Source organism: Streptomyces sp. NPDC005438 (assembly GCF_040606315.1).
Lineage (GTDB): Bacteria > Actinomycetota > Actinomycetes > Streptomycetales > Streptomycetaceae > Streptomyces.
This window is the reverse complement of record NZ_JBEXEP010000001.1, coordinates 685,376-1,146,748: the sequence shown is the minus strand read 5'-3', so window position 1 is coordinate 1,146,748 and position 461,373 is coordinate 685,376. Positions and strand designations below refer to the sequence as shown.

Annotated in this window: 382 protein-coding genes, 12 tRNA genes, 1 other RNA gene, 5 pseudogenes and 2 riboswitches (2 of these 402 only partly in view); of the genes and pseudogenes, 186 read left to right on the top strand and 214 right to left on the bottom strand. The window is 71.4% G+C overall.

Annotated elements, in window-relative coordinates; all coding sequences use genetic code 11:
* Window positions 1-708 carry the 3' portion of a serine hydrolase domain-containing protein gene (locus ABZT14_RS04815; RefSeq protein ID WP_356296905.1) on the top strand. 105 nt of this gene lie to the left of the window's left edge, so 708 of the gene's 813 nt are visible here — the last part of the coding sequence; its start codon lies beyond the left edge, outside the window; the stop codon is at window positions 706-708.
* A 27-nt stretch (window positions 709-735) separates the two neighbouring features.
* Here ABZT14_RS04815 and ABZT14_RS04810 read toward each other — a convergent pair whose 3' ends face one another.
* Entirely contained in the window at window positions 736-1,407 is a 672-nt protein-coding gene (locus tag ABZT14_RS04810) for a pirin family protein (RefSeq protein WP_356296903.1), read from the bottom strand.
* An 89-nt stretch (window positions 1,408-1,496) separates the two neighbouring features.
* Here ABZT14_RS04810 and ABZT14_RS04805 point away from each other — a divergent pair, with 89 nt between their 5' ends.
* The 7 genes from ABZT14_RS04805 (at window position 1,497) to bla (ending at window position 8,089) form a co-directional block, all read left to right on the top strand.
* Window positions 1,497-2,711, top strand: coding sequence for a helix-turn-helix domain-containing protein (locus ABZT14_RS04805; protein ID WP_356296900.1), 1,215 nt, complete (start codon window positions 1,497-1,499; stop codon window positions 2,709-2,711).
* Between the two features lie 97 nt (window positions 2,712-2,808).
* Window positions 2,809-3,759 (top strand): ACP S-malonyltransferase, encoded by a 951-nt coding sequence (locus tag ABZT14_RS04800; protein WP_356296898.1) that lies wholly within the window; start codon window positions 2,809-2,811, stop codon window positions 3,757-3,759.
* Between the two features lie 12 nt (window positions 3,760-3,771).
* The gene (locus ABZT14_RS04795; RefSeq protein WP_356296896.1) at window positions 3,772-4,776 is read left to right on the top strand and encodes a ketoacyl-ACP synthase III; all 1,005 of its coding nucleotides are present in this window, start codon (window positions 3,772-3,774) and stop codon (window positions 4,774-4,776) included.
* 75 nt (window positions 4,777-4,851) lie between these two features.
* Window positions 4,852-5,100: an acyl carrier protein gene (locus ABZT14_RS04790; RefSeq protein WP_356296893.1), complete on the top strand. Its 249-nt coding sequence runs from the start codon at window positions 4,852-4,854 to the stop codon at window positions 5,098-5,100.
* Window positions 5,101-5,269: 169 nt separating this feature from the next.
* Window positions 5,270-6,532: a beta-ketoacyl-[acyl-carrier-protein] synthase family protein gene (locus ABZT14_RS04785; protein WP_356296890.1), complete on the top strand. Its 1,263-nt coding sequence runs from the start codon at window positions 5,270-5,272 to the stop codon at window positions 6,530-6,532.
* A 173-nt stretch (window positions 6,533-6,705) separates the two neighbouring features.
* Window positions 6,706-7,119, top strand: a complete 414-nt coding sequence (locus ABZT14_RS04780; protein ID WP_356296887.1) for a thioesterase family protein — start codon at window positions 6,706-6,708, stop codon at window positions 7,117-7,119.
* Window positions 7,120-7,195: 76 nt separating this feature from the next.
* Complete coding sequence (gene bla, locus ABZT14_RS04775) at window positions 7,196-8,089, top strand: class A beta-lactamase (protein WP_356296884.1); 894 nt, start codon at window positions 7,196-7,198, stop codon at window positions 8,087-8,089.
* An 87-nt stretch (window positions 8,090-8,176) separates the two neighbouring features.
* On the opposite strand, the pseudogene ABZT14_RS04770 reads toward bla, so the two are convergent.
* The 6 genes and pseudogenes from ABZT14_RS04770 to ABZT14_RS04745 form a co-directional block, all read right to left on the bottom strand.
* A pseudogene (locus tag ABZT14_RS04770) lies at window positions 8,177-8,872 on the bottom strand (SRPBCC family protein); the annotation flags it as partial.
* A 34-nt stretch (window positions 8,873-8,906) separates the two neighbouring features.
* Complete coding sequence (locus tag ABZT14_RS04765) at window positions 8,907-9,530, bottom strand: histone protein (RefSeq protein WP_356296881.1); 624 nt, start codon at window positions 9,528-9,530, stop codon at window positions 8,907-8,909.
* A 113-nt stretch (window positions 9,531-9,643) separates the two neighbouring features.
* Window positions 9,644-10,159: an Asp23/Gls24 family envelope stress response protein gene (locus ABZT14_RS04760; protein ID WP_356296878.1), complete on the bottom strand. Its 516-nt coding sequence runs from the start codon at window positions 10,157-10,159 to the stop codon at window positions 9,644-9,646.
* Between the two features lie 128 nt (window positions 10,160-10,287).
* Entirely contained in the window at window positions 10,288-11,121 is an 834-nt protein-coding gene (locus ABZT14_RS04755; protein WP_356296876.1) for a hypothetical protein, read from the bottom strand.
* A gap of 272 nt (window positions 11,122-11,393) precedes the next feature.
* Complete coding sequence (locus ABZT14_RS04750) at window positions 11,394-12,266, bottom strand: NAD(P)-dependent oxidoreductase (RefSeq protein WP_356296873.1); 873 nt, start codon at window positions 12,264-12,266, stop codon at window positions 11,394-11,396.
* Window positions 12,267-12,317: 51 nt separating this feature from the next.
* Window positions 12,318-12,812, bottom strand: coding sequence for a DUF3145 domain-containing protein (locus tag ABZT14_RS04745; protein WP_356296871.1), 495 nt, complete (start codon window positions 12,810-12,812; stop codon window positions 12,318-12,320).
* 321 nt (window positions 12,813-13,133) lie between these two features.
* Between ABZT14_RS04745 and ABZT14_RS04740 the strand changes: the two genes are divergently transcribed.
* Window positions 13,134-14,075 carry an SGNH/GDSL hydrolase family protein gene (locus ABZT14_RS04740; protein ID WP_356296868.1) on the top strand — a complete coding sequence of 314 codons (942 nt, stop codon included), beginning with the start codon at window positions 13,134-13,136 and terminating at the stop codon, window positions 14,073-14,075.
* Window positions 14,076-14,393: 318 nt separating this feature from the next.
* The gene (locus ABZT14_RS04735) at window positions 14,394-15,410 is read left to right on the top strand and encodes an alcohol dehydrogenase catalytic domain-containing protein (RefSeq protein WP_356296865.1); all 1,017 of its coding nucleotides are present in this window, start codon (window positions 14,394-14,396) and stop codon (window positions 15,408-15,410) included.
* A 21-nt stretch (window positions 15,411-15,431) separates the two neighbouring features.
* Here ABZT14_RS04735 and ABZT14_RS04730 read toward each other — a convergent pair whose 3' ends face one another.
* Together ABZT14_RS04730 and ABZT14_RS04725 are read right to left on the bottom strand one after the other, a co-directional pair.
* Entirely contained in the window at window positions 15,432-15,863 is a 432-nt protein-coding gene (locus ABZT14_RS04730) for an organic hydroperoxide resistance protein (protein WP_356296863.1), read from the bottom strand.
* A 17-nt stretch (window positions 15,864-15,880) separates the two neighbouring features.
* Window positions 15,881-16,897 carry an NADP-dependent oxidoreductase gene (locus ABZT14_RS04725; protein WP_356296860.1) on the bottom strand — a complete coding sequence of 339 codons (1,017 nt, stop codon included), beginning with the start codon at window positions 16,895-16,897 and terminating at the stop codon, window positions 15,881-15,883.
* A gap of 83 nt (window positions 16,898-16,980) precedes the next feature.
* Between ABZT14_RS04725 and ABZT14_RS04720 the strand changes: the two genes are divergently transcribed.
* Complete coding sequence (locus ABZT14_RS04720) at window positions 16,981-17,505, top strand: MarR family transcriptional regulator (protein WP_356296857.1); 525 nt, start codon at window positions 16,981-16,983, stop codon at window positions 17,503-17,505.
* Between the two features lie 56 nt (window positions 17,506-17,561).
* Here ABZT14_RS04720 and ABZT14_RS04715 read toward each other — a convergent pair whose 3' ends face one another.
* A complete protein-coding gene (locus ABZT14_RS04715; protein WP_356296854.1) occupies window positions 17,562-18,770 on the bottom strand; it encodes a helix-turn-helix domain-containing protein in 1,209 nt (402 codons plus the stop codon).
* Between the two features lie 3 nt (window positions 18,771-18,773).
* Window positions 18,774-19,049: a hypothetical protein gene (locus ABZT14_RS04710; protein ID WP_356296851.1), complete on the bottom strand. Its 276-nt coding sequence runs from the start codon at window positions 19,047-19,049 to the stop codon at window positions 18,774-18,776.
* Between the two features lie 340 nt (window positions 19,050-19,389).
* Between ABZT14_RS04710 and ABZT14_RS04705 the strand changes: the two genes are divergently transcribed.
* The 9 genes from ABZT14_RS04705 to ABZT14_RS04665 all read left to right on the top strand — a co-directional run bounded on the left by ABZT14_RS04705 (window position 19,390) and on the right by ABZT14_RS04665 (window position 31,193).
* The gene (locus ABZT14_RS04705; RefSeq protein WP_356297092.1) at window positions 19,390-20,328 is read left to right on the top strand and encodes a DUF3068 domain-containing protein; all 939 of its coding nucleotides are present in this window, start codon (window positions 19,390-19,392) and stop codon (window positions 20,326-20,328) included.
* 215 nt (window positions 20,329-20,543) lie between these two features.
* On the top strand, window positions 20,544-21,830 hold the full coding sequence (locus tag ABZT14_RS04700) for a glycosyltransferase family 4 protein (protein WP_356296848.1): 1,287 nt from the start codon (window positions 20,544-20,546) through the stop codon (window positions 21,828-21,830).
* An 8-nt stretch (window positions 21,831-21,838) separates the two neighbouring features.
* Window positions 21,839-22,564 carry a class I SAM-dependent methyltransferase gene (locus tag ABZT14_RS04695; protein ID WP_356297089.1) on the top strand — a complete coding sequence of 242 codons (726 nt, stop codon included), beginning with the start codon at window positions 21,839-21,841 and terminating at the stop codon, window positions 22,562-22,564.
* On the top strand, window positions 22,564-26,895 hold the full coding sequence (locus tag ABZT14_RS04690; protein WP_356296845.1) for an alpha-(1->3)-arabinofuranosyltransferase family protein: 4,332 nt from the start codon (window positions 22,564-22,566) through the stop codon (window positions 26,893-26,895). The genes ABZT14_RS04695 and ABZT14_RS04690 overlap by 1 nt, the downstream gene beginning before the upstream one ends.
* A 26-nt stretch (window positions 26,896-26,921) precedes the next feature.
* On the top strand, window positions 26,922-28,280 hold the full coding sequence (locus ABZT14_RS04685; protein ID WP_356297087.1) for a condensation protein: 1,359 nt from the start codon (window positions 26,922-26,924) through the stop codon (window positions 28,278-28,280).
* A 49-nt stretch (window positions 28,281-28,329) separates the two neighbouring features.
* The gene (locus ABZT14_RS04680) at window positions 28,330-29,055 is read left to right on the top strand and encodes a methyltransferase domain-containing protein (RefSeq protein ID WP_356296843.1); all 726 of its coding nucleotides are present in this window, start codon (window positions 28,330-28,332) and stop codon (window positions 29,053-29,055) included.
* Window positions 29,055-30,155 carry a DMT family transporter gene (locus tag ABZT14_RS04675; RefSeq protein WP_356296840.1) on the top strand — a complete coding sequence of 367 codons (1,101 nt, stop codon included), beginning with the start codon at window positions 29,055-29,057 and terminating at the stop codon, window positions 30,153-30,155. The genes ABZT14_RS04680 and ABZT14_RS04675 overlap by 1 nt, the downstream gene beginning before the upstream one ends.
* Before the next feature lie 28 nt (window positions 30,156-30,183).
* Complete coding sequence (locus tag ABZT14_RS04670) at window positions 30,184-30,429, top strand: Trm112 family protein (protein WP_356297084.1); 246 nt, start codon at window positions 30,184-30,186, stop codon at window positions 30,427-30,429.
* The gene (locus ABZT14_RS04665; protein WP_356296837.1) at window positions 30,426-31,193 is read left to right on the top strand and encodes an FkbM family methyltransferase; all 768 of its coding nucleotides are present in this window, start codon (window positions 30,426-30,428) and stop codon (window positions 31,191-31,193) included. The genes ABZT14_RS04670 and ABZT14_RS04665 overlap by 4 nt, the downstream gene beginning before the upstream one ends.
* 77 nt (window positions 31,194-31,270) lie before the next feature.
* Here the strand turns inward: ABZT14_RS04665 and ABZT14_RS04660 are convergent, their stop codons facing one another.
* Window positions 31,271-31,573, bottom strand: a complete 303-nt coding sequence (locus ABZT14_RS04660) for a YtxH domain-containing protein (RefSeq protein WP_356296834.1) — start codon at window positions 31,571-31,573, stop codon at window positions 31,271-31,273.
* Window positions 31,574-31,702: 129 nt separating this feature from the next.
* Between ABZT14_RS04660 and ABZT14_RS04655 the strand changes: the two genes are divergently transcribed.
* The 3 genes from ABZT14_RS04655 to ABZT14_RS04645 all read left to right on the top strand — a co-directional run bounded on the left by ABZT14_RS04655 (window position 31,703) and on the right by ABZT14_RS04645 (window position 32,919).
* A tRNA-Asn gene (locus ABZT14_RS04655) sits at window positions 31,703-31,775 on the top strand.
* A 223-nt stretch (window positions 31,776-31,998) separates the two neighbouring features.
* Window positions 31,999-32,075 (top strand) — tRNA-Ile (locus ABZT14_RS04650).
* A 241-nt stretch (window positions 32,076-32,316) separates the two neighbouring features.
* On the top strand, window positions 32,317-32,919 hold the full coding sequence (locus ABZT14_RS04645; RefSeq protein WP_356296831.1) for a helix-turn-helix domain-containing protein: 603 nt from the start codon (window positions 32,317-32,319) through the stop codon (window positions 32,917-32,919).
* A 7-nt stretch (window positions 32,920-32,926) separates the two neighbouring features.
* Here ABZT14_RS04645 and ABZT14_RS04640 read toward each other — a convergent pair whose 3' ends face one another.
* From ABZT14_RS04640 to ABZT14_RS04630, 3 genes are all read right to left on the bottom strand, one after another.
* Window positions 32,927-34,342, bottom strand: coding sequence for an aldehyde dehydrogenase (NADP(+)) (locus ABZT14_RS04640; RefSeq protein ID WP_356296829.1), 1,416 nt, complete (start codon window positions 34,340-34,342; stop codon window positions 32,927-32,929).
* 131 nt (window positions 34,343-34,473) lie between these two features.
* Window positions 34,474-35,169: a GntR family transcriptional regulator gene (locus ABZT14_RS04635; RefSeq protein ID WP_356296826.1), complete on the bottom strand. Its 696-nt coding sequence runs from the start codon at window positions 35,167-35,169 to the stop codon at window positions 34,474-34,476.
* A 34-nt stretch (window positions 35,170-35,203) separates the two neighbouring features.
* Complete coding sequence (locus ABZT14_RS04630; RefSeq protein WP_356296823.1) at window positions 35,204-36,091, bottom strand: dihydrodipicolinate synthase family protein; 888 nt, start codon at window positions 36,089-36,091, stop codon at window positions 35,204-35,206.
* A gap of 220 nt (window positions 36,092-36,311) precedes the next feature.
* On the opposite strand from ABZT14_RS04630, the gene ABZT14_RS04625 reads away from it, so the two are divergent.
* Genes ABZT14_RS04625 through dhaL form a run of 3 tightly spaced genes read left to right on the top strand, consistent with a single transcriptional unit; the run spans window position 36,312 to window position 39,345 of the window.
* A complete protein-coding gene (locus tag ABZT14_RS04625) occupies window positions 36,312-37,676 on the top strand; it encodes an MFS transporter (protein ID WP_356296822.1) in 1,365 nt (454 codons plus the stop codon).
* Window positions 37,673-38,680, top strand: a complete 1,008-nt coding sequence (locus tag ABZT14_RS04620) for a dihydroxyacetone kinase subunit DhaK (protein WP_356296820.1) — start codon at window positions 37,673-37,675, stop codon at window positions 38,678-38,680. The genes ABZT14_RS04625 and ABZT14_RS04620 overlap by 4 nt, the downstream gene beginning before the upstream one ends.
* Window positions 38,677-39,345: a dihydroxyacetone kinase subunit DhaL gene (dhaL, locus tag ABZT14_RS04615; RefSeq protein ID WP_356296816.1), complete on the top strand. Its 669-nt coding sequence runs from the start codon at window positions 38,677-38,679 to the stop codon at window positions 39,343-39,345. The genes ABZT14_RS04620 and dhaL overlap by 4 nt, the downstream gene beginning before the upstream one ends.
* Window positions 39,346-39,533: 188 nt before the next feature.
* Here the strand turns inward: dhaL and ABZT14_RS04610 are convergent, their stop codons facing one another.
* A complete protein-coding gene (locus ABZT14_RS04610; RefSeq protein WP_356296813.1) occupies window positions 39,534-40,364 on the bottom strand; it encodes an endonuclease in 831 nt (276 codons plus the stop codon).
* Window positions 40,365-40,732: 368 nt separating this feature from the next.
* Here ABZT14_RS04610 and ABZT14_RS04605 point away from each other — a divergent pair, with 368 nt between their 5' ends.
* Complete coding sequence (locus tag ABZT14_RS04605) at window positions 40,733-42,208, top strand: FGGY family carbohydrate kinase (RefSeq protein ID WP_356296810.1); 1,476 nt, start codon at window positions 40,733-40,735, stop codon at window positions 42,206-42,208.
* On the opposite strand, the gene ABZT14_RS04600 is transcribed toward ABZT14_RS04605, so the two are convergent.
* The 4 genes from ABZT14_RS04600 to ABZT14_RS04585 all read right to left on the bottom strand — a co-directional run bounded on the left by ABZT14_RS04600 (window position 42,196) and on the right by ABZT14_RS04585 (window position 48,317).
* Window positions 42,196-43,311 (bottom strand): RNA polymerase sigma factor, encoded by a 1,116-nt coding sequence (locus tag ABZT14_RS04600; protein WP_356296808.1) that lies wholly within the window; start codon window positions 43,309-43,311, stop codon window positions 42,196-42,198. The two genes, ABZT14_RS04605 and ABZT14_RS04600, sit on opposite strands and share 13 nt — an antisense overlap.
* A 224-nt stretch (window positions 43,312-43,535) precedes the next feature.
* Entirely contained in the window at window positions 43,536-45,428 is a 1,893-nt protein-coding gene (gene dnaG / locus ABZT14_RS04595; RefSeq protein WP_356296806.1) for a DNA primase, read from the bottom strand.
* Window positions 45,429-45,522: 94 nt separating this feature from the next.
* The gene (locus ABZT14_RS04590; protein ID WP_356296803.1) at window positions 45,523-46,806 is read right to left on the bottom strand and encodes an FAD-dependent oxidoreductase; all 1,284 of its coding nucleotides are present in this window, start codon (window positions 46,804-46,806) and stop codon (window positions 45,523-45,525) included.
* A gap of 185 nt (window positions 46,807-46,991) precedes the next feature.
* Window positions 46,992-48,317 carry a deoxyguanosinetriphosphate triphosphohydrolase gene (locus tag ABZT14_RS04585; protein WP_356296800.1) on the bottom strand — a complete coding sequence of 442 codons (1,326 nt, stop codon included), beginning with the start codon at window positions 48,315-48,317 and terminating at the stop codon, window positions 46,992-46,994.
* A 326-nt stretch (window positions 48,318-48,643) separates the two neighbouring features.
* Here ABZT14_RS04585 and ABZT14_RS04580 point away from each other — a divergent pair, with 326 nt between their 5' ends.
* Together ABZT14_RS04580 and ABZT14_RS04575 are read left to right on the top strand one after the other, a co-directional pair.
* Window positions 48,644-49,090 (top strand): spore-associated protein A, encoded by a 447-nt coding sequence (locus ABZT14_RS04580; RefSeq protein WP_356296797.1) that lies wholly within the window; start codon window positions 48,644-48,646, stop codon window positions 49,088-49,090.
* A gap of 106 nt (window positions 49,091-49,196) precedes the next feature.
* Window positions 49,197-49,901: an ElyC/SanA/YdcF family protein gene (locus ABZT14_RS04575; protein ID WP_356296794.1), complete on the top strand. Its 705-nt coding sequence runs from the start codon at window positions 49,197-49,199 to the stop codon at window positions 49,899-49,901.
* Between the two features lie 30 nt (window positions 49,902-49,931).
* Here the strand turns inward: ABZT14_RS04575 and cutA are convergent, their stop codons facing one another.
* A complete protein-coding gene (gene cutA, locus ABZT14_RS04570) occupies window positions 49,932-50,264 on the bottom strand; it encodes a divalent-cation tolerance protein CutA (protein WP_356296791.1) in 333 nt (110 codons plus the stop codon).
* A 191-nt stretch (window positions 50,265-50,455) separates the two neighbouring features.
* Window positions 50,456-51,412: an ornithine cyclodeaminase family protein gene (locus ABZT14_RS04565; RefSeq protein ID WP_356296788.1), complete on the bottom strand. Its 957-nt coding sequence runs from the start codon at window positions 51,410-51,412 to the stop codon at window positions 50,456-50,458.
* A 95-nt stretch (window positions 51,413-51,507) separates the two neighbouring features.
* Here ABZT14_RS04565 and ABZT14_RS04560 point away from each other — a divergent pair, with 95 nt between their 5' ends.
* The gene (locus ABZT14_RS04560) at window positions 51,508-51,918 is read left to right on the top strand and encodes a VOC family protein (protein ID WP_356296786.1); all 411 of its coding nucleotides are present in this window, start codon (window positions 51,508-51,510) and stop codon (window positions 51,916-51,918) included.
* A gap of 37 nt (window positions 51,919-51,955) precedes the next feature.
* Here ABZT14_RS04560 and ABZT14_RS04555 read toward each other — a convergent pair whose 3' ends face one another.
* The 9 genes from ABZT14_RS04555 to ABZT14_RS04515 form a co-directional block, all read right to left on the bottom strand.
* Complete coding sequence (locus ABZT14_RS04555) at window positions 51,956-52,639, bottom strand: helix-turn-helix transcriptional regulator (protein WP_356296784.1); 684 nt, start codon at window positions 52,637-52,639, stop codon at window positions 51,956-51,958.
* Window positions 52,640-52,695: 56 nt separating this feature from the next.
* Entirely contained in the window at window positions 52,696-53,454 is a 759-nt protein-coding gene (locus tag ABZT14_RS04550) for a succinate dehydrogenase/fumarate reductase iron-sulfur subunit (protein WP_356296782.1), read from the bottom strand.
* Window positions 53,451-55,418 carry a fumarate reductase/succinate dehydrogenase flavoprotein subunit gene (locus ABZT14_RS04545; protein ID WP_356296780.1) on the bottom strand — a complete coding sequence of 656 codons (1,968 nt, stop codon included), beginning with the start codon at window positions 55,416-55,418 and terminating at the stop codon, window positions 53,451-53,453. The genes ABZT14_RS04550 and ABZT14_RS04545 overlap by 4 nt, the downstream gene beginning before the upstream one ends.
* A gap of 1 nt (window position 55,419) precedes the next feature.
* On the bottom strand, window positions 55,420-56,142 hold the full coding sequence (locus ABZT14_RS04540; protein ID WP_356296777.1) for a succinate dehydrogenase: 723 nt from the start codon (window positions 56,140-56,142) through the stop codon (window positions 55,420-55,422).
* A 129-nt stretch (window positions 56,143-56,271) separates the two neighbouring features.
* The gene (locus ABZT14_RS04535; protein WP_356296774.1) at window positions 56,272-56,772 is read right to left on the bottom strand and encodes an anthrone oxygenase family protein; all 501 of its coding nucleotides are present in this window, start codon (window positions 56,770-56,772) and stop codon (window positions 56,272-56,274) included.
* A 209-nt stretch (window positions 56,773-56,981) separates the two neighbouring features.
* The gene (locus ABZT14_RS04530; RefSeq protein WP_356296771.1) at window positions 56,982-57,764 is read right to left on the bottom strand and encodes a heparin lyase I family protein; all 783 of its coding nucleotides are present in this window, start codon (window positions 57,762-57,764) and stop codon (window positions 56,982-56,984) included.
* A 344-nt stretch (window positions 57,765-58,108) separates the two neighbouring features.
* Window positions 58,109-60,838: a pyruvate, phosphate dikinase gene (gene ppdK / locus ABZT14_RS04525; protein WP_356296768.1), complete on the bottom strand. Its 2,730-nt coding sequence runs from the start codon at window positions 60,836-60,838 to the stop codon at window positions 58,109-58,111.
* 415 nt (window positions 60,839-61,253) lie between these two features.
* A complete protein-coding gene (gene dusB, locus ABZT14_RS04520) occupies window positions 61,254-62,390 on the bottom strand; it encodes a tRNA dihydrouridine synthase DusB (protein ID WP_356296764.1) in 1,137 nt (378 codons plus the stop codon).
* 119 nt (window positions 62,391-62,509) lie between these two features.
* On the bottom strand, window positions 62,510-63,430 hold the full coding sequence (locus ABZT14_RS04515) for a helix-turn-helix transcriptional regulator (protein ID WP_356296762.1): 921 nt from the start codon (window positions 63,428-63,430) through the stop codon (window positions 62,510-62,512).
* Between the two features lie 101 nt (window positions 63,431-63,531).
* Here ABZT14_RS04515 and ABZT14_RS04510 point away from each other — a divergent pair, with 101 nt between their 5' ends.
* Entirely contained in the window at window positions 63,532-64,983 is a 1,452-nt protein-coding gene (locus ABZT14_RS04510) for an MFS transporter (RefSeq protein ID WP_356296759.1), read from the top strand.
* Window positions 64,984-65,066: 83 nt separating this feature from the next.
* On the opposite strand, the gene ABZT14_RS04505 is transcribed toward ABZT14_RS04510, so the two are convergent.
* Window positions 65,067-66,449: a glycine--tRNA ligase gene (locus tag ABZT14_RS04505; protein ID WP_356296756.1), complete on the bottom strand. Its 1,383-nt coding sequence runs from the start codon at window positions 66,447-66,449 to the stop codon at window positions 65,067-65,069.
* Window positions 66,450-66,757: 308 nt separating this feature from the next.
* Between ABZT14_RS04505 and ABZT14_RS04500 the strand changes: the two genes are divergently transcribed.
* The 4 genes from ABZT14_RS04500 (at window position 66,758) to ABZT14_RS04485 (ending at window position 70,105) form a co-directional block, all read left to right on the top strand.
* The gene (locus ABZT14_RS04500) at window positions 66,758-67,849 is read left to right on the top strand and encodes a metal ABC transporter substrate-binding protein (RefSeq protein ID WP_356297081.1); all 1,092 of its coding nucleotides are present in this window, start codon (window positions 66,758-66,760) and stop codon (window positions 67,847-67,849) included.
* Window positions 67,850-67,930: 81 nt separating this feature from the next.
* Window positions 67,931-68,707 (top strand): metal ABC transporter ATP-binding protein, encoded by a 777-nt coding sequence (locus ABZT14_RS04495; RefSeq protein WP_356296753.1) that lies wholly within the window; start codon window positions 67,931-67,933, stop codon window positions 68,705-68,707.
* Window positions 68,704-69,585, top strand: coding sequence for a metal ABC transporter permease (locus tag ABZT14_RS04490; RefSeq protein ID WP_356296750.1), 882 nt, complete (start codon window positions 68,704-68,706; stop codon window positions 69,583-69,585). The genes ABZT14_RS04495 and ABZT14_RS04490 overlap by 4 nt, the downstream gene beginning before the upstream one ends.
* Window positions 69,586-69,691: 106 nt before the next feature.
* The gene (locus ABZT14_RS04485) at window positions 69,692-70,105 is read left to right on the top strand and encodes a transcriptional repressor (protein ID WP_356296747.1); all 414 of its coding nucleotides are present in this window, start codon (window positions 69,692-69,694) and stop codon (window positions 70,103-70,105) included.
* A 48-nt stretch (window positions 70,106-70,153) separates the two neighbouring features.
* Here the strand turns inward: ABZT14_RS04485 and ABZT14_RS04480 are convergent, their stop codons facing one another.
* The 4 genes from ABZT14_RS04480 to ABZT14_RS04465 all read right to left on the bottom strand — a co-directional run bounded on the left by ABZT14_RS04480 (window position 70,154) and on the right by ABZT14_RS04465 (window position 73,402).
* Window positions 70,154-70,960 carry an isoprenyl transferase gene (locus tag ABZT14_RS04480; RefSeq protein ID WP_356296745.1) on the bottom strand — a complete coding sequence of 269 codons (807 nt, stop codon included), beginning with the start codon at window positions 70,958-70,960 and terminating at the stop codon, window positions 70,154-70,156.
* A gap of 146 nt (window positions 70,961-71,106) precedes the next feature.
* Complete coding sequence (gene recO, locus ABZT14_RS04475) at window positions 71,107-71,913, bottom strand: DNA repair protein RecO (RefSeq protein ID WP_356296742.1); 807 nt, start codon at window positions 71,911-71,913, stop codon at window positions 71,107-71,109.
* A 64-nt stretch (window positions 71,914-71,977) separates the two neighbouring features.
* Entirely contained in the window at window positions 71,978-72,244 is a 267-nt protein-coding gene (locus ABZT14_RS04470) for a protealysin inhibitor emfourin (RefSeq protein ID WP_356296739.1), read from the bottom strand.
* Window positions 72,245-72,283: 39 nt separating this feature from the next.
* On the bottom strand, window positions 72,284-73,402 hold the full coding sequence (locus tag ABZT14_RS04465; protein ID WP_356296736.1) for a M4 family metallopeptidase: 1,119 nt from the start codon (window positions 73,400-73,402) through the stop codon (window positions 72,284-72,286).
* A 328-nt stretch (window positions 73,403-73,730) separates the two neighbouring features.
* On the opposite strand from ABZT14_RS04465, the gene leuA reads away from it, so the two are divergent.
* From leuA to era, 7 genes are all read left to right on the top strand, one after another.
* A complete protein-coding gene (gene leuA, locus ABZT14_RS04460; RefSeq protein WP_356296733.1) occupies window positions 73,731-75,494 on the top strand; it encodes a 2-isopropylmalate synthase in 1,764 nt (587 codons plus the stop codon).
* 175 nt (window positions 75,495-75,669) lie between these two features.
* Window positions 75,670-76,347, top strand: coding sequence for a TerB family tellurite resistance protein (locus ABZT14_RS04455; protein WP_356296729.1), 678 nt, complete (start codon window positions 75,670-75,672; stop codon window positions 76,345-76,347).
* Between the two features lie 263 nt (window positions 76,348-76,610).
* Window positions 76,611-77,666 carry a PhoH family protein gene (locus ABZT14_RS04450; protein WP_356296726.1) on the top strand — a complete coding sequence of 352 codons (1,056 nt, stop codon included), beginning with the start codon at window positions 76,611-76,613 and terminating at the stop codon, window positions 77,664-77,666.
* Between the two features lie 12 nt (window positions 77,667-77,678).
* A complete protein-coding gene (gene ybeY, locus ABZT14_RS04445) occupies window positions 77,679-78,179 on the top strand; it encodes an rRNA maturation RNase YbeY (protein WP_356296723.1) in 501 nt (166 codons plus the stop codon).
* On the top strand, window positions 78,176-79,501 hold the full coding sequence (locus ABZT14_RS04440) for a hemolysin family protein (RefSeq protein WP_356296720.1): 1,326 nt from the start codon (window positions 78,176-78,178) through the stop codon (window positions 79,499-79,501). The genes ybeY and ABZT14_RS04440 overlap by 4 nt, the downstream gene beginning before the upstream one ends.
* A 63-nt stretch (window positions 79,502-79,564) precedes the next feature.
* Complete coding sequence (locus ABZT14_RS04435) at window positions 79,565-79,915, top strand: cytidine deaminase (RefSeq protein WP_356296718.1); 351 nt, start codon at window positions 79,565-79,567, stop codon at window positions 79,913-79,915.
* Window positions 79,916-79,972: 57 nt separating this feature from the next.
* Entirely contained in the window at window positions 79,973-80,920 is a 948-nt protein-coding gene (era, locus tag ABZT14_RS04430; RefSeq protein WP_356296715.1) for a GTPase Era, read from the top strand.
* A gap of 7 nt (window positions 80,921-80,927) precedes the next feature.
* Here the strand turns inward: era and ABZT14_RS04425 are convergent, their stop codons facing one another.
* From ABZT14_RS04425 to hrcA, 5 genes are all read right to left on the bottom strand, one after another.
* Window positions 80,928-81,851 carry a ribonuclease Z gene (locus ABZT14_RS04425; RefSeq protein WP_356296713.1) on the bottom strand — a complete coding sequence of 308 codons (924 nt, stop codon included), beginning with the start codon at window positions 81,849-81,851 and terminating at the stop codon, window positions 80,928-80,930.
* A gap of 6 nt (window positions 81,852-81,857) precedes the next feature.
* Window positions 81,858-82,235 (bottom strand): histidine triad nucleotide-binding protein, encoded by a 378-nt coding sequence (locus ABZT14_RS04420; RefSeq protein WP_356296710.1) that lies wholly within the window; start codon window positions 82,233-82,235, stop codon window positions 81,858-81,860.
* 45 nt (window positions 82,236-82,280) lie between these two features.
* Window positions 82,281-83,357, bottom strand: coding sequence for a nitronate monooxygenase (locus tag ABZT14_RS04415; protein ID WP_356296707.1), 1,077 nt, complete (start codon window positions 83,355-83,357; stop codon window positions 82,281-82,283).
* A gap of 126 nt (window positions 83,358-83,483) precedes the next feature.
* Window positions 83,484-84,608: a molecular chaperone DnaJ gene (gene dnaJ / locus ABZT14_RS04410; RefSeq protein ID WP_356296704.1), complete on the bottom strand. Its 1,125-nt coding sequence runs from the start codon at window positions 84,606-84,608 to the stop codon at window positions 83,484-83,486.
* A complete protein-coding gene (gene hrcA / locus ABZT14_RS04405) occupies window positions 84,609-85,625 on the bottom strand; it encodes a heat-inducible transcriptional repressor HrcA (protein WP_356296701.1) in 1,017 nt (338 codons plus the stop codon).
* 256 nt (window positions 85,626-85,881) lie between these two features.
* Between hrcA and ABZT14_RS04400 the strand changes: the two genes are divergently transcribed.
* The 3 genes from ABZT14_RS04400 (at window position 85,882) to hemW (ending at window position 88,818) form a co-directional block, all read left to right on the top strand.
* Window positions 85,882-86,592 carry an MBL fold metallo-hydrolase gene (locus ABZT14_RS04400; protein ID WP_356296699.1) on the top strand — a complete coding sequence of 237 codons (711 nt, stop codon included), beginning with the start codon at window positions 85,882-85,884 and terminating at the stop codon, window positions 86,590-86,592.
* Window positions 86,593-86,684: 92 nt separating this feature from the next.
* Window positions 86,685-87,524 (top strand): DUF3097 domain-containing protein, encoded by an 840-nt coding sequence (locus tag ABZT14_RS04395; RefSeq protein ID WP_356296697.1) that lies wholly within the window; start codon window positions 86,685-86,687, stop codon window positions 87,522-87,524.
* Between the two features lie 55 nt (window positions 87,525-87,579).
* The gene (gene hemW, locus ABZT14_RS04390) at window positions 87,580-88,818 is read left to right on the top strand and encodes a radical SAM family heme chaperone HemW (RefSeq protein ID WP_356296693.1); all 1,239 of its coding nucleotides are present in this window, start codon (window positions 87,580-87,582) and stop codon (window positions 88,816-88,818) included.
* A gap of 128 nt (window positions 88,819-88,946) precedes the next feature.
* Here the strand turns inward: hemW and ABZT14_RS04385 are convergent, their stop codons facing one another.
* Complete coding sequence (locus tag ABZT14_RS04385; protein WP_356296690.1) at window positions 88,947-90,836, bottom strand: long-chain fatty acid--CoA ligase; 1,890 nt, start codon at window positions 90,834-90,836, stop codon at window positions 88,947-88,949.
* A gap of 433 nt (window positions 90,837-91,269) precedes the next feature.
* Window positions 91,270-93,150, bottom strand: a complete 1,881-nt coding sequence (gene lepA / locus ABZT14_RS04380) for a translation elongation factor 4 (RefSeq protein WP_356296687.1) — start codon at window positions 93,148-93,150, stop codon at window positions 91,270-91,272.
* 251 nt (window positions 93,151-93,401) lie between these two features.
* Between lepA and rpsT the strand changes: the two genes are divergently transcribed.
* Both rpsT and ABZT14_RS04370 read left to right on the top strand, forming a co-directional pair.
* Complete coding sequence (gene rpsT / locus ABZT14_RS04375) at window positions 93,402-93,668, top strand: 30S ribosomal protein S20 (protein WP_356296684.1); 267 nt, start codon at window positions 93,402-93,404, stop codon at window positions 93,666-93,668.
* A 355-nt stretch (window positions 93,669-94,023) separates the two neighbouring features.
* Entirely contained in the window at window positions 94,024-94,878 is an 855-nt protein-coding gene (locus ABZT14_RS04370; protein ID WP_356296681.1) for a hypothetical protein, read from the top strand.
* A 721-nt stretch (window positions 94,879-95,599) separates the two neighbouring features.
* Here ABZT14_RS04370 and holA read toward each other — a convergent pair.
* Window positions 95,600-96,583 carry a DNA polymerase III subunit delta gene (gene holA / locus ABZT14_RS04365; protein ID WP_356296678.1) on the bottom strand — a complete coding sequence of 328 codons (984 nt, stop codon included), beginning with the start codon at window positions 96,581-96,583 and terminating at the stop codon, window positions 95,600-95,602.
* A 55-nt stretch (window positions 96,584-96,638) separates the two neighbouring features.
* On the opposite strand from holA, the gene ABZT14_RS04360 reads away from it, so the two are divergent.
* Window positions 96,639-96,884: a hypothetical protein gene (locus ABZT14_RS04360; protein ID WP_356297078.1), complete on the top strand. Its 246-nt coding sequence runs from the start codon at window positions 96,639-96,641 to the stop codon at window positions 96,882-96,884.
* A gap of 55 nt (window positions 96,885-96,939) precedes the next feature.
* Here ABZT14_RS04360 and ABZT14_RS04355 read toward each other — a convergent pair.
* The 13 genes and pseudogenes from ABZT14_RS04355 to ABZT14_RS04295 form a co-directional block, all read right to left on the bottom strand.
* A pseudogene (locus tag ABZT14_RS04355) lies at window positions 96,940-99,432 on the bottom strand (ComEC/Rec2 family competence protein); the annotation flags it as partial.
* Between the two features lie 104 nt (window positions 99,433-99,536).
* The gene (locus ABZT14_RS04350) at window positions 99,537-100,400 is read right to left on the bottom strand and encodes a helix-hairpin-helix domain-containing protein (RefSeq protein WP_356296676.1); all 864 of its coding nucleotides are present in this window, start codon (window positions 100,398-100,400) and stop codon (window positions 99,537-99,539) included.
* Between the two features lie 859 nt (window positions 100,401-101,259).
* A complete protein-coding gene (locus tag ABZT14_RS04345; RefSeq protein ID WP_356296673.1) occupies window positions 101,260-102,105 on the bottom strand; it encodes a DegV family protein in 846 nt (281 codons plus the stop codon).
* A 138-nt stretch (window positions 102,106-102,243) separates the two neighbouring features.
* On the bottom strand, window positions 102,244-102,933 hold the full coding sequence (locus tag ABZT14_RS04340; RefSeq protein WP_356296670.1) for a hypothetical protein: 690 nt from the start codon (window positions 102,931-102,933) through the stop codon (window positions 102,244-102,246).
* 246 nt (window positions 102,934-103,179) lie between these two features.
* Window positions 103,180-106,068 (bottom strand): leucine--tRNA ligase, encoded by a 2,889-nt coding sequence (gene leuS / locus ABZT14_RS04335; RefSeq protein ID WP_356296667.1) that lies wholly within the window; start codon window positions 106,066-106,068, stop codon window positions 103,180-103,182.
* Between the two features lie 349 nt (window positions 106,069-106,417).
* Window positions 106,418-106,490, bottom strand: a tRNA-Ala gene (locus ABZT14_RS04330).
* A 153-nt stretch (window positions 106,491-106,643) separates the two neighbouring features.
* Window positions 106,644-106,877 carry a hypothetical protein gene (locus ABZT14_RS04325; protein ID WP_356296664.1) on the bottom strand — a complete coding sequence of 78 codons (234 nt, stop codon included), beginning with the start codon at window positions 106,875-106,877 and terminating at the stop codon, window positions 106,644-106,646.
* Window positions 106,878-107,263: 386 nt separating this feature from the next.
* Window positions 107,264-107,336 (bottom strand) — tRNA-Ala (locus tag ABZT14_RS04320).
* 145 nt (window positions 107,337-107,481) lie between these two features.
* Window positions 107,482-108,135 carry a histidine phosphatase family protein gene (locus tag ABZT14_RS04315; RefSeq protein ID WP_356297075.1) on the bottom strand — a complete coding sequence of 218 codons (654 nt, stop codon included), beginning with the start codon at window positions 108,133-108,135 and terminating at the stop codon, window positions 107,482-107,484.
* Window positions 108,132-108,560: a ribosome silencing factor gene (gene rsfS / locus ABZT14_RS04310; RefSeq protein WP_356296661.1), complete on the bottom strand. Its 429-nt coding sequence runs from the start codon at window positions 108,558-108,560 to the stop codon at window positions 108,132-108,134. Before rsfS ends, ABZT14_RS04315 begins: the two co-directional genes overlap by 4 nt.
* Before the next feature lie 140 nt (window positions 108,561-108,700).
* Entirely contained in the window at window positions 108,701-109,801 is a 1,101-nt protein-coding gene (locus ABZT14_RS04305) for an LCP family protein (protein ID WP_356297072.1), read from the bottom strand.
* 788 nt (window positions 109,802-110,589) lie between these two features.
* Window positions 110,590-111,222: a nicotinate-nucleotide adenylyltransferase gene (nadD, locus tag ABZT14_RS04300; RefSeq protein WP_356296659.1), complete on the bottom strand. Its 633-nt coding sequence runs from the start codon at window positions 111,220-111,222 to the stop codon at window positions 110,590-110,592.
* A gap of 43 nt (window positions 111,223-111,265) precedes the next feature.
* Complete coding sequence (locus ABZT14_RS04295) at window positions 111,266-111,454, bottom strand: hypothetical protein (protein WP_356297098.1); 189 nt, start codon at window positions 111,452-111,454, stop codon at window positions 111,266-111,268.
* Window positions 111,455-111,595: 141 nt separating this feature from the next.
* Between ABZT14_RS04295 and ABZT14_RS04290 the strand changes: the two genes are divergently transcribed.
* The gene (locus tag ABZT14_RS04290; protein ID WP_356296656.1) at window positions 111,596-112,732 is read left to right on the top strand and encodes a M48 family metallopeptidase; all 1,137 of its coding nucleotides are present in this window, start codon (window positions 111,596-111,598) and stop codon (window positions 112,730-112,732) included.
* Window positions 112,733-112,838: 106 nt separating this feature from the next.
* On the opposite strand, the gene ABZT14_RS04285 is transcribed toward ABZT14_RS04290, so the two are convergent.
* From ABZT14_RS04285 to proB, 5 genes are all read right to left on the bottom strand, one after another.
* Window positions 112,839-113,945 (bottom strand): hypothetical protein, encoded by a 1,107-nt coding sequence (locus tag ABZT14_RS04285; protein ID WP_356296653.1) that lies wholly within the window; start codon window positions 113,943-113,945, stop codon window positions 112,839-112,841.
* 146 nt (window positions 113,946-114,091) lie between these two features.
* Window positions 114,092-114,634 (bottom strand): hypothetical protein, encoded by a 543-nt coding sequence (locus tag ABZT14_RS04280; RefSeq protein ID WP_356296650.1) that lies wholly within the window; start codon window positions 114,632-114,634, stop codon window positions 114,092-114,094.
* 154 nt (window positions 114,635-114,788) lie between these two features.
* A complete protein-coding gene (locus tag ABZT14_RS04275) occupies window positions 114,789-116,051 on the bottom strand; it encodes a glutamate-5-semialdehyde dehydrogenase (RefSeq protein ID WP_356296647.1) in 1,263 nt (420 codons plus the stop codon).
* Between the two features lie 91 nt (window positions 116,052-116,142).
* A complete protein-coding gene (locus ABZT14_RS04270; protein WP_356296643.1) occupies window positions 116,143-116,589 on the bottom strand; it encodes a hypothetical protein in 447 nt (148 codons plus the stop codon).
* Between the two features lie 179 nt (window positions 116,590-116,768).
* On the bottom strand, window positions 116,769-117,863 hold the full coding sequence (gene proB, locus ABZT14_RS04265; protein ID WP_356297069.1) for a glutamate 5-kinase: 1,095 nt from the start codon (window positions 117,861-117,863) through the stop codon (window positions 116,769-116,771).
* A gap of 420 nt (window positions 117,864-118,283) precedes the next feature.
* Between proB and ABZT14_RS04260 the strand changes: the two genes are divergently transcribed.
* Window positions 118,284-120,398, top strand: a complete 2,115-nt coding sequence (locus tag ABZT14_RS04260) for a hypothetical protein (protein WP_356296641.1) — start codon at window positions 118,284-118,286, stop codon at window positions 120,396-120,398.
* Window positions 120,399-120,726: 328 nt separating this feature from the next.
* On the opposite strand, the gene obgE is transcribed toward ABZT14_RS04260, so the two are convergent.
* From obgE to ABZT14_RS04170, 18 genes are all read right to left on the bottom strand, one after another.
* Entirely contained in the window at window positions 120,727-122,166 is a 1,440-nt protein-coding gene (gene obgE, locus ABZT14_RS04255) for a GTPase ObgE (protein WP_356296638.1), read from the bottom strand.
* Window positions 122,167-122,305: 139 nt separating this feature from the next.
* Entirely contained in the window at window positions 122,306-122,563 is a 258-nt protein-coding gene (rpmA, locus tag ABZT14_RS04250; protein ID WP_356296635.1) for a 50S ribosomal protein L27, read from the bottom strand.
* Between the two features lie 14 nt (window positions 122,564-122,577).
* On the bottom strand, window positions 122,578-122,901 hold the full coding sequence (rplU, locus tag ABZT14_RS04245; protein ID WP_356296632.1) for a 50S ribosomal protein L21: 324 nt from the start codon (window positions 122,899-122,901) through the stop codon (window positions 122,578-122,580).
* A 260-nt stretch (window positions 122,902-123,161) separates the two neighbouring features.
* A complete protein-coding gene (locus tag ABZT14_RS04240; protein WP_356296629.1) occupies window positions 123,162-127,106 on the bottom strand; it encodes an Rne/Rng family ribonuclease in 3,945 nt (1,314 codons plus the stop codon).
* A gap of 284 nt (window positions 127,107-127,390) precedes the next feature.
* Entirely contained in the window at window positions 127,391-128,215 is an 825-nt protein-coding gene (locus ABZT14_RS04235) for a TIGR03936 family radical SAM-associated protein (RefSeq protein ID WP_356296626.1), read from the bottom strand.
* 229 nt (window positions 128,216-128,444) lie between these two features.
* A complete protein-coding gene (locus ABZT14_RS04230; protein ID WP_356296623.1) occupies window positions 128,445-129,353 on the bottom strand; it encodes a hypothetical protein in 909 nt (302 codons plus the stop codon).
* A 32-nt stretch (window positions 129,354-129,385) separates the two neighbouring features.
* Complete coding sequence (locus tag ABZT14_RS04225) at window positions 129,386-129,916, bottom strand: GNAT family N-acetyltransferase (RefSeq protein ID WP_356296621.1); 531 nt, start codon at window positions 129,914-129,916, stop codon at window positions 129,386-129,388.
* Between the two features lie 317 nt (window positions 129,917-130,233).
* Entirely contained in the window at window positions 130,234-132,162 is a 1,929-nt protein-coding gene (locus tag ABZT14_RS04220) for a TIGR03960 family B12-binding radical SAM protein (RefSeq protein WP_356296618.1), read from the bottom strand.
* Window positions 132,163-132,245: 83 nt separating this feature from the next.
* Window positions 132,246-133,769, bottom strand: coding sequence for a CYTH and CHAD domain-containing protein (locus tag ABZT14_RS04215; RefSeq protein ID WP_356296615.1), 1,524 nt, complete (start codon window positions 133,767-133,769; stop codon window positions 132,246-132,248).
* A gap of 124 nt (window positions 133,770-133,893) precedes the next feature.
* Window positions 133,894-135,090, bottom strand: a complete 1,197-nt coding sequence (gene rodA, locus ABZT14_RS04210; RefSeq protein WP_356296612.1) for a rod shape-determining protein RodA — start codon at window positions 135,088-135,090, stop codon at window positions 133,894-133,896.
* Window positions 135,087-137,255, bottom strand: a complete 2,169-nt coding sequence (mrdA, locus tag ABZT14_RS04205; RefSeq protein ID WP_356296610.1) for a penicillin-binding protein 2 — start codon at window positions 137,253-137,255, stop codon at window positions 135,087-135,089. Before mrdA ends, rodA begins: the two co-directional genes overlap by 4 nt.
* Before the next feature lie 46 nt (window positions 137,256-137,301).
* Complete coding sequence (gene mreD, locus ABZT14_RS04200; RefSeq protein WP_356296607.1) at window positions 137,302-137,991, bottom strand: rod shape-determining protein MreD; 690 nt, start codon at window positions 137,989-137,991, stop codon at window positions 137,302-137,304.
* Complete coding sequence (mreC, locus tag ABZT14_RS04195) at window positions 137,981-138,928, bottom strand: rod shape-determining protein MreC (RefSeq protein ID WP_356296605.1); 948 nt, start codon at window positions 138,926-138,928, stop codon at window positions 137,981-137,983. The genes mreD and mreC overlap by 11 nt, the downstream gene beginning before the upstream one ends.
* 138 nt (window positions 138,929-139,066) lie before the next feature.
* On the bottom strand, window positions 139,067-140,086 hold the full coding sequence (locus ABZT14_RS04190; protein ID WP_356297066.1) for a rod shape-determining protein: 1,020 nt from the start codon (window positions 140,084-140,086) through the stop codon (window positions 139,067-139,069).
* Between the two features lie 369 nt (window positions 140,087-140,455).
* Window positions 140,456-140,869 carry a nucleoside-diphosphate kinase gene (gene ndk, locus ABZT14_RS04185; protein ID WP_356296601.1) on the bottom strand — a complete coding sequence of 138 codons (414 nt, stop codon included), beginning with the start codon at window positions 140,867-140,869 and terminating at the stop codon, window positions 140,456-140,458.
* Between the two features lie 61 nt (window positions 140,870-140,930).
* Window positions 140,931-141,272, bottom strand: coding sequence for a DUF4233 domain-containing protein (locus tag ABZT14_RS04180; protein WP_356296598.1), 342 nt, complete (start codon window positions 141,270-141,272; stop codon window positions 140,931-140,933).
* Window positions 141,273-142,787 (bottom strand): folylpolyglutamate synthase/dihydrofolate synthase family protein, encoded by a 1,515-nt coding sequence (locus ABZT14_RS04175; RefSeq protein ID WP_356296595.1) that lies wholly within the window; start codon window positions 142,785-142,787, stop codon window positions 141,273-141,275.
* Between the two features lie 169 nt (window positions 142,788-142,956).
* Window positions 142,957-145,620: a valine--tRNA ligase gene (locus ABZT14_RS04170; protein ID WP_356296593.1), complete on the bottom strand. Its 2,664-nt coding sequence runs from the start codon at window positions 145,618-145,620 to the stop codon at window positions 142,957-142,959.
* A gap of 131 nt (window positions 145,621-145,751) precedes the next feature.
* Between ABZT14_RS04170 and ABZT14_RS04165 the strand changes: the two genes are divergently transcribed.
* Window positions 145,752-146,738: a hypothetical protein gene (locus ABZT14_RS04165; protein ID WP_356296590.1), complete on the top strand. Its 987-nt coding sequence runs from the start codon at window positions 145,752-145,754 to the stop codon at window positions 146,736-146,738.
* A 124-nt stretch (window positions 146,739-146,862) separates the two neighbouring features.
* On the opposite strand, the gene clpX is transcribed toward ABZT14_RS04165, so the two are convergent.
* The 3 genes from clpX to ABZT14_RS04150 form a co-directional block, all read right to left on the bottom strand.
* The gene (clpX, locus tag ABZT14_RS04160) at window positions 146,863-148,149 is read right to left on the bottom strand and encodes an ATP-dependent Clp protease ATP-binding subunit ClpX (RefSeq protein ID WP_356296588.1); all 1,287 of its coding nucleotides are present in this window, start codon (window positions 148,147-148,149) and stop codon (window positions 146,863-146,865) included.
* A 671-nt stretch (window positions 148,150-148,820) separates the two neighbouring features.
* On the bottom strand, window positions 148,821-150,251 hold the full coding sequence (tig, locus tag ABZT14_RS04155) for a trigger factor (protein ID WP_356296586.1): 1,431 nt from the start codon (window positions 150,249-150,251) through the stop codon (window positions 148,821-148,823).
* Window positions 150,252-150,358: 107 nt separating this feature from the next.
* Window positions 150,359-150,435: transfer RNA gene (locus tag ABZT14_RS04150), tRNA-Pro, on the bottom strand.
* Window positions 150,436-150,512: 77 nt separating this feature from the next.
* On the opposite strand from ABZT14_RS04150, the gene ABZT14_RS04145 reads away from it, so the two are divergent.
* Window positions 150,513-150,583: transfer RNA gene (locus ABZT14_RS04145), tRNA-Gly, on the top strand.
* 184 nt (window positions 150,584-150,767) lie between these two features.
* On the opposite strand, the gene ABZT14_RS04140 is transcribed toward ABZT14_RS04145, so the two are convergent.
* Window positions 150,768-150,962 (bottom strand): hypothetical protein, encoded by a 195-nt coding sequence (locus tag ABZT14_RS04140; RefSeq protein WP_356296583.1) that lies wholly within the window; start codon window positions 150,960-150,962, stop codon window positions 150,768-150,770.
* A gap of 469 nt (window positions 150,963-151,431) precedes the next feature.
* Between ABZT14_RS04140 and ABZT14_RS04135 the strand changes: the two genes are divergently transcribed.
* Window positions 151,432-152,589, top strand: a complete 1,158-nt coding sequence (locus tag ABZT14_RS04135) for an acyltransferase family protein (protein WP_356296580.1) — start codon at window positions 151,432-151,434, stop codon at window positions 152,587-152,589.
* Between the two features lie 189 nt (window positions 152,590-152,778).
* Here the strand turns inward: ABZT14_RS04135 and ABZT14_RS04130 are convergent, their stop codons facing one another.
* The 3 genes from ABZT14_RS04130 to ABZT14_RS04120 all read right to left on the bottom strand — a co-directional run bounded on the left by ABZT14_RS04130 (window position 152,779) and on the right by ABZT14_RS04120 (window position 155,459).
* The gene (locus ABZT14_RS04130; protein WP_356296578.1) at window positions 152,779-153,891 is read right to left on the bottom strand and encodes a PP2C family protein-serine/threonine phosphatase; all 1,113 of its coding nucleotides are present in this window, start codon (window positions 153,889-153,891) and stop codon (window positions 152,779-152,781) included.
* A 185-nt stretch (window positions 153,892-154,076) separates the two neighbouring features.
* Window positions 154,077-154,925 (bottom strand): DNA-formamidopyrimidine glycosylase family protein, encoded by an 849-nt coding sequence (locus ABZT14_RS04125; RefSeq protein ID WP_356296576.1) that lies wholly within the window; start codon window positions 154,923-154,925, stop codon window positions 154,077-154,079.
* Between the two features lie 45 nt (window positions 154,926-154,970).
* Window positions 154,971-155,459, bottom strand: coding sequence for a ribose-5-phosphate isomerase (locus ABZT14_RS04120; RefSeq protein ID WP_356296573.1), 489 nt, complete (start codon window positions 155,457-155,459; stop codon window positions 154,971-154,973).
* A 351-nt stretch (window positions 155,460-155,810) separates the two neighbouring features.
* On the opposite strand from ABZT14_RS04120, the gene ABZT14_RS04115 reads away from it, so the two are divergent.
* Window positions 155,811-156,452, top strand: coding sequence for a superoxide dismutase (locus ABZT14_RS04115; RefSeq protein WP_356296570.1), 642 nt, complete (start codon window positions 155,811-155,813; stop codon window positions 156,450-156,452).
* A 153-nt stretch (window positions 156,453-156,605) separates the two neighbouring features.
* On the opposite strand, the gene ABZT14_RS04110 is transcribed toward ABZT14_RS04115, so the two are convergent.
* Entirely contained in the window at window positions 156,606-157,241 is a 636-nt protein-coding gene (locus ABZT14_RS04110) for a DsbA family protein (RefSeq protein ID WP_356296567.1), read from the bottom strand.
* A gap of 174 nt (window positions 157,242-157,415) precedes the next feature.
* Here ABZT14_RS04110 and pepN (ABZT14_RS04105) point away from each other — a divergent pair, with 174 nt between their 5' ends.
* On the top strand, window positions 157,416-160,049 hold the full coding sequence (gene pepN / locus ABZT14_RS04105; RefSeq protein ID WP_356296564.1) for an aminopeptidase N: 2,634 nt from the start codon (window positions 157,416-157,418) through the stop codon (window positions 160,047-160,049).
* Window positions 160,050-160,133: 84 nt separating this feature from the next.
* Here pepN (ABZT14_RS04105) and pepN (ABZT14_RS04100) read toward each other — a convergent pair whose 3' ends face one another.
* A complete protein-coding gene (gene pepN, locus ABZT14_RS04100) occupies window positions 160,134-162,713 on the bottom strand; it encodes an aminopeptidase N (RefSeq protein ID WP_356296561.1) in 2,580 nt (859 codons plus the stop codon).
* A gap of 255 nt (window positions 162,714-162,968) precedes the next feature.
* On the opposite strand from pepN (ABZT14_RS04100), the gene ABZT14_RS04095 reads away from it, so the two are divergent.
* Window positions 162,969-164,084 carry a serine hydrolase domain-containing protein gene (locus ABZT14_RS04095; RefSeq protein WP_356296558.1) on the top strand — a complete coding sequence of 372 codons (1,116 nt, stop codon included), beginning with the start codon at window positions 162,969-162,971 and terminating at the stop codon, window positions 164,082-164,084.
* 79 nt (window positions 164,085-164,163) lie between these two features.
* Here ABZT14_RS04095 and ABZT14_RS04090 read toward each other — a convergent pair whose 3' ends face one another.
* The 4 genes from ABZT14_RS04090 to ABZT14_RS04075 all read right to left on the bottom strand — a co-directional run bounded on the left by ABZT14_RS04090 (window position 164,164) and on the right by ABZT14_RS04075 (window position 167,419).
* Window positions 164,164-164,403, bottom strand: coding sequence for a hypothetical protein (locus ABZT14_RS04090; RefSeq protein WP_356297096.1), 240 nt, complete (start codon window positions 164,401-164,403; stop codon window positions 164,164-164,166).
* Between the two features lie 169 nt (window positions 164,404-164,572).
* The gene (locus tag ABZT14_RS04085; RefSeq protein ID WP_356297064.1) at window positions 164,573-164,809 is read right to left on the bottom strand and encodes a hypothetical protein; all 237 of its coding nucleotides are present in this window, start codon (window positions 164,807-164,809) and stop codon (window positions 164,573-164,575) included.
* Between the two features lie 411 nt (window positions 164,810-165,220).
* Window positions 165,221-166,648, bottom strand: a complete 1,428-nt coding sequence (locus ABZT14_RS04080) for an amidase (protein WP_356296555.1) — start codon at window positions 166,646-166,648, stop codon at window positions 165,221-165,223.
* Between the two features lie 222 nt (window positions 166,649-166,870).
* The gene (locus ABZT14_RS04075) at window positions 166,871-167,419 is read right to left on the bottom strand and encodes an HNH endonuclease (RefSeq protein ID WP_356296552.1); all 549 of its coding nucleotides are present in this window, start codon (window positions 167,417-167,419) and stop codon (window positions 166,871-166,873) included.
* A 256-nt stretch (window positions 167,420-167,675) separates the two neighbouring features.
* Here ABZT14_RS04075 and ABZT14_RS04070 point away from each other — a divergent pair, with 256 nt between their 5' ends.
* From ABZT14_RS04070 to ABZT14_RS04015, 12 genes are all read left to right on the top strand, one after another.
* Window positions 167,676-168,692 (top strand): mechanosensitive ion channel family protein, encoded by a 1,017-nt coding sequence (locus ABZT14_RS04070; protein ID WP_356297061.1) that lies wholly within the window; start codon window positions 167,676-167,678, stop codon window positions 168,690-168,692.
* A gap of 399 nt (window positions 168,693-169,091) precedes the next feature.
* Complete coding sequence (locus tag ABZT14_RS04065) at window positions 169,092-170,291, top strand: ROK family transcriptional regulator (protein ID WP_356296550.1); 1,200 nt, start codon at window positions 169,092-169,094, stop codon at window positions 170,289-170,291.
* A 47-nt stretch (window positions 170,292-170,338) separates the two neighbouring features.
* Window positions 170,339-171,604, top strand: a complete 1,266-nt coding sequence (locus ABZT14_RS04060) for a 6-phospho-beta-glucosidase (RefSeq protein WP_356296547.1) — start codon at window positions 170,339-170,341, stop codon at window positions 171,602-171,604.
* Window positions 171,595-172,704 (top strand): BadF/BadG/BcrA/BcrD ATPase family protein, encoded by a 1,110-nt coding sequence (locus tag ABZT14_RS04055; RefSeq protein ID WP_356296545.1) that lies wholly within the window; start codon window positions 171,595-171,597, stop codon window positions 172,702-172,704. Before ABZT14_RS04060 ends, ABZT14_RS04055 begins: the two co-directional genes overlap by 10 nt.
* On the top strand, window positions 172,701-173,108 hold the full coding sequence (locus ABZT14_RS04050; protein WP_356296542.1) for a RidA family protein: 408 nt from the start codon (window positions 172,701-172,703) through the stop codon (window positions 173,106-173,108). The genes ABZT14_RS04055 and ABZT14_RS04050 overlap by 4 nt, the downstream gene beginning before the upstream one ends.
* Window positions 173,109-173,600: 492 nt before the next feature.
* The gene (locus ABZT14_RS04045) at window positions 173,601-175,004 is read left to right on the top strand and encodes a hypothetical protein (RefSeq protein WP_356296538.1); all 1,404 of its coding nucleotides are present in this window, start codon (window positions 173,601-173,603) and stop codon (window positions 175,002-175,004) included.
* Between the two features lie 14 nt (window positions 175,005-175,018).
* Window positions 175,019-176,062 carry a glutamate ABC transporter substrate-binding protein gene (locus tag ABZT14_RS04040; RefSeq protein WP_356296535.1) on the top strand — a complete coding sequence of 348 codons (1,044 nt, stop codon included), beginning with the start codon at window positions 175,019-175,021 and terminating at the stop codon, window positions 176,060-176,062.
* Between the two features lie 73 nt (window positions 176,063-176,135).
* Window positions 176,136-177,437, top strand: a complete 1,302-nt coding sequence (locus ABZT14_RS04035; protein WP_356296534.1) for a hypothetical protein — start codon at window positions 176,136-176,138, stop codon at window positions 177,435-177,437.
* Entirely contained in the window at window positions 177,434-180,298 is a 2,865-nt protein-coding gene (locus ABZT14_RS04030) for a tetratricopeptide repeat protein (protein WP_356296531.1), read from the top strand. Before ABZT14_RS04035 ends, ABZT14_RS04030 begins: the two co-directional genes overlap by 4 nt.
* A gap of 2 nt (window positions 180,299-180,300) precedes the next feature.
* A complete protein-coding gene (locus ABZT14_RS04025; protein WP_356296528.1) occupies window positions 180,301-181,746 on the top strand; it encodes a protein phosphatase 2C domain-containing protein in 1,446 nt (481 codons plus the stop codon).
* 83 nt (window positions 181,747-181,829) lie between these two features.
* The gene (locus ABZT14_RS04020; RefSeq protein WP_356297058.1) at window positions 181,830-183,182 is read left to right on the top strand and encodes a VWA domain-containing protein; all 1,353 of its coding nucleotides are present in this window, start codon (window positions 181,830-181,832) and stop codon (window positions 183,180-183,182) included.
* 23 nt (window positions 183,183-183,205) lie between these two features.
* Window positions 183,206-184,522, top strand: a complete 1,317-nt coding sequence (locus tag ABZT14_RS04015) for an FHA domain-containing protein (protein WP_356296526.1) — start codon at window positions 183,206-183,208, stop codon at window positions 184,520-184,522.
* A 178-nt stretch (window positions 184,523-184,700) separates the two neighbouring features.
* Here the strand turns inward: ABZT14_RS04015 and ABZT14_RS04010 are convergent, their stop codons facing one another.
* The 9 genes from ABZT14_RS04010 to ABZT14_RS03970 all read right to left on the bottom strand — a co-directional run bounded on the left by ABZT14_RS04010 (window position 184,701) and on the right by ABZT14_RS03970 (window position 195,991).
* Complete coding sequence (locus ABZT14_RS04010) at window positions 184,701-185,651, bottom strand: methyltransferase domain-containing protein (RefSeq protein WP_356296523.1); 951 nt, start codon at window positions 185,649-185,651, stop codon at window positions 184,701-184,703.
* Window positions 185,652-185,818: 167 nt separating this feature from the next.
* Window positions 185,819-186,220, bottom strand: a complete 402-nt coding sequence (locus tag ABZT14_RS04005; protein WP_356296520.1) for a globin — start codon at window positions 186,218-186,220, stop codon at window positions 185,819-185,821.
* 112 nt (window positions 186,221-186,332) lie between these two features.
* Window positions 186,333-187,016 (bottom strand): hypothetical protein, encoded by a 684-nt coding sequence (locus tag ABZT14_RS04000; RefSeq protein ID WP_356296516.1) that lies wholly within the window; start codon window positions 187,014-187,016, stop codon window positions 186,333-186,335.
* A complete protein-coding gene (locus ABZT14_RS03995; protein WP_356296513.1) occupies window positions 187,013-187,441 on the bottom strand; it encodes a thioesterase family protein in 429 nt (142 codons plus the stop codon). The genes ABZT14_RS04000 and ABZT14_RS03995 overlap by 4 nt, the downstream gene beginning before the upstream one ends.
* Window positions 187,442-187,443: 2 nt before the next feature.
* Window positions 187,444-189,108, bottom strand: coding sequence for an energy-dependent translational throttle protein EttA (gene ettA, locus ABZT14_RS03990; protein ID WP_356296510.1), 1,665 nt, complete (start codon window positions 189,106-189,108; stop codon window positions 187,444-187,446).
* 120 nt (window positions 189,109-189,228) lie between these two features.
* Window positions 189,229-190,878, bottom strand: a complete 1,650-nt coding sequence (locus ABZT14_RS03985) for a thioester domain-containing protein (RefSeq protein ID WP_356296507.1) — start codon at window positions 190,876-190,878, stop codon at window positions 189,229-189,231.
* Window positions 190,879-191,072: 194 nt separating this feature from the next.
* Complete coding sequence (locus tag ABZT14_RS03980; RefSeq protein WP_356296504.1) at window positions 191,073-191,513, bottom strand: single-stranded DNA-binding protein; 441 nt, start codon at window positions 191,511-191,513, stop codon at window positions 191,073-191,075.
* Between the two features lie 492 nt (window positions 191,514-192,005).
* Window positions 192,006-194,171 carry a GTPase gene (locus tag ABZT14_RS03975; protein WP_356296501.1) on the bottom strand — a complete coding sequence of 722 codons (2,166 nt, stop codon included), beginning with the start codon at window positions 194,169-194,171 and terminating at the stop codon, window positions 192,006-192,008.
* A 5-nt stretch (window positions 194,172-194,176) separates the two neighbouring features.
* A complete protein-coding gene (locus ABZT14_RS03970; RefSeq protein WP_356296499.1) occupies window positions 194,177-195,991 on the bottom strand; it encodes a dynamin family protein in 1,815 nt (604 codons plus the stop codon).
* A 324-nt stretch (window positions 195,992-196,315) separates the two neighbouring features.
* Here ABZT14_RS03970 and ABZT14_RS03965 point away from each other — a divergent pair.
* Window positions 196,316-196,388, top strand: a tRNA-Arg gene (locus ABZT14_RS03965).
* 487 nt (window positions 196,389-196,875) lie between these two features.
* Here the strand turns inward: ABZT14_RS03965 and ABZT14_RS03960 are convergent.
* Complete coding sequence (locus tag ABZT14_RS03960) at window positions 196,876-198,204, bottom strand: MFS transporter (protein ID WP_356296497.1); 1,329 nt, start codon at window positions 198,202-198,204, stop codon at window positions 196,876-196,878.
* A gap of 738 nt (window positions 198,205-198,942) precedes the next feature.
* Here ABZT14_RS03960 and ABZT14_RS03955 point away from each other — a divergent pair.
* On the top strand, window positions 198,943-199,695 hold the full coding sequence (locus tag ABZT14_RS03955) for a class I SAM-dependent methyltransferase (RefSeq protein ID WP_356296495.1): 753 nt from the start codon (window positions 198,943-198,945) through the stop codon (window positions 199,693-199,695).
* Window positions 199,696-200,158: 463 nt separating this feature from the next.
* On the opposite strand, the gene ABZT14_RS03950 is transcribed toward ABZT14_RS03955, so the two are convergent.
* The gene (locus tag ABZT14_RS03950) at window positions 200,159-200,584 is read right to left on the bottom strand and encodes a hypothetical protein (protein ID WP_356296492.1); all 426 of its coding nucleotides are present in this window, start codon (window positions 200,582-200,584) and stop codon (window positions 200,159-200,161) included.
* A 147-nt stretch (window positions 200,585-200,731) separates the two neighbouring features.
* Between ABZT14_RS03950 and ABZT14_RS03945 the strand changes: the two genes are divergently transcribed.
* The 3 genes from ABZT14_RS03945 to ABZT14_RS03935 all read left to right on the top strand — a co-directional run bounded on the left by ABZT14_RS03945 (window position 200,732) and on the right by ABZT14_RS03935 (window position 202,913).
* A complete protein-coding gene (locus ABZT14_RS03945) occupies window positions 200,732-201,175 on the top strand; it encodes an Rrf2 family transcriptional regulator (RefSeq protein ID WP_356296489.1) in 444 nt (147 codons plus the stop codon).
* A 70-nt stretch (window positions 201,176-201,245) separates the two neighbouring features.
* Window positions 201,246-202,442 carry a globin domain-containing protein gene (locus ABZT14_RS03940; RefSeq protein WP_356296486.1) on the top strand — a complete coding sequence of 399 codons (1,197 nt, stop codon included), beginning with the start codon at window positions 201,246-201,248 and terminating at the stop codon, window positions 202,440-202,442.
* A 42-nt stretch (window positions 202,443-202,484) separates the two neighbouring features.
* Window positions 202,485-202,913, top strand: a complete 429-nt coding sequence (locus ABZT14_RS03935; protein ID WP_356296483.1) for a hypothetical protein — start codon at window positions 202,485-202,487, stop codon at window positions 202,911-202,913.
* Window positions 202,914-203,078: 165 nt separating this feature from the next.
* On the opposite strand, the gene ABZT14_RS03930 is transcribed toward ABZT14_RS03935, so the two are convergent.
* Window positions 203,079-203,969, bottom strand: coding sequence for an alpha/beta hydrolase (locus ABZT14_RS03930; RefSeq protein ID WP_356296480.1), 891 nt, complete (start codon window positions 203,967-203,969; stop codon window positions 203,079-203,081).
* A gap of 296 nt (window positions 203,970-204,265) precedes the next feature.
* On the opposite strand from ABZT14_RS03930, the gene ABZT14_RS03925 reads away from it, so the two are divergent.
* Entirely contained in the window at window positions 204,266-205,135 is an 870-nt protein-coding gene (locus ABZT14_RS03925) for a helix-turn-helix domain-containing protein (protein ID WP_356296477.1), read from the top strand.
* Window positions 205,136-205,434: 299 nt separating this feature from the next.
* On the opposite strand, the gene ABZT14_RS03920 is transcribed toward ABZT14_RS03925, so the two are convergent.
* The gene (locus tag ABZT14_RS03920) at window positions 205,435-205,563 is read right to left on the bottom strand and encodes a hypothetical protein (protein ID WP_356296475.1); all 129 of its coding nucleotides are present in this window, start codon (window positions 205,561-205,563) and stop codon (window positions 205,435-205,437) included.
* Between the two features lie 205 nt (window positions 205,564-205,768).
* Here ABZT14_RS03920 and ABZT14_RS03915 point away from each other — a divergent pair, with 205 nt between their 5' ends.
* From ABZT14_RS03915 to ABZT14_RS03860, 12 genes are all read left to right on the top strand, one after another.
* Complete coding sequence (locus ABZT14_RS03915) at window positions 205,769-206,752, top strand: Dyp-type peroxidase (RefSeq protein WP_356296474.1); 984 nt, start codon at window positions 205,769-205,771, stop codon at window positions 206,750-206,752.
* A gap of 392 nt (window positions 206,753-207,144) precedes the next feature.
* Window positions 207,145-207,759, top strand: coding sequence for a hypothetical protein (locus tag ABZT14_RS03910; protein ID WP_356296472.1), 615 nt, complete (start codon window positions 207,145-207,147; stop codon window positions 207,757-207,759).
* Complete coding sequence (locus ABZT14_RS03905) at window positions 207,759-208,076, top strand: helix-turn-helix transcriptional regulator (RefSeq protein ID WP_356296470.1); 318 nt, start codon at window positions 207,759-207,761, stop codon at window positions 208,074-208,076. The genes ABZT14_RS03910 and ABZT14_RS03905 overlap by 1 nt, the downstream gene beginning before the upstream one ends.
* A gap of 56 nt (window positions 208,077-208,132) precedes the next feature.
* Entirely contained in the window at window positions 208,133-209,587 is a 1,455-nt protein-coding gene (locus ABZT14_RS03900) for a threonine/serine exporter family protein (protein WP_356296468.1), read from the top strand.
* Between the two features lie 124 nt (window positions 209,588-209,711).
* Window positions 209,712-210,278, top strand: coding sequence for a glycerol-3-phosphate responsive antiterminator (locus tag ABZT14_RS03895; protein WP_356296466.1), 567 nt, complete (start codon window positions 209,712-209,714; stop codon window positions 210,276-210,278).
* Window positions 210,279-210,645: 367 nt separating this feature from the next.
* Window positions 210,646-211,422 (top strand): SDR family oxidoreductase, encoded by a 777-nt coding sequence (locus ABZT14_RS03890; protein ID WP_356296463.1) that lies wholly within the window; start codon window positions 210,646-210,648, stop codon window positions 211,420-211,422.
* Window positions 211,423-211,507: 85 nt separating this feature from the next.
* Entirely contained in the window at window positions 211,508-212,971 is a 1,464-nt protein-coding gene (locus ABZT14_RS03885; protein WP_356296460.1) for an FAD-binding oxidoreductase, read from the top strand.
* 48 nt (window positions 212,972-213,019) lie between these two features.
* On the top strand, window positions 213,020-214,447 hold the full coding sequence (locus ABZT14_RS03880) for an FGGY-family carbohydrate kinase (RefSeq protein ID WP_356296457.1): 1,428 nt from the start codon (window positions 213,020-213,022) through the stop codon (window positions 214,445-214,447).
* 281 nt (window positions 214,448-214,728) lie between these two features.
* On the top strand, window positions 214,729-215,091 hold the full coding sequence (locus ABZT14_RS03875) for a four-helix bundle copper-binding protein (RefSeq protein WP_356296454.1): 363 nt from the start codon (window positions 214,729-214,731) through the stop codon (window positions 215,089-215,091).
* A gap of 353 nt (window positions 215,092-215,444) precedes the next feature.
* Window positions 215,445-215,999 (top strand): ester cyclase, encoded by a 555-nt coding sequence (locus tag ABZT14_RS03870; protein WP_356296451.1) that lies wholly within the window; start codon window positions 215,445-215,447, stop codon window positions 215,997-215,999.
* Window positions 216,000-216,096: 97 nt separating this feature from the next.
* Window positions 216,097-216,573: a PPOX class F420-dependent oxidoreductase gene (locus tag ABZT14_RS03865; RefSeq protein ID WP_356296448.1), complete on the top strand. Its 477-nt coding sequence runs from the start codon at window positions 216,097-216,099 to the stop codon at window positions 216,571-216,573.
* A gap of 334 nt (window positions 216,574-216,907) precedes the next feature.
* Window positions 216,908-218,146, top strand: a complete 1,239-nt coding sequence (locus tag ABZT14_RS03860; protein WP_356296445.1) for an FAD-dependent monooxygenase — start codon at window positions 216,908-216,910, stop codon at window positions 218,144-218,146.
* Window positions 218,147-218,251: 105 nt separating this feature from the next.
* Here ABZT14_RS03860 and ABZT14_RS03855 read toward each other — a convergent pair whose 3' ends face one another.
* From ABZT14_RS03855 to ABZT14_RS03825, 7 genes are all read right to left on the bottom strand, one after another.
* Entirely contained in the window at window positions 218,252-219,466 is a 1,215-nt protein-coding gene (locus ABZT14_RS03855) for an ABC transporter substrate-binding protein (protein WP_356296443.1), read from the bottom strand.
* 58 nt (window positions 219,467-219,524) lie between these two features.
* Window positions 219,525-219,929 carry a roadblock/LC7 domain-containing protein gene (locus ABZT14_RS03850; RefSeq protein WP_356296440.1) on the bottom strand — a complete coding sequence of 135 codons (405 nt, stop codon included), beginning with the start codon at window positions 219,927-219,929 and terminating at the stop codon, window positions 219,525-219,527.
* A gap of 12 nt (window positions 219,930-219,941) precedes the next feature.
* Window positions 219,942-222,296, bottom strand: a complete 2,355-nt coding sequence (locus ABZT14_RS03845) for a nitrate- and nitrite sensing domain-containing protein (RefSeq protein WP_356296437.1) — start codon at window positions 222,294-222,296, stop codon at window positions 219,942-219,944.
* Between the two features lie 727 nt (window positions 222,297-223,023).
* A complete protein-coding gene (locus tag ABZT14_RS03840; protein WP_356296435.1) occupies window positions 223,024-223,410 on the bottom strand; it encodes a hypothetical protein in 387 nt (128 codons plus the stop codon).
* Between the two features lie 297 nt (window positions 223,411-223,707).
* Window positions 223,708-225,021 (bottom strand): alpha-hydroxy-acid oxidizing protein, encoded by a 1,314-nt coding sequence (locus ABZT14_RS03835; RefSeq protein WP_356296432.1) that lies wholly within the window; start codon window positions 225,019-225,021, stop codon window positions 223,708-223,710.
* Between the two features lie 405 nt (window positions 225,022-225,426).
* Window positions 225,427-226,230 carry a M23 family metallopeptidase gene (locus ABZT14_RS03830; RefSeq protein ID WP_356296429.1) on the bottom strand — a complete coding sequence of 268 codons (804 nt, stop codon included), beginning with the start codon at window positions 226,228-226,230 and terminating at the stop codon, window positions 225,427-225,429.
* A gap of 936 nt (window positions 226,231-227,166) precedes the next feature.
* Window positions 227,167-228,363: a saccharopine dehydrogenase NADP-binding domain-containing protein gene (locus ABZT14_RS03825; RefSeq protein WP_356296426.1), complete on the bottom strand. Its 1,197-nt coding sequence runs from the start codon at window positions 228,361-228,363 to the stop codon at window positions 227,167-227,169.
* Between the two features lie 369 nt (window positions 228,364-228,732).
* On the opposite strand from ABZT14_RS03825, the gene ABZT14_RS03820 reads away from it, so the two are divergent.
* The 6 genes from ABZT14_RS03820 to ABZT14_RS03795 are packed head-to-tail and all read left to right on the top strand — an operon-like array spanning window position 228,733 to window position 233,997.
* The gene (locus ABZT14_RS03820; protein ID WP_356296424.1) at window positions 228,733-230,178 is read left to right on the top strand and encodes an ATP-binding protein; all 1,446 of its coding nucleotides are present in this window, start codon (window positions 228,733-228,735) and stop codon (window positions 230,176-230,178) included.
* Window positions 230,175-230,585, top strand: a complete 411-nt coding sequence (locus ABZT14_RS03815) for a roadblock/LC7 domain-containing protein (RefSeq protein ID WP_356296420.1) — start codon at window positions 230,175-230,177, stop codon at window positions 230,583-230,585. Before ABZT14_RS03820 ends, ABZT14_RS03815 begins: the two co-directional genes overlap by 4 nt.
* Window positions 230,582-230,929: a DUF742 domain-containing protein gene (locus ABZT14_RS03810; protein ID WP_356296417.1), complete on the top strand. Its 348-nt coding sequence runs from the start codon at window positions 230,582-230,584 to the stop codon at window positions 230,927-230,929. The genes ABZT14_RS03815 and ABZT14_RS03810 overlap by 4 nt, the downstream gene beginning before the upstream one ends.
* Window positions 230,910-231,500 carry an ATP/GTP-binding protein gene (locus ABZT14_RS03805; RefSeq protein WP_356296414.1) on the top strand — a complete coding sequence of 197 codons (591 nt, stop codon included), beginning with the start codon at window positions 230,910-230,912 and terminating at the stop codon, window positions 231,498-231,500. Before ABZT14_RS03810 ends, ABZT14_RS03805 begins: the two co-directional genes overlap by 20 nt.
* Window positions 231,497-232,771 carry a cytochrome P450 gene (locus tag ABZT14_RS03800; RefSeq protein WP_356296411.1) on the top strand — a complete coding sequence of 425 codons (1,275 nt, stop codon included), beginning with the start codon at window positions 231,497-231,499 and terminating at the stop codon, window positions 232,769-232,771. Before ABZT14_RS03805 ends, ABZT14_RS03800 begins: the two co-directional genes overlap by 4 nt.
* Window positions 232,768-233,997: a cytochrome P450 gene (locus tag ABZT14_RS03795; protein WP_356296408.1), complete on the top strand. Its 1,230-nt coding sequence runs from the start codon at window positions 232,768-232,770 to the stop codon at window positions 233,995-233,997. The genes ABZT14_RS03800 and ABZT14_RS03795 overlap by 4 nt, the downstream gene beginning before the upstream one ends.
* Window positions 233,998-234,066: 69 nt before the next feature.
* On the opposite strand, the gene ABZT14_RS03790 is transcribed toward ABZT14_RS03795, so the two are convergent.
* A complete protein-coding gene (locus tag ABZT14_RS03790) occupies window positions 234,067-234,495 on the bottom strand; it encodes a hypothetical protein (RefSeq protein WP_356296405.1) in 429 nt (142 codons plus the stop codon).
* A gap of 184 nt (window positions 234,496-234,679) precedes the next feature.
* Here ABZT14_RS03790 and ABZT14_RS03785 point away from each other — a divergent pair, with 184 nt between their 5' ends.
* Both ABZT14_RS03785 and ABZT14_RS03780 read left to right on the top strand, forming a co-directional pair.
* Complete coding sequence (locus ABZT14_RS03785; protein ID WP_356296402.1) at window positions 234,680-235,105, top strand: OsmC family protein; 426 nt, start codon at window positions 234,680-234,682, stop codon at window positions 235,103-235,105.
* 388 nt (window positions 235,106-235,493) lie between these two features.
* A riboswitch (cyclic di-AMP (ydaO/yuaA leader) is annotated at window positions 235,494-235,689 on the top strand.
* A gap of 1 nt (window position 235,690) precedes the next feature.
* Window positions 235,691-236,335 carry a transglycosylase family protein gene (locus ABZT14_RS03780; RefSeq protein WP_356296399.1) on the top strand — a complete coding sequence of 215 codons (645 nt, stop codon included), beginning with the start codon at window positions 235,691-235,693 and terminating at the stop codon, window positions 236,333-236,335.
* A gap of 600 nt (window positions 236,336-236,935) precedes the next feature.
* Here ABZT14_RS03780 and ABZT14_RS03775 read toward each other — a convergent pair.
* From ABZT14_RS03775 to iolC, 7 genes are all read right to left on the bottom strand, one after another.
* Entirely contained in the window at window positions 236,936-238,045 is a 1,110-nt protein-coding gene (locus ABZT14_RS03775; RefSeq protein WP_356296396.1) for a helix-turn-helix domain-containing protein, read from the bottom strand.
* A gap of 136 nt (window positions 238,046-238,181) precedes the next feature.
* Window positions 238,182-239,438, bottom strand: coding sequence for a DUF4185 domain-containing protein (locus ABZT14_RS03770; protein WP_356296393.1), 1,257 nt, complete (start codon window positions 239,436-239,438; stop codon window positions 238,182-238,184).
* Window positions 239,439-239,520: 82 nt separating this feature from the next.
* Entirely contained in the window at window positions 239,521-241,620 is a 2,100-nt protein-coding gene (locus tag ABZT14_RS03765) for an FUSC family protein (protein ID WP_356296390.1), read from the bottom strand.
* A gap of 514 nt (window positions 241,621-242,134) precedes the next feature.
* The gene (locus ABZT14_RS03760; RefSeq protein ID WP_356296387.1) at window positions 242,135-243,637 is read right to left on the bottom strand and encodes a CoA-acylating methylmalonate-semialdehyde dehydrogenase; all 1,503 of its coding nucleotides are present in this window, start codon (window positions 243,635-243,637) and stop codon (window positions 242,135-242,137) included.
* A 58-nt stretch (window positions 243,638-243,695) separates the two neighbouring features.
* Window positions 243,696-245,588, bottom strand: a complete 1,893-nt coding sequence (gene iolD, locus ABZT14_RS03755) for a 3D-(3,5/4)-trihydroxycyclohexane-1,2-dione acylhydrolase (decyclizing) (protein ID WP_356296384.1) — start codon at window positions 245,586-245,588, stop codon at window positions 243,696-243,698.
* Window positions 245,585-246,523, bottom strand: a complete 939-nt coding sequence (iolB, locus tag ABZT14_RS03750) for a 5-deoxy-glucuronate isomerase (protein WP_356296381.1) — start codon at window positions 246,521-246,523, stop codon at window positions 245,585-245,587. Before iolB ends, iolD begins: the two co-directional genes overlap by 4 nt.
* A 164-nt stretch (window positions 246,524-246,687) precedes the next feature.
* Entirely contained in the window at window positions 246,688-247,656 is a 969-nt protein-coding gene (gene iolC, locus ABZT14_RS03745) for a 5-dehydro-2-deoxygluconokinase (RefSeq protein WP_356296378.1), read from the bottom strand.
* Window positions 247,657-247,889: 233 nt separating this feature from the next.
* On the opposite strand from iolC, the gene ABZT14_RS03740 reads away from it, so the two are divergent.
* The 4 genes from ABZT14_RS03740 to ABZT14_RS03725 all read left to right on the top strand — a co-directional run bounded on the left by ABZT14_RS03740 (window position 247,890) and on the right by ABZT14_RS03725 (window position 252,733).
* Window positions 247,890-248,804, top strand: coding sequence for a sugar phosphate isomerase/epimerase (locus tag ABZT14_RS03740; RefSeq protein WP_356296375.1), 915 nt, complete (start codon window positions 247,890-247,892; stop codon window positions 248,802-248,804).
* 176 nt (window positions 248,805-248,980) lie between these two features.
* Entirely contained in the window at window positions 248,981-249,175 is a 195-nt protein-coding gene (locus ABZT14_RS03735; protein ID WP_356296372.1) for a MarR family transcriptional regulator, read from the top strand.
* A gap of 45 nt (window positions 249,176-249,220) precedes the next feature.
* Window positions 249,221-250,153 carry a 2-dehydropantoate 2-reductase gene (locus ABZT14_RS03730; protein ID WP_356296369.1) on the top strand — a complete coding sequence of 311 codons (933 nt, stop codon included), beginning with the start codon at window positions 249,221-249,223 and terminating at the stop codon, window positions 250,151-250,153.
* 312 nt (window positions 250,154-250,465) lie between these two features.
* On the top strand, window positions 250,466-252,733 hold the full coding sequence (locus tag ABZT14_RS03725) for a heavy metal translocating P-type ATPase (RefSeq protein WP_356296366.1): 2,268 nt from the start codon (window positions 250,466-250,468) through the stop codon (window positions 252,731-252,733).
* A gap of 118 nt (window positions 252,734-252,851) precedes the next feature.
* Here the strand turns inward: ABZT14_RS03725 and ABZT14_RS03720 are convergent, their stop codons facing one another.
* The 3 genes from ABZT14_RS03720 to ABZT14_RS03710 form a co-directional block, all read right to left on the bottom strand.
* Window positions 252,852-253,667 carry a GNAT family N-acetyltransferase gene (locus tag ABZT14_RS03720; RefSeq protein WP_356296363.1) on the bottom strand — a complete coding sequence of 272 codons (816 nt, stop codon included), beginning with the start codon at window positions 253,665-253,667 and terminating at the stop codon, window positions 252,852-252,854.
* A gap of 546 nt (window positions 253,668-254,213) precedes the next feature.
* Window positions 254,214-255,518, bottom strand: coding sequence for a citrate synthase (locus ABZT14_RS03715; RefSeq protein WP_356296360.1), 1,305 nt, complete (start codon window positions 255,516-255,518; stop codon window positions 254,214-254,216).
* Between the two features lie 227 nt (window positions 255,519-255,745).
* Complete coding sequence (locus ABZT14_RS03710; protein ID WP_356296357.1) at window positions 255,746-258,013, bottom strand: ATP-dependent RecD-like DNA helicase; 2,268 nt, start codon at window positions 258,011-258,013, stop codon at window positions 255,746-255,748.
* A gap of 222 nt (window positions 258,014-258,235) precedes the next feature.
* Here ABZT14_RS03710 and ABZT14_RS03705 point away from each other — a divergent pair, with 222 nt between their 5' ends.
* From ABZT14_RS03705 to ABZT14_RS03680, 6 genes and pseudogenes are all read left to right on the top strand, one after another.
* A complete protein-coding gene (locus ABZT14_RS03705) occupies window positions 258,236-259,225 on the top strand; it encodes a LacI family DNA-binding transcriptional regulator (RefSeq protein ID WP_356296354.1) in 990 nt (329 codons plus the stop codon).
* 15 nt (window positions 259,226-259,240) lie between these two features.
* On the top strand, window positions 259,241-260,806 hold the full coding sequence (locus tag ABZT14_RS03700; protein ID WP_356296351.1) for a sugar ABC transporter ATP-binding protein: 1,566 nt from the start codon (window positions 259,241-259,243) through the stop codon (window positions 260,804-260,806).
* Between the two features lie 55 nt (window positions 260,807-260,861).
* Window positions 260,862-262,820 (top strand): annotated as a pseudogene (locus ABZT14_RS03695) (substrate-binding domain-containing protein).
* A gap of 223 nt (window positions 262,821-263,043) precedes the next feature.
* A complete protein-coding gene (gene rbsK / locus ABZT14_RS03690) occupies window positions 263,044-263,991 on the top strand; it encodes a ribokinase (RefSeq protein WP_356296348.1) in 948 nt (315 codons plus the stop codon).
* On the top strand, window positions 263,988-264,386 hold the full coding sequence (rbsD, locus tag ABZT14_RS03685) for a D-ribose pyranase (RefSeq protein WP_356296345.1): 399 nt from the start codon (window positions 263,988-263,990) through the stop codon (window positions 264,384-264,386). The genes rbsK and rbsD overlap by 4 nt, the downstream gene beginning before the upstream one ends.
* 448 nt (window positions 264,387-264,834) lie before the next feature.
* Window positions 264,835-265,632, top strand: coding sequence for a sugar phosphate isomerase/epimerase family protein (locus ABZT14_RS03680; RefSeq protein WP_356296342.1), 798 nt, complete (start codon window positions 264,835-264,837; stop codon window positions 265,630-265,632).
* Window positions 265,633-265,941: 309 nt separating this feature from the next.
* On the opposite strand, the gene ABZT14_RS03675 is transcribed toward ABZT14_RS03680, so the two are convergent.
* Window positions 265,942-267,366, bottom strand: a complete 1,425-nt coding sequence (locus ABZT14_RS03675; protein ID WP_356296339.1) for a S28 family serine protease — start codon at window positions 267,364-267,366, stop codon at window positions 265,942-265,944.
* Window positions 267,367-268,050: 684 nt separating this feature from the next.
* Between ABZT14_RS03675 and ABZT14_RS03670 the strand changes: the two genes are divergently transcribed.
* Window positions 268,051-268,539 carry an NUDIX domain-containing protein gene (locus ABZT14_RS03670; RefSeq protein WP_356296335.1) on the top strand — a complete coding sequence of 163 codons (489 nt, stop codon included), beginning with the start codon at window positions 268,051-268,053 and terminating at the stop codon, window positions 268,537-268,539.
* A 72-nt stretch (window positions 268,540-268,611) separates the two neighbouring features.
* Here the strand turns inward: ABZT14_RS03670 and ABZT14_RS03665 are convergent, their stop codons facing one another.
* Window positions 268,612-272,412, bottom strand: a complete 3,801-nt coding sequence (locus tag ABZT14_RS03665) for an ABC transporter ATP-binding protein (protein ID WP_356296332.1) — start codon at window positions 272,410-272,412, stop codon at window positions 268,612-268,614.
* 1,492 nt (window positions 272,413-273,904) lie between these two features.
* On the opposite strand from ABZT14_RS03665, the gene ABZT14_RS03660 reads away from it, so the two are divergent.
* Window positions 273,905-274,717, top strand: coding sequence for a phosphatase (locus ABZT14_RS03660; protein WP_356296329.1), 813 nt, complete (start codon window positions 273,905-273,907; stop codon window positions 274,715-274,717).
* A 39-nt stretch (window positions 274,718-274,756) separates the two neighbouring features.
* Here the strand turns inward: ABZT14_RS03660 and ABZT14_RS03655 are convergent, their stop codons facing one another.
* The 3 genes from ABZT14_RS03655 to ABZT14_RS03645 all read right to left on the bottom strand — a co-directional run bounded on the left by ABZT14_RS03655 (window position 274,757) and on the right by ABZT14_RS03645 (window position 277,610).
* Complete coding sequence (locus ABZT14_RS03655) at window positions 274,757-275,641, bottom strand: acyl-CoA thioesterase II (protein ID WP_356296327.1); 885 nt, start codon at window positions 275,639-275,641, stop codon at window positions 274,757-274,759.
* Between the two features lie 38 nt (window positions 275,642-275,679).
* Window positions 275,680-276,837, bottom strand: a complete 1,158-nt coding sequence (locus ABZT14_RS03650; protein WP_356296324.1) for an acyl-CoA dehydrogenase family protein — start codon at window positions 276,835-276,837, stop codon at window positions 275,680-275,682.
* 179 nt (window positions 276,838-277,016) lie between these two features.
* A complete protein-coding gene (locus ABZT14_RS03645; protein ID WP_356296321.1) occupies window positions 277,017-277,610 on the bottom strand; it encodes a TetR/AcrR family transcriptional regulator in 594 nt (197 codons plus the stop codon).
* 137 nt (window positions 277,611-277,747) lie between these two features.
* Between ABZT14_RS03645 and ABZT14_RS03640 the strand changes: the two genes are divergently transcribed.
* From ABZT14_RS03640 to ABZT14_RS03620, 5 genes are all read left to right on the top strand, one after another.
* A complete protein-coding gene (locus tag ABZT14_RS03640; RefSeq protein WP_356296318.1) occupies window positions 277,748-279,385 on the top strand; it encodes a carboxyl transferase domain-containing protein in 1,638 nt (545 codons plus the stop codon).
* Window positions 279,386-279,401: 16 nt separating this feature from the next.
* Window positions 279,402-281,435: a biotin carboxylase N-terminal domain-containing protein gene (locus ABZT14_RS03635; protein ID WP_356297055.1), complete on the top strand. Its 2,034-nt coding sequence runs from the start codon at window positions 279,402-279,404 to the stop codon at window positions 281,433-281,435.
* On the top strand, window positions 281,428-282,363 hold the full coding sequence (locus ABZT14_RS03630) for a hydroxymethylglutaryl-CoA lyase (RefSeq protein WP_356296314.1): 936 nt from the start codon (window positions 281,428-281,430) through the stop codon (window positions 282,361-282,363). The genes ABZT14_RS03635 and ABZT14_RS03630 overlap by 8 nt, the downstream gene beginning before the upstream one ends.
* Window positions 282,364-282,442: 79 nt before the next feature.
* Window positions 282,443-283,597, top strand: a complete 1,155-nt coding sequence (locus ABZT14_RS03625) for an acyl-CoA dehydrogenase family protein (protein WP_356296311.1) — start codon at window positions 282,443-282,445, stop codon at window positions 283,595-283,597.
* A 944-nt stretch (window positions 283,598-284,541) separates the two neighbouring features.
* Window positions 284,542-285,729 carry an MFS transporter gene (locus tag ABZT14_RS03620; RefSeq protein ID WP_356296308.1) on the top strand — a complete coding sequence of 396 codons (1,188 nt, stop codon included), beginning with the start codon at window positions 284,542-284,544 and terminating at the stop codon, window positions 285,727-285,729.
* A 474-nt stretch (window positions 285,730-286,203) separates the two neighbouring features.
* Here the strand turns inward: ABZT14_RS03620 and ABZT14_RS03615 are convergent, their stop codons facing one another.
* Window positions 286,204-287,832: a beta-N-acetylhexosaminidase gene (locus ABZT14_RS03615; RefSeq protein WP_356296306.1), complete on the bottom strand. Its 1,629-nt coding sequence runs from the start codon at window positions 287,830-287,832 to the stop codon at window positions 286,204-286,206.
* Window positions 287,833-288,008: 176 nt separating this feature from the next.
* Here ABZT14_RS03615 and ABZT14_RS03610 point away from each other — a divergent pair, with 176 nt between their 5' ends.
* Together ABZT14_RS03610 and glmS are read left to right on the top strand one after the other, a co-directional pair.
* On the top strand, window positions 288,009-288,317 hold the full coding sequence (locus ABZT14_RS03610) for a hypothetical protein (RefSeq protein WP_356296303.1): 309 nt from the start codon (window positions 288,009-288,011) through the stop codon (window positions 288,315-288,317).
* 142 nt (window positions 288,318-288,459) lie between these two features.
* Window positions 288,460-290,277: a glutamine--fructose-6-phosphate transaminase (isomerizing) gene (glmS, locus tag ABZT14_RS03605; protein WP_356296300.1), complete on the top strand. Its 1,818-nt coding sequence runs from the start codon at window positions 288,460-288,462 to the stop codon at window positions 290,275-290,277.
* A gap of 357 nt (window positions 290,278-290,634) precedes the next feature.
* On the opposite strand, the gene ABZT14_RS03600 is transcribed toward glmS, so the two are convergent.
* On the bottom strand, window positions 290,635-291,156 hold the full coding sequence (locus ABZT14_RS03600; RefSeq protein ID WP_356296297.1) for a universal stress protein: 522 nt from the start codon (window positions 291,154-291,156) through the stop codon (window positions 290,635-290,637).
* A 943-nt stretch (window positions 291,157-292,099) separates the two neighbouring features.
* Here ABZT14_RS03600 and ABZT14_RS03595 point away from each other — a divergent pair.
* From ABZT14_RS03595 to ABZT14_RS03585, 3 genes are all read left to right on the top strand, one after another.
* On the top strand, window positions 292,100-293,305 hold the full coding sequence (locus ABZT14_RS03595; protein ID WP_356296295.1) for a helix-turn-helix domain-containing protein: 1,206 nt from the start codon (window positions 292,100-292,102) through the stop codon (window positions 293,303-293,305).
* A gap of 18 nt (window positions 293,306-293,323) precedes the next feature.
* Window positions 293,324-293,926, top strand: a complete 603-nt coding sequence (gene orn / locus ABZT14_RS03590) for an oligoribonuclease (RefSeq protein WP_356296292.1) — start codon at window positions 293,324-293,326, stop codon at window positions 293,924-293,926.
* A 169-nt stretch (window positions 293,927-294,095) separates the two neighbouring features.
* A tRNA-His gene (locus ABZT14_RS03585) sits at window positions 294,096-294,168 on the top strand.
* Window positions 294,169-294,933: 765 nt separating this feature from the next.
* Here the strand turns inward: ABZT14_RS03585 and ABZT14_RS03580 are convergent.
* The gene (locus ABZT14_RS03580) at window positions 294,934-296,388 is read right to left on the bottom strand and encodes a HAMP domain-containing sensor histidine kinase (protein ID WP_356296290.1); all 1,455 of its coding nucleotides are present in this window, start codon (window positions 296,386-296,388) and stop codon (window positions 294,934-294,936) included.
* Window positions 296,385-297,074: a response regulator transcription factor gene (locus tag ABZT14_RS03575; protein ID WP_356296287.1), complete on the bottom strand. Its 690-nt coding sequence runs from the start codon at window positions 297,072-297,074 to the stop codon at window positions 296,385-296,387. Before ABZT14_RS03575 ends, ABZT14_RS03580 begins: the two co-directional genes overlap by 4 nt.
* Window positions 297,075-297,123: 49 nt before the next feature.
* Between ABZT14_RS03575 and ABZT14_RS03570 the strand changes: the two genes are divergently transcribed.
* Window positions 297,124-297,678 (top strand): hypothetical protein, encoded by a 555-nt coding sequence (locus tag ABZT14_RS03570; RefSeq protein ID WP_356296283.1) that lies wholly within the window; start codon window positions 297,124-297,126, stop codon window positions 297,676-297,678.
* A gap of 4 nt (window positions 297,679-297,682) precedes the next feature.
* Here ABZT14_RS03570 and ABZT14_RS03565 read toward each other — a convergent pair whose 3' ends face one another.
* Both ABZT14_RS03565 and ABZT14_RS03560 read right to left on the bottom strand, forming a co-directional pair.
* Entirely contained in the window at window positions 297,683-298,504 is an 822-nt protein-coding gene (locus ABZT14_RS03565; RefSeq protein ID WP_356297052.1) for a fused MFS/spermidine synthase, read from the bottom strand.
* 153 nt (window positions 298,505-298,657) lie between these two features.
* Window positions 298,658-299,107 carry a hypothetical protein gene (locus ABZT14_RS03560; RefSeq protein WP_356296280.1) on the bottom strand — a complete coding sequence of 150 codons (450 nt, stop codon included), beginning with the start codon at window positions 299,105-299,107 and terminating at the stop codon, window positions 298,658-298,660.
* A gap of 168 nt (window positions 299,108-299,275) precedes the next feature.
* Between ABZT14_RS03560 and ABZT14_RS03555 the strand changes: the two genes are divergently transcribed.
* Entirely contained in the window at window positions 299,276-300,727 is a 1,452-nt protein-coding gene (locus ABZT14_RS03555) for a tetratricopeptide repeat protein (protein WP_356296277.1), read from the top strand.
* Window positions 300,728-300,736: 9 nt separating this feature from the next.
* Here the strand turns inward: ABZT14_RS03555 and ABZT14_RS03550 are convergent, their stop codons facing one another.
* Window positions 300,737-301,345, bottom strand: a complete 609-nt coding sequence (locus ABZT14_RS03550; RefSeq protein WP_356296274.1) for a histidine phosphatase family protein — start codon at window positions 301,343-301,345, stop codon at window positions 300,737-300,739.
* A gap of 212 nt (window positions 301,346-301,557) precedes the next feature.
* On the opposite strand from ABZT14_RS03550, the gene ABZT14_RS03545 reads away from it, so the two are divergent.
* From ABZT14_RS03545 to ABZT14_RS03515, 7 genes are all read left to right on the top strand, one after another.
* Window positions 301,558-302,556 carry a phosphatase PAP2 family protein gene (locus ABZT14_RS03545; protein WP_356296271.1) on the top strand — a complete coding sequence of 333 codons (999 nt, stop codon included), beginning with the start codon at window positions 301,558-301,560 and terminating at the stop codon, window positions 302,554-302,556.
* Window positions 302,453-303,640: a hypothetical protein gene (locus ABZT14_RS03540; protein ID WP_356296269.1), complete on the top strand. Its 1,188-nt coding sequence runs from the start codon at window positions 302,453-302,455 to the stop codon at window positions 303,638-303,640. The genes ABZT14_RS03545 and ABZT14_RS03540 overlap by 104 nt, the downstream gene beginning before the upstream one ends.
* Entirely contained in the window at window positions 303,637-305,280 is a 1,644-nt protein-coding gene (locus tag ABZT14_RS03535) for a hypothetical protein (RefSeq protein WP_356296266.1), read from the top strand. Before ABZT14_RS03540 ends, ABZT14_RS03535 begins: the two co-directional genes overlap by 4 nt.
* The gene (locus tag ABZT14_RS03530; RefSeq protein ID WP_356296263.1) at window positions 305,277-306,659 is read left to right on the top strand and encodes an AAA domain-containing protein; all 1,383 of its coding nucleotides are present in this window, start codon (window positions 305,277-305,279) and stop codon (window positions 306,657-306,659) included. Before ABZT14_RS03535 ends, ABZT14_RS03530 begins: the two co-directional genes overlap by 4 nt.
* Before the next feature lie 83 nt (window positions 306,660-306,742).
* A complete protein-coding gene (locus ABZT14_RS03525) occupies window positions 306,743-307,102 on the top strand; it encodes a hypothetical protein (RefSeq protein WP_356296261.1) in 360 nt (119 codons plus the stop codon).
* A 407-nt stretch (window positions 307,103-307,509) separates the two neighbouring features.
* Window positions 307,510-308,154, top strand: coding sequence for a bifunctional DNA primase/polymerase (locus tag ABZT14_RS03520; RefSeq protein ID WP_356296258.1), 645 nt, complete (start codon window positions 307,510-307,512; stop codon window positions 308,152-308,154).
* A gap of 30 nt (window positions 308,155-308,184) precedes the next feature.
* Window positions 308,185-308,258, top strand: a tRNA-Lys gene (locus ABZT14_RS03515).
* Between the two features lie 73 nt (window positions 308,259-308,331).
* Here the strand turns inward: ABZT14_RS03515 and ABZT14_RS03510 are convergent.
* Window positions 308,332-309,525: a M6 family metalloprotease domain-containing protein gene (locus ABZT14_RS03510; RefSeq protein ID WP_356297050.1), complete on the bottom strand. Its 1,194-nt coding sequence runs from the start codon at window positions 309,523-309,525 to the stop codon at window positions 308,332-308,334.
* A 442-nt stretch (window positions 309,526-309,967) separates the two neighbouring features.
* Between ABZT14_RS03510 and ABZT14_RS03505 the strand changes: the two genes are divergently transcribed.
* A complete protein-coding gene (locus ABZT14_RS03505; RefSeq protein WP_356296255.1) occupies window positions 309,968-311,752 on the top strand; it encodes an EAL domain-containing protein in 1,785 nt (594 codons plus the stop codon).
* On the opposite strand, the gene ABZT14_RS03500 is transcribed toward ABZT14_RS03505, so the two are convergent.
* The 3 genes from ABZT14_RS03500 to ABZT14_RS03490 all read right to left on the bottom strand — a co-directional run bounded on the left by ABZT14_RS03500 (window position 311,741) and on the right by ABZT14_RS03490 (window position 314,956).
* Window positions 311,741-312,889: an LLM class flavin-dependent oxidoreductase gene (locus ABZT14_RS03500; protein ID WP_356296252.1), complete on the bottom strand. Its 1,149-nt coding sequence runs from the start codon at window positions 312,887-312,889 to the stop codon at window positions 311,741-311,743. The genes ABZT14_RS03505 and ABZT14_RS03500 overlap by 12 nt on opposite strands.
* Before the next feature lie 171 nt (window positions 312,890-313,060).
* Complete coding sequence (locus tag ABZT14_RS03495) at window positions 313,061-313,798, bottom strand: decarboxylase (RefSeq protein ID WP_356296249.1); 738 nt, start codon at window positions 313,796-313,798, stop codon at window positions 313,061-313,063.
* Between the two features lie 159 nt (window positions 313,799-313,957).
* On the bottom strand, window positions 313,958-314,956 hold the full coding sequence (locus ABZT14_RS03490) for a decarboxylase (RefSeq protein ID WP_356296247.1): 999 nt from the start codon (window positions 314,954-314,956) through the stop codon (window positions 313,958-313,960).
* Window positions 314,957-315,165: 209 nt separating this feature from the next.
* Here ABZT14_RS03490 and ABZT14_RS03485 point away from each other — a divergent pair, with 209 nt between their 5' ends.
* Entirely contained in the window at window positions 315,166-316,140 is a 975-nt protein-coding gene (locus ABZT14_RS03485; RefSeq protein ID WP_356296244.1) for a D-2-hydroxyacid dehydrogenase, read from the top strand.
* 157 nt (window positions 316,141-316,297) lie between these two features.
* Window positions 316,298-317,743 (top strand): amidase, encoded by a 1,446-nt coding sequence (locus ABZT14_RS03480; RefSeq protein ID WP_356296241.1) that lies wholly within the window; start codon window positions 316,298-316,300, stop codon window positions 317,741-317,743.
* Here ABZT14_RS03480 and ABZT14_RS03475 read toward each other — a convergent pair.
* Window positions 317,724-318,245, bottom strand: coding sequence for a DUF3830 family protein (locus ABZT14_RS03475; RefSeq protein WP_356296238.1), 522 nt, complete (start codon window positions 318,243-318,245; stop codon window positions 317,724-317,726). The two genes, ABZT14_RS03480 and ABZT14_RS03475, sit on opposite strands and share 20 nt — an antisense overlap.
* A 598-nt stretch (window positions 318,246-318,843) precedes the next feature.
* Between ABZT14_RS03475 and ehuB the strand changes: the two genes are divergently transcribed.
* The 6 genes from ehuB to ABZT14_RS03445 all read left to right on the top strand — a co-directional run bounded on the left by ehuB (window position 318,844) and on the right by ABZT14_RS03445 (window position 323,191).
* The gene (gene ehuB / locus ABZT14_RS03470; protein ID WP_356296235.1) at window positions 318,844-319,752 is read left to right on the top strand and encodes an ectoine/hydroxyectoine ABC transporter substrate-binding protein EhuB; all 909 of its coding nucleotides are present in this window, start codon (window positions 318,844-318,846) and stop codon (window positions 319,750-319,752) included.
* Window positions 319,752-320,489: an ectoine/hydroxyectoine ABC transporter permease subunit EhuC gene (ehuC, locus tag ABZT14_RS03465; RefSeq protein ID WP_356296232.1), complete on the top strand. Its 738-nt coding sequence runs from the start codon at window positions 319,752-319,754 to the stop codon at window positions 320,487-320,489. The genes ehuB and ehuC overlap by 1 nt, the downstream gene beginning before the upstream one ends.
* Window positions 320,489-321,139 (top strand): ectoine/hydroxyectoine ABC transporter permease subunit EhuD, encoded by a 651-nt coding sequence (gene ehuD / locus ABZT14_RS03460; protein WP_356296229.1) that lies wholly within the window; start codon window positions 320,489-320,491, stop codon window positions 321,137-321,139. Before ehuC ends, ehuD begins: the two co-directional genes overlap by 1 nt.
* 55 nt (window positions 321,140-321,194) lie before the next feature.
* Window positions 321,195-321,950 carry an ectoine/hydroxyectoine ABC transporter ATP-binding protein EhuA gene (gene ehuA, locus ABZT14_RS03455; protein WP_356297048.1) on the top strand — a complete coding sequence of 252 codons (756 nt, stop codon included), beginning with the start codon at window positions 321,195-321,197 and terminating at the stop codon, window positions 321,948-321,950.
* Window positions 321,951-322,279: 329 nt separating this feature from the next.
* On the top strand, window positions 322,280-323,017 hold the full coding sequence (locus tag ABZT14_RS03450) for an IclR family transcriptional regulator C-terminal domain-containing protein (RefSeq protein WP_356296226.1): 738 nt from the start codon (window positions 322,280-322,282) through the stop codon (window positions 323,015-323,017).
* A 100-nt stretch (window positions 323,018-323,117) separates the two neighbouring features.
* Window positions 323,118-323,191, top strand: a tRNA-Lys gene (locus ABZT14_RS03445).
* A 75-nt stretch (window positions 323,192-323,266) separates the two neighbouring features.
* On the opposite strand, the gene ABZT14_RS03440 is transcribed toward ABZT14_RS03445, so the two are convergent.
* Entirely contained in the window at window positions 323,267-324,331 is a 1,065-nt protein-coding gene (locus ABZT14_RS03440; RefSeq protein WP_356296224.1) for a DUF3533 domain-containing protein, read from the bottom strand.
* 235 nt (window positions 324,332-324,566) lie between these two features.
* Between ABZT14_RS03440 and ABZT14_RS03435 the strand changes: the two genes are divergently transcribed.
* The 3 genes from ABZT14_RS03435 to ABZT14_RS03425 all read left to right on the top strand — a co-directional run bounded on the left by ABZT14_RS03435 (window position 324,567) and on the right by ABZT14_RS03425 (window position 329,951).
* The gene (locus ABZT14_RS03435; protein WP_356296221.1) at window positions 324,567-325,160 is read left to right on the top strand and encodes a lytic polysaccharide monooxygenase auxiliary activity family 9 protein; all 594 of its coding nucleotides are present in this window, start codon (window positions 324,567-324,569) and stop codon (window positions 325,158-325,160) included.
* An 814-nt stretch (window positions 325,161-325,974) separates the two neighbouring features.
* On the top strand, window positions 325,975-327,960 hold the full coding sequence (locus ABZT14_RS03430; RefSeq protein ID WP_356296217.1) for a glycosyltransferase family 2 protein: 1,986 nt from the start codon (window positions 325,975-325,977) through the stop codon (window positions 327,958-327,960).
* Complete coding sequence (locus ABZT14_RS03425) at window positions 327,957-329,951, top strand: kelch motif-containing protein (RefSeq protein ID WP_356296216.1); 1,995 nt, start codon at window positions 327,957-327,959, stop codon at window positions 329,949-329,951. Before ABZT14_RS03430 ends, ABZT14_RS03425 begins: the two co-directional genes overlap by 4 nt.
* Window positions 329,952-330,476: 525 nt before the next feature.
* On the opposite strand, the gene ABZT14_RS03420 is transcribed toward ABZT14_RS03425, so the two are convergent.
* Both ABZT14_RS03420 and ABZT14_RS03415 read right to left on the bottom strand, forming a co-directional pair.
* Window positions 330,477-331,511: a glycoside hydrolase family 6 protein gene (locus ABZT14_RS03420; RefSeq protein WP_356296214.1), complete on the bottom strand. Its 1,035-nt coding sequence runs from the start codon at window positions 331,509-331,511 to the stop codon at window positions 330,477-330,479.
* 233 nt (window positions 331,512-331,744) lie between these two features.
* Window positions 331,745-332,524, bottom strand: a complete 780-nt coding sequence (locus ABZT14_RS03415; RefSeq protein ID WP_356296210.1) for an HAD-IIA family hydrolase — start codon at window positions 332,522-332,524, stop codon at window positions 331,745-331,747.
* Window positions 332,525-332,767: 243 nt separating this feature from the next.
* Between ABZT14_RS03415 and ABZT14_RS03410 the strand changes: the two genes are divergently transcribed.
* Window positions 332,768-333,874, top strand: a complete 1,107-nt coding sequence (locus tag ABZT14_RS03410; RefSeq protein WP_356296207.1) for a Gfo/Idh/MocA family oxidoreductase — start codon at window positions 332,768-332,770, stop codon at window positions 333,872-333,874.
* Window positions 333,875-334,318: 444 nt separating this feature from the next.
* Here ABZT14_RS03410 and ABZT14_RS03405 read toward each other — a convergent pair whose 3' ends face one another.
* Window positions 334,319-334,882: a hypothetical protein gene (locus ABZT14_RS03405; protein WP_356296204.1), complete on the bottom strand. Its 564-nt coding sequence runs from the start codon at window positions 334,880-334,882 to the stop codon at window positions 334,319-334,321.
* Between the two features lie 138 nt (window positions 334,883-335,020).
* Here ABZT14_RS03405 and ABZT14_RS03400 point away from each other — a divergent pair, with 138 nt between their 5' ends.
* Both ABZT14_RS03400 and ABZT14_RS03395 read left to right on the top strand, forming a co-directional pair.
* Window positions 335,021-335,314 carry a YiaA/YiaB family inner membrane protein gene (locus ABZT14_RS03400; protein ID WP_356296201.1) on the top strand — a complete coding sequence of 98 codons (294 nt, stop codon included), beginning with the start codon at window positions 335,021-335,023 and terminating at the stop codon, window positions 335,312-335,314.
* Between the two features lie 293 nt (window positions 335,315-335,607).
* Entirely contained in the window at window positions 335,608-335,784 is a 177-nt protein-coding gene (locus ABZT14_RS03395) for a hypothetical protein (protein WP_356296199.1), read from the top strand.
* 136 nt (window positions 335,785-335,920) lie between these two features.
* Here ABZT14_RS03395 and yidC read toward each other — a convergent pair whose 3' ends face one another.
* The 3 genes and pseudogenes from yidC to ABZT14_RS03380 form a co-directional block, all read right to left on the bottom strand.
* Window positions 335,921-336,625 carry a membrane protein insertase YidC gene (yidC, locus tag ABZT14_RS03390; protein ID WP_356296196.1) on the bottom strand — a complete coding sequence of 235 codons (705 nt, stop codon included), beginning with the start codon at window positions 336,623-336,625 and terminating at the stop codon, window positions 335,921-335,923.
* Between the two features lie 169 nt (window positions 336,626-336,794).
* On the bottom strand, window positions 336,795-337,073 hold the full coding sequence (locus ABZT14_RS03385) for a DUF6412 domain-containing protein (RefSeq protein WP_356297045.1): 279 nt from the start codon (window positions 337,071-337,073) through the stop codon (window positions 336,795-336,797).
* Window positions 337,074-337,261: 188 nt separating this feature from the next.
* Window positions 337,262-338,518, bottom strand: a pseudogene (locus tag ABZT14_RS03380) (DUF445 domain-containing protein); the annotation flags it as partial.
* Between the two features lie 326 nt (window positions 338,519-338,844).
* Between ABZT14_RS03380 and ABZT14_RS03375 the strand changes: the two are divergent.
* Window positions 338,845-340,158, top strand: coding sequence for an SGNH/GDSL hydrolase family protein (locus tag ABZT14_RS03375; RefSeq protein WP_356296194.1), 1,314 nt, complete (start codon window positions 338,845-338,847; stop codon window positions 340,156-340,158).
* A gap of 70 nt (window positions 340,159-340,228) precedes the next feature.
* On the opposite strand, the gene ABZT14_RS03370 is transcribed toward ABZT14_RS03375, so the two are convergent.
* The 3 genes from ABZT14_RS03370 to ABZT14_RS03360 form a co-directional block, all read right to left on the bottom strand.
* Complete coding sequence (locus ABZT14_RS03370) at window positions 340,229-341,233, bottom strand: ATP-binding cassette domain-containing protein (RefSeq protein WP_356296191.1); 1,005 nt, start codon at window positions 341,231-341,233, stop codon at window positions 340,229-340,231.
* Window positions 341,234-341,245: 12 nt separating this feature from the next.
* Entirely contained in the window at window positions 341,246-342,010 is a 765-nt protein-coding gene (locus tag ABZT14_RS03365) for an ABC transporter permease (protein WP_356297042.1), read from the bottom strand.
* A 70-nt stretch (window positions 342,011-342,080) separates the two neighbouring features.
* Window positions 342,081-342,908 carry an ABC-2 family transporter protein gene (locus tag ABZT14_RS03360; RefSeq protein ID WP_356296188.1) on the bottom strand — a complete coding sequence of 276 codons (828 nt, stop codon included), beginning with the start codon at window positions 342,906-342,908 and terminating at the stop codon, window positions 342,081-342,083.
* Between the two features lie 288 nt (window positions 342,909-343,196).
* On the opposite strand from ABZT14_RS03360, the gene ABZT14_RS03355 reads away from it, so the two are divergent.
* Together ABZT14_RS03355 and sugE are read left to right on the top strand one after the other, a co-directional pair.
* The gene (locus ABZT14_RS03355) at window positions 343,197-345,497 is read left to right on the top strand and encodes a transglycosylase domain-containing protein (RefSeq protein WP_356296185.1); all 2,301 of its coding nucleotides are present in this window, start codon (window positions 343,197-343,199) and stop codon (window positions 345,495-345,497) included.
* Window positions 345,498-345,964: 467 nt separating this feature from the next.
* A riboswitch (guanidine-III (ykkC-III) riboswitch) is annotated at window positions 345,965-346,034 on the top strand.
* Window positions 346,035-346,071: 37 nt separating this feature from the next.
* Window positions 346,072-346,392, top strand: coding sequence for a quaternary ammonium compound efflux SMR transporter SugE (sugE, locus tag ABZT14_RS03350; RefSeq protein ID WP_356296182.1), 321 nt, complete (start codon window positions 346,072-346,074; stop codon window positions 346,390-346,392).
* 49 nt (window positions 346,393-346,441) lie between these two features.
* On the opposite strand, the gene ABZT14_RS03345 is transcribed toward sugE, so the two are convergent.
* Window positions 346,442-346,744, bottom strand: a complete 303-nt coding sequence (locus ABZT14_RS03345; RefSeq protein WP_356297039.1) for a co-chaperone GroES — start codon at window positions 346,742-346,744, stop codon at window positions 346,442-346,444.
* Window positions 346,745-346,872: 128 nt separating this feature from the next.
* Complete coding sequence (locus ABZT14_RS03340) at window positions 346,873-347,154, bottom strand: DUF3618 domain-containing protein (protein WP_356296180.1); 282 nt, start codon at window positions 347,152-347,154, stop codon at window positions 346,873-346,875.
* A gap of 184 nt (window positions 347,155-347,338) precedes the next feature.
* Between ABZT14_RS03340 and bcp the strand changes: the two genes are divergently transcribed.
* From bcp to ABZT14_RS03295, 9 genes are all read left to right on the top strand, one after another.
* Entirely contained in the window at window positions 347,339-347,806 is a 468-nt protein-coding gene (gene bcp, locus ABZT14_RS03335; protein WP_356296177.1) for a thioredoxin-dependent thiol peroxidase, read from the top strand.
* Window positions 347,807-347,885: 79 nt separating this feature from the next.
* Window positions 347,886-347,969 (top strand) — tRNA-Leu (locus ABZT14_RS03330).
* A 355-nt stretch (window positions 347,970-348,324) separates the two neighbouring features.
* Window positions 348,325-348,705 (top strand): VOC family protein, encoded by a 381-nt coding sequence (locus tag ABZT14_RS03325; RefSeq protein WP_356296174.1) that lies wholly within the window; start codon window positions 348,325-348,327, stop codon window positions 348,703-348,705.
* A 271-nt stretch (window positions 348,706-348,976) separates the two neighbouring features.
* Entirely contained in the window at window positions 348,977-349,735 is a 759-nt protein-coding gene (locus tag ABZT14_RS03320) for an MBL fold metallo-hydrolase (protein ID WP_356296172.1), read from the top strand.
* Window positions 349,736-349,868: 133 nt separating this feature from the next.
* Window positions 349,869-350,111, top strand: coding sequence for a PTS glucose/sucrose transporter subunit IIB (locus ABZT14_RS03315; protein ID WP_356296170.1), 243 nt, complete (start codon window positions 349,869-349,871; stop codon window positions 350,109-350,111).
* A 78-nt stretch (window positions 350,112-350,189) separates the two neighbouring features.
* Window positions 350,190-350,915, top strand: a complete 726-nt coding sequence (gene rph / locus ABZT14_RS03310) for a ribonuclease PH (protein ID WP_356296167.1) — start codon at window positions 350,190-350,192, stop codon at window positions 350,913-350,915.
* Between the two features lie 214 nt (window positions 350,916-351,129).
* Window positions 351,130-351,507: a hypothetical protein gene (locus ABZT14_RS03305; protein ID WP_356296164.1), complete on the top strand. Its 378-nt coding sequence runs from the start codon at window positions 351,130-351,132 to the stop codon at window positions 351,505-351,507.
* A gap of 43 nt (window positions 351,508-351,550) precedes the next feature.
* Window positions 351,551-352,153 (top strand): RdgB/HAM1 family non-canonical purine NTP pyrophosphatase, encoded by a 603-nt coding sequence (gene rdgB / locus ABZT14_RS03300; RefSeq protein ID WP_356296162.1) that lies wholly within the window; start codon window positions 351,551-351,553, stop codon window positions 352,151-352,153.
* 212 nt (window positions 352,154-352,365) lie between these two features.
* Window positions 352,366-353,223 carry a GH25 family lysozyme gene (locus tag ABZT14_RS03295; protein WP_356296159.1) on the top strand — a complete coding sequence of 286 codons (858 nt, stop codon included), beginning with the start codon at window positions 352,366-352,368 and terminating at the stop codon, window positions 353,221-353,223.
* A gap of 90 nt (window positions 353,224-353,313) precedes the next feature.
* On the opposite strand, the gene ABZT14_RS03290 is transcribed toward ABZT14_RS03295, so the two are convergent.
* From ABZT14_RS03290 to clpS, 7 genes are all read right to left on the bottom strand, one after another.
* Window positions 353,314-354,264, bottom strand: coding sequence for a cysteine synthase (locus tag ABZT14_RS03290; protein ID WP_356296156.1), 951 nt, complete (start codon window positions 354,262-354,264; stop codon window positions 353,314-353,316).
* Window positions 354,264-354,551 (bottom strand): MoaD/ThiS family protein, encoded by a 288-nt coding sequence (locus tag ABZT14_RS03285; RefSeq protein WP_356296153.1) that lies wholly within the window; start codon window positions 354,549-354,551, stop codon window positions 354,264-354,266. Before ABZT14_RS03285 ends, ABZT14_RS03290 begins: the two co-directional genes overlap by 1 nt.
* A gap of 122 nt (window positions 354,552-354,673) precedes the next feature.
* Window positions 354,674-354,883: a putative leader peptide gene (locus ABZT14_RS03280; protein ID WP_356296150.1), complete on the bottom strand. Its 210-nt coding sequence runs from the start codon at window positions 354,881-354,883 to the stop codon at window positions 354,674-354,676.
* 66 nt (window positions 354,884-354,949) lie between these two features.
* Window positions 354,950-355,381 (bottom strand): M67 family metallopeptidase, encoded by a 432-nt coding sequence (locus tag ABZT14_RS03275; RefSeq protein ID WP_356296147.1) that lies wholly within the window; start codon window positions 355,379-355,381, stop codon window positions 354,950-354,952.
* A gap of 84 nt (window positions 355,382-355,465) precedes the next feature.
* Complete coding sequence (locus tag ABZT14_RS03270) at window positions 355,466-356,932, bottom strand: amino acid permease (protein ID WP_356296144.1); 1,467 nt, start codon at window positions 356,930-356,932, stop codon at window positions 355,466-355,468.
* 195 nt (window positions 356,933-357,127) lie between these two features.
* Complete coding sequence (locus ABZT14_RS03265; RefSeq protein WP_356296141.1) at window positions 357,128-357,724, bottom strand: DUF2017 domain-containing protein; 597 nt, start codon at window positions 357,722-357,724, stop codon at window positions 357,128-357,130.
* Window positions 357,724-358,035: an ATP-dependent Clp protease adapter ClpS gene (gene clpS / locus ABZT14_RS03260; protein ID WP_356296138.1), complete on the bottom strand. Its 312-nt coding sequence runs from the start codon at window positions 358,033-358,035 to the stop codon at window positions 357,724-357,726. Before clpS ends, ABZT14_RS03265 begins: the two co-directional genes overlap by 1 nt.
* A 96-nt stretch (window positions 358,036-358,131) precedes the next feature.
* Between clpS and ABZT14_RS03255 the strand changes: the two genes are divergently transcribed.
* Both ABZT14_RS03255 and ABZT14_RS03250 read left to right on the top strand, forming a co-directional pair.
* Complete coding sequence (locus ABZT14_RS03255) at window positions 358,132-359,454, top strand: nicotinate phosphoribosyltransferase (protein ID WP_356296135.1); 1,323 nt, start codon at window positions 358,132-358,134, stop codon at window positions 359,452-359,454.
* A 318-nt stretch (window positions 359,455-359,772) separates the two neighbouring features.
* Window positions 359,773-360,348 carry an isochorismatase family protein gene (locus ABZT14_RS03250; protein WP_356296132.1) on the top strand — a complete coding sequence of 192 codons (576 nt, stop codon included), beginning with the start codon at window positions 359,773-359,775 and terminating at the stop codon, window positions 360,346-360,348.
* Window positions 360,349-360,501: 153 nt separating this feature from the next.
* Here the strand turns inward: ABZT14_RS03250 and ABZT14_RS03245 are convergent, their stop codons facing one another.
* The gene (locus ABZT14_RS03245) at window positions 360,502-360,831 is read right to left on the bottom strand and encodes a hypothetical protein (protein ID WP_356297036.1); all 330 of its coding nucleotides are present in this window, start codon (window positions 360,829-360,831) and stop codon (window positions 360,502-360,504) included.
* A gap of 381 nt (window positions 360,832-361,212) precedes the next feature.
* Window positions 361,213-363,513 (bottom strand): immune inhibitor A domain-containing protein, encoded by a 2,301-nt coding sequence (locus ABZT14_RS03240; protein ID WP_356297034.1) that lies wholly within the window; start codon window positions 363,511-363,513, stop codon window positions 361,213-361,215.
* A gap of 403 nt (window positions 363,514-363,916) precedes the next feature.
* Here ABZT14_RS03240 and ABZT14_RS03235 point away from each other — a divergent pair, with 403 nt between their 5' ends.
* Window positions 363,917-364,168: a hypothetical protein gene (locus ABZT14_RS03235; protein WP_356296129.1), complete on the top strand. Its 252-nt coding sequence runs from the start codon at window positions 363,917-363,919 to the stop codon at window positions 364,166-364,168.
* Window positions 364,169-364,262: 94 nt separating this feature from the next.
* On the opposite strand, the gene ABZT14_RS03230 is transcribed toward ABZT14_RS03235, so the two are convergent.
* Both ABZT14_RS03230 and ABZT14_RS03225 read right to left on the bottom strand, forming a co-directional pair.
* The gene (locus ABZT14_RS03230) at window positions 364,263-364,943 is read right to left on the bottom strand and encodes an RDD family protein (RefSeq protein WP_356296126.1); all 681 of its coding nucleotides are present in this window, start codon (window positions 364,941-364,943) and stop codon (window positions 364,263-364,265) included.
* A 144-nt stretch (window positions 364,944-365,087) separates the two neighbouring features.
* Window positions 365,088-367,217: an RDD family protein gene (locus ABZT14_RS03225; RefSeq protein WP_356296124.1), complete on the bottom strand. Its 2,130-nt coding sequence runs from the start codon at window positions 367,215-367,217 to the stop codon at window positions 365,088-365,090.
* A 286-nt stretch (window positions 367,218-367,503) separates the two neighbouring features.
* Between ABZT14_RS03225 and ABZT14_RS03220 the strand changes: the two genes are divergently transcribed.
* The gene (locus ABZT14_RS03220) at window positions 367,504-368,022 is read left to right on the top strand and encodes an SsgA family sporulation/cell division regulator (protein WP_356296121.1); all 519 of its coding nucleotides are present in this window, start codon (window positions 367,504-367,506) and stop codon (window positions 368,020-368,022) included.
* Between the two features lie 87 nt (window positions 368,023-368,109).
* Window positions 368,110-368,640 carry an AMP-binding protein gene (locus tag ABZT14_RS03215; RefSeq protein ID WP_356296118.1) on the top strand — a complete coding sequence of 177 codons (531 nt, stop codon included), beginning with the start codon at window positions 368,110-368,112 and terminating at the stop codon, window positions 368,638-368,640.
* Window positions 368,641-368,937: 297 nt separating this feature from the next.
* Here ABZT14_RS03215 and ABZT14_RS03210 read toward each other — a convergent pair whose 3' ends face one another.
* The 5 genes from ABZT14_RS03210 to ABZT14_RS03190 form a co-directional block, all read right to left on the bottom strand.
* Window positions 368,938-369,927, bottom strand: a complete 990-nt coding sequence (locus ABZT14_RS03210) for a glycine betaine ABC transporter substrate-binding protein (RefSeq protein WP_356296115.1) — start codon at window positions 369,925-369,927, stop codon at window positions 368,938-368,940.
* Window positions 369,924-370,808, bottom strand: coding sequence for an ABC transporter permease (locus tag ABZT14_RS03205; protein WP_356296112.1), 885 nt, complete (start codon window positions 370,806-370,808; stop codon window positions 369,924-369,926). The genes ABZT14_RS03210 and ABZT14_RS03205 overlap by 4 nt, the downstream gene beginning before the upstream one ends.
* Window positions 370,805-371,995, bottom strand: a complete 1,191-nt coding sequence (locus ABZT14_RS03200; RefSeq protein WP_356297031.1) for a betaine/proline/choline family ABC transporter ATP-binding protein — start codon at window positions 371,993-371,995, stop codon at window positions 370,805-370,807. The genes ABZT14_RS03205 and ABZT14_RS03200 overlap by 4 nt, the downstream gene beginning before the upstream one ends.
* An 82-nt stretch (window positions 371,996-372,077) precedes the next feature.
* A complete protein-coding gene (locus tag ABZT14_RS03195) occupies window positions 372,078-372,725 on the bottom strand; it encodes an ABC transporter permease (RefSeq protein ID WP_356296108.1) in 648 nt (215 codons plus the stop codon).
* 138 nt (window positions 372,726-372,863) lie between these two features.
* Window positions 372,864-373,328, bottom strand: a complete 465-nt coding sequence (locus ABZT14_RS03190; RefSeq protein WP_356296106.1) for an Lrp/AsnC family transcriptional regulator — start codon at window positions 373,326-373,328, stop codon at window positions 372,864-372,866.
* A gap of 149 nt (window positions 373,329-373,477) precedes the next feature.
* Between ABZT14_RS03190 and hppD the strand changes: the two genes are divergently transcribed.
* Window positions 373,478-374,620 carry a 4-hydroxyphenylpyruvate dioxygenase gene (gene hppD / locus ABZT14_RS03185; RefSeq protein WP_356296104.1) on the top strand — a complete coding sequence of 381 codons (1,143 nt, stop codon included), beginning with the start codon at window positions 373,478-373,480 and terminating at the stop codon, window positions 374,618-374,620.
* A gap of 74 nt (window positions 374,621-374,694) precedes the next feature.
* Here the strand turns inward: hppD and ABZT14_RS03180 are convergent, their stop codons facing one another.
* The 6 genes from ABZT14_RS03180 to ABZT14_RS03155 form a co-directional block, all read right to left on the bottom strand.
* Complete coding sequence (locus tag ABZT14_RS03180) at window positions 374,695-375,096, bottom strand: hypothetical protein (protein WP_356296101.1); 402 nt, start codon at window positions 375,094-375,096, stop codon at window positions 374,695-374,697.
* A gap of 46 nt (window positions 375,097-375,142) precedes the next feature.
* Window positions 375,143-375,358 (bottom strand): hypothetical protein, encoded by a 216-nt coding sequence (locus ABZT14_RS03175; protein WP_356296098.1) that lies wholly within the window; start codon window positions 375,356-375,358, stop codon window positions 375,143-375,145.
* Window positions 375,355-375,735 carry a hypothetical protein gene (locus ABZT14_RS03170; RefSeq protein ID WP_356296095.1) on the bottom strand — a complete coding sequence of 127 codons (381 nt, stop codon included), beginning with the start codon at window positions 375,733-375,735 and terminating at the stop codon, window positions 375,355-375,357. The genes ABZT14_RS03175 and ABZT14_RS03170 overlap by 4 nt, the downstream gene beginning before the upstream one ends.
* 276 nt (window positions 375,736-376,011) lie before the next feature.
* Window positions 376,012-376,818, bottom strand: coding sequence for an aminoglycoside phosphotransferase (locus ABZT14_RS03165; RefSeq protein WP_356296092.1), 807 nt, complete (start codon window positions 376,816-376,818; stop codon window positions 376,012-376,014).
* Between the two features lie 261 nt (window positions 376,819-377,079).
* Window positions 377,080-378,201, bottom strand: coding sequence for a radical SAM protein (locus tag ABZT14_RS03160; RefSeq protein WP_356296089.1), 1,122 nt, complete (start codon window positions 378,199-378,201; stop codon window positions 377,080-377,082).
* 234 nt (window positions 378,202-378,435) lie between these two features.
* On the bottom strand, window positions 378,436-378,771 hold the full coding sequence (locus tag ABZT14_RS03155; protein ID WP_356296087.1) for a hypothetical protein: 336 nt from the start codon (window positions 378,769-378,771) through the stop codon (window positions 378,436-378,438).
* Between the two features lie 164 nt (window positions 378,772-378,935).
* Here ABZT14_RS03155 and ABZT14_RS03150 point away from each other — a divergent pair, with 164 nt between their 5' ends.
* From ABZT14_RS03150 to ABZT14_RS03140, 3 genes are all read left to right on the top strand, one after another.
* A complete protein-coding gene (locus ABZT14_RS03150; RefSeq protein WP_356296084.1) occupies window positions 378,936-379,781 on the top strand; it encodes a helix-turn-helix transcriptional regulator in 846 nt (281 codons plus the stop codon).
* The gene (locus tag ABZT14_RS03145; protein WP_356296081.1) at window positions 379,759-379,968 is read left to right on the top strand and encodes a DUF397 domain-containing protein; all 210 of its coding nucleotides are present in this window, start codon (window positions 379,759-379,761) and stop codon (window positions 379,966-379,968) included. The genes ABZT14_RS03150 and ABZT14_RS03145 overlap by 23 nt, the downstream gene beginning before the upstream one ends.
* 109 nt (window positions 379,969-380,077) lie before the next feature.
* Entirely contained in the window at window positions 380,078-380,287 is a 210-nt protein-coding gene (locus ABZT14_RS03140) for a DUF397 domain-containing protein (protein ID WP_356296078.1), read from the top strand.
* Between the two features lie 45 nt (window positions 380,288-380,332).
* Here the strand turns inward: ABZT14_RS03140 and ABZT14_RS03135 are convergent, their stop codons facing one another.
* A complete protein-coding gene (locus tag ABZT14_RS03135) occupies window positions 380,333-381,223 on the bottom strand; it encodes a LysR family transcriptional regulator (RefSeq protein WP_356296076.1) in 891 nt (296 codons plus the stop codon).
* A gap of 112 nt (window positions 381,224-381,335) precedes the next feature.
* Between ABZT14_RS03135 and ABZT14_RS03130 the strand changes: the two genes are divergently transcribed.
* The 5 genes from ABZT14_RS03130 to ABZT14_RS03110 all read left to right on the top strand — a co-directional run bounded on the left by ABZT14_RS03130 (window position 381,336) and on the right by ABZT14_RS03110 (window position 387,070).
* Window positions 381,336-382,538, top strand: a complete 1,203-nt coding sequence (locus tag ABZT14_RS03130) for an enolase C-terminal domain-like protein (protein WP_356296073.1) — start codon at window positions 381,336-381,338, stop codon at window positions 382,536-382,538.
* Window positions 382,535-383,692, top strand: a complete 1,158-nt coding sequence (locus ABZT14_RS03125; protein WP_356296070.1) for an iron-containing alcohol dehydrogenase — start codon at window positions 382,535-382,537, stop codon at window positions 383,690-383,692. The genes ABZT14_RS03130 and ABZT14_RS03125 overlap by 4 nt, the downstream gene beginning before the upstream one ends.
* Window positions 383,692-384,690, top strand: coding sequence for a 2-hydroxyacid dehydrogenase (locus ABZT14_RS03120; RefSeq protein WP_356296068.1), 999 nt, complete (start codon window positions 383,692-383,694; stop codon window positions 384,688-384,690). The genes ABZT14_RS03125 and ABZT14_RS03120 overlap by 1 nt, the downstream gene beginning before the upstream one ends.
* Window positions 384,691-384,717: 27 nt before the next feature.
* Window positions 384,718-386,094 (top strand): MFS transporter, encoded by a 1,377-nt coding sequence (locus ABZT14_RS03115; protein WP_356296066.1) that lies wholly within the window; start codon window positions 384,718-384,720, stop codon window positions 386,092-386,094.
* Window positions 386,095-386,161: 67 nt separating this feature from the next.
* Window positions 386,162-387,070, top strand: a complete 909-nt coding sequence (locus tag ABZT14_RS03110) for a cyclase family protein (RefSeq protein WP_356296063.1) — start codon at window positions 386,162-386,164, stop codon at window positions 387,068-387,070.
* 73 nt (window positions 387,071-387,143) lie between these two features.
* Here the strand turns inward: ABZT14_RS03110 and ABZT14_RS03105 are convergent, their stop codons facing one another.
* From ABZT14_RS03105 to ABZT14_RS03095, 3 genes are all read right to left on the bottom strand, one after another.
* On the bottom strand, window positions 387,144-387,692 hold the full coding sequence (locus ABZT14_RS03105; protein WP_356297028.1) for a VanZ family protein: 549 nt from the start codon (window positions 387,690-387,692) through the stop codon (window positions 387,144-387,146).
* 101 nt (window positions 387,693-387,793) lie between these two features.
* On the bottom strand, window positions 387,794-388,297 hold the full coding sequence (locus ABZT14_RS03100) for a hypothetical protein (protein WP_356296060.1): 504 nt from the start codon (window positions 388,295-388,297) through the stop codon (window positions 387,794-387,796).
* Between the two features lie 827 nt (window positions 388,298-389,124).
* Window positions 389,125-389,898 carry a methyltransferase domain-containing protein gene (locus ABZT14_RS03095; RefSeq protein ID WP_356296057.1) on the bottom strand — a complete coding sequence of 258 codons (774 nt, stop codon included), beginning with the start codon at window positions 389,896-389,898 and terminating at the stop codon, window positions 389,125-389,127.
* 344 nt (window positions 389,899-390,242) lie between these two features.
* Here ABZT14_RS03095 and ABZT14_RS03090 point away from each other — a divergent pair, with 344 nt between their 5' ends.
* Window positions 390,243-391,610 (top strand): FAD-linked oxidase C-terminal domain-containing protein, encoded by a 1,368-nt coding sequence (locus ABZT14_RS03090; RefSeq protein WP_356296055.1) that lies wholly within the window; start codon window positions 390,243-390,245, stop codon window positions 391,608-391,610.
* Window positions 391,611-391,933: 323 nt separating this feature from the next.
* On the opposite strand, the gene ABZT14_RS03085 is transcribed toward ABZT14_RS03090, so the two are convergent.
* On the bottom strand, window positions 391,934-392,626 hold the full coding sequence (locus tag ABZT14_RS03085) for a class I SAM-dependent methyltransferase (protein WP_356296052.1): 693 nt from the start codon (window positions 392,624-392,626) through the stop codon (window positions 391,934-391,936).
* Between the two features lie 809 nt (window positions 392,627-393,435).
* On the opposite strand from ABZT14_RS03085, the gene ABZT14_RS03080 reads away from it, so the two are divergent.
* Window positions 393,436-393,963 carry an NADAR family protein gene (locus ABZT14_RS03080; RefSeq protein ID WP_356297026.1) on the top strand — a complete coding sequence of 176 codons (528 nt, stop codon included), beginning with the start codon at window positions 393,436-393,438 and terminating at the stop codon, window positions 393,961-393,963.
* 88 nt (window positions 393,964-394,051) lie between these two features.
* Here the strand turns inward: ABZT14_RS03080 and ABZT14_RS03075 are convergent, their stop codons facing one another.
* From ABZT14_RS03075 to ABZT14_RS03055, 5 genes are all read right to left on the bottom strand, one after another.
* Window positions 394,052-394,540 carry a hypothetical protein gene (locus ABZT14_RS03075; protein WP_356296049.1) on the bottom strand — a complete coding sequence of 163 codons (489 nt, stop codon included), beginning with the start codon at window positions 394,538-394,540 and terminating at the stop codon, window positions 394,052-394,054.
* Between the two features lie 186 nt (window positions 394,541-394,726).
* On the bottom strand, window positions 394,727-395,545 hold the full coding sequence (locus ABZT14_RS03070; RefSeq protein WP_356296046.1) for a S16 family serine protease: 819 nt from the start codon (window positions 395,543-395,545) through the stop codon (window positions 394,727-394,729).
* Between the two features lie 42 nt (window positions 395,546-395,587).
* Window positions 395,588-396,232 (bottom strand): helix-turn-helix domain-containing protein, encoded by a 645-nt coding sequence (locus tag ABZT14_RS03065; protein ID WP_356296043.1) that lies wholly within the window; start codon window positions 396,230-396,232, stop codon window positions 395,588-395,590.
* Window positions 396,233-396,512: 280 nt separating this feature from the next.
* Complete coding sequence (locus ABZT14_RS03060; protein WP_356296040.1) at window positions 396,513-398,306, bottom strand: DEAD/DEAH box helicase; 1,794 nt, start codon at window positions 398,304-398,306, stop codon at window positions 396,513-396,515.
* 176 nt (window positions 398,307-398,482) lie between these two features.
* Window positions 398,483-399,946: an MFS transporter gene (locus ABZT14_RS03055; RefSeq protein ID WP_356296038.1), complete on the bottom strand. Its 1,464-nt coding sequence runs from the start codon at window positions 399,944-399,946 to the stop codon at window positions 398,483-398,485.
* A gap of 415 nt (window positions 399,947-400,361) precedes the next feature.
* Between ABZT14_RS03055 and ABZT14_RS03050 the strand changes: the two genes are divergently transcribed.
* From ABZT14_RS03050 to ABZT14_RS03040, 3 genes are all read left to right on the top strand, one after another.
* Window positions 400,362-400,670, top strand: coding sequence for a hypothetical protein (locus tag ABZT14_RS03050; protein ID WP_356296036.1), 309 nt, complete (start codon window positions 400,362-400,364; stop codon window positions 400,668-400,670).
* 315 nt (window positions 400,671-400,985) lie between these two features.
* On the top strand, window positions 400,986-402,197 hold the full coding sequence (locus tag ABZT14_RS03045; RefSeq protein WP_356296035.1) for a cytochrome P450: 1,212 nt from the start codon (window positions 400,986-400,988) through the stop codon (window positions 402,195-402,197).
* A gap of 805 nt (window positions 402,198-403,002) precedes the next feature.
* The gene (locus tag ABZT14_RS03040; RefSeq protein WP_356296032.1) at window positions 403,003-404,043 is read left to right on the top strand and encodes a WYL domain-containing protein; all 1,041 of its coding nucleotides are present in this window, start codon (window positions 403,003-403,005) and stop codon (window positions 404,041-404,043) included.
* On the opposite strand, the gene ABZT14_RS03035 is transcribed toward ABZT14_RS03040, so the two are convergent.
* Both ABZT14_RS03035 and ABZT14_RS03030 read right to left on the bottom strand, forming a co-directional pair.
* Window positions 404,034-404,993 (bottom strand): SDR family oxidoreductase, encoded by a 960-nt coding sequence (locus ABZT14_RS03035; RefSeq protein ID WP_356296029.1) that lies wholly within the window; start codon window positions 404,991-404,993, stop codon window positions 404,034-404,036. The two genes, ABZT14_RS03040 and ABZT14_RS03035, sit on opposite strands and share 10 nt — an antisense overlap.
* Before the next feature lie 225 nt (window positions 404,994-405,218).
* Window positions 405,219-406,673 carry an FG-GAP-like repeat-containing protein gene (locus ABZT14_RS03030; RefSeq protein WP_356296026.1) on the bottom strand — a complete coding sequence of 485 codons (1,455 nt, stop codon included), beginning with the start codon at window positions 406,671-406,673 and terminating at the stop codon, window positions 405,219-405,221.
* A gap of 292 nt (window positions 406,674-406,965) precedes the next feature.
* Between ABZT14_RS03030 and ABZT14_RS03025 the strand changes: the two genes are divergently transcribed.
* Window positions 406,966-407,040: transfer RNA gene (locus ABZT14_RS03025), tRNA-Cys, on the top strand.
* 103 nt (window positions 407,041-407,143) lie between these two features.
* Here the strand turns inward: ABZT14_RS03025 and ABZT14_RS03020 are convergent.
* The 6 genes from ABZT14_RS03020 to ABZT14_RS02995 form a co-directional block, all read right to left on the bottom strand.
* On the bottom strand, window positions 407,144-407,509 hold the full coding sequence (locus ABZT14_RS03020; RefSeq protein WP_356296023.1) for a DUF427 domain-containing protein: 366 nt from the start codon (window positions 407,507-407,509) through the stop codon (window positions 407,144-407,146).
* 122 nt (window positions 407,510-407,631) lie between these two features.
* A complete protein-coding gene (locus ABZT14_RS03015; protein WP_356296020.1) occupies window positions 407,632-409,911 on the bottom strand; it encodes a molybdopterin cofactor-binding domain-containing protein in 2,280 nt (759 codons plus the stop codon).
* Entirely contained in the window at window positions 409,908-411,911 is a 2,004-nt protein-coding gene (locus ABZT14_RS03010) for a 2Fe-2S iron-sulfur cluster-binding protein (RefSeq protein WP_356296017.1), read from the bottom strand. Before ABZT14_RS03010 ends, ABZT14_RS03015 begins: the two co-directional genes overlap by 4 nt.
* Window positions 411,908-412,831: an FAD binding domain-containing protein gene (locus ABZT14_RS03005; RefSeq protein WP_356296014.1), complete on the bottom strand. Its 924-nt coding sequence runs from the start codon at window positions 412,829-412,831 to the stop codon at window positions 411,908-411,910. The genes ABZT14_RS03010 and ABZT14_RS03005 overlap by 4 nt, the downstream gene beginning before the upstream one ends.
* Before the next feature lie 599 nt (window positions 412,832-413,430).
* Window positions 413,431-413,727 (bottom strand): DUF3039 domain-containing protein, encoded by a 297-nt coding sequence (locus ABZT14_RS03000; protein WP_356296011.1) that lies wholly within the window; start codon window positions 413,725-413,727, stop codon window positions 413,431-413,433.
* 10 nt (window positions 413,728-413,737) lie between these two features.
* Window positions 413,738-414,313 carry a YqgE/AlgH family protein gene (locus ABZT14_RS02995; RefSeq protein ID WP_356296008.1) on the bottom strand — a complete coding sequence of 192 codons (576 nt, stop codon included), beginning with the start codon at window positions 414,311-414,313 and terminating at the stop codon, window positions 413,738-413,740.
* Window positions 414,314-414,672: 359 nt separating this feature from the next.
* On the opposite strand from ABZT14_RS02995, the gene murA reads away from it, so the two are divergent.
* Complete coding sequence (gene murA / locus ABZT14_RS02990; RefSeq protein ID WP_356296005.1) at window positions 414,673-416,001, top strand: UDP-N-acetylglucosamine 1-carboxyvinyltransferase; 1,329 nt, start codon at window positions 414,673-414,675, stop codon at window positions 415,999-416,001.
* A 243-nt stretch (window positions 416,002-416,244) separates the two neighbouring features.
* On the opposite strand, the gene ABZT14_RS02985 is transcribed toward murA, so the two are convergent.
* Together ABZT14_RS02985 and ABZT14_RS02980 are read right to left on the bottom strand one after the other, a co-directional pair.
* Window positions 416,245-416,526: an HU family DNA-binding protein gene (locus ABZT14_RS02985; RefSeq protein WP_019711607.1), complete on the bottom strand. Its 282-nt coding sequence runs from the start codon at window positions 416,524-416,526 to the stop codon at window positions 416,245-416,247.
* Between the two features lie 428 nt (window positions 416,527-416,954).
* Window positions 416,955-418,361: an NAD-dependent malic enzyme gene (locus ABZT14_RS02980; RefSeq protein WP_356296001.1), complete on the bottom strand. Its 1,407-nt coding sequence runs from the start codon at window positions 418,359-418,361 to the stop codon at window positions 416,955-416,957.
* Between the two features lie 281 nt (window positions 418,362-418,642).
* On the opposite strand from ABZT14_RS02980, the gene ABZT14_RS02975 reads away from it, so the two are divergent.
* Window positions 418,643-418,849 (top strand): cold-shock protein, encoded by a 207-nt coding sequence (locus ABZT14_RS02975; protein ID WP_356295998.1) that lies wholly within the window; start codon window positions 418,643-418,645, stop codon window positions 418,847-418,849.
* Window positions 418,850-419,176: 327 nt separating this feature from the next.
* Here ABZT14_RS02975 and ABZT14_RS02970 read toward each other — a convergent pair whose 3' ends face one another.
* Entirely contained in the window at window positions 419,177-421,570 is a 2,394-nt protein-coding gene (locus ABZT14_RS02970; RefSeq protein WP_356295995.1) for a UvrD-helicase domain-containing protein, read from the bottom strand.
* A gap of 84 nt (window positions 421,571-421,654) precedes the next feature.
* Window positions 421,655-422,815 carry a uroporphyrinogen-III synthase gene (locus ABZT14_RS02965; RefSeq protein ID WP_356295992.1) on the bottom strand — a complete coding sequence of 387 codons (1,161 nt, stop codon included), beginning with the start codon at window positions 422,813-422,815 and terminating at the stop codon, window positions 421,655-421,657.
* Between the two features lie 209 nt (window positions 422,816-423,024).
* On the opposite strand from ABZT14_RS02965, the gene ABZT14_RS02960 reads away from it, so the two are divergent.
* Window positions 423,025-424,383, top strand: coding sequence for an MFS transporter (locus ABZT14_RS02960; protein ID WP_356295989.1), 1,359 nt, complete (start codon window positions 423,025-423,027; stop codon window positions 424,381-424,383).
* Here the strand turns inward: ABZT14_RS02960 and ABZT14_RS02955 are convergent.
* Window positions 424,340-424,897 (bottom strand): annotated as a pseudogene (locus ABZT14_RS02955) (GPP34 family phosphoprotein); the annotation flags it as partial. The gene ABZT14_RS02960 and the pseudogene ABZT14_RS02955 overlap by 44 nt on opposite strands.
* Before the next feature lie 131 nt (window positions 424,898-425,028).
* On the opposite strand from ABZT14_RS02955, the gene ABZT14_RS02950 reads away from it, so the two are divergent.
* Complete coding sequence (locus ABZT14_RS02950) at window positions 425,029-425,751, top strand: flavodoxin family protein (RefSeq protein ID WP_356295986.1); 723 nt, start codon at window positions 425,029-425,031, stop codon at window positions 425,749-425,751.
* A gap of 91 nt (window positions 425,752-425,842) precedes the next feature.
* On the opposite strand, the gene ssrA is transcribed toward ABZT14_RS02950, so the two are convergent.
* The 5 genes from ssrA to ftsE all read right to left on the bottom strand — a co-directional run bounded on the left by ssrA (window position 425,843) and on the right by ftsE (window position 429,846).
* Window positions 425,843-426,213, bottom strand: a transfer-messenger RNA (tmRNA) gene (ssrA, locus tag ABZT14_RS02945).
* A 176-nt stretch (window positions 426,214-426,389) separates the two neighbouring features.
* Window positions 426,390-426,869, bottom strand: a complete 480-nt coding sequence (smpB, locus tag ABZT14_RS02940) for an SsrA-binding protein SmpB (protein WP_356295983.1) — start codon at window positions 426,867-426,869, stop codon at window positions 426,390-426,392.
* 57 nt (window positions 426,870-426,926) lie between these two features.
* Window positions 426,927-428,081, bottom strand: a complete 1,155-nt coding sequence (locus tag ABZT14_RS02935; RefSeq protein ID WP_356295981.1) for a S41 family peptidase — start codon at window positions 428,079-428,081, stop codon at window positions 426,927-426,929.
* 67 nt (window positions 428,082-428,148) lie between these two features.
* Window positions 428,149-429,060, bottom strand: a complete 912-nt coding sequence (gene ftsX / locus ABZT14_RS02930; protein WP_356295978.1) for a permease-like cell division protein FtsX — start codon at window positions 429,058-429,060, stop codon at window positions 428,149-428,151.
* Window positions 429,061-429,156: 96 nt separating this feature from the next.
* Window positions 429,157-429,846, bottom strand: a complete 690-nt coding sequence (gene ftsE / locus ABZT14_RS02925; RefSeq protein ID WP_356295975.1) for a cell division ATP-binding protein FtsE — start codon at window positions 429,844-429,846, stop codon at window positions 429,157-429,159.
* Window positions 429,847-430,185: 339 nt separating this feature from the next.
* Here ftsE and ABZT14_RS02920 point away from each other — a divergent pair, with 339 nt between their 5' ends.
* Window positions 430,186-430,374 (top strand): hypothetical protein, encoded by a 189-nt coding sequence (locus ABZT14_RS02920; protein ID WP_356295972.1) that lies wholly within the window; start codon window positions 430,186-430,188, stop codon window positions 430,372-430,374.
* A 197-nt stretch (window positions 430,375-430,571) separates the two neighbouring features.
* Here the strand turns inward: ABZT14_RS02920 and ABZT14_RS02915 are convergent, their stop codons facing one another.
* From ABZT14_RS02915 to ABZT14_RS02900, 4 genes are all read right to left on the bottom strand, one after another.
* Window positions 430,572-431,390, bottom strand: coding sequence for a collagen-like protein (locus ABZT14_RS02915; protein ID WP_356295970.1), 819 nt, complete (start codon window positions 431,388-431,390; stop codon window positions 430,572-430,574).
* Window positions 431,391-431,561: 171 nt separating this feature from the next.
* Complete coding sequence (prfB, locus tag ABZT14_RS02910) at window positions 431,562-432,677, bottom strand: peptide chain release factor 2 (RefSeq protein WP_356295967.1); 1,116 nt, start codon at window positions 432,675-432,677, stop codon at window positions 431,562-431,564.
* Window positions 432,678-432,708: 31 nt separating this feature from the next.
* A complete protein-coding gene (locus tag ABZT14_RS02905) occupies window positions 432,709-433,977 on the bottom strand; it encodes a serine/threonine-protein kinase (RefSeq protein ID WP_356295964.1) in 1,269 nt (422 codons plus the stop codon).
* Between the two features lie 168 nt (window positions 433,978-434,145).
* A complete protein-coding gene (locus ABZT14_RS02900; RefSeq protein ID WP_356295961.1) occupies window positions 434,146-435,795 on the bottom strand; it encodes a protein kinase in 1,650 nt (549 codons plus the stop codon).
* A 438-nt stretch (window positions 435,796-436,233) separates the two neighbouring features.
* Here ABZT14_RS02900 and ABZT14_RS02895 point away from each other — a divergent pair, with 438 nt between their 5' ends.
* From ABZT14_RS02895 to ABZT14_RS02875, 5 genes are all read left to right on the top strand, one after another.
* Window positions 436,234-439,245: an FHA domain-containing protein gene (locus tag ABZT14_RS02895; protein ID WP_356295958.1), complete on the top strand. Its 3,012-nt coding sequence runs from the start codon at window positions 436,234-436,236 to the stop codon at window positions 439,243-439,245.
* Window positions 439,246-439,339: 94 nt separating this feature from the next.
* Entirely contained in the window at window positions 439,340-440,698 is a 1,359-nt protein-coding gene (locus ABZT14_RS02890; protein ID WP_356295956.1) for an ABC transporter substrate-binding protein, read from the top strand.
* Window positions 440,699-440,802: 104 nt separating this feature from the next.
* Window positions 440,803-442,092 (top strand): sugar ABC transporter permease, encoded by a 1,290-nt coding sequence (locus ABZT14_RS02885; RefSeq protein ID WP_356297024.1) that lies wholly within the window; start codon window positions 440,803-440,805, stop codon window positions 442,090-442,092.
* Window positions 442,089-443,033 carry a carbohydrate ABC transporter permease gene (locus tag ABZT14_RS02880; RefSeq protein ID WP_356295953.1) on the top strand — a complete coding sequence of 315 codons (945 nt, stop codon included), beginning with the start codon at window positions 442,089-442,091 and terminating at the stop codon, window positions 443,031-443,033. The genes ABZT14_RS02885 and ABZT14_RS02880 overlap by 4 nt, the downstream gene beginning before the upstream one ends.
* Before the next feature lie 295 nt (window positions 443,034-443,328).
* Window positions 443,329-445,602, top strand: coding sequence for a bifunctional glycosyltransferase family 2 protein/CDP-glycerol:glycerophosphate glycerophosphotransferase (locus tag ABZT14_RS02875; RefSeq protein ID WP_356295950.1), 2,274 nt, complete (start codon window positions 443,329-443,331; stop codon window positions 445,600-445,602).
* Between the two features lie 102 nt (window positions 445,603-445,704).
* Here the strand turns inward: ABZT14_RS02875 and ABZT14_RS02870 are convergent, their stop codons facing one another.
* The 5 genes from ABZT14_RS02870 to ABZT14_RS02850 all read right to left on the bottom strand — a co-directional run bounded on the left by ABZT14_RS02870 (window position 445,705) and on the right by ABZT14_RS02850 (window position 454,818).
* Window positions 445,705-446,643: a class I SAM-dependent methyltransferase gene (locus ABZT14_RS02870; protein ID WP_356295947.1), complete on the bottom strand. Its 939-nt coding sequence runs from the start codon at window positions 446,641-446,643 to the stop codon at window positions 445,705-445,707.
* A complete protein-coding gene (locus ABZT14_RS02865) occupies window positions 446,640-447,788 on the bottom strand; it encodes an acyltransferase family protein (RefSeq protein ID WP_356295944.1) in 1,149 nt (382 codons plus the stop codon). Before ABZT14_RS02865 ends, ABZT14_RS02870 begins: the two co-directional genes overlap by 4 nt.
* 340 nt (window positions 447,789-448,128) lie before the next feature.
* Window positions 448,129-453,144, bottom strand: a complete 5,016-nt coding sequence (locus ABZT14_RS02860) for an NAD-glutamate dehydrogenase (protein ID WP_356295941.1) — start codon at window positions 453,142-453,144, stop codon at window positions 448,129-448,131.
* Between the two features lie 409 nt (window positions 453,145-453,553).
* Window positions 453,554-454,258, bottom strand: a complete 705-nt coding sequence (locus tag ABZT14_RS02855) for an HAD family hydrolase (protein ID WP_356295938.1) — start codon at window positions 454,256-454,258, stop codon at window positions 453,554-453,556.
* Between the two features lie 59 nt (window positions 454,259-454,317).
* On the bottom strand, window positions 454,318-454,818 hold the full coding sequence (locus tag ABZT14_RS02850; protein ID WP_356295935.1) for a hypothetical protein: 501 nt from the start codon (window positions 454,816-454,818) through the stop codon (window positions 454,318-454,320).
* Between the two features lie 392 nt (window positions 454,819-455,210).
* On the opposite strand from ABZT14_RS02850, the gene ABZT14_RS02845 reads away from it, so the two are divergent.
* On the top strand, window positions 455,211-455,714 hold the full coding sequence (locus tag ABZT14_RS02845; RefSeq protein WP_356295932.1) for an Rv3235 family protein: 504 nt from the start codon (window positions 455,211-455,213) through the stop codon (window positions 455,712-455,714).
* Window positions 455,715-456,585: 871 nt separating this feature from the next.
* On the opposite strand, the gene ABZT14_RS02840 is transcribed toward ABZT14_RS02845, so the two are convergent.
* Window positions 456,586-456,972: a cupin domain-containing protein gene (locus ABZT14_RS02840; protein WP_356295930.1), complete on the bottom strand. Its 387-nt coding sequence runs from the start codon at window positions 456,970-456,972 to the stop codon at window positions 456,586-456,588.
* Window positions 456,973-457,031: 59 nt separating this feature from the next.
* Here ABZT14_RS02840 and ABZT14_RS02835 point away from each other — a divergent pair, with 59 nt between their 5' ends.
* On the top strand, window positions 457,032-457,520 hold the full coding sequence (locus ABZT14_RS02835) for a MarR family transcriptional regulator (protein ID WP_356295927.1): 489 nt from the start codon (window positions 457,032-457,034) through the stop codon (window positions 457,518-457,520).
* A 98-nt stretch (window positions 457,521-457,618) separates the two neighbouring features.
* On the opposite strand, the gene secA is transcribed toward ABZT14_RS02835, so the two are convergent.
* A complete protein-coding gene (gene secA / locus ABZT14_RS02830) occupies window positions 457,619-460,438 on the bottom strand; it encodes a preprotein translocase subunit SecA (protein WP_356295923.1) in 2,820 nt (939 codons plus the stop codon).
* A gap of 252 nt (window positions 460,439-460,690) precedes the next feature.
* On the opposite strand from secA, the gene ABZT14_RS02825 reads away from it, so the two are divergent.
* Window positions 460,691-461,311, top strand: coding sequence for a GNAT family N-acetyltransferase (locus ABZT14_RS02825; protein ID WP_356295920.1), 621 nt, complete (start codon window positions 460,691-460,693; stop codon window positions 461,309-461,311).
* A gap of 44 nt (window positions 461,312-461,355) precedes the next feature.
* Window positions 461,356-461,373, top strand: the 5' portion of a protein-coding gene (locus ABZT14_RS02820; protein WP_356295917.1) for a crosslink repair DNA glycosylase YcaQ family protein. Its footprint extends 1,170 nt past the window's final position; the window shows 18 of its 1,188 coding nt (coding positions 1-18); it begins with the start codon at window positions 461,356-461,358; its stop codon lies off the right edge, out of view.

Here is a 461,373-nt window from a genome sequence, read left to right as displayed (position 1 = left end):
GTGTTCGCCCTGGCCTCGGTGACCAAGCCCCTGGCCGCCTACGCCATGCTGCTCGCCGTGGAGGAAGGGGCGCTGGAACTGGACGAGCCGGCCGGTCCGCCCGGATCCACGGTGCGCCACCTGCTGGCCCACACCTCGGGGCTGGCCTTCGACGAGCACCGGTCGATGGCGGAGCCCGGGACCCGCCGCCTGTACTCCAACGCCGGCTTCGAGGTGCTGGCCGAACACCTGGAGAAGGGCTGCGGCATCCCCTTCGCCGAGTACCTGCGGCAGGCCGTGCTGGAGCCCCTCGGGATGGACGACACCTCGCTCCCCGGCTCCGCCGCCAAGGACGGCCGCTCCACCGCCGCCGACCTCTCCCGGTTCGCCGCCGAACTCCAGGCCCCCCGGCTGCTGGACCCCTCCACCCTCGACACGGCCACCAAGGTGGTCTTCCCCGGGCTGAAGGGCGTGCTGCCCGGGTACGGCAACCAGTCGCCCAACGACTGGGGCCTGGGCTTCGAGATCCGGGGCACCAAGGACCCGCACTGGACCGGCGCCTCCTCCTCACCCCGTACCTTCGGCCACTTCGGACAGTCCGGCACCTTCCTGTGGGTGGACCCCGAGGCCCGCCACGCCATGGTGCTGCTCACCGACCGCGACTTCGGGCCCTGGGCGATCGAGGCCTGGCCCCGGCTCACCGACGCGGTGCTCGACGAGTTGCGCTGACCCCTCCGGCCGCGCCCGGCCCGGGGCTCAGCCGAACTCCGGCTCCGCGTACAGCTCCCACACCAGGCACTCCACCTCGGTCAACGCCCGCAGTTCACGTCGGGGCTCGTCCCGGGAGCGCACCGCCCCGCCCTCGTCCAGTTCGCCCTCGTCCAGGGCCAACCGCCCCCGAGCGAGGTGGACATAGGTCCAGGGCGCCTCGGGGAGCACCAGCCGCTGGCCGGCCCCCAGCCTCCGCAAATGGAGCAGGGCGTCCGCCTGGCGGGGGGCGAAGGGGGTGCCGTCGGCGATGCCCCGCACCACCTCGTACTCCGGCTCACCCCCGAAGTGGAGGGGCAGCAGCCACATCTGGAGGAACCTCAACGGCCCCTCGCCGTACTGCCGTTCCTCGTGCCGCGCCCCCGAGCCCGCGTACAGCCGCTGGACGTCGCCGGGGCGCACCACGGTGCGCTGGCCGGTGGAGTCCCGGTGCTCCAACTCCCCCTCCAGCACCCAGGTGACGATCTCCAGGTCACGGTGCTGGTGGAGGTCGTAGCCCCCGCCGGGCGCCACCCGTTCCTCGTTGCAGGCCACCAGGGGGCCCCAGCGGAGGTTGTCCGGGGCGTAGGAGCCGGAGAAGGAGAAGGCGTGCCGGGTGTCGATCCCGGCGGCCCGGTCACCACCCCGGTAACGCTGGTGCGCGTGCCACAGCTGGAGCATGAGCCCACCGTAGACCGACACATCGGTCGAACGGAGAGGTTGGGGACACCGGTCCGCGAACACCCCCGCCATCTGAGAACCTTGGCGACGTGCCCGATTCCCCACAGAAGCAGCCGTCAGAGCAGAACGTCCCTGCCCGGCAGTCCCACCCGCACGCGGCGACCCTGAAACGTCTGGAACAGTCCTCCGGCCGGTTGGCGGCGGCGGCCATCGCGCGGATGGACGAGCACCTCCCGTGGTACCGCGCGATGCCGCCGGAGAACCGCTCGTGGATCGGCCTGGTGGCGCAGGCCGGTATCGCCGCGTTCACCGAGTGGTTCCGCCACCCCGAGACCCCGCAGGCGATCAGCACCGACGTCTTCGGCACCGCGCCGAGGGAACTGACCCGGGCGATCACCCTGCGGCAGACGGTGGAGATGGTGCGCACCACCATCGAGGTCGTCGAGTCCGAGATCGACGCGGTCGCGGCCCCCGGCGACGAGGGGGTGCTGCGCGAGGCGCTGCTGGTGTACGCGCGGGAGATCGCGTTCGCCACCGCCCAGGTGTACGCGCAGGCCGCCGAGGCCCGGGGCGCCTGGGACGCGCGGCTGGAGTCCCTGGTGGTCAACGCGGTGCTCTCCGGCGAGGCCGACGAGGGCGCGGTGTCCCGGGCCTCCGCACTGGGCTGGAAGGCGCCCGAGCACGTGGTGGTGGTGCTGGGCACCGCCCCCGAGGGGGACAGCGAGCAGACCGTGGAGGCGATCCGTCGGGCGGCCCGCAGCGCCAAGTTGCAGGTGTTGACCGGGGTGTTGGGCAGCCGGCTGGTGGTGATCGCCGGGGGCAGCGACGACCCGTTGAGGGTGGCCAGGTCACTGATCGGCCCCTTCGCGGAGGGACCGGTGGTGGCCGGCCCGGTGGTGAGCGACCTGCCCTCGGCCACCCGTTCCGCGCGGGCGGCGGCGGCGGGGTTGAAGGCCAGCGCCGCGTGGCTGGACGCGCCCCGCCCGGTGTTGGCGGACGACCTGCTGCCGGAGCGGGCGATGGCCGGTGACCCGGTGGCGCGGCGGCTGCTGGTGGAGGAGATCTACCGGCCGCTGGACGAGGCGGGCTCCGCCCTGCTGGAGACGCTCAGCGTGTACCTGGAGCAGGCGTCCAGCCTGGAGGGCGCGGCCCGGATGTTGTTCGTACACCCCAATACGGTGCGCTACCGGCTTCGCAGGGTGACCGATGTCACCGGATGGTCCCCCTCGGATGTGCGCTCGGCGTTCACGCTGCGGGTGGCCCTCATACTGGGGCGTCTCACAGAGGGGGACGTGGGGGCCTGACGGACGGGGGCTTTGTGGGGGCCGGACAATTCACTTACGAGTTCTTCGTCTCGGTCCCCACCAGTACCAACCACCCTCCACAGGAGAGAGTGTGAGGGTGCTTGTACTTGTCGCTCCCGGCCAAGGTGCCCAGAAGCCCGGATTCCTCGCCCCATGGCTTGAGGTCCCCGGTGTCACGGACCTGCTCCGCCAGTGGTCCGAGGCCATCGACCTCGACCTGATCCAGTACGGCACCGAGGGCGACGCGGACCAGATCCGCGACACCGCGGTGGCCCAACCCCTGCTGGTGGCCTCCGCGTTGGCCTCCGCCCGGGCCCTGCTGGGGGACACCCCGACCGACCGGGCCGCCGGTGTGGTGGCCGGCCACAGTGTGGGCGAACTGGCCGCCGCCGCCCTGTCCGGTGCGCTCACCCCGGTCGAGTCCATGCGCCTGGTACGCCGTCGCGGACAGGCCATGGCCGAGGCTGCCACGGTCACCGAGACCGGCATGGCGGCCCTGCTGGGCGGCGACCCCGAGACGGTCACCCCCCATCTGGAGAAGCTGGGGCTGACCCCGGCCAACATCAACGGCGCCGGCCAGATCGTGGCGGCCGGCACCCTGGAGCAGCTCGCCGCGCTGGCGGAGGACAAGCCGGAGGGGGTACGCCGGGTGGCGCCCCTGAAGGTCGCCGGCGCCTTCCACACCCACCACATGGAGCCCGCGGTCTCCGCCCTGGAGGCGGCGGTCGCCGACCTGACGCCGGCCGAGCCGACGGTGTGCTTCGTGTCCAACCAGGACGGTGGAACGGTCGACTCGGGCGGCGAGATCCTCGCCCGTCTGGTCAACCAGGTGTCCCACCCGGTCCGTTGGGACCTGTGCATGGAGACCTTCCAGAAGCTGGGGGTCACCGCACTGATCGAACTGTGCCCGGGCGGCACCCTGACCGGGCTCGCCAAGCGGGCCCTGCCCGGGCTCCCGTACCAGGCCCTGAAGACGCCCGAAGACCTGGAACCCGCACGCCAGTTGATCGCGGAGCATGGCGCCGACGCCGTGCGCGGCACCGAATAGGAGCACGGGGACATGACCGCGAAGATCACAGCAGCCAAGGGATCGCCGTACGCCCGGATCATGGGTGTGGGCGGCTACCGCCCGCAGCGGGTGGTGGACAACGAGGAGATCCTCCAGCACATCGACTCCTCCGACGAGTGGATCCGCAGCCGTTCGGGCATCCGTACCCGGCACTGGGCGAGCGCGGACGAGTCGGTCGCGGAGATGACCCTGGAGGCCGGCGGCAAGGCGATCGTGGACGCCGGGATCACCGCCGACCAGGTGGGCGCGGTGATCATCTCGACCGTGTCGCACTTCAAGCAGACCCCCTCCATCGCCACCGAGATCGCCCACCGTCTGGGCACCGGTGACGCGGCGGCCTTCGACATCTCCGCCGCCTGCGCCGGCTTCGGCTACGGGCTGACCATCGCCAAGGGGCTGATCACGGAGGGCAGCGCGGAGTACGTCCTGGTGGTCGGTGTCGAGCGGCTGTCGGACCTGACCGACATCAACGACCGCACCACCGCCTTCCTGTTCGGCGACGGCGCCGGCGCGGTCGTGGTCGGCCCCTCGAAGGAGCCGGGCATCGGCCCCTCGGTGTGGGGTTCGGACGGTGACAAGGCGGACGTGATCTCCCAGACGGTTTCCTGGGAGGAGTTCCGCACCAAGCCGGAGACCCCGTTCCCGGCGCTCCGGCAGGAGGGCCAGACCGTTTTCCGCTGGGCGGTCTACGAGATGGCCAAGGTGGCCCAGCGCGCCCTGGACGCGGCGGGAGTGAGCCCGGACGACCTGGACGTGTTCATCCCGCACCAGGCCAACATGCGGATCGTCGACTCGCTGGTGAAGACGCTGAAGCTGCCCCCGGGCGTGGCCGTGGCCCGGGACGTGGAGACCACCGGCAACACCTCCGCGGCCTCCATCCCGCTGGCCATGGAGCGGATGTTGGCGACCGGGCAGGCCAAGAGCGGAGACACCGCGCTGATCATCGGTTTCGGGGCGGGGCTCGTCTACGCTGCGGCGGTCGTTACCCTCCCATAGGCACACAAAAGACCCCAGCTTCGGGGCTTCCCGAAGCTGCCACCCTCACCGCTACAACACCTGAAGGAGCGCCAGATGGCCGTCAGCAACGAAGAGATCCTGGCCGGTCTCGCCGACATCGTGAACGAGATCGCCGGTATCCCCACCGAGGACGTCCAGCTGGACAAGTCCTTCACCGACGACCTGGACGTGGACTCGCTGTCCATGGTCGAGGTGGTCGTCTCCGCCGAGGAGAAGTTCGGTGTGAAGATCCCGGACGACGACGTCAAGGACCTCGTGACCGTGGGCGACGCCGTCAACTACATCGCCAAGCACCAGAGCTGAGCCACGGCTGTCGGGTACCGGGACCCCCGGCCGTCCGGCAGCCGGCCAGCGGGCCGACCAGGGCCGGCCCGGTCCCCGTGGCCGGGGCGGCTCGTACTCGTCGGCCCTGACAGACGCTCGACACAACCAGTCAGGGTGGCCGATGACGCCTCCCGGCAAAGGAGTTCCGGTGAACGCGACCTCTCACTCCGTGGTCGTCACAGGTGTGGGTGCGACCACGCCCCTGGGCGGAGACAGCACCTCGACCTGGGAGGGGCTGCTCGCCGGACGATCCGGGGTCACCGCCCTCGAAGAGGAGTGGGCCGCCCAACTGCCGGTGCGTATCGCGGCGCAGGCGGCCGTGGAGCCGACCGAGCTGATCCCCCGCCCGCAGGCCCGCAAGCTGGACCGATCCGCGCAGTTCGCCCTGGTGGCGGCGCGGGAGGCGTGGGCGGACGCCGGTTTCGAGGGCCGGGCCGGCGAGGGCGCCGACGTCGCTCCCGAGCGGCTCGGTACCGCGATCGCCTCGGGCATCGGCGGGGTCACCACCCTCCTCGACCAGTGGGACGTGCTGCGGGAGAAGGGCGTCCGCAAGGTGTCACCGCACACGGTGCCCATGCTGATGCCCAACAGCCCCTCGGCCAACGTGGGTCTGGACGTCAACGCCCAGGCCGGGGTGCACACTCCGGTGTCCGCCTGCGCCTCCGGTTCGGAGGCGGTGGGCTACGCGGTGGAGATGATCCGTACCGGCCGTGCCGACGTGGTCGTCGCGGGGGGCACCGAGGCCTGTATGCACCCGCTGCCGATCGCCGCGTTCGGCAACATGATGGCGATGTCCAAGAGCAACGACGACCCCCAGGGCGCCTCCCGTCCGTACGACGTCAGCCGCAACGGCTTCGTCCTCGGCGAGGGCGCGGGGGTGGTGATCCTGGAGTCGGCCGAGCACGCCAGCCGGCGCGGGGCCCGGGTGTACGGGGAGGTGATCGGCCAGGGCATCTCGGCCGACAGCCACCACATCACCCAGCCGGAACCCTCCGGCCGGGGCATCGCCCAGGCACTACAGAACCTCGCCGACCGGACGGACTTCAAGCCCTCCGAGGTGATGCACATCAACGCGCACGCCACCTCGACCCCGAAGGGTGACATCGCCGAACTGCTCGCGCTGCGCCGGGTGTTCGGCGAGGACGTCGACCACATGGCGATCTCCGGCACCAAGTCGATGACCGGGCACCTGCTCGGCGGCGCGGGCGGGGTGGAGACGGTGGCCACCGTGCTGGCCCTGTACCACCGGAAGGCTCCGCCGACCATCAACATCACCGAGCTGGACCCGGAGGCCGACGCCGACATCGTCCGTGACGAGGCGCGCGACCTGCCCCAGGGCACCATCGCCGGGCTGAACAACTCCTTCGGCTTCGGCGGCCACAACGTGGTGCTGGCCTTCCGTACGGTCTGAGCCGACCGCGACACCCGCGAGTGGGACCGTCCGAGACCACCTCGGGCGGCCCCACTCGCGGTTCCGCCGGCACCGCTCCGGCGCGGAGACCGGACGAGGGCGGAGGGCCGACCCCGCGCGACCGCTGCTAACTTGAGCGCCGGACATCCCGGGCGAGGAGAGGGGCTGGCGCAGTGGGCACGAGGTCGGACCCACCCCTGGTACGGATGCCGCTGCGGGTGCGCTACCACGAGTGCGACCCCCAGGGCATCGTCTTCAACGCCCACTACCTCGCCTGGGCCGACATGGCGTGCTTCGCCACCCTGAACACATTGTTCGGCTCGCACCAGGAGGTCACCGGACGGGGGTACGACCTGGTGGTCGCCGAGGCCACGGTGCGCTACCTGGCCCCCTGCCGTTTCGACGAGGAGCTGGTGGTGGAGGCCCGTACCGAGCGCCTGGGACGCACCTCGCTGACCCTGCGGTTCACGGTGCTGCGCGAGGAGGCGCGAGTGGCGGAGGTCCTCAACCGCTACGTCTGGGTGGACACCGCCAGCCTGCGCCCCGCCCTCCCGCCCGAGGACCTGCGCGCCCCGTTCGGCTCCTGAACCCGAGAGTCCCCACGGGAGCGGATCCGCCCCACGTCCCGAGAAGGCAGGTCCCCGGTTGTCCCTCGTACGGGTTGTGCCCCCGCGTCGTGCCGTACTGGCCGCCGCCCTGCTGCCCCTGGCCGGCTGCTCCGGGGGCGGTCCGGGAAGGTCCGAGGACGCCTCGCCCTCCCCGCGTTCGTCCCGTCCCTCCCCCACTCCCGCCTTCGCCGCGTTGGAGCGGGCGCACGGCGCACGGCTCAGGGTCTACGCCCTCGCCACGGGCAGCGGTGCCACCCTGACCCACCGCGCGGACGAACGCTTCGCGTTCTGCTCCACCTTCAAGGCGCTGGCCGTGGGCGCGGTCCTGGACCGGCATCCGACGGAGCACCTGGAGGACCGGGTGACCTACACCCGGGAGGAGGTCAACTCCCTCTCTCCGGTCACCCGGCGTCACGTCGACGAGGGCATGACCGTACGTCAGCTGTGTGACGCCGCCATCCGCCACAGCGACGGCACGGCCGGCAACCTGCTGATGCGGGACGTCGGCGGACCACGGGGGCTGACCTCCTACCTGCGCGGGCTCGGGGACAGGGCCAGCCGGATGGACCGCTACGAACCCGAACTGAACCGGGGCGGCCCCCGGGACACCCGCGACACCACCACCCCCCGGGCGGTCGCCGGCTGTTACCGCGCCCTGCTGCTCGGCGACACCCTGCCCACCGCCCAACGGGCCCTGCTCAGGGGCTGGTTGCTCCGCAACACCACCGGTGACCAGCGCATCCGGGCCGGAGTGCCGAAGGGCTGGAAGGTGGCCGACAAGACCGGCACCGGCAACTACGGCCGGGCCCACGATGTCGGCCTGCTGTGGCCGCCGGACGACGAACCGCTGGTGCTGGCCGTGCTCACCGACCGGCCCGACCAGGACGCCGCGCCCCGGGAGGCCCTGATCGCCGAGGTCACCCGGCAGGTGGTGGCCGCCCTGACCTGAGGTGGACCACCGGTCCGTCGCGTAAGGGGGCACAGGAGGTGTCCCCCTGCCAGGTCAGCTCTCCTCGGAGTCGTCCCCGGAGGGAGCGTCCGACTCCTCCTCGGCCCGCACCTCCTCGTCGGTGCGGACGACCTCCCCGTCCCTGATCTCGCCCCGCCACCCGCGCGGTTCCTCCTCCACGAGCGTGACGTACCGCTGGAAGTGCTTGAAGTCCAGCCGTACCCGGCGGCCCTGGGCCCGCCAGAGGTTGGCGGTCTTCTCGAAGAAGCCCGCCGGGTGGTACTCCACGACCAGCACCATCCGCGTGAGGGTGGGCGTCAACTCGTGGAAGCTGACCGCTCCCTGGGTGGAGCCCTTGGCCCCCGTGGAGGTCCACACGATGCGGTCGTCCGGTATCTGCTCCTGCACGGTGGCCTCGAAGGAACGTGAGGAGGGGCCGATCCTGGCGCTCCAGGTGCTCGCGGTGTCGTCGTCCTGGGTGACCGACTCCACCCCCTTGGCGAACCGACCGAACTCCTCGTACCGCGTCCAGCAGTCGTAGGCCGTCCTCAGCGGGACCCCCACGTCCAGCACCTCGACGATGCTGGTCGTCTTGGTGTCACCGGGGGTCACCTGGCCCCCGTCCGAGGAGTCCGGTTCCTGGTCCCCGCCGGTCCGTCCACCGTTCTCCACGAAGTCACCGAGCTTGCCGGTCACCCCGCTGACCCGCTCACCGAGCTTGCCGGCGGCGGCCCCCACCCGGTGCGTGACGTAGGCGCCTACCGCCTCGCGCAGCTGGCCCATCGCGGTGCCGTTCGTCGTCTGCCCGGTCATGGCGCTACTCCTGGCGGTCACGGCGCTGGCCGCCGGAACTCCGGCCGGACGGCGCCTTCTGGGACGTGGACTTCCTGGCCGGCGCGGTCTTCCTCGCCGGGGCGGTACGTCGGACGCCGTCCGTGGACGTCGTCCTCTTCGGAGCCCGCCTCCTCCGCCGCGAGCCCGCACGTTCGGCGTCCTCGGCGTCCTCGTGCGCGTCCGGTTCGTCCTCGTCGTCCGCCGCCTCCCCGGCCGGCCCCTCGTCGTCCGTCCCGCCCTCCTCGTCCGGCTGGTCGTCCGCTGAATCCGTGGGGTCCTCGGGGGCCGTGGGGTCCGCCCCGACGGAGGGGGTACGGGCACTGATCGCCTCCGCCAGGGACCCCACGCCCCGGTCGACCACCGTGCCCAGGGCGGCCCGTGCGGTACGGGCGCCCTCCTCGCCGATCTGCTGTCGCAGCTGGGCGACCTGGGGTATCTCACCGAGACGCCGCGCTCCGTCGGCGACCAGTCGTCGAGGCTCCATGCCCCCCTTGCGGCCGGCGAGCGCGACCGCCGTCACCAGCGCCAGTCGCCCCTTCCTGGTGCGGCCGAGCACGTAGCCGCCCAGTACGGCGGCGGCGAGTGCGGCCTTCCTGGTGTCTTCCATGGGTTTTCCTCATCTCTGCGGGTGGTGGGGCCGGCGCGCACCGGCGCTCAGCGCGTCCGCCGGGTGCCCCACGAGGCGGTCCCTACCGGATGTCCCGGGACGGACCCCTCGCGTCACTCCACGCGGGTCCGCCCGGCGAGAGCGGTACCGGAGTCCTCGGAACGCCCCCGGGCCGAACGCTGGGCGCCGTCAGCACCGCCGTCACCCTCGCCGTCCTCCGAGTCCTCGGAGTCGCCCGGTACGTGGATGTCGAGGACGTCCACGTTGACCTCGACCACCTCCAGCCCGGTCATCTTCCCGACCGCACGGGACACGTTGGACCGCACCTGACGTGCCGTGTCGGTGATGGCCGTCCCGTACTCGACGACGAAACCCACGTCGATGGCGGCCTGCTTCTCGCCGACCTCCGCGTGGACGCCCCGGGTGTTGTCCTCACCGCTGGACGGCAGGCGGTCACGCACCGCGCCCATCGCCCGGGAGACACCGCCGCCCATCGCGTGGACGCCGGGCGCCTCCTTGGTGGCCACGCCCGCGATGGACTCGACCACCACCTCCGCGATGTGGGTACGGCCCGCCACCGTGCCGTTCCCCTTGCCGTCCTTCGTCGTACGGGCTTCCTCGGCGTTCATGTCCGGTCTCCCTTCGTCTGTGCTTCTCCTGGTCCCCCTCCGTACTTCCTCGACGGAGGAGGGGCGCGGTCACGGTGGACGGCACCGGGTGGGTGGGAAGCCCCGCCGGGCCCCGGTCGGCGGAGCGGTCAGGGATGTGAGCGTGGGTGCCCTCGCGGGGCACGTCGGTGGTGGCCGTGACCGTTCGACGCCCCTCGGACGGCGGGCCTGCGCGGGCGTCCGCGAGAGGCGGGCCGCTGGCCGTTCCGGGCCGGGGGGTGGTCGTCCTCGGTCCACGGGGACGCTGGTTCGGTGACTTCTCGGGCCCGCGCGGGAGCCCGCTCGGCGACCTCGGTCACCTCGTCCGCCGCCTGGTCGACCGCCCCTTCGGCGGTCTCCGTCGCGCGCTCGGCCACCCGGCCGGTGGTCTCGACGGCCTGACCGGTGGCGCGTCCGGTCGCCTCGATGGCCGTTCCGACGTCCTCTCCCGCCTCGTCGAGCACCCGGCCCGCTCCGCGCCCGGCCTCCTCCACGGCGGTGACCGCCCCTCGGGCCACCTGCCGGAGGATCTCCGGGTTGCGGTCGATGGTGGTCAGTACCCGTTCGATGATCGCGGCGACATGGCCCAGCCGGACGTCGAGTTCGGCCTGGGCCTCGACCCCGGTGAGCCCCAGCCGTACCGCGCCGAGCCGTACGTCGGCCCCGACGCTGAGCTTGAGCAGGTCGAGGACCTCGGCGTTGAGCGCGACGTGGGCGGTGAGGTCCTCCACCTGGAGGTCGACCTCGTCGAGGTGGAGGCTGGGGACGTCGAGCCGGACGTCCGGGGTGGCGGTGTGGTCCCCGGCCGGCTCTCCGGTGTTCTTCCTGGTGACCCCGACATCCACGGCCGACACGTGCTGGGGTGGGCCCGCCCCGTCCGTGGGAGGCCCACCCGTGTCGACCTGGTGATTCTCCGGGTCCTCGGCGTTGTCTGTGTCGTCCATGACGACCGCACCTTCGGGTGGCGTACGAATGCTCTGGGCGTTTCGCCCGGAAAGTCCAGTGTGCCATTCCCCCGCCTACCGGGCGATCGCCACCGCACGCCGCCGAGGCCCACACCGAGTGCCCGCACGGACGCGTCCACCTCCGCCCAGCGGACCCGGTCACCGCCGCGCCCCACACCCCGCGGCGGTACGAGCCGAGGTCCCGGAGCGGCGCGAGCGGGTCCCCCTGAGTGGCCGTCAGCCGACCCGGGGCGCACCCGACCGGTACCGGCTCAGCCGTCGAAGCTGGCGTGGTAGGAGGCCGCCATGTCCTCGGCGCCGTAACCGAGTTGGGAGGCTCGGGCGAACCGTTCCCGACCGGCCTCGGCCAGGTCCAGACGTACCCCGGCCTCCTGGGCGGCCCCCACGATCAGCCCGGCATCCTTGAGCGCGGTGTCCACCGCGAAGCTGGGGGTCAGGTCCCCGGACTCCAGCAGAGTCGCCTTGGCCCGCAGATACCCCATGTCCAGGGCACCGCCGGCCACGGCGTCCAGGAAGTCGGCCGGGTCGACCTCCAGCCCCCGGGCGAGGGCCAGCGCCTCCGCGACCCCGTGGGTGACGGTGAGTACCCAGCTGTTGCACACCAGCTTCAACCGGGTGGCCGCTCCCGGTTCCTCCGCGACCCACCGGGTACGGGAACCGATCGCCGACAGCACGGGTTCCAGACGCCCGCGCACCCCGGACGGGCCGGCCGCCAGAACGACCAACTGCCCCTGCTGGGCCGGCTGCCTGGTGCCGAGGACCGGGGCGTCCACCAGGGTCAGCCCCCACTGTCGGGCCAGCTCCCGCAGCGGCTCCAGTCCCGCCACACCCACCGTGGTGCACTGCAACCACACGGCGTCGGCACGCAGTCCGGGGCTGGCCGCCTCCATGGCCGAGGCCACCGTCGGGCCGTCGTACAGCATGGTCAGCACCACGTCGGCGCCCCGCACCGCCTGCGCGGGGGTGTCGCAGACCTCCGCCCCCTGCGCGGCCAGCGGTTCGGCTTTGGACCGGGTGCGGTTCCACACCCGTACCCGTACGCCGTCGGCGCGGGCGAGGTTGGCGGCCATCGGAGCGCCCATGGTCCCGGTTCCCAGGACGGCTACTGAGAGTGAGTCAGACATGGCGCCCACCGTACGGGGTGCGGGCCCGCACTCCGTGGGGCTCGACCGGGGTCAGACGACCTGGTGCAGCCAGCGGACCGGGGCGCCCTCGCCTGCATAGCGAAAGGGCTCCAGCTCGTCGTCCCATGGTTTGCCCAACAGCCGTTGCAGCTCGTCCTCCAACCGCCCCTCTCCCTCGTGGGAGCGGGTCACCGCCGCCCGCAACCGGTCCTCGGGGATCAGGATGTCGCCGTGGATGCCGGTGACCGCGTGGAAGATCCCCAGGGCGGGGGTGGAGCTGTAGCGCTCGCCCTCGGCGGTGGGGCAGGGCTCGGCGGTCACCTCGTAACGCAGCAGGTCCCAGCCTCGGAGCGCGGAGGCGAGTCTGGAGGCGGTGGAGGGGCTGCCCTGCCAGGAGAGTTCGGCCCGCCAGGTGCCGGGCGAGGCCGGTTGGGGAGTCCAGTCGAGACTGACCCGGTCACCCAACACTCCCGTCACGGCCCACTCCACATGCGGGCACAACGCGCGGGGCGCGGAGTGCACATACAGGACTCCACGTGTCGTCATCGGGACCTCCTGTGCTGTGGGGCACTGGCGCTACGCCGGCAGTGGCCCGGGTGCCCGGCGGCCAGGGGCCGGTTGAGCGCCTGACATTCTGCACCATCAACCACTTCACTACCAGCTCTCAAGGTTACGAACAGTAAACACCATTGCTGGCATTTCTCCCTGAAAAGGAAGCGCTGCGGGAAGATGCCCCGATCCGCCCTCACCCTCAGACACCACCAATGTCACAGACGAACGATGGGCGTCACAGGTGTTCGCCATCACCCCCGGAATCCACGTCAGGTGACGTACCGTCGTGGAGATGTCCAGGGAACGGGGAAGTCCATGAGCGCCGAGCGCCCAGACCACTCACCCGGCCGCCGGAAGGCCGGACGGCGAAGCACCGTGATCACGGTGGCCCTGCTCACCTCACTCAGTGTGGCGGGACTGGCGGGCTGTAGCCAGGGAGACGGGGACAAGAACGGCGACCTGCACACCAAGCGTGAGCGTTCCTCCGCCCAGCCCAAGGCACCCACCATCCCCTGGAACACCAAGCCCAGGACCCTCACCGCGGTGGGCGACTCCATAACCCGGGGTTTCGACGCCTGCTCGCTGATGTCGGACTGCCCCAAGGTGTCCTGGTCCACCGGCACCGACCCCTCGGTCAACAGCCTGGCCAGCCGGCTGCTCAGGAACCCCTCGCGCCAGGCCACCAACCTGGCCCGCAGCGGCGCCAAGATGGACGAGTTGCCGGCCCAGTTGGACAAGGCCGCCGACGACCGCCCGGACCTGGTGACCGTGATGATCGGGGGCAACGACGCCTGCACCAAGACGGTCGGGGAGATGACCCCGGTCAGCGAGTTCCGCGCCGACTTCAACCGGGGCCTTCGGATGCTGCGCGAGAAGTCCCCCAGGTCACAGCTGTACGTGGCCAGCGTGCCCAACCTCAAGCGGCTGTGGCAGCAGGGCAGCACCAGCCCCTTCGGGGTGGGCGTGTGGAACCTCGGCATCTGCCAGTCGATGCTGAAGGACGCCAAGTCGACGGACGCGACCGCCACGAAGCGGCGGGAGACGGTGCACCAGCGGGTGCGGGCCTACAACCGGGCGCTGCGCGAGGTCTGTGCCACGGACGACCGCTGCCGGTACGACAACGGCGCGGTCTACGACTACCGCTTCACCACCGAGGAGCTGAGCAAGTGGGACTACTTCCACCCCAGCAAGCAGGGGCAACGGAAGCTGTCCGCGCTCACCTACCGCCAGATCGTCTCCGCGCGCGCACCCCACTGAACCGCCCACCGCTCCGCACCCCGCACCACTCCGGGGCGCCCGGCGCACGGGCACCCACGTTCGAGGGGTGACGGGCGGGACGGCGGCTGATTTCGCTCCGGCCATCGCGGTGCCGTTCACAGGGCACCGTCCGCTGGCCGCCGTCCGCCACGGGCTCGCTGATCGTCCCCGCCGGGCCGCACCTCGCCCGCACCGGGACGGATTTCCACCGATCGGTTCCTCAGGGGCAGAATGCGATCAGTTCGCGCCGGTCCGACCTGGTGTCGAACTCGCCCGCCGGCCACCAGAGTTGGGGCCGCCCGACGCCCGAGGAGCACCATGACCAGGACCGCCCGCGCGGTGATCGTGGACGGACCGGGCCGACACCGTCTGGTGCGGGGACCCCTGGCCCACCCCGGGCCCGGCGAGGCACGGGTCGCGGTGTACGCGGCGGCGGTCAGCCCCCGGGACCGGTCGCTGTACGAGGGGACCCACCCGCACCGCTACCCCGTGGTGCCCGGGCACGAGTGGTCCGGCACGGTGGACGGGGTGGGTGAGGGAGTGGACCCCGCGCTGGTGGGCCGGCGGGTGGTGGGCGAGCCCCTGCGGGGGTGCGGCGCCTGTGACCGTTGCCGGGAGGGTGCCGCCGAACTCTGCGCGGTGCACCGGGAACGGGCGGCCATCCCCCCGGGTGCCTTCGCGGACGCGGTGACCGTTCCGGCGACCTCGCTGCACGCCCTGCCCGACGACGGCGACCTGTCGGCCGCCGCCCTGGCCGCTCCCACCGCCGAGGCGGTGGCGGCGGTGGAGGCGGGTGCGCCCGGGTACGGGGAGCGGGTCGCGGTGATCGGCGCCGGGACCGTCGGGCTGCTGACCGTACAGCTGCTGGCGTCCCGTGGGGTGCGGCAGTTGCTGGTGGTGGAGCCCCGGGTGCCCCGGGCGGACGCGGCCTTCGGCATGGGGGCCACCGACAGCGCGGACCTGGACGAGCTGTACCCGGGGGGTGACCTCGACGGCTGCTGGGACCTGGTGATCGACACCCTGGGTGGGCCGCGTACCGGGGCGGACGGCTGTGTCGCCCTCCGCCCCGGCGGTCGCCTGGTGCTGGCCGCGCCCACCGAGCCCGGTGCCCTGGGGTTGGACCCGGCCCTGTTGACCACCCGCCAGGTGACGGTGCGCGCCCTGGGACCGGCGCCCTCCCGCGCCTGGACGGTCGCGGTACGGGCCCTGCGGGACGGGGTGGTCGATCCCAGTGGCCTGGTGAGTCACCGGCTGGGGCTGGAGGAGTTCGCCACCGCGATGGAGCTGGTGACCGGTGACGATCCCCGGGTGGGGCGGGTGCTGCTGCACCCCTGAACCGCGCTCCTGGGGCGCGGCTCAGCCGATCCGCAGCTCCACCTCGATGTTGCCTCGGGTGGCCCGGGAGTAGGGGCACACCTGGTGCGCCGCCTCGACCAGCGGGCGAACCTCCTCCTCGTCCCGTCCGGGAACGGTGGTGACCAGGGTGACCCGTAGCCCGTAGCCTCCGTCGTCGGTCTGGCCGATGGCCACCCGGGCGGTGACCGTGGAGCCGCTGACGTCCACCCGCTCGCGGCGGGCGACCAGGTGGAACGCGCTGTGGAAGCAGGCGCCGTAGCCGGCGGCGAAGAGCTGTTCGGGGTTGGTGCCCTGCCCCGAACCCCCCATCTCCCGTGGGGTGTTGACGGTCAGGTCCAGCTGGCCGTCGTCCGAGGTGACCCTGCCGTCGCGGCCTCCCCGGGCGGTGGCCTCGGCGACGTACAGCTCCTTGATCGGTTGCTGTGGAGACATGGTTGTCCCTCCTGGGATCAGTGGTCGAGGGTGACGATCATCTTGCCGGTGTTCTCGCCCCGCAGCAGGCCGAGGAAGGCGTCGAGGGTGTTCTCGATCCCGTGCACCACCGTCTCGCGGTACCGCAGTTCGCCGGAGCGCACCCAGGCGGAGACCTCCTCGGCGAATCGGGGGCGCAGGTGCTCGTGGTCGCCCACCAACATGCCCTGGATGCGCAGTCGCTTGCCGATGACCAGGGCGAGGTTGCGGGGCGCGGCCGGGGGTTCGGTGGCGTTGTACTGCGAGATCATTCCGCAGACCGTGACCCTGCCGTGGACCTTCAGCGAGCTGAGGGCTGCCTCCAGGTGTTCGCCGCCGACGTTGTCGAAGTAGACGTCGATCCCCTCGGGGGCGGCCTCCTTCAGCTGCTCGGCCACCGGGCCGGCCCGGTAGTTGAACGCGGCGTCGAAGCCGTACTCCTCGGTGAGCACGCGCGCCTTCTCGTCGCTGCCGGCGCTGCCGACCACCCGGGCGGCACCCTTGAGCCGGGCGATCTGTCCCACCTGGCTGCCGACGGCGCCGGCCGCGCCGGAGACGAAGACCGTCTCGCCGGACTGGAAGCCGGCGACCTCCAACAGTCCGCTGTAGGCGGTGAGTCCGGGCATCCCCAGCACTCCGAGGTAGGTGCTCAGCGGGGCGAGTTCGGCGGACACCCTGGTGGCGTGGCGGGCGTCGAAGGTGGCGTACTCCCGCCAGCCGGCCATGTGCAGCACGTGGTCACCGGGGGCCAGGCTGTCGTCCTCGGAGGCGAGGACCTCCCCGACCGCTCCGCCCTGCATGGGACGGTCCAGTTCGAAGGGCGGGACGTAGGACTTCACGTCGTTCATCCGCCCCCGCATGTAGGGGTCGACCGAGAGGTGGAGGTTGCGCACCAGCACCTGGCCGGCCTGGGGCGGGTTCACCGGTTCCGTACGCAGGGCGAAGTCGTCGGGGGTGGGCCACCCCTCGGGGCGCGCGGTCAGGTGCCAGGCACGGCTGGTGGTGGGCAGGGTCATGAGGACCTCCTGAATGCTTCAGTGACTGAAATAATCATGCTGTTGAATATTTCAGCGTGTCAAGCAACCCCTATGCTGGTGCCATGTCCCCAGCGTCCCCAGCGTCCCCGACACCTCCGGCCTCCCCGGACCCGGCAGCCCCCTCGGCCCCACCGGCCCGGGACGACTCCCGCGCCCGACAGACCGCACCCCTCGACGAGGTGACCCTGGAGGTGCTCTCCCTCTTCGGCGAGGTCAGCGCGCGCTACCACGAGGAGTACGACCGGGCGGCGAGCCGGCACGGACTGAGCGGCGCCCAGGCCCGGGTGCTGTCACTGCTGTACGCGGAGCCACTGCCCATGCGCCAGGTGGCCCGGGTCATCCGCTGCGAACCGTCCAACATCACCGGCATCGTCGACCGCCTGGAGGAACGGGGACTGGTCGAGCGGCAGCCCAACCCCGCCGACCGCCGCGTCAAACTGGCCGCCCTCACCGACGAGGGGCGCCGCGTGGTACGGGAACTGCGCGACAACCTGCCCTTCGCCCGGCAGCCCCTCGCGGCGCTGACCACCGAGCAGCGGCTCCAACTACGCGACCTGCTCCGGCGCGTACTGGGCGAGCGGGAGTAGCCCACCCCGGAGGGCCGGCCCGGCCCCGTACCGGAACGGTTGCCCAACTCCCGGGCTCAGCCGAACAGTTCGCCCCGCAACCGCATGGTGCGCAGCACCAGCTCCAACTCGAAGCGGCTGTCGGGGTCGTCGATCTCGCCGCCCCACAACTCCCGGATCTGCCGCAGCCGGTAGCGCACCGTCTGCGGGTGCACCCCCAGACGCTGGGCCACCTCGGGGGCACCTCCCCTGGTCTCCAACCAGGCCAGCAGGGTTTGCGCCAGCCGGCGGCCCTGCGTGGGACCACAGTGCCGCAGCGGCGCCAGCCGACGCCTGCCCAGGTCGCCGATCAGCTCCTCGGGCGGCAGCAGCACCAGGGCCTCGGTGTGCGCCGTACACCGCAGCAACTCCCCTGCCGGCAACAGTCCGCGCTCCACCAGGTCCACCGTCGCCTGGGCCCAGTACAGGGACTTGGACGCCTCGGACAGCGGCACCGAGGGGCCGATCGCCCCCGACCAGCCGGCCGTGGCCCGCCGCAGCAACTCCCAGCGCCCCGCCGCGTCCGGTTCCGGCACCACCATCCTCGGACGCTCACACTCCATGTCCAGCAGCACGTCACCGCCCACCGCCGGGGGCACCGCCTCCCGGGCGGGACGCACCAGCACCGCCACCGCCACCTGGCGCGGCACCTGCCAGCCGATCCGGGCGGCGCGGTCCTCGATAGCGGACCGGTCACCGCCCTCCTTGGCCAACAGCAGGTCCAGCAACCGGCGTTGGAGCCTCAGCCGCTCCCCCGCCCGGTGCGCGGCGGCCTCGGCGTAGCCGCGTATGGACTCCTCGACCATGCCATCGATCAGCTCGAACCCCGACTCCACCAGGGCGTACATCGCCGGAGGGGGGATGCGCATCTCGGTGCCCAACTCGGCCAGACGCCGCCACGCGAGGCGTACACCGAGCCGGTAGATCGCCTGGAGGGAGTCCAGGCTCCGACCCTGGAGCACCTCGCCCCGGCCGAACTCGCGGAACACCCGGGGGTACGCCAACGGCGCCCCGGACTCGGCGGTCAGGTGCTCCAGGAAGTGTTCGAGGGCGCGGCGGATGCCGACCAGTGCCAGCGGCTCCCCCGACTCGTCCTCCGCGAGGGACAGGCCCGGGTACTCCCGGCGGATCGCCTCCAGGATGTCCTGCGCCAGGAGGGGTACCTCCTCCTGGGCGCGGGCGGAGAACTCCCGCATCCGCGAGGGCGGTACCTCCTCCCAGACCGAACGCACCGTGGCCTGTGTCATGGGCTACCCCTCGGAGTTGCCCGCGCCCTGCTCGGAGGTCTCGCCGTCTCCGGGAGCCGCGGGGTCGTCTGACTGCTCCGGCTTCGACGAGCCGGAGGGCGCCTCAGAACCGGAGGCGCTCGGCTCCGCCTCCTCGGAGGCGTCGGGGCTCGGCTTCCCCTCGGTCGAGGGCGACGACGAGTGACCGGGTATGGGGGTGATGGACTCTCCGGGTTCGGGAGCGTGGAACTCCACCAGCGGGTCGTTGGGTTGTTCCGGGGTGGCCTGAAGTGCGGACACGACGCCGAAGGCGGTACCTACGGCTGCGCCCGCGGCGACGAGACACGTCACAACGGCTGCGACGAGTTTGTGCATGGCGCGGCAAACCTCTCTGCGGAGAATCCGCACCGACCCCGCCCCGGGTCAGCTGGTGACACCTCGCTTTGGTGAGTGTCGAAGAGCCATTGCGCTATGTCAAGGAGTCGCCTACGGTTACCGGCTCGTAAAGAACTCCTCTCGCCTCTTCTCGCGAGCACCCCTTCCGTAGCGCCTCACCCTCGGAGTCCCCGCTATGAGCAGTGCCTCAAGCAGCCCGGCTGACCAGCGCGTTTCCCGCGCTTCCCGGGCGGCCGTATCGCCGCTGGCCCTTGTGTTGATCGGCCTGGGCGTCTTCCTGCTCGTGTTGTCACCGTTGCTGGCGTACTACGTGAAGCCCCAGGCCAAACGGACACCGATCGATGTGAACATCACGACTGTCTTCACCGGCAAGGGCAGCTACTTCGACCAGGGTTCGCTCAGCAGCAAGAAGGGGCAGGACCTGAAGATCGTGCGCCGGGTCTTGGGCAACGTCGCGGCCAGCGAGAAGTCCGGCAACGCGGTGTGGGACGTGTCGACCACCATCGACAACCCGGACACCGTGAAGCTCAAGGACCCCCGCAAGTCCTTCCAGTGGCAGACCGAACGCTGGGTGACCGACCGCGCGACCAACAAGGCCGTGCACTGCTGCGGCGAGCAGCCCAAGCGCTTCGAGGGCGAGGCGTACCTGAAGTTCCCCTTCGACGTGGAGAAGCGCACCTACACCTGGTGGGACAGCACCCTCGGCGCCACCGTGCCCCTCCGCTACGACGGCAAGCAGAAGGTCCTCGGCCACGAGGGGCTGCGCTTCACCGGCACCGTGAAGCCCACCCAGGCGGGCACCCGTCAGGTGCCCGGCCGGCTGGTCGGCGCCAAGAGCGGCCAGGTGAACGCCGAGCAGTGGTACTCCAACTCCGGTATAGAGCTGATCGTTGACCAGCGCACGGGCCGTATCCTGCGGGCGACCATCGAGCCGCGGATGTCCCTGCGCGCGCCCGGCGGCGACGAGGACAAGGTCACCCTGCTCCAGAGCGACGGGATGCGGTTCACCGAGAAGACCCAGCGCCAGGCCGTTGACCTGGCCAAGGCCGACAACCGCAAGCTGGTTCTGGTGGGGAGCACCGCCCCGATCACCGGCGGCATCACCGGGGCGCTGTTGGCCCTGGTCGGAGCCGTACTGCTGGTGCGCGGCCGTCGTACCCCGGCCCACCGTGGCCAGCCCTGACCGTCCACACCAGCTGACCGCCCCCGGCGGACGGACTGGCCACCACCCACGAGAAATGACGAGACATCAGTCTGATAACACCCCGAATTTGTCACTTCCATGAGTAGCCCCACCCATCGCCCGGGCCAACACTGAGCCCACCCATACGCACCGTCCCCGCCCCCGCAGTACCTCGCCTCACCCCGCCACACCCACCTGTCCGAGTCGGAGCGCGTATGCCCCAGTACGTACGACCCTCAACGCTCACCGCCAACGGCGGCGGCGCTCTCCCCCTCGCCACGTCCACGAACGTTCCGGCACCCACGCCGTCGCCCGAGGTCGTCGCCGTCCCCGAGACGGTCATGCCCCGGCACATCGTGTTCGTGGCCCGACGTGACCTGGGCAATCCCGCCGCCGGCGGTTCGGAGCTGCTGATCGACAAGATCGCCTCCGGCCTGCACCAACTCGGCCACCAGGTCACCCTGTTGTGCGGTGGCCCCGCGGCCGACCGCGACTACCGGGTGGTGTCCGCCGGCGGTGACGCCGAGCACTTCCTGCGCGCCCCGAGGACCTTCCGCCGGGAGGTCGGCGCCTGCGACCTGCTGGTGGAGGTCTGCAACGGGATGCCGTACCTGGCACCGCTGTGGCACCACGGCCCGACCCTGTGCTTCGTCAACCACGTGCACACCGACCTGTGGGGGGTGCGCTACCCGGGGCCGGCCGCCCGCATGGGACGCCGCCTGGAGCACTGGGCGCTGGCCCGCAACCACCGCTCCAACCTCAAGGTGGCCGTCTCCGGTTCGACCGCCGAGGCGATGCGTGGCATAGGGGTGCCCGAGGAGGACATCCGCATCGTCCACAACGGGGTGGAGGAGCCGCCCACCCTCCTCCCCCGGTCACCGGAACCGATGTTCCTGGCCATGGGGCGGCTGGTGGAGTACAAGCGGATCGACCTGCTGCTGCGCCTGTGGGAGCGGGTACGCCCGGTCACCGGCGGCCGTCTGGTGATCATCGGTGAGGGTCCCGAACGCCGACGGCTGGAGGCCATGGCCGGCCCCGGCGTGGTATTCACCGGACACGTCAGCGAGGAGGAGAAGCACCGCCTGCTGTGCGAGTCCTGGATGCTGCTGCATCCCTCGATGGTGGAGGGCTGGGGTCTGGTCGTCACCGAGGCCGCCATACGCGGCACCCCCGCCATCGGCTTCGACATACCCGGGCTCCGCGACTCCATAGAGGACGGAGTCACCGGACTGCTGGCCCGGGGTGAGAGTTCCTTCGCCGCCCACTGGTGCGCGCTGGCGCTGTCCGAGGAGCGGCGGGAGCACCTGGGGGCCGCGGCCCGCCAGCGGGCCGCCCGCTTCCAGTGGTCGCGCACCGTCCACACCTTCCGCGAGGTGGCCATCGAGGCGTACGGTCACGGCCAGCGCGCGGGCTCCCTCCGGCCGGCCGGCGTCGCGGCCGGGCACCCGAGGTCCCGGGTGACCCGGGGCCGGCGCAGATGGTCCCAGGGACGGCGGCCGTGACCAAGGCGTTGAAGGACCCCTCGCTGCGAAGATCGCTGACGCTCTTCCGCGCCTTCATGAACGAGCAGTCCGACCCGGAGTCCTGTTACCGGCTCTTGGCCGAGGACGCGGCCTCCCAACTGCGGCGGTACGTCCCACTGGAGGGCTCCACCATCGTCGACGTCGGCGGTGGCAGCGGCCACTTCACCCGCGAGTTCCGCCGGCAGGGCGCCCACAGCTTCCTCTTCGAGCCGGACACCCGCGAGTTGACCGCCGCGGGACGCCCGGTCGAGGGGGCGGTGCTGGCCGACGGCTACCTGCTGCCGGTGGCGGACGGGGTGGCCGACGTCTGTTTCTCCTCCAACGTGCTGGAGCACGTGGCGGACCCCCAGACCTTCCTGTCCGAGATGGTGCGGGTGACCAAGCCCGGTGGGCTGCTGTACGTCTCCTTCACCAACTGGTACTCGCCCTGGGGTGGTCACGAGACCGCCCCCTGGCACTACCTCGGCGCCGACCGGGCGAGGGCCCGGTACCAACGGCGCACCGGCCGGCAGGCCAAGCACACCCTCGGCGAGAACCTCTTCGCCGTTCACATCGGAACCACCCTTCGCCAGGTGCGCGTGCGTGAGGACGTCGAGATCGTCACCGCCCGCTCCCGGTACTGGCCCTTTCTCACCAGCGCCATCACCCGCGTCCCAGGTCTGCGGGAGATCGCCACCTGGAACCTCCTTCTCATTCTCCGGCGGTGCCACTGATGACCACGATCGTGCAGGCGCCTCCCCAGGCGCCGGCCCCAGCTCCCGACCCCGCTCCCGCAGAGCGGCCCCTCAGCCGTAAGTGGCTGCTGGGGTTCTGGGCCGCGGTCTTCGTCGCCTTCCTGGCCAAGTCGCCGGGCAAGATGACCTTCGAGACCAAGCTGGGAGTGGCCACCGACCCCTGGAAGTTCCTGGCCGACCTCGGCGAACTGTGGCACGACCGGGCCGGGTTCGGCGGTATCGCCGACCAGTACATCGGCTACGCCTTCCCGATGCTGCCGTACTACGCGCTGACCGACCTGCTCCAGATACCCACCTGGCTCGCCGAGCGGCTGTGGATGTCGCTGGTCATCGCCGCCGCCTTCTGGGGCGCCCTCCGGCTGGCCGAGCGCCTGGGCTTCGGTGGCCGGGGCAGCCGCGCGCTGGCCGCCGCCAGCTACGCGCTGTGGCCCACCTTCACCATCGTGGTCGGCTCCACCTCGGCCGCCGCCCTGCCCGGCGCGCTGCTGCCGTGGGTGCTGCTGCCGCTCACCTCGACCACCCTCACCCCCCGGGTGGCCGCCGCCCGTTCCGCGCTGCTGATCCCCTTCATGGGCGGGGTCAACGCCGCGTCCACCCTCGCGTCGCTGATGCCGATCGGGCTCTACCTCCTCACCCGTACCGGCCGTCGCCGCAAGGCGCTGCTGGCCTGGTGGATCCCCGGAGTGCTGCTGGCCACCCTGTGGTGGGTGGGCCCCCTGCTGCTGCTCGGCGGCTACGGCGAGGACTTCATGCCGTACGTGGAGCAGGCGGACACCACCACCGGCACCATGGCCGCGACCGAACTGCTGCGCGGCGCCGGCAACTGGACCGCCTACCTCAACTTCGGTGAGCCCTGGCTGCCCGCCGGCTGGGCGGTGGCCGCCGGTGCCCTGACCATCCTGGGCGGGGCGGTCGCCGCCGCCCTGGGCCTGGCCGGGCTGGCCCGACGTGACCTGCCCGAGCGCCGCTGGCTGATGCTGACCGTGCTGTGCGTGGTGGGCATCACCCTGGCCGGGTACGCCGGTTCGCTGGGCGGCCCCCTCTCCGGGCCGGTGCAGGACCTGTTGAACGGCACCCTCAAGCCGTTCCGCAACATCTACAAGTTCCAGCCCGGACTGGCCCTCGCCCTCTGCCTGGGCCTGGCGCACCTGCTGGCGGTCCTGGGCCGCTCCTCGGTACGGGTCCGGGGCGCGCGCTGGCTGCCGGCGGTGGCCGCGCTGCTGGTGATCCCCGGCCTGGCGCTGCCCTACGTGAACGGCGACATCCTCCAGCCCGGCGCCTTCAAGAAGCTGCCCGAGCACTGGAAGCAGACCGCGAACTGGCTGGAAGACGAGGCGCCGCACACCCGCGCCTACGTCACCCCGGCCACCGCGCACGGGCAGTACACCTGGGGCAAGCCGATCGACCAGCCCCTGGACGTGCTGGCCAAGTCGCCCTGGGCGCAGCGGGACTACGTGCCCTTCGGCACCCCCGGTTCCCGCCGGGCCACCGACGCGGTGGAGCAGGCCCTGATGAGCGGTGGACAGGTGCCCGGACTGGCGCCGTTCCTGGAGCGCGCGGGCCTGCACCACGTGGTGGTCCGCAACGACCTGGACCCGGACCAGATCGGCTACGTGCCCCCGCAGACGGTGAAGCGGACCCTGGAGCTGTCCGGCTACAAGAAGGTCAAGAGCTTCGGCCCGACCCTCACCGGCGGCCGTATCCCCGCCAACACCCCGGTGGAGATCGCCGGTTTCTACCCCCGGCAGAAGGCGGTGGACATCTACGTCCCCACCTCCTCCGCCTACGCCAAGAAGCCGCGGAACGTGGAGTTGCAGCCGGCCTCCGAGCTGACCCAGGTCAGCGGCGGGCCCGAGTCGCTGCTGCGACTCGCCTCCGACCCCGGCTTCCGTGGCCGGCCCACCGTGCTGACCGGTGACGAGCACCCGGGCGTCGACAAGCCGGCGGTCCAGGCGAACGCCGACGGACTGCGCCGGGCCGACACCCGCTTCGGGCTGGTCAACAACAACACCTCGTACACCTACGGGCCCAAGGAACGGAACCACCCCGACAGCGTGCAGAACGCCGGGGAGGAGCCGAAGCAGATCCTGCCCGCCGAGGGAGTCGACCACCAGACCACCTCCCGGCTGCGCGGTGCCAAGTCGGTGACCTCCTCCAGCAGCGGCAACTGGCTGTTCCACATGCCGCAGTACGAGCCGGTGGGCGCCTTCGACGGCAACCCCGACACCGCCTGGGCGGAGGGCTCGGCCGGCAAGCCGGTCGGCCAGTGGATCCGGGTGGCGTTCACCAAGCCCACCGAGATCCCCCGCTCCCTGCTGGTGACCCCGCTGCCCGGCAGCGGCACCCGGGCGGCGCCCACCTCGGTGCGGCTGGAGACCGACCGGGGCAGCGCCGAGAGCAACCTGCGCACCGACGGCTCCGTCCAGCGGATCAAGGCCCCGCAGGGCAGGGCGAGTTGGCTGAAGCTGACCATCACCGGCGCCCAGACCCCCCGGTCGGGCCTGTCCGGTGCCGGCTTCAAGGAGATCTCCCTGCCGGACACCCTGGTGACCCGGGTACTGCGGCTGCCGGAGGACTCGGCCAAGAGCCAGGCCTCGCGGGAGCTGGTCTCCCTGCACCGGGCCGGTGACCCGGGCGGTCTGTCGCCCGTCTCGGCCGAGGTCGGACTGCACCGCAGCTTCCACACCACCGGCTCCGGCGAGTACCGCGTCAAGGGCCAGGCCATCCCGGTGCCCGGACCGGAGCTGGACGAGCTGCTGGACGAGGTGGCGCCCGGCTCCCGTGACCGGATCACGGCCACGGCCGACTCCACCGAGACCACCGGTCTGTCGCTGAGCCCCCGCAACCTGGTGGACGGCGACCTGTCCTCGGCCTGGATCGCCGGCGACAAGCCGACCATCCACCTGAAGTGGCCGGAGAAGAAGGAGATCGACAAGCTGGTGCTGGCCGCCTCCGGCGGTGTCTCCACCCGTCCGACCGAGGTCCGGCTCAGTTCCCCGGACGGCGCCACCACCACGGCCGTGGACGAGAACGGCTGGGTCCGGTTCGACCCGATGGAGACGGACCAGCTGGACATCACCATCACCAAGACCAAGACGATGACCGTGCACAACCCGGTCGCCGGCAGCGACATGCAGCTGCCGGTCGGTCTGAAGGAGGTGTACCTGCCGGCACTGGACGAGTTCCGGGTCAAGGCGCCCAGCCCCGACCTGGAGTTCGACCTGCCCTGTGGCAAGGGTCCGGCGGTGTCCGTGGACGGCACCCTGCACTCCACCAAGGTGTCCGGGAAGGTCCGTGACCTGACCGAACGCCGGGCGGTGGACGTGGAGTTGTGCGCCGGCGAGGCCAGGAACGGCACCCTGGAACTCGACTCGGGGCGGCACACCGTGGAGGCCGGCGACCGTGGGCCGCTGACCTTCACCGACATCTCGCTCAGCCGTGGCCAGTTGGCCACCCCGACCGCCTCCCGCTCGGCGGAGGCCACCGACTGGAGCGGCGACGACCGCACGGTGGAGGTCGGCAACGGCGAGGCCTCGTACCTGGTGACCCACCAGAACTACAACAAGGGCTGGAAGGCCACCCTGGACGGCAAGGAGCTGAAGTCGGTACGGATGGACGGCTGGCAGCAGGGGTTCTTCGTCCCGGAGGGCTCCAGCGGCACCGTGAAGCTGGAGTACCAACCCACCATCTGGTACCAACTGTCGCTGATCGTCGGGCTGTTGGGCCTGGTCGCCCTCGGTGCGCTGGCCCTGTTCCGCCGGAACAACGGCACCCCCCTGGGTGAGGGCGAACGTCCGACCCCGGCCCCCGGCTGGGTCCTCGGCGCCCTGGCGCTGACCCTGGTGGTGGCCCTGGTGTCCGGGCCCTACGCCCTGGTGGTGCCCGTACTGGCCCTGGTGGCCTGGGCGTTCCCCCGGGTGCTCGGACCGATCGCGCTGGCCGGCATGGTCGGTGCGGGCGTGCTGGCCGCCTTCGGGGCCCGGGACGGCATCACCGAGGACGCGGGCGCCTTCGGCACCGCCGCGCAGGCCCTGGCCCTGCTGGCCCTGGCTGCCGCCCTGGTCACGGTGCCCACCAGGAAGCGGCCCGAGGAGCCACCGACCGAGCCCCTGCCGTACGGCCCGCCGCCGGAGGAGTTCCACCGCCGGCCGTCCGCCGGGCCCGTGGTGTCCGCCACCCCGCCGCTGGGGACCCGTACCCCCACCGCGCCCCCGCCAGGGGCGCCGGCCGACGAGGACCGGGGCACCAAGCGGCTGCCGCAGCGACGTTCCGGGCGGCACAAGCCGCCGGACGGGAAGGGCACCTCGTGACCTCTCCGCACGACGGCACCGGCAGCATGACCGGACCGGAGCCGACACCACGGGCCGCGCCCACCCGGCGCGGCACCGTGGGGCGGGTCCCGTTCCCGACCGTGGACGAGATCAGCCGGCACTGCCTGGACGAGCGGGAGCCCGACACCGTCCACATCGAGATCCACCTGCCGCGCCGCCCGGACCCCGAACGCCTCCGGGCGGCGGTGGACGAGGCACTGCGGCGGCACTCCCGGGCCCTGGTACGGGAGGCGCCCACCAGCTGGTGGGGCCCCCACTACCGCTGGGAGCTGACCGAGGGCGCCGACCGGGAGGCGGTGTCCTACCCCGGCGGCACCCTGGAGGACGCCCGCGCCAGGTCGGTGTCCGAGTGCCCCTCCCTGGACGCCTCCCCACCGCTGCGGATCGAGGTGGTCGAACACCGGGGTGCCTGGGTGCTGGTGGTGAGCGTCAACCACACCGCCCTGGACGGGCCGGCCTGCCTGCGGCTGCTGGCCACCACCGCCGAGGTCTACGGGGGCGCCGACAACTCCCCCGCGCCCGCCCCGGTACGCCCGCCCAGCGACGCGGTACCCCGGCAGCCACCGGCGGCCGGTCGTACCTGGGCCCGCCCGGCCCGGATCGCTCCCGACGCCCACACCCCCGGGGTGAACGGCAACGGGATGCTGCTGGTCCAGCTACCGGTGCCCTCCCGGCCGCCGAGGGACACCGGGGGCGAGGCCCGCTACACGGTCAACGACCAGTTGCTGGTGGCCACCTGTGTCACCGCGATGCGCTGGAACCGTGAGCACCGGGCGCCGGCGCGCCCGGTGCGGATCACCATGCCGGTGGACGACCGGACCCGGGGCACGGAGATGCCCATCGGCAACGGCACCCGGCTGGTGGAGGTGACCTTCCACCCCGAGGAGCGGGAGCTGTACCAGGCCCTCACCGCCCCCGAGGGCCCGGACCACCAGGCGGTGGTGCGGATGCTGCACGCCACCGCCGCCCGCACCCGCGCCCTGAAGTCCGTCAACCGCCCCCAACTGGGCCTCAGCGGCGCCCTGTTGACCTCGCCGCTGCTGCCGGTGGGGCTGCGCCGGATCGGGGTGCGCGCCCTGCGCCGGGCGGCCGGAGCCTGGTCCTCGACCACCCTGCTGAGCAACATCGGACGGGTGCCCTACCCCATGGACTTCGGCGACGCCGGCCGTACCGGAGCGGTGTGGATCTCCGCCCCCGCGCGCCGGCCCCGGGGACTGTCGGTCACCACCGTGTCCGTCGGGGGGCGGGTCCAGGTGGCGTTGCGCTGGTCCCGTGCCCGGTTGGACGATGAGGCCGGTGAACGCCTGGCTTCGGAGTTCGCCCGGTCCCTGGCCGCCACCTCACACCAGGAGGGTGACCTGTGACGGTCCCAGCAGTGCGGTACGGGTCCCCCCTCACTCCCCGGAGGTCTCGATGACCTCCACCACCCCGGGCGAGAGCGGCGGACTGCGTGACCTGTACGAGGACCCGGCCACCCCGGTCGCCTCCGGCCCGGACCGGTCACGCCGGCAGGCCACCATCCTGGCCCGTGCCCTGGGGGACACCCCGGGCACCGTTCTGGACATCGGCTGCGGGGACGGCAGCGCCGCCGCCACCGCCTCCCGGATCCTGGACCGGCACCGGATCGTCGGCGTCGACTGGTCCCAGGACGCCCTGCGCCGGGCCTCGCGCCACCTGACGCCGGTACGGGGCGAACTCACCGCCCCCGGCCTGCCGTTCACCGACGGCTGCGCGGACGCGGCGCTGTTCAGCGAGGTGATCGAGCACCTGGTGGACCCCGACTCGGCGTTGGACGAACTGCACCGGGTGCTGCGCCCGGGCGGCCACCTGCTGCTGTCCACCCCCAACCTGGCCGCCTGGTACAACCGCGGCCTGATCCTCGCCGGCATCCAGCCGGTGTTCTCCGAGGTGAGCCTGCGCGGCATCCACGGACGCCCGGGCAGCCAGGTGGTCGGCCACCTCCGCCTGTACACCGCCCGCGCGCTGCGCTCGATGCTGCCGGCCAGCGGCTTCGAGATCGTACGGATCACCGGGGCCCCGTACCACGACGTGCCCCGCCCCTTCCGGCCGCTGGACCGGCTCGCCTGTCACACCCCCTCACTCGCCTCGATCCTGCTCGTCCACGCCAGGCGGTCCTGATGGTCTGGGGCGTGATCGCGGCCCTGCTGGCCAACCTCTTCTTCAGCGCGGGGTTCGTGATCGAGAAACGTGCCCTGGGGAAGCTGCCCCCGCTGTCGGCGGCCCGGCCCGCACAGGTGCTGCTGGCCCTGCTCCGCAGTCCCCTGTGGATCGTGGGCGCGGCCTCCCTGGGCATCGGCTTCGCCGCCCAGCTGATCGTCTACCGCACCCTGCCGCTGATCGCGGCCCAGGGGCTGTTCGTCACCGGACTGGTGATGCTGCTGCTGATGTCACCGGTCTTCCTGGGCGAGAAGCCCAGCGGACGGGAGCGGCAGAGCATGGTCGCCATCCTGGGCGCCCTGCTGATGATCGTCTTCTCCCTGCACCAGAGCACCGAGTCCATCAGCCGGATCGCCCCCGCCCCCATCCTGCTGGCGCTGTGCCTGCCCTCGCTGGCGGTCGGCATCCTGATGTTCCTGACCGCCTCCCGACGGGACCGCCGCCGCCACCGCCTCCCCAGCAGCGGGGTGCCCTACGGGGTGTCAGTGGGCTTCCTGTACGGCGTCAGCTCACTGGCCATCAAGGGAGTGGCGGGGCTGCTGCACCTGGACGACCTGGGCGGCACGCTGTCCTCGCTGCTGTCCTCCCCCTACCCGTACCTGCTGCTGTGCACCGGTTCCTCGGGGCTGGTGCTCTCCCAGACCGCGCTGCAACGCTGTCGGGCCTCCCTGCTGGTACCGGTGTGCACCACCGTCACCTTCCTGTTCACGGTCATCACCGGAACCGTCGCCTTCTCCGAACCGCTCCCCCACGAACCGTTCCGACTCGCCCTCCGGCTGGGCGGCGCCGCGATGGCGGTGACCGTGCTGCTGGCCCTGCCCCGGCACGAGCCGGACCCCGAGGACCCCGAGGGCCTCGCCACCGCGGAGGAGGGCACCGAGGCCACCGCCACCCCGGCGGGCCCGACCACCGGCGGAGCCACGACCGGGACGTCGGACGACAGGACCGCCGCCCCGCCGGTCCGCCCCCGCAAACCCGACGCGCCACTGGGCCGCACCGTCTCCGCGACCGTCCACCCCACGCGCCAGCACACACCGGAAGGACGCCACCATGACCGCTGACAGCCCCCAGTCCTCGGCCCAGCGCACCCTGGAGCCCGGTGACCCCCTGCTGCGCATCCTGGCCTGCCCCCTGGACAAGGGGCCCCTGGTGTTGCTGCTGCCGGAGGAGGTCCTCTACAACCCCCGGCTGCGCCGCAGTTACCCGGTGGTGGACGGCATACCCCAGCTGCTGCCCTCCTCCGGGGAGCAGCTGTCCGAGGAGGAGCACGCCAAGCTGCTGCCCCGCCTGGAGCGGACGCCCCAGGGCGGTACCCACACGGAGGGCTCCTCATGACCCTCGCCGCACGGATCGGCCCCCACCTGCCGGGCGGTCTGGTCGCCAGGGCCACCACCGCCCTCTACCCCCGGTTCGAACCGGAGCTGGCCCGGCTGGCGGACTTCTGCCCCCGGGGCGGCACCGTCGTCGACATCGGTGGCTGGTACGGCCCGTGGACCCGTCGGCTGGCCCCGCGCGCCGACCGGGTGGTGACCGTCGAACCGGTTCCCCACCTGGCGGAGCAGCTGCGCCGCTCCACCCCTGCACACGTCGAGGTGCTCCAGGCCGCCGCCACCGACCACTCGGGCCGTGCCACCCTGTGGCTGCCGGAGGGCGGGCGCGGTGACCGGGGGGTGTCCTCGCTGGTACGCCGGGGCGGGCTGCACCGCGCCACCCTGGAGGTCCCGGCGCTCACCCTGGACGAGCTGGCGCTGTCCGAGGTCACCCTGATCAAGATCGACGTGGACGGCAGTGAACTGCCCGTACTGCGCGGAGGCAAGGACACCCTGGTACGGGAGAGGCCGGCGCTGTTCATCGAGTTGGAGGAGCGCATCCAACCCGTGGCCCCGGTCGTCTCCTACCTCGACGACCTCGGCTACGCCGGCTGGGTCCTGCCCCGGAACCACTGGGTCCCGCTGTCGGGCTTCGACCTCGGGGCACACCAACGGCGCACCAGCCACGTCGCCGAACACGGTCTGCTGCGCCGTACGCTCGCCCCCCACCCCCGCTACGTGAACTCGGTGCTGTTCCTCCCCGAGGGCCACACCCCCGGCGCCGTCTGACGGGGGCCGACAGCACTCGGGGGCGCGGGCGTTCGGGATCACTCCCGGACGGCCGCGCCCCCGCTGGTGGGACCCGCTCAGGTGTTGCTGGTCCCCCAGTCGTCCTCCAGGGGCTCGCCCCTGCGGTGACGGAACGCCTGCACCCTGTCGTGCACGGCGGCCGGCATCCGGTGACCGACCCGGTCGGTGACGCTGTCCACCGCCTTCGACGCCGCCTGCCGCCCGGTCTGGGCCGCCGACTCGGCGGCGTTACGGACGGCGGGGTTCTGTGCGACCCGTTGCGCGCCGGCACGCAGTTTGTCGTAACGTTCCCGTCCCGCGCGGGTGCCCAGGACGTATCCCACAGCCACCCCGAGGGTGAACGTCAGCCGGTAGCGCATGGCTCCACCTTTCCTAAGGTCCGTGCGGACCGCTAACCGATTTCAGCCTGCCGCTGCCATGCGCTAATGTATTGCCCGCGGCGAGGGCGCGCCCCCGGATCACCGGGTCGGCGAGTCCGAGCGGAGCGGTCCCCTGTAGCTCAATCGGCAGAGCAGCCGGCTGTTAACCGGCAGGTTACTGGTTCGAATCCAGTCGGGGGAGCGGATCTTGGAGAAGGGCCCCACCAGATGGGGCCCTTCTTCGCGTCCGCAGCCCGTCTGGCCCTATCCCCCTTCTGTTCACCCAGGACGCCCGCAAACCGGGAACCAGCCGGCTTCCCCGTGAGTCCTTGCCCTTGAAGATCGGCACCCGCGCGGGCAGTCGATCTGATGAGCGGCTATGCTGCGGCAGACGGCGCGCCGCACCTGTGTGGCGCGCCGTAACCGGGGCGGTAGCTCAGCCGGTTAGAGCAACGGACTCATAATCCGTCGGCCGTGGGTTCGAGTCCCACCCGCCCCACCAACTCCCCTCTTCTCAGAGGGAGTTGACCTCTCCTCAGGTCGGGGGCGCCACTCGTACGGTGGTGCCCCCGTCGTATGTCCGGCGCCTTCCCCGACTCCCCCGTCCGGCCCGGCCCTCCCCCGCGCCGGTACGGAACACGCGGCGGGGCCACCCGGGGACGGACACCCGGATCAAGGCCGCCTCCCTGGTTCTCCCGGGCGGGGAAACCTCCCCGGAACCGGGGAGGCATATCCTCCGCCCCATGCCCAGACCCGCCCTTTTCACCACCGAAGCGCTCCTTGACGCGGCCGTCTCACTGGCGGCCCGGGGTGGGCCGAACGCGGTGACCATGGCCGCGCTGGCCCGGGAGACCGGTGCCCCCAGCGGTTCCCTCTACCACCGCTTCACCGGCCGTCCGGCACTGCTGGCGGGGGTGTGGCTCCGCGCGGTGGAGGGCTTCCAGGAGGGGTGCGCCCGGAGTCTGCGGGCCCACCCCTCGTTGGAGGCGGCGGTCGACACCGCCCGGTACGTGGTGGACTGGAGCCGTCAACACCCGGAGCGGGCCCGGGTGTTGCTGTACCGGCCGACGGACTTCGACAGCGGGCACTGGGCGGACACCGACCTCAGGCGACTCCGTGACGGCAACGTCGAGGTCGGCGCCCTGCTGGGGGCACTGGCACAGCGGCTCCACAGGTCGGGTGAGTCACCCGACCTCGCCCTGGAGCGCCTGCGGCTGGCCGTGGTGGACCTGCCGCTGGCCCTGGTGCGGCGCGGGCTGCTGGACGAGGCGGGACTGTTGCCCCGGGCGGCGGAGCTGGCCGCCGAGTCCGCCCGCCGGCTGCTGGCCCCCTGCCGGGAGCGGTGAGGACCCCTCACTCCCTCAGTTCGACGGGAAGGGCCGGGGCGGGGACGTTCTGGTAGGCGACCGGACGCTGGAAGCGCCGTACGGCGGCGGTACCCACCGAGGTGGTGGTGGGCGCGGTGGAGGCCGGCCAGGGTCCGCCGTGCTGCTGGGCGTCGCTGACCGTGACCCCGGTGGGCCAGTCGTTCCACAGCACCCGGCCGACACGTTCGGCCAGCAACTCGACCAGACGAGCCCCGTCCCGGTCGAGGTCGGCGCCGCCCTGCACGGTTCCGGTCAGGGAGCCCTGGAGGCCGTCCAGCGCCTCGGTGACCTCGGCCAGGTCGCCGTACTCCACGACCAGGGAGGCCGGACCGAACACCTCGGTGCTCAGCAGGGTCGGGTCCTTGATCACCGCCTCGGCACTGGTGCGCAGCAGGACCGTGTCCGGGGTGCCGGCCTCTCCGGTACGGCGTACCGCGACCTGGACGCCGGGGTGGCCGGCCAGGGAGTCGAGCGTCTCGCGGTAGCCGTCCTCGATGCGCGCGTTCAGCATCGGGCCGGTCGCCCGGTCGGGTACGGCGGCGAGGAAGGCGTCGGCGTCGGGGACGAACACCACACCGGGCTGGGTGCAGAACTGGCCGGAGCCGAGGGTGTACGAGCCGGCGAAGCCCTCGGCGATCTCCTCGGCGCGCTCGGCCCATCCGGCCGGGGTGACGACCACCGGGTTGGTGGAGCCCAGTTCGCCGTAGAAGGGGATGGGGTCCGGGCGGCTGGCCGCGAGGTGGTGCAGGAAGCTCCCGCCCCGGGTGGAGCCGGTGAAGCCCACCGCGCGGATCCGGGGGTCCTGTACGGCGAGCGCCCCGGCCTCCTCCCCCTCGATCAGTCCGAGCAGCCCGTCCGGGGCGCCGGCCCCGGCGAGGGCTTCGGCCACCAACTCGGCGGTACGGCGGGACAGTTCGGGGTGACCGGGGTGGGCCTTGACGACCACGGGGCAGCCGGCGGCGAGGGCGCTGACCGTGTCCCCGCCGGCCACGCTGAAGGCGAAGGGGAAGTTGCTGGCGGCGAAGACCAGTACCGGGCCGATCGGCACCAGGGTCCGTCGGATGTCCGGCCGGGCGCCCATCGGCCAGTCGGGGTCGGCGTGGTCGATCCGGGCGTCGTCCAGGGCGCCGGCCTCCAACCGGTCGGCCAGCAGTCGCGCCTGGAAGGTCGTGCGGCTCAACTCGCCCCGCAGGCGCGGTTCCGGCAGTCGCGTCTCCCGCTGGGCCAGCGGTACGAGGGTGTCGGCCGCGCCGTCCAGGGCGGTGGCGAGGGCTCGTAGCCAGCCGGCGCGGTCGGCGGTGGAGGCGCGGCGGGCGGGTCGGGCCGCGGAGTGGGCGGCGGCGAGGGTCGCGTTCGGGGTGGGTTCGAGCGGGGAGCCGGTGGAGGGATCGGCGGTGGGCATGGGTGACACCTCACTGCGGGTACGGGTGGTGGCCGCGCGGAAGGGCGTGCGGGAACCGCGCGGGAGGTCGGATGCGGGGCGCCTGACCCACCGGAACGGCGGGGCCGCACCGGTGGGTCGGGGCCCGGGGGTCAGGTGACGATCGCGTGGGAGGCCATGTCGGCGAGGGTCCACTCCTCGACCTCGTCCAGGTGGACGGCGGCGGCCTCCTGGGCCGCCACCACGTCGCGGTCGGCCATGGCGTCCAGGATCTCCAGGTGGCGTCGGGTGGAGCCGGCGAGCCGGTGCTGGCCGGTGGCGCCGAGGACGCGCAGCCAGTAGACGAAGGGTTCGACGGAGTTGCGGGTGGACACCAGCCGGCTGTTGCCGGTGGCGGCGACGATCTCCCGGTGGATGCGGGTATCGCTGGCGAAGAACGGTTCGTAGTCGCCCTGTTCGGACGCCTCCAGGGCGGCCACCGCCTCGTCCCTGAGGTCGGCGATCTGCTCCAGCGGCATGGCCTCGGCGGCCACCCCGGTGGCGAGCCACTCCAGGCCCTTGCGGAGCTGGCAGACCTCGTGGACGTCCTGGCGGGTGGGGCGGGTGACGAAGGTGCCCGACCGGGGCCGGGTCTCGACCAGCCGGTCGTGTTCGAGGCGTACCAGGGTGTCGCGGACGGGGGTGCGGGACACCCCGAACTCGGCCGCGATGGCCTGGGGGTCCAGCCGTGAACCGGGCGCGTACACCCCGGTGGTGATGCGCTCGCACAGGAGGCTGTAGAGCTGGTTGGAGATCGACTCCACGACCAGGGGTGGGCGCCCCTGGCCGCCGACAGAGGTGGTGGTCATGAACGCCTCTCCCTGGGGAAGTCACACCGCGCACTCAGTCGATCAGGTTAGCCGCCCGGAGCGCGGTACGGATCCGGGACCGTTCCGACTCGGTGGCCGGGGCGAAGGGTCGGCGGGGCAGGCCGGCGGGACGTCCCTGGAGTTCCAGGGCGGCCTTGATGGTGGCCGGGAGGTTGGGCGCGTCGATGGCCCGCCAGACGGTCAGTATCCGTTCGTGCAGCTCCAACGCCCTTGAGTGGTCGCCCTGTTGGACCGCGTCCCACAGTTCGACGCTCAGCCGGGGGGTGACCGTCGGGATGGCGGCCAGTGCTCCGTGGGCGCCCATGACGAAGGCCGGGTAGTGCAGGTCGTCGAGGGCGGCGAGGATGGTGAAGCGGTCCCGTACCCGGTGCAGCAGGTCGACCAGCAGGTGGATGTCCCCGCCGGACTGCTTGACGGCCACCACCTGCGGGACCTCCCGCAGCCGTTCGATGGTGTCGACGCCGACCAGGGCCCAGGGCACGACGTTGTAGAGGACGATCGGCAGGTCGGTGGCCTCGCCGATCTCCCGATAGTGGGCGACGGTCTCCTCGGCCGAGGGCGCGAACACGTAGTGGACCGGGGTGACCTGGAGGGCGTCGACGCCGGCTTCCTTGAGGGCGAGGGAGTAACGCCGGGCCTGGGCGGTGGAGTTCTGGATGACGCCGCCGATGACCGGCACCCGCCCGGCCACCTCCTCGACGACGGTGCGGCAGATGGCCGCGCTCTCCTCCAGGGACAGGGTGTGCCCCTCTCCGGTGCTGCCGCAGGCGCAGATGGCGGTGACGCCCTGGTCGAGGAGGTAGGCGACCTCCTTGCGGAGCAGGTCGAGGTCGACCTCGTCGTTCTGGTCGAACGGCGTGACCACGGTCGAGATCATCCCGCCGAGCTGGATCTCCTGCACGAGTTCCTCCCGCGTATTGCCGCACCGAGAGTGCGTATGTAATGTCTGATACATCAGATGCTAACACGTGGTTCCGAGCCGCCACCGCGGATCGCGACCCCACCGCCCCCACGCGGGCGAGACCGCTCACCGATCCGACGGGCTCCACGGTCCACGCTGATCCGGGAGCCGGCGCATCACCACCGAGCCCCACGAGCCGCCACCCACAACGGAGTGACAGATGTCCTCTTCCGCCACCGCCCCGACCAGACGTCGGGCGTCACTACGCAAGGTCGTCACGGCCAGCGCCCTCGGCACCACGGTCGAGTACTACGACTTCACCCTCTACGCGACCACCGCCGCCCTGGTCTTCGACGACGTCTTCTTCCCCGACGCCTCACCCCTGGTCGGCACCCTCGCGGCCTTCGCCACCTACTTCGTCGGCTACGTCGCCCGCCCCCTGGGCGGCGTCCTCTTCGGCCACTACGGCGACCGGCTGGGCCGCAAGAACGTACTGATCGTCACCATGCTGATGATGGGTCTGGGCACCTTCGCCATCGGCCTGCTGCCCTCCTACGACAGCATCGGCGTCGCCGCCCCGATCCTGCTGGTGCTGATCCGGGTGCTCCAGGGGCTGGGCATGGGCGGCGAGTACGGCGGAGGCGTACTGATGGCGCTGGAGTACAGCCCCCGACAACGGCAGGGCCTCTACACCTCGCTGGTCCACATCGGCACCCCCGCCGGCGTACTGCTCCCGGTCGCCCTGGTCAGCGCGCTCGACAGCACCCTGCCGGCCGGCTCCTACGACGCGTGGGCCTGGCGGCTGCCGTTCCTCGCCAGCATCCTGCTCATCGGGGTGGGCGTCTACATCCGACTGCACATCACCGAGAGCCCCGAGTTCGTGCGGATGCGGGAACAGCGGGAGGTGCAGAGCCTGCCGGTGCGCGAGGTGCTCACCCGGCAGCCGGGCACCGTGGTCGCCTCGATCATCGCCAAGCTGGCCGAGAGCGGACTGTTCAACATCTACTACGTGGTGGCCATCACCTACGTCACCACCGAACTCGACCGCGACAAGGGCCCGGTACTGCTGGCCGTCCTCGTCGCCTGCGCCGTCGAGTGCCTGACGCTGCCCCTGTTCGGCGCCCTGTCGGACCGTGTCGGCCGACGGCGGGTCTACATCGCCGGCGCCCTCTTCCAGGCCGTACTGGCGGTGCCCTTCTTCCTGCTGGTGGAGACCGGACACTTCTGGGCCTACGTCCTGGGCATGTCACTGGGCCTGGGCGTCGGACACGCGGCGATGTACGGGGCACAGGGCGCGTTGTTCTCCAACCTGTATCCGGTGAACGTCCGCTACACCGGCCTGTCGGTCACCCAGCAGGTCGGCGCCACCCTCGGTGGCGGCCTGTCGCCCCTGATCGGTACCGCCCTGCTGTCGGCGGCCGGCGGCCACTGGAGCTGGCTGATCGCGTACTGCGTCGGCGTGGCCGTGCTGTCGGCCGGCGCCACCAGCAGGCTCGGCGCCGGGGAGGCACCCGTCCTCGAAGGGCCGGCCACCACCGGAGCGGACACCCGACCGACCGCCACCGAAGGGACTCCCACACCGTGAACCGCCTCTTCCTCCCCGACGGCGACCCGGTGCCGCCCGCACTGCGCGGGTTCGCCGACGCCCACCCACGGCTGGTGCGGCTCCACGAGGAACCGCTGTTCGTCACCGCCCGCCAGCCCCACCCCGGACGCCGTACCGCCCTGGTGTCCGGGGGCGGGTCCGGGCACGAGCCGATGCACGCCGGCTTCGTGGGGCGCGGCATGTTGGACGCCGCCGTACCCGGCCGGATCTTCGCCTCCCCGCACAACCGGCAGGTGTACGAGGCCAGTCGGGCCGTGGCCGGCCCCGAGGGCGTGCTGCACGTGGTGAAGAACTACACCGGGGACCGCATCAACTTCGGCATCGCCGCCGAACGCCTGCGGGCCGACGGCATCCCGGTACGCCGGGTGCTGGTGGACGACGACCTGGCCACCGAGAGCGAGGAGACCGCGACCGGCCGGCGCGGCACCGGGGCGACCGTACTGGTGGAGAAGCTGCTCGGGGCCGCCGCCGACTCCGGGATGGGGCTGGACGAACTCGCCGGGACCGGCGCGGAGTTGGTGGCCCACTCGCGCAGCGTGGCGGTGGCCGCCCGGGCCCAGACCTCGCCCACCCAGGGCGGGGAGGCCTTCTCCCTGGAGGAGGACCGGATCGAGTACGGCGTGGGCATCCACGGGGAACGGGCCGCCACCACCGTGGAGCGCCCCTCCTTCGAGGAGCTGACCGACCGGATGACCCGACAGGTGCTCACGTCCCTGCCGCCCGACACCGACCAGGTGCTGCTGCTGGTCAACGGGCTGGGCTCCACCACCCTGCTGGAGCTGTACACGATCCACCAGCGGGTGTCCGCGATCCTCACCGCGCGGGGCGTACGGGTGGCCGGCCGGCTGGTGGGGACCTTCGTCCCCGCCCTGGACATGAGCGGCTTCTCCCTGACCCTCACCGCCTCCCGCCCCGAATGGTCCTCCTGGTGGCACCAGGAGGCACTCACGCCCGCCTTCCCCAGCACGGAGACGATCCGATGACCTCCACCACCCCCGACCAGCGGCGCTTCCTGCTCGCCTACGCCGAGGCGGCCCACCAGGCCCACGAGGTCCTCACCCGACTCGACCAGCTGTCCGGCGACGGGGACTTCGGCGACAACCTGCGCGAGGGCCTGGACCGGGTCGTCGCCGCGCTCGCCGAACAGCCCGACACCCCTCCGGTGACGGTCGCGGCCGGCGTCTTCCTCGACGAGGTGGGCGGCACCAGCGGGCCCCTGCTGGGGCTGATCTTCCAGGAGCTCGGCCGCGCCCTGGCCGAGGACTCCGGCCCGGGGGCGTGGGCCCGTGGGGTACGTGAGGGGCTGGCCGCCGTACAACGGGTCGGGGAGGCCGAGGTCGGCGACCGCACACTGGTGGACGCGCTGGTACCGGCCCGGGACGCCCTGGAGGGGAGCGCCCCCTTCGCCGAGGTCGCGGCGGCCTCCTGGAGCGCCGCCCTGGACACCGCCCGGCTGCGCGCCCGCCGGGGCCGGGCCTCCTACGTCGGTGACCGGGCCGTGGGGCACCCCGACCCGGGCGCGGTGGGGGTGGCCCTGATGTTCCAGGCGCTGGCCCGCGCCGGGGAGCTCGAACCCTCCGCCGGTTACGGGGAGTTGCTGGACCAGCTGCGTTCCCTGGCGTACGGCTCCGGCACGGCCGAAGCCTGAGGGCCGGTCGCTCCCCGGCTCAGGGCCTGAGCCGGGGCGTCGGCACCGGGGGTCCCGCGCCCGGCCCGAACCCCGTACGGGCCGGGCGCGGACAGGCCTGTGGCCGGCCACCCCGGGGGATGGCCGGCCACGGGTGACGCGCGTAGCGGTCGGGGTCTCGGGCCCCTCGACCGACTAGCGCCGGTGCGTCACTTCCAGATGTCGGCCACCCACTCCGGGTGGTCGATGAACGGGTTCCGGTTCTTCTGGAACTGCTCGAAGATGACCTCGTTGCGGTTCTTCTCGAAGTCGCTGGGCGGGTCGGCCTCGTTCCACTCCTTCAGGACCGACAGCCGGCCGTGCAGGGGGTTCTTGCCGTTCTCGACCTCGTCGTTGGGCTCAAGGTCGGGGTAGGAGTCGTTGCCCTCGTAGCGCACGGCCATGTAGAGGATCATCCGGGCAACGTCGCCCTTGACCTCGTCGCGGGGCTCGAAGGAGTCGTTGTCGGTGTAGTTGCCCGGGGCTCCCTCGACCTCCTCGCCGCCCTCGTCGAAGTCCTTGTTGCCACGGGTGCTGTTCACCGTCACGTCGGCGGGACGCAGGTGGTGGACGTCGGTGCCCGGTCCGGTGGCGGTACCGAAGTCACCGTGCGACTTGGCCCAGACGTGCTCGCGGTTCCACTGGCCCGAACCGCCGCCGTTGTTGTCCTTGGACACCGACTCGCCGCTGTACAGCTCGATCACGTTGGAGGAGTTGTCCGGGTCCTCGTCGGTGACCTTCAGCGCGTCCCAGACCTCGTCGTAGCTGAGCTGCTCGTTGTTGCTGATGATGCCGTTGAGGGCGGTCTTCAGCTCGTCACCGGTCTTGCCGATGGCGTCCTTGTAGTAGTCGTCGTCGTACGGGCTGACGGTGGTCGTCGTGGCTCGCTCGTCGACGGTGGCCGAAGCCGGCACCTGCGCGCAGAGGGCGATCATGGTGGCGCCGCCCAGAAGGGCGATGGGGGTGCGCCAACCACGGCGGGCTATACGAGGAATCGTCATGTGGGGGCTTCCTCTCTCGTGGGCGGAGCGATGGATTCGCGCCACCCAGATGAAGTGTGGTCCGGGAAAGCCTGCCCAGAAAATCGAACGTGTTCAAGGGGAGACGGGGGAAAACGAACGGAACGTCCCCAACAGCCGGGGTGAATCCTTCGGTTGACCCGGCCCGGAGCCGGCCGCCGACCCTCGTGAGGTCGCCCCGGATCGAACGGGGCCACGCCGACCTCCCCGGACGGGGGACGCCCCCGGAGTCGGCGCCCCGACGCCGCGTAGGATCCAGGCACGGACGGGGGATGATCGGTGCTTACGGTGCCGAACCAGCTCCCGGCTGCCCACTCACCGTTCACCGAGGGATGCGGAGGCATCGCGCGATGGGGATCGTCGCCGGTCTGGACAGTTCCAGCGAGTACACCCGCCTGGTCGTCTGCGACACCGACCGGGGCGAGGTGCTGCGGCAGGGCTACGCGGCCCACCCGGAGCAGCGGGACGACCCGCAGTCCTGGCTGCTGTCCCTGGGCGAGGCCGCCGAGGGTGGGCTGCTGTCCGAGGTACAGGCCATCGGAGTCGCCGCGCAGCCGGGGCTGGTGCCCCTGGACGGAGCCGGACTCCCGGTGCGCAACGCCCTGTTGGGCCACGACCGCGCCATGCAGACCGCCGCCGCCGAACTGGTGGACCTGCTGGGTGGCCGGCAGGCGTGGACGGAGGCGGTCGGCACGGTGCCCCGCCCCACCCATCCGGTGACCAAGCTGCGCTGGCTGGCCCGCACCGAACCGGAGGCCGCCGGGCGGGTGGCCGAGGTGCTCCAGCCCCACGACTGGCTGTCCTGGCAGTTGCTGGGGCGGCCGGACCAGCGGGCGACCGACCGGGGAGACGCCTCGGGCAGCGGCTACTGGTCCGCCGTCACCGGGGAGTACCGCCCGGACCTGGTGGAGGTGGCGCTCGGTCACCCGGCTTCCCTGCCCCGGGTGTTGGGGCCGGCCGAACCGGCCGGGCGCACCCCCGAGGGCCTGCTGATCTCGGCCGGCACCGGCGAGACCATGGCCGCCGCCTTCGGACTGGGCGTCGGCGTCGGTGACGCGGTGGTGTCCCTGGGCGCCTCGGGTTCGGTGTTCTCGGTGCACCACGAGCCGTTGGTCGACCCCACCGGCACCATCTCCTCGTACGCCGACGCCACCGGACGCCACCTGCCGGTGGTGCGCACCCTCAACGCGATGCGGGTGCTGCGGGGCGCGGCCGAGATGCTGGGCACCGACCTGGAGGGCCTGTCCCGGCTGGCCCTGGAGTCCACTCCGGGCGCCTACGGTCTGGTGCTGTTGCCGTATCTGGAGGGTGAGCGCACCCCCGAACTCCCGCACACCGCCGGGTCGTTGCACGGGTTGCGGCGGGAGAGTATGCGCCCGGAACACCTGGCGCGGGCCGCCGTGGAGGGGATGCTCTGCGGGCTGGCCGACGCCCTGGACCTGTTGCGGGGTCGGGGGGTGGCGATCCGTCGGGTGTTCCTGCTGGGTCCGCAGTTGCCGGTGCTGCACAAGCTGGCCCCCGCGTTGTGGGGGGTGCCGGTGGTGGTGCCCGAGCCGAGCGACTACACCGCGCTGGGCGCGGCTCGGCAGGCCGCCTGGGCGCTCGCCGGATCGCAGGAGCCGCCGCACTGGCCGGAGCCGACGTACCAACTCCACGAGCCGCAGGAGGAGTTGGCCGTCGGCCAGGCGGTCAGACAGCAGTTCGTGACCGTCCGCGAGCAGGAGCATCCGGGCGCCTTCGAGGGGCACCCGCTGCCCTCGGCGGGGCAGCCGAGCGCGGAACCGGCCGGTGAGCCGACGGGCTGGGCGGGCGATCAGTCCAGGTAGCCGCGCAGCTGGTTGGCGTGGGCGTGGCTGCGGAGCTTGCTGAGCGTCTTGGACTCGATCTGCCGGATACGTTCGCGGGTCACGCCGAAGAGTTGGCCGATCTCCTCCAGGGTGCGGGCCCGGCCGTCCTCCAGTCCGTACCGCAGGGCTACCACCTGGCGTTCCCGGTCCCCCAGGGTGGACAGCACGGCGCCCAGGTGCTGGCGCAGCAGCAGGAACGCGGCGGTCTCCACCGGGGCCGGCATGTCGCTGTCCTCGATCAGGTCACCGAAGTTGAGGTCTTCCTCCTCCCCCACGGGGGTCTGGAGGGAGATGGGGTCCTGGGCGAGCCGTAACACCTCGACGACCCGCTCCGGGGTGAGGTCCAGCTGCTCGGCGACCTCCTGGTGGGAAGGCTCCACCCCGCGTTCCTGGAGCATCCGGCGCTGTACCCGGACGACCCGGTTGATCAGTTCGACCACGTGCACCGGCACCCGGATGGTGCGGCCCTGGTCGGCGAGGGCGCGGGACATCGCCTGCCGTATCCACCAGGTCGCGTAGGTGGAGAACTTGAAGCCCCGAGCGTAGTCGAACTTCTCCACCGCCCGGATCAGTCCGAGGTTGCCCTCCTGCACCAGGTCCAGCATGGTCAGTCCCCGGCCCACGTAGCGCTTGGCCACCGAGACCACCAGCCTGAGGTTGGACTCGATCAGCCGGCGCTTGGCCATCCGGCCCTGCACCACCAACCGGTCGAGGTCCCAGGCGAGTCGGGGGTCCAGGGCGGTGGAGGTGCGCAGCTTCTCCTCGGCGAACAGTCCCGCCTCCACCCGGCGGGCGAGGTCGACCTCCTCCTCGGCGGTCAGCAGCGGGATACGGCCGATCTCGCGCAGGTACTGCCGGAACAGGTCACCCCCCGGCCCGTGGGCGGGCGCCCCACTGGTCGCGGCGGTCTCCACACGGGTGGGCCGACCGGTACGGGCGGGGGGTTGTCCGGGAACCCTGGCCTGCCGTTCCCGGGGGGAGGGAGACGAGGTCAGAGGGGATCTATGCGCGTCACTGATCAGGGTCTGGGACTGCACGGGGGGCGACCTCCAGGTGATCGCTGCCGGGGTGGGGGGCGACATGCGAGACAGGGGCGGTCACGGGAAGTCCGTACCGTCCCGGGCGGTGCTGGTGATCGATGGCCCCGGGCCCCGGAAGGGCTCGACGAGCCCCGTGCGGGATCAGGTGCCGCAGCCCAGTGTGCGATAAGAGACGGTCCGGCCACGAGGGGCCTGCGGGCAGTTTTTCCTCACGAGTTCTCCCACAACGGGCGGTCAGGAAGCCCGCCCGGGCACGTCGGTGGAGCTCAGAGCGCCTCGGCGCCGCGCTCGGCCAGCCCGGTGCCGTACCGCTGGAGGGCCCAGATCTCCCGGCGCAGCTCCGTGGAGTCGCCGCCCTCGGACTCCAGCCGTAGCGCGGAGCCCTCCAGTTCCCGGATGCGTTCGTTGACCGCCGCCCGTCGGACGGCGACCAGTTGCATCCCCGCGTAGGTCTCGTCCACCTGGCGCCGGAGCCGGGGGGACTCCACGGCCAGCTCGGTGATCAGCGACCGCACCGTGTCGTCCGGGGCGGCCTCGCGCACCCGGTCCAGGTAGTCCCGGTCGGCGGCCTCCACCCCGCCGGCCTCCTCGATGGCCCGGCGCACCTGGGCGTAGGGCGGGGCGGTGAACTCGTCGGGGAGGTAGGCGTCGAAGGCCGGGGCCACCAACTGCGGGTGCTGCAGGGCGAGTTTGAGCAGCTCACGCTCGGTCAGCTGGGCCTTGTTGCGCAGGTGCAGCGCCGGCCCGTGGGCGCCGGGCGCCGGGCGGGCCACCCCCTGTGGCGGTGCCACCCGGTCCCCGCCGGAACGGGCCGGGGCGGTGGACCGCTGCTTGGCCCAGCGGGCCAGCTGGCCCACCCGTCGGACCACGAACTGGGTGTCCAGGATGCCGAGTTGGCCGGCCAGGCGTACCGCGTACTCGTGCTGGATGGCCGAGTCCTTGATACGGGCGACGATGGGCGCCGCCTCCTCCAGGGCGGCCGAGCGCCCTTCGGCGGTGTCCAGGTTGTGCTGGCGGACCACCGAGCGGATGGCGAAGTCGAACAACGGGGCCCGCCCCTCGACCAGTTCCCGCACCGCCTCGTCCCCCCGGGCCAGCCGCAGGTCGCAGGGGTCCATGCCCTCGGGAGTGATGGCGATGGTGGTGCGGGCGGCGAACTTCTGGTCGTCCTCGAAGGCGCGCAGCGCGGCCTTCTGCCCCGCCGCGTCACCGTCGAAGGTGAACACCACCTCGGAGCGGGAGTTGTCCATCAGCAGGCGGCGCAGGATCTTGATGTGCCCCTCGCCGAAGGAGGTACCGCAGGTGGCGATGGCCCCGGTCAGTCCGGCGAGGTGACAGGCCATCACGTCGGTGTACCCCTCGACCACCACGGCCCGGCCGGACTTGGCGATCTCCCGCTTGGCCAGGTCGATGCCGTACAGCACCTGGGACTTGTGGTACAGCGGGGTCTCGGGGGTGTTGAGGTACTTCGGGCCGTTGTCGTCCTCCCGCAGCCTGCGGGCACCGAAGCCGACGACCTCGCCGGTGATGTCCCGGATGGGCCAGATCAGCCGGCCACGGAACCGGTCGATGGGGCCGCGCCGGCCGTCCTGGGCCAGCCCCGAGGTGAGCAGCTCCTTCTCGGTGAAGCCCCGGCCGCGCAGGAAGCGCACCAGGTGGTCCCAGCCGGCGGGGGCGTACCCCACGGCGAAGTGTTCGGCGGCCTCCCGGTCGAAGCCCCTGTCGTGCAGGAACCGGCGGGCGATCTCGGCTTCCGGCTCCTCCATCCGCTCGCGGTAGAACTGGGCGGCCACCTTGTGCGCCTCGACCAGCCGGATGCGCTCCCCCTGCTGGCGCCCGGGGGTGTAGCCGCCCTCCTCGTACCGCAGGGTGATGCCGGCCTGGCCGGCCAGCCGCTCCACCGCCTCGGCGAACGACAGGTGGTCGACCTTGCGGACGAAGTCGAGGGTGTCCCCGCCCTCCTGGCAGCCGAAGCAGTGGTAGAGCCCCTTGCTGGGGCTGACGTGGAAGGAGGGGGACTTCTCGTCGTGGAAGGGGCACAGCCCCTTGAGGTTGCCGCCCCCGGCGGGGCGGAGTTGGAGGTACTCGGAGACCACGGCGTCGATGGGGACCGCGTCCCGTACCGCCTTCACATCCTCGTCAAGGATCCGTCCTGCCACGGTGGCAGTCTACGGGCGGGCCCGGACAGCCCGCCGGGCCCGCCGGTGTGGACCGTGTCGGGGCGAGGTGGTACACGGCGGCCACGAACCGGCCTCAGACCAGGGACTCCAGGGGCACCTGGGGGTCGGCCAGGGCGTCCGGCTCGACCTCGGTACCGGACCGGACCAGCTCCTGGATGGGGCCGGTGACGTCCCAGACGTTCATGTTGAGCCCGGCCAGCACCCGGCCCTGGCGCAGCCAGAACGCGATGAACTCCCGCTTGCCGACGTCTCCCCGGCACACCACCTGGTCGTAGGAGCCGACCGGGGCGTGACCGGAGTACTCGATCCCGACCTCGTACTGGTCGGAGAAGAAGTACGGCACCCGGTCGAAGGCGACCTCCTGGCCCAGCATGGCCCGGGCGGCGGCCGGGCCGGTGTGCAGGGCGTTGGCCCAGTGCTCGACCCGCAGCGGGCCGGCGGCCACCGGGCTGTCCGGGGCGAACTGTTCGGCCGGGTAGCGCACCGCCGCGACGTCGCCGGCGGCGTGGATGAGCGGGTCGGAGGTGCGCAGCGCGGCGTCCACCACGACCCCGCCGGTCGAGCCGGACGCCAGCTCCAGTCCGGCGGCCTCGGCCAGTCCGGTCCGGGGCGCGGCGCCGATCGCGGCGAGCACCGCGTGCGCGGGGTGTTCGGCGCCGTCGTCGGTACGGGCGGCCAGCACCAGCCCGTCCCGCCCGAGGATCTCGGTCAGCCGTACCCCGAACTCGAAGCGCACCCCCTTCTCCCGGTGCAGCTCGGTGAAGAGTCCGCCCAGCTCGGGGCCCAACTGGGAGTGCAGGGCGGTCGGTTCGGGCTCGATGACGGTGACCTCCGCGCCGCGAGCCCGGGCGGCGGCGGCCACCTCCAGACCGATCCAGCCGGCGCCAGCGATCAGCAGGTGGCCGTTGTCCCGGCCCAGGGCGTTCAGGGTGCCGCGCAGCCGCTCGGCGTGCGCGAGCCGCCTGAGGTGGTGCACCCCGTTGAGGTCGGTGCCGGGGATGCGCAGCCGGCGGGGTTCGGCGCCGGTGGCCAGCAGCAGCCGGTCGTAGTGGATGAGGGTGCCGTCACCCAGCCGTACGGCCTGGGCCGCGCGGTCCAGGTGCAGGGCGGGCTGGCCGAGGTGCAGTTCGATGTCGTGCCCGGCGTACCAGGAACGGGGGTGGACGAACACGCTGTCCCGTTCCTCGTCGCCGGTGAGGTAGCCCTTGGACAGGGGAGGCCGCTCGTAGGGGTGGTCGCGCTCGTCGCCGATCAGTATCACCCGCCCGGTGAACCCCTCCTCCCGGAGGGTCTCGGCTGCTTTCGCCCCGGCCAGCCCACCGCCGATGATGACGAACGTCTGGTGTGCGTCGACCACGTCTCCTCCTCGAAGGCGCCCCGCACCGGGGACACCCGCTGTCTGTCGCGGCTTTCTCTTAGGGCTCCCCCGTCCACCTCACGGTGCAATCTTCTCCTCCGCGCCCCTCCCACCGGGACGCCACTCCCGTGGGGCGGCGGATTTTCCGCTGTCGGCTCCTGCCGGCCGCCCGGGGTGGGCGGTGCTCAGCCGTGGGTCATCCGGCGGTGCAGGGTACGGGCCGAGGCGTCGGTGAGGGACGCGATCTGGTCGATCACCACACGTAGCCGGGTCCGGTCGTCGCCCGCGGCGGTGAACAGGGCGCGGAACTGCGGGTCCAGCCCGTCCGGGGCGCGGGCGATCAGGGCCTGGGTCAACTCCCCCAGCACCACCCGCTGTTCGGCCCGCAACCGCTCCTGGTCCGGGCGCTGCATCACATAGCGGTCGGCCATCGCCTTCAGCAGGGCGCACTCCAGCCGCGCGCCCCGGGGTACGACCAGGTCGGCCCGGTAGCGGGTCAGGGGGACGGACTCCCCGTGGGCGGCGCGGGTGGCCGTCTCGGCGGCCACACAGAAGCGTCCGATCAGCTGGCTGGTGGCGTCCTTCAACCGGGCCTGCGCCATGGCGGAGCCGTCGTAGCCGTGCGGCCACCACTCCATCTCCAGCAGTCCGTCGAGCACCTCGGCCAGTTCGGCGTGCTCGGCCGGTTCGCCGCCGGGCAGGTACCGGCTGGCGGCCAGCCGCAGCACGTGGTCGCGCTCGGGGTCGGCCAGCAGCAGGTTGGGGTCCAGGTGGCCGGCGTGCAGGCAGTCCTCCAGGTCGTGCACCGAGTACGCCACGTCGTCGGCCCAGTCCATCACCTGCGCCTCGAAGCAGAGCCGGTGGGGCGGGGCGCCCTGGCGCACCCAGCGGAAAAGGTCGAGGTCGTCCTCGTACACCCCGAACTTGGGCGAGTGCGGGTCGGTGGGGTGACCGCCGCGTGGCCAGGGGTACTTGGTGGCCGCGTCCAGGGAGGCGCGGGTGAGGTTGAGGCCCACACTGCGGTGGCCCTCCTCCTCGCCGAGGAAGCGTTTGGGCTCCAGTCGGGACAGCAGCCGCAGCGACTGGGCGTTGCCCTCGAAGCCCCCGCAGGGCTCGGCGAACTCGCGCAGCACCTCCTCGCCGTTGTGGCCGAACGGCGGATGCCCCAGGTCGTGGGAGAGGCAGGCGACCTCCACTAGGTCGGCGTCACAGCCCAGGGCGGCGCCCAGTTCCCGCCCCACCTGGGCGCACTCCAGGGAGTGGGTGAGCCTGGTGCGGGGGCTGGCGTCCCAGTCGTGGGCGCTGGACCCGGGGGTGACCACCTGGGTCTTTCCGGCCAGTCGGCGCAGGGCGGCGGAGTGCAGCAGCCGGCCCCGGTCCCGTTGGAAGGCGGTGCGGCTGTGCCGCTTGTCCGGCTCGGGGGCGAACCGGGCGGTGGCCGCGGTGTCGTAGCCGAGGCCGGGAGTCCGCTCGCCGGGGCCGGTGGTGGGCTGGTCGTACACGCCATGCATATGCCGACAGTAGTCCTATCCGGTGGGGAGGGACGTGGCCGGTGTCACCGGGGGCCGGCGTGCGGGCCGGACACGGCTGGTGGTCCGGCGTCCGGCCGGGTCCCCGTCGGCTCGCCGGGGTGCGGTCGGGGTTGCGGGGGGGGCGCCCCACACGGACCGAACACGGGCCGAACACGGGGCCGAAAACTGACGCCTCATCGGTTGTCCCGGAGACGCCGTACAACCCCCGGCCGGGGTCGTGGGTCTTCGTCTGTGGCTGCGCGCAAACCACGTGAAGCAGCTGTGAACCGAAGTGTCATCGTTCGACGGAAAACGAGGTCTTTATGATGAAGCGCACCTTTGCCCTGGGCGCGGCGGCCGTGCTGGCCGCTGGTGGCGGTCTGCTCGCCACCTCCACCACCGCGTCCGCCGCGGAGGCCAAGGCCACCTACGGCGGCCAGTGCGGCACCGGCTACAGCGTGGTCAACCAGGCTGGCATCGGTGACGAGGGCACGGTGTTCCTGACCTACAACTCCGCCACGGGCAAGAACTGCGTGGTCACCATCCGCAACACCACCGACGAGCCGGTGGAGATGACGGCGTACGTCCGCGCGCTCACCGACGAGCCGAGCGAGCGGGTCGTGGACGAGGGCGAGTACACCCAGTACGCCGGCCCGGTCTACGTCGACGGCGCGGGCTACTGCGTGGAGTGGGGCGGCCAGATCGACGAGGCCACGTACGACAACCCCAGCTCCAACTGCGGTTCCAAGGCCGCGAAGGCCAACACCCCCTGATCCGGGGGCTGTTGACGCGGCGGGCCCGTCCTGGGTCGGGCCCGCCGCCACTCCCCGGTCCGCTTCCGGCGGGAACCGGCCGGGGAGCCGGAACGTCGGCTGAGGTGTGACTCCCTCTGTCCGCGCACGTGTCCACCGTCTGACGCGGCGGATTCGCCCACCGCGCACCCGCCCGGGACAGCGGCGGCTGTTCCAGACGGTGGTCCTGCTGTGCGCGGTCGGTCTCCTGCCCGCCACCTGGGTACGGCTGACCACCGACGACCGGATCTCCACCGCCGCCGAGGCGCCCCGCGCCCCGGTGGCGGTGGTGTTCGGGGCGGGCCTGTGGGACGGCGAGCCCTCCCCGTACCTGGCCCATCGGCTGGACACCGCGCGGGAGTTGTACGAGCGGGGCCGGGTGCGGGCGATCCTGGTGACCGGGGACAACGGCACCCGCTCCTACGACGAGCCGAGCGCGATGCGCGACTACCTGCGCGACGCCGGCGTCCCCGCCTCCCGGGTGGTCGCCGACCACGCCGGCTTCGACACCTGGGACAGCTGCGCCCGGGCCCGACGGATCTTCGGAGTGCGGCACGCCCTGCTGGTCAGCCAGGACTACCACGTACCCCGGGCCACCAGCCTGTGCCGGGCGGCCGGGATCGATGCCCACGGGGTGCGGGTCCCCGAACCCCGCGACCTGACCTGGGTGTTCGGCGGGGTGCGGGAGCTGCCCGGGGCGGTCAAGGCCGCCGCGAACGCCGCCCTCCGCCCCGACCCGACGTTCCTGGGGCCACGGGAGGACGGGATCAGCGAGGCCCTCGCCGACCACTGAGCCGCCTCAGCCCGCTGGGCCCCGCCCCGCTCAGGAGCCCTCCGGCGAGGTCTCCTCGGCCACCCAGCGCAGGTAGTCGTCGTTGCCGTCGACCACCGGGGTGGCCAGGATCTCCGGTACGTCGTAGCTGTGGGCCTCGCGCAGTGCGCCCTCCAGCTCCGGGTAGCGGGCCTCGGTGGTCTTGAAGGTCACCAGCCACTCCGGGTCCTGGTGTACGCGCCCCTCCCAGCGGTAGACGGAGGTGATCGGCGAGGACACCTGGGCACAGGCGGCCAGTCGCCGCTCGACCGCCAGGGCGGCCAACTCCCGCCCGGCAGCCTCGCTGTCGACGGTCACCGCCACGGTCAGCACTCCAGTGGTCACGTTCACTCCTGTTCCTGTGTTTCTCACGGGTCTCGCGGGTCTCGCGGGTTCTTACGGATCCTCACGGCCGCCACCCGCCCCGCCCGTACACGGGAGCGGTACGGCGGTCTCGGGGCACGCACCGGACAGGCCGTCCGCCGACCCCCCGGGGGACGGCGGCCCCCTCCGCGCCCAGTCTTCCACCGTGGCGATCAGCCTTGACGCGTCCCACCCTGGTCCCCGGCCGGACCGACCACCCGTTCCGCCGCCGCCATGGCCACCGCGACCTCGGTGCCCGCCAACCCCGTCGAGGCGAACAGGGTCACCTCCCGAGGGGCCCGCCGCCCCGGGTGGTCGCCGGCCACCAGCGCGCCCAACCCGACCATGGCCGCCGGGTCGCACAGGGGGCCGTCCTCGGGACCGGTACCGGACTCGGCGGCCTGCGCCAGGGAGTCGGTCACCACCAGGTCGGCGCGCTCCACCAGGGTGGCCGGGATCTCCCGGGCCGACCGCGACTTGGGGCCCAGGCAGTTGAGGTGGGTGCCCGGCGCCACCCAGTCCGGTTCGATGACCGGGGTACGGCTGGAGGTGGCGGTGACCACCACGTCCTGTTCCCGTACCGCCTCCTCGGCGGAGGGGGCCAGCCGTACGGTCAACCCCAGCCGCTCACGCACCCGTTGGGCGAGGTCGGCCGCACGGTCGGGGCGGCGGCCGTACAGGGTGACCTCGGACAGTCGGCGCACCGAGGCGATGGCCCAGATCTGGGTCCAGGCCTGCTGGCCGACGCCCACCACCCCGAGCCGGCTGGCCTCCCGACGGGCGAGCACGTCGACGGCGACCCCACCGATCGCCCCGGTACGCCGGGGTCCCAGCTCCCGCCCGTACACCAGCGCCCGCAGGGTGCCGTCCCGGTGCCAGACGGCGACCAGTTGGTCGCTGTCTGGGGTGGTGAGGTAGGCCCGGAACCCCAGGTGTTCCGGGCCTCGGCCCGAGGTGAACACCAGCCGGTCGTCACCGAGGGAGGCCGCGACCCGGGCCGGGGCGTTCAGTCGGCCCCGGTGGTGGTCCAGCAGGGCGGTACGGACCGCCGCCAGGGTGGTGGGGGCGTCCAGGTGGGCGCGGACCTCCTCGTCGCCGAGCAACATGGGGAGGGAGGAGGGAGGGGCCATGGCCGGAGGGTAGTGCGTGGGACTGGGGGGAGGACGTGAGAGGGCATGGCCGTTTCGTTCAAGAGGCGGTGCCCCGGGCCGCCTAGCGTGAGGGCATGACACCTCGTCTCGACATGATCGGCCTGGTCACCCGTGACATGGCCGCCTCCCTCACCTTCTACCGCCACCTCGGCCTGGAGTTCCCCCCGGGCGCGGAGACCGAGCCCCATGTGGAGGCCGTCCTCCCCGGGGGGATGCGCATGGGCTGGGACACCGTGGAGATGGTCCGCACCCTGGACCCCGACTGGGTACCGCCGCAGGGCGGACCGGCGGGGGCGCTGGCCTTCCTATGCGACTCCCCGGCCGAGGTGGACGCCACCTACGCGCTGCTCACCGAGGCCGGATACCTGGGTGAGCACGCCCCCTGGGACGCCTTCTGGGGCCAGCGCTACGCCTCGGTGCGGGACCCGGACGACAACGCGGTGGACCTGTTCGCCCCGCTGGCCGAGGCCCCGCCCGAGGAGTGACCCGGCCGGGTCGGGAGAACGGGCCCACGGCGGAGCCTCAGCGGGAGAACAGGTCCCCGGGGGTGAGGCCGGTGAGCTGACGCAGCTCCCGGGTCATATGGGCCTGGTCGGCATAGCCGGCGGCCGTCGCCACCCCGGCCAGGCCGCCCGACTCCCCTGTCGCCTCGCCCAGTTGGAGGGCCCGTCGCATCCTGAGCACCCGGGCCAGGGTCTTGGGCCCGTACCCGAACGCCACCTCGCTCCGTCGGCGCAGCTGCCGGGCGCTCAGCCCCAGCCGGTCGGCCGACTCGGCCACTCCCACCCCCTCCCCCAGCAGGCGGACGGCGTGGGTGAGCGCCGGATCGGGTGCGGCCCAGTGGTTGGAGGCGATCGCCTCCAACCACCGCCCGGGGCCGGACGGTGGGGCGGTCGCGCCCCAACGGCGTACCCGGGCGGCGCCCCACAGGTCCTCCAGGGGTACCCGTCGGTTCCGCAGCTCGTGGGCCGGCACCCCCAGCACACCGGGGGCGGTGCCCGGGGCGAACCTCAGCCCCACCACCGGGCCGGCCCGCCGTCCGGTCAGCTGCGCCACGGTGTCAGGTCCGGCCACCACCAGCCGGTCGCCCCACCAGAGCAGGTCCATGCAGCCGTCCGGCAACACCCGTCCCGTCCCCTCTCCGGGCTCGGGGTCGATCCGCCACAGCACCGCTCCGGGGACGGTCGAGGGCCGTTCCTGGTACATGCGCCCAGCATGGCACCGTCCCCGTATCCGGGGGCTGCGCGGCCCCGGAGCCGCGGCTACGAGGAGCGGCGGGCGCCTCCCCGACGGCCGGCCCGCAGCCACTCCCGGTTCATGGCGGTGATGGACTGGAGGGGGATGCCCTTGGGGCAGGCGGTGGCACACTCCCCGGCCAGGGTGCAGCCGCCGAAGCCCTCCTCGTCCATGGTCGCCACCATGTCCAGCACCCGGCTCTCCCGCTCCGGCCCGCCCTGGGGCAAGGCGCCCAGGTGGTTGACCTTGGCCGAGGTGAACAGCATCGCCGAACCGTTGGGGCAGGCCGCCACACAGGCGCCGCACCCGATGCACTCGGCGTGCTCGAAGGCGCGGTCGGCGTCCGCCTTGGCCACCGGGGTGGCGTGGGCGTCCGGGGCGGAACCGGTGGGCACGCTGACGTAGCCGCCGGACTGGATGATGCGGTCGAAGGCGGTACGGTCCACCACCAGGTCCCGGATCACCGGGAAGGCGCCGGCGCGCCAGGGCTCGACGTCGATGGTGTCGCCGTCCCGGAAGGACCGCATGTGCAGCTGGCAGGTGGTGGTGCGTTCCGGGCCGTGTGCCTGTCCGTTGACGACCAGGGAGCAGGCCCCGCAGATGCCCTCCCGGCAGTCGTGGTCGAAGGCCACCGGCTCCTCCCCGTCGAGGATCAGCCGCTCGTTGAGGGTGTCCAGCATCTCCAGGAAGGACATGTGCTCGTCGATGTCGTCCAGGTGGTAGCGGGCCATGGCCCCGGGGCTGTCGGGGTCCGGTTGCCGCCAGACGCGCAGGGTGAGCCTCATGCGTAACTCCGCTGGGTGGGGTGGACGTACTCGAAGGTGAGCGGTTCGCGGTGGAGCACCGGGGCGGTGCCGGTTCCGGTGAACTCCCAGGCCGCCGCGTAGGAGAAGTCCTCGTCGCGGCGGGCGGCCTCGCCGTCGGGGGTCTGGGACTCCACCCGGAAGTGGCCGCCGCAGGACTCCTCGCGGTGGAGGGCGTCCAGGCACATCAGCTCGGCCAGTTCCAGGTAGTCGACGATCCGGTTGGCCTTCTCCAGCGACTGGTTGAGCCGCTCGCCGCTGCCGGGCACCCGCACCCTGCGCCAGAACTCCTCGCGGATGGCGGGGAGTTGGTCCAGTGCCTTGCGCAGGCCCTCCTCGTTCCGGGCCATGCCACAGCGGTCCCACATCAGTTCGCCGATCTGACGGTGGAAGGAGTCGGGGGTACGGTCCCCGTCCACCGACAGCAGCCGCTGCAGGCGTTCCTCGACCTCCCGTACCGCCTCCCGGGCGGCGGGGTGCCCCTCGTCCACCGGCTCGGCGTCGGGGTGGCGGGCGAGGTAGTCGCCGAGGGTGGGCGGCAGCACGAAGTAGCCGTCCGCGAGCCCCTGCATCAGGGCGCTGGCGCCGAGGCGGTTGGCGCCGTGGTCGGAGAAGTTGGCCTCCCCGACGGCGAACAGCCCGGGCACGGTGGTGTGCAGGTCGTAGTCCACCCACAGCCCGCCCATGGTGTAGTGCACGGCCGGATAGATCCGCATCGGTACCTGGTAGGGGTCCTCGGCGGTGATCCGCTGGTACATGTCGAAGAGGTTGCCGTACCGCTCGGCCACCCCGGCCCGGCCCATCCGCTGGACCGCGTCGGCGAAGTCCAGGTAGACGCCCTGGCCTCCGGGGCCCACGCCCCGCCCCTCGTCGCAGACGTTCTTGGCCGCCCGGGAGGCGATGTCCCGGGGCACCAGGTTGCCGAAGGAGGGGTAGATCCGCTCCAGGTAGTAGTCGCGTTCGGCCTCGGGGATCTGGTCCGGGGGTCGGCGGTCGCCGGCCTCGCGCGGCACCCAGATGCGGCCGTCGTTGCGCAGCGACTCGCTCATCAGGGTCAGCTTGGACTGGTGGTCCCCGGTACGGGGGATGCAGGTGGGGTGGATCTGGGTGAAGCAGGGGTTGGCGAAGAGGGCGCCCCTGCGATGGGCCCGCCACACGGCGGTGGCGTTGGAGTTCATGGCGTTGGTGGACAGGTAGAAGACGTTGCCGTAGCCGCCGGTAGCCAGCACCACCGCGTCCGCGAAGTGGCAGCTGATCCGCCCGCTGACCAGGTCCCGGGCCACGATGCCCCGGGCCCGTCCGTCCACCACGACCAGGTCCAGCATCTCGGTGCGGGCGTGCATCCGTACCGTGCCGGCCGCGATCTGTCGGGACAGCGCCTGGTAGGCGCCCAGCAGCAGTTGCTGCCCGGTCTGTCCTCGGGCGTAGAAGGTGCGGGACACCTGCACCCCGCCGAAGGAGCGGGTGTCCAGCAGTCCGCCGTACTCCCGGGCGAAGGGCACGCCCTGGGCCACGCACTGGTCGATGATCTCCACCGAGACCTGGGCCAGCCGGTGGACGTTGGACTCCCGGGCGCGGAAGTCGCCGCCCTTGACGGTGTCGTAGAACAGCCGCTGGATGGAGTCCCCGTCGTTGCGGTAGTTCTTGGCCGCGTTGATGCCGCCCTGGGCGGCGATGGAGTGGGCGCGCCGGGGGGAGTCCTGGTAGCAGAACTGGACGACGCGGTAGCCCTGTTCGGCCAGGGTGGCACCGGCCGAGGCGCCGGCCAGTCCGGTGCCCACCACGATGACGGTGTGCTTGCGGCGGTTGGCGGGGTTGACCAGTCGGGCCTGGAAGCGCCGGCGGTCCCAGCGTTCGGCCACCGGTCCGTCGGGGGCCGCCCGGTCCACGAGTTCGGGGCCGGCCGTGTAGTCGGCGTAGGTGGCGTAGTCGGCGTAGTCAGTCATGTCAGCTCACCACTCCTGTCATCACCCCGACGGGTACGGCGACGAACCCGGCCGTCAGGGCCAGGGCCAGGGCGTTGGCCAGGAACCGCAGGGCGCGTTCCCGGGCGACACTGCCCACCCCGAGCGTCTGCGCGGCGCTCCAGAAGCCGTGCCGTACGTGCAGTCCCAGGGCACAGACGGCGGTGATGTAGACGAGGTTGCCGTACCAGGTGGAGAAGGTGTCGATGATGTTCTGGTACGGGTGCAGCTCCTGGAAGCCGCCGGGGTGGGCGTGACCGGTGGTCAGGTCGAGGATGTGCCAGACCAGGAAGAGGCCGAGGATCACTCCTCCCCAGCGCATGGTGCGGGTGGCGTAGCTGGTCCGGGCCCGTCGGGAGGCGTAGCGGACCGGCCTGGCGCGCAGGTCACGCCGGCTGAGCTGGTAGGCGCACACCGCGTGCAGCACCACCGAGGCCAGCAGCGCCACACGCGCCATCCACAGCCCCCAGTGGGAGTGGAGCACCGGCTCGCCCATCCCCCGCAGCCAGCGGGCGTAGCCGTTGATGTCCTCGGGGCCGAGGAAGACCTTGAGGTTGCTGAGCATGTGGGTCACCAGGAAGCCCAGCATCACCAGGCCGGTGACGGCCATCACGACCTTCTTGCCGAGGGTGGACCGCCAGAACCAGCCGGCCGGGGAGGGCAGTGGGGAGGGGGCCTCGGGGGCCGCCCGCGTGGTCGGTGCCATGGGTCGAACGTAGGACCGTGGGAGGTGAGAGGTCCAAGAGATCGTGGGACTGTTGCCGATAGGGACTGGCTATGCCGGGAGGGTTTCCGCTGGTGCGTGGGCCCGGCCCGGGTGCCGTACGGGCCCGGTTCAGCCCTGGGTTCCGAACCGGACCAGGGCCCAGGCGGCGGAGGCGAAGGCGGCGGTGTTGCAGACCGCGCGCACCCGGTTCCAGCGCGTCCACTCGGCCTCGAAGGCCTCCCGCGCCGCGTGGAGCCGGTCCGCCGACTCCGGCAGCCCGCCCTTCTCCAGGGCGTCGTTCAGCGGGATGTGGTACCGGAAGGTGATCAGCAGTACGCCCGCGTAGAGCACCAGGGCCGCCACGATCCACGGCAGCGCCGCCCGCCGCTGGCCGGCCAGTTGGAGGGCGCCCGCGAGGAGGAGGAACACCAGGGAGCCGCCGAACAGCAGCAGGAACCACCCGTTGAGGATGGCCCTGTTGATGCCCCGCATCCCCTCCACGAAGCCGTGGTCGGAGCCCTGGGCCAGTCCGGGCATCACGGCGACGGCCACCCCGTAGTACAGGCCCGCGCTGAGTCCCGTCGTCAGTACGGCCGCCATCAACGACAGCCCCTGTAGCGTCCGCAGCATGGTGCGCTCCCACCGTGTTCGCCCTGGTACGTCCTCCTCAGTGAACCCCCGGGCCGGTGAGCGTCGCCATCGCTCAGAGCGGCGTCCACATAAGCGGGCGTCTCCGTGGGCGGTGGTCGGCCGGTGCGGTACGGGGGAAGGGGGCGGGTACGAGGCGCCTGGTCCACCGGTGACCGTTGACCGGCCGCCGGTGGAGCAGGGGCGGTGGTTCAGGCGGTCACCGACTCCAGGGTGGTGCCGACCCGGTGGGCGTTCTGGAAGACCGTCAGCGGGGGGATCGACCCGGAGCAGTACATGGTGGCGCCCTTCCAGTACGAGTTCCCGCCGTTCATCGTGGCGCAGGGCGGCCGGAAGTCGCTGAGCAGCTTCTCGCCGTTGACCCAGACCTCCAGCAGGGAGCTGTCGGGGTCGGCCGAGAACCCGACCCGGTACACCAGGCTGTACACGGTGTCGACGGCCACCGGACACAGGTGCTCGGCGTAGGCGTCGCTGTCGCCGCGCACCGACAGGTTGCCGTCGAAGACGTCGAACTCGACGGGCGGCGACCCGCTGTCGGAGCCCTGGTGGATCTGGTTGACGAGGCAGAACGGGTTGTCCTGGTCGATCGGGAAGTCCGGGGGCAGCACGAAGTCCACCCGGAAGTACAGGTCCTCGCCCTCCCCGCAGTCCTGGGCGGCACCGGGCCGCGCCTCGTAACGCGTCTGCCTCTCCTCCAGGGAGATCCGCAGGGCACGGCCCAGGAGGGGGTGCTCGACCACCGGCATACCGGGGCCGTCGTTCTCGATGTCACCGTCCTCGTACTGGATCTGGACGTTGCCGAAGCCCGCCTCGTAGGAGTCCGACGCCGACGACAGGTCGGCCGCCCACAGCAGGTCGGCCGCCGGACCGGGGTCGGCGTGGGCCGGGCCGGTACCGGCCCAGGTGGCGCTGGCGCCCAGGGCGACGGCGGCCGGAACGGCCGCTCCCAGGCCGAGGAATGTCCTTCGTTCCACGGGGCTCTCCACGGTGGTGTCGGGGATGACCGGCAGACGGTCGCACGGGCCGGACCCGGCCACAAGGTGCCGGTGCCACCGCCCCGTACGGCCGTCCGACCCCTTGTGGGGCCCCGCCCCAGGTCACCCCCTCCTCCCGGGCGCGACCCGTCGAGGGGGCGTCGGAAAATGGTCCCGTCGGGTGGTGGGGTGCCCCCTCCACACGGGCCAGGGACCTGGTCACCGCCGGGGTACGAACGAGGGGCGGCGCCTCCGCACAGGCGCCGCCCCTTCGGGTGCCGGAGCCGCCCGCCACGACGAGGGTCGGGGGTGGCGGGCGACTCCGGTGGTCCGGTTCCGGTCGGTCAGCGGGGGGCGTCCGTCCCCTCGGCCGCCGCCCGGCCGGCCTCCAGTCGGGCCACCGGGATGCGGAACGGCGAGCAGGAGACGTAGTCCAGCCCGACCTGGTGGAAGAAGTGCACCGACTCCGGGTCGCCCCCGTGTTCGCCGCAGACGCCCAGCTTGAGGTCGGGCCGGGTCGCCCGGCCGGCCTCGGCGGCGTTCCGCACCAGCGAGCCCACCCCGTCGCGGTCGATGGTCTCGAAGGGCGAGACCCCGAAGATGCCCTTCTCCAGGTACGCGGTGAAGAAGCTGGCCTCCACGTCGTCCCGGCTGAAGCCCCACACGGTCTGGGTCAGGTCGTTGGTGCCGAAGGAGAAGAAGTCGGCGGACTCGGCGATCTGACCGGCCGTCAGGGCGGCCCGGGGCAGTTCGATCATGGTGCCCAGGGCGAGCTTGAGGTCCACTCCGCGTTCCCGCTGGACCTCGGCGATGACCTGCTCGGCGTCGTCCCGGACGATCTCCAGCTCCTGGACGGTGCCCACCAGCGGGATCATGATCTCCGCGCGGGGGTCGCCCTTGGCCAGCGTGCGGTCCGCCGCCGCCTCGGCGAGGGCGCGCACCTGCATGGTGAACAGTCCCGGGATCACCAGGCCCAGCCGTACCCCGCGCAGGCCCAGCATCGGGTTCTGCTCGTGCAACCGGTGCACCGCCTGGAGCAGCCGCAGGTCGTTCTCGTTGGCGTCCCGACGCGACTCGGCCAGGGCCACCCGTACCGACAGCTCGGTGATGTCCGGCAGGAACTCGTGCAGCGGGGGGTCCAGCAGCCGTACGGTCACCGGCAGGCCGTCCATGGCCTCGAACAGCTCGACGAAGTCGCCCTTCTGGAGCGGCAACAGGGCCTGGAGGGCCTCCTCGCGCTCCTGGTCGGCGTCGGCCAGGATGAGCCGCTCCACCAGTTCGCGGCGCTCCCCGAGGAACATGTGCTCGGTACGGCACAGCCCGATGCCCTGGGCACCGAAGCGGCGGGCCCGGGCGGCGTCCTCGGCGTTGTCGGCGTTGGCCCGCACCCGCAGCCGGCGCATCCGGTCGGCGTACGCCATCATCCGATGCACCGCCTGCACCAGCTCGTCGGCGTCCTCCGCCCCGGCGTGCATCCGGCCCTCGAAGTACTCCACCACCGGGGAGGGCACCACCGGCACCTCGCCGAGGTAGACCCGGCCGCTGGAGCCGTCAATGGAGACCACGTCGCCCTCCTCGACGACCCGGCCCTCGGAGGTGGTCATCCGCCGGCGCTTGGTGTCGACCTCCAGCTCCTCGGCGCCGCAGACACAGGTCTTGCCCATGCCCCGCGCCACCACCGCCGCGTGGGAGGTCTTGCCGCCCCGGCTGGTGAGGATGCCCTCGGCGGCGATCATGCCGTCCAGGTCGTCGGGGTTGGTCTCACGACGGATCAGGATGACCCGTTCCCCGGAACGGGACCACTTGATGGCGGTGTACGAGTCGAAGACCGCCTTGCCCACAGCCGCCCCCGGGGAGGCGGCGATGCCCCAACCGATCGGGGTGGTGGGGGCGTCCAGGTCGAAGCGGGGGAACATCAGCTGGGCCAGCTGGTTGCCGTTGACCCGCTGGAGCGCCTCAGCCTCGTCGATCAGCCCCTGGTCGACCAGCTGGGTGGCGATACGGAAGGCGGCAGCCGCGGTGCGCTTGCCGACCCGGGTCTGGAGCATCCACAGCTTGCCGCGCTCGATGGTGAACTCGATGTCGCACAGGTCCTTGTAGTGCGTCTCCAGGGTTTCCATGATCCGCATCAGGTCGTCGTACGACGCCTTGTCGAGCTTCTCCAGCTCGGCCAGGGGGACGGTGTTGCGGATGCCGGCGACCACGTCCTCGCCCTGGGCGTTCTGCAGGTAGTCGCCGTACACGCCCTGCTGGCCGCTGGCCGGGTCACGGGTGAAGGCGACACCGGTGCCGGAGTCGGGGCCGAGGTTGCCGAAGACCATGGAGCAGATGTTGACGGCGGTGCCCAGGTCGTGGGGGATGCGTTCCTGGCGCCGGTAGAGCTTGGCGCGGTCGCCGTTCCACGAGTCGAAGACCGCGCGGACCGCGAGGTCCATCTGTTCCCGGGGGTCCTGGGGGAAGTCGCGGCCGGTGTGCTCCCGGACGATGCCCTTGAACTGTTCGACCAGGTGCCGGAGTTCGTCGGCCGGCAGGTCCACGTCGGTCGTGGCGCCCTTGGCCTTCTTGGCCTCCTCCAGGGCCTCCTCGAAGAGTTCGCCGTCGACGTCCAGCACGGTCTTGCCGAACATCTGGATCAGGCGGCGGTAGGAGTCCCAGGCGAACCGCTCGTCTCCGGCCTGCGTAGCGAGTCCGTGGACCGACTCGTCGGAGAGCCCGATGTTGAGGACGGTGTCCATCATCCCCGGCATGGAGAACTTGGCGCCGGAGCGTACCGAGACCAGCAGGGGGTCGTCCGGCTGTCCGAGGCGCTTGCCCATGGCGGCCTCCAGGGCCGTCAGGTGCTTGCTGACCTCCTCGCGGAGGGCCGGCGGTTCGGTCCCCGAGTCGAGGTAGACCTTGCACGCCTCGGTGGTGATGGTGAACCCGGGTGGCACCGGGAGACCGAGATTGGTCATCTCGGCGAGGTTGGCCCCCTTACCGCCGAGCAGTTCCTTGAGGTCCTTGTTGCCTTCGGTGAAGTCGTAAACGAACTTCTGGTCGTCTGCTTCTGCTGCGTTCTTCGCGTGAACCGGCACCGGACTCGGCTCCTCATGGACGGCGGCCCTGACGGCGGGGAGCGTACCCAGATCGAAGGCGGGAGGACACGTACGTTGGCATGTCACATGGACGTAACCACCAGTCGGCCGACTGATCGAAAGCGGGATGGCCGACCTTCAACTCCAAGATCGAATACAGGAGTTGAAAACGAAGACCTGGGATTCCGCGCCCTGTATCCCATTGTGTCCCGTGAACCGGCTTTTGCGACTCGAAGAAGGGAAGCCGCCCGCCGCAAAGCCCTGGCGCGCTCCTTGGAGATATAGAGCCCACATGTGAGCGCTCATCCGAGCGCACCCCTGATCAGGGTGGCGAGAATCACGCGCCCCGACGGACGCCCGTCCCGCGATACGGACAGTCGTCCACCCCCGGAACGGCACCCGGTGCCAGGCGAACTCAGCCCCCCGAGGTGTCCAGCTCCGCGTCGCCGCCCACCCGCGCGCAGTCGTGGGGGTCGTCGAGCCAGCCCTCCGGCAGCACCACCCGGTGCCGCCCCGAGGTCCGCCCACGGGGACCGTCCGCACCCACCGGCCAGGGCTGGTCCAGATCCAACTCGCCCAGCAGCTCGGCCATCTCGTCCAGGGAGGAGGCGACCGACAGCCGGCGGCGGGCCTCGGACCCCACCGCGAAGCCCTTGGTGTACCAGGACACGTGCTTGCGGAAGTCCACGACCCCGCGCGTCTCGTCCCCCAGCCACTCCCCCAGCAGCCGCGCGTGGCGCACCATCACCTCGGCGACCTCCTTGAAGCGCGGCCGGTGGAAGTCCTCCTCCCCCCGGCCGTCGAAGGCCGCCACTAGGTCCCCGAACAGCCACGGCCGCCCCAGGCAGCCGCGCCCCACCACCACCCCGTCACAGCCGGTGGCGCGCACCATGCGCAGGGCGTCCTCGGCGGTCCAGATGTCGCCGTTGCCCAGCACCGGGATCTCCGGCACCGCCTCCCGCAGCCGGGCGATGGCCTCCCAGTCGGCCGTGCCCCCGTAGTGCTGGGCGGCGGTACGGCCGTGCAGGGCGATGGCGGAGACACCCTCCTCCACCGCGATCCGGCCGGCGTCCAGGTAGGTCAGGTGGTCGTCGTCGATGCCCTTGCGCATCTTCATGGTCACCGGACGGGAGCCGGCGCCCGCCACCGCCTCGCGGAGGATGGCGCGCAGCAGGGGCCGCTTGTACGGGAGGGCCGAACCACCGCCCTTGCGGGTCACCTTGGGCACCGGGCAGCCGAAGTTGAGGTCGATGTGGTCGGCCAGGTCCTCCTCGGCGATCATGCGGACGGCCTTGCCGACGGTCTCCGGGTCGACCCCGTACAGCTGGAGGGAGCGGGGCCGCTCGCTGGCGTCGAAGTGCACCAGCTGCATGGTCTTCTCGTTCCGCTCCACCAGGGCCCGGGTGGTGATCATCTCGCTGACGAACAGCCCCCGGCCACCGCTGAACTCCCGGCACAGGGTGCGGAACGGGGCGTTGGTGATCCCCGCCATCGGTGCCAGCACCACCGGGGGATCGACGAGGTGGGGACCGATCTTCAGCTGCTGGGTCATACCGGGGTCCTCGGGAGTCGGCTACGGGGGCGGCCGGTGCGGCCGACCCCCCATTGTCCTCGACCGCCGAGGGTGCCCCCAACCGGCCCGGGGCGGCTACCGGGGGCCGACCCGAGGGGTCAACCGCCCTGTTCCACCAGGTCGTTGAGCCGCGTCAGGGCGGCCTCGCTGGCCTCGTCCAGCGGGACGTAGGTGACCAGTCGCACTCCCGGCCGGTCGGCCAGCCACATCGAGGTGTGCTCCACCCGCAGGGTACCGACCTCGGGGTGGAGGAAGTGCTTGTGCGGGGTGCCCCCGCGTACCACCTCGTGCCGCTCCCACAGCTGCCGGAACTCCGCCGACCCCTCCAGACGGGCCAACATCGCCTTCCACGCGGGATCGGTGAGGTGCTCGGCCATGGCGCTGCGGTACTTGGCGGCCATCAGCCGGACCGTGTCCTCCCAGTCGACGATCCGCTCCCGCCACTGGGGGTGGTGGAAGGCCAGCCAGATGCAGTTGCGGTCCTCCCGGGGCACCTGGTCCATGTCGCACAGCAGCCGCCCGTAGACGGGGTTGTAGTGCAGCACGTCGTAACGGGAGTTCTGCACACAGGCGGGGTACGGGGAGAGCCGGCGCACCATGGCCCGTACCGCGCGGGGCATCTCGGTGGCCTCGGCGGTGGGCACCGGGTCGCCACGCTCGGCGAGGGCGAACAGGTGGGCGCGCTCGCTGCGGTCCAGCTTCAGCGCCCGCGCCAGGGCGTCCAGGACCTGTTCGGACACGTGGATGTCCCGGGCCTGTTCCAGCCAGGTGTACCAGGTCACCCCGACCGCGGAGAGCTGGGCCACCTCCTCCCGGCGCAGCCCCGGGGTACGCCGGCGGCGCCCCCGGGGCAGGCCCACCTGTTCCGGGGTGATCCGCTCCCGACGGCTGCGGAGGAAGGCGGCCAGCTCCCGCCGGCGCACCCCGGCCTCGACGGTGTCGGTCTGGGCCGAGGAGTCGACGGGAGGAGTGTGCTCGGCGTTCTCGGTACTCCCGGCGATGGCGGGACGTGGGCTCATGGGACCAGGATGCGGGGTCGCGGATCCGTGTGCCAGGTAGCGCTGGTACCAGGACAAGGACACTCTGGTACCCGTCTGAGCCCGAAGTGAGACTCGACGGCGTGACCGTGACTCGTGACCGAACCCCCACCGCCCCTCCCCCGACCCTTCTGCGCCCGCTGGGCCTGCTGACCCTGCTGCTGGGCGCCGCCCTGCCACTGATCGACTTCTTCGTGGTCAACGTGGCCCTGCCCACCATCGAACGGGACCTGCGTGCCAGCGCCTCCACCCTGGAGATGGTGGTCGCCGGATACGGGGTGGCCTACGCCGTACTCCTGGTACTGGGCGGACGGCTGGGCGACACCTTCGGCCGGCGCCGCCTCTTCCTCTGGGGCACCGCGGGATTCGGGCTGACCTCCCTGGCCTGCGGGCTCGCCCCGGACGCCTGGACGCTGGTGGCGGCCCGGGTCGCCCAGGGGGCCACCGCCGCGCTGATGCTGCCGCAGGTGCTGGCCACCATCCACGCCACCACCCAGGGCCCCCGCCGGGGTCGGGCGCTGGCGCTGTACGGGGCGACCGGGGGAGTCTCCAGCGTGCTGGGGCAGATCCTCGGCGGGGTACTGGTGGCCGCCGACCTGTGGGGCAGCGGCTGGCGCTCCATCTTCCTGATCAACGTGCCGGTGGCCGCCGGCGCCCTGCTGCTGGCCTGGCGCAGCGTGCCCGACAGCCGGGCGGACCGCCCCGGCCGCTCCGACCTGCCGGGCACCCTGCTGCTCACCGCGACCCTGGTGGCCCTGCTGCTGCCCCTGACCGAGGGGCGGGCGGCGGGCTGGCCGGCGTGGTCCTGGGCGCTGCTGCTGTGCGCGCCGTTGGCCGGCTGGGCCTTCCACCGGGTGGAACGTCGTGCCGAACTCCACGGCGGCAGCCCGCTGTTGCCGCCCTCCCTGCTGCGTGAACCGGTACTGCGCAGGGGGCTGGCGTTGGCGGTGCCGATGTTCGTGGGTTTCGGCGGCTTCATGTTCGTCATCGCGATCGCCCTCCAACAGGGCCTGTCGATGGGCCCGTTGGCCTCCGGGATCACCATCGCCCCGATGTGCGCCGCGTTCTTCACCTCCTCGCTGTACGGGCCCCGGGTGGTGGCCGCCGTACTGGGCGCCCTGGGCCGGCGCAGCGACCGGCGCGAGGAGCTGACGGCCGGGGCGCTGGTACAGGGCGCCGGCCTGGTGGTGCTGGGGCTGACCGTGCTGGGCGGCTGGCCCGACCTGGACCCGTGGCGGCTGGCCCCGGGAATGGTGGTGCTGGGTCTCGGGCAGGGGCTCCAGCTGCCCCTGTACTTCCGGCTGATGCTCTCGGGGGTGCCCGCCGGGCGTGCCGGGGCCGGCAGCGGGTTGGCGGTGACCGCCCAGCAGTCGTTCCTGGCCCTGGGGGTCGCCCTGCTGGGCTCGCTGTTCCTGTCCCTGGTGCCCCGACTCGGGGCCCGGGACGCGCTGTTGACGGTGCTGGCCGCGCAACTGTGCGGCAACCTGCTGATGACCCTGCTGGCCTCGCGGTTGCCGGCCCGGGTGGAGGGCTGAGCCCGGGTGCTCCCCGGGTACGCGACCGGGGCCCGGTCTGACGCGCGCTCCGCGTCGGACCGGGCCCCGGTGGGGTGACGTACTCAGCAGCCCAGGAGGCGGCTGGCGAGGTAGCCCTCGATCTGGTCGAGGGAGACCCGCTCCTGCTTCATCGAGTCACGCTCGCGCACCGTGACGGCGTTGTCGTCGAGGGTGTCGAAGTCGATGGTGACGCAGAACGGGGTGCCGATCTCGTCCTGCCGACGGTACCGGCGGCCGATGGCTCCGGCGTCGTCGAACTCGATGTTCCAGTGCTGGCGCAGGGTGGTCGCGATGCCCTTGGCCTTGGGCGACAGCTGGGGGTTGCGGGACAGCGGCAGCACCGCCACCTTCACCGGGGAGAGACGGGGGTCCAGGCGCATCACGATGCGCTTCTCCATCTTGCCCTTGGCGTTGGGCGCCTCGTCCTCGGTGTAGGCGTCCAGCATGAAGGCCAGCATGGCGCGGTTGACGCCGGCCGCCGGCTCGATCACGTAGGGCACCCAGCGCTCGCCGGCCTCCTGGTCCAGGTAGGACAGGTCCTGCCCGGAGGCCTTGGAGTGCGAGGAGAGGTCGTAGTCGGTGCGGTTGGCCACGCCCTCCAGCTCGGAGAACTCGGTGCCACCGAAGTTGAACCGGTACTCGATGTCAGCGGTGCGCTTGGAGTAGTGGGAGAGCTTCTCCCTGGGGTGCTCGTACCAGCGGATGTTCTCCTCCTGCAGGCCCAGACCCCGGTACCAGTTCCAGCGCTCCTCCATCCAGTACTCGTGCCACTTCTCGTCCTCGCCCGGCTTGACGAAGAACTCCATCTCCATCTGCTCGAACTCGCGGGTGCGGAAGATGAAGTTGCCGGGGGTGATCTCGTTGCGGAAGGACTTGCCCATCTGCGCGATGCCGAAGGGCGGCTTCTTCCGCGAAGTCTGCTGCACCGCCGCGAAGTTGGTGAAGATGCCCTGCGCGGTCTCCGGCCGCAGGTACGCCACCGAGCCGCTGTCCTGGGTCGGACCGAGGTGGGTGGCCAGCAGCCCGGAGAACTGCTTGGGCTCGGTGAAGGCGCCCTTGTTGCCGCAGTGCGGGCAGTTGACGTCGGTCAGCCCGGCGGCCGGCGGCCGGCCGTGCTTGGCCTCGTAGGCCTCCTCCAGGTGGTCCGCGCGGAACCGCTTGTGGCAGGAGGTGCACTCGGTCAACGGGTCGGTGAAGGTGGCCACGTGGCCGGAGGCCTCCCAGACCTCCGGGGCCAGGATGACCGAGGAGTCCAGTCCGACGACGTCGTCGCGGGAGGTGACCATGGAGCGCCACCACTGGCGCTTGATGTTCTCCTTCAGTTCGACGCCCAGAGGTCCGTAGTCCCAGGCGGCACGCTGACCGCCGTAGATCTCACTGCAGGGGTAGACGAAGCCACGGCGCTTGCTCAGGCTGACGATGGTGTCGATCTTGTCGGCGGCCACGGTGCTCTCTTCATTTACGACGACGGAATACCTCAGATTACCGAGGTATCCGGGGGCCGGATCAAATCGGATGGCGGCCGTCGTCCGCCCCCGGCTACGGGCCCCGCCTCGGGCTGGCGCGACGGGGTGGCCACCAGCTCCAACCCCCTTGCCGCCAGAGCTGGTTGGGTTCCGGTTCCGGGTGCCGTGACCTGCGACGACCCAGGGGGAACCGGCGCGATCGCGGGGGTGGCGACCGGAGGAGGTCGAGAGGCGACCCGAACCACTCTTTGACAATGATTTCCATTTGGCCGAAAATGGCGGCCATGATGGACGGAAGACGACTGATACCCGCGCTCGCCCTCGCCAGCGCCCTGGGACTGGCGACAGCGGGGCTGACCGGCTGCGCCACCGACGACGACGGACGCACCGGTGACGGGAAGGTCAAGGTCACCGCCGCGTTCTACCCGATGGCCTTCCTCGCCGAGCGGATAGGCGGCGACCACGTCACGGTCACCAACCTCACCAAGCCCGGTGCCGAACCCCACGACCTGGAGCTGAGCCCGAAGCAGACGGGCCAGCTGAGCGAGGCCGGGCTGATCGTCTACCTCAAGGGCATCCAGCCCGCGGTGGACGAGGCGGTACAGCAGTCCGGCGCCGAACACGTCGCCGAGGCCAGCCGTTTCACCAAGCTGGAGGACCACGGCAGCTCCGTCCACGGTCACGACCACGGCGACCACGACGGCGAGGAACACGAGGGCGACAAGCACGAGGACGACCACGGCGACGAGCACAGCGACGACCACGGCGACGAGCACAAGGACGAGAAGGACGGGGACCACGGCGACGGGGAGAAGAAGTCCGAAGAGGACGACCACGGCCACGACCACGACGACGAGGGCGGCCCGGACCCCCATGTCTGGCTGGACCCCGCCAAGTACGCCGAGGTCGCCAAGGGCGTGGGACGGGAGCTGGCCAAGTCCGACCCCGACCACGAGGACGACTACCAGAAGAACACCGACGCCCTGGTGAAGCGCCTACAGAAGCTGGACAAGGAGTTCCGGTCCGGCCTGACCAAGCGGAAGACCAGCACCTTCATCACCACCCACGCCGCCTTCGGCTACCTGGCCGAGCGCTACGGTCTCCACCAGGAGGCGATCTCGGGCATCAGCCCGGAGGCCGAGCCCAGCGCCGCCCGGATGAAGGAACTGCACCGCACGGCGGAGAAGGACAGGGTCAACACCGTGTTCTTCGAGACCCTCGCGAGCGACCGCACCGCCCGGACCCTGGCCAAGGACCTCGACCTGCGGACCGATGTTCTGGACCCCCTGGAGGGTGTGCGGAACCCGAAGAAGGAAGACTACTTCTCGGTGATGCAGAAGAATCTGACCGCGCTGCGCAAGGCGCTGAACGGCGGCTGAGCCCCCACCTCGGCGTTCGGCACGGCAGACCCCACCGGCGGAACCCACGGCAGTACAGCGGCACAGAGAGGGACACAACCTATGGAGCCCGCGGACACAGCTCCCCCCGTCACGCCCCCCGTCGTCGCCCTGCGCGGGGCGAGGGCGACCCTGGGCACCCGGCAGGTGCTGCGGGGCGTGGACCTGACCGTCGGCGCGGGAGGGGTGACCGCGCTGCTGGGCGCCAACGGGTCCGGCAAGTCCACCACCGTGCGTGCGGTGGTCGGACAGGTACCCCTCGACTCGGGTGAACTGGAGCTGTTCGGTACCCCGTTGGCCCGGTTCCGGCAGTGGCAGCGCCTCGGGTACGTACCGCAGCGTTCCACCGCCGCCAGTGGGGTGCCCGCGACCGTACGGGAGGTGGTGTCCTCGGGGCGACTGGCCCGTACCCGGCTGGGGCGCCTGCGCCGGGCCGACCGGCAGGCGGTGCACGGCGCCCTGGAACTGGTCGGCATGGCGGACCGCGCCGGGGACTCGGTCAACGCGCTCTCGGGCGGCCAGCACCAACGGGTGCTGATCGCCCGGGCGCTGGCCGGCGAACCCGAACTGCTCATCATGGACGAGCCGTTGGCCGGCGTGGACCTGGTCAGCCAACGGGTGCTGGCGGACGCCCTGCGCGCCCAGGTGTCCCGGGGAGCGTCGGTACTCCTGGTGCTCCACGAACTGGGACCGCTGGCCGAACTGATCGACCAGTCGGTACTGCTGCGGGACGGCCGGGTGGAACGGGTGGAGGGCACCGTGCACCTGCACGACCACGCCTGCCACCCGCACGGAGAGCACACCTCGGACCAGGTGATCGAGAGCGGGTTGTTGTCATGATCGAGATCCTGGACTACGCCTTCATGCAGCGGGCACTGCTGGCCGCCCTGCTGGTGGGCGTCACCGCCCCCGCCGTGGGCATCTACCTGGTCCAGCGGCGGCAGGCGATCATGGGCGACGGCATCGGACACGTCGCGCTCACCGGCGTCGCCCTGGGGTTCCTGCTCAGCCGCAACCCGGTGTGGATGGCGGTGGTCGTCGCCTCGCTGGGCGCGGTGGCCATGGAGCTGATCCGCTGGTACGGCAAGGCGCGGGGCGACCTGGCGCTGGCCATGCTGTTCTACGGCGGCATGGCGGGCGGGGTGCTGATCATCAACCTCGCCCCGGGCGGCTCCAACGCCAACCTCACCACCTATCTGTTCGGCTCCATCACCACCGTCTCCGTCACCGACCTCACCGCCATCGTGGTGTTGTCGATGGTGGTGCTCGCGGTCACCCTGGGTCTGCGGCGACAGTTGTTCGCGATCTGCCAGGACGAGGAGTTCGCCCGGGTCACCGGCCTGCCGGTACGGGCGCTCAACCTGCTGCTGGCCGTCACCGCCGCGGTCACCGTCACCGTGGCGATGCGGGTGGTGGGGCTGCTGCTGGTGAGCGCGCTGATGGTGATCCCGGTGGCCGCCGCCCAGCAGGCCACCCGGGGGTTCGCCGCGACCCTGGCCCTGTCGGTGGGCTTCGGCGTACTGGTCACCCTCTCCGGCGCGGTCACCTCCTACTACGCCGACGTACCCCCCGGAGCCACCATCGTCCTGCTGGCCCTGGGGCTGTTCCTGCTGGTGTCGCTGCTCGCGGTACCCCTCACCCGCCGACGTGCGCGGGCACGCGGTACGGCCGAGGAGTCCGGCACCCTGGAGACGACGGCGCAGGGCGCCGGGGTCTGACCCCCGGGGGCCGGCGGGCCTGGCAGAATGACGGGCCCGACCCGGCGGGCGGGCCGAGGCGAGACCGCGGCCCCAGCCCGAGGAGCGCCAAGCGAAGGAGGCAACGGTGGTCACCGCAGGTCCCCCGGTACGCGGACGGTCCACACGGCAACGGGCGGCCGTCGCCGCCGCGCTGGCCGAGGTCGAGGAGTTCCGCAGCGCGCAGGAGCTTCACGACATGCTCAAACACCGTGGCGACTCGGTGGGGCTGACCACCGTGTACCGCACCCTCCAGTCCCTGGCGGACGCCGGTGAGGTCGACGTGCTGCGCACCGACGAGGGCGAGGCCGTCTACCGCCGCTGTCACAGCGACGATCACCACCACCACCTGGTCTGCCGGCGCTGCGGGGCGGCGGTGGAGGTGGAGGGCCCGACCGTCGAGGAGTGGGCCGAGTCGGTCGCCCGGGAGCACGGGTTCCAGGACGTGGCCCACACCATCGAGATCTTCGGCACCTGCGCGGAGTGCGCCAAGGAGAGCTGAGCGGGCCGGGGTGAACCGGCCCGCCCGGGTCACCGCCCCGGCCGCGCCTCAGCGGGCCTTGGAGTCGGTGCCGCCGAAACGGCGGTCCCGCTTGGCGTACTCCAGGCAGGCGTCCCAGAGGTTACGGCGGTCGAAGTCCGGCCACAGGATGTCCTGGAACACCATCTCCGCGTAGGCGCTCTGCCAGATCAGGTAGTTGGAGGTGCGCTGTTCCCCGGAGGGGCGCACGAACAGGTCCACGTCCGGCATGTCCGGGTAGTACAGGTGCTTGGCCAGGGTCTTCTCGTCGACCTTGGAGGGGTCCAGGGTGCCGGCGCGGACCGCCTCGGCGACGGCGCGCGCCGCGTCCGCGATCTCCGCGCGGCCACCGTAGTTGACGCAGAAGTAGAGGGTCATCGCGTCGTTGTCCCGGGTCTGCTCCTGGGCGACCTGGAGTTCGCGGACCACCGACTTCCACAGTTTGGGCATCCGTCCCACCCAGCGGATGCGGATGCCCAGCTCGTCCATCTCGTCCCGGCGTCGACGGATCACGTCGCGGTTGAAGTTCATCAGGAAGCGCACCTCCTCCGGGGAGCGCTTCCAGTTCTCGGTGGAGAAGGCGTACAGCGACAGGTTCCGCACACCCATCTCCAGGCAGCCCTTGAGCACGTCGAGCACCACGCCCTCGCCCACCTTGTGGCCCTCGGTACGCGGCAGTCCCCGCTGCTTGGCCCACCGCCCGTTGCCGTCCATCACCACCGCCACATGGCGCGGCACCAGCTCCGGCGGGATCGACGGCGGTCTGGCCCCCGAGGGGTGGGGTTCGGGGGTGACGTACTCGCGACGTCGCGTCGTACGCGTACCGCGACGGGCCATGGGCGCTCCACTCTCCTCGGCGTCGCCCAACGGGGTACCCCGTTGGGGGCACCGGGCAGGCTAGCCGACCAGCGGGGGTACGCCCGCCCCGCCCTGTCGGGCGCCGGCCCGGATCACGGAAACCCCGGAGGTCGCGGGGGCCCGGGTCAGTGCGCCTGGCCGCCGTCGACCGTACGAGCGGAGGGCCGGGGACGCCCGGGCTGGTCGCCCCGGGCGACGAAGCGCAGCGAGCGCAGCCCCCGTTCCAGGTGCCAGTGCAGGTACGCGGACACCAGGCCGCTGCCCTCGCGCACGTGGCGGGACTCGACCGCGTCCGCGTGCCCCCAGTCGCCGGTGAGCAGCGCCCCCAGCAGCCGCAGCGCCTCCGGGGAGGGCACCACGCTGCCGGGCATCCGGCAGTCACCGCACACCGAGCCGCCGGCGGCCACCGAGAAGAAGCGGTGCGGGCCGGGGAGGCCGCACCGCGCGCAGTCGTCGAAGCTGGGGGCGTAGCCGCCGACCGCGAGGGAGCGCAGCAGAAAGGCGTCCAGCACCAGGCCCGGGGCGTGCTCCCCGGCGGCGAGGCTGCGCAGTCCGCCCACCAGCAGCAGGTACTGCTGCACATGGGGTTCGCCCTCGTGGTCGGTGAACCGCTCGGCGGTCTCCAGCATGGCGGTGCCGGCGGTGTAGCGGTCGTAGTCGCTGACGATGCCGCGACCGTAGGGGGCGATGGTCTCGGTCTGGGTGCACAACGGCAGCCCCCGGCCGACCAGTTCGGCGCCCCGGGCGAAGAACTGCACGTCGACGTGGGAGAAGGGCTCCAGCCGGGCACCGAACTTGGACTTGGTGCGGCGCACCCCCCGGGCCACCGCCCGTACCCTGCCGTGGCTCCGGGTGAGCAGGGTGATGATCCGGTCCGCCTCCCCCAGCTTCTGGGTGCGCAGCACGATGCCGTCGTCGCGGAACAGACTCATGGGCCCCATTCTCCACCGGCGTTCTCCACCAGCGGCGCCCCGGCCCGGTGCGGACCGGTCGCCCTCAGGCCCCCTCCCGCAACAGACGGGTGACCAGGTGGCGCTGCGCCTCGCTCAGCCGGGGGTCGGAGCAGTAGGTGGTGTGGCCGTCCACCTCGATCCGGTACGAGAAGCCGTCGGGCACCCCGACGGGCGGTGCCCGGTGCCCTTCGGCCGCGCAGACACGTGCCAGTTCCTCCAGGTCGGTGCGGTCGGGACGGTCGGCGGTCTCCAGGCTGGCCTCCCGACGCCGGCCGGCGAAGCCTCCGGTGCGGACCACGCGGATACGCATCCTGATCCCCTCACTTCCGGTCACCGCCGGTGCGGGCCCCTACCGGTCCGCGGGCGTGACTCCCACCTCCGACCATGCCTTGAGTACCGCCTCGCGTTCCTCCCCGATGCCGTAGCGGGCCTCGGCGGAGGCCACGGTCAGCCGGGCGAAGCGGGCGAAGTCCGCGTCGGGGGCGAGCTGTTCGTGGGTGAGGGTGTCGTACCAGATCCGTCCGGCGCGCTCCCAGGCGTGCCCGCCGAGTTCGAGGGCCAGCCGGTAGAACGCGTGGTTGGGGATGCCGGAGTTGATGTGGACCCCGCCGTTGTCCTCGGTGGTGTCCACGTAGTCGGCCATGGTGGCCGGCTGGGGGTCGCGGCCCAGCGTCCGGTCGTCGTAGGCGGTGCCCGGGGCCTTCAGGGAACGCAGCGCCTCGCCGTTCACCCGCTCGGTGAACAGGCCCTGCCCGATCAGCCAGTCGGCGTCCGAAGCGGTCTGCCCCAGGCCGTACTGCTTGATCAGCGAGCCGAACACGTCGGAGACCGACTCGTTGAGGGCACCGGGCTGGCCGGAGTACTGGAGTCCGGCGGTGTACTGGGTGACCCCGTGGGTGAGTTCGTGGCCGATCACCTCCACCGGCAGCGTGAAGTCCCGGAACACCTCGCCGTCCCCGTCGCCGAAGACCATCCGCTCCCCGTCCCAGAAGGCGTTGGCGTACCGCTGGCCGTAGTGCACCGTCGCGTCCAGGGGCAGGCCTCCGCCGTCCACGGAGTAGCGCGCGTACTCCCCGAGGTACAGCTCGAAGGTGGCGCCCAGCCCGGCGTAGGCGCGGTTCACACTGGCGTCGTCCACCGGTGGCCGCCCCTCGGCGCGCACCCTCTCCCCGGGCAGCACCTCGCTTCCCCCGGCGTCGTGGACCGTGCGGCGCGGCTCCTCACCGTCGCCGGCCACCCGCCCGGTCGGCGCCAGCCCACCCCGAGCGCGGGCGCCCTGGAGCCGGCGGGTGCGCAGCGCGGCGTCGTGGGCGAGGGTGCGCCGGGCGGGGTCGGCCAGCTCCGGGTCCTCCTGGCGGGCCAGCCGGTCCAGCAGATGCGGAGGCACGATGGAGCACAGCACGGGCCGCTGGGGCCGCGACCGCGGTGGGGTACACGGGACGTCGGGGCGCGCGTGGTGTGGGTTCATACCTCGCAATGTGGCACCGGGTGAGGGGCTTGTCACCGCTTGCCTCAGGGATTCACAAAAAAGGGTGCTGTGTCCCCGTTGACGCCCCAGGTGGCCGGCTGGTCGTCCCCGGGCGCCGCCCACAGAGAACTGTTGTGGCGTTCCGCATAGTGATACGGCCTGCCCGGTGCCCTGACCTCCGGTTAGGCTGCCACCATCATGCGAAGCGGACTGCTCCTCCTTAGCCGCCGCGGTGAGGGTCCCCAGTAAGGCCGACCCCCTCCCCGCGGAGTTCGGTGTTGCCGCCGTCGGTCGTTCTCGGAACCGACCTCCACAGGAGCCCAGCGTCATGACTTCCCCGCACGCCTCCACCCCGATCACCTCCGCGACCGTACGGCAGCGCCCCAGCGGGATGCCCGTCCACCGCTACGGCCGTTACGAGGCGGTGGACATCCCCGACCGCACCTGGCCGAACCAGCGGATCACCCAGGCGCCCCGCTGGCTGTCCACCGACCTGCGGGACGGCAACCAGGCACTGATCGACCCGATGTCCCCCGCCCGCAAGCGCACCATGTTCGACCTGCTGGTGAGGATGGGCTACAAGGAGATCGAGGTCGGTTTCCCCTCCTCCGGGCAGACCGACTTCGACTTCGTCCGCTCCATCATCGAGGAGGGGGCGATCCCCGAGGACGTCACCATCTCGGTGCTGACCCAGGCCCGCGAGGAGCTGATCGAGCGCACCGTGGAGTCCCTGCGGGGCGCTCCCCGAGCCACGGTCCACCTGTACAACGCCACCGCCCCGGTCTTCCGCGAGGTGGTCTTCCGGGGCACCCGTGACCAGGTGCGGCAGATCGCGGTGGACGGCACCCAGATGGTGATGGAGTACGCGGACAAGCTGCTGGGCGAGGAGACCGTCTTCGGCTACCAGTACAGCCCCGAGATCTTCACCGACACCGAACTGGACTTCGCCCTGGAGGTCTGCGAGTCGGTGATGGACGTGTGGCAGCCCGAGCCGGGCCGGGAGATCATCCTCAACCTGCCGGCCACCGTGGAGCGTTCCACCCCCTCCACCCACGCCGACCGTTTCGAGTGGATGTCCCGCCACCTGTCCCGGCGCGAGTTCGTGTGCCTGTCCACCCACCCCCACAACGACCGGGGCACGGCGGTGGCCGCCGCCGAGCTGGCCGTGATGGCCGGCGCCGACCGGGTCGAGGGCTGCCTGTTCGGCCAGGGTGAGCGCACCGGCAACGTCGACCTGGTGACCCTGGGGATGAACCTGTTCTCCCAGGGCGTGGACCCGCAGATCGACTTCTCGCAGATCGACGAGGTACGCCGGACCGCCGAGTACTGCAACCAGATGGAGGTCCACCCCCGCCACCCCTACGTCGGTGACCTGGTGTACACCGCCTTCTCCGGCTCCCACCAGGACGCCATCAAGAAGGGCTTCGACGCGCTGGAGGCCAAGGCGGCCGAACGGGGCGAGCCGGTCGGGGAGATCGAGTGGGCGGTGCCCTACCTGCCCATCGACCCCAAGGACGTGGGCCGCACCTACGAGGCGGTGATCCGGGTCAACTCCCAGTCCGGCAAGGGTGGTATCGCCTACGTGCTGAAGGGCGAGCACAACCTGGACCTGCCCCGGCGGATGCAGGTGGAGTTCTCCCGCATCATCCAGGAGCACTCCGACGCCAAGGGCGGCGAGATCACCCCCGAGGAGATCTGGTCGGTCTTCGTCGACGAGTACCTGCCCAACGAGAGCGACCAGCAGGCCAACTGGGGCCGTGTCGCGCTGCGTTCGGTGCACCACTCCACCGCCGACCAGGGCACCGACGCCCTGACCGTGGAGGCGGTGGTCGACGGGACCGACACCGAACTGCGCGGGCGGGGCAACGGCCCGCTGGCCGCGTTCTTCGACGCGTTGAGCGCCATCCAGGTCGACGTACGGCTGCTGGACTACGTGGAGCACACCATGAGCCAGGGCGCCGGCTCCCGGGCCGCCGCGTACATCGAGTGCGCCATCGACGGCCAGGTGCTGTGGGGGGTGGGCATCGACTCCAACATCGTCCGCGCCTCCATCAAGGCCGTCGTCTCGGCCGTCAACCGCGCCCGCAGGTAGTCCCGGGCCAGAGCCCGGCGCGCTCCCGGACCCTGCCGGTCAGCCCACCGGCGACCGGCACCCCGAGCGCGCCGGGCCGCTTCCTGCCCCACCAGGGGTGCTGACGGGAATCGCCCACTGTGGTTAACATCACCGTCACGACGGCAGCGTTGCCGAGGTCACACGGAGGTGCACAGTGGACCGACTCCACCAGCGGAGAGCCGGTAGGGAACCCAGGTTCCGCCTGGCCGGCGTCCGTACCTCCTGGCACACCCTCGACGACGGCGAGTTCTTCTGTCCCGACTGCGGAGGTGACCGCAACTACCGCCGCCGTACCGGCAGTCGACGCGCGGTCCTGCTGGGCCTGCCCCTGGTGCGGCGGGGCACCACCGGCCCGGTCGTCGAGTGCGCGGACTGCCGTCACCACTTCGACGAGCACGCCCTGGAGCGGCCCACCACCGCCCGCCTCGGCGCCATGCTGCGGGACGCGGTGCACACCGTGGCCCTCGTGGTGCTGGCCGCCGGAGACAGCACCGACTCCAGTCCGGTCGCCGCCGCCGTGGAGTCGGTACGCGCCGCCGGCTTCCCGCAGTGCGACGAGGAGCAGCTGATCGCCCTGCTGGCGGCCTTCGACGCGGAGTCCGTCGAGGGGCACGCCGTGGAGGCGGAGCTCCGGGAGACGCTGGCCCCCCTGGCCGAGGAGCTGGCCCTGCCCGGGCGGGAGAACCTGCTGCTGCGCGGAGCCCACATCGCCCTGGCCGACGGCCCCTACCAGCCGGCCGAGGAGCGGGCCCTGGACCTGATCGGTGCCGCCCTCCAGCTTCCCCCGACCGAGGTCGAACGGCTGCTGGCCGCCGCCCGCGCCGTCTCCTGAGCCCGACGCCGACCCGCACCGTAACGCCGACAGCCCCGGCAGCCCCCGGCCGTACGGGTGGACCGGGCGGAGACCCCCGAAGACACGTACGGTGACCGTCTCGTCACCCTCGACCCCTCGCGCGGGCCCGAGGCCCGGGGCCAGCCCCGGAACGGGTCCCGAGACCAGCCGAAACTCCCGCGAGCTTCCCGCCGGCGCGTCGTACTCTGGGTACCCCAGGAGTCCGAGCAGCAGAGAGGGATGAGCTGGCCCAGAGGCCGCCCATGACGCAGACAACCACCACCCACCAGTCCGAGCCCGCGACAGCTCGGTTCTCCGTTCCGCCGAAGCACCCCATGGTCACGGTGCTGGGTTCCGGCGACTCGCTGCTGCGCGTGATCGAGGAAGCGTTCCCCCGTACCGACATCCACGTCCGGGGCAACGAGATCACCGCCACCGGGGAGCCCGCCGAAGTCGCCCTGGTCCAGCGGCTGTTCGACGAGATGATGCTGGTCCTGCGCACCGGTCAGCCGATGACCGAGGACGCGGTCGAGCGCTCCATCGCGATGCTGCGCAACGACGGCGAGGACGGCGCGAACCCGGCCGAGGTGCTCACCCAGAACATCCTGTCCAACCGTGGCCGCACCATCCGGCCCAAGACCCTCAACCAGAAGCGCTACGTCGACGCCATCGACAAGCACACCGTGGTCTTCGGGATCGGACCGGCCGGCACCGGCAAGACCTACCTGGCCATGGCGAAGGCCGTGCAGGCACTCCAGTCCAAGCAGGTCACCCGCATCCTCCTGACCCGCCCCGCGGTGGAGGCCGGAGAGCGGCTGGGCTTCCTGCCCGGCACGCTCTACGAGAAGATCGACCCCTACCTGCGCCCGCTGTACGACGCGCTGCACGACATGCTGGACCCGGACTCCATCCCCCGGCTGATGGCGGCCGGCACCATCGAGGTGGCGCCCCTGGCGTACATGCGCGGCCGGACGCTCAACGACGCCTTCATCATTCTGGACGAGGCGCAGAACACCAATCCCGAGCAGATGAAGATGTTCCTCACCCGGCTGGGGTTCGACTCCAAGATCGTGGTCACCGGGGACGTCACCCAGGTCGACCTGCCCGGGGGCACCAAGAGCGGACTGCGCCAGGTGCAGTCGATCCTGGAGGGCGTGGAGGACGTCCACTTCTCCCGGCTCACCAGCACCGACGTGGTCCGACACAAGCTGGTGGGGCGTATCGTCGACGCCTACGAGAAGTACGACCACCGCAACGGGACCACCGACGGCACGGCTCCACCCGAGAACCCCGGGCCGCAACGGAACGGAAAGCGCTGAGCACGCGACACCATGTCCATCGAGGTCAACAACGAATCCGGCCGCACGGTCGACGAACGGGCGCTGCTGGACGTCGCCCGGTACGCCCTGAACCGTATGCGGATCCACCCCCTGGCCGAGCTGTCCGTGATCGTGGTGGACGCCGACGCCATGGAGCAGCTGCACCGACAGTGGATGGACCTGCCCGGCCCCACTGACGTGATGTCCTTCCCGATGGACGAGCTACGGCCGCCCAGCAAGGACGAGGAGGAGCCCCCCCAGGGCCTGCTGGGCGACATCGTGCTCTGCCCCGAGGTCGCCGAACGCCAGGGGGCGGCGGCACCCACCCAGCACTCCATGGACGAGGAACTGCACCTGCTCACCGTGCACGGGGTGTTGCACCTGTTGGGATACGACCACGAGGAGCCCTCCGAGAAGGCCGAGATGTTCGGCCTCCAGGCGGCGATCGTCGAGGGCTGGCGCGCGGAGCAGGGCCTGGAGGGCCCCTCCCCGGCACCCACCACGGTCTCGTGATCGGGGAACTGATCGCCTACGCGGTCGCCCTGGTGGTGGTGGCGTGGTTGGCGGCCTGTGCCGAGGCGGGCCTGGCCCGCACCACCAGCTTCCGCGCCGAGGAGGCGGTACGCCAGGGCCGACGGGGCAGCTCCCGGCTGGCGGCGGTCGCCGCCGACCCCACCCGGTACCTCAACCTGGCGTTGCTGCTGCGGGTGTCCTGCGAGATGGCCGCCGGGGTGCTGGTCACCTACGCCTGCCTGCGCCACTTCGACCTCACCTGGGAGGCGCTCACCGTCGCCATCACGGTGATGGTCCTGGTGTCCTACGTGGCCGTCGGGGTCTCCCCCCGCACCATCGGACGCCAGCACCCCCTGAACACGGCCACCGCCGCCGCCTACGTACTCCTGCCCCTGGCCCGGGTGTTGGGCCCGCTGCCCCAGCTGCTGATCCTGCTGGGCAACGCCCTCACCCCCGGCAAGGGCTTCCGCAAGGGCCCGTTCGCCTCCGAGTCGGAGCTGCGGGCCATGGTCGACCTCGCCGAGCAGGAGCAGCTGATCGAGGACGAGGAGCGCCGGATGGTGCACTCGGTCTTCCAGCTGGGCGACACCCTCGCCCGGGAGGTGATGGTCCCCCGTACCGACCTGGTGACCGTGGAGCGGTTCAGGACCATCCGGCAGGCGCTCACGCTGGCACTGCGGTCGGGCTTCTCCCGTATCCCGGTGGTCGGGGAGAACGAGGACGACGTGCTCGGCATCGTTTACCTCAAGGACCTGGCCCGCAAGGTCCACATCAGCCGGGAGGTGGAGGGCGAGCCGGTGTCCACGGCCATGCGGCCCGCGGTCTTCGTTCCCGACACCAAGAACGCCGGCGAACTCCTGCGGGAGATGCAGCGCGACCGTAACCACGTGGCCGTGGTGATCGACGAGTACGGCGGCATGGCCGGGATCGTCACCATCGAGGACATCCTGGAGGAGATCGTCGGCGAGATCACCGACGAGTACGACCGCGAGCTGCCCCCGGTGGAGGAACTGGACGAGGGCGACTACCGGGTGACCGCCCGCCTCGACCTGGGCGACCTGGGCGAACTGTTCGGCCTGGAGCTGGACGACGAGGACGTGGAGACCGTCGGCGGGCTGCTGGCCAAGTCGCTGGGCCGGGTGCCCATCGCCGGCGCCAGCACCACGGTGGACGTCTCCGACACCGCCGGGGCGGACGACGGACTGGTCGGACTGCGGCTGACGGCCGAGGCGGCCGGTGGGCGCCGGAACAAGATCGTGACCGTGCTGGTGGAGCCGGTACGGCAGACCGCCGAGGCGGAGGCCGGGGCCGAGCCGGCCTGACCCCCGCCCGGTACCGGACGGCTGCCCGGTGGCCGTCGGTGGCCGGCCCGTATGCTCGGCCGCATGACTGAGCTGACGCCGGACGACGAGGACCGCAAGCTGGTGACCCTCGCCCGCAGCGCCCGGGCCCGCAACGGCGCCGCCGAGGGCGCGGCGGTACGCGACGGGACCGGTCGCACCTACGTGGCCAGCACGGTGGCCCTGGAGTCGCTGAGCCTCAGCGCGCTGCGCGCGGCGGTGGTGATGGCGGTCGCCTCGGGAGCCGAGTCCCTGGAGGCGGCGGCCGTGGTCACCAGGCTCCCGGCCCCGGTGGCGGAGGACCTGGTGGCGGTGGCCGAACTGGGAGGCCCGGACACCCCGGTGTGGCTGGCCTCGCTGAACGGCGAACCCCAGGGCCGGTACCGGGCCGGCTGAGGCGGCTACCGGGTGGGTGGTCCGGGTCATCCGTCCGGGTCAGGGAGAATGGGGCCCATGAACGCACCCGCTGTCCCCCCGGAACTGGACGGTCCGCACCGTTCGGGCTTCGCCAGCTTCGTCGGCCGCCCCAACGCCGGCAAGTCCACGCTCACCAACGCCCTGGTGGGCACCAAGGTCGCGATCACCTCCAACCGTCCACAGACCACCCGGCACACCATCCGGGGCATCGTGCACCGCCCGGAGGCCCAGTTGGTCCTGGTGGACACCCCGGGGCTGCACAAGCCGCGCACCCTGCTCGGGGAGCGGCTCAACGACGTGGTGCGCACCACCTGGTCCGAGGTGGACGTCATCGGCTTCTGCCTGCCGGCGGACCAGAAGCTGGGGCCGGGTGACCGCTTCATCGCCGGGGAGCTGGCGGAGCTGCGGAAGACCCCCAAAGTGGCGGTGGTGACCAAGACCGACCTGGTCGACTCCCGCGCCCTGGCCGAACAGCTGCTGGCGGTGGACCAGATGGGCAAGCGGCTGGGCATCGAGTGGGCCGAGGTGGTGCCGGTCTCTGCGGTGGCCTCCCAGCAGGTGGACCTGCTGCGTGACCTGCTGACCGCCATGCTGCCGGAGGGTCCGCCGCTCTACCCGGACGGGGAGCTGACCGACGAGCCGGAGCAGGTGATGGTGGCCGAACTGATCCGGGAGGCCGCCCTGGAGGGAGTACGGGACGAGCTGCCGCACTCCATCGCGGTGGTGGTCGAGGAGATGCTGCCCCGACCGGACCGGCCGGCGGAGAAGCCGTTGCTGGACATCCACGCCAACGTCTTCATCGAGCGGCCGAGCCAGAAGGGCATCGTGATCGGGCCCAAGGGGCAGCGGCTGAAGCAGGTCGGTGTGAAGTCCCGTCAGCAGATCGAGGCCCTGCTGGGCACCCCGGTCTACCTGGACCTGCACGTGAAGGTGGCCAAGGACTGGCAGCGGGACCCCAAGCAGCTGCGCAAGCTGGGTTTCTGACCCGGCCTCAGGTCCGTTTGGGCACCGGCACCCGTGCCAGGTCCCGGGCCACGGTCAGCTCGCCCCGGTAGCCGGCGGCCCGGGCCTGCCGGGCGAAGGGGCTGGCCTCCCCCGGCTGGTCGACGTCCTGGTAGCGCTGGCTGAAGTGGGTCAGCACCAGGTGCCGCACCCCGCACTCGGCGGCCACCCGGCCGGCCTGTCCGGCGGTGAGGTGCCCGTGGTCCTCGGCGAGCCGCAGGTCCGCGTCCAGGAAGGTCGACTCGATCACCAACAGGTCGCAGCCCTCGGCGAGTTCGTACACCGCCGGGCACAGCCGGGTGTCCATCACGAAGGCGAAGCGCTGTCCCGGCCGGGGGGCGCTGACCTGTTCCAGGCTGACGCCCCGTACCTGTCCCTCGCGCTGGAGGCGGCCGATGTCCGGCCCCCGGATACCGGCCTCGGCCAGCCGCTCGGGCAGCATCCGCCGGCTGTCCGGCTCCACCAGCCGGTAGCCGAAGGCCTCCACCGGATGGGACAGCTTCCGGGCGCTGAGGGTGTAGCCGGGGGTGGCCTCCAGGACGCCGGACTCGTGGACGGGCCGCTCGGTGACGCCCACGGTCTCCCGGTACGCCGTGGCGTACCGCAGCCGTGTGAAGTACCGCTGCCCGCTGGCCGGGTAGTGGGCCTGGACCGGGTGGGGCACCCGGTCCAGGTTGATCCGTTGGATCACCCCGGCCAGGCCCAGCGAGTGGTCCCCGTGGAAGTGGGTGACGCACAGCCGGTTGAGGTCGTGCGCGGCCACCCGGGCGCGCAGCATCTGCCGCTGGGTGCCCTCCCCGGGGTCGAACAGCAGCCCCTCCCCGTCCCACAGCAGTACGTAGCCGTTGTGGTTGCGGTGGCGGGTGGGGACCTGGCTGGCGGTGCCCAGCACCACCAACTCCCGTACGGACATCGACCGTCAGCCAGGGGGCCAGTTGAGGCCACGGCCACCCAGCACGTGGGCGTGCACGTGGAAGACCGTCTGGCCGGCGCCGGCGCCGGTGTTGAAGATGACGCGGTACCCGGTGCCGGGCCCGCCCTCCTGTACGGCGACCTTCTCCTGTTCGGCCACCGCCCCGGCCTCGCTCAGGATCTGGGCGGCCAGCTCGGGCGCCTCGTTCGCCAGGGAGGCGGCGTCCGGGTAGTGGGCGCGGGGGATCACCAGGACGTGGGTGGGCGCCTGTGGGTTGATGTCCCTGAACGCCAGGGTGGTGTCGGTCTCCCGCACCACGGTGGCCGGCACCTCGCCGGCGACGATCTTGCAGAACAGGCAGTCGGTCTGAGCTTCTCCAGGCATGACAGGATGCTACCGGCCCTCACACCCCCGAGGCCGACGGGTCGTTCAGCCGGCCAACCGCTCACGGGCCAGGGAGATCTCACCGGTGAGCGTCGCCATCAGTTCGGCCGCCGGCATCTCCCGCACCAGGCGGTGCCCCTGCCCCGCCCACAGGGCCATCCCCTGCGCGTCGCCCGCCTGCGCCGCCGCCTTGCGCAGACCGGCGGTGAGGTAGTGGACCTGGGGGAAGGCGGCCGGGGCGTACGGTCCGTGCTCCCGTACGAAGCGGTTGACCAGGCCACGGGCCGGCCGGCCGCTGAACGCCCGGGTCAGCGCGGTGTGGGTGTAGAGCGGGTCGGACAGGGCCCGCTTGTGCAACGGCGAGGCACCGGACTCGGGGCAGGCCAGGAAGGCCGTGCCCAACTGGGCGGCCTGGGCGCCGGCCACCAGCGCCCCGGCGATCTGCGACCCGGTCATCAGCCCACCGGCCGCCACCAGGGGCAGCGCCACCGCCTCCCGTAGCCGCCCCAGCAGGGTCAGCAGCCCCAACTGGGCGCTGTTGCCGTCCTGTTGGGGGTCGTCACGGTGGCTGGACTGGTGGCCACCGGCCTCCACCCCCTGGGCGCACACCGCGTCCGCGCCGGCCTGCTCGGCCGCCCTCGCCTCCGCCACCGTGGTCACGGTGACCACGGTGAGGGTGCCCATCCGTCGGAAGCGGCTGAGTACGTTGGCGCTGGGGCAGCCGAAGGTGAACGAGACCAGGGGTACCGGGTCGGCGTAGAGGATGGCCAGCTTGCCGTCGTAGGCGTCGTCGGTGCCCAGGTCGACGTCACCGAGCCGGGTCTCGTACCAGGCGGCCTCGCCGGCCAGTTGGTCCCGGTAGACCGACAGGGCCGCAGCGTCGGCGTTGTCCGGCTGCGGCAGGAAGAGGTTGACGCCGAAGGGGCGCCGGGTCAGCCTGCGGACGGCACGGATCTCCTCGTACATCGCCTCCGGCGTCTTGTAGCCGGCCGCCAGCGAACCCAGCCCTCCGGCCTCGCTCACCGCCGCCACCAACGCGGGCGTGGAGACACCACCCGCCATCGGCGCCTGGACGATCGGGTGTTCCGTCAGCTGCGCGAAGGAGGCGAGTGGTGGCGACATGGCTCCCGAGTGTATAGACGACACGGCGCCGTGCTGAGGGGGCGGAAGTCACCAGTCCGTGGGGAAAGTGGGGATGGACCACCACAGGGTCCACATCCCGTACGCCCGGATGTGGACCCCTCACCGTCACCGTCCGTTGAAGGCGTCCTTCAGGCGGGAGAACAGCCCCTGCTGACCGGGCTGGAACTGGCCCACCGGCCGCTCCTCGCCGCGCAACTTGGCCAGCCGGCGCAGCAGTTCCTCCTGCTCGGCGTCCAGCTTGCCGGGGGTGGTGACCTCCACGTGCACGATCAGCTGCCCCCGGCCGCCGCCGCGCAGGTGGGTCACACCGCGCTCGTGCAGCGGGATGGACTGGCCGGACTGGGTGCCCGGACGGATGTCGATGTCCTCCCGGCCGTCCAGGGTCTCCAGGGACACCTGGGTGCCCAGGGCCGCCGCCGTCATCGGGATGGTGACCGTGCAGTGCAGGTCGTCCCCACGCCGCTGGAAGGTCGAGTGCGGCGCCTCGTGGATCTCCACGTACAGGTCACCGGCCGGGCCGCCTCCGGGGCCCACCTCGCCCTCGCCGGCGAGCTGGATGCGGGTGCCGTTGTCCACACCGGCGGGGATCTTCACCGTCAGCCCCCGACGGGACCGGATACGGCCGTCGCCCGCGCACTCCTGGCAGGGGGTGGGCACCACGGTGCCGAAGCCCTGGCACTGGGGGCAGGGCCGGGAGGTCATGACCTGGCCCAGGAAGGAGCGGGTCACCTGGGAGACCTCGCCCCGGCCGCGGCACATGTCGCAGGTCTGGGCCGAGGTGCCCGGGGCGGCGCCCTCACCGGAACAGGTGGTGCACACGATGGCGGTGTCGACCTGGATGTCCTTGGTGGTGCCGAACGCCGCCTCCTCCAGCTCGATGTCCAACCGGATCATGGCGTCCTGGCCCCGACGGGTACGGGACCGGGGGCCGCGCTGGGAGGCCGTTCCGAAGAAGGCGTCCATGATGTCGGAGAAGTTGCCGAAGCCTCCGCCGAAACCGGCACCGCCGGCACCGGCGGCCGGGTCCCCGCCCAGGTCGTAGACCTGCTTCTTCTGCGGGTCGGAGAGCACCTCGTAGGCGGTGTTGATCTCCTTGAACCGGTCCTGGGTCTTGGGGTCCGGGTTCACGTCCGGGTGCAGCTCACGGGCGAGACGGCGGAACGCCTTCTTGATCTCGTCCTGTGAGGCGTCCCGGCCGACTCCGAGCACCGCGTAGTAGTCCGTCGCCACTTATGACTCCGCGAGGATCTGTCCGACGTAACGTGCCACTGCGCGTACCGCTCCCATCGTTCCGGGGTAGTCCATCCTGGTCGGTCCCACCACTCCGAGTTTGGCGACCGCCTCGTCGCCCGAACCGTAGCCGACGGAAACGACCGATGTGGAACTGAGCCCCTCGTGATCGTTCTCATGCCCGATGCGCACCGTCATACCGGAGTCGGTGGCCTCCCCCAGCAGCTTCAGCAGGACCACCTGCTCCTCCAGTGCCTCCAGCACCGGGCGGATGGTCAACGGGAAGTCCTGTCCGAAACGGGTGAGGTTGGCGGTGCCGCCGATCATCAACCGTTCCTCGGTCTCCTCGACCAGGGTGTCCAGCAGGGTCGCCAGCACGGCCGAGACCGCGCTCCGGTCCTCGGCGTCGAACCCCTCGGGGAGGTCGCGCACCAACTGGGGAACGTCGGTGAACCGCTGGCCGGCCGCGCAGCTGTTGAGCCGGGCCCGCAGGTCCGCGACGGTGGCCTCGGCGAGCGGGGTCGGGCAGTCCACGAGCCGCTGCTCCACCCGCCCGGTGTCGGTGATCAGCACCAGCATCAGCCGGGCCGGGGCCAGCGACAGCAGCTCCACGTGGCGCACCGTGGAACGGGTCAGCGACGGGTACTGCACCACCGCCACCTGCCGGGTCAGCTGCGCCAGCAGCCGAACCGTACGGCCCACCACGTCGTCCAGGTCGACCGCGCCCACCAGGAAGTTCTGGATGGCCCGGCGCTCGGCGGAGGACAGCGGCTTGACTCCGGCCAGCTTGTCGACGAAGAGGCGGTACCCCTTGTCGGTCGGGATGCGCCCGGCGCTGGTGTGGGGCTGGGCGATGTACCCGTCCTCCTCCAGGGCCGCCATGTCGTTGCGCACGGTCGCCGGGGAGACCTGGAGGTTGTGCCGCTCGGTGAGTGCCTTGGAGCCGACCGGCTCCTCCGTGCCCACGTAGTCCTGGACGATGGCGCGCAGCACCTCGAGTCTGCGTTCGCTCAGCAAGGTGCACCTCCGTCCGACGTTCCGGTGACTGTTGGCACTCTGGGCTGGGGAGTGCCAAATCGCCGTGCCCAGTGTACGGCGGAGGTACGTGACCGAGGCAAGGGTGTGCCGCCCCCCACTCCCCCGGGACTCTCCGAGCACCCGCCGTGGCGGGTGCTCGGAGCGCCGTCGGCACCGGTGACCGACCCGCTGACCGGACACGATCCAGGGGAAACCCCCTAGGCGGTGACCGGACCAGGACGCTAACGTCACCGACATGGTCAGCGCGTGGGAGGAGCTGGCGCCCGGGGTGGCCCGCAGGAGGCTGCCCGGCTGGGACGCCACCGTGGGCGCTGTCGCCGGCCCTGAGGGGGTGCTGGTGGTGGACGCCGGTGCCAGCCTGGACGAGGGCGCGGCCGTACGACGTGAGGTGGAGGCGCGCTTCGGGTGCCCGGTGACCCACCTGGTGCTCACCCACCCGCACTTCGACCACGTGCTGGGGGCCGGCGCCTTCCCCGAGGCGCGGCTGTACGGGGCGGCCGGTCTGGAGGACCGCGTCCACGGTGACCCCGAGGGGTTGCGGGAGGACGCGGTGTGCCACGGCCTGGACGCGCGACTGGCGGCCGAGGCCTGCGCGGCGCCTCCCCCACCGGCGCTCCCGGTCGAGGGGGAACTGGCCGTGTCCCTGGGTGACCGCCGGGTGGTACTGGCGTACCTGGGGCCGGCGCACACCGCCCACGACCTCGTCGTCCTGGTGCCGGGCGAGGGCGGGCACCCCCCGGTGGTGTTCTGCGGCGACCTGGTGGAGGAGTCCGGGGAGCCCCAGGCCGGGCCGGACGCCCACGGCACCAGCTGGCCCGGGACCCTGGACCGGCTGCTGGCCCTGGGCGGCCCCGACGCCCGCTACGTACCGGGCCACGGCGCGGTGGTGGACGCCCCCTTCGTGGCCGCGCAGCGGCGTACGCTCGCCGGCCGTTTCGGCGACTGAGCCCCCGGGCCCGGCACCGCGCCCCCCAACACCGGCCCCGCCACCGGAGGTTGGCCGCGCTCGTGGGTGGGGCTCGGGGGAGAATGCCTCCCATGCGCAGCCGACAGTACGGTCCCGACCTGACCCCGCCGTGGAAGAAGCGGCGGCCGGTGCCCGAGGTGCCCGCCGAACCCGACCTGGTGGTGGAGGAGGTGACCACCGGCTTCTGCGGCGCGGTCGTCCGCTGCGAGAAGACCGCCGAGGGGTTGACCGTCACCCTGGAGGACCGCTTCGGCGCCCACCGCGTCTTCCCCCTGGAACCGCGCGGATTCCTGCTGGAGGGACGCGAGGTCACCCTGGTCCGCCCCTCTTCGGCGCCGAGGGAGACCGGCCCCCGCCGTACCGCCAGCGGCTCCCTGGCGGTGCCGGACGCGCCGGCCCGGGTGGCCCGGGCCGGACGGATCTATGTGGAGGGGCGGCACGACGCCGAGCTGGTGGAGAAGGTGTGGGGCGACGACCTGCGGGTGGAGGGCGTGGTCGTGGAGTACCTGGAGGGAGTGGACCACCTGCCCACCGTGGTCGCCGAGTTCGGCCCCTCCGCCGAGGCCCGGCTGGGCGTGCTGGTGGACCACCTGGTGCCCGGCTCCAAGGAGTCACGGATCGCGGCCGAGGTCACCGACGCCCACGTGCTGGTGGTCGGCCACCCCTACATCGACATCTGGCAGGCGGTGAAACCCTCCTCGCTGGGCATCGCCTCCTGGCCCACCGTCCCGCGCGGCCAGGACTGGAAGACCGGGGTCTGCCGTGCCCTGGGCTGGCCGGAGAACACCGGCGCCGCCTGGAAGCGGATCCTGGGGTCGGTGCGCAGTTTCCGTGACCTGGAACCGGAGCTGCTGGGGCGGGTGGAGCAGCTGATCGACCATGTGACGGTCGGCGGCCCGAACGGCCCCTGAGCCAGGGGTCCGGCCGGGCTACGGGCCCCGGTGGGGATGGCGGACAATGGTGCCCATGTCCCCCTCCGCCCTGCCCGACGGCGAGCCCGTGCCCGCCGACGGTTCGCTGCCAGCCTCCGCGCTCGTGGACGCCGCGCGACGGCCCCTGGCCTTCTACCTGCACGTCCCGTACTGCGTGACCCGCTGCGGCTACTGCGACTTCAACACCTACACCGCCGAGGAACTCCGCGACCGGGACGGCACGGTGGTCGCCTCCCGGGACACCTACGCCGCGACCCTGGTGGAGGAGGTCCGGCTGGCCCGCAAGGTGCTGGGCGACGACCCGAGGCGGGTGGAGACCGTGTTCGTCGGGGGCGGTACCCCCACCCTGCTGCCCCCCGAGGACCTGGGCCGGATGCTGGAGGCGATCCGCTGTGAGTTCGGCTTCGCCGAGGACGTGGAGATCACCACCGAGGCCAACCCCGAGACGGTGGGCCCCCGCTATCTGACCGGCCTTCGGGAGGCCGGCTTCAACCGGATCTCCTTCGGGATGCAGTCCGCCCGCCGCCACGTACTGGCCGTACTCGACCGGACCCACACCCCCGGGCGGCCGGAACGCTGTGTGGCCGAGGCACGGGAGGCGGGCTTCGCCCACGTCAACCTCGACCTGATCTACGGCGCCCCCGGGGAGACCGAACAGGACTGGCAGGCCAGCCTGGACACCGTGCTGGAGACCGGCGTCGACCACGTCTCCGCCTACGCCCTGATCGTCGAGGAGGGCACTCAGCTGGCCCGGCGGATCCGTCGCGGGGAGGTGCCCCCCACCGACGACGACGTCCACGCCGACCGCTACCTCCAGGCCGAGGAGACGCTGAGCCGGGCCGGCCTGGAGTGGTACGAGGTGTCCAACTGGGCCGCCGACCCCCGCTCCCGCTGCCGGCACAACGAGCTGTACTGGACCGGGGCCGACTGGTGGGGCGCCGGCCCCGGGGCGCACAGCCACGTGGGCGGGGTCCGCTGGTGGAACGTCAAGCACCCGGCCGCCTACGCCCGGGCCCTGTCCCAGGGCCACTCCCCCGGCGCCGGCCGGGAACTCCTCACGGCGGAGGACCAGCGGGTGGAACGGATCCTGCTGGAACTGCGGCTGCGCGAGGGCTGCCCCCTGGACCTGCTGGCCCCCGAGGGGGCGCGGGCAGCCGCCGAGGCGGTGGAGCGAGGCCTGCTGGACGCCGGGGCCCACACCCGTGGGCGGGCCCAACTCACTCTGCGCGGAAGGCTGTTGGCCGACGCCGTGGTACGGGACCTGGTCGACTGAGCGACCAGGTCGGGTGGGGCCACCTCAGAGCACCGCTCTCCTCAAGCGGGTGTCGTTGCCCCGTCCCGCACGTGTGGGGGGGCGCCCACCCAGCCGGTGCGACGCCCCCCACGTGGTCCGTCAGCGCGCTACGCCTCGCGGGAACCGGCGTACATGTCGTCCAGCAGATAGCCGAACTCCCGCTCCACCACCGGGCGCTTCAGCTTCAGGCTGGGGGTGAGGTCGCCGTGCTCCACGTCCAGGTCGCGCGGCAGGATGCGGAACTTCTTGATGGTCTGCCACCTCTGCAGGCCCTCGTTCAGTTCCTTCACATGGCCGTCGATCAGCTCCCGGACCTGGTCGGAGGCGACCACCTTGGCGTACGGCTGGTCACCGAGGCCGTTCTCCTCCGCCCAGTTCATGATCGAGGGCTCGTCCAGGGCGATCAGCGCGGTGCAGAAGTTCCGGTCGGCGCCGTGCACCACGATGTTGGAGACGTACGGGCAGACCGCCTTGAACTGGCCCTCCACCTCGGCGGGGGCGATGTACTTGCCGCCGGAGGTCTTGATCAGGTCCTTCTTGCGGTCGGTGATCCGCAGGAAGCCGTCGTCCGACAGTTCGCCGATGTCCCCGGTGTGGAACCAGCCGTCGTCCTCCAGCACCTCCCGGGTCTGCTCGTCCAGCCCGTGGTATCCCTGCATCACGCCGGGGCCGCGCAGCAGGATCTCGCCGTCCTCGGCGATCCGCACCTCGGTGCCCGGAAGCGGCTTGCCCACCGTGCCGGTGCGGTAGCTCTCGCCGGGGTTCACGAAGCTCGCGGCCGAGGTCTCGGTGAGCCCGTACCCCTCCAGGATGTGCACCCCGGCGCCGGAGAAGAAGTAGCCGATGTCGGGCGCCAGTGCCGCCGAACCGGAGACGCAGGCCCGCAGCCGGCCGCCGAAGGCCTCACGCAGCTTGGCGTACACCAGCTTGTCGGCCACCGCGTGCTTGGCGCGCAGCCCCACCGGCACCGAATGGACGCCGGTGCGGCGGAAGTTGTCCTGGCTGACCTTGGCGTACTCCCGGGCCACCCCGGCCGCCCAGAGGAAGATCTTGTACTTCGCGGCGCCGCCGTCCCGCGCCTTGGCGGCCACCCCGTTGTAGACCTTCTCGAAGATCCGGGGCACGGCGGCCATGTAGGTCGGGCGGACCACCGGGAGGTTCTCGATGATCTTGTCGATACGGCCGTCCACCGCCGTACTGTGCCCCACCTCAATCTGCCCGGCGATCAGCACCTTGCCGAACACGTGGGCCAGCGGCAGCCACAGGTACTGCAGGTCGTCCTCGGTCACCAGGCTGGTCTGCTTGATCGCCTTGGCCATGTACGACCAGCAGTCGTGCGGCAGACGCACGCCCTTGGGGCGACCGGTGGTGCCGGAGGTGTAGATCAGGGTGGCCAACTGGTCCGCGCGCAGCGCGGCGACGGCCTCCTTCACACACTCGGGCTTCTCCTTGAGCCGCTCGGCACCTCGACGGATCAGCTCGTCGAGGGAGAGCACCCAACCGTCCGGGTCACCCTCGGCCGGAGTCGCGTCGGCCTCCTCGATCACCACCACGTGGGCCAGGTCGGGGAGTTCGGCCCGCCGGGCCCGTACCTTCTCCAGCTGGGAGGCGTCCTCGGCGATCAGCACCCGGCTGTCGGAGTCGGCGAGGATGTACGCCGTCTCCTCCTCCTTGGTGCTGGGGTAGACCGTGGTGGTCGCCGCCCCGGCGCACAGCACGCCCAGGTCGCACAGGATCCAGTCGACGCGGGTGCTGGAGGCCAGGGCCACCCGCTCCTCCGACCGCACCCCGAGGGCGATCAGCCCGGCCGCGATGCGGAACACCCTCTCCGCGGCCTCGCTCCAGTTGTAGGAGCGCCACTCGTCGGGCCCGTCACCGGATGCGGGCGGCACGGGGTAGCGGTACGCCTCCCTCTCCGGGGTGGCCTCCACCCGCTCCAGGAAGAGCGTCGCCACGGAGGGCGGACGGTTCTCGATCAGGGATTGTGCGTCGCTCACGACATCCTCCGGGCCCACGCTAGCGGCAGGGTGACTGACGAGTAACTATCGAACGAGGTCAGAGTAGAGCCCGAGTGGCCCGTACGTAAGTGCTCCAGCGCTCACTTCCCGAGGAAGGTTCCAGGAAAACGATCCACACACTCGCGGGGTTCCCCTCAGGTTCCGCCCGGACCACCCTCGACACCGGCGCCCACCGGATCTTCGGGGGAACTCCGAGAGCGCGGAAATCACGGAAATCACGACCGCGTCACGAAGTCATAAACCTTGACGCGTCCCCGTCGGCACCTATCGGCAGGCCCCACTCCGACCCCGACCGGAACCACCGTGAAGAGGCACCGGAAAGGGGTACGGGCGGTGGTGGGACGGGGTGCCGTCGCACGTGGGGAGCCCCCACCCGACAACCGGACCCGTCGCCCCGACCACCGTGGGGAATCTACTTCTTGGCCTTGCCGGAGTCCCCGTCGGAGTCGGTGGAAAGCGCGGCGATAAAGGCGTCCTGCGGCACCTCGACCCGGCCCACGACCTTCATTCGCTTCTTCCCCTCCTTCTGCTTCTCCAGCAGCTTCCGCTTTCGGGAGATATCTCCGCCGTAACACTTGGCCAACACGTCCTTACGGATCGCGCGAACCGTCTCCCGGGCGATGACCCGGGAACCGATGGCCGCCTGGATCGGCACCTCGAACTGCTGCCGGGGAATCAGCTCCCGGAGTTTGGTGGCCATCCGTACGCCGTAGCTGTACGCCTTGTCCTTGTGCACGATCGCGGAGAAGGCGTCCACCTTGTCCCCGTGCAGCAGGATGTCGACCTTGACCAGGTCGGCGACCTGCTCGCCGGTCGTCTCGTAGTCCAGCGAGGCGTAGCCACGGGTCTTGGACTTCAGGGCGTCGAAGAAGTCGAAGACGATCTCGGCGAGCGGCAGGGTGTAGCGGAGTTCCACCCGCTCCTCGGAGAGGTAGTCCATTCCCAGCAGGTTGCCCCGGCGCGACTGGCACAGCTCCATGATCGCGCCGATGAACTCGCTGGGGGCGATCAGCGTGGCCCGCACCACCGGCTCGTGGACGACGTCGATCTTGCCGGTGGGGAACTCGCTCGGGTTGGTGACCGTGTGCTCGGTCTTGTCCTCCATCTCCACCCGGTAGATCACGTTCGGCGCCGTGGCGATCAGGTCGAGGCCGAACTCGCGCTCCAGCCGCTCCCGGATGACCTCCAGGTGCAACAGCCCCAGGAAGCCCACCCGGAAGCCGAAGCCCAGGGCGGCCGAGGTCTCCGGCTCGTAGACCAGCGCCGCGTCGTTCAGCCGCAGCTTGTCCAGGGCGTCCCGCAGCTCCGGGTAGTCGGAGCCGTCGAGGGGGTACAGGCCGGAGAACACCATCGGCTTGGGGTCCTTGTAGCCGCCCAGCGGCTCCTCGGCACCCTTGTGCTGCTGGGTGACCGTGTCACCCACCTTGGACTGCCGCACGTCCTTCACGCCGGTGATCAGGTAGCCGACCTCGCCCACCGCCAGTCCCTGGGAGGGGGTCATCTCCGGGGAGTTGGTGCCGATCTCCAGCAACTCGTGGGTGGCGCCGGTGGACATCATGCGGATCCGCTCTCGCTTGGAGAGCTGACCGTCGACCACCTTCACGTAGGTGACCACGCCACGGTAGGCGTCGTAGACCGAGTCGAAGATCATCGCGCGGGCGGGGGCGTCCTTCACCCCCACCGGCGGGGGCACCTGGCGCACCACCTCGTCCAGCAACTCCTCGACCCCCTCACCGGTCTTGGCCGAGACCCGCAGGACGTCCGAGGGTTCACAGCCGATGAGGTGCGCCAACTCCGCCGCGAACTTCTCGGGTTGGGCCGCCGGCAGGTCGATCTTGTTGAGCACCGGGATGATGACCAGCTCGTGCTCCATCGCCAGGTACAGGTTGGCGAGGGTCTGCGCCTCGATGCCCTGGGCGGCGTCCACCAGCAGGACGCAGCCCTCACAGGCGGCCAGCGAACGGGAGACCTCGTAGGTGAAGTCCACGTGCCCGGGGGTGTCGATCATGTTGAGGATGTGCGCCGTGCCCTGGCTCTCACCCTCCTTCGGTGAGGACGCCCACGGCATCCGCACCGCCTGGGACTTGATGGTGATGCCGCGCTCACGCTCGATGTCCATGCGGTCGAGGTACTGGGCGCGCATCTGCCGCTGCTCCACCACACCGGTGAGCTGGAGCATCCGGTCCGCCAGGGTCGACTTGCCGTGGTCGATGTGAGCGATGATGCAGAAGTTACGGATCACGGCCGGATCGGTCTGGCTCGGCTCCGGCGCGTTCGAAGGGATCGCGGGCACGCGGGGTCCTGTCACTGAAGGCACTCGTACATAGGGGTCGCCGCCTATCGTCCCATGACCGGGAGCCTCCCCACCGATTGGGAGGGGCACGGACCCTGCTGCTAGTCTGGCCCACCGTGTCTCGCGTGCTCGCACGCCGAGGCGACCGGCCGCCGGACACATTCCCAGGGGACCAGCCATCACGCGCAGTCCGTACGGGATCGACCGGGGCCAGCCAACGCACATCATCGACCCCGCAAAGGCTCTTTTTCGTGGCGAACATCAAGTCCCAGATCAAGCGGATCAAGACGAACGAGAAGGCCCGCCAGCGCAACAAGGCGGTCAAGTCGGAGCTCAAGACCGCTATCCGCCGTGTCCGTGAGGCCGTGGCCGCCGGCGACGCCGAGAAGGCCACCGTCGCGGCGCGCGAGGCCTCCCGCAAGCTGGACAAGGCCGCCAGCAAGGGCGTGCTGCACAAGAACAACGCGGCCAACAAGAAGTCCGCCATCGCCCGCAAGGTCCACTCCCTCCAGGGCTGACCCACCGGGCGGTGCGCCCCGGGGCGAGCGGACCTCTTGGACGCCTCGCTCCACCCCCGCACCACAGGTCGCCGACGCACCCTCTCCGTCCCCACGGCCCACACCGGGCCGGGGCCCACGAGAGGACGTTCGAGCCCTCTACCTCGACCGCGAGGCGACCAGCGAAAAACGGCGCAGATCCCGTCCCCACGGGGAGCCGTAACAGATCGTGTTGTTCGCCACAGCACTGTGTGAGTGCCCCGGAAGGCAGCTTCCGGGGCACTGTGCTGTCCCTGGTGGCCAGCCCCTCGAAGCGGGCGGGGAATTCACCGACACCACCGCTCCGCAGTTGTCATGAGCGCGGTAGCGTCATGACATGTCGACCCCAGGTAGCCAGCCCAACCCCTACTCCCAGCACAATCCGTACCAGCAGCCCGCCACCGGGTCCCCCAACCCGTATTCACAGTCGCCTGGTTACCCCAACTCCCCCTACGGCAGCGGTCCTTCGGCAAGCTCGCCCGGCACCGGGGGGCAGGGAGGCGGCAAGGGTTGGCTGTGGGCCGTGCTGGGAGCGGTCGGCGCCTCGGTCGTGTGGGCGGGCGGGCTGTTCGCCACCGGCGTGCTCCCGGGTGACGACGACTCCGCCGACCTCGCCGGGAACCACTACTACTCCGACCCCTGCGAAGCGGCCGAACTCACCTCCACCGACGACCACTACAAGGTCGAGTCCCCGAGCGACAACTCCTACCAGGGCTACGCCTTCGAGGGGGACAACCTCGACCAGAGCGCCTGCGTCAAGCGCCTCACCCCCAACTCCCAACAGTCCAGCGGCTACTCCACGACCCAGTTGACCGTGACCATGTCCTGGCACAAGAAGTCCGACCCGACCGAGGAGTTCGCCGACGAGTGGAACTCCTACTCCGACCGGGGATACGGGGACATCAACTACACGGTGACGCGGACCACCGGGCTCGGTGACGAGGCCTTCGTGGTGACCCAGGAGGACGACAAGAACGGACTGCGCTGGGCCACGGTCGCCGTGCGCGAGGGCTGGGTGGTCCAGGTGCTCGACTGGAGCTCGTACTCCAGCAGGAGCAGCGAGGAGGCGGGGCACCCCGCCAAGGACACGCTGGTGGAGATGCTCAAGTCGGATGCCCGGGAGTCGTTGAAGAACCTCAAGAAGCCCAACGACGGCAACAACCGACGTGACCCCGGTCGCGGCGACGTCTGAGTCCCCGGCCACCCCGACGGCCGGGCCAACGGGGCGTGGTGGAGGCCCCGTTCACGTCCGCCCTCGGCAGTTCCGTGACGGTGCCGCCCGGTGTGGAGACGCCGTCCTCCGGCGGATGGCGTTCAGCCGGGAAAGCGGGCTGGCTCGCGCCGGCCTGAGCGGCCCCGGCTCTGGGCCGAATCCCTCGCGTCATCGGCCAGCCACACCCACGTCAGACCGCGTGCCGGCCCAGGGCAACGCAGGCCCCAGGCCACGTCGGGCGGCTTCCCCCACCGTTGAGAACCCCCCGCGGGTACGACGCGACGGCAACCGTGTGTGCCGTCGCTGCCCGACACCGAGGCATCCCCCGATCGCCTCCCGTGCACCCACGGTGCCTTCTCATCGCACAGGACCCACCACGGGTCGGGAACGTCGGCCCCTCTCCCCGGACCTCCAACTCTCGCCCAGCACCAGCGGGTTGAGCCTCTCTCCCCTGCCCGGCGTCATACGGAGAGGGGTGGTCCCGAGTGCCCCTGGTACCCGCGCACCAGAGAAGCGGGGCGGCCCGAGGCTCGTGCCCTCCGTGGTCACGGCCCAGCCAGAACGAGGTGGGCGTCCGGCCAGAGCCGTTGGAGCGTCCACGGTGACCGCTCAAGAGGCGGCCGTACACCCCTGTGCGGGCCAGCCCGGGCCGTACCCAAGCACCGGCGTGGGCCCCGGCTCCTACCGGTCTCTCATCTCGTCATCGCGAACGGGCCGCGCTGGCGATGGTGACCACCGCCTTCTCCAGGGCGAACTCGGGATCGGCGCCGGCCCCCTTGACCGCCGCGTCCGCCTCGGCGACCGCCCGCAGAGCCTGTGACACTCCCGCCGCCGACCAACCACGCATCTGCTGCCGCACCCGGTCGATCTTCCACGGTGGCATCCCCAACTCGCGCGCCAGGTCACCCGGTCGCATCCCCCGGGGCGCGGAGGCCAACTTGGCCACCGACCTCACTCCCTGGGCCAGTGCGCTGGTGACCAGCACCGGAGCCACCCCGGTGGACAGTGCCCACCGCAGGGCCTCCAGGGCGTCAGCCGTACGCCCCTCCACCGCCCGGTCGGCGACCGTGAAGCTGGAGGTCTCCGCGCGCCCGGTGTAGTACCGCGCGACCTCCGCCTCGTCGACCACCCCCTCGATGTCCGATGCCAGCTGGGCACTGGCCGAAGCCAGTTCGCGGAGGTCACTGCCGATCGCGTCCACCAGGGCCTGACAGGCCTCCGGCGTCGCGGACCTCCCCGCCGTACGGAACTCGTGACGCACGAAGGCGACCCGGTCCGCCGGCTTGGTCAGCTTCGCGCACGCGACCTCGCGCGCCCCCGCCTTGCGGGCGGCGTCCAACAGCCCCTTCCCCTTGTTACCGCCGAGGTGGATCAACACGAGGGTGATCTCCTCGGCCGGCGCACCGAGATACGCCTTCACGTCCTTGACCGTGTCGGCGCCCAGGTCCTGGGCACCTCGCACCACCACCACCTTGCGTTCAGCGAACAGGGAGGGAGTGGTCAACTCGGCGAGGGTGCCCGGTTGCAGCTCACCGGGTGCGAGCTGGCGCACGTCCGTGTCAGGGTCGGCCGCACGCGCGGCGGCGACCACCTGCTGCACGGCGCGGTCCTGCAACAGCTCCTCGGGGCCCACCGCGAGGGTGACCGGAGCGAGCGGGTCGTCGGTGGTTGTCTTCCTGGCCATCACCGCACAGCATCCCACGCCCCACTGACAGGTCCGGCTGTCGCAGAATGGGTCCGTGTCTGACGTACGACGGATTCTGGTACTGCCCGACCGGGACGCGGCCGAGGAGTTGGCCGAGGAACTGGTCGACCGCCTCGCTCTCCCCATGGAGCCCCAGGTGGTGCGCGAGGCCCTGGCGGGTGAGGACGATGCCGAGGACGCCCAGTGGCTGGTGGTGATCGAGGACGAGAACGCCGTCCAGCAGACGGAGTTGCTCCAGAAGCTGGCCGAGGCCCACGAGGGGTGGCTGGAGTACGACTGAGGGGTCGGCGCTCGCGTCGGCGTCTTCCGGCTGAGCGGTAGGCCGACCCGTCGTCCGTGACGGCCAGGGCACCGTCGCGGTCCGTACGGAGCACCAAGGTGCCCAGCCCGTGCAGGGCCTCCACCAGGCGCGGGGCGGGGTGCCCGTACCCGTTGTCCGCGCCCACCGACACCAGGGCCACCCGAGGGCTCAACCGGGCCAGCAACGGCCAGTGTTGGCGCGGCGACCCATGGTGGGCGACCTTGAGGACGTCGACGCGGTCCAGAGAGGGGTGGGCCTCCAACAGGCTGCTCTGGGCCCTGGGCTCCAGGTCACCGGTGAACAGCGCGCTCAGTCCGCCCGCTCGGACCAGCAGAGTCACGCTGGCGTCATTGGCCTCGGAGCCCTCCCCCTCCTCGGAACGGCCAGCCCCCGCCGGCGCCCCGCCAGTGGCTGCCTCTTTCGCGGGTGGCCACAACACCTCCCAGGACAGGGGCCCCAGCTGCCTGCGTTCACCGCGTACGGCCGTGTGCACCGGTACTCCGGCTCGTCGGGCCGACTCCCGGACCATCCGAGCCTGGCTGGGTGGTTCGGCCAGCTCGGTGGTCTGGATCGCCCCCACCGAACGGTCACGGAGCACCCCGTCGAGCCCTCCCACGTGGTCGGCGTGAAAGTGGGTGAGCACCAGCAGGGGCACCGTGTGCACGCCCAGCGTGCGGAGGCACCGGTCCACGAGTCCGGGTTCCGGCCCGGCGTCCACCACCAGTGCCCTGCCCTTCCCGGCGTTCACCGCGAGGGCGTCCCCCTGGCCGACGTCACACATCGCCACCCGCCACCCCCTCGGGGGCCAGCCCGTGAGGGTGGACGTCAACGGGGCCGGTCTCAGTACGGCGACCAGCAGCCCGACCACGAGCAACGCGCAGAACCAGCGGAGCCGCAACAGTGGCCGGAACAGCAACAACATCCCGGGCACCAGCACCGCCAGCGCCAACCCACCACTCCAGCCACCCGGCCAGCTGACCACCGCACCCGGCAGGTCGGCTCCCGTACGAGCCACCCGGGCCAGCCCCAGGGTGGGCCAGCCCGCCAGCCAGGCGACGCCCGCCCCCAGAGGGGCGGAGAGTGGATGTGTCGCGAGAGCGGCGAAGCCCAGAACGGTTGCCGGTGCGACCAGGAACTCCGCCAGCAGGTTGCAGGGCACCGCCACCAGGGAGATGTGGGCGGCCAACACGGCGATCACCGGGGCGCACACCGCCTGTGCGGCACCGGCGGCGGCCAGCGCCTCCGCGAACCGTGCGGGGACTCCCCTCCGCTGTAGCGCGGCGCTCCAGCCCGGCGCGATGGTCAGCAGCGAACCGGTCGCCAACACGGACAGCAGAAAGCCGAAGTCCGTCGCCAACCAGGGGTTCCAGAGGAGGAGCAGCAGCACGGCGGCGGCCAGGGCCGGCATCAGTGACCGCCGTCTTCCGGTACCGATGGCCAGGATGGTGATCAACCCGCACGCGGCTGCCCTCAGCACACTGGGGTCCGGGCGACAGATCACCACGAAGGCCAGCGTCAGCAGAGCGCCCAGCAAGGCCGTGGTCCGCAGCGACAGCCCCAACCGTGCGGCCACTCCTCGCCGTTCGGCACGGACGGCCATACCTGGTGGTCCCGTTAACAGGATGAGGACGACCCCGAGGTTGGAGCCGCTGACCGCCAACAAGTGCGTCATGTCGGTGGTACGGAACGCCTGGTCCAGATCGGCCGGGATACGTGAGGTGTCGCCCACCACCAGCCCGGGCAACAGGGCCCGTGCGTCGCCGGGCAGTGCGTCACTGGCCTTTCGCAGTCCGGCCCGCAGCCCTCCGGCGAACCTCTGCATCGTGCTGGGCTCCCCCACCTTCTCCGGTGGGTCCGTAGCGTCCACGGTGACGAGGGCGGCCAGGTCCCGACCGCCGAAGGTGACCTGGCCTTCTGAAGGGGTGGGAGGCACCGCCCTGCCGGTCACCCGCACCGCGGTGGAGGGCAGCAGCCCCAGCCACGCACGCCGGAGTTGGGCAGTGGAGTCGTATCGCTTCTCCTGTGGACCGGGGAGTCGGACCAGCAGCAGTACGGGGTTTCGCACCCGGGTCCGGGAGCCGTCGAGCTGGGTGACCTGTCGGGCCTCAGCCGGGATCACCACGGTGGGCGCTCTGCCACTGTCCGAAGTTCGGGCCAGTCGGGGGTCCTTGGTGACGGTGACCTCGACGACGGTTCGCTGACGTTGTTCGGCCAGCTCGGGCAGCGGACCACGATGGAGGTCCGCCGCGTGGAAAAGGGCGGAGGTCCCCGAGGCGGCGGCGCACAGCAGTGTCATCGCCAGTGCCAGTCTTGCCCGGGGCGGAAGTCCGCGACCTCCTCCCCCACTCCCGGGTTCCTCGGGGGGACGTGCGCGGGCGCCCAGCCCGGAGGACGAGGAACAGAACAGCAGCAACGCGAGCGCGGTCGACACCACGACGGCCGCCGTGACCATCCCCCGGGGAGCGGCCAGCCCCACCCCGGCCGCGAACCAGGCGGCAAGCGCGGGCACCACGAGCCTCAGGTCCAACAGCCTCCGTGTGGGGTGGCGTTCCGGGCTTTCGGGCTCAGCAACCCTGCCGGGCCCACGTTCCGGGTGGTCGTGGCCGTGGTCGTGAGAAGTCGAGGTCGTCCTCATGGCGTGACCCGGGGCTGGAGTTCGTCGAAGCGGCGGTCACCGATGCCGCTGACCTCCCGCAGTTGGTCGACCGAAGTGAAGCCGCCGTGCTCGTTGCGGAAGTCCACGATCTTCTGGGCAAGCACCGGCCCCACTCCGGGCAGGGTTTCCAGCTGCTCGGTGGTGGCACTACTGAGGCTGACCGGTGCGCCGGACTGGGCGGGGCCCGCCCCCGGCTCAGGGCCAGCTCCGGTGGGTTGTTGCGCGGAGCCGACCACGATCTGTTCGCCGTCGACGAGCAACCGGGCCCTGTTCAGCCCCTTGGTGTCGGTGCCCGAGCGCACGCCGCCCGCGGCCTTGAGGGCGTCCTCCACCCGGGACCCGGCAGGCAGCCGGTGGATACCGGGCCGTCGCACCTTTCCCGAGACGTCCACGACCACGCGTCGGGCTCCGCCCTGCGGCGCCGAGGAGTGGGGCGAGGCTCCCGAGGTGACCAGCGGGTCCGCGCCACTGGTGGGAGCTGGTGTGGGTGCCGCCGAGGGTGCGGAGACGGGCTCGGGTCCGCCTGACCAGAAGCGGTAACCGGCGAAGGCCAGCAGGAGCAACAGCACCAGTGCCAGCGCGATCAGTGTGCGGGGCTCCACCCCGCACCGCAGCCGAGCCCAGTGGACCAGCCTCCTGGCCGTACCGGGTGGTGCGGAGGAGCCCTCCGGGCTGCGTGATGGTGCGGTGGGGCTCGTCGCGGTGTCCTCGGTGCCCACTCGGGGTCTGGTGGAGCCCGGAAGGCGAGGCGTGGGGTCGGGGCCGGGAGTGGCCTGCTGACGGATGGTGGGTGAGCCGACGGCGGGCGGTGTGGTGGGTGAGGCGGTAGCTGCCGCCACGGGCAACTCCACTGTGTTCGAGGGCGAGTTGGCCTCCGCCTCGATCCGTGCCCGGCGTTGCCGCAGTGCCGTTCGGGCAGCGGCGATGGCCTGGTCACGGGTCAGCGTTGAGGAGTTGGAGGGTGCCTCCTCCCGTTGCCCGACTCGTGGGGGCCGGAACGTCGTCCGGTGGGATTCCGCTGGACCAGCGTCGGGGTGCGCCGTGAGTCGGGCTGAACTTGCCCGCTGGGAGTGGCGGTCCTGCTCGTCGGACCAGGGCAGGTCCGTGGACGGCAACGTCTGTGTGGGGGCGAGGAGTTGGGCGGCACGTTCCCGTAGAGCGGTGGTGGTCGCGTCGGCAGGAGCCGGGTGGGTTCGCACGGTGGTACGCCGCGCGCGGTCACGGAGGCGGGCGGGGCGCGAACGGGGACGGTTTCGGGCGGGGTTGGGACGTCGGTGGCTCGGGGCTGAGGGGCGTCGGGTGCTGGCCATGGCGCGAAGCTATTGAGGACGCCGGGCAGCCGCTGACCGGCGTTGATTTCTGTGGATAACCAGCCGGTTGTGGATAACCGAACCACTCGACAGTGGTAACAAACCGTCCCCGAGGTTCGTCAGCCGGTGAACGTGTGCACCATCGACTCGTCGGCACTCGCCTCGTCACCCACTCACTCGCGGCCTCGGCGCTCTCCGCCTCCTGGCCGGCGCCAGCAGCCCACTCTTCAGGGATACGCCCATGCCTCGTGCCCGTAGCGCTCTCGCTCCCGCCCCTCACCTCCGTACCGGCGTTGCCGGCCTCCACCTGTACGCCAGACGACCTGTCACGACTGGGGCGGCGGCTGTCCTGGCGATGCTGGCCGTGCTGTTCGGGGCGAACTGGGACTCAGCGCAGGGCCACCACCGCACCCAGCAGCCCAGGACCGGTATGCGCGCCGATGACCGCACCGACCTCGCTGACGTGCAGGTCCCGCACATAGGGCACACGGCCGCGCAGCCGCTCCGCGAGTTCCTCGGCACGCTCAGGAGCGGCCAGATGGTGTACGGCGATGTCCACTTCCCGGGCACCCGCGCGCTCCACCACGATCTCCTCCAGCCGGGCGATGGCCCTGGAGGAGGTCCTGACCTTCTCCAGCATCTCGATGCGCCCCTCGGAGAGTTCCAGGATCGGCTTGACCGCGAGGGCCGAGCCCAGCAAGGCCTGGGCGGCACCGATACGACCACCACGCCGCAGGTAGTCCAGGGTGTCCACACAGAAGTAGGTGGAGGTGTGCCGAGCCCGTTTCTCCGCAGCGTCGACGGTCTCCTGGAGGCTGCCTCCCCGAGCCGCCCGCTCGGCTGCCGAGATGGCGCTGAACCCCAGAGCCATGGCGACCATTCCGGTGTCCACCACCCGAACCGGCACGGGAGCCGTCTTGCCGGCCAGCACGGCGGCGTCGTAGGTGCCGGAGATCTCGGCGGACAGGTGAAGCGAGACGATTGCCTTGGCGCCGTTGGCGGCGACCTTGCGGTAGGCCTCCGTGAAGCTCGCCGGGCTGGGGCGGGAGGTGGTCACGGCGGCCCGCCGGCGCAGAGCGTCGGAGAGCGACAGGACGGAGATCTGGGTCCCCTCCTCAAGAGCCTGTCTCCCCATCACCACGGTCAACGGCACCACGGTGATGTGGTGCCATTCCAGGATCTCCGTAGGCAGATAGGCCGTGGAATCCGTGACGATCGCGACATGGCGGGACATGAGCAGGAGGTTATCTCTCAGCAGCCGTATCCAGCAGCACGCCCCCGCGAAGCGAGGGACTCATGAAGGTGTGGTTGTGCTGGGCAAAGGGGGAAGCCAGGCACGAGGGCAACGAGATCACCTCTGTGACACATCGCGCTAGGCACTCTGGGAAGGCCAGTCCTTGGAGAAGTTCAAGCCTGTCCCTTCCGTACGGTCGGCCTGGTCACGGCCGAGAGCCCGCTTCGGATCAGAGCCCATGGCACGGCCGGAAGAGGGTTCGGACTCTCGTTCCTTCGACGGTTCCGCTGCGGCCAGGGGTTCCTGGTCATCCGACCAGGAACGAAGTGCCCCCGCTTCCACGGAGATCTGCTGCCGCAGCGCGGCCAGCCCCTCCTCGTCGAAGCGCCGGGCACGGTCCTGTGCGGCGTGCCGAAGCGAGTCCGCCGATTCCCGCACGATGTCCACGCGCTCACGCAGTTGCGGAAGGGCCACCCGGACTCGACGGGAGTCCGGCTCAGCTTCCAACAGGCCCAGTTCACGGTCGAGTTGACGAGCGTGGTCGTGGAGCTGGTCCAGCAGGCTCAGCGATTCGGACAGGGAGGAGTCGGTGGCGACCCTCGCCTCCAACTCCCGCCGTGTGCCGTCGATGGACCTGCGCAGTTCCAAGCGGGTACGCACCACGTCGCCCACGATGTCGGGGCGAGTGGCCTTGGCCCTCAGGGCCGCCTCGTCCACGGAGCGGCGTACCTGGACACCCGCACGCTCCACCCCGCTCTTGACGGCGCGTACCGCCTTCACCGTCACCAGGATTCCCAGGCTCAGGCAGACCACGAAAAAGAGAGCCATCACACCGAGAACAACGTCCATAGGTGCTCCGCATCTCGCTCGGGATGACGATCGGTCGCTTCCTACACGGTAAACCCAGCGAGAGGGACGTGAGGCCTTGATCAGCCCCGAGACTGCCCGCATCCGTCCCGTAGGGGACGCCCCAGCGAGCGGAAGCCGACCAGGGTGCCCGACTTCCAATCCCTCGACGCCGACCAGCGGTTGGGCCGTGCCCGTCCGGCACGACCCAACCCCACGTGGAACGGATCAGCCAGGAACGATGTTGACCAGCTTGGGAGCACGCACGATGACCTTGCGGATCGCCGCGTCCCCCAGGGCCTTCACCACGCCGGGGTCCGCCAGGGCCTGGCGTTCCAGGTCCGCCTCCTCGATCGAGGGCGGCACCTCCAGACGGGCCCTGACCTTGCCCTTGACCTGCACCACACAGGTCACGGTCTCGTCGACCACGTACCGAGGGTCCGCCTGGGGGAACTCATGGTGAACAACCGTGTCGTCGTGCCCCAGGCGGTGCCACAGTTCCTCAGCCACATGCGGCGCCAACGGGGCGATCAGCAGCACCATGGCCTCCGCGACCGAGCGCGGTACCTCGCTCAGCTTGGTCACATGGTTGTTCAACTCCGTCACCTTGGCGATCGCGGTGTTGAAACGCATGTTGTCCAGGTCCTGACGCACGCCGTCGATCGCCTTGTGCAGCGCGCGCAACGTCTCCTCGTCCGGCTCGGCGTCCACCACGGTCACGGCACCGGTGGCCTCGTCGATGACGTTGCGCCACAGCCGTTGCAGCAGCCGGAACTGCCCCACCACCGCACGGGTGTCCCAGGGGCGGGAGACCTCCAGGGGGCCCATCGCCATCTCGTACAGGCGCAGGGTGTCGGCGCCGTACTCGTCGCAGATCTCGTTCGGCGTCACCGCGTTCTTCAGCGACTTGCCCATCTTGCCCAGCAGTCGGGAGACCCGCTCGCCCTGGTAGTAGTACTCCCCGTCCCGCTCCTCGACCTCCGCGGCGGGCACCGCGATGCCCCGGCTGTCGCGGTAGACATAGGCCTGGATCATTCCCTGGTTGAACAGCTTGTGGAACGGCTCGGGCGAGGAGACGTGCCCCAGGTCGTACAGGACCTTGGACCAGAACCGGGCGTACAGCAGGTGCAACACCGCGTGTTCGGCGCCGCCCACATACAGGTCGACGCCACCGGCGGGCAGCCCTTCGCGGGGCGCCATCCAGTACCGGTCGATCTCCGGGTCGACCAGCATGTCCGGGTTGTGGGGGTCCAGGTAGCGCAGCTCGTACCAGCAGGAGCCAGCCCAGTTGGGCATGGTGTTGGTCTCCCGCCTGTAGCGGCGCACCCCGCGACCGTCGCCCAGGTCCAGCTCGACGTCCACCCACTCCTCGTTGCGCGACAGAGGCGTCTCGGGGGAAGCGGAAGCGTCGTCGGGGGCGAAGGTACGAGGGGAGTAGTCGTCGACCTCGGGCAGTTCCAGAGGCAGCATCGACTCGGGCAGCGCGTGGGCCACGCCCTCCTCGTCGTAGACGATGGGGAAGGGCTCACCCCAGTAGCGCTGGCGGCTGAACAGCCAGTCCCGCAGCCGGAAGTTGACCGTGCCCTCACCGATGCCCTGCTCGGTCAGCCACTGGTTGACGTGTTCCTTCGCCTCGGTGACCGTCAGACCGTCCAGCGACAGCGAGCCGTGGGAGGAGTTGACGACCTTGGCGTCATACGAGTTGAAGGCCTCTTCCCAGGTGCTCGGGTCGGTGCCCCGGTCATCCTCGGGCTCGACGACACAGCGCATCGGCAGCTCGAAGGCCCGGGCGAACTCGAAGTCACGGCTGTCGTGTGCCGGAACGGCCATGATGGCGCCGGTGCCGTACCCCATCAGCACGTAGTCCGCGATGAAGACCGGTACCCGCTCGCCGCTCACCGGGTTGGTGGCGTAGGCGCCGGTGAAGACGCCCGTCTTCACCTTGGCGTCGGCCTGCCGCTCCACGTCGGACTTGCTGGCGGCCTCGGCACGGTAGGCGTCCACGGCCGCCCGAGGGGTGTCGTAGCCGCCGGTCCAGGCCTCTCGGGTGCCCTCGGGCCAGGCGTCGACGACCAGCGAGTCGACCAACTCGTGCTCGGGGGCCAGCACCATGTAGGTCGCCCCGAACAGGGTGTCCTGTCGGGTGGTGAACACGGTGATCCTGGCGTCGCCCACCGGGAAGTCGACCCGGGCGCCCTCACTTCGGCCGATCCAGTTCCGCTGCTGCAGCTTGATCGCCTCGGGCCAGTCCACCTGGTCCAGGTCCTTCAGCAGCCGGTCGGCGTAGGCGGTGATCCGCATGTTCCACTGCCGCAACTTGGCCTTGAACACCGGGTAGTTGCCCCGCTCGGAGCGGCCGTCGGCGGTGACCTCCTCGTTCGCCAGGACCGTACCCAGCCCGGGGCACCAGTTGACCGGAGCGTCGGAGGCGTACGCCAGGCGGTACTCGCCCAGCAGGTCGGCCTGCTCCAACGCGCTCAGCTGGCCCCACTCCCTCCACCCCTCGGGAGTGGGCCGCTCACCGGAGGAGAACTGACGGCGCAGTTCCTCGATGGGCCGGGCGCTGTCGACCTCGGGGTCATACCAGGAGTTGAAGATCTGCAGGAAGATCCACTGGGTCCACTTGTAGTAGTCCGGGTCGATGGTCTTGAAGGAACGACGCTGGTCGTGCCCCAGGCCCAGGCGGCGCAGCTGCGCGGACATGTTCTCGATGTTGGCCTCGGTCGACACCCGGGGGTGGGTGCCGGTCTGCACTGCGTACTGCTCGGCGGGCAGGCCGAAGGCGTCGAACCCCAGGGTGTGCAGGACGTTGTGGCCGGTCATCCGGTGGTAGCGGGCGACGACGTCGGTGGCGATGTACCCCAGAGGGTGTCCCACGTGCAGGCCGGCGCCCGAGGGGTAGGGAAACATGTCCATGATGAACTTCTTCGGCCGGGCGACCACCTCGCTGTCGCCGGCCAGGGAGTCGTGCGAACTCGCCTTGCTGGGCGGCGGGTTGGGCGCCTCGTAGACCCCGTTCTTCTCCCAGGAGTCCTGCCAGCGTGCCTCGATGTCGGCGGCCAGTGCCGCCGTGTAGCGATGGGGGGCCGTGGCCTCGGCGGGAGTGGTCTCACTCATCGTTCTCAAAGCTCCATCGGTCGTCTGAGCCGTCGCGGAAATGAAAAATCCCCTCGCACAGGAGGGGACGCCGCGCTGATTCCGGCCGCACGATCAGCGGCAGCCGGAGCTACTCAGCGCGGCCCGCTAAGCAGAAGGGACACGGCACGCATAGGGTCAGGGTACCGCAAGGCCTCCCCCGGTCCGACCGCATACCGGCCGGCGGGGACAGGGAACGCGGACACCAGGCCGGGCCCACCTCGGCACCCGCCAACCGGCGCCTGGCGAACAGCTGTTGGGCTGCCCCGAGCGCATCCGTGGGCAGGGAACGCAGAAGCGGGCCGCCATCATGACGACCCGCCCTGAACTGTGGAGCTAAGGAGAATTGAACTCCTGACCTCTTGCATGCCATGCAAGCGCTCTACCAACTGAGCTATAGCCCCGAGTAAGCCTTCCGCGCGATCTCCCGCGTCGGCTGCGCCTACCTTACACGGCACCAGCCACCTCACGCCAAATCCGCGTCCCGTGGCCCACGCGCCCACTCGGTCACGACTCCACGGCCGCCCGGAAGGCGCCGTTAGCGCTGGCAGACACTGTCAGGCGCTGGCGAAGGAGTAGAACCGCTTCAACGCGCAGTGCTCGTCCAGTAGCCGTCCGTAGATCGGTTCGCCGTCCAGCTCACGATAGGTCTCGATCGGGTCGCCCTTTATGATCAGCGCCCGGGCGCACTCCTCGCACCAGTACTGGTAGGCGGGATTGGGAGGTTCCATGTCGCGGACGATCGGAGTACCGCCGGTACACCAGTCGCACTTCCGGCTGTGCGCACCCATCCGACATCAACTCCAGGTGTGGCCACAGGCCGTGCACACGTAGGAAACCCCTCCATTGTCGCCCAGCACCTGGGCGACGTTCGACGATCCGCAGGCAGGACAGTCGAGGTGCGCCCAGGGCGGGTACGACAACACAGGGTGCTCGGCGTCCTCAGCGAGGACCGTCCCCGACATATCGCAGCCCCTCCGTCAGGCCCCACCCCTCTCGACCGCGTCGATTCTGCCATGCCCGAAGCGCGCGCAGCAGTACCCGAGTCACCTCGGTGAGGCACACCACGCACCGCTGGTGCACCGGAACTCCGGCCCTGGCGGCTTCCGTTCCGGGAAAACGAGAAGATCCCGCCCTCAGGGAGGACGGGATCTGAGCATGGAACCGTGGAACTGTGTGGAGCTAAGGAGAATTGAACTCCTGACCTCTTGCATGCCATGCAAGCGCTCTACCAACTGAGCTATAGCCCCGTCACCGGGCCTTGCGGCCGGCGAACGAGTCAGAGCTTACCCGGAACAGTGGCCGGCTGGGAAATCCGTTGCGCCGCCCCGGCGGAACCGTAGCGGCGAGCGCCCCGACCCTCGCCCGGGAGCCGAACCGGAGCCCCTCGGAGGGTCAGTCGTCGTCGCCCAGTACCGGCTCGGGCAGGGTGCCCGCGTTGTGCTCCAGCAGTCGCCACCCTCGGGCGCCTTCGCCCAGCACGGACCAACAGCAGTTGGACAATCCGCCCAGGGCCTCCCAGGAGCGGGGTTCCAGACCGAGGAGCCGACCGATGGTGGTGCGGATGGTGCCGCCGTGGCTGACCACGACCAGGATCCCGTCGTCGACGAGCTTGTCCGCCGCCGCCTCCACCACGGGCGCCGCCCGCTCAGCGACCTCGGTCTCCAGCTCGCCACCACCTCGACGCACCGGCTCCCCCCGCTTCCAGGCGGAGTACTGCTCTCCGTACTGTTCGACGATCTCCTCGTGGGTGAGCCCCTGCCAGACGCCGGCGTAGGTCTCCCGCAGCGCCTCGTAGTGGCTGACCTCCAGGTCGGCGAGGGTCGCCAGTTCGGACGCGGTGTCCCGGGCCCGCTGGAGGTCGGAGGCGATGATCGCGTCGGGGCGGAGTGCCGCGAGCAGCCTCGCCGCACGGCGAGCCTGGGCCACTCCCCCCTCGGTGAGAGGGATGTCCGTGTTGCCCTGGAAGCGGCGTTCCAGGTTCCAGGCGGTCTGTCCGTGCCGCCAGAGCACGACCCTACGGCCGCGTGCGTGTTGCTTCCCGTTCAGTTGAACTCTCCGTCCAGAGCGCCGTCGCCACCCGCCTCGGCCGCTCGTCCCTGGGTCGCCTTGGCGTCTTCCGGCAGGTCAAGCTGCGGGCAGTCCTTCCAGAGCCGCTCCAGAGCGTAGAACACCCGCTCCTCGCTGTGTTGGACGTGGACCACCACGTCCACGTAGTCGAGAAGCACCCAGCGGCCGTCGCGCTCGCCCTCCCTACGGGTGGGCTTGGCTCCCAGCTCTTTCAGCAGCTGCTCCTCGACCCCCTCCACGATCGCCTTGACCTGCCGGTCGTTGGGCGCGGAAGCCAGGAGGAAGGCGTCGGTGAGGACCAGTACCTCGCTGACGTCGTAAGCGACGATGTCGTGGGCGAGCTTGTCAGCCGCCGCCTGGGCGGCGACATTGATCAGCTCCAGTGAGCGGTCGGTGGCGGTCACAGGCAGTGCTTTCGGTAGAGGAGCGGTCGGTCACACACGCGTTCCAGGGTCTCACGCCGGTGAGGGTGGCCGGTCCCACGAAAGCCGGTACCGAAGAGCGCGCCCCGCCCCCGTGGGTTCACCTCGGGGGCGGGGCCGGCTCACCCCTCGTAGTCGCGGCCGAGCACCACCAGCACGTCGGCCGAACCGGCGTCGGTGGAGCGCTTGACGGAGCCGTCCGGCAGGTCCAGGGTCCTGGCGATCTCCTTGGCGCGGTCCGCCTGGTCCTTCTTGGAGTACAGCACCTGGGAACGGGCCTGGACGCCCTTGCCCCTGCCACCGTCGGTTACCGAGAAGCCGCCGTTGACCAGGGCGACCTGGGCCGCCTCGTCCGCCTTCGAGTCCCCGCTGGAGTTCCTGACCCGGATGGTGGGCGCCGCGTCGGGGTCGGTGTTCTTCACCGTGCCGCCGAGCACCTCCTTCACCACCCCGTCGCCGGTACGTTCGCTGAGGGTGCCGTTGCCCTGCACGGGCAGGAGCTGGGTGCGGTAGTCGCCGGACTTGGCGTGGGCGGCCAGGGAGGCCAGGGAGGCGCCCAGTTGGGACTGGTCCAGGGAGGGGTCGGGGACCTGGCCCAGGGCCTCCACGGTGCGGGTGGCCGACTTGGCGTCGCTGGTGAACTTCTTGAACACCGCCTGCATGACCTGTCCCCAGCGGTCCAGTTGCGCGGACTGGCGTTCGCCCTCGGCGCGGTGGGTCGAGTAGGCGACCGCCGCCCTTCCGTCCAGGTCCTGGTTGGCGCCCTTCTTCACCAGCGGCCGGTCACCCTTCTTGTCTCCGGGAACGGTGACGTCGGCGGTGAGGGTCACCCCGCCGACCGACTCCACGAGGTTCTCCAGGTACGGGGTGTCCAGCCGCCAGGTGCCCTTGATCTTGGCGCCCAGCAGCTGGCTGAGGCTGTCCCTGGTCGGTGCGGCGCTGTCCTCCTCGACCGCCTTGCCCAACGTGGTGGGGTCCCCGTCCTCGGAGGCGAGGGCCAGGGAGTTGGGCAGCAGCAGGGTGTTGCCCTTCTCGGTACTGGCGTTGTCGACCAACAGCAGTGTGGAGCTGGGGGCGTCGTTGGTGGGTCGGAGGTGGACGACGATGACGTCCCGCTTCTGCCCGGCCGCCGGTCCGGCCTTGGCGCCCGGTGCATCGACACCGGGGAGCTTGCCGGCGTACCAGAGGTAACCGACACCACCGGCCAGGACCAGGGCGAGCACCACCAGTAGGGCTATGCCACGGTTGCGCCCCCGCCGCTTGGCCTCCTCCCTCCGTTCGGTACGGCTCTCGGAGAACTTCAGCCAGTCGATGACGTCTTCGGAGTTGTCGTCGGGCTCCTCGACGAAGGCGAACTGCTCGGTCTGGTAGCCGGGATCCGTGGCGGAGGGCCCGTTCGCCCCACGCCCCGCACCACCGCCCGAGGGCCCCTGCCCTCCGTAGACCGGAGGCTGCTGACCGGTACCGAAATCCGTGACGGGGGGCTGCTGACCCGTACCGAAGTCCGTAACCGGAGGTTGCTGACCAGTCCCGAAATCCGCAACAGGGGGCTGCTGACCAGTTCCAAAGTCCGCGACCGGAGGTTGCTGCCCAGTTCCGAAATCCGTGACCGGCGGTTGCTGACCCGTGCCGAAATCCGCAACAGGGGGCTGCTGACCAGTCCCGAAATCCGACACCGGAGGCTGCTGCCCAGTTCCGAAATCCGTGACCGGCGGTTGCTGGCCGGTGCCCTGGTCGTAGCCGGGATAGCCGCCGTAGGTCTGGTACGGGTCGGGCTGGGCGTACGGGTCCTGGTAGCCGGTCGGGGCGTAGGGGTCGGCCTGGGGCGTGTAGTACTGCCCGGCCTGGGTGCCATAGGGGTCGTACGGGTCGTAGCCGGGTTGCTGGCCTTGGGGTGGTTGCTGGGTGGAGGCGTAGATCGGCTGCCCCAGTTCGTCGTAGCCGATCACCTGGGGCTGTTGCTGACCGTACGGGTCGTAGTGGTGGCCGTAGCCGTCCCCTTGGCGGTTGTTCACGATCGGGGTTCCTCCCCCTCTCGATAGAGCCTCCGCTTGCTGATGTACCTCACCACGCCGTCCGGCACCAGGTACCAGACCGGATCGCCCCGTTCGACCCGAGCCCGGCAGTCCGTGGAGGAGATCGCCAGGGCGGGGACCTCGATCAGCGAGACCCCGCCGTCCGGCAGCCCCGGGTTGGACAGGGCGTGACCGGGACGGGTGACGCCGATGAAGTGGGCCAGGGAGAACAGTTCGTCGGCGTCCCGCCACCCCAGGATCTGCGAGAGGGCGTCGGCCCCGGTGATGAAGAACAGTTCGGCGTCGACATGCTCCTCGTGCAGTTCGCGGAGGGTGTCGATGGTGTAGGTGGTGCCCGGACGGTCGATGTCGATCCGGCTGACGGAGAACTGAGGGTTGGAGGCGGTGGCGATCACCGTCATCAGATAGCGGTCCTCAGCCGGTGACACCCGCTGGTGACTCTTCTGCCAGGGCTGCCCGGTCGGCACGAAGATCACCTCGTCGAGGTGGAACCGTGCCGCGACCTCGCTGGCGGCGACCAGGTGGCCGTGATGGATCGGGTCGAAGGTCCCGCCCATCACGCCGAGCCGACGCCTGGCGTCGGGCTCCGCCGCTATGTCGTCTCCCATGCACGCCGACCTTAGCCCCAAGTCGAACGGATCGAGACCTCGATCAGCGGTCGCGGTTGAACCGGGTGGTGATCCACAACAGGAACAGCAGGGCGAAGAACGCCCCACCGCCGGTCAGGAACGGAGAGATGGCGGAGCCCTCACTTCCGTGCTCGCCGCCCTCGCCACCGGAGGCGAGAACAAGCAGGGCGTCATGGGCGGTGCTGGCGAGCGTCATCGTCGGCGTGTCCATCCGGTGTAGGAGTTCTCAGCTTGGCAACAGGCACATCGTAAGGCGACATCCACAGACCGCTTAAGGCACCCGGCGGTTAGTGTGGGGCGGAGTACAGGCCAAGGAATGACGGGTGACTTCACAACCCGCTGGGGGGCTCACATGACTGACGAAACCAACGCGCGACGGCTGCCGGGCCGCGACCGTCGCCGCTTCCCGGGGATCAGTTCCCGGGCCTACGAGCACCCCGCCGACCGTTCCGCCCTGGTGGCGCTGCGCAAGCTCACCGGTTTCGACACCGTCTTCAAGGCCCTCAGCGGTCTGCTGCGGGAACGCAGCCTGCGCCTGCTGTTCCTGGCCGACTCGGTCCGGGTCAGCGAGGAACAGTTCGCCCACCTGCACGACATGCTCAAGGACGCCTGCGACATCCTGGACGTGGAGAAGGTCCCGCCGATCTACGTCACCCAGGACCCGAACCCCAACGCCATGTGCGTGGGCATGGACGAGCCGATCATCGTGCTCACCACGGGCCTGGTGGAGCTGCTGGACGAGGAGGAGACGCGCTTCGTCGTCGGCCACGAGGTCGGGCACGCGCTCTCCGGGCACGCCGTCTACCGGACCATCCTGCTGTTCCTCACCAACGTCGCGGTCAAGGTCGCCTGGATCCCGCTGGGCAACCTGGCGATCACGGCGATCATCACCGCCCTGCGCGAGTGGTTCCGCAAGTCCGAACTGTCCGCCGACCGGGCCGGCCTCCTGGTGGGCCAGGACCCCGACGCGGCGCTGCGGACCATGATGAAGCTGGCCGGTGGCAACCACCTGCACCAGATGAACATCGAGTCGTTCATCAAGCAGGCCGAGGAGTACGAGAAGGCCAACGGCGACCTCCGCGACTCGGTCCTCAAGATCATGAACGTCCTGCCGCGCAGCCACCCCTTCGCCGCCGTACGGGCCTCCGAACTGCGCAAGTGGTCCACCAGCCGCGACTACCAGCGGATCATGGACGGCCACTACCCGCGCCGCAGCGAGGACAAGGACACCTCGCTGAGCGACTCCATCAAGGAGTCCGCCAGCCACTACACCGAGTCCGTCAAGAGCAGCAAGGACCCCCTGATGGGGCTGATCCGCGACGTCGCGGGCGGGGCCAACGACCTCGGCGGGAAGCTGCGCGACAAGTTCACCGGAGCCGGCGCCTCCCAGAACTCCCAGAACTCCCAGAACTCGCAGAGCAAGGGCGGCGAGTCCCCCTCCGAGGGGTCGGACGGCTCCTCGGAGTCCGGCGACGGCGACAGCCGCTGAGCCGACCCCGGCCTGACCGTCGGTGCCCCGGGCCTGGAGCCCGGGGCACCTGTCGTTTCCGTACCCGGTGCCCCTCCGGCCCTCCTCGGCCTTCTTCGCGCTCGGCTCAGTGCCGGGGGTGGGGCTGGGCGCTGTCCGCCATCACCCCGCACAGCGAGCCGTGGTGGGGGTCGCGGTCGAAGGGGTCGGTGCCGGCGGACCGGTCGTCCTTCGCGCGCTGTCCGGCCAGCAGCGGGCGCATCACCCCGCTGGGGTCGGTGGAGCAGGCCATGGGGCCGGCCCGTACGGCGGTCTGCCGGACGTTGAGGTGCCGGTCCCGCAGGTCGTCGCGGGTGAACTGCATACGGATCTCACGCCGCACGGTGAACAGGGAGGCGTCCGGCTTGTCGTCGCCGTCCCGGTCGACCACCCGCGCGGTTCCCTTGCCCTCCTGGCCGGTCGCGGGTTGCACCGCGTAGACCAGCACGTGGTCGGCCGTGACCTCCAGGGTGCCCTGGTTGCCCTCCCGCACGAAGAGGGTGCCGCGCACCCGTACCGCCGGATCGGCGAGGCGGGTGGTGGACGGGTCGAAGCGGACCAGCCAGCCGGTGGCGGCGTGCCGGCCGTCACCGGAGGGGCGCCGCAGGCTGGTGTCGAACTGGCGCCGCTGGTCGGGGTCCAGCAACCGGCGTACCGGTGCGGCGGCCCTGCCGTTCAGCACCCGCTGGTCCATGGAGGACTCCACCACGTACTCCTTGGCCAGGGCGAGGGCGGAGAGCACCTGGGTCTGCGAGAAGTTCTCGGTGGGCCGGGGGCGGGGCAGGGCCACCCCGGCGGCACCGCTGCGGTAGTGGGCGGCGGGGCTGTGGCGGAACAGGTCGCGGGGGTTGGAGCCGGGGACCGCGCCCTTGGGGGCCAGAGGTATCACGGTGCTGCGCATGGGTTCCGCCCGCCGTTCGGGCGGGGTGTAGGGGCTGCGTACGCCCAGGTAGATGGCGGTGCCGAAGGCGACCATGATCAGCAGCACCATCACGATGCCCTGTCGTGGCGAACGGGCCAGGGAGGACCAGGGGCGCCGGTCCCGCACCGGCCGGGAGTCCTCCCGCAGCCGTTCCTGCGCGGAGTACTCCTGGAGTCGGGCGGCCTCGACGAACGACTCGTCGAAGACGACGGAGCGGTACTCGTCGTCGCCTCCCGAGCGCCTCCCCTCGGGTGGGTCCCCACCTGTGGCCATGCTCCCAGCGTCGCATCCTGTCGGAGAAGTGGAAAGACTGGACGGCCCCCACCACCGGCGGAGGCCCAACCTCCGCTACCGCGAGGTCCGTTGGCCCGCCAGCCCGCCGTCCGACCAGGGGCCGGCCACCGGGTCGCCCGACGCCCTCAGCGGTCCAGGGGTACGGCGGAGGTGGAGGGGTCGGCGAACTCCTCCCGCCCGGGTGGCGCACCGGGGGCGGGGTGGCCGGAGTCCACGTTGGCGGTGGCCGGCGGAGGGCTGGGGGTGCCCCGCTGTCCGGCGGCGCCCCGGTAGACCGAGGCGAAGGCCAGGGCGACCACTCCGATGCCCATCACCACGGTCAGCACCCAGGCGACCGGACGGTGCCAGCGGCCGTGACCCCGGTAGGGGCGCTCGGCGCCGTCGTCGAAGGCGCCGTAGTCGTACTCCGGGTCCTCCGGGGTGACCCGGGCGGGCCTCAACTCCCTCGCCGGCCCGGCGAACTGTCCACGGTGGCCGTCGAGGAACTCGGCTTCGACGCGTGCCTGGGCAGCCGCGCGAACCCGCTCCTCGGCGGTCGGCTCGTGGAAGGTCGCCGCACGCACGAAGTCCTCGTCGAAGGGGACGGCGAAATCGTCCGCCGCCCTTCGGATGCGCTCCTCGGGCTCCTCACCGTCCTCGAACGGCTGGCCCGCCAACTCGTCAGGCACCAGTCCAGAGTAGTCCGATGTGGGCCCCTTAGGCAGTCCGCGCGGGGATTCCCTCCGCTATGCCGCCAACTCCCTTTCCGCACGGGGTTGTTCGGCCAGGTCAGCCCGTTCGGCCACCTCGGGCCGTTCGGGTCAGGACCGGGCCGGCGCCCCGCTACGGACGGACCTGGCCGTCTCCGGTGACCAGGTACTTGGTCGAGGTCAGCTCGGGCAGCCCCATGGGGCCCCGGGCGTGCAGCTTCTGGGTGGAGATGCCGATCTCGGCGCCGAAACCGAACTGGCTGCCGTCGGTGAACCGGGTGGAGGCGTTGACCATCACGGCCGTGGAGTCCACCAGGGACTGGAACCGCCGCGCGGCCCGGGTGTCCCGGGTGACGATGGCCTCGGTGTGGCCCGAACTCCAGCGCCGGATGTGGGCCACGGCGGCGTCCAGGTCGGGCACCACGGCGGCGGCGATGTCCAGGGAGAGGTACTCGGTCCCCCAGTCCTCCTCGGTGGCCGGCACCACCTCGCCCCCCAGCTTCTGCCAGTGCGGGTCGCCGTGCACCGTGACCCCCGCCCCGGTCAGGGCGGCCAGGGCGCGGGGCAGGAAGTCCTCGGCGATGTCCTGGTGCACCAGCACCGTCTCCGCCGCGTTGCAGACGCTGGGGCGCTGCGCCTTGGAGTTGACCAGGATGGACAGCGCCTGCTCGGGGTCAGCGGCGGCGTCCACGTACACGTGGCAGTTGCCCACCCCGGTCTCGATCACCGGCACCGTGGACCCCTCGACCACGGTGCGGATCAGTTCGGCTCCGCCCCGGGGGATGAGCACGTCGACCAGGCCACGGGCCCTCATCAGTTCGCCGACGCTCTCCCGGTCCCGTCCGGGGACCAGGCAGACCGCGTCCCGGGGCAGGCCGGCCCGCTCCAGGGCGTCGCGCAGCACCTCCACCAGCACGGTGTTGGAGGCGTACGCCGAGGAGGAGCCGCGCAGCAGGGTCGCGTTACCGGACTTCAGGCAGAGGGCGGCGGCGTCCACGGTGACGTTGGGGCGGGCCTCGTAGATGATGCCGACCACTCCGAGCGGCACCCTGACCTGGCGCAGTTCCAGGCCGTTGGCCAGGGTCGAGCCCCGTACCACCTCGCCCAGCGGGTCGGGCAGGGCCACCACGTCCCGTACGTCGGAGGCGATGCCGGCGATCCGCTCGGTGGTGAGCGTCAACCGGTCGACGACACCCTCCGGGGTCCCGGCCTCCCTCGCGGCGGTCACGTCCTCGGCGTTGGCCGCCAGGATCTCCCCGGCACGGCTCTGGAGGGCGTCCGCCATGCCCAACAGTGCCGCGTCCCTGCTGGTGCGCGGCAGCGGGGCCAGCTCGGCGGCGGCCTGGCGGGCGCTACGGGCGGTCTCCCGTACGGGCGAGTTCGAGGATGCGCTCATGACGGCAGCCTAGGGCGTCAACAGGGTGAAGGAGACGCCCTGACCAGCCACCGGACGGCTCGACGGCCGGTGGCACGCGCGGGGCACCGGCTCAGAACGGGTGGACGCCCAGGGCGGAGGTCGGCGGTGGACCGTAGCCCTCGGCCAGCCGCTGGTGGTACGTCTCCTGGCCCACGACCTCCAGACCGACGATCTCCCAGGGCGGCAGGCTGGCGGTCTCCCGGTGTTCGCCCCACAGGCGCAGGGCCACGGCCGCCGCGTCGTGCAGGTCGCGGGCCTCCTCCCAGTACCGGATCTCGGCCCGGTCGTGGGCGTAACGGCTGGCCAGGAGAAAGGGATGGTCGTGGGCCAGTTTCTCCAGGGCGCGTCGCACCTCGCGCAGGGGCGCCTCCTCCCCCGCCAGACTGAGGGTGACGTGCCACATCCTGGTGCGCTGTCGCTGTCGCGGCGGCTGGTCGTCCTGGGCCCGAGCGGCGCCGGGGGGCTGCCCCTGGTCGCGGTGAGGATGCCCGAGGTCGACGCTGGTCAGTCGTCTCACTGGTGGCCTCCGTGGTCGGTACGGTCACTGGGCTCTGCGGCCCAGTGAAGAGTTGACCAGCCGATCGGCCTCCATGTGGCCGTTTTGGCGAAGCCACCCCCTCGGTGGGGTGCCGAAAGGGCCCCAACGGCCCCTGGGCGGGCGGCTCTTGGGGACTGCCGGGGGACGCCCCCGGGGCGTCAGTGGTGCAGCAACACCAGATCATCGCGGTGCACGACCTCGCGTTCGTAGGCCGGTCCCAGCTCGCGGGCCAGCTCGCGGGTGGAGCGGCCAATCAAACGGGGGATCTCCCGGGCGTCGAAGTTGACGAGCCCCCGGGCGAAGGCGTGCCCGTTCAGGTCCCGCAGCTCGATCGGATCGCCGGCGGAGAAGTCGCCGTCCAGGCCGGCGATGCCGGCCGGCAGCAACGAACTGCGGCGTTCCCGGACCGCTCGTACCGCGCCGTCGTCCAGGGTCAGCGACCCGGTCGGGGTGGAGGCGTGGGCCAGCCACAGCTGCCGGCCCCGGGAGCGCCGGCCGGTGGGGTGGAAGTGGGTGCCGGTGGGGCGGCCGAACAGGGCGTCGGAGGCCCGGGTGGCGGAGGTCAGCACCACGGGGATGCCAGCCGCCGCGGCGATCCGGGCGGCCTCGACCTTGGTGACCATCCCGCCGGTGCCCACCCCTGAGCCGCTGCTGCCGAGGGACACCCCCTCCAGGTCACGCGGTCCGTTGACCTCGCTGATGCGGGTGGTGCCGGGGCTGCTGGGGTCGCCGTCGTAGAGGCCGTCCACGTCGGAGAGCAGCACCAGCAGGTCGGCGCGGATGAGGTGGGCGACCAGGGCGGCGAGCCGGTCGTTGTCGCCGAAGCGGATCTCGTCGGTGGCGACCGTGTCGTTCTCGTTGACGATCGGCAGGGCGCCCATGGACAGGAGCTGTTCCAGGGTGCGGTAGGCGTTGCGGTAGTGGGCGCGGCGGCTGGTGTCGTCGCTGGTGAGCAGCACCTGGCCGACCCGTCGGCCGTACCGGGCGAAGGAGGCGGTGTACCGGGCGACCAGCAGCCCCTGGCCCACACTGGCGGCGGCCTGCTGGCGGGCCAGGTCCCTGGGCCGGCGCTCCAGGCCGAGGGGGGCCAGCCCCGCGGCGATGGCCCCGGAGGAGACGAGGACGATCTCCCGGCCCTCGTGGGGGGCGAGCGCGTCCACCAGGGCGTCGACCCGGTCGGCGTCCAGGCCCCCGGAGGCGGTGGTCAGGGAGGAGGACCCGATCTTCACCACGACGCGTCGGGCCTGGACCACGTCCTGCCTGACCGCCCGGTCCCGGTCGTCCCGACGTCCGTCCGCTGTGTGCTCCGCCACCGTGCTCTGCCGTCCCCGCGCCTCGCGACCGATCGATACGTCCGCAATCTACGCCAGCGGCCCGGACGGACGGGACGCGGTTCCGCCCCGTGGACGGCTGGACGGCACGGGCGGGGCCGGGGCGTACGGGACCGGACGGGCGCCGAGCGTCGTAACCGGGACCGCGCTGTGATTCGCGCCGCGGTTCGCGCTGTGATCCACGCTGCGGTTCGCGCCGTGTTCGACGTTCTGTGACGTCTTATACCATCGAAGATTGTCACTGGGGCGGCCACCGGCATACGGTCAGTGGTCAACCCGACCGGTGCCCGACAATCACTGGTCGCCTCCCCATCCGATCGACTCCTGCCAGGAGCCCAGACCGTGCCCTTTGCCGGAATCTCCCGACGACGCGTCGTGCAACTCTTGGCACTGCTCGCGTTGCTGGTGTTCTACACCGCCCAACTCGCCGGTGCCCTGCGTCCGCACGTGACCCTCTTCGTGATCGCCTCGGCCGCCGGCATCGCCCTCGACCTGTATCTGGCACATCGGCAGCCCGGACTGCTGTCACTGTTGGGCAAGGTCCGTTTCGACGTGGTGACCCGCCAACTGCTGCGGGACATGCTGATCGTCGTCGGCCTGGTGCGCCTCCCCGAGGTCGAGCCGGTCGAGGAGATGGGCGTGGTGCCGCTGCTGCTGGGCTGCTACGCCGCCCACTTCGCGTGCCAGGCGGCGGCAGTGCTCATCCGTCGCAGCCGCACCCTGCCGATCATCACCCGCAACATCGACACCTCGGGTCTAAGCCTGTCCGCCGCACCGCCCCGGCTGTTGCTGCGCCAGCCGAGCCGGCGCCTGCTGCGCTTCATGCTGCCGTCCACCGCCGGGCTGCTGCTGACCGCGGCGACCTCGGACCGCACCTGGGCGATCGTGGGCCTGGCGGTGACCCTGCTGCTGTCCCTGGGCAGCGCCGCCTGGCTGGGGACCTGGCTGCTGCCCAGGAAGCGGCTGGCCAACGAGCGGCGGGCGCTGGAGTGGCTGGACCGCTGGCTGACGGACTACCGGCCGACGGTCGGCATGTACTTCTCCGGCGGCACCACCTCGGCGTACCAGGCCAACATGTGGCTCTCCACACTGGAGCGGCTGGACGGACAGCCGATCATCGTGCTGCGGGAACGCTTCATGGTGCAGAAGATCGAGGCGACCGACGTGCCCATCGTCTGCATCCCCAAGGTCGCGCACCTGATGCACCTGGAGCACTCCACGCTCAAGACGCTGCTGCACCCGGCGAACTCCGGCAAGACCTCCCAGGTCCTGCGGATCCCCTCGATCAAGCACGCCTTCATCAACCACGGCGAGAGCGACAAGCTCTCCAGCTGCAACCCCTACGCCAAGGCGTACGACGAGGTGTGGGTGGCCGGACCGGCGGCGCGGGAGCGCTACCAGCTGGCGGACATCGGGGTGGAGGACAAGGACGTGGTGGAGGTCGGCCGTCCGCAGCTGGCGCCGATCCAGCCGTACGCCGGTCCACCGGCCCCGGACGGGTACACCACCGTGCTCTACGCGCCGACCTGGGAGGGCTGGACCAACGACCCGGGGAACACCTCGGTGATACTGGCCGGCGAGAACATCGTGCGCCAACTGCTGGCCGACCCCAAGGTGCGGCTGCTGTACAAGCCGCACCCGATGACCGGTTCGGTGGACCCCCGCGCCGGTGCCGCCAACCAGCGCATCCAGGAGCTGATCACCCAGGCCAACACCGAGCGCGGCGGCTCCCGTCCGGGCGCCGAGGCACAGGCCGAACTGATCCGCCGTACCGCCGAGTTGGACCGTCTGACCAGCACCGACTTCCGGGCCAGCGCGGACGAGGCGGAGAAGATGCTGCACCAGGGCCGTCCCGAGGAGGGACGGGCGGCGGCCGTCGAGGAGGCGACCTCGGCCTGGGAACACGCGTACTGGGCGTCCTTCCCGGAGTGGGAGCACCAGATCATCACCAGCGCCCGGCCGGGCATCTACGCCTGCTTCAACCAGGCGGACCTGCTGATCAGCGACGTCTCCAGCGTGGTGTCCGACTACCTCAGCAGCGAGAAGCCGTACGCGGTGGCCAACACCAGCGGGCTGAGCGAGGCGGACTTCAGGGCCGGGTTCCCCACTGTGCGGGCGGCCACCATCCTGAGCCCCTCGGCCGGCGAGGTGCCCACCCTGCTGGAGTCGGTACGTGACCCGGCGAAGGACACCCTGGCCGGGGAGCGGGCCACGTTGAAGGTGCACCTGCTGGGCCCCTCCGACCCGCCGTCACTGGCCCGGTTCAACCAGGCGGTGCTGAACCTCAACGCGCAGGCCGACGCCCGCCGGGCCCGCACCGAGGCGCGGGAGTCGGAGGTCTTCAGCCCCCAGGACCTGGAGTTGGACGCCGAGGAGGCGGGCGCCCGCGAGGCCGCCCTGGACGAGAGCGCCGAGGTGGAGCCCCCAGGCGGCAACGCCGACACCGTGACCGCCTGACGCGGCGCGGAGGACCGGAGAGTACGGGTGGGGCCCGGACGGTGAGACCGTCCGGGCCCCACCCGTACGTCAGGTCACGGTCCGGGGAACACCAGCCCACGGTGGTGCTCCCGGGCCCGTCGAGGCGCCGCCCCCTCCTCGGGGTCGACCACCGGTACGGCGACCAACAGGGCCTTGGTGTAGGGGTCCTGGGGGACTCGTACGCGCGCGAGGACGCCCCTCGGCTCCCCGGGCGTGACACCGGCGTCGACGTCCGGGAGGCGGCACGAAGGTCTCGAAGGAACGCCCAGGAAGGGCCCCGGCCCCACGGGACCCGGGCCCGTACGGCTCAGGAGAAGGGGTTGAAGTCCCGGTACTCCCGGGAAACCTCGTCCCGTTGGGCCTCCCGCTCCCGGCGCCGTTGCACCGCCGGACGCAGCGCCTCCATACGGTGGTCCTCCCCGCGCCGGCCCAGCATCTCGGCCCCCGCCGCGACCGTGGGCTCCCAGTCGAAGACCACCGCGTTGTCCTCGGGGCCGATGGCCACACCGTCACCGGCACGCGCCCCGGACTTCATCAACTGCTCCTCCACACCGAGCCGGTTGAGCCGGTCGGCCAGGTAGCCGACGGCCTCGTCGTTGTTGAAGTCGGTCTGGCGCACCCACAGTTCGGGCTTGTCGCCACGCACCCGGAAGAAGCCGTCCTCCTCGCGGGTGACCGTGAACCCGGTCTCGTCCACCGCCTTGGGGCGGATCACCACCCGGGTCGCCTCCTGCTGGGGCCGCTCGGCCCGGGCCCGGCCCACGATGGCGGCCAGCGCGTACGACAGTTCCTTCAGGCCCAGCCTCGACACCGCCGAGACCTCGAACACCTGGTACCCCCGCGCCTCCAGGTCCGGGCGGATGATGTCGGCCAGGTCCTTGCCGTCGGGGATGTCGACCTTGTTCAGCACCACCACACGGGGCCGGTCCTCCAGGCCGCCGTACTGAGCCAGTTCGGCCTCGATCACGTCCAGGTCGCTCACCGGGTCGCGGTCCGACTCCAGGGTGGCGCAGTCCAGTACGTGCACCAGCACCGAGCAGCGCTCCACGTGGCGCAGGAACTCCAGCCCCAGGCCGCGCCCGTCACTGGCACCGGGGATCAGCCCCGGAACGTCGGCCATGGTGTAGACGGTCGAACCGGCCGTCACCACACCGAGGTTGGGCACCAGCGTGGTGAAGGGATAGTCGGCGATCTTGGGTTTCGCGGCCGACAGCACCGAGATCAACGAGGACTTACCCGCGCTCGGGTACCCCACCAGGGCCACGTCGGCGACCGTCTTCAGCTCCAGCACCACGTCCCGCGCCTCGCCGGGTTCCCCCAGCAGGGCGAAGCCCGGGGCCTTGCGCCGGGGAGAGGCCAGGGCCGCGTTGCCCAGCCCCCCGCGTCCGCCCCGGGCGGCGACGAAGGTGGTGCCCTCACCCACCAGGTCGGCCAGCACCTCGCCAGCCGAGTCCAGGACCACGGTGCCGTCCGGTACCAGCAGCACCAGGTCCTTGCCATGGGCGCCGGCCCGGTGGTCGCCCTCGCCGGGGCGACCGTTGCTGGCCTTGCGGTGGGGGCTGTGGTGGTACTCCAGCAACGTGGTCACCGACTGGTCCACGACCAGCACCACGTCACCGCCCCGACCGCCGTTGCCTCCGTCCGGCCCGCCCAGGGGGCGGAACTTCTCCCGGAACACGGAGGCACAGCCGTGACCTCCGTTGCCCGCGGCCAGACGTAGCGCGACGCGGTCCACGAAGGTGGTCATCAGGGTGCCTCCCGGCTCGATCTGAGCGGCGGCCCACCTTCCGGGCCACCGGCTCGGTGGAAATGCGACGAGGGCGGACGCCTGTCCCGTGACGGGACAAAGGCGGTCCGCCCTCGGATGTGCTGGGTCGACCCGGTGCTTACTCGCCGGCCGGGACGATGTTGACGACCTTGCGGCCACGACGGGTACCGAACTGCACGGCACCGGCGTCCAGCGCGAACAGCGTGTCGTCGCTGCCACGGCCCACGCCCACACCGGGGTGGAAGTGGGTGCCACGCTGACGGACCAGGATCTCGCCGGCGTTGACGAGCTGGCCACCGAACCGCTTGACGCCCAGGTACTGCGCGTTGGAGTCGCGGCCGTTCCGAGTGGACGAAGCGCCCTTCTTGTGTGCCATTTTCTCCCAGTCCCTTACTTCTTCGCCGGAGCGTCGATTCCGGTGATCTTCAGCGCGGTGTGCAGCTGACGGTGACCGATCCGCTTGCGGTAACCCGTCTTGTTCTTGTACTTCACGATGTCGATCTTGGTGCCCTTGTGGTGGTCCACCACTTCGGCATGAACCTTCACACCGGCCAGAACCCAGGGGTCACTGGTGACCGCTTCACCGTCGACGAGCAACAAGGTGGAGAGCTCCACGCTGTCGCCCACCTTGCTGGTGGCAATCCGGTCAACCTCAATGACGTCGCCCACAGACACCTTCTGCTGGCGTCCGCCGGTGCGCACGATCGCGTACACGCGGAACTCTCTCTCATCTCGATGCGAAGCTCCTGATGCCAGCCGCCCGGCGCGGGGAAACCCCACGACTGTCCGGCGAAGGATCGAGCGGCCTCTTCCGACGGGGCGGAAGGGAGTTGCTCAGGAGCGGGCGTACCTCAACTGACACGCCAGCGGCCAAGGTTACGGGGACCGTCAGCGCTGGTCAAACCGACCGGTTCGGCCTCGACGAGGAGGTGACCCCGGCCCGTGAAAGGGGCGGGGTCACCTCCTGTTCGTCCTCAGTCCTCGGCGGTCGCGGCGTCGGCCGGTACCGCGTCGACGGAGCCCGCCGGCGCGTCCTCCGACGCCCCCTCGGTGGGGGCCGGCTTCTCGGCCGAGGCCTTCTTGGCGGTGGTCTTCTTCGCCGCCGTCTTCTTGGCCGCGGCCTTCTTGGTGGCCGTCTTCTTCGCGGTGGCCTTCGCCGGCTTCTCAGCCTTCGCGGCCTTCGCGGACCCCTCGGCCTGCTCCGGCTTCTCGTCCTTGGCTTCCGCCGTCTCCGGCTTCTCCGCGGCGGCCTTCCTGACCCGCTTGCGGGTCGTCTTCTTGGCCGGCGCCTCCTCGGCCTCGGCCGGCTGGGCGTCCTCCGTCCCCGTACCATCGGAGCTGGGCAGCACCACGGTGGCCGCCGCCTGGTCGGTGCCCTCGGGAGAACCGGCCGGAGCCGACACCCCCCGGCTGGCCCGACGACGGGAGCGGGCCGGCGCGGGAGCCGAGGCGACCGGCTCGGGCTCAGGCTCGGCCACCGGCTCCACAGGCGCCGAAGCCTCCGACGCCACCACCGTCACCGCACCCTCACCCGAATCCACCGGAGAACCAGCCGGAGCCGACACCTTCCGACTCACCCGACGACGGGAGCGGGCCGGCGCGGGAGCCGAGGCGACCGGCTCGGGCTCAGGCTCGACCACCGGCTCCACAGGCGCCGAAGCCTCCGACGCCACCACCGTCACCGCACCCTCACCCGAATCCACCGGAGAACCAGCCGGAGCCGACACCTTCCGACTCACCCGACGACGCGAACGTCCCCGCCCGGGTCGTACCGTGGCCTCCGCCTCGGCGACCGAGCTGAACAGCTCGTCGTCGGGCTCGAACTCCACGGGCTGGCCGGTGGAGGCCGCCGGCTGGGCGGGCTCGGGCTCGGCCGCCCGCTCCACCTCGGCCGGGGTCTCCTCCGGCTCGTCGGACCTGGGGCTGTCGGGAGTCTGCTCGGCCTGCTCCTGCTGGCCGTTGCGCTGCGAGCCCTTGCCCTTCTTCTTGCCGCGCTTGCCGCCGCCGTTGCCGCTCTGGTTGCCGTTGGCGCTGGGCTGCTCCATGTGCACCAGCACCCCGCGACCGTTGCAGTGCACGCACTGCTCGGAGAACGACTCCAGGAGGCCCTGGCCGACCCGCTTGCGGGTCATCTGCACCAGACCCAGCGAGGTCACCTCGGCCACCTGGTGCTTGGTCCGGTCCCGGCCCAGGCACTCCAACAACCGGCGCAGCACCAGGTCGCGGTTGGACTCCAGCACCATGTCGATGAAGTCGATCACGATGATGCCGCCCAGGTCCCGCAGCCGGAGCTGGCGGACGATCTCCTCGGCCGCCTCCAGGTTGTTGCGGGTGACGGTCTCCTCCAGGTTTCCGCCCTGCCCGGTGAACTTGCCGGTGTTGACGTCGACCACCACCATCGCCTCGGTGCGGTCGATCACCAGCGAACCGCCGCTGGGCAGCCAGACCTTGCGGTCCAGGGCCTTCAGCAACTGCTCGTCGATGCGGTACGTGGCGAACACGTCCACGTCCGAGGTCCACTTCTGGAGCCGGTCCACCAGGTCGGGGGCGACGTGCTGGACGTAGCCGTGGATGGTCTCCCAGGCCTTGTCGCCGCTGACGATGACCTTGGAGAAGTCCTCGTTGAAGATGTCCCGCACGACCCGGACGGTCATGTCCGGCTCCCCGTAGAGCAGGGTGGGGGCGTTGCCGCTCTTGGACTTCTTCTTGATCTCCTCCCACTGCGCCTGGAGCCGCTGCACGTCGCGGGCCAGTTCGTCCTCGCTGGCACCCTCGGCGGCGGTACGCACGATCACCCCGGCGTTCTCCGGGACGACCTGCTTGAGGATCTGCTTCAACCGGGCGCGCTCGGTGTCCGGCAGCTTACGGCTGATCCCGGTCATCGAGCCCTCGGGGACGTAGACCAGGTACCGGCCGGGCAGGGAGACCTGGCTGGTGAGGCGGGCGCCCTTGTGGCCGATGGGGTCCTTGGTGACCTGGACCAGCACCGACTGCCCGGACTTCAGCGCGCTCTCGATGCGCCGGGGCCCGTTGGACATGCCCAGCGCCTCGAAGTTGACCTCGCCCGCGTACAGGACGGCGTTGCGGCCCTTGCCGATGTCGACGAACGCCGCCTCCATGGACGGCAGCACGTTCTGCACCTTGCCCAGGTAGACGTTGCCGACGTACGAGGTGGACTGCTCCTTGTTGACGAAGTGCTCGACCAGCACGTCGTCCTCAAGGATGCCGATCTGGGTGCGGTCGCCGTTCTGGCGCACCACCATCTCCCGCTTGACGGCCTCACGGCGCGCCAGGAACTCGGCCTCGGTGATGATCGGCACCCGTCGGCGGCCCTGCTCGCGCCCCTCACGCCGGCGCTGCTTCTTCGCCTCCAACCGGGTCGAGCCCTTGATCGACTGCACCTCGTCCGAGGGCTCGGACTCCTTGCGCTTGCGCGGCTCGCGAACCTTGACGACCGTACGCTCGGGGTCGTCCGAACCCGGCTCCAGGTTCTGCTCCCCGGAGTCGCCCCCGCGCCGACGGCGGCGCCGGCGACGGCGAGAGCTGCTGGAGGAGCCTCCCGAGGAACCGCCCTTCTCGGACGCCTCCTGGTCCTCGTCGTCCTCCTCGTCGTCCTTGGCCGCGGCCCGGTCGTCGTCCGACTCGGCCTTCTTCCGGGACTTCCCGGAGCCTTCGGAGTGCTCCGAGTCCTCCGGGCCGTCCTGGTCGTCCGAGGCCTCGGCGTCCTCGCCCCGGCGACGGCGCCGGCCACCCCGGCGACGGCGACGCGCGGGCCGCTCGCCCGACTCGTCGTCGTCCTCGCCGTCGGAGTCGTCGCCCTGGTCGGACTGGTCGTCCGCCTCGTGGTGCCGCTGCTCCTCGTCCGTACCCGAGGCGCCGCCCTTCTGGTCGGCGTCCCCGCCACGGCGGCGACGACGCCGGCGACGCGCGGGCCCCCGGTCGTCCGGGGTCTCCTCGGCCTGGTCCTGGAACTGGTCCTCGGCCTCGTCGGTGGAGTCGTCCTCCTCGCGCTCCGCCTCGACGGCGACCGCCGCCGTCTGCGGGGTCTGGAACATCGGCTCGGTGAACACCGGGGCCTGGAAGGTGGTGGCGGTCGGAAGCCGCTTGGGGCGCTGTCCCCCGGCCGGCTGGGCGTCGGCGGTGGGGGCGGCGAACCGTGGCTCGCGGCGGGACGCCAGCCGCACCCGGCTGGCGCTGGCCTCCTCGGTGGGAGGCTCACCGTTCTGCGCTGCGTTGCCGTCGGCGTTCCGGTCGGTGTTGCCGTCAGCCTTCTCGTCGGCCTTCTCGTCGGCCTTCTCGTCGGCCTCCGGGGTGGGCTCCGGCTCCTTGGCCCGGGCCCGGACCGAGCGCCTGCCGCGCTGCTCCCTGGCCGGCTTCTCCTCGGACGGCTGGGCCTCGGCCCGCTCCTCCGTCTGGGGCTGCTCCGGCTCGACGGCCTTGGCCCGGGTGCGACGGCGGGCGCGGGTGGTCTTGCGGGGCTCCGCGTCCTCGGTGGTCTCGGCGGTCCGGGCTCGCTCGGCCTGGCGGGCCTCCGGTGCGGGTGCCGGTTCCTGGCTCGCGGTCGGGTCCGTCTCAGCGGTCCCGCTGGGGGAACCGGTCGGTGCCGACACCCGCCGTGTGGCCCGGCGGCGGGTACGCCCGGCCGGGGCGCCCTCGCCCGAGGAGACCGACGACTCCCCCACCTCGACCGGGGAGGAGGACCGTGGGGACTCCTTTCTGACCGCCGGCTCCACCACGGCGGCGTCCTGCTCGGGGGTCCCGCTGGGCGGGCCGGCGGGCCGGGAGGCGGCGCGGCGCCGGCGGCGGGGGGGAAGGGTGTCGCTGGGGCTGGAACCCGAGGCGTCGTGCGCCGGTGCCTCGGTCCGACTCTCCTGCTTGCTGTTGTCCTCCGCTGCCGCGGATTCGTTCACTTCCTGCATTCGGGCTGGTTCTCCCGTCACGCTCCCGGGCGCCGCGCCGATGTCCGGTCGTGGCTCGCGCGACGGCGCGGTCCACACTCCGGGGCGCGGGCGCCGCACGGGAGCTGTCGAATGTCGCTCGCCGGTTCCGTGCCACCCTGGCCGGCTACGGCGAAAGTCTGCTGGTCGGTACGCCGGCCTGGCTTCCGAACCCGGGTGGCTTCCGGGAACTTCGGCGGCGGCGCTTCAACGGCGGTCCGTCAGGCCGTGACCTACCCGGGACCATCCCCCAAAACCACCGGGGTTCACCCGCTCACCGCCGCCGCGGACGGTTGCCCGGCAGCCATGGGTGAGGCGCTCTGGGCAGCATCGCGGTCGTGCGCGAACGGGTCGGTCACCGTGGCGGCCGTACGGTCTAGCGGCCCCTGCGCCAGCCTGGTCGCCGCTGCGGGGACCGGCGGCGCCAGGTCGGCCGTGGCTCGTAGGCCGGACAGGACGTCGTCGGGTCGTACGGCAGGTGTCAGGTGCCGTACCACCAGGCGCAGTATCGCACAGGCGCGCTGGCTTGATTCGGTCGCCCGCGTGAAGGCGGCGCTTTCCAGACTCCCGGACGGGAGCGGAGCGACCGCCTCCTCCGGGGGCACCACCCGCAGGGAGACCACGGCGGCGCGCGCGTCGAAGCTGCGGAGACCCTTCTTGGTCTGGCGGCTGACCTCCACCGTTTCGGCGGCCAGGAAGCGCTCCACCGCGCTGGCGGCCTCCTCGGGGGTGACCCCGTCGAGCCGCAGTTCCCAGGCGGAGGCCTCCAGTCGGTCGGCGAAGTCGGACCCGTGGGCCTCGACCGCGTCGACGATGTCCAGGCCCGTCGGAAGGGACTCGTCCAGCAGCGCGCGCAGCACCTCGGGGTCACGTCGTTCGGCGAGGGCGATCTCCAGGTACTCGGCCTCGCTCCCGGTACCGGTGGGCGCGGCGTTGGCGTAGGAGACCTTGGGATGTGGCGTGAACCCCGCCGAGTACGCCATCGGCACCCCGGCTCTGCGCAACGCCCTCTCGAAGGCGCGCTGGAAGTCACGGTGGCTGGTGAATCGGAGGCGGCCACGCTTGGTGTAGCGAAGGCGTACACGCTGCACCGCGGGTGCGGGAGCCGGGCCTTCGGGCTGTCGCTTGCCCAGTGGTTCTTCTCCTCGAAACGGGGTGGGAGGCTCTCGGCCGTCCCGCCCACCGGCGATGGAAGGGGGCGGAAGCCCCTGGCGCGTCAGTACGTCGCTCGGGGTGATCCTGCAGCCCAGGGTACGCGCACCCCGCCGGGTCCCGGGGAAGCGTGCCGTCGTCCGCCAGCCGCGCTTCCCCGGCGGCCCCTCACCTCGGAGGACGGCCACCCTTACGGTCGGGGGCGCCGTGGGCACCGGGAGAACCGAACACCGCGCGTCCCACCTCGGCCCTGGTCCGGCGCAGCGAGGCCCGCGCCTCCCACAGTGCCTGACGTACCGGAGCCATCACCGCCCGGGTGGCCGCGCCGGCGGAGGCGAAGCCGGCGGCGACCGCCCGACCCACGGCACGGGCACCACGCGCGGCCGGACGCCACAGCAGGTCCCGGACGAGGTGGCCGAGCGGGGTGGCCACATGGCGGTAGACCCACCGGGCGGGGAGGACGAACAGTCCACGCGCCAGCCAGCCGAGGAACCGGTACACCGCTCGGGACACCAGTCCGGCCACCCGCCAGGCGTGACCGAGGGCGTCGAGCAGTTCCCGGCCGAGTACCCGCAGGCCCCGGCCCAGGGGGCACAGCACCCCACGCCACAACGCCACGAACGGCCAACACACCACCCACCACACACCCCGCACCACCGGCACCACACCCCGACCCACCCCACACAACACGCCAAACACACCCCGACCCAACGGCACACACACCCCCCACACCACCCAACCCACCGGCACCACCACAACCCAACGCCACAACCACACCAACCCCCGCCCCAGGGCGACCAGGGGCAGCACCAGCAGGGTGCTCCAGGCCCAGCCGAGGGCCCGTCGTACCGGGCGCCACAGGGCGCGGTCCAGTGCGTGGCCGGCGACCCGGAGCGCGTCCCAGAGCAGTCGCACCGGTACCACCAGCAGCAACACCACCACCCGTACCGGGACCCGGATGGCGACGGCGAGCGCGCCCTCGGCCGGGGTGGGCTGTTCGGCGTGCGAAGGGTCGAGATCCTCGCCGTGTGGCCTGGCCGGGGAGGCCGCCGCGTGACGAGGTGAGTAACCGTTCATACCGACAGGGACCGTCGGGGTCGGGAATTGGTTCAGCCTGTTTCGATCCAGTAGCGCAACTTCTCCTGGCGCTGGTCCTCGAAGACGCCGCCGCAGGCCTCGATGACCTTGCGGGAGGGCACGTTGTCCTCGTCGCAGGTGACCAGCACCCGGCCGAGGCCCAGTTCGCGGGCGCGGACCAGGCTGGCCCGCAGCATCCCGGTGGCGTGCCCCCGCTGGCGGGAGGTCGGCCGCACCATGTAGCCGATGTGCCCGCCGTAGTGCAGGAGTTCCTCGTCCAGCCGGTGTCGGATCGTCAGCCGTCCGAGGAAGGTGGCGCCCTCCGCCCACCACAGGGTGGTGAACGGTACCGGGGCGTCCGCCTCGGCGGGCTGGGACTGCTGCCGTACCCAGTTCAGGTAGCGCGCGAAGCCCTCACGGGAACCCAGCAGGGCGCCCCAGTGGCGGATCTCGGCGGCGAAGGCCGAACGGGTCTGTCGCAGAAGCCCCTCGGCTCTCAGTTCCTCGACCGCCTCCAGGAAGGAACCGCGCAACTCCTCGCTGGGGGTGATGAGTTCGGGCATGACTCCAGTCCTCGGGATCAACCGCCGCACCAGCGCGCCGCCCCCGCCGGACCACCCCGGTCGGGGCCCGCGCGCCGCCGCGGTACGACTCCCCCCGTACCGCCCGATTATGCGCCGGGGGCAACGCGCGAGCCCCCCGACCCCGCGAGGGGCGGGGGGCTCGAACACAGCGGATAGCCTCTACTTGTTGACCACGCTCAAGGGCAGGAGCTTCTTCCCGGTCGGACCGATCTGGATCTCGGTGTCCATCTGAGGACACACCCCGCAGTCGAACGGCGTCGAACGGCAATGAAGGTACGGCTGGAAGCGGAGTGCCGCTACTTGTTGACCACCGACAGCGGAAGCAGCTTCTTCCCCGTCGGACCGATCTGGATCTCGGTGTCCATCTGAGGACACACCCCGCAGTCGAAGCAGGGGTCCCAGCGGCAGTCGGGCACCTCCACCTCCTCCAGCGCGTCCTGCCAGTCCTCCCAGAGCCAGTCCTTGTCGAGGCCGGAGTCCAGGTGGTCCCAGGGGAGGACCTCCTCGTAGCCGCGCTCCCGGGTGGTGTACCAGTCGACGTCCACGCCGTACTGCGGCAGCGCCTTCTCGGCGGCGGCCATCCACAGGTCGTAGCTGAAGTACTCCCGCCAGCCGTCGAACCGACCGCCCTGCTCGTAGACCTCACGGATCACCGCGCCGACCCGGCGGTCTCCCCGGGACAGCAGTCCCTCGACGATGCCGGGCTTGCCGTCGTGGTAGCGGAAGCCGATGGAACGCCCGTGCTTCTTGTCGCCACGGATCTTGTCCCGCAGCTTGGCGAGTCGGGCGTCGGTGTCCTCCGGGCTCAGTTGGGGCGCCCACTGGAAGGGGGTGTGCGGCTTGGGCACGAACCCGCCGATGGAGACCGTGCAGCGGATGTCGTTGGAGCGGGAGACCTCCCGCCCCTTGGCGATCACGTTGATCGCCATGTCCGCGATCTGCAGCACGTCCTCGTCGGTCTCGGTGGGCAGCCCGCACATGAAGTACAGCTTCACCTGGCGCCAGCCGTTGCCGTAGGCGGTGGCCACGGTGCGGATCAGGTCCTCCTCCGAGACCATCTTGTTGATGACCTTGCGGATGCGTTCGCTGCCGCCCTCCGGGGCGAAGGTCAGCCCGGAACGGCGACCGTTGCGGGTCAGCTCGTTGGCCAGGTCGATGTTGAAGGCATCGACCCGGGTGGACGGCAGGGAGAGTCCGATCTTGTCCTCCTCGTACCGGTCGGCCAACCCCTTGGCGACGTCACCGATCTCGGAGTGGTCGGCGGAGGACAGCGACAGCAGGCCGACCTCCTCGAAGCCGGTGTTCTTCAGGCCCTTGTCGACCATCTCGCCGATGCCGGTGATGCTCCGCTCCCGCACCGGCCGGGTGATCATGCCGGCCTGGCAGAACCGGCAACCACGGGTGCAGCCACGGAAGATCTCCACCGACATCCGCTCGTGCACCGTCTCCGCCAACGGCACCAACGGCTGCTTGGGGTAGGGCCACTCGTCGAGGTCCATCACGGTGTGCTTGGACACCCGCCAGGGCACCCCGGAACGGTTGGGCACCACACGGGAGATGCGGCCGTCGGGCAGGTACTCCACGTCGTAGAAACGGGGTACGTAGACCGAGCCGGTCCGCGCCAGGCGGAACAGCAGCTCCTCACGTCCTCCGGGACGGCCCTCCCCCTTCCAGGCCCGGATGATCTCGCTGATCTCCAGCACCGCCTGTTCGCCGTCACCGATGACCGCGCAGTCGATGTAGTCGGCGATGGGCTCGGGGTTGAACGCCGCGTGGCCGCCGGCGAGCACCACCGGGTGGTCCTCGGTACGGTCCCGAGCCTCCAGCGGAATCCCGGAAAGGTCCAGCGCGGTGAGCAGGTTGGTGTATCCCAGCTCGGTGGCGAAGGAGACGCCCAGCACGTCGAAGGCGCCCACCGGCCGGTGCGCGTCCACCGTGAACTGCGGCACCTGATGCTCGCGCATCAGCTTCTCCAGGTCCGGCCAGACGCTGTAGGTGCGCTCCGCGAGGACCCCCTCGCGTTCGTTGAGCACCTCGTAGAGGATCATCACGCCCTGGTTGGGGAGCCCCACCTCGTAGGCGTCCGGGTACATCAGGGCCCAGCGGACGTCGGTGGCGTCCCAGTCCTTGACGGTGCTGTTCAACTCACCACCGACGTACTGGATCGGCTTCTGGACGTGCGGGAGGAGGGCTTCCAGGCGAGGGAAGACCGACTCGATGGGCATGGGTGAAGTCCTCTGGGAAGCGGATGCGCTGGCGCCTGTGGGACAGGAGTGACCATCCAGCGTAACGCCACCCACGAGGCGCCTCAGCGGGAAGCGCCCTCCACCTCCAGCGGGGTGGTACGCCACAGCCCGGGCAACTCCGCCTCCCTCCCCTCGGCCACCAGGCGCTCCCGCTCCCACAACAGCCCGTAGGTGAAGGTGTGTTCACCCGCCTCCCCCGCGATCTGGGCGATCTCCCGCAGGGCGGCCCTGGCCATCACGCTGTCCTGGTGGTCGCCCAGCAGCTCCTGGAGCCGGGCCATCCGGGCGGCGAACCGCTTGGCCGCTCCGCCCAGCGCGGGACGCGCCGACTCCGCCGCGTACCGCGCCCTCTTGGCGGCCTTCCTCGCCTCGTGGAGGGCGAGGTCCCGCCCCTCCCCGGGCTCGGCGGCCAGCGCCTCACCGACCCGGACCGCCAGCCGCTCCCCCTCGGCCGCCACCGCCTCGGCCATCACCTGACGTCCGGGACGCCCGGCGTCCGGCTCGTTCAACGGCGGCTCGTCCAGCAGGTGGTCCAGCCCGTCCAGCAGCCGCAGGTAGCGCTCGCCCCCCAGGACGCCCGACAGCCGCTGACGTGAACCACCGCGCCGGTCCTGGGAGTAGCGCGCCAGCCGTCGGGGCACCGGTCCCCACACCAGCGGCGCGGGCACCTCCTCCAGCCGCTCGGCGAGCCGCTGGTGCAGCACCTCCGCGTCCCGGTCCACCCCCAACTCGGCGGCCAGCCACCGCAGTTCGGCGCCCAACGGGTCGGTCACCGACCGGCGCAGCACCCCACGGTGCGTCCGCAGACAGCTGCGCAGCCGTCGGGTGGCCACCCTCATCCGGTGCACCGCGTCCGGCAGGTCCCGTCGGGCGTCCGGGTCCAGAGCGACCAGGGCACGGACCTGGGCGCGGGCGTACCACAGCACGTGGCGCGCCGCCGGGTCCTCGGGCGCCGGCCGGACGGGCTCCGGTGGGCGCGGCAGCGCCGTACCGGTCTCCTCCAGGGCCCGGGCCAGCTTGCTGCTCCCCGCACTACGGGAGACGCCCGCCCGGTTCAGGCGCTCCTCCACGGCGTCCAGCAGCGAGAGGTCACCGGCACCCAACTCGACCTCGATCTCGGTCCACTCGGTGGCCCGTGACCCGTCGGGGCGGCTGGCCAGTACCCGGTCGACGGCCACCTCGGCCAGCCTCTGCCCCCGGGCGTCCAGCAGTTCCCGCACGGTGCGGGTGGAGCGCAGCCGCATCAGGGGCAGGGGTCGCCGGTCCCGGACGCGGGAACGGGCAAGGGCCAGCAGGGTGTCGGGGATCTCCTCGGACAGCGGCTCGGCGATCTCGTCCCGTGCCGTCTCACCTCCGGCGTCGGCCACCGGGAGTTTCAGGTGCCAGCCGGCGTCGCCCCCTCCGGTGCGGCGGCGCAGGGTGATGCCGTCCCGGGCGAGCCGTTGGTCGGGGGTGTCGTAGTAGGTGGCGTCCAGTTCCACGGTGCCGCGCTTGGCGACCCGGTCGACGCCGGGCACCAGGAGGTCGGGCAGGGGCCCGTCGCCCGCCTCGTACTTCCGCTCGATCTCCCGCACCACATCCGTCATGTCGGGAACGTACTGGTGGTGCGGTCCGGCCGCAACGGTGTTCGTCGGCCATGCTCGGAGGGGTTTCCGGCCTCGTCGGTGACCGGTGCGCGTGGCACCGGCCCCGACGGCGCGCGACGGAACGCTAGGCGGACATCGGTCTCTGCACCCGGATCGACTGGAGCAGTCCGATGGCGATCCAGGAGGCGAACATCGAGGTGCCGCCGTAGGAGACGAAGGGCAGGGGAAGGCCGGCGACCGGCATGATGCCCAAGGTCATGCCGATGTTCTCGAAGGACTGGAAGGCGAACCAGGCGATCACACCGGCGGCCACCACGGTCCCGTACAGGTCGCCGGTGTCCCTGGCGATGGCGCACGCCCGCCACAGGCACACGCCCAGCAGCACCAGGATCAGCGCGCCACCGACGAAGCCCAACTCCTCACCGGCCACGGTGAAGACGAAGTCGGTCTGCTGCTCGGGGACGAACTGCCCGGTGGTCTGGGTGCCCTCAAACAGACCCTTGCCGGTGAGCCCGCCCGAACCGATGGCGATACGCGCCTGGTTGGTGTTGTAGCCGACGCCCGAGGGGTCCAGGGCGGGGTTGGCGAAGGCGGCGAAGCGGGCGATCTGGTAGTCGTCCAGCAGGCCCAGCTGCCAGACGGCCAGGGAACCGGCCACGCCGGCGCCGACCAGGCCGATGACCCAGCGGTTGGACGCGCCGGAGGCCAGCAGCACCCCGAGCACGATCACCACCAGGACCATCACCGATCCCAGGTCGGGCATCAGCATGATCACCGCGATGGGCACCGCGGCCAGCCCCAACGCCTGGACCACCGTGCGGTGGTCGGGGAACTCCCGGTCGCCGGCGTCCACCCGGGCGGCCAACAGCATCGCCATTCCGAGGATGACCGTGATCTTGATGAACTCGGCCGGCTGGAGGGAGAAGCCCCCGCCCAACTGGATCCAGGCGCGCTGCCCGTTGATGGTCGCACCCAGGGGCGTGAGCACCAGCAGGGCCAGCAACACCGACAGTCCGTACAGCAGGGGCACCGCTCCCCGCAGCCTGCGGTGCCCCAACCAGATGGTGCCGCCCATGAGGGCGAGGCCCACCACCAGGCTGAGCAGGTGCCGCATCAGGAAGTAGTACGGGTCGCCCTGGTTCAGCTCGGTGCGGTTACGGGTGGCGGACCAGACGAGCAGGGCACCGACGAAGGCGAGGGCGATCGGGGCCAGTACCAGTATCCAGTCGAGCCTGCGCACCACCGAGTCCCTGGCGGTCAGCTTGCGCCAGGCCGACTGGTCCGCCCCCTTGGGGCCGAAGGTGTAGGAGTGGGTGCTCACTCGTCGCCGCCTCTGCGCGCCGCTGCGTCGTTGTTCTTGCGCTTCTTGGCGCCCTTGAAGGGGTCGCCGTCGTGCTGGGCGCGGATCTCGCCGTCCTTCGCGATCTTGGGGAGTTTCGCCTCGGGCTTGGGCAGCAGCGCCTTCTTGCTGTCGATGCCGCCCTTCTTGTCCACCCCGTACAGCGCGTCGTAGATCTTGCGCACCGCCGGCCCGGAGGCCCCCGATCCCGTACCACCCTGGGAGATGGTCATCACGATCGAGTACTCCTTGGTGTACGTGGCGAACCAGGAGGTGGTCTGCTTCCCGGCGACCTCGGCCGTACCGGTCTTGGCGTGCATCGGGATCTTCTTCTGCGGCCAGCCCGCGTCACCGAACCGCCAGGCGGCCGTACCCCGGGTGGCCACACCCTCCAGCGCCCCGTCGATCTGCTGGACCGTGTTCTTCTTCAGGGGCAGCTTGCCGTGGGACTGCGGCTTGAGGTTCTTGACCTTCTTGCCGTCCGAGCTGACGATCGCCTTCCCTATGGCCGGGTCGTAGAGCGTCCCGCCGTTGCTGATCGCGCTGTAGATGGTGGCCATCTGGATCGGGGTGACCAGGGTGTCGCCCTGCCCGATGGAGTAGTTGATGCTGTCACCGGCACGCATCTTCATGCCGGAGACGCAGTTCTCCTTGGCGATCTTGGCGGCGTAGCTGTCGTCGTTCTTGCCCTGCTTGCACCAGACGTCCTTGTTGGCCTTCCAGTAGTCCTTCTTCCACTGGCGGTCCGGCACCCGGCCGCTGACCTCGTTCGGCAGGTCGACCCCGGTCTCCTTGCCGAGGCCGAACTGGTGCGCCGTCTTGTAGAACCAGTCCTTGGTCTTCTTCTTCGGCTTGTTGCCGCCGTCCTTCTTCCACTCCTTGTACGCCAGGTCGTAGAAGACGGTGTCGCAGGAGACCTCCAGCGCCCGACCCAGGTTGATGGAGCCGTGGTCCTCGGACTCGAAGTTCTTGAAGACCTGGCCCCCGACGTTGTACGAGGAGGAGCACTGGTAGTTGCCGTTGAAGTTGTAGCCGGCGTTGACGGCCGCGGTGGTCGGGATGACCTTGAAGATCGAACCGGGAGCCGCCTGGCCCTGGATCGCGCGGTTCAGCAGCGGGTAGTTGGAGGCCTTGCCGGTCAGCTTCTTGTAGTCGGCCGGTGAGATGCCGCCCACCCAGGCGTTGGGGTCGTACTCCGGGTTGGAGGCCATCGCCACCACCCGGCCGGTCTTGGCCTCCATCACCACGACCGCGCCGGCGTCCGCCTCGTAGTTGCGGCCGGTGTTGCGGTCGTGCTGCTTGCGGGCCTCGACCATCGCCTGGTGCAGCTGCTTCTCGGCCACCGCCTGCACCCGGGAGTCCACGCTGGTCACCAGGTGGGAACCCGGCTTCGCGCGGTCGCTCTTGGCCCGACCCATGACCCGGCCGAGGTTGTCGACCTCGTACCGGGTGACCCCGGCGTTTCCGCGCAGCTGGCTGTCGTAGGAACGCTCCAGACCGGAACGGCCCACCATGTCCGAGGGCAGGAACGGGGAGGAAGTGTCCTTGGCCTTCTCGATCTCCTCGTCGGTGACCGGAGACAGGTAGCCCAGCACCTGGGAGGTCTGCGCGCCGTACGGGGCGGGGTAGCGCCGCACGGCGGTGGGCTCGGCGGTGATGCCGGGGAACTCCTCGGCACGCTCCCGGATCTGGAGGGCCTGCTGGGTGGTGGCCTCGTCGGTGACCGGGATCGGCTGGTAGGGCGAGCCGTTCCAGCAGGGCTTGGGCGTCTTGGCGTCACACAGCCGGACCTTGGCCCGTACGTCCTCGGGCTTCATGTCCAGGACCTCGGCCAGGCGGTTCAGCACCGCCTTGCCGCTGTCCTTCATCTTCATCAGTTCGGTGCGGCTGGCGGACACCACCAGCCGGGTCTCGTTGTCCGCGATGGGCACGCCACGGGCGTCCAGCACCGAGCCTCGCACGGCCGGTTGGACCACCTGCTGCACGTGGTTGCCGGCGGCTTCCTTCTGGTACTCGTCGCCGTTGCGGATCTGGAGGTACCAGAGCCGGCCGCCGAGGGTGAGCAGCAGAGAGAACACCAGGATCTGGATGGCCACCAGCCGGATGGTGACCCGGGCGGTGCTGCCGGTCTCCGGGATGTTCGTCACGCCAGTCCCCCAGTCGCCGGCCCCTGGCCGAGCGGTCGCCGGTTCCTCATAGCCGCTTGACCCCCTTGATCTTGCCGACCTTGTCCCTGCCCCGGCCCAGCAGGCCGCCCCGACTTCCCCCGACGCTCACCAGCTTGCCCTCGCCGGTGCTCCTGCCGAGCTTCATCCCGGTGCCCCCGCTGAGCCAGCCGTAGGCGTTGTCCCGGCTGCCCCCGGAAGCCTCGGTGCCCAGCGGATCCCGCTCGGTGCGCCGGGCCAGCGCCATGATCCAGGGAACCGTGAAGGGGGCGAGCAGCAGGTCGTAGAGGGTGGCCGACAACAGCAGGCCGCCCAGCCCCACCTGGCGTGCGGCGGTGTCCCCGACCAGGGCGCCCACCCCCGCGTACAGCAGGGTGGAGGAGATCGCCCCGGCGGCGACCACCAGCATGGGCACCGTCGCCGAACGCTGGCCCTGGTCGCGCTTGGTGAGCCCGGCCGCGTACCCCACCACGCACAGCACCAGGGCGTACCGCCCCACCGCGTGGTCGGCCGGCGGGGCCAGGTCGGCCAGGAGTCCGGCGCCGAACCCGGTCAGGGCGCCCGCCACGTGTCCGTAGACCAGCGCCAGGGCGAGCACGGTCAGCAGCAGCAGGTCCGGTGCGGCGCCCGGAAGTTGGAGCCGAGCCAGCACACTGACCTGCACCACGAGGGCGACCACCACCAGGGGGATGGTCAGCAGTGTCCGGTTAAGGGGCATCGGTGTCAGCTCCTGGGTTCCCCGAGGGAGTGGCCGTCACGGTGACCGTCGGGGTTGGCTTGGGCTTCTTCTTCTCGGGCTTGGGCGGCAACACCCCGTCCCGGGGGTCCCTCTTGGGCGGTACGACCACCACACCCACCACGTCCAGCTTGCTGAAGGTCGCGTAGGGGCGGACGTTGACCGTACGGGTCAGGGCTCCGGCCTGGCGTTCCACCTTGGTGACCTCGCCCACCGGTACGCCGGGCACGAAGGGGCGGTTGGCGCGGGACCCGAAGGTCACCAGCCGGTCGCCCTTCTTCACCTTGGCCTTGCCGTTGAGCAGTTGCAGGCTGAGCGCGTTGTCCCCGGCTCCGGTGGTGAACCCCAACTCGTCGGAGTTCTCCATCCGGGTGCCGACCGTGAAGTCCGGGTCGTTGGCCAGCAGCACCGTGGCGGTACGCGGGCCGACCGTGGTGACCCGGCCCACCAGGCCGTCACCGTTGAGCACGGTCATGTCCCGGGCGAGGCCGTCCTTGCGGCCGGCGTCGATGGTGATCGTCCAGGAGAAGCCCTGTGCCGCTCCGATCCCGACCACCTCGGCGCCCTTGATCTCGTAACCCCCCGCACCCGCGCTCTTCAGCAGCTTGTCCAACTGCCTGGCCCGCGAGCGGTTACGGTCCGAGGAACCGAGCTTCTGCCGAAGCTGGGAGTTCTCCTTCTCCAGTCTGGCGATGCGGTCGTGCCGCTTGCCGGAGTCCCGCACCGCGCCGATGGCGTTGCCCACCGGGTTGACCGCGTGGGCCACGGTGCTCTCCACCGGCCCGAAGACCGAGGCCGTGGTGCGCCTGGCACCGTCCAGTGGGGATTGCTCGCCCCCTCTGATGTCCACCGTGATCAGCGCGAACGCGATGACGATCAGCAGAACGAGCAACAGCCGGCTTTCCTTGGAGTCCCTCACGTGCGACGGCCGTGCCTTCCCTTGTCGGACCGTTTCTCTCTGTTGGTGGCGATCCCCCTGAGGGGACCGCCGGCGGCCTCCGTCACGGGGCCGTCCGCGTCGCTCACCGGAGGAACCGGGCAGCCGACACGGAGGGGATCACCTACGCGGCTGGGCGTCCAGCACCTGCTGCAGGGCCTCGAACTCCTCGACGCACTTGCCCGAGCCCAGGGCCACCGAGTCCAGCGGGTCCTCGGCGATGTGGATCGGCATTCCCGTCTCGTGCCGCAACCGCTCGTCCAGGCCGCGCAGCAGGGCGCCGCCGCCGGTGAGCACGATGCCCCGGTCCATGACGTCCCCGGACAGCTCGGGCGGGCACTTGTCGAGGGTCGTCTTGACCGCGTCCACAATGGAGTTGACCGGCTCCTCGATGGCCTTGCGCACCTCGGCGGCACTGATGACCACCGTCTTGGGCAGGCCGGTGACCAGGTCACGACCACGGATCTCGGTGTGCTCGTCCTTCTCCATGGTGTGCGCCGAGCCGATGGTGATCTTGATGCTCTCGGCGGAGCGCTCCCCCAGCAGGAGGCTGTACTCCTTCTTGATGTGCTGGATGATCGCGTTGTCCAACTCGTCCCCGGCGACCCGGATGGACTGCGCCGTGACGATGCCGCCCAGGGAGATCACCGCGACCTCGGTGGTGCCGCCGCCGATGTCCACCACCATGTTGCCGGTGGCCTCGTGGACCGGCAGGCCCGAGCCGATCGCCGCGGCCATCGGCTCCTCGATGATGTGCACCTGCCGGGCGCCGGCCTGGCTGGACGCCTCGATGACGGCGCGGCGCTCCACTCCGGTGATGCCGGACGGGACGCAGACGACCACCCGGGGGCGGGCCAGGTACCTGCGCTTGTGGACCTTGAGGATGAAGTAGCGGAGCATCCGCTCGGTGATCTCGAAGTCCGCGATCACGCCGTCCTTCAGGGGACGCACCGCCACGATGTTGCCGGGGGTCCGGCCGATCATCTTCTTCGCCTCGGCACCCACCGCGAGGATGCCCCCGGTGTTGGTGTTGATGGCGACGACGGACGGCTCGTTGAGGACGATCCCGCGACCTCTGACGTACACCAGCGTGTTGGCGGTCCCGAGGTCGACAGCCATATCGCGGCCGATGAACGACATGTTGTTCGCCATATGGATACGTCTGGCCTTCCAACTGGAGCGATGTGGTGGGAAAGGACGGCACGAGCTTTCGTCGGCGCCGGATCACGAACGTGAAGGTTCCATCGTAGACGCGATCTCGGAAGCGCGTAGCGAGGGCTCGTCCGTCATTTTCTGCGGAACGCCGACCGTCCCCACTAGTGGTGACGTCGTGTCCGAGTGACGCGTTCCCCCGAAAGACTGCCGCTATGCCCGGTATCCCTTAAGGATCTCCAGAACATCGCAGGTCATGACCGCGTCAGCCCTGACGGCGCATCAGAAAATTCTCATCGGAAGTGGGACATGGGCCCCACGGGACCTTTACCCGGAATTTCCGTGCGAACGTGGGTCTCAGACCAACCCGGGAAAGAAGATCTTCATCTCTCGTTCCGCGGACTCCTCGGAGTCCGAGGCGTGGATCAGGTTCTCCCGAACGATGGTGCCGAAGTCCCCGCGGATCGAGCCGGGAGCGGCGGCGATCGGGTCCGTGGGACCGGCCAGCGTACGCACTCCCTCGATCACCCGCTCACCCTCGACCACCATCACGATCGAGGGACCGGAGAGCATGAAATCCAACAGCGGCGGATAGAACGCCTTGCCGACGTGCTCCGCGTAGTGCTGCTCCAGGGTCGCCTTCTCCAGGGTCCGCAGCTCCAGAGCCGTGATACGCCAGTCGGCCTTGCTCTCCAGACGGCCGATGATCTCGCCGACGAGACCGCGCCGTACGGCGTCGGGCTTCAGCAGGACCAAGGTGCGCTGACTCATGGGTGCTCCTAGTAACGGGGAAATCGCGTGCACGAGGCTACACGGAACCGCGACACCTCTCTCACGCAGTGTCAGGCTCGGCCCCGGCACGTGCCTTGGCCTCGTCGATCCGCCGCCCGTAGTGCAGCGATGCCCACCACAGTCCCGCGAAGCAGGCGCCCAGGAAGAACATGGTGGGCACGATCAGACCGCTGGCCACCAACCCGACCTGGAGCGCCCACCCCAGGGGCACCGCCCCCGGACGGGAGAGCACCCCGCACAGCAGTACGCACAGGGCCATGGCCACACCGCTGACCGTCCAGATGGTGCCCGTGGACAGTTCGCTGGTCCGCATGGCCACCAGGCCGGCGAAGCCGATGACGAAGAACTCCCCGATCAGGGTGGAGGCGCACAGGGTCCGCATCTAGCGCCGCCCCCCGAGCAGCAGTCGCGCCTCGCCCACGGTGATCACCGACCCGGTGACCAGCACTCCCGCGCCCGCGTACTCGTCCTCCTCCTCGGCCAGGGTGATCGCGGCCTCCACCGCGTCGTCCAACCGGGGCTCGACGCGCACCCGTTCCTCCCCGAAGACCTCCACCGCGACCCCCGCCAGCTCGTCCACGTCCATGGCCCGGGTGGTGGAGTTACGGGTGACCACCAGCTCGGCGAGGATCGGCTCGAAGGCCTCCAGCAGCCCCCGTACGTCCTTGTCACCGCTGGGGCCCACCACCCCGACCAGCCGGCTGAAGCCGAACGCCTCGGTCACCGCCTCGGCGGTCGCCCGCGCCCCGGCGGGGTTGTGCGCGGCGTCCAGCAGCACCGGGGGGCTGGACCGCACCAGTTCCAGTCGGCCCGGCGAGGAGACCGAGGCGAAGGCGGTGCGGACCACGTCCACGTCCAGGGAACGCGAGGACTCCGCACCGACGCCGAAGAAGGCCTCGACCGCGGCCAGCGCCACCGCCGCGTTGTGCGCCATGTGGGCGCCGTGCATCGGCAGGAAGACGTTCTCGTACTCCCCGCCCAGACCGCGCAGCGTCAACAGCTGTCCGCCCACGGCCACCTCGCGGGAGGCCACCCCGAACTCCATGCCCTCGCGGGCCACCGTGGCGTCCACCTCGACCGCCCGCTTCAACACCACCGAGGCCGCCTCGACCGGCTGCTGGGCCAGCACGACGGTGGCGTCCTGCTTGACGATGCCGGACTTCTCCCGGGCGATGGCGCCGGGAGTGTCGCCCAGGCGCGCGGTGTGGTCCAGGTCGATGGGGGTCACCACGGCGACGCCGGCGTCGATCACGTTGGTGGCGTCCCAGGTGCCCCCCATGCCGACCTCGACCACGGCCACGTCCACCGGGGCGTCGGCGAAGGCGGCGTAGGCCATGCCGGTCAGCACCTCGAAGAAGGACAGCCGGTGCTCCTGGGAGGCGTCCACCATCTCCAGGTACGGCCTGATGTCTCGGTAGGTCTCCAGGAACCGCTCGACCGAGACGGGCGCCCCGTCCACGCTGACGCGCTCGGTGACGATCTCCACGTGCGGGCTGGTGTAGCGGCCGGTGCGCAGCTCGAAGGCCGACAGCAGCGCCTCGATCATCCGGGCCGTGCTGGTCTTGCCGTTGGTGCCGGTGATGTGGATCGACGGATACGCCCGCTGCGGGTCCCCCAGCACCTCCATCAGCGCCTGGATGCGCACCAGGGAGGGGTCCAGCTTGGTCTCCGGCCAGCGGCTCATCAGCTCGGCCTCGACCTGCCGCAGCTCGCGGTCCAGCTCGGGGTCGGTCGGCCGGCCGGGCAGCAGGTCGGAGGGCGGTGGACCGGCCTGGGCGCGGAGGGTTCGGCTCCCCGCCTCGATCACCGCCAGATCGGGGTCTCGGTCGGCCTCGGCGCCGACGATCTCCTCGAAGGAGTCCGGGTCTGGGACATCGGAGTGGGGGCTGTCGCTCACCCTGCCCAGTCTACGGAGTGCCACCGCACCCTCGGCCCCGGGTCCCGCCCGAAGCGGGCTCCCGGAGTCGTGGGGTACCGGGACGCCCAGCGCGCCGCCCCGGGGTTCCGCGACCCCGGGGCGGGCGGTGTTGCCGCTGTCGCGGCCGGGCGTGGACGCCCGGAGGGGCTCAGCCCTCGGGCAGACGCTCCAACTGGTCCCTGATGCGGGCGATCTCGGCCTCCGCCACGGCCTGGCGGTCCCGGATCTTCTCCACCACCTGTTCGGGAGCCTTGGCCAGGAAGCCCTCGTTGCCGAGCTTGGCCGAGGTCTGCTTCAGCTCCTTCTCGGCCGCCGCCAGGTCCTTGGTGAGGCGCTTGCGTTCGGCCGCGAAGTCGATGGCGCCGGACAGGTCCAGGGCCACCTCGACGCCAGCGATGGGCAGCGAGGCGGTGGCGCTGAAGCTCTCGCCCTCGGGCTCCAGGCGCAGCAGGGACCGCATGGCCTCCTCGTGGGCGTCCAGGGGAAGGCCCTGTTCGGCGTCCCGGTCGACCACGATCCGGGCGGGAACCCGCTGGCCGGGCTGGAGCCCCTGGTCAGCACGGAACCGTCGGACCTCGGTGATCACCTGGCGCAGCAGGGCCAGTTCGGCCTCGGCGGCGGGGTCACGGAAACCGGTGTCCTCCGGCCAGTCCGCGATCACCAGGGACTCGCCCCCGGTCAGGTGGGTCCACAGGGTCTCGGTGACGAAGGGGATCACCGGGTGCAGCAGCCGCAGGGTGGTGTCCAGGACCTCTCCCAGCACCCGGCGGGACACCTCGGCCGGACGGCCGCCGCGCTGGAAGGTGGTCTTGGACAGTTCCACGTACCAGTCGAACACCTCGTCCCAGGCGAAGTGGAAGAGGGCGTCGCTGAGTTTGGCGAACTGGTAGTCCTCGTAGTGGGCGTCGACCTCGGCCACCACCGAGTTCAGCCGGGACAGGATCCAGCGGTCGGTGGCGGACAGCTCCCCGGTGTCGGGCAGCGGGCCCTCCACGGTCGCCCCGTTCATCAGGGCGAACCGGGTGGCGTTCCAGACCTTGTTGGCGAAGTTACGGGACGCCTGGACCCAGTCCTCGCCGATCGGGACGTCCACCCCGGGGTTGGCGCCCCGGGCGAGGGTGAAGCGCAGGGCGTCCGACCCGTAGGAGTCCATCCAGTCCAGCGGGTTGACCGCGTTGCCGAAGGACTTGGACATCTTCTTGCCGAACTGGTCGCGCACCATGCCGTGCAGGGCGATGGTGTGGAACGGCGGGGTGCCGTCCATCGCGTACAGCCCGAACATCATCATCCTGGCGACCCAGAAGAAGAGGATGTCGTATCCGGTGACCAGGACCGAGTTCGGATAGAACCGCTCCAGGCTCTCGGTCCGGTCGGGCCAGCCGAGTGTGGAGAAGGGCCACAGGCCGGAGGAGAACCAGGTGTCCAGGACGTCCTCGTCCTGCCGCCAGCCCTCGCCGCTGGGTGGCTCCTCGTCGGGGCCGACGCACACCACCTCGCCCGCCGGGCCGTACCAGACGGGGATGCGGTGCCCCCACCACAGCTGGCGGGAGATGCACCAGTCGTGGAGGTTGTCGACCCAGCCGAAGTACCGGGACTCCATCTCCTTGGGGTGGATGGCCACCCGCCCGTCGCGCACCGCGTCGCCGGCGGCCTCGGCCAGCGGTCCGACCTTCACCCACCACTGCAGGGACAGCCGGGGCTCGATGGTGGTCTTGCAGCGCGAACAGCGACCGACGGAGTGGGCGTAGGGCCGCTTCTCGGCCACCACCCGGCCCTCGGCCCGCAGCGCGCCGACCACGGCCGAGCGCGCCTCCAACCGGTCCTGCCCCTCGAAGGGGCCGGGGGCGGTGATCACCGCGTGCTCGTCCATCACCGTGAGGTTGGGCAGGCCGTGGCGCTGACCGATCTCGAAGTCGTTGGGGTCGTGGGCCGGGGTGACCTTGACCGCGCCGGTGCCGAACTCGGGGTCCACGTGGGCGTCGGCCACCACCGGGATACGGCGGCCGGTGAGCGGCAACTCGATCTCGGTGCCCACCAGGTGGGCGTAGCGTTCGTCCTCGGGGTGCACCGCGATCGCGGTGTCGCCGAGCATGGTCTCCGCCCGGGTGGTGGCGACCACGATGGAGGCGTCACCCTCGCCGTAGCGGATGGACACCAACTCGCCGTCCTGCTCGGTGTACTCGACCTCGATGTCGGAGATCGCGGTGAGGCAGCGGGGGCACCAGTTGATGATCCGCTCGGCGCGGTAGATCAGCTCGTCCTCGTAGAGCCGCTTGAAGATGGTCTGGACGGCGCGGGAGAGCCCCTCGTCCATGGTGAACCGCTCGCGGGACCAGGCGACTCCGTCGCCCAGCCGCCGCATCTGTCCGAGGATCTGCCCGCCGGACTCGGCCTTCCACTCCCAGACCCGCTCGACGAAGGCCTCCCGGCCCAGGTCGTGCCGGGACTTGCCCTCCTTGCCCAGCTCGCGCTCGACCACGTTCTGGGTGGCGATGCCGGCGTGGTCCATGCCGGGCTGCCAGAGGGTCTCGTACCCCTGCATCCGCTTGCGCCGGGTCAGCGCGTCGATGAGCGTGTGCTCGAAGGCGTGCCCCAGGTGCAGGCTTCCGGTGACGTTCGGGGGCGGGATGACGATGATGTACGGGTCCTTGGGGCTCTTGGGATCGGCCTCGAAGTAGCCCCGTTCTACCCAGCGCTCGTACAGCCGCCCCTCTACCTCAGCCGGTGCGTACTGAGTCGGTAGTGCGGAGGGGTTGCCGTTCGATGGCGCGGCCTGTCGGGAGGCCGGGCTCTGCTGAGTGTTCTCGGTCACGGCGCTCAGTGTACGGGCGGCGGTACGGCGCACTCGAACCGGTTTCACCGCACCGAGGACGGGCGGGCACCCTCTTGGGGAGGATGGGGTACGCGGGCAGCAGGTTCCCGCACAGGAGGGGATTCAGGACCATGAGCTTTCAGCAGCCGCCACCGGGCCCGTACGGACAGCAGCCGGGGCCCTACGGCCACCCGCCACCGGCCCAGCCCAACCCCTACGCCCAGCCCTCCTACGGCCCCCCGCCGTACGGCCAGGCCCCCGGCGGCGGTGGCTACCCACCCGGCCCCTACGGTCAGCCCGGCCCTCCCCCGCCGGGCCGGGGCGGTCGGGGTCGGGGCCTCGCGGTGGCCCTCGGGGTCCTGGGGCTGGCCGGCGTCCTGGTGGCCGCACTGCTGGTCGTGGGCGCGGGCGACGAGGAGGGCAACGGCGGTGACGGGGACGGGAGTCGGCGGGAGCGGGTGGCCGGCGCCGAACGGTACAAGCTGGTCCTCAAGTCCCGGGTGCTGAGCGAGTTCACCCGGAAGGACGTGAAGAACGAGAACAGCCGGCTCCACCTGCCCGAGGAGGAGGGCCCGTTGCTCGGTGTGCGGGACTCCCACCAGATCGAGGGCACCTACGCCAACGCCGCGCTCCGCGTACCCCCGGACGGGACGGCCCCCGAGGAGGACGGCCCGGAGGGTGACACGGACGGCAGCACAGACGGCGGCACGGGGGACGACACCGAGACGGTGGCCCTCACCGAGCCGGCCGCCGAAGGTGACCGCAGGGCCGTGGTCGTCAACGGCTACTGGGGGCGGGTGGCCGACCCCGACTCCGCCGTGGACCTCTACTTCGCCAAGCTCAACGAGAACGCGGGCGGCCGAACGCCCATGGTGGACCGTCCCGAACCACAGCACCCGGCCGGGCTGGGTGACGGCGTGATGAAGTGCCAGCTGATGCGCAGCTCCACCTCGGCCAGCCGGGACGAGGCGATGCCGGTGTGCGTGTGGGGAGACGCCCACACCCTCAACGCGGTGCTGTACGTGGCGGAGACCCCGGCCGGCTCCCCGGGGCCCTCGCTGGCCGAGGGCGCGCGGAAGGCCACCGAACTACGTCGGGAGATACGGGTCGCCCGCTGAGGGACCCGGACACGGATCGAGGGGCCGGCCGGTGCGGCTGGCCCCTCGTCGTACTCCTCGGCGGTGCGCCGAACTCCGGTAGCGGGGTGGGCACTTCGCGGCCCACCCGGGCACCTCGGAGCGCTCAGGCGCTCTTCTCGTGCCGCCTGTGGTCGTCGCCGCGGTTGCGCGGCACCAGGGTGGGGTTGACGTTGGAGTGGACGGCCTCCTCGGTGATGACCACGCGCTCCACGTCCTTGCGTGAGGGCACCTCGTACATCACGGACTGGAGGACCTCCTCCATGATGGCCCGCAGCCCTCGGGCCCCGGTGCCACGGAGGATGGCCTGGTCGGCGATGGCCTCCAGGGCCGGCCGGTCGAAGTCCAGTTCCACACCGTCGAGTTCGAAGAGTCGTTGGTACTGCTTCACCAGGGCGTTGCGCGGCTCCATCAGGATCTGCAGCAGCGCCTCACGGTCGAGGTTGCGCACCGAGGTGATCACCGGGAGGCGGCCGATGAACTCCGGGATCATCCCGAACTTCACCAGGTCCTCCGGCATGACCTCCTCGAACTGGTTGCTGGCCTCGATCTCCCGCTTGGAGCGGATGTTGGCGCCGAAGCCGATGCCCTTGGCGCCCGCGCGGGACTCGATGATCTTCTCCAGACCCGCGAAGGCACCGCCCACGATGAACAGCACGTTGGTGGTGTCGATCTGGATGAACTCCTGGTGCGGGTGCTTGCGCCCGCCCTGCGGTGGCACCGAGGCGGTGGTGCCCTCCAGGATCTTCAACAGCGCCTGCTGCACGCCCTCCCCGGAGACGTCCCGGGTGATCGAGGGGTTCTCACTCTTACGAGCGACCTTGTCGATCTCGTCGATGTAGATGATGCCGGTCTCGGCCTTCTTGACGTCGTAGTCAGCGGCCTGGATCAGCTTCAGCAGGATGTTCTCCACGTCCTCGCCGACGTACCCGGCCTCGGTGAGGGCCGTGGCGTCGGCGATGGCGAAGGGGACGTTGAGCATCCGGGCGAGGGTCTGGGCCAGCAGCGTCTTGCCGGAACCGGTGGGGCCCAGCAGGAGGATGTTGGACTTGGCCAGCTCGATGGCGTCGTCCCGCCCCTGCGGGCCGCCGTTCTCGCCGGCCTGGACCCGCTTGTAGTGGTTGTAGACGGCCACCGAGAGCGCCTTCTTGGCGGCTTCCTGGCCGACGACGTAGCTCTCCAGGAACTCGTAGATCTCCCGGGGCTTGGGAAGGTCGTCCCAGCGCACCTCGGAGGACTCGGCCAGCTCCTCCTCGATGATCTCATTGCACAGGTCAATGCACTCGTCACAGATGTAGACGCCGGGACCCGCGATGAGCTTCTTCACCTGCTTCTGGCTCTTACCGCAGAACGAGCACTTGAGCAGATCGCCGCCATCACCGATGCGTGCCACGAGGTGCTTCCCCTTCGCCTGGGATCCGTCGAGCCTCGACGAACCGAGGTACGTGCACTCCGACGGTACCTTGCCCGACCCCCGGAGTGGGCCCCCCTTGGCGGGACGCGATCCGATCGGTAGCCAGGGTCGCGCCTCACGAGTGGGGCAGATGCAGAGTTCAGTACACCGCCCGAGCCCCGGTCCTAGGCCCCGGAACGTGAACGGCCGATCAGGAGACGGTACGCCAGGGTGGCCGGGGTCGCGTGGACCGGGCGGGGGCTCGATGTCGTTGCCGGACCCTCCACACCGGGCCCGCTCACCCTCGGTGGCCCACCCCCGGGAAGATCGCCGGGAAGGGCAACGTATCCCCTGGTCAGAGGCCTCCGCACAGAGCACGGGAGCCGTCCGCCATGGAGTACGAGGACCCCGAATCCGGCAACCTGGGTCCTTCCGGTCCCCCACACCAGCGGCATGGAACCGGCCAACGGAGCCCGTACTGTTCGCTTTCAGCGCAGGGGCTCCGACCGGGCCGGTCACCCCGTGCCGAAGGCCGACGAGGAGCCGGCGGAGAAAGGCCGAGGGCCCGCGTGCGTCCACACACGGGCCCTCGGCGAATCCGAACGGAACTAGGGAGTTCCGGGTGGCCCCGGAGCCGTCAGCCCGAGGCCGAACTCCCCCTGTCAGCCGGCTCAGTTGTCGGCGCTCTCGGCCTTCTTGTCGCCCTTGTCGGCGGACTCGGCCTTGTCGGCCTCCTCCGTCGCGGAGTCGTCCGAGGAGGCTTCCACGACCTCGGCGTCCTCGGTGTCCTCGTCGTCCTCCAGGTCGACGACCTCACCGTTGGAGTCGGTGACCTTGGCCTTCTCCACCACGGTGGCCAGGGCCTTGCCCCGGGAGACCTCGCCGACCAGCATCGGCACCTGGTTGCTCTCCACCACGGCCTGGGCGAACTGGTCCGGGCTCATGCCGGAGGACTGGGCACGACGGACGAGGTGCTCGGTCAGCTCTTCCTGGCTGACGTTGAGCTTCTCCTCCTTGACCAGCTCGTCCAGGACGAACTGGGTCTTGATGCCCCGCTCCGCCTGCTCCCTCAGCTCGTTGTCGAAGTCCTCCTCGGACTTCTCCTGGAGGCTGAGGTAGGTGGCCAGGTCCATGCCCATCTGGGCCAGCTGGTGGTTCACCAGGTTGTGCTTGCGGGTCTCGATCTCGTCGTTCAGCAGCTTCTGCGGGACGGGGACCTCGACCAGCTCGATCAGCGCGTCCAGCACCTTCTCCTGGGCGGCGGTGGCCTGCTCGTACTTCTTGGACTGCTCCAGCCGCTTGCGGCTGTCCTGGCGCAGCTCCTCGATGGTGTCGAACTCGCTGGCCTGCTGGGCGAAGTCGTCGTCCAGCTCGGGCAGTTCGCGGGCGGAGACGCTGATCACGTCCACCTTGATCTCCGCCTCCTTACCGGCGGCGGAGCCGCCCTTCAGCTCGGAGGTGAAGGTGGTGCTGGCGCCGGCCTCCAGGCCGGTGACGGCCTCGTCGATGCCGTCCAGCAGGTCGCCGGAACCGATGGTGTAGTCGAAGCCCTTGGCGACACCGTCCTCCAGGACCTCGCCGTCGACCTTGGCCTCAAGGTCGATCTTCACCACGTCGCCCTCGGCGGCGGCCCGCTCCACGACGGTGGTGGTGGCGAAGCGCTCACGGAGCTGGGTCACGGCCTCGTCGACGTTCTCGTCGGTGACCTCGACCGCGTCGACGGTCACCTCGATACCGGAGTAGTCCGGGATCTCCAGCGCCGGCCGCACGTCCACCTCGGCGGTGAAGGAGAGCAGCTCGTTGTCCTTCAGCTCGGTGATGTCCACCTCGGGCTGACCGAGCGGGCTCAGCTCACCCTCCTCGACGGCGCTCTGGTAGAGCCTGGGCAGCGCGTCGTTGACGGCCTCCTCCAGCACGGCACCCCGGCCGAAGCGCTGGTCGATCACCCGAGCCGGGATCTTGCCCTTGCGGAAGCCAGGCACCGTGACCTGCTGGTTGATCTTCTTGTACGCCGCGTCGAGGCTTTCCTTCAGCTCCTCGAAGGGCACCTCCACAGTGAGCCGAACCCGAGTCGGGTCCAGGTTCTCCACGGCGCTCTTCACGGTCGATCTCCTTGGGGCTGGCTGCAAAGGGTTCAAAAGAGGGGGCGCCCCGTATGCGACTCGTACTCAAGCGGACACGACACAGGCACGCGCGTTGTCATACTACGTGGTCGGGGTGGCCGGATTCGAACCGACGACCTTCCGCTCCCAAAGCGGACGCGCTACCAAGCTGCGCCACACCCCGTCGGTGCGAGACGTAGCGTACATGCCGTACGATGCAGTCCGTGCCGCGGTGATCGTCATCCCGATCCGGGGCCACAAGCGGGCGTAGCTCAATGGTAGAGCCCTGGTCTTCCAAACCAGCTACGCGGGTTCGATTCCCGTCGCCCGCTCCGTTCACGCTCAGGACCCGTGCTCAGGCACGGGTCCTGAGCTTTTTGGCTTGGGCGTCCAAACCAAACGCAGAAAGAGGGGCCGACCGCCCACCAGGCGCCGAGCGCGGACGGAGAACGGTCAACCAGGGTCCCCGACCGCCGAGTTGGCCGTAGGGGTGGTGGGCGGCGGGTCGGCCGCGCGTCAGAAGCGGATGTTGTTGATGGTCTCGGCGACCGAGTTGAGGAAGTTGTTGATGGTCGGGGCCATGCCCGTGGACGCCAGGAAGAAGCCGAACAGCACCGCGACCGCGGCCGGCCCGGGCTTGATCGCTCCGCCGCGGACCATCACGACGAGGACGACCGCCAACAGAACCACCGCTGAGATCGAGATGGCCACAACTGATCACACCCTCGGTCGACAAACTCCTGGCCCCGGGCTCATGCGCCAACTCCCCGGAACCACCACCATCGTTCCACCATCGTGCCACCAACTAACGCCCGCGCAGGGCCTGATGGGCGTTTCGCGGTGCCCGCGCGAGCCACAAAGCGGGAGAAGGCGAACATCACATCCGACGCCCGGACGGCCGACAATTCCGACCTATGCCGCCCCGACCACCACTGATCACTCTGGGTGAATTCGCGAAAGCACTTCGTAGACCTGCTGCCCGATTGGTGGACCTGGGGATGCGGAACAGGCACTTTGCCCGCAGAATCCCTGTCAGGGCACCATAACCAGCGGCGGTACGTGGGCAGTTGCACACGGGCCAAGGCGTTTGCCGAAGGCATGGCGGGTGCCGCCCGGGGTAGTCGAACCGACGACAGCGAAGAATTTACGAGCAACGGGGTTCAACGCTATGGTGCGGCAGATGTTGCACGCCGGTTATGAGCGAGCCCCCCTTCCGCCCGCGCAGGACGAGGAAGCTCCGCGGGAGGCGTCCGACGCGACGGCCCAACGAAGGGGACGGCGGTCCGGCAAGACGAAGGACGGCAAACAGCGCGACGCCTTCTTCGATAACGCCAAGTATCTGGCGATCGTGCTGGTTGCCCTGGGCCATGCCTGGGAGCCGCTGCGCGACGAGTCCAGGGCCGCCTCAGCTCTCTACTTCGTCGTTTACACCTTCCATATGCCGGCGTTCATTCTGATCTCCGGCTACTTCTCACGCAGCTTCGAGGGCAAGCCGCACCAGATCAAGCGGCTGATCACGGGCATCGCGGTGCCGTACGTGGTCTTCGAGGTCGCCTACACCCTCTTCAAACGCTGGGCCAACGACGACCCGGGCTACCCGGTGTCGCTGCTGGACCCCTGGTACCTCACCTGGTTCCTGGCCGCCCTGTTCATCTGGCGGCTGACCACCCCGGTGTGGAAGATGGTCCGCTGGCCGATCCCGCTGGCCCTGGCCATCGCCGTACTGGCCTCGGTGTCCGAGGACATCGGTGACGACCTGGACCTCCAGCGGGTCCTGCAGTTCATGCCGTTCTTCGTGGTCGGGCTGTTCCTCAAGCCGGAGCACTTCAAGCTGGTCCAGACGTGGCGGGCCCGCTGGCTGTCGCTGCCGGTCTTCGCCGTGGCCATGCTGTTCGCCTACTGGGCGGCTCCTCGGATGACCGCCGCCTGGTTCTACCGCAGGGACAGCGCCCAGGAGCTGGGTGCCCCCTGGTGGACCGGCGGCATCATGACGGTGGCCCTGTTCGGTTGCTCCATGGTGCTGGTGGCCTGCTTCCTCGCCTGGGTGCCCCGCCGACACATGTGGTTCACCCTGCTGGGGGCCGGCACGCTCTACGGCTACCTGCTGCACGGCTTCCTGGCCAAGGGCTCCCGCTTCTGGGACTGGTACGACGTGGCCTGGGTGCACACCCCGATGGGTGCCATAGCGGTCACCCTGATCGCCGCTTCGGTGATCACGGCGCTGTGCACCACTCCGGTACAACGGGCCTTCCGTTTCGTCATGGAGCCCAAGATGGAGTGGGCGTTCAAGCGGGACGCCGCCCAGCTGGCGAAGGAACGCGCCAAGGCGGGTCGCTGACCCTCGCCCGTCCGCGCGCACCCACTGAGGACCGACCCGTTCGTGGCCCGGAGAGTTCGCTCTCCGGGCCACACGGCTGTCACGGGCCGGTTCCGTCCCCGCCCGGCTCGGGCCCCCGTGGGCCGGGCACCCGTCAGCGGAGGCTGGACGGACGGAGCCGTCGGGGAGGGGGGCGGCGGGGCAGCCGGCTCAGGAGCGGGTGAGCAACAGCAGGGCACGGTCGTCGTTGACGTCCCGGGCCACCGCCTCGATCAGGTGCCAGGCGGCGCCGGCGAACCCGGAGGAGACGTAGTGGTCGGCCTCCCCGACCAGCCGGTCGATGCCCTCGCTCAGATCCCGGTCAGCGGTCTCCACCAGACCGTCGGTGAACAGCATCAGTACGTCACCCCGGCCGAGGGTGCCCTTGAGGGGTTCGAACTCGGCCCCGTCGTAGACGCCCAGCAGGGGCCCCTCGGGGGCCTTCTCCTCCCAGCGGCCGGTGTTGCTGTTCAGCTGCATGACCGGTACGTGTCCGGCCGAGTACAGCTCGTAGTTTCCGGTGTTCAGGTCCAGTACGAGGTGGACGGAGGTGGCGAACCCCTCCTGCCACTCCTGACGGAGCAGGTAGCCGTTGGCCGCGGGCAGGAACTCCCTGGGCGGCAACGAGCCCAGCAGCCCCCCGAAGGCCCCGGACAACAGCAGGGCGCGCGAGGCGGCGTCCATGCCCTTGCCGGACACGTCGGTGAGCACGATCTCCAGCCGCTCCCGGGCGGGGCCGGTACGGGCGGCCACCACGAAGTCGCCCGAGAAGGACTGGCCGCCCGCCGGCCGGAGCGACATCTCACGGTGCCAACCCCTGGGCAGGGGTGGGAGTTTGCTCTGTACCCGGATGCGTTCCCTGAGGTCGAACAGCATGGTGCCGCCGCGTCGCCACGGCACCCCGACCCGGCTGCGGAACTGGGCGATCAGCAGCCCGGACAGGCCCACCGCGGCAACGACCAGGATGGTTCCGGGAGTTACCCGTCCGGCGCCGTCGGTGTAGGGGCCGAGCACCCACGCCTCGACCATCAGGGCACTGGCCGCCACGGTGTACAGGGCGACCAGGCTGGCCGGACGCAGCAGCAGCCCGCCGGCCACGATGGGCAGCACCAGCGCCTCGGGCGCGAAGATCAGGGGGTTGCGGGTGGTGGCGTAGGAGAGCGCGGGGATGGTCAGCAGCAGGACCGTGAGGGCCGCCCAGTCGGAACCGCCACCCCGGAAGTAGTCGACGGCGGATCGGCGCACGGTGACGCGGACCCGGTGGAGCGCCTTGCGCCCCCGCATCCGTGTCGTCCGCAGAGCGGACCCCGCCCGACCTACCCACATGGCTTCGGACCTTATCCACCGTTCGGTGGCACGTCGATTCCCGTTGCGGTATCGAGTCCGAGAGGGTGCCGTCGGATGCCGCTCGGGGGCGCCGTACTCGCTCCCACTCTCCAACGTCCCGACGGTTGTTCGGTCCTGGGCGCTCAGCGACGTTGGCAGTCGGGGCACCAGAACAGGTTGCGGGCCGCCAGGTCGGCGGTACGCACCTCCGCCCCGCAGACGTGGCAGGGCTGACGGGCACGGCGGTAGACGTACACCTCTCCCCCGTGGTCGTCGACCCGGGGCGCCCGGGACATCGCCTCCGGGGTGTGCTCGGGCCGTACGGTGTCGATGCGGTTGTCCCGCACCCCCTGGCGCATCAGCGCGCACAGGTCGGCCCACACCTCCTCCCACTCCCGCCGGGTCAGCTCACGTCCCGGGCGGTAGGGGTCGATGCCGTGGCGAAAGAGGACCTCGGCCCGGTAGACGTTGCCGACCCCGGCGACCACCTTCTGGTCCAGCAACAGCGCGGCCACCGACACCCGACTGCGGCTGATGCGGGACCAGGCGCGGTCGGGGTCGGCGTCCGCGCGCAGCGGGTCGGGGCCCAGCCGGTCACCGACCCCGGCCTTCTCCTTGTCGGTGAGCACCTCGCAGCGGGTGGGCCCGCGCAGGTCGGCGTGGTGGGCGGGCGGCTGGTCGGGGTCGGCGCCGCCGACCATCCGCAGCCGTATCTGGCCGGTGGGTGCCGGCGGTCGTCCGGTACCGAAGCGCAGGGTGCCGTACAGACCGAGGTGGATGTGCACCCAGTCCAGGTCACCGGCGCTGGCAGGACCGGCGAACCCCAGGAAGAGGTGCTTGCCGTGGGCGTCGGTCTCCACCAGGGGCCGCCCGTCCAGCCGTGCGGCCGACTCGGTGAAACGGCCCTGGGGACTGCTGGTGCGCACCGGCCACCCACCGAAGCGCTCACCGATGTCCTGGGCGAGCCGGTGGATCGTGTGTCCCTCGGGCATGGCGGACGGATTCCTTCGCTGGGTGGGGCCGGTTCGCTGGGCCGGTCAGTCGCGGTGCGGGTGGTGTTCGGGGATGGGCGGCATGGTGCCGGCCATCTCGTAGCCGGAGAGCATGTCGATGCGGCGCACATGGCGTTCGTCACCGGTGAAGGCGGTGTCCAGGAAGACCTCCAGGAACCGCACCGCGTCCTCGGTGGGGTGCATCCGGGCGCCGATGCTCAGCACGTTGGCGTTGTTGTGCTCCCGGGCCAGGGTCGCGGTCTCCTCGCTCCAGGCCAGTGCCGCGCGTACTCCGCGCACCTTGTTGGCCGCGATGGCCTCGCCGTTACCGGAGCCCCCGATGACCACGCCGAAGGCCTCGCCGTCGGAGACGGTGCGCTCGGCCGCCCGGAGGCAGAAGGGGGGGTAGTCGTCCTGGGCGTCGTAGATGTGGGGGCCGCAGTCGATGGGCTCGTGGCCTGCCCCCTTCAGCCACTCGACCAGATGGTTCTTGAGTTCGTAGCCGGCATGATCGGAGCCGAGGTACACGCGCATGGGCCGAGTCTATGCGGCGTCCACACGCCCTGGACGCCACCCCGAGCCACCTCGGTCGCCGGTGGACGGCGGCACCTCCCCCCGGATGGGCCGGTGGCGTACGGGGAGGGGGGCGGTTCCCGACGGGACGTCAGCCGGGGGATCGGTTCCGGCCAGTCGTACCACCGCTTCCGACGGAGCGTCGGCTGACGCCGTGTCGGTGGTGGAGGTGCCAGCGCACGGGCCGCCCAACGGTTTTCGACCTTCAGACTGATACCGTCTGAGTGCGAATACTTCGCACCAAGTCGGCCTCGTCAAGAGGTCAACCACCAGCAAGAATGCGGCAAACGTCGAAGGGCGATGCATTCAAAGATGGCGATTTACTCCCTCCCCGAGCTCCCGTACGACTACGCCTCGCTGGAGCCGGTCATCAGCGGCGAGATCATCGAGCTGCACCACGACAAGCACCACGCGGCCTACGTCAAGGGCGCCAACGACACCCTGGAACAGCTCGCGGAAGCCCGCGACAAGGACCAGTGGGGCGCGATCAACGGCCTGGAGAAGAACCTCGCGTTCCACCTCTCCGGCCACATCCTGCACAGCATCTACTGGCACAACATGACCGGTGACGGTGGTGGCGAGCCGCTGGAGAAGGACGGTACCGGCGAGCTGGCCGACGCCATCGCCGAGTCCTTCGGCTCCTTCGCCCGCTTCAAGGCGCAGCTGTCCAAGGCCGCCGCCACCACCCAGGGCTCCGGCTGGGGCGTGCTGGCCTTCGAGCCGGTCACCGGGCGGCTGATCGTGAACCAGGTGTACGACCACCAGGGCAACGTCGGCCAGGGCTCCATCCCGATCCTGGTCTTCGACGCCTGGGAGCACGCCTTCTACCTGCAGTACCGCAACCAGAAGGTGGACTTCGTCGACGCCATGTGGGGCGTCGTCAACTGGCAGGACGTGGCCGCCCGTTACACCGCGGCCAAGCAGCGCAGCAACGAACTGCTCCTGGCCCCCTGACCTCACGGTCCCCGGCCGGCCCCCCGCCCTGAGCGGTGGTGGCCGACCACGGCAGGAGAGCGGCTCCCCGGGTCTCCGCCCGCCCCCACGGCGGACGGGGGACACCCGGGGAGCCGCTTCCCGTTTCGCTCGGGTTCCTCAGGGTTTCCCGGCTCAGTCGAACTGCGGCTCGGCGTCGCGGCTGCGCTTCAACTCGTAGAAGCCGGGCGTGGAGGCGACCAGCAGGGTGCCGTCCCAGAGGCGGGCGGCCTCCTCACCCCGGGGGATGGGGGTGACCACCGGGCCGAAGAAGGCGACCTGCTTCCCGTCCGCGCCGGGTACGGCGATCACCGGGGTGCCCACGTCCTGGCCCACCAGGTCGATGCCGGAGGAGTGGGAGGCCCGCAGTTCCTCGTCGTAGTCGGTGGACTCGGCCGCGTCCGCCAGCTCGGCGGGCAGGTCCAGCTCGGCGAGGGCGCCGCGCACGGCCTCCGCGAAGTCCTTCTCGCCCTCGTTGTGGATCCGGGTGCCGACGGCGGTGTAGTAGCGGCCCAGGGCCTCCGCCCCGTGGTGCCGCTCCACCGCGATGGCCACCCGGACCGGGCCCCAGGCCCGGGCCATCAGCTCGCGGTAGCGCTCGGGCATCTCCTCGTTGTTCTCGTTCAGCACCGCCAGGCTCATCACGTGCCACCGCACCCGCACCGGGCGCTGCTTCTCCACCTCCAGCATCCAGCGGGAGGTCATCCACGCCCAGGGGCAGACGGGGTCGAACCAGAAGTCGGCGGGGGTCTTCTCGGACTGTTCAGACACGACAAACGCTCCTCGTGAGTCAGATCACCTCCCCCTCCAACTCGCGGGCGCGGGCGATCATTCCCACCGGTCACACGTCCGGGCCCACATGTCATCCTGGACGGCGGTCGGGGCGCCGGAGCCCCCTCGTGGGACCGAAGCCTGAGCAAGATCACGAAGACAAGGGAGTCACCCGTGCCGGGAGAGAACCTGACCCGTGAGGAGGCCCGGGAGCGGGCCGCACTGCTGGAGGTGACCGGGTACGAGGTCGCTCTGGACCTGCGGTCCGCGGTGGCCCCGCCACCCGCGAACGGTCCCCGCACCTTCCGCTCCACCACCACCATCCGCTTCCGCTGCGCCCGCGAGGGGGCGTCCAGCTTCGCGGACCTGCTCGCCCCCCACGTCCACTCGGTCACCCTCAACGGCGAGTCCCTGAACGTCGACCGGGTCTTCGACGGCACCCGGATCTCCCTCCCCGGGCTGCGGGGGGAGAACGTACTGGTGGTGGACGCCGCCTGTGCCTACAGCCGCACCGGGGAGGGGCTGCACCACTTCCTGGACCCCGAGGACGGCGAGACCTACCTCTACACCCAGTACGAACCGGCCGACGCCCGGCGGGTGTTCGCCAACTTCGAGCAGCCGGACCTCAAGGCGCCCTTCGACTTCCAGGTGACCGCGCCGGCCGAGTGGACCGTACTGAGCAACGGCGCCCAGCTGGGCGAGCCGACCCCACGGGACGGCGGGGCCGCCGCCACCTGGCGGTTCGCCCGTTCCGAGCCGATCTCCACCTACATCACCGCGGTGATCGCCGGCCCGTACCACCAGGTCACCGACGAGTACCGCCGCACCCTGCCGGACGGCGCCGAACTGCGGGTGCCGCTGGGCGCGTTGTGCCGCAGGGGGCTGGCCAAGCACTTCGACCCCGAGGACGTCTTCCTCATCACCAAGCAGGGCCTGGACTTCTTCCACGACCGGTTCGACTACCCGTACCCCTTCGGCAAGTACGACCAGGTCTTCGTGCCCGAGTACAACCTCGGCGCCATGGAGAACCCCGGCTGTGTCACCTTCCGCGAGGAGTTCGTCTTCCGGGGCAAGGTCACCGACGCGGCCTACGAGAGCCGGGCCAACGTCATCCTGCACGAGATGGCCCACATGTGGTTCGGCGACCTGGTCACCATGGAGTGGTGGGACGACCTGTGGCTCAAGGAGTCCTTCGCCGACTTCATGGGCGCCTTCGCCACCGTGGAGGCCACCCGCTTCGACGACGCGTGGATCACCTTCGCCAACAACCGCAAGTCCTGGGCCTACCGCGCGGACCAGATGCCCTCCACCCACCCGGTCACCGCCGACATCCACGACCTGGAGGACGCCAAGCTCAACTTCGACGGCATCACCTACGCCAAGGGCGCCGCGGTCCTCAAGCAACTGGTCGCCTACGTCGGCCAGGAGGCGTTCCTGGAGGGCGCCCGGCGCTACTTCAAGCGGCACGCCTGGGGCAACACCCGGCTTGAGGACCTGCTGACCGTACTGGAGGAGACCTCCGGTCGGGACATGCGGACCTGGAGCCGGGCCTGGCTCCAGACCTCCGGCGTCAACTCCCTCACCCCGCAGGTCGCCTACGACTCCGAGGGCCGGGTGGTGGAGCTGGCCGTCGCCCAGGAGGCGAGCCCCCCGGCCCACCAGCCGGCCGAGTTCGCCGAGGCCCACACCACCCTGCGCCCGCACCGGGTCGCGGTCGGGCTGTACCGGCGTGACGGGGTCTCCGGCGAACTGGAGCGCTACGCCCGGGCCGAGGTGGACGTGGTCGGCACCCGTACCGTGGTCGAGGAGCTGGCGGGCCAGCCCCGCCCGGACCTGGTCCTGGTCAACGACGAGGACCTGACCTACTGCAAGATCCGCTTCGACGAGGCCTCGCTGGCCACCCTGCGCCAGCACCTCGACGGGCTGACCGACCACCTCGCCCGGGCCCTGTGCTGGTCCGCGCTGTGGAACCTCACCCGCGACGGACTGCTGCCCGCCCGGGACTTCACCGACCTGGTGATCCGGTTCTCCGGCTCCGAGTCGGACATCGGCGTGCTCCAGATGCTGCACGCCTGGGCCCGTACCGCCCTGACCCTCTACACCGCTCCCCCCGGACGCGCGGAGACCCAGCGGGCGCTGGCCGAACTCGGGCTGAGCCAGCTACGGCAGGCCGAGCCCGGCAGCGGGCACCAGCTCGCCTGGGCACGGTTCTTCGTGTCGATGGCCAGCGAGGAACACGACCTGCAACTGCTGTCCGGCCTGCTGGAGGGGCGGGCCCGCATCGACGGGCTGGAGGTCGACCAGGAACTGCGCTGGCGGATCCTGGAACCCCTGGCCGCGCACGGGCGGGTGGGCCGTGAGGAGCTGGCCGCCGAGCTGCGCCGGGACGACACCGCCTCGGGCCAGCGGCACCAGGTGCGCTGCCTGGCCTCGCGCCCGGACCCGGACGTCAAGGCCGAGTGCTGGCGGGCGGTCGTGGAGGACGACGCGTTGTCCAACGCGCTGGTGGAGGCCACCATCGACGGCTTCCACCAGGACAGCCAGCGCGCGCTGACCGCCCCGTACACCTCCCGCTACTTCGAGGTGATCGAGGACTGCTGGAACCGCCGCTCCATCCAGATCGGCATGTCGATCGTGCGGGGGCTGTTCCCCTCGTACCAGGTGGACCAGGAGACGCTGGACGCCACCGACGGCTGGCTGGCGGACCACCCCGACTCGGCGCCGGCGCTCCGCCGGCTGGTGCTGGAGGCCCGGGACGACCTGGCCAGGGCGCTCAGGGCTCGCCGTCACGACCAACTGCCCGACTGAGCGGGCGGGTCGAGCGAAACCGGCCGGGGGCCGGCGACCGGAACGTGTCCGGTCGCCGGCCCCCGGTGGACCTGAGGCTCGGCGTCAGCCCTTGGCGGCGTCGGCCGCCTGGGCGCGCAGCGCCCGCTGCACCCCGGAACGGTTCTCCGTCAGCAGGCGCCGCAGCCCGGCCGGCGGCTGGTGCCGCTCCAGCCAGGCGTCGGTGGCGTCCAGGGTGGCCTGTTCCACCTGGAGGGTGGGGTACAGGCCGACGACGACCTGCTGGGCCATGTCGTGGCCCCAGCTGTCCCACACCTTGCTGATCACCTCGAAGTACCGGCCGGTGTAGTCCGTCAGCAGTTCGCGCTGGTCGGTCTGGACGAAACCGGCGACCGTGGCCTCCACCAGCGCGTTGGGCAGGGCCTTGGCGCTGTCCTCGGCCGCGCCGGTGAGCGACTCCCACGCCTGGGCCTTCGCCTCGGCGGTGGGGCGGGCCGCCCTCGCCGACGCCGCGTGACGCTCACCGGCGGCGGTGGCGTCCCGGCCCAGTTCGGCCGCGATCTCCGGCTCGTCCACCCGGCCGGTGGCGGCCAGCCGCTCCAGGAACGCCCAGCGCAGCTCGGTGTCGACGGTCAGCCCCTCGATGCTCTGGGAACCGTCCAACAGGGCGCTGAGCAGGTTCAGTTGCTCCTCGCCCCGAGCGGTCGCGGCGAAGGCACGGGCCCAGGCGAGCTGGTGGTCGCTGCCCGGCTTGGCCGCCTTCAGGTGGTCCAGGGCGGCCTCCGACCAGCGGGCCAGCCCCTCCTGCCGCCACTCGGGGGCGGCGTACAGGTCGAGGGCCAGCTTCACCTGGCGGTGCAGCGACTGGACGACGCCGATGTCGGACTCGGTGCCGATACCCGACAGCACCAGCTTGAGGAAGTCCCGGGCGGCCATCTCGCCGTCGCGGGTCATGTCCCAGGCGGAGGTCCAGCACAGGGCCCGGGCCAGGGAGTCCTCGAACATCTCGATGGAGCTGATGACGTGGTGGAGCGACCGCTCGTCGAGCCGCACCTTGGCGTAGGTGAGGTCGTCGTCGTTGAGCAGGATCACGTCCGGCCGCTGGGCGCCGACCAGTTGGGGCACCTCGGTCAGGTCGCCGTCCACGTCCAGCTCGACCCGGTCGGTACGCCGCAGCCAGCCGCGCTGGTCGAAGGAGTACGAGCCGATGGCGATGCGGTGCGGGCGCAGCACGGACTCGCCCTGGGCGCCCTCGGGCAGGTCGGGCGCTTCCTGGCGCACCGCGAACGAGGTGACGCGGCCCTCGTCGTCGGCCTCGATCTCGGGGCGCAGGATGTTGATCCCGGCGGTCTCCAACCAGGCCTTGGACCAGGTCTTCAGGTCCCGGCCGGAGGTCTCCTCCAGGGCGGTGAGCAGGTCCTCAAGCCGGGTGTTGCCCCAGGCGTGCCGCTTGAAGTAGGCGGCCACGCCACGGAAGAACTCGTCCTGGCCGACGTAGGCGACCAGTTGCTTGAGGACCGAGGCGCCCTTGGCGTAGGTGATGCCGTCGAAGTTGACCAGCACGTCGTCCAGGTCGCGGATCTCGGCCACGATCGGGTGGGTGGAGGGCAGCTGGTCCTGTCGGTACGCCCAGGTCTTCATCTGGTTGGCGAACGACTGCCAGGCGCCCGGCCACAGTCCCGGGGCGTCAGCGAGGGCGAGCACGCTGGTGTAGGTGGCGAAGGACTCGTTCAGCCACAGGTCGTTCCACCACTCCATGGTGACCAGGTCGCCGAACCACATGTGCGCCAGCTCGTGCAGCACCGTCTCGGCGCGGGCCTCGTAGGCGGCGTCGGTGACCTTGGAGCGGAAGACGTACTGGTCCCGGATGGTCACCGCGCCGGCGTTCTCCATGGCGCCGGCGTTGAACTCGGGGACGAACAGCTGGTCGTACTTCTCGAAGGGGTAGGCGAAGTCGAACTTCTCCTGGAAGTAGTCGAACCCCTTGCGGGTGACGTCGAACAGCGCCTCGGCGTCCAGGTACTCCGCCAGCGAGGGACGGCAGTAGATGCCCAGGGGCACGGTGCGCCCCTCGCCCTCCCAGCTGCTGTGGACGCTGTGGTACGGCCCGGCGATCAGCGCGGTGATGTAGCTGGAGACGCGCGGGGTGGGGGCGAAGCTCCAGGTGTCGCCCTCCGGCTCGGGGGTGGGCGAGTTGGAGATCACCGACCAGCCCTCGGGGGCCCGCACGGTGAACCGGAAGGTGGCCTTGAGGTCCGGCTGCTCGAAGTTGGCGAACACCCGGCGGGCGTCCGGCACCTCGAACTGGGTGTACAGGTAGGTCTGTTGGTCGACCGGGTCGACGAACCGGTGCAGTCCCTCACCGGTGTTGGTGTAGGCGCAGTCCGCGACCACCAGCAGTTCGTTACGGCCCTCGCGCACCGGGTCCAGGGCGATGCGGGAGTCGGCGAACACCTCGTCGACGTTCAGGGACTCCCCGTTGAGCACCACCTCGCGCACGCTCGGCGCGATCAGGTCGATGAAGGTCGAGCCGGCCTCGACGGCGTCGAATCGCACCAGGGTCCGGGAGGGGAACGTCCCGCCCTGGGGCGCGCCGGAGATGTCCAGGTCGATCTCGTAGGAGTCGACGCTGAGCAGCCGAGCCCGCCGCTGCGCCTCCTCGCGGGTCAGATTTGTGCCAGGCAACGGCCCGTCCCTTTCTGATCTCTGTGGTTCATCCCGCCATCCTCGCACGCAGCCGTCCCGCTGACTCCCGCCGTCTCCGGGCCCGCCCGGCGGCGGGGGGACAGCGGCCGGGGCGGCGTGCCACCGCCGTACCTCCGGTCCCCGACGCGGGGCGCACGTCACGGGAGGGGCGCACTCGGGGGGATGGCGTGAAGGATGCCGGCAGCAGCGCCTCCCACCTGGTCCGGGTGCTGTGGCCGGCCTAGGGTCGCCGGGGTGCCCGTTCGAAAGTCCGTCCTGTTCCTGCTGGTCGTCACCGTGCTCGGCGCGACCTCCGCCACCTCCTCCACGGCCCAGGACCAGGGCCATTCCGCCACCCGCGAGGCGATGGAGCGGCTGGTCCGACAGCAGGGTCTGCCCGGGGTGTTGGCGCGGGTCGAGGACGGCGACGGGGTGTGGTGGGGACAGGCCGGGGTGGCCGACCGTGGGCTGCGGACCCCGAGGCGGCCCCAGGAGCGGTTCCGCATCGGCTCGGTCACCAAGACCTTCGTGGCCGTGACCGTGCTGCGGCTGGTGGCCGAACGGCGCCTGCGGCTGGAGGACCCGGTGGAGCGCTGGCTCCCCGGCGTACTGCGGCACCCCGGGTACGACGGGCGGCGGATCACGGTACGGCGGCTGCTCCAACACGGCAGCGGGATACCGGACTTCACCGGGACCCCCGAGTTCCGGGCCCGGCTGGCGGCCCCGGCGCCGGAGGCCCGGCGGGACCGCGACGCCCGGCAGTGGGTGGATGCGGCGCTGCGCCGGCCCCCACGGTTCGCCCCGGGGAACGACCGGGAGTACTCCAACACCAACTACCTGCTGGCCGGGATGGTGGTGGAGCGGGTCACCGGACACCGCTGGGACGAGGAGGTACGCCGGCTGGTGGTGCGCCCGCTGGCACTGGAGGGCACCAGCATCCCCCTGGCCCTCGAAGGGGTACCGGTTCCGCACGCCACCGCGTACTCCCGGAGGGGCGGAGGGGGCGCCCCGGGAACCCGCGAGCTGGACCGCCTCTCCCCCACCCTCGCCGGCGCCTCGGGGGAGATGATCTCCACCGCCGGGGACCTGCTGCGGTTCTACCGGGCGCTGCTGGGGGGCGAGCTGCTGCCGCCGGAACAGCTGCGGCAGATGCTCGACGCCGCCGCCACCGACCCGGAGGGGTACGGACTGGGGGTGTTCGCGCTACGGCTGTCCTGTGACCGCACGGTGTGGGGTCACCGGGGCGACATCCTGGGGTCCCACACTCTGGTGGCCACCACCCAGGACGCCGTGCACGGAGCGGTGTTCCAGGTCAACGGGGACTGGGCTCGGCACACCGAAAGGTTGCTGGAGGCGGAGTTCTGCCCCTGAGCCGTGCGACGGGGGTACGGCGGAGCACCACCCCGCGCGCGCAGCCGGGGACGCGCCCGCAGGGCGCCGCCGAGGAGGGTCAGCCGTTGTCGTGGGTCGACTTCGAGCCGGCCATCACCAGGCCGGCGATCACCACGAAGGCCAGCAGGGGCAGGCCGACGAACAGGCCGAGCGTCTCGGCCAGGCTGATGCCCGGACCCGGGTCGTCACCGTCGTCACGCGCGGCGAAGGCCGGGGACGACAGCAGCAACATCCAGGTGGTGCCGGCGCTGAGGGTGCCGGCTCGCAGTGCCTGCCGGTGGGAGTTCTTGGTAGCCACGTGCCCAACCTAGCGAACGCCCGGTCGCCTCACGCCGTCGGGGTCACCTTCACACCCCGCCCTCCCCTCCGGGGCGCGGTGTGGGGCGCACTCCCGTCGGGCGCGCCTCGCGGAGCCGGGACCGGCCGGGGAACCCCGCCCGGAGCCGACGCCGAGGGTGTGGGTGCGGTCAGATGTCGGAGGGCTCGGTGCCGTAGCCGGTACCGGTCGGCTCGCTGGTCAACGGCAGTTCGGCGGCCAGCGGGGTCTCGCTGGTCAGGGGGGCGACATCGGCGAGCGGCGGCTCGCTGGTCAGGGGTGCCTCCGCGTATCCGGTGGACGCGGAGCCCTCCAGCCCGGAGTCGGGGTCGGACACTCCCACCAACTCCAGAGGCTCTCCCCCGGGCTGGGCCGGGAAAGCCTCCAGACCGGGTTTGGAGCGGCCCTGAAGCGGCTTGGTCCTGGGTTTGGTCTGCCGGGGTTGGTCGGCGGTGAGCACCTGTAGGAGTTCGGCGGTCGCGGCCACGGCGGGCCTCCGTTCGTCGTGGTCGAGTGGACGGTTCGTGCCCTACCCAGTTCGGGCGCCGGCAGACGTGGAAAGTCCTGGATCGTGCTCCAGACCACGCGGATTCGCAGGCGATTTGCCCGCGAACCCCCCGCCTCGACGAAAGACTCAGCGCCTCAGGCCGGGTAGCCACACCAGATTTTACGGGACCGCCCCTCAGAACCCCACCCCTGGAAGCGGACCGGCACACCCGCCCTGACCTGCGGAATCACTCCCGCGACCGACGTTCGGAACGCTGTGTGGACCACCGGCCACACAGCGCCGCCACCTCGCTCACCACACCGGCGGGCGCCGATCGGCCCATGGCCGGGCCTCCTCCAGCTCGGTCGCCAGGGACAGCAGAAGCCCCTCCGAACCGTGCCGGCCGCCGAACATCATCCCGACCGGAAGATCACCCTCCGGGCCGGTGGCCCATCCCAGGGGCAGGGACACCGCCGGGAGTCCCGCCATGTTCCAGGGAGCCGTGAAGGGGGTGAAGGCGAGTTGCGCCGCGAAGTCCGCCGCCGGGTCCTCGTCGTTCCTCAACTCCCCCACCTTCGGGGGCAGTTGGGCCAGGGTCGGGGTGAGCAGGGCGTCCCAGGGCTCCACCGCCTCCGCGTGCCGGCGCCCCACGTGTTGGAGCGCGGCCACCGCCCGGGCGTACTCCAGGGCGTCGAAGGCCGCCGCCTGGTCCCGCAGCCAGCGGGTCTGCGGCATCAACTCCCCCTCCCGCCCGGGTGGTACCGGCGTCATGGCGGCCAGCACCGCCCAGACCGGGGTGAAGGCGTCCCGGTCACCGGAGCGCAGCGGCTGCGCGACGTCCACCACCTCGTGCCCCAGCTCCACCAGCAGCGCGGTGGTCGCCTCGTACACCCGCAGCACCTCGGGGTCCACCTCCACCCCGGCCACGTCGGGTGTGGCCAGCCGGCCGACGCGCAGTCGACGACGGGGCGGGTGGCAGTGGCTGAGGTAGCTGTCGGTCGCCGGTGGCATGGCGTACGGGTCGCCGGGGGCGGGCCGGGCCATCACGTCCAACAGGGCGGCGGCGTCCCGGACCGTACGGGCGAGGGGGCCCTCCACCGCGAGGCCAGACACGTCAGCGAAGGGGGCGGTGGACACCCGGCCCCGGCTGGGCTTGAGCCCCACCAGGCCACAGCAGCTGGCCGGGATACGGATGGAGCCGCCCCCGTCACTGCCCGGGGCGGCCGGGGCCAGTCCGGCCGCCACCGCGGCGGCGGCCCCGCCGCTGGAGCCGCCCGCGATGCGGCTGGGGTCCCAGGGGGTGCGGGCCGGCGGTCCGACCCGGCTCTCGGTGTACGCCGGCAGGCCGAACTCGGGGGTGTTGCTCTTGCCGAGCAGCACCATGCCGGCGCGGTCCAGCAACCGGACGGTGTGGGGGGCGCGTTCGGCGACCTGGTGGGCGAAGACCACGGAGCCGAGGGTGTGCCGCACCCCCGGTACCGGCACCAGGTCCTTCACCGGCATCGGCACCCCCAGCAGGGGCGGCGCCGCCTCTCCCGGCCGGAGGTGGGCCAGCCGCTCCTCGGCACGCCGGGCGTCGTCCAGCGCGCGGTCGGCGGTCACCGTGAGGTAGGCGCCCAGCAGGGGGTCCAGCTCCTCGATCCGGCGCAGGTAGTGCTCCGCCAACTCGGTCGGTGCCAGCTCGCCGTCCCGGACGGCGGCGGCCTGTCGCAGCATCGTCAACTCGTGCGGTGCGCTCACCTTCACCAGGTTAGGGCGCTTTGCCGGTTCGGGGAGGGTCCGAGGGAACACCCGAGAGGTCACGCGCGAGGGCGCGGTGCTGGTGCTGGTGCTGCGGTACGGAAGCGGGCGGGCCCGACACCTGGGGGGTGCCGGGCGGGCGGCTTCCTCCACCTCGACGTTCGGGGTCCGTGGGCGGCGCCCTACAGGTTCCGAACAGGCCCCAAACAGGAGGCCCGGTTCTCAGGCGGTAGCTTTCGCTGGTCTGCCTTCGAACCGGGCCAGGGCCGCTTCGGCGCCGTACGGGCGTAGGTAGGGCAACCACCTCGGATCGCGGTGCCCCGTCCCGATGACGCGCCAGGCCAGCCCGGAGGGGGGCGCCGGCTGGTGCCGCAGCCGCCAGCCGAGTTCGGCGATGTGCCGGTCGGCCTTGACGTGGTTGCAGCGACGGCAGGCGGCGACCACGTTCTCCCAGGCGTGCTGGCCACCCCGGCTGCGGGGGATCACGTGGTCCACGCTGGTGGCGACGGCACCGCAGTAGGCGCAGCGACCGCCGTCCCGGGCGAACAGCGCGCGCCGGGTCAGCGGTACGGGGCCCCGAAAGGGCACCCGCACGAAGCGTTTGAGTCGGACCACGCTGGGCGCGGGTATCACGTGGGTCGCGCTGTGCATCAGGGCGCCGGAATCCTCAAGGCTGACGGCCTTGTCATTGAGGATGAGGATGAGCGCGCGTCGAAGCGGTACGACACCGAGCGGCTCGTACGACGCGTTGAGGACCAGGACATGCGGCACGGTGCCTCCTTGTACGTCGGCGGCGCGTGGCTCGCGCCGGGACGATCTGTTGGACAGTGTGTCCCCTGCGCCGGCGGATACGCCACTACGGCCGGGTAACGCATGTGTCGTGTTCTTCGCCACAGACGGCCACTGATCCGGCCAGCACCGGGACTTACCCGCGGTTGCGCCCTCCCGCCGCCGTTACGCTGGTGGACGCTGTCCGCCTCCGCCCGTGGCGGACAGGTCCCGTACGGAAGGTGCTGTTGTGTCCTGGTTGATCAGTTCTGATCCCACGCGCGACGAGACCACCCTCGGTGAGACCCAGGAAAGAGCCGTGAACGCGGCCGACTGGATACGGGAGAACTGGTCCGTGTGGCTGAACGCCGGCCTGCGCATCCTGTTGATCATCGTCATCGCCACCGTGCTGCGCTACGTGGTCCGTCGGGCGATCTCACGCTTCATCACGCGGATGAACCGCACCGTGCAGTCGGTGGACCACACGGTGCTGGGCGGGATGCTGGTCAACGCCGAACGGAGAAGGCAGCGTTCGGAGGCCATCGGCTCGGTGCTGCGTTCGGTGGCCTCGTTCATGATCCTGGGCACGGCCGCCCTGATGGTGCTGGGCGTCCTGAACATCAACCTCGCCCCCCTGCTGGCCAGCGCCGGAGTGGCCGGCGTCGCCCTGGGCTTCGGCGCCCGGAACCTGGTGACCGACTTCCTGTCCGGGGTCTTCATGATCCTGGAGGACCAGTACGGCGTGGGTGACGTGGTCGACGCCGGGGTGGCCTCGGGAACCGTGATCGAGGTCGGCCTGCGGGTCACCAAGCTGCGGGGGGACAACGGCGAGATCTGGTACGTCCGCAACGGCGAGGTGAAGCGGATCGGCAACCTCAGCCAGGGCTGGGCCACCGCCGCCGTCGACGTACAGGTCCCCTACCAGGCGGACCTGGAGCGGGCCCGCTCCACCATCGAGGAGTGCGGTGTCGACCTGGCCAAGGACGAGCCCTGGAACGAGGCCCTCTGGGAGCCGGTGACGGTGCTGGGCCTGGACTCGGTCACCCTGGACACCGTGGTGATCCGGGTCGCCGCCAAGACCATGCCGGGCAAGGCGGTCGACGTGGAGCGGGAGTTGCGCTGGCGCATCAAGCTGGCCCTGGACGAGGCCGGCATCCCGATCGTGGACTCCCAGCCGGTGGAGGTCGAGACGCCGGACGACTCGGGCGTGGGCTCGCCCTCGTCCCTGGCCGCCGCCCCCGCGCCGCCCGCTCCCAGCAACCCGCCCGCCCGCTGAGGCGCGGTCCCGACGAGGACCCACGAGGGCCCGGGCGGGAACCCGACGAGAGCCCCGGCGGAAGTGGCACGGCCGAAGCCCGCCCCCGCCAAGGCACCCCGCGGCCTTCCCTCCCACGCCTCCGCGCCCCCTCGGGCGGGGGGCCACCCGCCACTCCCCGTGTCCCGAGGCCCATCGGCAGGGGCGCCCGCCGCACCCGAGGCCGTTCGCCCGCGAGGGACGACGGAGCCCCCTGGGGACGCCAGGTCCTCCCCCACCATCTCTCCGCTCCAGCTCCCGGCCCCGGGTGGTCCGTTGACATCCGTGGACGCTGCTCCTAGCGTCGTCGCACATCAATAGGAAACCTTCCTAACAGTTGCCACCTCCGCTGGAAGTACCACCGGAAGACACGGAGCGCCCATGTCCGGCAGTCCCCCCGGGACCCCCAGGGTCCTCAGGGCGATGAACGACCGCACCGCCCTCCAACTCCTGCTGGAACAGGGGCCGTTGAGTCGCGCCCGGATCGGCCGACTGACCGGACTGTCCAAGCCCACCGCCTCCCAGCTGCTCGCCCGGCTGGAGGCGGCCGGGCTGGTGCTGGCCACCGGAACCAGCCAGGGCCGGCCCGGCCCCAACGCCCAGCTGTACGCCCTCAATCCGGCCAGCGCCCATGTCGGCGCCCTGGACGTGACCACGGACGGCATCCGGGCGGCGGTGGCCACCCTCACCGGCGAGACCATCGGCCACCACCATCTGCCCACCCCCCGGACCGGTTCGCCCGTCGAGCTGGTCCCCCGCGCCCTCGGCGCCGCGGCCCGGGAGGCCGGGCTGCGGACGGAGGAGCTGCACCGGGTGGTGATCGGCACCCCCGGCGCCTTCGACCCCAGCACCGGCAGGCTGCGGTACGCCTCCCACCTGCCCGGCTGGCACTCGCCCCGGTTGCTGGAGGACCTGGCGCGCGCCCTGCCGGTACCCCTGGAGTACGACAACGACGTCAATCTCGTCGCGGTGGCCGAACGGACCGTCGGGGCGGCCCGGGGACGTTCGGACCTCGTACTGCTGTGGCTGGACCGGGGTATCGGTGCGGCACTGGTCCTGGGGGGCCGCATCCACCGGGGAGCCACCGGAGGCGCGGGCGAGCTGGGGTTCCTGCCGGTGCCGGGCACCCCACTGGTACGGCACGCGGCAAGGTACGGCAGCGGGGGCTTCCAGGAACTGGCCGGCCCGCACGCGGTGCTCCGCCTCGGCGAGGAACTGGGCCTGCCCGCCCCCGAGCCGTCCGAGCCGGCCGAGGGGGCGGCCGAACTGCTGCGCGCCGCCTCCCGTTCCCGGGGGACCGGCGTCCACGGGGAGCTGCTGCGACGGTTCGCCGCCGGCACGGCGGTGGGGCTGGCCTCGGTGGTGACCGTGGTCGACCCGGGGCTGGTCGTTCTCAGCGGCCGGCTGTCCCTGGCCGGCGGAGAGGTGTTCCGGGAGCTGGTTCAGGGGGAACTCGCGGACCTGGTGGTCCCCCGACCGGAACTGGTCACCGGGTGGATCACCGAGACCCCGGTGCTGCGCGGGGCACTGGAGTCCGCCCTGGAGTCCACCCGGAACGAGGTGTTCGACACCCTGCGCTGACCACCCCTGCCCCACAGCCCGTACGGACCCTACGGAGAGGAACCCCCGTGAAGATCGCCGTGGTCGGAGGCGGCTCCACCTACACCCCCGAACTCGTCGACGGGCTCGCGCGGCTCGGCGACCGACTCCCCCTCACCGAGCTGGTGTTGATCGACCCCTCGGCCGAACGACTGGAACCGGTGGGCGGCCTCGCCCAACGCATCCTGGCCCATCGCGGCCACCCGGCGAAGGTGGTGACCACCTCCGAGCTGGAACGCGGGGTGGACGGCGCCAACGCCGTACTCATCCAGCTGCGGGTGGGCGGACAGCAGGCCCGCGAACAGGACGAGACCTGGCCCCTGGAGTGCGGCTGTCTCGGTCAGGAGACCACCGGGGCGGGCGGGCTCGCCAAGGCCCTGCGGACGGTACCGGTGGTGCTCGACATCGCCGAGCGGGTCCGCGAGAGCAACCCGGACGCCTGGATCATCAACTTCACCAACCCGGTCGGCATCGTCACCCGGGGCCTGCTGCGGGCCGGGCACCGCGCGGTCGGGCTGTGCAACGTGGCCATCCACCTCCAGCGCACCTTCGCCGAACTGCTGGACCTGCCGCCGGAGAAGGTCCACCTGGACCACTACGGGCTCAACCACCTCAGCTGGGCCCTGCACGCGCGGCACGGCGGGCCGGCCGGCGAGGACCTGCTGCCCGCACTGCTGGAGCGGCACGGCACCGAGATCGCCGAGCGGCTCAAGCTGCCCGAACCGGTACTCCGGGAACTGGGCGTGGTGCCCTCCCCGTACCTCCGCTACTACTACGCCCACGACGAGGTGGTCGAGAAGCAGCGGCAGGGTCCCTCGCGGGCGTCCGAAGTGGCCGCGCTGGAACGCGAGTTGCTGAGGATGTACCAGGACCCGTCGCTGGTCACCAAGCCCTCCCTGCTGGCCGAGCGGGGCGGCGCCTTCTACTCGGAGGCGGCCGTGGCCCTGGCGGCCAGCCTGCTGGGCGCCGACGACGGGGGCATCCAGGTGGTCAACGGCTACAACCAGGGCACCTTCCCCCAACTCCCCGCCGACGCGGTGATCGAGACCCCCGTCCACGTCACCCGCCAGGGACCGCGCCCCCTGCCGGCCCCCGACCTCAGCCCGGTGTTCATGGGACTGATCAGCCACGTCACCGCCTACGAGCACCTCGCCCTGGACGCGGCGAACCTCGGTGGCCGCAACCGGGTGTACCGCGCCCTGCTCGCCCACCCCCTGGTCGGCCAGTACGACCGCGCGGAGGCCCTCACCGACCAACTGCTGGCCCACAACCGGGAGTACCTGCCGTGGCTGTGACCCCCGGGGACGCGGCACCGGCCGACGTGTCCGCCCGCCCGGTGGCCGTGGCGGTGGACGCCGGCAACAGCAAGACCGACGTGACCGTACTGGCCGGGGACGGCTCGGTACTGGCCACCGCCCGGGGTGGCGGCTTCCAGCCGCCCCGGGTCGGGGTGGGCCCCGCCGTCGACCTGCTCCAGTCCCTGGTGCGCCAGGCCCTGGGGCGACTGCCCGACCCACCCGCCCGGGTCCCGGTGCTGAGCGCCTGCCTGGCCAACGTCGACCTGCCGCGCGAGGAACGGGAGTTGACCTCGGCCATCGAGGACCGGGGCTGGGCCGAGACCAACCTGGTCGCCAACGACACCTTCGCGGTCCTGCGGGCCGGCCTGGACGACCTGGGCGAGCCTCCACAAGGGGTGGCCGTGGTCTGCGGGGCCGGAGTGAACTGCGCCGGCCTCGCCCGCGACGGCCGTACCGCCCGCTTCCCGGCCCTGGGGCGACTGTCCGGGGACTGGGGCGGCGGCCTGGGACTGGCCGAGGAGGGACTGTGGCACGCGGCACGGGCGGAGGACGGCCGGGGCGAGGACACCGCGCTGGCCCGGGAGTTCCCCGCCCACTTCCACCTGCCGACGGTGCACGCCCTGATCGAGGCACTCCACTTCGGCGAGATCCCGCCCGGCCGACGGCACGAACTGGCCCCGGTGCTGGCCGAGGTGGCCCGGCGCGGGGACCCGGTGGCCCGGTCCCTGCTGCGGCGCCAGGCCGAGGAACTGGTCTCCATGATCGTGGTCGCCCTCACCCGGCTGGAACTGCTGGGAACCCCCACCCCGGTCTGTCTGGGCGGCAGCGTGCTCACCGCCCGCCACCCGGAGCTGGACCAGCCCCTGACCGAGCTGTTGGGGCGTTCGGCCCCCCTGGCGACACCGGTGTGGGTCACCGCCGCCCCGGTCCTGGGCGCGGGTCTGCTGGCCCTGGACCAGCTGGGCGCCGGCCCCGAGACGTGCCGCAGACTGCGCCAACAGCACGCGCGGCCCCGGGGCGCCTTGGGGTCGGTGGAGGCGGAGGCCCGGGAAACCCGTGGACAGCCGGCACCGGCAGAACCGAGGGTGCTGCCATGACCACCAGGATCACTCGCGTCAACCCACCCGAACTCCACCAACCCCCCGGCTACCACCACATCACCGTCGTGGAGGCCGGACGAACCGCCCACCTGGCCGGACAGTGCCCGGTGGACCTCTCCCAGCGGGTGGTCGGGGCCGGCGACCTGAACGCCCAGATCGACCAGGTCGTCGCCAACTCGATGACCGCGCTGGGGGCGGTGGACGCCGGCCCCGAGGACGTGGTGCGCTCGGTGATCTACGTGGTCACCGAGGACGTGGACGTACTCGGCGCCACCTGGGACCGTCTCCGTGCCTCCGCCCTCGGTCCGGCCCTGACCACCGCCAGCACCCTGCTGGGAGTGGCCCAACTCGGCTTCCCCGGACAGTTGGTGGAGGTGGACCTCACCGCGTCCCTGTCCTGACGGTTCCCCGAAGGCCCCCTGCCTCTTTCCTCGCCCTCTCTTCCTCGCGCGCACCGGGAGGAGGGGGCGCGAGGAACAGGGGTCCCGGTGCCCACCGTGGGGGCACCGCGCCCGGGGGCGCACCGGACCGTGGTACGGGAGAGGGGTCACCGGACCCCGGGTGGGCCCGGTGACCGTGGTGGCCCGGCCATCACCGGTGCCTGACCAGGGCCCCGGGTCGCGGGGTCGGCGGGGCCCGGAGCGCGGCGTTCCGAGGTCACGCTCGGCGACGTCAACCTCACTCCCCGACGGCCACCCCTCGCGTGGAACGAGGAACCATTCGTTTCCCCAGCATGACGTCCCAGGCGTTCCCCCCGGCGCCAGGTCGCGATAGGAACAAGATCCTGCCAAGCCCACTGTGATGGCACCACCTTGCCGCCATACTGCTCAGGCCAGCTTGACAAGGACCCGAAGAATTCCCACGGAACACGGCTTCAGGGGGAGGTCTCCAGCGTGACCCAGCCGACCGCACCACCAGCGGTGCCGCCGCCCTCGGGCGCCCCCCTGGATCCCGCGCCACCGGACTCGGAGCGGCTGACCCGGGTGGCCGCGACGGCCTGGTCCGAGGGGGCCGCGAAGCTGCGGAACTCCACCACCACCGAACCCGGGCGCCTCCGGCTGCTCGGTGCCGTACTGGCGACGCTGATCCTCGCCTTCGGTGCCGTGACCAGCTGGCAGATCTCCTCACGGGCCCAGGTCACGGACGCGGTGGTCGACCACAGCCAGCCCCTGAGCGCGGACGCGGCCAGCGTCTACCGCTCCCTCGCCGACGCGGACACCACCGCCGCCAGCGGTTTCCTGGCCGGCGGGGAGGAGCCCCCGGCCGTACGGGAGCGCTACGAACGCAACATCCGGCAGGCGTCCCGGCTGCTGGCGAAGGCCGCCAGCAACTCCGGCGGCTCCGCCTCCGCCCGCCGCGAGGTGACCCGGCTCAACGAGCACCTGCCCCGGTACACCGGCCTGGTGGAGGCGGCCCGCTCCAACAACCGCCAGGGCCTGCCCCTGGGCGGTGCCTACCTGCGGTACGCCAACGAGGAGATGCGCACCGAACTGCTGCCCTCGGCCCACCGGCTGTACGAGGCGGAGTCGGCCCGGCTGGACCGGGACTACCAGGACGCGGAGAGCTGGCCGTGGGCCGGCACCGCCCTCGGCCTGCTGGCACTGGGCGTGCTGGTGTGGGCACAGCGCCGCAACTACCGGCTCACCAACCGGGTGTTCAACCGGGGACTGGTGGTGGCCACGGCCGCCGTACTGCTCGGGGTGCTGTGGCTGTCGGTCGGCCAGGGGCTGGCGCGGTCCGGGCTGCGGGAGTCGGACGAGCACGGCGCCCGGTCGCTGCGGGCGCTGAACGAGGCGTGGACCACCGCGCTGGCCGCCCGGGGCGACGAGAACATCACCCTGGTCGCCCGTGGTGCCGGCGAGGAGTACGAGAAGAGCTACCAGCGCGGCATCAACGCCTTCCACGGTGACAAGACCACCTCGGCCGGCGGCCAGCTGCGCAAGGCCGAGAAGCTGGCGGACGACGACGCCGGGCGCGACCCGGTACGGGCGGCCTCCCGGGCCACCGCCCAGTGGCGGGACCTGCACGCCAAGGCCCGCTGGCAGGACGACAGCGGCTCCTACGACAAGGCCGTGGACATGGTCATCGGGTCGAAGAACAGCACCGCCGAGTCCTTCGACCGGGTCAACGCGAGCCTGCGCGAGGCCGTGAAGCACGAGCAGTCACAGTTCGAGGGCGCCGCCCGGTCCGGGCGTACCGCGCTGACCGGGCTCACGGTGGGCACCCTGGTGCTGGCCGCCGCCGGCGCGGTGGCCGCGCTGATGGGGGTCGGCCGCAGGCTGGCGGAGTACCGATGAAGGGGGGCGGGGAGATGCCACGGGACGGCGGGAACGCCCGACGGACCGGCGGACGACGCCGCTGGCTGACGACCGGAGCCGCCCTGGCGGTGGCCGCCGTCGCCACGGCCGGCACGCTGACCGCGCTGCCCGGACACGACGGGGACGGGTCGGCCCCGTCCCGGGAGCGGGCGGAACCGGCCGCCCGGCCGGGAGCGGTGGGCAAGGTGGCCAAGGCCAAGCGGGAGACCTGCGAGGACGGCAGCAACCCGGCCAGCAGCCTGCGGCCCTCCGGCGCCTCGGGCAAGGCCGTGGAGCGGATCAAGGACAAGGACCAACTGGTCGTCGGCGTGGACCAGAACAGCTACCTGTGGGGGTACCGCAACCCGGCCACCGGCCGTATCGAGGGCTTCGACATCGACCTGGTGCGGGCCATCGCCGAGGACCTGCTGGGCTCGGACCCCAGGATCGTGTACAAGACGGTCCCCACCAACAAGCGGGTCGAGGCCATCCAGAAGGGCCAGGTCGACATGGTGGTCCGCACCATGACCATCTCCTGTGACCGGTTGAAGGAAGTGGCTTTCTCCACCGCCTACTTCGAGAGCGGCCAGCAACTGGTGGCCCCCAAGGGCTCGGACATCACCGGGGTGAACTCCAGCCTGCGCGGACGGCGGCTGTGCTTCGCCAAGGGCTCCTCGGCGGAGACCCTGCTCACCGACAGCGACCAGAAGTACCACTCGCTGGGCTTCCGTACGGTACGGGTGGACAACCAGCTGGACTGCCTGGTCCGCCTCCAGGTCGGCCGGGCCGACGCGGTGGTCACCGACAACGCGCTGGGCGCCGGACAGGCCGCCCAGGACCCCTCGGTGGAGTTGGTCGGCGACCCGCTGACCCTGGAGCCGTACGGGGTGGCGATGAACCTGGAGGACAAGGACCTGGTGCGCCGCGTCAACAAGGTGCTTGAGGCCTACCGCGAAGGGGGTAGTAAGAGCGACTGGCGGGCCAGCTACGACAAGTGGCTCGCCGAACGGATGGATCTCAAGGAACCGGCCCCGCCCTCCCCGTCGTACAAGGACTGACACCCCTCCCGGGACCGGGGCGCGGGACGGGGGTGGAGGTCCGACTAACTGGCGTCGACGAACGAGGTGAACCATGGGGGCCACGGGACCCATCGAACCGGTGATGAGCCGGGACGAGGTGGACCGTGCTCTGGCGCGGCTGGACGCGGAACACGAGGCGGTCGAGACCTCGCTGCTCGCCCTGCAGGACCACGCGGGTCGCCGTCTGCTGGAGGGCGCCGAGCTGACGGGCGTCACCGCCGAACGCTGGCAGCGCACCGAGGACGCCATCGGCAACCTGTGGCACTGCTTCGAGGTGTTCACCCGTGCCCTGGCGCGCGCCCACGAGATCCGTGAACGTCGGCGGTGGCCCGGCCGGGAGGCGCTGGAGGAGCTGACGGACATGCTGCGCGGCAGCGGCGTGGCCGTCTCCGGCCAGGCCCGCGTGGTGGAGGGCGAACAGCCTCGGCTGAGCGAGCGGATGACGCTGGGCGAGCTGATCGAGCGGATGAACGACTGGTACGCCCGCTCCCTGGACGTGGTGGCCGCCGCGGACTCGGTGTGGTCGGCGTTGCCCGCCCGGATAGACCTGCTGTCCGCCGAGTTGCAACGCACCCACCAGCTGGCCCGCTCGGTGGGCGTACGGCCCGGGGAACACCCGGCCGGCGACGACCTGGTGGAGATCACCGAGGAGTTGACGACCCTGCGGGCTGAGGTGATCGCCGACCCGCTGGCCTTCTGGCGTGCCGGAAGCGGCAGTTCGGCCCCGGGGGGCGGCCGGCCGGACACCGAGCGCTACGACCGCGCGGCCCGCGCGCTGGAGGAGGTCCGGCGCGAGGTGGAGGCGGTGCTGGGGGTACGCCAGGACGCCGAGGAACGACTGCTGCGGCTGCGCGACCTGCTGTCCCGTACCGACCGCACCCTGGCCGAGGCCCGCAACGCGCGGGGCGAGGTGCTGGCCAAGATCGCCGCCTGCGAGGTGCCGGCGGTCAGCGGACCGCCCACCCTGCTCCAGGAGCAGTGGGCGCAGGCGGCCGAGCACCGTCGGCAGGCCCGCTGGCACCGGCTGTCACCGCTGCTGGAGAGCCTGGAGCAGCGCGCCGAGGACGAGCTGCACCGGGCCCGGGCCCAACTGTCGGAGGTGACCGCCCCGTTGGCGGTACGAGCCGAACTGCGCGGGCGGCTGGACGCCTACCGCGCGAAGGTGGACCGCCACGGCGTGGCACGGGAGCCCTTACTCGCCGAGCGTTACGACCAGGCGCGCCGGCTGTTGTGGAGCGCGCCCTGTGACCTGCGCATGGCGGAGGACGCCGTGCTTCAGTACCAACGGGCAGCGGTGGAGGCCCTGGAACAGCAACGGGGTGACTCCCCGGCCGACCGTAAGGGGATGGCATGAGCGACGTGGCCAACCGGATGGCTGGCCAGTCCTGTCAGCGGCCCACCTGCACGGGTGCGTACGAGGACATGGGCGGCGGCGAGATGTACTGCGACACCTGCGGGCTCGCCCCCGTGGTGTCGGCCGACGGCATGGTGGGGTCGATGCCCACCGGGATCACCTCGCGCAGAATGGCGGCGGCCCCGCAGGAGGAGTCCTCCTCCCGCTCCTCGTCGGCCTCGCGTTCCTCCAGCCCCTCCCGCTCCGCGCGGTCCGCCCGGTCCTCCCGATCGTCCCGCTCCTCCCAGACCTCCAGCCGTTCGGTCTCCGGGCGGCTGACCGGCCCCTCCTCGGCCCGTTCGGTGTCGGTGCGCAGCTCCCGCACCACCACCTCCTCCACGCCCCGCAGCCGTCTGGGCGCCGGACTGGTGACGGTGCCCGACGTGCCCCGCGCCGACCCCGCCACGGTGGTGCTGGCCGACCCCGAGGTGCCCGAGCGCAAACGGTACTGCGGCAACAGCGACTGCCAGGCGCAGGTCGGACGGGCACGCGGCAGCCGCCCCGGCCGCAGCGAGGGGTTCTGCACCAAGTGCGGGCACCCCTACTCCTTCGTACCGAAGCTGAACCCCGGTGACCTGGTGCACGGGCAGTACGAGGTGGCCGGCTGCCTGGCGCACGGTGGCCTGGGGTGGATCTACCTCGCCGTCGACCGCGCGGTGGCCGACCGCTGGGTGGTCCTCAAGGGCCTGCTGGACACCGGGGACAAGGACGCGGTGGAGGCGGCCGTCTCCGAGCGGAGGTTCCTGGCCGAGATCGAGCACTCCAACATCGTGCGGATCTACAACTTCGTGGAGCACCTCGACCAGCGCACCGGCAGCCTCGACGGCTACATAGTGATGGAGTACGTCGGCGGGCGTTCGTTGAAGCAGATCGCCAACTCCCGCCGTACGCCGGACGGCAGACGTGACCCGCTGCCGGTGGACCAGGCGTGCGCCTACGGCATCGAGGCCCTGGAGGCGCTGGCCCACCTGCACAGCCGCAACCTGCTGTACTGCGACTTCAAGGTGGACAACGCCATCCAGCAGCACGACCAGCTGAAGCTGATCGACATGGGCGCGGTCCGGCGGATGGACGACCACGAGTCGGCCATCTACGGAACGGTGGGCTACCAGGCACCCGAGGTCCCGGAACTGGGCCCCTCGGTCGCCTCCGACCTCTACACCGTGGCCCGCACCCTGGCCGTGCTCACCTTCGACTTCCAGGGCTACACCAACGTGTTCGCGGAGTCCCTCCCGGACCCGGAACGGATCGAGGTCTTCCAGCGGTACGAGTCCTTCTACCGCTTCCTGGTCCGCGCCACCGACCCCGACCCGCTGCGCCGGTTCGCCACCGCCGAGGAGATGGCCGAGCAACTGACCGGGGTACTGCGCGAGGTGGTCGCCCTGGACACCGGTCGGCCCCGACCGGCCCTGTCAACCCTGTTCGGCGCCGAACCCAAGGTGGTGGGCGCCCAGTTGCTCACCGCCCACAACGGCGACCCCTCCGCCCTGGGGGCCCGTGACACCGCCCCCCGGGGCGGCGGGCTGCTGCGGCGCCGCAAGCCCTCCGCCGCCGAACAGCCCGCCGCCGTGCTGGGCCAGGCCGCACCCCCGGCGCCCCCGGCACCCCGTACCCCCCACGGCCAGCCCGACCACCTCGGCGCCGAGGGCCGGGCCCCCGCGTACGCCTCCGTCGCGGGGGGCGGGGCCACCACGCCCGGCACCACCGGCGGTTCCCCGGCGCCCGCCCTCGGCCAGGGCTCCGTACCCCGGCAGGCCACCGGGGAGTCCGGCGCCCTGACCGGCGGCCGACCCGACGGTGCCGCCCCCTCCCTGGTCGCCGGGCCCGACCCCCGGCTGCTGCCCCTGGACGTGGTGGCCGCCGCCCTCGCGCTGCCGGTGCCCCGGGTGGACACCTCCGACGCCAACGCCGGGTTCCTGGCCGGACTGATGGCCTCCGCCCCCGAGGACCTGCTCACCGCCCTGGAGGCGGCGCCCGGTGACTCGGTGGAGCGGCGGCTGCGGGAACTGCGCGCCCGCCTGGAACTGTTCCGGGACGGCACCGCCTCGCCCTCCCCCGGCAGCCCGACGATCCAGCAGGTGGTCGCCTCCCGGCTGCGGGAACTGGAGTGGTGGCACACCGACGACTGGCGGGTGATCTGGTACCGCGCGCTGGCCTCGCTGGTCTTCGAGGACATGGAGACCGCCGCCCACTCCTTCGAGGCGGTCTACGACGCGTTCCCCGGCGAACCGACCCCCAAGCTGGCCCTCGGCGTCTGCGCCGAGGCGCTGGGGCAGCTGGACAACGCCTCCGAGTACTACCGCCTGGTGTGGACCACCGACCCCTCCTTCGTCAGCGCCGCCTTCGGGCTGGCCCGGGTCCGGCTGGCGATCCAGGACCGCGAGGGCGCGGTACGGGTCCTCCAGTCCGTACCGGAGAGTTCCAGCCACCACACCACCGCCAGGGTCGCCTCGGTACGGGCCCGGCTGTTCCGGCGCTCCCCCACCGAGCCCCTGCTCGCGGACCTGCGCGCGGCGGCCCAACAGGTCGAACGGCTCGGATCGGACACCCTGGACTCCCAGCGCCGCGAGGAGCTGACCACCGAGGTACTGGGCTGCGCCCTGGACTGGCTGCTGGCCGGACGGCACGGGGAACAACAGTCCGGTCAGGGTTCGGGCAACCGGGAACCGAACACCCTCCTGGGACATCCGTTGACCGAGGAAGGGCTGCGCCGAGGGCTGGAGACCTCGTACCGCAGGCTGGCCCGGCTCGCGCAGTCGGGCAGTGAACGTATTCAGTTGGTGGAGCGGGCCAACCGTTTCCGCCCCAGGACGTGGGTGTGAGCATGTCGCAGTTTCCGTTGTCCGGGTGCCCCCGGTGCGCCGAGCCGTTGGAGGAGGAGGACCTGTTCTGCGGCGGCTGCGGCGCGGACCTTCAGGCGACCACCCTGTGGACCCAGGACCACCCCACCGTGCCGATCGGGGGGCTGCCCCTGAGCGGGCACGCCCCACCGGAAACCCGAGGTCACGCCTCCCCCGTCCAGGCACCCGCCTGGAACCGGGAACCCACCGGCACGCCCTCGGGCCCGGCGTCGCCGTTGACCGCGCGCCCGACCGGGGTGGACGCTGAGGGTGACCCGACCTCCGCGTCCGCCGCGCCGGACCAGCCGCCCGGCCCCCGACGTTCCGGCGAGGAGTACGAGGAGGACTGGCCGGCGGAGGAGACCATCAACATGGGCGCCGACCCCCGAGGTAGCCGTGGCCGGCGGGCATCCGCCCAGGAGCCCGCCGAACCCGAGCGCGCGCCCGAACCCGGTGGGCCGAGCCGGCCCGACGAGGCCGGTGAGCGGACGCCGGCCGCCCCGGAGCCACCCCGCGCGGCCACCTTCGCCGCCGGGTCCTGTGTCGCCTGCGGACGCGGCGCCATCGACCCCGACGGCTACTGCGAACACTGCGGTCACGCCCAGCCCAAGGAACGCGACCACGTGGAACAGGAGTTGAGGGGACTGGCGGCGGCCAGCGACCGGGGGCTGCGGCACCACCGCAACGAGGACTCCTTCGACGTCTCGGTCACCCCCATGCCCGGTGGTGGTGAGGCACTGATCGCCGTGGTGTGCGACGGGGTGTCCTCGGCCACCCGCCCCGACGAGGCGTCCGAGGTCGCGGCCCGGGCCGCCCGCTCGCTGATGGCCGAGGCCATCCCGGCCGGCGGCCACCCCCAGACCGCGATGCACGACGCGGTGATGGCGGCCTCCGAGGCGGTCAACTCCCTTGCCCGGGAAGGCGATCCGACCGAACAGAACGCGCCGGCGTGCACCATCGTCAGCGCCGTGATCGTCGAGGGGATCCTGACCGTCGGCTGGGTCGGCGACAGCCGGGCCTACTGGGTGCCCCAGGACCGTTCGGCCCGACCGGCCCGGCTGACCGAGGACGACTCCTGGGCGGCCCACATGGTGGGGGCCGGGCTGATGACCGAGGCCGACGCCTACTCCGACCCCCGGGCGCACGCCATCACCGGCTGGCTGGGAGCGGACGCCTACGAGGTGGAGCCCCACACCGCCTCCTTCAAGCCGGACCGGCCCGGGGTGGTGATCGTGTGCACCGACGGGCTGTGGAACTACGCCGAGTCCGCGGACGACATGGCCGCCGCCGTGCCCGAGGACGCCGGAGTCGCCCCCCTGCGCGCGGCCCGTCGTCTGGTGGGCTACGCCCTGGACGGCGGGGGGCACGACAACGTCACCGTCGCGGTGCTTCCGTTCGTCCTCCCCGAGGGCGCGGGGGAGCGTCCGTGAGCCTCGACCCCCGGGTCGGACATGTCCAGGCCCGCGTACATCAGGAGCGGAACACCCTCCGCGTACATCAGGAGCGGAACAGCATGGCCAACTTCGCCAAGGCGAGTGCCCCTCGGTTCTCGGTGGACGTCTACCAGAACGAGTACCTCCCCGAGGGCGGCCGGGAGGTGCACGCCATCATCACGGTGACCGCCACCGGCGGCGGCACCACCGGGCGGGTGCTCCTGGCCGGTTCCACGGACCCCCGGATCGCCGACCCCCAGCAGCCCGAGGCCGGCGTGGTGATCATGGTCGACACCTCGGGGTCCATGGACTACCCGCCGACCAAACTGGCGAATGCCCGCGCCGCGACCGGTGCGGCGATCCAGACCGTACGGGACGGAGTGGGGTTCGCCGTGGTCGCCGGCACCCACAAGGCGGTGGAGATCTACCCGGGCAACGGCCGACTGGCCATCGCCTCCCCCCGTACCCGCGAGGAGGCCCAGTGGGCGCTGGGGCACCTCACCGCCGGCGGGGGCACCGCCATCGGCACCTGGCTCCGGCTGGCCGCCGACCTGCTGGACCACTCCGGGGCCACCATCCGTCACGGCATCCTGCTCACCGACGGCCGCAACGAGCACGAGGCACCGGCCGACCTGCGGGCCGCCCTGGACCACTGCGCGGGGCGGTTCACCTGTGACGCCCGGGGCGTGGGGACGGACTGGGAGGTGAAGGAGGTCACCCAGATCGCCTCCGCCCTGCTGGGGTCCGCCGACATCGTGGCCGATCCGGGCGGCCTGACCGCCGACTTCACCACGATGATGCGGCAGGCCATGGGCAAGGGCGTGGCCGATGTGGCGCTGCGACTGTGGACCCCCCAGGGGGCCGAGGTGCAGTTCGTCAAGCAGGTCGCGCCGAGGGTGGAAAACCTCACTCCCCGCCGGGTTGACGTCAACGCCCGGGCCGGTGACTACCCCACCGGGTCCTGGGGTGACGAGTCCCGTGACTACCACGTGTGTGTGAGGGTGCCGGCGGCCGGAGTGGGCCAGGAGATGCTGGCGGCCCGGGCCTCGCTGGTGCTCCCCAGCCCGGGCGGTCCCCCGGAGACGCTCGCCCACGCCCTGATGAGAGCGGTATGGACCAACGACATGATGGCCTCCACCGCGATCAACCCCCAGGTCGCCCACTACACCGGGCAGGCCGAGTTGGCCCGGGTCATCCAACAGGGCCTGGAGCTTCGCAAGTCGGGTGACGAGTCGGGAGCCACCGCCAAGCTCGGGCGGGCTGTACAACTGGCAGCCGCATCGGGCAACAATGAGACGGCCAGACTCCTCTCGAAGGTGGTAGACGTGGTAGACGCCGCTACCGGTACTGTTCGGCTGAAAGCCAAGGTCGCCGAGGCAGACGAGATGACCCTGGAAACGCGGTCCACCAAGACCGTTCGCGTCAAGAAGTAGCAGGACGAGGGGGAGGCACCGAGATGCCGACTTGCCCGAACGGCCACCAGTCGGCGGCCGATGACTGGTGTGAGGTGTGCGGACATCGCATGTCCGCCTCGGCCGGGCTGAGCGCCGCGAGCGCACCACCGCCCCCACCTCAGGGTGGCTACGGGTACCCGGGGCAGCCCGGTGGACAGCAACAGCACGGCCCGCCCGGCTCGGGGTTCCCCGGCCACCCCGGCCAGCAGCAGGGTCACGGCGCTCCCGGCGGCTACGGCTACCCCAACCCGGGGCACGCGCCCCAGGGGGAACTCTGCCCCCAGTGCGGCACCCCCCGGGAGGCACAGGCACCGTTCTGTGAGGCCTGCCGCTTCAACTTCCTCACCAACACCCCGACCACCGCCGCCCCGCCACAGGGTGGCGGCCCGTCCGGCTTCCCCCAGGGCGGTGGCGGACCCCAGGGCCAGCCCCCCTTCCCGGGGCACCCCGGCGGAGGCCCCGGCCAGGCGGGTCCGAGCCAGCAGGGTTTCCCCGGACAACAGCAGGGTCACCCGGGCCAGCAAGGTCACCCGGGCTTCCCCGGCCAGCACGGTCAGCAGGGTCACCCCGGTTTCCCCGGCCAGCAGCAGGAGGGCCCGGGACAGGGCCAGCAGCACGACCCCATGCGTCACCCGCAGCAGGCCTACGCCCAGCCCGGCGGCCCCGGAGGACAGCAGCCCGGACCGGGCGGCCAACCCCAGGGCGGGGGCAACATGGGCTACCAGCCCGGGCTGCTCAACCAGCCGGGGCAGCCGGGCCCCGAGGTCCAGCAGCCGGGTCTGTTCGGTCAGCAGAACCAGCCGGGGCAGAACGACTGGCCGCTGTCGCCGCCGAACGGGGCGGGCGGCCCGCAGGGCGGCCACGCTCCTCAGGGGCACCAGGGCCACCAGGGGCACCAGCCCGGTCAACAGCACGGCAGCTGGGTGGCGGTGATCGCCCCGGACCGCGAGTACTTCACCTCGATGATGGGCCGCAGCGGCCCCGAGGCGGCGGCGCTCAACCTCCCCGCGTACTCCCCGGAGCAGGAACTCCCCCTGGTCGGCCAGCAGATCACCATCGGCCGGCGGCGGCAGTCCACCGGTGAGGCCCCGGACATCGACCTGGGGCGTACGCCCGAGGACCCGGGGGTCTCCCACAAGCACGCGATCCTGGTGCAACAGCCGGACGGTAGCTGGTCCGTGGTGGACCAGGACTCCACCAACGGCACCACGTTGAACGGCGGCGAGGACCCGATCCAGCCGTTCGTGCCGATACCGCTTCAGGACGGCGACCGGGTGCACGTGGGTGCCTGGACCACCATCACCCTCCGTCGCGCCTGAGCGCGTCCGTCGTCGAGCCGGTGCCCCGGACCCCGCGAGGTCCGGGGCACCGTGCTGTGGGTGCCGGCCCAGAGCGGCTGAACCTCCCCCAGGGCGCGGACGGTTGGGGCACCGGCCGGGGCCGCGCCCGTGGTGTTGACCGCCGCTTCCCACCCACCTCGTGGTCAGGTGCCCGGGGCTACCCGTCGTTGCCCCCGCTCCCCGGCAACGGCCACGCCCAGGGGCCCTCGGGGTCGTCGAGCCAGGCCCACTGCCGGTCCCCCCGCACCGTGATCCCGTAGCGCTCCCGTACCGGTCGGCCCTGGTCCCGCCACAGTCGGTACGCGGCGCCGACGGGCAAGCGACCGGCCGTCAGCGTCAGCAGGAACAGCAGGCTGTCCTCGGAAGCGGCTCCACGGGGCAGCTCCGACAGGTCCGGCGCCGGGCCGCGCGGGGTGCCGCCGCGCAACGGTACGAAGAAGGCGGGCGTGGACAGGAAGGTGCCCTGTGCCCCGCCCCGGTCGTCGACGCTGAGGGCCAGCAGTCCGTTGGCCACCGGTGCCAGGATGCGGGCACCCGGCACGCACTGGGCGGGCCAGGCGGGAGGCACCCGGTCCAGGCCGCAGGTGGCGATCACCCGGTCGTACGGGGCGTGTTCGGGGCATCCCCGAGCACCGTCGGCGGTGACCACCCGGGGGTGGTAGCCGGCCTCGGCGAGGTGGGTGCGGGCGGCGGCGGTGATCTCTGGACAGAGGTCGACGGTGACCACCCGCTCCTCACCCAACCGGTGGCTCAGCAGCGCGGCGTTGTAGCCGGGGCCGGTGCCGATCTCCAGCACCCGGCTCTCCCCGGTCACCCGGAGAGCGTGGAGCATGTGCGCCATCAGGGACGGCTGGCTGCTGGAGGAGACCAGTTCGCCGTCCAGGAGGCGGGTGGCCAGGGGTACGTCCTGGTAGACGCCCGCCCGCCATCGCTGTCGCTCCAGGGGGTCGGGGTGGTACCGCCAGCGGCGTTCGTAGCCGGAGGCGGTCGCCACGTGGTAGCAGGGGACGAACAGTTCACGGGGTACCCGGGCGAACGCCTCCCGCCAGGCCGGGTCACTCAGTGCTCCCTCGGCCTGGAGCGTCCGTGCCAACTCCTCGGGGCCCATGCCTCCACTGTGCTGCCCGACCGGCCCCGGTGCGAAGGGGAACCGGCCGGTCACGTCAGCCCACCGGCGGGGGCCGGAGTACCGCCCCGTACCGGTGACCGTGGACCAGCGCCCGGTCCGGGGCGCGCGGTGTCCCGACCCGTGCCGCCGCGAGGGCAACCGGGCGGTCAGTCCGGGGAGTTGACCATGGAGGCTGCCGCGTAGACGAGGTAGTCCCACAGCTGCCGCTCGTGCTCGGGGTCCAACTCCACGCTGTCGACGGCTTCCCGCATGTGGTGCAGCCAGGCGTCGTGCGCCGCTCGGTCGACCTTGAAGGGGGCGTGCCGCATCCGCAGTCGGGGATGTCCACGCTGGTCGCTGTAGGTACGGGGGCCGCCCCAGTACTGCATCAGGAACAGCACCAGACGCTCCTCGGCGGGACCGAGGTCCTCCTCTGGATACATCGGCCGGAGCACCGGGTCGTCGGCGACGCCCTCGTAGAAGCGGCGCACCAGTCGCCGGAAGGTCTCCTCGCCGCCGACCTGTTCGTAGAAGGTCTGCTCCTGCGGGCTGCCTCGCCGAATCTCCATCACTCCCCCATGGTCGCAGATGGCCCCGGGTCGGTGTCATCGAAGTCCATGTCGCCGTACGCCCGGGCGGAACCCCGGAAGGCCACGTGAAAGGCACGGCGGCCGACGGCGCTCACACCGGGGTGACGCTCAGGCCTCTCGCCGTGCCGGGCCTGCGCCACAGCACCGCTCCGTAGAGCGTCCGCAGTCGCAGCCAGGGCCCGGCGGACAGCAGGCTGACCTCGGTCCGCTGGGGCGGGAGCGCGGCGTCGGGCTCGCGGAGGAAGCCCAGGGCGTAGGCCGCGTGCACCGCGCGAAGTGGTAGCTCGGTGTCCGGCAGCACCCGGCTCCACAGCTCGTCGGCCAGGGCGTCCAGCGCTTTCCGGTCACCTCCCAACGGCTGGCTGCGGGTACGGAATTCGGCCACCAGTCGCGCCGCGCTGTCCCGCACGGTGGCGTAGGGCAGCCGAGCCACCGGGCCCCAGCCCTGGCGTGGGGGCAGTACGCCCGCCCAGGCCGGGCCGGTGACCGGTTCGGGCAGGGTGGCGGACTCCTGGCGCTGGTCGATGCCCTCCAGCAGTTCGCCGGCGGAGACGGTGCGGTCCAGGCTCGGCTCGCCCCGCAGTCGGGCGCTGCGTACGGCCAGCACCTCGAACCGGGCGGGTTGGGCGAAGACCGCGACCACTCCGGCCTCGGCGCACAGACGTACTCCGGCGGCCCGGTCCCAGCGCAGCAGGCGCCCGAGGAAGGCGGCGAGGTCGCCGGCCTCCCCCGGGTCCTGGAAGTGCAGGGCCGATGCCGTCCGAAGCATCGTCATGGCGTCAGTGTCCCCTCGCTGCGGTCGTCCAGGTAACGCTCCAGGAAGGAGGTCTCCTCCTGGGTGAGCCGGCGGGGCTGACTCCGGTCGAGGTCGTAGGGAACGATCACCGTGGACGCCCGTACGTAGGTGAGCCGCTCGTCCTTGACCTCGTAGGCGAGGATCGCCGAGGCGAACCGGATCTTGGTGACCCAGGTCTCCACGGTGACCGGCCTGTGGCCGTGTACCAGGGGCTTGAGGTAGTCGATCTCGTGCCGGGCGACCACGGACCCGCCCGCGAAGCTCCCGGGGTACTCCTGCCTCGCCAGCCGGAACAGCAGGTCGATCCTCGCCTCCTCCAGGTACCGGAGGAAGACCACGTTGTTGACGTGGCCGAAGACGTCCATGTCCGACCACCGCACGGCACACTGGTACTGGTGCCGCACGGTCAGCTCCGGGTCAGCTTCTTGTAGGTGGCACGGTGCGGACGGGCGGCCTCGGCCCCGAGTCGTTCGATCTTGTTCTTCTCGTACGACTCGAAGTTGCCCTCGAACCAGAACCACTTGCTCTCACCCTCGTAGGCGAGGATGTGGGTGGCGATGCGGTCCAGGAACCACCGGTCGTGGGAGACCACCACGGCGCAGCCCGGGAAGTCGAGCAGGGCGTTCTCCAGCGAGGAGAGCGTCTCCACGTCCAGGTCGTTGGTGGGCTCGTCCAGCAGCAGCAGGTTGCCGCCCTGCTTGAGGGTGAGCGCCAGGTTGAGGCGGTTGCGCTCACCGCCGGAGAGCACGCCGGCCGGCTTCTGCTGGTCCGGGCCCTTGAAGCCGAAGGCGCTCACATAGGCGCGGGAGGGCATCTCGACCTGGCCCACGTTGATGTAGTCCAGCTCGTCGGAGACCACGGCCCACAGGGTCTTCTTGGGGTCGATGTTGGCGCGGGACTGGTCGACGTAGGAGATCTTGACGGTGTCGCCGACCCGGATCTTGCCGGAGTCCGGCTCCTCCAGACCCTGGAGCATCTTGAACAGCGTGGTCTTGCCGGCGCCGTTGGGGCCGATGACGCCGACGATGCCGTTGCGCGGCAGGGTGAACGACAGGTCGTCGATCAGCACCTTGTCGCCGAACGCCTTGCTGAGGTGTTCCACCTCCACGACCATGTTGCCCAGGCGCGGCCCCGGCGGGATCTGGATCTCCTCGAAGTCCAGCTTCCGGGTCTTCTCCGCCTCCGCCGCCATCTCCTCGTAACGGGCCAGTCGGGACTTGGACTTGGTCTGACGGCCCTTGGCGTTGGAGCGGACCCACTCCAACTCCTCCTTGAGGCGCTTGGCCCGCTTGGCGTCCTTCTGCCCCTCGACCTTCAGTCGGGCCTGCTTCTTCTCCAGGTACGTGGAGTAGTTGCCCTCGTACCCGATGGCCCGGCCACGGTCCAGCTCCAGGATCCACTCCGCCACGTTGTCCAGGAAGTACCGGTCGTGGGTGATCGCCACGACGGTGCCCGGGTACTTGGCGAGGTGCTGCTCCAGCCACTGCACGGACTCCGCGTCCAGGTGGTTGGTGGGCTCGTCCAGCAGCAGCAGGTCGGGCTGCTCCAGCAGCAGCTTGCACAGGGCCACCCGGCGCTTCTCACCGCCGGAGAGGTTGGTCACCTGCCAGTCGCCGGGCGGGCAGCCCAGGGCGTCCATCGCCTGTTCCAACTGGGCGTCCAGGTCCCAGGCGTTGGAGTGGTCCAGGAACTCCTGGAGCTTGCCCATCTCCTCCATCAGCTCGTCGGTGTAGTTGGTCGCCATCTCCTCGGCGATCTCGTTGAACCGGTCGAGCTTGGACTTGGTCTCGGCGACACCGTCCTCGACGTTCTGCAACACCGTCTTGGACTCGTCCAGCGGCGGCTCCTGGAGCAGGATGCCGACCGTGTACCCCGGCGAGAGCTGGGCGTCTCCGTTGGAGGGCTGCTCCAGCCCCGCCATGATCTTCAACACCGTCGACTTGCCGGCGCCGTTGGGGCCCACGACACCGATCTTCGCGCCCGGAAGAAAGCTCAGGGTGACATCGTCGAGGATGACCTTGTCGCCGTGCGCCTTGCGCGTCTTGCGCATGGTGTAAATGAACTCAGCCAAGGGAAACCGTCCGGCATTCTGGAAGTGGGCAGATGGACCCATCTTGCCGCACACACGGGCCGGGACCGAAATGCGCGGGATACGGCCGACGCACCTCGGCCACCGAGGGTGGTGTGGGGGCTACTTCTCGTCCCCCGGAGCCTCACGTCCCTCACCGGCACCCGTGGTCCCGGTGCCGTCCTCGTCGCCTTCCGTTCCTGGTCGGGCGGCAGCTGATCGCGGAGCCTCGCCGCTTTCCGTGGCGCCCTCCGCCCCGGTGGCCCGGGAACCGACCTTCTCACCGGCCGCCGTCACGTCACGGCCCACCTCGGGCCCGGTCCCCTCGGTCGAACCGTCAGCGTCCGCCTCGGGGGCGACCGCCTGACCGGCCTCCTCCTCGGACTCCTCGGGCTTGCGTACCCGCACCATCAGCACGGCGAGTCCGCCCACCACGATGAAGGCGACGGCCACCCCGGCTATCAGCATGGTGTTGTTGTTGGCCCCGGTCTCCGCCAGGTCCGTGGTGCCGGGCTCCTGACCGCCGCCCACCGTGGCCGGGCCGGTCTGGGTGGTCAGCCCCGCTGCCTGTTCCACCGGAGCGCCGACGTTCTCGCAGTCGAGCACGCCGCTGAAGACGCGCTTGCCTCCCGAGGGGGTCGCTATCGCGATGCGGTACGCCTGGTCCTCCCGCACCGGCACGGTGACCGTCTCGGTCTTCGAGGCGTCGACCCGGTGCTGGCCCTGGTCCAGCTCGAAGACGAAGGGCCGGTCCCCCCGGTTGTCCACATGGACGTCCACGCCCCGCTTGGAGCAGTTCTTCCGTGCGGTCACCGCGGGTATGGCCCCGCCCTCCGCCCAGTTGACGGTGCTGGTCGCGGCGACGGTGGACTGGCTGGAGCCGGCGAGCACCTGGGGCTGTGTCTTGGCGTTCTCCCCCAGCCCGGTGAGGACCCGTCCGACCGGGACCTTGGTGGAGGCCTCGACGGTGAGTGAACTGGCCCCGGGCTCGGCGTCCTTGGGCAGCTGGAAGTACAACCGGCTTCCGTCACGGGCGGAGGTGACCTCCTCGCCCTCGCGGTCGACCAGCTTCACCCCGAGGGAGGCGGCGTCCACGGCGGGGCTCACGGTGACCCTGGAGGCGCTGGTCCGCACGGTGATCGGCCCCACGCGGTCCCCACTCCGTCCGGCGACCTCGGTGGAGCTGACGCTCAGCGACGCCCGGGGCTCGGGCAACCGCTTCGCGGTGCGCACCAGGTGGTCGGCGAGCTTCTGCGCCGAGGGGTTGACCGCCCGCACGCTGGTCCGGTCGGCCAGGCGCCAGATGGCCACCTGGGTCCCGGCCGCCGCCGTGCGCTTGGTCAACTGCCGGGCGCCCGCCTTCCTGGCCAGCTTCGTCAGGTCGTTGACGTGGGGGTAGGAGTGCTGGAGCACCCAGCGGATCCTGCCGCTGTTCCGGTTGTTGTGGAGCGTGGACTCCTTCCAGGCGCTCTCCTGGTAACGCGCCTGCTCCTGGGAGGAGTTGAGCGGGTCGACGCCGTAGGTCTGCAGGGTGCCGCCGCCTTCGACGGCCATCTCGAACAGGCCGGCACCGGTCTTCTGGCTGCCGTCCCTGGTCTTGATCACCGCCTGGTCGTACAGCTTCAGCCCCTGGAGGGTCGCCGTGGCACCCTCCAGGTCGGGGCTCGCGCCCTGTTGCGCCCGGGCCTCGGCACCGGTGACGGCCACCAGCAGCCCCGCTGACAGTAAGCCGGCGGTCAGGCGTGCGGTGGCGCGTCGACGTACGGAAGTCATGGTTTCCCTTCTGGGCAACGACCACTTGACGGCTCAACGGCGAGGAGGTCGGCCAGCAGAACTTCGAGACCCGTGCAGTAACCACGGGATCCTAAGAAGTGAGGTGGGCCGCGCTGCCCGGATTCCGCAAGGCCCACACGTTCCGACTCGCAATCGTTACCCGGACTCCGACAGACCGGGACGATCACCCTGCCTCACTGACTCGGAACCAGTTGGTCCATGTCAGGGGTGCCGGCGAAGCCGTTGCCCGGTTCGCCCAGCACGTTCTGGTGGGCCTGGACGATGCGGGCGAAGGCCGAGGTGCCCCGGTTGAGGTCGTGGCCCACGGAACTGGCCATGATGTCCGCCGAGATGAACCTCTTGCCGTCCACGTCCTTCTCGACCACCTTCAACTGGCCGATAACGATGACCGGTTCGCCCAGCGTGATCGAGGACGTCAGGTTGCTGGCCAGGGAACGCCAGGCCAGCACGGTGTAGAAGTTGGTGTACGCGTCCGCCCAGGAGCCTCGCCCCCGGTCGAAGCGACGGATGGTGGACGCCAGCCGGAAGCGCGCCATGGGCGCCCCGGAGGCGGAGTTGCGGTACTCCACGGAGGTGGCGACGTTTCCCGTGATGGTCACCTGGGTCTCGTTCATCTCTGGTCTCCCTCTGGCCGGCGAACCGGTCCTGTCTCCACGACGATGGGCGCTCCTCCCGGCCGTGACCGACCGGAGGAACGCCCATCGTTGAGGAGCGGGAACGAACGCGCTGAGCAACCGGGTTTTCGGTGGATAACTCGCCGGTTGTGGATAACCGGTCCACCCTTACGAGCGAGACGGGCCCCCTCCGGGATTCGCTCCCGATCGGTCGGGCACCGAGCGGTCATGACCTCCTCGCACCTCTGTTCGCCCGCCCTCCCCCACGGCCACGCGCACGCATCCGCCGCTCACGGCCCCGTGGCCCCGGGAGCCCGTGCCCCCTGCCCGGGCGCGCACCGCGTACGGACGGTCCCGCCCTGGTCGAGGCCGGGTACCGGAGGACGGCGACCGGGACGAGAGGGAGGTCTCCCCCGTGAGGGATCGCCGCTGCCTCCAGGTGTCGCCCCCGACCTCGACACACCGGCCTCACAGTTGCCCCGGGGCGTGGCCTCAGGAGGCGTCCACGCCCGTCGCCACCAGGTAGCGTTCCCGGACCTCCTCGTAGCGGGCCCACTCCGCGGCCACCGGTTCCAGCACCCTCAGCCGACCGCAGCCCGCCGCCAGTCGCCGCAACTGTTTCTCCCGTTCCAGGCCGTACGCCCGTGCCGGCCCCCGAGCCGCGAGGCCCGTGCCCCAGGCCAGGAGCGGACCGGCCACCAGCGCGCCACCGCACACCGCCGCCGCTGCCCACAACGGCCCGGGCAGCAGCCCGAGTACGACGGCGACGCCCCACACGGCACCGAGGCCCAGCAGGCCGACCAGCAGCGACTGTGTGCACCGGACCACCGTCCACCAGCGCGGCCGTGGGGTCACCGGTTCCTCTTCCGCCGCCCCGGCCGAGGTCCGGCGAGCGGGGGCGACCGTGGTGTCCAGCGCCTCGGGCAAGCCGTCGGCCCCCCGCCAGGCGGCGTCCCGCACGCTGCGCGCCCAGTTCGGGGGCAGGCCGTCGGACGCCTGCTGGGTCAGGGAGCGCACCGCCTCGGCGAGCACCGGTCGGGCGGTCCACAGGGGGTCCGCGGAGGCCTCCCCCGACGGCGTCCGCGTCTCACGTTCCTCCTCGGTACGGGTCCGGGCCACGGCCTTCGCACGGCGCCGGCGGACCATCCGGCTCCACGGTGTGGCACAGGCATGCCGGGCCTGCCGTCGCCACAGGCGTTCGGCCGCCTCTCCCTCGGCGACCGCGCCCACCGAGGCGGCCAGGCGGTCGTCGAACTCCTCGTACGCCTCCTCGGTAAGACCTGCGGGCGCCTCCGCCTCGGTGACGTAGTAGGGCCGCAGCCCCTCGACGACCTGGTCCAAGTCAGCGGCGAGGCGACGGCTCGCGGCGTGCCGGTCCCGTACCAACTCGACCAGGTTCTCCCGCAGTTCGGGCACCCCCGCGCCGGTGACCGCGCTGGTGGCGAGGACCTGGGCGCCCGGCTCGCCGTGCTCACCGAGCGCGACGCCGTCCTCGTCCAGCAGCCGTCGCAGGTCGTCGAGGACCATCTCCCGGGCGTCACCGGGCAGACGGTCCGACTGGTTGAGGACCACCACGGTGACCTCGGAGTAGCCGGCCAGCGGGCGCAGATAGCGCTCGTGCAGCGCGGCGTCCGCGTACTTCTCCGGGTCGACCACCCACACCACGGCGTCCACCAGGCTGAGCAACCGGTCGACCTGCTGCCGGTGCACCTCGACGGTGGAGTCGTGGTCCGGCAGGTCGATCAGCACCAGTCCGTTCAGCTCGGGGTCCCGCATCCAACGGCGGGAACGGGCCCCGACGGCCAGTCGGTCCAGCACCCGTTCGGCGCCCTCGGCATGAGGTCCGACCCAGGTGCAGGCCAGCGGTTCCCTGGTGGTGGGGCGGGCGACCCCCGACTCGGAGATCTCACCGCCGGCCAGGGCGTTGAACAGCGCGGACTTCCCACTTCCGGTAGCGCCCGCGAGCGCCACGGTGGTGAACGTACGCGAGATCGTCCGCCGATCACCGGTCTCCGACAGCAGACGTACGGCGTCCACCAACGACTCCTCGTCCACCCGACCCCGGGAGCGGATCACCAACTCCCGCAGGGCGCGCAGGCGTTGGGCCAACCCCTCCTCACCCGGCACCCCCTCCAGCGGTTCCGAGGGCTCCTCGCTCGGCCTCAGCGGAGCCTCGATGGTGGCGGTCGCCGAAGGGGGCGCGGCCTCCTCCATCACGTCGACCGCATCAGTCGACGCCGTCTCCGACTCCTCCCGTACCGCCGCTTCAGGCTCCGGTCCGTCCTGGCGCGGTCCGGCTGGCCGCTCCTCGTCCGGGGCGCCGCTTGGCACCGGTTCTGCGGTGTCCGCGTCCACCGCCCTACTGCGCACCACTCGCGAGGGGCGCCCCTCCACGGTGCGCCCGTCGGCCTCCGCGCTGGTCGCGGCCCTCCGGGCGATCAGTCCGTCGTCCCAGAAGCGTTCCGCCCCAGAGGAGTCCTCCGCCAGTTCCTCGGCTCCCTCGCTTCGAGGTCGGTCAGGGGATCGGGGTGCCGCCAGTTCAGCGGGGCGCTCATCCGTGCCCCGCTCCTCCTCGGCCTCCGAGGGAGCGGAGCCCCAGAATCTCGCGGTTCCCGCCTCGACAACTGATGACTCCGCGTCAGTCCGCGCTGACGACACCACGCTCACCTCTCCCTGTAGGACAACTGCTGCGCCAAGGACGCCCCCCGGTCCCCCTCCGTCAGGGCGCTCCCCAGCGCCCGCCCCACCTGCGGCGACGACGCCCTACGCACCGAGGACATCGCCGCGACCAACTGCACCTGCGGCTCCGGCCCGACACTGAGCTCCTCCACCGGTGCGAGCCAGCGGTCCTGTTCACGCCACAGCACCTGGCTCACACACCTCTCCAACGAGCCCAACCCCCGCTCGGTCAGCCGCTCCACACAATCGCCACCCACCAGTGCCAGTAGCCGAACACGCGCCTCCCTCGAAGCCCGCTCACCGGCCAGCAGGTCGACCGCGAGGAGCGCCGCGACCCGATCGAGGTCCACCACCGATCCGATACCGACCGTGCGGGTCTCCTCCTCCACCACCTCGTCCAGACAGCGCCGCCACCTTCGGACGACCAGCGCCACCCGTTCCGACAGGTCGGGGTCGAGGTCCAGGGCGTCCGAGGGTGGAGGGGCGCCGGCCACCAACGTCGCCGGGGCGGTGGGGTGCTGGCCCTCGTCCGGTTCCGGCGCGGCCAGGGCGGCGGCCGTACCCGGCTGCTCGCTCATCACCCGGGTCAGCCGTTCCTCGGTCGCGGCCACCGCCCCCAACAACAACGAGTGCAGGGTGTCGGTGAGAGCGTCCAGCAACTCCTCGCTGGTGCTGTCCTGCGGCTGTCCCAGCCAGCGTGTCAGCACCTCCCCCGCCAGCAGTTCGCCCCGGTCGATCCGCTCCCAGACCCGCGCCTCGGCCGACTCGAAGGCCTCGTCCACCGCCCGGGTCAGCCGCAGGGCGGTCGCGTGCTGGGCGGCCACCGCGTTGGCCAGTTCAGCGGTACGGGCCGGCAACGCGGCGAGGGCGCCCCGCAGGGTGCGTTCCGCCGCCACCGCCCGGGCCGCCGGGTCCTGGGCCCGGTGGTCCAACCACTCACGCAGCGCCGCGATGGTGGAGTGGGGCAACAGGCCCGACCCTCCGGCCGACTCAGGAAGTTCGGGGATGGTGAACCGGGGTACGTCGGCCAGACCGTTGTCGTCCAGCATCCCGCCGAAACGGCGGGAGACCTCGGCCGCGATCTGGTGGGGTACCCGGTCCAGCACGGTCGCCAGGGTCGCGTCGTACTCCCGGGCGGCGTTCAGCAACTGCCACGGCACCGCGTCCGCGTAACGGGAGGCGGTGGTGACCAGTACCCAGACGTCGGCGGCACAGATCAGTTCGGCGGCCAGGTCGCGGTTGCGGGCGACCAGGGAGTCGATGTCGGGGGCGTCCAGCAGTGCGAGCCCGGGCGTCAGCGCACTCTCGGTCTCCACCCGCAGGGCCGGGCTGTCCCACTCCGACTGACCGGTGGTCAGTTCCTGTCCGGCCTCCCAGGAAGCGCCACTTGGCGGATCTGACGGCCCGCCGCCCTCCTGGCGGGGCATCCACACCCGCCCCAGCCGGGGAAGCACCCGCTGCCCCATGAACCAGGGCCGGTCCTGTGGGTGACAGACCAGGACCGGGGTGCGCGTGGTGGGGCGAAGTACGCCCGCCTCACTCACTCTTCGCCCGGCCAGGGAGTTGATCAACGTCGACTTCCCGGCGCCGGTGGAGCCCCCGAACACCGCGAGCAACGGTGCGTCAGGGTCACGCAACCTGGGGATCAGATGGTCGTCCAGCCTGTCGAGCAGCTCGTCACGGGACCGTCGGATCCGTTCAACTCCGGGAAGCGGCAAGGGAAAACGCGCGGCGGCCACGCACTCGCGTAGCTCGCCCAGCGCGTCCAGGAGTTGGGGCCGTTCTTCCAAGATCGCCACATGCGAAGAATGCCCAATTTCTCCAGAATATTGAAGCTCATTCGCCACTATTCCGCGGAAATCAACCCCATCCGCGAGGCAGTCGACCTATCGCCACCCAGGCGGCCACCCTCACCTCCGGGGAGTCATAACGACTACGCAACATGCCCACCCTCCATCGGGAAAAGCAGTGCGCGAACGGCACCCGCCTGCGATTATCGTGACGCTTCACGGAACCTCCACATGGCGTCCCGGAGGTGAAGCAACCAGAGCGACCGTCAGCGGCCCCTATCCTTGACCACGCCATGGTCATGGTGAACCGGTCGGCGCCGTCGCCACGGGCCAGCCCCCGTAGCTCAGCGGATAGAGCAGGCGCCTTCTAAGCGCTTGGTCGCAGGTTCGAGTCCTGCCGGGGGCACGTACAGCATCCACGGTTGCCCGTGGGGCCCTTCGTCTGTGGCTGCCCGACGGCCAGGCTGCTCTTGTGGCTTTTTCGCTCGACTTCACACCCGCCGTCGCCAGCGACACATGCGAGCGTGGGGACGGACCTTGGACACTGGTCCGGGTCGGTTACCGCGTCCTCTCACTCATCCACTCAGCTGGAGCGACCTCGTGTCGCACTCGCACTACGTGCACCAGGAGTGCGCCGCCGATTTCCTCCCGGATCTGCTCGGGAGGGCAGCAGCGCACGTGGCCCGCGAGGCGGCGCGTCTGGACGGGTGCCGCTGAAGGGGCGGTTGTGGTGGTGTGACGGGGGGGCGGTCTCGCGTTCGGCTGGGGTGACGTGGCCGAGCTCGCTGCGGAGGCGTCGCCGCCTGGACCGGTCGACGTACTCGGCGACGGCGGCTTCGACGTCGTCGATGCCGGTCCAGGGGCCCTTGTCGCGGACGAGCCCGGCCTTCGGGTCAGCCCGCCGAACCGTGGTGTGGGTCGGCGTCGGTCTCTTCCCGGTCGGTCTCTCCCCGCTCGGTCTCCGTCTTCGTCGGAGCCTTCGTGGCCGCGTCGGCGGGCTCCTCGGCCGTGCGGGAGGTTCGTGGGGTGAGAGCGGAGAGCAGCAACGGGACGGCCGCCAGAGCGAAGCAGGCAGGCAGCGGCAGAACTCCCACGAGCAGGCCCGCGGAGGCGGCACCGGCTGAGTTGCCCAAGTTGAAGGCGGTGTTGACCCAGGTGCCGACGCGGGTGCGGTTCCGGTCGGTGGCCATCTCGTCGGCCAGCAGGTAAGAGGTCGTCAGGGTCGGGGCGACCAGCAGCCCGCAGACGGCCACGATCGCTGCCAGCACAACCACAGTGGATGAGACTCCCGCGAAGGCCAGTGCGGCGGCGAGTGCCACGGCCAGCACCGAAAGCCGGGTGCGGGACGAGGCGCGCCACGTGCGGCTCCCGTACGCCAGGCCGCCCACCACGCTGCCGACGGCGAGCGCCGCCTCGATCCAGGCGACCGAGGAGACCCGGCCGTACCGCTCCGCGAAGGCGACCACGAACAGGCTGAGCGCGCCCAGAACCAAGCCCAGCCCGGCCGACACACACAGCGGCCCGCCCGGCAGGCTCTGCGCCAGGGGCAGGCGCAGGCGCCAGGCGCGGCGGCCGGGCGCTGGCTCGGCCGACGGAGGCGCTTCGGGGGCTCCGCGCGCGGCGCGTACGGGAGGTGCACAGACGAAGGCGAGGGTGCCGACCAGGACCAGGGCCGCGCTGACGGCGATACCGAGCGGCGGGTCGGCCACCACGACGAGGAGCCCGACGATCATCGGCCCCGTCACATACAGCAGTTCCTCGCAGACGGTGTCCAGGCTGTAGGCACGCTGAAGCATCCGGGAGTCGGGCAGCAGGCCGCTCCAGACCGTGCGCATCACCGGGCCGAGCGGCGGGGCGCACGCGCCCGCCGCGGCGGAGAGCGGAATGAGCAGCCACCCGGGGGTGTCGCGCGACCAGGTGGCGGCAGCCAACGCGGCCAGCAGCGCGTAGGCGACGCCCATGGGCAGCAGCAGGCGAGCCGGGCCGTGCCTGTCGATGAGCCCGGCGCGCAGTGGTGCCAGCATCGAGTTGGTCAGCCCGAACACCGCCATGACGACCCCGGCTTGGGCGTAGGACCCGGTGCTGGAAGTGACGGCGAGTGTGATGGGCAAGAAGACGGTGCCGTAGGACAACCGGCCCACGAGCGACAGCAGGAAGGTGCGCCGCGCGAACGGCGTGCGCAGCACTGCACGGTACGAAGGCGCCTGAGCAGGCGAAAGCATCGGGGTACTCCTCAGTGGTGTCGGCGGGAGCACACCCGAAGCCGGTGCAGGGCCGGGCAGCGCGTCCGCCGCGAGAAAGAGCGTCCGAACACCCCACCGGAGGCGGGGCGTTGGGCTGCTCTACGCACAAGGAGTGAACATGGCCAGAAGCTATCAGCCCTGGGGGCTGCTGTGGATGCTGTCGGAATCGCCCCGGGGGGCACATCTGACACTCCGCCAAGTCCACGATATCCGGCAGGCCAGGCCCTCTCGGGCCGACTGTTGAGGCACCTCACCCCCTGACGGGGAACGGAGCCCGAGGCGGCTCCCACCGACAGCGGGTCGTCGCGGGCACGCACCCCGCACGCACCCCACGGAACTCGGTCGCCACCACACGCCGACCGACAGCGGAACGGCTACCGCCCGGCCCTCGTCGGCCAACCCGGGGGCGCGGAACCCCACGAACTCCTCGCCTCCGGCACCGCCCGGCGACAACGAGGACGAGGAAGCGGACGCCGAGGCCCTGGCGCCAGGGCGAGCGCGGCCCCTCCCCGGCAGGCCGCCCGCACCGTGGATCCAGGACAGCCCGCCCCCAGGGGAGCCACCGGACAGCCCCGGCAACTTAGGCTAGCCTAAGTTCGGAGATCGCCCGGAGCGCCGCCGTACCGCTGTGTACGCCTCACCCCGGAGGACCCCGCACCGCCGGGAGAACCGCCCCCAGCGGCGAGCCGATCCACGACCGCACACCGGAGGCATCAGATGAACGGGACGCCGAAGGTCACCGCGTACGCGCCGTCGCCCCTGGACGACCGCGCACGCGCCGTGGCCGACCAACTCAGCGCTCGCAGCCGACGCCAGACCCGAGCCAAGCTCGCGCCGATGCTCGCGCACGCCGCCGTGAACCGGCTGCGCGGCGGTTCGTGGGACATCACCCAGTCCTCCGAAGGCAAGGCGTGGCTGGCGGACAAGCTCGTCGCCCTGGACCCCCACAAAGCGGCGCTGTGCTACCAGATGTGCCGCGCCGTCGACGCTCGCCGCGTGATCGAAGTCGGTACGTCCTACGGCCTGTCCACGATCTACCTCGCCGCGGCCGTCCGCGACAACCTCGTAGCCGGTAGCACGTCCTCGGATCGGGACGACACCCCCTCGCGGGGGAAGGTGTTCGGCACGGAGCACGAACCCGCGAAGGTCGCCGCCGCCCAGGCCAACCTCACCGCCGCCGGGCTGTCCGATCATGTCGAGATCCTCACCGGGGACCTACGCGAAACCCTGCGCGACGTATCCGGCCCCATCGACTTCGCGCTGATCGACATCTGGATTCCCATGGCACTGCCCGCCCTCGAACTCATCACCCCCGTCCTCCGTCCCGGCGCACTCGTCGTCTGCGACAACGTGGTCAGCGGACGCCGGCAGTACGCCGACTACCTCGCCCATGTCCGCGCCCCCGGGGGCCCCTTCACCTCCGTCACCGTCCCCGGAAACGGTGGACTGGAGGTGTCCCGGAAGAACTGAGGCTCCCCGGAGCCGGCGAGAGGCGCCCGGGGGCAGACCTACGGGCACACCCAGGCGCCATAGCGGGGACCGCCGGCAGGGCAGCGAGCGGCCCGCTCCGCCCGGACCGGGTTCCGCGAACCGTGGCATCCGATGACGGGGCCGAACCAGGTCAGCTCCCCGGTGGAACGGATACGACCAGGTCACCGCCACGAACCGCGATCCGAGCCCCCTCGACGCAGGCGAAGGCGGCCTCGTACCGCCGGAGTTCGCCGTCCGGCTCCAGAATCACGACAGTCAGCCCGGAAACGGGTTCGTCCGACCCCTGAGGGCGAGCCCGTCGCACCGCACACGCTCAGCGCTGCGAGCGCTCCACCCGGGGGTCGAGGAGAACGGGGGAACAGGGGAAGCGCCAGGAAAGGCGCGGACCGGAACTACACGCTCGACGTACATATGAGCCGTACAGAGGCCGTTCGCGGACCCGCTAGGCGTCGGGTACGTCGGGTCGGGACTGGATCCACATGCCCGGCCGGCGCCGGTGGACGGTGAGGTAGCACAGGCCCTCCCCGCCAGCGACGAGGGAGCGGGAGGCGCCGCGCGGGAGCCAGAGGAGGCTGCCGGGGGTGAGCGACCGGGCCCCCTCGGCCGTACCCAGGGTTCCGTCACCGGCGACGACCAGCAGCAGAACGTCGAGGTCCCCTTCGACGTGGGCGTCGACGCCGCCGCCGGGAGGGACGCGGACGACGTTGGCGTCGAGTTGCCGCCCCGGTTCGGCCAACCGCCACAGGGCCCCGGACGGCGTGGACGTGTCCTCCGTGAGGGAGGTGGTGTCGCACACGACCCGGGGAACCTGGACGTCGGCGTCGGTGGTGTCAGCCGGGGCGAGGGGGTCTTCGTGGGCGTCGCTCAAGGGGTGCCACCGTCCGACTCGTTGGGCGGCTGTTCCGCGTCGACCTCGGCCGGGGTCCACCGGAGGGGCCGAAGCCGTGACGCAGGCCATACCGCCCAGGGCCAATGTGAATACGAATCTAACATGCGCATTTGATACCGTCCTGACATGCGGTTGACGAAGTTCACCGACCTGGCGCTGCGTGCCGTCATGCGCCTCGCGGTCGCCGGACAGGACGGACCATGGACGACCCGCCAGGTGGCGGAGGCCGTGGACGTGCCCTACGCCCACATGGCGAAGGCGATCACCCGACTCCAGCACCTGGGCGTGCTGGAGGCCAGACGGGGGCGTGGCGGCGGGCTGGAACTGACCGACCTCGGCCTGCGCGCCTCAGTCGGCTGGCTGGTAAGGGAGTTGGAGGGCGAGGACGAGGTGGTCGCCTGTGACGGCGACCCGCCCTGCCCCCTGCGGGGGGCGTGCCGACTTCGCGGGGCACTGCGCGAAGCACAGGAGGCCTTCTACGCCACGCTCGACCCGCTGACCGTGGCCGATCTGGTGGCCTCCCCCACCGGTCCGGTCCTGGTCAGCCTGGTCGGCCGCCAGCCCGCGTAACCCGCGCGGCACGGTCACGGCCGACCCGTCCCTTCAAATACGAAGATCATGGGCAACTTTAGGAGTCACTGTGCTCTCCGAGCAGTCCACCCCGGTCATACGCGCCACCCTTCCCGTGGTCGGCGCGGCCATAGGTGAGATCACCGAACTCTTCTACGACAAGCTCTTCGACGATCGCCCCGAGCTGCTGCGCGACCTGTTCAACCGTGGCAACCAGGCCAACGGGGAGCAGCAGAAGGCGTTGGCGGGCTCGATCGCGGCGTTCGCGGGGATGCTGCTGGAACGGCCCGACGCCCGGCCGGACGCGATGCTCGCCCGGATCGCCCACAAGCACGCCTCTCTCGGCGTCACCTCCGAGCAGTACAAGCTGGTGCACCGGCACCTGTTCTCCGCCATCGGAGAGGTCCTCGGCGACGCGGTCACCGAACCGGTGGTCGCCGCCTGGGACGAGGTCTACTGGCTGATGGCCAACGCGCTGACCGCCATCGAGACCAGGCTCTACCAGGAGTCCGGTGTCGCCGAGGGCGATGTCTGGCGGGAGATGGAGATCGCCGCACGACGCGAGGAGACCCCGGACATCGCGTCCTTCACCCTGCGCCGCCGTGACGGCGGGCCCACCGGCTCCTTCCGCCCGGGCCAGTACGTCAGCGTCCGGGTCGAACTGCCCGACGGCGCGCGGCAGATCCGGCAGTACAGCCTCTCCCAGGACCCCGACGGGCCGGGGTGGCGCATCACCGTCAAGCGTGTCCGAGGCGAGGTGACACCGGAGGGCGAGGTCTCCTCCCGGCTTCACGAGCACGCCCGGGTCGGGGACGTGCTCTCCGTCTCCGCCCCGTTCGGCGACCTCGTACTCCCCCCGGGAGAGGGGCCGTTGCTGCTGGCGTCCGCCGGGATCGGCTGCACGCCGATGCTGGCCATGCTGCAACACCTGGTCGCCGAGGGCGGCACCCGGGAGGTGACGGTGGTCCACGCCGACCGCTCCCCCACCGACCACGCCCACCGGGACGAGCAACGCCGCCTTGTCGCGGCCCTCCCGAGCGCCCGACTGCACACCTGGTACGAGGAGCCGGGCGAGCTCGCGCCCGAGGCTTCGACCGGCTGGGCCGACCTGGCCACGCTCGACCTCCCCGAAGGGCTCACCGCCTACCTGTGCGGCCCGCTGCCGTTCATGCGCGCGGTACGGGGCGACCTCCTCCGCCGTGGCGTACCCGCGCGGTCCGTCCACTACGAGGTCTTCGGCCCCGACCTGTGGCTGGGCCAGGAGTAGCCCGGCCGACACCCTTCCCACGCTCCAGAACGGAGAGACACCGTGAACGCCACCCTGGCTTCCGCCGCCTCGGCCCTGACCTTCGTGTGGCTGGGCATGGTCCTGGCGATCTCGTTCCTGGAGGCGCCGCTGAAGTTCCGCGCCCCGGCGGTGACCGTGCCCGTCGGACTGGGCATCGGCCGTCTGGTCTTCCGGGCGCTGAACCGGATCGAGGCGGTACTGGCCGTCGCCGTGATCGTGCTGGTGGCGGCCGGCGGCGCCTCCGTCCTGGTCGCGGTGCTCACCGGGGTGACGGTGTTGGTGCTGGCCGTACAGCTGTTGGTGGTACGGCCCGGCCTCAACCGCCGTTCCGACCGCGTGCTCGCCGGCGAGACGTTGCCGCGTTCCCGCACCCACCACGTCTACGTGGTCACCGAGTCGGTCAAGGTCCTCGCCCTGATCGCGCTGGGAACCGTCCTCCTGGGCGCCTGACCCCGCGCGGCTCCCATCCGGGGCGACCGGCCAACTGTCCGTCCAGCCAGGCGGGTTCAGGCCGGGCGCCCGGGTCCGCTGGCTGGTCGTCGCCCGTGCCGACCGTCCGGTCCCGGCGGTTCTTCGTCCGCCGGGACCGGACGGTTCGTGCCGGCGAGGGCACCCTCAGAGGTACTTGCCGAAGAAGTCGGTCAGCTTGGTGACGGCGGGGCTGACCGCCTCGTCCCGGTCGTAGAGGTCGACGTGTGTGGCCCCGTCGACCACGAACAACTCGGCGCTGTGACCGGCGTTCGCGACCGCCCGCTGGCTGTAGGGCAGGGTCGCGGCCTCGGAACCGGCGATCATCAGCAGGGGACGCGGCGCGATCTTGTGGACCTCGGCGTAGGCGTCGAACTGGTCCAGCTGGTCGACGCTGCGCAGTGCGTACGCCCCCACGGAACGGGGGTGCTGCGCCCTGGGGGTCCGGTAGTACTCGAAGAACTCCCTCGTCAGAGCGGGAGTGGAGTCGTCGACCGAGTCGGGCAGCACCGGAACCATGCGGACCGGCCCACCCGCCGCCTCCTCGTTGCGCGCCCGCCCGGCCTGCTCGACCAGCTCACCAAAGCCCTCCGGGTCGGGGTCCCGGAAGAAGCTCGTCACGTCGGCGGCGCTGACGGTGGCCACGGCCTTCATCCGCTGGTCGGTCTGCGCGGCGTAGGGGGCGTAGCCGCCGGAACCGCAGATGCCGAGTACGCCGATGCGCTCGGGGTCGACGTCGGGACGGGTCGCCAGGTACGAGACCGCGTTGCGGAAGTCCTCGGCACGCTGGAACGGGTCCTCCAGACCGCGCGGTTCACCCTCGCTCGCGCCCTGGTAGGCGGCGTCGAAGGTCAGCACCAGGTAGCCGGCCGCCGCGAGCCTGGGCGCGTACACGGCCGGGGACTGCTCCTTCACCCCGGTCGTCTGATGTCCGATCACGACGGCGGGGAGGCGTGGGCCCCCTGTGGGCTCGTCGGGGGTGTAGAGATGACCGGCCAGGTTCATGCCGCTGCTGGGAAAGGTGACGTTCGTCTTCATTTCCTTACGCTTTCCTTCACGAGTGGTCGGGATAGGGTGTCGTCGGGAATTCACGTTCGACGGGCCGATGGATTGTCCGCCGGATTACCGGCGCGGCCTCGAAGCGTTCGCGGCCACCGGTTCCGATATCGGGGCGCACCGCCGGTCGCGTTTTCCACGCCTTCCGCGCCTCCGTGTCTTCCACGTTCGCAGGATCCATCCACCCCGACCAGGGCCGGTTACCACCCCGGACAGCACTGTCCCAGGGACAGAATTGGCCCCGTCACACGAGTTGCGGTTCCTGGCAGACTTGTTCCATGAGCGGTAAGGCGAACGAACTGGGTGAATTCCTCAAGGCCCGCCGGACCGAGGTCAGCCCCCGGGCCGCCGGGCTGCCGGACACCGGGGCGAAGCGGCGGGTCAAGGGCCTGCGCCGCGAGGAGGTGGCGCTGCTCGCCTCCATCAGCACCGACTACTACACCCGTATCGAGCAGGGGCGACGGCAGGCCTCCGCGTCGGTGCTGGCGACGCTCGCCCGCGTGCTGCACCTGGACGACGAGGAACGCGCCTACCTGTTCGAACTCGCCGGCAAGGACGCCACCACACCGCGACGACAGGCCACGCAGAAGGTCCAACCCCAGTTGCGGCGCGTGCTGGACGAACTCACCACCACCCCGGCCATGATTCTCGGTCGGCGCATGGACATTCTCGCCTGGAACCCCATGGCGGCCGTACTGCTCACCGATTTCTCCGACCTTTCGGAAAAGCACCGGAACTACGTCTGGCTGATGTTCTCCGACCCCGACATCAGGGCTCTTCACGTGGACTGGGAGAACTCGGCACGAGCCTGTGTGGCGATGCTCCGAAGAGAGGCGGGAAACAATCCCCAGGACCGCCGTCTCGCGGCACTGGTGGGCGAACTCTCCCTGCGGGACGACGATTTCCGCCGCTGGTGGGGAGACCATCACGTCGCCACGCGCGGCAGGGGCAGCAAGGTGCTGCGGCACCCCGTCACCGGTGACCTCACCCTCGACTGGGACGCCCTCGCCTGCGCGAACGACCCGGAACAGCAACTCGTGGTGTGGACCGCCGAGCCGGGCTCCCCCTCACACGACGCGCTGCGCATCCTCTCCTCCTGGGCCACGTCGGGCACCCGGTCCTCCCCCGGCCCGCAGACCTCGGACTGACCCCCGGCAGGGCGCCCGGACCATGGGCGGTACCCACACCCCCGAGGTCCTCTCCGTGAGGGGCCGGCGCTCGGCCCGTCGTACCACCCTCCGGTAGGCCAACACCGAGAGGGCGGCGGTCGGCAGGCCGAGGGCACCCGTCAACCAGGGGTCGCCCTCTCCCACGGCGGTGAGCCCCTGGCAGCCGGCCGTGGCGATCACCGCCACCGCCGACAGGGGCCGCCCCAGCGTCACCCTCCCCCTCCCGCGACCGGGCCGCCGCGACCTCGGAGACGTCACGGGGGCGCGGCCGGTGGGGCTCAGCCCTTGGTGAACACCGGGTAGGGCACGGAGCCACGTCGGCCGGCTCCATGGTGGGCCGGGTCCCGCTGGGCGCGGTCGGCGCAGCCTGGTGTGGGCCTGCCCTTGTGGGTGGTGGGACGCGCCATGGCGCGGTTCCCGATCCCGCAGGGGCGTCCCGACGGCTTGCGACGGCGCCTCGATGACGTACCGCGAAACCGGCCGCGTTGACCGCCGGCCCCGCGCGTCGGGGACCGGACGCGGAGGCCGCGGTGACCGTGCACCGGATTCTCGGTATCCGTGGAGGGAGCGGCCAGTACGGTGACACCCATTGTCCGCCGATGGAGGTTCGCCGTGCCAAGCACCCAGCCAGAAGACTCGACCGAGGCCGTGGACGGGCAACTGCCCCTCGCCTCCCAGGGGGTCGACGCCCCACTGACCCGGTCGGCGGTCTTCCTCGTCGTGGTACTCACCGACGGTGGGGAGGCGCGGGACACCGTACGGGGCGTGCTGTCCGACCTGGACGGACTCGTCAAGACCGTGGGTTTCCGGGACCTGGAGGCGAGGGTCTCGTGCACCGTCGGGATCGGACACCGGGTGTGGACGGAACTGACGGGCCGTGAACTCCCGGCGGAACTCCGTCCGTTCCGAGAGTTCGCGGGGGAGAAGCACACCGCGATCGCGACGCCCGGCGACCTGCTCTTCCACATCCGAGCCGACCGGCAGGACCTCTGTTTCGAGCTGGAGCGGCTGGTCCTGGAGGCGCTGGGGTCCTCGGCGACAGTGGCCGACGAGGTGTCCGGCTTCCGCTACTTCGACACCCGCGACCTGCTGGGTTTCGTCGACGGCACCGCCAACCCGGTCGGCCCCGAGCTTCCCGCCGCCACCCTCGTGGGGAGTGAGGACCCCGCGTACGCCGGTGGCAGCTACGCGGTCGTGCAGAAGTACCTCCACTCGCTCACGGCCTGGGAGACCCTCACCACCGAACAGCAGGAGGCGATCATCGGTCGCCGCAAGATGGACGGGGTCGAGCTGCCCGACGCGGACTCGGGGCAGAAGGCCCACAAGACACTCGCCACCATCACCGACGAGGAGGGCGAGCACGACATCCTGCGCGACAACATGCCGTTCGGGAGCCCGGGCCACCGTGAGTTCGGCACCTACTTCATCGGCTACTCCCGTCATCTATGGGTCATCGAGCGGATGCTGGAGCGCATGTTCGTCGGCGACCCTCCCGGTCTCCACGACCGTCTGCTGGATTTCTCCACCCCGCACACCGGGAGCACCTTCTTCGTTCCCCCGACGTCGATACTGGACGCGCTCGGGGACGACTCCTGACCCACCATCAAGGCCGTACCCCCTGCCCGGCAGCGGCGCGCGAATAGCCGCTGCCGGGAGCCGCCCTCATACGACGGACACCCACACGTAGCTCGGGGGCGTGGCCCCCGGCCGGCAGGGCTCGGCCCCCGGTGAGCACAGGAGCGTGCGGGCTACCAGAACTCCACCCCCTCCGACGGTGCGGGCGCCGCGCTCCGTCGTCGTTCAACCCGCCGCGTACGAGGGGCACTTGGGCCACTGCCGGGGGATCAGCTGACCCTCCCCCCTCCCACCACCAACAGAGGCTTTCGTTTCCCGGACGGCCGGGGGCCCCTGCCCGTTGCCTGTTGTCCCGACTCTCCCCGCCCTTTATCGTTTATCGATAGCATCGATAAACGATAAAGGGCGGCCGCGTGAACCAGAACCGGAAACCGCTCGAACCCCTGGCCACGGTGGTGGCGGTCACCCTCCGACTCCTGGGTGCCGTACTCATCACGGGCTTCCTGCTCACGGCGGTACGGGGCCGCTGGGGCAACGGCCCGGTCTGCGTGACCGACCACACCGCCACCAGCGGCTCCACGCCCAGCGGGTTCGCCGCACAGGCGGGCGCGAACGTCGACTCCGTGCCCCGCTACTGCGCACTGGACCCCTCCGCCACCCAGATCGCCTGGGACCGTCTCGGCTCGCTGGCCTCGCTGGTGCTGTACCTCGGCGCGCTCTACCTGCTCGACCGGCTCCTGAAAGAGGCGACCCGCGAGGGTGCGCACACCGCCCGCACCGCCTCCGGGTTGCGCCTGCTGGGCTGGTGGCTGCTGGTCGGCAGCATCGCCGCGCAGGCGGTGGCGGCCCTGACCCACGCGGCCCTGCTCGCCACGCTCGCCAAGGACGCGACACTCACCCCGGACGCCTGGCTTCAGGCCTGGAACGCCCCCTACCTGGCCGTACTCACCGGCCTGGGACTGCTCACCTTCGCGCGGATCATCCACGCCAGCTCCAGGATGAAGCAGGACCTCGAAGGGCTCGTCTGATGGCAGCCGAAGAAGGCGAAGGCCACACCGTCGTCGTCCACCTCGACGCGGTTCTCCGGGACCGTGGCATGACCCTGACCGAACTCGCCGCCCAGGTCGGCGTCAGCAACGTCAACCTGTCGGTACTGAAGAACGGCCGGGCCAAGGCCGTACGCTTCACCACCCTCACCCGGCTGTGCGAGGTACTGCGGTGCCAGCCCGGGGACCTCCTCACCGTCCGCACCGCGCCCCTGGGCGACCGCGCGACGACGGACGCCCAGGCACCGCCCGGGGAGGCGAACCCCCCGCCCGAGGACGAGGGAGAACGGAACAAATAGGGCATCGCATCGATATCGTGTGGCCAGCCCGTCCTCCCCTCCCCGGAAGGCTGGAGATGTCGCCGCGCCTCCCCCGCCCCGTCAGCCACTTCGTCGCTCGACAACGGGCACGCCAACAGCGACTGCGACGGCTGGAACAGGACGAGGCCACCCTGTTGGACCGGCTCCACGGCACCGAGTACGAGGGGCTGGTCCCACCCCGCCCCCGGACCGTCGACCGGTCCGAGGCGCAGCGGATGCTGCGGTTCGCCCTCCGGCTGAGTCGCCAGCTGTTCCAGGCCGGCGCGGAGACCCGGGCGATCGAGTCGGCGGTCATCGCGGTCACCGCCTCCTGGGGGCTGGACCACCTGGAAGTCGACATCACCGCGCGTTCCATCCAGGTGCAGTACGCGCCACCGGACACCCCGCCCCTGGTGATGATGCTGGTCACCGGCTCCGAGGACAGCCGTGACCTCCAGCGGTTGAGCGCCCTGCACGCGCTGGTCCGGCGCGTCGTCGTCGACGGCGTCCAACTGCCCACCGCCGAGGACGAGTTGTCACGGATCACCGGAGCCGGGTCGGTGTGGCCGTGGTGGACCACGGTGATCGGGGGCGCCGTACTGGCGGCGATGCTGTGCCTGTTGGCCTCGGGCACGGTGACGGCGACCCTGCTGGCCCCGGCCGTACTGGTGGTCCAGAACCGGGTGGGCTGGTTCCTGTCCCGTACCGGGTTGCCGAGCTTCTACGTCACCGCGGTGCAGACCGCCGTGGTGGTGACGCTGTCCATGCTGCTGATCCGCGTCGACGTACTCGACGGCGCGGAGGCCGCCAGTCTGGCGGCCGGCAACATGGTGCTCCTGCTGCCCATCCTGTCCGTGGTCTCGCTCGCCGAGGACGCGATCTCCGGGTTCCGCACCATGGCGGCGGCACGGGTGATCTCGGTGGGGATGTTCCTGGCCGCGATGGTCAGCGGTGTGGTGATCGTCAGCGCGTTGCTGCTGGACACCGACAACGACGTACGCAACACCGCCTTCCGTGGCCTGCCGCTGGCCCTGACCCTGGTGACGGCCGCCGTCGGAGCCCTGGGCAACGCGGTGTTCATGGGGGGCGCGGCACGGTTGCTGCCCTACGCGGTGGCGGCGGGCGTACTGGGAGGGCTGGCCAACCAGGGCGCGCACCGCGTACTGGAGCTGCCCACCCCGATGGCGATCCTCATCGCCGCCACCTTCCTCGGCCTCTTCGGCGGGGCTCTGAGCCCCTACGCCCGCTTCCCGGCCCGGGCGATGATCGTTCCCGGGATCGCGGGGGCACTGCTCCCCGGGCCCGACGTCTACCGCAGTCTGCTCCAGTACAGCCTGGGCGTCCCCGGGGCCGGCGGGTACGCCGTCTCCGCGCTGGTCAGCACGGCGGCCATCGGAGCCGGTACGGTCCTGGGCCGCACCCTCGGCGCCGGCGCGCAGCGCCAGTGGCGGCGGGGCGCCCCGCAGGTGGCCCTCGGCCCGGCCAACGACCCCTCCCCCCAGCGGGCCTGACGCCGTCTCACCCCCGCCCCCCCCGGACGGTCCCGGCCCTGATCAGCCCCGCCCCCGGGGACCGCTACGATGCTGGCGCCCCGCCGCGCGGGCACGTCCGGGTCACGTCACGAGGAGAGCCCCCATGGACCGCACCCTGTCCGACGTGCTGGAGGCCCACCCGGTCGTGGCCAGCGTCAAGGACGAGGAGGACCTCCGGGCGGTACTGCGCTCGGAGTGCTCCGTGGTCTTCCTCCTGTACGGCTCCCTGATGAACGTGCACGAACTGGTGGCCACCCTGACCACGGCGGGGAAGACCGTACTGGTCAACGTCGACCTGCTGGAGGGCTTCGGCAGCCGCGAGGTGGTGGTGACCTACGTCCGGGAGCGGACCGGGGCGGCCGGGATCCTCAGCTCCAAGGCACACCTGGTGCGGGCCGCCCGGGAGGCCGGGCTGTTCGCGGTGCACCGCTTCTTCCTGATCGACTCCCTGTCGTACCGCAACCTCGCCAGGCAGGTGCGGCTGTCCCGGGCGGACTGCGTGGAGATCCTCCCCGGCTGTATGCCCCGGGTCATCGGGTGGGTGACCGAGGACATCGACATCCCGCTGATCGCCGGGGGGCTGGTGTGTGACCGGCAGGACGTGTTCGCCGCTCTCAAGGCCGGGGCCACCGCGGTGGCCTCCTCGAACCACGACGTCTGGGCCATGTGAGCCACGCCGGAGACCGGCATTGACACCCCGAGGACGGCGACTCTACGTTTGCCCCGGTGGCTTCCGACGAGGAGCCGGCACACCGGAAACGGAAAGGCCGACCCACCACACAAACGCATAGTGGCCCCGGGAGAACCCGGGGCGGTTACTAGAGACCAGAGAACAGTAACTCCTTCACACCGTGAGGGACTTGCTGTTCTTTTTTTGTGCCCACGTTCCGCTCGCGGGTCGGCCCCGGTAACGGGAGAACAGGAGGTCAACGTGGTACGCACGGCCCCACGCGGGTTCGACGACCGCCCCGCCGCCGACCACCGAGCACGCGTAGCCGAAAGCGCCCCCACATCCACCGAAACGACGGGCAGGGCTCATGGACATCAGCGAGTTCTCCACCGACTTCTTCTCCCTGGCCGGCCGGAACGCCATCGTCACCGGAGGCAACACCGGGCTGGGCCGGGCCTTCTCACTGGCCCTGGCGAAAGCCGGCGCCGACCTGCTGGTGGCCAGTGCCGTCGAGGACGACGGCACCACCCGGCGACTGGTCGAGGCGGAGGGACGCCGGATGGAGTTCCTGCGCTGTGACCTCACCGAGGAGGGGACGCCCCGTCAGGTGGTGAACGCCTGCGCCGAGTCGCTGGGTCCGGTGGACATCCTGGTGAACTCCGCCGGGGTCTGCCACATCGCGCCGGCGGAGGACTTCGACCGCACCCGGTGGGACCCGATGCTGGAGGTGAACCTCACCGCCCCCTTCGAGCTGAGCCGGGAGGCGGTGCGGCACATGGTGCCGAGGCGCTCCGGCAAGATCATCAACGTGGCCTCGCTGTTCTCCTTCCGGGGCGGCCAGGGGTCCCCTGCGTACGCCGCGACCAAACACGCCCTCGCCGGGTTCACCAAGGCCTACTGCGACGAACTCGCCCAGCACAACATCCAGGTGAACGCCCTCGCCCCCGGTTACTTCGCCACCCGGATCACCGAGACGACCCGCTCCGACCCCGAGGCCAGCCGTCGGGTGCTGGAGCACGTGCCCGCCGGCCGCTGGGGCGAACCCGCCGACCTGATGGGGGCCACCGTGTTCCTCGCCAGCCGCGCCTCGGACTACGTCAACGGTCATGTCCTCCCGGTCGACGGGGGCTACCTGGTCCGCTGACCCCGCCGCCCCTCCCCCGTAGAGACCCGCAGAGACCCACCGACGCCCACCGACGCCACCGACGCCACCGACGAAGGAAGAAGCCATGGTCCCGTCCCGCTCCCCCCTGAACCGCGAGGAGATCGTCGACCGGCTCCGGCGGTCCCTCGGCGAGGACCGCGTGGTCACCGACCCCGACCAGCTCCGCGAGGCCAGCGTCGACCGGTTCCGCAAGTACACCGCCGTACACGGCATCTACGACGGCCCCTTCCCGGCCGCCATCGTCAACGCCACCAGCACCGAGGAGGTCTCCCGCACCCTGGCCCTCACCCACGAGCACCGGATCAACGTCGTCCCCCGCACCGGACGTACCGCCACCGAGGGCGGACTGGAGACGGTGGTGGAGGACTCGGTGGTGCTGGACGGCTCCGGGCTGGACCGGATCATCGCGATCGACACCGAGGACATGAGCGCCACGGTCGGCTGCGGGGTACCGCTCCAGGTCCTGGAGGACACCCTCCGGGAACGGGGTTACACCACCGGGCACTCGCCCCAGTCCAAGCCGCTGGCCCAACTGGGCGGACTGGTCGCCACCCGCTCCATCGGCCAACTGTCCACCCTGTACGGGGGCATCGAGGACCTGGTCGTCGGCCTGGAAGCGGTGTTCCCCGACGGCACCGTCACCCGCATCAGGAACGTTCCCCGCCGGGCCGCCGGCCCCGACCTGCGGCACCTGGTCATCGGCAACGAGGGGGCGCTGTGCTTCCTCACCGAGGTGACCGTGCGGATCTTCCGGTACGCCCCGGAGAACACCGAGTTCCACGGCTTCCTGGTGGACGACATGGCCACCGGCATCGCCATGATCCGCGAGGTGGTCACCGGCGGCTTCCGCCCGGCCGTCGTACGGGTCTACTCCCCCGAGGACGCCCACCAGCACTTCGCCCACTTCCACCAAGGCCGCTGCGTGGTCGTCTACGCCGTCGAGGGGCCAGCGGGCATCGTCCGGGCCACCAGCGAGGAGATCCGTCGGGTGGCCGCCGAGTACCCCCACGACCCGGTCGACCCCGCCCTGATCGCGACCTGGTTCGCCGACCTCAACTGGGGGCCGGACCGGATCGAGGCGGAGAAGCGGAGCATGGTGGAGAGGGCCGAACTCGGTTACACCACCGAGGTGTCGGTGAACTGGTCCCGCACCGTCGAGCTGTACGACCGGGTGATGGCCCGAGTCCGCGCCGAGTTTCCCGCCGCCGAGGACCTCACCCTGCTCGGGGCCCACTCCTCGCACAGCTACCAGACCGGCACCAACCTGTACTTCGTCTACGACTACCGCATCCGCTGCGAGCCCCGGGAGGAGATCGAGAAGTACCACAAGCCCCTGAACGCGATCATCGTCGAGGAGGCCCTCCGGGTGGGCGGCTCCATGGTCCACCACCACGGCATCGGCAAGTACCGCACCCCGTGGACCCGGCGGGAACACGGCTCCTCCTACCACCTGCTCGCCACCCTCAAGGCGGCGTTCGACCCCCACGACATCATGAACCGGGGCACCCTCCTCCCCCTCGAACCCTGACCCGGCCCCCGACCGACCCCTCCACTCCACCGCGCCCCGGAAGTGAGAATGAGCCGCTACCTCATCGGCATCGACAACGGTTCACAGAGCACCAAGGTGACCGTCTTCGACGAGTACGGCCGCCCCGTCTGCGAGGGGCGCCAGGCCCTGCGCCCATACCACACCCCCCGCCCGGGCGTGGTCGAGCACCCCGACGACGACCTGTGGGACTCGGTGGGGGCGGCCTCCCGGACCGCCATGGCCTCCTTCCCCGGCGACCCGGGTGCCATCGCCGGCGTGGGACTGTGCGCCATCCGCTTCTGCCGCGCCCTGCTGAGGGAGGACGGCACCCTGGCGCGGCCCGTCATGAGCTGGATGGACGAGCGGGTGGCTCGCCCCCACGAGCACACGGTGCCCGAGGCGCGCTGGATCACCACCTCGTCCGGCTACCTCGGGCACCGGCTCACCGGCAGGACCCGGGACACCGCCGCCAACCACGCGGGCATGTGGCCCCTGGACCCCGACCGTTGGCAGTGGAGCGAGGAGCCGGAACCGTGGCGGCGGACGGGGATGCCCCGACGGATGCTCTTCGACCTCGTACAGCCCGGGGAGGTCCTCGGCACCGTCACCCCCGAGGCCGCCCGGCACACCGGCCTGCCGGAGGGGCTCCCCGTCGTGGCCACCGCCAACGACAAGGCCGTCGAGGCACTCGGCTGCGGACTCCGCGACCCCGGCACCCTGCTGGTGTCCCTGGGCACCTACGCCACCGGGATGACCACCGGCCCCCGCGACCTCCCCGAGGCCACCGACTTCTGGACCAACTACGCCTCCGTACCGGGCACCTACCTCTACGAGTCCTTCGGGGTACGCCGAGGGATGTGGACCGTCAGCTGGATGCGGGACCTGCTCGGCGAGGAGGCGGTCGCCGGTGCCCGCGCGGCGGGCCTGACCGTCGAGGAGCACCTCAACGCCGAGGCCGCAGCCGTACCGGCCGGCTGCGACGGCCTGCTGACCGTGCTGGACTGGTTGGCCCCCACCGAGGCGCCCTACCGCAAGGGCACCGTCCTGGGCTTCGACGGCCGGCAGGGCCGCTACCACATGTACCGGTCGATCCTGGAGGGCCTCGCCCTGACCCTCCACGGCACCGCAACCCGGATGGCCCGGGAACTGGACACCGACTGGGACCGGGTACTGCTCTCCGGGGGCGGCTCCGGCTCGGACCTGATGATGCGGATCTTCGCCGACGTCTTCGGCGTGACCACCCGGAGGGCCGAGGTCCACAACGCGGCCGGACTGGGCGCCGCCCTGTGCGCCGCCGTGGGCACCGGGGTGTGGCGCGACTTCGACGAGGCGCGGGACGCCATGGTGCGCCTCGGGGCCGCGTTCGACCCCGACCCCGACCACCACCGCCTCTACACCCGGCTCGGCGCACTGTACGAACGGGTCACCCGGCACACCGACCCCCTGTACCGCGAACTGCGCGAGATCACCGGCTGAGGTCCCGGCCGGGTGCCCCTCCCCGGCGGGGCACCCCAGGACGGGGTCGGACCGACGGCCGCCCCAGGTACGGCGGGTGCACCCGGTCGGCCCTCGGGGCGCCCACCCGGCCGGCTGGCCCGTGTCCTCCCGGGCTTCGGGGCGGCACGACGTCTCCCGGCTCCCCTCGGTACGGCGAACTCACGCGACCGGAGTCGGGCGAAGTATGCGGTTCTGCGGTTGAATGTTCCACGTGTGGGCGGATTGCCCATATATCGAACGTTCGACGGGAAGAGGATCACATGCAGAACGGAATGGCTCCGATGACCAAGGAGATGAAGGAGTGCATGGAGGCGTGCATGGCGTGCCACACCATGTGCGAGGAGACCATGACCTACTGCCTCCAGATGAGCGGTGGCGGCGACCAGCAGATGCAGGTCATGAGGGCGCTGATGGACTGTACGGGCATGACCCGCATGTGCGCGGACATGATGATGCGCCGCTCCCCGATGATGACCGAGATGTGCGCCATGTGCGCCCGCGCCTGCGAGATGTGCGCCGAGGCCTGCATGGCGATGCCGGACGACGAGCAGATGCGGCGCTGCGCCGAGGCCTGCCGCAAGGCCGCCTCGATGTGCCGCAGCATGGCGGGCGCCCACGCCTGAGCGGGCGCGCGACCCGAAGCACGATCGACACAGGAGGCGGGCGACCCACGGGGACGCCCGCCTCCGCCGTACCCCGGCGATGGACCGCGCCGGGGCGTCAACCCCACTCCCCCTCGCGCCACGGCCGTTGGAGGGGGCGAGCCCCGGGCCTCCTCCCGGCCCCGCCGGGCGCCCGTACCCGAAGATCCCCCGGTTTCCCGGACCACCCCTTGTCACCGCGTCCACGGAATGTCAACGATGTCGGTGTGAACACGCTGGTCAACCAGCGACCACACATCAACTCCGGTACGTTCTGGGCCCCTTCCTTCCGATGAAGTGGCCCGACCCCCTCCCAGGAAACCGAGGCAGAGCCGATGACCACCGAGGCCCTCCGCGTGGCCCGCCAGAAGCTGGTGCTGGACCACTTCCACGACGAGGTGCGCCAGGACTGGGACCAGGTCCTGTCGACCTTCCCGCACCCGCACTACGAGCTGATACCGACCATGACGGTCCACGACGGGAACAGCGAGGTCCGCGCGTACTACCACGACACCCGCGTGGCCTTCCCCGACCAGGACCACGAGATCATCGCCCTGCGGCACAGCGACGACGCCGTGATCGTCGAGTTCTGGCTGCTGGGCACCCACCGGGGTCCGCTCGGGCAGATCCCGCCCACCGGCAGCCGCTTCCGGGTCCGTATGACGGCGTACTTCCTCTTCGAGGCCGGGGACGACGCCGAGGAGAAGCTGGTCTGTGAACGGGTCTACTTCGACAGCCTCACCCTGCTCAAACAGCTGGTCGGCGGGGTCGACAAGAAGAACCCGCGCAACTGGCCGCTGCTTCTCCGCTGCCTGCGGGGCCTGCTGAGGATGTCCGGGGAGCCCCCGCACCCCAGCCTGGTCAACACCCCGACCGCCGACCTGACGTGAGCACCGACCTGTCGTGAACCCCGCCGCCCCGAGCCGAGGCGCGACGGGCACGGTCCGGTTCGGTACCGGGCGGGGACGAAGACCCTAGGCTCCCCCCATGAGCCCTTCCATCGCCACCAACACGTCCGTCTCCCGCGAGGAGTTGCTCGACTTCCTCCGCCCCCGACACCGGGCGGTGTTGCTGACCCGGCGCGGGGACGGTACGCCCCAGGGGTCGCCGGTCACCTGTGGGGTGGACGAGGCCGGGCGGATCGTGGTGTCCACCTATCCCCAGCGGGCCAAGACCCGTAACGCCAGGCGGAGTTCGGCGGTCAGCGTCATCGTGCTCTCCGACGAGTGGGACGGCCCCTGGGTGCAGGTGGACGGGGAGGCCGAGGTGCTGGACTCGCCGGAGTCCACCGAACCCCTGGTGGACTACTACCGCGCCGTCGCGGGAGAGCACCCGGACTGGGACGAGTATCGCGAGGCGATGAGGCGTCAGAACAAGTCGATCCTCCGCGTCACCCCCACCCGTTGGGGCCCGGTCGCCACCGGGGGGTTCCCTCCCCCGGCGACCGACGGTTCCGACGACTGACCCGCCCTCCCCACGGTTCCCCCGGGCCGTCCGCCGGCCCGGGATGACGGGTCTTCGGGTTCTCCTCGGTACTTTCACCTACCCGGTCCACCACCCAGAGTGACGGCGTGAAACAGTAACCTGGCGGCCCCCTGATGCGGCGTCGGCGGGCACAACGCCCCCGCCGCGGCAGCGGGTTGGCGCCACGTCGCGGGACGCGGTACGGCGCGAGGGGCCGGAAGAACCGACAACGGAGCCGCCCGACCCCTCAGGTCGCGGTACGCGGGACCACGTCCCGGACGGGTCCGCGATCGTACGACCTGGTCGACGGCTCCATGGAACCTACAGAGGGGAAATGCTGATGCGCGGTGGCAACGTCGCAGTGGTGGGCGGAAGCGTGGCGGGATGCGCGGCCGCCCTTGCGGCGGCCCGGGGCGGAGCGGAGCGGATCACCGTCCTGGAGCGCGCCAGCGGTGAACTGAGAGAACGCGGGGTGGGTCTGGGAATCCACCAGGACCGCTTCGCCGAGCTGGAATCCGCGGGCTACGTCGACGACTCCATGCCCTGGTGCCCGATGAACCAGCGGATATGGACGGTACGGGACGGGGACGACAACCTGGGTCGGGCGATCGCCGTCCACCCCATGCCCTTCCGGGCCTACTCCTGGGGCTCGCTGTGGAGCGAGCTACGCAAGCGGGTACCCGACTCCGTGGACTACCGCTCCGGTGTCTCGGTCTCCGAGGTGAAGCAGGCGGACGACCCCCAGGACGGGGTGACCCTCCAGCTCACCGACGGCAGCGAGGAGCACTTCGACCTGGTGATCGGCGCCGACGGCTACCGCTCCGTGGTGCGCGACACGATGTTCCCCGACCTGCGCCCCACCTACGCCGGCTACGTCCTCATCCGGGGCGTCTCCCCCGACCTGCCCCAGCTGGCGCCGGGTGGCGAGGGCCCCCTGGCCGGGCCCAACCTGCCGACCGTGGTGTTCCCCGGCGGGCACTGCATCATGTACCGCATCCCCCACCCCGAGGGCGGGTACCGCGTCAACTGGGCGGTCTACACCCTGCTGCCGGAGCACCTGGAGAAGCAGCTCGACCCCTCCGAGCCCACCTCGGTGCCCCCCGGTTCCCTCACCAGCGAACTGGCCCAGTTCGGGCGGGACCTGGCGAGCGAGCACTTCCCGCCGTACTGGACGGAGTGTGTGCAGCGCACCCCCCAGGAGCAGACCTTCGTCCAGCCGATCTACGACATGGAGGTGCCCAGCTACACCTCCGGCCGGCTGCTGCTGGCCGGTGACGCGGCCACCGTGGCGCGCCCGCACACCGGGGGCGGCGCGGTCAAGGCGCTCCAGGACGGTCTCGCCCTGGAGGAGGCCTGGAAGGCGGCGGACAGCTGGGAGGAGTTGCTGAACACCTACAACTCCGGGCGGGTGGCCATCGGTTCGGCGATGGTGGAGGTGGGCCGCCGACTCGGCGCGGCCCAGGTGACCGACACCCCGGACTGGGCGTCGATGGACGCCGACGACCTGGCGGCCTGGTGGAAGGCGGCCAACGAGAAGGTCGGCTTCGGCGGTCTGTCGGTGAAGCGCGACTGACCGGACCCGGTCAGCCTCCGGGCTGGTGCCGAACCGTCGGGTTCGGCACCAGCCCGTCGCTGTTCGACGGTTCGGGGGTCCGGGCCGGGCGGAGCCGGTTGCGGCTCACTGCCCCAGGGTGGCGAGGCCCTGCACGGTCACGTTGGCCAGCTGCTTGCCGTCCTGACGTACCTGGCGCAGGTACCACTTCTGGACCGGGGTGTGGGTCTTCTTGTTCATCTCCCAGGGACCGCGCGGGCTGTCGATCTTGCCCAGGCCGCCGATCTCCTTGTTGATGGTCTCCGAGGTGACCTCGCCCTTGTCGCTGGCGGCCTTGATGGCGCGGTCCAGCACGGTGGCCCCGTCGTAGGAGTACATGGCGAAGCTACCCGGGGAGGAGTTGAACTTGGCCGTCCAGTCGGCGGCGAACTTGCGGTTCAGCGGGTTGTCCAGGTCGGGCACGTAGTTCATCACCGTGTTGATGCCCTTGCTGTCCTTGCCCTGGGCACCGAGTACGTCGGTCTCGGTGAGGAAGCCGGGCGCGTACAGCGGGAGGTCGGCGGCGCTGGAGCGGCGGTAGGACTTCACGAAGTCGATCGCCGCCTTGCCTCCGAAGAAGCAGTACACCGCCTGGGCGTTGGTCTTGGCGATCTCGTTGAGGTACGGGGTGAAGTTGGTGGTCTGCGGGAACGGCACCCACTTGGCCTTGCCACCGGGGTTGGCGAGTTGTCCGCCGATCTCCTTGAACTTGTCGGTGAAGCCGCCGACCTCGATCTTGCCGCCGATGTAGTCCGGGCCGATCGCGTACACCGGGCCGTTGACCTTGTCCTTGACGTACGGGGCCAGCGAGGCGCCCGGCTGGTCGGACAGCAGGCTGGTGTGCCAGATGTAGTCGATGTTTTTCAGCTCGATACGGCCCCCGACTCCCACCAACGGAATCTTGTTCTTGTTGGCCACCGGGACGACACCGGCCAGCGCCTCACCACTGGCCAGGCCCATCAGGACGTCGACGCCCTTCTCCTTGATGAGCTTCTGGGCGGCCGGGCCGGCGGGCTTGCCGTCCGCCCCCTCGTCCGCCACCGACAGCTCGACCTTCCGGCCCCCCAGCCGCTTGCCGTGGGTGTCGAGGTACAGCCGTATGCCGTCCCTCATCTCCTTGCCGATCTGCGCGTAGGGACCGGTGAGAGCGATCACCAGGCCGATCTTCACCGTCTCGTCCTCACCGCCCGAGTCACCGCTACACGCGGCCACTCCGGTCAGCGCAACAACGGTGGCCAGGGCGGTCGCACCGTGACGTACACGGCGACCTGCACGGCATCGCGCCCTGAGGGGGTTCACCATCACCAACAAGCTCCAACTGCGCGGATAGGTCAAACAAGAAAGGGGGTACGGCGGGCCACTACTGGGGGGCCCGCTCCGTGGGGGACAGCGACTCGCCCACCTGGTTGATCAGCTCGGCCATCATGTAGCTGACCTCACCGATGTCGGCGTCCCTGGTGGTCGCCACCACCAGGGACGCGCCGCTGGAGACCGCCATCGAGAACAGGTAGCCGCCGTCCATGGCGGTGAGGCTGTGCTCCACCGGGTCGGTCCGCAGCAACTGGGCGGCACCGGAGAACAAGCTGACGATGCCCGAGGAGATCGCCGCCAGCCGGTCGGCCTCGTCCTTGCCCAGCCCTGTGAAGGCCAGGGCCAGCCCGTCCACCGAAACGGCCACCACATGGGTGACCTCCGGTACACGGCGGGCGAAGTCGTCGAGCAGCCAGCCCAGTTCGGTCGAGGTGGTGGAGGCAGGCGAGGTCATGACGTTTCTCCGTTAGCTGTCGTCGTTCGAGGCCGAGGACGTCTTGGGGTTGCGGGAGCTGTCGGCCGATCCGGCGCGGTTGCGGTGGCTCCGGTTGATGCCCTGGGCGTAGGCCGCCAGCACGTCGGACACCTGGCGCGAGTCCCGGTGGGCCGGCGCCTTCTTCGGGCGCGCCGGAGGACGTGACGTGGAAGCCGGGCTGGGGCCGTGGGCTCCACTCTCTCCGCCACCCTCTGTCCCCGGCCGACGTCTCACCGGGAGGCCGGCCTTGCTCACTCCGGCGACCCGGCTGGTGCCCTCGTTACCCGCCAACTGCTCACGGTGTTCCGGGGCGGGTGCCGGGCTGGGCACCGAGGAGGACGGTGGGGAGGCGATGTCGCCGGAGGGCCGGTGCTCCCGCTGCCGCACCGGAGCCGGAGCGGGGGGCGGCACGGGCGCGGGCGGCGCCGGACGCGGAACCCGGTCCTGCGGGGTCTCCCTGACCGGGGGGGCCACCGGCGCCCGGGGGGCGGGAACGGGGCCCGGTTCGGTACGCGGAGGCCGGGCCGGGGACGCGGTGGCGGCCGAAGCGCCGGCGAAGCTCTCCGGTACGTCACCTTCCGACACGTCGATGACGGCGGTGGGCGGGAGGCTGACCTCGGCGATGGTGCCGGGTCCCTCGGAGGCCCGGAGTTCCACCGTCATGTCGTGCCGGGCCGCCAGCCGGGCCACCACCTGCAGACCCATGGAGCGCACGGCTCCCACGTCGGCCTGGGGGGTGGCGAGTTCGGCGTTGAGTTCGGCGCGCTTGTCGGGCGGTATGCCCACGCCCTCGTCCACGATCTGCACCACGGCGCGGTCCCACAGGCGCCAGGCCGCGACACCGATCTCCTTGCCGGGGGGTGAGTACCGGGTGGCGTTGTCCATGAGTTCGGCCAGCAGGTGGGCCAGGTCGTCCACCACCCGGGCGGCTATGCCCAGGCTGGGTTCCACGTGGCCGAGGCTGACCCGCTCGTACTGCTCGATCTGCTGGGCGCCGGCGTAGATCACCGAGGTGCAGGGCGCCCCGGTGGTACGCACCCGTCCCTGGCCGTAACCACCCAGCACCAGCAGGCTCTTGGCGTTGCGGTCCATGCGGATGGCCAGGTGGTCCAGGGCGAACAGGACCTGCATCCGCTCCGGGTCCAGCTCCTCACGCTGAACGGAGTTCAGCTCCGAGGTCATCACCCTGGTCAGCTGGGCGCCACGGCGGGCGACACCGACCAGGGTCTCGGCGAACCGCTCGTGGGAGACGGCCTGTTCGGCGGCGAGTCGTACGGCGGCGTGGTGGACGGAGTTGAACGCCTCACCCACCTCGGCGATCTCGTCGTCCCGGCCCTCGGTCTCGACCGGGTTACCGGCCCCCTTGGCGATCTCCTCGGGGGACGAACCACTCATCGCACCGGGCTCGGACAGGGTGGAGACCACGTCCGGCAACCGCTCGTGGGCCACCTCGTGCGCGGTGTTCCGCAGCCGCCTCAGCTGGCGGATCATGGAACGGCCCAGCCGGTTGGCGACCACCACGGTGCCGATCAGGGTGACCAGCACCAGGGTCAGCTCGATGACGGCCCACCAGATGAGGGTGGTACGACGGTCGTCCACCGTGTTCAGCACGTCGTCGTCGACCCGCTTCTGCACCGAGTGCAGCAGGCTCAGACGGTCGGAGGTGGCCTTGCGCCACTCCCCGTGGCTGACCGGGAGCTTGGAGTCGTTCGAGCTGCGCTCGACGTCGTCCTCCAGCCCCTGGGCCTGCAACTCCTTGGTGCCGGACAGGCTCTCGTCCATCCAGGTGCGCCACTTGGTGAAGCCTCGGGTGTCGATGGCTTCGACGGCGTTGGTGTAGCCGAGGCTGGTGGCGTCGAAGGCGCGTCGGGCCGCCGGGGCCAGACCGCCGTCGGCGATACCCCGGATGACGATCACCTGCTGCTGGCCGAGGTGTTCGCTGGCCTCCACCAGGGAGGCGGCACCGTGGATCTGGTCGGCGACCTCGGTCTCCACACCCTCCGCCTGGGCGATGCCCTCGCGGTAGGCGATCAGGTCGGCGATGAGAATCCGGTACCCGAAGGCCATCGACGACAGTGGGGTGCGGCCGGAGAGTACCTGCGCCCGGAGCGAGGCCAGGTTGTCCAGACCCCGGTCGATGCTCTGCAGGGAACTCTCGGTGGCGCTGGGCACCGAGTCGAGGCGATCACGCTGTTCGCGGTACTTGGCGATGCTGCGGTCGGTGGCCTTCGAGTACCTCTGAAGGCCGGCCTCACTCTCCTTGGAGGTGAGGAACGAGGCAGCGGCGGTGCGTTCGCGTTGCAGCTGGTAGGTCAGATCGCTGGAGGTAGCGGCGACTTCGACCATGGTTTTCAGTCGATTCGCTTGAATCGCCTGGCTGGTCGAGGGCGTGAGCGCGCGGGCCGCGAAGGCGAGGGCCACCAGGAGCGGAATGGCGACGAGGAGGCCCAGACGGCGGGAGATCCTCAACTGTTGGTCCCCCAGGGTGGGCGTATCCAGGACGTAAGTGACACGGAACTACCTGACGTACAAAAGGTGTGGTCATAGGTGGCCATGGTCGATGGCCATTGTGCAGGGCGGACTTGATCAGAGCACCCTGAGCTATCCCTGATGCTAGAGCGGTTACCTCGTGTCTTGCGATGCGGGTGCACGGTCTCCTGACCATCTCCCTCACTTCTTGACCGATTCTGACGGTTCATTTGGCACATACGAGGCGGCCCGGCGATGTAAGCATGACCCGTTCCTGAACGGAAGAGATCTTCGCCAACTTACCGCCACGGAGGACGACCTCACGGATCCGGGCCCCCGGACGTTAGCGGGGTAGGAGGCCGCACAGCCGGTGTGGCCCGGGACGAGAGGCCAGCCCGTGTGTCCGAGTGAACCGACCTCCGGTATCAGACCCCGTGCCGTCAACCTTTGGGCAAGTTTCAGCCATCCGTGGAGCAGAACGCCAACTGCCCTGCTCAGCAAGGGAGTTGAGCACCGTTCGCCCGATTCCGGCACGAGGGGAAAGGCCCCACCGAGGGGTCCGGTGGGGCCGGTCGCGAGGCGGCGGCGCGGGCCGACGCCACGCTCAGAAGCGCCCCTCGACCAACCGGTAGAGCTGCGCCACGTTCCGTCGGGTCTGGTCGTGGTCGCCCGCGAAGCCGGCCCGGGGGTTGACCTTCACCGTGCTGCCGTCGGCCCGGCGCAACCGCAGATAGGTGTTGCCGGTGTAGGCGCCCTTCGCCCGCAGTTCCCGAGGCAGTTCGGAGAGCGCCACCTCCTCCAGAGGGTCCGCCCACAGCAGCCCCTTGTCCCGTATCGACCAGTAGGCGCTGCGCACCATCAGCACCCGCCGGTCGGTGACCGCCAGCACGGCGCGGGAGAGCCCCGCGCCCAGGTAGCAGGAGACGGCCAACCTGACCTTCTCGTCCCTCAGATGGGGACGCACGGCGCTTCCGAGTTCGGAGTCACTCATTCTGAAACCTCTCCGGGAGGGGGCACGGCGAACGGGAACCACGAGCGGGGTGAGAGTAGCCCCGCCCAACCCCGCCTCACAGGGCCCGCGTCGTGCCTCGGACACCACGAACGGTCCCGGTGTTCGGCTGTGGCGTCCCGCCCGGCGCGGGGGCCGGAGCCCGGGGGCCGTCGGGCCGGGTGGCTCACCCTCCTGACGCGGGTCCGCCGGTGGTCCGGCGCCCGGTCCGCGCCGACCTCACGGCACCGCTCGGACAGCTCCGGCGGGCCGGGCGGCCCGGTAAGGGGACCGGGCCCGCTAGGGCTCCTCCGGGTGCAGCAACTCCTCGGTCACCTCGGACGGTTGGCGGGCTCCGGCCAGCGCCATGGTGATGTCCAGTTCGGCGGCCAGATGCTCCAGCACCTCGCGCACGCCCTGTTCGCCGGCCAGGGTCAGACCGTAGACATAGGGTCGCCCCACCCCGACCGCGGTGGCGCCCAGCGCCAGCGCCTTGAACACGTCGGCGCCGCCTCGGACCCCGCTGTCGAACACCACGGGTACGGCACCGGACACCCGCCCCACCACGCCGGGCAGCGCCCTGAGGGAACCCAGCGCGCCGTCCACCTGACGGCCACCGTGGTTGGACACCCAGATGCCGTCGACACCCTGGTCAAGAGCACGGGCGGCGTCGTCCAGGTGCTGAACTCCCTTGACCACGATGGGCAGTTGGGTCCGCTCCCGCAGCCAGGCCAGGTCCTCCCAGGTGAGGGTGGAGCGCGAGAAGACCTCCAGGAACGTCTCCACCGCCGCACGGGGGTAGGGAGAGCGGAGGTTGGCCAGGGTGCCCCCGGGGTGACGCCGCGCGATGGACAGCAGGGAGCGGACGGCCGCCAGGGTGGGGCGGGGCTGCTCCTGTCGCGAGGAACCCTTGCCGGCCACCTTCCTGTTCACCAGCTGCCGGAAGGCCGGGTCAGAGGTGTACTGGGCGATGCCCATGCCCTGGGCGAACGGCAGGAAGGCCCGGTCCAGGTCGCGGGTCCGCCAGCCCAGCACATGGGTGTCCAGGGTGACGACCAAGGCGGAGGCCCCGGCTCGCTCGGCTCGGGACACCATGCTGGCCACCACCTCGTCGTCCCGGCTCCAGTACAACTGGTAGAACCACGGCGCCCCGTCCAGGGTGGCGGCGATCCGCTCCATGGGGTGGGAGGCCTGGGTGGAGACCGTCATGGGCACCCCCAGAGCCCGGGCGGCTCGGGCCACCGCGAGGTCGCCCTCCGGGTGGACCATCTCCAGGACCCCGACCGGGGCGATCAGCAGAGGGTTGGGCAGGGTCTGCCCCCACAGTTCGGTGCGCAGGTCACGTCGCTCCACGTCCCGGAGCATCCGAGGGACGATCTGCCAGCGGTCGAACGCGGCCCGGTTGGCCTCGGCGGTGCTCTCCGAACCGGCCGAACCGTGCACGTACTCCCAGGCGTCCCGACTGGCGGTCCGACTCGCCGCCGTCTCCAGCGCGGAGGGGAGGACGGGTACCGAGCGTCGGTGACCGTAGACCCCGTCCCGGTAGACCGCGGACTGGATCAGCCTGCCGACCGAGGTGGTGGCGGGGCCGGTGGCCTTCGACTCGGTGTTCATGCCGGTAGTGTGCCCAAGCCCCCGGCCGCTGGCTACCCGCCGGTATCCCCGGTTGGGTACGCCCGCCCCCGGCCCTTCTCCCCGGAAACCCACGCGGGCTCCTCCCCCACGGGGACCCCGGGCATCCGACAACCAGCCTTCGCGGTCCCGTCGGCTCCCGACACCGCCTCAGGGCAGCACCGCCGAGTCACCCCCGAAAGCCCGGACGGCACCCAGGCCCTGGGGCCACGCCCCGACGCGGATACGGCTCGCGGAGGGAGACCCTGGACGTGCTCGGTGACGAGGTGGGTGACGGGCCGAACGACGGGGCGCGGAGGGCTGTCCGTCGAGTCCGGCAGCCGCGCACCAGGACCAGCCGCAGCGGGGCGCGGGGCGCCCGCCACACGTTCGCGACCGTCGGTGGGGTCAGCCCGCTTTGGGGAGCGAGGGCACCTCGAAGGCCTCCCCGGTGGCCGGCACCCCGACCCCGCGCCAGGAGAAGGGGATCCCCTTGGCGAGTTCGGGGTCGAAGTGGTCCATCAGCTGGAAGTGCAGGTGGGGCTCGGTGGAGTTCCCGGAGTTGCCGCACAGGGCCAGAGTCTGACCGGCGACGACCCGATCCCCCTTCCGCACCTGGGCCGACCTCTTGTGCAGATGGGCGTAGAGCGCGTAGACGCCGGTGTCGAGCCGGACGATCACATGGTTGCCGATCACCCAACCCGCGCCCCCCAGGCTGCGGATGACCCCCTCGAACACCAGATAGATCAGGGCCGGCCAGGAGGTACGGCTGAGGTGGTCCCGACGCCAGTCGCTCACCCTCACCACCTCACCGTCTCCCACGGCCAGCAGGGGTTGGCCGAACGCGGGGAACTCCCGGTTGGGGCGCGTCAGGGGCCACCAGCCGAAGGTGGTTCCCGAGGCCCCCTCGGGGGCGCTGACGATGTCGATGGCGTAGGTCTGGGCGTACTGGTGGGTGCCGTGGCTGGGCGTCTTGTCAGCGGGACTGTTGAGCGCCTTCCAGCGCTCCCGCACCGGAGGGTCGACCTCCACCGCCTCGTGTCGCTCCCCCTTCCGGGGGCGCACGATGCTGCCGAAGATCAGCAGCACGGCCAGGACCAGCAGGGCCATGCCCAGCTTCCAGGGAGTGGGGTGTACGAAGGCGTCCACCACCTCCTGCCCGAGGAACAGCCAGACACAGCAGTATCCGGCGACGATCAGTGCCTTGCGCATCGGCTCTCCCCGAGTCGGTCGTGCCGGCCGGACGGTCGACAGCGGCACCGGCCAGGGTATGACGCGACGGGAAGGCCCCCGCCGGTGAACGTTGTTGGTCCCGCCGACGAGCGGTCGTGGCCGAGGCCGGTCCCGTCCCAGTGGTTCCGAGCCCTTTCGGCACGGTCGGGATGCGGTCCGCGCCCCGACCTGCGAGGGGCCGCACCTGACACGCGGACCACGGGCGGGGGCCGGATGGTGGGACGGCTCAACCCGCCGCGACCGGTCCGCCCGGATCGGCGCACCAACGTTCCCGGGGTGTCCGCCGCCGGCGACGTGGTCGACCACACCCACCGGCAGGCGATCACCGGGCGGCCTGGCCCTCCCGCCGGTCGAGACGGCGCCCGGTGGCAGAGGGGCCAACCCGGCCTCCGCCCCCTCCCCGGCGCCCGTCGCCGACGCGCGGGAGTCAGCCGGTGGCCACGTCCAGATGCGGGTGCGGTGGACCATGCACGGTCCCGGCGACGTCGACGGCAAGCCGGGGCGGGACCGGTCGCAGAGGACCAGCCGTGTCGGCAAGCTGCCCGCCAGGGCCAGCCACAGCAGGTCGCTCGTGCACCCGCGAGGAGGTCGCGGCCCAGCCGGTTCCGCTCGTCCGGCGACCGGGGGTCGCCGTCCCACCGCTCAGCGGCGGGACGCGGCGGGCACCCATGGCACCGCGGTCACGGGGCGAGCGGTAGTACCCGGTGCCGCCTCCACGGCGTCGGTACGTCGCCCAGCGGTTCGGCCACCCCCGCGCACCGTCAATCGGACGCGGTGACGCACCCGGTCCACCGCACGGTGGGGACAGCCTCCCCCGCCTGCACGGTTCGACGGGTTCGCCCACCCGCCCGCCCCCACCGGCCCGACGGAGGAGCCCCGTGGGTGCCCGGGGCCCTGGACGAGGAGGTGGACCGGTCAGTCGCCGGTGCTGTCCAGGACCTGGAAGGTGAGGCCCGCCTGTTGCAGCCGCTCGATGAGCGGGTTGCCCATGGCCTGCGCGGAGGTGACCTGTCCGGCCGTCTCGGGCAGTTCGTCGAAGGCCAGACAGAGGGCCGACTCGGCGAGGATCTTGGCGGTCTCGTCGTATCCGGGGTCGCCGCCGGCCACCTCGGTGATGACCCGGCGTCCGTCGCCGTGGCCGATGAACCGTACGGAGAACCAACTCCGTTCCCGACGGCTCTCGTCCGGCCCCTCTCCGGGGGCGAGCCGGCGCGACACCAGGCGCCGGGTGGTGGGGTGTTGGGCCAGCGCGAACACCGCGCCGACTCCGGCGATGCCCCCCAGCGCGACGGGCAGGTGTCGTACGGCGGCGAAGTGCTGGTAGGTGAAGTCGGGACCGTAACGTTCGAGCGCGGCGGCGGACCGTCCGATGACCTGCGGGTCGATGGTGGGCAGCGGCACCGCCCAGGTGCCCAACTCCCGGCAGCGGCGGACCCCGTCCTTCGGCAGGTGCACCGCGCGGTCGGCCGGACGCGGCTCCACGCGCCGCCGCTCCTTGGCGGTGCGCAGGGTGCGCGAGGCCCGGGAGAAGCCGATCAGGGCGCTGGAGAGGGTGCCGCCGGAGATCATGGCGTTGGACCGGACATGGCCGGAGATCCGCAGCGGCACCCCTTCGGGCAGGTGCTGGACGGTGTAGAGGACACCCAGATCGTGGGGTACGGAGTCGAAGCCGCAGGCGTGCACCAGTCGGGCCCCGGTCTCTTGGGCGTGGGCGTGGTGCCGCAGGTACATCAGGTCGACGAACTCGGGTTCACCGGTGAGGTCCAGATAGTCGGTGCCCTCCTCGACGCAGGCGGCGACCAGGGCGGAGCCGTAGCGGATGTACGGGCCCACCGTGGTGGCCAGGACCCGGGTCCGCCGAGCCAGGTCACGGAGGGTGGCCGGTTCGCCGACGTCCGCGCGCACCAGCGGAATCTCGCCACGGTCACCGGCTGTCGGGGCGAGCCGTTCGCGGAGCTTCTCCAGCTTGGCGAGGTCGCGCCCGGCGAAGGCGAAACGGCAGTCTCTGGGCGCGTGCTGGACGAGGTAACGAGCGGTCAGTTCGCCGACGAACCCGGTCGCGCCGAACAGGACGATGTCGTACGGGCGCGGGTCGCCCCTGCCATCCACCACGGTGCCTCCCACCTTCCGAGACGACCGGAACCGGTCGCGGTGACCTTTGTCAGCCTAGGCTCTGCCACGTGATGCGGCCTACCGAGGTCCGTCCCCGAACGACGGGTCGACCGGGGACGTGGAAGGGGGCGACTTCCGGAACCGCCCTTTCGGTTTTTTCAGGGTGGTGATATATCAGGATTCCGGCGTGATGGAACTGCGCCCATTTTCCTTCGATGCTTGGCAACGCTTGCTCTCTGTTGCTCTGATGTCCGAGTCGAAGCCGGGGCAGAGCAACCACGGCTCGGGCCGGTGCGACGGTGCTCCACCCGAGCGGAACCCAGGCAGGCGACCCCGGGGCTCGTCCGCGCAACAGAGGAATTGAGACAGATGCCGATACTGGAGATCGCGCTGGCGGCGGTGGCCGCGGCCGGGGCCACCGGAGCCGCGATGGCGGTACCACTGACGAAGGCGCGAAAAGCGGCGTCGGCACGCGAAGAAGCGAGATCCGAGGAAGTACGCGGCCTGCGTCAGCAGTTGTCAGCCGCCCAGGAGGAGAACGCGCGGCTGGCCTCCGGGGTGGAGAACGTACGTGCCGAGGTCGACAAGGCCCAGGCGGCGGAGGCCTCCGCCCGTGCCGCGTTCCTGGTGATGGCCGACCAGATCCAGGTGATGGCGCGGGCCCAGCAGGCCGGACTCGACGAGTTGGAGTACGCCACCGAGGACCCCTCGCTGATGGCCGGGCTGATGCGCGCGGACCACTCCGCGGCCCAACTCGCCCGCGTGGCGCAGACCATGGCGATCCTCTGCGGCGAACTGCCCGGCCGGCAGTGGCCGTCGGCGACCTCGTTGCTGGACGTGGTGCGCGGCGCCCAGTCCCGCATCGTGGAGTACCAGCGGATCCAGGTGCAGGACTCCGGGGAGTTCGCGGTACAGGCCCCGGTGGTGGAGGCACTGATCCACGCGGTGGCCGAACTGCTGGACAACGCCACCCGCTACTCCCCGCCGACCGTCGCCGTGGTGGTCAGCCTGCGCCCGGTGCACAGCGGTGTGGTGATCGAGATCGAGGACGGCGGCGTCGGCATGTCGGCCGCCCAACTCGCCGAGACCCAGGCCATGTTGGACGCCGGCGGCGCGGACGTCACCGCCATGGGCTCCGGCCCCCAGCTGGGACTGGCGGCCGTCGGACGGCTGGGCCGGCGCTACAACTTCTCCGTCTCCCTGGCCACCTCGGCCTACGGCGGTGTCCGCGCCGTGGTCCTGGTGCCCACCCCCCTGCTGGCCGAGATCGCGGTGCGTCCCGCCACGCCCCAGGCGATGGCCAGCCCGCAGGCTCCCAGAGCAGCGGCCCAACCCCCGACCATCGAGCCGACCGTGCCTCCGGCCGCGCCGGCCCCACAACCGGAACGGCAGCCAGTGGAGGAACACTCCTGGGCCGACGCCCCCTCGAATCAGCCCTCGCCCGACTACGGCTCCCCGCCCACCAACCCGTCGGGGCTGCCGCAGCGGGAGACCCGACGCGCCCCGCAGGACGCCGTTCCCCAGGACGCCCCGCCACGGCGGGAGTCCGAGGTGGACGGCGGCACCATGCGGCTGGGCGTGCCCCGGGGGCTGCCCCAGCGCCGTAGCCGTCGCGGAGGCGGGGAGGGGGCGCCCTCGGCGGGCCCCTCGGGCCCGTCCCTGTTCGACCCGGTGGCGGCGGAGAACGGCCGCCGGGCGGAGCGCACGCCGGGGGACGCCGCCGCCTTCATGAGCAGTCTCCAGGCCGGTACCCGACAGGGACGCGACGAGGCGTCCCGGGCCCACCACGACCACAGCGAGGACCGTGACCGATGAGCACACCACAATGCGACTGGCTGCTGGCCGACATCCTGCGGGTGCCGGATGTCCGGCACGCCCTGGTGCTTTCCCGGGACGGGCTGTGCATCGGTTCCTCCCCCGACCTGTCGCAGGACGACGCGGACCGGCTGGCCGCGGCCTGTTCCGGCCTCCAGTCACTGGGCTTCGAGGTCGCCCACCAGCTCACCGGAGGGGGTAACGCGCCCCGGCAGCTGATGGTGGAGTTCCACGGCGGTTTCCTGTTCCTGGTGACCGCCGGAGTGGGCGCCGCCCTGGCGGTGGCCACCAGCGACCAGGTGGACGCCGGCCTGGTCGCCCGGGAGATGCAGCACCTGATCGTGCGGATCGGTGACCATCTGACCTCTCCGGTACGGGCGGACCGGGCTGGCACGCCGAGGCCATGAGCGACCCCGCCGGAGTGGGGCCGGTGCGCCCCTATGTGATCACTGGTGGCCGGGTGGAGCCCTCGCGCAACACCCTGGCCGTGGAGACCCTGGTGCTGGCCACCGAGGTGAGCCCTCCGCCGGGGCTGAGCCCGGAGTGTCAGAAGATCCTCCATATCTGCCGTCGGTTGCTGTCGGTGGCGGAGGTCGCCGCCCGGATGGGCCAGCCCCTGACGATCGTGCGGGTGTTGCTGGCGGACCTGATCGACAGCGGTCTGTTGCGTGCCCGTCCACCCGTCCCCCGCCACGCACGTACCGACCCCGACCTTCTGAAGGAAGTTCTCGATGGACTCCACCGACTATGACGACGGTTATCTGCCCTCCTCGGTGCGTCAGGCCGTCAAGATCGTGATCGCCGGGCCGCTCGGGGTCGGCAAGACGACGCTGATCACCTCGCTCAGCGAGATCGAGCCGGTTCGCACCGAGGAGCTGATGACCGAGGCCGGCACCGGTGTGGACCACGTCGACGCCACCAAGACCACCACCACGGTGGCCATGGACTTCGGACGGCTCACCCTCAACTCCCAGCGGGTGATGTACCTGTTCGGCACCCCCGGGCAGCAACGGTTCTTCCCGATGTGGCGGCACCTGGTGCACGGGGCGCTGGGCGCGCTGGCGCTGGTGGACACCCGCCGGCTGGAGGAGAGCTTCGACGTGCTGGGGTACCTGGAGGACCTGGACGTACCGTTCGCGGTGGCCATCAACTCCTTCCCCGGCGCACCGGCGTACGACGTGGAGCTGCTGCGTTCGGCGCTGGACCTGCTGCCGCAGACCCCGGTGGTGGTCTGTGACGCCCGGGACCGTACCTCCAGCGCGCACGCCCTGATCGCCCTGGTCAACTACCTCTACACCGCAGCTCAGGAGGTGCCCGCGTGAGTTCCCCGGAGACGACCGGCCCCCCGCCCGAGTGCCCCGCCCACAACGGGGGGTCCGGGCTGACCCCGCTGTACGGCGACATCCTGGCCGGAGACACCCCGTCGCTGTACCGGCGACTGCGTGAGGAACACGGCTCGGTGGCGCCGGTGGAACTGGAACCGGGGATACCGGCCTGGCTGGTGCTGGGGTACCGCGAGGTGCTGGAAGTCACCCGCAACGAGACGGTGTTCTCCCACGACCCCCGGCACTGGCGGGCGGTGCAGGACGGGCGGCTGCGCCCGGACTCCCCCCTGGCCCCGATGATGGCGTACCGACCGACGCTGCTGTTCACCGACGGCCCGGTGCACGCCCGGTTCTCCCGCGCGGTCACCGACTCCCTGGCCATGATCAACCTGCACGACCTGCGCCGGCTGGTGACCGACATCGCCGACCAGCTGATCGACCGGGTGGCCCCGCAGGGTCACGCCGACCTGATGATCGACTTCGCGGCCCGGCTCCCCCTGTGGGTGGTCACCCGTCTGTTGGGGCTGTCGGACGAGCAGGCGCCCGAACTGATCACCGCCGTACGGGCGTTGGCGGACAGTGGTGAGGGCGCGAAGGAGGCCAACCAGAAGCTCCAGCAGATGTTCACCGAGCTGTTGCAGCAGCGGGCCCAGCGTCCCGGTGACGACCTGCCCTCCTGGCTGCTGGCCCACCCCTCGGGCCTCAGCCCGGAGGAGGTGCTGCACCACATCATGGTGATCATCGTGGCCGGCACCGGCCCGGCGGCCAACTGGACCGCCAACGCCGCCCGGTTGCTGATGCTCGACAGCGGTTTCCGCTCCCACCTCAGCGGTGGACGCCTCACCGTGGACGCCGCGTTGGACGAGGTGCTGTGGCGGGACACCCCGGTGCAGAACTTCCCCGGCCGTTACGCGCTCCAGGACCTGTACCTGGGGGGCCGCTTCATCCAGGCCGGGGACGCGCTCATCCTGGGGCTGGCCGCCGCCAACCAGGACCCGGCGGTCCTTCCGGCCAGCGGCCGGCCGATCACCGGCAACCGTTCGCACGTGTCCTTCGGGGCCGGTCCACACACCTGCCCGGCCCGCAACCCGGCACGGGTCATCGCCCACACCGCGGTCAGCACACTCATCAACCGCCTGCCCGACATGCAGATCGCGGTCGACCCCGAGTCATTGACGTACCGCACCTCACCGTGGTCCCGTGCCCTCTACTCACTTCCCGTGAACTTCACCCCTTCGCAGCCGTCAAGCTTTGGAGCCCGCACATGACCACGGCCCCCGAGTCCCCGGAGTACCACCTCGACGTGACCGGCTCCGACCTGCATGGTGAGGTCGCGATGCTGCGGGAGAGGGGGGACGCGGTCCAGGTGATGCTGCCCGGCGGGGTCTCCACCTGGGTCGTCACCCGGCACCAGCTGCTCCAGGACCTGCTGGCCGACAACCGGGTGGGCAAGGACGCCCGCCACTGGCGCGAGTTGCACGACGGCACCGTCCCCGAGGGCTGGCCGCTGCTGGACTTCGTCACCAACGTCGGCATGACCACCGCCGACGGGCAGGACCACCGGCGTCTGCGCACCCTGGTCAGCCAGGCGTTCACCCCCCGTCGGGTGGACGCGATGCGCCCGGGCATCGAGGAGACCACCCATCGGCTGCTGGACCGGCTGGCGACCTTCCCGGCCGGCGAAGTGGTGGACGTACGCGAGCACTTCGCCTACCCGCTGCCGATGGGGGTGATCGGCCAGCTCCTGGGCATCCCCGAGGAGCGCTACGACGACTTCCACGGCCTCTCGAAGAGCCTCACCTCCTCCACCACCCCGGCCGAGGAGGGGGTGCAGACCCGCAAGCGGATGCACGCCCTGCTGACCGAGCTGATCGCGGAGAAGCGCGCCCACCCCGCCGACGACCTGACCAGCGGACTGATCGCGGCCACCGACCAGGGCGACCGGCTGAACGAGCAGGAGCTGATCGGCACCCTGATCCTGATGCTGGTGGCCGGGCACAGCACCACCCTCAACCTGATCACCAACACCATCCGCGCCCTGCTGGCCCACCCGGACCAGTTGAAGCTGCTGACCTCCGGTCAGTACCCGTGGACGGCGGCGGTGGAGGAGACCCTGCGCTGGGACGCCTCGGTGGCCCACTTCCCGATGCGGTTCGCGATCGAGGACATCCCGCTGGAGGACGTGACCATCCGCAAGGGAGACGCGCTGCTGGCCTCGTACATCGCGGCCGGACGCGACCCCCGCCAACACGGAGAGCGGGCCGACGAGTTCGACCTGACGCGCGAGCAGACCCGTCACCTCACCTTCGGGTACGGGCCGCACTTCTGCATCGGTTCCGGGCTGGCCCGACTGGAGGCGGCGGTGGCCGTGCCGGCGCTGTTCGCCCGCTTCCCGGACCTGCGACTGGCGGTGGGGGACCAGGAGTTGACCCACCTGCCCTCGGTGGTCAGCAACAGCGTGACCGCCCTCCCGGTGACCCTGTCCCGAGGCTGAGCGTCCCAGGACGCCCAGCCCGGCGGTCGGCCCCGGTGCTCCCGGTCGGAGCGTCGGGGCCGGAGGCGGTCAGACGCCCGGGGGGCGGATGGTGAGGTGGGAGAAGTCCCGCCCCTGGTACACCTGCGCTCCCGAGTGGACCACCCCGACGCTGTTGTGCACCTGGGAGTTGTCCTGGGCGGGCAGTTGGGGGCGCACCTCCTCCAGCAGGGCGCGCAGTTCGTCGGCGGCGGCCGGGTCCTCGCGCAGCACCCGACGGAGCCGACTGCGCCAGGTGGCCTGGAGGTCGTCGGCCGCCTCCTCGTCACCCTCGTCCCGGGCGTTCACCAACTCGCCCTGCGACAGGTCGAGTTCCTCCTCCGCGCTGCCCGCGTCCTCCTGCCGGCCCCGGCTCAGGAAGGCGGCGACCCGCCCCTTCACCCGCTCCCAGGAGTCGGTCACCATCAACGCGACCAGGGCGCTCGCACCCTCCGCCGCCAGCGTCGCCAGTTCCTCCACTGCCACCCCTTCCGATGTCCCGGGGACACGGTAGTCAGTCTCAGCCGGGTGGGACAGGGCGCCCGGTGGGTGACGATGAGGGTCCGTCAGCGTGCGGTCGGCACCGGGTACGTGAAGTGTGTTGGCATAGGGGTGTCCAACCGTCGCAGTGCGGCGAGCGAACCAAGTGAAGAGAGGTACCACCGTGGCCACCACACGTAGCGCCCACACCGTCTGGGAGGGCAACCTGCTGGAGGGGTCGGGGGCCGTCACCTTCGACTCCTCGGGCATCGGCGAGCAGCCGGTGACCTGGCCGTCCCGCGCGGAGGAGCCCAACGGGCGGACCAGCCCCGAGGAACTCATCGCCGCCGCGCACTCCAGCTGCTTCTCCATGGCCCTCTCCCACGGCCTGGCCGGCGCGGGCACTCCGCCCACCCGGGTGAACACCAAGGCCGACGTCACCTTCGAGCCGGGGACCGGAATCACCGGCATCCACCTGACCGTGGAGGCGGAGGTGCCCGGGCTGGACGCCGAGGCCTTCGCCAAGGCGGCTGAGGGCGCCAAGGCGAACTGCCCGGTGAGCCAGGCGCTTTCCGGCACCACGATCACCCTGACCGCCAACCTGGTCTGATCGGGGTCCGCGAGGGGTGGTGTCCTCCCGAGGGAGGGCACCACCCCTTTCGCGTCCCAGGACGCCAACCCTTTCGACCTTTTTGGTCAGTAGTGAGGCTTTTTCCGTCGCATGGCCGGCAGTTCGACACCCCCACAGGGCCCCGAAACGGGACCCCGAGCCTGTGACCCTTCTCTCCGCTTGATCCGTCTCACACCAACTGTCCGATGCGGCCACATACATGCTGGCCTGCACAAAGAGCGGTAGAGCACACCCCATGGGCCTCATCGACCACAGTGGCACCCACTGCCCGGTTTTGGCCTGCCGGCACCGCTGTGCTTACGGTCGCCACCGTCCGCGGATCGCGGGCATCGAGGGCCGCTATGCCGAATCCTGTCGACGGCCCCTCGATCACCTCAAGCAACAACCACGGCAGGAGCGGGGGACCCACGGTAGGTGCCCGACGGAGCCGTCCGTCGCAGCTCAGTGCTGCCCGGAAGGCCCCCGAGGGCTAGGGGTGAAGCCCGTACCGGTTCGCCGGACGGGCCGGGCGACTCACAGCCCGAACCCGACAGCTCACCTCGTAGGCATCGGTGAGGAGACAGCATGTTCACCAGCAAGGGACGTGACGGCAACCGCGCCCGTGTCGCCCGGATAGCCACCCTGGCCGGCGTCGCCGGCGTCGCGATCGCCGCCCCGATGCTGAGCGCCACCGGCGCGCAGGCCGCTTCCGTGGACACCTGGGACAAGGTCGCCCAGTGCGAGTCCGGCGGCAACTGGTCCATCAACACCGGCAACGGCTACTACGGCGGTCTGCAGTTCTCCCAGTCCAGCTGGGCCGCGGCCGGCGGCACCAAGTACGCCTCCCGGGCCGACCTGGCCACCAAGGAGCAGCAGATCGCCACCGCCGAGCGGCTGTTGAAGCTCCAGGGTCCGGGCGCCTGGGCCTGCGCCGGCGCGGGCGGCCTGACCGCCGGCGGCCCCTCCGCCGACGTCAGCCCCCAGGGCGGCACCAGCGACAGCAAGCCGTCGTCCGAGTCGTCCACCCGGCAGCAGTCCCAGAAGTCCCCGTCGGCCTCGTCGCAGGGCAAGGGCGCCTCCGGCAAGACCTACACCGTGCGGTCCGGCGACACCCTCAGCTCCATCGCCCAGGCCAACGACACCACCTGGAAGCAGCTCTACGCGCGCAACTCCTCGGTGCTGAGCGACGCCAACGTGATCCTGCCCGGGCAGAAGCTGACCCTGGGCTGAGGCGGGGCCTTGCCGGGTCGGGGCTGAGGTCCCGGCCCGGTTGCCCTCAGCACCCAACTCAGGAACCCGGCAACCAGGGAGCCGGCCACCCGCTCCCCCACCGCCGGGTCGGGCCACCGCCGGGGCACCGGGAACTCCCCGTACGGCGCGGACCGGTGGCGGTCTGAACGTCCTCGTACCGGGCGCCCGCGGAGGGCGGCGACCGAGGGCGGCGACAGCGGGAAGCGCCCGTCGATGTCCCCACCCCCGTGGGGGGCATCGACGGGCGCCACCTCGGTTTCCAGGGAGGACCCCGGACCGTGGACGCTCACGGCGGGCCGGCGCGGGCACCTCACCCCCTGGTGGGCGCACAGCGGTCGCTCGACCGCCGGCGCCTCTCACAGGGGAGGAGCCCCGTCCCCGTCGCCTGTGGGCCCCGCCGTGGCGTGACCACAGGATGACAGTGGATGACCGTCGAGCACATTGCCGGAACCCGGAAGTCTCGACCCCCGCCCCGTGTCCGGTTCGGTCGGGAACCGGTGGCGACCCGCCACGGGACAGGGGCCGGTGGGGAGTTCGGTACGGAAGGAGGGCCGGACCGTCGAGGCGGCCGGCCGTCGCTCACAGCTCCCGCGCGGGCCACCCCAGCAGCCGGGCGCCCATGGTGGCGGTCTCCAGGGTGTAGCGGTGCAGGGAGTCGCTGGGGCTGTAGCCGGTGAGCGTACGGATGCGCTCCAACCGGTAGGACAGGGTCCGTACGCTGATGCCGAGCCGTCGGGCGGCCTCGGCGTTGACGTAGCCGGACTCGGAGTAGACCGCCAGCGTCTCCAACAGCGGGTCGGCGCCGCCCCGGGCCTGGGTCAGCGGCCCCAGCACGGTGGTGACCAGGTCGGCGATCGCTCCCCGGTCCCGGAGCAGCACCGGGAACACCATCAGTTTCTCGGCGCTGAAGTGGGTGCCCTCCAGGCCCAGGCCCTCCGCCAACTCCAGCGCGCCCCGGGCCTCCTCGTAGCTGCGCACCACTCCGCCCGGCCCCGAGTGGTCCCGGCCGACGGCCACCCTGCGGGCGCCCTGGTAGTCGGGCCCGGAGCGTTCGGCGAGTTTGCCGAACGCCTCCAGCAGTGGCGCGTCCCCGGTGGCGGCGATGCAGACCAGCCGGCCGTCCTTGGTGGCGACCATGGCGTGGTGGGCCTCGCCGAACCGGCCGGCCAGGTCCCGTTCCACCCGGCGCACCAGCGGGTGGGTGTCGACGTAGTCCTCGTCCCCCACGGCCACGGCCACCTGGTGGGACTGGGCGAGCCGCAGCCCGAACTGCTGGGCGCGCTCGCTGAGTCGGCCCAGGTCACTGCGGCCGTGCAGCAGGTCGTCGACGAACTCCCGACGTTCGGCCTCCTCCTGGCGCAGGGCCATTCGCTGGGCCCGTTCGTGCCCCTCCCCCAGGGCGTTCACCGCCGCGTCCAGTACGGCCAGTACCGCGTCCCCGGTCCGTCCGCGCTCGGCCGCTCCGGCGGAGCGGGCGACCCCGGGCAGCGAACTCCACAGTCCCCGGGTGGCGCTGACGTAGAGGCTGATCAGTTCCCGTAGGCCGTGTCCCTCCTCGGCGGCGCGCTCGCCCAACATGCGCAGCGACTCCAACTCGTCGCGGCGGGGCAGCCGTCCGGTGTGGGAGACCTCGGCGAGCAGCTCCGGGTAGCCGTCGAGGTAGCTGTTCGGTACGGGCTGATGCCTCACGCCCCCGCCTCTCGCTTCGTCGGTCGGCACAGCGTAAGGGAGTGCCCAGAGCTGTGGGCCGAGGTGGGGTGGCCTTGACGTGCTCTTGACCTGGGCGGCCGTCCCAGGCGGTGGGAGGCCGTCCGTGAGGGAGGGGTCAGCGCACGTCGAGCCGGAGGAAGCGGGGCCGGTAGAGGTTGACGTCCCGGTGGATGCCCTCCGTCGAGCCCAGCACGTTGACGTCGTAGCTCACCAGCAGTCGTCCCCGGTCGTCGGTGAACTCCGGGTGCGCCTGCGGGTTGTACGGCACCGCCCCGGCCCGCGCGCCCCCCGGAGGCAGGGGCGGTTTGGCGACCTTGACCGGGCCGGACCAGGGGCCGGTGGGCGAACAGGAGGAGTAGGAGGTGAGGGTGTCCATCCCGCCGCCGTCGGGGGCTCCGGCGTCCATGGTCAGCAGCAGCCAGCCGTCCTTGGCCCGGACCACCGAGTAGGTGCCGGTGGCTCCGCGTTGTGCGGTGCGGCCGACCAGGATGGCGCGGGAGCGGGTGGGGTTCCCCTGCCACTCCTTCCCGTCCCAGTACCGCCAGGCGGAGGAGGCCGCCAGCTGTCCGCGCGGCACCCGGGCCACGTGGGCGCGGGAGGCCTTGCCGTCGACGCTGCCCTCGTCCGCGCCGAACACGTAGGTCCACTCCCCCTGTTGGACGGCCGAGGTGCCGTACAGCACCCGCCGGTCGAAGGGGGTGTTGTCGGAGGGGCGGTGAAGCGGCCTGATGTCCTGGAGCTTCAGGTCCGGCAGCGACAGGGTGGCGACCTCGCTGAGGCGGGGCACCCCGAAGATCCAGGGGGCCGTTCCCTGCTCCCGCTGCCACAGCAGCACCCGCACCACCTTGTCCGGGGAGCCGGGGGTACGCGGCTCCACCACCGCCTGCACCGGCCACCGCCACAGTTCCCTGCCCTCCGGGGAGAACCCGCTGGCGAACAGCGGCCGGGGGTTCTGCGCGTCCCCCTCGACCAGGGTGCGTTCCAGGGTGCCGGAGGGGTTCATCACCAGCACCGAGTTGCGCACCCACTTCGGGGAGGGCACCCGGCGTCCGCCCTCGTACACCCGGTCCAGGAAGGTGTCCGCCGACAGCCACAGCGTCCGGCCGTCCGGGAGCCGTACCGAGCGGGTGCCGTCCCCTCCGGTCCAGTCGTCGAACCTCAGGTTGTCGTTGCCGTAGCGGCTGAACTCCGAGGTCATCCGGGCGTCCTGGACCCAGCCGGTGGGCCGGGGCGGGGTGCAGGCGCGGTCCCGCTCGCCGTCCGGTCGGCTGGTCACCAGCAGCACGCCGATGACCACCAGCGCGAGCAGCGGCGCCAGCCAGCGTGCGGTACGGCGGCGGCGCCCGCCGGAGGTGGGGTCGGTCGATGTCATCGGGGACGGACGATACGGCCCCGGGGGCCGGGCTGGTAGGCACCGCCGTGACAACGCGCGGGGAACGCGGGCGGCGGTTCCCTCAGCCGGATGACTCCGACACCGGTGCCAGGGCGGCGGCCAGTTCGTCCAGCCCCGAGGCCAGCAACTCGGCGGTGCGCAGGGCCACCGGCGCCGGGCTCCCGGCGCGGTCCCGCCAGTCGTCGAGGGAGTGGTGCACCGTGGACCAGTCCAGGGGGCGGCCGTCGCGGACGGCGGGTGCCGCCCGGGCCAGGGCCTCGGCCAGCACGGTGGCGAACTCCAGCTCGTCCACGCTGGGCGGCGCCGTGTCGTCCTGCGGCAGGTGGGCCTCCAGCAGCATGGTCACCCGGCCCAGGGTGACCAGGGCGGACTGGGCCTCGGTGGTCAGTCGCTGGGAGAGCCCCCGGTGGCGTACCGGTTCGGCGTTGGCCCGCTCGACCGCCTGCTCCCACTCCTGGCGGGCCTGCCGCAACTCCAGCAGTGCCTCGCGCACCGCCTCGGCGGACTCGTCGGTGGGGAGGGCGTAGTGCTGGAGTACGGCCACCGCGTACCGTCCGTCGGCGGCCAGCCAGTCCGCCAGCAGGTCGCGCAGTCGGGGTGTCTCCCAGGCGGGGTAGAGGAGGTAGCTCAGCATCGCCAGGACACCGCCGCAGGCGGTCAGGGCGATCCGTTCGGGCACCGTCTGGTCCCAGTCCGAGCCGGCGATGCCCAGTAGGAAGACCACGTAGCCGCCGATGGTGAACGAGGCGAGGGCGTAACCGGTGGCCTTCAGCAGGTAGTTGAGGCCGGCGCAGAGCACCGCCAGCCCGGCGCAGCCGACCGCGCCGGGGTGGGCGAGTGCCAGGACCAGCCCGGCCAGGGTGACCCCGAGCAGGGTGCCGACGAAGCGGGCCACGCCCCGTTCGTAGGTCTCGGCGAAGCCGGGGCGCAGCACCATCAGTACGGTCAGGGCCATCCAGTAGCCGTGCCCGGTGGGCAGGGCCCGGCCGAGCAGCAGGGCGCCGGGCACCACCAGGGCCAGCCGTACCGCGTGCCGTGTCACCGGGGAGTCCGGGTGGAGTTCGGACCGGACCGCGCGCAGGGCCACCGGGGCCATCTCCCACAGTGGGGGGCGGTGGACGGCCCGGTCCGGCAGGTTCAGGTCGCTGACCCGTACCGGTTCGTGGGCGGCGGCCACCGTGGCCTCGGTCAGTTCGATCAGTCGCATCGCCGCCCGGTACGCGGGGCCGTTGAGCACCGGCCCCTCCTCGGGCACCCGCAGCACCTCAAGTGCCCGTCCGGGCAACCGGATCGGGGTGTCCCGGCGGATGCCCCGGGCGGTGGCGTCCAGTACGGTGCCGGCCGCCTCCAGCAGTTCGCGCACCCGGGCGCGTTCCGGCCCCTCCATCGGGGCGCCGCCCACCACCGGGTCGGCGAGGGAGGCCAGTACCGGGCGGAAGCGTTCGGCCATGGTGCGGAAACCCGGAAGGCGCCGGGGCAGCCGCCGGGCCTGGCGCGGGGTCACACCGGCCGCGCCGTGGGCCTGGAGCAGCGGTTCCGGGTCGAAGGGGGCCATCGGGTCGTAGCGCAGTCGGCGGGCGTAGTCGGCCACGGCGGCCAGGGCGTCCGCCATCACCTCGCGGCGCTGCCCCCAGGGCCGGTCGGGGAAGACGGTGGCCAGCAGTACCTGCACCAGTCCCCCGGCCGCGATCAGTCCGGCGTGGAACAGGGCGCCGGCCACCGTGGTGGGGAAGTGCACCACGATCAGCATGATCGCCACGGTGAACGATCCGATCACCCCGGAGACCGGTCCGATCGCCCAGGCCATGCCAGCGACCAGGGAGCACAGGGCGATCAGCAGCAGGAACAGGGGTACGTGGGCGGCGCACAGGTAGCCGACGAAGGTGGCCAGGGAGACGGTGACGGTGGAGGCCAGGGCGAGCAGGGGTCGGGGGCGCCAGCTCTGGTGGAAGGTGGCGCCCCCGGCGGCGAAGGCGCCGAACGCGGAGGAGACGGCGAGGTCGGTGGAGCCGAACCGCAGCGCGAGGCCCAGTACCAGGGCGACGCCGAGCGCACCGCGCAGGGCGGCCAGGGGCCGGAGCGAGGTGCGTTCGACGACCAGCCCGGAGCGGGCGGTGGTCCACAGGGCCCGGGCCCAAGGACGCCACGGGTGCCAGGACACGCCTGGTCTCCTGTCGCCGTTCATGCCACAGGAGAATACGGACGAACGGGATGGGGTGGGGCGAACCATGGCCGTGGACCGCAGGGTCCGCTCCGCCCGGGGCGGCTCGTGTGGACCCTGGTAGCCGGTGAGCGCGTTCGGGTACCCGCGCCGTGGGACAGCGCGAGCGGAGGAGCCGGCTACGGCGCATCGGCGACCCGGCCACCACGGCGACAGCGCGGGAGGTACCGCGCCGGGAGCACGCCCACCCCTGGTGGTCCGAACGGCACGCCCCGGGTCGGGGGGCGACCGAACGCACGCGAGGTCGCCGGCCCCCGGGGAACACCCCGGTCACGGTGCGGGAGCGGGAGGGCGCGGCGCGCAGAGCATCAGCGACAGCGGCAGCAGCAGCAGCGACAGCCACGGCGGCGGGACGCCGACACGAGCCACGGTGCGTACGGTCACGGCGCCCCCGCCGGTGCCGCGCCCCGGATCAGCCGCCCGACCAGGGCCGGGCGGCTGACCTGGCCGGGGGTCAGTCGTGCTGGGGGAAACCGAGGTTGAGGCCGCGACGCCCCTCCTTGGCCGGGTCGGGCCAGCGGGTGGTGACGACCTTGCCCCGGGTGTAGAACCGCACTCCGTCGGTGCCGTAGATGTGCAGGTCGCCGAAGAGGGAGTCCTTCCAGCCACCGAAGGAGTGGTAGCCGACCGGGACCGGGATGGGCACGTTCACGCCCACCATGCCGGCCTCGACCTCCAGTTGGAACCGTCGGGCAGCTCCGCCGTCCCGGGTGAAGATGGCGGTGCCATTGCCCCAGCGGGAGCTGTTGACCAGCTCGATGGCCTCCTCGTAGGTCTCCGCACGGACCACGCACAGGACCGGGCCGAAGATCTCGTCGCGGTAGGCGTCCATGTCGGGGGTGACCCGGTCCAGCAGGGAGACGCCGAGGAAGAAGCCGTCGGGGTGGCCGTCCACGGAGTATCCGGTGCCGTCCACCACCACCTCGGCGCCCTGGGCCGCCGCGCCCGGGACGTAGGAGGCGACCTTGTCCCGGTGCTCGCGGGTGATCAGCGGGCCCATCTGGGACTCGGAGTCGGTGCCGGGGCCGATGCGCAGGGTGCGGGCCCGTTCGGCGATCTTCTCCACCAGGGGGTCGGCGCTGTCGCCGACGGCGACCACCACGGACACCGCCATGCACCGTTCGCCGGCGCTGCCGTAGGCGGCGTTGACCGCGTTGTCGGCGGCGTAGTCCAGGTCGGCGTCGGGGAGCACCAGCATGTGGTTCTTGGCTCCGCCCAGGGCCTGGACCCGCTTGCCGTGCTCCACCGCCCGGCTCTGCACATGGCGGGCGATGGGGGTGGAGCCGACGAAGGAGACGGCGTCCACGTCGGGGTGCTCCAACAGGCGGTCGACGGCGACCCGGTCACCGTTGACCACGTTCAGCACGCCCTGGGGCAGGCCGGCCTCGGTGGCGATCTGGGCCACGAAGTACGCGGCGGAGGGGTCCTTCTCGCTGGGCTTGAGCACGAAGCTGTTGCCGCAGGCGATGGCGAGGGGGAACATCCACAGCGGCACCATGCCGGGGAAGTTGAACGGGGTGATCCCAGCGACCACGCCCACCGGCTGCCGTAGCGAGGCCACGTCGACCTGGGTGGAGACCTGGGTGGACAGTTCGCCCTTCAGCTGCTCGGGGATGCCGCAGGCCAGTTCCACCACCTCCAGCCCGCGGGCGACCTCGCCCAGGGCGTCGGAGTGCACCTTGCCGTGCTCGGCGGTGATCAGCGCGGCCAGCTCGTCCCGTCGGGCGTCCAGCAGTTCGCGGTACCGGAACAGCACGGAGGTACGTCGGGCCAGCGAGCTGTGCCGCCAGCCGAGGTAGGCCTCCCGGGCCGACGCCACCGCCTGGTCCACCTCCTCGGTCGAGGCGAGGGCGACCTGGGTGGGCTGGGCTCCGGTGGCCGGGTCGTAGACCGGGCCGAAGCGTCCAGAGGTGCCGTCGACGGCCTTGCCGTCGATCCAGTGACCGAGGGTCTTCATGGTGCGGGCCTTTCGTGGTGGGTACGGGTCCGGGGTGCGGGCCGGTCTGCTCGGATGTTCACAGATGGTGCCGTCGGTCGGCCAGATGCCGTTCGTACTCCTGGCGGGCGGCCCGGGTGGCCGACCGCTCGGAGGTCTCGGCCACCACCACGTCCCACCATGCCTGGGCCTCGGGGGGTGTGCCCTGGTCAGGGGCGCCCTCGCCCGGGGCGACGGTCTCCACGTGGACGCAGACCGGGCCGGTGGCCGCACGGGCGACCCGGAGGGCCTCGACCAGTTCGGCGACCGTGCCGGGGCGCAGCACCTCCATGCCCAGGGAGGCGGCGTTGGTCGCGAGGTCGACGGGCAGGGGGGCGCCGTCCAGGAGGCCGTCCGTGGTGGGTCGGCGGTAGGCGGTGCCGTAGCCCTCGGCCCCGGTAAGTCGGGACAGGCCGCCGATGGAGGCGTAGCCGTGGTTCTGTAGCAGCACCAGTTTCAGTGGCAGGCCCTGTTGTACGGCGGTGACGATCTCGGTGGGCATCATCAGGTAGGTGCCGTCGCCCACCAGGGCCCACACCGTGGCGTCGGGCTGGGCGTGCAGCACCCCGAGAGCGGCGGGGATCTCGTAGCCCATGCAGGAGTAGCCGTACTCCACGTGGTACTGGTCGCGGTCCCGGGTCCGCCACAGCTTGTGGAGGTCTCCGGGGAGCGAGCCGGCGGCGTTGACGAGCACGTCCCGGTCCCCCACCACCTGGTCCAGGGCGCCCAGCACCTGGGTCTGGGTGGGGTGGGCGTCCGGGTCGGGCGCGGCGTAGGCCCGGGTGACCCGCTCCTCCCAACCGGCCTTGCCGCGCTGGTAGTCGGCGACCCGCTCGGGGTCGAGCCGCCAGCCGGCGAGGGCCTCGGTGAGGGCGGCCAGCCCGGCCCGGGCGTCGGCCCGCAGGGCCAGGCCGCTGAGCTTGTGGGCGTCGTGGCCGGCGAGGTTGAGGTTGACGAACCGCACCTCGGGGTGGGCGAACAGGGTGTGGGAGGCGGTGGTGAAGTCGGTGTACCGGGTGCCCACCCCGATCACCAGGTCGGCCTCGCGGGCCATCCGGTCCGCGACCTCGGTGCCGGTGTGACCGACTCCGCCGAGGTCCTGGGGGTGGTCGTGGCGGAGGGAGCCCTTGCCGGACTGGGTGCTGGCGACCGGTACGCCGGTGGCCGAGGCGAACTCGGCGAGGGCGGCCTCGGCCTCGCTGTACCGCACCCCTCCCCCGGCGATCAGCAGGGGGCGCCGGGACCGTCGGATCAGCTCGACGGCCTCGGCGAGGGACTCGGGGTCGGGGGCGGGGCGGCGTACCGGCCACACCCGGGGGGCCCAGAACTCCTCGGGCCAGTCGTACGCCTCGGCCTGCACGTCCTGCGGCAGGGCCAGGGTGACGGCGCCGGTGTCGGCCGGGTCGGTGAGGACCCGTACGGCCTGGAGGGCGGCGGGGATCAGGGCCTCGGGGCGGGTGATCCGGTCGAAGTAGCGGGAGACCGGGCGCAGCGCGTCGTTGACCGAGACATCCCCGGACTGGGGCACCTCCAGTTGCTGGAGCACCGGGTCGGCGACCCGGGTGGCGAAGGTGTCACCGGGGAGCAGGAGCACCGGGAGGCGGTTGACGCTGGCCAGGGCGGCTCCGGTGACCAGGTTGGTGGCGCCGGGGCCGATGGAGGTGGTGACCGCCTGGGCGCGCAGCCGGTGGGAGTGGCGGGCGTACCCCACGGCGGCGTGCACCATGGCCTGCTCGTTGCGGCCCTGGAGGTAGGGCATCAGCTCGCGGTACTCCAGCAGTGCCTGGCCGAGTCCCGCGACGTTGCCGTGGCCGAAGATGCCCCAGCAGGCGCCCACCAACCGGCGTCGTACGCCGTCCCGTTCGGTGTGCTGGGCGGCGAGGAACCGCACCAGGGCCTGCGCCACGGTGAGCCGTACGGTGCCTTGGCTCATCCTGTCTCCTCCGGTCGCTGTCGGTCCGGTGCCGTGTAGAGGGGAAGCCGCTCGTCCAGGGGTTGGTCGCGCCAGTCGTCCCTGATCCAGGCGTGGTCCGGGTGGTCCCGGATACGCCATTCCCGTTCCGCGCCCGGTCCAGCCATGACGTTCAGGTAGTACAGAGGGTGGCCCGGTGCGGCGATGGACGGGCCGTGCCAGCCGTCGGGGATCAGCACCGCGTCCCCCTGCCGCACCTCGGCCAGCACGTCGGTGTCCCGGCCGTGCCCGGAGGGGCTGACCCGTTGGTAGGCGACGCCGGGGGTGTCGCCCGAGGCGCCACGGTGGGGGGCGACCTCGAAGTAGTAGATCTCCTCCAACTCGCTCTCCTCGCCGGGCACGTGGTGGTCGTGCTTGTGCGGGGGGTAGGAGGACCAGTTGCCGCCGGGGGTGAGCACCTCCACGGCGATCAGCCGGTCGCACTCGAAGACCCCGGCGGCGGCGAAGTTGTTGACCTGGCGGGAGGCGGTGCCCCTGCCGCGCAGTTCCACCGGTACCGCGTCGGCCGGACCGTAACGGGCCGGCAGTCGGCGTACGCAGCGGGCGCCGGCGAGGGCGAACCGGCCACCGGACGGGCTGGCCAGGTGGGCCCGGGCGTCCCGGGGCAGGTAGGCGAAGTCGGTGACCGCCTCGAACACGCCGGGCCGGCCGTGGAGGGTGAACTCGGCCCGGGTCTGGCCGTCGTCACTGCCGACCTCGCAGCCACCGGCCAGCGGGAGCACGATCCACTCGCTCTCCCCGGTGGCCCACTCCAGCGCGCCGCCGGCGGGCAGTTCCAGCACCCGCAGGGAGGAGTAGCCCCAGCCGGCCACGGTGGGGTCGACGTCCAGCGCGTAGGGGCCCCGGGAGGCGCTGCCCGCCGGAAGGTGGTGGGTGTGGACTGGCCGCGTCGTCATGGTGCTCCCTCCCGCCACGGGTGGTGTGTGCTCGACGATGCCACCGAGGTGGCCGTGGCGCCTGGCATCCACCCCGGTACGGGCCGTTGATCCCCCTTGCCCGAAACGGCCCCGCCGGAAACGGATCTTCGCCGCGCCCCAACTCCCCCGCGAGGCCGGGCGGTTCAGCCGTCCTCCGCGAGCAGCGCCGCCACCTCGTCGGCGGTGGGCATGGCCGAGGAGCAGGCCAGTCGGGAGGCGACCAGGGCACCGGCGGCGTTGGCGTAGGCCATCAGGTACTCCAGTCCCCAGCCCTCCAGCAGCCCGTGGCACAGCGCCCCGCCGAAGGCGTCGCCGGCGCCCAGCCCGTTGACGACCTCCACCGGGTGCGGGGGCACCCGGACGTGTTCGCCGTCACGGCGCATCGCCAGCACCCCCTCGGGCCCCTGCTTGACCACGGCCAGTTCCACCCCGGCGTCCAGCAGCGCGCGGGCGCACTCCCAGGGGTCGTCCAGGCCGGTGGCGACCTCGCACTCCTCCAGGTTGCCGACGGCCACCGTCACGTGTTCCAGGGCCTGCCGGTAGTAGGGGCGGGCCGCCTCGGCGGGGCGCTCCTCGGGCCAGAACATCGGGCGCCAGTCCATGTCCAGCACGGTCGGCCCGGACCGGGCGCGGACCGCCAGGGCGGCGAGGGTGGCCGTACGGCTGGGCTCCATACACAGTCCGGTGCCGGTGGTCCACAGGATGCGGGCCGACTGCAGGGCGTCGACGTCCAGTTCGCCGGGGTGGATCTCCAGGTCGGGGGCCTTGGGCTGGCGGTAGAAGTAGAGGGGGAAGTGGTCCGGGGGGAACACCTCGCAGAAGGTGACCGGAGTGGGGTACGCGGGCACCTCGGTCACCCACCGGGGGTCGACCCCGAAGTCCGCGAGCGCCTGCCGGCAGTACTCGCCGAAGGGGTCGGCGCCCACCCGGCTGATCAGGGCCGCGCGCCGGCCCAACCGGGCGGCGGCCACCGCCACGTTGGTGGCGGTGCCCCCGAGGAACTTGGCGAAGGTCTCCACCTGGGGCAGCGGCACCCCGGTCTGCCGGGGGTAGAGGTCCACCCCGATCCGGCCCATGGTGATCAGGTCGTAGGCGCTCGACGGCTGGGACATGGGCTCCCTTTCCGATCGGGTGCTGGAAAGGTGGACGCTACTGGACGCGGCGGCTCCCGGAGGCCCCTCGGCGCGGACTCGTCGGTGCCCGGCGACCACGCCTCCCGGACTGCGCACGCGCCTCCGCGCCCCGGAAGCCAGTGGGTCCCGGCGGTGGGGACGGGCCCTGACCGGGGGTTCGACGGCCCACGACGTCCTTGACACCCCCCGAAGCCCCCGGGGAGGCTCGGTGGATGAGCAGCCAATCGACGTCTGCCCTGGACCGCCTGCGGGTGGGCTCGGCCCCCGACTCGTGGGGGGTCTGGTTCCCCGAGGATCCGCTCCAGGTTCCGTGGCGACGGTTCCTCGACGAGGTCGCGCGGGCGGGCTACGAGTGGATCGAGCTGGGCCCGTACGGCTATCTGCCGGTGGACGCCGACCGGTTGCGGGAGGAGACCGGGCGCCGGGGGCTGCGGGTGTCGGCGGGCACCGTGTTCACCGCGCTCCACCGTGGACCGTCGGTGTGGGAGGAGACCTGGGAACACGTCTCCCGGGTGGCCGGGTTGACCCGTGCCACGGGGGCGGAGCACCTGGTGGTCATCCCGGCGTTCTGGCGGGACGACCGGACGGCCCGGCTGATCGAGTCCCCCCGGCTGACCGCCGAGCAGTTCGGCCACCTCACCTCCGGCATGGAGTGGTTGGCACGCCGGGTGGGGGACGAGTACGGGCTGCGGATCGCGGTGCACCCGCACGCGGACACCCACATCGACGGGGAGGAGAGCGTCACCCGCTTCCTGGACGCCACGGATCCGGGGCTGGTGCACCTCTGCCTGGACACCGGCCACTACGCGTACTGCGGCGGGGACAGCCTCCGGCTGATCGAGACCTACGGGGAGCGGCTGGGCTACCTGCACCTGAAGCAGGTCGACCCCGGGGTGCTGGCCGAGGTGGTGCGCGAGGAGTTGCCGTTCGGGCCGGCGGTGGCCCGGGGCGTGATGTGTGAACCGCCGGGCGGGGTACCGGAGTTGGAGCCGGTGCTGGTGGCCGCGCAGGGGCTGGGCGTGGAGCTGTTCGCCATCGTGGAGCAGGACATGTACCCCTGCGACCCCGAGGCCCCGCTGCCGATCGCCACCCGTACCCGACGCTTCCTGCGCAGCTGCGGAGCCTGACCAAGTCCGGGCCGGGGCACGGAAGTTCGGGTCCTCACCACCGCGCACCGAAAGGTCACCGTTACACCCGTCTCCTGTCACAGGTGATCTACAGGCCTCCGCATTCCTCACTGTGGGTCGCCCCACGGACACAGGCTGAGGGCACCAGCACGACCCCCAGTGGAAGGTGCCCCAGCATGGCCGACCGCCACCTCTGGTCCTACAAGGAGATCGCCGCGCACATCCAGGTCCAGCCGGACACCGTGCGCTCCTACCGCAAGAACGGACTGCTGCCCACACCGGACCTGGTGGAGAGCGGCAAGCCGTACTGGTTCGCGGACACCATCAGGGAGTGGGTCAGCCGACGCCCCGGCCACCGTGGGCGCCGCTGACCGGCGGGGACCGGGCGGCACCGGGGGTGACCGTAGGCTCGGGGCATGGCCACCTCACCCACCAGTGACACCACCCGTCTCGCGGTGATCGGCGCGGGCTCGATCGGCACCTGGCTGGCCGTACTGGCGGACCGGGCCGGGATCGACACCACCCTGTGCGTACGGAGCGTCCCGGAGTCCCTGCGCGTGGACACCGGTCAGGGGCCGCTGGAGCCCCGGTCGGTGTCCGTGGTCGAACGGCCCGAGGACCTCGACGGCCCGGTGGACTGGGTGGTGCTCACCACCAAGGCGCACCACACCCGGGGCGCGGCCGGCTGGCTCGGGGCACTGACCGGGCCCGGCACCGTCGTGGCCGCCGCCCAGAACGGGGTGGACCACCTGGAGCGGCTGCGTCCGCTGACCCCGGAGGGCACCGAGATCCTGCCGGCACTGGTGTACGCGGCGGTGGAGAGCCTCGCCCCGGGCCGGGTGGTCCACCACGCGGGGAACCAGGTGCTGGTGCCCGCGTACTCCCCGGCCGCCGAGGCCTTCTCCCGGCTGTGGGCCGACACCGGGGTACGGGTGGACGCGGTGGAGGACTTCGATCTGGCCGCCTGGCGCAAGCTGTTGACCAATCTGGCCGCCAACCCGCTCACCGCCCTGCTGGGCAGACGGATGGGGGTCTTCCGGCAACCGGAGATGGCCGAGCTGGCCGGGGCGGTGCTCCGCGAGGCGGTGGCCGTCGGACAGGCGGAGGGGGTGGGCCTGACCGAGGAGGACGTGGGGCGCACCCTCGCCCGTTACGCGGAGAACCCGCCCGAGGGCGGCACCTCGATGCTCTACGACCGGTTGGCCGGCCGCCCGATGGAACACGAGCACATCACCGGGCCGGTGGTACGGGCCGCCGCCCGCCACGGCCTCCAAGTCCCCCTGAACAGCGCCCTGTTGACCCTGATCAGGGTGCTGGAGCAGGAACCTCCCGAGGGCACGGGCCGCTGAGGGGCGGTGGCCGCGTCACGCCTCCCGGTGACCCGCGGCGGCACCCTCCGAGGGGCACCGACACGGACATCGGCCCGAGGCGTCACCAAGGCTGCGGGAATACCCCCTAGGGGTATAACGTTGACCTCGGCGGAAGGCACCGTCCGACCCTGGACGGAGCGAGACCGTCAGCCAGTGGGAGCACCCGTGACCCCTCAGCCCACACCCGTCCACCACCCGGCCTCCCCCGCGTCGAGGACGGCGGCCGAGGACGCACCGGGTGCCCCCACCAGCCCAGGCCGGCCACCGGTCGGCGCACCCCAGGAGCCCGAGATGACCACCACCAGCAGCCCGCCCGCGCCACCGGAGTCCCAGGTGGAACTGGACATCACCGGTATGACCTGCGGCTCCTGTGCCGCCCGGGTGGAGCGCGGCCTCAACAAGCTCGAAGGCGTCACCGCCACCGTCAACTTCGCCACCGGACAGGCCAGGGTCCGGCACGGGGCCGAGGTCGACGTACCCACCCTCATCAGCACCGTGGAGAAGACCGGATACGCGGCCACCCCCCACCGCGCGGTGTCGGACGAGCCGGACGCCCCGGAGGGCCCCTCGACCGAGGAGAACCCGCGCGGCGAGCTGTGGGAACGGTTCTGGATCTCCCTGGTCCTCTCCCTGCCGGTGATCGCCATGGCCATGGTCCCGGCCTGGCAGTTCACCAACTGGCAGTGGCTGTCGCTGACTCTGGCCGCCCCGGTCGTCGTCTGGGGTGCCGCGCCCTTCCACCGTGCCGCCTGGGTCAACGCCCGCCACGGCGCGGCCACCATGGACACCCTGGTGTCCGTCGGGACGCTCGCCGCGTTCGGCTGGTCGGTGTGGGCGCTGTTCTTCGGGCACGCGGGGATGCCCGGGATGACCCACCCCTTCGACCTCACCCCCTGGCGGGGCGGCACCGACGGGAGCGAGGCGCTGTACCTGGAGGTGGCAGCCGGGGTCACCACCCTGATCCTGCTGGGCCGGATGCTGGAGGACCGCGCCAAGCGCCGCGCCGGCTCCGCGCTGCGCGCCCTGATGGAACTGGGCGCCAAGGAGGCGACCGTACGGGGCGCCGGTGGCACCGAGATCCGGGTGCCGGTCGGACAGGTCGCCGTGGGCGACGAACTGGTCGTACGCCCCGGGGAGCAGATCGCCACCGACGGCGAAGTGGTCGAGGGCACCTCGGCGGTGGACGTCTCCATGCTCACCGGGGAGTCGGTGCCGGTGGACGTCGGCCCCGGCGACACCGTGACCGGGGCGACCGTCAACACCTCCGGCCGGCTGCTGGTACGGGCCACCCGGGTCGGCGCCGAGACCCAACTCGCCCGCATGGCGCGGCTGGTGGAGGACGCCCAGCACGGCAAGGCCGCCGCCCAGCGGCTCGCCGACCGGATCTCCGCCGTCTTCGTACCGGTCGTGCTGCTGATCGCCCTGGGCACGCTGGCCGGCTGGCTGCTGCTGGACGGCTCGGTGACGGCGGCGTTCACCGCGGCGGTCGCGGTACTGATCATCGCCTGCCCCTGCGCCCTGGGGCTGGCCACCCCGACCGCCCTGATGGTGGGCACCGGACGCGGCGCCCAGCTGGGCATCCTGATCCGGGGGCCGGAGGTGCTGGAGTCCACCGAGCGGGTGGACACGGTACTGCTGGACAAGACCGGCACGGTCACCACCGGGGTCATGTCCCTGAGCCAGGTGCGGCCGGTCCCGGGTGTGTCCGAGGAGGAACTGCTGCGCTGGGCCGGCGCCCTGGAGGCCTCCTCCGAACACCCCATCGCCCGGGCCGTGGCCGAGGGCGCCCGCCAGCGGCTGGAGGGTCAACCGCTCCCCGTGCCCGAGGAGTTCGGCAACCTGGCCGGACTCGGAGTCCGGGGCACCTTCTCCGGGCGCCGGGTGTTGGTCGGCCGGCCCTCCCTGATGGAGGCGCCGGTCCCCGAGGAGCTGCGTGAACCGCTGGAGCGCGCCCAGGCCGAGGGGCAGACCGCCGTACTGGTCGCCTGGGACGAGGAGGTACGCGGGCTGCTGACCGTGGCGGACACCGTGAAGGAGCACAGCGCCGAAGCGGTCCGTTCCCTGCGGGAGTTGGGGCTGCGGCCGGTGCTGCTGACCGGCGACAGTCGGGCGGTGGCCGAGTCCGTCGCCCGGTCGGTGGGCATCACCCCCGAGGACGTGATCGCCGAGGTGCTGCCGGAGGACAAGGTGGCCGAGGTGGAACGCCTGCGGGCCCAGGGCCGCCGGGTGGCCATGGTCGGCGACGGGGTCAACGACGCCGCCGCGCTGGCCGGTGCCGACCTGGGGCTGGCCATGGGCACCGGCACCCACGCGGCGATGGAGGCCAGCGACCTGACCCTGGTACGCGGTGACCTGCGGGTGGCCGCCGACGCCATCCGGCTCTCCCGTCGCACCCTCAGCACCATCAAGGGCAACCTGTTCTGGGCCTTCGGCTACAACGTCGCCGCCATCCCGCTGGCCGTGGCCGGGCTGCTCAATCCGATGATCGCCGGTGCCGCGATGGCCTTCTCCTCGGTCTTCGTGGTCACCAACAGCCTCCGTCTGCGCCGCTTCCGCTAGGGCGCGCCGTTCGGATCCCGGGAGACCGGTGAGCGTGCTCCGGTCCCGCGCGCCAGGAGGCGGCGCCCGGAGCACGCGAGCTCCCGGTGATCCGAACGGCACCTCCTCCGGCGCCCGTTCAGAGGCGGACCCGCACCAGTTCCGCGAGCGGCCGGTAGCCGAGGCGCTCGTACAAGGCGGTGGAGGTCCGGTTCGCGGCGTCCGCGAACAGCACCACCGGGCCGGCCCCCAGGGCCGCCCCGGAGACGGCCGCCGTGACCGCCGCCGCGTACCCGCGTCGGCGGTGGGGCGGCGGGGTGTAGACCGGGGCCACACAGGTCACCCGGGCGATCGGTGGCTTGGCCCCGGCCATCGCCACCGGTTCACCGTCCACCTGCCAGAGGGTGAACCCCTGGTACGACAGGCGGTCGTCGACGAGCGCCTCGGCCCCCGAGGTGGTCTGGCCCAGTTCGCCGGAGAACCGTACGCACCAGTCGACCAGCAACGACCGGTCCTCGGCGGTGGCGGTACGGGCCCTGCCCCGGGGCAGCGGACGGGGCGGGGTCAACCGGCCCAGCCGGTACAGCCGTTGCTCCTCCACCACCGCGGCCCCGGGGCGGGCGGCCAGCCAGGGCCCGACCGCCTCCCGGTCACCGTGCAACTGGGTCGGCCGGTGCGGGGCCAACGACTCCGGCAGGCGCCGGGCGGCCTCCCCCGGCATCGGGGAGAGCTGTACGGGGTGGGGCGGGGTCCACAGCAGCGCCCCCTCGATCCCGCCGTCGGCGCCCTGCCACCACCCGTAACGGGGCGGGTGGGGCCCGTAGGCGGTGGCTCCACGGCGGGCGAGGGTGGCGGCGACCGACAGCATCAGGGTGTTCCGCTCGGGGCGGGCGCGCAGCGGGGGCAGGGCCCGTTCGACGAAGGCGGCCAGATCCGTGGTGAGCGTCCAGGGCATCGCGCCAGTCTGGCAGGGCCCTCGCCGGCCTCCCGGTCCCGGCGCCCGGGCCTGCCCACCGGCACGTACCCGGGGGTCAACCGGAGACGAGCAGCCGGCCGTCACGGGCGACGCGTGGGCCGGTTCCTCCACGGACGGTGAGGAGCCGACGGACGAGGTCCCGCGAAAAGGTCCGGGCCTGGGGAAAACCGAAAGCGCCCCGCGCGAGTCCCCCCACGGGCTCGCTCTCGGGGCGCTTTCTCTCCCGGTCAGACTCCCCCCACGGGATCCTTCCGGGCGTTTCACTGACCACGCGGTGAGAGGCCGCTCAAAGCTTCCCGTGCTACGGGTCAGCAAGGGCGTGGACATCCGCCGGGTTGCCACCGCCACCCTCTAAGACTGGCGGGACCCCCGAAGGGTTACCCCCCATCCGTGTGATCTGCGTCTCTCCCACACGGGCGGATGCTCTCCCACTTCGCCTGGTTCGGTGTCCATTGTCCCCGATGGCTGTCAGTACGAGATAAGCGCCCCCCAAGCGGGAGGCGCTCCCCGGCGTGACGCGGTGGGTCAGCGGGACTCGACCGGGACGTAGTCGCGCTCGACCACACCGGTGTAGATCTGACGGGGGCGACCGATGCGGGAGCCGGGCTCCTTGATCATCTCGTGCCACTGGGCGATCCAGCCGGGCAGCCGGCCGAGGGCGAACAGCACGGTGAACATGCTGGTCGGGAAGCCCATCGCCCGGTAGATCAGGCCGGTGTAGAAGTCGACGTTGGGGTAGAGCTTGCGCTCCACGAAGTAGTCGTCGCTGAGCGCGCGCTCCTCCAGCCGCAGGGCGATGTCCAGCAGCTCGTCACTCTTGCCGAGGGCGGAGAGCACGTCGTGGGCGGCGGACTTGATGATCTTCGCCCGGGGGTCGAAGTTCTTGTAGACCCGGTGGCCGAAGCCCATCAGCTTGACGCCGTCCTCCTTGTTCTTCACCTTGCGGATGAAGGAGTCGACGTCGCCGCCGCTGGCCTGGATGACCTCCAGCATCTCCAGCACGGACTGGTTGGCGCCGCCGTGCAGCGGGCCCCACAGCGCGTTGATGCCGGCCGAGATCGAGGCGAACATGTTGGCCTGCGAGGAGCCGACCAGCCGGACGGTGGAGGTGGAACAGTTCTGCTCGTGGTCGGCGTGCAGTATCAGCAGCTTGTCGAGGGCGCTGACCACCACCGGGTCCAGGTCGTACTCGGCGGCCGGCACGGAGAAGGTCATCCGCAGGAAGTTCTCGACGTAACCGAGGTCGTTGCGGGGGTAGACCACCGGGTGGCCGATGGCCTTCTTGTAGGCGTAGGCGGCGATGGTCGGCAGCTTGGCGAGCAGCCGGATGGTGGAGATGTGCCGCTGCTGCTCGTCGAAGGGGTTGTGGCTGTCCTGGTAGAAGGTGGACAGCGCGCTCACCACGGAGGACAGCATGGCCATCGGATGGGCGTCCCGGGGGAACCCGTCGTAGAACCGCTTGACGTCCTCGTGCAGCAGGGTGTGCTGGGTGATCTCGTTCTGGAACCCGGCCAGCTCGTCCACGGTGGGCAGCTCGCCGTTGATCAGCAGGTAGGCGGTCTCCAGGAAGGTGCCGCGCTCGGCCAGCTGCTCGATGGGGTAGCCGCGATAGCGCAGGATTCCGCGCTCGCCGTCCAGATAGGTGATCGCCGACTTGTACGCCGCGGTGTTGCCGTATCCCGAGTCCAGGGTCACCAGACCGGTCTGGGCGCGGAGCTTTCCGATGTCGAAGCCCTGGTCACCGACCGTGCTCTCCACCACCGGGTAGGCGAACTCGCCGTCTCCGTACCGCAGTACTACTTCGCTCTCAGTTGCGCGGTGCTCGCTCACGTCATCCCTCACCGACGTAGTGCCTCTACTTTGAGGTGCCCTGACTCAGTCCACTGTCCCCCATAAGGCGTCCCGCTGTGCACTCGGGGTCGGACATTGGACGTTCTCACGGCACGGAGTGCCCCTCTCATTCTGCTCCCACACCTGTCGGTGACCCAAGTCGGAGGGAGCACCGAATACGGTTCGGGCACCCGGCGAACCAGCCCGACGGCCCCCGATGCCCCTCGTCAGGGGGCGGCCGTCCGCAGTCGGTGGTCCAGCGCGGTGCAGCGCCGGCCGGCGGAGACCGTACGCACCGCCTGCCCCAGCGCCCGGCGCGAGCCGACCAGGACCACCAGCTTCTTCGCCCGCGTCACCGCCGTGTACAGCAGGTTCCGTTGCAGCATCATCCAGGCCCCGGTGGTCACCGGGACCACCACCGCCGGGTACTCGCTGCCCTGGGAGCGGTGGATGGTGACCGCGTAGGCGTGGGCCAGCTCGTCCAATTCGTCGAAGTCGTACGAGACCTCCTCGTCCTCGTCGGTGAGCACGGTCAGCCGCTGGTCCTCGGAGTGCAGCGAGGTGACCACCCCGACGGTGCCGTTGAAGACCCCGTTGGCGCCCTTCTCGTAGTTGTTGCGGATCTGGGTGACCTTGTCGCCGACCCGGAAGACCCGCCCGCCGAACCGCTTCTCCGCCAGCCCCTCCCGTGGCGGGGTCAGCGCCTGCTGCAACAGCCCGTTCAGGGTGCCGGCCCCGGCCGGGCCCCGGTGCATCGGTGCCAGCACCTGCACGTCACGGCGCGGGTCCAGGCCGAACCGGGCGGGGATGCGCTGAGCCACCACCTCGACGGTCAGCCGGCCGGCCGTCTCGGTGTCGTCCTCCGCGAACAGGAAGAAGTCCGGCAACCCCTGGGTGATCGGCGGCGTACCGGAGTTGATCCGGTGCGCGTTGGTGACCACCCCGGACTGCTGGGCCTGCCGGAAGATACGGGTCAGCCGCACCCGGGGGATGGGGCCGCCCTCGTCGAGCAGGTCCCGCAGCACCTCCCCGGCCCCCACCGAGGGCAGCTGGTCCACGTCCCCGACCAGCAGCAGGTGGGCGCCCGGGGGTACGGCCTTGATCAGCTTGTTGGCCAGCAGCAGGTCCAGCATCGAGGCCTCGTCCACCACCACCAGGTCGGCCTTGAGGGGGTTGTCCCGGTCGTACGCCGCGTCCCCTCCGGGCTTCAGCTCCAGCAGCCGGTGCACCGTGGACGCCTCCACCCCGGTCAGCTCGGACAGCCGCTTGGCGGCCCGGCCCGTGGGGGCGGCCAGCACCACCCGCGCCCGCTTGGCCCGGGCCAGCTCCACCACCGACCGCACGGTGAAGGACTTGCCGCAGCCCGGCCCACCGGTGAGCACCGAGACCCGTTCGGTCAGCGCCTGGCGTACCGCCTCACGCTGCTCGCTGGCCAGTTCGGCGCCGGTGACCCGGGCCAGCCAGCCGAGGGCCACCTCCCAGTCCACGTCGGCGAAGGCCGACAGCCGGTCCTCCTCGGCGTGCAGCAGCCGCAGCAACTGTCCGGCCAGGGCGCACTCGGCACGGTGGAAGGGCGGGAGGTAGATGGCGGTGACCGTCTCCCGCTCCTCGCCCTCGCCCGGTCCGGTCCTTCCGTCGGCCCCCAACAGCCGTCCCCCGGGCAGCCGTTCGCGGACCACCCCCTCCTCGTCCTCGGCGAGCTGGGCCAGGCACTCGATGACCAGTCCGGTCTCCACCTGGAGCAGCTTCACCGCGTCCGCGATCAGCCGTTCGTCCGGGAGGTAGCAGTGGCCCTGGTCGGTGGCCTGGGACAGGGCGTACTGCAGTCCGGCCATCACCCGCTCCGGGCTGTCGTGGGGGATACCCACGGCCTGGGCGATGCGGTCGGCGGTGAGGAAGCCGATGCCCCACACGTCCGAGGCCAGCCGGTAGGGCTGGTTCCTCACCACGGAGATGGAGGAGTCGCCGTACTTCTTGTAGATCCGCACGGCGATGGAGGTGGAGACGTCCACCCCCTGGAGGAAGACCATCACCTCCTTGATGGCCTTCTGCTCCTCCCAGGCGGCGGCGATCTTCTCGGTGCGCTTGGGGCCCAGGCCCGGGACCTCGATCAGCCGCCCGGCGTCCTCCTCGATCACGTCCAGGGTGTCCAGGCCGAAGTGCTCCACGATGCGTTCGGCGGTACGCGGGCCGATGCCCTTGATCAGCCCGGAGCCCAGGTAGCGGCGGATGCCCTGGACGGTGGCGGGCAGCACGGTGGTGTAGTTCTCCACGGTGAACTGCCGGCCGTACTGCGGGTGGGAGCTCCACCGGCCCGACATGCGCAGCGACTCGCCGACCTGGGCCCCCAGCAACGAGCCCACCACGGTGAGGAGTTCGGATCCTGACCCGGCGTCGACCCTGGCGACCGTGTAGCCGTTCTCCTCGTTGCTGTAGGTGATGCGCTCCAGGACGCCTTCCAGCGTCGCGGGGTGTGTCGCGGGGTGTGCGGACATGGGACGAAGGTAGCCGCCGTCTCGGACAGCGGCGCACGGCCGGGGCGGGGGCTCCGCGCCCGACGTCGACCCCTGGTAGCTCTGTGACAGCGGGGGAACACGTTCCGTACGAGGTTCCTGATTTCCGTCACGATCACGCATCGGCCGCTTGTGTGTTCGGCCGGCATCCTCTACTAATCGTCGATGTAATCGTTACCACGCCGCTCCAGGGAACCCCGACCGATGGCGAGCATCAAAGACGTTGCCTCCAGAGCCGAGGTCTCGGTGGCGACCGTTTCCCGGGTGCTGAACGACCATCCGGCGGTGCGCCCCGACACCCGGGCCCGAGTGCTCAACGCCATCGAGGAGTTGGGGTACCGCCCCAACGCCGTGGCCCGCTCCCTGCGTACCCATCAGACCCGCACCCTGGGCCTGGTGGTCAGCGACGTGATGAACCCCTTCTTCACCGAACTGGCCCGCGCGGTCGAGGACGAGGCACGGGCCCATGGTTACAGCGTCATCATCGGCAACGCCGACGAACAGCCCTCCCTCCAGGCCCACCACATCAGCAACCTGCTGGAACGCCGCATCGACGGACTACTGGTCAGCCCGACCGAGGACGACTCCAGCATCCTGACGGACCTGGCGGCCAGCAAGACCCCGCTGGTGTTCGTGGACCGCTGGATCCCGCACCTCGACGTACCGGTGGTGCACACCGACGGCCGCCAGGCGGTACGTCAACTGGTGCGCCACCTGTACGAGTTGGGCCACCGCCGGCTGGCGGTCATCGCCGGCCCGGAGACCACCACCACCGGCAACGAGCGCATCAGCGCCTTCCTGGAGGCGGTCGGCGACTCGGGCCTGTCCATGCCCCCGGAGTACGTGGGCAAGGGCGACTTCCAGGCGGCCAGCGGGCAGGCGGCCACCGCCCGCTTCCTCGACCTGCCGAAGCCACCCCAGGTCATCTTCGCCACCGACAACCTGATGGCACTGGGCGCCATGGACGAGATCCGGGCCCGTGGACTGCGGGTGCCCGAGGACGTGGGGCTGGCCGCGTTCGACGACATCCCCTGGTTCCTCCACACCGACCCGCCGATCACCGCCATCGCCCAGCGCACCGACGAACTGGGCCACCGGACCGTACGCGCCCTGGTCGACCTCATCGAGGGCCGTGCGGCGGACTCGGTCACCCTTCCCGCCAGCCTCGTGATCCGCCGCTCCTGCGGCGAGTGAGAAACGGAGCAGTTGTTGACCCCCTTCGACAAGTCACCCCCGGAGATCCTGAGCACCGAGGGTCTGACCAAGTCCTTCCCGGGCGTGGTCGCGCTCGACGGCGTCACCTTCGGCGTACGGCCGGGAGAGGTGCACGTGCTCCTCGGTGAGAACGGCGCCGGCAAGAGCACCCTGATCAAGACCCTCTCCGGCGCCCAACAGCCGGACCAGGGACGGGTGTTGGTGGACGGGAAGCCGGTCCGCTTCAAGGACGCCCAGACCGCCGAACGTCTCGGCATCGCCACCATCCACCAGGAGTTCAACCTGGTGCCCGACCTGACGGTGGCCGAGAACATCTTCCTCGGACGCCAGCCCCGCAACTTCGGCCTGGTCAACCGACGCCGGATGAACCAGGACGCACAGCAACTGCTGCGCCGAGTCGGGCTGTCGGTCTCCCCCGACGCCAAACTGCGCGGCCTGGGCGTGGCCCATCTGCAGATGGTGGAGATCGCCAAGGCGCTCAGCCTCCAGGCGCGGGTGCTGATCATGGACGAGCCCACCGCCGTCCTCACCTCCGAGGAGGTGGAGAAACTCTTCACCATCGTGCGGGCACTGCGCGCCCAGGGCGTGGGGATCGTCTTCATCACCCACAAGCTGGAGGAGGTCGCCGTGCTCGGCGACCGCGTCACCGTGCTGCGGGACGGGCGCAGCGTCGGCCAGGTGCCGGCGCACACCGACCGGGACGAGCTGGTGCGGCTGATGGTGGGCCGCAGCATCGAGCAGCAGTTCCCCCGCCTCCAGGTGTCCGCCGGCCCGGTGTCCGACACCCCGCTGCTCAGCGTCCGGGGGCTCACCCGGCGCGGTCACTTCGAGAACGTCAGCTTCCAGGTGCGCCCCGGCGAGGTGGTCAGCCTCGCCGGACTGGTGGGCGCCGGCCGTACCGAGGTGGCCCGCGCGGTGTTCGGCGCCGACCGCTACGACCAGGGCACGGTCGAGGTCGGCGGACGACGCCTCACCCCCGGCAACGTCAACGCGGCGATGGACGCCGGCATCGGACTCGTACCGGAGGACCGCAAGTCGCAGGGGCTGCTGCTGGACGCCTCGGCGGAGGAGAACCTCGGCCTGGTGACCCTGCGGTCGGCCACCCGTGCCGGCTGGGTCGACCGGGGGTCGCAGCGCAAGGCGGCCCGGAACATCGCCCAGCGACTGGGCGTGCGCATGGCCAGGATCGACCAGAAGGTCCGCACCCTGTCCGGCGGCAACCAGCAGAAGATCGTCATCGGCAAGTGGCTGTTGGCCAACAGCCAGGTGCTGGTGCTGGACGAACCGACCCGTGGGGTCGACGTCGGCGCCAAGGTGGAGATCTACCACCTGATCAACGAACTGACCGCCTCCGGCCGGGCGGTGCTGATGATCTCCAGCGACCTCCCGGAGGTGCTGGGCATGAGCGACCGGATCCTGGTGATGTCCCAGGGCCGGATCACCGGCGAACTCGCGGCTGGATCAGCGACCCAGGACGCCGTGATGGCGCTCGCGGTCCAGAACGCGTCCACTGACAAGATCACGAACACCGAGGGCGTGGAGGAACTCCGTGGCCACTGATATCCAGAGCGGACCACCGAAGACGGGTGGCGGCGGACGTAAGAAGCCCTCGGAGCTGGTGCCGCCCGCGGTGGGCCACGTGCTCCGGGACAACCCGGCGCTCACCGGGCTGCTGTTGCTGGTGCTGTGCATGTCCGTGATGTCGCCGAACTTCTTCACCACGGACAACCTGCTGAACGTGGCCCAGCAGGCGGCGATCACCGCGATCCTGGCCCTGGGCGTGACCTTCGTCATCGTCTCGGCCGGCATCGACCTGTCGGTCGGTTCGGTGGCCGCCCTCTCGGCGGTGGTGCTGGCCTGGTCGGCGGACAAGGCCGGACTGCCGCTGTGGCTGTCGGTGTTGATGGGGCTGGGCACCGGCATCGCCTGCGGTCTGGTGAACGGTGTGCTGGTGGCGTACGGAAAGCTGCCGCCGTTCATCGCCACCCTGGCGATGCTGTCCATCGCCCGGGGTCTGGCCATGGTGGTGTCCGACGGCACCCCGATCTCCCTGCCGGACTCGATGGGCAAGATCGGCGAGAACATCGGCGACTGGTTCCCCGCCCAGGTCCTGGTGATGATCGTGATGGCCGCGCTGGCCACCCTGGTGCTGAACCGCACCTACAGCGGGCGCTCGATGTTCGCCATCGGCGGCAACGAGGAGGCCGCCCGCCTGTCCGGTATCCGGGTCAAGCGCCAGAAGCTCGTGACCTACGCGCTGTGCGGAGGCTTCGCCGCCGTGGCCGGTGTGGTGCTGGCCTCCAAGCTGGTGACGGCCGCTCCCAACGCCGCCGTCGGGTACGAACTGGACGCCATCGCCGCGGTGGTGATCGGTGGCGCGAGCCTGGCCGGTGGGGTGGGCAAGGCCTCCGGCACCCTGATCGGCGCCCTGGTGCTGGCCGTGGTGCGAAACGGGCTGAATCTCCTCGATGTGTCGATCTTCTGGCAGCAGGTCGTTATCGGAATCGTTATCGCGCTCGCCGTATTGATCGATACACTTCGTCGCCGTGCATGATCTCAGGGTGTCAGAACCGTTCCTCCTGAGACTTCAATGCTCGCAAACCCCCGTAATCCGCACCGCGAGGAAGCAAGTATGAGCAAGAGAAGGATGGCGTCCGCTATAGCGGTCGCCGGCACGCTGGCCCTGGTGTCCACAGCCTGTGGCACCGGTTCGGACTCCGACGGTGGAGACTCCGGCAAGTCCAAGGTCGGACTCTCCCTGTCCACCCTGAACAACCCGTTCTTCGTCCAGATGAAGGAGGGGGCGCTGGAGGAGGCCAAGAACCACGACATCTCGCTCAGCGTCCAGGACGCCCGGGACGACGCCAACACGCAGTCGGACCAGCTGCAGAGCTTCACCACCAAGGGCATGAAGGCGATCATCGCCAACCCGGTGGACGACAACGCCCTCGCCCCGTCGGCCAAGGCGGCGGCCAACGCGGACATTCCGGTGGTGGCGGTCGACCGCACCATCAACAAGGCCAAGATCAGCACCACCGTCGCCTCGGACAACGTCGAGGGCGGCAAGATGGCCGCCGACAGCCTCGCCAAGCAGCTGGGCGAGGAGGGCGAGATCGTGGTGCTGCGCGGCCAGGCCGGCACCTCCGCCTCCCGCGAGCGCGGTCAGGGGTTCACCGAGGGCATCAAGAAGTACAAGAACATCAAGGTCGTCGCGAAGCAGACCGCCGAGTTCAACCGTGACAAGGGACTCGACGTGATGCAGAACATGCTGCAGTCCCACCCCAACGTCAAGGGCGTGTTCGCGGAGAACGACGAGATGGCCCTCGGCGCCATCAAGGCCCTCGGCTCCAAGGCCGGCAAGGCCGTCAAGGTCGTCGGCTTCGACGGCAACGAGGACGGGGTGAAGGCGGTCAAGAAGGGCACCATGTCCGCCACCATCGCCCAACAGCCCGCCGAGCTGGGCAAGATGGCCGTACGCAACGCCGTCCGCATCCTCGACGAGGAGGACGTGGACGAGCAGATCAAGGTGCCGGTCAAGGTCGTCACCAAGAAGAACGTGGCACAGTTCAGCTGACGGTCTCCCGACCCCGCTGAACTCCGGCCCAGCCGGGGGAGACGGTCGCCCCATCGCGGCGGCCGTCCCCCGGCGGCCCCGGGCACTTCGGCCCCGCCCCCGGTGCTCCCGCACGCCACCCTGGAAGCCGTGACCGTCCCCGGACGCGTCACCTGGACGGTCGACGGGCCGGTACCCCGGGTATCGGGGAACCGTCGCGCGCCGTGCCCGGAAAGGACAGTGGATGGAGTCCCACGAACTGCTGGTCGTCGGCTCGGCCAACGCCGACCTGGTGATCGACGTCAAGCGCCGCCCCCGAGCCGGCGAGACCGTGCAGGGCGGTGACCTGCGCACCTATCCCGGTGGCAAGGGCGCCAACCAGGCCGTCGCCGCCGCCCGACTGGGCGCCCGGACCGCGTTGCTGGCCCGGGTCGGCGACGACGAGCACGGGCGGTTCCTCCTCGACAGCCAGCGCCGGGCCGGAGTCGATCCCGCCGGGGTGCTCACCGACCCCTCCGCCCCCACCGGGGTGGCACTGATCACCGTGGACCCCTCGGGCGACAACAGCATCGTGGTCTCGCCCGGTGCCAACGGACGGTTGACCGAGGAGGACGTGGCCGCCCGGGAAGGGCTGTTCGCCGGGGTCGGGGTGGTCTGCCTCCAGCTGGAGGTTCCCGGAGCGACGGTGGTCGCGGCGGCCCGTACCGCCCGCGCCCATGGCGCCCGAGTGGTGCTCAACCCCTCCCCGGTGGAGCAGTTGCCTCCCGACCTGCTCGAACTGTGCGACGTACTGGTGCTCAACGAGCACGAGGCGAGCGTCCTGTTGGACGCCGACGGCGACCGCTCCCCCGCCGAACAGGCCGCCGCCCTGCGGGAGTTGGGCCCCCGCGAGGTGGTGATCACCCTGGGCGCCGAGGGCGCCTGGGTGTCCCCCGCCGACCGTGAGGGACGGAAGGTGCCCGGAGTGGCCGTACGTCCGGTGGACACCACCGGGGCGGGCGACTCCTTCACCGGGGCGCTGGCCTGGCGGCTGGCGCTCGGCGAGGACCTGGAGACCGGAGTGCGCTTCGCCACCGTGGTGGGGGCGGTCTCGGTGACCCGCGAGGGCGCACAGCAGTCCTTTCCCACGTCAGACGAGGTGGAGGCCCTGCGTGACCAGGCGAACTCCCGTGGACCGGAGGCGACGGCATGAAGAAGCACGGCATCCTCAACCGCCATCTGGCCGGCGCGCTGGCCCAGTTGGGCCACACCGACCACGTGGTGGTCTGTGACGTGGGGCTCCCCATCCCGCCCGGCCCCTTCGTGGTGGACCTGGCGTTCCGGGCGGGCGTGCCGTCCTTCGCCGAGGTGCTGGAGGGGCTGCTGGAGGAGCTGGAGGTGGAGGGCGCGGTCGCGGCCGAGGAGGTACGCGGGCGCAATCCCGAGGTCACCGCCCTGCTGGACGCCCGCTTCCCCGGAGACCAGTTGTCCCTGGTGTCCCATGAGGAGTTCAAACGGGACTGGGTCAGCGGAGCCCGGCTGGTGGTGCGGACCGGCGAGGCCCGTCCGTACGCCAACGTGGCGCTGCGCTGCGGGGTGCCGTTCTAGGACCGGCCCCGACCTCACCCTCGACCTTCCCCGACCGGCCGTACGGGAGGCCCTGACAGGCCAACCCCGTTACGTTCAGGGGGGGTTGGTGGGGCCCGATCCCCCCCGACCGGGCCCTACCAGTCCCCCTCCTACCCCCGTGAGCCGGAGACACCTCCTACACCCACCCCCGGGCGGAGGTGTCCGACCCACACCTAAGGACTACGAACCCCGCCGGAAGGTTGCACCGAAGACCGAGAAATCCTCAGTCGCTGTCTTCGTTCGCTGTCTTCCACTCCGTGAACGCCTCCGTCAGGGGCGCCCTCGCCGGGACGCGGGGCCCTCCCCGGCCGGTCAGCGGCCGGGTCGCCCAGTCGCCCCGGTACGGACACCGGGCCGGTCCTCGCGAGGCGGGGTCCGACGGCCGGCCCGCTTGCCGACGGTGCGGGTCTCTGGTGGTCTGGGCACCATGCGACTCGCCTTCTCCACCCTGGGCGTCCCCGGTACCCCGTTGCCCGAGGTCCTCCAGCTGGCCCGTGACCACCGGTTCCACGGCGTGGAACTGCGGGTCCACCCCGAGGAGCCGGTCAACCTCGACCTGGGGCCGGCCCAACGCCGGGACGTGGTCGAGGAGTTCGCCGACTCCGGGGTGCGGCCCCTGGCCCTCGCCGGGTACGCCAGGGTGGCCGCGCCGGGTGACGACGGCCCGGTGGTGGAGGAGCTGGACCGGCTGCTGGAGCTGGCCCACGATCTGGGCGTCGACCGGGTTCGTGTCTTCCCCGGCGGTGACGCGGAGGATCCCGAGGGCGGCGACGAGGCGGCGGTCCGCCGGCTGACCCAGGTCGCCCCGCTGGCCTCGCGGTACGGGGTGCGGCTGCTGTGGGAGACCCACGACTCGCACCGCACCGGGGCGGACGCGGCGAGGGTGCTGTCCCGGGTGGGGCACCCCTCGGTGGGCGCGCTGTGGGACGTACTGCACACCTGGCGGGGCGGGGAGCAGCCGGAGACCAGTCTGCGGTGGCTGGCCCCCTACCTGGACTACGTACAGGTGAAGGACGTGGCCTCGGCCGAGGACCTCACCCCGCTGCGCCCGGGGAGGGGTGTCCTGCCGCTGGGTGAGGTGCTGGAGCTGCTCACCCGGCTGGACTGGGACGGCTGGCTGTGCTGGGAGTACGAGGCGCGCTGGTTCCCCGAGGTGCCGCCGCTGGCCGAGGGGTTGCCCGAGGTGCGGGACCACCTGCTGCGCCTGCTGGCCTCCTCCGCCTGACCCTCCGGGGCACCGGGAGGGGCCGGCTCCTTCCCGCCCGTGGGGCGGCGTTGTCCCGCTCACGCGGCCACGCGGCCCTCTTCGGGTGGGTGGCTCGGCTCGCTCGTGGGTGGCTGAGGCGGCGGGAAGGGCCAGGAGAGTGTGGGCTGATCCGCGGGCCCGGTGCGGAGCCGCGTCGGGACGTCCCCCATGGGGCCGTCGTGGTGCCGCCTTGGAGTGGAGGGAGAAACACCCGTGCCCGCCCCCTGGTGGGGAGGCGGGCACGGGCGACGGACTTCCGGGTACCGGATGGCGACGGTCAGGTCGCGATCAGGGGCGGAGCATCCGCTCCTTCTTGTCCGGCTGGTCCAGCTTGGCGTTGTAGCTGGTCAGACGCTTGGGCGCGGAACCGTCGGCACGGCTGCTGACGTCCACGTCGGCCCACTTCATCAGGGCGCGGGTGGCCGCGACCCGGTCGTCGGAGTCCAGGGTGGCGATGCCGGCGCCGTGGTTCTGCCCGGGGGCGACGAACACGTGGCTGTCCTTGCTGCCCTTGCCGACCTCGAAGGGCTCGGCACCCCAGGGGTCGTTCTCGCCGTTGACGAACATCATCTGGCGGGACCTGTGCTTGACCCACCGGTCGATGTCACGCATGGCCTTGGGCTTGAACTTCATCGGGATGTCCCGGGGCACGAACAGTCGGGGCGAACCCAGCCCGGGGTACTTCAGCAGGTCCTTGACGTCGTCGTGGACCAGGGTGGGAGCGCCCAGTTCGGTGCCCGCCTGGTAGTAGTACGGCGTGTAGTACTCCATGCCCTGGTCGGTTCCCGCGTCCAGGCCGGAGATGGTGTCGACGTACTCGTACAGGTCCTTGTCGGAGACGTCCTTGGCGGGTACGTCCGCGCACTCCTCTTCCAGGTGGTACTGCCAGAAGCCCCAGGCCAGGTCCAGGACCACGATCTCCCAGGCCTTGTCGGCGTTACCGATGAGCTTGAAGGTGTAGCCCTCTTCCTTGGCCCACTTCTTGTACATCGGGACCAGGGTGTCCCTGCGGGACAGCGCCTCGCGGGTGACGGTGGTCAGGGCGTCGCGGCACTCCTTGGTGCCGACGTTCTCGAAGAACTCGTCGTAGCGCGAGTCCTCGTCGTTGTCGACGTCGTTCGGCGCCACGTAGGCGACGGTGCCGTCCATGTCCCTGGGGTAGTGGCGGCGGTAGTAGGTGGCGGTCATGCCGCCCTTGCTGCCACCGGTCGAGATCCAGCGCTTGTTGTAGACCTTGTTCAGGGCCTTGAACAGACGGTGCTGGTCGCTGGCGGCCTGCCAGATGTCCAGCTTGCTCCAGTCGGCCGGTTCGGGCCGGGAGGGCGTGAAGAACCGGTACTCCATGGAGACCTGGTTACCGTCGATCATCTGCGTGGGCTCACTACGCCGGGGCTCCTCGTTGAGGCCGTACCCGGAGGTGAAGAACACGTTGGGACGGTTGACGTCCTTGTGCAGGATCGAGAGCCGCTGCTTGAAGCTGCCGGCCTTGGGGTGCCGGTGGTCCACGGGCTGCTTGTAGTTGAGGATGAAGAAGCGGTACCCGTCGACCGGCTTCTCCTCGACCAGACTCATCCCCTTGATGGAGAGGAGACGGTCCTTGATGTCGGTGCTACCGGACTTGTCCGCTGTAGCGGCTCCGACCGGCACACTGCCGACTCCGATGGCGCCCACAAGCACCACCAGGGACAGCAGCCATCTGAGCGCCTTGCTCATGGAGGCCCTCCCGGAAATTCTCACAATGGTCGCCGCGAACCTATACGTCAGCGACCAGCCCAGACCAGACCCGATCGATAACGACCGGGTGTGCTCCGGCCGATGGCCCAGCGTCAGGGCTCCCTTAACCCCCGACACCAGGTCCCCTTAAGGTCCACACGCCCCGCACACCTCGCGCCCTCCGCCTTCGCCCTGTTCGGGAGGGGGCGGCGCACTCCCCCAACCGGAGGCCTCAGCACCGGCCTTCGGGTTGTCCGAGGGGTTCGGGGGGAACGGGCTGGAGACGCTCCGGCCACCTCCGTTCACGCACCCCGAGGTTGACCGGACGCCACCCACGGCGCGGGGCTGTCCCCTCTCCCGGTGCTCCCACGGTTGGGTCCGGGCCGAGGTCACCGTTCGTCCGGGTCCGCCTCCGTGCTGACGGTGCCACCGCTTACGGCGGGGGCCGAACGCCCGCCGTGGAGGCGGGTGTTCGGCCTCGGTCAGGGAGGGCCGGTGGACGGATTACGGGAGTCGTGGGTGCGCTCCGATGGACGGACGTGGACGTGGGTTCGGGCGGTGGAGGGCGGCCCGGGCCGACGGCCGGTCACCGCGAGGACGGGGCAGGGTGGTTCGAGGACGGCGGCCCGGCAGAGCGGGCGACGAACCTCGGGTGGCCCGCACCAGGTGCTCTAGGGTCGGCGCATGTCACCGTCCGAACCACTGGCTGAGGACCCCCACCACATCGACCTCCTCTCCTTCCACCCCGTACCCGAGGGGACCTCCTTTCCCGACGCCCCGACGGGCTTCGCCCTGGTGGCCCTCTGGCACCGGGGTCGGGCGCTGATGGTGCACGTGCGGGCGCGAGGCTGCTGGGAGCTGCCCGGAGGTGGCATCGAGGAGGGGGAGAGCGAACGGCGGGCCGCCGTGCGGGAGTTGTACGAGGAGACCGGGCAAGGCCTTGCCACCGGGGACCTGCGCTTCGTCGGATACGCACGGACACACCGGGTCCGAACCGGCAGCCTGTTGTACGGGGCGCTGTACACCGCCACGCTGACGTCGGAGGCGATACGGGAGTTCACCCCCCACGAGGAGATCGCCGACACCCACTGGTACGCCCCGGGCGAACCCCTGCCACCCACCGCACGGTCACGGTCGCTCGACGACCACCTGCTGAGCCTCTGCACCGACTGAACGGCGACCGTGGTGGCCGCCGGGGTGGGGCCGCCCTGGGCGGCCCCACCCCACACCCTCGAACACCGTCGCTCACCGACTGGGCACGGCGGCCGGCTGCTCCTCCCCCACGAAGGTGCGCCACAGTTCGGCGTACCGTCCGTCGGCACAGAGCAACTGCTCGTGGGTGCCGTCCTCCACCACCCGTCCGTGGTCCAGGACCACCACCCGGTCCGCCCGAGCGGCGGTGGTGAGCCGGTGGGCGACCACCAGGGTGGTGCGCCGGCCGGCCAGACGGTCGGTGGCCTGGTTCACCAGGGACTCGGTGGCCAGGTCAAGGGCGGCGGTGGCCTCGTCCAGCAACAGGACGTCCGGGTCGACCAGCTCGGCCCGGGCCAGGGCCACCAACTGCCGTTGTCCGGCCGAGAGGTTGCGGCCCCGCTCGGCCACCGTGTGGAGGTAGCCGCCGGAGAGGGAGGCGATCATCCGGTGGGCGCCCACCGCCCGGGCAGCCGCCTCCACCTCGGCGTCGGTGGCGTCCGGTCGGCCGTAGGCGATGGCGTCCCGCACGGTGCCCGGGAACAGGAACGGCTCCTGGGGCACCACGCCGAGTCGCTGGCGGTATGCGGCCAGGTCCATCCGCCGCAGGTCGACGCCGTCGACCAACACCGCGCCCGCACTGGGGTCGTAGTACCGGGCGACCAGTTTCACCAGGGTGGACTTCCCGGCCCCGGTCTCCCCCACGAAGGCCACGGTCTGTCCGGCGGGGATGGTCAGGTCGACGGCGGTCAGCGCCTCCACCTCGCGCTTCTCCCCGTCCAGGGAGGCGTAGCGGAAGTGCACGTCCCGCAGGGTGACCTCGCCCCGCAGGCTCCGTACCGGTTCGGGGTCGGCGGACGGAGGCGTGCTGGTGCGCTCGGTGAGCAGTTCCTTCACCCTGCCCAGCGAGACGGTGGCCTGCTGGTACCCGTCGAAGACCTGGGAGAGCTGCTGGACCGGGGCGAAGAACAGCTCGATGTAGATGAGGTAGGCGACCAGGGCACCCGCCGTCAGCGAACCGCCCTCCACCCGCTGGGCACCGACCACCAGCACCCCGGCGGTGGCCAGTGAGGCCAGCAACTGGACGAAGGGGAAGTAGATCGAGATCAGCCACTGCCCCTTGATCCGGGCCTGGCGGTACCGGTCACTGCTCTCGGCGAAACGCGTACGGGAGCTGGGCGCTCGGCCGAAGGCCTGGATGACGCGGAGGCCGGCGACGCCCTCCTGGAGGTCGGCGTTCACGGCGCTGACGTGCTCCCGCGCCAGTTCGTAGACCTTGAGGCTCTGCCGGCGGAAGATCACCGTGCCGACCAGCAGGGGTGGCAGGGTGGTCAGGACCACCAGGGCCAACCCGGCGTCCAGCACCACCAGGGCGACCATGATGCCGACGAAGGTCAGCAGGGAGACGACGGCCTGCACCAGTCCGGTCTGGAGGAAGGTGGCGAGCGCGTCCACGTCGGTGGTCATCCGGGTCATGATCTTGCCCGTCAACTGCCGCTCGTAGTAGTCGAGTCCGAGCCGCTGGAGCTGGGCGAAGATCTTCATCCGCAGCGAGTACAGCACCCGCTCACCGGTCCGCCCGATGGCTCGGGTCTCTCCGATCTGGGCTGCCCACTGGACCAGTACGACCAGCAGGGAGAGTCCGGCGGCCACCCAGACGGCGCCGAGGGAGACCTGCTGGACCCCTTCGTCGATGCCGTGGCGGATGAGCACCGGCAGCAGCAGCCCGGAGACCGCGTCCACCACCACCAGGGCCAGGCTCAGCGCCAGGGGGGCGCGGAAGCCCCGGAGCAACTGGCGCAGCCCGTAGCTCTCCTCGGCGCGGACCGCCTGGTCCTCGTCGACATCGGGGGTGTCGGTGGCCGGTGGCAGGGCGTCCACCCTGGCGAGCAGTTCGGGAGTGGCGGGCGCTCCGGCGAGGGCGCCGGCGAAGCTCCGGGGGGTGGGGCCGGCTCCCCCGCCCGGGAGCTTGTCGTCCGTGCCGCCCTCGCCGTCCTGTCGGGCGTTCTCGCGGACCCACAGGTCCGGGGTGACGCCGTTCTCCGCGTCCGTGCCCTGGGTGGTCAACTCGTCTTCGGGGCCGGTCAGTTCGTCGGAGGCGTCCGGTTCGCTGAGGAGCTGGCGGTAGAGGGGACATCGTTCCCGCAGTTCGGCGTCGGTGCCCTGGTCCACCAGCCGCCCCTCGTCCAGCACCGCGATCCGGTCGGCCAGCGCCAGGGTCGACTGGCGGTGGGCGATCAGCAGGGTGGTGCGGCCGGCCATCACCTCGCCCAGCGCCTGGTGGATGCGCTGCTCCACCTGGGCGTCGACGGCCGAGGTGGCGTCGTCGAGCACCAGCAGCCGGGGCCCCTCGCCCCCGGAGCCGGCCAGCATCGCCCGGGCCAGTGCGATGCGCTGGCGTTGTCCCCCGGAGAGGGTCAGGCCCTGCTCGCCGACCTCGGTGTCGTACCCCTGGGGCAGGGCGAGGACGAACTCCTCCGCCTGTGCGGCACGGGCGGCCTGCCGTACGGCGGCGTCCGAGGCCGTGGGGTGGCCGAAGGCGATGTTGGCGCGGATGGTGTCGGAGAACAGGAAGCTGTCCTCGGGGACCAGGCCGATGGCCGACCGCAGGGAGGTCTGCGTCAGCTCGCGGACGTCGTGACCCCCCACCCGGACCGCTCCCGAGTCCACGTCGTAGAACCGGGGCAGCAGCATGGCCAGGGTGGACTTGCCACTGCCCGAGGTGCCGACCACGGCCAGGGTCTCCCCCGGCTCGATCCGCAGGCTCAGTTCGTCCACCACCGGGCGCTGATGGTCGTAGGAGAAGCTGACCCGGTCGAACTCCACCGTGGCCGGGGCGTCCACCGGCAGGTCGTGGGCGTCGGGGGCCTCCTCGATCGCCGGTTCGGCGTCGATGAGTTCGTACACCCGCTCCACGCCGGCCCGGGCCTGCTGGCCCACGGTCAGCATCATGGTCAACATCCGCACCGGGCCGACCAGTTGGGCCAGGTAGGTGGAGAAGGCCACGAAGGTGCCGAGGGTGATCTCGCCCCGGGTGGCCATCCAGCCGCCGAAGGCCAGCATGGCGACCTGTCCCAGGGCGGGCACCGCCTGGAGCGCGGGGGTGTAGAGCGAGTTGAGCCGTACGGTGCGCAGCCGGGCGGCGAACAGCCGCCGGCTGACCTCCCGGACCTTGTCGGTCTCCTGGCCCTCCTGGCCGAAGCCCTTGACCACCCGGACCCCGCTGACGGACCCGTCCACCACGCCGGCCACGGCGCCCGCCTGCCCCTGGGCGTACCAGGTGGCGGGAAAGAGCCGGGTGCGGCTCCGGCCGGCGATGAACCACAGTGCGGGCGCCACCGCCAGCGCGACCAGGGTGAGCAGGGGCGACAAGGTGAGCATGACCACCAGCGAGACCAGGAACAGCAGGATGTTCCCGATCATCATCGGAGCCATGAACAGCAGCGACTGGATCAGCTGGAGGTCACTGGTGGCGCGGCCCACGACCTGGCCGGTGGACAGCTCGTCCTGTCTGCGCCCGTCCAGCCGTGTGATGGTGTCGAACATCCCCGTGCGCAGGTCGTGTTGGACGTCCATGGCGAGCTTGCCGCCGTAGTACCGCCGCAGGTAGGTCAAGCCGTAGATGACCACCGCGGTGAGCATCAGCAGGGTGATCCACAGCTCCAGACCGCCATGGCCGCCCACCACCACGTCGTCGATCACCACCTTGGTGATCAGTGGGACCAGGGCCATCAGACCCATGCCCAGCAGCGAGGCGCCCAGCGCCAGCGCCACGTTCCTGCGGTACCGCAGACATTCGCCGGTCAGTCTCCGCGCCCAGCCGGGCGCTTCCCGTCCCTTGTCCTGCCCCGTCACTCTCTGCCCTTCGGTCGTCCCGTCCCGTGGATCTTCCAGTGGTGCCGCAGGTGCAACGCAGGAATGGGGGTGCTCTCATCCCGAAGGCGGCGAATCGGCGTGAGAACGGACCTGCGGACCAGGTCTCCTCGGACCGTAGACCTAGGCAACGACAGGCTGCCAGGCCTGTGGATAACCCCCCGGAGCGTCACCGGCGGGCGCTGAGGGGCCGCGTCCGGTCCGGCCGGGTACGGCGAGAAGCCGGGTCCCGCCCGGCTTCCACGGAGCGGAGCGCGGCGGGGTACGGCGCAGAACGGCACGGTGACGGAGGCGCGGGGCACCACCGGAAAGGGTGAAGGCAAAGTGAAGATCGTGAAGATCGACGTGCCGGGCGAGAAGGCGCCGGACACAAAAGAAACGGCCCCGGCGAGGCACGCTCTCTCCCGGGGCCGTTCAGCGGGCGCCATCGGTGGCTGTTGTTGGACCAGCACCCCCCACGGGGCCAGCCCTGGACCAGCACCCCCCACAGGGCCAGTCCTTGCCGTCCGGTTTTCAACGCCTCACTCCCGCTGTGCGGGAACTGAATTCTGCCGAGAACCTTCGCAGGATGCACATCGACCGCACAAAACCAGTAACGATACGTAGAGCGCGTACTGCGTTACGTAACGTTTTGATAGCCGCCCCACTCACAGGGAAATCACCCTGACCTGCGGCAACAGAAGAACCCGTAGGCCACGAAAGGATAACGAGGTCGCAATGCGCGCAAATCGACCACAGCAACAAGCCCCGAAGAATGGCCGAAAACCAACCTTCAGCGAGTCCGGCATTACGGCCTTGTCGGATTTGGCACCCCCAACCAAGTGCTCACTCCCGGGAGTTGGCACTGCATGACCGCGCCGCGTGGACAGGCGGCACGCAGGGACGGCGACCATGGTCAACTCGGCGAGGCACCGGAGAAGTCGCCCCCGTTTACCGGGCGCCGACAACAGGACACGATCCGCCAACCACGAAGCGTCTCCGCCCGTTCACCGGAGGTCAGAGCGCCCCCTCGGCCCACCGCACCCCGCACGCACGATCGCCCTCCCCCTGTCCCGGCACCGGCCGGGAGACGTCGACCGAAACGGAACCGGCCCGTCCTACGGGACCCCGTCCCCTCGCCGCCCGGAAACTCCGTCCGGGCACCGACCACGATGAAGCCCCTTCAAACCCCCTTCGAGTTTCCTCAGCCACACCCCGCCCCTCGTCCGTGGCCGGACTCGAACGGACAAGCCACCTCGGTCCAGGGGGTCGGCCAGAACGGCGGAGGGCTCACACGGGTCGGCCTTCCGTCGGGGTCCCGGACTCCGATCGAGCCGGTACGCCACCCGGTCACACCCGTGCCACCGCAGGGCCGGCCGGCCTTCCGAGGGCCGAGGTGGCGCGCCCGTCGCTGACGCGGCCCGTAGCGGAACGCCCCGCCCGGCTTGTCGGACCGCCCGCCCGGATCCCGCCCCCACGGGTCACAATGGGCGACATGCCTCTGCCTCTGCCGCTGCCTCCGGCACCCAGCCGCTCCGAGTTGGTCGACCACCTGGTGCGCACCCGTATCGCGGGCGACGTGGCCACTCCCCGGGAGAACAACCTGGCCCACTTCCGCCAACTCGCCAACGGGGACCGCCACTACTGGTTCGGCCTGGAGTTCGGTGACCGCTGGGCGGACGAGCAGGACGTGCTGTCGGAGATGGCCGAACGCTGTGGGGTGAACGACGACCCGGACCACCGGGGCGGACAGGACACCATCGACCCGGAGTTGACGGTCGGGGCGCTGGAACGCGCGGCGGCGGAGTTGCGGAAGGTGGCCAAGTCACGAGGTCGGGTGCTGGTGGCGACCGGCCACCCGGGGGCGTTGTTGGACCTGCACGGCGCGACGGCGGCGGCGCTGCGCGGGGCCGGCTGCGAGGTGGTGCGGGTGCCGCTGGGTCTGATCGCGGACGAGGGGCTGGTGGCGCAGTTCAACGGGGTCGCGGTGTACGAGAGGGGGGCGTCACTGTGGCACACCCACTCCCCCGCCCCGATGAACGCCATCCTCTCCGCCCTGGAGCGGTCCGGGGAGCCGCTGCCGGACCTGGTGGTGGCCGACCACGGCTGGGCGGGCGCGGCGGCGCAGTGGGGGGTGGCCGCCGTGGGGTACGCGGACTGCAACGACCCGGCGCTGTTCCTCGCCGAGTCGGAGGGCACCCTGCGGGTGGCGATCCCGCTGGACGACCACGTGGCCGATCCGCGCTTCTACGAACCGATGACCGCCTATCTGCTGGACGCGGCCGGCCTGTTGGGCGACGAGGACTGAGCCGAGGGCGACCTCGGTGCACGTGCTCCGGGGGCGTGCTCAGTCCCTCGGGACGCGGACCACGCCCTCCTGGATCACCGACACCGCCAGCTGGCCGTCCCGGGTGAAGATCCGGCCCGAGGCCAGCCCCCGGCCGCCCTGCGCGGTGGGGCTGTTCTGGTCGTACAGCAGCCACTCGTCGGCTCGGAACGGGCGGTGGAACCACATGGCGTGGTCCAGGCTGGCCCCGACCACGTCCCCCACGGCCCAGCCGCCCCGGCCGTGGGCCAACAGCACCGAGTCCAGCAGGGTCATGTCGGAGACGTAGGTGGCCAGGCAGATGTGGGTGACCGGGTCGTCCCGCTCCCCCTGGACCTTGCCGCTGGTGCGGAACCACACCTGGGAACGGGGGTCCCCGGGGCGGCCGACCCTGCCGAAGGGCGGCTCCGCCACGTAGCGCAGGTCGATGGCCTCCCTGGCCTCCAGCAGCCGTTGGGGCACCGAGGGGTCGGCGAACACCCCCGCGTACCGGTCGAGGACCTCCTCGGGGGTGGGCAGGGTCTCGGGGTCGGGCACCTCGGGCATCGGTTCCTGGTGTTCCAGGCCCTCCTCGAAGCGCTGGTAGGAGGCCGAGAGGTGGAAGATCGGTTGTCCGTGCTGGACAGCGACGACCCGGCGGGTGGTGAAGGACTGGCCGTCCCGGATGCGGTCGACGGAGTAGACGATGGGCGCTCCGGGGTCCCCGGGGCGCAGGAAGTACGAGTGCAGGGAGTGCGGCAGTCGCCCCTCGGGCACCGTGCGGCACGCCGCCACCAGCGCCTGGGCGGCGACCTGGCCGCCGAAGACGCGGGGCACCAGGGAGGTGCGGCTGACGCCCCGGAAGATGTCCTGCTCGATCCGTTCCAGGTCCAGCAGGTCCAACAGGGACCGCAGTGCTTCGCTCATGAGCTTCTCGTCAGTGGGGGTCGGCCTGGCTGACCTGGTCACAGGCCCATGGACTTGGCGATGATGGAGCGCATCACCTCGCTGGTCCCACCGTAGATGCGGGTGACGCGGGTGTCCGCGTACAGGCGGGAGATGGGGTACTCGGTCATGTAGCCGTAACCCCCGTGCAACTGGAGGCACTTGTCGATGACACGGGCGGCCGTCTCGGTGGTGAACAGCTTGGCGGAGGCGGCGTCGGCGGGGGTCAGCTCCCCGGCGTCCAGGGCCTCCAGGGCCCGGTCGGACACCGCCTGCATGGCGTCCACGTCGGCCTTGCAGTCGGCCAGTACGAACTTGGTGTTCTGGAAGGAGGCAACCTCCCGGCCGAACACGGTGCGCTGGCGGACGTACTCCTGGGCGAAGCGCACCGCGGCGGCGGCCTGGGCGGTGGCCCCCAGGGCGATGCCCAGGCGTTCCTGGGGCAGGTTGTGGGTGAGGTACTCGAAGCCCCGGCCCTCCTCGCCGAGCAGGTCCTCGACCGGGACGCGGACGTCGGTGAAGGACAGTTCGGCGGTGTCGGAGGCCTTCAGGCCCAGCTTGTCGAGGCTGCGGCCCACCGCGTAGCCCTCGCTGCGGGTGTCGACGACCAGGATGGAGATGCCTCCGCGCCGGTCCTCGGGGGTGGGCGGTGAGGTGCGGCAGCAGACCAGGACGCGGTCGGCCTGTACCCCGCCGGTGATGAAGGTCTTGGCGCCGTTGAGGACGTAGTGGCGGCCGTCCTCGGAGAGCCTGGCGGTGGTCTTCATGCCGGCGAGGTCGGAACCGGTGCCGGGCTCGGTCATGGCGATCGCGGTCATCAGCTCGCCGGAGACGAAGTGCGGCAGCCAGCGCCGCTTCTGCTCCTCGGTGGCGTACTTGAGGATGTACGGCAGGCAGAGGGCGGTGTGCACGCTGGAGCCGCCGAAGCTGACCCCGGCGCGGGCGCACTCCTCGGTGATCACCGCGTTGAACTTGAAGCTGCTCTCGCCGGCCCCGCCGTACTCCTCGGGCACCTCGATGCCGAAGATCCCCAGCTCACCCAGCTGCTTGTACAGCTCGCGCGGTACGTACCCCTGCTCCATCCACTGGGGATAGAAGGGGACGACCCGCTCGTTGACGAACTCCCGGATGGTCTGACGGAACGCCTCGTGGTCCTCGTTGAATACGGTGCGACGCATCCGTACGCCTCCCTCGCTCACCGGTGGGCCGGGCGGTAGCTAAGCGCTTGCTCACCCCTGAGGGGCAAGCTACCCACCGACCCCCACCCTGTCCAGGGCGGGGCTCACGGGGGCACCCGTCGATGATCCGTCCGGGCGGGGGATCGCGCACCCGGGGCACACCCCGAGGGCCCCGGGGCTCAGGGGGTGGCGGCGGCGAAGGCGCCCCGGGCCAGCCGGTGGAGCAGCGCGGCGGTGGTGTCCCGCCCCGGACGGGCGGGACGGCCACTGAGGTGGGGGGTGGAGTTCAGCAGCCCGAACACCGAGTGGACCGCCACCCGGGCCTCCAGCTCCGGTAGCCGGGGGTACACCGCGCGGACCACCTGCACCCACAACTCGACGTACTGGCGCTGGAGTTGCCGCACCCGCCGGCGGTCGGCCGGACGCAGCCGGTCCAGCTCCCGGTCGTGCAGGGTGATCAGCGCGCGGTCGTCGAGGGCGAACTCGATGTGCCCCCGGATCAGCGCGTCGAGGGTGGCCTCGGGGGCGAGCTGAGCCTCCTCCGACTCGGCCAGCCGCTGGCACCCGCCCTCGTGAAGGCGTTCGCTGATGCCGACCAGCAGTTCGGAGAGCATGGCGTCCTTGCCGGCGAAGTGCCGGTAGAGCCCGGGGCCGCTGATGCCGACGGCCGCCCCGATCTCGTCGACCCCCACCCCGTGGAAGCCGCGTTCGGCGAAGAGGCGGGCGGCTTCACGCAGGATCTGCTCGCGTCGGGTGGGCGCAGCGGTACTCATGGGCTCATCCTAGACAGGGCCGTTAGTAGCCGTTAACCTGACGGACATACGTTAACGTGCATTAACGCACCGTCGCGACCGCGGGCCCAGCGGCGTGGCGGCCCCCTCCAGGCACTCATCGAGAGGCTCGTACCGCGATGGAGCAGGCACCGACGCTGAGCAGCGCCGCCGATCCGGCGTCCGAGGCCAGCCGGACCAACGCCACCGCCCACCGGGAGCTGGCGGCCGAGTTGCGCGAGCGACTGGCCACCGCCCGCCTCGGCGGCGGCACCCGCGCCCGCGAGCGGCACACCGCACGCGGCAAGCTGCTGCCCCGCGACCGGGTGGACACCCTGCTGGACCCCGGTTCGCCCTTCCTGGAGGTGGCCCCGCTGGCCGCCGAGGGGATGTACGGCGGATCGGCGCCCTCGGCCGGGGTGATCGCCGGCATCGGCCGGGTCAGCGGACGGGAGGTGCTGGTCATCGCCAACGACGCCACCGTCAAGGGCGGCACCTACTACCCGATGACGGTGAAGAAGCACCTGCGGGCCCAGGAGATCGCCCTGGAGAACCGCCTGCCCTGCGTCTACCTGGTCGACTCCGGCGGCGCCTTCCTGCCCATGCAGGACGAGGTGTTCCCGGACCGCGAGCACTTCGGGCGGATCTTCTACAACCAGGCGCGGATGTCGGGCGCCGGCATCCCCCAGATCGCCGCGGTGATGGGATCCTGCACCGCCGGCGGCGCCTACGTACCGGCGATGAGCGACGAGGCGGTGATCGTCCGGGAGCAGGGCACCATCTTCCTGGGCGGCCCCCCGCTGGTGAAGGCGGCCACCGGTGAGGTGGTGACCGCCGAGGAGCTGGGCGGCGGCGAGGTGCACTCCCGCACCTCCGGGGTCACCGACCACCTGGCCGAGGACGACGCCCACGCCCTGCGGATCGTGCGGAACATCGTCGCCACCCTGCCCGAGCGCGGCCCGCTGCCCTGGGCGGTGCGGCCGACCGAGGAGCCGGCGCACGACCCGGCCGAGCTGTACGAGGTGGTGCCGGTCGACTCCCGCACCCCCTACGACGTACGGGAGGTCATCGCCCGCGTGGTGGACGGCTCCCGTTTCCAGGAGTTCAAGGCCGAGTACGGCACCACCCTGGTCACCGGCTTCGCCCACGTCCACGGCCACCCGGTCGGGATCGTCGCCAACAACGGCATCCTGTTCTCCGAGTCCGCCCAGAAGGGCGCCCACTTCATCGAACTGTGCGACCAGCGCGGCATCCCGCTGCTGTTCCTCCAGAACATCTCCGGCTTCATGGTGGGCCGGGACTACGAGGCCGGCGGCATCGCCAAGCACGGGGCCAAGATGGTCACCGCCGTCGCCTGCGCCCGGGTCCCCAAGCTGACCGTGGTGATCGGCGGCTCGTACGGCGCCGGCAACTACTCCATGTGCGGCCGGGCCTACTCCCCCCGCTTCCTGTGGATGTGGCCCAACGCCAAGATCTCCGTGATGGGCGGGGAACAGGCCGCCTCGGTGCTCGCCACCGTCAAGCGGGACCAGTTGGAGGCCCGGGGCGAGGAGTGGAGCGCCGAGGACGAGGAGGCGTTCCGCGCCCCGGTGCGCGAGCAGTACGAGACCCAGGGCAACGCCTACTACGCCACCGCCCGGCTGTGGGACGACGGGGTCATCGACCCGGCCCAGACCCGTACGGTGCTGGGCCTGGCGCTCACCGCCTGCGCCAACGCGCCCCTGCCCGCCACCAGTTCGCCTGCCACCACGCCGGGCTTCGGCGTCTTTCGGATGTGAGGGACCACCCGTGACGATGTCCGACGGCAACCTGTTCGACACGGTCCTGGTGGCCAACCGGGGCGAGATCGCGGTACGCGTCATCCGTACCCTCCGCGAGCTGGGCATCCGCTCGGTGGCGGTCTACAGCGACGCCGACCGCGACGCCCGCCATGTGCGCGAGGCCGACACCGCCGTACGGCTGGGGCCGGCCGCCGCCTCGGAGAGCTACCTCTCCGTACCCCGGCTCCTGGACGCGGCCCGCCGCACCGGCGCCCAGGCCGTCCACCCCGGTTACGGCTTCCTCGCCGAGAACGCCGCCTTCGCCCGCGCCTGCGTCGAGGCCGGGCTGGCCTTCGTCGGCCCCTCGGCCGAGGCCATCGAGCTGATGGGCGACAAGATCCGCGCCAAGGAGACCGTACGGGCCGCCGGGGTGCCGGTGGTGCCCGGCTCCTCGGGCAGCGGACTGGACGACGCCCAACTGGCCGCCTCCGCACGGGAGATCGGCACCCCCGTGCTGCTGAAGCCCTCCGCCGGGGGCGGCGGCAAGGGGATGCGGCTGGTGCGCGACGAGACGCTGCTGGAGGAGGAGATCGCCGCCGCCCGACGGGAGGCGCTGAGTTCCTTCGGCGACGACACCCTGCTGGTGGAGCGCTGGATCGACCAGCCCCGCCACATCGAGGTCCAGGTGCTGGCGGACGGCCACGGCACCGTGCTGCACCTGGGCGAGCGGGAGTGCTCCCTCCAGCGCCGGCACCAGAAGATCGTGGAGGAGGCGCCCAGCCCGCTGCTGGACGAGGCCACCCGGGCCGCCATGGGCGAGGCCGCCGTACAGGCCGCCCGCTCCTGCGGCTACGTCGGCGCCGGCACCGTGGAGTTCATCGTCCCCGGTGGCGACGGCGACATCCCGCACTACTTCATGGAGATGAACACCCGCCTCCAGGTCGAGCACCCGGTCACCGAACTCGTCACCGGGCTGGACCTGGTGGAGTGGCAGCTACGGGTGGCCGCCGGCGCCCGGCTCCCGTTCGCGCAGACGGACATCCGCCTGGAGGGGCACGCGGTCGAGGCCCGTATCTGCGCCGAGACCGCCCGGGTCACCGGGGACCGGGTGGACTTCCTCCCGTCGGCCGGCCGGGTGCTGGCCCTCCGCGAACCCGAGGGGGTACGCACCGACGCCGGCTGGAGCGCCGGCTCCGAGGTGGGCACCACCTACGACCCCATGCTGGCCAAGGTCATCGCCTACGGCCCCGACCGGGCCGCCGCCCTGCGCCGGCTGCGCGCCGCCCTGGGCGAGCTGACCGTACTGGGCCTGGACACCAACACCGGGTTCCTGCGCCGGCTGCTGGCCCACCCCCAGGTGGTCAGCGGCGAGCTGGACACCGGGCTGGTGGACCGGGAGGCCGCCGCGCTGGTGTCGGAGGAGGTGCCCGAGCGGGTGTGGGCCACGGCCGCGCTGCTGCGGCACTCCGCGCTGGAGCCCGGGACCGACCGGGGCTGGACCGACCCCTTCGACCTGCCCTCGGGCTTCCGGTTGGGGGGCGAACCGGCCTGGACGGCCTACCCGTTGAAGGCACCCGGCGGCCAGCCGGTGACCGTCCGGGTGCGGGGCCGGGGCACCGACACCGAGGTGGCCGTTGGGGACGGCGGTCCGGTACCTGCCCATGTGGTGGCCGACCGGGACGACGAGGTCCTGCTGTGCTGGGACGGGGTCACCGAACGGTTCGCCCACGCCGGCGACTGGCTGGGGCAGGGCGGCGACAGCTGGAGGCTGGGCGACCACGACCCGGTGGAGGCGGTGCTGCGTGGCGCGCACGGCGCGCACGGCGCGGACGCCCTGACCGCCCCCATGCCGGGAACGGTCACGGTGGTCAAGGCCGCCGTGGGGGACGAGGTGACCGCCGGCCAGAGCCTGGTGGTGGTGGAGGCCATGAAGATGGAGCACGTCATCGCCGCGCCCCACGACGGCACCGTGATCGAGCTGGACGTACGTCCGGGCAGCACCGTCGCCATGGACCAGGTGCTGGCCGTGGTGGACCCGCACGGCGAGGAGGCGGCGAGCGATGGCTGACGGACTGCCGATGACGGTGCCGGCCGAGGGCCTGCCGTCGCGGGTGCGGATCTACGAGGTCGGCCCCCGGGACGGACTACAGAACGAGAAGGGCATCGTACCGGTCGAGGTGAAGGCCGAGTTCGTGCACCGCCTGTACGAAGCGGGGCTGCGGGACGCGGTCGAGGTCACCAGCTTCGTACACCCCCGGTGGGTGCCCCAGCTGGCCGACGCCGAGGAGCTGGTGCCCCTGCTGGCGGACCTGCCGGACGAGTTGCCCCGGCCGGTGCTGGTGCCCAACTCCCGGGGCGCCGAGCGGGCGTTGGCCCACGGGTGCCGGCACGTGGCGGTGTTCGCCTCGGCCACCGAGTCCTTCGCCAAGGCCAACCTGAACCGTACGGTCGACGAGTCCCTGGCCATGTTCGAGCCGGTGTTGCGGCGGGCCAAGTCCGAGGGCCAGTGGGTGCGCGGCTACGTCTCCATGTGCTTCGGCGACCCCTGGGAGGGCCCGGTGCCCGCCGAGCAGGTGGTGCGGGTGTGCCGGGCGCTGGTGGACATGGGCTGCGACCAGTTGAGCCTGGGCGACACCATCGGGGTGGCCACCCCGGGCCAGGTCGTCCGGCTGCTGCGGCTGCTGAACGAGGCCGGGGTGCCCGACGAGCTGCTGGCCGTGCACTTCCACGACACCTACGGGCAGGCGCTCGCCAACACCCTGGCCGCCCTCCAGCACGGGGTCACCACCGTGGACGCCTCGGCCGGCGGCCTGGGTGGCTGCCCGTACGCCAAGAGCGCCACCGGCAACCTGGCCACCGAGGACCTGGTGTGGATGCTGCGCGGCCTCGGTATCGACACCGGCGTCGACCTGGACAAGCTGGCCGCCACCAGTCGGTGGATGGCCGAGCGTCTGGGCCGCCCCAGTCCCTCCCGCACGGTCCGCGCCCTCGGCTGAGCCCGTCAGCGCCAACCGGCGGACCGGCCCCGTCCGGCGCGACCGACATCCCGGCGATCCCACAAGGAGCCTGAGAACCATGGCCATTGACCACCGTCTGACCCCCGAACACCAGGAACTGCGCAAGACCGTCGAGGAGTTCGCCCGCGACGTGGTGGCCCCCAAGATCGGCGACTACTACGAGCGGCACGAGTTCCCCTACGAGATCGTCCGCGAGATGGGCCGGATGGGCCTGTTCGGGCTACCGTTCCCCGAGGAGTACGGCGGCATGGGCGGTGACTACCTGGCCCTGGGCATCGCCCTGGAGGAGCTGGCCCGGGTGGACTCCTCGGTGGCCATCACCCTGGAGGCCGGGGTGTCCCTGGGCGCCATGCCGATCTACCTGTTCGGCACCGACGAGCAGCGCGACGAGTGGCTGCCCAAGCTGTGCAGCGGCGAGATGCTGGGCGCCTTCGGGCTGACCGAGCCGGAGTGCGGTTCGGACGCCGGCGGCACCCGTACCACCGCGGTGCGGGACGGCGACGAGTGGGTGATCAACGGCACCAAGTGCTTCATCACCAACTCCGGCACCGACATCACCGGCCTGGTCACGGTCACCGCAGTCACCGGCCGCAAGCCCGACGGCCGGCCGCGCATCTCCTCCATCCTGGTGCCCTCCGGCACCCCCGGCTTCACGGTCGCCGCCCCCTACTCCAAGGTCGGCTGGAACGCCTCGGACACCCGCGAGCTGTCCTTCTCCGACGTACGGGTGCCGCTGGCCAACCTGGTCGGTGAGGAGGGCCGGGGCTACGCCCAGTTCCTGCGCATCCTGGACGAGGGCCGGATCGCCATCTCCGCGCTGGCCACCGGTCTGGCCCAGGGCTGTGTGGACGAGTCGGTGCGGTACGCCAAGGAACGGGAGGCCTTCGGCAAGCCCATCGGCGCCAACCAGGCCATCTCCTTCAAGCTGGCCGACATGGAGATGCGGGCCCACACCGCCCGGCTCGCCTGGTACGACGCCGCCTCGCGCCTGCTGGCCGGCGAACCGTTCAAGAAGCAGGCCGCGATGGCCAAGCTGTACTCCTCGGAGATCGCGGTCACCAACGCCCGCGAGGCCACCCAGATCCACGGCGGCTACGGCTTCATGAACGAGTACCCGGTCGCCCGGATGTGGCGGGACTCCAAGATCCTGGAGATCGGCGAGGGCACCAGCGAGGTCCAGCGGATGCTGATCGCCCGCGAGTTGGGCCTGTAACCACCGGCGTCCACCCGGTAGGCGGGGGCCCAGCCGGTCCGTCGAGGGCGAGCGCGGGCCCCCGCCCGTCGGGCGGGTCGTCGATCAGCCCGCCGACGCGCACGGTACGGTCCGCCGGCGCCCGGCACCCGTGGGCAGTCGGGCACCCGGTGGGCCGCCCCGCGTGGGCGGCTCCCCCGGTCTGCCCGGACCACGGTCCGGCAACGCCTCGCCGGGCAGGGCTACTTGGACCCGCGACCCCGGGCTGAACGGGCCCGACATACGGCGGCCGGTGGGCGGCCGGTGGGGCACCCAGGTAAGCCAGAGTGCGCGGCCCAAGGGCCAGCAACACCCCGCCGGGCAGGGCTACTTGGACCCGCGGCCCCGGGCTGAACAGGTCCGACATACGGCGGCCGGTGGGGCGCAGGGCAGGCCCGCCTCCCGGTGCCCCCCGATTCGGTTCCCCGGCCCGGGTGCCCCGCCCCCGGGGAGCCGGACATTCGCCTGGGCCCTCTCGGGGTTACCCCGACCACCGCCCAGGGCTCCCGGAGCCCTCCGGGGCACCGCACGGTGACGTCGACGCCCCACGGCACGGCTCCCCGGGAGGCCCCGTAACGGGGGCTGCCCCACGGTCCGGGGGTGCCGGCCCCGCACCCCACTCAGCCCGCTCACCCCACGATCATCCCTCCGGTCCGCCCGCCCCCGCCCGACCCGTCAGCCGGCGTGGACCGTCCACCTCTGGCCCAAGTCCCCACCCACGGAGGGCCGGAGGGCCGCGCACCGGGACGACGCCGGCCTCCCGCAGAGCAGACCCGGGTCTCCCCCTGCCGGGCGCCCGGAGGCCCCCGCGTACGGCTCCACGCGTCAGCGCGCGACGCCCCGGGTACACCCAGCGGGTACGTCCGGGAAGGGGTACGTCCGAGGCGGGCGGGCCCTCCCCTCCGCCGTGCGAGAGGCTGAGCGACTTGCCCGTACCTCCGTCCCGCTACCGGGACCTGATGACCCGTGACCTGATGCTGTGGGCACTGGTCGCCCTCGCCAGCAAGGCCCCGGTGGCCATGGCTCCGCTGGCGCTGGTGTTCCTGAGCCGGCAGAGCCCCGGCGGCTACACCCTGGGCGCCGGTCTGGCCTCCGCGTATGTGGTGGGCGAGGTGGTGGGGGCGCCCCTGCTCGGGGCCCGGCTGGTCCGTGGCCGGGCGCGGCGCCAACTGGCGGTCGGACTGGTGGCCGGGGCGGTCTGCTTCGGTGCCCTGCCCCTGGCCGGCTCCGCCCCCGCCCCGGTACTGGTCGCCCTCGCCTTCCTCGCCGGAGCGGCTCCCGCCGCCTGCCCCGGGGGCACCCGCGCGCTGCTGACCCGGCTGGTCGCCGAGGAGGCGGTACCCCGCGCGCTGAGTGTCGAGGCCACCCTGACCCAGGTCGTCTGGGCGACCACCCCGGGACTGGTGGTGGTCCTGGCGCTGCAACTCCACCCCGGTGCCCCGCTGGTGCTGGCCGGCGTCCTGGCGGTGGTGGCCGCCTTCGGGCTCGCCCGGCTGCCGGAGCCCGGAGAATCCCCGCCCACCGCGTCCTCGCCGCCTGCGGTGGGCCGGGCCCTGCTGTCCGGCTGGCCCGTCTACCTCACCAGCGCGGCGGCCATGGCGATGCTCGCCACCGCCGAACTCGTACTCCCCGCCCTCCTGGAGGAGCGCCAGGTCCCGGTGGGCTGGGCCGGACCGCTGCTCGCCGCCTTCGCCCTGGTCAGCGCGGCCGGAGCGTTCTGTTACGGGCTCCGCTCCTGGCCCGGTTCGCCCCGTGCCCAGAGCCTGGTGTTCCTGCTCCTCACCGCGGGGTGCCTCAGCCTGATCACCGTCCTGCCGGGGGTACCGGGCATCGCCCTGGGGCTCCTGCTGGCCGGCGTCTTCCAGTCCGGGGCGATGATCACCCGCAACCTCAGCCTCCGGGAGCAACTGCCCGGCCACACCCATGCCGCCGCCTACTCGGTGATGTACGCGGTCGGGGGTGTGGGGTACAGCCTGACGGCCTCCCTGTCCGCCCTGGCCCTGGACCGGGCGGGTCCCTCGACCGCGATCCTCGGCGGGGTCGCGGTGACCCTGCTCGCCACCGTGGTCAGCGCCCTGGCCGAGGGCCGTTCCGCCCGGGAGTCGCACCGCTGACCGCCGGTTCGCCCACCCCGGACACCGCGAACCACCGTGCGGGCGGCGGGAGTTGCCCGGCCACCCCACGCGCCAGGTTCACCCCGGTGGGCGCCCGAGGGCGACCGCGGGCCCCTGGTGGTCGGGGCCACAGGTACCCCTCCGGGTCGCGGCAGGCGACCGCGCGGCGGGGTGGGCACACGCGACGACGGTGAGCGCCGAGGCCCGAGGGCGAGCCCCGTCGTACCCCGGGACGGGGCCCAGGGGGTCGCGGCACCAACCGACCCCCGCGCCGGCCGTCCGGGCTCCGGCTCGTACGGTCCCGCCAACGCCCCGGGGAGTGGCCGGTCCGAGGGTGCCGCCCGGGACACGGGCCGCCCGCACCGGTCACCGGACGACGGGACGTACCGCGACAGGCCCCGTCCGGTGGACGGGGCCCGTACACGACCGTCGGTCCGGCCCGGGCGGGTCACCGGGCCGGACCGACGGGGTGGGTCACCTGTCGGGCCAGGGAACCTCGGAGGCGGGGTGGTAGCCGATGCCGAGGGCGTCCCAGCGGGGGCCCTGGGCGGCCAGCCTCTGCTTGTAACCGTCCCAGCCCAGCGCCTTCTTGGCGGACCAGCCGAGTTCGGCGGCTCCGGGGAGGCGGGGGAAGGCCATCAGGTCCATGTGGGCGTTGGTGGAGATGGTCTCCGTCCACATGGGGGCCTCGACACCGATCACGGAGTCGGCCGGGGCGCCCTTGAGGAAGCTGCCCGGCTCCCAGCTGTAGGACTGCTCGGTGTCCACGTAGCCGGCCCAGCTCAGACCGATCGGGGTGGACTCGTCGTACTTCATGTCCAGGTAGACGCGGTTGGCCGGGGACAGCAGCAGCTTGGTGCCCTTCTTGGCGGCGTCGATGACCTCCTTCTCGTTGGCCTCGGTGCCCCAGTACTGCGCGACCGCGCCCTTGGCGGGCTTGGCGCCGGTCAGCTGGTGCCAACCCACCACGGTCTTGCCGTACTTGGCGACCGTGGCCTGGGCCTTGTCCATGAAGGCGACGTAGTCCTCGTGCTCGGTGGCGTGTGCCTCGTCGCCGCCGATGTGCAGGTACTTGCCGGGGGTCAGCTCGGCGATCTCCCGCACCACGTCGTCCACGAAGTCGTAGGTGACGTCCTTGTCCACGCACAGCGAGCTGAACCCGACCTCGATGCCGGTGTAGAGCGGGGGCGCCTTGCCGTCACAGTTGAGTTCGGCGTAGGAGGCCAGCGCGGCGTTGGTGTGGCCCGGCATGTCGATCTCCGGGACGACCTCCAACTGCCGTTCGGCGGCGTACTTCAGCAGTTCGCGGTACTGGTCCTTGGTGTAGTGACCGCCCTCGCCACCGCCGACCTGGGTGCTGCCGCCGTACTCGGTCAGCCGGGGCCACGAGTCGATGGCGATACGCCAGCCCTGGTCGTCGGACAGGTGAAGGTGCAGCTTGTTGAACTTGTAGAGCGCCATGTGGTCGATGTAGCGCTTGACCTGGTTGACGCTCAGGAAGTGGCGGGACACGTCCAGCATGGCGCTGCGGTACTCGTAGCGGGGGCTGTCGGTGATGGTGCCGCCCGCCACCTGCCAGGGTCCGGTCTGCTCCTCGCGGGACTCCACGGAGGCCGGCAACAGCTGGCGCAGGGTCTGGGTGCCGTAGAACAGACCGGCCACCTTGGGCGCGGTGATGGTCAGTTCCTCGGGGGACGAGGTGAGCCGGTAGCCCTCCTTGCCGAGCCCCTTGGTCTTCGCCCCGTCCTCGTCCAGGACCAGGCGGATGTGCTTGCCGGTGTCGCGGTTGTGTCCGTCGCTGGTGACCGGCAGCTTGAACCCGGTGGAGGGGCGCAGCAGTTGGGCCAGCTTCTCGCCGACGTCGTGGGCCTCGATGGACACCTGGATGTGGCTGGAGCGGTTCAGGGTGAACGGCTCGCCCTTCGGCTTGGCCGACGTGGGGGCCGGGATGATCTGGTCCAGGGCGGTGGGCTCCTTGGCCGGCCGGGGCTGGGCGGTGGCGGGGCTGACGGCGACCGCGCCGGCGGTGGCGATCAGCAGCAGGGAGCCGAGCAGCCTGGGTACGGCCGCGCGGGTGCGTCTGGTTCGGGCACGAGGTCTCACGGACGTTCCCCTTCGATGGGCGCTTCACGTGCGGTTCGACGCCCACCTATGAGACGGGGAGGCCGATGGCGGGTCAAGGGGTGTAGACCAATCTTCCTCAACGGGTCCACGGGAGAGGCCTCGCCTCCCCCTCCCTTCTGCCGGGATTCTGCCCGAATTCGGGCAGATTTCTTGCGGTGCCTCTCGCCGCCGTCCACTATCTACGAGTGAGCCGTCGCCGCGTACCCCCGCACGAGGACCTGGTCGAGCACCTGGTCCGCTCCACGCCCCTGGGCAGGGGGGAAGCCGCCCGGGTGGTGATGGACGTGCTGGCGTACTTCGACGAGAGCACCGAGGAGTTCGTCCGCCGACGCCACCGGGAACTGCGGGGCCAGGGACTCACCAACCCCGCGATCTACGAACGGATCCTGGAGGAACTCCCCCACCGCGCGGTCGCCCCACCGGCCCTGTCGCCGCGTCAGGTCCGCCGGATCATCTACGGCTGACCCACACACCACACGGCTCGCCCCCATGTCGCCCCCATGTCGCTGTCGTATCGCCGTCGTGTCGCCTGGGCGACGCGCCGTCCACTCCCCCAGCATCACCACCAACAGCCCGGACCAGCACCACAGAACGGAGACACCCACCATGTGCGGGATCGTCGGATACATCGGCAAGCGAGACGTGGCCCCCCTCCTCCTCGAAGGGCTCCAGCGCCTGGAGTACCGGGGCTACGACTCCGCCGGGCTGGCCATCCAGCCACGGTCCGGCAACGGTCTGCGGGTCGTGAAGGCCAAGGGCCGGGTGCGGGACCTCCAGGAGCGGGTACCCAAGCGCTTCGCCGGCACCACCGGCATCGCCCACACCCGCTGGGCCACCCACGGCGCCCCCGGCGACGACAACGCCCACCCCCACCAGGACGCCGAGGGCCGGGTGGCCCTGGTGCACAACGGCATCATCGACAACGCCGACGAACTGCGGGCCAAACTGCTGGCCGACGGGGTGGAGTTCACCTCCGAGACCGACACCGAGGTGCTCGCCCACCTCATCGGCCGCGCCCAGGCCGAGACCCTGGAGGAGCGGGTACGCGAGGCCCTGCGGCTGATCGAGGGCACCTACGGCATCGCGGTGCTCCACGCCGACTTCCCGGACCGCATCGTGGTCGCGCGCAACGGTTCCCCGGTGGTGCTGGGCATCGGGGAGCGGGAGATGTTCGTGGCCTCGGACGTGGCCGCCCTGGTCTCCCACACCCGCCAGGTGGTGACCCTGGACGACGGCGAGATGGCCACCCTCAAGGCCGACGACTACCGCACGTACACCACCGAGGGCTCCCGGACCACCGCCTCCCCCACCACCGTGGAGTGGGAGGCCGAGTCCTACGACATGGGCGGCCACGACACCTACATGCACAAGGAGATGCACGAGCAGGCCGACGCGGTGGACCGGGTGCTGCGCGGCCGTATCGACGACCGCTTCTCCACCGTGCGGCTGGACGGGCTCAACCTGGACGCCCGGGAGGCCCGGGGCTTCCGCCGGGTGAAGATCCTCGGCTGCGGCTCCGCGTACCACACCGGCCTGATCGGGGCCCAGCTGATCGAGCAGCTCGCCCGGGTACCGGCCGACGCCGAACCCGCCAGCGAGTTCCGCTACCGCAACCCGGTGGTGGACCCCGACACCCTCTACGTCGCGGTCAGCCAGTCCGGCGAGACCTACGACACCCTCGCCGCCGTGCAGGAGCTGAAGCGCAAGGGCGCCCGGGTGCTGGGCGTGGTCAACGTGGTGGGCAGCGCCATCGCCCGGGAGACCGACGGCGGGGTGTACGTCCACGCCGGCCCCGAGGTGTGCGTGGTCTCCACCAAGTGCTTCACCAACACCGCCGTGGCCTTCGCCCTGCTGGCGCTGCACCTGGGCCGCATCCGCGACCTGTCGGTGGCCGACGGCCGGCGGATCATCGAGGGTCTGCGCAAGCTGCCGGAGCAGATCGCCGAGGTCCTGCGCGGCGAGGACCGGATCCGTGAACTGGCCGCCGCCTACGCCGAGTCGCGCAGCATGATGTTCGTGGGGCGCGTCCGGGGCTACCCCATCGCGCTGGAGGCCTCGCTCAAGCTCAAGGAGATCTCCTACATCCACGCCGAGGCCTACCCGGCCTCGGAGCTGAAGCACGGCCCCCTCGCCCTGATCGAGCCGGCCACCCCGACGGTGGCGATCGTGCCGGACGACGACCTGCTGGAGAAGAACCGGGCCACCCTGGAGGAGATCAAGGCACGGTCCGGCCGCATCCTGGCCGTCGCCCACCAGGAGCAGGACCGCGCCGACCACACCGTGGTGGTCCCCCGCAACGAGGTGGAGCTGGACCCGATCCTGATGGGCATCCCGCTCCAGCTGCTGGCCTACCACGTGGCCACCCTGCTCGGCCGGGACATCGACAAGCCCCGCAACCTCGCCAAGTCGGTCACCGTGGAGTGAGGGAACGAGAGGGGCCGCCGGCGCAGTTGCGAACACCGTGGGCGGCCCCGGAAGTGGGCGATCCCCCGTGCGGGCCACCAACCGCACGGGGGATCGCCTCCCCTTGTGCCGGCGTCGCCCACCACGCCGGCGAAGTGCCGCCTGACCGGGACCGTCACCTCCCGGGAGCGGCTCGCTTGTCTTCGTATATGCCCCGCCGGAGCGCCCTAACCACCTCTACGTGCGGGTAGTTTTGTCTCCAGGTCGACACTTTCCCAACGGGAACTCCCCGCCGGCGCCCGGGAGTTGGCCACACCACCCCGCCACCCATGGGAAGACCCGGCGGTCAGGAGGCCAGGACCGGAATCAGGGCCGGGGTCAGGGAATGACGATGACCGGGCGCTGCGCCCGTCTGGCGAGCCGCCCGGCCACGGATCCGAACATGCGCCCCACCAGTCCGTGGGTGGAGCCGACCACGATCGCGTCGGCCTCGTACTCCCGGCCGACCTCCTCCAGCTCGTGACAGATGTCGCCGCCCCGCTCCACCAGGATCCAGGGCACCTCGGCCAGGTGCTCGGCACAGGCCAGCTCCAGCCCCAGCACCTCGGTGCGGTGGTCGGGCATCTCCACGAAGACCGGGGGCTCGCAGCCCGCCCACACCGTGGTGGGCAGCCGGTTGGCGACGTGGACGATGATCAGCCCCGAGCCGGTACGCCGGGCCACCCCGATCGCGTACGCCAGGGCGCGTTCGCTGGAGGTGGAACCGTCGAACCCCACGACCACGCCGTGCCTGAACGCCGGATCACAGGACGCACTCGACTCCGCGTCCGCTTCGGGAACCAGCAGGTCGTCTGCCGCCTGCTCGCGGTCTGTCGGTTCGGGGATCTCGTGACCAGCCATGGCGTTCTCGGCGAAGGTGAGCCTCTCACGGGAGGAGCTGGATGGACTTCATGGGGAATGAGGGGACACGTCGGCGTTCTTCTCGATGGTTCGGCCGCTGTGGGCTGCCTCATGCCCTACCCCAAGGGTAAGCGGGTACTCCCCCCTTGCCCAGACATCGTGTAACCGCCACGGAGCGGTGCGGCACCACGACCCCGGCTCCCGGCCCCCGACAGGCCCCCGGAGAGCCCCTCGGAGGCGCTCCCCCAAGGGGAACCGGCACCACACGCCCGCGAGGGGTCGCGGTCACCGCCGACCGACGCCCCGAGGTCAGCGGGCCGCTCCCGGACGCCGGCCCGCACGACGGTGCCGTGCGTACGGGTCCGGCCACCGTCAGTGACCCCGCTCGGGGCGGAGCGCGGACCGGGGTCACCGAGCAGGCGCCCGGAGGCCGGCCGTGGCCCGATCCGCACGTCCACCACGGTGGCGGCTACGCCCCCTGAGGGGGTCCCGGTGGACGGCCGCCGGAGTGGGACTGGCCACAGCAGGGGAGGCGCAACGGGCGCACACTCGATGCACTGGTGGCACGTGACGGCGCAAAGACCCGGGAGATGACTGGATCGCACGGCCGACTCCCCTGTTTTTCGGCCAACTTCACGCGGCTGAAAGGCGGTTGATAAGGAGGTCAGAGCGTCATCGGGCCCCGATGGCATAAGGGAGGAAATACCCCCGTGCGCCCCCTGACCACGAGCCGAGCAGGGGATGCGCACTTCCCAACCCACCTCGGGAATGAAACCCTTTGTGATCGAACGCTTTACGCCAAGTTGTCATGTCGACTTAGCGTCGGGTGGTGAACTTGTCTTGCCCACCTCATCCGACGCAGTAGATTCGATCTTGGCTATCGCCGCGGGGGAGTTAGTGCAGGCCCTAGAAGAACGCGACGACTGAGGGGGGCTTAGGTCCAATGAGCCAGGACTCCACGAGCGGCCCGGCGCCGACCCGCAGGCTGGCCGCGCGCCGGCGCCGAGAGATCGTGGCGGTGTTGCTCTTCAGCGGAGGACCCATATTCGAGAGTTCGATCCCACTCTCTGTCTTCGGAATCGACCGGCAGGACGCCGGCGTCCCCCGCTATCGGCTGTTGGTGTGCGCGGGCGAGGACGGCCCTCTGCGCACCACCGGCGGCCTCGAACTGACCGCCCCCTACGGCCTGGAGGCGCTCAACCGCGCCGGCACCGTGGTGGTCCCCGCGTGGCGCTCGATCACCCAGCCACCGCCTCCGGCGGTGCTGGCCTCGCTGCGCCAGGCGCACGAGGAGGGTGCCCGGATCATCGGACTGTGCACCGGGGCCTTCGTGCTGGCCGCGGCCGGGCTGTTGGACGGCAGACCAGCCACCACCCACTGGATGTACGCGCCGACGCTGGCGAAGCGGTACCCGGCCGTCCACGTCGACCCCCGCGAACTGTTCGTGGACGACGGGGACATACTCACCTCGGCGGGTACGGCCGCGGGCATCGACCTGTGCCTCCACGTGGTCCACACCGACCACGGCGCGGAGGCGGCAGGGGCCCTCGCCCGACGGCTGGTGGTGCCGCCTCGGCGCGGCAGCGCGGGCGACGCCGGCCATCCACGACACCTGGACCGCTCTTTACCGGAGGAGATCAGCTCCGACCCGTTGGCCGAAGTGGTCGCCTGGGCCCTGGAGCACCTCCACGAGCAGTTCGACGTCGAGACGCTCGCCGCTCGCGCCTACATGAGCCGCCGCACCTTCGACCGCCGTTTCCGCTCGCTCACCGGCAGCGCGCCCCTGCAGTGGCTGATCACCCAGCGGGTGCTACAGGCCCAACGGCTGCTGGAGACCTCCGACTACTCGGTCGACGAGGTGGCCGGACGCTGCGGCTTCCGGTCCCCGGTGGCCCTGCGCGGCCACTTCCGCCGCCAGTTGGGAGCCTCCCCTGCCGCCTACCGGGCCGCGTACCGGGCCCGGCGCACCGACTCCGGCGACGAGGAGGGCAGAGTGCCCGAACCACGTGGGGAGACCCGGGGCGAGAACCTCAGCAACGGCCGACCGGCGTTAGCGATGGCCACCCGGCGTGGCGCGGAACCAGGGAAGCCGGAGTCGGACGCCTACGCTCCGCGACTGCCTGTTCAGCGGGGTCGTGGGGGCAGGTAGCCGACGTAGGGTGAGCGCATGAACGATCGCATGGTGTGGATCGACTGCGAGATGACCGGCCTCTCGCTGTCCAACGACGCGCTCATCGAAGTGGCCGCACTGGTCACGGACTCGGAGTTGAACGTGCTCGGCGAGGGGGTGGACGTGGTGATCCGCCCCCCGGCCGAGGCACTGGAGTCGATGCCCGAGGTGGTGCGCGAGATGCACACCCGGTCGGGGCTGCTGGACGTCCTGGACCAGGGCGTCACCCTGGCCGAGGCCGAGCGGCAGGTGCTGTCCTACGTACGGGAGCAGGCTCCCGAGGCCGGCAAGGCCCCGTTGTGCGGCAACTCGGTGGGCACCGACCGGGGTTTCCTCGCCCGCGACATGGTGGAGCTGGAGTCGCACCTCCACTACCGCATCGTGGACGTGTCCTCGATCAAGGAACTGGCCCGACGCTGGTACCCCCGGGCGTACTTCAACAGCCCCAAGAAGAACGGCAACCACCGGGCGCTGGCGGACATCCGGGAGTCCATCGCCGAGCTGCGCTACTACCGGGAGGCGGTCTTCGTGGCCCAACCCGGGCCGGACTCGGACACCGCCAAGCGTCTCGCCGCCCGCCACGTGCTTCCCTCCGACTGAGCGGCCCCGTCGGAGCCGACGACCGCCCGGGAAGCCGTCCGGCAAGCGGGGAGCCGGACCGACGGGAAGGCGGCGTCCGGGCCAGCGGAGCGAGGGGAAAACCGGTGCGCGATCCACTCCCGGAACCCTGTACACTCATGGAGGCCGACGCGGAGAGCGCCGGACCGTGGTGGGTATAGCTCAGATGGTAGAGCACCTGGTTGTGGTCCAGGATGTCGCGGGTTCAAGTCCCGTTACTCACCCTTGACGAGGAGGCCCGTTCCCCGGTTGGGGAGCGGGCCTCCTCGCGTGTGCGTCCACCTTCGGCCCACCAGGGGCGCCAACTTCCCGGCGAGAACGGCGACTTGCCTCCCGCCCCGACGGCCGGCCACCTCGGGAGGCGGCCCCGTACGGGACCAGGAGATCGCGAGCCGGCGGCGAACCCGGCACAGGAGCCTCCCACCCGTCCCCTCGGGCGACGGGCAGCGGAGGGCCGAGCCAGGCCCGGGGAAAGAGAAGCGCCCCGGTGAGGGGCGCGGGGAAGAAGGCGAAGAAGAAAGGGGCGGGGCGCAGCGCGTGGGGGGAAAAATCCGCTGCGCCCCGCGGTGCCGGGGGTCCGGACACCCCGGCAGGTGCGGCATGACATGCCGTGATCGGACGGCTCCAGGGAACAGAGCCACTCCCGTGGGGGGTTAACGCGTCGTACGTTACTCGCTAGTCGCACCCGGAAAACAGGCCGAGTCGACAGGTGAGACGGTTCTTAAAGCTCTCTTAAGGAAGCCATCAAGGGGCGTTAGGGACGGGCGTCCGCAACGGCGGTGTCCGGCCGGCCAAACCCCCTAGCCCTTCGGAATCTCCGCAGATGAGAGGCGGGGCGACGTTCCTTCACCGCCTTCGGGAAGGTGCCGTCAGGGCCGTCGGTGACGGCCGGGCGGGCCTCCGCTCCGGGGAATCAGGTACGTACCTTACCCGAGGTCCTGGGGGTTTCCGAAGGCCTCGTCGGGCGGACGGTCCCCGCCCCGCCAGGCTCAGCCGCGGCCGTGACGCCGGGGGTTGCCGCGCCGGTCGCCCCGGCCGGAGGGGGGCTTGCGGTTGAGGTTCAGCCACATCCGCACCTCGCTGCCGCCCAGCACCGAGCGGCCGATCCGTACGTCGCCCCCGGTGGACTCGGCGACCCTGCGGACGATGTCCAGCCCCAGCCCGGTCGAACCGGGCCCGCCGTCGCCGTGGCCGCGCCGCAGGGCGGTGTCCGGGTCGGCGATGCCGGGGCCGGCGTCCGAGACCAGGATGATCACCGAGTTGCTGGTGACCCCGGTGTGGTGGACGTCCACCGAGAAGGCGGTGCCCTCGGGGGTGTGCCGGAAGACGTTGCCCAGCATGGCGTCCATGGCGGCCACCAGGTCCCCCCGGGAGACCGGTACCCGTACCGGGCGGTGGCAGCCGGCCAGCCGCGCCTCACGCCCCTCGTCCTCGGCCAGGGCGGACCAGAACTCCATGCGTTCGCGGATCACCTCGGCGGCGTCGCACTGGGCGCCGGCCACCTGCTGGCTGGGGGCCCGCTGTTCCCGGGCGGTACGGATGATGCGGTCCACCTCGCGTTCCAGCTGGGCCACCACCTCCCGGGTCTGCACCGCGTCGTCCCCGTCGCCCAGGGACGCCGCGTTCAGTCGGAGCACGGTCAGCGGGGTACGTAGCCGGTGCGACAGGTCGGCCGCCAACTCCCGTTCGTTGGCCAGCAGTTGGACCACCTGATCGGCCATGGAGTTGAACGCCACGGCAGCCGACCGCAGTTCGGCCGGCCCCTCCTCCTCCACCCGTACGTCCAGGTCGCCCTCGCCCAGGTCGTGGGCGGCCGAGGCCAGCCGCTTGGCCGGGGTGACCAGGCGGGTGCCCAGCCGGTCGGCTATGGCCATGGAGCCGAGCATCAGGGAGATGCCGACCCCGGCGAGTACGGCCCAGGAGATGGCCACGCCCTTGGTGATGTCACCGTCGGGTACGTAGACCTCCACCACGGCCGTGCGGGAGTCGTCGACCACGGTGGGCTGGAGCAGGGCGTAGCCGCCGGGCACCTTGGTGAGCGAGGAGCGCCCCAGCTTGGAGGCGGTCCGTAGTTCGGCGGAGGACACCCGGCTGCGGCCGATGTGCACCGCCGGCCGGGCCTCGGTGGCCCCCTCGCCCCGCTGTCCGGCACCCTCTCGACTGTCACCGGAACGTTCGGCCCCCTCCCGCTGGGAGGGGGCGGCGGGTACGTGGACGGCCAGCCGGCCGTCGTCGCCGGAGTGGGCGGTGGCGACCGCTCGACGCAGGGCGTCGCGGTCGGTGGTGATCGCGAGGGCGGGTCCGATGGCCGCGGCCTTGCGTTCCGCGTTCGACATGGCGCGGTCCCGGGCCATCTCCTTGACCACCAGGGCGAGGGGGATCGCGAAGGCGACCACCACCATCGCCGTGACGGCCAGGCAGACCTTGACCAGCGCCCATCTCATCGCGGTGGTTCCAGCTTCACACCCACCCCACGCAGGGTGTGCAGGTAGCGGGGCTTGGCGGCCGTCTCCCCCAGCTTGCGCCGCAGCCAGGAGAGGTGGACGTCGATGGTCTGGTCGTCGCCGTAGGACTGCCGCCACACCTCGGCGAGCAGGTCCCGTCGGGGTACCACCACTCCGGGCCGCTCGGCGAGGAAGGCCAGCAGGTCGAACTCGCGGCGGGTGAGGTCCAGGGCGGCGCCGTCCAGGGTCGCGACCCGGCGCAGGGGGTCGATGGCGAGGCCGCCGACCCGGCGTACGTGGTCCTCGTCGCCGGAGCCGCTGCCGGAGCGGGCGCGTCGGAGGACGGCGGCCATCCGGGCCGACAGGTGCTGTACGGAGAAGGGTTTGACCAGATAGTCGTCGGCGCCGTCGTTCAACAGCCGTACGATCTCGGCCTCGTCGTCCCGGGCGGTGGCGACTATCACGGGCACGTCGGTGACGCCCCTGAGCATCTTCAACGCCTCCGCGCCGTCCAGATCGGGCAGACCCAAGTCGAGGATGACCACGTCGAATCCGACCTGGGCGACCTCCCGGAGAGCTTCCAAAGCCGTACCGACACTGCGTACCGTGTGGTCGGCTTCGGTGAGATGACGTATGAGTGCTGAGCGCACGAATGGGTCGTCCTCGACCACCAGCACACTTGCCATGCGGCGAACCGTACGACATGGACCCTGGTTTTCGGCAGTGAGGTGCTCTATGCGACGACGACTGGTGCACCTCGGCGCGTGGTTGTCGGCGACCAGCTGCGCCGTCACCGTGTCCTGGTTCGGGGTGCACCGGGTCCTGTCCGAGACGGTCTACGACTTCCCCCGCACCCTTCCGGTGATCGACGAGGAGAGCACTCCCCCTCCCTCGCCCAAGCCGCAGGCCTCCTCCACCCACCGGCCCAAGCCCCCACCGCCGCCGACCGTCTCCCGCAGCAGTCCGCCGGCCCGCCCGTCCAGCACCCGGCCCTCCAGCACACCGCCGAAGACCTCCTCTCCCCCGCCGTCGCAGTCCACCACGCCGACCAAGCAGCCGGAGCGGGGCACCATCCGCAGTGTGGCGACCACCGGTGGGCGGGCCGTCTTCGAAGTGCGCGACAACGAGGCCGACCTGGTCTCGGCCACCCCCAACGCCGGCTACGACGTCACGGTCTGGGAGAGCCCCAACGGGATACAGGTCAGCTTCTCCGACGCCAGCAACACCTCCTCGGTGCACTGCACCTGGGGAAACGGCGCCCCACCGCAGATCTACCGGGTCGAGCGGTGACCGCTCAGTCGAAGGTGCCGGGGGGCGGGGCGGGCGAGGGCACCGCGCTCGTGTCGGTGACCGTCCGGGCCCCGGCGGCGAGTTCGTCCAGTTCCCGTCCGGCGAGTACCCGCCCGGACGCGGGGTCGGCGGAGGCCCGGCGCCTCAGCGCGGCCACCGGCAACTCCCCCTGGCCGGCGAGCAGGACGACGTTGCCGAACCGGCGGCGGCGCCACACCTCGGGGTCGGCCGTCGCGCACAGGGAGCCGAACCACTCGGTGGCGGTGGCCAGTTGGCCCCGGAGGAAGTCCAACGGGGGGCCGTCGGTGAGGTTGGCGGCGTACCAACCCTCGGGCTTCAGCACCCTGCGTACCGCGCCCAGGAACTCGACGCTGGTCAGGTGCGCGGGGGTACGGGCGCCCCGGAAGACGTCGGCGATCACCAGGTCCGCCCAGCCGTCCGGGTAGCGGGCCAGTCCCTCGCGGGCGTCGACGCCCCGGACCCGTATCCGCCACTCCGGGCGCGGGGGCAGCCACTGGCGTACCCGTTCGGTGAGGGCGACGTCCCGTTCCAGCACCTGCTGGACGGAGCGGGGGCGGGTGGCGGCCACGTAGCGGGCCAGGGTGAGCGCGCCGCCCCCGAGGTGCAGCACCGTCAGTGGCGCCCCGGCGGGGGCGGCGAGGTCGATGACGTGGCCCAACCGCCGCTGGTAGGAGAAGTCTAGGTACCCGGGGTCGTCCAGGTCCACGTGGGACTGGGGGGCGCCGTCCAGCGACAGGGTCCAGGCCCGGGGGCGCTCCGGGTCGGGCCACAGGGTGGCGAGTCCGCCGTCCACCGGGGCGCTCAGTTCGGTCCGCTCGCGGGGGCGGCGGGAAGCGGACCCGGCCGGTTCGTCCGGTCGCCGGGGGGTTCGGTTCCTGCCTCGCTTCGCCACCCGGGCAGTATCCCGCGAGGTCCCGTGCGCGCGGACGCGGGCCCGCCCACCGGGGTCAGCCCGTCGTCAGCGGCAACGGTCCATGGCGTCGATGGTGCGGGCCGCCCGGTCCAGCGCCCAGCGCAGCAGTCCGGGGTCGGTGGCCTCCGGCAGCTCCTCGTCCGGGGGGATCAGCCAGGCGGTCCCGACCACGGGCGGTGTGCTGGGGCAGTGGCCGGGGCGGGTGGCGACCGCGATGCAGGCGCTGCTGGGCAGTTCCCACTCCTCGGCCGTACCGGTGGGGACCAGGAAGCCGAGGGTGTCCCCGGCGCGGTCGTGGAGCACCGGGCCCACCCGCTGTTCCAGGCGGAGCACGTCCACCGCCTCCAGACCCAGACGCGCGGGAACGGTCACCAGGTCGCCGGCCTCACCGGGCGGCGCCTTCGGGGCCACGGACGCGCTGTGCTGGTTGCGCGGTTCGGGGCGCCGGGGGCTCCGGTCGCCACCCCGTTCGTGGTTGAGGCCGGTATGCAGCATGGGGCACTCCTCCGCCGTCGTGTGAACAGTCCAACGCGTGAGACTGTCAACGGCTACGGCGTGAGAACGCCACAACGGGTGGCAGTTCATGGCGGATGCCGAGCGGGATATCCCGTTTCTCACCAAATCCGGCGTGACGCGTCTCTCAGAGCCGGTACCGTCCCGGCCATGGCGTCGTCACCGTCCACGTCACCGGGTCCGCGCCATGGGCCCGACCGTCAACCCAACACGGCCTTCCGGGAGTTGCGCGGCCGGCTCTCGCCCCGCGAGTTCGCGGCGGCGGTCCGACGCGCGGCCCGGGAGATCGGCGAACAGGTCTCCTGCGACGCCCGGTACATCGGGCGGGTGGAGTCCGGGGAGATCCGCTGCCCCAACTACGCGTACGAGCGGGTGTTCCTCCACATGTTCCCCGGCCGCACGCTGGCCGATCTGGGGTTCGCCCCACGGCAGACCGTACGGGGACGCCGCAGGGCCTCCCCCTCGCCGGCCCGGGTGTACGGGGGTGATCCCCCGCCCTCACCGACGTACGCCATCGAAGTCCCACCCACCCCTGGCCCGTACCCGATCGACGAGGAGAGCGACGTGCGACGTCGCGCGTTTATGACCGGCGCCCCCGCCCTCGCGGCCCTGCCCCTCGGTGAGGCACCCGCGCACGCGGCATCGGGCCCCGAGCAGGCCGGAACCCCCGGGTCGCTCGGTGTCCTCTCCGAGGGGGTGCACAAGGCCGGTGGCGGCGAGGCCGCGGCGGTGGAACGCGCGGTGCGGCAGATCCGGCTGCTGGACGACCGCCACGGCGCCGACGGCCTCTACCAGCGCGCCGGCGACTCCCTGCGGGCCGCCTACCACCTGCTGGACACCGGCTCACCCAACGCCGAGGTCTCCCGCCGGCTGCACCACGGTGCCGGCGAACTGGCCATCTCCGTGGGGTGGTTGGCCCACGACTCGGGCCGACTGGACGACGCGCGCTCGCACTACGCCGAGGCCCTGGCCACCGCGCGGCTGGCCGGCGACGGCGGGCTGGAGGCCCACGCCTTCTGCAACGCCGCCTTCCTGGCCCGGGACGCCGGACGCCACCGCGAGTCGGTGCGGGCCGCCCAGGCCGGGCAGCAGGCGGCCCGCTCGCTGGGCTCCCCCCGGCTGCTGTCCCTGCTGACGCTGCGGGAGGCCGGTGGCTGGGCCGGACTCGGGGACCGTGGCGCCTGCCAGGAGGCCCTGAACCGGGCCCACCACCACTTCGAGCGGGGCCCCGGAGAGGCCGACCCGGAGTGGATGACCTTCTTCGGGGCGGCCGAACTGCACGGGCTGGAGGCCCAGTGCTGGTCGGCCCTCACCGAGTGGGGACGGGCCGCCGAGCACGCCAGGAAGGCCGTCGACCTCCAGGACCCCCACTTCGTACGGAACACCGCCCTGTTCACCGCCGAGTTGGCCGGCGACCTGGCCGGGGCCGGGGTGGCGGATGAGGCGGCGGCGGAGGGCAACCGCGTGCTGGGGCTGCTGGGCGAGGTGCGGTCCACCCGCATCAGGGGGATGCTGCGGGTCGCCGCCCACCGGCTGGACCAGCACCGTGGGCAGCCCGAAGTACGGCGGTTCCTGCGGCGGTTGCGGCAGCGTACGGCCTGAGGGGCCGGCTCAGTCGAGGTGACCGGTGTCGTTCCAGCGCTCCCACACCGGCAGCCCGTGGGCCCAGCTGAGCACCGACAGCGAGGCCGGTGACAGGCGCAGGTGCCCGCCGAAGGTGGGGGGCTGGTCCAGCCAGCGGGTGCCCAGCATCCGCAGCAGGTGCCCGTGGGCGAACAGCACCACGTCCCCGGGCTGTTGGCGTACCCACTCCAGCACCAGGTCGGCACGCCGGGCCAGGTCGACCACGCTCTCACCGCCCTCGGGGCCGTCCTGCCACAGGGTCCAGGAGCGTTCCCCGGAGGGGTCGAACCGTTGCTGGACCTCCTCGGCGGTCAGGCCCTCGTAGGCCCCGTAGTCCCACTCGCGCAACAGGTCCCAGCGTTCGGCGCGTTCGCCGAGGCCGACCAGTTCACAGGTCTCCCAGGCCCGGGACATCGGGCTGCTGCGCACCTGAGCCCCCGGCAGCAGCTCCCAGGGTTCGCCGGCGAGCCGGGCGCCGAGCACCCGCGCCATGCGCCGCCCCTCCTCGGTGAGTTCCACGTCGGTGCGTCCGGTGTGGCGGCCCAGCCGCGACCAGGCGGTCTCCCCGTGTCGTACCAACAGCACCCGTTCGGCCATCGCCGCGCACCTCGTTCCTGGTAGGTCACCTTCGGCCGTCGGTCGGTACGGCCGCTCCCTCCCAGAGCTGTACATCACCGGCGGGCGAATCAACCTGACCGACGCCACGGGCGTCTAGGAGGAAGACTCCCGCCGTACACCCTGAGGCCAGCGGATGGACGGACACCACGCCCGGGGCCGGGCACTCGACGAGAAACGGGGAACGCTTCGCCATGAGCCTCAGCCGGATACCCACGGCTCGTCCGCCGCGGTGGTGGACGGAACTGCCGTTGATCGCGGTGGTCTACCTGCTCTACTCCCTGGGCCGGCTGTGGGCACGCGGCGACGTCGGTACGGCGGTGGACCACGGGCTGATGTTCCTGCGCGCGGAGGAGACCCTCCACCTCGACCTGGAACGCCCCCTCAACCGGCTGCTGACCGAACACGGCTGGCTGGGCGTCCCCTCGGACTTCGTCTACGCCGCCCTGCACTACGTGGTCACCCCCGCCGTCCTCGTCTGGGTCTTCCGGCGCCGGGCCGAGCACTACCGGGCGGTCCGCACCTGGCTGATGACCTCCACCCTGGTCAGCCTGCTGTGCTACAGCCTGCTGCCCACCTGCCCGCCCCGGCTGCTGTCCGGGGAGTTCGGGTTCGTGGACACCATGGCCCAGTACGCCGACCACGGCTGGTGGGGCGCGGAGGCCAGCGCCCCCGAGGGCATGGGCGAGATGACCAACCAGTACGCCGCGATGCCCAGCCTGCACGTCGGCTGGGCGGTGTGGTGCGCCGTGGTGCTGTGCTGGCTGGGCTCCCGCACCTGGTGGGCCCGGACCCTGGCGGTCACCTACCCCCTGCTCATCACCTTCGTGGTGCTCGGCACCGCCAACCACTACTTCCTGGACGCGCTCGCCGGAGCCGCCGTGATGGGCCTGGGCCTGTGGTCGCTGCGCCCCGTACTGGCGCTCACCGACCGGGCGCGCGAGGCGGTACGGACCCGCCGCGAGCCACGGGGCGCCGCCACTCCGCTGGCCGCCTCCCTTCCCGGGCCGCGCGGGCCGGAATCGGCGATTGTCAGTGAGCGGTGTCAGACTGCCGCGCATCACGCAATCTCCCGCGAGGGCACAGCAGATGACCAGTCACCACCGGGACGGGTCGGCCAGTCCGACCTCGATCCCCTCGACCCGACAGGCAGCCGGTCCCCGGCGGCCACCGCTGGGTCAGCGGCTCGCTGAGCTGCGCGGCCCCCGGCCGCCACGCCCCCTGGACGCCCGGGCGCTCGCCGCCCTCGCGGCCAACCCCGGCTGCCGCAGACGCGCCCTGCTGGACGGGGCCGGGGTCGACAAGGGCGCCCTGGCCCAACGGCTGGGCGCCCCGGCGGTGTTCGGGCAGTCACAGTTCGCCTTCGCCCGGGGTCACACCTTCGAGGCACGGGCCAAGGCCGAGGAGGGCGCCTCGCTGGTGCGGCTGCTGGCCGAGCGGACCGGCGAGCGGGCCCCTGCCGGGCCGGACGAGCTGACCACCAGCCATCCGACCGGCCCCGACCCGGCGGCCCGGGTGGCGCGGACCGCGCACGCCCTGCGCGAGGCCACCGCGCGCGGCGGCTGGTCGCTGCTGGACCACCCGCTGCTGGAACTCGCCGTGGCCGACTCCACGGTCCACCTGGAGCCGGACGCCCTGGCGGTGCACCCGGACGGCCGCTGGACCGTGATCGAGATCAAGTCCTTCCCCATCCTGGACGGTTCGGCCGAACCCTCCAAGGTCGGGGCCGCCGCCCGGCAGGCCGCGGTGTACGCCCTGGCCCTGCGCCAGCTCGCCCCCTCCCCGGAGACCGTGTGCGAACGGGCGCTGCTGGTGTGCCCCCGGGACTTCGGCCACACCCCGACCGCCGCCCTGATCGACGTACGCCGCCAACTGGCCACCACCCGGCGGCAGTTGGCCCGGCTGACCCGGCTGGAGGAGATCGCCCGGGCGCTGCCCGAGGGGGTCACCCTCGACCCGGAGTGCGAGGACCCCGAGGCACTGCGACAGTCGGTCGGCGCGGTGCCCGCCGCGTACGCCCCGGAGTGCCTGGCCAGCTGTGAACTCGCCTTCCACTGCCGCGAGTCCGCCCGCGCCACCGGCGAGGTGACCGTGCTGGGCCGTGGGGTGCGCGGCGAGCTGGGCGGACTGCGCACGGTCGACCAGGTGGCACGGTGCGGCTCCGAGGACCGGCCCGGTGACCCCACCGCCGAGCAGCTGCGCCGGGCCGCGCGGCTGCGGGACGAGGCGATGCGCGAGGCGCGGGACCTGGGCCTGGTCCCGGAGGGCGCCCGATGACGCTGATGGACTCGCTGGCCCGGATGGAGGCGTTCACCACCGGCCGGGCCACCGCCCGGGCACTGGTGCGCCACCGCCACCTGTCCGAACGCCCCCTGGTGCTGGTGCCGTTGGCGGCGGCCGGTGAGGCCGGGGTCCCGCTGGCCGCCCTGGTGGGCACCGACCGGGACGCCCCCCGACTGCTGACGGTGCCCCAGCCACGGGACCAGGACCTGCGGGCCCAGTTCTTCACGGAGCTGGCCGAGGCGATGCTGCCGGTGCTGGAGTCCGGGCTGGACCACTGCGAGTACGAGGAACGCCGGGAGATCGACCCGGAGACCGGCAAGCGGGTCACCGTCGAGGTCGAACTGTGCGCCGACGCCCCGCAGTTGCTGGTGCCGAACGCCCCCGGGGTGGAGTTCGTACGGCTGCTGGGCCGGGCCACCCGCTTCCGCCGTACCGCCGAGCAGGACCCGGACCAGCCCTATCCGGCGCCCGCCCAGGTGCCCCTGCTGGGCAGATGGCTGACCCACTACGCCGAGCGGGCCCGGGTGCCCGGTTCCTCCCTGCTGCTGTCGGTGACCGAACTGCTCGGCCGGCACTGGGCGACCGGCCAGAGCGGTCTGGAGGACCAGCACCTGGGCGTGCTGCTGTCCTGGATCGACCCGACCTGGGCGGGCGACCTGGCCGGGGCCAGCGGCGCCGAGACGGCCCGGGCCGTGGAGCTGGCCCGCGACGAGCGGGGGCAGTTGCTGCGGCCACCGGCGGGGCCGGCCACCGATCCGGCCTTCGACAACCGGCTGCTCGCCCCGGCCATCGACCGGTGCGACGCGGCCCGTGCCGCGGTACGCCGGGCCGAGGACCCCGACAGCGCCCAACGGGCCCGTACCGCCCTGGCCCGCGAGGAGGCGGCGGTACGCGAACTGCTGGGCTCCCAACTGCGGCCCACCTGGGACGCGGTGTGGCACGCGGTGGACCTGCTGCGCGCGCTGCCGGAGGCGGCGCACGCGGAGGAACGCTGGAAGCGGGACCGCTGGTCGTACACCTCGCACCGGGACCGGGTCCGCTCCGGCGAACCGCCCCAGCCCCGGCGGGACGACGCGGTCACCGCCGCCCGCAAGCTCGCCGGACGGGAGTCGGCCCTGGGCCAGCTCGAAGCGCAGGAGGCGTTGGACGACCCGCTGGTGATGGCCGGCCGGCGACTGGTGGGCGAGGCCTTCGCCGGGGAGGTGGTGGCCGTGGAGATGGCGTACTCCGAGTCCAACCGCCCCCGCCCCCTGGTCACCCTCGACAGTCAGGACCAGCCCCATCTGGCACCCGGGGCCCGGGTGTACCGGAAGTTGCCGGACGGTAGGAGCCAGACCGCCGAGTGGGTGGACTGCCCCCGGCCGGGGATGTGGACGCTGCGCCTGGTCAACGGCATGGGCCGCTCCCGGGAACCGTCCGAGGGGTCGGTGCCCGTCGAGGGCGAGTGGTCCTGTTGGACCCTGTTCGAGCACTCGGTGCGCTCCGGCCCCGAGCTGCCGGAGCCCGAGGACACCCCGTGGACCCACGGAGGGCCACCCGACCAGGGCGCCGAACCCCCCGACCCCCTGCCCGACTCCGACCCCGGCCCGCTCACCGTGCGGCAGGTCCCGTCCCAGGAGGAGGAGCGGCGATGAGCGCGAGCACCGGAACGGCCACGACGTCCGAACGGGCCGGCCTTCCCCCCGGCCCGGAGGAGATCGACCCGGCCAGTGCCGCGGCCCGCGCCACCCGGGCGATCCTGCGGGACACCCTGCGCGGGCCCGGCCGTGGAGTGGTGGTCGACTCCCCTCCCGGGGCCGGCAAGTCCACCCTGGTGGTGAACGCCGCCCTGGAACTCGCCGACGCCGGCCGCCCGTTGATGGTGGTCGCGCAGACCAACGCCCAGGTGGACGACCTGGTGCGCAGGCTCGCGGAGAAGCGGCCCGACCTGCCGCTGGGCCGGTTGCACAGCGCGGAGCCCGGTTCGTACGACCCGGCCATCGAGGACTACCCGCAGGTCCGCCGGGGGAAGCAGATCGGCGAACTGTCCGGGGTGGGCGTGGTGTTGGCCACCGCCGCCAAGTGGGCCTGGGTGAAGGGCGTGGACCCCTGGCCGCACGCCATCGTGGACGAGGCGTACCAGATGCGCTCCGACGGGCTGCTCGCGGTCGCCGGACTCTTCGAGCGGGCCCTGTTCGTGGGCGACCCCGGACAGTTGGACCCCTTCAGCCAGGTCGGCGCCGAACAGTGGGCCGGCCTGACCTACGACCCGGCCGCCAGCGCGGTGTCCACCCTGCTCGCCCACAACCCCGAGTTGCCCCAGCACCGGCTGCCGGTGTCCTGGCGGCTCCCGGCCAGCGCGGCCCCCCTGGTCTCCCGCGCCTTCTACCCCTTCACCCCCTTCCGCGCGGGCACCGCCCCGGGGGACCGCTCACTGGTGTTCGGCGACCGTGGTGACGGCGGCCCGGTGGACCGGGTCCTGGACGAGGCCGCCGACTCCGGTTGGGGGCTGCTGGAACTGCCCGCCGCCCACACCCCCCGTACCGACCCCGAGGCGGTGGCGGCGGTGGCCGAGGTGGTGCGCCGACTGCTGTCCCGCGAGGCCAGGACCAGCGACGAACGGGGCGAGCCGGCCGCACCGTTGACCCCCTCCCGGGTCGCGGTGGGCACCGCGCACCGCGACCAGGCCTCGGCGGTACGGGCCCAGCTGAGCCGGCGAGGCGTCGAGGGGGTCACCGTGGACACCGCCAACCGGTTGCAGGGGCGGGAGTTCGAGGTGACCGTGATGTTGCACCCGCTCTCCGGCCGGCCGGACGCCAGCGCCTTCCACCTGGAGACGGGGCGGCTGTGCGTGCTGGCCTCCCGACACCGGCAGTGCTGTGTGGTGGTGTGTCGGGCGGGTGTGGCCGAACTGCTGGACGAGCATCCTTCCACCGAACCCGTACAGCTGGGGGTACGGGTGAAGTTCCCGGACGGTTGGGAGGCGCATCAGGCGGTGCTCGAACTGCTGCGTGAGCACCGTGTCCCCTGGTGAACACCCGCCGTGTCCGGTTCGAGGGTCGGGCTGGACAGGGGCGTGACAATGGGCAGTGGCCCACGACCGCTGGAGGTAGCAAGATGCCCGAGCCGCATTCGGCTCCCAACCCCTCCGGTGGGGTGCCCCGCCACCGGCGGCCCGCCCCACTGATCTTCGAGCCGAGGGAGCCGGCGCCCGAGTCGGAGCACTTCTTCGACCTGGAGTCGGTGGAGGACCCCCGGGAGTTGCTCAGCCGTTCCACCGAGCTGGCGCTCGCCTTCCGGGCCGCGGCCGACCGCGCGATGGAGTTCCAGGCGATGGCCGCGGCGCAGCTGGCCGACCCCCGCCGCTTCGACCGGCTGCCGGAGGCCGCCATCGCGGACCAGGCGGACTGGACCGAGGACTACGCCCGCAAGATGATCGAGTTCGGACGGCAGTTGCTGGACGACCCGGACACCTAGGGTGTGTCGTTTGGATCTTGGGAGATCAGGGAGCGCGTTCTGGTGTCGTGGGCCCTGGGACTCAGCAGGGCGGAGGAGGAGTCGACGCGGCGAGGTGCGGCACGCTCGGTGACACCGCACGCGAGCCTCGCGGTGATCGGAACGACACACCCCAGGGCGAGGGCACCCCGTCACCCAGGCGTACCCGGACTCCGCCGCCGCGCCCGGCCCCTCGTCCGTCGGGACCCACTCCTCGGCCACTGACCCGACCACGGGCTCTCCCGTAGCGCCCCGTACCGCCGCACGCGAGGACGGCAGCACGGAGAGCGAGCGGAACGTGGCGCAAGGTAACGCACCCCATGTCGCCTTGTCCGGGTTTTCCCCAATCACCGCATCGGGAGGTACGGCGGGAGGTAGACCTGTGGCCTATGACAACGACACCTTCCGCGCACTCGCCCCTCCACCTCGCCGCCACCCCCGACCCCGCCGAGCCGGCGGCGCCCGAGCACTCCAGCGCGCTGGTCACCCCCGACGGCACCCGGTGGCTGGCCTCGGCCTCCGGTCTCCCCCGCAGTGCGCTGGCCCTCTGGTCGGCACGGCCGAGCCGGCCCGTCACCCTGCCGTGCGGCCGGATCTTCGACGTACTCAGTGCCTCGCCCCTGCTGGGACGACGCCTGCTGGAGCGACTGTGGCGGTCCGGCCCGGGCAGCGGCCCGGTGGCCACCCATCGCGGACGCCTGCTGCTGTTCGTCCGCAGAGGTACGGCGGACCGGCTGCCCACCCTGCTGGACTGGGAGGAGTGGTCCGGGCGGTGTTCCCGCGACCGGGGTGACACCGACCGACCGCTGGGGGGTGGGACCCCGGCCGCGCCGGGTCTGCTCTGCCACGGACTGGGGGACGCGGTGACCGTGCCCTCGCCCTACGCCCGAGGTCGAGAGGGATGCCGTTGGCTGGTCGCGCCCGACGTGAGGAAGCCGTGGTTACCGGGCGCCGAGGCGGTGCTGTGGGCGTTGCTCCGAGGGCCGTCCGGGCAGGTCACAGGGGGTGGAGAAACCGGTTTTCGCGCGCCGTGAAGGTGATGCTAGGCTCTACGACGTCAACAGGCGCCGCTAGCTCAGTTGGTTAGAGCAGCTGACTCTTAATCAGCGGGTCCGGGGTTCGAGTCCCTGGCGGCGTACACGACACCGAAGGGCTCCCCGCTTCGCGCGGGGAGCCCTTCGACGTGTGGCCGCACCCTGTCGGGCCGACCGTCACCGACCGGGGTTCGGCTCCCGGACGACCCGTACCGCCCAGCCCCCGGAGTCCAGCCGGTCGCCGACCCGCACCTCGACCCCCTGGTCCTCCAGCACCCGGCTCTCCCCCGACCTCAGCGGGGCGTCGGCCAGCGGGGGGTAGACCGACTCCCGCCCGCAGGCCCCCCGGCCCGGGTGACCGTCGACGACCTTGACCGGCCCCTGGGCGGAAGCGATGTCCGCGCGCACCTCGTACACCAACACCCCGGGCCGGCACAGCGTCTCGTCGTTGCCGCGACGCTCCCTCGCCTCCAGGGCGAGCGCCCGCTCGGGCCCGGTGCGGACCACCACCAGCCGGGTGTCCCGTACCGGCCTGGGGCGGGGGCCGGTGAGACGGTCGGCCTCCCTCGGTTCGGCCAGCGGGCGCAACAGGTGCAGGCTGGAGCCGGAGTCCTGCGGTACGCAGTCCACCTGGTCCCGGTCGAGCCAGCCGAGTTTCCACTTGTGCCAGCCGAAGGGGTCCGGGGCCATCCCGAACTGGCTGCCCATCAGGTCCCAGTCACCCACGTGACGGTCCCAGTCGCCGTCGGCGCGCTCCGGCTGGTGGTACAGGTCGGGGAGGTCGAAGATGTGGCCGGTCTCGTGGGCCAGCACGTTCAGGTCCGGTGGGTGCTCCTCGAAGACGGTCACCACCCGACGGAGTCTGGTCCCGTCGACGGCGACCGGCTGGTCGAAGTTGACCACTTTGGTGGCGTCGGAGTCGACGCCGGGGGCGTCGGGGTCGGCGACCAGGTAGACCACGTCGTAGCGGCTGAAGTCGACCGAGGGGTCGGCGGCCTCCAGGGCGTCGCTGAGGTAGAGAGCCCGCGACTGGGGGTCCCAGTCGCGCCGTATGCCGTACTCGACCGAGTCGTTGGGCATACGCAGCCAGTGGCGCACCGGGTGGACGCGCAGGTCGAACCGGCCGTAGGAGGCGCGGGAGAAGAAGTCGGAGGTCGCCGGGAAGTGGTCGCGCAGCAGCCGGCGGGGGCTGAGGGAGGGCTGGGCGTCGGGGAAGGAGAGGAACACCATCACCGCGTTCAGCCGGCCCACCGGGCGGACGTAGTCCTCGTTCCAGTCGCTGACGCCCTCGGAGTGGTGGGCGTCGGTACGGGGCGGCGCGCAGGGAGCGGAGGGGGTGGCCGCCTCGGCCGGGCCGGCGAACAGTGACATCGCGGTCCAGGCGGTGAGAGCGGTGACCACGGCCAGCAGCCGCCGCCAGCGTTCCGGGGCGTGCTCCCCCTCGGGTATGTGCGGGTCGGCCACGGGCACCTCACGGGTCCGGGTACGAGAGCCCTCTCAGAATGACCGGGTACGGGGGTTTTTTCCTCTTCCCTTAGACCGCTTGAGTACCGGCGGCGGTCCTGGTGGGGGCCGGTTCACGGTCGTAAGCGGTCATTCCGGCGAGCCCCTTCGGGCAAGAACGATCAGTCCCGTTCCGGCCCGCCTGCCGGTGCGGGGAGCGTCGGCCGTGTCGGTCAGGATGGCGCTGGTCGCGCCTCTCGCACGGCCCTGGGGACCACGAGGTCCCAACAGCGTGGATCCCCTGTGGGGCGGCTCCCCGAAGATCGCTCCCGGCGATCCGCACCGCACCAGTCCACCCCGGGAGCGATCGGTGAACACACCCCTGGAAGGCCCGGACAAGGACGCCGGAGGCACGCGCCGGCCGACCCTCCAAGCCCCACCCCCCACGGAACGCCCGCACCACCCCACCGACGTCGACCACCGCACCGCCTTCCACGCCGCCCCCCTGGCCATGGCCGTGCTGGACCGGCGGGGCCGGGTGCTGGTCGCCAACCAGGCGCTGGGCACCCTGCTGGGCAGCACCCCCGAGCGGCTGGCGGCGGCCCGTATCGCCGAGGTCGCCGGCCTCCATCTCGACGGCCGCTCCCGCACCACCTACGAGGAGGTGCTGCGCGGCCACACCGAGCGGATGACCTGTACCCGCAGGCTCAAGCACGCCGACGGCCACCCGCTGTGGGCCGAGATCACCGTCACCCCCACCCGGCGCGGGTCCGAGGCGCTGCTGACGGTGCTGGACATCAGCGAGCGGCGGGAGTTCCAGCAGCGGCTGCGGCACCTGCAGATGCACGACCCGGTCACCAAGCTCCCCAACCGCGCCCTGTTCTTCGAGCGGCTCTCCGCCGCCCTCGCCGAGTCCGCCACCGGGCGCATCGGCCTGTGCCACCTGGACCTGGACGGGTTCACGGCCATCAACGAGACCCTCGGCTACCGGGTCGGCGACCAGTTGCTCACCGCCGTCGGTGACCGGCTGCACCGGGTCGCCGCCAGCACCGGCCAGCTCGCCGGGGGCGCCGAACACCTGGTGGCCCGGCTGGGCGGCGACGAGTTCGCGCTGCTGGTGGAGGCGTCCCGGGGCACCCCGGAACTGGTCGGGCTGGCCCAGGCCGTACTGGCCGAACTCCAGCGGCCCTTCGACCTGGCCGGCCAGCGGTTGGCGGTGTCGGCCAGTATCGGGGTGGTGGAGCGGCCCACCGAGGGCACCACCGCCACCGGGCTGGTGCAGGCCGCAGACACCACGCTGTACTGGGCGAAGGTGGACGGCAAAGCCCGCTGGACCCTGTTCGACCCGGAGCGCAACGCCCACCGGATGACCCGCCAGGCGCTGTCCAGCAACCTGCGGCCGGCCGTGGAACGGGGCGAGTTCACGCTGGAGTACCAGCCCATCGTGGACCTCCGCCGGCAGCACACCGTCGGGCTGGAGGCCCTGGTCCGCTGGCGGCACCCGCACTTCGGCATGTTGGGCCCGGGACAGTTCATCGGGCTCGCCGAGGAGAGCGGCGCCATCGTTCCGCTGGGCCGCTGGGTCCTGTCCACCGCCTGCCGTCAGGCGCGGGAACTGCTGTGGCGCCGCCCGGGGGCTCCCCTGTTCGTCAGCGTCAACCTCGCGGCGCGGCAGGTGTGGGACTCGGACCTGGTGGCTGACGTGGCCCGGGTGCTGGAGGACACCCAACTCCCGCCCGAGCTGCTCCAGCTGGAGCTGACCGAGTCGGCGGTGATGGGCTCGGCGGGCCAGCCTCTCCAGACCCTCCAGGAACTGTCGGACATGGGGGTGAGCATCGCCATCGACGACTTCGGCACCGGCTACTCCAACCTCGCCTACCTCAGTCGGCTACCGGTCAGCACCCTGAAACTGGACGGCACCTTCGTCGGCGGCTTCCGGGCCACCCACCACGTGAACCCGGCGGACGAGACCATCGTCACCACCCTGGTGGGGCTGGCCCACCAGCTGGGTCTGACCGTCACCGCCGAGGGCGTGGAGGGGTTGGAGCAGGCCGAGCGGCTACGGGACATCGGCTGTGACACCGGGCAGGGCTGGCACTTCGCCCGGCCCATGCCGGCCGAGGCCCTGGACGCGCACCTCGGTTCACCCCGCTGAACCGGGCAACTGGTAGGCGTCCGCGAGGAGTTCGTACGAACGTAGGCGTACCGAGGGGGTGTGGGCGTTGGCGGTGATCATCAGCTCCTGCGCCCCGGTGCGCCCCACCAGGGCGTCCAGCTCCTCGCGTACCTGCTCGGCGCCCCCGTGCAGCACCTGGGCCATCCGGTCGTCGACGAAGTCGCGCTCCTGCTCGGTGGCCCGCCCACCGGCCGGGTCGAAGTAGGCCTCCGCCTCCTCGGGGGTGGGCACCAGACCCGGCCGCCCCCGGCGGAGCAGCAGCATCGACAGCGCGCCGGCCAGACACTGGCGGTAGGCCTCCTTCTCGTCGTCGGTGGCCAGTGCCGCCACCCCGATCAGGGCGTACGGGCGGTCCAACGCCTCGGAGGGGCGGAAGGACCGGCGGTACAGCTCCAGGGCCGGCAGGGTGTTGTGCGGGGAGAAGTGGTGGGCGAACGCGAAGGGCAGCCCCAGGGTGCCGGCCAGTTGGGCGCTGAACCCGGAGGAGCCCAGCAGCCACACGGCCGGCCGGTCCGCCGACTGCACCCCGCCGGGGGCCGAGCCCTGCACCGGCCCGGGCACCGCGTGGATGCCGGCGTACCGGTGACCGGAGGGGAAGCTGTCGTCCAGGAACCGCACCAGTTCGGCCAGTTGCTGGGGGAACTCGTCGGCCCCCTCCCTCAGCCGGTCCTCGCGGCGCAGCGCGGCGGCGGTGGCCCCGTCGGTGCCGGGGGCTCGGCCCAGCCCCAGGTCCACCCGACCCGGGGCGAGCGCCTCCAGGGTGCCGAACTGCTCGGCGATGACCAGGGGGGCGTGGTTGGGCAGCATCACCCCGCCCGAACCGAGCCGGATGCGGTCGGTGTGGGCGGCGAGGTGGGAGAGGATCACGGCCGGGGACGAGCTGGCCACCCCGGGCATGGAGTGGTGTTCGGCCACCCAGTACCGCTGGTACCCCCGGGCCTCGGTGAGCCGGGCGATCCGTACGGCGGTGGTCAGGGCGTCCCTGGCGGTGTGGCCCGCCCCGACGGTGACCAGGTCCAACACCGACAGCGGTACCGGGGCCCGGCCCGGCGGTGGGGCGAAGAGTCCGCCCTCGGACCGTTCGCCGTGCCGCTCCGTCGGCTGCTGTGGGGTCATCGTTCCTCCGCCTCCCGCTGTCCGGGGCCCGCCCGTGCCCGAGCCGGCCCCGGTGTTCTCGATCCGTCCGGTCAACACGGCACGGCGGCGGCTTCTTCCCGCTCCCCGGCCCGACGTACGCCGCGACCGGGGGCGGACACGGGCGCCCGACCCCGGTCGCGGGTCAGCGGGTCAGCGGGTGAACAGGGCTCCCAGGGCGGGGCAGTCGACCGGCTGCCCCAGCAGCCGCAGCCCCTCCCAGACGGTGACCTGGTTGGCGGTGAGCACCGGCTTGCCCAACTCCCGTTCCAGGTCCGGGATCCAGGCCGCGCTGTGCAGGGCGGTGTCCGGCAGCAGGACGGCCTGTGCCTCGGGGTGGTCGCCGCCCCGGGCCAGGGCCAGCACCTCCTCGCGGCCCCAGGTGCCGACCTCGGCGGCGGTGATGATGCCGCTGCCGCGCATGGACACCACCTCCGATCCGGCCGCCTTGAGGAAGGAGGTGAACAGCGCCGCCACGTCCTCGGGGTAGGTGGCGGCGATGGCCACCCGTTCCGCTCCCAGGGCCTGTACGGCGTGGGCGAAGGCGAAGGAGGTGCTGGAGGCGGGTAGCTCGGCGGTGGCGGAGAGTTCCCGTACCTGCTCCTTGGCGCCCTCCCAGCCGAAGACGAAGCTGGCGCTGGTGCAGGACCACACCACGGCCTGGACGTCGTGGCGCTTGACCTCCTCGACCCGGTCGGCCAGTCGTCGCGCGGACCCCATCTCCAGCAGGGCGTCCACCCGGTGGGCGTCCTCGCCGATGTCGGTGTGCACCAGCGGCAGTCGTACCCGCGCGCCGGCGTCGGCGAGGATGCCCTCCAGCCGGGGATAGTCGTCCTCCGCGGAGTAGCCGGGGTAGAGGAAACCGACCGCGGGAGCTGACGAAGGCGCCATCAAGGGATCTCCTGTTCCTGGTGGGGTGTGCGTGGGTGGGCGCGGGATCGCTTGGGGGCTTCCCCGCGCCCGGAGGGTGCCCCGGGGTCGTCACCGACCCGGAGCACCCTGCCATTCTGCGCGGTTTCGACCCTGTTGCCCGGTAGTGCGGGGCAGGGGTCAGCGGGGTGGCTGACCGCCCGGGTCGTCGGGGTGCCCGGGGGCCTCGTGGCCGTCGGTCGGCTCGCTCTCCGGGGCCGCGGGGGCCGATCCGGCCAGCGCCGCCTCCGGCTCGACCTCCGAGCGGGGTTGCCCGGGGCCGGCCGGCGACTGCCGCCCCAACTGCTCGCTGGGGGTGAACGGTTCGCTGGCCGTGTACCCCTCGGACTCGGCCATCAGCTGGGGCGACGGCGGCATGGCCGGCATCCCCGCCGGGCCGGTGCGGGCCGCCGGGTCCAGCAGCGCCTGGTAGGGGCCGACGGCCTGCTTGTCCACCCGGCGGAGGGCGGCCCACATGGTGACCTGGTTCGCCGAGAGCACCGGCATCCGCAGCTCGGCCTCCAGCTGCGGGATCACGTCGTAGGTCGGCAGGTTGGTGCAGCTGATGAACAGCGCGTCGGGCGCGTCCACCACCGCCATCCGTGCCATGTCCACCACGTCCCGGTACGGCACCCGCCAGATGTGGCGGGTCAGCCCGAGGTAGCTGCGTCCGGTGACCGAGATGCCGCCCTCGGCCAGGAAGTCCTCCAGGGAGTCGGTCACCGACTTGGTGTACGGGGTGACCAGGGCGATCCTGCGGGCCCCGACCTCCTCCAACGCCTCCAACAGCGCCCCGGAGGTGGTCAGCGCCGGGGCGTCGCCGGCCTGTTCCATGGCCGCGCTCATCCCTCTCTCACCCGCGCCTCCGCCGACGAAGCTGCCGGAGGTGCAGGCGTACGCGACGACCTCGGGCGCCACCGCGCTCAGGGCCTGCACCGCGCCACGCAGCGTCTCGTGTTCGCTGACGAGCCGGGCGAGGTCCAGACTGACCTCGACCGGCACGAAAGGGGTGCGTGTCAGGTGGAGTGACACGTCATCGGGCACCCATCTCCACAGCTCGCGGTCGAGCGCGAAGTCGAAGGGAGCCACGATGCCGACCCCGCGCTGCGGCTGAGGTCCACCGAGGAACGAGACATCCATTGGAGCCCCTAAAGATAAGAAGGGAGGCCCAGGGCCTGGGAAAGGCTGAAGACTGAGGAAAGCCGGTGAGCAACCGGAACGCCGGGACAGATGCCTTTGTTGACGAAGGTAGTTTCCGATCCCTACCGTGGTCAATCCTCAGTTTCCGAGGGTGATCCAGGGTTAGGTCACATCGTGCCCAGCTCTCGTTTCGGAATGGTTTCCTGCCTATGTCTGAGCCCCGCGTTCTCGTTCTGGACGACGACCCCCGCCCGCGCCTCGATCGGCTGACCGGCCGCGCCCAGGTGGCGTACGTGGACGAGGCCGCTCTCGCCGAGCGGCTGCCCACCGCCGACGTGCTGCTGGTCTGGAACTTTCTGTCCGACGCGGTACGCGACGCCTGGCCCGGCCCGGGTGCCCGACCCCGCTGGGTCCACACCGCCAGCGCCGGCGTGGACCGCCTCCTGAGCAGCCCCGAACTGGCGGCGTCTGAGACCGTCGTCACAAATGCCCGGGGGGTATTCGATCAGCCCATCGCCGAATATGTAGCAGGGCTTGTACTGGCCCTCGCAAAGGACTTTCGTGGCACCTGGGAATTGCAACGCCAAAGGCGCTGGCGACACCGAGAGACATTTAGGCTCGGAGGCACCAGGGCGGTTGTTGTCGGTTCTGGTCCCATTGGTCGGGCAATTGGCCGGACCCTCAAGGCACTGGGTGTCACCGTGACCCTGGTCGGGCGGACCGAACGGCCCGGTGACCCGGAGTTCGACACCGTCCGGGCGATCGGGTCGTTGCCCGGGCTACTGCCCGAGGCTGACTGGGTGGTGTGCGTGGCCCCGCTGACCGAGGAGTCGGTGGGACTGTTCGACCACCGGGCGTTCGGGCTGATGAGGCCGGACGCGCACTTCATCAACGTGGGGCGTGGCCAGCACGTGGTGGAGGACGACCTGATGGACGCCCTGCTGGCCCACCGGCTGGCCGGAGCGGCGCTGGACGTCTTCGCGCAGGAACCCCTCCCCTCGGACAGCCGGCTGTGGGACGTGCCCAACCTGCTGATCTCCCCCCACATGAGCGGGGACACGGTGGGCTGGCGGAACGACCTCGCGGACCAGTTCTGCGACAACTTCGACCGCTGGGTCGCCGACGAGCCCCTGTTCAACGTGGTCGACAAGAGCCTGGGATACGTCCCCACCGGATCGGGCTGAGCCAGCCCCCGCCCCTTCAGGCCCGTCGGCCCGCCCCCTGACCCCCGGGTCGGGCGGCGGGCCGACGGGCAGGGCCGACGTTCACCCGCGCCTCACCCCGCACCACCTGGCGCCCACCACCCCCTCACCCCATCCGCCCGCCGAACCGGGAGAGAGCATGACCGAACTGACCTCGCGCACCGCCACCCAGCTGATCGCGGCCTACTCCAGCCGGCAGCTGTCCCCGGTGGAGGTGACCCGGGCGACCCTGGACCGCGCCCGGGCGATCCAGCCGGCGTTGAACGCCTTCGTACGGCTGGACGAGGAGGCCGCCCTGGAACAGGCGCGGGCCTCCGAGGAGCGCTGGCGGCGCGGGGAACCCACCGGAGCGGTGGACGGGGTGCCGGCGACGGTGAAGGACATCCTGCTCCAGAAGGGCGGCCCCACCGTGAAGGGCTCCTGGGGAGTGGACGACCCGGGCCCCTGGGAGGAGGACTCCCCCGCGGTACAGCGGCTGCGGGAGCAGGGCGCGGTCCTGCTGGGCAAGACCACCACCCCCGAGTTCGGCTGGAAGGGGGTCACCGACAGTCCCCGGCACGGGGCAACCGGCAACCCCTACGACCCGACCCGCACCGCCGGGGGGTCCAGCGGGGGTGGCGCGGCGGCGGTGGCGACCGGAGCCGGCCCGCTGACCCTGGGCACCGACGGCGGGGGTTCGGTACGCATCCCCGGCTCCTTCTGCGGCATCTTCGCCCTGAAGCCCACCTACGGCCGGGTGCCCATCTACCCGGCCAGCGCCTTCGGCACCCTGGCCCACGTGGGCCCGATGACCCGTACGGTCGGGGACGCGGCGCTGCTGATGGACGTGATCACCCGGCCCGACCCCCGCGACTGGTCCCAACTGGCCCCGCCCGAAGGCTCGTTCCGCTCCGAGTTGGACCGGGGCGTGCGGGGGCTGCGGGTGGCCTACGCGCCCACCCTGTTCGACCACCCGGTCGACCCCGAGGTGGCCCGGGCGGTGCGGTCGGCGGTGGACCGGCTGGCCGAGGCGGGCGCCCTGGTCGAGGAGGCCGACCCGGGGTTCACCGATCCGGTGGAGGCCTTCCACGTGCTGTGGTTCGCGGGGGCGGCGCGGGTCACCCAGTCCTTCGACGAGGAGCGTCGGGCCCGGATGGACCCGGGGCTGCGGGAGATCGTGGAGCGCGGCGCGGCCTACAGCGCGCTGGACTACCTGGCCGCCATGGACGTGAGGATGGCGCTGGGCCGCCAGATGGGCCTGTTCCACCAGCGGTACGACCTGCTGGTGACCCCGACCATGCCGGGTACGGCCTTCGAGCTGGGGGTGGAGGTGCCCGCCGGCTCCCCGTACCAGCGGTGGACCGGGTGGACCCCGTTCACCTACCCGTTCAACATGACCCAGCAGCCCGCCGCCACCGTTCCCTGTGGGGTGGACGCGCGGGGGCTGCCGATCGGGGTGCAGTTGGTGGCCGCCCGGCACGGGGATCCCCTGGTGCTGCGGGCGGCCCAGTCGCTCTACGAGGCGGGGGTGGCCGACATTCCCGCCCCGGCCCGGGTGTGGGGAGCCGGAGCGGAAGCGGGTTCGGCTACGCCCGCCGGAAGTTGAGGGTCTCCCCCACGGCACCGCTGCGCCACAGGTCCTGACAGGCCTCGGCCATCCGGTCCAGGCCGTCCACGACGCTGCCCCACACGATGCCCGGCACCCAGCCGGCGTCCCCGTTGATCAGCAGGTTGTTCCGCTCGTAGAACAGCGCCAGGTCGACGACGGTGGTGCGGCCGGCGTGGGCGGCCTGGGTGCCGTGCTGCTCGGCGGCGGCCTCGTAGCCGTAGCTGTTGGTGGCCAGCTGGGTCTGGGTGAAGGTGAAGTAGCAGAGGTCCCCCGGGATCGGGGTGATGGTGGGGTTCTCCAGGGGAGGCTCCTCGGGGGCGAACGGGGGGATGAGGGCGTAGATCTCGTTACGGGCGTACTTGGCGTGGTAAACGTCTCCGCCGAGCGGCAACGCGTTCCACACGGCCTCACAGGTGAGGGGCGCCCGGTCGTCCAGAAGCTTTGCGGTGCAGCTCACCCCACGCTTGTCCAGGGACACCTCAAGGAAACGGTCCGCCATCATGCCTCCCCTATCTCGATCCGGGCCGTCGCGGCTCTCGCGGCGGTACGCCCATAGTGCCCAAGCCGGGCCCCGTCACGCGGAGCGGCACCCGGACATCGAGCCGGCGCGCCGGATCCGGCGCCCACCACGGGGCACCGGTGGCCCGGACCCACGGGGGCGGCCATCCTGGAAGAGTGAGCCCGCATCAGAACCGGCACAAACGGTAAGCACAATTCCGCTGGCAATATCTCCCGGATCTCCCGGCCCCCATGACACCTCTTCGTTACCTGCCGGCGGGAGCGAGATGTACGGCGGTAACGGACCACTCCCTTCCGGCTGACCACCACCGAGAGCGCGAACATCCCGAGGCCCGCTCGTTGACCAGCGTCAGGACATCAGCGGGACACCATCACCGCATTAGCGACGGGAAGTCACCCGGGGTGCACGGAAGGCCCCAGAGGAGGACATCCCGACATCGGCGTTCCCGACAGGCGACCGCATTCGACGACAATCTCCCCCACCTGCGTCTTCACGGAAAATCAAGGCAAGCCGCCGGTCACGTCAAGGACTGGAAACGATCGGCATACCTTCGAAGAGTTTGGGTAGCTGCGCGCGCATGGCTCCACCACAAGGGAACAAAGAGACAGGCAGAGGAATCGGCCGTCGAGCAATGCTCGGAGGTTTGGCTTCCTTGGGCGCTCTCGGCGCACTGGGTGCCGCGGGCTGTAGTCGGGTACCGACCGACTCGACGGTGGAAGGGGGTGATCTGCTGGAGAAACTGCGAGACCAGGGCAGCGTACGGATCGGCATCGCGAGCGAGCCTCCGTTCGGTTACGTGGACAAGGAAGGGCAGGCCACCGGCGAGGCGCCGGAGATCGCGAAGGTGGTCTTCAAGCGCCTCGGGGTGGACCAGGTCAAGGCCGTTCCGGTGGAGTTCGGTGCGCTGATCCCGGGCCTCAAGGCCGGTGCGTTCGACATCGTCTCGGCGGGGATGTACATCAACCCCACCCGCTGTGCGCAGGTTCTCTTCGCCGATCCCGACTACATCATGTTGGACTCCTTCATCGTTCGGAAGGGGAATCCACACGGGATCAAGACCTACGCGGACATCAAGAAGAAGAACCTCAAGCTGGCCAGCGGTAAGGCGTACGCCGAGATCGATTACGCCAAGGACGCCGGTATCGACAACGTGCTGATCCTCCCGGACCAGGTCGCCGGCCTGGAAGCGGTGGCGCAGGGACGTGTGCACGCTTTCGCGGGAACCAACGTCACGGTCCAGGGCGTGGTCTCCAAGTCCGCGAAGTGCGAGGCCACTCCCGCGTTTCAGCCGACCATGGGCGGAAAACCCGCCTACGGCGCCGGAGGATTCGCTTTCCGTACTTCCGAGAAGAACTTCCGAGATGAATTCAACAAGGAGATCCTCCGCCTCAAGGAGAACAACTACAAGGAACTCCTGGAGATCGTCAGGCCCTTTGGCTTCAGTATGCGGGAGATGACTGACAAGACCGCGAAGGAGCTTTGCTGATGATGACTTCAGGGATGTTCTACGAACACTTCCTACCTGGTATCTGGATCACCATCCAGGTCACCATCTACAGCTCGGCCCTCGCCGCCCTCGTGGCCTTCGTGATCGGCGTTCTGCGGACGTCCAACCTGTGGATCGTCCGTTTTCTCTCCGGCGCGTACTTCGAGATCTTCCGAGGGACCTCGGCCCTGGTGCTGATGTTCTGGATGTTCTTCGCCGTCCCCCTCCTGCTGGGCTGGCAGCTGGTGCCGATGTGGGCCGGTGTCTCCGCACTCGGTCTGACCTACGGCGCCTACGGCTCGGAGGTCGTACGCGGCGCGCTGGCCGCCGTACCGACCGAGCAGAAGGAGGCGGGCATCGCCCTCAGCTTCACCAAGGCGCAGCGGCTGCGTCGCATCGAGATCCCGCAGGCCTGGCCGGAGATGATCCCACCGTTCAACAACCTGCTGATCGAGCTGCTCAAGGGCACCGCGCTGGTCTCCGTGATCACGGTGACCGACATGACCTACGCGGCGAACCTGGTCCGACTGGGCAGCAACGAGAGCGCCCCGGTCTACTCCCTGCTGCTCGTCCTGTACTTCATCCTCGCCTTCGTCCTCACCCGTGGAATGCGGGTGCTGGAGCGGCACGCCCGTGCCGGCATCGGCCAGGCACCGGAGAAGAAGGGGTTCCTCAGCCGCAAGCTCAACGGCGGTGAGGGCTCCCAGGCCGCGACGCAAAGCGCTGGAGGCATCTGATGAACTGGGATTGGCATGTAATCGACGAGTTTATGCCGCGCTTCTGGGACGGCGTTCTCGTCACCCTCCAGGCGCTGCTGCTCGGCTCGCTGATGGCCTTCACGCTGGGTCTGGTGTGGGCCATCGCCCAGCGGTCCAACAACAAGTGGATCAACTGGCCCGTGACCGGGATCACGGAGTTCATCCGTAACACCCCGCTGCTGGTTCAGCTGTTCTTCTTCTTCTACGTGGTCCCCGAGTGGGGCCCGTCGATGTCTCCGCTGACCACCGGAATCCTGGCACTGGGTCTGCACTATTCGACCTACACCGCGGAGGTCTACCGGGCCGGGATCAACGGTGTGCCGGTCGGCCAGTGGGAGGCGGCCACGGCCCTGAGCCTGTCGAAGACCCGTACCTGGACCTCGGTGATCCTGCCGCAGGCCATCCGACGGGTGGTTCCCGCGCTCGGTAACTACGTGGTGGCCATGCTGAAGGACTCGCCGATGATCGCGACGATCGGTGCGTTCGACATGCTGGGTGAGGCTCAGGCGTTCAGCAACGAGACCTTCACCACCGAGGCGATCACCCTGGTCGGCGTCGCCTTCATCCTCATCGCCTACCCGGCTTCCGTCCTGATTCGATTCCTGGAGCGTCGTCTTGTCCAGCAGTGAGAACACCACAAACGAAACCCCGGAAGCGACCAACCCGGCCGGTAGCCAGCAGGAGTTGATCCGCTTCGACAAGGTCACCAAGAGATTCGGCAGCAACGTGGTGCTGGACGATCTCGACTTCACCGTGGCCCCCGGCAAGCACGTGACCCTGATCGGACCCTCGGGGTCCGGCAAGACCACGATCCTCCGGCTGCTGATGACGCTGCTGAAGGCCGACGAGGGCACCATCCAGGTGGACGGGCAGTACCTCACCCACGAGCAGAAGAACGGCAAGCTGGTCCCGGCCAGCGAGCGGCACACCCGCGAGGTGCGCAAGAACATCGGCATGGTGTTCCAGCAGTTCAACCTGTTCCCCAACATGAGGGTGCTGCGCAACGTCACCGAGGCCCCGGTCCACGTACTGGGGATGCCCAAGGACGAGGCGGAGCAGCGGGCCCGCGAGCTGCTGGAGCAGGTCGGGCTGACCGAGCACGCCGACAAGTACCCCAGCCAGCTGTCCGGTGGTCAGCAGCAGCGGGTGGCGATCGCCCGCGCCCTGGCGATGCGTCCCAAGGTGATGCTGCTGGACGAGGTCACCTCGGCCCTGGACCCGGAGCTGGTGGCCGGGGTGCTGGACGTGCTGCGGGACATCGCCCACACCACCGACATCACCATGTTGTGCGTCACGCACGAGATGAACTTCGCGCGGGACATCTCGGACGACGTGTTGATGTTCGACAAGGGCCGGGTCATCGAGTCCGGTGCGCCGGAGAAGATCTTCAGCGACCCGGAGAACCAGCGCACCAGGGAGTTCCTGAGCGCCGTGCTGTGAACGATTCCGAGCCGTGTGACGACCGACTCTGAGCCATCTTCGGCCGGGTCCGTCGGTACGCGGTCAGGCCCTCGGCCCCTGCCGCCCGTAGCCGCGAGAACGGGTGGCAGGGGCCGCGTCGCGCTTGGCGCGACCCCCTGGTGGGCATATGCCGGTAGCGATAACTCCGGTCACCGGCAAGGGGGTTGGCGCTATGGTGGCGGCGGACCCGGTGGTTGATCAGCCCCGGTCGCCCATCCGGCCACACGCAGACGGTCACGACCTCCGAGGGGGAACCCGTGGCTCTACCGAGCGACAGTGGGGAGCCGTCGCGTTCGGGAGCGCACCCCATGGCGCCGTTCCACTCCGCCCAGTACGCCCTGCGGATACTGGAACGCGTCTCACGTCATCCGAGCGGCATCTCGCACCAGGACCTCAGACGTGCGATCGACCTGCCGCCCGGCCACCTCGCCCACCTGCTGCTGATGCTCCGCCGCGAGGGCTACCTGCGACAGGTCGAGCCCGAGGTGTACGCGGTGGGCGAGTCGTTGATGCTGCTGTCCTCCGGCGGTGACCGCGAGCACGCCCTGCGGGAGCAGCTGCGCCGGGCGCTGGCGGGGCTGCGGGACTCGCTGCGGGCTGCCGTCTACCTCAGCCGGTACACCGACGGCGAGGCGGAGGTGACCCACTGCGTGGACTCCCCGCAGGCCCCCGCCGTACACGAGTGGTTCGACTTCCGCTCCGCCATGCACGCCACGGCGGCCGGCAAGTGCCTGCTGGAGCAACTGGACGAGGACGGACGGCGGGACCACCTCTCCCGGCACCGCACCGCGCGGCTGACCTCGCGGACGATCACCAACGAGCGGGTGCTGCTGGGCGCCCTGGACGGCCACCCGGTCTCGGCCCCGATGCTCGACCTCCAGGAGTACGCGGTCGGCACGGTGTGCGCCGCGGTCCCGGTGACCGCCGGATCGGCGATCGGCAGCCTCGCGCTGTCGCTACCCATCGGCGAGGCCCACCGGCTGCGCCCGACGGCGGAGGCGCTGCGACGCCAGGCCGCCCCGGTGATGCTCTCGCTGTCCATCTGAGCCTCTCCCGCACGCCCAGGAGCACCCCCTCCCGGGGTGGTCGGGAGCACCCCTCTGGAGCGGGTAGTATCTTCCCTCGTCAGCCGGAAACGGCGGACGGGCGCCGCTAGCTCAGTTGGTTAGAGCAGCTGACTCTTAATCAGCGGGTCCGGGGTTCGAGTCCCTGGCGGCGTACGCGACACCGAGGGCCCCTCGCACTGGCGGGGGGCCCTTGACGTGCGCCCGGAAAGGTGGCGGAAGCCCCGGGGATCAGTGGTCGGACCGGCGTGACTCCCCGCCGGGACGGAACCGGGTGGGCAGGCTGAGGTCGGGGTTGATGGGGTGCCGGGCGGAGGCGACCAGACTGATCGCGACGCCGGCCACGGCCCAGAGGGCGAGGGTGAGCAGGGGCCGCCCGAGGGCGTTGCCGTCGAAGTAGACCAGGTGCCGTACCGCGCTGGTGGTGGCCCCGGGTGGCAGCCACGGGCCGATGGCCGCCCAGAACCCGGGGAGCAGGGGCGCCTGGTAGGCGCCGCCCGCACTGGGGTTGCCCAGCACCACGAAGACCAGTACGGCCAGCCCCACCCCGACGGTTCCGAACAGGGCCTGGAGGGCGAGCGTGGCCGCTCCGGCACCGAAGACGACCAGCGCCCCGAGGGCGGCGAGGGCGAGGAAGTGGCCGCCCAGCGCCCCGAGCACCGGGCCCACGATCAGGGCTCCGCCGACGCCGGACACCAGCGCGTAGAGGACCAGGGCGGCGAGCCGGAAGCCGGCGCGGCGCGGGCTGGCGGGTTGGGCTCCGGCGGCGACCCCGAGGGCGGCGGCGGCGAGGTAGCCGCCGATCATCCATCCGATGGCGAGGTAGAAGGCGGTGAGGCTGCCACGGTCCTGGGGGTCGGCGGGGGCGATGTCGCGGACGTCGAGGGAGCGCCCGCGCTGTTCGGCGAGTTGGCGGCCGAGGCGTTGGGCGGCTTCGGTGACGGGGCCGCCGGCGGCGGAGGCGACCAGCAGGGTGTCACGCCCTCCGCCGTCGCCGGGCAGGTAGGCGGCGTCGACCTCGCGGTGGAGGAGGCGGGTACGGGCGGCGTCGGCGTCGGCGACGGTGACCGCCTTGGCCGGTTGCCCGGGAAGGGCGTCCAGCCGTTGGGCGAGTTGCTCGCTGACCTGGGGGGAGCCGGCGACCGCGAGGGGGAGGCGGTGGGGGGTGGGGTGGTGGAAGGCGCCGATGTAGGAGAGCAGGAAGCCGAGTTGGAGGAGGAGCACGCCGACCACGAGGGCGAAGGCGCGGGGGGTGACGGCGTCGCGGATTTCCGCGGCCATGGCGGACTTACTCATTCCATGCCCTTTCTGGGGTTACGCCCGGATTGATACCGCATGGAGGGTTCACCGACCTCACCCCGCGATCCCCCGCGTGGCGCCACGAGAGCCAAGGGGGGCGGGACCTTTCGGCAAGGCGGGCCCAGACGGGCACAGTTCGGTCGTGCATTGGTCTGGACATGACCAGTTCCACTGACTACATTCACCGTTGGTCTAGACCGCACGCTTTCCCCTCCCCACACCGAGGAGCAAGATGCGCAACAAGATCCTCACCGCGGCGATCGGCCTCTGCCTGGGCGGCACCGCCCTGTTCATCACCTCCGGCAGCGCCCAGGGCCACGGCTACAGCGACGCCCCGACCAGCCGGCAGGCCCACTGCGCCAACGGCACCGCCACCGACTGCGGGGCCATCCAGTGGGAGCCCCAGAGCGTCGAGGGCCCCAAGGGCTTCCCCGAGGCGGGTCCGGCCGACGGCTCCATCTGCTCGGCCGGCAACGAGGGCTTCGCCGAACTGGACGACCCCCGGGGCGGCGACTGGCCGACCACCCAGCTGGAGGCCGGCGGCAACTTCACCTTCCGGTGGAACATCACCGCCGCCCACTCCACGACCGACTTCCGCTACTACATCACCAAGGACGGCTACGACCCCAGCCAGCCGCTGACCCGCGACGACCTGGAGCCGGAGCCCTTCCTCACCGAGTCGCTGGACGGCCAACAGCCGCCGAACGACTGGAGCACCGAGGGCACCATCCCCGAGGGTAAGTCCGGCCGCCATCTGGTCCTGGGCGTCTGGAACATCGAGGACACCGCCAACGCCTTCTACAGCTGCGCCGACGTGGAGCTGTGACGACCTCGTAGAGGGGAGGGGCCGGATTCGTCCGGCCCCTCCCCGGCCCCTCGACCCGCCCGCTCCCGGCCAACCCCCCACGGCCGACCTCCCCCTGACGCCTTACGGGGAAGGTCGGGCCGGCCGAGGAGCCGCCGGGCCGCTGGCGGACCCGACAGCGGCCCCAGTGGCCCGGCGTACCGGCCCCGGACCTGAACAGGTCCGGGGCCCTCTCCTGTTCCGGCCGCCCCTGTCCCGGTCACCGCGTCATGTTCCGGCCACCGGGCGGGCGGCACGGGCCCGTACCCGGTACACGTACCCCGGCGCGGCACACCAGCGCGTAGAGGACCAGGGCGACGGCCCGGCCGGCCCGTACCACCCAACCGGGGTGAGGGGGCGGGGGGTTCGGAGTTCCCGGAGGCCACCGCCACCCGCCGAGGGCCCCGGTACCCGTTCCCATCAGGACGGGTTCGCCGCGCCCCGGCTCCCCGGCCGGGCGCGAACCCGGTGGTCAACGGCCCGCTCCAGGACGGGGTGGTGCGTAACCGACCTACGCTATGCACACTGTTTCCACACATGGGCCCACTCAGCCAAAGCCGAGCGATCCCACCCGCGCACCGAGGGCGAGAGCCTAAGCTGCCGGTCGTGCTCGTCGAGGTGGGGGCGACAGAGCACGGCACGGGGACGGTGAGATAACCCACGGGGCCCTCGGGAACCGTGGATCGGCCTACTTGTGTCGTAACTGTTTGGTGGCCTTGGGGCCACGCCCGTGTCATCGGCCAGACACGGGCCCCGACGAGCGGATACCGCGCGTGGTGTGCGGGGGGAAGGACTCATGACCTCGTCATCGAGCGATCCGGGACGCGACCCCGCGACGGATCCCACGCGGACCCAACAGCTGCGCGTGCCCCGCCAGTCACCCCGCGCCGGGAGGTCCGGCGTCCAGCCGAGGGCGGCCCGCTGGCCCCGCAAGGCCCCGCCGCGCTACGACTACGAGCACTACAGCCGCCTGGCCGGACCACTCACCCAGCCCGACCCCGACAAGCCCTACCGGGTGCGCTACCGCAGCCTGTTGGCCGAGGAGCACCACCGCTTCCGCGCGGCCATACTGCTGTGCCTGGCCCCGGTGCTGTCGGCGGTGCTGCTGTTCTGGCTGATGCAGCCCCAGCACTGGACCGAGCGCGACGGTTCGGCCTCGGACCTGGTGTTGAAGCTGGACATCGTGATGCTGGTGTCGATCGGCCTGATCGAGCTGTTCCGCACCATGAACGTGTTCTCCAACGCCCACGCCACCCTGGTCGCACGCGATCCCATACCCGTCGTTCCCGAGTCCGGTACGCGAGTGGCCTTCCTGACCTCCTTCGTACCCGGCAAGGAACCGCTGGAGATGGTCACCAAGACCCTGGAGGCGGCGGTCAGGATCCGTCACCGGGGCCCGTTGCACGTCTGGCTGCTGGACGAGGGCGACGACCCGGCGGTGAAGGAGGTGTGCGCCCGGCTCGGCGTCCACCACTTCAGCCGCAAGGGGGTCGCCAAGTGGAACCAGAAGAAGGGCGCCCACCGGGCCAAGACCAAGCACGGCAACTACAACGCCTGGCTTGAGGCACACGGCGACAACTACGACTTCTTCGCCTCGGTGGACACCGACCACGTGCCGCTGCCCAACTACCTGGAGCGGATGCTCGGTTACTTCCGCGACCCGGACGTCGGCTTCGTCATCGGCCCGCAGGTCTACGGCAACTACGACAACTACGTGACCAAGTCGGCCGAGAGCCAGCAGTTCCTGTTCCACGCGCTGATCCAGCGGGCCGGCAACCGGTACGGCGCCCCGATGTTCGTGGGCACCAGCAACGCCGTACGGATCAGGGCGCTCAAGCAGATCGGCGGGCTGTACGACTCCATCACCGAGGACATGGCCACCGGTTTCGAGATGCACCGCGCCCGCAACCCGGAGACCGGGCGCAAGTGGCGCTCGGTCTACACCCCGGACGTGCTGGCCGTCGGTGAGGGGCCCAACGCCTGGACGGACTTCTTCACCCAGCAGCTGCGGTGGTCGCGCGGCACCTACGAGACCATCCTCAAGCAGTTCTGGAAGGCGCCGTTCACCCTCCCCCCGGGGAAGCTGTTCAACTACACGCTGATGGTGATCTTCTACCCGATCTCCGCCCTCAACTGGATCCTGGCCGCGCTCAGTTGCGCCCTGTTCCTGGGGCTCGGCGCCTCGGGTGTGCAGATCGACCCCACCGTGTGGATGATGCTCTACGGCAACGCCTCCGCCCTCCAGGTGGGGCTGTACGTCTGGAACCGCCGGCACAACGTCTCCCCGCACGAGCCCGAGGGCTCCGGCGGCCTGGCCGGGATGCTGATGTCGGCCATGTCCGCGCCCATCTACGCACGTTCACTGTTCGACGCGGTGCTGCGGCGCAAGAGCCGGTTCGTGGTGACCCCCAAGGGCGACTCGGCCAGCCCCGACACACTGTTCGGCACCTTCCGGGTGCACCTGTTCTTCCTGGTGATCTTCGGCGGCTCCTTCGTGGGCTCGTTCTACCTGGGCCACGACCACCCCGCGATGCTCACCTGGGCCGGACTGGCCATGCTGATCACCGCCGCCCCCATCATCGGCTGGCGCTACATGGTGCGGCAGGAGAAGAAGCGCCGTAAGCGCGAGGGCCAGGGGGGCCAGGAGGCCGGACAGCCGGTCGGGGGTTCGGCGCCGCCGGGGCAGGACACCGGGGGCTCGCCCCCGCCCCCGTACGGCGGTCAGCCGCCCCACAGCACCGAACAGACAGTCCAGTTCACTCTTGAGGGACGCTCCAGATGAAGTTTCACCCCAGCCGCCGCGTACGCCGTCTGTCCATAGGCGCCGCGGCGGTTCTGGTGTTGGCCGGCTTCAACGGACCGGCGCTCTACACCTTCGCGTCGAACCAGTACCACGACTACAAGATCAACCGTCCCGAGTACAAGGCGAAGCACGGCCACTGGAAGGTGGTGGACGTCCCCGAGAAGTACCGGATCAACACCATCCACGCCGCCCTGTTGCACACCGGCAAGGTGCTGCTGGTCGCCGGTTCCGGCAACGACGCCAAGATGTTCGACGCCAAGACCTTCCGCACGGTGCTGTGGGACCCGGAGAAGAACACCTTCAAGAACATCCCCACCCCGAAGGACCTGTTCTGCGCCGGCCACACCCAACTCCCCGACGGCAAGCTGCTGGTGGCCGGCGGCACCCAGCGGTACGAGAAGCTGGGCGGTGACGTGAAGAAGGCCGGCGGCCTGATGATCGTCAGCAACGAGAACCCGGACCGTGCCAAGACCCTGCCCGCCGGCACCAGGTTCACCGGCAAGAAGAACGGCAAGACCTTCGTCTCCCAGGACTCGTTGCTGGTACCGCGCGCCAAGAAGAAGGCCGACCCGGTCACCGGGGAGGTGACGGTCACCGCCACCCAGAAGCGCGTCTACGTGGAGGCCGTCAAGGAGGGCAAGCGCTACCAGACCGGCACCGAGGACAACTACGCGATCTCGGGTCTGAAGGGCGCCGACCGCCGCAACATCTACGGGGTCGCGCAGAAGCTGTCCTTCGACAAGAAGGACTTCCAGGGCATCAAGGACACCTTCGAGTTCGACCCGGTCGCCGAGCGGTACATCACCGTCGACCCGATGGACGAGGCCCGCTGGTACCCGACCCTGACCACGCTGGAGGACGGCAAGGTGCTGTCGGTCTCCGGCCTGGACGAGATCGGCCAGGTGGTCCCGGGCAAGAACGAGATCTACGACCCCCGTACCAAGAAGTGGAGCTTCCTGCCCCGGACCCGCTTCTTCCCCACCTACCCGGCGCTGTTCCTCACCGAGAACAACCGGATCTTCTACAGCGGCTCCAACGCCGGCTACGGCCCCGCCGACAAGGGCCGCGCCCCCGGGCTGTGGGACATCGCCACCAACAGGTTCCGCAAGATCCCGGGGATGAGCGACCCGGACGTCCTGGAGACCTCCATGACGGTGCCGCTGCCCCCCGCGCAGGACCAGAAGTACATGGTCGTCGGCGGTGGCGGCGTGGGCGAGGACGCCAAGTCGACCGCCAAGCGCCGGCTGGTCAACCTGCGGGACGACAACCCCCGCTTCCGGGACGGGCCCGACCTGTACGAGAAGGCCCGCTACCCCAGCAGCGTGATCCTGCCGGACGACACCGTGCTGACCACCAACGGCTCCGGCGACTACCGGGGACGCAGCGCCAGCAACATCCTCAAGGCGGAGATCTACGACCCGAAGTCCAACGACGTGAAGTCCGCCGCCGACCCGCTGGTGGGCCGCAACTACCACTCCGGCGGACTGCTGCTGCCGGACGGCCGGGTGATGACCTTCGGCTCCGACTCGCTGTTCTCCGACAAGGACAACACCAAGCCCGGCGAGTTCCAGCAGCAGATCGACCTCTACACCCCGCCGTACCTCCACCAGGACGGCGACCGGCCGCAGTTGCTGGACTCCCGGGGTGACGGCAAGGGCCAGACCGTACGGCTGGGGGGCACCGCCCGGTTCCAGAGCAAGGACGCCGCCCGGATCAAGAAGATGCGGCTGATCCGCCCGGGCTCGTTCACCCACGTCACCAACATCGAGCAGCGGTCCATCGCCCTGGACTTCCGCCGCACCGCCGACGGGGTCTCCGTGACCCTCCCCAAGGACCCCTCGCTGGTCCCCCCGGGCTGGTACATGGTGAACGCCGTGGACAAGGACGGGCTGCCCTCCGAAGCGACCTGGGTGAAGGTGCCGGTGTCGCCGACGGCCAAGGCGGTACCGACCACCACCGAGTCGCCCTGACGCTCTGAGTGTCCGGGTGGGGTGGGTGCCGGGGTACAACCGGCCCACCCCACCCGGGAGTCGGGCCGATGTGGTTGCCCTCCGCACGGGCCCCGCGACCTGCCGTGGCGGTCCGGGTGGTCGATGCCGACACGGGGCCTGACCCCCTCTGTGACGGGCCACGGCTCGCCCCGGGCTCCCGTGGCCCACGCCGTACGCCCGGGCCCGGCCGGTGCGGGGGTACGGCCGCTCGGGGCTGCCGGAGGGCCCCACCGCCCGGAGCGGTCCCGTGGGTGGGCCGGCCCCGGGCCGCGCGGGCGGACGGCATCCTGGCGCCAATCCGAACACCCCGGGCCGGGCCGTCCGTGACCTCCCCGGTGAGTGTCCGTACGAGCTGCCGTGGCGGTGCCGTCACCTGCTCCGGGCATCCGTCGCGAGGACCGGAACAGCGCCCCACCTGACCGTCGTACGCGAGTGGGGCACGCCCTCACTTGCGCGGACCGGCGCCGGGGAGGGAGCCCCCGTCCACGTCAGCCGTACTCCAGGTCAGTGCTTGGCGTTCTTGGCCAGCTCCAGGGCGTACTTGGTCCACCACTCACCGGCCTTGGGGCCGCCCTTGCAGGGACCGTCGGACTCACCGGGGCGCTTGATCCACAGGTAGGCGTCCACCTTGGGGTCGGCGGTCTTGGTGGTGGGCCGCTCGCCCAGTGCCCGTCCGGGCGGGTTGCACCAGGTCTCCTCGTGCTTGGCTCCCGGCACCGGTCCGTTGCCGTTGCGGCTGGTGTCGATGACGAAGGGCTTTCCACCCACCATGGAGGAGAGCTTCTTGCCGTAGGCGATGTTGTCCTTGGTCGTCTGGTAGTTGGAGACGTTCAGCGCGAACCCGTCCGCCTCGGCTATGCCCGCCCGGTTCAGCGGTTCCACCAGCCCACCGGCGTCCCGCACCCAGTCGGGGTTGCCGGCGTCGAGGTAGACCTTCACCTTGGGCAGCTTCTTGAGCTTGCCGACGGTCTCCTTCAGCAGGGCGTACCGCTCCTCGTGGAACTGCTGGGGGGTGCACCCCTCCTCCAACAGGTGGGGCAGCGCGTCGGGTTCGACGATGACCGTGGCCGACCGGTCACCTATCCCCCGCACGACCTTGTCCACCCAGGCGCGGTACTCGTCGCCCCCTCCGGCGCCGCCCTTGGAGTACTGGCCGCAGTCCCGGTGCGGCAGGTTGTACAGCACCAGGAGGGCCGAGCGGTTCGCCTTCGTGGCGGCCTCGGTGAAGCCCTTGGTCTGTCCCTCGGGGTCCTCCACCCCGACCCACTCGGCAACCGGCTGGCTGGAGATCCGCTCCAGGACGGCCGCCTTGTCCTTCTCCCCGTCCGCCCGCAGCTGGTCGACCTGCTGGGCCGCCTTGCCCTCGGGGTTGACCCAGTACGGCGCCTTGCTCTGGGGGGTGCGCTCGGCCTTCTTGTCGTCCCCGTCGTCCGAGGAGGAGAAGCAGCCCGTGAGCAGTCCGACCAGGGCCAACAGGCAGGCCACGGCCCCCAGTCGCGTACCGACTCGGCGCCGGTGCCCGCCGTGATCGTCGTACATCCACTCCCCCTTGGACGCGAACGTGTTCTCGCGGAGTCGGCCGGCTCGCCCGGCCCCCGTTACTGTCGGCCCATCGTGGCACACCCGGCCAGACACCCGTCGAGCCCTGTGGATAACTACCGCCGCCCCGGAAGTTCCCAGCTCAACAACGGTGGAAGCGAACCGGCACCCCGACGTTCACCACCCACCGAAGGCGTTCCGTCACCCAGCGCGTCCGCCCGCCGGAGCCGGACTCAGATCAGGTCCACCAGGTCGGCGATGGAGTCGACCACCCGGGAGGGCCGGAAGGGGTGACGCTCGACCTCCTCGGGACGGGTGACCCCGGTGAGCACCAGGAAGGTCTCCATACCGGCCTCCAGCCCCGCCAGTACGTCGGTGTCCATCCGGTCCCCGATCATGGCGCTGGTCTCCGAGTGCGCGCCGAGGGCGTTGAGTCCGGCGCGCATCATCAGGGGGTTGGGCTTGCCCACGAAGTACGGCTCCTGACCGGTGGCCTTGGTGATCAGGGCGGCCACCGAGCCGGTCGCCGGCAGCGCGCCCTCGGTGGAGGGGCCGGTCTCGTCGGGGTTGGTGGCGATGAAGCGGGCCCCGTCGTTGATCAGCCTGATGGCACGGGTGAGGGCCTCGAAGCTGTAGGTACGGGTCTCGCCCAGGACCACGTAGTCCGGTTCGGTGTCGGACAGGACGTAGCCGATGTCGTGCAGGGCCGTGGTCAGTCCGGCCTCTCCGATCACGTAGGCGGTGCCGCCCGGACGCTGGTCGTCCAGGAACTTGGCGGTGGCCAGCGCGGAGGTCCAGATGTTGTCGATCGGCACCTCCAACCCGATGCGGGACAGCCTGGCGTGCAGGTCGCGCGGGGTGTAGATGGAGTTGTTGGTGAGCACCAGGAAGGGCTTGGCGGAGGCCTTCAACCGGTCCAGGAAGGCGTCGGCGCCCGGAATCGGGACGCCCTCGTGCATCAGGACCCCGTCCATGTCGGTCAGCCAGGACTCGATCGGCTTGCGCTCTGCCACCTGAGGACTCCTACCCGCTCGCGTCACTTCGGCCGGCGGCCCGGCCCGCCGTTTCAGCCTAGCGGCGTTCCCGCCTCCGGCCAGGTCCGGCCGGCCTGGACGGACCGTTCGGGCAGCGATCGGGCGGGCCGTCCCCCAGAAGCGGGCGCCCTCTCCCGGGTACGGGGCAAAACCGCTGGTCACAGAGGCGCGATGGAGAGGGGGCGGCTTGCGGTGCCGCACCGTGGTTGCCAGAGTGAGCCCATGACCCACCCCCACTCCTCCTCTCCGCTGCGCGTCGGGCTGATCGGCTACGGGCTGGCCGGTTCCGTCTTCCACGCTCCACTGATCGACAGCTGCCCCGACCTACGGCTGGCCGCCGTGGTGACCGCGAACGAGGAACGGGCCCGCCAGGCGCGCTCGGCCCACGGCGAGAACCTCCGGGTGGTGGCCGACGCGGACCAACTGCTGGCCGATCCGGGCGCGTTGGACCTGGTGGTGATCGCCAGCCCCAACCGCACCCATGTGTCGCTGGCCCACGCCGCGCTCGCGGCCGGAGTGCCGGTGGTGGTGGACAAGCCGCTGGCGGGCACCGCCCGGGAGGCGTGGGAGCTGGACGCGGAGGCACGGAAACGCGGGCTGCTGCTGTCGGTCTTTCAGAACCGGCGCTGGGACAGCGACCTGCTGACCCTGCGCGGTCTGCTGGAACAGGGAGCGCTGGGCACGGTGTGGCGCTTCGAGTCCCGTTTCGAACGCTGGCGGCCCAGGCCCAAGGGCGGTTGGCGGGAGTCGGGCGACCCGGCCGAGATCGGTGGCCTGCTGTACGACCTGGGCAGCCACCTGGTCGACCAGGCCCTGGCCCTGTTCGGGCCGGTCACCTCGGTGTACGCCGAGTCCCGGGTGCTGCGCCCGGGGGCGACCGCCGACGACGACACCTTCCTGGCGCTGACCCATGCCTCGGGTGTCGTCTCCCACCTGTGGATGAGCGCCACGGCGGCCCAACTGGGCCCACGCTTCCGGGTGTTGGGCAGTTCGGGCGCCTTCGTGAAGTACGGGCTGGACCCTCAGGAAGCGCGCTTGCGGGCCGGCGACCGACCGGGGGAGGGCCGGCCATGGGGCGAGGAGGACCCGGAGGCGTACGGGACGTTGGGGGACCTGGAGGACACCCGGGCCGTCCCCTCCGTACCGGGTGCCTACCCGGCGTACTACGAGGCCGTCGCCCGGGCGCTGCGGCAGGGCGACCCGCCCCCGGTCACGGCGGCGGAGGCCGCGCGGGCACTGGAGGTGCTGGAGGCGGGCCGACTGTCCGCCCACGAAGGACGCACCGTGCCCCTGCCCGGCACCGACGCACCGGCCGTGCCGAACGAGTGAGGTGAGGGTGACCGGTCACTCTCCGGTCGGCGCACCGGAGGCCGGCGGCAACCAACCGGAGGGGGTCACCGGCCATCGGCCCGGACGAGGGCGGGAGGCGCCCGTTCCGTCCGGGTGACCCGGGATCGGGCTCCACGGAACTCGTCCCCCAACTCCCCGGCAGGGGCGGGAGGTTGGGCCGGTGGCCCGCGCCGAGCCCCGACCAGAGAGGTCGGAGAGGCCGTCGGGGCCTTCGCGGGGGGCTAACCGGGGCGTGCGGAACTTGCGAGCCCCTCGGTGATCCGAGGGATGTCCCGACGCGGCTCCGTGCTGAGCCGCGTCGGTCAGCCCAGGCTCCCCCGGCCTTCCCGCCGCCCCAGCCACCCACGGGCGAGCCAAGCCACCCACCCGAGGAGGGCGCGTGGCCGCGTGGGCGGGACAACGCCGTGATCCGAGGGGCGTGTCCTAGGAGTTCTCGGGCTGTCCTTCGGCGGCGACCGGCTCACGGGGTGGGGCGACCTGTTCCGTGGCCGTACGCAGGGCCTGGACGGTCTCCGCGCGGTTCGCGGCGTCCACCCGGCCCAGGAAGTCCCCCAGCCGCAGCAGTTCGGCCACCCGCTCGCGCTCCTCGGCGGTGACCCGGGGGCGTTCGGCGCGCAGGGTGTCCGCCAGCTCGGCGACCAACTCCTCCCACTCGCCCACGAAGTGGCGCTTGCGGAGTTGTCCGAGGCGGGCCTCGGGCAGCCGGTCGGCGAGGGACTCCAGCACCTCCTGGGACAGCGCGGTCAGCCGCTCGGAACGCTCCGCCAGCACGGCGTAGTACGAGCGCTCCGCCTCGGTCACCGGGCGGACCACGGCCAGCGGTTCACCGTCCTGGACCAGCACCATGGACCGGCCCTGAGCGATCATCGAGAGCCCGAAGTCGGGGTCACGGAAGAACGCCCCCGGGCCCAACCGGAAGTGATCCGGGGGCACTTGGAGGGTCGCTTCCTCACCCGTCGGGCGCTCAACACTCGTCTCACTGTTCACCCAGGCAGGATGCCACCTCCCCCGAGGGCTCGCGCACGCCAGTGGTGGCCGGCACCCGATCGAGACGAGTAGGACAACCTGTACGTGGTAGGTACCCGTACTCATGTCCGGCGCCCGCCACGCCGACAGGGTGTGACCATGGCTACCGACTCCGTCCAACGGCCCACCACGGCCGCCTTCTTCCTCCAGTCCGCCATCGCCTTCGGACTCTCCCTCACCGCTCTGGTCGTGGGCATCGTGAAGCTGCCCGTCGGCCCGTGGGAGCGCGGGTTCCTGGCGATCGGCCTGCTGTTCGTCGTCTCCTCCGCCTTCACCCTGGCCAAGTGCGTCCGGGACCGGCAGGAGGTCGAGGAGGTCACCAGCCGCGTCGACCGGGCACGGATCGACAAGCTGCTCACCGAACAGGACCCTTTCCACACGCCCGCCCCCTGAGGCGACGGCGAGCCGGGGTGCGATCACCATCTGTCACCACGCCCCCTCCTTCCGGCCAATTAACCGACCGATAACCGCCCCTCCCCCGTGGGCACCTCCCTCTCCCCGGAGGTACGACGTCACTCGAAGGCGCGACGAACGGATGACGCGAATCCACTTGAGAAGAACCTCTTTGTCAGAACAGATGGCGAAATACCCTGCCGCTACGCAGAGTTGATCGACCATTGACCTAACGTGGCGCCGCTGTGAGGATCCTCGCCGCACCACGACAGCCTTCTGCCGAGGAGTGACAGATGAACCCGAGATTCGCCTCCGTTCTCACGGTGGCCGTCGCCGCGGTCGCCCTGAGCGCCGGACCGGCGCTGGCCGCCACGGCCGAGGTCCCCGCCTCCGAGAGCACCACCACGCAGGCGGGCGAACAGCACGCGAACTGGGACCCGGGCTGGGGCGGCTGCAACCCCTGCTCCTGAGACCGGGGCGGCCGACGCCCCGTACTCCCGTCGGGGTGGGGGCTCGCACACGGCTCACCCGTCCGTGGGGGGCGAGGGCCGGCGAGCCCCGGCCCCCATGGAGCGGCCAGGGGTGTCGGCCGCCCTCCCTGAGCCCTCACACCGGCTCACCGGCCCTCAGCGCGGCCCGTTCCACCGCCGTCCAGGTCGTGGTGGTGACCAGGTAGAGGCCGGCCGCCAGGGGCAGCACCGCCGCGCTGACCAGGGTGCCGAAGGACAGCAGCGGCAACCACCGGCCCAGCCCCGCCGTGGGCGAGCCGGTCGCCACCGGGGTGCCGGCCCGCTCCCGGGCGGACGCCTGCCGCCTCGCCCGGAGGAAGTTCCAGCAGGCCACCGAGGCCAGCACCGCGAACAGGCCCAGGTACACCAGCCCCTGGCCGTGCAGCGGCCCGTCCTGACTCCACGCCTGGGCGAACCGTCCCCCCAGCGGGGCACCCCACAGGGTCTCTCGCAGCAGGTCCTGGTCGGTGACGAACAGGTGGTACATCACCCCGAACACCGGCATCTGGATCAGGGTGGGCAGGCAGCCGGCGAACGGTGAGGAGCCGCTCTCCGCGTACAGCTTCTGCGCCTCCCGCCGCAGCCGTTCCGGGTCGTCACGATGACGGCGCTGCAACTCCGCGTACCGGGGGGCGACTTCGGCGCTCGCCCGCTGCCCCCGCACCGCCGACCGGGCCAGCGGATGGAGGGCGAGACGGACCAGCAGGGTGGACAGCACGATGGCGGCGGCCGTGGCGGAGGCGCCGAACAACGGGGCCAGGGCATCGGAAAGGGACGCCACCAGCGAGGCGACGGTGGACATGGGAACTCTCCAGGGGTCTCAGTCGAACCGGACGGAACGTGGTTCGGTGAGACGGCCACCACCCTCGGAAGCCGGACGCGGAAACCTCGACGGAGGGGCGCGGCCCAGGGGTTGGGGCACCGGCCTACGGGCAACGGCGGCTCTCGCGCCAACGCCAGCGGGGCGCGGCTCAGAGCGCCGGCGAAGGCCAGGCGGCCAGCCGGAGGGGTCCGAGCCCACCCGACCGGTGTGGTGACCGTCCCTGGAGGCGCCCCGGCGCTCGGGGGCGTGGACGGCCGGAGGCGTCCGGGTCACGCTGCGGGAGGAAGGCCGTACGCAGTGCGCGGTCCCGGATGGTGGTGCGGATCAGCCCGGGCACCGGCGCCCGCGCCACCCGGGGCGCGAGCAGTGCGGGACCGCACAGCAGCAGCGCGGCCACCGAGGCGGCCACGGTGACCGCCCCGTCCATGCCGGTGGGCAGCTCCAGCAGCGGCGTCAGCCAGGACAACAGCACCGCGAACACCGGGAGCAGGCGTGGGGCGCCGCCCGACGGCGGTCCGTACGACCGGTCCACGCCACCCCCTCGCTCACTCCGGGTCCGCCGACGGGACCCGCCTGTGGACCTCAACGGACCGGCCCCGGCGCGGGTTCCCGGGGTCAGCCGCCCAGCAGATGGGTCAGCGCGTGGATGGTGACCCCGGCCAGGGCGCCGACCACGGTGCCGTTGATGCGGATGAACTGCAGGTCACGGCCGATGTTGGCCTCGATCTTGCGGGAGGTCTGCTCGGCGTCCCAACTGGCGACGGTGTCCGTGATCAGACCGGTGATCTCCTTCTGGTAGGTGGTGACCACATGGGCGGCGGCGCCCTCGGCCCAGCCGTCCACCTTGTTCTGCAGGGAGCCGTCGGAGGACATCCGGGTCCCGAGGGACAGCAGGGAGGCGCGGGCCCGCAGCCGCAGTTCGCTGCGCTCGTCCTCGGCGGCGGCCACCACCATGGCCCGTACCGAACCCCAGGCGGAGGCGATCAGCTCCTGTACCTCGGGTCGGGCCAGGACCTCGCTCTTGAGCCGCTCCACCCGCTCCCGGGTCTCCGGGTCGTGCTGGAGGTCGTGGGCGAAGTCCGTCAGGAAGCGGTCGATGGCGCCACGGGCCGGGTGGTCCGGCATGTCCCTCATCTCCGTGACGAAACGGAGCAGTTCGCGGTAGACCCGGTCGCCGATCCTGCGGTCCACGAACCGTGGCGTCCAGCCCGGAGCCCCGCCGGTGACCGCGTCCATCACCGAGTCGCTGTGCTCCTCCAACCACTGGGCGGCGCGGGTGCACACCAGGTCCACCACCCGGCGGTGGCCGCCATCCGCGACCAGCCGTTCCAGCAGTGAGCCGAGGCCCGGGGCGATCTCCTTGGCGTCGGCCCGACGGGTGATCGCCTCCCCCACCACGGCCTGGACGTCGGAGTCCCGCAGTACGGTCAGGGCGCCGCGCAGGGCGGTGGACAACTCACTGGTGACCCGGTCCACATGTTCCGGGCGGGCCAGCCAGTTGCCCAGCCGCCCGCCGAGGCCCACCGCCCGCAGTCGGGTCCGCACCACGTCCTCGGACAGGAAGTTCTGCCCCACGAAGTCGCCGAGGGAGCGGCCGAACTGGTCCTTCTTACGGGGGATGATCGCGGTGTGCGGGATGGGCAGGCCCAGCGGGTGGCGGAACAGCGCCGTGACCGCGAACCAGTCGGCGAGGGCGCCCACCATGCCCGCCTCGGCGGCTGCGGCCACGTAACCGCTCCAGCCGCCGGCCCCGGCGGACTCGGCCCACTTCGCCAGGACGTAGATCACGGCGACCGTCAGCAGCATCCCGGTGGCGGTGGCCTTCATCCGGCGCACCCCACGCATCTTCTGGCGGTCAACCTCCGTGAAAGAGCCCAGTTTTCCCGGATTCGGGCGTCCTGCCACCCCCGTGACCCTGGTCACGTGGCCAGCCTCACAGTCCGCCCGCCTCGACGCTCGTCCACCTTTCACCCGCTCCTTCCGAAATGTTCATCTCCCCTACCGGGGCCCATTGTTCCAAGGCGGTTACGGCGGCAACGTCCCACGCTGTCGCGGCGTCAGACTGTTCGGGAGACAACGACGTCGGCCCGGCCTCGGTCCCAGGCGTACGAGCCTGTCCGAACCCCATGGGACCATGGCACTCGATGACCAGTTCGGAGCCTCGGGCTCCGCCACCTGCCCGAGGAGACACACCGAGCATGACCAGAAACATGGGTTATGCCCTGCTTGCCGGCGTCGCGGCCCTGGTGGTCCTTATCTCCACCGCGATCTTCATCGGCCTGCGCGGCGAGAGCGGCGCCCTGGACTCGGCGCTGCCGAGCGGCGACCAGGGCAACGCCCAACCGGCCTCCTCCGGCAAGTGGATAGGAACCTGGTCCGCGCCCGCCGTGGCCGCCGAGCCGCGCTCCGAGCGGGGGCTGGCCAACATGTCGATCCGCAACGTGGTGCACACCTCGGTCGGCGGCACCGCCGCCCGGATCACCCTGTCCAACCTCTACGGCACCCGGCCGCTGACCATCAGCCACGCCAGCGTGGCGCTGGCCGCCGCGCCCAGCAACCCGACGGTGGCCAGCGGCAGTATGCGCCGGCTCACCTTCGACAACCGCCGGTCGGTGACCATCCCGCCGGGCGCTCAGGCGGTCAGCGACGGGGTACGGCTCAACGTTCCGCACGCGGCGGACCTGTTGGTCACCACCTACTCCCCGACCCCCTCCGGCCCGGTCACCTACCACCCCTACGCCCGGCAGACCAGCTACGTGGCACGGGGTGACCAGACCGAGCAGGTCGCCGGCACCTCCTTCACCCAGCCCAGCCCCTACTGGCGCTACCTGACGGCGGTGGACGTGTGGAGCCAGGAGACCCAGGGCGCGGTGGCCGTACTGGGCGACTCCATCACCGACGGGATCAGCTCCAGCCCGGGCGCCAACCGGCGCTGGACCGACTTCCTGGCCGAGCGGCTGCGCACCGAGCGTGCCGCCCCCCGGTACAGCGTGCTCAACGGAGGCATCAGCGGTAACCGGGTGCTGGTGGACGGCAGCCGCTTCTCCCCCAACAACGGCCCCAGCGCACTGCGGCGGGCCGAACGGGACGCGCTGTCCCAGTCCGGGGTCCGAGCCGTCGTCATCGAGCTGGGCCTCAACGACATCATCAAGCTGCCCCGGCAGCGGGACCCCGAGCAGATCGTGGCCGGACTGCGGAAGCTGGTGGACCGGGCGCACGCCAAGGGGCTGCGGGTGGTCGGGGGCACACTGACCCCCTTCGGCGGCCACCGTGGCTACCAGCCGCAGTTGGACGCGGTACGCCAGCAGGTCAACGAGCGGATCCGCAACGGCAAGATCTTCGACGCGGTGGTCGACTTCGACGCCGCACTCCGTGACCCGGCCCAGCCGGACCGGCTGCGGGCCGCGTACGACTCGGGGGACCACCTGCACCCCAGCGACAACGGGTACCAGGCGATGGCCCAGGCACTGGACCTCAGGCTGCTGAAGGGCTCCACCCAGGCCAAGCTCTGAGTCGGTCGGCACCGCTTGGCCGCCGGTTCCCCGGCTTCCGGGCGGTGCCGGGATGCCGCTGAGGGGCGGTTCAGGAACCGCCGTAGAGCTGGGCGATCACCTGCTCGATGTCCGGCTCCCGCACCGACAGGTCGACCAGCGGGTAGTCGGCGGCGATCCGGGCCACCAGGGGCGCCGCACTGGCGTCGGCCGGGAAGGCCAGCCACTGGCGGGGCCCCTCCACCCGCACCGTACGGGCGCCGGGGAGGTCACGGATCGGGGGCAGCTCCCGTTCCAGGTCGACCACCAGGGTGCGTTCACTGCTGCCGACCTGGTGCAGGCCGGACAGGGCGCCGTCGTACATCAGCCGGCCGTGGTCGATCACCATCACCCGCTGGCACAGCTGCTCGATGTCGCTGAGGTCGTGGGTGGTCAGCAGCACCGTGGTGCCGCGCTCGGCGTTCAGCTCCCGCAGGAACCGGCGCACCCTGGCCTTGCTGACCACGTCCAGGCCGATGGTGGGTTCGTCCAGGTAGAGCACCTCGGGGTCGTGGAGCAGGGCGGCGGCGATGTCGCCGCGCATCCGCTGCCCCAGGGACAGCTGGCGCACCGGGGTGTCCAACAGCCCGCCCAGGTCGAGGAGTTCGACGCAGCGGTCCAGGTTCTCGCGGAAGCGTTCGCGGGGCACCCGGTAGATGTGCCGCACCAGGGCGTAGGAGTCCCTCAGCGGCAGGTCCCACCACAGGGTGGTGCGCTGGCCGAACACCACCCCGACCCGTCGGGTCAGCCGGGTGCGGTCCCTGCCGGGGTCGATGCCGGCCACCCGCAGCCGGCCGGCGGTGGGGGTGAGGATGCCGGTGAGCATCTTGACCGTGGTGGACTTCCCCGCCCCGTTGGGGCCGATGAACCCCACCATCTCGCCCCGGTGGACGACGAAGCTGATGCCGTCCACGGCGCGTACCTGGTGCAGTTCCCGACGCAGCCTGCCCGCCCTGCGGCGTACCCGGAAGACCTTGGTCAGCCCCTCCAGTTCGATGCAGTGGCTCTCCCCGGTGGGCGCGGTGAGGCCTGGGGCCTCGGTGTCCGACGCGGTCATCCCTCGATCTCCTCAGCTTCCGGTGCTCTGGTATCCGCGGAGGCCGGTGCGCCACGCCAGCCAGGCCAACAGGAAGAAGGCCAGGGCCACCAGGGGCGAGACGAAGGCCGCCCACCCCGGCAGTCCGATCGGCTCCGGGCGCCCCAGCAGGTACATCGCGGGGATCCAGTTGACGAAGGCCAGCGGTACGAGGAAGGTCACGCCCCGCACCAGCTCCCGCGCGAACACGGTGGGCGGGTACTGCAACATGGTCTGGCCGCCGTAGGTGAACGCGGACTGCACCTCCCTGGCGTCCCTGGCCCAGAACTGGAAGGCGCCACCCAGGACAAAGACCGCCCCGAAGATGACCGAGCCCGCGACCACCGTCACCGGCAGCCACAGCAGCCTGCCGACGGTCCAGGTCACCTCGACGTGGACGGCTCCCCAGCCGAGCAGGGCCAGCCCCTGGAGCACCCGCCCGACCCGGCGCAGCGCGAACCGGTCGGCGGCGGCCTGGGCCAGCACCGAGGCGGGGCGGACCAGCATCACGTCCAGGCTGCCGTCGCGGATCCTGGTGCCGATCCGCTCGAAGGAGCCCAGGGCGAGGTCGGCCAGGCCCATGCTGGTGCTGGCCGTTCCGTACAGCAGGGCGATCTCGGCCAGCGTGAAGCCACCGAGGCGGTCGATGTGGACGAACATGAAGGCGATGGTCAGGAAGTCCAGGGCGGTGACCAGCAGGCTGCCCACGGTCATGATCACGAACGAGGTCCGGTAGGCGAGCGAGGACCGTATCCACATGGCGACGATGCGCAGGTAGGTCACCAGCGCGTGCGGCAGCCACCGGTCGGTGTCCGCCAGGGTCCGCCCGTCAGCCACCCTGGACCACCACCTTGCGGGCGGCCAGTGACTGGACCAGCCGTCCGACGCCCAACAGGGCCAGGGCCCACAGCAGTTGGAGGGTGAACAGTCCGGCCAGTCCGGCACCCTGGTAGCGCTCCAGGAGTACGTCGGCGGGCAGCTGGAAGGTGGCCGCCCAGGGCAACCAGCCCACCACCGAGGCCAGTTGGCCGGGGAAGACGTGCAGGGGCAGGACCAGCCCGGACAGCAGTACGCTCAGCAGCATCCCCAGCAGGTTCACGCCGGCCCCGTCCAGCAGCCAGAAGGAGGCGAGGGCCAGCAGGTAGCGGATGCCGAAGCTGACGGTGACGCCTAGCCAGGTGGACAGCAGGAACAGCGTCCAGGTGACCGGTGAGGTGGGCAGGGCCAGGGGGAAGACCAGCGACCCGAACAGCAGCGGCACCACGCCCCGGGCCATCAGCTGGAAGGCGGCCCGCCCCACGTCGACCGCGAGCCACCACAGTTGGAGGTCGACCGGCCGGAAGAGGTCGACCGCGATGTCCCCGTCCCGTACCCGTTCGACCAGGTCGTCCTGGAAGCCGCCGCCGAGCAGGGCGGCCACCGCGATGATGGACTGCCCGACCCAGACGAAGGTGAGCGCCTCGGACATCTCGTAGCCGCCCAGGTGGGGCTTCTCGTCCCACAGGGCGATGTAGGTGTACGCGAAGACGAAACCGAAGGCGCAGTTGGTGAAGAGACCGGCGAGGGTGGCCACCCGGTAGGTGGAGTATCTGCGGAAGGTCGTGACGACGACGGTCACATAGAGCGCGGATATGGAATAGAGACCGAATCCGCGCATCCTTTCGGGTGCCCGGCCCGTCTTGGATGGTGACACTTCCGTTGCAGACACAAGAGCGGGAGCTTAGCCACCGGGAACCTTGCGAGCCACCGAATTGTTCATCAGATGGGGTGAGAAGCGTCCGTGGTCCGGCCCGCGTTCGGCGGAGGACCGTTCTCCGCACGTGGGCCTGAGGTGACCGCAACGGCGGTGCCGGAGTGGCCGTGGCGACAGCGAACTGTGGCACTTTGGGTGGCAATGGGCTTTTTGCCATGGAAGCCCCTGGCGGACGAGGAGTCCTGAGCAGAGATGACCAACGAGCCGAACGGCTCCGCCGAACCGGCGGACGAGGGCGAGACCACCGAGGCCCCCGGGGCCCCGGACGCCGCGCCCACGCGGGCCGGCTGGCGCCGCGCGGTGCCCACCTGGCGCATGGTGCTGGGCGCGTTCATGCTGCTCGCGCTGGTGATCACCGGCGGTTTCGTGACCGGGTACCTCCTGGTCGAGATCCCGCCACCGAACTCCGGCGCCGCCGCCGAGAGCAACGTCTACCTCTACTCCGACGGAAGCCAGCTCGCCCGGGACGGCGAGGTGAACCGGGAGAGCGTCAAGCTGGCCCAGGTGCCCAGGAAGGTGCAGCACGCGGTGCTGGCCGCCGAGGACCGTGACTTCCACAACGAGTCAGCCATCGACCTCAAGGCGATGCTCCGGGCCGGCTGGAACATGGTGACCGGCGGCGGCAAGCAGTCCGGCTCCACCATCACCCAGCAGTACGTGAAGAACTACTACCTCGACCAGGACCAGACCCTGACCCGCAAGGGCAAGGAGTTCTTCATCGCCATCAAGCTGGACCGGGAGGTGAGCAAGAACGAGATCCTGGAGGGGTACCTCAACACCAGCTACTTCGGCCGCAACGCCTACGGCATCCAGTCCGCCGCCCAGGCGTACTACGGCAAGGACGCCGAGGACCTGACGGCCGCCCAGGGCGCCTACCTGGCCGCGCTGGTCAACTCCCCCAACGCGTACGACATCAGCGCCCACCCGGAGAACCGCAAGCGGGCCGAGGCGCGCTGGCACTACGTGCTGGACGGCATGGTCAAGGAGGGCTGGCTCAGCGAGAGCGCCCGGAAGAAGGCGAAGTTCCCCGTCCCCCAGGAGGCCAAGCCCTCGACCGGGTTGTCCGGGCAGCGCGGCTACCTGGTGGAGGCCATCAAGAACCACCTGTTCACCAACGACATCATCGACGAACGGCGACTGGCCCGAGGCGGGTTCCGCATCACCACCACCCTTCAGCCCAGCAAGCAGAAGGCACTGGAGAAGGCGGTGGACAAGCGGCTGATGGACAAGCTCAGCAAGGACCGGAAGGTCGACCGCTACGTCCGCGCCGGCGGCACCTCCATCGACCCCAAGAGCGGCAAGGTCGTCGCGATGTACGGCGGCATCGACTACACCAAGCAGTACGTCAACAACGCCACCCGACGGGACTACCAGGTCGGCTCCACCTTCAAGCCGTTCATCTTCACCTCGGCCGTGGAGAACAAGTCCTCCACCCAGGACGGCCAGGCCATCAACGCCAACACGGTCTACGACGGCACCAACAAGCGGGAGGTGGTCAACGACGGACGGGGCACCGGATACGCCCCGGAGAACGAGGACCACCGCTCGTACGGCCCCATCCCGGTGACCACCGCCATGGACAAGTCGGTGAACTCGGTCTTCGCGCAGATGGGCGTGGACGTGGGCCCGCAGAAGGTCAAGGACACCGCCATCTCCCTGGGCGTCCCCAAGAACACCCCCAACATGCCGGCGGACGGCTCGCTCGCCCTCGGTGTGGCCACCGCCTCCACCCTGGACATGGCCAAGGCCTACGCCACCCTCGCCAACCACGGCGAACACCCGGACTACAGCCTGGTGCAGAAGATCACCCGGGGCGGCGAGGTGGTCCGGGTGCCCCGGGCCGAGACCAAACGCGCGGTGGACCGGGGCGCCGCCGACGCCACCACGGCCATCCTGCGCAGCGTGGTCCAGGGCGGCACCGGTACGGCCGCCCAGGCCGCCGGCCGGCCGGCGGCGGGCAAGACCGGTACGGCGGAGGAGGACCGGGCGGCCTGGTTCGCCGGGTACACCCCCGAACTCGCCACCGTGGTCTCGGTGATGGGACAGGACCCCAAGTCCGGGCAGCACAAGCCGCTCTACGGCGCGGCCGGCCTGCCCCGCGTCAACGGCGGCGGCTTCCCGGCCGAGATCTGGGGCGACTACACGGCCGCCGCCCTGCGCGGCAAGCCGGTCAAGGAGTTCGACCTCAAGAGCGGCACCAACCCCGGGGACCCCAGCGCCAGCCCGCCCCCCAACTCGGCCTCGCCCCCGCCCGGGGAGGACCCCAGCCAGCCTCCGCCGGAGACCGGTGGCCCGCCCACCTCCAACGACCCGACGGTTCCCCCGCCGTCGACCCCGCCCACCAACGAGCCCAGCACCCCCGACCTGCCCACCAACGGCGGCCTGGTGGGGGGAGGCGACAACGGCGGCGACAGCCAGGGGCAGGACGGCGGCGTGGAGGGCAACACCAACGGAGGCCTGATCGAGGGCCCGGGCGTCCGCCGAGGCGACTAGGGCCGGAGCGCCGCGAGGCACGTCGCCGCTGTGGCGGTCGGGGTCGCCGACGCGCCGCACCGGACTCCGCCTCCGCCGTGCCCCGCCTCACGGCACCCGGCGTGCCGCGCCGGGACGCCCTCGCCGGCCTCCCGAGATCCACACGGCACGCCCTCCCCCCCCTCGGACAGCCCCGCTCGGCGCGCGGGCCCCGAGGGGCGCGCGTCACTCGTCCACGGAAACGCCCAGAGGGCCGGCCGCCCCGGCACCGGCCCCACGAGGTCCGGGTCACCGGGGGTGCCCGGACCGGTACGGCTCCCCGTAGGCCGTACCCCCGTGCCCCAACCCGCCCTGGAAACGGTGCCGTTGGCCCGGCGAGCGGGCGCCGGGGGCCGCGCACCGGGACGGTGCCGCAAGGCCCGGTCACCGGGGGTGAACGCCCGCCGGCGGTACCCGCCCACCGGGTCGTCCGGGTTGCTACGGTCGAGGGGTCACCGGCGTACGACCGGTTGGCCCCGACGAGACGCGCCGTACCGGGACCTGACAAGACGACGCAGCCACGGAGTTGTCGTAGTCGTCACGGGAGGCGCGGATCATGGCGTGGTTCTGGTTGGTGCTGGCCGGGTTGCTTGAGGTGACCTGGGCGATCGGGCTGAAGTTCACCCACGGGTTCACCCGGCTGTGGCCCAGTGTGTTCACGGTGGCGGGTTTCGCCGCCAGCATGTTGCTGCTGGCGCACGCGGTGCGCACCCTGCCGATCGGCACCGCCTACGCGGTGTGGGTGGGCATCGGGGCGGGCGGCGCGGCGCTGGTGGGCATGGTGGCGCTGGGTGAGCCGGTGACCGCCGGTCGGCTGTTCTTCGTGGGTCTGCTGCTGGTGGCGGTGGTGGGCCTCAAGCTCACCTCGGGTCACTGACCCGGGGGCCGGAGCGGCTCCGGGAGGGCGGGCGACACCGCCCGTGGGGTCACAGGTAGAGGCCGGTGGAGTCCTCGGAGCCCTGGAGCCGTTCGGCCGCCACCGCGTGCAGGTCCCGTTCACGCATCAGCACGTAGTCCACGCCGCGCACCTCCACCTCGGCGCGGTCCTCCGGGTCGTACAGCACCCGGTCACCCGGCTCGACGGTACGTACGTTCTGCCCCACGGCCACCACCTCGGCCCAGTCCAGCCGCTTGCCGACGGCGGCGGTGGCCGGGATCACGATGCCGCCCGAGGAGCGGCGCTCACCCTCGGGGATGTCGGTGCGGACCAGCACCCGGTCGTGCAGCATCCGAATGGGGAGCTTGTCGTGCGCGGGGGACGGCGTATCTGAACTCACGGATCGACCGTATCTCAGTCCCGGGCCCGCCCCGCGCCCGTCCCCGGTGGTCCGGGGCCCGGGCGGTGCGGGCCCCGTGCTCAGCGCCGGCGCCGGGCCAGCACCACACCGCCGACGACCACCACGGTGACCAGCGCGATCGGCACCACCCTGCTCATCCGGGGCGAGCCGTCCTCGGCGACCACCTGGGAGCGCACCCGGCCCAGGGTGCGGTCCACGCCGGCGGACGCCTTGTCCTTGGCGTCCTGGAGGATGGTCTTGGGGTGTACCCGTACCGCGATCTCGTCCAACACCACGGCCAGTTCCTGCCGCTTGCGGATGATGTCCGCCTCGATGCTCGCGGGCGTCCTGCCTTCCGACACCGCACTGCCTCCGTCGCCGTAGTCCTGGTCACCCCACGGGGGCGGCCCTCTGTCTGGTCCCACAGTCTGTCAGCTAGCCACCCCGAGCGCCCCACGGCACCCCCGGGCGGGTGGGGCTGGATACGCTCGGCACCGTACGGATCGGGTGGCCACCGCCCCCGAGGGGACTTTCGAGGAGCAGCCGATGAGCGAGCGACTTCAGCCGGGCGACACCGCACCGGAGTTCACCCTTCCCGACGCGGACGGCACCCCCGTCTCCCTCGCGGACCACAAGGGCCGCAAGGTCATCGTCTACTTCTACCCCGCCGCGCTCACCCCCGGATGCACCAAGCAGGCCTGCGACTTCACCGACAACCTCCAACTCCTCGCGGACGCCGGCTACGACGTCATCGGGGTCTCCCCCGACAAGCCGGAGAAGCTGGCGAAGTTCCGCGAGCAGGAGTCGCTGAAGGTGACCCTGGTCGGCGACCCGGAGAAGAAGGTGCTGGAGGCCTACGGCGCCTTCGGCGAGAAGAAGCTGTACGGCAAGGTCGTCACCGGGGTGATCCGGTCCACGGTGGTGGTGGACGAGGAGGGACGGGTCGAGCGGGCCCTGTACAACGTCAAGGCCACCGGCCATGTCGCCAAGCTGCTACGGGACTTGGGGGTCTGAGCCCTCCCGGGGCGACCGTCAACGCCCCGGACGACGCTTGCGCCCCCTGATCGCCGGCCCGTTAGGATGGCCGGCGTATGCGGCGGTGGCGCAACGGCGACGCAGCAGACTTAGGATCTGTGGCCCGTGACAGGGCTTGAGGGTTCGAATCCCTTCCGCCGCACGTGGCAGAGGCCCATCACCTCCGGGTGGTGGGCCTTCTCGTGTGATTGATCGAGATAGCTGTCACTCGGCTCAGCGGCCGACGGGGGGTCCTGACCAACCTTGGTCACGATAACTGTCACCGGTTGGTCGTTCTTGTTGTCACTACCTCGCATTTTCATGCTGGCTGCCACCAACTTCGATCTTGTTTTCCGCCGGGGCGGGTCTGCTGGTCCTCTGTACGCATGCACACGCAGAAAACCAGAGTCGGCCAGCATGGGCCGGTGAGCAGTTTCGCTCTGCACAGGTAGCAACGCACCCCTGGAGGACTCGACGACATGCGCGGACGCCCCAGCCACGAGCCCAACACTCCTCGCATGTCGAGACACGACTGGTGGGGCGTGGTGCTCGAAGCGTCGGATCCGCATGCGCTTGCACGCTTCTACTCGGAACTACTGGGCTGGGAGATCGCCAAGCAAGAACCTGACGGGGCGACAATCGCACCGTCGGAGGGCGTGGCCTACATCACATTCCAGTTCTCGGCCGGGTACGTGCCTCCGGTCTGGCCCGCCCAGCAGGACGCCCAGCGGATCACGATGCACCTCGACTTCGAGGTGACAGATCTGCCGACCGCCGTGGCGCACGCGCTCGAACTCGGCGCCCGGGAGGCCGATCACCAGCCACAGGACAACGTCAGGGTGTTGCTCGACCCGGCCGGTCATCCCTTCTGTCTGTACTCGGAGGGCTCCAATGGCTGACGCAACGACGTGAGTTGCCGCTGGGTGACAGACATCCAGACCAAGTGACGCCTATCTCGACCCAACACATCTCGCTGTTCAGGTCCCCGGCCCGGGATCCGCCCGTGATCCGTACCGCTGTTCTGACGCTCCTCCGTCCGACGCTCACCCTTGGTGATTCCGCCCACAACGGAGGCTCTCCGAGGCTCACCCCCGTCAGGGCGGCTTACGCTCGAAAGATCCCCGGTTCCAGGCGTCCCATCCCCGGCAGGCCAACGGAGGTCACCGCTCCATGAAGCTCACCGTCGTCGGCTGCTCTGGCACCTTCCCCTCCGTGGAGTCGGCCTGTTCGAGCTACCTGATCGAGGCGGACGGCTACCGGCTGCTGCTGGACATGGGCAACGGCGCCCTCGGGGCGCTCCAGCGACACTGCGGACTGTACGACCTGGACGCCATCGCCCTCAGCCACCTGCACGGTGACCACTGCGTCGACATGTGCGCCTACTTCGTCACCCGCTACTTCCGCTTCGACGGCGGACGCTGCGCCCCGATGCCCGTCTACGGGCCGGCCGACACCGACCGGCGCCTGGCGGTGGCCCACGGGGACACCACCCCCGAGGCCATGGCCGAGGTCTTCGAGTTCCGCACCCTGACCGGCGCCCAGCACTTCCGGCTGGGCCCCTTCGACGTCAGCACCAACCAGGTGGCCCACCCGGTGGAGTCCTACGCGTTCCGGGTACGGGAACGGGCCACCGGCAGGACCCTGTGCTACTCCGGGGACACCGGCCCCTGCCCCGAGCTGGACGCCCTCGCCGAGGGCTGCGACCTGTTCCTGTGCGAGGCGTCGTTCACCCACGGCAAGGAGGACATCCCCGAGCTGCACCTCAACGGCCGGCAGGCCGGCGAGTGCGCGGAGCGGGCCGGGGTCGGGGCGCTGCTGCTGACCCACATCCCCCCGTGGACGGACGGCGGTGTCAACCTGCGGGACGCCAAGGCGGTGTACTCGGGGCCGGTGGAGCTGGCCGCCGCCGGGGCGAGCCACCAGCTGTAGCGGAGGCGCCCGCTCGGGCGCCCTGCCGCCCGGGGCGCGGGCGTGCGATTCTGGTCGGGCGCCCACCACGGTCGCCTTGGATCACGCCTGTCACCGCGCGTGAGGTGACGTACTCCCACAGCTGGAGGAGCAGATGGCCAGTCATGCCGACCGGGCGCGGAAGATCGTCGCCGGGCTGGGTGGAGTCGACAACCTGATGGACGTCGAGGGGTGCATCACCCGCATCCGTACCGAGGTGAAGGACGCGGCCCTGGTGGACGAGGCGACCCTGCGGGCGGCCGGCGCGCACGGGGTGGTGCGGATGGGGTCGGCGGTCCAGGTGGTGATCGGCGACGGCGCCGACCCGCTGGCGGAGGAGATCGAGCGGATGCTCTGACGCCGCACCACCCCGGCGGCCCCGACCGTCGTACCGGGAGGCGGGCCGAGCCCCCGAGGGGGACTAGGCTTCGGCCCCATGTCTCGTATCGACGGCCGTACGGCCGACCAGCTCCGCCCCGTCACCCTGGAACGTGACTGGAGCAAGCACGCCGAGGGTTCGGTGCTCGTCTCCTTCGGTGACACCAGAGTGCTGTGCACCGCCAGCCTCACCGAGGGGGTGCCCCGCTGGCGCAAGGGCAGCGGCCAGGGCTGGGTCACCGCCGAGTACGCGATGCTGCCCCGGGCCACCAACACCCGGGGGGACCGGGAGTCGGTGCGCGGCAAGATCGGCGGGCGCACCCACGAGATCTCCCGGCTGATCGGCCGCTCCCTGCGCGCGGTGGTGGACTTCAAGGCCCTGGGTGAGAACACCGTGGTCCTGGACTGCGACGTGCTCCAGGCCGACGGCGGCACCCGTACCGCCGCGATCACCGGCGCCTACGTGGCCCTGGCCGACGCGGTACGGCACGGGCAGGAGCGGAAGCTGATCCGCGCCAAGTCCCAGCCGCTGACCGGAACCGTCTCCGCGGTGAGCGTGGGCATCGTCGACATGGTGCCGATGCTGGACCTGCGGTACGAGGAGGACGTCCGCGCCGAGACCGACATGAACGTGGTCTGCACCGGGGACGGGCGCTTCGTCGAGGTGCAGGGCACCGCCGAGGGTGAGCCCTTCTCCCGGGCCGAACTGGACGGACTGCTGGACCTGGCCACCAAGGGCTGCGCCCAGTTGGACGGCGCCCAGCGCCAGGCCCTGGGGCAGTAGCCCGACGTAGCCGACAGCCCGACACCCGCACAGTCCGCCCGGCCCCGGCCTGACACCGCGTCACGGCCGGGGCCGCCGGCACGGTTCCCCCTCGGCCACGTACGGCCATGATCCGGCCAAGGCGCCCCCGCACGGCAACGGACGCCACCCCGTGGGGCGTCCCTTCCGTCGAGGGGGCGTGCCCGCCCACGCTGATCGGATCCGGGAGGAACCTGTGCGGCGCACCATGACGGCCACCACCCTGGCGTTGACCCTGGCACTGGCGGTGCCGGGGCTGACCGCCTGTGACGTGAACAAGGCACTGGACTGCGCGCGGACCGGGGTGACCCTGGCCGAGAGCGTGGACGACCTGGGTCAGGCGCTGGCGGACGCCACGGACAGTCCCGAACAGGCGCGGGAGGCCCTGGACCGGGTGGAGCGCAACCTGGAGAAGCTCGACCGGAACACCGACGAGGACGGTCTGGGCAAGGCGATCGACGACCTGGAGCAGGGCCTCAAGGACGCCCGCGAGGACATCGAGGCCGGACGTACCCCGTCCGACAAGTCGATCCAGAACGCCTCCGAGCGGATCAGCGACACCTGTTCCGGTTGACCCCGCGGTCCGGGTTCGGCGAGGGGGCGGCGATAATCGCGCCATGACCCGTCTGATCCTCGCCACCCGTAACGCCCACAAGCTGACCGAGCTGCGCGCGGTGCTCAGCGACTCGGGGCTCGCCCTGGAACTGGTGGGTGCCGACGCCTACCCCGAGGTTCCCGACGTACGGGAGACCGGGGTGACCTTCGCCGAGAACGCGCTTCTCAAGGCCCGTACGCTGGCCAACGCCACCGGGCATCCGGCGGTGGCCGACGACTCGGGGCTGTGCGTGGACGTGCTGGGCGGGGCGCCGGGCATCTTCTCGGCCCGCTGGGCCGGACGGCACGGCGACGACGAGGCCAACCTCTGGTTGCTGCTGGCGCAGTTGTCGGACATCGACGCCCCGCACCGCACCGCGCACTTCGCCTGTGCCGCCGCCCTGGCCCTGCCCAACGGCACCGAACGGGTGGTGGAGGGGCGGCTGCGGGGCACGTTGCGCCACGAGCCGGCCGGCGAGGGAGGGTTCGGGTACGACCCGATCCTCCAGCCCGACGGGGAGAGCCGTACCTGCGCGGAGCTGTCAGCGGAGAAGAAGAACGCCATCAGCCACCGGGGGCAGGCGTTCCGGGCGCTGGCTCCGGTGGTGGCCGAACTCCTGGGCTGACGTGGGGCGTTGCCGTCCTGGCGGGGTGCCCTCGCCGGATTCCGGGGCCTTCGGGCTTGGCTGACGGTGCTTTACGGGCCGGTAGGGGCCGGATAGACAGGACGCCGCCCGGCCACGGTCACCCGTGAGGGGGCCGGCGGTCGCCGTCCGCGCGCACCGGGTGCCGGGCAACGGTCCATGCCACCCGTCCGGCCAGCCTTCAGGAGCGCGCCTTGTCCCCACGTCGAGCCCCCTCCCCCCGCCGTCGTCGACTGGTGTCCGCCGGTGTGCTGGGCGCCTGTCTCACCCTGGCCGCCGGCGCCACCGGCTACGCCTCCCAGGGGTCCCCTGCCGATCCGCCCCAGGACGGTCCCGGCTACATGGGCATCAGCCAGGACGCGGCCCGACCGGCCGCCGGCGGCGGCGGGGTGCACGCGGCCGGCAGTTCGGGCGGGGTGCAGGGGGTGGACGTCTCGCACTGGCAGGGCTCCATCACCTGGTCGAAGGTGCGCAAGGCCGGCATCCGGTTCGCCTGGATCAAGGCGACCGAGGGATCGGACTACCGGGACTCCCGGTTCGCCGGCAACTACAAGAAGTCCCACAAGGCCGGCCTGTACCGGGGCGCGTACCACTTCGCCCGCCCGAACTCGTCCAGCGGAGCCCAGCAGGCGAAGTTCTTCGCCAAGAACGGCGGGCACTGGAGCAAGAACTCCCGCACCCTGCCAGGGGTGTTGGACATCGAGGCCAATCCCGGCGGCGCCACCTGCTACGGCAAGTCCGCCTCCGCCATGCGCAAGTGGATCAAGAGTTTCCACAGCACCTACCGCAAGCAGACCGGCCGGGCCCTGGTCGTCTACACCAACCCCGCGTGGTGGAACCAGTGCACCGGCGGCTGGTCGGGGCTGAAGGGCAAGGCCCCACTGTGGGTGGCCCACTGGAACAACAGCGGCCCCAGCCTGCCGGGCGGCTTCTCCACCTGGCGGGTCTGGCAGTACACCGACTCGGGCAAGGTGAACGGCATCTCCGGCAACACCGACCGCAACAAGCTCAACGGCAAGGTCGCCCAGTTGAAGAAGCTGGCCAACAGCTGACCCCGCTCCCCCAGGTGGCCGGGGAGCACACGGTGGGGGTGACCCGTTTCCCCGGGTCACCCCCACCACCGTGACGTCGTCCGGTACGGCTCAGGCCCACAACTGGCCCTGGAGGGCCTCCACCGCCGCCTCGGTGGACGGCGCGGTGTAGATGCCGGTGGACAGGTACTTCCAGCCGCCGTCGGCGACCACGAAGACGATGTCCGCCTCCTGCCCGGCCTTCACCGCCCGGCGTCCCACCCCGAGGGCGGCGTGCAGGGCGGCCCCGGTGGAGACCCCGGCGAACAGGCCCTCCTGGTGCAGCAGTTCACGGGTACGGGCCACCGCGTCGCTGGAGCCCACCGAGAACCGCGAGGTCAGCACCGACTCGTCGTACAGCTCGGGTACGAAGCCCTCGTCCAGGTTGCGCAACCCGTACACCAGGTCGTCGTAACGGGGTTCGGCGGCCACGATCTGGATGCCGGGCACCCGTTCCCGCAGGAAGCGTCCGGCTCCCATCAGGGTGCCGGTGGTGCCCAGGCCGGCCACGAAGTGGGTGACCGAGGGCAGGTCGGCGAGGATCTCGGGGCCGGTGCCGGCGTAGTGCGCGCCGGCGTTGTCGGGGTTGCCGTACTGGTAGAGCATCACCCAGTCCGGGTGCTCCTCGGCCAGCTCCTTGGCGACCCGTACGGCGGTGTTGGAGCCGCCGGCGGCCGGCGAGGGGACGATCTCGGCCCCCCACATGGCGAGCAGCTCCCGCCGTTCCGCGCTGGTGTTCTCCGGCATGACGCAGACGATGCGGTACCCCTTGAGCCGGGCGGCCATCGCCAGGGAGATCCCGGTGTTGCCGGAGGTGGGCTCCAGCACCGTGCTGCCGGGGGTCAACCTGCCGTCCTTCTCGGCCTGTTCGATCATGTGGAGCGCCGGGCGGTCCTTGATCGAGCCGGTGGGGTTGCGGTCCTCCAGCTTGGCCCAGATCCGTACGTTCTCGGCCGGGGAAAGCCTCGGCAGGCGCACCAGGGGGGTGTTGCCCACCGCGGCGGTCGGCGAGTCGTAGCGCATCAGTCGGCCCGGGGGCTTCCTCCGGCGACGGCCGGCAGGATGGTGACGCTGTCACCGTCGCTCAGCTCGGTGGAGATCCCGTCCAGGAACCGTACGTCCTCGTCGTTGAGGTAGACGTTGACGAAGCGGCGCAACTCGCCGCCGTCGACCAGCCGTTCACGGATTCCGGTGTGCCGGCTCTCCAGGTCGGCGAAGAGTTCGCCGAGGTTGGAGCCGCTGCCGCTGACCGCCTTCTCTCCGTCGGTGTAGGTGCGCAGGATGGTCGGGATACGGACCTCGATGGCCATGGGGACTCCAGGTTCTCCGGTTGCTCCGGGGCTTCGGGAAAAGGGGGTGCGGATCGGGCGGGGCGTTGGGGCGCGGCCGACGTCCCCGGTGAGGGGCGGGCGCCGGCGCGCGGATGCCGGGTTCAGACGCGGCGGGATGCCGTGGAACAGATCGCGCTGCTGGATCGGCACAGGTCCACGTGCCGTCGCTCCACACCACCGCCGAAGGCGCCGAGCAGCCCGGTGGAGGGGTGGAGGGTGTCGTGGGGTGTCGTCGACGTTCCACGTCCCGTCGCGGCACCGGGCTTCGCGCCCGGCCCGCTCCGCTGTGCGTTCACGTCGTGGACAACCATGCGGTCATCGTAGCGATTCCCGGGAGGCTGACCAGAGCGGGATTTCGACATGCGGACGTGGGGGTCTCACTCCTCGTAACGCTCCACGATGTGGACCTCCTCCTCGGTGATCTCGCCTTCCACGATGCGGTACGAGCGGAAGGAGTACGGCCCTTCCTCGTTGCCGCACTCGGCGGTGGAGACCAGCACGTAGTGGGCGTGGGGCTCGTTGGCGTAGGTGATGTCGGTGCGGGAGGGGTAGGCCTCGGTGGCGGTGTGGGAGTGGTAGATCACCACCGGTTCCTCGTCCCGGTCGTCCATCTCCCGGTACAGCTTCAACAGGTCGGTGGAGTCGAACTCGTAGAACGTGGGCGAGCGGGCGGCGTTCAGCATGGGGACGAACCGCTCGGGCCGGTCGGTGCCGGCGGGGCCGGCCACCACCCCGCAGGCCTCGTCGGGGTGGTCGGCCCGGGCGTGGGCGAGGATGCGGTCACGCAGCTCACGGGTGAGGGTCAGCATGGCGGCCACAATAGACAGCCCGCCGCCGTGTCGGGCACCCACTGGTCCACCCACCGAGACAGCTGGTGGACACCCGGGGCCGCCCTACCCGGGGAGCCGGCGTACCCGTTCCCCGGTGGAGGCGTCCAGCCCCGCGCCCGCCCTCGGGGTACGGCCCCCGAGCACCGTCCAGCCGGCCGCCAGGGCCACCGCCCACAGCGCGCCCACGTAGAGGGAGACCCGGGCGTCGGCGTCCAGGGCGACCAGCACCACCACCATGCCCAGGAAGGCCAGCGCCACCCAGCTCAGGGTCGCGCCTCCGGGGGCCGGGAAGGAGGAGCGGGGCAGGCGGCCGGCCGTCACCTCGCGCCGGTAGCGGATGTGGCAGACCAGGATCACCGACCAGGTCCAGATGCAGGCGACGGTGGCGACCGAGGTCACGTAGCCGAACGCCTTCTCCGGCACCAGGTAGTTGAGCACCACCCCGACGCCCATGCACAGCACGGACAGCGCGATGCCGGGGGCCGGGGCGCGGCGGGAGTTGAGCCGGCCCAGGAAGGCGGGGGCCTCGCCCCGGGTGGACAGGTCGCGCAGCATCCGGCCGGTGGAGTACATGCCGGAGTTGCAGGAGGAGAGCGCGGCGGTGAGCACCACGAAGTTGACGACGGAGGCGCCCAGGGGGATGCCGATGACGGCGAAGGCCTTGACGAAGGGGCTGACCCCCTCGCCGAACTCGGTCCACTCCACCACGCAGAGGATGACGGTCAGCGCCCCCACGTAGAAGGTGATGATGCGCCAGGGCAGGGTGTTGATGGCCTTGGGGAGGGTCTTCTCGGGGTTCTCGCTCTCCCCGGCGGTGACGCCCACCAGTTCCACGGCGAGGTAGGCGAACATCACGCCCTGGAGGGTCATCAGGCTGGAGCCGACGCCGTGCGGGAATACCCCGCCGTGGATCCACAGGTTGCTGGTGGTGGCGGTGTCACCGGCCTCGGAGAAGCCGAGGGTGAGTACGCCCAGGCCGATCACGATCATGCCGATGATGGCGGTGACCTTGATCATCGAGAACCAGAACTCGACCTCGCCGAAGATCCGTACCGAGATCAGGTTGACCCCGAACAGGGTCAGCAGGAACACCAGGGCGCTCAGCCACTGCGGGATCGCGGGGAACCAGAAGTGGACGTAGATGGCGGCGGCGGTCAGCTCGGCCATGCCGGTCACCACCCACATCAGCCAGTAGGTCCAGCCGGTGGCGAAGCCGTAGAAGGGGCCCAGGAACTCGCGGGCGTACTCGGCGAAGCTGCCCGACACCGGCCGGTAGAGCAGGAGTTCGCCGAGGGCGCGCATGATGAGGAAGACGACCACGCCGGCCAGCGCGTACATCACGATGATGCTGGGCCCGGCCTTGGCGATGTTGGCGCCGGCGCCCATGAACAGGCCCACGCCGATGGCGCCCCCGATGGCGATCATCTGTACGTGACGACTGCCCAGCGCCCGCTGGTACCCCTCCTCGGACGGCTCGGCCCCGCCACCGTCGTCCGGCTCCCGGGAAGCCGTGACCCGTTCCGTGGTCATCCGCGTGCCCTCCTCGTCCCGTCCGGCCACCGGTCGCTGTCCGGGGGCCCCTCGCCTCGTGTGGCCCCGATGCTGGAACCGCCACCGGGGCCGCACAAGGCGAGGGGGGTCCGCGTTGGGTCAGCTGAGCTGGGAAAACCCCCGGCCGGCCGAGCGGGGGTCGAGGGCCGTGGCCGGGTCGGGTCGGAGCGGGGCCTACGGGGTGAGGGTCTCCACCAGGGACTCCTGGAGTCCGCCCAGCCACAGGTAGGCCATCACCATCGGCTTGCGCGGGTCGGAGTCCGGCAGCCGGTACAGGGCTCCGCCGTCGTCCTCGTCGGAGACCTCCAGCCGGGTGCCGAGCGCCAGCCTGAGGTCGTTCAGCGCGCCCAGCCAGCGACGGGACTCCTCCGGCTTGAGGGTGAGCACCACCCCGCCGTCCCGGGCCACCCCGGCGGCGTCCAGGGCGCGCACCGCCGCGAGCCCGTCCTCGCGCTTGCGGGTCCGCAGCTCGGGCTCGGTGTACCGGCGGAACTCGGCGGAGGCCCGCAGGACCTCCTCGTCCTCGGGCACCCCGGGTCCGCCGTAGGCGTTGGGGAACAGTCGGGCCAGCGCCGGGTCGGAGGGCGGGTCGCTGGGCCCCTCGGTGAAGGGCGGCCAGGGCGCGGCGGCGTCCTGTTGCTCGGGCTCCTCCTCGCCGGGGCCGATCAGCTCCAGCAGCTGCACCAGCAGGCTGCGGAGGATGGAGACCTCGATCTCGTCCAGGGCGATGGCGGCGCCGCCGTCGGAGGTCGCCTCGAAGAACCCGGCCATCAGCGGTCCTGCTGGAGGGTCGCCCACAGGCCGTAGCCGTGCATGGCCTGTACGTCCCGCTCCATCTCCTCGCGGCTTCCGCTGGAGACGACGGCGCGGCCCTTGTGGTGCACGTCCTTCATCAACTTCTCGGCCTTGTCCTTGGTGTAGCCGAAGTAGCTCTGGAACACGTAGGTCACGTAACTCATGAGATTCACCGGGTCGTTGTGCACGACGGTCACCCAGGGGACGTCCGGCTCGGCGACCTCTTCCGGCTCGCCGACGACTTCGGGGCGTTCGATCTCGGTGGGGGCGACACTCACGGTTCCCATGCTGCCACCGCCCCGCCCACATCACGCAATCGAGGGCGCGATTCCCCCCACTCCACATATCGTCACTCTGACGAGATGTGGGGTACCATCGGCCTCATGGACACTGCCGAGCTAGGACTGCCGGTCGCCGTGCCCTCGACCGCGCTCTTCACCGACCAGTACGAGCTGACCATGCTCCAGGCGGCACTCCGGGCCGGAACCGCCCAACGCCGTTCGGTCTTCGAGGTCTTCACCCGTCGCCTGCCCGAGGGCCGGCGCTACGGCGTGGTGGCCGGCACCGGACGGGTGTTGGACGCGGTGGAGAACTTCCGGTTCGAGCCGGGCATCCTCGACTTCCTCCGGGACCACCGGGTGGTCGACGAACCCACCCTGGACTGGCTGGCCCACTACCGCTTCACCGGCGACATCCTCGGCTACCCCGAGGGCGAGGTGTACTTCCCCGGGTCCCCGATCATGCGCGTCGAGGGCAGCTTCGCCGAGTGCGTGGTGCTGGAGACGGTGATCCTGTCGATCCTCAACCACGACTCGGCCGTGGCCGCCGCGGCCTCCCGGATGGCGGTGGCCGCCGCCGGCCGACCCCTGATCGAGATGGGCGCCCGACGCACCCACGAACTGGCCGCCGTGGCCGCCTCCCGGGCGGCGTACCTCGGGGGCTTCGACTCCACCTCCAACCTGGCCGCCGGCTTCCGCTACGGCATCCCCACGGTCGGCACCAGCGCGCACGCCTTCACCCTGCTCCACGACACCGAACGGGACGCCTTCACCGCCCAGGTGCGCTCCCTGGGCAAGGGCACCACCCTGCTGGTCGACACCTACGACGTGGCCGAGGCGGTACGGCTGGCGGTGGACATCGCCGGGACCGAACTCGGCGCGGTGCGCGTGGACTCCGGCGACCTGCTGCTGGTGGCCCACCGGGTACGGCAGCAACTGGACTCCCTGGGCGCCCGGGACACCCGGATCGTGGTGACCTCCGACCTGGACGAGTACGCCATCGCCTCCCTGGCCGCCGCCCCGGTGGACGCCTACGGGGTCGGCACCCAGCTGGTCACCGGCAGCGGTCACCCCACCTGCTCCATGGTCTACAAGCTGGTCGCCCGGGCCTCCGACCCCGGCGGCCCCCTGGAACCGGTCGCCAAGAAGTCGATGGGCGGCAAGGTCTCGGTGGGGGGCCGCAAGTGGGCGGCCCGCCCCGGGAACGACGAGGGCGTGGCCGAGTACGAGGTGGTGGGCTCCGGCCCGATGCCCGAGGAACTCAAGGCGGACGCCCTGCTGGTGGACCTGGTGCGGGAGGGGGAGGTGGTGGCCCGCGAGTCCCTGGACACCGTGCGCGCCCGCCACCGGCGCACCCTGGAGACCCTGCCCCTGTCCGCCACCCAACTGTCCCGGGGGGAACCGGTGTTGGACACCGTGTACCGATGAGCACACACCGGGTTCCCCCACCCCGGACAACGCCGGCGGGCGGGTACGGGCCACGCCGCGCTGGCCGGGGTCACCGCCGACTCGCCCCCGGGGCACCGGAGTCGGCCGGCGCGCTCCCCTCCCGGCCCCGCCGGGGAGGGGCCTCGACCCCGGAGCGGGGCGGGAGAAACGGGACCCGCCCCCTCGCCCGGGGGCGGACCTTCACACGATCGCCCCCGCCGGAAGCGGGGCGGACACTCCCGTCGGAGACTCGATGTGTCTAGCCTCGGGGCTCGGGCCCCAACCGAACACCTCCCACCCAGCCGAAAGGTGTGCACCATGCACCGGGCACTGATCGTCGTCGACGTCCAGAACGACTTCTGCGAGGGCGGCAGCCTCGCCGTCCGGGGTGGGGCCGACGTGGCCGCGGCCATCACGGACCTGGTCGCCGACGCCACCGCCGGTTACGCCCACGTGGTCGCCACCCGCGACCACCACGTCGACCCCGGCGACCACTTCTCGGACCAGCCCGACTACGTCCACTCCTGGCCCCGGCACTGTGTGGCCGGCACCGAGGGCGTGGGCTTCCACCCCAACTTCGCCCCGGCCATAGCCTCCGGCGGCGTGGACGCCGTCTTCGACAAGGGCGCCTACACCGCCGCTTACAGCGGCTTCGAGGGCGCGGACGAGAACGGTGTGGGCCTCGCCGACTGGCTGCGCCAGCGGGACGTGACCGAGGTCGACGTGGTCGGCCTGGCCACCGACCACTGCGTACGGGCCACCGCCCTGGACGCGGCCCGTGAGGGCTTCGACACCCAGGTGCTGCTGGACCTCACAGCCGGGGTCTCCCCGGAGACCGTCGCCAAGGCCCTGGACCAGCTCCAGGAGGCCGGAGTCCGCGTCTCCCGCGCCTGAGCCCGTCCACACCCGGCCCGCCCGCCGGCGAGGCCGTTCCCGGGACCGTCGAGGAGACCGCTCGGGGCGCCCCTCGCGCTGACGCCGGGCTCCCCGGCGCCCGGCCGGACCCGGCCGGCCTCCCGTGGCGGTCAGCGACCGCCAGGCGCCGCCTCAGCCGCCGCGCCGCAGCACGGGGGCGTCGGGGAGCTGCGGGGGCTTCGGGGCGGGAGCCGGGTGGGGCGCGCGGTAGGCGGCCAGCAGATGGGCGATGGGGTGCCAGGGCTCGGCCTCGTCGACCGGGGCGGCCCGCCAGACCAGCCTCTCGGGGTGGTGCAGCACCGCGTCGATCTCCTCCGGCGTGGGCGGCTCGGCGTTGCCCTTGAGGTAGACCGCGCGGAACCCGAGGTTGCGGAGCCGGGTGAGCGCCCTGGGGCGGCTCTTGGCGTGCACCAGGACCCGTATCCACGGCTCACGGCCGGGGCGGTCCCGGGCCGAGCGCACGACCCGGACCGCGTCGGCGGCGGCCGACCAGTCCCGCAGGTGCCGTTCGATCTGCGTCTCGGGGGAGGCCGGTGCCGGCCGGCGCCCGCTTCCCGGCCGGGGCGGTTCGGGGACCGTCCTCCGGGGCCGGCCGGGGGCCGCCGCGCCGCCCCCGCCTCCCGGACGGGGCAGGGTCAGCGCCACGATCACGCTGCCGTCCGGCTGCCTGGAGAATCCGCCTCCCGCCATGTTCGGTCCTCACCCCCGGGTGTGTTTTCTTGCCGTGTCCGTCGGTCCGACCCGCCCCGCGAGAGGCGTGGTCCAGGGGGCATCTAAACGTGATCGGCCGCCGCCCGCCAGAGGGGCAACGGCCGATCATGTTTTGACCTGCAACGATGCAAATTAATTTGTGGAAGAACTCACCTGGATCGTGATCGTCTTGCCGCTACGCGGCTGCTTCACGATCTTGATCCGGGTGCCGGTGTCCGTGACCTTGGCACTGGCGGTGGGGTTCTTCTTGTCCCAGTACGTACCCTTGTGGTCGTCGAAGACGCGCACGCCCTTGTGGCCCGGGACCTTCGCCTTCTTGCCGTCCAGGTGCAGGGTGATCCCCTTGGACGGGTACCGGCTGAAGGTCGAGTCGTAGGCCTGGATGCGGTTGCGCATGACGTCGCCGTTGGCCCAGGTGTTGGGCTTGGGCTTGGAGTCGATCGGCAGGATCAGGCCCTCGCCCGGGTGGGCGCTGGTGTTGTTGTCCTGCTGGGACGTGTCCCACTGCCACAGCAGCAGACCGGTCTGGTACGGGTAGCGCTCGACCCAGTTCGGCCGCTTCTCGCCCCAGCCGAAGTTGTACGGGCCGTGCTTCAGCGACTTGTCGTAGGAGACGTACTGCCGGTTCTCGGCGATGTAGAACTGCTCGTAGTCCTTGGTGAAGGACTCGCCGATCCGGTCGAAGCCGTTGGCGGTCCAGCCGGCGTCCTCGGCCTCGGCGTCGTCCTCCACGATCGCCTTGCCGTCCGCGGTCACCTTGATGGAGTCGGCGGTGAAGCCCTTCTGGGCCAGCCCACCGTCCGTCAGGTAACGGAAGCGAAGGTCGATTTGCTTACCGGCGAACTCGTCCAGGGGGAAGGACAGGTCCTGGTACTTCTCCGAACTGCCGCTGATGGCCGGCTTGTCGCCACCGTCCCGGGGGATCGGCTTGCCGTCGGCGGTGCCGTCGATCGGGTCCCAGTTCTCGCCGCCGTCGGTGGAGACCTCGGTGTAGAGGAAGTCGTAGTTCTCCTCGATGTCCCACCAACCCCTCAGGTCCAGTTGGGCCTTGGAGGCGCCGCTGAGGTCGAGCTTGCGGCTGAGGGTGTTCTTCAGGTCGTTGCCGCTGCCGCTCCACCACTGCTTCTCACCCTGGTCGGGCTTGACGATGGTGGTGGTGACCGGCTTCTTCGGCAGCTCGACGATGACCGCCTGCGGGTTCTTGGTGTTGACCGACTGGTGGCCCAGCTTGTGCTTGGACTTGGTGGCGGCCTTGGCCGTCTCGTAGTCCAGCCAACCGAGTTGGAACTTGTCCCAGGCGTTCATGTCACCGGCCGAGTCGCCGATGGCGTCCTTGCCCTTGTTGAGCCAGGAGCCGACCGACATGATCGACCAGAAGCCGACCGAGTTCTCGCCGCCGCCACTGGTGTCGTAGTGGTCGGGCAGGCCCAGGTCGTGGCCGTACTCGTGGACGAAGACCCCGAGGCCGCCGTTCTCCGGCTGGGCGGTGTAGTCGCCGACCCAGATGCCGGTGTCACCGATCTCGGTGCCGCCGGCCTTGTTGTCGGCCGGACCGGTCTTGCCCGCGTCGGTGCCGTAGGCGTACCAGCGGTGGGCCCAGATGGCGTCCTCGCCCTGCGCGCCGCCACCGGCGGACTCGTCCTCACCGGCGTGGACGAACTGGAAGTGGTCGATGTAGCCGTCCGGCTCGTCGAAGTTGCCGTCGCCGTCGTAGTCGTAGCGGTCCCACTTGTCGTACTCGGCGAGGTTGGCCTTGATCTCCTCGTCGGTGCGACCGGCTTCCTTCTGGTCCTCCACCCACTTGTTGACGCCGTCCCGAACCGCGTCCCAGACGTTGGGGCAGTTGGTGTCGCCGCAGTGGTTGGAGCCGTAACGGGCCTCGTTGTAGTCGACCTTGACCCAGTCGGAGACCTCGCCGTCGACCGAGTAACGGCCGGAGGACTGCTTCTCGTAGTAGCTCTTGACCGAGTCCTTGGTCTTGTCCGAGAAGTAGATGTCCTGGAAGTGCTTCTTGTCGAAGTCCTTCTTCCAGTACGTGGAGTTGTCGTCCTTGCGCTCCGGCTTGGGGATCTTGTTGTGTACGGGGCCGGGGTCGCCGCCGTACTTGTCGTCCACCTTGTCGCCGAACTCCAGCAGGATGGTGAAGATCTTGTCCGTCTTCTCCCGGGCGACCTCGACGTACTTGCCGTCGTCGAGCTTCATCACCTTGGAGCCGTTGCGCTCGGTCAGGGCGCTGCGGTTCTTCTTCGCCTGCTCACCGCCCTTGGCGAGCTTCTGGAGGGCCGCCTGCCGGCGGGCGTTGTGGTCCTTGGTGAAGGGACCGTCCAGGTTGTGCTCGGCGTGGTCGTGGTCGCCCGGCTTGACGTTGGCCTTCTTGGCGCTCTCGGACTGGTCCGGGGCGCTGCCGTATGCGACCCCCACCGGCACCAGCATCGCGGCACCGGCGGCTATCGCCGCCGTCGCCAACGCGGTGCGACGAGATCTCCAGGATCTCCGGGGTCTCCGTCTGTCGTTCACGTGCGTTAGTCCTCCAGTTCACACAACGGGTTCGGTGTGATGAGTTGTCATGGAGCATCTATCGGACTCTGGCCGAAAAAGACAGGTCTTGATTTGCGGGCGCCGCTCAAGTAAGGACCCTGTGCCATCCCTTGGCCCACGCTCCGGTGGAGGTACCCGAAACGTGCGCCGATGCGCCCCCCTGTGCAACGGGCCCGTGGGACAGCTCACGCATAGCGCTCTATCGAGTCGGGCATCGGGCCCCGTAGAGTCGTGGACAGGCACGCGAGACCGTTTGACCCACGGCCCACACCCCCAACTCCCAAGGACGGAACCAGCCATGCCGCGTCCCACCGCCGCACAGCTTGCCTATGGATCGGGCACCGTCGTCCTCGCCACCCTCGCCATGTTGCTGCTGAGCGGGGCCCGTTCAGGAGCGGGCATCGTGGTGATCTGCTGTCTGGCCCTCGCCCTGGGCCTGTTCGCCGCCCTCCGCCTCCCCCGCCGTTCCGGGGTGGCACCGCTGCCCTCGGTTCCCGTCGCCCGCGAGCGTCGGCGCGCCCCGGTCACCCAGGCCCCGGCCCGGCGCTGAGCAGGCCTCTCCGGGCGCCCGGAGAGGCGCCCAAGGACGCCGAGAGACACCGAGGAACGCCTGAGACGGGCGGCCGGACTCCGGCCGCCAGGGCTCAACTCGCCTCCACCACCACGGTCTTGGCCGCCTTGTCGTGCACACACTGCTGGTACGGCTTGTCGAACACGCAGAACAGCACGTTCACCAGCCAGAACAGGGAACCGCAGCACGGCACCAGCGCCGGCAGGGAGTAGACCGAGGCGCGGAACCAGCCCGGCTGCCCGGCCGGTACGGCGCCGTTCTGCAGCATCCCGACCCTGATCCCCATGATCCGCTTGCCGACCGTCTGCCCGGTGCTGGTCAGCATCAGCCCCTCGTAGACCAGGTACACCAGGGTGTAGATGATCTGTTGCAGCGTGGAGCGCGCGGTGTCCTGGTAGTCGAAGCCGCCGATCAGGAAGAACAGCAGCGCCCCCACCGGGATGCCGACGATCAGCGCGTCGATGATCCGCGCCACCAGCCGCTTGCCCCGGGAGGCCAGCGGCGGCATCCCCGCCAACGGGTCCTGCGCTCCCCCGGCACCGCCGTAGGGGTTCTGCCCCTCTCCGAACGGTGAGCCGTACCCCCCGTACGGGGTGCCACCCTGGCCGAACGGGGGCGGCCCGGAACCGGGCGGCGGGCCCGACCCCGGAGGGCCGTATCCGGGTGGCGGCGGCCCCGAACCGGCGTGGGGGTCCGGCCCCGGGCCGGGAGTGCCCTCGGGGGGTGGCGGGTTCTCAGGCTGGTCGCTGCTCATGCCACGAGTCGACCTCGCCCGCGACCACACCGCATCCGGCACGTGGCGTTCGGGGGACGCGCCCGGCCCTCCCCCTCGGTCGCCCCCTCAGCCGAGGACACGGTCGGGAACACGGAACCGGACCGTGCCCCCGACCGGCCGGCGTCACGAACTCAGGCGCAGCTCACCGGAGTCGCCGGCGACGAAGCTGCCGGCGGCCTTGTCGTGCCAGCACTGCCGCCAGGGCTTGTCGAACACGCACCACAGCACGTTGAACAGGCCGACGACGAGCACGCCCAGCACGCCGTAGAGCAGCCAGCGCAACAGGGCGGCGCCGAAGCCGAGCGGTTCCTGCCGCTCGACGTGCAGCACCTTCAACCGGCAGATCCGCTTGCCGAGAGTGCGGCCCCAACGGGCGGTGGGCAGCGCCTCGTACAGCACGCCGAACACCAGCAGCGCGCCCAGCACGAGGGCCAGGTAGCCGCCCGTGGTGCCGTCCAGCAGCCAGATCTCCTTGGTCTCGCCGGCCCGTTCCACCGCGTCGATCTTGGCGTCCACGTGGTCGCGGACCTTCGGGACCAGCGGCAGGGCGGCGCCGGCCGTCACCAGCAGCACCACCAGGGTGTCGATCAGCCGCGCCAGCAGTCGGCGTCCCAGCCCGGCCGGCCGCGCCTGCTGGCCGGCCACGTCCTGGAACGGGTCGGAGGCCGGTGGCCGCCAGGGGGTGACCGGGCCGGCCTCGGAGGGCGAGCCCGCCCCGGACCGGGGGTAGCCGTAGCCCCCGGTCGAGGTCTGGGGCGGGAAGCCGTAGCCGCCCTGCGGGGCGCCCTGGCCCGGGTAGCCGTAACCTCCGGGGGTGGCGGGCGTCTGCGGGGGGAAGCCGTAACCGCCCTGGCCGGGGTAGCCGTAGCCGTCTCCGGGCGGGCTGACGCCCGGCCCCTGCCCCGGGTAGCCGTAGCCGGGGGAAGCGGCGGGGGCGGTGCCGGCCTCGGGCGCCGCCGGGGTGGCGGAGCGGGGGTAGCCGTAGCCCCCGGGGTCGGGGTTCTGGGGGAACAGGTCCGAACGGCGCAGGCCCACCGTCTGGTCGTGCCGGGGCGGGTCGACGCCGAGGTGGCCGGGACCGGCCGGGGGCTGGCCGCCCTCCTGACCGGGCGGCTGCGACGGCTGGGGCCCGCCCTGGGCCGGGAACGGGCCGTCGGGGTCCAGGGCACGCATCCGCATGGTGCCGCCCCCCGGGGCCTCCGACCGGGGCGGTACGCCACCCATCTGTACGGTGCCGCTGTCCTGGCCGGAGGAGGCGTACAGGTTGCGCCGCGCCTCGCTGGGGCGGAACTGGAGGGTTCCGGTGGGGTCGACGGCGGGTCCGTACCCCTCCCCCGGGTCGGTCGCGCCGGGCAGCGGCTGGGGCGGCTCGGGTTCCGGGGCGGCGGACCGCGAGGGCCCCAGGTGCATGGTGCCGGTGGCCCGCGGGTCCGGCTCCTGCCGGGAGGTTCCGGGCAGCATCCCCAGGGTGTGGTCCGGCCCCCCGGCGCCGGTCTCCTCCTCGGGGCGCTGCCAGCCTCCCCGGGGGTCCTCGCCCGTGGTGCCCCAGGGCGCTCCCTGCGCGGCCCCGCCGGCGCCCTCCCCGTGGCCGGGGTCGAGGGACTGGCCCGCGTGGTCGCCGGCCCCCCAGGCGGCTCCGCCGTCGGGTCGGCCACCGTGCAGCCGGCTGGGGTCGTCCCAGTCGATGGTGGGCGGTTCCTCGCGGCTGGCGAGGTCGTTGCGGGGGCGGAGGGCGGGCAGGCCGTCGTCGGTGCGCGCGCCCTCCGGCGAGGTGCCGTCGGCTATGCCCGCCGATGGGGGGTGTCCCGGCCCGGGGTCGGTGACCGGGCCGGTGTCGGCACCGGTGGTGCCCTCGTACAGGGCCGGCCCGCCGTCGGGGGGCGTGCCAGTGCCGGCGGGGTCGGGGGTCCGGCTCTCCGCGGGGTCGGGGTCGGTCGGGGAGTCGTGGCGTCCGGTGCGGGCCAGGAACTCCAGGGTGCCCGGCCGGGGGTCCTGGTCATCGGGCCGGGCGGCCGGGGAGTCGCCGTCCGCCCGGGACCGTGTGTCGGGCAGGCCGAGGTCGGCGCCCAGCGGCGGCTCGGGCTCGCCGGACGGCGGGTCGGGCAGGGGCTCACCCTCGCGGGGTTCGGGGCGGCTGGTGCCCGGCACCCAGGCCGTGCCGTTCCAGTACCGGATGTAACCGGGAATGGAGGGGTCCTGGTAGTAGCCGGGTACGGGGCTTTCGCCCGCGGATCCGGAGGGTGGGGAGCTCATGTCGTCCTGGTCCCGTGTCTGCTCGTCCGATGTCGCGGGCGCCACGCGGCTGTTGGGCCGGTGACACCGCTGCGCGAGAGCGCAAGTCCAACATCTACCAGACGCGGAGGACACCGTGCCCGGCCAGTTCGGGCCGTGACGCGGGCCACAGGCCCGGGCCCCGTGACGGGGTTCGGAAAAAAAGTTGGGAAACCCGTGTAAGGAAACCGGCCCACCCCCCTCTCCCTTCCGTCAGCGCCCTGACTTCCGCGAAGCGGGGCAAGCGAAACGGAAGGGAAGACGGACCATGTCCAAGGTCATTCAGAGCGAGCTGGAACTGGTGCTGGTGCTCTCGCCGGAGTCCAGTGTCAAGGTGCCGGCCCGGCTGACCTACCGGGTCGAGGAGCCGTTCGCGGTGCAGGTCACCTTTCACACCACCTCCCGGCAGCCGGTCCACTGGACCTTCGCGCGGGAGCTGCTGATCGAGGGGGTGTTCCGGCCCAGCGGCGCGGGGGACGTGCGGGTGTGGCCGGCCCGGGAGCGGGCCCGGGAACTGCTGTTCCTGGCGCTGTCCTCCCCCGAGGGCGACGCCCTCCTGGAGCTGCCGATGATGGAGGTCTCCCGGTGGCTGGAACGGACCCTGCGGGCGGTGCCGGCCGGCACCGAGTCGGACCACCTGGGTCTGGACGAGGCGCTGAACGCGTTGCTGCGGGGCACGGTGCCGGACCAGTCGCGGGACTCGGAACGGCAGGAGCGCGCGGAGCGGGAGTACCGGGACGAGGACGAGGACCAGCGGGCTCGTGAGGACTCGGAGGGCGGGGTGTGAGACCGACCGGCAACGAGACCGACCGAACAAGCCGCCGTCAACGGAACGTTGATGTGCCGTTGAGAACCCGAAGGAACACTGCGCCTCATGTCCGTCGATCACACCGAAACCGGCCCCGCCCCTCTGCACGCCGTGCCCGGCCATCGTCTCGCCCTTCGGTGGGCCGGGCCGGAAGGGGTGTCGGACACCATGCTGACGTATCAGGAGCTGCTGGATCAGGGGCGGCGGGCCGCCGCGGCACTGCGGGACCACGGGGTGGGGCCGGACGACCGGGTGGCGACCCTGCTGCCCCTGATCCCGGAGTCGGTGGTGGTGACCCTGGCCTGTGGGGCGGTGGACGCCCTCCGGGTGTCCGTGCCGTGGTTCCTGTCCCGGCATCAACTGGCCGCCCGGATAAGGGAGTCGGGTGCCCGGGTGCTGATCGTGGCGGACAGCGCCTACCGGGAGGGGAGCCCCTACCCGGTGAAGCGGATGCTGGACCGGGCGCTGGCGGACTGCCCCGAGGTGGAGTCGGTGTGGGTGATAAGGAACCTGTGCCATCCGGTGGGCTGGACGCCGGGCCGCGACCGGTGGTGGAGCGAGGTGCTCCAGTCGCGTACCCCGCACGGGGAGGACTGAGGGACCGCGAGGCCGGGGGCTTGGCCGCCGGCGGCGGTGACGGGCGTCGGGGGTCGGCCCCGAGTACGGGCGGTGGGAACCGTTCCGTGCTCCGGGCCGCCCTCGACCCCGTCGGCCCGGGAAGCGGACACGCCCCCGTGGGCGGCGGCCCGCCCGGTACGAGCGGCGGGGGCTCCCGGCCGGGCCGGGGCGTCGTGGGGCGGGTACGCCCGCCGGACGACGACGGGCCGGGGAACAGGATCTGTCCCCGGCCCGCGTTCGGGCGTCCGGCGCCCGTACCCGTCTCCCGCGTGGCGGTCAGGCCTTCTTGATGAAGCCCTCCTTGACCATCCAGTCCAGGGCCACCTGGTGGGGGTCCTCACCGTCCACGTCCACCTTGCCGTTCAGCTCCTGGGCGACGGAGTTGCTCAGCTTCTTGGTGATGGGGTCCAGGATCTTGGCGATCTCCGGGTACTTCTTCAGCGTCGGGGTGTAGATCTCCGGCGCCGCGTTGTAGAGCGGGAAGAACTTCCGGTCGTCCTCCAGGGTCCTCAGGTTCAGCGCCTTGATCCGGCCGTCCGTGGTGTAGACCTCGCCGAAGGTGCAGGAACCGCCCTTGACCTGGGTGTAGATCACGCCCGCGCTCATCTTCTTGATCTGGGACGCCGACAGCTTCAACCCGTACTTCTTGCTCATGCCCGGCAGGCCGTCGTTCCGCGCGGCGAACTCGCTCTCCACACAGACCGAGACGGCCTTGGGGTCCTTCTTCGCCAGCTTGGCCACGTCGGAGAGCGTCCGCAGCCCGTACTTCTTCTGGGTCTTCGGAGTCACCGCCAGGGCGTAGGTGTTGTTCATCGTGGAGTACGGCAGCCAGCTGACGTTGTTCCTGGCGTCCTCCTTCTTCACCGCCTCGTACATCTTCCGGGAGTCCGGGATCGGGTTCTCATGTCCCAGGTGGGTGATCCAACCGGTGCCGGTGTACTCGTACATCGCGTCGGCCGCCCCCGTACGGACGGCCTCCCGGGCGCCGATGGTGCCCTGGATGTTGGTCTTGTCGATCACCGTGGCCCCGGCGGCCTGGAAGGCCAGGCCCATGATGTTGCCGAGGATGATCTGCTCGGTGAACTCCTTGGAGGTCACCGTCAGTTCGGCCCCCTCCAGGGGCTTGCCCTTGCCGATGGAGCCGGGCTCCACGTCGTCGGTCATCGGGCTGCCGCTGACCAGCCCGCAGCCGGCGAGCAGCGAGGACGACAACAGCAGTACCGACCAGCGACGAAGACGACCGGCCCTGACCGTGCGGACGCTCATGACCGCACCTCCAATCCCTTGGGCCGGAGCAGCAGTTCGGCGACTCCCGCCAGCCAGTCGACGAGCAGTGCCAGCGCCACGGCCAGGATGGAGCCGAGGAAGAGCACCGGCATCCGCTGGTTGGTGATACCGGCGGCGATCAGGTCACCCAGACCGCCACCGCCGCCGAAGGTGGCCAGGGTCGCGGTGCCGACGTTCAGCACCAGCGCGTTGCGCACCCCGGCGAGGATCAGCGGTACGGCCAGCGGCAGCTCGACCCGGCGCAGTACCTCCCAGGGTGACATGCCGATGCCCTTGGCGGCCTCGGTGAGCTGGGGGTCGATGGCCTGGAGGCCGGCGATGGTGTTGGCCAGCACCGGCAGCGCGGCGTAGATGACGATGCCGATGATCGCGGTGTTGGCGCCGATGCCCAGCCAGATGACCAGCAGCACCAGCAGACCCAGCGCGGGCACCGCCTGCCCGAGGTTGGCGACGGCCAGGACGTACGGCCCGGCCTTGCGCAGCGAGCGACGGGTCAGGGCGATGCCCAGCGGGATGGCGATGATCAGCACCAGCACCGTGGAGATCGCGGTCAGTTCGATGTGCTCACGCACCCGGGCCCAGACGTTGCCCTCGATGGACTGCCGGGAGATGGAGTCCAGGTCGGCGCCCCGGAACCACAACCAGGTGGCGATCATGGCGACGGCCACCAGGCCGGGCACGATGGCCAACCGCTGCCAGGTGAGCCGGTCCAGCACCCGTTCGCCGGTGGCCGGCGCCTGGTCCTTCTCCCGCGCCTCGCGCTCCAGCTCGGCGACCAGGGCGCGGTCCTTCTCCCGGTGCTCGGCCGGACGGTCCTGGGGATGCTCCGTCGGCGGCTGTGGGGGCCTCTCTCTACTCACAGGCCCTCCTGTTCCTCGCCGGTCTGCCGCGCCCGGTGCTCGGCCAGCTCCTGGGCGTGGTCCCGGGCGTCCATCCGGTCCGCCTCCAGCAGCTCGTGCACCGAGTTCATCAGCGTCTCCAGGTCGACCACGCCGACGTACTCGCCCCGGCGCCCGGTCACCGGAACGCGGCCGGAGTTGTCGGTGAGCACCGCCTCCAGGGCGTCCCGCAGGGTGGCGTCCCGGGTGACGGTGTCGTGCACCGGGGTACCGGCGCGGGCCAGGGAGCCCTTGACGAGGCCGAGGTCGTTGCGCCGCAGCCACTTGTGGGGGCGGTCGCGGTTGTCCAGCACCAGCACCTCGTTGGTGGAGCCGGAACGCAGGACGTCGAAGACGTTCTGCAACGGCTCCTCGGTGGTGACGGTCGGGAAGTCGACGATCTCCACGTCCCGCACCCGGCTGAGGTTGAGCCGCTTGAGGGCGGCGCCGGCCCCGACGAAGCCGGAGACGAAGTCGTCGGCCGGGTTGGTGAGGATGGACTCGGGGGTGTCGAACTGGGCGATGTGGGAGCGCTCGCGGAGCACCGCGATACGGTCCCCCAGCTTGATGGCCTCGTCGAAGTCGTGGGTGACGAAGACGATGGTCTTGTGCAGCTCGTGCTGGAGCCGGATCAGCTCGTCCTGGAGGTGGTCACGGGTGATGGGGTCGACGGCGCCGAAGGGCTCGTCCATCAGCAGTACCGGCGGGTCGGCGGCCAACGCCCGTGCCACGCCCACGCGTTGCTGCTGTCCACCGGACAGCTGGCGGGGGTAGCGGCCCCGGAACTCGGCGGGGTCCAGCCCGACCAGGTCGAGCATCTCCTCCACCCGGTCGCGGACCTTGTTGCCGTTCCAGCCGATCATCTTGGGCACCAGGGCGATGTTCTGGGCCACCGTCATGTGCGGGAACAGGCCGGAGGACTGGATGGCGTAGCCGACGTTGCGGCGCAGCCGTACCGGGTCCATGTCGGTGACGTCCTCACCGCCGATGCGGATGCGGCCGGAGGACGGCTCGATCAGACGGTTGATCATCTTGAGGGTGGTGGACTTCCCACACCCCGAGGGGCCCACCAGGATGACCGTTTCGCCGGCTTCGATGTTCATGTGGACGTTGTCCACGGCGGGTGACGCGCTGCCCGGGTACTTCTTGGTGAGCCCCTCCAGCTGGATGCTGGCGCCGGAGGCCTTGCCGTTGCCGTTGGCCGCGCCGTTGGTGACGGAGTTTCTGGTGGACTCGCTGGTCTGGGTGGTCTCAGGCACGGATCCCCCTCGGGATGGTCAGACGCCCGATGAGGACGTACGCGGCGTCGAAGAGCAGCGCGAGGATGACGATCCCCAGCGTGCCCGCGAGCACCTGGTTGAGAGCGTTGGCGCTGCCCAGGGAGGCGACGCCTCGGAAGATGAGGTTGCCCAGCCCCGGTCCCGAGGCGAAGGCGGCGATGGCGGCGATGCCCATCAGCATCTGGGTGGAGACCCGGATGCCGGTGAGGATCGGGGGCCAGGCCAGGGGCAGTTCGACCCGCAGCAGTTGGGCGAGGCGCGACATGCCGATTCCTCGCGCCGCGTCCACCAGCTGCGGGTCGACTCCGCGAAGCCCGACGATGGCGTTGCGCACGATGGGCAGGAGTCCGTAGAGGGTCAGTGCGATGACCGTGGGGGCGACCCCGAGCCCCACGATGGGAACGAGCAGACCGATCATGGCCAGCGAGGGAATGGTGAGGATGGTCGCGGTGGTGGCGGTGGCGAGGTTGCCGGCCAGTTCACTGCGGTAGGTGGCGACGCCGATCAGTACGCCGATGATGGTGGCCAGCACCATGCACTGGAACACGGCACTGGCGTGCTGGAACGCGTCGGTCAGCAACTGCTGGTGACGGCTTTCCAGAAACTCCCAGAAGTTCACCCAGCTCGCCCCCGTTCTTTGAGTCTTGCCATCGGTCGTTCTCCGGTCCTTGGTCGTTCGTTGGTCGACTCCGTTGTAGTACGTCGATCGGGGTTTGGCGCGTTCCGTTACCGGATCAGTCGTGAATGTTCGCGCTGACTAGGGAGCTGCCTGACGCACCAGGGGGACCATTCGCATCGGGACCGGGTTCTCCATGACAATGGCCGTGGACGCTCGCACAATGCCGTCAAAGCCCACAACCCGGTCGATGACCTGCTGGAGGTCGGCGTTGGAGCGGGCCACGATGCGGCAGAGCATGTCGCCCTCGCCGGTGATGGTGTGCAGCTCCAGCACCTCCGGCACCGAGGTGAGGTGAACCCGCACGTCAGGGCCCTGCCCCTGTTTGATCTCCAGGGTGGCGAAGGCGGTGACCGGGTAGCCGATGGCGGCCGGGTCGACGTCCGGGCCGAAGCCACGTATCACCCCGGTGGCGCGCATCCGGTCCAGCCTGGCCTGGACGGTGCCCCGGGCCACCCCCAGACGTCGGGAGGCCTCCAGCACCCCTATCCGGGGTTCCTCGGTGAGCAGTTCCAGCAGCCGGCCGTCGAGTCGGTCGATGCTCATCCCGGTTCCTTTCGCGGGTGCCCGAAGGTCGCCGGACGGGCTACGCAGGCTGTACAGATCACCTGGGAGTTCCGGCATCCGACTGGACAGGTTGTCCAGTGTTCACGGTAACCATTGCGCACCTTGCAAAACAGGTTCAGCCTGCTGACATGACTGAGTCCCAGAACCTCCCCCTCACTCCGCCGCAGAACGACCCGTTCCCGGTGAAGGGCATGGACGCCGTCGTCTTCGCGGTCGGCAACGCCAAGCAGGCCGCCCACTACTACTCGACCGCCTTCGGCATGAAGCTGGTCGCCTACTCCGGTCCCGAGAACGGCAGCCGGGAGATCGCCAGCTACGTACTGGAGTCGGGCTCGGCCCGGTTCGTCTTCCAGTCCGTGATCAAGCCGACCACCGACCACGGGCGCTTCCTCGCCGACCACGTGGCCGAGCACGGTGACGGGGTGGTCGACCTGGCCATCGAGGTACCGGACGTACGGGCCGCCTACGCCTACGCCACCGGCCAGGGCGCGACCGGGCTGGAGGAGCCGTACGAGGTCAAGGACGAGGACGGGCTGGTGGTCCGCGCGGCCATCGCCACCTACGGCAAGACCCGCCACACCCTGGTCGAGCGCGGCGAGTACCAGGGCGTCTACCTGCCCGGGTACGAGCCGGCCGAGCCCCTGGTGGCACCGCCGGCCAAGCGCACCTTCCAGGCGATCGACCACTGCGTGGGCAACGTCGAACTCGGCCGGATGAACGAGTGGGTGGAGTTCTACAACAAGGTCCTGGGCTTCACCAACATGAAGGAGTTCGTGGGCGACGACATCGCCACCGAGTACTCCGCCCTGATGTCCAAGGTGGTGGCGGACGGCACCAAGAAGGTGAAGTTCCCCATCAACGAGCCGGCCGTGGCGAAGAAGAAGTCGCAGATCGACGAGTACCTGGAGTTCTACGGCGGCCCCGGCGTGCAGCACATCGCCCTGGCCACCAACGACATCGTCTCCACGGTGCGCGCCATGCGGGCGAACGGCGTGCGGTTCCTGGACGTCCCCGACTCCTACTACGACACCCTCGGCGAGTGGGTGGGCGACACCCGGGTGCCCATCGACGAGCTGCGGGAGCTGAAGATCCTGGCCGACCGGGACGAGGACGGCTACCTGCTGCAGATCTTCACCAAGCCGGTGCAGGACCGGCCGACCGTGTTCTTCGAGATGATCGAGCGCCACGGGTCGATGGGCTTCGGCAAGGGCAACTTCAAGGCCCTGTTCGAGGCGATCGAGCGCGAGCAGGACAAGCGCGGCAACCTGTGACGAAGGGCTGACGCCCGTTCCGGGGCCCGATCCCGCCAGGGGTCGGGCCCCTCGTCACGCCTGGGCGTGGGGGCCTACGTGTAGGGCACGACCACGACCTGTACGTCGTCCTCGTAGACGACTCGGCCGGGGTCGGTGGAACACACCCGACGGCAGGCGACCCCGTGGGCAGCGAGGATGTCGAGGTAGCCCGACACCCGTTCCAGCAGGTGCCCAGCCGACGACCTGAACCACGCCGCCGCGCCGGGGTTGATCCGGTGGTCGTAGACGCGGGGGTCGATGGTCGAGGGGTCGGCGTACGCGGCGTCGTACCAGCTGTTGTGGGTGCGGCGGAAACGTTCCTGACGCTGGGTCAACTTCCCTTCCCGCGCCAGGGTGTTGACGAGGCCGAAGACTCCCGTGAAGTGGCCACGCTCGTTCCGGTGCGGCGACTCGAACCGTACGTAGTGCATGGTCTCCCTGGCTGTGTCGGTCATTACGGCCGGAGGGGTCACCGCACTCGGCCCACGAGGTCGACGGCGATCACCACGGGCTTGTTCTGCCTGATCGTATACAGACGCGGTACCGCCCGGCGTACAGCCGATACCTGCCGCCCCCGCAGTCCAACGCGCCGGAGGGGCGGGGATCACGCGGCAACAGGTTGACGCTGTCGAGGACCTGGTCGACACCCGCTGGGTCGTCCTTGCCGTATCGGGCCAGGGCGTTCTTCGCGGGCCGCTCCCACTTGACCTGGCTCACGAGGTCATCCGCCCCTTCGACTCGTCCCGCGGTTCCTCGGTGGTCATCGAGGAAGCGGTACCGCGCTGCCGGTCCCACTCCCCCTGGAGCAGCCCGAGAGCGTCCTCCAGCACTTCGAGAACGGCCTGGGAGATCACCACCGCGACGGTCTCGCCGTTGTCGTCGGTCAACGACAGGTTCCTGGCCTCGTGGGCGAAGGTCAGCGCCCGCCCCGTGTCCAGAGCCGGGGCGTCACCATCCGCCTCACGGCGCGCGAGGTCGTCACGGGTCCGGGCCACGTAGCGGGCGACCGCTTGCAGTTGCCGGGCCGCGTCCGGGATGGAGAGGGTGGCCACCGGCCCCTGGCGTACATAACCGTCGAACTGTGCGGGATCCATGCGTTCACCTTTGCAGAACACGAAAACGACTGGGAAAGAGTGCCTGGCCAGGAGTACGTCCGCCTGACGCGTCGCGGCCTCCCAGCCTGGCCGGCCGCTCCCCCGGGCCCGGCTTCGGGTGAAGTCGGGCCCGGGGGGCGGGAGTTGGGGAGGTTCGTCCCGGGGTTCAGGAGGTGGCTTCCAGGGGGTACGGCGGGTCCTCCGAGTGGACGGAACGGGCACCCTGTGGCCTCCAGGTAGCGTCTGGTCCCCCGTTGAGCCGGCTTCGGCTCGGAATCAGAGGGCTTTCCGGTGCTCAGCCCAGCGCCGGGAGGCGTTGAGGAGCACGGCCGTCCAGGGGTCGGGGTCGGCTCCCGCGATCTCTTCCCACAGGTTCGCGGTGGCCAACGCGAAAGCCTCGATGGCTTCCGGCGCCGCTGTCCCCCAGGCGGGAACGCGTCCGGCCCAGGTCTCCGCCGACCAGGGCTCGTGTCTGCCTGCCGCCATGAGCCACACCACCCAGTGGGCCGCGTCCAGCCACGCAGCTCCACGAGACGCCCACGCCCAGTCGACGAGATGGGCACGCTGGTCCACCAAGACGTTCTCGTTGTTCAGGTCCGTGTGGATCAGCGACTCGCCCTCGAAGTACTCGACGTCAGCCGGCTTGGCCACGTACGACTCAAGGCGTTGTTCAGCACGCCGCAAGTCGATGTCGGGACAGGGGACTTCCCCCAGGCGGCACAGCAGATCCCCGACCTTGGGGAGATCCGCGGATCCCGGTGAGTAGTCGGCGTGACGACCTTCCAGGGCCTCGAAGCCCAGAAGCACCCACCCAGCCGCTTCCACCTTCCAGAGAAGGGCGGGCGCCACCCCGCGAAGGTAGGGGTTCACCTCGGCTTCCCGGTGCTGCGTCCACACACGCCGGTGATCGGCCCGAAGTCCCTTGACGAAGAAGGCGCTGTCAGGGGTGAACACACGCGCGGCGATCTCGCTGTTGAAGCCGTGGCTGACCGTCTCGATTCTGACGATCTCGCCCGCATGGGATTCGACACCCGTGATCGCGGCGCGTGGTAGACCGTCGAACGGCACGCGTTCAGTTGCCACGGTTCCCAGACTCTCCCTCGACGACCCGTACGGGCCCCTCGGCGAGTGAACGCCACGGAGCCCGCACGGATCCTACGGGGCGTACCTGGAAGGGTGTTTACCGGTACGGGTTGTCGTCGTTGCACCCCGGTGTAGTGCCCTCGGTGAGCGATTCCACGTCGTCCACAATCACCGGCCGCGATGGTTCGGTGCGATTCTCGGGGACGGCCGGTACCGGAATCAGCCCCGTGGGATGGGATGCGATCTCCACAGCTACGGAACTCATAGCGCATCATCTCCATTTCCGTGTTGGCAGTAGGTGTTCAGTGGCGCCTTCGCCTCCTGATACGCCTTGGCAAGTGGCCGACATACTCGGCACGTTGCCGAGAGCCGGCAGCCGCCACAGCCGCCGGAGCGAAGCATTTGGGCATCTGCGATAGCCGGCAGACGCGTAAGACCAGCCAGCCCTTCGACCATGAGGTTTACGGGATTCTCTCGGCCGACCTTGCACATGGTGGCGAACCCGTAAGGATCCACATGAAAGAAGGTGTGGCCAGCGGGACACCCCTGGAAGACCGTGGACTTGTCCAGGAATCCGGGGGCCTGCGCAGCGAGCGGCTCAGGGTTGCCGTCGTAGGTTGGAGACATGTTGGCGTACTCGCTGTACGCCGCTGCGTACTCGTCAGCGATTTTCCGCATGGCTTCCAACTCGTGCACGTTATGCCTGGTGATGATCAACGCGAGATCGAGCGAGACTCCCGCCTCTTTGGCGGCTTTCAGTCCCTTCATGAGCAACCTGTAGGCACCCGGTTTACGCGTGAGGGAGTCGAAACTCTCAGAACTCGCGCCGTAGAGAGACACGGTCACCTTGTGTGCCGGCATGGCGGAGAGAAGGTCGATGATTTCTGGCCTGTGCAGCCGAGATCCGTTCGTCAGAATCTCGATGAACATTCCCAATCCGTAGGCCTTCCGGTAGGAATGGGCGAAGTCACGGTCAATCGTGGGTTCTCCACCGGTGAACTGAAGCCACAACACTCCGGCGTCGCGGAGCAGGAGGAGAAGCCGGTCCTTCTCCTCCCGTGGCAGACCCTCGAACTTCCGCTCAGCAAGGTAGCAGTGCTCACAGTTGAAGTTGCACCCCTTGTTGATTTCCCATGTGGCTCGGCTGTAATTCAACGGAGTGAGGGGGCGCACCAGAACACAGTCCTTCACAGCCCGCCCGGAGATTTCGATCCCCCACGCCTGCCGCGCGCCGTCGGCCAGCCATCGGGGTACCACACGCTCCTTGCCCAGGGCGTCGAAAAGCTCCTTGTGCATGGCGTACGGAATCTGCATCCCCCGACGAGCACCGGGGCGCCCGACAATGAATTTCTCGCCTTGTGGGCTGGCGATCACCTGATACATGGAAGTCCTCCGGGGAGCTGGTCACGCACACGCCCTGTGCGACCGGGTACGGGTAACTCGAATTGCGCATCCGCTGCACCGAAGCGGGAAAACGCGCGCGGAAATCCACGACGAGAATGACCCCGGGGACGCGGCCATATCCACAAGCACGTCAGTCGTCCGCGCCGCCCCCCGGGCCCGACTTCACCCGAAGCCGGGCCCGGGGGCGGGAGTTGGGGAGGTTCGTCCCGGGGTTCAGGAGGTGGCTTCCAGGGGGTACGGCGGGTCGGGGAGCCGCTCGCCCCGGGACTTGGCGACCCGCAACACCTGGCGCAGGGCGTCCCGCATCGGCTCGACCAGGAAGAGGAGTTCGTCCATGTCGGGCTCCTCGTCCGCCAGCACTTCGTTGACGTAGTCCAGGCACTCGTAGCCGTTGTCCAACTGCTCGGCCTCGACCCGGTCGGCCATCTTGGAGACGTAGCCGCCGCCCCGGCCGTAGAGGTAACAGGGCTTGCCGTCGCTGGCCGTCCAGGGCAGCAGGCGGGCGGGCAGGGCGCTGGTACTGGGCTGGGCGTACGTGGTCTCGGCCACGGTGGACTCCTTCGGGGACTCGGTTGTCGTAGCGGCCGACGAAGAGGGGGCCGGCTTGCTTGAGGACTTTGCGTCACGATTCATATCGCCACGGTGACCGGTCGCGGCTACGATCGGGAGGTGCTCAGCCACTCCAAGTACCCCTGTCAAGAAGGACGTTGCTGATGAAGTACGGCGACGAGACGAACAACCCCCAGTCCCCCGGCGAGTTCTACGGCGAGGAGTTGCGGCGCAGAAGGGAGGCGGCCGGACTCACCCAGGAGGAACTGGGCGAGCGCGTCATCTGCTCGGGCTCCCTGATCGCCCACTTCGAGGCGGGGCGCCGCAAGCCGCAGCCGGACATAGCGCAACGGATGGACGAGGTGCTGGAGACGGGTGGGCTGTTCGCCCGGATGCGCCGCACCCTCCACAAGGCCCGGTTCGCCGACCACTTCGCGCCCGTGGCGGAGCTGGAGACCCAGGCGACGGCCATCTGCGAGTACGCGGTCTCACTGGTGCCCGGCCTGCTCCAGACCGAGGCCTACGCCCGCGAGATCTTCCAAACAGCCGAGGCCAACCCCCGGCCGGAGGAGATTGACAGGGGCGTCGTCAACCGGCTGGAACGCGCTCGCCTCCTGGACGATCCCTCTACCCCCGTCTACTGGGTGATTCTCAACGAGAACGTGATCCGTGCGGTGGTGGGCGGCCCGGCGGTGATGGCCGAACAGCTTCGTCACATCAGCCAGTTGGGCCGTCAAGGACGGGTGCTGGTGCAGGTGATGCCGCACTCGGTGGGGGCCCACGCCACCATGCACAGCATGATGCGGCTGTTCTCGTTTTCCGATGCTCCAGAAGCGGTCTACGTTGAGGGTCTGCACACCGGCTCTTTGATCGACGACCCGGCCATGGTTCGACGTCTTCAAGACGCATACGATCTTTCCCGGGCCGCCGCCCTGGCGCCCAGGGCCTCACTGGACCTTCTGGACTCCGTAGCGGAGGAATACGCACATGACCAGCTCGACTCTCCCTGACGCCTCCACCCTCACTGGCTGGCGCAAGAGCAGCTACAGCGGCGGGGACCATGGTGACTGCCTGGAGGTGGCCCACCACCCCACCACCGTGCCGGTACGCGACAGCAAGAACCCCACCGGCCCCGCACTCCTCATCACCCCCACCGCCTGGACCACCTTCACCACCCACCTCAAGCACACCCACTGAGGTCCCGAGGGGTGAACTCCTCACCGCAGCACCAGAGTTCACCCCTCGTACACCACCGGTCGTCAACACGCACCAGGCAACAGAGGAACCCCCAGCGGAGGAACACGCTATGACCAGCTCGACTCTCCCTGACGCCTCCACCCTCGCGGGCTGGCGCAAGAGCAGCTACAGCGGCGGAGATCACGGCAGCTGCCTGGAGGTGGCCCACCACCCCACCACCGTGCCGGTACGCGACAGCAAGAACCCCACCGGCCCCGCACTCCTCATCACCCCCACCGCCTGGACCACCTTCACCACCCACCTCAAGCACACCCACTGACGGAGAGGCCCAACAGGCCTCGTACACAGGTGAGTTGGCGGGGGGTCAGCGCAGCGAGCGGCCCGCCTCACGGGCCGCGTCGAGGAAGGCGCCCACGGCGGGCGGGACGCTGTCGCGGTGGTAGGCCACCCCGATGCCGAGGTAGGGGCGGGGTTCGCGAATGGGGCGGTAGACCACACCGGCTCGTACCAGCCGCTGGGTCTCCGAGGCGATGAACCCGAGCCCCACCCCGGAGGCCACCAGCGCGATGATCGACTGCGCCGGGTGCGCCTCCATGGCGATCTTCAGACTGAAACCGGCGTCCCGGCAGAGCAGGATCACGGTGTCGTACAGCTGCGGGGCGATCTGCCGGGGGAAGATCACCACCTGCTCCCCCTCCAGGTCGGCTAGGGCGACCTCCTGGTGAGCGGTCAGCGGGTGTCCCTCGGGCAGGGCCAGTTGGAACGGCGAGCGGCCGATCTCCTCCGACGCCAACGTCGGGTCGTCCAGGGGTGGATGGACCACGCCGACGTCGATGTCGCCCACCCGTAGGGCCCGTTCCTGTTCGGCGGTCGTCATCTCCCGCACCACCACTCCCACGTTCGGCAACCGGGCCCGGAACAGGGCCGTCACCTCCGGGAAGATCACGTACAGCGCGGGGGAGGTCACGCCCACCGTGAGCTGGCCGATCTCTCCCCGGTCGGTACGCAGTGCCAGGGAGGCGGCCAGGTCCATCTGTCGTAGCGTCTTCCGCGCCTCGACCAGGAACACCTCGCCGGAGCGGGTGAGGGAGACGGTCCGCTTGTTGCGGTGGGCCAGCCGTACGTCCAGTTCCTTCTCCAGCCGGCGTATCTGCTGGCTCATGGCCGGCTGGCTGATGTGGCAGCGCTCGGCCGCGCGGTGGAAGTGCAGTTCCTCCGCGAGTGCCACAAAACATTCCAGTGCGAATCGGTCCATGCGGACAGCATGGAGTGATAACCCGCGAGCATCAATCGATACGCACAAAGAGTTGGAGGTAATTGACGGGGCGCTCCTACTGTGTCGCTAACTCAGCGAAGAGGAGCGCGGAATGCACCTGCCGACGCCCGAGGGTCCACCCCTCCGCATCACCGCCGTGGAGACCACGGTGGTCAACGCGGAGATGCGGAACTGGATCCTGGTGAAGGTCCGCACCGACCAGGACGGCCTGCACGGATGGGGTGAGGCCAGCCTCAACTGGAAGACCCGGGCGGTGACCGGAACCATCGAGGACCTGTCCTCGATGATCATCGGACGCGACCCCCGCGACATCGAACAGAACGTCCGCGTCCTCACCAAGCACAGCTACTACCGCCTCGGCATCATCGGCGCCACCGCGATCAGCGGCATCGAGCACGCACTGTGGGACATCCTCGGCAAGTCCCTCGGCCAGCCGGTGTGGCGGCTGCTCGGTGGCAAGGTCCGCGACACCGCCCGCGTCTACACCCACCTCGGCCTGGGCGACATGCGCTCCGTCTACGACACCACCGACCCCGGCCCCCTGCGGGAGAAGGCCGCCGAGGTCGTCGACCAGGGATACGACGCCCTCAAGGTCGTCCTCGTCCCCTACGGCCACCACCTCACCGTCGCCGCCGAACGCCGCCGCCTCGACAAGCTGATGGCCGCCCTCCGGGACACCGTCGGGCCGGACGTCGACATCATGGTCGACTTCCACGGCCGGCCGGCCTCCACCGCCGCCGCCCTCCAGTACATCGACGTGCTCGCCCCGTACGAGCCACTGTTCTGTGAGGAACCCGTACAGCCCGGCGACACCGAGGCCCTCCGCCAGGTCACCCAGCGCTCCCGCTCTCCCATCGCCGCCGGCGAACGGCTCGTAGGCCTGCGGGAGTTCCTTCCGGTACTCGCCGGCAAGGCCCTGCACATCGCCCAGCCCGACCTCAACCACACCGGCGGGCTGCTGGAGGGCAAACGGATCGCCGCCGTCGCCGACACCGAACAGGTCGGCGTCGCCCCCCACAACCCCAACGGGCCCATAGCCGGCGCGGCGGCCCTGCACTACGCGGTCAGCACCCCCAACTTCGTCATCCAGGAGGAGATGAGCGGTGCCGTGAGCTGGTACGACGACGTGGTCTCCACCCCCATGCGCCGCGTGGGCAACCACTGGACCCTCCCCACCGCCCCCGGCCTCGGCGTCGAGGTCGACGAACGGGAAGCGGCCCAACACCCCTACCAACCCGAAGTGGCCCACAGCGGATCGGCCGTCCTGGCCGACGGAACGGTGGTGGACTGGTGAACACCCCCCTGCGCGCCTTCGCGCACCCCGCCGGCGTCCACAACGCCACCCCGCCCCGCGTCGTCTTCGGCCCCGGCAGCGTCGCCGGACTCCCCGAGGAGATCGACCGCCTGGGCCCCTGCGGAGCCCGCCGGGCCCTGGTCATCACCACCCCCGGACGGGCACAGCTCGGCGACCGGCTGGCCTCCGCCATCGGCGCCCGCTGCGCCGGGCTGCTGCCCGAGGCCGTCAGCCAGGTCCCGATCGAACTGGCCCGACGCGGCCGGGAGAAAGCCACCAGCGTCGGCGCCGACTGCCTGGTCGCCGTCGGAGGAGGCGCCGCCACCGGACTCGCCAAGGGCATCGCCCTGGAGTCCGGGATGCCCATCATCGCCGTCCCCACCACCTACTGCGGCTCGGAGATGACCGGGTTCTGCGGCATCACCTCCCAGGCCGTCAAGCGGATGCACCAGAGCCTGGCCATGCGCCCCAGCACGGTGATCTACGACGCCGAACTGTCCGTCTCCCTGCCGCCCCAGGTCAGCGCCGCCAGCGCCCTGAACGCCCTCGCCCACTGCGTCGACGCCGTGGCCCTCCCCAGCCTCAGCCCCCTGCTGGCCCCGGCCGCCGTCGAGGGCGCCCGCATCGTGACCCGTACCCTGCCCGGGCTGCTCGCCCAGCCCGACAACCTCACCCTGCGCAACGAGATGCTCTACGGCGCCTACCTGTCCGGCGCCGCCCTCACCGGAGGGTTCGGGCTCCAGCACGCCGTGGCCCACACCCTCGGCGGCAGCTTCGGCGTCGACCACGGAGTGGCCCACGCCGTGGTGCTCCCCTACGTCACCGCCCACCTGGTACACCGCGCCCCCGGCCCGCTGGGCCGCGTCGCCGCCGCCCTCGGGGTGGACACCGACCAGCTCCCCGGCCACTTGTGGGACCTGGTCACCGGCGCCGAACTGCCGGTGCGCCTGGACGACCTGGGCCTCGGCCCCGACGCCCTGGAGCGCGCCGTACGGATCACGCTGACCGCCGAGGAACGCCCCGAGGGGACCCCGCAGGCCCACCCCGACACCCACGATCCCCAGCGGCTGGGAGACCCGGCCGAGGTCACCGAGTCGGCGGTCCGCGCGGTCCTCACCGCGACCGCCGCCGGCACCCGCCCCGGGAGCCACTGATGCGCGTCCACCTGGTCGGCGAGGCCGCCACCCACGAGGAGGACCTGCGTCCCCACCTGGAGGGGTCGCCGGAGATCGTGGCGTTGCCCCGGGAGGCCGCACACTCCTCCCGGTACGACGAGGCCATCGGCCCCGAGGACGTGGTGGTGACCCTGCGGTTCACCCGCCCCGACCGACGGGCCCCCGCGTTCCGCCTGCTCCAGGTGCCGGGCGCCGGTCTGGACGGCGTCGACCTGGACGCCCTCCACCCCCGGACCACCGTCGCCAACGTCTACGAGCACGAGACACCGATCGCCGAGTACGTGCTGGCCCGGCTGCTGGAGTGGGAGATCCGCGCCGAGGAACTGCGCGCCTCCTTCACCCCCGGGGCCTGGCCCGAGCTGTACCGCCACCGCAGGCCCCACGGCGAGGTGTACGGCAAGTCCATGGGGCTCGTCGGATACGGCCGCATCGGCCGGGCCATCGCCACCCGGGCGGCGGCCTTCGGTATCCGGGTCACCGCCGTGGACGATGCGTACCCGGGGCCCACCGGGGACGACCCGGCCTCCCGGGTACTGCCCACCGACCGGCTGCCCGAGGTCCTCGCCGAGTCCGACTACCTCGTACTGGCCTGCCCCCTGACCCCTGCCACCACAGGACTCATCGACGCCACCGCACTCGCCCGACTACCCCGGCACGCGGTGCTCGTGAACACCTCCAGAGCCCCCATCGTCGACGAGGACGCGCTCTACAGAGCGTTGCGGGACGGCTGGATCGGCGGCGCGGTACTGGACGTCTGGTACCGCTACCCCAGCTCGTCCGAGGACGAGACCCCACCCGCCGACCGGCCCTTCTGGGAGCTGCCCCACGCCTGGTGCACGCCCCACTCCAGCGCCTGGACGGGCGCGCTGTCACGCCGCCGCTACGCGGTGATCGCCGAGAACATCAATCGGTTCGCGTCGGGACGGCCCCCGCGCAACATCGTGCGCGCGGGAACGCAGGAGCAAACTCTTCAGTGATTGGCCCAGCTCAAGGAGGAGCCCGCCATGAACACCAGCCCCGACCGCGACCAGGTATGGGAGGAATCCCGTAAGCGCCTGATTCCCGGCACGGTCACCGGAAGCCTCATCGAGTGGTACGACATCGCCATCTACGGTCAGGCGGCGGCCCTCGTCTTCGGCCCCCTGTTCTTCCCCGAGTTCTCCGACACCGCTGGCCGGGTCGCCTCCTTCGCCACCTTCGGTGTCGGCTACTTCGCCCGCCCGCTGGGCGCCGCCATCTTCGGTCACGTCGGCGACAAGTACGGCCGCCGCGCCTCCCTGGTCGGCACCCTGGTCCTGATGGGCGTGGCCACCGTGATCATCGGGCTGCTGCCCACCTACGGAGCGATCGGCATCATGGCGCCGATCCTGCTGATGATCTGCCGACTCCTCCAGGGCCTCGGCGTGGGAGCCGAGTACGTGGGCGCCGTCACCATGGTCGCCGAGTTCGCCCCCGCGAAGCGACGCGGCTACTACGCGGCCCTCCCCGCCTGCGGGGTGTTCATGGGCATCGGACTCGCGGCGGCGGTGAGCGCCGCAGTGGCCGCACTGCCCGAACACCACCTGATGAGCTGGGGCTGGCGCGTCCCCTTCCTGCTGAGCTTCGTCGTGGTGGGCCTCGGCCTCCTCATCCGGCTACGGGTCCCCGAGTCCCCCGTCTTCGACGAGATGAAGGACGCGCGGGCCCGCACCAAGGTCCCGGCGCTCACCATGATCAAGGCCATGCCCCAGCGGCTGCTGCTGGTGATGGTCGCCAACTCCGTCCTGGCCTTCAACATCTACGTGGTGCAGACGTTCTCCCTCGGCTACGTCGCCGACAAGGGCGTCTCCAAGAGCACCACCCTGCTCGCCCTGCTGGTCGGCTGCGCGGCCGGCGCCATCGCCATCCCCATCGTGGCCACCATCTCCGACCGCAGCGGGCGCAGACCCGTCTACCTGGGGGTCGCCGCGTTCTGCGCCGTGGTGCCACTGCCGTTCTTCTGGCTGCTGGACACCCGCAACACCGCACTGATCGTGCTCGCCTTCATCCTCGCCTTCGGCGGCTGTCTGGCCATGTTCGGCTCCCAGGCCGCGTACTACGCCGAACTGTTCCCCGCCGCCTACCGGTTCAGCGGCTTCGCTCTCGGCCGGGAGATCCCCGGAGCCGTACTGTCCGGCCCGGCACCCGTGATCGCGGTCGGCCTGGTCAGCCTCGGCGGCGACTCGCCCGAACTGCTCGCCGGGGCGATGATGCTGGTGGCCGTGGCCAGCTTCTTCGCCGTCCTCGCACTGCCGGAGACCCAGGGCATCGACCTCGACCCGATCACCCCGGCGGACGACGAGTCCCCCGACGACCAGCCGGAACCCCCGGCCGCCGCCCAGGGACGGGAGACCCTCGCGTGACCCCGCCGGCCCCGGCCGTCCGGCCGGGGCGGCACCCCGCCCACGAAGACGCCGAGGGAGGCGGACGATGAACACCCTCACCGACGAGGAACTGCGGGCCATGTTCCAGCGATGTTCCAACTGGGGCCGCTGGGGCGACGACGACCAGGCCGGCACCCTCAACCTCATCACCCCCGAGAAGCGGCGCGAGGCCGCCGGCCTCGTACGGTCCGGCCGCTCCGGCTCCTTCACCCGCCCGCTGTCCAAGGTCCGAGACGAGGTCAACGTCCGGCCCCTCTACCACCACATGACCACCTCGGCCCACAACCGGTACATCGGCGCCCACGACTGGGTCGGCATCAGCTGCCACGGACTCGCCAACACCCACCTCGACGCCCTCAGCCACAGCGAGTTCGAGGGCAAGGTCTACAACGGCCGCGACTGGAAGGACACCTGGACCTTCGAGGGCATGGCCTGGTGCGACATCACCGCCCAGGTCCAGGGCATCGTCACCCGGGGCGTACTGCTGGACGTCGCCACCGCCCACGGCGGCCAGTGGATCGACACCGAGGACTACGTCACCGTCGCCGACCTGGAACGGGCCGAGGAAAGCGCCGGAGTACGGGTCACCTCCGGGGACGCCCTGTTCGTCCACTCCGGGCTGCGCGCCCAGGAGGCACACCAGGGCGCCTACCAGTCGGTGACCGACAGGGCCGGACTGCACGCCGAGTGCGTGGAGTGGATGCACCAGCGCGGGGTCGCCGTCTACGGGGGCGACTGCGTCGAACGGATGCCGTACCCCTCGGTGGCCGTACCGATGCCGCTGCACATGATCGGCTGCGTCGCCATGGGCCTGTGCCTCCTGGACTACCCCGAGGTCACCACCCTGCTGGAGATGTGCGCCGCCGAGGAACGGTACGAGTTCCTGTTCACCTGCGCGCCCCTCGCCATCCCCGGGGGCACCGGCTCCGCCGCCAACCCGGTCGCCACCTTCTGACCCGTACGGCCGGCCGGCGCGTACGGCGGCCCGTCCCGGACGGGACGGGCCGCGAACCCGGGCGCCCGCGCGGTCAGTTGCCGCGCGGCTCGGGACGCCGGCGCTGCCACCAGTGACGCCGGCGCGGATGCACCGCCCGCCCCAGCCGCCGGCCGATCAGCAGATAGCCGATCAGGGCACCGGTGGTGTTCAGGATGACGTCGTCCACGTCGAAGGCCCGGCCGGTGACCAGGCTTCCCTGGATCAGCTCGACCAGGAACATCACCACCGCCGAGGCCAGCACCACCCGCACCAGCCCCCGGGTCACCGGGATCAGCACCGGGAGCAGGATGCCGAACGGCACTCCCAACACCACGTTGCCGCCCAGCTGCTTCACCGTGTCCCGGAACGCCGGCTGGTTGACGTAGTCACCGATGGAGTCCCCGGGGCGCAGGTTGTTGTGGGTCAGCGCCTCGGACGCCGCCGAGGGCTCCAGGGTGAGCCGGGCCAACAGCACCGCGAACCCCACCGTCGCGGCCAGGGCGACCAGCATCGCCACCACACGCGCCAGCGGCGGCAGCGGCGGCTCTCCCGGCTCCGGCGCCCGTGACCCCTTGGCCTTGCGCGGAACCGACTTCTCCATGGTGACCTCCCGGAGGCAACTGGGCTGCTCCAGAAGGCGGTTACCCGGGGCGACCGTCACCATGCGACCCGATCCCGGCCGGCATCGCGCAACGCCCACGCTCAGTCCGTCACCGACACCAGGTACACCGTCGTCCACGAGGGGTCGGTGACGTCCAGGCCGACCCGGTACGTGGGCGGGACCGGCGTACCCGAGACCCCGGACGACGCCCCGCTGCGGTACTTCCTGCCGGGCCGTGCCCGCCACCCGACCCTCTCCGCCTCGGTGACGTGGAAGCCGGGGCGGAGTTCCTCCTCGGGTATTCGGTTCTTCCTGAGGAATCCGGGAACGTCCTTCCTCGGCAGGCGGAACGTCAGGAACATTCCATGGCTGGACCAGCCATCGTCCTCCAGGTACGAGACGCGGGTCGCGTGGCGGGGAAGGCGAAGGTCGTGGGTTCTCACCAGTTCGCGGGGCGGCTCACCCCGCCGCATCTCCCTGGGTTCAGCGCGGGAGTTCTCCTCGGCTCCCCCACAGGAGACCACCACCGACAGGGTCGCCACGGCGACCAACGAAAAGGCCACTCGGCGGAGGAAGAACCGCCCGTCCCCTGTCACCTCACTCACTCCGCTCCGTAGTCATCAGTAGTTATCCACAGCCATCCGTCGTCGCCGGGACGATCCAGCGATCGCCCGGTGTTCGCCCCGGTGAGGTGCCTCGACCGTTCACGGAAGACGACGGGCCCTCGGACTGCGGGCCCTCGGGAGACCACGTCCAGACGCTGGCGCGGCCTGGACCACGTACGGTCCGCTCGACGTCGACAGCGAGCCGGGACGGCCCCGGTCGCGGAGGACCAGCCGTGTCGGGAAGCCGCCCACCAGGTCGCTCGTACACCCGCCAAAGGTCGCGGCCCCCAGGGTCGGCGAGCCTCCCGACCGTGTGGTGGCCGTTGACCTGGTTCATCGAAACCGCACGTCGGAGACGGTCACGCCCACCCCTCCGACCTCCGGCGCATCCGTCCACCGTCCTGGCCTCCTGAGGCCGCGCGCCGGTCGCGGACCGGGGGCCTGTCCCCCCCCGGCGGCCCGTCCAGGCCCGCGCTCGTCCCCCTGAAACCATGGACGTCATCGTCCTCTCAGCTCTCCTCCCCGTCTTCTTCCCGCGTTCCGCCGTTTACCGGCGTTCAGGGAACTCCCTTATGCGGATTTCCCCCTCCCGCGATAGCGGGTTCGCTCATTACGCCGTGGGGCCGACTCAGGTCATCGGGCCGGTTCAGGCCGCGCTTTCGCGCCCCTTCTCATCGACGGAATGCGGCGTGCCTCGGGGAATCTCCTTTCACGATCTCGATGCTCAGCCGTTCACCCTCGGTCCGGGCGAATTCAGGGATCCCGGGGTCGAAGTCCGGGAACGAATTTCCGGGGACGAACCGTCCTCACCGGAAGTACGCCCCCGGTCAGTGGGAACAGACCACCGTGACCAGCGTGAAGGAGGCGTAGAAGGGCCCTTCCGCGAGGGAGGCGAACCAGCGGTGGCCGGTCTCCTCGTCGAGGTACCCGTCCTGGATCGCCCGCCGGGTGTTGCGCCCCAGGCCCAGGGTGTGGTCCGCCTCTTCGAAGTCGACGAAGACCGGTGTCGCCGCGTCCACGGTCTCGACGGCGAAGCCGGCCCGCTGGGCCAGGCGGGCCAAGCGCCGTCCGATGGTGGCGTTCCGCACCACCCGCGAGGTGGTGTAGCGGGTGAAGGCCCGGCTGGTGTCCAGGTCCTCCGCGTCCACGACCAGGGTGTCCCAGTCGGGTTCGGCCAGCGCCAGCCGTGCTCCGGGGCGCGTGACCCGGTGCAGCATCGCCAGTACCTCGCCGGGGTCGGCGACGTGCATCAGCATCCGGTCCACCTTGGCCCGGTCCACGGTGCCCGGCTCGACCGGAAGAGCGTGGGCGTCCCCCTCGCGCAGTTCCACCACCGGGAGGTCGTCGGTACGGCGACGCGCCTCGGCGAGCATCGCCGGGTCACGGTCGACGCCGATCACCCTGCCGTGCGGCCCCACACCGTCGGCCAGCGACGGCAGGTCAGCACCCGGACCACAGCCCACGTCCAGCGCGGTCTGCCCGGGTCGGACGTCCAGCAGCTCCATCAGTCTCCGCTTGTAGGCGCGGCCGGCCGGACTGGCGGCGGTACGCATCATGTAGCTGGCCTGATCCGGTCGGGGCACTCCGAGAGTCGTCGTCATGGAGGGAAGCCAACCACCACGAAGACCCTCCGCACAGGACGCCTTTCCTCACGGTGTCCGGGCCGGGGCTCCGCTTGGGGCTGGCCCGCCCGAGACGGGAGTCCGGGTGCCGGGGTTCGGGGACGGGGACGGGGGCGGGCTCGGTCCGGCGGTTCGGTGCTTCCGTGACCCGGTGCCGATGTGGTTCGGCCACTTCGGGGGCGGGCGCGTCCGGTCCCGCGAGCCCCCTCGGCACGTCCACCCGCACCGGCCCGTACCGCCCCACCAATGGTCGGGCCACTGCAGGTCACCCCGTACGCCCACGCCGCCTTCCCTGCGCCAGCCAGGGGTGCGAGGCTGGTCACATGAGCGAGTTGATCGAACGGCTCCGTGCGGGGCTTCCCTCGGACGCGGTGGTGACCGACCCCGACGTACTGCGGTCCTACTCCCACGACATGGCCAGCTTCTGCGAGGCCGGTACGGCGGCGGTACTCGTGCTGCCCCGACGCACCGAGGAGGTCCAGCACGTGATGCGGGTCTGCACCGAGTTGCGGACCCCCGTCGTGCCCCAGGGCGCCCGCACCGGACTGTCCGGGGCGGCCAACGCCAGCGACGGCTGCGTACTGCTGTCCCTGGTGCGGATGAACCGCATCCTGGAGATCAACCCCGTCGACCGGTACGCCGTGGTCGAACCCGGCGTGGTCAACGCCACCCTCTCCCGGGCCGTCAACGAACACGGCCTGGCCTACCCCCCGGACCCCTCCAGCTGGGAGGAGTGCACCATCGGGGGCAACATCGGCACCGCCTCCGGCGGCCTGTGCTGTGTGAAGTACGGCGTCACCGCCGAGTACGTCCTGGGCCTGGAGGTGGTCCTCGCCGACGGCCGGCTGCTCACCACCGGTCGCCGCACCGCCAAGGGCGTCGCCGGGTACGACCTGACACGGCTGTTCGTCGGCTCCGAGGGCAGCCTCGGAGTGGTGGTCAGCGCCGTACTGGCCCTGAAGCCCCAGCCCCTGGGGCAGTTGGCCCTGGCCGCGGAGTTCCCCTCGGCGACCGCCGCCTCGGACGCCATCTGCCGGATCATGGAGCAGGGCCACACCCCCGCGCTGCTGGAGCTGATGGACCGCACCACCCTCCGGGCGGTCAACGCCATGACCAGGATGGGGCTCCCGGAGACCACCGAGGCCCTGCTGCTGGCGGCCTTCGACACCCCCCGGCCGGCCGACGACCTGGCCGCCGTGGGCGAACTGTGCGAGGCGGCCGGAGCCACCGAAGTGGTGCCCGCCTCCGACGCCGCCGAGTCGGAGATGCTGTTGCAGGCCCGACGGTCGGCACTGGTCGCCCTGGAACAGGTCAAGGGCACCACCATGATCGACGACGTGTGTGTACCCCGTTCCCAACTCGGGGCGATGCTCGACGGGGTGGCCGCGATCGCCGAACGCCACGAACTGACCATCGGCGTCTGCGCTCACGCCGGAGACGGCAACACGCACCCCACGGTCTGCTTCGACGCCAACGACGAGGAGGAGTCCAAGCGGGCCCGCATCTCCTTCGACGAGATCATGGCCCTGGGCCTGGAACTGGGCGGCACCATCACCGGCGAACACGGCGTGGGCGTACTCAAGAAGGAGTGGCTGGCCCGTGAACTCGGCCCGGAGAACCTGGAGTTGCAGCGCTCCATCAAGAAGGTCTTCGACCCGCTGAACCTCCTCAACCCCAACAAGCTGTTCTGATCCCGGCTTGGGCGGTTGGGGGAGGGCGGGGGCCGCCCCGTCGGCTTCGGTAGTTGAGTGGGCGGCCCTTGAGGGGTGCTGGTGAGCGGCACCGGTTGTCGGGGGCTGCCGCTGTTGGTGTGAGGGGCTTCTGTTGTTTGTGAGGGGCTTCTGTTGTTGGGGAGCGGCTTCGGCGGTTGATGAAGGGCGGCCCTGGTCCACGTGGGGGCCACCGCCTGTGCGGCTCCCGGCGGGATGGTGGACGGGGGGCGAGGCTGCGCGGGGTCGAGACGTACGTGCCCCCTCTGGGCCCCTCCGGTCCGGCGGCGGTCGGCCCCTTCACCTCAGACCGTGGTGACGGCCCGTACCCAGGTCTGGTCCTCCGTGAGGTAGGCGTCCACCCGCAGGCCGGCCTCCGCCAGCGCGTCCTCGAACTGCCGCCTGGACAGGGGCCGGGAACGGAACGTCTGCGTCCAGGTGGCGTCGGGGAACTCGTACTCCGCGTGCACCGCTCGTACCCCCTCCTCGACCGGCTCGGAGGACAGAATGCGTACGGTGAAGCCGCCGGGATCGACCCGTTCACGCGGCAGCCCGGTGTGCCAGCCCTCGCCCTCCCGCTGGATCAACACACAGCCGCCCTCGGCCAGATGCTCCACACAGGCGCGCAGCAACCCGCGCCGTACCTCGACGTCCCCGGCGTGCACCAGGAACGACGCCAGCATCACCACGTCGAAGGTCTCCCCCAGTACGAGGTCCTCGATGGGGGCGCACACCGTACGCGCGCCACGGACGCGGTCCAGCATCTCCCGCGACTCGTCCACGGCGGTCACGGTGAGCCCCCGCTCCACGAGGGGGTGGGTCATCCGGCCCACCTCGCAACCGAGTTCGAGGAGGTGCGCGTCCGCCCGAACGGCCTCGGCGATGATGTCCGGCTCGTCGCCCACCGGAAGCCGGGAGTACAGCTCGACGGCACACCCGTCGGGGGTGATCGCTCCAGGACCCGTCCCCCGGTATCCCGTTCGCTTCCTTGACTCCATGCCCCTCCAACGGCTCGCTGGGTCGGACCGTGCCCGGGGGGCGAGGAGGGTGGGGGCGGGCGTGATCCACAGGGGCCTTGGAGGGACGGGGGTCTGGGTTGGTGAGTGCGAGGGGGTTACTTGGTGGGGAGCCTCCGCCGGCTGAGTGGGCGGGGCGTGGAGGAGTGGATGGGTTCGAGAGGAGGGGGAGGGCTGGTGGGGGTCTTGGGGGGGGTGGGGAGCTGGGCTGGGCTGTCGCGGGGAGGGACTTGGTAGGGGCTGCGGTGGGGGCCTGTGGATAAGTGGCTGTGGATAACTTCGGGGGTTTCTGGTGGGTGGGTGATGATGGGTGGTGCCGCGGTGATCTCCGTTCGTGCACCGTGCGGGCTCGTTGTGACCGGCTACTTCTGTCCCTCCTCGCGTAGAGGGGGAGAAGTGGCGTCGTGGACAACGGGTGGAGCGGAGGTCGTCCACGCCTGAGGACCGGTTTGTGCGCACCCTCGGGCGTCTCGGAGGAGGTGGTGGAGGGTGGGCTTGGGGGGAAAGGGGGGCCGGGGAAAATCCCCCACAACCAAACTCAACCCAGCCCCAAGCAAGTCACCCCAGCCCACCCCCGACGGCCCCGACGGCCCCACGCCCCTCCCTCCCCCACCCACCGCCCCGGACACCTCAGGCGAACGGGCAGGCCCCCAGGCCGGGTTGGCGTACTCCGGCAGGCGCCGCAGGGACCGTGAACGTCCCGGGGGCGCACCGTAAAGCGGTGGCCTGGCCGGACACGGCCTGGCACAGTCGGCGCCGTGGAGAACAGGACACCGCGCACGGTCGCGGAGCTGCGCCGGTACGAGGAGCAGGGCCGGCTACCGAAGTTGCTGTGCTTCTGGGGGCACCGTCCGCCGAGGGGCGGCGGGTTGGGGCCGGGGTGCCTCAGCCAGTGGTGGCCGGCGACGTTCCGGTGGGAGGGGGCGACGTACCCCAGCGCGGAGCACGCCATGATGGCCGGCAAGGCGCGGCTGTTCGGTGACACGCAGACCGAGCGTCAGGTTCTGGAGGCCCCAAGCCCCGCCCGGGCCAAGGCCCTTGGGCGCCAGGTGCGCGGTTTCGACGAGGCGGTCTGGGCGGAGCGGCGGTACGCGCTGGTGCTGGCCGTGAGCCTCGCCAAGTTCGGTCAGGACGCCGAGCTGGGCGCCTATCTGCGGGGTACCGGGAACCGTGTGCTGGTGGAGGCCAGCCCGTTGGACCGGATCTGGGGCATCGGTCTGGCGGCTGACGATCCCAGGTCACGGCGTCCGAGCGCCTGGCGCGGCCTCAACCTGCTGGGGTTCGCGTTGACGGAGGCCCGTGACGAGCTGGCGGGGTAACCAGCCGGGGAACGGGACGAGTCGGGTCAGGTCAGGTCAGGTCGAGTCAGGTCGGGTCGGGTCGGGTCGGCCAGCGGATCGACGGTGCTCAGTCGGACTGTGTCGCACGGCGGATCAGGAACGTCGCCAACCCCGCCACCAGGCTGCCACCGAGCACCCAGAGGATGGTGTTACGGACGGTGTTGTCCTTCTTCTCTTCCGCGCATTCCTTGAACGTGTCGTCGGAGGAGTCGTCGTATATGTCGTCGTACTCGCTGTACGGGTCGTCGGAGGGGGTGGGGGACGCGGTCTTCTTCCGGTCGCGGCACTCGGAGCCGCCACCGGACGAGGTGCTGGAAGAGGTACCGCCGCTGGTGTAGTGGCGGTGTCGGCTACCGCCCCTCCCCCGGCCGCCGCTGCTGCTGCGGGCCTCGGCGTCCGGTGCGGACCAGTGGTCCCGTTCGTCCTGGGTGGACGCCGGAGTGGAGGCGGTGCGTGTGGAGGTGTGGGCCGCCGCGTGGACGGGCTGGGCGACGGCGGCACCGGCGGGGGCGACCGCCAGTGCCAGGCACAGGAGGACGAGAACACGAACGCGCATGGGGACCTTCCGTAGGGGGTGACTCTCGACGCGAGAGAGTACGTCCACGGTGTCTGCGGTTTCCTCGCCGTGGTGAGGATTCGGTGAACGGCCGCCGTGCGTAAGGGAGTTGGACGGTCCACGAACCACTGGGCGGGCGGCAGCGGGCGTCGGTCTGACGGCCCGTCCACCGGCCGCCCCACCGGGTCAGCAGCTGGGAACCCGGCCGCCGTCGCGGAGGGCGGCGAGCGCCTTGAGGGTGCCCTTCAGGGTGCTCACCGGGATCAGCCGTAGGCCCGAGGGCAGGCCGGTGCGGGCGTCCTGGCACTCCTCCTCGGGGACCAGGAACACGGTGGCGCCGTCGCGGCGTGCCGCCCGGGTCTTGAGGGGTACCCCGCCGACCGGGCCGACCTTCCCGCCGGCCTCGATGGTGCCGGTACCGGCGATGACGCGTCCTCCGGTGAGGTCACCGCCCTTTCCGTCGCCCTCCACCTTGTCGATGATGCCCAGGGTGAACAGCAGGCCGGCGCTGGGCCCGCCCACGTCGGCGAGCCGCAGGGTGACGTCCAGGTCGTCGGCGGAGCGCCCGAGGTGGTGCAGGGCCGCATCGGTGGCGGCGTTCTGCGACTTGCGCATCTCGCCCTCGTTGTGTCGGCGGATCTCGCGGGGCGAGTCGCCCACCGGGTACACCGCGTCCCGGGGCATGACCGCCCGGTCCTCGGCCACGTAGTCCCGCGCCACGTCCCACAGGCGCACCGTGGCGTCCGGTGGGGTGGCGGCGATGGTGGTCATCAGCAGCTGGCCCTTGGGGGTGCCCTCGCGGATGTCGTCACCGGAGACGGTGATGACCTGCTTGCCCCGGTTCTTGCCCAACACGTCGGCCGTGAGCCCGGGTTGGGCGATGGAGTACGGCAGGGGGGCCAGCGCCGTGACCGCGAACAGCAGCAGCACCGCGAGCCCGCACAGGGCCAGGGTGCGGCGGCGGTGTCGGTACGCCGGAGGCAGGGTGGAGGGCTGGGAGGGCATGGGCGAAATCTAGCCGACGACGGGGCGTTGATCGCAGCGGGCTCAGCTGAGCGCTTCGGCGACCTCGCGGGCGGCTTTCACCACGCGCCGCCCGACCTCCTCGGAGACGTTGTCGGTCAGCATCACGACTCCGACGCTGCCTTCTATGCCGCCCACTCCGCGCAGTGGTGCCGCTGCACCGGAGGCGCCGGCCTCCAGTTCCCCGTGGGTGAGGACGAACTCGGGGTCGAGGTCGGGCCCTTCCTCCCGGGCGGCGAGGATGGCCCGGCCGGCCGCTCCCCGGTCCAGGGGGTGGCGGAAACCGGTGCGGTAGGCCACGTGGTAGTCGGTCCAGCTGGGTTCCACGACCAGGACGGCCAGTGCCTCGTTGCCGTCCACCAGGGTGAGGTGGGCGGTGGCCCCCACGTCCTCGGCCAGCCCCCGCAGGGCCGGGAGGGCGGCTTCGCGCACCAGGGGGTGGACCTGTCGGCCCAGCCGGAGTACGCCGAGGCCGACCCGGGCGCGTCCGCCCAGGTCGCGGCGTACCAGGGCGTGCTGTTCCAGGGTGGCCAGCAGCCGGTAGACCACGGTGCGGTTGACCTCGAGCTTCTGGGACAGCTCCGTCACGGTGAGGCCGTGGTCGGTGTCGGCGAGGAGTTTGAGGACTCTCAGTCCCCGGTCGAGCGTCTGTGAGGTCTCCGCGGTCACGGCGCCCCCTTCTCGGGCAGGTGAGGAGGCAGCCGCCTGGCCGGCCGGCCCGTCGGTCCCGTCGACGGTGCCGGCGTCCTGGCGGACGCCGTACGGATGCGTGGGCGTCACCGCACCGAGGCCGGTACGCACCGGGCGTCAGGATGCCGCGCAACTTAGCCATCGATACCGCTCACCGGAAGGGGCTGTCCAGAATCCGGTCAAGGCTGGCCCATATATCCCGTTACGCACCCCGAATCCGCGTCACCAGCTGATCACGGAAAGCGACCGAGGTGCCGGGTCAGCTCATGCGGGTCGCCCACTGGCGCACCTTGGCGATGCGGTTCTCCAGTTGGTTGGCGGTGGCCTCCGCGCTGGGCGGGCCGCCGCAGGTGCGCCGTAGCTCGGTGTGGATCACCCCGTGGGGCTTGCCGCTCTGGTGGGAGTAGGCGCCGACCAGGGCGTTGAGCTGGCGGCGTAGTTCCATCAGTTCCTTGTGGGTGACCACCGGGCGCTGGTCGGCGGGCATCTCCAGCAGGTCGGCCTCGGAGTCGGGCTTCTTGCGGCTGTGGGCGATCTGCCGTGCCTGGCGGCGCTGGAGCAGTATCTGCACCTGGTCGGGTTCGAGCAGGCCGGGGATGCCGAGGTAGTCCTGTTCCTCCTCGCTGCCCGGGTGGGCCTGCATCCCGAACTCGGCGCCGTCGTACATCACCCGGTCGAACACGGCGTCCGACTCCAGTGCCTCGAAGGGCAGTTGGTCCGGGTCGCCGGTGTCCTCGTCCTTGGCCTGTTCGGCCTCCCGCAGCAGGTCGGCCTCCTCGGCGTAGGGGTCGTCCTCGGACTCCTTCTTCGGCCGGTCCAGTACGTGGTCCCGTTCCACTTCCATCTCGTGGGCGAAGCCCAGCAGGGTGGCGATGGTGGGCAGGAACACCGAGGCGGTCTCCCCGCGTCGCCGGGAGCGGACGAAGCGGCCGACCGCCTGGGCGAAGAACAGCGGGGTGGAGATGGTGGTGGCGTACACCCCGACCGCGAGTCGGGGTACGTCGACGCCCTCGGACACCATCCGTACCGCCACCATCCACCGGTCCTCGGAGTGGGTGAAGTCCTCGATCCGGTTCGAGGCGCCGGTGTCGTCGGAGAGCACCACGGTGGCGGGGCTGCCGGTGATCTCCCGAAGGAGTTTGGCGTAGGCGCGGGCGGAGTCCTGGTCGCTGGCGATCACCAGTCCCCCGGCGTCCGGGATGGCCTTGCGCACCTCGCTCAGCCGGTGGTCGGCGGCGCGCAGCACGGACGGCATCCAGTCGCCCCGGGGGTCCAGGGCGGTGCGCCAGGCCTGGGAGATGGCGTCCTTGGTCATGGGTTCGCCGAGCCGGGCCTCCAGTTCGTCACCGCTCTTGCTGCGCCAGCGCATGTTGCCGCTGTAGGAGAGGAAGATGACCGGGCGGACCACTCCGTCGCCGAGGGCGTTGCCGTAGCCGTAGGTGTAGTCGGCGGCGGATCGGCGGATTCCGTCCGTGCCCTCCTCGTAGCGGACGAAGGGGATGGGGTTGGTGTCGGAGCGGAACGGGGTACCGGTCAACGCCAGTCTGCGGGTGGCCGGTTCGAAGGCTTCCAGGCAGGCCTCGCCCCAGGAGCGGCTGTCTCCGGCGTGGTGGATCTCGTCCAGGATGACCAGGGTCTTGCGCTGTTCGGAGCGGTTGCGGTGCAGCATCGGGCGTACGCCGACGCCGGCGTAGGTGATGGCGATGCCGTGGTACTCGCGGCCGAGGGGGCCGGCGCTGTACTCCGGGTCGAGTTTGATCCCTATCCGGGCGGCGGCCTCGGCCCACTGCTTCTTCAGGTGTTCGGTGGGGGCGACCACGGTCACCTGCTGGACCACGTGGTGGTGCAGCAGCCAGGAGGCGAGGGTGAGGGCGAAGGTCGTCTTGCCCGCGCCGGGGGTGGCCACGGCCAGGAAGTCGCGGGGGTGGCTGGCCAGGTAGGCGTCCATGGCCCCCTGCTGCCAGGCGCGCAGCTTGCTGGCGGTGCCCCAGGGGGCCCGTCCGGGGAAGGCGGGCGACAGGTGGGAGGAGGTGCTGGTAGTCACGGTCTCCACGGGGGTCGGGGTACGGCGACGGCCGATGACGGCGACCGCGCCAGCCTACCCGCGCCCGTCTCCGGTTGGTCGCCCGTCCCACCCCTTCGGCCAACCCTCCTGGGTACGGGGGGAGTTGGGCCGACACCCGGGGGTCGGGTGCTAGTCGGGGGTGCGGCTCCGACCGTACGGCGTCCCTACTCGGGGCGCGCGGGGCGCAGCCGGCCCATCACGAGTACCCCGATGAGGGCGACCACCGCGCTGGGGGTGTAGACGGCGACGAAGGCGAGGGTGGTGCCGGAGGCGGTGCTGTGGGCGGCGTCGGCCAGGGAGACCTGGCCGCCCCCGAGGGAGGCGAACAGCAGTCCGCACAGGGCGAGCAGCAGCACGTTGGACAGGCCGTCGGAGAGTTGGAGGGCCGAGGAGTTGCGGCCGGTTTCCTCCGGTGGTGACTGTTCGAGCAGCAGGACGCCGGTGGAGGTGATGACCACGCCCATCCCGTAGCAGCCCAAGGCCCAGGCGACGGCGATGGTCCACACCGGGATCGACTCGGACAGCACCAGGGGGGCGTAGCCGATGGCGAGGGTGACCAGGGCCATGCCCAGGCGCATCAGGGGGATGCGGTGTCCGGCCATGCCGGGTCGGGACTGGGTGAACGAGCCCATGGCCCAGGTGAGTCCGCCCACGGCGAGGGTCAGTCCGGCCTGGGTGACGGTGAGTCCGCGCTGGCTGACGAGCATCAGGGGGACGAAGCTCTCGGCGCAGATGAAGGAGCCGGAGGCGATGCCGCGCATCAGGACGACGGTGGGGAGGCCTCGTGCGGCCCGCCAGGTGCCGGGGGGCAGCAGGGCGAGTACGGCGGGGATGAGGAGGGCGGCGCCCAGCAGGGCGAGTGGGGCGGACAGGGGGCGCAGTTGCTGGGCGGCGTACTGGATCAGTCCGGCTCCGGCGGCGAGGGCCATGGCCAGGCCGAGGCGGCGGCGGTCGAGGGTGCGTGGTGGGGCGCCGGCGGGGGTGGGTGCGGGTCCGGCGGCGAGCCGTCGTACGGCGGGCATCATCACGGCCAGGGGCAGCATGACCAGGAGCGGGATGCTGAGGAAGACCCAGCGCCAGCCGAGGTGTTGGGTGACGGTGCCGGCGGCCAGGGGGCCGACGATGGAGGGGACGACCCAGGCGGCGGAGAAGGAGGCCATCACGGTGGGGCGGAGTCGGTCCGGGTAGGCCCTGCTGACGCTGACGTAGAGGGCGACGATGACCAGTCCGCCGCCGATGCCCTGGGCGGCGCGGCCGAGGACGAAGGCCCACATGGTGGTGGCGGTGCCGGAGATCACCAGTCCGGTGGCGAAGGCGAGGATGCCCAGTAGCAGGGGGCTGACGGGTCCGCGCAGGTCGCACCACTGCCCGGAGACGGCCATGCCCAGCAGGCTGGCGGTGAAGAAGGCGGAGAAGGCGAAGGCGTACAGCGGGATGCCGTGGAGTTCGTCGGCGGCGACGGGCATGGCGGTGCCCACGGCGGTGGCCTCGAAGGCGATGAGGAGGACCACGGTGAGGTTGCCGAGGGTGAGTGCGCGGAGCCGGCGTCCGAGTACGCCCTCGTCCGGGGGGATCGTGGGGGTGGGCACCTCGGCGGTGGTCCGCTCGGAGGCGTGGGGGCGGCTCATGCCCCCACGGTAAGGGGCGAGGGGCGGTAACGCAGCTGTCGCCGGACTGAGTTGGCGCTCCTTCGCTGGTCCTAGGCCGCTGTTGTCCGGGGGTGCCAGCCGTGTCCCCGTCCAGGGTGCGGCGTGGGCAGGCGAGCCGGGCGGTGAGCGATCGCTGTCTCGTGACCGCGAGGGACGCCGAGCCAGGGTGCCGTAGGGGCCGGTTTCCGGGGGGAACCAGGGTCGGGCCCGCTTGTGGCGCGGCCGGCCGGGCGGGCACCCTCGCCGGTGGGGCGCCGTTCTCGGCGGGCGCCACGAACGGGAAGCGCCGGGAGAGTACGGGAGACGAGAGGGAGGTGACGGCCGTGGGGCTGACGACCTGGCCGCCCGCCCGGAGGGTCCGGGAGCACGGGCGGCGGGTTCCGAGAGGAACGAGATGTCCCGTACGGACAGGACCAAACCCCTGTGGGTGCGTCGCGCCGAACACGCGCCCCGACCGGTGCACGACCACCGGCAGGGCGACTGTGACCTGCCGCCGCGTCCGACACGGCAGGACCCGGGGACCCGTTGCGGGTGGGAGGCCCCGGAAACCCTGGTCTTCGGGCACACCTGCTGTTCCGGTTGCGGTGAGCGTTCCTGCACCCGGGAGTGGCAGGGCTGGGTCCGGGCCGGCAACCGCCGGGAGCGGTACGAGGGGCGGCGCGAGGCCCGCCGTCACCTGCGCGGGCCCGACCGGGAGGACTGACCGGCGTCCGCCCCGGTACGTCGCCTGAGGGGCGCCCCGGCCACACGAGCCGGGGTGTCCCTCAGCTGTTCCCCCGGCGGCCGGCGCCGGGCCGGGGGCCGTTCTTCCGAACGGTCGGTCACCCGGGGAGGTGGCGGTTGCCCCCGGCTTGGCCGAGTGGGTGGCGGCGCCCGGGCGAGTGCCCCAGACTCGTCAGCGCGTACGCCTCAACGGCGCCCAAGGACGCCCAACGGCCCAGCCACGCCCGCGAGTTGACTCACCCCGGCCTGTCGGCCCACCGGCCGGGACCAGCCGTCCCGAGAGGGAAGAGGAGAGATGTCCGCATCACTGGACGCCCGGAGCCTGAACCCCTTCACCGCCCTTCTCGGTGAGGAGCGCCACACGCGGTACCGGAAGCTCCGGGAGCTGGGGCCGGTCGTCCCCCTCACCACACCGACGGGGGCCTCGGCGTGGTTCGTGACGGATCACGAACAGGTGCGGGCCCTGTTGACCAACGGGGCGCTGAGCAAGGGGGGTTGGGAGGCCGCTCCGTTCGGGGACCGGCTCCCCGAGGACGTGGCGCGTGGCACCCACACCACCATGCTCAACTCCGACCCGCCGGCGCACACCAGGCTCCGCAAGCTGGTGACCCGGGCCTTCACCCGGCGTCCGACCGAGCGACTGCGCCCGCGTATCCAGCAGTTCACCGACGAACTCCTGGACGCGGCGGCCCGCGAGGCGGGGCCGGTCGACCTGGTCTCGGCGCTGGCCTATCCCCTGCCGGTGACCGTCATCTGCGAGATGCTCGGCATTCCCGAGGAGGAGCGGGGTGATTTCCGGGTGTGGACCGAACGTCTGGTGTCGCCCGGGGCGCACGGTTTCGACGAGTACAGCCGGGCCCTGACCTCCCTGCACCGCTACAGCCTCACCCTGATCGAGGAGAAGCGGCGCGCTCCCCGGCAGGATCTGCTGTCGGACCTGATCGCGGTACGGGACCACCAGGAGGGGCTCAGCGAGGACGAGCTGACCTCGATGATCTTCCTGCTGCTCCTCGCCGGCCACGAGACGACCACCAACCTGATCGGCAACGGGGTACGCGCGCTGCTGACGCACCCCGAGCAGCTCCAGACGCTGCGCGACCACCCCGACCGGTGGGAGGGCGCCATCGAGGAACTGCTGCGCTACGAGGGCCCGTTGCAGAACACCCTGGGCTACCGGACCACCCAACCCGTTCAGATCGGGGACGTGACCGTGCCGGCCGACGCGGTGGTCTACCTCTCGCTGCTGTCGGCCAACCGGGACGGCCAACGGTTCCCGGAGCCGGACTCGTTGGACGTGACCCGGGACTCCCGTTCCCACATCGCCTTCGGCCACGGCATCCACTACTGCCTCGGTGCCCCGCTCGCCCGGCTGGAGGCCCACGTGGTGTTCCGCACCCTGGTGGACCGCTACCCCGGTCTGCGCCTGGCGGTACCGCCCCAGGAGGTGGAGTGGAGGCCGTCCACCGTGATGCACGGCCTCACCGAACTGCCCGTCTACCTGAACTGAGGCCGGGCGGTCCGGTACGACCCCGGGGCGTGCCCGGAGTGGCAGGGCGTGGCCGACCGGGCTACCCTCCCCACCCCGTGGCGCCCCCAGTGGAGGCCACCCCCGCCGGAGCTCACCCACGGCCCCGGGCCCCCGCCATGCACGGTGCCCGCACCCGCGTTGCCCTCTCCGTACGGCAACCACCCGCCTGGGGCGCCGAGTCGGGGTGGTGAGGCGGACGCGGGAACCCCGGCCGCACGGCCCCCTGCCAGTGCGGGCCGACGGTCGGGCCCCATGCCGAACCGTGCCCCGACCCGCCTTACCAGCCCACGGGGACGCCCACACCCACACCCCCAGACACGGCAACCACCCGCGCGAGGCGCCGAGTCGGGCCGGCGACCAGGCACGCCAACCCGCCCCGTGATGCACCCCCGTCCTCGTGCGACCACACCCATGCAAGCGCGGCCCCCTGCCAGTGCGGGCCAACGACCGGGCCCAGCCCGAGCCACGCCCCGGGTCGCCGACCTCGCGTGGCGTCCCCGTACACGCACGCCTCCCCGCCGTGGGACACACCACGGCCAGCCCCTCACCCCCGGGAACGCCCGCCCCCGGACACGGCAACCACCCGCGAGAGGCGCCGAGTCGGGCCGGCGACCGGGTACCCGCGCCCTGGACACGGCCCGGTCCCGCCCTCGGGGTGGGTGGTGTCCCGGGGCCCCGTGCCCCCACCACACGTGACCTTCGTCCACCGGTGGCCCCCGCGGGTGGGGGCGTACCGGGGTGCCCCGGCGGCCGGGGCGGGTCGGCGATCCCTGATCCTGGGGCCATGCGTGCCGCCCGTCTGATCCGCATGGTCCTGCTGATCCAGTCCGATCCGGGGTCGACCGCCGCCGACCTCGCCCGCGCGCTGGACGTGTCCCGGCGCACCGTGCTCCGGGACGCCCAGGCTCTGCGGGACGCGGGGATTCCGTTGCGGTCCGCGCGGGGTCGGGCGGGCGGCTACCACCTGGCCCCCGGCTACCGGACCCGGCTCACCACCCTCCACCCCGACGAGGCGGAGACGCTGTACCTGTCCGGTCTGCCCACGGCGCTGCGTGACCTGGGGTTGGCGCAGGCGGCGGACACGGCACGGCGGAAGTTGTCCGCCACCCTCCTCCCCTCGCTGCGGGAGGTGGCGGAGTCCTCAGCCCGGCGCTTCCACCTCGACGCCCCGACCTGGTTCCGCGAGCCGTCGGCGCCGGAGCTGCTGCCCCGGCTGGCCCGCGCGGTGTGGGCAGACCGCGGGGTCGAGCTGACCTACACCCGTCCCGGCCGGGACGGCGAACCGCCGCGAGAGGTGGTGCGGCTGCTGGAGCCGTACGGGCTGGTGTTGAAGGCGGGGGTCTGGTACGTGGTGGGCCGGGTCCCCGACGGGCCGGCCGGCGGCGCGTGGCGCACCTACCGGGTGGACCGGATCACGGCGCTGACCTCGGACGACGGCGCCGGGGAACCGTTCGTCCGCGAGCCCTCCTTCGACCTGGCCGCCCACTGGAGTGCGGAGTCGGCCCGGTTCGCCCGCGCTCTGCTGCGTACCACCGTCACCGTGCGGCTGACCGGGCGCGGACTGCGGAGGCTGCCGTCCGTGGTCGGCCCGGTTGGTGCCGCTGAGGCCTCGGCCTCCGCGCCCGCTCCCGAACCCGACGGGCGGGTCCGGCTGGTGGTGCCGGTGGAGTCGGAGGAGGTCGCCTTCGACCAGCTGACCCGGTTGGGGGCGGATGTGGAGGTGCTGGCCCCGGCCGGCCTGCGGGCCCGGTTCCGTGAGCACGCCCGGGCCCTGGCCGTCCGGTACGGGGTGGAGTGCGGGGCCGGCGACCGGGATCAGCGGTAGTCGTCGGCCGACCCGTCCCCTCCTCCGTAGTAGACCTCCTCGAAGTAGGCCAGGGCGTCCGGCTGGCTGCCGTCCACGTCCCGTACCCCGTAGGTCCTGGCGAGTTCGGTGCTGGAGGTGGACCGGCCGTTCCAGCGGGCGGCCCGCTCGGGGTCGGCGGCCAGGGCGGCGACCCCACGGGCCAGGTAGCGCGGTGACTCGCTGATCGCGAAGTGCGGTTCCCGGGCGCAGGCGTCCCGCCAGTTGTCCTCGGTCACGCCGAAGTGGGTGAGCATCTGCTCCGAGCGCAGGAATCCGGGGGTGACGGCGACCGCCGTGCCCCCGTACTCGGCCAGTTCCTCGCCCAGTCCGAAGGCCATGCGGATCGGGGCGTTCTTGGCGAGGTCGTAGTAGAGGTTCTCCCGGTAGCGGCGGTTGGAGCGGGCCGTGCCGTCGGTGACCTCCACGTGCAGCGGGCTCTCGGAGCGGATCAGCAGGGGCAGGGCGAGCGCGGCGGTGATCACGTGGGAGCGCACCCCGAGTTCCAGCAGGCGCAGCCCGTCGTCGAGGGGGGTCTCCCAGCTCTTCCTGCCGAACACGGAGCCGACCAGCAGGTGTTCGCCGCCCCACAGGTCGTTGACGAGGAGGTCCAGTCGGCCCCGTTCGCGGTCGACGCGGTCGACGAGGGCGCGGACCTGGTCCGGGTCGAGGTGGTCGGTGGGTACGGCGATGCCGGTGCCGCCGGCGGCGGTGACCAGTTCGGCGGTCTCCTCGATGGTCTCGGTGGTACGGCCGACCTCGCTGGGGCGCTCCCGGGTGGTGCGGCCGGTGACGTAGACGGTGGCGCCGGATCGGCCCAGTTCCAGGGCGAGGGCCCGTCCGGCGCCCCGGGTGGCCCCGGCGACGAGGGCGACGCGGTCGGTGAGCGGGCCGGGCTGGCGGGCGTTCTGGGTGTCGGTGTCGAGGTGCATCCGTCCACGGTGCCCGCCAAAGGTGACAGTTCACGGCACCCTTTTCTCCGAGTTCGCCGTGTCTTCCGGCCGGGGCCAGCGCGGCCCGACGTACGGGTGTCCCCGGGCCGTGCTGGCCCGGGGACACCCGGCGCGGTACGCGGGACTTCGTCCCGCGTACCGCGTTCCCGGCCGCCACCGTGTCGGCCCCCCCGGGGGGGGCGCCGGGCGCGGTGACGGCCCCCGTTACCTCGCCAGGGACCGCCCCAGCGAGGCCCCATCCTCGGGGAACCCCAGGTCGGCGGGGCCGTAGGACAGCACCGCCTCGGTGGACGTTCCGCCCGGGTCACCGCGCAACAGCCAGACCGCGCCGGCCTGTCGGGCGGCGCGGTGGTCCTTGCCGGGCGCTCCCACGCACAGTTCGGCCCTGCCGTCGTCGTCGGTGTCCCGGAGTGACACCGCGTGGCCGAAGTGGTCGTGGGCCCGGGCCGTGCCCGGGACCTCGGTGGTGTCCTGGTGGAAGGCGAGGGCGCCGGCGCCGGTGAGGCCCTCGGCGCCGCCCTTGAGCACGATCACCACGCCGGTGCCCGTACGGTCGCCGCCCAGGGTCTTGTGCGGCACTCCGACGGCGATGTCGGCGTAGCCGTCCCCGTTGACGTCCCCGGAGCTGAGGGAGAACCCGAAGTGGTCGCCCTGCTGGGCGCTGCCCGGTATGCCGGGGGTGTTCTGGTCGATGAGGGTGCTGCGGTCGCTGACACCGTCGGCCGCGCCGTACAGGACCCTCAGCCGGCCCCGGTCGTCCGGTCCCTCGGTGGCGCCCCCGTACGGTACGCCCAGGACCAGGTCGCCGTGGCCGTCGTTGTCCACGTCGGCGATGGTGCCGGTGGTGGCCGGGGCCAGGGTGGTGGCCCGGTCGGTCAGCCCCTTCGCGCTCCCCGGGTACAGCCGGCTCGCCCCGGTGGCGCTGTCCGGGAGGGCCAGCAGGTCGTCCCTGCCGTCACCGTCGACGTCGCCGGCGACCAACTGCCCGGGCTTCCGGGTGCGGTCGGCGCCCACCGTGCCGGACGAGGCGGGGGCGCCGTCCCGGAAGGGGCCGTAGAGGATCCGTACGCCGTGGCCGTCGCCGCGCGGGACCACGGCCAGGTCGTCCTGGCCGTCGCCGTCGAAGTCGCCGCCGGCCATCGCCCGCCCGTCGGTGGCCCCGCCGCTGAGCCTCGCCCCGGCGCGCAGCCCGTCCTTGGCGCCCCGCAGCAGGAGGGGGGCTGACCCGTCGCCGGTACCGACGACGAGGTCGGTACGGCCGTCGCCGTCCAGGTCGCGGGCCACGGTCGTGGTGCCGAAGCCGCCGTCCCGGGAGGGGTGGCCGGGTACCTCGCGGGTGCTCTGGTCGACCAGCTGCCGGTCTTCGGGGGAGGCTCCGGCCGGTGAGCCGTACATCACGGTGACCGAGCCCGCGCCGGGCAGCCCGTCGACGGTTCCGCCGGGGGCGGAGAGGGCGAGGTCCTCGTAGCCGTCGCCGTTGAAGTCGGCGCGCGGGGTGGGGAGTTGGGCGGGCCGGGGGCCCTGTACCGGTACCGCCACGGGGCCGGTCTCCGGTACCGCCCGGGCGTGCGCCACCATGATCGCGGAGCCGCCGGTCACCAGGGCGGCGACGGTGCCCACCACGGCCAGGGCGAAGCCCCTCGGTGGACGGTGACGCATAGAACCTCCCGTGCTGGGGCGACGGGACGGACCCCGGCGCCTCACGGCGCCGAGAACGCCGCGCATCCGCATGACCGTCGAGTCGCCCCAAAGGTTGTACGGAAAGTGAGCGCCGGTTCCCCGGGTATCCATGAACCCCCGGTCCGGGGTCCGAAAAGGGCCCGTGTCAACGGGATGTTGCGGGTTGATGGCCATCAGCCGGATTCCCTTGGCCCGCCGCCGTTCCCCGAGCCACCATCGGGACACGGACAGCGGGAGGCGGTCCCCCGGGACACCTCGCCGCGACCGTCCCGGCCGTGTGCCCGAGTGGTTGAGGGGTTCGCCTGCAAAGCGGATAACGCTGGTTCGATTCCAGTCACGGCCTCCACACCGCGCCCACCGACCGCGTCCCCTGTTCCCGCCGTGCTGTGGCGGGAACAGGGGACGCGGTCAACAGGTGGGCCGTACGGACCTCGTGGGCCGACGGCCGGTCAACGTTGGAGCGCGATGTCCACCCGCTCCCCGTGGAACGCCAGGTGCCCCCGGATCTCCTCCGCCTCGGGAATCGGCTCCTGGTACGACCAGCCCACGTCCGCCCACCGGGTGCCGTCCTCGGCGACGAAGGACCAGTAGCTGGCCTCCCCCTTGAAGGGGCAGTGGGTGCGGGTGTCGCTGGGTTCCAGCCGGTCGAAGTCCACGTCCTCGGGCGGGAAGTAGTGGCGGTCCGGGTATCCGGTCTCCCGCAGCACCTTGGGCTTCCGCGAACGGGCCACCTCGGCGCCGGCGACCGTGACCACCACCGGTTCGGTGGCGTCCCCGGTGGCCCCGAGGTCCTCGATGCTGACGCGATGTGTCATGGCAACCCCCTTTCGGCCTTCGCGGCCCGAGGGTACGCCCCCGCCACGGCGGACGGCCGCCCTCGCGCCCCCTCACCGGAGGCGGAACACCGCCGCGAGGCCACGGCCAGCGTCCGGGACCGCTACCGCGCCGCCACCGTCCCCGGCCGGATCGGCAACCGCTGGATGGACCGCCCGGTGGCCGCCCGTACCGCCGAGGCGACCGCCGCCGGAGAGACCACCACCGGTACCGCGCTGACCGCCTTCGCCCCGAAGGGCGCGACCACGTCCCGCTCCTCGATCAGCTTCACGATCCGCACCTCGGGGGCGTCCAGGGCGCTGGGCATCGCGTAGTGCGCCAGGTCGGCGTGGCGCACCTGGCCCCTGGCCACCCGCAGGTGCTCGCTGAGCGCCGCGCCCACCCCCTGGGTGACCCCGGCCTCGATACGGGCCCGCACCTGGCGGGGGTTGAGCACCCGGCCCACGTCCTGCGCCACGGCCATCTCCACCACTCGTACCGTGCCCAGCTCCACGTCGACGTCCACCACCGCGCGGACCGCCGCGAAGGCCAACCCCACGAAGGCGTCGCCCTGCCCGGTGTCGTCCAGCGGCTCGGTGGGGTGCGGCCGGCACTGCGCGGTCGCCCACAGCTCCTTGCCCTCCAGGGCCTCGACCACCGTGGTGGACAGCACCCCGTCATAGGAGGTGATCTTGCCGTCGGCGATGGAGAGCAGTTCGGCCGACATCCCGAAGGTCGCGGCCAGCGGCTGGAGCAGCTGGGTGCGCACCATCCTGGCCGCGCGTTCCACGGCGCCGCCGGACACCCAGGTGTGGCGGCTGCGCGCACCCGGGCCGGCGGGGGGCTGGTCGGTGTCCACGGGGGCCACGTGGACCTCCTCCACCCCCAGCACCTCCTGCACGATCTGCCGGGCGAGGGTGGCGAACCCCTGTCCGGTCTCCACCGCCGCGCACATCACGGTGGCCACCGGGCCGTCCACCCGCACCGTGGCGGTGGACACCTCGTCGGTGCCCTCCGCGCCGAGCATGTGGACCATGCCCAGGGCGTAGCCGACGCCCCGGCGTACGGTGCCCTCCTCGCTGGCCCCGTCCAGTCCGCCGGGCAGCAGGCGCTCCCCCTCGGGGGGCTCCTCGGGCAGGGGGGCGTCGCGTACCGCCGTCAGCAGGGGGGCCACCGGGGCCGGGCAGGTCACGGTCTGGCCGGTGGGCAGCAGGTCGCCGGTGGCCAGGGCGTTGCGCAGCCGCAACTCGACCGGGTCCAGGCCCAGTCGGGCGGCCAGCTTGTCCATCTGGGCCTCGTAGGCCGCGCAGACCTGCATGGCGCCCTCGCCCCGGACGTGGCCGGCCGGCGGGTTGTGGGTGCGTACCACCCAGCCGTCGACCACCGCGTGCGGCACCACGTAGGGGCCGGCGGCGAAGGACACGGCGGCGGCGAGGGCGTCGCCGGAGGTGTCGGCGTAGGCGCCGCCGTCCATCAGGATCTGGGCCTCCACCTTGAGCAGGCGGCCCTCGGCGTCGGCGTGGTGGCGGTACCGCAGCATGGTGGGGTGCCGGTGAGCGTGCCCGAGGAAGGACTCCTCGCGGGTGGCGGCCAGCTTGACCGGGCGTCCGGTACGCATGGCCAGCAGGCCCAGGGGGACCAGTACGCCGGGGTCCTCGCGGTCGGCCATGGCGCCGGGCACCCCGGTGACGACGACCTTCACCTGCTCCGGGGGCAGCCCGAAGCAGGCGGCGGCCAGGTCGCGGTCGGAGTGCGGGTCGGTGGAGGCGGTGTAGATCTCCACCCCGCCGTCGGGGCGGGGCACCGCGAGTCCGGCCTCGGCGCCGATGGGCGCCGGGTCCTGGCGGCCGATCCGGTACTGGCCCTCGACCACCACCTCGCCGGTCAGCGACTCGTCCCCGTACCGCAGGGGGATGTGGCGGATCAGGTTGCCGTCGGGGTGGATGGGCTCGGCGGCGAAGGACTGTTCGGGGTCGGTGACCGGGGTGAGCACCTCGTACTCGACCGCGATGGCGGCGGCGGCCAGCCGGGCGGTGTCGGGGTGGTCGGCGGCCACCGCCGCGAGGGGTTCGCCGTGGTGCCGCACCAGGTCGCGGGCGAACGCGGACCGGTCCAGCACCTTGCGGCCCAGCCCGGCGTCGCCGGGCACGTCCTCGTGGGTGACGACCGCGTACACCCCGGGCAGGGCGGCGGCCGGGGCGGTGTCGATGGAGACGACGCGGGCGTGGGGGTGCGGGGAGCGCAGCAGGGCGCCCCACAGGAGTCCCTCGGCCCACAGGTCGGCGGCGTACGGAAAGGTGCCCTCGGCCTTGGCGGCGGCCTCGGCCGGGCGGGGGGAACTGCCCAGTCCCTGGCCCTCGATGGGGGCGGGCGGGGTGGTGCCGACGGGGGTGGCCTCGGTCATGACTGTTCTCCCGCTTGCCGCGCGGTGTCCTCACCCGTGCCGCCCTGCTGGGGGATGCGTGCCGCCGCCTCGGCGGCGGCCCTGCGTTCGGAGACCACGGTGTTCACCGCGTCCAGCACGCCCCGGTAGCCGGAGCAGCGGCAGAGGTTGCCGCAGAGCGCCTGGCGGGTCTCGGACTCGCTCGGCGCGTGGTTGCCCTCCAGCAGGTCGTGCACGGTCATCGCCATGCCCGGTACGCAGAACCCGCACTGCACGGCGCCGGTGTCGGCGAGCGCGCGCTGTACGTCGCAGGGGCCCTGTTCGGTGGCCAGCCCCTCCACGGTGCGGACGTCGAGGCCGGCCGTGGTGGCGGCGGGCACCAGGCAGGAGGCGACCAGCCGGCCGTCCACCTGCACCGAGCAGGCTCCGCACTCGCCCTGGGAGCAGCCGTCCTTGGCGCCTGCCAGGCCCAGTCGCTCGCGCAGGACGAAGAGCAGGGACTCCCCGATCCAGGCCTCGGTGACCGGGCGTTCCACTCCGTTGACCCGCAGGACGTAGGAGACCAGGGGGTGTTCCTCGTCCTCGCCGGAGGGGGCCGGCGCGTCCTCCTCGGTCGCCGACTGGCCGACCGGGTCGGCCGGTTGGGGTTCCGTGGCGTCGGGTGCCTCGGTGGTCTCCGGTCCGGTGGCCGTGCCGTCCTCGGGGGTGTCCGTGGTCTGGTCGGTCTCGGGGGCCCGCGTCCCGGCCGTCGGGGCCGGGGGCTCCGCCGTCCGGTGTTCCTCGTCCGCGGGGTGCGTGCCCTCAGCGCCCTTGACGTCCTCGGCGTGCTCCTCGGAACGCTGTCCGGGAACCGCCCCCTCCTCGGTGCCGCCGTACGGGGTGGCGTCCTCGGGGGGTTCGGCGACGGTCTCCGGCTGGGGCGCGACCGGTTCGGGGGGCGCGCTCGGCGCTGTCGGGCCGGGCACTGCCGGGGGGCCGGGCACTGCCGGGGGGCCGGCCGGCTCGGGGCCGGGCCGGGAAGTGGGTGGACCCGCCACGGGGGTGCCGTAGGCCGGGGTGGACGGCCCCCCGGCGGGCGGCGAGGGTACGTGGCCGTGCTCGGGGCCGGGGCTTTCCGGGGCGGTGCCCGGCTCGGGGTGGCCGACCGTGCCGGCCCGGCCGGTACCCCCGGACACCAGGTCGTCGGCGCTCCACACCCGGGGCGCAGAGCCGTGGTCGACCGGCTGGGGCGACGGGAACGGCTGGGGGTAGGGCTGTGGGGCGGGCGGCGGCTGCTGCCCGTACTCCTGCTGGGGCCACTGTCCGGTGGCCGGCTGCCGGGGGACCTGGGGGGAACCGGGGTGGCCGTAGGTCGGGGTGGCGGTGTGGGTCGGGTTGTCCAGGGTCTGCGGGCCGGCGTCACCGGTCGGCAGGGGAACCTGGCGTCGGGCGTGCGCCTCCTGCTGCCCGGGCGCCTCCGGCCAGTTGACGGGGCCGCCCGGTCCCGGCTGGGGGTAGGGCTGTGGGGCGGGCGGCGGGGAGTCGGGGTCGCCGGGGCCGGCGCCCAGGGGACGGCGTACCCGGGCCTCGTGGGAGCCGGCCAGCGCGGCGGCGGCTCCCTGGCCCATGGCCGCCGCGCCCCCGCCGGCCGGTGGCTCGGGTTCGGGCGGGGCCGGCAGGGCCCACTCCCCCATGGCGGTGGGGTCGGTGGTCGCGGTCGGGGTCATGGGGGCGGGGGGTGGCGGCTCGAAGGGGGGCGGGACGTAGCCGCCCTGTCCGGTGCCGGGTGCCGCCAGGGGGCTGCCACCGGCCTGCTGGTAGTAGCCGGGCTGTCCGGTGAACGCCTCGCCGTAGGGGCCGGCGCTGGGCATCTGGACGAAGGCGGTGGCGTCCGCGTCGTACTCCCCACCTCCGCCGCCGCCCCAACTGCCGGGCGCCGGTGTGGTGTTGGGGAAGCCCCCGGACTGGTCCCCGTACCACCGTGGGTCGTGGGAGGGGCCGCCGTTCTCGGGCTCCTCGGGTGGGTGGTGCTCGTGACTCATGTCAGTGCTCTTCCCAGTCCTCGACGCGCCAGGGCCGCCACGGTACGCCGTAGATGTACCGCTGCGGGCGGGAGTGCGGCGGGTTCCCCGCCCTCCGTCGCCGGGGGGTCGGGGATGCAGGCCATCGCCACGTAGTCGCCGAAGGCCTGGAGTGCCTCGGGGGCGAGTGCCTGGGCGCCCGGTTCGCTCACCCGGGACCAGTCGATCAGGGAGGCCACCCAGCGTTCCGCCTCCAGGGGGCGCAGCGGCATCGGGGCGACGGCGCCGACCGCGCAGCGGACCCCACGGTGCGCGGGGTCCAGCACCACGGCGACGGAGGCGGTGGCCCGGGCGGGGCCGGTTCGTCCGGTGGCCCGGAGGTACGCCTGCGGGGCGTGCAGGAACGGCACCCGTACATGGCTGACCAGCTCGCTGGGGCGCAGCATCTCCATGCCGGCGAACAGGTGGCTGACCGGGACGTCGCGGCGGGCGCCGCCGGGGCCGACGACCACCAGGGTGGCCTCCAGCGCGGCGAGCACCGGCAGGGTGTCACCGGTGTGGGCGGCGGTGATGATGTTGCCGCCGAGGGTGCCGACGTTGCGGATCTGTGGTGGGCCGGCCGCCCGGGCCGCCGAGGCGAGGGCGGGGATCAGCGCGGCGAAGTCGGGGCGCCCCATGCGGGCCAGGGTGAGGCCGGAGCCGAGCAGGGCCATGCCGTCCTGGTACCGCCAGCCCCGGATCTCGCTGATGCGGGAGAGGCTGACCAGTGCGGCGGGCCTGAGCTGCCCGGCGTTGATGCTGGCCATCAGGTCGGTGCCGCCCGCGACGGGTACGGCCGCCGGTACGGCGGCGAGTGCCGCCACCGCCTCGTCCAGGGTGGCGGGCAGCGTGACCGTACGCGCCGACCGGCTCTGTGGTGCATACGGTGCGTGCGTGCTCAATCCAGCTGCCCCTTCCCCGGTCTCCCCGGTTGCACAGCCGTACGGTACGTGCTGGGAGCCCGGACGTGGCAACTCTGGCACATCTCCCCGAGCCACCGACGCGGGCCCGTGAAGGGGTGGTCGTTTCCCCACCACCACGGGAAGCCCGAAAGGACACCATGCGTGGCGGGAAGGTCTGATTACCACCCTCGGGCGCGATTCTTCTGCGCGGTGTCCGAGGTCCGCCTCGCGGCCCCCCGGCACCTCGGACAGCTCATCCGTCTCACCCGGAACACGGTGGCAGCCCCGGCATCGCGTTACCGGACACTCTGCGCGGAGTCACACGAAAGGGGTGGGTTCTTCGAGCGGGAGTGCGGGCGTGCCCTGCCTCGGCATGGACAGCGGTGTCTCCCGAGGGCACCCGGTGGTGCCGGCCGCTCGCCCCTGAGGGGCCGAAGTCCCCTGGTCAGCGCGGAAGTTGGCCGGCCGGCCCGGAGAGGCGCCCCCGGGGTCAGCGCGCGCGGCCGGGGCAGCTCCGGCGAGGGAGGCAGCCGGACGTACCGGCCGGCCGCACCGAACGGGTCGGTCCGGGACGCGCGGGCGTCCCGGACCGGTGCCGGCTACTTCTTGCCGCCGTCGCCCTTGTCGCCCTTGCCCTGGTCGCCTCCGGCGCCCATGGTCTCGTAGATCTCCTTGCACATCGGGCAGACCGGATACTTGTTGGGGTCGCGCCCCGGCACCCAGACCTTCCCGCAGAGCGCCACGACGGGGGTGCCGTCGAGCGCGCTGGCCATGATCTTGTCCTTCTGGACGTAGTGGGCGAATCGCTCGTGGTCGCCATCACCGTGCGACGTCTGCGGGGTCGGTTCGACGAGGGTCCCGGTCCCCGTCCCGCGATCGGGTTCGAGAGTGCTCATTCACCCAAGACTAATTCAGCGAGGGATCGTCCGGGTACGTGGCTACCAGAGCCAACTCGCTGCGCTGTCGTCGCAACACCGACCGCCACAGCAGCTGGGGCGCGGGGCAGGAGACGTCACCCGGCTCGACGTCCACCACGTACCAGGCGCCCTCCTCCACTTCGTCCTCCAACTGGCCCGCTCCCCAGCCCGCGTAGCCGGCGAAGATGCGCAGCGACCCGAGTTCGCCGGCGAGCAGGGCGGGCGGGGCGTCCAGGTCGATCAGGCCGATCGCGCCGGACACCCGGCGCCAGCCCAGTGGCCCGGAGTCCGGCTCCCCTCCCCCGGAGGGCACCACGGCCACCCCCAGCGCCGACTCCAGGGACACCGGGCCGCCCTGGAACACCACGCCGGGCTCCCCGGCGAGGGCGGCCCACGGTTCCAGGATGTCCTGGACGTTGACCGGGGTGGGGCGGTTGAGGACCACCCCGAGGGAGCCCTCCTCGTCGTGGTCGAGGAGCAGGACCACCGCACGCGCGAAGTTGGGGTCGGCCAGGGCCGGGGTCGCGACAAGCAACCGTCCGGTAAGCGAGGACGCCTCGGTCATGGCGTAATGATCCCGCACCCCCGGCCGCTCGCGCGGGCGTGCGCGAAAACCCGTGCTGTGACGACACCCACGCCGTCGGGGCGGCGGGCGGGGTGTCGACGCTCACAACCGGAACCGGGAACCGGGTCCGGCCCGACGGCGTCACATCCCAAGTCCCCTACTCGTGACGGAGGTCACGCCTCGCCGTCACAGCGCCGCACCACGCGCGTGCCGCGCGGGTGGCGGTACGCGTGCGCACCGCCGTTCGGTGGCCCGCCGCCGTACCTCGGTCGCGGGCATACGGAACGGGGCGTCAGGCGCACTACGATGGTTCCTTGCCCCCCAAGTCCCCCGACCGCCCTCGCAGAACGCGGAGATCCATGACCGACAGCCCTTCCGATGTCCTGCTCGTCCACGGTGGCACCCCCCTGGAGGGTGAGATCCGTGTCCGCGGCGCCAAGAACCTGGTGCCCAAGGCCATGGTGGCCGCGCTGTTGGGCAGCGAGCCCAGTCGTCTGCGCAACGTGCCCGACATCCGTGACGTACGGGTGGTACGCGGGCTGTTGCAGTTGCACGGAGCCACCGTGCGCAGCGGGGACGAGCCAGGTGAACTGATCCTCGATCCCTCACATGTGGAGAGCGCGCACGTCGCGGACATCGACGCGCACGCCGGCTCCTCGCGTATCCCGATCCTCTTCTGTGGCCCGCTGCTGCACCGGCTGGGTCACGCCTTCATCCCGGGCCTGGGTGGCTGTGACATCGGCGGGCGTCCGGTGGACTTCCACTTCGACGTGCTGCGGCAGTTCGGCGCCACGATCGAGAAGCGGGCCGACGGGCAGTACCTGGAGGCGCCGCAGCGGCTGCGGGGTTGCAAGATCCGGCTGCCGTACCCCTCGGTGGGCTCCACCGAACAGGTCCTGCTCACCGCCGTGTTGGCGGAGGGTGTGACCGAACTGTCCAACGCGGCCGTGGAACCGGAGATCGAGGACCTGATCTGCGTGCTCCAGAAGATGGGCGCGATCATCTCCATGGACACCGACCGCACCATCCGCATCACCGGTGTGGAGAAGCTCGGCGGCTACGTCCACCGCGCCCTGCCGGACCGTCTGGAGGCGGCCTCCTGGGCGAGCGCCGCGCTGGCCACCGAGGGCAGCGTCTACGTCCACGGCGCCCAGCAGCGGTCGATGATGACCTTCCTCAACACCTACCGCAAGGTCGGTGGCGCCTTCGAGATCGGCGAGGAGGGCATCCGCTTCTGGCACCCCGGCGGGCCGTTGAACGCCATCGCCCTGGAGACCGACGTGCACCCCGGTTTCCAGACCGACTGGCAGCAGCCGCTGGTGGTGGCGCTGACCCAGGCGGCCGGACTGTCCATCGTCCACGAGACGGTGTACGAGTCCCGGCTGGGCTTCACCTCCGCGCTCAACCAGATGGGCGCGCACATCCAGCTCTACCGCGAGTGCCTGGGCGGTACGCCCTGCCGCTTCGGGCAGCGCAACTTCCTGCACTCCGCGGTGGTTTCCGGGCCCACCAAGCTCCAGGGGTCCGACCTGGTCATCCCCGACCTGCGCGGGGGCTTCTCGTACCTGATCGCGGCCCTGGCCGCCCAGGGCACCTCACGGGTGCACGGGATCGACCTGATCAACCGTGGTTACGAGAACTTCATGGAGAAGCTCGCCGAGTTGGGCGCCAAGGTCGAGCGCCCCTGACCGAGACCGGCGGGGTCCGCCCGTCGGGAGAAGCTGAGGACCGCTGTGGGCCGCCTCGGGGCTCAGCGGTCACCCGGTGGCCGGGCGCACTCGACGCGCCCGGCCACCGGCCGTTGCGCGCCCCGTTGACGGCGACCGTGCGGGCGGCGGCCGTGCGGGGTGGACCGAACGCCGACGGCCACCCCCGAACTGGTCGGGGGTGGCCGTCAGTTGGTGCGCGCCGCTAGGGCGTCAGCACTCGGTTCACTTGCCCTTGGCGGCTTCCTTGAGCTTGGAGCCCGCGGAGACCTTGACGCTGTAACCGGCCGGAATCTCGATGGGGTCGCCGGTCTGCGGGTTGCGTGCGGTGCGAGCGGCACGGTGGGTGCGCTCGAAGGTGAGGAAACCAGGGATGGTGACCTTCTCGTCGCCCTTGGCGACGACCTCGCCGACGGTCTCGGCGAGCGCGGCCAGAACGGCGTCGGCGTCCTTACGGGTCACCTCTGCGCGCTCGGACAGAGCGGCCACCAGCTCACTGCGGTTCATATTCGTACTCCCGTGTTCTTCTTGCCGATGAGGCGTGAGATCGAAGCCGATGCTGCCAGGGCCCTCGGACAGTCTCCGGGACCCGGGTCTGGGGTTCAGACCCTCGCGCCCGGAACGCATCCTGCCCCCACCTGCGGCGGGAACGCCAATCCGGCACCCTGCGGAGTCACACGAACGCGCTCCCGTTGTGGCGGAGTCCCCCCACCGCGGGTGGGGCGGTGACATCCTGAGGCTTTGTCTGCGGCAACCCTAAGGGGGCCGTTAGGGGGACGGGCCACGCGACGCGCCGTGGGGACGCGGTCGTCATCGGGCTTTGCCCACACGGCTGTTGGGGCTTCACGGGGCCGGGCGGTCCTGGGGCCCGCCCGGGAACGCCGTGCCGGCGGCCCGGACGGGGACGCCCCCTCCCGGAGGGCCCGTCCGTGGCCTCAGGAAACGTTGCGGGCGGCCTCGCTGACCGCCTCGGCCACCGCCTTGGAGACCCGGTCGTTGAAGACGCTGGGGATGATGTAGTTGGCGTTCAGCTCGTCCCGCAACACGACCTCGGCCAGAGCCTTCGCAGCCGCGATCATCATCTCCTCGGTGACGGAACGGGACTGGGCGTCCAGCAGCCCCCGGAACACCCCGGGGAAGACCAGCACGTTGTTGATCTGGTTGGGGAAGTCGGAGCGTCCGGTGGCCACCACGGCGGCGGTCTGGCGGGCGATCGCGGGGTCGACCTCCGGGTCGGGGTTGGCGAGCGCGAAGATGATCGCGCCGTCCGCCATCGCCGCGACGTCCTCCTCGCCCAGCACGTTGGGGGCGGAGACGCCGATGAAGACGTCCGCGCCGACCACCGCCTCCTTCAGGGTGCCGGTGATCTTCTCGGGGTTGGTGTTCTCCGCGATCCACCGCAGCGGGGACTCCGGGTCCGCCTCCACCAGGTCGGCACGGCCGGCGTGCACCACTCCGTGGATGTCGGCCACCACCGCGTGCCGGACGCCGGCGGACAGCAGCAGCTTGAGGATCGCCGTACCGGCCGCTCCGGCGCCGGACATCACCACCCGCACGTCCTCGATCCGCTTGTCCACCACCCGCAGCGCGTTGTAGAGGGCGGAGAGCACCACGATGGCCGTGCCGTGCTGGTCGTCGTGGAAGACCGGGATGTCCAGGGCCTCCCGGAGCCGGGCCTCGATCTCGAAGCAGCGGGGGGCGGAGATGTCCTCCAGGTTGATGCCGGCGAAGCCGGGGGCGATGGCCTTGACGATCTCCACGATGGCGTCGCTGTCCTGGGTGTCCAGGCACAGCGGCCAGGCGTCGATACCGGCGAACCGCTTGAACAGGGCGGCCTTGCCCTCCATCACGGGCAGCGAGGCCTGCGGGCCGATGTTGCCCAGCCCCAGGACGGCGGAGCCGTCGGTGACCACCGCGACGCTGTTGCGCTTGATCGTCAACCGGCGGGCGTCCTCGGGGTGTTCGGCGATCTGGGTGCACACCCGTGCCACACCGGGGGTGTAGATCATCGACAGGTCGTCGCGGTTGCGAATGGGGTGCTTGGCGGTCATCTCGATCTTGCCGCCCAGGTGCATCAGGAACGTACGGTCGGAGACCTTGCCGAGGGAAACCCCCTCGATGCCGCGCAGCTTCTCCACGATCTCGTCGGCGTGCGCGGTGGAGGAGGCGGCGATGGTCACGTCGATGCGCAGCCGCTCGTGGCCGGAGGCGGTGACGTCCAGACCGGTGACCGACCCGCCGGAGGACTCCACGACGGTGGTGAGCTGACTGACCGCGGTGCCACCTGCCGGCACCTCCAGACGGACCGTCATCGAGTACGAGACGCTGGGCGCCGTTGCCATGGCCGACTTCCTCCGCTTGTGCGTGACCGTTGCGCGTGCCGTGGGGGGACCTGGCGTCCGTCGGGGACGGGAGGCACGAACACCAGATCGTCCCACTTACCCGCTGGTACGCGGTAACCAGATCAGCTACGTCACGGACCGTCCCGCGCCCTCCTCCGACAGCGACGATCCGGCGTCCGGTCGGCACGCACGACCATCGACGGACCAATCACACCGAAACATCACAAACCGCTCTAGGCTCGCCCCGCACACCGCAGAACACCTCACAGGGAGACCCGAAGATGGCTCAGGGCACGGTCAAGTGGTTCAACGCCGAGAAGGGGTACGGCTTCATCGCTCAGGAGGGCGGAGGCCCGGACCTCTTCGTCCACTACAGCTCGATCCAGGGCGACGGCTACCGCAACCTGGAGGACACCCAGCGGGTGGAGTTCCAGATCGGCGAGGGCCGCAAGGGGCCGCAGGCCGAGGCGGTCCGCGTACTGGGCTGACCCCTCACCGACCCTCGGCGCGCTCGTGAGGTCTGGACGGGTGGGCGGGCGGCTCCCCGCGCCCACCCGGACGTGAGAAACCCCACGCGGATCGACGAGGTCCGACCGGGTCCACCGACTACCGGGCGCCCGGGGGTACTTGGGATTGACGCCCGGGGAAACACCGGGCGAAAGAACAGAAGAAGTGGCACCGACCCGCCAGCTCGCCTCGCGGCAAAAGGTCGCTCGAAGCGACGATGGTTGGGCCCGGGGGCATGGATCGGGCCGGTGCCACAACCAGGCTAACAAACCACCGCCGGCCCGCCATTCCCTTCGGGAAGTTCCTGGTCAGTGGCTGTTCTCCAGAGCCGGTACCGGAGCCAGCAGCGCCGGCACCCCGCCGTCCGGCTCGTCGGCGTCCAGGGACAGCACGGTCAGCGCCTGGGTGGCCCTGGTCAGGGCCACGTAGAGCACCCGCAGTCCGGCGGCGTTCTCCGCCCCGCCCTCCCGGACGATCTCGGCGGGCGAGAGCACCAACATCCCGTCGTACTCCAGCCCCTTGGCCTCCAGACTGCCCAGGGCCACCACCCGGTCGCCCAGGTCGCCCAGCCAGTCGGCCAGTTGGGACCGCCGCCCCATCGCGCCCACCACGCCCACGGTGCCCTCCACCTCGGACAGCAGCCGCTCAGCCTCCCGACGTACCGTCGCGGCCAGGCCCTCCGGCTCGCCCACGTCGTCCCCGACGCCGTCCAGGGTGGTGAAGCGGGGGCGCAGTCCGGTGGAGCGGACCGCCCGGGGCGGTACCGCCTCGGGCAGCGCCAACCGCAGTACCCGGGAGGCCAGTTCGGCGATCTCGGCGGGGTTGCGGTAGTTGACCGTCAGCTCGAAACGGTGCCGAGGCCGGGACCCCAGCACCTCGGCCCGCGCCTCGTCCGCCTCCCGTGGGTCGGGCCAGGACGACTGGGCCGGGTCCCCCACGATGGTCCAGGTGGCGTGCCGTCCACGACGGCCCACCATCCGCCACTGCATCGGGGTCAGGTCCTGTGCCTCGTCGACGATCACATGGGCGTAGTCGGTACGTTCCTCGGCCAGCCGCTCGGCACGGCCACGCCGGCCCGTCATCCGGTCGGCGGCCGTGGTCACCTCCTCCAGCCCGGTCAGCGCGTCCACCGGGTCGACCTCCCGCCGCACCGGCCGGGGCGGGGCGCCCAGCAGGTTGCGCAGCTCGTCCAGCAGGGCCACGTCGTGCACCGACACCGGCCCGCGCCCCTGTCCGTCCAGCCGGCGCAACGACCCGGCCAGCTCCCGTGCCTCGGCCGGGCGGACCAACCCCCGGGCCCAGCGCCGCAGTTGACGTTCCTCCCGCATCGCCCCCAGCACCTGTCGGGGGGTCAGCTCCGGCCACCACTCGGCCAGGAACTCCACGAACGGGTCCTCCTCGGACACGTCCTCGTCGAAGCCCTGTCGGGCCTCGGCGGCGAACTCCTCGTCGGTGTACAGCGCGGCGGCACCGGACTTCACCCACAGCGCGTCCAGCAGCAGCCGGCGGGCCCGGGGGCGCATCAGGTTCAACGGGGCGGTGCCGCCCAGCACCTGACGGCGTACCTCGGCCAGCTCCTCGCCGTCCAGTTCCAGTCGGCGCCCCAGGGCCACCACCCGCAGCCGCTCGACCCGCTGCTGCCGTACCTCCAGCGCGCCCCGGGCACACCGGCGCAGCACCCGGGTCATCCGGGCCGACCCCTTGACCCGGGCCACCCGGGGCGGGTCGAAGGCCTCGCCGTGGCCCCCGTGGCTGCCGGCCTCCTCGCCCTCGACCAGGGAGCCGAGGGAACGGATGGCCACCTGGCCCTCCTCGCCCAGCGAGGGCAGCACCCCCTCGGTGTAGGAGACCAGCAGGGGGGTGGGGCTCACCACCAGGATGCCGCCCGCGTAGCGGCGCCGGTCCTGGTACAGCAGGTAGGCGGCCCGGTGCAGGGCGACGGCGGTCTTGCCGGTGCCGGGGCCGCCGGCGACCTCGGTCACCGAGGCGGCGGGGGCGCGGATGACCTCGTCCTGTTCGGCCTGGATGGAGGCGACGATGTCCCGCATGGTGTGGCCGCGCGCCCGCCCCAGGGCCGCCATCAGGGCGCCGTCGCCGACCACGGCCAGCGGCCGGCCGTCCAGGGTGGTGGTCAGTTCGGGGCGCAGCAGGTCGTCCTCGACGCCCAGCACCCGTCGACCCCGGCTACGGATCACCCGTCGGCGTACGACGCGGCCGGGGGCCACCGGGGTGGAGCGGTAGAAGGGGGCGGCGGCCGGGGCCCGCCAGTCGATCACCAGCGGCGTGTAGTCGACGTCCAGCACGCCCAGCCGGCCGATGTGCAGGGTCTCGGCGATCTCGGCGTGGCCGTCCGGGTCGACGGCGTCGGGTGCCGGTTCCACCGAGGTGTAGGCGCCGTCGGGTCCCCGTACCCCGTCCTGGCCGGCCAGGAGGTCGACACGGCCGAACAGGAAGTCCTCGAACTCGCTGTTCAGCCGGTTCAGGTGGACGCCGGCCCGGAAGACCTGGGCGTCCCGCTCCGCGAGGGCTCCGGGGGTGCCGACCTTGGCGTGCTGGGCGGCGTCGTCCATGAGGTGCTCGGCCTCCTGGATCTTCACCTCCAGCCGCTGGTAGACCGCGTCCAGATGCGCCTGTTCACCGCGGATCTCCGACTCCCTGGTGCCGTCGTCCGCGATCCGCTCCACCGCGTGCTGCGCTCCCAACGCTGACCCCTTCTGCTCGCCTAGGGCAGCCGTCAACCGTACAGACCTCCGGCCGGCTCCGCACCCACCAGCGGCTTCGTCCGGTCAGCCGGATGCCGTACCCGCACGGTCGGCGGAGGGATCGTGGGCCAGCCGGTAGCCGCGCTTGACCACGGTGCGTACCAGTCCCGGGGTGCCCAGGCCGGCGCGGAGCCGGGCCATGGCGGTCTCCACCGCGTGCTCGTCGGTGCCCCCGCCGGGCAGCGCGCGCAGCAGTTCGGCCCGGGAGACCACCCAGCCGGGCCGGTGGGCCAGGGCCCGCAGCAGCGCCATGCCGGCCGGGGGTACCGGCCGGGGCTCGCCGTCCAGCACCACCAGGTGGCCCCGGATCTCCATCCGGTGGCCGGCCACCGTCAACCGCCTGGCGCGGGGCGGCAGTTCGTGGCACAGCGACTGGACCAGGGGGCCCAGCCGGAAGCGTTCCGGCCAGAAGGTGGGGACCTGGTGCCGCAGCAGGGGTTCGGCGGTGACCGGTCCGACGCTGGCCACCGCCAGCCGGTGGCGCAGGGCCTCCAGCAGGGGCGCGGTGCGCCCGGTCTCCTCGGCCCGGCCCAGCAGCGCGGACACCGCCGGGGCGCTGGTGAAGGTCACGGCGTCCACGCGGTCGGTCAGGACGCGGTCCAGCAGCCGGTCCACCGGGCGGAGGTCGGCCAGGGGCATCCAGCGGTACACCGGTACCGGGATCACCTCCTGGCCGGCCGCCCGCAAGGCCTCGGTGAACTCCGGCAGCGGGGTGCCGTGCAGTTGTACGGCGACGCGTCGGCCCGGCCGCTCCTCGGACAGCAGCAGTTGCCGTACCTCCGCCATGGACTCCGAGGCCGGTGACCACTCCTCGGTCAGCCCGGCCGCGCGGATCGCTCCCCGTACCTTGGGGCCCCTGGCCAGCAGGCGGCTCCGTCCCAGGATCGTCAGCAGCGACTCGTCCAGCCCCCAGTCTCGGGCGGCCTGGATCCAGCCCCGGAACCCCACGGCGGTGGTGGCGACCACCACGTCCGGGGGCCGTCGCAGCAACTCCCGTGTGGTGGCGAGCAGTTCGGAGTCGTCGGCCAGGGGCATGATGCGCAGGGCGGGGGCGTGGACCACCTCGGCTCCCCGGCGGCGCAGCAGGGTGATCAGTTCCTCCGCCCGTCGGGCGGCGGTCACCCCCACGGTGAAGCCCTCCAGCGGGCGGTCGATGGTGCTGGGTGGCTGCTGGCTGCCTGGCATGGATCGGTCCGCTCCCGGTTCGCCCGGGCCGGGGGCCCGGAGTGGTACGGACCCAGCCTGCCAGGAGTGGGTGTCGGATCGGGTTCCTGGCCGTTGCCCCGGCGTGAAGGCGCTGGTGAGGGTGCCCCCTGGCCCAGGGGTGCGGGCCGTCCGGTCTGGCGGGATAAAGCGGTGGACGTCGTGCCGGGCGGACCCGCAGGCTGGTGCCCATGCCTCCGCTTCTCTCGCCCTATCGCGGGCTGTTCCGGCATCCGGGGACCGTGACCTTCACCCTGGGGAGCCTGGTGGCCCGCTTTCCGATGGGGATGCTGTCGCTGGCGGCGATCCTGATGGTGCAGCGGGCGTACGGTTCCTACGCCCTGGCGGGAGCGGTCGCCGCCACCGGGCTGGTGGCCACCGCCGTGCTGGGGCCCGCGCTGGCCCGGCTGGTGGACCGGTACGGCCAGACCCGGGTCGCCCGGCCGGCCGCCGTCCTCACCTTCGCCGCCGCCACGGGCCTGGTGCTGTGCGTACGGTACGAGGCGCCGCTGTGGACCCTGTTCGGCTGTCAGGCAGCCACCGGCCTGGCGCCCCAGGTCGGGGCCATGGCCAGGGCCCGGTGGAACCACCTGCTCAGGGCGGACCCCCGGGCCCGGCACACCGCCAACTCCCTGGAGCAGGCGGCCGACGAACTGTGCTTCCTCAGCGGGCCGGTACTCGCCACCTGGCTGTGCGTCTCCCTGTTCCCCGAGGCCGGAACCCTGGTCGCGGGGGTGCTCCTCCTCGGGGGCACCCTGCTGTTCTGCGTACCCCGGCACACCGAACCGGTCCCCCAGTTCGCCGGCCGGCAGGGGTTCCGACTGCCGGGGCTGGGCGGGCTGTTGGTCACCTTCGTCGCGACCGGGGCGATCTTCGGCAGCATGGAGGTGGTGACCGTGGCCTTCGCCGACGAGCAGGGCCAACGGGCCTGGGCGGGGCCGGTGTTGGCCTGCCAGGCCCTCGGGTCGGGGCTCGCCGGGCTGGCGTTCGGTTCCCTGCGGCTGGGCGGCACCGCCCGGGCCAGGTTCCCGCTGTGCGTGACCGCCATGGCCGTACTGATGACCCTGCCCTGGCTGGCCAGCCTCAGTGACGACCTGACCCTGGTGGCGCCGGCCCTGCTGGTCGCCGGGATGGCCACCGCGCCCACCATGGTGACCGCGATGACCCTGGTGCAGGACACCGTGCCGACCTCCCGCCTCAACGAGGGCATGACGCTGACCGGTACCGCCCTGTTGTGCGGGGTGGCGGGCGGTTCGGCCCTGGGGGGCTGGTCGAGCGAGACCCAGGGCCCGGGCCTGGCCTACGGTCTGCCGCCGCTGGCGGCGGCCCTGGCGGCACTGATCGCCTGGACCACCGGGGGCCGGGACCGCCGCTCCACGGTCAGCCCGCCGCGCCGCCTCCCGCCGCGCCCCCGCTGGCGATCGCGCCCACGGCCGCGGACTTCGCCTGTGCCAGCGCCTTCTCCAGCGCCGGACCGGCCGGACCGGTCCGTGACGCCAGTTCGACGATCCTCGGACGGTTGTGACGGAGTTCCTTCCGACCGCAGATAGTGCGGATCTCCGCCAGGGCGGCCAGCGCGCCCAGGGCGGCGGCACGGTCGTCGATGTCCTTGACCGGGCGGGATCCCTTGACTACCTCGATCGTCTGCTTCTGGAGCGCCTCCACCATGGCCACGTCGGTGACGGTCTCCTGGTCGGACAGCAGGGCCCGGGAGTTGACCTTGATCAGTCCGGCGCTCTCCAGCTGGTCGCGTACCTGTCGGGAGGTGCCCTTCCGGTCCCTGGTGATCCAGCTCTTCCAGTTGCGGGAACGCCGGTCGGCGATGGAGGCCAGCACCCCGTCCAGCACCGGGTCGCCGGTGCGGTGGTCGCCCACCACCTCGGGCTTGCGGTCGTGGTCGCGCAGGGCACCGCGTTGGATGAGGTCGGCCAGCACGGCGGCACGGATGCCGTGGTCGAAGCCCTGGTGCTGGCGTATGCGGCCCTTGTCCGGGTCGTAGGCCAGCAGGTACAGCTGGGCCGGCAGGCTGTCGGGATACTTGCTGTTCGGTGAGTGTTGCGGCATGTGGCCACCCTAAGAGGGCTGAGCGGAATCGACACCGCCTCTTCATTGACTCGGAACTCCCGCGCGAAAGCCGCCAATCCGAACGAAACGGAAGATAGTTTGGGTCGCCCGCCCCCGCACTGGAGGAAGCGATGCCCGCACAGGACACCCCACGAGACTTCACCGGTCTCCGCGCCCTGTACATCAACTGCACCCTCAACCGCTCACCCCAGCTCAGCCACACCCAGGGTCTGGTGGACCGCAGCGCGGCCGTGATGGAACGCAACGGCGTGGAGGTCGACCAGATCCGTGCCGTGGACCACGACATCGCCGTGGGTGTCCGGCCGGACATGACCGAGTACGGCGCCGAGAGCGACGAGTGGCCGGCCCTGCTCCAGCGCGTACTGGCCGCCGACATCCTGGTGCTGGCCGGACCGATCTGGCTCGGGGACAACAGCTCGGTGACCCGGAGGGTGATCGAGCGGCTCTACGGCTACTCCGGCGTCCTCAACGACAAGGGGCAGTACGCCTACTACGGGCGGGTCGGCGGCTGTCTGCTCACCGGCAACGAGGACGGCGTCAAGCACTGCTCGATGAGCATCCTCTACTCCCTACAGCACATCGGCTACACCATCCCCCCGCAGGCCGACGCCGGCTGGATCGGCGAGGTCGGACCGGGCCCCTCCTACCTCGACCCCGGTTCCGGCGGCCCGGAGAACGACTTCACCAACCGCAACGTCAGCTTCATGGCGTACAACCTGATGCACCTGGCCGCGCTGCTGCGCGACCAGGGCGGCATCCCCGCGTACGGCAACCAGCGGGCGCGGTGGGAGGCCGGCTGCGACCCCGGCCACGCCAACCCCGAACACCGCTGACCCCGCGCAGGGACCAGCGCGGGCAGCCGGGCACACGACAACACGAAGGCGGGGTGCCCCTCGATGGAGAGGGCACCCCGCCTTCGACGGGAAGTGGAGATGGCGGGAATCGAACCCGCGTCCAACGGTGCGGAGCCAGGGCTTCTCCGAGTGCAGTCCGCTGCGATTTTCTCGGCCCCGGAGATCACGCGGACAAGTCTCCGACGGGCTCAGTCACTGTGAGATGTCCCGGCAGGCCCCGTGACCGGGCCTACTCGGTGAGTCCCCTAGCTGATGCCAGTGACCGGGTCGGGAACATCCCCGGGCTGACACTTCGCAGGTCGCTACTTAGGCAGCGAGGGCGAAGGAATCGCGCTTGGTATCGGCGATTATTTTTTTGCGACACATGGTTAACGAGATCATTGCCGCTTCCTCGACTCGCTTCCCCTGCCTCGACAACCGCTGTCGAAACCGATCATCCCCATGTTGAGTTGAGAAACCCGCACGGCCGGCGACGGCCGCGAGGTCCATGGTACGCATACCACTCGCACCCTGGCCAACGCATTGTCAGCCGGTCGCATTCCCGCGCCCGACCGACACCGCCCGACGCTCCCCGACGACCCCTCGCCCCGCGAGCGACCCGTGCCGGAGGCCGGCCCTCAGGCCCGCTGCTTGCGACGGACCGCCGCGATCACCCGCTCCGCCTCCCGGCGGTCCTGCTTCTCCCGCAGCGTCTGGCGCTTGTCGTACTCCCGCTTGCCCTTGGCCAGGGCGATCTCCACCTTGGCCTTGCCGTCCCGGAAGTACAGCTCCAGCGGAACGAGGGTGTGGCCGCTCTCCTGGGTCTTGCCGATCAGCCGGTCGATCTCCGCCCGGTGCAGCAGCAGCTTCCGTTTGCGACGTGCGCTGTGGTTGGTCCAGGTCCCCTGGGCGTACTCGGGGATGTGCACGTGGTGCAGCCACACCTCACCACCGTCCACCTGCGCGAAGCCGTCGGCCAGTGAGGCCCGGCCCTGACGCAGCGACTTGACCTCGGTGCCCGTCAGCACGATCCCGCACTCGTAGGTGTCCAGGATGAGGTAGTCGTGCCGCGCCTTCTTGTTGCGCGCGATGATCTTGCGCCCCGTCTCTTTAGCCATAGCCGGGACATTGTCGCACCACGCCGGGGGGTGAAGGCGAGCCGATTACCGCGAGCCTCAGGGCCGGGCGGCGAGCCCGCCCAGCACCTGCCGCCCCTTGTGCTCCGTCCGGTCCGGCCCCCCGGGGACCAGCAGGTCCGGGAGCAGCCCCTGCCCCTCCAGCCGGCGGCCGTTGGGGGTCGCGTAGTCCCCCACCGTCAGCTCGGCCACCGAACCGTCCTCCAGGGTGTGCGGGATCTGCACGGTGCCCTTGCCGAAGGTGCGCGTACCGACGACCACCGCGCGGCGACGGTCCTGGAGGGCGCCGGCCAGCAGTTCGGCCGCGCTCATGGTGCCGCCGTCCACCAGCACCACCACCGGGGTCGTGGTGTCCCCGCCACCGTCCACGCTCAACGACCGCTGCTGGCCGTTGGCCTCGTAGGTGCCCAGCAGACCGGAGTCCAGCAGGGCGGAGGCGGCGGTCACGCTCTCGGTGAGCAGCCCACCGCTGTTGCCCCGCAGGTCCAGCAGCAGCCCGCTGCCCCGGGGGATCTCACGGACCGCGTCCCGCACCCGCTGGCCGGTCCCCTTGGTGAAGGAGCTGACCCGCAGGTGCACGGTGCCCGGAACACTGCGGTCCACGGTCACCGAGGGGGTACGCAGCTTGGCCCGGCGCAGGGTGCTCTCCCAGGTGCGGCCGTCACGGCTGAGGCGCAGCTCCACACTGGTGCCCGGCGCCCCGTCCCGCAGTCGGGCCACCACCTCGGTGACCGGGGCACCGGTGACCTTCTTGTCGTTGACGGCCCGCAGACGGTCGCCGGTACGGACACCGGCCCGTTCGGCGGGGGATCCCCGACGTACCCGCTCCACCGTCATCGGTTGGTCGCCCGCGCGTCCGTCGGCGCGCACCGAGATGCCCACGCCGACGTACTCGCCCTTGAGGCTGCGCTTGAGGCCCTCGTACTCCCGGGCCGAGTAGGCGGCCGACCAGCGGTCACCGCTGCGGCTGACCAACTCCTGGGCCCCGTCCGGCCCTTGGCGTCCGGCGCGGTCGTCCCTCAGGGGCGTGCCGGCACGGTGGGGAACGGGGTCGGAGTCGACGGCAGCGGCCTCGCCGGTGCGGCTGAAGGAACCAGCGGCGGCTCCGGTGGCCAGCACCCCGGCGAAGACCAAAGTCAGGGCCGCCCCGCGGCCCAGGCTACGGGGCGGCATGGAAGACCAGTGGTCTGACATATCGCGGAGTCTAGGACAGAAACGGCCGCTGTACGGCGAGTTGACCGTTCCTCTCCCGCGTCCTTCGTCACACCTTCAGGTACTTGCGGAGTGTGAAGAAGGCCGCGATCCCCGGCATCAGCACGCCCACCGCCACGATCAACGGCAGTACGTTGACCACCGCGTCCCAGCCGATGAAGTTGATCAGGACGATCTTCTCCTGCAACCAGCTGTCGATGAGCAGGGCCTTCCCACCGATCAGCAGCAGGCAGGCGAACCCGGCTCCGATCAGCCCGGCGATGGCCGCCTCCAGGATGAAGGGCATCTGGATGTAGAAGCTGGAGGCGCCGACCAGCCGCATGATGCCGGTCTCCCGCCTTCGGCTGAACGCCGAGACACGCACCGTGTTGACGATCAGCAGCAGGGCAACCACCAGCATCAGCGCCATCACGCAGAGTGCCGCGATGTTCATGCCGTTGAGCAGGTTGAACAGGTTCTCCAACAGACTTCGTTGGTCCTGGACCTCCTGCACCCCCTGTCTGCCGGAGAACGCGGTCTGGAGCACCTGGTACTTGGTGGGGTCCTCAAGCTTGACGCGGAAGGACTCCTGCATCTGGTCGGCGGTCAGGGAGTCGGCGAGCGGGGAGTCCTTGAACTGCTCCTGGTAGTGCTTGAACGCCTCCTCGCTGGACTCGTAGTAGACCTTGTCCACCACGTCCAGTTCCTTCAGGTCGCCCTGGATCTCCTTCTTCTGCTCCTGGGTCACGGCGCCCTTGGAGCAGTTGGGATCGGACTTGGCGTCGTTCTTGTTGCACAGGTAGATCGACACCTGGACCTTGTCGTACCAGTAGCCCTTCATGGTGTTGACCTGCTCCCGCGCCAGCAACGAGCCACCGGCCAGGGCCAGGGACAGCGCGACGGAGACGATCACCGCGAAGGTCATCGTGAGATTGCGGCGGAGACCGACGCTGATCTCCGACAGTACGAACTGGGCGCGCATGGCGTCCTTTCCGAAGAGTGGGGAGCGGTGGAGCGGTGCGGCCCCGGTCAGTCCACGAGGACGGCGGACGGCCGGGGACTCGCCGTACGGCGTGACTCAGTGCTGGTATCCGTAGACACCGCGTGTCTGGTCCCGTACGAGGCGGCCGTTCTCCAGCTCGATCACACGCTTGCGCATCTGGTCCACGATCTGCTGGTCGTGGGTGGCCATGATCACGGTGGTGCCGGTGCGGTTGATGCGGTCCAGCAGCTTCATGATGCCGACGGAGGTCTGGGGGTCCAGGTTTCCGGTCGGCTCGTCGGCGATCAGCAGCATGGGGCGGTTGGCGAACGCCCGGGCGATGGCCACCCGCTGCTGCTCACCACCGGACAGTTCCCCAGGCATCCGGTCCTCCTTGCCGGACAGGCCCACCAGGTTGAGGACCTCGCCGACGGTCTTGCGGATCTGCCCACGGGACTTGCCGATGACCTCCAGGGCGAAGGCCACGTTCTCGCCGACCGTCTTGTTGGGGAGCAGGCGGAAGTCCTGGAAGACGGTGCCCAGTTGGCGCCGCAGCTGGGGGACCTTCCAGTTGGACAGTCGGGCCAGGTCCTTGCCGAGGACATGGACGGACCCGTGGCTGGCGCGCTCCTCGCGCAGCACCAGCCGGAGGAAGGTGGACTTGCCGGAACCGGACGAGCCCACCAGGAACACGAACTCGCCCCGTTCGATCTCCAGCGAGACGTCACGGAGTGCGGGACGGTTCTGCTTGGGGTAGGACTTGGAGACGTTGTCGAATCGGATCACGGATACACCACGTCGACCTGGGTAGGGCTTCGGAAGCCTGGCTTTGGCTCCCCGTCAGTGGGGCGACCTTACGCGAACGGCTCCGGGAGTCGTAGTCAAGGCCCCTTTCCCTCCGCGACAGCCCCCGGACACACCCCCACGGAACCGGCATCGCGGGCCTTTCGCCCTGGTTCTTCCCGGCTTTCTGCACCCCGCCCCAAGACCTGGCACAGTGGAGTCACGGACGGTGCGACGCGGGGTGCTTCCGGGTACACCGTGACCAGGACCGTTCCCGTGGGGTCGCGAGGACCCCGGGGGCGAACCGCCCCGCGAGACGACCCGGCGAGGGAGGAGAACCGCATGACGTGCGACCGACTGGTGTGCGCACACTGCGCGGGCCCCGTGTCCGAGGGTCGTTGCCCGGTGTGCCGGGCCGAACGCGCCCGGTATCAGGAGGGGTTCCGAGGGGTCAGCGCCACCGCCCTGGCCGCGCTGCTGACCGCGATCCTGGCGGTCGCCCTGGTCGCCCAGCGCCTGTCCGTGGCCTGAACCCGAGCCGCCGTCCCCGAGCCCGCTGGACCCGCTGCGAGGTGACGCGTCCGGCATCGCCTTCCTCCGCCCGGTACGGGCGACTGACCACCCGGACATGACGAGGGGCCAGAGCGCTCTCAGCGCTCCGGCCCCTGTCACATACCGCCCCGTTCCCGGGCCAGGACGTCACCCGGGTCAGGACGTGGACGTACCGCTCAGGCGGCCGTACGACGGTTGATCATGCGCGGCATCAGGCGGAAGCCGACACCACCCGCGATCATCGTCGCGGCGCCGATCAGCAGGAAGGCGGTCTCGGACGAACCGGTGTCGGCCAGCTCCTCCTTGTCGCCGGCCGGCCGCTGTCCGGTGTCGCCACCGGTGTTGCCGCCGTTGGTGCCGGTGCTGCCACCGTTGGTGCTCTGGGAGCCGCCGTCGTCGCCGCCGGTGTCGCCACCGATGGTGGCCGGCTCCTCGCCGCCCACGGTGCCGTCCTCGCCGCCGATGCCGCCGTCGTCACCACCGGAGTCGCCCCCGTCGCTGCCGCCGTCGGAGCCCTCGGAGCTACCGCCGTCAGTGCCTTCGGAGCTGCCACCGTCGTCACCACCGGTGTCGCCACCCGTGTTGCCGCCGTCGGTGCCCTCGGAGCTGCCGCCGTCGTCGCCGCCGGTGTTCCCACCGGTGTCGCCGCCGTTGTCACCACCCGTGTCGCCACCGGTGTTCCCGCCGTCGGTGCCCTCGGAGCTACCGCCGTCGTCACCTCCGACGGTTCCCTCGGTGTCACCGCCGATGGTGCCCTCGGTGTCGCCACCGGAGTCACCGCCGGTCTCGCCACCGGTTTCGCCACCGGAGTCACTGCCTCCGATGAGCCCACCGATGAGGCCGCCCAGGAGACCGTCGCCAGACTTCTCCGCCTTGGAGGAGGAGCCGCTGTCAACGGCCTGTGCGGCACCCGCGGCGGTGAGAGAGGCCCCCACGACGAACACCGAGGCCGCGGCGACCCGCGCGACCCGAAGTCGCGTCTTGGAATTGGTCATCTGCCAACTACCCCCATTAGGTTTTTGCTATGGCATGCCAAGCGTGCAGCTTTCCCAGTTTCCGGTGCAGCGTCAAGCGAGCTTCGGGGAAAGTGCCCCGTTTCAGGGGGAGTTGGCCGAGGAAGCGCGGGGAAATCCTCACTTCCCGGCCACGAACGGTCAGGGAGCGACTCAGCCGGCCTGGGTCTCCTGCTGCTTGCGCCAGCGAATCCCGGCTTCCAGGAAACCGTCCAGGTCGCCGTCCAACACCGCCTGCGGGTTGCCGACTTCGTGTTCCGTCCGCAGGTCCTTGACCATCTGGTACGGCTGGAGCACGTACGAACGCATCTGGTTGCCCCAGGAGTTGCCCCCGTCACCCTTGAGGGCGTCCATCTTCGCCTGCTCCTCCGCGCGGCGGTGGGCCAGCAGTCGGGCCTGCATCACCCTCATCGCGGCGGCGCGGTTCTGGATCTGGGACTTCTCGTTCTGGCAGGAGACGACGATCCCGGTGGGGATGTGGGTCATCCGCACCGCCGAGTCGGTGGTGTTGACCGACTGGCCACCCGGACCGGAGGAGCGGAAGACGTCGATCCGCAGCTCGTTCTCGGGGATGTCGATGTGGTCGGTCTGCTCCACCACGGGCAGCACCTCGACCCCGGCGAAGGAGGTCTGGCGACGCCCCTGGTTGTCGAAGGGGGAGATACGCACCATCCGGTGGGTGCCCTGCTCCACCGAGAGCGTGCCGTAGGCGTAGGGGGCCTTCACCGCGAAGGTGGCCGACTTGATGCCCGCCTCCTCCGCGTAGGAGATGTCGAACACCTCGGTCGGGTATCCCCGGGACTCGGCCCACCGCAGGTACATCCGCATCAGCTGCTCGGCGAAGTCGGCGGCGTCGATCCCGCCGGCCTCGGCACGGATGTTGACCATCGCCTCCCGGGGGTCGTACTCCCCGGACAGCAGGGTCCGCACCTCCAGCTCGTCCACGGTCTTGCGCACCGAGGTCAGCTCGGCCTCGGCCTCGGCCCGCGCGTCGGCGTCGTCCTCGGACTCGGCCAGCTCGAACAGCACCTCCAGATCGTCGATCCGGCCCCTGATCTCCTCGGCCTTGCGCAGCTGCCCCTGGAGGACGGACAACTTGCTGGTGACCTTCTGGGCGTGCTCCACGTCGTCCCACAGCGTGGGAGACGCGGCCTGCTCCTCCAGCTCGGCGATCTCGGACCGCAACCTGTCCAGGTCCAGGACGGCCTCGATCGACTCCATGGTGGAGGAGAGGGACTTCAGCTGTTCGGATACGTCGACGACTGCCACGGCTCCAGCCTAACGGCTGCGCCGACGGGCTCTACCCCCGTGCCGGCACCGACGGTCGTACGCCCTGCTCCACACCGGCCGGGCGCCCGGCGCCCTCGTCCTCCTTCTCCCCGAAGGCCATCCAGGAGCCCAGCCCCAGGGCGACCAGTACCGCCGCGACCACTCCCAGCCGCACCCGGCGCCTCCTCAGCTCGGCCGCCCGGTGCCGCGCGGAGCCGGGGCGCTGCTGCCCGCTGGCCCTGGGGGTACGGGCGGTGCCGTGGGCGCCACCGGCCAGTTCGTCGGCTCCGGGGACCCTCATGCTGGTGTGGGTGTCCCGGTTGGAGTCCGGCGCGTGCCCGGGCACCAGGGAGACCGCGCCGGGGCGTTCCCCCCGGGGCGCCGCCTCGCCCGGGGCGGGGGCCACGGGAGCCGGAGCCGGTTCGGCCGGCGCCTCCAGGGCGGGGTCCAGGTCGTCGATGTCCAGGGGGGGCATCCCCTCCAGCTCGGGGAGCATCTCCCGCAGCCGGGTGCTGAGTTCGGCGGCCCGCAGCCGGGAAGCCGGCGCCTTGGCCAGGCACTGGTGGATCAGCCGCCACAGTTCGTCCGGGACTCCGGGGAGCGGGGCGACCGCCTCGGTGACGTGGCGGCGCAGTACGGCGCCGGGGTGGCCGCCGCCGAACGGGGTGAACCCGGCCAGGAGTTCGTACAGCACGGTGGCCAGGGCGTAGATGTCGACGGAGGCGCGGGGAGGCAGGCCCTCGACCAGTTCGGGGGCCAGGTAGTCGGGGGTGCCGATGATGCGGCTGGCCCGGCTGCGGCTGGGCGAGTCGATCAGCTTGGCCACCCCGAAGTCGGTCAGCAGTGCCGGGGGCGCGTCCCCGGGGCCGGGGGCGGCCTGGGAGTCGAGCAGGACGTTCTCGGGCTTGACGTCCCGGTGGACGACCCCGGCCCGGTGGGCCTCGGCCAGGGCGTCGGCGACGTCGGCCACCACCGCGACGGCGGTGGCCGGGGCCAGCCGGCGGTCCCGTTCCAGCCGGGTGCGCAGGTCGGTACCGCGCACCAGGTCCATCACCAGGGCGAGTTCGGTGCCGTCCACCACCAGGTCGTGGACGCCGACCACCCGGGGGTGGCTGAGGGACAGCAGCACGTCCCGCTCCCGTACGAAGCGGGTGACCAGTTCCTGGTCGCCGGCGAGGTCCTCGCGCAACAGCTTGATCGCGACCGGGCCCCGGGGTCCGTCACCCAGCCACACCGTGCCGGCGCTGCCCCGCCCGAGGATCTGGTGAGCGGTGTACTGACCGCCGATCTTCCGTCCCATGGCGACAAAGCTACGTGGCGGCACCCGGCTGACGGATCCCGAATGCGGTCAACTTTCACTTTCTTGAGGGAATTCGCCGGCGTTAAATCGACAAATCCCCGAACTCGCCCTGGAGAAAAGGAAGTTGGCGCGCTGATCCAGGACACCGCACCTCGGGGCGGCCCGGCCTCACTCGCTCGCGCTGCCGAGTTCCTCCATCCACTTCTTGGCCTCCGACAGCCAGTCCGTGGTGGTGTCCCACAGGCTCTTGCTCTGGTCCAGCCACTCGGGAACCGGGGTGAAGTTCCACACCAGCACCAGGATGACCACCACCAGCAGGATCATCACCAGACACCCCTTGAGGCAGCCCAGCCCCGGGATGCGGGTGGGGTTGGCGCTGCGCTGACGCGGCTGGCGCGGTTCCCTCTGGGGGCGCTGCGGCCTCGGCTCGTACCGGGGCTGCTGGGGTGGGGACGGCTGGGGCTCGTAGTGCTGCACCGGCCGCTGGCCGTACTGCTGCGGATACGACTGCTGGTACTGCTGCTGCTGTTGGCGGGGCCGCTGTTGCTGCTGGGGGCGCTGCCGCTGTGGCCGCCGGCGCAGCGGGTCCAACTGCGGGTCCACCGGCTGCACCTGGGTCTGCTCGTTGCGGTCCCGGGCCGCGCTCATCTGGCTCGCCCAGGGATGCGGCCCGGCCTGCTGGGGCGGCTCCCCGGGCACCGGGGGCATCACCCGCGTCGCGTTGGCGTCGTCGCCCGGGGGGTTCGGCGTTCCCGAACCACTGCCCTGGGGCAGCACGCTGGTGGCGTCCGGGTCGGTGGCCCCGGTCCGGGGCATCGCCCGGGTGGGCTCGGCGTCAGGGTTGCCGCTGCCGTGCGGCAGGGCCTGGGTGGACTCGCTGTCCGGTACCGAGGTCGGCGCCGGGTCGGGGGCCAGCATCGCGGCCACCCCCATGGCGGCGGCAGCTTGCTGGGCGGTGGCCCGCGCGCCGACACCCCCGGCGACGGTACGCAGCGCCCGCGCCAGGTTGACGGCGCTGGGCCGCTGCTCCGGGTCCTTGCTGAGGCAGCGCTCGATGACCGTCCACAGGGGCTCCGGCACGCCCTGGGGGCGGGGCGGGGGCTCGGACAGGTGGCGCTGGAGCACCTGGAGGGAGGAGTCCCCGGTGAACGGCGGGTTGCCGGTGATGACCTCGTACAGCAGGATGCCGGCGCCGTAGATGTCCACGGCGGAGGTCTGCGGCCGGCCCTCGGCGGACTCGGGGGCGACGTAGGCCGGGGTGCCGACGAACTGGTCGGCACGGGTCAGGCCCGGGGAGTCCGCGAGGCGGGCGATGCCGAAGTCGGTGAGCATCGGGCGCATGGCGCCGCTCTGGTCGCTCACTCCGGCCAGCAGCACATTGGCCGGTTTCAGATCCCGGTGGACGATCCCGTCGGCGTGACTGGCGGCGAGGGCGTCGGCGACCTGCGCGGTGAGCAGGGCGGCGGCCACCGCGGAGAGGGGACCGTTCTCACGCAGGTAGCGGTGCAGGTCGGGACCGTCGATCAGGTCCATCACCAGGGCCAACAGGTCGCCCTCGACGACCAGGTCCCGGGTGCGGACGATGTTGGGGTGGGTGAGCCGCAGCAGCACCGAGCGTTCCTGGAGGAAGCGCATCACCACGTCGGGGTCGTGCGCCAACTCCTCCTTGAGCACCTTGATGGCCACCGGCTCGCCGGCCGGCACCCCCTCGGGCGTGCTCTCCCCTGGTGGGGCCCCCTGCCGGGCGCGCCAGACGGTGCCCGTGGCGCCGCGTCCGAGCGGCTCCTCAAGGAAGTACTTGCTGCCTACCGGCCGCACGTCATGCGCTCCCTGGTCTCGTACTGCAATCCCACTCGGTCCCGCTCACTGTACGGGGCTCCCGCAAGCCTTCCACCGGCCTCGGTGACGTGAACAGGCGGGGTGGTGGGCGGGCGACGGACTCCGGCCGCGAGCCGGCCAGGGCCGTGTCCGAAGGGACGTTCATGGTGGGCCACCGGGTTCCCCCGGTGACGTGTCCGAGACAGATCACGCCCGACGTACCGGTGGCGGTGACCGCTTTTCGTTCGCTGGTGAGAGAACCGTGACCGAAGAGCGAACACCCCGGATTCCGTCCAAGATCGGTAAGCTCTGGGCCCGGCCGACTGTGGGCACCGGGTGGCAGGATGCCCACAGCACCCAGGACCAGGACGGCTCACCGAGCCGCCCCGGCGGGGTCCGCCACAGCTCCAGACCGGGAAGAGGGGACGGGGAAGGCCGATGCAGATCCGGCTCACTGTCGTGTCAGGGCCCCGTGCCGAAGGTGGCGCGGCCAGCGACGTACTGGTGACGGCACCGGCGGGCACCCCGATGAGCGCGGTCCTGCGCTCGCTGCGCTCGGCCCTGCCCAGCTCCCTCCCGGCACCCCAGGACTCCCCCGAGTCCCCCGCCTCGGCGGACACCACCCCGGTGTACGTCGGACGGCGGCGACTGGACCCGGACCGCCAACTGCTGGGCGAACCGCCCCTGTTGGAAGGCGCCCTGCTGTCCCTGCACGCCCCCTCGCCCCCCACCGCCCTCGCCGATCCGGGGGCCGCCCTGACCGCGTACGGCGCGGCCAAGGCCCGGCTACGGGTGGTGGCCGGACCGGACGCCGGAGGGGTGCACCTGCTCCAGGGGGGCCGGGTGCTGCTCGGGCGCAGCGCCGACGCCGACGTACCCCTGGACGACCCCGACGTGTCCCGGTTGCACTGCGCCATCACCGTCTCCGGCGAGGGCGCGGCCACCGTGATCGACCTCGGCTCCACCAACGGCACCACCCTGGACGGCGTACCGGTGGGCGACAGCCCCCGCCCCTTCCGCCCGGGCGCGACCCTGCGGCTGGGCCAGTCCGCGCTGCGGCTCGCGGAGTTGAGCCCCCGCCCTACGGCCCCCGGCGCACCGCCCGAGGACACCGTCACCCGGGCCCGGGCCGTGGTCCTGCCCAGCCTGCCGAACAGCCCCGACGGCGAGGGCCGCCTGGTGGTACGGCTGTCCGGGGCCGGCGCCTCGCCCCAGGGGTCCGAACCGGCATCCGGCCCCGACCCGCACTCCCCCGCGTCCGAGCCCCCACCGGAGCCGCCCCGAACTCCGCGGTACCCGCCAGGGCGCCAGCCCCAGCGGCAACCGCCCCGGGGCCAGACCGTGCGCGGGCTGGGCGGCACCGACCTGGAGCCATCCGAGGAGCGCCCGCGCGCCCGGGGGTTGGGCTCCTGGGCCCGCCGTATCGCCGGGGGGCGCCCCCCGGAGGGCGGGACCGTACCGGCCTCCGCCCGGCCGGAGCCGGAACCGGTCCCCGAACCCGAGCACCCGCGCTGGCCGGACCCGGCCACCCTGCTGCTGACCGCACTGGGCCCCGGGCCCCGACTGTGGGAGCGGGGGGTGGGCCACCCCGACGCGTTGACGCTGCGGCTGGGCCACCTCACCCCGCCCCGGGGGCCGGCCGAACCCCTGCTGGTGGACCTGGCCCGGGACGGTTCGCTGGGGGTGGCCGGCCCGAGGCCCCGGCTGATGTCGGTGGCCAGATCGCTGCTGGCCCAACTGACCGCGCTGCACCCGCCGTCCGCCCTACGGCTGGTGCTGCTGGCCCCGGAACGCGGAGCGGTCGCGGAGTGGTCCTGGTTGGGGTGGCTTCCCCATCTGCGCCCCCGGGCGGGACAGGACTGCCGGCTGCTGCTGGCCCACGACCGTCGCCAGACCGAGGCCCGGGTCGGCGAGTTGCTGCGCGAGTTGGAGGACCGGGGCGACCATCCGCCACGGGAGGCCCCCTCGACGGTGCTGGTCGTCGACGGCGACCCGGGGACGGCGGACCTGCGGCGGCGGGTGGCCCGACTGGTGCGCGAGGGGCCGCACTCGGGAGTGCGGGCGCTCTGCCTGGGCGAGGCGCCGGCGGCCACCGCGACCAGCCCGGCCATCGAGGCCCTGCACAGGGCACGGGAGAGCTGTCCGGTGCTGCCGGACTGCACGACGGTGGCCCAGCTCAGTGGCGACGTGGCCACCTCGGTACGGCTGTACCGGTGCGGCCCGGACGGCGAGCCGGCCGCCACCCACTCCACCTCCGCCGTGGTGGACGCGGTGTCCCCGACCTGGACCGAGCGGTTCGCCCGCGCCCTGGCCCCCCTGCGGGAACCGGAGGTGCGCGAGGCCGGCGGGCTGCCCGCCGCCCGTACCGAACTCCCCCGGGGCAGCCGCCTGTTGGACGAACTGGGCCTGGCCAGGGCCACTCCCACCGCGCTGTTGGCCCGCTGGTCCGCGCCCGGCCCCGAGCACCATCCCGGACGGGCCCGGGTGGTCCTCGGGGCGGGGGTGCGCGGCCCGGTGGGGCTGGAGCTGACCCCTGGGCGCCCGCACCTGGGTATCCGTGGCCAGGCGGGTACCGGCAAGTCGGAGCTGCTGCGCGTGGTGGCCGCCTCCCTGGCGGCCGGTGAACGCCCCGGCGCCCTGGAGCTGCTGCTGGTGGACGGACGCGGCGAGAGCGAGGGGCTGGCCGGTTGCGCGGAGCTGCCCCATGTGTCGGGCCACCTGGTGGCGACCGAGCCAGGCCGGATGCGGGAGTTCGCCCAGTCGCTGAGCGGTGAACTGAAGCGCCGGGCCGCGCTGTTGGACGGGGAGCCGCTCACCGGCCCGGGCGACGAGCCGAGGGTGGTGGCGCCCCGCCGCCCCTCCGAGCCCGCCCCGACGTCGGAGGGGTCAGCCCTGGACGGGGCCGGCCTGTCCCGGCTGGTGGTGCTGGTGGACGACCTCGACATACTGCTGTCCCCCGCGCTGGGCAACCCCGGCCGCCCGGCCGCCGGATCGGTGGTGCGGGCGCTGGAGGGCGTCGTCCGGGAGGGCGCGCGACTGGGCGTTCACCTGGTGATGACGACCGGTCGCCCGGAGTTGTCGGCCGACTCCGAGGTCGCCCGGGCGGTGTCCTGGTGGGCCGATCTGAGTGCCGCTCCGGCCCCGGTGGGCCGGGGTGTGCTCAGCGGTCGCGGCGACCACTGGTCGTTCCAGGGGGCCCGGGTGACCGGTCGGATACCCCGAACGGGCACACTGCGTCCGACGGTCGTGCCCTGGGACTGGGCGCGCGCCGGGGATTCCCCCGCCCGACGACCCGTACGCGAGCTGGGCAACGGTCCGACGGACCTTGCGCTGCTGGCGAGCGCGGTGTGCCGTGCGGCGGAGTCCCAGCACAACGGCAGGTCACGGACCGGTCAAGAAGCGGGTGCCGGCCCTGACAGAGCTATTGCAGGGCCCCGCGATCCGGGCTAGGACTGTCGCACTGCAGCCACGGCGCGGCCTCACGGGGGTGATCATGGTCGCGCCACATAAATGGGGACGGTAATTCATGCACAAAAGCGGGTCTTTGGGATCTTCGTCGGCTACTTCGCGTGTCAGGCACACCGCTCTCGCCCTGGCCGCTCTGACCGCGCTGTCGCTGACCACGACAGCCTGCGGCGGTGGCGACGACGACAAGGACGGAGCCTCCGACCAGAAGGTCACGGTTAAGTTGCCCAAGCTGGACGGGCAGAAACTTCAGGTGGCCGCCGTGTGGACGGGCCCCGAGCAGAAGAACTTCCGCAAGGTCCTGGACGAGTTCGAGGAGCGCACGGGCGCCGAGGTGCAGTTCGTGCCGACCGGCGACAACGTCGCGACCTTCGTGGGCTCCAAGATCGAGGGAGGCAAGGCGCCCGACGTGGCGATGCTGCCCCAGGTGGGCGTGCTCCGGCAGTTCGCCGAGAAGGGCTGGACCAAGCCGCTGGGCGCTGACGCCAAGGCCCAGCTGACCAAGAACTTCTCCAAGGGCTGGCAGGACCTCGGCAGCCACAAGGGCAAGCAGTACGGCGTCTACTTCAAGGCCGCCAACAAGTCCCTGATCTGGTACAACACCAAGGCCCTGGAGTCCGCCGGCGTCGGCGAGTCCAAGACCTGGAAGGAGTTCCTGCAGAACTCCGCCACGATCTCGGACTCCGGCGTGCCCCCGGTCTCGGTGGGTGGCGCGGACGGCTGGACGCTGACCGACTGGTTCGAGAACGTCTACCTCTCCCAGGCCGGGCCGGAGAAGTACGACCAGCTGGCCGAGCGCAAGATCAAGTGGACCGACCCGTCGGTGAAGAAGGCTCTGACCACCCTGGGTCAGCTGTTCGGCAAGAAGCAGCTGCTGGCCGGCGGCAACAAGGGCGCCCTGCAGACCGACTTCCCGACCTCGGTGACCCAGACCTTCTCGGGCGGCGACAGCCCGAAGGCGGCCATGGTCTTCGAGGGCGACTTCGTCGGCATCAACATCCAGGACACCAAGTCGAAGATCGGCACCGACGCCAAGGTGTTCCCCTTCCCGGCGGTGGGCTCGGACTCCCCGGTGGTGACCGGTGGTGACGTGGCCGTGGCGCTGAAGAAGAGCAAGGGTGCCGAGGCCCTGATGACCTTCCTGGCGTCGACCGACGCGGCGTCCCTGTGGGCCGAGGCCGGTGGCTTCATCTCCCCCAACAAGGAGATGAAGATGTCCGCGTACCCGAACGACGTGCAGCGGGACATCGCCAAGGCCCTGATCGCGGCCGGTGACGACTTCCGCTTCGACATGTCCGACCAGGCCCCGGCCGCCTTCGGTGGCACCAAGGGCCAGGGCGAGTGGAAGGCGCTGCAGGACTTCCTGCGTAAGCCCTCCGACGTGGCGGGCGCGCAGAAGGCTCTGGAAGCAGCCGCGGCCAAGGCGTACAAGGACTGAGCCCCATGTCGTCGAATCTCCAGGTCGCCCCCGACGGGGGCGACCCCACCTCGCCTGCCGGCGAATCGGGTCCGGTGAAAGCCACACCGGCGCGCAAGGGGGTGATGGGCACCCGGCCATGGATAGCCGCCTGCTTCCTGCTGCCCGCGCTGCTCCTCCTCGGCGCGCTGGTGGTCTACCCCATCGGCTTCTCGATCGTCCGCAGCTTCTTCGACTCCTCGGGTTCCTTCAGCGGCGACCACTTCGTCGGCCTGGAGAACTACGGGGAGGTCTTCACCGACTCCAGCACCCTGACCGCGTTCAAGAACACCGCGATCTGGGTCGTGGTGGCGCCCGCGATCGCCACCTCGCTCGGTCTGATCTTCGCGGTGCTGACGGACCGCGTCCGGTGGGGCACCGCCTTCAAGTTGATCATCTTCATGCCGATGGCCATCTCCATGCTGGCCGCCGGGATCATCTTCCGGCTGGTGTACGAGCAGGAGCCGGACCGTGGTGTGGCCAACGCGATGTGGGTGTCGATCCACGACACCTTCACCGACTCCTCGGCCTGGCCGGGCGCCCGGCCTCGGCCCAACGGCGACCTGGCCGCCAACAAGGACGGGTCGTTCCTCACCAAGGACGGGGTCAACGCCGGTGACCCGGCGAACCTGCCCCTGGTAGGCGTACCGCCGAAGGACGTGGAGAAGGCCAAGCAGGCGGCCCCCGCCAAGGGGCAGACCGGAAAGGTCACCGGCACCGTCTGGCTGGACTTCTCCCCGGGCGGTGGCGGCAAGCCGGACGTGATCGACACCCAGGAGAAGGCCCTGGCCGGGATCACCGTGGAGGCGGTCAAGAGCGGCAAGGTGGTCGCCTCCACCACGACCGGTGAAGACGGGCGGTACGAGCTTCCGGCCAAGGCCGAGGGGGCGCAGCTGCGGTTGCCCGCCTCGAACTTCGCCGAGTCGTACAACGGCGTCGACTGGCTCGGCCCGACACTGGTCACCCCGTCGATCATCGCCTCGTTCATCTGGATGTGGGCGGGCTTCGCCATGGTGCTGATCGCGGCGGGTCTGGCCGGAATGCCCAGGGAACTGCTGGAGGCGGCCCGGGTGGACGGCGCCAGTGAGTGGCAGGTGTTCCGAAAGATCACCGTCCCCTTGCTGGCTCCGGTGCTCGGAGTGGTGCTGGTCACGCTGATGATCAACGTGCTCAAGGTCTTCGACCTCGTGTACATCATCGCGCCCGGCGCCACTCAGGAGGACGCCAACGTGTTGGCCCTGCAGCTGTACCTCTCGCTGTTCGGCACCGACACCAACCAGGGTCTGGGCTCGGCCATCGCCGTCATTCTGCTGCTGATGGTGGCGCCGATGATGGTGTCCAACATCCGTCGGCTGCGAAGGGAGAAGCGCCGATGAGCGTCGCTACCGACACAACGACAGTGGAGGGCGGGGCGCTTGACGCTCCGACCGGACCTCCCCGGAAGTCCTCGGCGGCGTCCCGTCTGGCCCGGCTGACCGGCAGTACGGCGGTTCGCTTCTTCCTGGTCGTCATCGGACTGCTGTGGCTGATGCCCACGGTCGGTCTGCTGACCTCCTCGTTCCGGGATCCGGCGGACATCGCCTCCTCGGGCTGGTGGACGGCCTTCGGCTCCAGCTCGTTCCCGTGGATCGTGGACCTCGGTCAGCTGACCGGGGCGAACTACGACTCCCTGCTGGGCAACGCGGCGATCACCGACTCGCTGTGGGTGACCCTGGCCATCACCATCCCCTCCACCCTGCTGGTGGTGGTGGTCGGCGCGGCGGCGGCCTACGCCTTCGCGTGCCTGGACTTCCCGGGCCGCGACTGGTGGTTCCTGCTGGTGGTCGCCCTGCTGGTGGTGCCGGTGCAGGTGGCGCTGCTGCCCGTGGCGAAGCTGTTCAACATGATGGGCATCTTCGAGACCACTCTCGGTGTGGTGCTGTTCCACACCGCGTTCGGTCTGCCGTTCGCCATCTTCCTGCTGCGCAACTTCTTCGCGGAGATCCCCAAGGAACTCCTGGAGGCGGCGCGGCTGGACGGCGCGGGCGAGGTGCGGCTGTTCTTCCGGGTGATCCTGCCCCTGGGCGGCCCGGCGATCGCCTCGCTGAGCATCTTCCAGTTCCTGTGGGTCTGGAACGACATGCTGGTGGCGTTGATCTTCGCTGACTCCGGTTCGCCACCGATGACGGTGGCGCTCCAGCAGCAGGTGCGCCAGTTCGGCAACAACATCGATCTGCTGGCGTCGGGAGCCTTCGTCTCGATGGTGATCCCGTTGGCGGTCTTCTTCGCCTTCCAGCGCCAGTTCGTGTCGGGCATGATGGCGGGCGCGGTGAAGTAGCAGCGGTGAAGTAGCACCTCACCACGCGTCGACCAGAGCGGCGGGGAACGGATTCCGTTCCCCGCCGCTTTCGTGTACCCGACGCCCGGCCGTACGACAATCCCCCGAAACGGCGAGCCCTTGGTCGACAGCTGATCGCGCGCTGGCTACCGTGACATCAGACGGACATTAGGGATGTAAGCCACAATCTTCACGGTCGAAGCCGCGCGGCCACCCAGTGTGACCGGCCGCCGGAAGACCGGAAGCGTCGGCTGACCTCCTCCGACCCCTCCTGGCTCCGACCCGTGGAAGTGCCGTGCCTCGCTTCAGCGTCATCGTCCCCGCCCACCAGGTGCAGCCCTACCTGCACGAGTGCCTGGACTCCGTTCTTCAACAGTCGTTCCGTGACCTTGAGTTGATCGCGGTCAACGACCACTCCCCCGACTCCTGCGGGGAGATCATCGACGAGTTCGCCGCGGCCGACCCTCGGGTACGCCCGGTCCACCTCCGCCAGAACGTCGGCCTCGGCCCGGCCCGCAACGCCGGCCTGGAACTGGCCACCGGCGACTACGTACTGTTCCTGGACAGTGACGACAGCCTGGCGCCCGGCTCCCTCCGCGCCATCTCCGACCGGCTGGCCGAGACCCACGACCCCCAGGTGCTGATCTACGACTACGCCCGCACCTACTGGTACCGCCGCACCACACGGAACATCCGGGCCGAGCTGCTGGAACAGCGCGACCCCCAGGTGTTCCGCCTCACCGAACGCCCGGACCTGCTGAACCTGCTGATGGTGGTCTGGAACAAGGCCTACCGCCGGGACTACGTCCTGCGCGAGGGGTTCAGCTTCCCTCCCGGCTACTACGAGGACACCCCCTGGACCTATCCCGTCCTGCTGAACGCCCACACCATCGCCACCCTGGACCGGGTCTGCGTCCTCTACCGGCAGCGACGCAACGGCAACATCCTGGGCACCACCAGCGACCGCCACTTCGACGTCTTCGACCAGTACGACCGGGTGTTCGCCCACCTCTCCACCCGCCCCGAACTCGACGTCTGGCGGGCGGTGTTGTACGACCGCATGGTCGACCACCTCACCACCATCTACAAGAGTCGCGGACGCGTACCCCGGGAGAGCAGGGCGGAGTTCTTCCGCCGCAGCCGGGACCACGCGAGGCGGTACCGGGTACCGGGCGGCGAGGGGAACGAACTGCGCGACCCGGGCAGCCTGCGGCACCTCCTGGTCCTGCTGGGCGCCCGCCGCACCTACCACGTCCTGGGTCGGGGCCGTCTCTTGACGAAACGATTCCGCAACTGGGTGCGCGCACGCCGCCGTGGAACGCGTCAGCGGGCCCTGCGCGCCTACTACGCGTACCAGCGGAAGCTACCGCTCGACCCGAACCTGGCCCTGTTCGCCGCCTACTGGAACCGTGGCTACTCCTGCAACCCCGCCGCCATCGAGGCCAAGGCGCGCGAACTGTCCCCCGGTCTCCGCACCCTGTGGGCCACCACCGAGGAGTACGCCGACACCCTGCCCGAGGAGGTCACCAGGGTGCACCCCGGCTCCTGGGCCTACTGGCGCGCACTGGCCCGGGCGAAGTACCTGGTCAACAACGTCAACTTCCCCACCGAGCAGGTCAAGCGCCCCGGCCAGGTGTACCTCCAGACCCACCACGGCACCCCGCTGAAGCACATGGGCATCGACCTCCAGGACCACCCCGCCGCCGCCGGAATGAGCTTCCGTCAGCTGCTGCGCCGGGTCGACCGCTGGGACTACAGCCTGTCCTCCAACCGGCACTCCACCCTCGTCTGGGAACGGACCTACCCCTCCCACTACACCAGCTGGGAGTACGGCTATCCCCGCAACGACGTCTTCCAGAACGCCACCGAGGAACGGGTGGCCGAGATCCGGCGCTCCCTGGGCATCCCCTCGGGCACCATGGCCCTGCTCTACGCGCCCACCCACCGTGACTACCAACGCACCCAGCACCCCCACCTGGACCCGGAGAACCTGGCCCGTGCCCTGGGCCCGGGCTTCGTCATCCTGACCCGCAGCCACTACTTCAACCGCTGCCCCGACGGTACGGAGCCGGAGGACCGGACCGGGGTGATCGACGTGTCCCGCCACCCCTCGGTGGAGGAACTCTGCCTGGCCTCCAACGCGCTGGTGACCGACTACTCCTCGCTGATGTTCGACTACGCCAACCTCGACCGGCCGATCGTGATCCTCGCCGACGACTGGGAGGCCTACCGCGCGGCCCGGGGCACCTACTTCGACCTGATGGCGACTCCCCCCGGCCTGGTGGCCCGCAGCGAGGAGGAGCTGACGGACATCTTCGCGACCTCCGCCTGGCACGGTCCCCACTCCGCACGGCTCCGGGCGGCCTTCAGGGAGCGGTTCTGCACCCTCGACGACGGACGGGCGGCCGAACGCGTGGTCCGCGCCCTGTTCCTGGACGGTCAGGACGTTCCCCCGGTGGTCCCCCTGGAGCGGCGCACCCCCGCGCCACTGCCTCCGGCCGACCGGCCCGTGGACCCCAAGCCCATCCCGGGCCCCCTCAGCGAGCGGACCGCCCAGCGACATCCGTGAACCAGTGGTACGGCCGGGCCCCCTCGACGACGTGCTCGTCGAGGGGGCCCGGTGGGTTCGGGTGTTGGTCCGGCACCGGTTCAGGGCTGGGCCAGCGGCGGTTCAGCGCCCGGACCGGCGGTCCCGGACTCGTACCAGCGCCCGGGCCACCACGGGCGGGGTAAGGTCCACCGCCCAACGGCGCCAGGCCGGACGGCGCCCCCTGCCCGGGGTGCGGGTGGCACCGGAGGGCTTGGGCCCCAGCTCCCCGCCCCGGGGCCGGCTCTCCTCGTACCGGGACCTCGGCAGCGGGGGCGGGGTGGCTTTCCGCCCGTTCACCAGCAACAACGGCTGGCCGGCCACCCGCTGGGTGCTCAACCGGCATCCGACCCGTTCCTCCAGGTCCTGACGCAGCGCGGCCCGCAGGGGCTCGGGGTCGCCCCAGGTGCCGTAGAACTTGTGCCCGCTCACACAGATCGGCCTCAGGCCCCCCTCCAGCACCGCGCCCCAGGTCGCGCAGGCCACCCCGGGGGTGTGCTCGGAGCGGTAGTCGTCGAGCACCACCAGGCCGTCCGGCCTCAGTGCCTGGCGGGCCGCCTCGATGTCGCCGCGCACATGCTCGTACAGGTGCGAGGCGTCCACGTGGACGAAACGGCAGCTGCCGGGCTCCACCCGCTGGGGCACGACCGAGGTGGGCGCCTGGATCACCCGGGGCAACGTGGGATGGAACGCCAGGTAGTTGGCCTCGAAGGACTGCCGGGTCAGGGTGGCGTAGGAACCGCGGTTCTCCTGGAGGTTGCTCTCGTCCTCGGGGTCGGTGCCGAACAGGTCGACCACGGTGAAGTGCTCTTCCGACCGGAGGTAGGCGGCCATCAGCACGGCGCTCTTGCCCTGGTAGGCGCCCAACTCCAGCAGGTCACCGATCACTCCCTCCCGGCGCTGCCGACGCAGCAGCCAGTCGAAGAGGAGCACGTCCGTGCCGTACAGCCAGCCGGGGATCTCCTCGAAGTTCCGGGGCTCGGCCGGCTGCCGCCGGTCAACTCCCTCAGAGATGGTGGTCATGCTGAGCCTCCTCGTCGGCTGTCCGTCAACTCTCGAACTCGTTCGCCCCGGGCCTCCCGGGACGTTCCTCGGCCCTCCCCGGTCACCAGCCAGCGGGGCAGCGACGGCTCCACCAGGGGCCGGACCAGCCGCCTCACCGGTACCGCGCACAGCAGCACGCCCAGAGCCACGGCGCCCAGCGTGCTGAGCGCCAACACCGGCAGTCCGCCCCCCACCATCGTGTCGTAGCCCCCGCAGCCCTGCACGGTCTTCACCAGCAGCCCGTGGAGCAGGTAGGGGTAGAGGGTGACCGCGCCCAGCGCGGTGAAGGCGGTACGCCGCCGGGGCACCAGTGCCAGGAAGGCGGCCACCAGCACCGCCCCCACGGCGAAGATCGCCAGCCGGGTCAGGAGGTAGCCCGGGACGGCGGTGTTCAGCTCCCGGTGGTCGTAGGTCATCAGCAGCCACCCGGCGCTGAGCCGGGGGGCCAGCCAGTAGGCGCCGACCAGGGCGGAGGGCATCACCACCAGGGCCAGCCAGCGGGCCAGCGGCGTACGCAGGGGCCGCAGCAGTTCCGGCCGCAGCCGGGTGCCCAGCACGAACCAGGGCAGGAACATCAGCACCCTGGACAGCGCCAGCTCGTCCCCGGTGTCGGTCAGCCCCGCCCCCAGGGAGACCAGGGCGGCCACCACCACGGGGTACCGGATCCCGCGCCACAGGGGGACGGTCAGCCGCCACAGGAACAGCGCCAGCAGGAACCAGCACAGGTAGGTCGGCACGGTGGGGGTCACCGCGAACGGCCGGTCCATGACCACGACGTACGCCGCGCTGTAGAGGACCTCGAAGGCCAGGTAGGGCAGCAGGACCCCGCTCACCAGCCGCACCAGCTGGTCCGGTCGCCCGGTGAAGCTACGCGAGAAGTAGCCGCAGATCAGCACGAAGGCCGGCATGTGGAAGGCGTACAGAGTGAGGTACAACGCCTCCGCCACCCGCGAACTCTGCGCGAACGGCGCCCAGTTGTGGCCCACCACCACCAGGATCACCAGCAGGAACTTGGCGTTGTCGAAGAACGGGTCGCGGGTGGCCCGCGAGGAGATCGCGGTCGCCCCCAACCCACGGGAGCGCCGCGCCGGCACCCGCGTCGTCTCGGTCAGCTGGGCCGTCACCGGTCACCCCCCGCCTGGTCACGCCGGTCGGGGCACACGGGGGCGGGCCGCCCGGGAACGCCGTCCGGGGACGCGACGGCCGGGTCACGGGGGAGACGGGTCACGGTAGTCACCCGACGAACATATGGGCGCTTCCTCGCACATCCGAACAAACCCGCCTGAAAGGCCGGTGGATGTCCCCCATTTAACGCTCACCGACCTGGCCGAGCCGCGAACGCGGCGAGGACCTGCCCGGCGACGGGAGCCGCACCGCAGCCCGGGATACGGCCCCGGAACGCGGTCCGCCCCCGAGGGGTTCCCTCGGGGGCGGACCGGCGTCGACGACCTGGTTGACGAACCGTCAGCGGTTGCTGCGCAACAACATGCGCATGGTGCGCATGGCCACCGACAGGTTGGCCAGGTCGAAGGTGTCGGAGGACTGGATCTCCTCCAGCGTGGCCCGGGCACGGCCCAGGATCGCCGCGTTCTTCTCCTCCCACAGCGCGTACCGCTCGTCCGGGGAGGCGGTGGCGTCGCCCTCGCTGAGCACGTCGGCCGCGATCAGCTGGTGGGCGGCGTATAGGTCCTCGCGGATCGCCGAACGGGCCATCGACTGCCAACGGTCCCCGCGCGGCAACTCGCTGACGCGCTCCTGGAGTTGGGTGATCCGCAGCCGGTCCGCCAGGTCGAAGTAGACCTCCGCGACGTCCAGCAGCTCCTTGCCCGTACGGTCGGCCACCGCCACCACGTCGAGGGCGGGGAAGGCCGCCGAGAAGCCGGCGACCTTGGACGCCAGCTCCACCGGGACCCCGGCCTCGGTCAGCTCGTCCAGCACCTTCTCGTACCACTGCTGGTCGTCGCCGCGCAGCAGCTTGGGCAGCTCCGCCCAGACCTGGGAGACGCGCTCGCTGAAGACCGAGACGGTCTCGTCCAGCTTCAGCGGCTGCGGCCGGTTGTTCAGCAGCCAGCGGGTGCCCCGCTCGACCAGCCGTCGCGTGTGCAGCCGGACCCGGGTGAGCACCTGGGCGTCCACCTGGTTGTCCAGCGCCTCCACGGCGTCCCAGATGCCCGCCAGGTCGAAGATGGCCCGGGCGGCGGTGTGCGCCCGGACGATCTCCTCGATGCTGGCCCCCGACTCCTCCTGCATCCGGTGCAGGAAGGTCGAACCACCGGTGTTGACCGTGTCGTTGACCAGCAGGGTGGTGACGATCTGCCGGATCAGGGCGTGGTGGCGGATCTCCTCCGCGAACCGCTCCCGCAGCGGCACCGGGAAGTACGCCAGGGCCAGGTCCTGGAGGTAGGGGTCGTCCGGCAGGGAGGTGTCCACCAGCTCCTTGGCCAGCGTGATCTTGGTGTACGCCAGCATCACGGCCAGCTCCGGCTGGGTCAGCCCCTCACCGGCGGTCAGCCGCTCCTTGACCTGGCGGTCGTTGGGCAGGAACTCCAGGCCCCGGTTGAGCATCCCCTGCCGGGACAGCGACCGCATGTGGCGCTGGTGGGCGTGGAGGAGGCTGGGCGCCTGCTCGACCGCGTTGGCCAGGGAGACGTTCTGCGCGTAGTTGTTGCGCAGCACCAGCTCGCCGACCTCGTCGGTCATCTCGGCCAGCAGGGCGTTGCGCTGCTTGACCGTCATGTCGCCGTTGCCCACCACCGAGTTCAACAGGATCTTGATGTTGACCTCGTGGTCGGAGATGTCCACACCGGCGCTGTTGTCCAGCGCGTCGGTGTTGATCCGGCCCCCGTTGCTGGCGAACTCGATACGGCCCAGCTGGGTGCAGCCCAGGTTGCCGCCCTCGCCCACCACCTTGACCCGCAGGTCCTGGCCGTCCACCCGGATCGCGTCGTTGGCCTTGTCGCCGACATCGGCCTGGGACTCGGTGGAGGCCTTCACATAGGTGCCGATACCGCCGTTCCACAGCAGGTCGACCGGGGCGGTGAGGATGGCCCGCATCAGCTCCGGCGGGGTCATCTTGGTGACCTTCTCCTCCAGGCCGAGGGCACGCCGCACCTGGGGAGTGATGGACACCGACTTGGCGCTGCGGGAGTGGATGCCGCCGCCGGCGGACAGCTTGGAGGTGTCGTAGTCCTCCCAGGAGCTGCGCGGCAGGCGGAACATCCGCTGGCGCTCCGCGAAGGAGGTCGCCGCGTCCGGGTCGGGGTCGAGGAAGATGTGCCGGTGGTCGAAGGCGGCCACCAGCCGGATGTGCTCGGACAGCAACATGCCGTTGCCGAAGACGTCGCCGGACATGTCACCGACACCGACCACGGTGAAGTCCTCGGTCTGGGTGTCGTGACCCAGCTCCCGGAAGTGGCGCTTGACCGACTCCCAGGCACCCTTGGCGGTGATGCCCATGCCCTTGTGATCGTAGCCGGCCGAGCCGCCGGAGGCGAAGGCGTCCCCCAGCCAGAAGCCGTAGGCCTGGGCGACCTCGTTGGCGATGTCGGAGAAGGTCGCGGTGCCCTTGTCGGCGGCCACCACCAGGTAGGTGTCGTCGCCGTCGTGCCGCACCACGTCCTTCGGGGGCACCACCTCGCCACCGACGAGGTTGTCGGTGATGTCCAGCAGCCCGGAGATGAAGGTCTTGTAGCAGGCGATGCCCTCGGCCTGCCAGGCGTCGCGGTCCACCGAGGGGTCGGGCAGCTGCTTGCCGACGAACCCGCCCTTGGCGCCCACCGGCACGATGACCGTGTTCTTGACCTCCTGGGCCTTCACCAGGCCGAGGATCTCGGTACGGAAGTCCTCCCGGCGGTCCGACCAGCGCAGTCCACCACGGGCCACCTTGCCGAACCGGAGGTGGACGCCCTCCACCTTCGGGGAGTAGACCCACACCTCGTACTGCGGCCGGGGGGCGGGCAGGTCGGGGATCTTCCGGGGGTCCAGCTTGAGGGAGAGGTACGAGTGGGGCCGGCCCTCGCCGTCGTCACCGCTGCCCTGGAAGTAGTTGGTGCGCAGGGTGGCGTCGATCACGGTGAGGAAGGAACGCAGGATACGGTCCTCGTCCAGGCTGACCACCTGGTCCAAGGCGCCGTCCAGTTCCTCCCGCAGTCCGTCGGTCAGCTCGTAGCCGGCGCCGGCCCGGCTGGGGGCCATCCGCGCCTCGAAGAGGTTCACCAGCAGCCGGGTGGTGTGGACGTTGTTGCGGAGGGTGTCCTCCATGTACTTCTGGCTGAAGGTGGCGCCGGCCTGCCGCAGGTACTTGGCGTAGGCGCGCAGCACCACGGCCTGACGCCAGGTCAGCCCGGCCGCCAGGACCAGGGCGTTGAAGCCGTCGTTCTCGGCCTCCCCGGTCCACACCGCGGCGAAGGTCTCCTGGATACGGTCCCGGGCGTCGTCGCCCAGTTCCTTCGTCAGGTGGGACGGCAGCCGCAGACCGAAGTCGTAGATCCAGGCGCGGCTGCGGTCGGAGGGCCGCAGTTCGTAGGGCCGTTCGTCGACCACCTCGACGCCGAGGGCCTGGAGGATGGGCAGCACCGCCGACAGCGACACCGGCCGGCCGCTGCGGTAGATCTTGAAACGGCGCTCCCCGGGAGCGGCGCCCAGCGGCTCGTAGAGGCTCAGGGCGAAGTCCTCGGCCCGCTCGGAGCCGTCGTGCTCGGACGGTTCCGAGGCACCGTCCGGCTCCTGCAACTCCCTCAGCTGCTGGAGGTGCTGGAGGTCGGCGACGGCGGCCCGGGGGGAGAAGTCCTCCTTGTACCCCTCGGGGAAGGCCTGGCTGTAGTGGTGCGCCAGCTCGGCGGCCCGCTCCTCACCGCACTCGGACACCAGGGCCTCGGCGAAGCCGTCCGCCCAGGAGCGGGCGGCCTCGGCCAACCGTGCCTCGATGCGGTCGCACTCCTCGTCGGTGAGCTGGGCCAGGGCCTGCCCCGGCTCCACCCGGACCACGAAGTGCAGCCGGGAGAGCACCGACTCGGTGTTCCAGACGGTGAAGTCGACGTTGGTGCCGCCGAGTTCCTCGGTGAGGATGTCCACCAGCCGCAGCCGTACGGAGGTGGTGTAGCGGTCGCGGGGGAGGTAGACCAGCGCGGAGTAGTAGCGGCCGTACTCGTCCTGGCGCAGGTAGAGCCGCAGCTTGCGGCGCTCCTGGAGGTACAGCACCGAGGTGACGATGCCGCGCAGTTCGTCCACCGGGATCTGGAACAGCTCGTCCCGGGGGTAGGTCTCCAGGATCTGCAGCAGGTCCCGCCCGTCGTGGCTGTCGGGGGTGAACCCGGAGGCGGCCAGGACCTCGGCGACCTTGCGGCGCACCACCGGGATGCGGCGCACCGACTCGTTGTAGGCGGAGGAGGAGAACAGGCCGAGGAACCGGCGCTCGCCGATGACGTTGCCCTGGGCGTCGAACTTCTTGACGCCCACGTAGTCGAGGTAGGAGCGGCGGTGCACGGTGGCCCGGGAGTTGGCCTTGGTCAGCACCAGCAGCTTGTGCTCGCGCGCCTTGGCCCGCACGTCGGCCGGGAGCCGGTTGAAGGAGGGGGACACCGGGTGCCCGTCCTCGGTCTCCCGCTGGGGGTCGGTCCGCAGGATGCCCAGCCCGGTGCCGGCGATCGCGCTGAGCGTCAGCCCCTCGCCGTTCTCCCCGCCCTGGTCCTCCAGCTCGTACTCGCGGTACCCCAGGAAGGTGAAGTGGTCGTCGGCCAGCCACTGCAGCAGCTCGCGGGCCTCCTCCACCTCCTGTTCACGCAGGTCGTCGGCGACCGGCTCGCTGGCCAGCTCCTCGGCGAGGCGCTCGGCGGCCGACCGCATCTTCTTCCAGTCCTCGACGGCCTCCCGTACGTCGGACAGCACCCCTCGCAGATCGCCGGTGATCCGCTTGTGGTCGTCCCGGTCGGTCTCGCGGTCGATCTCCACGTGGATCCAGGACTCGACCAACGCGTCGTGCGGCACCATCTTCTTGCCGGAGCCACCGATGGTGTGCGGGTCCTGTCCGGCGTCCAGCACCTCCAGGAGCTTGCCGGTCAGGTCCCGCCGGACCACCACCTGCGGGTGGATCACCACGTGGATGCCACGGCCCTCGCGGGTCAGTTCGTTGGTGACCGAGTCCACCAGGAAGGGCATGTCGTCCGTGACCACCTCGACCACGGTGTGGGTGCAGGCCCAGCCGTTCTCGTCCACCGAGGGCGCGTACACCCGCACGTTGGCGGTGCCCTGGGGACGTTCCTCGGCCAGCCGGTAGTGGGAGAGGGCCGCGCCGCAGATGTCCGCCGGGTCCCGTTCCTTGAGGTCCTCCGGTGCCGTGTGCAGGTAGTACCGCTGGAGGTACGCGCCAAGCGTGTCCGGGTCCATCCCGTGAGCGGAACTCCCCCCACTCGAACCCTGCTCAGCTACCCTTACGGCCTCAGCGAGCCGCTCGGCCTTTGCTTCGTCCAGCTTGGTCTGCATGTCCTCAGGCTCCTGTCGCGCGCCGTTGCGTGACGTCGAGAATGTGCGGGTGTGTCCGGCCGTCGAGGCCGCCGAGTCGTCGTCGACGCCGACTCGCGGACGGTGACTCCCGGTGAGGGACACTGGCGGCCGAATGGATCAGCGGCTGCCCGGGCGTCGTAACGCACCGGACGCGAGGCGGGGGCGTGACGACCCTCCTGGAATATCGCGCTGATCACGCGTAAAGGCTATCCCTTGGAAGCTGCGCGTCATGGGCCGAATCTGTACAAGTACCCGGAGCCAACTTTGACGGTTCGGACAGCAACACCGCCCTGACGCCCGCCCCAGCGGCGAACACCCGGGTACGGCACGGCCGTTCGCCCGAGCGCCTGTGACCACTCTCACCACGCGCCCGGGCGTGTGACCCCCCTCACCCCCTGCCGTCCAGCGCTATCTCCTGCGCCACCTCCACGGCTTGGGCGAGGCTGTCCACCACCGGCACCCCGGCCGCCTCCAGGCTGCTCCTGCTGTGGGAGCCGCCGGTGTAGAGCACGGCGGCGGCACCGACATGGGCGGCGGCGGTGGCGTCGTCCACCGCGTCCCCGATGACCACGGTGCGCCCCGGGCCGACGTCCTGCCGGGCCAACTCCGCCATGTGGCGGGCCATCTGCGCCGCCTTGGCCCCACCGGAGCGTTCCAGGGAACCGTCCACCCGGAGGAAGTGGTCGTCGATGGCGTGTGCCCGCACCAGGGGCAGCAGCCTGTCGTGCGGGGCGAGGGAGCACAGCGACTGGGTGTGGCCCTCCCCCGCCCAGTCGGCGAGCAGTTCGGCCGCGCCCTCGGCCAACCCCACGCCCTCCGCCTGCGCCCAGTAGTGGCGGTGGAAGATGGCGTCCATCGCCTCCCACTCCTCGTCGGTGGGCATCCGGCCCAGCAGCCTCTGGTAGAAGCGGGGCACGGGCACGCAGTACAGCTCGCGATAGCGCTCCAGGGTGATGGAGGGCATCCCCACCTCGGCGAACGCCGCGTTGCTCGCGGCCACCACGGCGTGGATGTCGTGCAGGAGGGTGCCGTTCCAGTCCCAGACGATGTGTGCGCCGCCCGCTCGGGGGGCGGATGCGTTCCCCAGTTCCATGACGACGACCGTACGTCGCTCCTCTGACAGGCGGCACCCCGCCGATCCACCCGGCGTGGTCACACCAGGTAGGCGATCTCCTGCGGGGCGTACCAGAGCAGTTCCCGCTCCCCGATCCGCTCCACCGGCTCGGGCGCGGCCTCCCGGTCGGGGCCGGGGTGGCGGGACAGGGCCTCGGCGGCCTCGGCCACCAGGGGGGCGTGGTCCGGGTCGTCGAGGTGGACGGCCCGGACCCGGTCCAGGGGCACCGGGGCCTCCAGCCGTACCCGGCCCGGGTCGTCGTCCTCCGGGGTGACGGTCCGCACCTCGGCGTCCGCCCACTCCACGGCGATCACCACCCGGCGGTGGTCGGGCTCCTCCCGGTCGTCGGCGAGCAGGCGGAGGCTGGCCTCGGCGGCCTGGTGCAGGGCCAGGTACTCCAACTCCTCCTGGTCCTCGGAGCCGGCCCACTCGCGCAGTTCCCCGGTGACCGCGTACCCGTACCTCGGCGCGGGCCCCAACTCGCCGGCCCCGTGGGCCTGTCGGAGCGCGGACAGCGTGAGCGGGAGGTAGACGCGCATCGGGGTTCCTTGTACGGCTCGGACCGGGCGGGATCGCGGTCAGCATACGGTCCGGCCGCCTGGCCTCCCCCGACTGGAGGGCGTGTGACCGGTGCCGGCCTCCCCCCGCGCGCTCCCTCGGTCGTGCGACGTCAACCCGAGCCCGGCAGCGCGGACACGCTCACCCTGGGAGGGACGGAAGGAACCGGCGCCTGTCCGCCGCGGACCGTTCCGGCAGGTCACGGCGGGGTGGGGTCAACCCGGCGATCGCCGTTCCCGCTGAGGGATGATCTTGGTGGCGGGCGCGACACCAACTCCCCGACGCATTGCGGCTGTTGGGGGACGGCGGCTACAACCACACAGAGCTACCGGCCGGTATCGCGCCGGTAGGGCCATTCACAGAACGGGGACCCATGATCCACACCGCCCAGCCTCCCGAGCCCGCGCGCACCCCGGTAGGCGACAGGCGAACCACCCGACGGGGGCCGGCCACCCGCCCCGCCGGACGGCACGACTCCCGCCGCCCGGCGCACCGGCGCCCCACCTCCACCGCCCTACGGCAGGCGGCCCAGCGGGAACGGGAGAGCCGCAGCCCCCACCGCTGGTTCGCCTCCCAACTGCTGACCGTCCTCAGCGGTCTCCGACCCACCCACTCCCTGCTGGGCCACATCCGGGGTATCGCCTACGAGCAGTTGTGCCGTCTGGCGCCCTACCAGCCCCTGCTGACCTCGGCCGTACGCCCACCACTCCCGGTACTCGCCGGCTTGGGCCGCACCCAGCCACGTGACGGGGTGATCGAGGCCTTCGCCCGAATCGCCGCTGGTGAACGGCAGTTGGCCATGGCCTTCCGCCTGGAGCTGTGCCCGGACCGTCGGTGGCGGTGCAGCGCCCTCGAACTGGACGGCGCCCGCCCCTGAGGGCACGTCCCGGGGCAGGGTGGCGGGCCGGCGCCGGGGACGACGGCCGGCGCCCCCTGGGAGGTGCGGCGCCGGGACCCCCTCCCGTCACGGTGCCGCACGCCGGGGCCGTCGCTTCGGGGCGGGGCAGCCCTTCGAGTCGGGACGCCGGGGGCCTCCTCGGGGTCCCGACCACTGCCGGGGGGCGGGCACCCGCGCCCCGGCTCCGCCACGCCAGAAGGGGAGCGCCCCAGGGACGTACGGTGCCCGCCCGGCCCAGCTCCGCCACGCCAGGAGGGGAGGTGAGTGCACCGGTCCGGCCCGCGACCGGGGGCCGAGGTCGGGGGGCACCAGGACCGGTGAACGTACGAGGGGCACGAGGGGCGGACCTGCCGGGTGGGTCGACTCCCCGTACCCACGTGGAAACGGAGGAGGGGCACGGCCCCCGGGAGGCCGAGCGACCGAGGGCGTCCGCGGTGGGAGGAGGGCGAGACTGCCGGCTGGGGAGCGCCGGACCCTGGGAGGCCAGTGAGTAGTTCCGGTGTCGTACGTCCGGGGCGGAGCAGGACGGACGAGGGGAGTCGCCGCGCCCCCCTTGGCAGCGGCCTTCGCCAGCGACTACGCGGCGAGGTGCGGCACCAGGACACGCGCGCCCCTCAGAGGTCCCGACAACACAACCCGTACCAGGGTGCGGCGCCTCCAACTCCCCCGGGCGGACAGGGCGTTCGGCGGCCACGGAAACCTCGGGAACCCTCGGAGAGTTCGGGTCAGAGCCCCACCGGACCACGGCCCCGACCCCCGAGACCAGCCACGCCCACCCAGCGGCCAGCCAGCACCGGGCTGCCCGAGCCCGCACAGAGGGCCGTATGGGGCGAGCCGGCACAGCTCCAGGTCAGGCCATCCAGGGTGGCACCACCGGGTCACCCCAGCCCGACTCCTCCCAGGGCCAGACCTGCCCCCCAGCGGGCGCGGACACCAGGGCGGCCATGCCGTGGTGGGGGTCGGCCCACACCCGGCGAACCTCCTCGGGCGGCAGCAACAGGGTGTCGCCGGCCTCCACGGCCAGCTCCTCGGCGCCCAACTCCACTCGGGCGGCACCCTGTTGGATCACCCAGACCTGCGGTACGTCGCAGCGGTGGGTCGGTCCGCTGGAGCCGGGCTCCATGTGGACCTCCCAGACGGAGAGGGAGGCGCCTCCCTGGGTGGGTGAGGCGAGGGTGGTCATGGCGGCGTTGGGGGTCACGGTGCGTCGGGTCTGGCTCGCGCGGATGACAGTCATGGGGAGCGCCCTAGGATAGACAACGCAGTTGTCCACATAGTCAATCTGGTTGTCTATCCATGTCAAGCGATCCCCCCGGCTTCGAGCTGCCCCTCCGACTGCTGCTGGCCTTCCGCGGTCTGATCGACCAACTCCACCGCGAACTCGCCGAGTTGGGGCACCCCGGTCTGCGCCCCGTCCACGGCTACGCGCTCCAGGCGGTCGGCCCCCGGGGCACCACCGCCGCCGAACTCGGGCGAGCCCTCGGCGTCTCCAAACAGGCCGCCGGCAAGACCCTGGACGCCCTGAGCCAGCTGGGCTACGTCACCCGTGGCCAGGACACACGGGACCGCCGCCGCAAGGTGGTGGTGCTCACCGAACGAGGCCGGGACTGCCTGCACCAGTCAGGCCTGGTCTTCCAGCGCCTCCGCCAGGAGTGGGAGGAGCGGCTCGGGACGGAACGGCTGAGGCAGCTGGAGGAGGACCTGCGCACCCTCACCCCGGAGGGCACCTCCCCCCGGTTCCCCCTGGACGCCCCCGGCTGGCTCGGCGGCTCCCTCCAGGACTGAGCCACACACGACGAGGGGCCAGCGGAGATCCGCTGGCCCCTCGTCCGGTCACACCTGCGGTCACGCGCCCTCCCAGGGCACGGACCGCTTCCCGCCGGCTACTTCTTGCGGCGACGGCCGCCCTTCTGCGCCTTGCGGCGCTCGGCGCGGGTCATCCCGTCAGCCTCGGAACGTACCGGGGTCTCCTCCTCGTCCTGCTGGAGGTCGCCCTCGACGACACCGCCCTCGCCGTCCACGGTGGGGGCGGAGAAGCGCAGCCGGTCCGGGCGCTGCGGAGCCTCAAGCCCCTTGGCGCGGATGGCGGGAGCGGAGCCGACCGGCTCCTTCTCCAGGGAGGGAGCTTCCTTCTCCTCCTCGCCCTCGGCCACCGGGACCTCCTCGACCTGCTGCTCGACCTGGACCTCCAGGTTGAACAGGTAGCCGACGGACTCCTCCTTGATGCCGTCCATCATGGCGGTGAACATGTCGTACCCCTCGCGCTGGTACTCCACCAGGGGGTCGCGCTGGGCCATCGCCCGCAGACCGATGCCCTCCTGGAGGTAGTCCATCTCGTAGAGGTGCTCACGCCACTTGCGGTCCAGCACCGAGAGCACCACACGCCGCTCCAGCTCGCGCATGATCTCGGAGCCCAGCTCCTCCTCGCGCTTCTTGTACTGCTCGTGGATGTCGTCGGTGATGGAGTCGATGATGAAGTCGGCGGTGATGCCCTCACGGTCACCCACCGCGTCCTCCAGCTCGGCCACGGTGACCTGCACCGGGTACAGCTGCTTGAACGCCGACCACAGCCGGTCCAGGTCCCACTCCTCGGCGAAGCCCTCGACCGTCTCGGCCTGGACGTACGCCTCGATGGTGTCGTCCATGAAGTGGCCGATCTGCTCCTGGAGGTCCTCCCCCTCCAGGACCCGACGGCGCTCGCCGTAGATCACCTCACGCTGACGGTTGAGGACCTCGTCGTACTTCAGGACGTTCTTGCGGATCTCGAAGTTCTGCTGCTCGACCTGCGACTGGGCCGAAGCGATGGCCCGGGTGACCATCTTGTTCTCGATCGGCACGTCGTCGGGCACGTTCGCCATCGACATCACGCGCTCCACCATCTGCGCCTTGAACAGACGCATCAGGTCGTCACCGAGCGAGAGGTAGAAACGGGACTCGCCGGGGTCACCCTGACGACCGGAACGACCACGCAGCTGGTTGTCGATACGGCGGGACTCGTGACGCTCGGTGCCCAGCACGTAGAGCCCGCCGAGTTCCTTGACCTCTTCGAACTCGTCCTCGACGGCCTTCTCGGCCCGCTCCAGGGCGGCCGGCAGCTGTGCCGCCCACTCCTCGGAGTTCTCCACCGGGTCCAGGCCGCGCTGGCGCAGCTCGCTCTCGGCGATGTCGTCGGGGTTGCCGCCGAGCTTGATGTCGGTGCCTCGACCGGCCATGTTGGTCGCCACGGTGACCGCGCTCTTGCGTCCGGCCTGGGCCACGATGGTGGCCTCCCGGTCGTGCTGCTTGGCGTTGAGCACCTCGTGCCGGATGCCGCGCTTGTTGAGCTGCTTGGAGAGGTACTCCGACTTCTCCACCGAGGTCGTACCGACCAGCACCGGCTGGCCCTTCTCGTACTTCTCCTCGATGTCGTCGACCACCGCGTCGAACTTGGCCACCTCGGTGCGGTAGATCAGGTCGGCCTGGTCGACACGGGCCAGCGCGCGGTGCGTCGGGATCGGCACCACGCCCAGCTTGTAGATCTGGTGGAACTCCGCGGCCTCGGTCATCGCCGTACCGGTCATGCCGGAGAGCGTGCCGTACAGCCGGAAGAAGTTCTGGAGGGTGATGGTGGCGAGCGTCTGGTTCTCGTCCTTGATATCCACCCCCTCCTTGGCCTCGATGGCCTGGTGCATCCCCTCGTTGTACCGGCGACCGGCGAGGATACGGCCGGTGTGCTCGTCAACGATCATGACCTCGCCGTCCATGACGACGTAGTCCTTGTCCCGCTTGTACAGCTCCTTGGCCTTGATGGCGTTGTTGAGGTAGCCCACCAGCGGGGTGTTGACCGACTCGTAGAGGTTGTCGATGCCCAGCCAGTCCTCGACCTTGGTGACACCGGAGTCGTGGATGCCGACGGTGCGCTTCTTCTCGTCGACCTCGTAGTCGCCGGTCTCCGGCTTCTGGTTGCGGACGTCGGCCGCCTCGCCCTTCTCCAGGCGCTTCACCAGCTTGGCGAAGTCGCTGTACCACTTGGTGGCCTGGTCGGCGGGACCGGAGATGATCAGCGGCGTACGGGCCTCGTCCACGAGGATCGAGTCGACCTCGTCCACGATCGCGAAGTTGTGGCCGCGCTGCACCAGTTCGTCCTTCGACCACGCCATGTTGTCGCGCAGGTAGTCGAAGCCGAACTCGTTGTTGGTGCCGTAGGTGATGTCGCAGTTGTACTGCTCACGGCGCTGGGCCGGGGACATGTTGGCGAGGATGCAGCCCACCGTCAGCCCCAGGAAGCGGTGCACACGACCCATCCACTCCGAGTCACGCTCGGCGAGATAGTCGTTGACGGTGATGATGTGCACGCCGTCACCGGAGATGGCGTTCAGATACGCCGGAAGCGTACCGACCAGGGTCTTGCCCTCACCGGTCTTCATCTCGGCGACGTAGCCGAGGTGCAGGGCGGCGCCGCCCATGATCTGCACGTCGTAGTGACGCTGGCCCAGCACGCGCTTGGCGGCTTCCCGGACCGTGGCGAACGCCTCCGGCATGAGGTCGTCGAGACTCTCGCCGTCGGCGTAGCGCTCCTTGTACTCCTCGGTGAGGGCACGCAGCTCGGCGTCCGTCAGCTCGACGAAGTCCTCTTCGATCGAGTTCACCTGGCGCGCGATGCGATCCAGCTTGCGCAGGATCTTTCCTTCACCTGCGCGCATGAGTTTGCCGAAGACGGACACGTAGGGTGGCTCCTTGCCGGTCGGGCCTTGCACACGTGGTGCGGGCACAGCTGGGCTTTTCCTGTCGCGGGCCCTGCCGCACCGGCCATCGTAAGCGAGTGCCGGTGTGCCCCATACCCCCAACGTGCCGGTTCCTCGGATCGTGCCCGGGGCGTGGAGCGCCTCTCGTCCCCACCACGAGCCCCGGTTCCAGAGACGACGAGGGCGCCAACGACCGGCGCGAAGGATAGGCCCTCCCCCACAATGAGGTCCATGGAGCCCATCACCCTGACCACCGACCGTCTGGTGCTGCGCCCCTTCGAGGAGCGGGACGTGGAACGGGTCCACCACGCCTGCCAGGACCCCGAGATCCTGCGCTGGATACCGGTACCCAACCCCTACCGGCTCTCCGACGCCGAGGAGTTCGTACGGACGGTCAGCCCCGAGGGCTGGAAACACGACACCCTGTACAACTTCGGCGTCTTCACCCGGGACGGCCGGACGCTGGTCGGCTCCATGGGGCTGAGCCGCCTCGGCTCCCTGGGACTCCCGGACCGCACCCTGGAACTGGGCTTCTGGACCGCGCGGGAACAACGCCGCCGGGGCTACACCGTGGAGGCCGGCCGGGCCGTCGCCCACTGGGCGTTCACCCAGCTCGGGGCGGAGCGTCTGGAGTGGCTGGCCCTGGTCGGCAACGAACCCTCCCGGGCGGCGGCACGGCGGATGGGGTTCGTGATGGAGGGTACCCAGCGGTCCCGCGCCGTCCACCGGGGCAACCGGCGGGACGCCTGGGTGGCCGCCCTGCTCCCCTCCGACCTGGGCCTGGCCGGCGCGACCCCCTACCTCCCCGCGCGGGAGCGGGAGTTGGAGCGGCCGGCGACCGAGGGCGGCTGAGGTGGCGGGGGCGACTGTCAGTGGCGCCCGATACCTTCTGTGCCATGACCACGCCCCTCGCT

Coding starts and splice junctions, on each gene's coding strand:
- ABZT14_RS04810 (WP_356296903.1), bottom strand. CDS start 1,407: ATGCTCCAGCTGTGGCACGCGCACCAGCGTTACCGGGGTGGTGACCGG.
- ABZT14_RS04795 (WP_356296896.1), top strand. CDS start 3,772: ATGACCGCGAAGATCACAGCAGCCAAGGGATCGCCGTACGCCCGGATC.
- ABZT14_RS04790 (WP_356296893.1), top strand. CDS start 4,852: ATGGCCGTCAGCAACGAAGAGATCCTGGCCGGTCTCGCCGACATCGTG.
- ABZT14_RS04765 (WP_356296881.1), bottom strand. CDS start 9,530: ATGGAAGACACCAGGAAGGCCGCACTCGCCGCCGCCGTACTGGGCGGC.
- ABZT14_RS04760 (WP_356296878.1), bottom strand. CDS start 10,159: ATGAACGCCGAGGAAGCCCGTACGACGAAGGACGGCAAGGGGAACGGC.
- ABZT14_RS04755 (WP_356296876.1), bottom strand. CDS start 11,121: ATGGACGACACAGACAACGCCGAGGACCCGGAGAATCACCAGGTCGAC.
- ABZT14_RS04750 (WP_356296873.1), bottom strand. CDS start 12,266: ATGTCTGACTCACTCTCAGTAGCCGTCCTGGGAACCGGGACCATGGGC.
- ABZT14_RS04745 (WP_356296871.1), bottom strand. CDS start 12,812: ATGACGACACGTGGAGTCCTGTATGTGCACTCCGCGCCCCGCGCGTTG.
- ABZT14_RS04740 (WP_356296868.1), top strand. CDS start 13,134: ATGAGCGCCGAGCGCCCAGACCACTCACCCGGCCGCCGGAAGGCCGGA.
- ABZT14_RS04735 (WP_356296865.1), top strand. CDS start 14,394: ATGACCAGGACCGCCCGCGCGGTGATCGTGGACGGACCGGGCCGACAC.
- ABZT14_RS04730 (WP_356296863.1), bottom strand. CDS start 15,863: ATGTCTCCACAGCAACCGATCAAGGAGCTGTACGTCGCCGAGGCCACC.
- ABZT14_RS04725 (WP_356296860.1), bottom strand. CDS start 16,897: ATGACCCTGCCCACCACCAGCCGTGCCTGGCACCTGACCGCGCGCCCC.
- ABZT14_RS04720 (WP_356296857.1), top strand. CDS start 16,981: ATGTCCCCAGCGTCCCCAGCGTCCCCGACACCTCCGGCCTCCCCGGAC.
- ABZT14_RS04715 (WP_356296854.1), bottom strand. CDS start 18,770: ATGACACAGGCCACGGTGCGTTCGGTCTGGGAGGAGGTACCGCCCTCG.
- ABZT14_RS04700 (WP_356296848.1), top strand. CDS start 20,544: ATGCCCCAGTACGTACGACCCTCAACGCTCACCGCCAACGGCGGCGGC.
- ABZT14_RS04690 (WP_356296845.1), top strand. CDS start 22,564: ATGACCACGATCGTGCAGGCGCCTCCCCAGGCGCCGGCCCCAGCTCCC.
- ABZT14_RS04685 (WP_356297087.1), top strand. CDS start 26,922: ATGACCGGACCGGAGCCGACACCACGGGCCGCGCCCACCCGGCGCGGC.
- ABZT14_RS04680 (WP_356296843.1), top strand. CDS start 28,330: ATGACCTCCACCACCCCGGGCGAGAGCGGCGGACTGCGTGACCTGTAC.
- ABZT14_RS04675 (WP_356296840.1), top strand. CDS start 29,055: ATGGTCTGGGGCGTGATCGCGGCCCTGCTGGCCAACCTCTTCTTCAGC.
- ABZT14_RS04665 (WP_356296837.1), top strand. CDS start 30,426: ATGACCCTCGCCGCACGGATCGGCCCCCACCTGCCGGGCGGTCTGGTC.
- ABZT14_RS04660 (WP_356296834.1), bottom strand. CDS start 31,573: ATGCGCTACCGGCTGACGTTCACCCTCGGGGTGGCTGTGGGATACGTC.
- ABZT14_RS04645 (WP_356296831.1), top strand. CDS start 32,317: ATGCCCAGACCCGCCCTTTTCACCACCGAAGCGCTCCTTGACGCGGCC.
- ABZT14_RS04640 (WP_356296829.1), bottom strand. CDS start 34,342: ATGCCCACCGCCGATCCCTCCACCGGCTCCCCGCTCGAACCCACCCCG.
- ABZT14_RS04635 (WP_356296826.1), bottom strand. CDS start 35,169: ATGACCACCACCTCTGTCGGCGGCCAGGGGCGCCCACCCCTGGTCGTG.
- ABZT14_RS04625 (WP_356296822.1), top strand. CDS start 36,312: ATGTCCTCTTCCGCCACCGCCCCGACCAGACGTCGGGCGTCACTACGC.
- dhaL (WP_356296816.1), top strand. CDS start 38,677: ATGACCTCCACCACCCCCGACCAGCGGCGCTTCCTGCTCGCCTACGCC.
- ABZT14_RS04610 (WP_356296813.1), bottom strand. CDS start 40,364: ATGACGATTCCTCGTATAGCCCGCCGTGGTTGGCGCACCCCCATCGCC.
- ABZT14_RS04605 (WP_356296810.1), top strand. CDS start 40,733: ATGGGGATCGTCGCCGGTCTGGACAGTTCCAGCGAGTACACCCGCCTG.
- ABZT14_RS04600 (WP_356296808.1), bottom strand. CDS start 43,311: ATGTCGCCCCCCACCCCGGCAGCGATCACCTGGAGGTCGCCCCCCGTG.
- ABZT14_RS04585 (WP_356296800.1), bottom strand. CDS start 48,317: ATGCATGGCGTGTACGACCAGCCCACCACCGGCCCCGGCGAGCGGACT.
- ABZT14_RS04580 (WP_356296797.1), top strand. CDS start 48,644: ATGAAGCGCACCTTTGCCCTGGGCGCGGCGGCCGTGCTGGCCGCTGGT.
- ABZT14_RS04565 (WP_356296788.1), bottom strand. CDS start 51,412: ATGGCCCCTCCCTCCTCCCTCCCCATGTTGCTCGGCGACGAGGAGGTC.
- ABZT14_RS04560 (WP_356296786.1), top strand. CDS start 51,508: ATGACACCTCGTCTCGACATGATCGGCCTGGTCACCCGTGACATGGCC.
- ABZT14_RS04555 (WP_356296784.1), bottom strand. CDS start 52,639: ATGTACCAGGAACGGCCCTCGACCGTCCCCGGAGCGGTGCTGTGGCGG.
- ABZT14_RS04550 (WP_356296782.1), bottom strand. CDS start 53,454: ATGAGGCTCACCCTGCGCGTCTGGCGGCAACCGGACCCCGACAGCCCC.
- ABZT14_RS04545 (WP_356296780.1), bottom strand. CDS start 55,418: ATGACTGACTACGCCGACTACGCCACCTACGCCGACTACACGGCCGGC.
- ABZT14_RS04540 (WP_356296777.1), bottom strand. CDS start 56,142: ATGGCACCGACCACGCGGGCGGCCCCCGAGGCCCCCTCCCCACTGCCC.
- ABZT14_RS04535 (WP_356296774.1), bottom strand. CDS start 56,772: ATGCTGCGGACGCTACAGGGGCTGTCGTTGATGGCGGCCGTACTGACG.
- dusB (WP_356296764.1), bottom strand. CDS start 62,390: ATGACCCAGCAGCTGAAGATCGGTCCCCACCTCGTCGATCCCCCGGTG.
- ABZT14_RS04515 (WP_356296762.1), bottom strand. CDS start 63,430: ATGAGCCCACGTCCCGCCATCGCCGGGAGTACCGAGAACGCCGAGCAC.
- ABZT14_RS04500 (WP_356297081.1), top strand. CDS start 66,758: ATGGACGGAAGACGACTGATACCCGCGCTCGCCCTCGCCAGCGCCCTG.
- ABZT14_RS04495 (WP_356296753.1), top strand. CDS start 67,931: ATGGAGCCCGCGGACACAGCTCCCCCCGTCACGCCCCCCGTCGTCGCC.
- ABZT14_RS04490 (WP_356296750.1), top strand. CDS start 68,704: ATGATCGAGATCCTGGACTACGCCTTCATGCAGCGGGCACTGCTGGCC.
- ABZT14_RS04480 (WP_356296745.1), bottom strand. CDS start 70,960: ATGGCCCGTCGCGGTACGCGTACGACGCGACGTCGCGAGTACGTCACC.
- recO (WP_356296742.1), bottom strand. CDS start 71,913: ATGAGTCTGTTCCGCGACGACGGCATCGTGCTGCGCACCCAGAAGCTG.
- ABZT14_RS04470 (WP_356296739.1), bottom strand. CDS start 72,244: ATGCGTATCCGCGTGGTCCGCACCGGAGGCTTCGCCGGCCGGCGTCGG.
- ABZT14_RS04465 (WP_356296736.1), bottom strand. CDS start 73,402: ATGAACCCACACCACGCGCGCCCCGACGTCCCGTGTACCCCACCGCGG.
- leuA (WP_356296733.1), top strand. CDS start 73,731: ATGACTTCCCCGCACGCCTCCACCCCGATCACCTCCGCGACCGTACGG.
- ABZT14_RS04450 (WP_356296726.1), top strand. CDS start 76,611: ATGACGCAGACAACCACCACCCACCAGTCCGAGCCCGCGACAGCTCGG.
- ybeY (WP_356296723.1), top strand. CDS start 77,679: ATGTCCATCGAGGTCAACAACGAATCCGGCCGCACGGTCGACGAACGG.
- ABZT14_RS04435 (WP_356296718.1), top strand. CDS start 79,565: ATGACTGAGCTGACGCCGGACGACGAGGACCGCAAGCTGGTGACCCTC.
- era (WP_356296715.1), top strand. CDS start 79,973: ATGAACGCACCCGCTGTCCCCCCGGAACTGGACGGTCCGCACCGTTCG.
- ABZT14_RS04425 (WP_356296713.1), bottom strand. CDS start 81,851: ATGTCCGTACGGGAGTTGGTGGTGCTGGGCACCGCCAGCCAGGTCCCC.
- ABZT14_RS04420 (WP_356296710.1), bottom strand. CDS start 82,235: ATGCCTGGAGAAGCTCAGACCGACTGCCTGTTCTGCAAGATCGTCGCC.
- ABZT14_RS04415 (WP_356296707.1), bottom strand. CDS start 83,357: ATGTCGCCACCACTCGCCTCCTTCGCGCAGCTGACGGAACACCCGATC.
- ABZT14_RS04400 (WP_356296699.1), top strand. CDS start 85,882: ATGGTCAGCGCGTGGGAGGAGCTGGCGCCCGGGGTGGCCCGCAGGAGG.
- ABZT14_RS04395 (WP_356296697.1), top strand. CDS start 86,685: ATGCGCAGCCGACAGTACGGTCCCGACCTGACCCCGCCGTGGAAGAAG.
- hemW (WP_356296693.1), top strand. CDS start 87,580: ATGTCCCCCTCCGCCCTGCCCGACGGCGAGCCCGTGCCCGCCGACGGT.
- ABZT14_RS04370 (WP_356296681.1), top strand. CDS start 94,024: ATGTCGACCCCAGGTAGCCAGCCCAACCCCTACTCCCAGCACAATCCG.
- holA (WP_356296678.1), bottom strand. CDS start 96,583: ATGGCCAGGAAGACAACCACCGACGACCCGCTCGCTCCGGTCACCCTC.
- ABZT14_RS04345 (WP_356296673.1), bottom strand. CDS start 102,105: ATGTCCCGCCATGTCGCGATCGTCACGGATTCCACGGCCTATCTGCCT.
- ABZT14_RS04340 (WP_356296670.1), bottom strand. CDS start 102,933: ATGGCTCTCTTTTTCGTGGTCTGCCTGAGCCTGGGAATCCTGGTGACG.
- leuS (WP_356296667.1), bottom strand. CDS start 106,068: ATGAGTGAGACCACTCCCGCCGAGGCCACGGCCCCCCATCGCTACACG.
- ABZT14_RS04325 (WP_356296664.1), bottom strand. CDS start 106,877: ATGGGTGCGCACAGCCGGAAGTGCGACTGGTGTACCGGCGGTACTCCG.
- nadD (WP_356296659.1), bottom strand. CDS start 111,222: ATGGGAGACGACATAGCGGCGGAGCCCGACGCCAGGCGTCGGCTCGGC.
- ABZT14_RS04295 (WP_356297098.1), bottom strand. CDS start 111,454: ATGGACACGCCGACGATGACGCTCGCCAGCACCGCCCATGACGCCCTG.
- ABZT14_RS04290 (WP_356296656.1), top strand. CDS start 111,596: ATGACTGACGAAACCAACGCGCGACGGCTGCCGGGCCGCGACCGTCGC.
- ABZT14_RS04285 (WP_356296653.1), bottom strand. CDS start 113,945: ATGGCCACAGGTGGGGACCCACCCGAGGGGAGGCGCTCGGGAGGCGAC.
- ABZT14_RS04275 (WP_356296647.1), bottom strand. CDS start 116,051: ATGAGCGCATCCTCGAACTCGCCCGTACGGGAGACCGCCCGTAGCGCC.
- obgE (WP_356296638.1), bottom strand. CDS start 122,166: ATGACCACCTTCGTGGACCGCGTCGCGCTACGTCTGGCCGCGGGCAAC.
- rpmA (WP_356296635.1), bottom strand. CDS start 122,563: ATGGCACACAAGAAGGGCGCTTCGTCCACTCGGAACGGCCGCGACTCC.
- ABZT14_RS04240 (WP_356296629.1), bottom strand. CDS start 127,106: ATGCAGGAAGTGAACGAATCCGCGGCAGCGGAGGACAACAGCAAGCAG.
- ABZT14_RS04230 (WP_356296623.1), bottom strand. CDS start 129,353: ATGAACGGTTACTCACCTCGTCACGCGGCGGCCTCCCCGGCCAGGCCA.
- ABZT14_RS04225 (WP_356296621.1), bottom strand. CDS start 129,916: ATGCCCGAACTCATCACCCCCAGCGAGGAGTTGCGCGGTTCCTTCCTG.
- ABZT14_RS04220 (WP_356296618.1), bottom strand. CDS start 132,162: ATGCCCATCGAGTCGGTCTTCCCTCGCCTGGAAGCCCTCCTCCCGCAC.
- ABZT14_RS04215 (WP_356296615.1), bottom strand. CDS start 133,769: ATGACGGATGTGGTGCGGGAGATCGAGCGGAAGTACGAGGCGGGCGAC.
- mreD (WP_356296607.1), bottom strand. CDS start 137,991: ATGCCCCTTAACCGGACACTGCTGACCATCCCCCTGGTGGTGGTCGCC.
- ABZT14_RS04190 (WP_356297066.1), bottom strand. CDS start 140,086: ATGTCGTTCATCGGCCGCGATATGGCTGTCGACCTCGGGACCGCCAAC.
- ndk (WP_356296601.1), bottom strand. CDS start 140,869: ATGAGTCAGCGCACCTTGGTCCTGCTGAAGCCCGACGCCGTACGGCGC.
- ABZT14_RS04180 (WP_356296598.1), bottom strand. CDS start 141,272: ATGCGGACCCTGTGCGCCTCCACCCTGATCGGGGAGTTCTTCGTCATC.
- ABZT14_RS04165 (WP_356296590.1), top strand. CDS start 145,752: ATGAGCTTTCAGCAGCCGCCACCGGGCCCGTACGGACAGCAGCCGGGG.
- ABZT14_RS04135 (WP_356296580.1), top strand. CDS start 151,432: ATGTTGCACGCCGGTTATGAGCGAGCCCCCCTTCCGCCCGCGCAGGAC.
- ABZT14_RS04130 (WP_356296578.1), bottom strand. CDS start 153,891: ATGCGGGGGCGCAAGGCGCTCCACCGGGTCCGCGTCACCGTGCGCCGA.
- ABZT14_RS04125 (WP_356296576.1), bottom strand. CDS start 154,925: ATGCCCGAGGGACACACGATCCACCGGCTCGCCCAGGACATCGGTGAG.
- ABZT14_RS04120 (WP_356296573.1), bottom strand. CDS start 155,459: ATGCGCGTGTACCTCGGCTCCGATCATGCCGGCTACGAACTCAAGAAC.
- ABZT14_RS04115 (WP_356296570.1), top strand. CDS start 155,811: ATGGCGATTTACTCCCTCCCCGAGCTCCCGTACGACTACGCCTCGCTG.
- ABZT14_RS04065 (WP_356296550.1), top strand. CDS start 169,092: ATGTCCGGCAGTCCCCCCGGGACCCCCAGGGTCCTCAGGGCGATGAAC.
- ABZT14_RS04050 (WP_356296542.1), top strand. CDS start 172,701: ATGACCACCAGGATCACTCGCGTCAACCCACCCGAACTCCACCAACCC.
- ABZT14_RS04040 (WP_356296535.1), top strand. CDS start 175,019: ATGCCACGGGACGGCGGGAACGCCCGACGGACCGGCGGACGACGCCGC.
- ABZT14_RS04035 (WP_356296534.1), top strand. CDS start 176,136: ATGGGGGCCACGGGACCCATCGAACCGGTGATGAGCCGGGACGAGGTG.
- ABZT14_RS04030 (WP_356296531.1), top strand. CDS start 177,434: ATGAGCGACGTGGCCAACCGGATGGCTGGCCAGTCCTGTCAGCGGCCC.
- ABZT14_RS04025 (WP_356296528.1), top strand. CDS start 180,301: ATGTCGCAGTTTCCGTTGTCCGGGTGCCCCCGGTGCGCCGAGCCGTTG.
- ABZT14_RS04020 (WP_356297058.1), top strand. CDS start 181,830: ATGGCCAACTTCGCCAAGGCGAGTGCCCCTCGGTTCTCGGTGGACGTC.
- ABZT14_RS04015 (WP_356296526.1), top strand. CDS start 183,206: ATGCCGACTTGCCCGAACGGCCACCAGTCGGCGGCCGATGACTGGTGT.
- ABZT14_RS04010 (WP_356296523.1), bottom strand. CDS start 185,651: ATGGGCCCCGAGGAGTTGGCACGGACGCTCCAGGCCGAGGGAGCACTG.
- ABZT14_RS04005 (WP_356296520.1), bottom strand. CDS start 186,220: ATGGAGATTCGGCGAGGCAGCCCGCAGGAGCAGACCTTCTACGAACAG.
- ABZT14_RS04000 (WP_356296516.1), bottom strand. CDS start 187,016: ATGACGATGCTTCGGACGGCATCGGCCCTGCACTTCCAGGACCCGGGG.
- ABZT14_RS03985 (WP_356296507.1), bottom strand. CDS start 190,878: ATGACTTCCGTACGTCGACGCGCCACCGCACGCCTGACCGCCGGCTTA.
- ABZT14_RS03980 (WP_356296504.1), bottom strand. CDS start 191,513: ATGAACGAGACCCAGGTGACCATCACGGGAAACGTCGCCACCTCCGTG.
- ABZT14_RS03960 (WP_356296497.1), bottom strand. CDS start 198,204: ATGCTTTCGCCTGCTCAGGCGCCTTCGTACCGTGCAGTGCTGCGCACG.
- ABZT14_RS03955 (WP_356296495.1), top strand. CDS start 198,943: ATGAACGGGACGCCGAAGGTCACCGCGTACGCGCCGTCGCCCCTGGAC.
- ABZT14_RS03945 (WP_356296489.1), top strand. CDS start 200,732: ATGCGGTTGACGAAGTTCACCGACCTGGCGCTGCGTGCCGTCATGCGC.
- ABZT14_RS03930 (WP_356296480.1), bottom strand. CDS start 203,969: ATGAAGACGAACGTCACCTTTCCCAGCAGCGGCATGAACCTGGCCGGT.
- ABZT14_RS03925 (WP_356296477.1), top strand. CDS start 204,266: ATGAGCGGTAAGGCGAACGAACTGGGTGAATTCCTCAAGGCCCGCCGG.
- ABZT14_RS03920 (WP_356296475.1), bottom strand. CDS start 205,563: ATGGCGCGTCCCACCACCCACAAGGGCAGGCCCACACCAGGCTGCGCC.
- ABZT14_RS03905 (WP_356296470.1), top strand. CDS start 207,759: ATGGCAGCCGAAGAAGGCGAAGGCCACACCGTCGTCGTCCACCTCGAC.
- ABZT14_RS03900 (WP_356296468.1), top strand. CDS start 208,133: ATGTCGCCGCGCCTCCCCCGCCCCGTCAGCCACTTCGTCGCTCGACAA.
- ABZT14_RS03895 (WP_356296466.1), top strand. CDS start 209,712: ATGGACCGCACCCTGTCCGACGTGCTGGAGGCCCACCCGGTCGTGGCC.
- ABZT14_RS03890 (WP_356296463.1), top strand. CDS start 210,646: ATGGACATCAGCGAGTTCTCCACCGACTTCTTCTCCCTGGCCGGCCGG.
- ABZT14_RS03885 (WP_356296460.1), top strand. CDS start 211,508: ATGGTCCCGTCCCGCTCCCCCCTGAACCGCGAGGAGATCGTCGACCGG.
- ABZT14_RS03880 (WP_356296457.1), top strand. CDS start 213,020: ATGAGCCGCTACCTCATCGGCATCGACAACGGTTCACAGAGCACCAAG.
- ABZT14_RS03875 (WP_356296454.1), top strand. CDS start 214,729: ATGCAGAACGGAATGGCTCCGATGACCAAGGAGATGAAGGAGTGCATG.
- ABZT14_RS03870 (WP_356296451.1), top strand. CDS start 215,445: ATGACCACCGAGGCCCTCCGCGTGGCCCGCCAGAAGCTGGTGCTGGAC.
- ABZT14_RS03865 (WP_356296448.1), top strand. CDS start 216,097: ATGAGCCCTTCCATCGCCACCAACACGTCCGTCTCCCGCGAGGAGTTG.
- ABZT14_RS03860 (WP_356296445.1), top strand. CDS start 216,908: ATGCTGATGCGCGGTGGCAACGTCGCAGTGGTGGGCGGAAGCGTGGCG.
- ABZT14_RS03855 (WP_356296443.1), bottom strand. CDS start 219,466: ATGGTGAACCCCCTCAGGGCGCGATGCCGTGCAGGTCGCCGTGTACGT.
- ABZT14_RS03850 (WP_356296440.1), bottom strand. CDS start 219,929: ATGACCTCGCCTGCCTCCACCACCTCGACCGAACTGGGCTGGCTGCTC.
- ABZT14_RS03845 (WP_356296437.1), bottom strand. CDS start 222,296: ATGGTCGAAGTCGCCGCTACCTCCAGCGATCTGACCTACCAGCTGCAA.
- ABZT14_RS03840 (WP_356296435.1), bottom strand. CDS start 223,410: ATGAGTGACTCCGAACTCGGAAGCGCCGTGCGTCCCCATCTGAGGGAC.
- ABZT14_RS03835 (WP_356296432.1), bottom strand. CDS start 225,021: ATGAACACCGAGTCGAAGGCCACCGGCCCCGCCACCACCTCGGTCGGC.
- ABZT14_RS03830 (WP_356296429.1), bottom strand. CDS start 226,230: ATGCGCAAGGCACTGATCGTCGCCGGATACTGCTGTGTCTGGCTGTTC.
- ABZT14_RS03820 (WP_356296424.1), top strand. CDS start 228,733: ATGCCGATACTGGAGATCGCGCTGGCGGCGGTGGCCGCGGCCGGGGCC.
- ABZT14_RS03815 (WP_356296420.1), top strand. CDS start 230,175: ATGAGCACACCACAATGCGACTGGCTGCTGGCCGACATCCTGCGGGTG.
- ABZT14_RS03810 (WP_356296417.1), top strand. CDS start 230,582: ATGAGCGACCCCGCCGGAGTGGGGCCGGTGCGCCCCTATGTGATCACT.
- ABZT14_RS03805 (WP_356296414.1), top strand. CDS start 230,910: ATGGACTCCACCGACTATGACGACGGTTATCTGCCCTCCTCGGTGCGT.
- ABZT14_RS03795 (WP_356296408.1), top strand. CDS start 232,768: ATGACCACGGCCCCCGAGTCCCCGGAGTACCACCTCGACGTGACCGGC.
- ABZT14_RS03780 (WP_356296399.1), top strand. CDS start 235,691: ATGTTCACCAGCAAGGGACGTGACGGCAACCGCGCCCGTGTCGCCCGG.
- ABZT14_RS03770 (WP_356296393.1), bottom strand. CDS start 239,438: ATGACATCGACCGACCCCACCTCCGGCGGGCGCCGCCGCCGTACCGCA.
- ABZT14_RS03760 (WP_356296387.1), bottom strand. CDS start 243,637: ATGAAGACCCTCGGTCACTGGATCGACGGCAAGGCCGTCGACGGCACC.
- iolD (WP_356296384.1), bottom strand. CDS start 245,588: ATGAGCCAAGGCACCGTACGGCTCACCGTGGCGCAGGCCCTGGTGCGG.
- iolB (WP_356296381.1), bottom strand. CDS start 246,523: ATGACGACGCGGCCAGTCCACACCCACCACCTTCCGGCGGGCAGCGCC.
- iolC (WP_356296378.1), bottom strand. CDS start 247,656: ATGTCCCAGCCGTCGAGCGCCTACGACCTGATCACCATGGGCCGGATC.
- ABZT14_RS03740 (WP_356296375.1), top strand. CDS start 247,890: ATGAGCAGCCAATCGACGTCTGCCCTGGACCGCCTGCGGGTGGGCTCG.
- ABZT14_RS03735 (WP_356296372.1), top strand. CDS start 248,981: ATGGCCGACCGCCACCTCTGGTCCTACAAGGAGATCGCCGCGCACATC.
- ABZT14_RS03730 (WP_356296369.1), top strand. CDS start 249,221: ATGGCCACCTCACCCACCAGTGACACCACCCGTCTCGCGGTGATCGGC.
- ABZT14_RS03725 (WP_356296366.1), top strand. CDS start 250,466: ATGACCACCACCAGCAGCCCGCCCGCGCCACCGGAGTCCCAGGTGGAA.
- ABZT14_RS03720 (WP_356296363.1), bottom strand. CDS start 253,667: ATGCCCTGGACGCTCACCACGGATCTGGCCGCCTTCGTCGAACGGGCC.
- ABZT14_RS03710 (WP_356296357.1), bottom strand. CDS start 258,013: ATGTCCGCACACCCCGCGACACACCCCGCGACGCTGGAAGGCGTCCTG.
- ABZT14_RS03705 (WP_356296354.1), top strand. CDS start 258,236: ATGGCGAGCATCAAAGACGTTGCCTCCAGAGCCGAGGTCTCGGTGGCG.
- rbsK (WP_356296348.1), top strand. CDS start 263,044: ATGGAGTCCCACGAACTGCTGGTCGTCGGCTCGGCCAACGCCGACCTG.
- rbsD (WP_356296345.1), top strand. CDS start 263,988: ATGAAGAAGCACGGCATCCTCAACCGCCATCTGGCCGGCGCGCTGGCC.
- ABZT14_RS03680 (WP_356296342.1), top strand. CDS start 264,835: ATGCGACTCGCCTTCTCCACCCTGGGCGTCCCCGGTACCCCGTTGCCC.
- ABZT14_RS03675 (WP_356296339.1), bottom strand. CDS start 267,366: ATGAGCAAGGCGCTCAGATGGCTGCTGTCCCTGGTGGTGCTTGTGGGC.
- ABZT14_RS03670 (WP_356296335.1), top strand. CDS start 268,051: ATGTCACCGTCCGAACCACTGGCTGAGGACCCCCACCACATCGACCTC.
- ABZT14_RS03660 (WP_356296329.1), top strand. CDS start 273,905: ATGCCTCTGCCTCTGCCGCTGCCTCCGGCACCCAGCCGCTCCGAGTTG.
- ABZT14_RS03655 (WP_356296327.1), bottom strand. CDS start 275,641: ATGAGCGAAGCACTGCGGTCCCTGTTGGACCTGCTGGACCTGGAACGG.
- ABZT14_RS03650 (WP_356296324.1), bottom strand. CDS start 276,837: ATGCGTCGCACCGTATTCAACGAGGACCACGAGGCGTTCCGTCAGACC.
- ABZT14_RS03645 (WP_356296321.1), bottom strand. CDS start 277,610: ATGAGTACCGCTGCGCCCACCCGACGCGAGCAGATCCTGCGTGAAGCC.
- ABZT14_RS03640 (WP_356296318.1), top strand. CDS start 277,748: ATGGAGCAGGCACCGACGCTGAGCAGCGCCGCCGATCCGGCGTCCGAG.
- ABZT14_RS03635 (WP_356297055.1), top strand. CDS start 279,402: ATGTCCGACGGCAACCTGTTCGACACGGTCCTGGTGGCCAACCGGGGC.
- ABZT14_RS03630 (WP_356296314.1), top strand. CDS start 281,428: ATGGCTGACGGACTGCCGATGACGGTGCCGGCCGAGGGCCTGCCGTCG.
- ABZT14_RS03625 (WP_356296311.1), top strand. CDS start 282,443: ATGGCCATTGACCACCGTCTGACCCCCGAACACCAGGAACTGCGCAAG.
- glmS (WP_356296300.1), top strand. CDS start 288,460: ATGTGCGGGATCGTCGGATACATCGGCAAGCGAGACGTGGCCCCCCTC.
- ABZT14_RS03600 (WP_356296297.1), bottom strand. CDS start 291,156: ATGGCTGGTCACGAGATCCCCGAACCGACAGACCGCGAGCAGGCGGCA.
- ABZT14_RS03595 (WP_356296295.1), top strand. CDS start 292,100: ATGAGCCAGGACTCCACGAGCGGCCCGGCGCCGACCCGCAGGCTGGCC.
- orn (WP_356296292.1), top strand. CDS start 293,324: ATGAACGATCGCATGGTGTGGATCGACTGCGAGATGACCGGCCTCTCG.
- ABZT14_RS03580 (WP_356296290.1), bottom strand. CDS start 296,388: ATGAGATGGGCGCTGGTCAAGGTCTGCCTGGCCGTCACGGCGATGGTG.
- ABZT14_RS03575 (WP_356296287.1), bottom strand. CDS start 297,074: ATGGCAAGTGTGCTGGTGGTCGAGGACGACCCATTCGTGCGCTCAGCA.
- ABZT14_RS03570 (WP_356296283.1), top strand. CDS start 297,124: ATGCGACGACGACTGGTGCACCTCGGCGCGTGGTTGTCGGCGACCAGC.
- ABZT14_RS03560 (WP_356296280.1), bottom strand. CDS start 299,107: ATGCTGCATACCGGCCTCAACCACGAACGGGGTGGCGACCGGAGCCCC.
- ABZT14_RS03555 (WP_356296277.1), top strand. CDS start 299,276: ATGGCGTCGTCACCGTCCACGTCACCGGGTCCGCGCCATGGGCCCGAC.
- ABZT14_RS03550 (WP_356296274.1), bottom strand. CDS start 301,345: ATGGCCGAACGGGTGCTGTTGGTACGACACGGGGAGACCGCCTGGTCG.
- ABZT14_RS03545 (WP_356296271.1), top strand. CDS start 301,558: ATGAGCCTCAGCCGGATACCCACGGCTCGTCCGCCGCGGTGGTGGACG.
- ABZT14_RS03540 (WP_356296269.1), top strand. CDS start 302,453: ATGACCAGTCACCACCGGGACGGGTCGGCCAGTCCGACCTCGATCCCC.
- ABZT14_RS03535 (WP_356296266.1), top strand. CDS start 303,637: ATGACGCTGATGGACTCGCTGGCCCGGATGGAGGCGTTCACCACCGGC.
- ABZT14_RS03530 (WP_356296263.1), top strand. CDS start 305,277: ATGAGCGCGAGCACCGGAACGGCCACGACGTCCGAACGGGCCGGCCTT.
- ABZT14_RS03525 (WP_356296261.1), top strand. CDS start 306,743: ATGCCCGAGCCGCATTCGGCTCCCAACCCCTCCGGTGGGGTGCCCCGC.
- ABZT14_RS03520 (WP_356296258.1), top strand. CDS start 307,510: ATGACAACGACACCTTCCGCGCACTCGCCCCTCCACCTCGCCGCCACC.
- ABZT14_RS03510 (WP_356297050.1), bottom strand. CDS start 309,525: ATGTCACTGTTCGCCGGCCCGGCCGAGGCGGCCACCCCCTCCGCTCCC.
- ABZT14_RS03500 (WP_356296252.1), bottom strand. CDS start 312,889: ATGACCCCACAGCAGCCGACGGAGCGGCACGGCGAACGGTCCGAGGGC.
- ABZT14_RS03495 (WP_356296249.1), bottom strand. CDS start 313,798: ATGGCGCCTTCGTCAGCTCCCGCGGTCGGTTTCCTCTACCCCGGCTAC.
- ABZT14_RS03490 (WP_356296247.1), bottom strand. CDS start 314,956: ATGGATGTCTCGTTCCTCGGTGGACCTCAGCCGCAGCGCGGGGTCGGC.
- ABZT14_RS03485 (WP_356296244.1), top strand. CDS start 315,166: ATGTCTGAGCCCCGCGTTCTCGTTCTGGACGACGACCCCCGCCCGCGC.
- ABZT14_RS03480 (WP_356296241.1), top strand. CDS start 316,298: ATGACCGAACTGACCTCGCGCACCGCCACCCAGCTGATCGCGGCCTAC.
- ABZT14_RS03475 (WP_356296238.1), bottom strand. CDS start 318,245: ATGGCGGACCGTTTCCTTGAGGTGTCCCTGGACAAGCGTGGGGTGAGC.
- ehuB (WP_356296235.1), top strand. CDS start 318,844: ATGGCTCCACCACAAGGGAACAAAGAGACAGGCAGAGGAATCGGCCGT.
- ehuC (WP_356296232.1), top strand. CDS start 319,752: ATGATGACTTCAGGGATGTTCTACGAACACTTCCTACCTGGTATCTGG.
- ehuD (WP_356296229.1), top strand. CDS start 320,489: ATGAACTGGGATTGGCATGTAATCGACGAGTTTATGCCGCGCTTCTGG.
- ABZT14_RS03450 (WP_356296226.1), top strand. CDS start 322,280: ATGGCGCCGTTCCACTCCGCCCAGTACGCCCTGCGGATACTGGAACGC.
- ABZT14_RS03440 (WP_356296224.1), bottom strand. CDS start 324,331: ATGAGTAAGTCCGCCATGGCCGCGGAAATCCGCGACGCCGTCACCCCC.
- ABZT14_RS03435 (WP_356296221.1), top strand. CDS start 324,567: ATGCGCAACAAGATCCTCACCGCGGCGATCGGCCTCTGCCTGGGCGGC.
- ABZT14_RS03430 (WP_356296217.1), top strand. CDS start 325,975: ATGACCTCGTCATCGAGCGATCCGGGACGCGACCCCGCGACGGATCCC.
- ABZT14_RS03425 (WP_356296216.1), top strand. CDS start 327,957: ATGAAGTTTCACCCCAGCCGCCGCGTACGCCGTCTGTCCATAGGCGCC.
- ABZT14_RS03420 (WP_356296214.1), bottom strand. CDS start 331,511: ATGTACGACGATCACGGCGGGCACCGGCGCCGAGTCGGTACGCGACTG.
- ABZT14_RS03410 (WP_356296207.1), top strand. CDS start 332,768: ATGACCCACCCCCACTCCTCCTCTCCGCTGCGCGTCGGGCTGATCGGC.
- ABZT14_RS03400 (WP_356296201.1), top strand. CDS start 335,021: ATGGCTACCGACTCCGTCCAACGGCCCACCACGGCCGCCTTCTTCCTC.
- ABZT14_RS03395 (WP_356296199.1), top strand. CDS start 335,608: ATGAACCCGAGATTCGCCTCCGTTCTCACGGTGGCCGTCGCCGCGGTC.
- yidC (WP_356296196.1), bottom strand. CDS start 336,625: ATGTCCACCGTCGCCTCGCTGGTGGCGTCCCTTTCCGATGCCCTGGCC.
- ABZT14_RS03385 (WP_356297045.1), bottom strand. CDS start 337,073: ATGGACGGGGCGGTCACCGTGGCCGCCTCGGTGGCCGCGCTGCTGCTG.
- ABZT14_RS03375 (WP_356296194.1), top strand. CDS start 338,845: ATGACCAGAAACATGGGTTATGCCCTGCTTGCCGGCGTCGCGGCCCTG.
- ABZT14_RS03370 (WP_356296191.1), bottom strand. CDS start 341,233: ATGACCGCGTCGGACACCGAGGCCCCAGGCCTCACCGCGCCCACCGGG.
- ABZT14_RS03365 (WP_356297042.1), bottom strand. CDS start 342,010: ATGTGGATACGGTCCTCGCTCGCCTACCGGACCTCGTTCGTGATCATG.
- ABZT14_RS03360 (WP_356296188.1), bottom strand. CDS start 342,908: ATGCGCGGATTCGGTCTCTATTCCATATCCGCGCTCTATGTGACCGTC.
- ABZT14_RS03355 (WP_356296185.1), top strand. CDS start 343,197: ATGACCAACGAGCCGAACGGCTCCGCCGAACCGGCGGACGAGGGCGAG.
- sugE (WP_356296182.1), top strand. CDS start 346,072: ATGGCGTGGTTCTGGTTGGTGCTGGCCGGGTTGCTTGAGGTGACCTGG.
- ABZT14_RS03345 (WP_356297039.1), bottom strand. CDS start 346,744: ATGCTGCACGACCGGGTGCTGGTCCGCACCGACATCCCCGAGGGTGAG.
- bcp (WP_356296177.1), top strand. CDS start 347,339: ATGAGCGAGCGACTTCAGCCGGGCGACACCGCACCGGAGTTCACCCTT.
- ABZT14_RS03325 (WP_356296174.1), top strand. CDS start 348,325: ATGTCGAGACACGACTGGTGGGGCGTGGTGCTCGAAGCGTCGGATCCG.
- ABZT14_RS03320 (WP_356296172.1), top strand. CDS start 348,977: ATGAAGCTCACCGTCGTCGGCTGCTCTGGCACCTTCCCCTCCGTGGAG.
- ABZT14_RS03315 (WP_356296170.1), top strand. CDS start 349,869: ATGGCCAGTCATGCCGACCGGGCGCGGAAGATCGTCGCCGGGCTGGGT.
- rph (WP_356296167.1), top strand. CDS start 350,190: ATGTCTCGTATCGACGGCCGTACGGCCGACCAGCTCCGCCCCGTCACC.
- rdgB (WP_356296162.1), top strand. CDS start 351,551: ATGACCCGTCTGATCCTCGCCACCCGTAACGCCCACAAGCTGACCGAG.
- ABZT14_RS03290 (WP_356296156.1), bottom strand. CDS start 354,264: ATGCGCTACGACTCGCCGACCGCCGCGGTGGGCAACACCCCCCTGGTG.
- ABZT14_RS03285 (WP_356296153.1), bottom strand. CDS start 354,551: ATGGCCATCGAGGTCCGTATCCCGACCATCCTGCGCACCTACACCGAC.
- ABZT14_RS03280 (WP_356296150.1), bottom strand. CDS start 354,883: ATGGTTGTCCACGACGTGAACGCACAGCGGAGCGGGCCGGGCGCGAAG.
- ABZT14_RS03275 (WP_356296147.1), bottom strand. CDS start 355,381: ATGCTGACCCTCACCCGTGAGCTGCGTGACCGCATCCTCGCCCACGCC.
- ABZT14_RS03270 (WP_356296144.1), bottom strand. CDS start 356,932: ATGACCACGGAACGGGTCACGGCTTCCCGGGAGCCGGACGACGGTGGC.
- ABZT14_RS03265 (WP_356296141.1), bottom strand. CDS start 357,724: ATGGCCGGGTTCTTCGAGGCGACCTCCGACGGCGGCGCCGCCATCGCC.
- clpS (WP_356296138.1), bottom strand. CDS start 358,035: ATGGGAACCGTGAGTGTCGCCCCCACCGAGATCGAACGCCCCGAAGTC.
- ABZT14_RS03255 (WP_356296135.1), top strand. CDS start 358,132: ATGGACACTGCCGAGCTAGGACTGCCGGTCGCCGTGCCCTCGACCGCG.
- ABZT14_RS03250 (WP_356296132.1), top strand. CDS start 359,773: ATGCACCGGGCACTGATCGTCGTCGACGTCCAGAACGACTTCTGCGAG.
- ABZT14_RS03240 (WP_356297034.1), bottom strand. CDS start 363,513: ATGCTGGTGCCGGTGGGGGTCGCATACGGCAGCGCCCCGGACCAGTCC.
- ABZT14_RS03235 (WP_356296129.1), top strand. CDS start 363,917: ATGCCGCGTCCCACCGCCGCACAGCTTGCCTATGGATCGGGCACCGTC.
- ABZT14_RS03230 (WP_356296126.1), bottom strand. CDS start 364,943: ATGAGCAGCGACCAGCCTGAGAACCCGCCACCCCCCGAGGGCACTCCC.
- ABZT14_RS03225 (WP_356296124.1), bottom strand. CDS start 367,217: ATGAGCTCCCCACCCTCCGGATCCGCGGGCGAAAGCCCCGTACCCGGC.
- ABZT14_RS03220 (WP_356296121.1), top strand. CDS start 367,504: ATGTCCAAGGTCATTCAGAGCGAGCTGGAACTGGTGCTGGTGCTCTCG.
- ABZT14_RS03215 (WP_356296118.1), top strand. CDS start 368,110: ATGTCCGTCGATCACACCGAAACCGGCCCCGCCCCTCTGCACGCCGTG.
- ABZT14_RS03210 (WP_356296115.1), bottom strand. CDS start 369,927: ATGAGCGTCCGCACGGTCAGGGCCGGTCGTCTTCGTCGCTGGTCGGTA.
- ABZT14_RS03190 (WP_356296106.1), bottom strand. CDS start 373,328: ATGAGCATCGACCGACTCGACGGCCGGCTGCTGGAACTGCTCACCGAG.
- hppD (WP_356296104.1), top strand. CDS start 373,478: ATGACTGAGTCCCAGAACCTCCCCCTCACTCCGCCGCAGAACGACCCG.
- ABZT14_RS03180 (WP_356296101.1), bottom strand. CDS start 375,096: ATGACCGACACAGCCAGGGAGACCATGCACTACGTACGGTTCGAGTCG.
- ABZT14_RS03170 (WP_356296095.1), bottom strand. CDS start 375,735: ATGGATCCCGCACAGTTCGACGGTTATGTACGCCAGGGGCCGGTGGCC.
- ABZT14_RS03160 (WP_356296089.1), bottom strand. CDS start 378,201: ATGTATCAGGTGATCGCCAGCCCACAAGGCGAGAAATTCATTGTCGGG.
- ABZT14_RS03150 (WP_356296084.1), top strand. CDS start 378,936: ATGAAGTACGGCGACGAGACGAACAACCCCCAGTCCCCCGGCGAGTTC.
- ABZT14_RS03145 (WP_356296081.1), top strand. CDS start 379,759: ATGACCAGCTCGACTCTCCCTGACGCCTCCACCCTCACTGGCTGGCGC.
- ABZT14_RS03140 (WP_356296078.1), top strand. CDS start 380,078: ATGACCAGCTCGACTCTCCCTGACGCCTCCACCCTCGCGGGCTGGCGC.
- ABZT14_RS03135 (WP_356296076.1), bottom strand. CDS start 381,223: ATGGACCGATTCGCACTGGAATGTTTTGTGGCACTCGCGGAGGAACTG.
- ABZT14_RS03130 (WP_356296073.1), top strand. CDS start 381,336: ATGCACCTGCCGACGCCCGAGGGTCCACCCCTCCGCATCACCGCCGTG.
- ABZT14_RS03120 (WP_356296068.1), top strand. CDS start 383,692: ATGCGCGTCCACCTGGTCGGCGAGGCCGCCACCCACGAGGAGGACCTG.
- ABZT14_RS03115 (WP_356296066.1), top strand. CDS start 384,718: ATGAACACCAGCCCCGACCGCGACCAGGTATGGGAGGAATCCCGTAAG.
- ABZT14_RS03110 (WP_356296063.1), top strand. CDS start 386,162: ATGAACACCCTCACCGACGAGGAACTGCGGGCCATGTTCCAGCGATGT.
- ABZT14_RS03105 (WP_356297028.1), bottom strand. CDS start 387,692: ATGGAGAAGTCGGTTCCGCGCAAGGCCAAGGGGTCACGGGCGCCGGAG.
- ABZT14_RS03095 (WP_356296057.1), bottom strand. CDS start 389,898: ATGACGACGACTCTCGGAGTGCCCCGACCGGATCAGGCCAGCTACATG.
- ABZT14_RS03090 (WP_356296055.1), top strand. CDS start 390,243: ATGAGCGAGTTGATCGAACGGCTCCGTGCGGGGCTTCCCTCGGACGCG.
- ABZT14_RS03085 (WP_356296052.1), bottom strand. CDS start 392,626: ATGGAGTCAAGGAAGCGAACGGGATACCGGGGGACGGGTCCTGGAGCG.
- ABZT14_RS03075 (WP_356296049.1), bottom strand. CDS start 394,540: ATGCGCGTTCGTGTTCTCGTCCTCCTGTGCCTGGCACTGGCGGTCGCC.
- ABZT14_RS03070 (WP_356296046.1), bottom strand. CDS start 395,545: ATGCCCTCCCAGCCCTCCACCCTGCCTCCGGCGTACCGACACCGCCGC.
- ABZT14_RS03055 (WP_356296038.1), bottom strand. CDS start 399,946: ATGAGCCGCCCCCACGCCTCCGAGCGGACCACCGCCGAGGTGCCCACC.
- ABZT14_RS03050 (WP_356296036.1), top strand. CDS start 400,362: ATGTCCCGTACGGACAGGACCAAACCCCTGTGGGTGCGTCGCGCCGAA.
- ABZT14_RS03045 (WP_356296035.1), top strand. CDS start 400,986: ATGTCCGCATCACTGGACGCCCGGAGCCTGAACCCCTTCACCGCCCTT.
- ABZT14_RS03040 (WP_356296032.1), top strand. CDS start 403,003: ATGCGTGCCGCCCGTCTGATCCGCATGGTCCTGCTGATCCAGTCCGAT.
- ABZT14_RS03035 (WP_356296029.1), bottom strand. CDS start 404,993: ATGCACCTCGACACCGACACCCAGAACGCCCGCCAGCCCGGCCCGCTC.
- ABZT14_RS03030 (WP_356296026.1), bottom strand. CDS start 406,673: ATGCGTCACCGTCCACCGAGGGGCTTCGCCCTGGCCGTGGTGGGCACC.
- ABZT14_RS03020 (WP_356296023.1), bottom strand. CDS start 407,509: ATGACACATCGCGTCAGCATCGAGGACCTCGGGGCCACCGGGGACGCC.
- ABZT14_RS03015 (WP_356296020.1), bottom strand. CDS start 409,911: ATGACCGAGGCCACCCCCGTCGGCACCACCCCGCCCGCCCCCATCGAG.
- ABZT14_RS03010 (WP_356296017.1), bottom strand. CDS start 411,911: ATGAGTCACGAGCACCACCCACCCGAGGAGCCCGAGAACGGCGGCCCC.
- ABZT14_RS03000 (WP_356296011.1), bottom strand. CDS start 413,727: ATGAGCACTCTCGAACCCGATCGCGGGACGGGGACCGGGACCCTCGTC.
- ABZT14_RS02995 (WP_356296008.1), bottom strand. CDS start 414,313: ATGACCGAGGCGTCCTCGCTTACCGGACGGTTGCTTGTCGCGACCCCG.
- murA (WP_356296005.1), top strand. CDS start 414,673: ATGACCGACAGCCCTTCCGATGTCCTGCTCGTCCACGGTGGCACCCCC.
- ABZT14_RS02985 (WP_019711607.1), bottom strand. CDS start 416,526: ATGAACCGCAGTGAGCTGGTGGCCGCTCTGTCCGAGCGCGCAGAGGTG.
- ABZT14_RS02980 (WP_356296001.1), bottom strand. CDS start 418,361: ATGGCAACGGCGCCCAGCGTCTCGTACTCGATGACGGTCCGTCTGGAG.
- ABZT14_RS02975 (WP_356295998.1), top strand. CDS start 418,643: ATGGCTCAGGGCACGGTCAAGTGGTTCAACGCCGAGAAGGGGTACGGC.
- ABZT14_RS02965 (WP_356295992.1), bottom strand. CDS start 422,815: ATGCCAGGCAGCCAGCAGCCACCCAGCACCATCGACCGCCCGCTGGAG.
- ABZT14_RS02960 (WP_356295989.1), top strand. CDS start 423,025: ATGCCTCCGCTTCTCTCGCCCTATCGCGGGCTGTTCCGGCATCCGGGG.
- ABZT14_RS02950 (WP_356295986.1), top strand. CDS start 425,029: ATGCCCGCACAGGACACCCCACGAGACTTCACCGGTCTCCGCGCCCTG.
- smpB (WP_356295983.1), bottom strand. CDS start 426,869: ATGGCTAAAGAGACGGGGCGCAAGATCATCGCGCGCAACAAGAAGGCG.
- ABZT14_RS02935 (WP_356295981.1), bottom strand. CDS start 428,081: ATGTCAGACCACTGGTCTTCCATGCCGCCCCGTAGCCTGGGCCGCGGG.
- ftsX (WP_356295978.1), bottom strand. CDS start 429,060: ATGCGCGCCCAGTTCGTACTGTCGGAGATCAGCGTCGGTCTCCGCCGC.
- ABZT14_RS02920 (WP_356295972.1), top strand. CDS start 430,186: ATGACGTGCGACCGACTGGTGTGCGCACACTGCGCGGGCCCCGTGTCC.
- ABZT14_RS02915 (WP_356295970.1), bottom strand. CDS start 431,390: ATGACCAATTCCAAGACGCGACTTCGGGTCGCGCGGGTCGCCGCGGCC.
- ABZT14_RS02905 (WP_356295964.1), bottom strand. CDS start 433,977: ATGGGACGGAAGATCGGCGGTCAGTACACCGCTCACCAGATCCTCGGG.
- ABZT14_RS02895 (WP_356295958.1), top strand. CDS start 436,234: ATGCAGATCCGGCTCACTGTCGTGTCAGGGCCCCGTGCCGAAGGTGGC.
- ABZT14_RS02885 (WP_356297024.1), top strand. CDS start 440,803: ATGGGCACCCGGCCATGGATAGCCGCCTGCTTCCTGCTGCCCGCGCTG.
- ABZT14_RS02880 (WP_356295953.1), top strand. CDS start 442,089: ATGAGCGTCGCTACCGACACAACGACAGTGGAGGGCGGGGCGCTTGAC.
- ABZT14_RS02870 (WP_356295947.1), bottom strand. CDS start 446,643: ATGACCACCATCTCTGAGGGAGTTGACCGGCGGCAGCCGGCCGAGCCC.
- ABZT14_RS02860 (WP_356295941.1), bottom strand. CDS start 453,144: ATGCAGACCAAGCTGGACGAAGCAAAGGCCGAGCGGCTCGCTGAGGCC.
- ABZT14_RS02855 (WP_356295938.1), bottom strand. CDS start 454,258: ATGGAACTGGGGAACGCATCCGCCCCCCGAGCGGGCGGCGCACACATC.
- ABZT14_RS02850 (WP_356295935.1), bottom strand. CDS start 454,818: ATGCGCGTCTACCTCCCGCTCACGCTGTCCGCGCTCCGACAGGCCCAC.
- ABZT14_RS02845 (WP_356295932.1), top strand. CDS start 455,211: ATGATCCACACCGCCCAGCCTCCCGAGCCCGCGCGCACCCCGGTAGGC.
- ABZT14_RS02840 (WP_356295930.1), bottom strand. CDS start 456,972: ATGACTGTCATCCGCGCGAGCCAGACCCGACGCACCGTGACCCCCAAC.
- ABZT14_RS02835 (WP_356295927.1), top strand. CDS start 457,032: ATGTCAAGCGATCCCCCCGGCTTCGAGCTGCCCCTCCGACTGCTGCTG.
- ABZT14_RS02825 (WP_356295920.1), top strand. CDS start 460,691: ATGGAGCCCATCACCCTGACCACCGACCGTCTGGTGCTGCGCCCCTTC.